Origin of the sequence: Enterococcus asini ATCC 700915 (assembly GCF_000407365.1) — a bacterium.
Taxonomy (GTDB): domain Bacteria; phylum Bacillota; class Bacilli; order Lactobacillales; family Enterococcaceae; genus Enterococcus_C; species Enterococcus_C asini.
On record NZ_ASVU01000002.1, the window covers coordinates 57,672 to 519,044 of the forward strand.

A 461,373-nucleotide genomic window follows, 5' to 3' on the forward strand; every position below is an offset into this window, starting at 1 on the left:
ATTTTTTCCGTAAAAAAATCAGATAATTGGTTGATTTTCCGGGGAAAGTAAGGATATTCTTTTGGTTTCTTAAAGAATAGTGATAAAATTAAAGAAGGAGGGATGACCATGGAATTGGTGTATCGGCAGGACCACAAGCAGTCCTTGGTGACTTTTGGGGAACCATTAAACAAAGCCGTACCTAAAGATTTTGGAGCAGGTCGCCACGTGATCATCTTAACCAATCAGAAATATTACGACCGTTCCTTTGAGAAGATTACCCAACTTTTCCAGCACAGTTTGGATATCGACTGGTACATCTGTCGTAATCAGCTTTACAGCAATAATATGCAGGAATTCCAAGATATTTTGGCCTTTCTTGAGCGTTTTCCCCGTAATCAAAAGTATCTTTTTTGCAGTTATGGCAATGAGGGTGTCACCGCTTTGACGGGATTTTTGGATCAAGTCTCCCTTTTTGACAGCAGCTACTGCTGTTTGAGCGTCTCCTTGCGTTCTTTGATGAAGGCTTTGGTTGCTCGTCAGGAAATTGTTGCAAGAGACGGGCGGGGCGTCTTACAAGTAGCCAATTTGCCCGCTGCGATCTTCTTTGACCAAACATTGACCGCAGCCCAAGGAGATGGCAAATTAGTGGACTTTTTACTGCTGATTCGCTGTGGGTTAGTTTGCGACCAAAGTTTCTTACAAGGACTTTTTCAAAACTTTCCGGAAGCCCAGCAAGTATTCAGTCGCTCCTTTGTGAGTCTGGTGCCTCAGTTAGCAAGCTTTTACCAAGAATACCAAGAATCAATCGAAAGCTACGGCAAGTTGTTTGAGTTGGCTTTTTATGAGACGGCCCAAGGACACCTTCTGTCGGCGAATATGAAACGGTTTTGGGGTATTTTGTTTCACCTTTTGTGGAATCACCAGAGTGTGCCCTTGGATTTGGACATGGTGAAGTTTTGTCGTTGGTTGCAAAGGGTGGGACTGCCACTGACATTGCCCAAAGACTTCTCTTTTACCGAATACGGGATTGCCGTACTCAAGGTGGCGAAAGACTTGCCACCAGCGGAAATTTATCATAAGATTGGCCAGTTGAGGGAAACACGCTACCCGACAAATGAGGAGCTCGTGAATCTGACTGACACATATCACGAAATAATGGAGCGGATTTGATCATGAATAATTCTTATAGTATCCAAATGTTAACAGCCTTAGAAAAGGAAGATTTACCGGGAGCACAAGTGGCTTTGCAAGAAGCGCTAGCCCACGATGATGACGATGTCTTGTTTCAATTAGGCGATCAATTAGTACAAATCGGCTTTTTAGAAGAAGCCAAAGAAGTCTTTGCAAAACTTTTGACTCGCTATCCCGGCAATGAAGAGGTCTTACTGGCTTTGGCAGAAATTGCCGTGGAAGACGACCAAATCGACGAAGCCTTTAACTATCTTGAAGGGGTTCAAAAAGACAGTGATTACTATCCCCAAGCCTTGTTGCTGTCGGCGGATTTGTATCAAATGTTGGGCATCCCGGAAGTCAGTGAAGCGAAGTTGGAAGAAGCAGCAAAAATCTTGCCAGATGAACCACTGATTCAGTTCGCTTTAGCAGAATTGTATTCTTCTACCGATCGTTTTGCCGATGCGGCGACGATTTATCAGATTTTATTGAACTCGGAGATTACGGAAGTCGGGGGCATTTCATTAGAAGAGCGCTTGGGCATGGCTTTGAGCATGGAAGGCAAGTTTGAAGATTCTTTGCCCCATTTGGAAACGGCCTTAAAAGACAACGAGAGCGATGAGCTTTTGTTTCACACGGCATTCGTCTACTTGCAATTAAAAGAAAACCAACAAGCAATTTTTTACTTGCAAAAACTTCGGGCGTTAAATCCTCACTACCAATCCACGTATCTGTACTTGGCCCAAGCCTTGCAAGAAGACGAACAGTTGGAGGAAGCCCAGGAAGTGATTGAAGAGGGCATCCATGAAAATCCCTATCAAGTTGATTTTTATCAATTTGCTTCGGAAAATGTCTACCGCTTAAAAGATGCAAAAAAAGCGGAAGAATACTTGCAACAAGCCTTGGAAACCGGGGAAAAACTAGATGAAACCCTCTTTATGCTCAGCAATCTTTACTTGAAAGAAGGCCAGTATGAAGACGTGGTTACCACGGTGGAACAGATGGAAAACCCAGACGATGCCTTTGCCCAATGGAATTTGGCCAATGCCTATAACCAGTTGGAAGAATTTGACGAAGCGGCAGTACACTATGAAAAAGCGGCTATCGAGTTGGATCATGAGCCAGAGTTCATGAAGGAATACGGGATTTTCTTGCGAGATGAAGGACGCTTGCAAGAAGCCTTGACCTTGTTGCAACATTATTTAGCCCATGAACCGGGGGATCTGGAGGTACAATCCATCATCGATGCCCTACTATAAGCAAAGAAAGGACAGGTGAGTAGGATGGAAGTGGACGTACGGGAAAAGAAACGCTTTTTGGATTGGCTGATTCAAAATGTGACGTTTCAAAGACGAGAAGTCTCTTGGATCTTGAATTACTTGGCAAATCACGAAGCCATTTTGGCCAATGTGCGGTTTGTGGAGCACGCGGAATCAACGGAACGAGGCATCGTGATTCGGGATCTTTCCGTGGCAGGAGAAGCTTTGACCTTGTTTTTAGAAGGCAAGAGTTTCACTGATAGCGATCAGATTTTCCACGAGATTCGGCTAAATTGGAAAGACCCTTTGTACTTGGAATGTTTCTTTGCCAACTCGTGGGATCATCCCACCTACCTGTCGATTTTGGAAGACAATCCCTATCTGTCTTGGAATGAGTCGATTGACCCGACAATCTTAACGGCAGTAAATGACTACTTGGCAGAAGAACAACGCCGGGCACGCATTACAGAGCTGTACCAAGAAATCGACGAGGCGTTAGAAAAAGGGGACAAAGAGACCTTTTTACGCTTGTCCCAAGAGGTCAATGATGTGTTGCAAAAGCCAGAGAAAAAGCCAGTGGAATAAATAAAAGAACCGCTCCTAACGAGATTTCGTTTCGGAGCGGTTCTTTTATTGGGCTTAATTTGCTTTACTGCGGAATAATTTTTTCTTCGGACGCAAGTAGGTGAAACCTTCTCCTTCCACCTCATGAACATTGATCACGGAGACAAAGGCCTGTTCGTCGTATTCGTGGATGATGCGCTTGACCTCAGAAAGCTCTCGGGTGCTGACCACCATGTAGATGATCTTTTTTTCAACACCGGAGTAAGCTCCTTCCCCGTGGAGGAAGCTGACCCCACGCTCTAACTCACTCATAAGCCGGGGGGCAATCTCTGTGGATTTATTGGAAACCACTAGCACGCCTCGGGCCGAGTAGCCCCCATCCAGGATGGCATCTACAATATGGGAAAAGACGTAGGAAAAGATCAAGGTGTACATCATGCGTTTCAAATCGATGTAGGTCAAAGAAGCGGTGAGAATCAAGATATCCAAGATAAACAAAGTCCGGCCTACCGACACGCCGATTTTTTGTTCCAAAATCCGGGCGATTACGTCGCTACCACCCGTGGTGCCTCCCACACGATAGATGATCCCACTCCCAAAACCACCTAATAAACCGGCGATTAATGCAGAAATCAACAAATCATGATCCAAGTCGATGTTAAAGGTCACTTTCTGCCAGATAAAGAGCCAAGCAGACAACGCCACGGTACCGATGATGGTGTAAAAAAAGGAGCGTCGCCCGAGAATTCGTCCGCCTAAGACGATGATGGGAATGTTTAAGACGAGGGTACTGATCGCGGGGTTGATGCCAAATAATGCCCGGAAAATCAAGGTAATCCCCGTCACGCCACCTTCTGCTAAGTGATTGGGAATATTGACAAAGACCAAGCCAAAGGCATAGATACAGGTACCTAATAAAATTACAAAAATATCACGACCGATTCGATCTAGTTTCACTCATATCTCCTCCATTCTCCATGTCTGAAAATACAGACATCGTTGTAAATGTATCACGAAAATTCAATTCCGACAATCGTTCACTGCTAGGAAAAGCTTGCGTCTTTTGATAAGATAAAGCTGAGGGCTTCCTTTGAGAAAAAAAGGAGCATCTAAAGGAGGAACTTAACGTGGAAGAACGTTCATTAGCATCTATGCAAAAAGAAGTGGATGCCTATATTCAACAATTCAAAGCCGGTTACTTCAGTCCCTTGTCTCAAATGGCCCGCTTAACAGAAGAAGTGGGGGAATTGGCTCGAGAGGTCAATCACTACTATGGAGAAAAGCCTAAGAAAACTACCGAAGCCGAAAAGACCGTGGCAGAAGAGCTGGGGGATGTTTTGTTTGTGACTTTGATCATGGCGAACTCATTGGATATCGACTTGACGCAAGTTTTTGAGGAAAATATGGTAAAATTTAATCAGCGGGATCGTTTTCGCTTTGAACGAAAAGACGGCCGCAAAGAGGAACAAGAGGAGCAACAACCATGAAATTGACGATTTTACCAGAGGAATTTCGCCAAGCTCTACCGGTGATGGAACAAATCGAGACGGCAGGGTATGAGGCGTATTTTGTCGGCGGCAGTGTACGGGATGTGCTCTTGGGCCATCCGATTCACGATGTGGACATCGCCACTAGCGCTTTTCCGGCTGAAATCAAAGAAATCTTTCCCCGGACTGTGGACGTGGGCATCGAACACGGTACGGTCTTGGTCTTAACTGAAGACAGCCAATACGAGATTACCACCTTTCGGACGGAGTCGACCTACCAAGATTTTCGCCGGCCGGATCAGGTGTCTTTCGTGCGCTCTTTAGAAGAAGACTTGAAACGGCGGGACTTTACGATCAATGCCTTTGCGGTCCAAGACGACGGCAATGTGATTGATCTCTTTGAAGGATTGGCAGACTTAGCCAATAAAACCTTACGAGCGGTGGGCAACCCCCACGAGCGCTTCCACGAAGATGCTTTGCGCATGATGCGTGGCTTACGGTTTGTGAGTCAACTAGGCTTTTCTTTTGAGGAAGAAACCTTTGAGGCGATTTTGGAAAACCACGCTTTACTAGGCAAAATTTCAGTGGAACGGATTTTTATCGAGTTTACCAAATTGCTTTTAGGGGACTATCGTAAAGCGGCCATTGAGCAATTTGTGGCCACCGAATGCTACCAGTATTGTCCCGGATTTCGTGACAAAGGAGCCAATTTGCTAACCTTTGCCGCGTTGCCAACGCCGGCTTTTACCAGTGAGGCGGCGGCTTGGGCGGTGTTATTGGATCATCTAGGCTTGGCAGTAGAAGAAGTCAGTCCCTTCCTGCGCCAATGGAAAGTCTCCAATGAATTTCGCCGGGAGTGCCGGGAGCTCGTGTGGGGCATTAAACGTCGCAAGGAAAATCTCTTTACTGCCATGGACTTGTATCGCCTGCAAGAGCATGCACTGACGGTAGAGGAAGTCTTGCCCTATTATGATCAAGCAGGACAAGTAGGGGTCACCAAAGAAGCACTCGATGCTTTACCGATTCACCAATTAAGCGAGCTTGCGGTCAATGGCAATGATTTGCTGCAGGCAACTGGTCGCAAACCGGGCCCTTGGTTAAAAGAGGTGTTGTCCTATTTGGAACAAGCGGTAGTCGAAAAGCGTAGTGAAAATGATAAAACAACGCTGTTGCGCTTAGCGATGGCGTATACAAAGGAGTAAGCAAAATGGATCAAACATTTGCCAAAGAGTACACAGTCACAGCTGATTTAACGGCAGAGGCCATGGGTTCTGGTGGGATTCCTGTATTGGCAACTCCCGCCATGGTCGCCATGGTGGAAAACGCCTGCTACGGAGAATTGCAAAAGGAACTAAAAGCCGAAGAAACCTCAGTAGGGGGCTTTTTGTCCATCGAACACTTAGCCCCAAGTCCCGTGGGCGCCACGGTCACTGTCCGGGCGGCCCTTTATGAGCACGCCGGCACCAAGGTCGTCTTTTCCTTCACCGTCTATGAAGGGGAAAAACTAGTGGGCAAAGGCAATCACGAACGCTTTATCGTGAAGAAAGAGCGTTTCTTAAGTAAGCTGTCCTAACTTGTGCCTAGGCCGTCGGTGATGGGAAAGAGCGTTGTTATAGAGGCATTTTCGTGTTAAGTATCTGGAGATTGTGCTACACTAAATAAGTAAAGTCATTTTAAGGAGCGATGAGTATGTCAAGAGAAATGAAAGCGTTAAAGTTCTATTTTCGAAATGGGGAAACTTGGACCATTGAGCGTCGATATATCGGGGACTTGTGGATCAAGCAAATCACCACAAGTTTTGGTCGGATTAACGGCAGTAGCTTTGTAGAAATCCACCCTTGTGCCGGTTTCAAAATCGAAATCTACCAAGAAGGCGACCACGTGGCAACCCAAGACATTAACTTGGGCGGCTTAGAGCTAGGCATGTTTAACCGGGCGTTGAAATACCAAGACATCGAAAAAATGGAAATCTTATTCCAATCCGGTAAACCAGATATGGTCTACTTCCCATACAAAGACTTAGATACGGAAGGTTTGGACAATGAATACCAATCTACCCGTGTATCTGAAAAAACGAAGAGTCTCTACATCGTGATCAACCCTGATCAAACGGTGGATGATGTCTACGCAGACAAATTGGACTAAAGAAAAGCCAACGATGATTTTCATCGTTGGCTTTTTTCTGGCCGTTTTGGTAGGTGAATTTCGTCAAGTAAAACTACTTAACAAAATTAATAAAAAGACTAGCCAGGAAATGAAATTCATGGTATTATAACTTGGTCTGAGAGAAATCTTAGTAGGATTTTAGTAGCAGGGGAGGGAATAAAATGCGCGTAAACATCACATTAGAGTGTACTTCTTGTAAAGAACGTAACTACTTGACAAGCAAAAACAAACGTAACAACCCTGATCGCTTGGAAAAGAAAAAATATTGCCCACGCGAAAGAAAAGTTACTTTACACCGTGAAACAAAATAATTTGTTTAAACAAGCCCTCAAATCTTTGGCTTACCAAGGATTTGAGGGCTTGTTATTTTTTTATATTGGTTTTTGACTAGCTTTTTGACCATACTTTTATGCGGATATTATCTATTTCAAAAGCTGAGACTCGTTTAGCTTGCCTGCTTTAGTAAGCAGAAAAAATCACGTCATTGATTCCCATAAAGTTTAAAACATACAAGAATAAAAGAAAGCCGTTGAGTATAAAAGAAAGTACAATGATGCTATAACGAATAGAAAAATACTTCATAAAAAGATACGGCTGCATCGCGGCGTAACGTTTTCCTTTATACGTGAAAGTGATTAGCGCCAAAAGGATAAAGATGACAATTTGCAAGACGAGTCCTAAAAGGACCCGGGTATCGGTAAGTGAATCTAGTTGAAAATAATAAACTAGGGCAGCAAGAAGATCCAGTAAGAGTGCTAAGAAAGGCATGGAAAAACCCCATTTCATTTTTTATGAGGCTACTATAACACAGAAGCAAGGGGTCGAATACGAACAAGTTTGTCAGGTACTAAGAATCTTAAAAAGAGCCAAACCCGGATAGTCAAGGTTTTGGCTCTTTGTCAGTATCTATTTTGTGTCATTGATACCGTGGCGCACGGCCAGACGGATAATCCAATACAGGGCAAAAGCAAGGGCGGCATAAACTAAAATTGTATACAGTAAGAGCATAAACAGAGATTCCTCCTTCGTATAATCAAGATGTTAGCGTGTAATAGTGATTGATATAGCTATTATCTCAAAGATGAGGCTTGAATGATATCGTTTTTTTCGCATTGATTTAGTGAGTCCACACAAAAACGAGCCGGTATGGGGATACCGACTCGCAAAGGGAAATGAAAAGTGTGATTGGAATACTGAAAGTATAAGCCGTGTGCCTTAACTGAAGCTTAAGCTGATTTTTATTGGCTTACGTCCAGAGAAATCGCATGGAAGTTTGCCATTTCGCGTTTTTTTCGTTACTATTTCCATATAGGTTTTTTATCACTGGAGGTGTAGTGGTTGGAAAAAGAAGAGTTGCGTAAAGCGGGGCTTGTGGCCTTAAAAAAATTGAGTCAGCAGCCTAAGCGCAAAGCAGCCAAAGAGGCGGTGATTCGCCAGCTACTTTTTGCCAGTGAAGCATGGCAGAATGCCCAAACAATCGGACTTGTGCGTTCTACTAAAGAAGAGTTCGATACGCAGCCGTTGTTTCTTCGCGGGTTCGCTGAAGGCAAACGGCTAGTCGTGCCGGAAGTCTTACCGGGACGCCAGTTGGCTTTTCATGAGGTTTTTGAGAGTAGCGACTATGGGCTATCTGCTTTTGGAATCGAGGAACCCTTAGTCAAACAACCGGTGGCTAAGGAAGCCATTGATCTGCTTTTGGTACCAGGGGTGGTCTTTTCTACTGATGGCTATCGAATCGGGTATGGGGGTGGCTACTATGATCGCTTTTTGGCTGATTTTACCGGTGTAACCAGAAGCCTCGTGTTTGAAGAGCAGTTTTCCAGTGACTGGCAGGCAGATGGTTTTGATGTGCCTGTTCAGCGACTGTTGACAGATCGGTATAGAAGAGAGGAAGAAAAATGAACCCTACCATCAAGCGAACCCTTAATCAGTGGCGCAATGGACCGTATATTACGTACAGTTTAATCGCCATTCAGACGATTGTCTTTTTACTAAATTACTTGCTTCCTTCCTTACAGTTGCAAGAAAAAGGGGTCATGTTTGGTCCTTTTGTGGCGTATTACCACCAATACTGGCGTTTTATCACGCCGATTTTCTTTCACTTTGGTTTAAGTCACTACGCCATTAATACGATTGTCTTGTATTTCATCGGTCAGCAAGTGGAGGCCCTTTATGGTCACAGCCGCTTTTTGGCCTTGTATCTATTAAGTGGCATTTTAGGCAATGCCTTTAGTTTTGGTTTTAATGCCATTGGGGTTCAGTCCGCCGGTTCCAGTACGTCGATCTTTGGGATTTTTGGGGCATTTTTGATTTTGGGCGTCTATTTTCGCCACAATCCGGCGATTCAAGGCATGGTTCGACAATTTGCGCTGTTTGTCCTTTTGAGTCTAGTCTTTGGCATGTTTGACCAGTCCATTGATATTTGGGGGCATGTCGGTGGGATCATTGGCGGGCTTTTATTAGGGAATACCATTGCTTTGCCGAATAATCCAGGTCGCTACTCCATGCACACGCGGATTTTGACCGGTATCGTCTATGGCTTTCTTTTTGTAATTTGTCTGTTCTATGGTTTAAAAAAATACGGAATACTTGTATAATAGTTAGGTGTGTTGAAAATGGAAAGTCTTTATGATGTGCAACAATTATTAAAGCAATTCGGCATTATCGTGTATGTGGGCAAACGCATCTGGGATATCGAACTGATGCAAATCGAGTTGAAAAAACTCTACGATAGTCGCTTAGTGGATCGGGACACGTACCTGAGCGCTTGGCACATTCTCAGACGGGAGCATCACATTGAAGAGGGCCGAGAACAAGGATAAAGCATCCTGAGAAGAACAAGGAGTGTGGAGAAATGGATAAAAAAATCATTGGTATCGACTTAGGTGGGACAACCGCGAAGTTTGCGATTATGACTCCCGAGGGCGAAATTCAACAAAAATGGAGTATTGATTCCAATGTTTTGGATGATGGCAGCCATATTGTACCGGATATTGTGGAGTCGATTAACCATCATTTAGGTCTTTACGGAATGAAACCGGAAGACTTTATCGGCATCGGCATGGGAACACCGGGAAGTGTCGACCAAGAAGCCGGCACAGTTATCGGGGCATACAATTTGAACTGGACCACCTTGCAACCAGTACGGGAACAAATTGAAACCGGTACGAACATCAAATTGGCAATCGACAATGATGCCAATGTTGCTGCACTTGGAGAACGTTGGAAAGGTGCTGGTGAAAACAATCCGGACGTGGTCTTTATCACGTTAGGAACTGGTGTTGGCGGCGGTATCGTAGCTGCTGGGCAATTGCTTCACGGCGCTGCCGGATGTGCCGGAGAAATCGGCCACATCACCGTTGATCCTCATGGCTACCAATGTACCTGTGGCAAACGGGGCTGTCTCGAAACAGTCTCCAGTGCGACTGGTGTCGTGCGGGTGGCTCGGACATTGGCGGAAGAATATGCCGGTGATTCTCAATTGAAACAATTACTAGACGATGGGGAAGAGATCACTTCTAAGGATGTCTTTGAACTAGCGCAAGCCGACGATGCTTTGGCATTAATGGTCGTGGACAAAGTCTGCTTCTATTTAGGTTTGGCTTGTGGGAATTTAGGGAATACTTTGAACCCTGCAAGTATCGTAATCGGTGGCGGTGTATCCGCAGCGGGTGAATTCTTGCGCAGTCGGGTGGAAAAATACTTTAACGAGTTTACCTTCCCACAAGTTCAAGAATCAACCAAGATTAAATTAGCAGAATTGGGCAATGAAGCAGGCGTGATTGGTGCCGGTTCATTGGCATTGCAATTTGCATAAGAATGGGAAGAACAACCCGCATCTACGTGATACGGTGTTGAGACAGGAAGGAAACTGGGAATGAACGTATTTTTAGCAAGTAATACTATGTGGGTCATCAATGGCATCTTGGCGCTGATTTTATTAGGGATTGGTCTTTATGAATTGTATATTTACATTCAAGGCCGTCGCTCGGCAAAGATGCTTTCAGAAGAAGAATTCAAAGAAGGCATGCGAAAAGCCCAAGTGTTAGATGTACGGGAACGAGATGAATTCAACGCCGGCCATATCTTAGGTGCACGAAATATTCCTTACACCGTTTTGGCGAATTCTTACAATAGTATCCGCAAAGACCAACCAATTTATTTGTACGAACGGAAAAAAGGGTTGGCAGTTCGGACAGCGATTAAATTGAAAAAGCAAGGCTACCAAGATATCTATATCTTGAAGAGTGGTTTTGCTGAATGGACCGGTAAAACAAAAGCCAAATAATAAAAACAAGAGCCCAGACTACAGCGTGCTGTAAGCAGGGCTCTTATTTTTAGGTAAGAAAAGAGGCTAGGTGCTGGTTTTATAAAACCAGCACCTAGCCTTTTTGTGCTTAGCGGGCGATCCGTTTGCGCATGGCTTTTTTACGATTGTCTTCAATCATCGCTTCTTTTTCATCGATGGGATCGATGACTTGTTTTTTCACAGCTACGGCAAAACCGGCAACCGCTGCGGCAGTGGCTAATGTGCCGACTACTAATCCGGAAACGAATTTTTTCATCTTCAATCACCTCATCTTGATTATTTGTTTCTCTCATTATTATGGAACAAGCAGGGAAAAATGAAAAGGAATAACCCTTAAAAGTGGGGGATTTCCGGGAAAGAAAGCTCTTTCTGATTTCTTTTAGTTTCTTCTTGAAAATATTTAGTAAATATTATACAATGAATTTACTAAATTAGAAGAAGAGGTGTCACAACATGGAAAAAGATTTGCAAGGGATTTTCCAAGAAAAATTCGCCACAGCGGCAACGGGAGAGTATTTCGCACCAGGGCGAATCAATTTAATCGGGGAACACACAGACTACAATGGCGGGCATGTTTTTCCCGCGTCGATTACGATTGGGACTTACGGACTTGCTTCTAAGCGTGAAGACGATCGGGTGCGTTTGTACTCAGAGAATTTCCCTGACAAAGGCGTGATCGAGTTTTCCATTAATGATTTGGAATTTCGCAAAGAAGACGACTGGACGAACTATCCAAAAGGTATGATGAAATTCTTGAAATCTGATGGTTACACCATTGATACTGGGATGGATATCTTGTACTATGGCACGATTCCAAATGGTGCGGGCTTGTCTTCCTCTGCTTCCATCGAATTGTTGACCGGGGTTATTTTGAATGACTTATTCGCTTTGTCTGTGAAGATGATCGACTTGGTAGAAGTGGGCAAACGAGTGGAAAACAAATTTATCGGGGTTAACTCCGGTATCATGGACCAATTTGCCATTGGTATGGGGAAAAAAGATCATGCGATTTTGTTGGATACCAACACGTTGGAATACGAATTGGTACCGGCTGAATTCGGGGATTACTCCGTAGCCATCATGAACACCAACAAACGCCGGGAATTAGCTGATTCTAAATACAACGAACGCCGGGCAGAATGTGAAGAAGCTCTCAGCCGTCTGCAAACTAAATTAACCATTAAATCTTTAGGGGAATTGGATGAAGCAACCTTCACTGCAAACGAAAGTTTGATTGGGGATGAAATCCTAATCAAACGGGCGAAACATGCGGTAACAGAAAACGAACGGACTCTTAAAGCCAAAGAAGCTTTGGTGGCCGGAGACTTAGCTGCTTTCGGGAAACTACTAGACGCTTCTCATGCTTCCTTGCGAGATGACTATGAAGTAACCGGAGTTGAATTGGACACCTTGGTGGCAACAGCTCAGGCACAACCAGGAGTCTTAGGCGCGCGTATGACCGGTGCTGGGTTTGGTGGCTGTGCCATCGCCTTGGTACACAACAGCGAATGGGACAACTTCGTCAACAATGTGAAATCTGCATACGAAGAAGTTATCGGCTATGAAACAGATATTTACCGAGCAGCAATCGACGACGGTGCCCGGAAACTAAAATAAACACGTAATGCAATGTAGCAACAAGACGAGAAGGAGGAAGACAATGGCAATTTTAGTATTAGGCGGAGCGGGTTATATCGGCTCCCATGCAGTGGATCAATTAGTCAATAAAGGATATGAAGTGGTGGTAGTGGACAGCTTGTTCACCGGCCACAAAGCTGCGGTTCACGAAAAAGCAAAATTTTATGAAGGGGATATTCGCGACAAGGAATTCTTGAATAATGTCTTCGAACAAGAATCAATCGACGGAGTAATGCATTTTGCTGCTTTCTCTTTAGTCGGCGAATCCGTAGAAAAACCATTGATGTATTTCAACAACAACGTCTATGGCATGCAAGTATTGCTAGAAGTCATGAAAGCTCATGACGTGAAACACATCGTCTTTTCTTCCACAGCGGCAACTTACGGGGAACCAGAAGTAGTACCTATTTCCGAAGATATGCCAACGAATCCAAAAAATCCATATGGTGAAAGCAAACTCATGATGGAAAAAATGATGAAGTGGTGTGACAACGCCTATGGCATGAAATATGTAGCTTTGCGCTACTTCAACGTGGCCGGCGCCAAAGCCGATGCTTCCATCGGGGAAGACCACGATCCGGAAACCCACTTAGTACCGATTATTTTGCAAGTGGCACTAGGCCAACGGGATTCTTTGAAAATCTTTGGGGATGACTATGCCACACCAGATGGCACATGTATCCGAGATTACGTGCAAGTAGAAGACTTGATTGCCGCTCATATCTTGGCTTTGGAATACTTGAAAGCGGGCAATCCATCCGATGCCTTTAACTTAGGCTCAAACGATGGCTACTCCGTTAAGGAAATGTTGGAAGCCGCTCGTGCTGTGACCGGTAAAGAAATTCCAGCTGAAGTTGTACCGCGTCGGGCTGGGGATCCTGCCCAATTGGTAGCGGCTAGCGAAAAGGCCCGTAACATTCTAGGTTGGGAACCAGCTTACACCGACATTAAAGACATCATCCGGACCGCTTGGAACTGGCATGTGAGCCATCCGCACGGTTACGAAGACTAGGAGGCAATTTTCATGACACTCAGTCAAACCATTTTTGACTTTACCACATTGGCTATTCACTTTGGTGGCTGGATGGATATGGACCGGCTGTACTTGCAAAATCGCGTCTTAGGCATGATTGGCGAGGATGCTTTAGGGGACGTGGAGGTCAAACCGGCCGAACGGACTTCGGTGGAATTATTAGACGAGCTCGTAGCTTGCGCAAAGAAAAATGGTGTAATCGGGGACACATTGGCGGAAAGAGAAATCTTAGAAGCCCAATTAATGGACTTGATGACGCCACCGCCTTCCGTAGTCAACGCTTTGTTTGCCCAACATTACTCTAAAGACCCTCAAGAAGCGACGGATTACTTCTTTGAGTTGTGTAAGACCAATGATTACATCAAAACCCGGGCCATTGCCAAAAACATCGTCTTTCCAGCAGAAACCGAATACGGTACTTTAGAAATCACGATTAACTTATCCAAACCAGAAAAAGATCCCAAAGAAATCGCTGCGCAACGGAACAGTGCTTCTGTGGATTATCCTAAATGCATGCTCTGCATGGAAAATGAAGGCTACAAAGGCCGCATGAATTACCCTGCTCGGACCAATCATCGGATCATTCGCATGAATTTGGACGGGGAGGCGTGGGGCTTCCAGTACTCTCCTTATGCCTATTACAACGAGCACTGCATCGTTTTGGCCAATGAACACCGGCCGATGAAAATCAATCGCCAAACCTTTGAGCGCTTGGTGAAAGTAATCGAAGTCTTGCCTCATTACTTCGTAGGCTCTAATGCGGACTTGCCAATCGTCGGGGGTTCGATTTTAAGTCACGACCACTATCAAGGAGGCCGGCATACTTTTGCCATGGCTAAAGCCCCGGTGGAACGTAGCTTTGAACTCCCTAGTTTTGGTGGTGTTCAAGCCGGCATCGTGAAATGGCCGATGTCTGTAATTCGCTTGCAATCGGCTGATACAACTGAACTAGTAGCGGCTAGTGAGTATATCTTGAATGAATGGCGGGAGTACTCTGATCCTAGCGTTGAAGTCAATGCCTACTCACCAGATGGCACGCCTCATCACACCATTACGCCCATTGCTCGGAAAAATGGCGATGTCTATGAAATGGATTTGGTCTTGCGGGATAACAATGTTTCCGAAGAATACCCAGAAGGCATTTTCCATCCTCATCCAGAAGTGCAACACATTAAGAAAGAAAATATCGGCTTAATCGAAGTCATGGGCTTGGCAGTACTGCCACCACGCTTGGCGACGGAATTAACCGAAGTGGAACGTTACTTGCTAGGTGAAGACAATCAAATCGCTGCCTACCATTTGGATTGGGCCGATGAATTGAAAGAGCGCTATGACTTCATAAGAGAAAATGTAGAAGCAATCGTGCAAAAAGAAGTCGGCTTAGTCTTTGCCAAAGTCTTGGAACACGCGGGCGTCTTTAAACGGGATGAAGTCGGCCAAGCCGCTTTCGACCGTTTCATCCAAACACTCTAGAAAGGAGGCTGGCGGATGGCCACCATTAAAGATATCGCCAAACAAGCGGGAGTCTCGCCGGCCACCGTTTCCCGGGTTTTGAATTACGACTCTGGTTTATCTGTAGGGCAAGACACGAAAAAGCGGATTTTTGAAGTCGCTGAGGCGTTGAACTACACGAAGCATCAAAAGAAACAAAAACCGGAAAATCAAGTGATTCGCTTGATTATGTGGTACGACTCGGAAGAAGAGTTAGATGATTTGTACTATTTAGCGATTCGCCTGGGAATTGAAGAAAAAGCAGCGGAGTTAAATATTCGCTTGCTAAAAGAAAGTCTGGACGAGTTGTCCAGTGAAAAGACGGACGGCATTATCGCTTTAGGAAAATTCGATGCTGGGGAAGTTAAGACGCTACAAAAGCGCAAGGAACCGGTGCTTTTCGTGGACTTTGATGCCATGAACTACGGCCAAGACTCACTAGTAGTGGATTTCCAAATGTCTGTGGATTTGGTGATTGATCACTTTATTAAAACCGGTCACGAAAAAATCGGCATCTTAGCCGGAGTCGAGTACACGAAGGTCAATCACAATGAAGTTCTCGATTCTCGCCGACTTTATTTCCAACAGCGAATGGAACAACTCCGTTTGTTTCGACCGGAGTTTGTTCTGTCTGGAGACTTTACTGTGGCCGGGGGCTATCAGGCGATGAAAGACTTTTTGGCACAGACAAAGGAAGTGCCTAGCGCGTTCTTTGCTTCCAGTGATGCCCTTGGAGTCGGTGCTTTACGAGCGATTCAAGAAGCCGGCTTGCGAGTACCAGAAGATATTGCCGTAATCGGCTTTAACGATGTTTCCGTAGCCAAATACGTGATGCCGGCCTTGTCTACGGTACATGTCCCCACGGAATGGATGGGGGAGTTGGCTTTGACCACGATTTTAGATTTAACCAAAGAAAAAGCACCAGTGCCACGGAAAATCACCATTGGCACGGAGCTAGTTTTGCGAGATTCCACGAATTAAGCACTAAGTGGAAGCATCTCGTACATGCACATAAGCATCATCGGAAGGCTGGGTCATGCTTTTGACCGAGCCTTCTTTTAAAATAAGTGGGTCTGTGCTATAATATTCTATTTGTAAGTATCTGAAAGAAGGACCGTATCCCATGAAAATCTTGGCATTTGACACTTCCAACCAAACCTTAACCTTAGGCCTTTTAGACGATGGCCAGCTGGTGGGAGAGTTAACCACCACTAACAATAAGAACCATAGCACCACTTTGATGCCGGCGATTAGTCAATTAATGGAGGCAGTGAGGTGGACACCTCAAGATTTAGACCGCATTGTGGTCGCCCAAGGACCAGGCTCTTATACAGGACTGCGAATCGGCGTTACCACAGCGAAAACTTTGGCGGCTACCTTGCAGATTGATTTGGTAGGGATTTCCAGCTTGAAGACTTTGGCAGCCAATGCGGTAGGCGTGTCAGGCGTTATCGTGCCTTTGTTCGATGCTCGGCGACAAAATGTCTATGCAGCTGGATATGCTTGGTCAAATGAAGAGCTGACCACAGTTTTGCCGGATCAGCACATTTCTTTGGTGGAGTTGTTGGACAAGCTTCAAGGACAAGAGGTCTTGTTTTTAGGGGCAGATGTGGCGAAATTCAAAGAAACTATTCTGGAAAAATTGCCCCAAGCCCGGTTTGCACCGGTGCCTAATTGGGACGTTCCGAATGGAATCACCTTGGCTACCTTAGGGGAGGCGGCCACACCGGCAGGAGAGATTGATTCTTTCGTGCCCCAGTATTTAAAACGGGTAGAAGCTGAAGAAAAATGGCTACAGACCCATACACCGGGGAATGAGGAGTATGTTGAAAAGATTTAGGGCAATCTGGGACACATTGGCCCAAAAGAACGCGCCACAGTTGGAGCGGCAAGTCGCAACAATCGGCGAGAAGCATTATGTAATCCGGGAATTGCGCACGGAAGATATCAAAGCTTTAATCGAAGTCCAGCGGGAAGTCTACCGGGGAAATCTCCCTTGGTCCCGTTCGGCTTTCGTATCAGAGCTTGTATCGCCATTGCCCCATTTGTATCTGTGTGCGGAGTACGAACAAAAAATCGTGGCTTTTTGTGGCTGTCGTATTAATGGCAATGATGGACACGTGACCAATGTGGCGGTTTTGCCGAATTACCAAGGGATGGGAATTGGCACTTGGCTACTGCAGCAATCGGAAACTTTTGCGAAAAGCAGAGGTTGTTTGACGATGTCCTTGGAAGTTCGTTTAAGCAATCGGGATGCCCAGCGTTTGTACCGCAAATTGGGGTATGTTTCCCGGGCGATTAAAGAAGGTTACTATGACGAAACCAATGAAGACGCACTGGATATGGTGAAGTACATTGAAGAATAAATTAACTTTACGGCGTTATTACAAACACGAGGAACCGACTTGCCTCTATGAGTTAGCGGCAGCATCCTATGGTCAGAGCCCTTGGCGCTTGGACCAATTTGCAGATGATTTACGAGGAGAGCGCAGTCTGTATTTTGTAGCGGAGTTGGCGGAAACAAGTAGGCCAGTCGGGTTTATCAGCTGCCATCGAATCTTAGATGAGGTGGAAATCACCAATCTAGCGGTCCATCCCTCCTGGAGTCGTCAGGGCATCGCCAAAGCACTTTTGGCAACTCTGTTTGCTACTGTGGCTTCAGGAGAACAGTTGACCAAAGTCTTTTTAGAAGTCCGTATGAGCAATGAAAAAGCGCAACAACTATACTTAGGCCGAGGCTTTGAAGAAATCAATCGCCGGAAGCATTATTATGAAAATCCTGCAGAAGATGCATTGATTATGTGTAAAATCCTACCTAAGCTACCTTGAAAGGAAGTATTCGTAACGTGAACAAGTCACCCGAATTAATTTTAGCCATCGAATCTAGCTGTGACGAAACCAGTGTTGCAGTGGTGAAGGATGGCCATGAAATCTTAAGCAATATCGTCGCATCCCAAATCAAAAGTCATCAACGTTTTGGTGGGGTAGTTCCAGAAGTTGCTAGTCGACATCATGTGGAGCAGATTACCTTGTGCTTGCGAGAAGCGCTAGCAGAGGCTCAGGTGACACCGGCAGAGCTCAGCGCCGTGGCAGTTACCTATGGTCCAGGGCTAGTAGGCTCTCTTTTGATTGGCTTATCTGCGGCGAAGGCTTTTGCTTGGGCTCATGAGTTGCCTTTGATTCCTGTGAACCACATGGCGGGACATATCTATGCAGCACGTTTTGTGGCGCCTTTAGAGTTTCCTTTAATGGCTTTATTGGTCAGTGGGGGGCACACGGAGTTAGTATATATGAAAGCCGACGGAGAGTACGAAATCATTGGTCAAACCCGAGATGATGCGGCCGGTGAAGCCTACGACAAGGTCGGCCGGGTGTTAGGGTTGACTTATCCAAGTGGCAAAGAAATCGACCAGTTAGCTCATGAAGGCGAAGACGTCTTTCACTTTCCACGGGCTATGATCAATGAAGGCCATTTTGATTTTAGCTTCAGTGGTTTAAAGAGTGCGTTTATTAATTTGGTACATAACGGGGAGCAGCGTGGGGAAACCTACTCTAAAGTTGATTTGGCGGCAAGTTTTCAAGCCAGTGTCTGCGATGTTTTGATTACCAAAACCTTACGAGCACTAAAGGAATATCCGGTGAAACAATTGATTGTAGCCGGTGGGGTGGCGGCCAATCAAGGGTTGCGCGTTGGCTTGACTCAAGCGTTGGCTGAGAGTGACTTGACTACCGAGCTATTGATTCCACCGCTTCGGCTTTGTGGGGACAATGGTGCGATGATCGGTGCGGCAGCCCACGTGCAGTTGCAAAAAGGCGACTTTGCCGACCTCAGCTTAAATGCCGATCCTAGCCTGTCCTTTCAAGAAATGGCGTAATTAAATCTAAAACAAAAAGCAACCTGCCCAGACTGAATAAGGTCTGGGCAGGCTGCTTTTTGTTTAGGTTTTAGGTAAAGTGAGAATCATTTGGAAGGTGCCGTTTTGGCTTTCTGCATGCAAAGTGCCCCCGTGGTGTTCGATGATTTCTTTGGCGATAGGAAGGCCTAAGCCGGTACCCCCGGTTTGGCTGTTCCGGGCGCTGTCGCTTCGATAAAAGGGTTCAAATATTCGTTCCAAGCGATTTTGGGGAATGGTCGCACCGTGATTGGTGAGGGTTAGCTGGACTTGCTGATGCTCTTCTTTTAATTCTAAGCTTAGTGCTGTTTTCGGGTCCGCGTAGTTAATGGCATTTTTTATCAGGTTGTCTAACACGCGCTCGAATTTTTCCACGTCGACTTCAAGTTGGATATTGGAAGCAAGTTCTAACTGCCAAGTCAGCTCTTTTGGCGCCATTACCGGGAGAAACTCGTAGCTGAGCTGTTCGATCATCAGAGACAAATCCACCAGGCGCTTTTCTAAAGTAATCGTGGTGAGGTTGAAACGGGTAATTTCAAAAAATTCATTGATCAAGCTTTCTAAGCGTTGGGCTTTTTCTAGGGTAATCTGGGTATATTTGCTACGGGTAGCCATGTCTAATTCCGGCTGTTCGATTAACAAAGTTAAATACCCGATAATACTGGTCAAAGGGGTCCGCAGATCATGGGCCAAATAGACGATTAATTCATTTTTACGCTGTTCGGCTTCACTAGCGGCTCGCTGATGAAAGAGGCTGTCTTCCCGGATTTGATTGATTTCAACTTCGAATTCGGCCAAATCTTTTGAAAGGTAGATGGTCTTTTCCGGAGTGGTAATCAGCTGTTTCGTAGCAGAAAAAGCCTGATCCAAATAACGAGTGGCTTTGGCGATAAAGTAAAAAGTCAAAGCCAGCCAACAGATTAAGGCCGTCACCACCACCAAAATGGTCAAATGCTGATTCGCCCAGGCGAGAAATGGGTAACCAAAATCATCGTAATACCACGCTCGACTGCCTAAGAGAAATTTCAAAGCAAAGGGGACGAGTAAAGTAATTCCCACCGCTAAAAGTGCGGCCAGAATATATTGCTTAATAAGCTTGCGGCTTAAAATCAGACTATGCTTCAATGGTGTAACCCACCCCCCAGACGGTTTTGATAAATTTTGGTTTACGAGGTGGCTCATTTAATTTATCCCGTAAGCGGGCGATATGGGCCATGACCGTATTGTTATTGTCCAGATACTTTTCCTCCCAAACGGCTTCAAAGAGCGCTTCGGAAGAGACGACTTGCCCCTGATGTTCGCAAAGATACCAGAGGATTTTGAATTCCAAAGGGGTCAGGTGGATTTCCGTGCCATAAAGAAAGACCTTATGACTCCCTAAGGAAACCGAAAGTCCTTGGTAATCAAAGACCCTTTGATTGTCACCGGCAAGGGCTCCGGTATTGTAAGTCTGATAACGTCGCAACTGGGTTTTTACCCGAGCGACGACCTCCAGTGGATTAAAAGGTTTTGTGATGTAGTCATCGGCCCCTAACGTCAGTCCGGTGATTTTGTCCAGTTGTTCATCTTTTGCCGTCAGCATCAGCACCGGAAAGAGGTAGTCTTGGCGGATTTTTTTGAGAATATCAAAGCCATCCGCATCTGGGAGCATCACATCTAAAAGAGCCAAATCCAGCTCAGGGGAGAGATTTGCCAGGGCTTCTTGCCCGTTATAGGCCGTGATGATTTCAAAGCCTTCATTTTTTAAAAAGGTTGCCAATAAGTCGGCAATGTCTTTTTCATCGTCTAAGATTAATACTTTGGTCATTTTGTTGCTCCTTTAACCGTTTTTACCAGTATAGAGGAAAGGTCTGGCCTTGTCATGCCCGCCAAAGTGCCCAATAATTAACCGCTTCGTTTAAGAATGTTTCCATGGACCAGCTCTTTTCGTAATGTTTCTTTTGAGGATCATCATTAGGGTCATAAGTCCGCAGATGCCCTTGATTGTCTGTGGCAAGCACGAGTAAGTGACCACTTGTGGTAAAAGTTCCTGCTCCTACCGAAACGATAATAGGAATGCCTTGGTTCATGAGTTCTTTGGCATGGTTGTAATGATTACCGAGATTTTCATACTGATAACCTTGATCCTTAGCAAAGTCTTCGAAAATTTGCCAAGAGGTTCCTTGTCCTTTGACATAGTAGCGATTTTGCGACCAGTCCAAAACTTTTGTGAGATCCGGAGTTTGTTGTTTCCAGTAACCGTCGATCATAGCGAGGGAAGCCAAGGCACAGCCGTTATGAGCGATATCGTTATCGTTTTTTTCTAATCCATAAGCTAACTTGGCCCAGCGTTCGTCTTTTTGTAAGAGGAGTGTTAGTTTTGGGTCTTTTTGGTCTTGTTGTAAGACTTGATTGGCTTTTTCGCTGAAACTAGCCGGTAACAGCTCTAATTCACTATTTTGGGCTTGCAAGAAGTACCAACCGCCGATTAGGAAGAGTCCGCCTAATAGGAGTAGCAAGAGTTGATTGATCCTTTTGGTTTCTTGAATTTTTCTTCTTGGGTAGGTTTTAGTTGTAATCATTTTCTTCCTCCGTTTTTTCATTTTGCCTCTCTTCTTGTAGTGTAACGGAGGCATGAAAAGGAGGCATCACGATATTCTTGAGAAGTTCTTACGATTTCCTGACAATTTGAGAAAAGCGTCAAAGCGCATTAGAAAACGGTAACGGAATAATAGGTGCCTGTTTTTCTTTAAGGTATAATGAAGAAAAGCCTAGTCGAAGGAGTGTGAGCCAAATGTCAGTCATTCAAGTGTATTCAGAAATCGGTCCCTTAAAGCAAGTCTTGCTAAAACGTCCAGGAGCCGAAGTGGAAAATATGACGCCAGAAAGTATGAACCAACTGCTTTTTGACGATATTCCTTACTTAAAATCGATCCAAAAAGAACATGACGCGTTTGCCCAATTATTGCAAGCTGAAGGAGTGGAGGTCCTTTATTTAGAAGAACTCGTGGCCCAAGCAATCACGACCTCAGAGCAGCAACAGGACTTCTTAGATTTATTTTTACAAGAGTCTGGGATTGCAAAAGGCTATCTCTACGAAGGCCTAAAGGAGTATTTAGTCAGTTTTAATACGACAGAAATGCTTCAAAAACTCATGGCTGGAGTGCGCCAAGAGGAAGTGGGCTTGACACTTGCGGGAGCGTCTTTAAGCGAGATGCTCAAGATTCAAGAATCACCGTTTTACTTGGCGCCATTGCCTAGTTTGTATTTTCCCCGGGATATTTTAGCTTGCATCGGGACAGGGATTAGCATTCATCCCATGTCCTTTGAAGCCCGGAAAAGAGAGTCTTTGTTTGTGAGCTATCTCTATGAACACCATCCGCTATTTGCGGACAAAAAAACGCCTTTGTGGTTTGACCGTGATCTTCCCGGGTCTCTTGAAGGTGGGGATATCTTGGTCTTAAGTGCGGAAGTAGTGGCAGTGGGCATTAGTCAGAGAACCAAGCCCCAAGCCATCGAGTTATTGGCACAGCGGTTGTTTGCTCAAGGGGACTTCACCAAAGTTCTTGCCATTAAAATTCCGCCCCAACGAGCTATGATGCATTTGGATACGGTTTTTACCATGGTGGATGTAGATAAATTCACCATTCATCCGGAAATCTTATCAACGTCGGGTCATTTGGATATTTATGTGTTGGAACCTCAAGGAGAAAATCTGAAAATCACGAGGGAAGAAGACTTGCGCAAGGTTTTAAAAGAAGCCTTGAAGCTTGCGGAATTGACCTTGATTCCGACTGGGGGTGGCGATCGAATCGCTGCGGCCAGAGAGCAATGGAACGATGGCTCAAACACCTTAGCTCTTGCTCCAGGGAAAGTGGTCACTTACGATCGGAACCACGTTTCCAATAAGCAACTGCGAGAAGCAGGCGTCCAGGTCCTAGAGATTGCTTCTGGGGAATTATCCCGAGGTAGAGGGGGGCCTCGCTGTATGAGTCAGCCTTTTTGGCGAGAAAGGCTTTAAAAAGTCCATTCATCATGTTACACTGTTGTATAAATATACATAAAAGGAGAAAATGTGATGAGATATTCAGTTTTTCAAGGGAGAAGTTTCTTAGCAGAAAAAGACTTTACTAAGAATGAACTCCTCTTTTTAATCGATTTTGCAGCCCATTTAAAAAATCTCAAAAAACAAGGAATTGCGCATCCATACTTAGCGGGAAAAAATATCGCATTGCTCTTTGAAAAGACCTCAACGCGGACCCGGGCGGCTTTTACCGTGGCAGCCCATGACTTGGGGGCTCATCCGGAGTTTTTAGGCGCCGGGGATATTCAATTGGGAAAAAAAGAATCGGTGAAAGACACGGCCAAAGTCTTAGGCAGTATGTTTGATGGGGTTGAGTATCGAGGCTTTAGTCAAGAGGCGGTCACAGAGTTAGCCGAGTACTCTGGGGTACCGGTCTGGAATGGCTTGACGGATCAATGGCATCCTACGCAAATGCTTGCAGACTTTCTGACAATGAAAGAACATTTTGGCACCTTGGAAAACCGAACTTTGGCCTATGTAGGAGATGGGCGGAACAATGTGGCAAATTCCTTATTGGTAACCGGGGCTATTTTAGGTGTAAATATTCATGTGGTGGCGCCAAAAAGTTTGTTTCCTAGTGAAGCGGTTATTGCCTTAGCCCAAGATTATGCCAAAGAAAGCGGCAGTGAGCTTTTAATCACAGACTCTGTGGTAGCTGGAGTCAAGGGCGCGGACGTTTTGTACACGGATGTGTGGGTTTCCATGGGGGAAGAAGCCAAGGCCAAGGAACGGATCGAACTGTTGCTACCTTATCAAGTGAATGAAAGGATGGTAGCCACAACAGAAAATGAAGACGTGATCTTTCTCCACTGTTTGCCGGCTTTTCACGATCAAGAGACGCTGTTTGCTCAACAGATGGCGACAGAGTTTGGGGTAAAAGAGTTGGAAGTCACAGATGAAGTCTTTCAAGCGCCTTATGCCAAGCAATTCCAACAAGCGGAAAACCGCATGCACACCATTAAAGCTGTGATGGCGGCGACTTTAGGAAATCTATTTATCCCGAAAGTTTAGGAGCCGGTAAATTTGCGCCTTGGCAAATTACGGATTCTTTGCTATAATTTGTCCAACTTGATACTAAACGTTGAACAAGAGAGTACCTTGGTACCAGACATTTGTAGCGAGTCCGAGTTGGTGTGAGTCGGACAGTGTCACCACGGGGAAGCGCACTTGGGAGTTTCTAGCATAGACGGCGGTCGACCGTTATCGACAAGGTGGTCTGGTGTTTGCCAGATAACAAGAGTGGTACCGCGGGAATTTCTCGTCTCTAGTGTCTTTGGACAGTAGAGGCGTTTTTGTTTGCCCAAAAATCAAGCCCCTTGTATGGTGGAAGCAAGTCAACCGGTAATTTTAAAGGAGGAAATCAGATGAACAACAAAGAAATCGTAGCAAAAGAACTATTTGAAGTAGTCAAAGATGATTTGACCTTGGAACAAGTGCAAAACTTATTGGAAAATCCGAAATCGGCGGATCATGGAGACGTGGCTTTCCCAGCATTCTCCTTAGCGAAAGTCTACCGCAAAGCGCCTCAACAAATTGCAGCAGAGCTTGCTACTAAGATCAACCCTGAGGCTTTTGAAAAAATCGAAGTGGTAGGACCCTACTTGAACTTCTTTATGAGTAAAGGCGCTATTAGCCAAAAAGTCTTGCACCAAATCGTCAAAGAACAAGCAGCTTACGGGAATGCGACAATTGGGGCGGGTCAGACGGTGCCAATCGATATGTCTTCTCCCAATATCGCGAAGCCAATTTCCATGGGACATTTGCGTTCCACGGTTATTGGGAATTCCATCGGCTTTATCATGGAAAAAATCGGCTATCAACCTGTACGGATTAATCACCTAGGGGACTGGGGTACTCAGTTTGGGAAATTGATCGTAGCCTACAAAAAATGGGGCTCAGAAGCAGCGGTTAAAGCGGAACCGATTAAAGAATTACTGCGTCTTTATGTAGACTTCCACGAAAAAGCGGAAAAAGAGCCAGCTTTGGAAGATGAAGCTCGGGCGTGGTTCAAAAAATTAGAAGACGGGGATGCGGAAGCTACACAATTGTGGCAATGGTTCCGGGATGAATCCTTAAAAGAGTTTAACAAGATTTACGGTCTATTGGGTGTTTCCTTTGATTCCATGAATGGGGAAGCTTTCTACAATGATAAGATGGCAGAAGTTGTGACCTTGTTGGAAGAAAAACATTTGCTAAAAGAAGACCAGGGAGCCGAAATCGTGGACTTGTCGGCCTACGATTTGAACCCGGCCTTGATTCGCAAATCTGACGGGGCTACTTTGTACATCACGCGGGATTTGGCGGCAGCCTTGTACCGTAAACGGACCTATGACTTTGCTCAGGCTCTTTACGTGGTGGGCAATGAACAAACCAATCACTTCAAACAATTGAAAGCCGTCTTGAAAGAAATGGGCTTTGATTGGGCAGAAGACATTCACCATATTCCATTTGGTTTGATTACGAAAGATGGCAAGAAATTATCTACTCGGAAAGGCAAAATCATTCTGCTAGAAGAAGTTTTGTTGGAAGCTACAGCTTTGGCGAAAGCGCAAATTGCTGAAAAGAACCCAACTTTGGAAAACCAAGACCAAGTGGCTCAAGAAGTCGGGGTCGGCGCCGTGATTTTCCACGACTTGAAGAATGATCGTTTGAATAACTTCGACTTTGATTTAGAAGAAGTGGTTCGTTTTGAAGGGGAAACAGGGCCTTACGTGCAATACACCCATGCTCGGGCAATGAGTATTTTGGCAAAAGCTGACTTTACGCCAGATGAAACAGCGGATTACACTTTGGCGGATGAAGAAAGCTGGGAAGTCATCAAACTCTTGCAAAAATATCCAGAAACGGTCTTGCAAGCAGCAGAGAAGTTTGAACCTTCCGTAATTGCTAAACACGGGATTAAATTGGCACAAGCCTTTAACAAATATTATGCTAATGTGAAAATCCTAACCGACGACGCGGAAAAAGCGGCTCGGCTAGCATTGGTTCACGGAGTTACCGTTGTCTTAAAAGAAGACCTACGTCTTTTGGGATTGCAAGCACCAGATAAAATGTAAGCATAAAAAATGGCGAGCTACTAGTTTTAGTAGCTCGCCATTTTTTATGCAAATTTACAAGAAGAGGAAGCTCAAGATTAAGAAGCCTAGAAAGAAGGGAGGCAGGTAGCAAAGGACAAAGTGACTATAGGTCAGTCCTACTCGGCGCTCATTGTCGTAGCGGGGATTATTTTGATCTTCTAAAAAGCGTTTAGGCGTTCGAGAGAAAAATAACCCATGGGTCAGGCGGATCATCAGGGCCAATAAAAGCAAAAAGCCCGTGATAAAAAGTCCTGCATATAAGAAAAGCGACAAGGGATTAGAAAAGGCGAAATCCATAGGAGCCTCCTGTCTAGCCGATGATGTGTCCTTTGAAGTACTCTTCTAGTTTTTCGGCATCTTCATTGGTACGGCAAATGGTAATCACGGTGTCAAAGCCAGCTAGAGTAGTGACTTTTTCTGGCAAGTTGACTTCATCCATCACCGCAGACAACAACTGAGCATTGTCAGGTAAGGTAGTAATGATGGTTAAAAACTGGACTCGGTCGACTTTTGTTACGACTTCTTCAATCATACGGACCAAGCGCAGTTCTTCTTCTTTGCTGTCTTGTTCCAAATCATGGTCATGGAATAACTCAAAGCGAATCTGACCATCTTGGTCTTGGACTTTGACGATTTTTAAATCACGAATATCCCGGGAAATCGTGGCTTGTGTCGCACTGCCACCTCGTCCTTCAATTTTTTTTAGTAATTCCTCTTGGGTTCGGACGGTTTCATTGCTTACGATTTGTTTGATAATTGCATGTCGTTCAGCTTTGCGCATAGGAGTGCTCCTTCGTATATATATTCACATTCATCATAGCAAAAAATCGTAAAAACGCAATGGAAAACTTGAAGTGAGCCGTTTTCCCACCATTTAACAGAAAAAATGCTAGAATGAATATACGAAAAGGAGGAATTCCCATGTTAAAAGAACAAGAACAATTCTATCAATTTTTGCTTGCACAAACGAAACCAGCTCATCAAGAAGAGGTCAAGGCTTTATTAGTAGATGCTTTCGCCAATCTGGATACAGGTAATTTCACGAAAGCGGATCTGCAAGCTTTTGAAGAAAAAATGACGCCTTTATTGGATCCTTCTTCGGTGGAATTAGTGAAAGAAGTCTTTCAAAAGTTTGGCGGAAACTTGAAATAACAGTACCTGAGACAAGTAGGAAGAAAGAAAAACTAGTTGCAATTTCAGAAAGTCTAGCGTATACTATCTGAGGTGTGAGACAAAAATCACACAAATCCACATCTTGCCTGATTTAAGAAGCGGTGCTGATTCGTCAGTTCTTCTTAGAGTGAAAGGACAAGAGAGGGAAAAAACCAAATTGGAGGAAACACAAAATGGCAGTAATCTCTATGAGGACGCCAGTAGCTTTCTGTTCCTTCAGTGGCGGTACAGCAACCTTTGAAAGTATAATTCAGTGAAGAACTGTTGAAATGCAGTAGTTCACACTTACTCATGCAACGTTTTAACCACTTGTTCTGTTATGGCTATATATAACAGGATAGGTGGTTTTTTTATGCGCAGTTATAGTGATATACCAGAAGAATTTGAAGTTTCAATGTCATGGCCTTCTGCAATTAAGGAGCTTCTGCTGTTTAAAAAGGCAGAAGGCTACACTGAGGGAACTCTGAAAGGATATAAGAGTTCTATGAAGCTATTCAGTGAGTATTGCGTGGCAAAAGGCTACATGAGTCCCGCAAATGTGCCTAAAAGGGCCGTCAGAGAGTTTCAAGCAGATATGAATGAAAGTCATGCAGTAGGGTACTGTAATGCCCACCTGAGCAGAATAAGGGCCTTTTACGGCTTCTTGTGTGATGAAGGGGACTTGCCAGAGTATGCTGACCCTACACGCAGGCTAAAAATGGCAGAAGTACTGAAGAAAAAGCTGATTATCTTCAATGATGAAGAAGTCTTGCAGTTTATTGAAGCTGCAGGTAATCAGAAAAACAAGTTCTTTGCTGCAAGGGATAAACTGTTGATCATGATGATGGCAGACGCTGGCTTGCGTGTGCGTGAGATGGTTTCATTGCAGGATAAAGAAGTTACAGATGAATACATTTTTGTGAAAAAGGGCAAGGGTAACAAGCAACGCATGGTTTACTGTTCTCCTGCAGTTGCCAAGGAAGTTATACGCTATAAAAGAGTGCGTAACGCCTACTTTGATTCTAAGAACATTCCTAAAAATGGTATGCTGTTCCGCAACAGAGACGGGGGCTTTCTGAAAAATGATGGTGTGCAGAAAATGCTAAAGAAACTGGCAACAGTGGTAGACGTTAGGGCAGATGTCAGAGTTAGTCCTCACACTTTCAGGCATTACTTTGCGCAGAGTCAACTGAAAAATGGATGTGATATTTTGACTCTGAGCAGGTTGCTTGGACACAGTAACATTAATACTACTCAAATTTATTTAGAGGGCCTTGCTGATGAAGAACTTGTGCAGTCTGCAATCAGCACCAGCCCCCTGATGAACTTACGTAATAGGCAGTAACAACTGCATACACAACAGCAGCACTTGCAGGGCATTCCCCTGTAGGTGCTGCTTTTTTTATTGCCTTGAAACTCCTGTACTTTTGATACTGCTGTTTCTACTTCATTTTCTGCCTATCTGACTGTACGCCAGAGAGTTCTCCTGTTTTCTGGTGTATTTACCCGCAGTAAGTGGTCAGGCTGTTTTCACTGCTAACTGACTGTAGCTGACAGGGAATAAATGGAAGATATACAGGAAAAGACTCTGGCTACAGATGCACAGGGGGAACAGCTAGTAAGTGGACGGGAACTGCATGAGTTTCTGGAAGTAGGGACAGCATATAAGGACTGGTTCCCACGCATGGTCGCATACGGTTTTGATGAAGGAAAAGACTTTAGCTCATTTTTGAGCAGAAGTACTGGAGGCAGACCTTCAGTTGACCACGCAATGAAGTTAGACATGGCAAAAGAAATCTCCATGATCCAGCGCACGGCTAAAGGCAAGCAGGCACGTCACTGAAACTTCTCTGCTGAAACTGTCCACTTTTGCAAAAATTTCCTGAATAAGACATTGTGGGCAAGTTTTTTTAATTAAAGAGAGCTTAAATTTCTAAAAAATTCTGCCATTATGTCCACTTTGCTTTTTCTTTTGTTGGATATATGAGTGTGCGTAGCGTTGGCGGGGCGCAACATTTTCTAATATCTTTTTTCTTTAAATCAACAGCCATTACAGCATTAACTGCAGTATGTACAGTATCTCTGTTTATCTAACAGTAATACTTGATGATTTTATATTTTGTTGGGCATTGCGTCAGCAATGCAGGGAGATGAACGCAGTGAATTTCCCTAGTAGGTTTTTCCAACTTAACACTACACTAACTATACATACTTTAATACTTTAATAAACAGTAATAACAGTATATACAGTAATACTGCATTAACAGAAAGGACAGGATGAAAATGAGTGAGCTGATGATCTGCAATAATACTCTTGCAAAAGGAACTATATCCAAGGTGGGAGGGCCACGCAATTTTGCAGTCCTTCTTGTAATACTGGAAAGCATTGGAGTGGGTGAGAGCTTTTGTAAGCTGACCATTGATGAGATAGCTTCCCGCTGTGGAATCAGTAGAGATTCTGTAATGGCAGCGGTGAAGGAGCTGACTTCTAAACCTATTGCTGTTGGTGAGCAGCCCCTGCTGCATAAGAGAGTGTTACCAGCAGAGGGCGGCCGCAGGAAGAACCTGTATTACCCCAACTATGCAATGTTTAAAGGTGAGGAGTTTGACTTGTACTGATGGAAGCAGTTCACAATGCAATATAAGCTCTAAAATGCCCTATGACATAGGAGAAAACAGAAGTCTAACTTTAATCTAAGGTATTTACACCTGATTATAGGAGCAGTCATTTTTCCTACTAACTGACTGAGAAAAATAGGCAATAGTGAACAGAAAGCACTAGCAAGGAACCTGGACACTTCATGCTGTTCTACAGTAGTTTCCTGATCTTCCTTATTGGTGGCAGTTCATCATAGGCTTTCCTGATAGACTTCTTGCCGTCAATTACTTCTGCGTATTTCTCTGGGGCTTCACGTTTAACCCGCCTCAACCTGTCCACCTGCACCCTGCTTGTCCTTGCAATATCAGCAATCTTTTCAGATGTCCTTACTGGCTTTGTAGACTTTTTCTCCATGGAAGCAGAGTCTACTTTTCCAGTGAAGCGGTTGCCGTGAAACGCTGCTTGTCGTGCCTTTGCTTCCTTGGTCAGAGTCCCAAGCAGTTCCTCACTCTTCAGAACCACGTCAATGCGTTGGGCTGCTGTTTATCTACAGTCACACAGGGCACTTACCAGCTTGTAACTGTAAGCAGGGTAAATAACTGCATGAAACTGTTGCCTCTGTTTTTCCCTTATGACATAGGCAGAAAATGAAGCAGAACAAGCAGTAACAGAATTACAGGAGGTTCAGAGCTGACTGTGGATGATGCTGGGGACTCTGCAAGGGCTGGGATTATTAAGAAAGATTAAAGAAAAATAAAAAAATGCTATTGAGTGTAACATTATATGCCAGTTAAACCCCTACTTAATAGGGAAAAATAAACTAAAAGAAATAGGTATAAATGGGACATAGTAAAGGAGGCTTGCAGATGGCAAAGAAAAAAGTACAGATACCAGCAGAAGTAATTGCAATGCGGAAACTTATGGAAAACAGCATTAAAACTTGCAATACAACCAGCAAGAGCATGGATCAGCTTTGTTACCAGTTTAATGTGTTGAAAGCTGGCTTTGGCTCTAATGTAGTTACTCTCACTGATTACACAGAAGCGGTAGGCATTAAATACGCCACTTTTGCTTACAATATTGCTGCATATAATAAGCGCCAGCAGGCAGCTCTTGGAGCATTGGCAGGTGAAACTAAATGACGTTATCAGCGCAGGTAAAGAAATATCTGTTTGACGGCAAAGGCACGCCAGAACAACAGAAGGCTACAGCAATGCGCCTTGCAAAGTTAGCACCTGTTGAGTATACCAATGCGGTTATCACAGGAGAAAAAGGCGTGACCATTGGAGCAGAGTTACTGACTGCAGAAGACCTTGTGAAAGCATTTGAAGAAGAAATTCAGCTATCCAAAGCAGTTCTATTTGAGCTACAACAGCAGAACTACTTCAACAAGATTGTGGCAAAAGAATTTATTGGAGAGCAACAGAAGCTGTATAGAGACTGTATTAAACAGTTGCAGGCAGAGGAGGCAGACAATGCAGCGACCACATGAATATACAAGGAGAACTGAAGGCATTAAAACTGCAACAGATTGGCATGAAGTGTCAGAGTTTGACTTCACGGCTTATGCTGTTGAAGATTGGCGCAAGTGTAATGAAGATTTCTCGCAATTTTTAGTAGATGGCTTGCTACGTTTACCGCCTGACGTTATGCCAGATAATGCGGAAAGAGTGGCATTAGCAGAATACTTCACAGAATGTGCCTTTGCCCACTTTGGCCGACATCTTGATAAAAGAAACCTCTATTTTTTGAGTAATCTTTGTCTACTTGATTTTATCAATATGCCTAAAAGGAATAAGACAATGAATGAAAAAGACGGTTTTCTTACTCCACGGCAGCTGTATGAACGTAGCATGAGAGAGCGCAGTTTATCAGATGATACACTGGACTTCTATTTTACAAAGCGCCTGTTTCCTGACTTGCTACCACAACAGCGGAACACGCAGCCTATCAATATAAACAGTAGAAATTAAAGGAGAATGAAAGAATATGAGCAGTACTACAGATAAAATGACAGCATATTTTGAAGAACGGCAAGCAGCACAGAAAGCAGAGCGGGAAAAGCATGAAGCTTTATTGCAAGATGTGAAGGAATATCCGCTTCAGTCTGTTTTTGATTTTGTAAAGGTCAAAAATGGAGGAACTGAAGGAGTAGCCCCAGACGCCCAGAAGTTTTACGCAAAAGCAACGCAAGCAGATATGGAAGGTTATCTTGATGCAGCTGAAGCAGAAAACTTGCGTATTATCAAGCTGACAGAGGATGAACGCTTCATTCATAATAGGGCAGCCATTAGTTATCAGGATGCAACCAGACAACAGGAGTTAGTTGAAGCTGCACGCAACCAGCTGGCAAACTTCCGCCAAAAAGTGCAAGTTACACTGTTTGACGGTACGCCTGTATCAGAAGTAGAGAAGCCTGCTACTGGTGGCGTTGGCGTGAAAGTTCCTGTTACCTTTGAGGGGGCTGAATAATATGGGCTTATTTGATTTCTTCAGTCAGAAGCAGGCAGAAGCAGAAAAGCTGACTGATCCAGAGCGCTTAAAGTTAGACACTGAGACTTCAACCAGAGTGAAAAAACGCCTCACGTCTCTTGAGGGAACTGTGAAGGAAATGAAGGCGCATGAAGCCAAGTTAAAGCAAGAACTGCAACAAGCTGAAGCCATCAAGTATGGCAAGGAAGAAAAACCAGATTACACTGGCAAAGGCTTTGAGGCCTTTCTTTCTACTGTTACAGCCTACTCCAAAGGTAAGGCAGAAGCTAAGCCTCTTGAGCAAGTGCGCACAGAGATGGCAGAGTTTGAGCGCTACAAGGGGCAGTTCCTAACTGAAAAATTACGGGAGATTGAAGCAGACTTACACAAGCTGAAAAGCCAGCAGACTGCTAAATTGCGTGAGATTGAGTCTGCTTTGGAAACTGCCGACAATACAGCAGAGATTGATGAAATTTATAAAGTTATTGTGGCAGACTACCAGAGTTTAAATGTACGCACTGGCGCTATTGCAGCGTACTGCCCCCGCAAGTGGTATAGCACAGCTTATGAACGCATTGAGCGTGAGGGACTGGCTGGCAGAGATGCACGGCAACGCAAGCAAGGTAAGATTGATGCACAGTACGCTGCTAACTATATGGCAGCCCACAGTGGTGGAAAGCAATGACCCTGCAAAAGTTGACCAACAGCAATAAGCTAACGCCACAGCAAGAGCAGTTCATTGAGCTGTATTGCGACAGTGAGAACAAGATGACACAGCAAGAGATTGCAAATGAGTTAGGCGTTTCAAGAAAGACTGTCTCACGTTGGAAGAATGAGCCTGGCCCTGTGCGTATGGAGATTGAAAAGAAAGAAAAACTGCGTGCGCTTGGGCTTCTAAGTCTTGCCAATAATGCAATGGAGGACATCTTGCAGAATGGTAGCGACACTGCACGGGTAAAAGCAGCAGAGTACGCCTTACGCATGAATGGACTCTTGCAGAATGGAGCTTCAGAAGAGCTTACCAAAGAAGTGAAGCAAAAAATGACTGTAGAGGAAGCGTTGCAAAAGTATGGCATGGGAGGCCCTGCTGTTAAAGAAGCGGAAAAAGTTGACTTCCCGCAGCTTGACCAGCCACAGGGGCCACTTGATGCAGAGCATCTCTGGTTTAAATGACCGCTAAAGCAGGGCGCTGCATTGGCTGGCTGCTTGGCACACTGATTATTCTAGTTCCTGTGCTGTTGCTCTTGCTGGTTGCTGTCCTAGCTTTCAAGCTAATTGCAGCAACGTTAGGCATTACAGCATTATCTTTGGTGATTGTATTCATCTTTATCATGTGGTTACTGGTTAAAGCAGGCGCAATAATTCAGAAGTCTTAGCAGAAAAATAATCTGGTGGATGCTGTCAGCTGAAGCCAGAAAAAAATCTAAAGAAGGAGGCCCTCTGGCGGATAAGGCCTGTCCACGCTGACGGAAAACATTAGTGGACGCTGTGACCCTTTTTTAGTTATGCACTTACAGACGCCAAGCCAACTGGCGGGGCATCATGGTTTGCGTTAGGAAACTGTTCTAATTGTTCTTTCAGTAGATGCTGTGTGTGCTGCTTCCCTTTCTGGTTGGTGGGAGGTAGCGCAGAGTCTTTCATTGCAGATTCATTACCGCACACATGAAAGGTTGTGCGCTGCCTATAGCAGCAAAAAGAGTAGCACGTCATCAATGTACGGCTGTTTTCTCACTTACTTAGTGCAAAGTGAGAGGCAGCACAGAGCGTAGCAGTAATTAACTGTTGCTTTCTGTGGTGCCTGACTTAATGCAGGTATCAATGCCATATAATTTCCTTTCCTTAATTGACAGTGTAAACAAAAAATGACAGCAGAAATTGCCTCACGTCCCAGCTTAATGCTGTAAGGCGTGGGGCTTTTTTTGTTGCAGAAAATGGGAGGTGAACAGAATTGCTTTTTTACAAGGATAAACCAGTGGAACTGCAGTTTCCGTTAAAGAGTCTGGTAGCAAGTCAGGAAGAACAGCTGAAACTGCCAAGCTTGCTTGAGCCTGAAAAGCTACGCAAGCGCCATGCCTTCCCGTGGTTATATGTAGGGCTGAAAGCAGAGTTTCCGCAGATCACGTTGCAAGAAGTGAAGCGTGATTTCAGAAAGTATAGCAAGGATGAACTGCTAGAGGCTGTGTACAGCAGCATGGCAGTGGATAGAAACAGCAAGGACAGTCTGGAAAGGCTGTCTTTTTATATGGAAGAGGTGAAGTAGATGGCACTTGGAAAAATAAGTTTTCAGATTGATGTAGACACAAAGCAATTAAGCTCTAATCTAAAGCAAGCTACCAGTTCCTTCAAGGCTGTTGCAGATACTGCTGAAGCTGCAGGAGGCAAGGTTGGTAAGTCTGTAAGTCCATTAAAAGGCATGAGTAGTGCTGTAGGCGGCTTTATTTCAAAAGTAGGGCAGTTTGCTGTAGCTGGCGTGGCTGTAAAAGCTGCAAGCGCAGCATTTCAAATGCTGTCAGATAATGTGCAGGAGGCCCTGTCTGCTTCTGATAGTCTGGACAAGTTTCAGCAAACAATGCAGTTTGCAGGCATTGACAAAGGAGCTATTTCTGAAGCTAGTAAGGCAGTGAAGAAATATGCAGATGATACTGTTTATGACTTATCAACTGTAGCTAACACTACAGCACAGCTGGCTAGTAATGGCGTTAAAGACTTCACAGGACTTACACAGGCAGCAGGGAACTTGAATGCTGTAGCTGGCGGTAATGCTGATACCTTCAAATCTGTTGCCATGGTATTAACGCAAACAGCAGGCGCAGGCAAGTTGACCACAGAAAACTGGAATCAACTGTCAGATGCAATTCCGGGGGCAGCAGGGCCATTGCAGAAAGCCTTGCAGGATGCAGGCGCCTACACTGGCAACTTCAGGGACGCAATGGCGGAGGGGCAGATTACTGCTGATGAATTTAACAGCGCATTGATGGACTTGGGCATGAGTGACGTTGCAAAAGAAGCTGCAACTTCTACCAGTACATTTGAAGGTGCTTTTGGATCACTGGAAGCAACAGTGGTGAATGGCCTGCAGTCCATGATTGACAGCATAGGCAAAGGCAATCTTGTGGGGTTGATCAATGGCTTTACCTCTGCAGTGCAGACTGGTTTCCAGTGGGTAGGTCAGGCAATTCAAACTGTTATGCCATACGTGCAAAGTTTTTTCACAGGTCTCACTGGGTTTCTTGGGCAAGCAGCAGAGGGACTGAGCGGCTTTCTGCCTGCAATTTCATCTGTATTTCAAGGAGTTATTGATGTAGCATTGCCAATTCTTTCTAGTATTGTGGAAGGCGTGAAGCAGTATATTGGCTTCCTTGTGGAGTATTGGACAGGTATTTTCAGCGGTGACAACTCTGTATGGAAAACAGCTTTACCCGCATCTTTCAGTCTATTCTTGAAGTGGCTGTGCCTATCCTGCAAGATGCCATTAGCTTCATTCAGGGTATTGTAGGGCAGCTTACAACTTTCTGGCAGGAGAATGGGCAGCAGATTATTGCAGCTGTCCAGAACGCTTTCAGCATGGTTGCTTCTATCATCAACTTCATTATGCCTGCAGTTGCTTTAGTGATCCAGTCTGTTTGGGAAAACATTAAAGGAATCATTCAGGGAGCGCTGGACATCATTTTGGGGCTGGTAAAAGTATTCACTGGCATCTTCACAGGGGACTTCAGCACCTTCTGGGCTGGCATTAAGCAAATGTTTTCTGGTGCGCTGAACTTCCTGTATAACCTGTGGTCAGTAATTGCCATGGGCAAGATCCTTGGCGGTATCAAGTCCTTTGTTACTGCAGGCTTCAGCAGTATAAAAGGTTTTGCCAGCAATGTGATGAACGCCTTCAAGGGAATGCTAACGGGAGCTAGTGGCAGCTGGAATGCGCTAAAATCTGCTATTTCTGGCGCTATCAATGGCGCTAAAAGCATTGCGTCTGGTGCAGTGAACGCCATTAAGTCTACTGTTACGTCTGTGTTTAATGGCCTGAAGTCAGCTGTAACGGGGACATGGAACGGCATCAAGTCTGCCATTACTAACCCGATTGAAGCTGCAAAGAATGTTGTTTCTGGCATTGTGAACAAGATCAAAGGGCTGTTTAACTTCAAGTTGAAGTTTCCGCCTATTGAAATACCTAAGATTCCTCTGCCGTACTTCAAAATTAGTGGCAGCTTTAACCCGCTAAAAGGGCAGATACCTAAGCTAGATATAGGCTGGCACGCAACAGGTGGTATTTTCACAGGGCCATCTGTGATTGGCGTTGGTGAAGCAGGAGATGAAGCAGTAGTTCCTCTGTCTAATAAGTCACGCATGGCGCCTTTTGCAAAGGCCGTTGCAGACTTCATGCAAGATGGACAGAAGCAAGAGTCTACTAGCAGAAGAACTGCACAGCCTGTTAGCGTTGAAAGTCATATCTACTTGAATGAACGTGAGATAGTGCGGGCAATCACTCCTGGCGTCACAAAGCGTCAGACAGTGGATAAAGTAAATGATAATAGACGCAATGGACTGCGCAAGTAGCCCCAACTGAATAACCGCACACGGCACAGGTCTTACAGCTAATCACTGTGAGGCCTGTGTTATTCTTTTATGTGCAGCTAGAACTTTTGCCAGAGTCTACACACAGTAGTTCACAGTGTCTCATTATAGAACTGTGGGACATTGAACTAATGCAGCCCAACAGACTTTATCTGAGAAAGTCATTCAGGAAGTCAGAAGTGGGGTAACAGTTGGTACAGTAGACTTTCTGTAGGGTGCTGATAGACAGTAGGGAGTACTGCTGAATACTGCAAATATTAAGCAACTACTCTCCTTGCGTGACCCCCTTCAGAATTAGCAGGCACCTGTTAGCTACTGTTATCCATGCAGAGGGTAGTCAGAGTGTGGTGTTGTTCTTTCTGTTATTTATCTGTAGTTAACGGCTAATGAACTCTATGCAGAAGTGTGCTGATAATATTCAGTATATAACAGACTACAACTGTAATCATGCTGATATAAAAGAATATACACAGAAGCACCTGTAATCAACAGTAGCTGAACAGCTTGTAATTACTGTTGCATCAGCGTTTATAAGTGTTTGCTGAAACTTATTTAAAGTTAGTTAACATAATTATCTTTTATCTGTAGCAAATCTTTATGCAATTAAATGCAAAAGTAATCATCTGTCGCCAAAAGCAACTCTGTTATTCACTGCAAAGGCTTTTGCTGACTCTTACTGTTCATTCTGTTGTTGAAAGAGTGATACCGTGGCATGGGGAGGCGGGGGCTTTCTGGCTGGCCCCCAAAGTGTTAGTTGCTGTACACACCAATTTTGAAGTTCAGCCTTTAGCCTAACAGTCTCTTACAGTCAGCCAGAGTCCCTCCTAGAAGTCTATCTCTGTTTATCCATGCTGTTCATTCTTAGCTGTCAGTTACAGTCACACAGGGGAGAAAGTAGAGCAGTACTGCATACAGGTATAACAGTACCTAACAGAAGTCTAGCCAGTTTTTCCTCTATGCTATAGGGCATTTTTGCTGCTAGAATTGATGCTGAGGCCTGACAGTAGTTAAAGCCTTGCTGGAAATAAACAGGATGCCAGAAATAAATACATAGTAAATTTCAGAGTCAGGCATTGCATTTGCCAGAGTGGTTAGCAGTAGTGCTGTACCTCCTGTAATGGTGCACACAGGCGCATTTTAAGCGCATTTCAGACAGCAAGGAAGGTAAGTGACTGTTTGGAAGCTGTAGAGAGCCACAGATACACAAAGAAAGCCAGAGTCTCCAACTGTTAGATGACAGAAGGGAACTCTGGCTTATTGTTATGCTGTAGGAATGAGGGTAGCGCTGTTGTTACTGGTTGTCTTGCAACTGTTGACTGATGAACTCCTGCAATGCTTGTAGCTCTGCTGGGGATAGATCAGCAACATAACTCTGCAGGGCTTCAGTGGTAACAGGTTTGCCCAGCAAGTAATCCACTGAAACACTGAAAAGGTCTGCTAGTTGTAGCAATTTGTCAGTAGAGGGCTGCATTTCACCAGCTTCATATTTTCTTACTGTTCTCTCTGAAACATTCAAAGTCAAAGCAAGCTCCTTCTGAGTAATACCACGCTTGCTTCTGAGTTTTTTCAGTGTATCTGCAAAAAACATCTTTCCACCTCTTGACAGGACTAAATAGTTCCTCTATACTTTGTGTTGTTTGACAGGACTAAATAATTCCTGTTTGTTATCAAACAAAAGCCAGAGTTGCAGCTCTGGCAATCAAGCAGAAGTCAATAGTTGAACTGTCTACTTGTAGTCAATACAAGAATTATTATAGCAGTTCCCCTTTTGACTGACAATCACTAGGAGGGAAACACATGACAAAAACCGCAGTAGAAACACCAGAAAAATTAGTAGTAGAGTACCAACAGACAGGCAGCACACTTACATTTAGGGCAATATATGACTATCTGCAAGGCTACAATGAGCTTACCTATCTAACATTTCGCCAGATTCTGCCAGAGTCTATGCTAGACAGAGGGGAACTACGTGCCTTTGTAGATGACAGCATCATTCAGTCATTGAAAAGCTACAATGATACAGAAAGTCAGGTGGGCTTTCTTGCACACTTCCTGTTAACAGTTAGCCAGACAGCTGAAGCAGCTAAGCGTTGTCTGGCCATGAAGGTCTGTGCATTATCAGATATTCATATCTATAAGACAGCTAACCACTTGAAAGAGTCTGCTGTTAAACTGTGGCAAAAGCAGTGGCGCATGACTGCAGATGAACTTTTTCAATTTAAAGCAGAGATTAAAAGCGTGATGGCTGTGTATGATTGCTATAGCAAGAGTAGTCCATTGCATCAACGCCTTGCAAAACTGTTAGCGTGGGAAAGTACAGAGTTCTTAGGTAGTCCCGCAGGCATTTCAGTGGATCAGCAAGAATTACAGGAGGCCAGAGAGTCATTCAGGGAATTTTACTCCAATAAACTGCTAGAAGAAGCAATCACAGCTTTTCAATCAGGCCAACTGTCTGCCTTCAGCTCTATCCTGCACCACAGAGAGCTTGCAGAGGAGCGCAAGTCCATGCAGGAGCATCTGTCTGACCCACTTTTCCAATGTTATGAGCATGAGCCACTGGCAGCAGGTGAAATAGATGCTGTATTGGATGCTTCCTTGATGGACGCATTGGAAACATGGCAAAATGGCCAGAGAGTTGCAGACAGCTTCAGCACTTTTGTTCTCTGCAAGTGGCAAGTCATTGGCTACCAGAAAGAAACAGGGGGCAAGCTGAAGGACACGCTGGCTAATTGTATGTGCAGAATGGGACTGCCTGCAGATACGTTGGAAATCTTCAGCAAGAGTAGTAAGAAGGCCTCAGCTTATTACACTGTGTTAGCCATTGACCTGCTAACGGCATTGGAAACTGCTGACTTCATGGAATCATTGCAAGATTACAGTCAATACCTGCCAAACAGAGTAGAACCTGCTGCATGGCGTGCCTTCAGAAGCTACTGCAAAGCTAATGCGTTAAACGTTGCCCACTTCCCACAAGTATAATAGAAGAATAAACCAGTGAAGATACAAAGAAAGCCAGAGTTTATTGCTGTTAAGTCAGTAGTGACGCTGGCTTTTATTACATAAATGAATTACTGCCATCCTGACTTTTTGCCAGAGTGAAAATAATGAAATGCTGTAATACCAGTACAAATAACACTTAAAAATGCAACATCTTACAGAGATTACTGCCAGAATACAGTATTTTGCATCAAAAACAGGCGGTAATTGAAGAATTTTCTTGCTAAATACTGCCAAAATTTCTATAATTGCTGTAGCCCACAGAACAAGCGGTAAAAATTATTGCAAAGTAAGCGGGGCTGCTGTATAATACTTTGAGTGTGCTGATTGATGCAGTCAGAAATGGCGGTATAACAGCATTACACTACAAAAACCACATTTTACTGGTACTTGCTGGGCGGTGCTGCAACCTGCAGTTCCCAACAGGGATAATCAGTAGAAGAGGGAAAAAACCAAATTGGAGGAAACACAAAATGGCAGTAATCTCTATGAAACAATTGCTTGAAGCCGGCGTACACTTTGGTCACCAAACTCGTCGCTGGAACCCAAAAATGAAGAAATACATCTTCACAGAACGTAACGGAATCTACATCATCGACTTGCAAAAAACCGTTAAATTGGTTGATGCAGCCTATGACTACATGAAAGCTGTCGCTGAAGACGGTGGCGTTGCTTTGTTCGTTGGGACTAAAAAACAAGCACAAGACGCAATTAAAGAAGAAGCAACTCGCGCTGGTCAATACTATGTAAACCATCGTTGGTTGGGTGGTACTTTGACTAACTGGGAAACCATCCAAAAACGTGTTGCTCGTTTGAAACAAATCAACAAAATGGAAGAAGACGGTACTTTCGAAGTATTGCCTAAAAAAGAAGTTGTCGGCTTGAACAAGCAACGGGAACGTCTTGAAAAATTCTTGGGCGGTATCGCAGACATGCCTCGTATTCCAGATGTAATGTACATCGTTGACCCTCGTAAAGAACGCATTGCAGTTCAAGAAGCTCAAAAATTGAACATCCCAATCGTAGCGATGGTTGATACAAACTGTGACCCAGATGAAATCGACGTAGTAATCCCATCAAATGACGATGCAATCCGCGCCGTTAAATTGATTACTTCTAAAATGGCTGACGCATTTATCGAAGGCAACCAAGGGGAAGACCAAGTGGTTGAAGAAGATTTTGCAACAGAAGCTAACACTGAAAACACAACTTCAATTGAAGAAATCGTTGACGTAGTTGAAGGCGACAACGCTTCTGAAGAATCAGCTGAATAATATTCGTAATGGATGAGGAGCTGTTTCAAAGGCTGGGCGCCAAAAGCCGCACTCCCTTTGAAGCAGTTTTTTTGTGAAAAAATGCCCACGGGCTTATTGAACAAGGAGGAACTTGGAATGGCTGAAGTAACAGCAAAATTAGTAAAAGAATTACGTGACGCAACTGGCGTCGGCATGATGGATGCAAAACGCGCTTTGGTAGAAGTAGAAGGCGACATGGACAAAGCCGTTGACTTGCTACGGGAAAAAGGTATGGCAAAAGCTGCTAAGAAAAATGACCGGATTGCAGCGGAAGGTTTGGCTGCCGTTTCCGTTAAAGGCAATGTCGCAGCAATCGTTGAAGTGAACTCTGAAACTGACTTCGTTTCTAAAAACGAAATGTTCCAAGACCTAGTAAAAGAAATCGCTGACGTTGTAGCAGAAAACAAACCTGCTGATATGGAAGCTGCTATGAAATTGCCAATGGCAAAAGGTAGCATGGAAGAAACGTTAATCGAAGCAACTCAAGTAATCGGCGAACGGATTAACTTCCGTCGTTTTGAAGTTGTTGAAAAAGACGACAACGCTGCTTTCGGTGGCTACTTGCACATGGGCGGCCGGATTGCCGTATTGACAGTTATCGATGGCATCACGGACGAATCTGTTGCTCGTGACGTTGCCATGCACGTTGCAGCAATCAACCCTCGTTACGTGAACGAAAGCCAAATCCCTGAAGCGGAATTGGAACACGAAAAAGCAGTCTTGACTGAACAAGCATTGAACGAAGGCAAACCAGCGAATATCGTTGAAAAAATGGTTGCTGGTCGTTTGAACAAATTTAAAGCAGAAATTGCTTTGGTTGACCAACCATTCGTTAAAGATCCAGACATGACCGTTGAAAAATACGTGTCTTCTAAAGGCGGCACTGTGAGATCATTTGTCCGTTTCGAAGTCGGCGAAGGCATCGAAAAACGGGAAGATAATTTCGTTGAAGAAGTTATGAGCCAAGTGAAAAAATAAGACTATTCAACTAAATAAGGGGGGACGCATGAAAGTGCGCTCCCTTTTTTTGCAAAAATGAGCCGCTGCCGTTTAGGAGCTGGTCTGACCAGTCTTTACAAGTAGGCGGAGAAATACGGAGGAATCATCATGGAAAAACCAAAATATCAACGTGTCGTACTAAAACTTAGCGGGGAAGCTCTTGCCGGGGATGAAGGTTTTGGCATTAAGCCACCAACGATTAAAGACATCGTCAAAGAAATCAAAGAAGTGCATGATCTAGGCGTGGAAATCGCAATCGTTGTCGGTGGTGGCAATATTTGGCGGGGACAAATCGGTGCACAAATGGGCATGGAACGCGCGCAAGCAGACTACATGGGCATGTTGGCAACTGTGATGAATGCCTTGGCCCTACAAGATACTTTGGAAAATGAAGGCGTGCCAACACGGGTGCAAACCTCCATCGAAATGCGTCAAATCGCGGAACCTTACATTCGTCGTCGGGCAGAACGCCACTTGGAAAAAGGCCGGATCGTGATTTTTGCCGGTGGTACTGGGAATCCTTATTTCTCCACGGATACGACTGCTGCTTTACGGGCCGCTGAAATCAATGCGGATGTCATTTTAATGGCGAAAAACAACGTAGATGGCGTTTACTCTGCCGATCCAAAAATCGATCATGAAGCGGTGAAATTCGAAACCTTGACTCACTTAGACGTGATTGCCAAAGGCTTGCAAGTTATGGACTCCACAGCAAGTTCACTTTCCATGGACAATGATATTCCATTGGTAGTCTTCAATTTAAATGAAGCTGGAAATATCCGCCGGGCGGTCATGGGTGAAAATATCGGGACAACAGTAAAAGGCAAGTAATTTTTTGGCAAGACAAGGGAGTAGCCAGCCATCTGCGCTACTCTCTTTTGCTATTAGTTCCAAGGGAGATTAGACTTTCTATCGGAACTCATTTCGCTTATAATAAAATAGTGGTGTAATCTTGTGAGGCTTTCTTTACAAGAGCTACTTTGAAAGTATGAAATCTATTTTATAAAAATGGTTAGGGGGAAACACAATGGCTGATGTAGTCATGCAAGAAACCAAAGAAAAAATGAATAAAGCTGCGGAAGCGTTGCAGCGGGAGTTAGGCCAAATCCGGGCTGGACGGGCCAACGCGAGCATTTTAGATCGGGTCATGGTTAATTATTACGGAGCACCAACTCCTGTGAATCAAATGGCGTCCATCGGGATTCCCGAAGCGCGACTTTTGGTGATTACACCATTTGACAAATCTACGATTAAAGAAATCGAAAAAGCGATCCAAACTAGTGATATTGGGATTACCCCTCAAACAGACGGTACTGTGATTCGCTTGGTGATTCCTCAATTAACGGAAGAACGCCGGAAAGAATTGGCGAAAGAAGTGAAGAAAGAAGCGGAAAACTCTAAAATCGCCATTCGGAATATCCGTCGGGATGCTATCGACAGCTACAAACGTCAAGAAAAAGCTGGGGACATCACAGAAGACGATCTACGCAGTGCAGAAAAAGACATCCAACAATTGACCGATGATGCCATCAAACAATTGGATGCTATCGCAGCAGACAAAGAAAAAGAATTGCTAGAAGTTTAAAAAAAGTTCAAAGTCGCCAATTTTTTTATTGGCGACTTTGTTTTTTTATCTCTGTTACTGTGACAGTGTGGAAATGACTTAACTGTTATAATACGTTATTTTTTATAATCGTATTTAAGCTTGATTAAATTGTATCCGTTTCCAAACAACTTTTTCGAAGGGAAGTCTGTTATAATTAGGATACCTTTTCTACAACGGAATGAAATAAAATAGTTATGGATCAAAAAGCACTTCCGCTAGTTCGGTATCGCAAATGATGGAGGTAAGGAAATGATTGAGGCACATCGTTTTAGTGACATTGGCAAAGGCTTAGAAGGACAAGTTTTGGACTATTTACAAGCACGAGGGCAGGAGGCAACCTTTCCTCATTTGATAGCAGTGGCCGAAGAAAGTGCGAAGTGGGCGCGTTTCTTTGACTTAGATGAAGCAGCGGCTTATCAGGCGGGCTTACTCCATGATATTTCCGTGGTGATTCCCGATGAAGAACGCTTGGCCTTTCATGAAGCGCATCATTTGGAGATTTTGAAAGCGGAACGGCATTTGCCCATGTTGTTGCATCAGCAACAGTCGGCAATTTTGGCTAAAGAGGTCTTTCAAGTAACCGATCCAGGAATCCTATCGGCGATCAGCTGTCATACGACTTTAAAAGCCGGGGCTACTAGTTTGGATCACTGTCTTTTCTTAGCAGATAAAATCAGGTGGGACCGGGGGACAATCCCTCCTTACTATGATGATTTGACCAATTTATTAAAACGAAAAGAGCTTTTACAGGCTTCCTTGCTGTATTTGGAATGGTTGTTTAACAACGATATTCAAGTCATTCATCCTTGGGCTTTGGAGGCTTTAAAAGAACTTCGCAGCCAAGTAACGGTGAACTTATAAAAAAATGTGAAGTGGATGCTTTGCTTTTCTGAAAAAAACCTTGGACACCACGTTCAAGGTTTTTTTGCTACTTTCAAAGAATCTCTAAAACTCGTGGAAAATCACTGGGTACGTGGGAATTTTGCTGAGTTTTGCCGGATTTTAATGGTATAATGGTTTTTGTCGAATTACTGGAAGGAAATGAGGGAGTTTCTATGTGGCGTCTTTTCCCACAAAAAAATAAATACGTGCAAGAAGAAGCAGACTTTGACTTTGATGCGACCAAAGCGATTCCTAAACACATTGCGATTATCATGGATGGCAATGGTCGTTGGGCGCAAAACCGGCGCTTGCCACGGATTGCTGGACACAAAGAAGGAATGGAAACCGTCAAAAAAGTGACCAAACACGCTTCAAAGTTAGGCGTTAAAGTTTTGACTTTGTATGCTTTTTCTACGGAAAACTGGAAGCGACCTACAGAAGAAGTCAACTTTTTGATGCAGTTGCCTGTGGATTTCTTTGATACCTTTGTACCAGAGTTAATCGCTGAAAATGTTCAAGTTCACGTGATGGGCTATACGGAATATCTACCCGCCCACACGCAAGAAGCGGTGAAAAATGCGGTGGCTCAAACGAAGGACAATACCGGGATGATTTTGAACTTTGCTTTGAATTACGGTAGCCGAGCAGAAATCATTACAGCAACTCAAGCAATGGCACAAGAAATGCTGGACACGGGGGCCTCAGTGGACTCTTTAAATGAAGAGCAGATGTCCAAACACTTGATGACCGGCTTTTTACCTGATGAGTTGCGGGACCCAGAATTAGTGATTCGCACCAGTGGCGAAGAGCGCATTAGCAATTTTCTTTTGTGGCAGATTGCTTACAGTGAATTGTTCTTTACGGATGCTTTGTGGCCTGATTTTAATGGGGAATTACTCGAAATGGCCATTGCATCGTATCAAAATCGCAATCGCCGGTTTGGCGGGTTAAGCAAGAAGGAGGAGCAAAAATGAGACAACGAGTTATTACTGCCGTGGTGGCATTGGCATTATTTATTCCCATTTTGATTGTGGGAGGAATTGCCGTAGAATTAACCGCTGCCTTTTTGGCAATTGTTGGGGTTTATGAGATGTTCCGCATGAAAGGCCTAAACATCGTCAGTTTTGAAGGGATTTTGTCTGCATTAGGGGCGGTCTTTCTCGTATTGCCCAAAGAACGTTGGTTTTTCTTTTTGCCAGCGGACACTGACAGCATCATGCTCTTTTATTTGACGGTGATGCTACTGTTAGGTGCTTCGGTTGTATCAAAAAACATGTATACGGTGGACGAAGCCGGCTTTCCGGTCTTAGTCAGTCTTTATGTGGGGATTGGGTTCCGCGAATTCGTCGATGCCCGAAGTGAAAGTTTGATTATCTTGTTGTTCGGTTTGTTTATCGTCTGGGCAACGGACATCGGGGCCTATATGATTGGGCGCAAATTGGGCAAACGCAAGCTATGGCCTGAAATTTCTCCTAATAAAACCATTGAGGGGGCTTTAGGGGGCATCTTGTGTAGCGTCCTAGTAGCCTTGGCTTACGTGTTAGTCTTTCAAGGAAAACAAGACTTTGTTTACCCACTACCTGTGTTGTTGCTATTTACCGTGATTTTCTCGGTGGTAGGACAATTTGGCGATTTGGTGGAGTCAGCGATTAAACGTCACTTTGATGTGAAGGACTCCGGCACGATCTTACCAGGCCACGGGGGCATCCTGGACCGCTTCGACAGCATGCTCTTTGTTTTTCCAATCATGCATCTGTTGGGAATTTTTTAAACAAGTAATTCAAGTCAAACAGCTCGCCGTAAAAAATCGGCGAGCTGTTTTTTTAGAATTTCTTCATTTCCAATCGTTTCTTTTGCTTTTCTGTGACAATCCTTTTACTTTTTTTACAAGGAGAACTCAGAAGGTAGGGGGTGTGTTAAAATAGATGGGAATCAATCACTGTCGTGGCAAGAGGGCAGGATTTTATTACGAAGATGACATTTTGTAAAAAATGTTGAAAGTGAGGAAGCTCCATGAAAGGTGTACTAACATTTATCATCGTTTTTAGTGTGGTGGTGATTTTCCATGAATTTGGCCACTTCTTTTTTGCTCGCCGGGCGGGAATCTTAGTGCGAGAATTTTCAATCGGTATGGGACCGAAAATCTTTGGTCATCAAGGCAAAGATGGTACCGCCTATACCTTGCGCTTATTGCCAATCGGCGGCTACGTGCGTATGGCCGGGGTAGGAGAAGACGAAACCGAACTGACCCGGGGGATGCCGGTGACTTTGGTTTTAGACGATACCGGCAAAGTCAGCAAGATTAATACGAGTAAAAAGGTACAACTAGCTAATGGGATTCCCTTAATGGTGGAGTCTTTTGATTTGGAAAAAGAGTTATTTATCGCAGGCTATACTTCTGCCGATGAAAGTGAGTTGCTCCGCTACGAAGTCTTACATGATGCCTCGATTATCGAACAAGATGGCACAGAAGTCCGCATTGCGCCGGTGGATGTGCAATTTCAATCGGCGAAACTCTCCCAACGGATGCTGACCAACTTTGCTGGACCCATGAATAATTTTATCTTAGCCGTGTTAGTTTTTATCTTGGTGGCGTTTATGCAAGGTGGCGTGGCGGTTACGGATACGAATGGTATCGGTCAGGTGATGAATGATAGTCCGGCTCAAGCAGCAGGGCTAAAAGAAGGGGACAAGATTCTTTCCATTGATGGGGAAAAAATTTCCAGTTGGGAAGATTTGACCGGGGCGATTTTGGCACAACCAGATGAGACGCTCGACTTAGAAGTGCAGCGGGGGCAGCAAACTTTTAAGACAGAAGTCACACCAGAAACTACTACCGTAGATGGGCAGAAGACCGTACGTATCGGGATTCAAGTGCCCATGAAGACGGGCATCGTGGATAAAGTTGTCGGTGGTGCACAGCAAGCCTTGGCCAATTCACTGACGATTTTTAAAGCGTTTGGTGACTTGATTATGAAACCAAACTTGGACAAGCTCGGTGGGCCGGTGGCGATTTTCCAAATGTCTTCCCAAGCGGCTCAACAAGGACCGACGACGGTTTTGGTCTTTATTGCGATTTTGTCCATGAATCTAGGGATTATCAATCTGTTTCCATTTCCGGCTTTAGACGGAGGTAAATTAGTGCTAAACATCGTCGAAGCCATTCGGAAAAAACCATTGAGTGTAGAAAAAGAGGGGCTTTTGAATTTAATCGGGTTTGGGTTACTAATGTTGCTAATGATTTTAGTGACTTGGAATGATATTCAACGCTTTTTCTTTCAGTAAGTGTCGGGTTTATTTTTGGATGAAGAGAGGGTACCCATGAGACAATCAACGATTTTGATTCCCACACTGCGGGAGTTGCCTCAGGATGTCGAGGTGATCAGTCATCAAATGCTTTTGCGAGGAGGCTTTATTCGCCAGATTTCTTCTGGGGTCTACGCCTACCTGCCTTTAGCTTTTCGGGTGATGGAAAAAATCAAGCGCATTATTCGCCGGGAACTACAGGCTTTAGGCGCCCAAGAGATGGCCATGCCTCATTTGCTCCCGGGGGATTTATGGGAGCAAACCGGGCGCTTGGCTTCTTGGGGGGAGCAGTTGTATCACGTACAAGATCGCAACGAGCGCTTGCAACTTTTAGGAGCAACCAATGAAGAGGTCTTTACTCAACTAATCGCAGATGAAATCAATTCCTATAAGCGCTTGCCAATTAATCTGTTTCAGATTCGTAGTAAATTTCGAGACGAAAAACGTTCCCGCCATGGCCTTTTACAAGCAAGAGAATTTTTAATGCAGGATGCGTATTCGTTTCATTTGACCCAAGATAGCCTCAATGAAACTTATCGGGGGTATGAAGCGGCTTATGAGCGGATATTAAATACTTGTGGCTTGAACTTTCGCAGCATTATCGGGGACAACGAGCTAATGGGGGGCAAAGAGTCCAAGGAGTTTGTGGCGTTTTCGGAAATTGGTGAAGACATGGTGTGTTACTCCACGGAGAGCGACTATGCGGCGAATTTGGAAATCGCCACGAGCTTGTATACGAAAAAAATGGCTCAAGCGTCCTTTTTAGAGCTGACAAAAGTAGCTACCCCAAAGACCACGAGGATTCCTGAGGTGGCGGCATTCTTTGAAGTGGCTGAGACGAAAATCATCAAAAGTCGTCTCTACATGGCGGATGAGGCACCGGTGTTGATCCTGTTACGAGGAGACCACGAGGTGAATGAATTAAAGGTCAAACGCTTCTTAAACGCTACCCAGTTACGCAGTGGAACCCCAGAGGAAGCTCTTGAATTATTCGGAGCGGAATTTGGTTTCTTAGGACCGGTTGGAGTTCCGGAAGAAGTCAAACTCTATGCGGATTTAGCCTTACAAGATCTGGATAATGCCATCGCCGGAGCTAACGAAACCGGCTATCACCTAGTGAATGTCAACTCTGGTCGTGACTTTACTCCAGAAGCTTATGGGGATTTGCGCTACGTCTTAGAAGGGGATCCTTCTCCGGATGGTCACGGGGTCTTGGCCTTTGTTAAAGGTATCGAATTAGGGCATATTTTCAAATTAGGAACTCAATACAGCGAAATCTTTGATGCTACGGTTTTGGATGAAACCGGCCAATACGTGCCAGTTTCCATGGGGAGCTATGGTCTTGGGGTCAGTCGCATGTTGGCTACAATTGTGGAGCAACACGCAGACGCGGAGGGCATCAGTTGGCCTAGAAGCATCGCACCTTTTGATCTGCATATTGTTCAAATGAACATGGAGGATGATTTCCAAACCAAGCTTACGGATGAATTAGAAGAGAGTCTGACCAGTCACGGTTATGAGGTCTTGGTGGATGATCGCCGGGAGCGGGCCGGGGTCAAGTTTGCGGACGCGGACTTAATCGGTTGTCCTTTACGAATCACCGTGGGCAAAAAAGCCATGGAAAATATCGTAGAGGTTAAACTAAAACGTACTGGCGCCATGTTAGAGATTCGCAAGGAAGAATTATTGGATACCATCCCGATTTTATTAACCTCGGCAGAAGAGGCATAAAAAAATAGCGGGCGGTCAAAAAGCCGAGAGCAGTCGTCGGTTTTTTGACCGCCCGTTTTAAGAATGAGAAAATGAACAGGACGTTCTTAATGTAAGTCCCAGGAAAAAAGGGTATACTAATGAATGCTGAATCAAACTCAGGAGGCAGAAAAATGTCAGAAAAAACCCAAAAATTTGCAATCCTGTTAGAACAGGCGGGGCTAGATGACGCCCAACGACAAGAACTAGAAGCCGCCCAGGGCCGAATCGAAGAAGTCATCGTACATAAAAAATCCCGTATCTGGGAGTTCACCCTCGGCTTTCAAAAAATCTTACCTATCGAACTGTATCAAAGTTTGTTGCAGAAGGTGAGCTTGGCCTTTCAAGAAATCGCCCAAGTTCAGATCAATATACAGACAGAAGCCACGGTTTTGGACGAAGCATTGCTCCAAGACTACTGGCCTTTTGTCTTGTCTGATCAAGACTGTAATACGAAAGTCGTGGCTCAGACCATCAAGAACCAACTACCTGTGGTGGATGGAAAAAAGGTCGTTCTTTCCTTTACCAATGAAGCCATCATTCCCCATATTGTGGACAATTATTTTCCTTTAATGGAAGCCCGCTATCAGAAGATGGGCTTTCCTAAGTTTCGCTTAGAAGCTCGCTACGATGCGGAGCAAGGCAAAGCCGCAGAAGAACAACTGGCGGCGCGCAAAGCAGAACAAGCGGAAGTCATGATGCAACAAGCCATGGAAAATATCGCTGCCCATGAAAAGCAGAAGAAGGAAAAACCAGCACCGGTTTTGGCTGGTCCTGTGCAATTAGGGCGCAATATCCCGGCAGAAGAAGCCATCTTGCCAATGATCAATATCATTGAAGAAGAACGACGAGTCACCATTGAAGGCTATGTCTTTGATGTGGAAGTTCGGGAACTGCGCACTAAGCGAAAGATTTTAACGGTGAAAATCACCGACTATACATCTTCTTTTATCGTGAAGAAATTCTCCAATGGGGAAAAAGACGAGCAAATCTTTGACAATATCACCAAAGGCATGTGGTTAAAAGTCCGAGGGAGCATCCAAGAAGATACCTTCCAACGAGATTTGGTCATGTTTGCCCAAGACTTGGTGGAAGTCAAGCATCCCCCAAGGAAAGACTACGCTCCCGATGATGAAAAACGGGTGGAACTGCATTTGCATTCCAATATGAGTACCATGGATGCTACTAACTCCATCGGGGATTTGGTAGCTCAAGCGGCTAAATGGGGACATAAAGCCATTGCTATCACCGATCACGGTGGGGCCCAAGGCTTTCCTGACGCCCATAGTGCCGGGAAAAAGCACGGAGTCAAGATACTCTATGGGGTCGAAGCCAATGTGGTGGATGATGGTGTACCAGTCGCTTACAACCCGGCTCATATCTCCTTAACGGATGCGACCTACGTGGTCTTTGACGTGGAAACCACCGGGCTGTCTGCAGTCTACAATACGATCATTGAACTGGCTGCTGTGAAGATGCACAAGGGAAATGTCATTGAAACCTTCGATGAATTCATCGATCCTGGGCATCCTCTTTCTAAAACCACGGTGGAACTAACCGGTATCACCGATGAAATGGTGCGAGGCTCTTTACCGGAACGAGAAGTCATGGAGCGCTTCACGGAGTTTGCCAAAGATTCGATCTTAGTGGCCCACAATGCTTCCTTTGATATGGGCTTTATCAATACCACTTACAAGCGCTTGAACTTACCAGAAGCGGTCAACCCTGTTATTGATACTTTGGAATTGGCCCGATATTTGTACCCGCAGTTTAAACGGTTCGGTCTAGGAGTCTTGTCGAAGAAATTCGGCGTAGGTCTGGAACAACATCACCGGGCGATTTATGACTCAGAAGCCACGGGACATTTGGCCTGGATCTTTGTTAAAGAAGCCATGGAAAATCACGAAATGTTTTACCATGACGATTTAAACCGTCACGTGGGCGGGGAAAACTCCTATAAAGCGGCTCGACCATTTCATGCGACGATTATGGCCCAGACGCAAGCCGGGCTGAAGAATCTCTTTAAGTTGATTTCACTTGGAAATGTGAAGTACTACCACGGGGGCGTACCCCGGATTCCGCGCTCGGAATTAGTCAAATTGCGAGAAGGTTTATTAGTGGGAACGGCTTGTGACAAAGGGGAGGTCTTCGTGGCCATGATGCAAAAAGGTGCAGAGGCTGCCCGGGAGTTGGCGAAGTTTTACGACTATATTGAAATCATGCCGAAAGCCGTCTATGCGCCTTTGATTGAACAAGAACTGGTGAAAGACGAAAGCGACCTAGAAGAAATTATTAAAAACTTGATTACCATTGGCAAAGAACTAGGAAAGCCAGTGGTGGCTACCGGGAACGTTCACTATCTCAACGAAGAAGATGGGGTTTACCGGAAAATCTTAGTCAATTCCATGGGTGGGGCGAATCCTTTGAATCGTCACAGCTTGCCAGATGTGCATTTTCGGACCACGGATGAAATGTTGACGGCTTTCCAATTTTTAGGGCCTGAATTGGCCAAAGAAGTCGTAGTGGAAAATCCCAATAAAATCGTAGATATGTGTGACACGATTATTCCGGTGAAAGACAAACTTTACACGCCGAAAATCCCTGGTTCCGAACAAGAAATCACGGATTTGTCTTACAATCGTGCTCGAGAACTTTACGGGGATCCTTTGCCGGAAATCGTGGAAAAACGCTTGAAGAAAGAGTTGGACTCTATCATCGGCAATGGCTTTTCCGTGATTTACTTGATTTCCCAAAAACTGGTGCACAAGAGTAACGAAGATGGCTATTTGGTTGGTTCTCGGGGGTCTGTAGGGTCGAGTTTCGTTGCCACCATGACTGGGATTACCGAGGTCAATCCCTTGGCGCCTCATTACTATTGTCCAGAATGTCAGTATTCCGAGTTTTATGAGGATGGCTCCTATGGTTCTGGTTTTGATATGCCGGAAAAAGCCTGTCCGAAATGTGGGGCCCGGCTGAAAAAAGACGGTCACGATATTCCCTTTGAAACCTTCTTAGGATTCCACGGGGATAAGGTTCCCGATATTGATTTGAACTTTTCTGGGGAATACCAACCACAAGCCCATAACTACACCAAGGTCCTCTTTGGGGAAGACTACGTGTATCGGGCGGGGACAATCGGTACCGTGGCAGACAAGACCGCCTATGGTTATGTGAAGGGCTACGAGCGGGACCACAACTTGCGCCTAAGAGGAGCGGAAATCGATCGTTTGGCCCAAGGTGCCACCGGGGTTAAACGAACTACCGGGCAGCACCCAGGGGGGATTATCGTTATCCCCGACTATATGGATGTTTACGATTTTACGCCGATTCAGTATCCCGCAGACGATTTGAATGCGGAATGGCGCACGACCCACTTTGATTTCCACTCCATTCATGACAATATTTTGAAACTCGATATTCTCGGACACGATGATCCCACCGTAATTCGGATGTTACAAGATTTATCCGGGATTGATCCGAAGACGATTCCTACAGACGATCCTGAGGTCATGCGGATTTTTGAGTCCCCAGAAGTACTAGGGGTGACTCCCGAACAGATTGGCTCGGATACTGGGACTTTGGGGATTCCCGAGTTTGGGACGCGCTTTGTTCGAGGAATGTTAAATGAAACCCATCCTACCACCTTTGCTGAACTGCTTCAGATTTCTGGATTGTCCCACGGGACCGACGTGTGGTTAGGCAATGCGGAAGAAATCATTCGTCAAGGACAAGCCACACTGGCAGAAGTAATCGGTTGTCGGGATGATATCATGGTCTATCTGATGCATGCGGGGCTTGACTCCGGGATGGCCTTTACCATTATGGAAACCGTGCGGAAAGGGCAATGGAGTAAAATCGACGATGAGAAGCGGAATACTTTCTTGGCCGCTATGAAAGAAAATAGCGTGCCAGACTGGTATATCGATTCTTGTTCCAAGATCAAGTACATGTTCCCGAAAGCCCATGCGGCGGCCTACGTGCTTATGGCTTTGCGGGTAGCGTATTTCAAAGTGTATCATCCGATTTTGTATTACTGTGCGTACTTCTCTGTGCGAGCGACAGACTTTGATCTGATTGCCATGTCTCGGGGGAAGGATGCCGTTAAAGAACGGATGAAAGAAATCAACGACAAAGGAATGGACGCTTCCACCAAAGAAAAGAACCTTTTGACAGTATTGGAGTTGGCCAATGAAATGTTGGAACGGGGCTTTGAATTTGGCATGATTGACCTGTACAAATCCGATGCGGTAAATTTTGTAATCGACGGCAACCGTTTGATTGCACCCTTTAGAGCCGTACCGAGTCTTGGGGACAACGTGGCCAAACAGATTGTGGAAGCCCGCAAAGATGGTCCTTTCTTGTCCAAAGAGGACTTGGCAAAACGGGGGAAAGTCTCCCAGACCTTGATTGATTACATGACTGAAAATGGGGTTTTGAAAGGCTTGCCTGATGAAAACCAACTTTCCCTTTTTGATATGTTTTAAACAATTTGAAAAACGAAAAGCCGAAGCACAGCAGACGCGCTGTGCTTCGGCTTTTTTTATGGGAATCGCTAATTAGTGGGCTTTTTCAAGGGTTCAAAGTTGTCAAAAAATCTGGAAATGGTTACTCTAAAGATAAGCGATGTTGTTATTAGTTTAGCGAAGGAGGCTATTTTCATGGATCGTGAAAAGAAAACGTATTTGCAAGCTTTATGCAACAAAGAAGGTGTGATTAACGCATTGGCCATTGACCAGCGGGGATCACTGAAGAAAATGATTGAAAAGGACAAAGGTGCACCGGCGACCGACGAAGAAGTAATAGACTTTAAGAAAATTGCTTCTGAAGAGCTGACAAAATACGCCTCGGCTATTTTATTGGATCCGGATTACGGGATTCCTGCCGGGAAGGCCCGGAATGCAGAAGCAGGGTTGCTGACATCCTATGAAAAAACAGGTTACGACGGTTCCGGCGATCAACGCTTCCCAGACCTTTTGGATCACTGGTCTGCCAAACGAATTAAAGAGCTAGGGTCTGATGCGGTGAAATTCTTGCTGTATTACGATGTGGATGAAGATAAAGCAATTAACGACCAGAAACAAGCTTTTGTGGAACGTATTGGGGCGGAATGTAAAGCGGAAGGGATTCCGTTATTTGTAGAATTAATCGCCTACGATGGCAATCAACCGACAAATGATTTGGCCTTTGCCAAGAAAAAACCACGGAAAGTTTTGACCATGATGAAAGAATTTGCCAAAGAGCGTTATGGCATCGATGTCTTAAAGATGGAAGTGCCGGTGAACATGGCCTTTGTGGAAGGTTTTGCCAAAGGGGAGGTCGCTTATACCAAGGCCGAAGCACAAGCCTATTTCAAAGAACAAGGGGAGATTACGGACAAGCCTTATATCTTCTTAAGCGCCGGAGTGTCCACGGAGTTGTTCCGGGAGACCTTGATCTTTGCCGGTAAAGCCGGGGCACGCTTTAGTGGAGTGCTTTGTGGCCGGGCTACTTGGGCAGAAGGATTGCCTCCTTACGTGAAAGAAGGGGAAGAAGCCTGTCGCCAGTGGATGCGCAGCCAAGGCCGGGCAGACATTGAAGCCTTGAATGATATCTTGAAAGTGTATGCGACCCCAATTCAATTTTAAACAGTAAAAAGCAGTCGTTCCCAAAATCGGGGACGACTGCTTTTTTTGACTTGTACCGGCATTATTAGTTCCGTTTCTGTAATTTTACCACCACTTCGCAGCGGGCAGTTTGAGGGAACATATCCACGGACTGAAGGTAGTCCACTTGGTACGTATGCGCGAGGTCTGCCAAATCCCGAGCTAAAGTGGAGACGTTACAAGAAATGTAGACAAGTTTTTCTACGGGATATTGTAGCAGCGCCTTCTTTAACTGATTGTCCAAGCCGGTCCGGGGAGGGTCCACTAGAATGGCGTCTGGACGGAAGCCTTCCTTAAGCCAGCGAGGTAAGACTTCTTCCGCTGTACCCACGGTGTAATGGGCATTGTCATACTTCATGTTGCGAGCATTTTGTTGGGCGTCGGCAATGGCTTCAGGAATCACATCCATGCCTCGGACTTCTTTGACCAAAGGCGCTAGACTCAGGCCAATCGTACCCACGCCACAGTAAGCATCCACTAAGCGCTCGTCACCTTGTAAGTCCAAAGCTTTGGCGGCTTCTTGATACAAAACTGCGGTTTGGCGAGGGTTCAGCTGGTAAAAGGCCCGGGCGGACAGGTCGAATTGTAGTTCGTTGACCTGTTCGTGAATCGTTTCTTTGCCCCAGAGATGCACGGTTTCGTCTCCCATGACCAAAGAGGTTTGTTTTTTCTGGATGTTTTGCATAATGGAGACGACCTTAGGCAAGAGCTCCGTGATTTCTCGAATCAGTGCATTTTTTTGTGGCAGTTTCGGGGTACTGGTCACAAAAGTTACTTGTAATTCCCCGGTTGCTTGGCCAACTCGAACGACCAGCGTCTTCACAATACCGGAGTTTTTCTTTTCGTCGTAAATCGGGGTTTGGTATTTCGTCAAGAGTTGCACCAAGACATTTAAGGCTGATTGGGTGGCGGGCATTTGCACGAGGCAGTCGTCAATGGCAACCAGCTGATGACTATTGCGCTCGTACAGGCCGGCTTCGGCTTTTTGCAAGCGCTCGTTGTAGCGCAGTTGAAATTGGGCCTTGTTGCGATAGTGCCACGGATCTTCCATGCCAATCGTCGGCCGTAAAGAATACGTTTCCCAGCCTTGAGGTTTGAACTTGGCCAAGGATTGACGCAAAAGATCTTTTTTAAAGCGCAGTTGCGCCTGATAGTCTAAGTGTTGCAACTGGCAGCCACCGCAACGATCATAAAAAGGACAAGGAGGCGTAACTCGCTCCGGACTGGCTTGTAAGATTTTGACCAGTTCCCCTTCTAAGTAGCGGCTTTCGGTTTTTGTCACTTTGACTTGGACTTCTTCTTTAGGTAAGGCTCCAGGTACGAAGATGATCGTCCGGCGGTAATAGCCGATGCCTTCTCCGTTGATACCTAGACGTTTGATTTGGATTTTTAAGGTCTGACCGACTTTAGCGGCGACTTGTGACATAGGCTTCCCTCATTTCTAAATTTCCCCACTATTCTAACACAAACCGCCAGAAGAAAAAGCCTTTTTGTGTTACACTAGAATGTGTGTTCTCATAGAAGTTCAACGTTTGGAAAGGATGACAAAAATGCTGACGATCACCGGCTTAGCCAAAGAAAAGAATCTCTTCAAAGTAACCTTTTCCAACCACGAGACTTTGCTAGTTTCAGAAGATCAATTGGTGCGCCATCGGTTACTAAAAGGCCAAGAAATTTCAGAAGCAGAATTGCGAGAATTAAAAGACAGCAGTCGCTTTGATTTAGGCTTACAGGAAAGCTATCGCTATATCAGCTACCAGCTCCGTTCGGAAAAAGAAGTGGACCAGTTTTTAAAGGAGCATGAGCTGCTTTTAAAAGACCGAAAAAAAGTCATTGAACGCTTGAAAGAGCTGAATTTGGTCAATGACAAAATCTATGCCGAGAGCTACGTTCGAACCCAAATGCGCCTTTCCGGAAAAGGCCCGGGGGCGATTCGCCAGCAGTTACTGAAAAAGGGCATTAAAGGCGCGACGGCGGAAGATGCTTTGGCGCTTTATGAGGAAAAAGAACAACTGGCGGTGGCTTTGCATACCGGTGAAAAAGCCCTGCGCCGGATTCATGGAAAAAGCTTTAAGGAAACCGGCCAAAAACTGCGCCAAAGTTTGATGCAAAAAGGCTTTGGTCCTGAAGAAATCAATCAAGTTTTAGCCGAATTATTAGTGGAAAAAGATCAGGAAGCAGAAAATGCCGCCTTGGAAAAAGAAGCAGACAAACTCTGGCGACGTCACCAAAGTAAGCCCCGGGAAAAACGCAATCAAAAAATCAAACAAAGCCTGTATCAAAAGGGCTTTGACTTAACGGCGATTCAACAATATCTTGACAGTAAGGAAGAAATGGATGACTAATTGGGAACGATTGACACCACAAGAAATCAAAGAGTTGCAAGAGGACTTTTTGGATTGGTATGATGCCCATCAACGAAACTTGCCTTGGCGGGAAAACCACGATCCTTATCGGATTTGGATTTCGGAAATCATGTTGCAACAAACCCGTGTGGTCACGGTAATCGACTATTTCTATCGCTTTATGGAGGCTTTTCCCGATATTGCTACCTTGGCTAGTGCCCCGGAAGAGCAGCTCCTAAAACTTTGGGAAGGTTTGGGCTATTATTCCCGGGCTCGGAATATCCAAGCCGCAGCCCAGGAGATAGTGGCTCATTACAATGGGCAAATGCCTCAAACAATCGAGGAAATCAGCAGTCTTAAAGGCATCGGGCCTTACACGGCGGGGGCGATTGCCAGTATTGCCTTTGGTTTGCCAGAGCCAGCCATTGACGGTAACGTTATGCGCGTGATCAGCCGGCTTTTTACCATTCAAGCAGATATCGCCAAGCCTGCCAGCCGCAAAGTATTTGATCAAGCCATGCGTAAAATATTACCTCCTGAGGCTCCCGGAGATTTTAATCAGGCCTTGATGGACTTAGGCTCCAGTATTTGTACGCCTACCAGTCCTCAGTGTATGGAGTGTCCTTTGCAAAACTATTGCCAAGCCTATGAGACAGACACTGTGGCGCAGTATCCAGTGAAGTCAAAGAAGCAACCTCCAAAGCCGGTTTATTACTTGGCTTATTGCTTGCAAAATCAAAAAGGGGAGTACTTGCTGGTCCAGCGGCCAGAGACGGGACTATTGGCAAAGATGTGGACCTTTCCCTTAGTAGAAGTCACCCAAGAAGAGTATCGGCGCTATCAGTTGGCTTATGAAGAAGGACAGCTTGTCTTAGACTTAGTCGCAGAAGACGCTGTGCCCGCATTGCCAGTCTGGTCAGAAGCTGTACCTAGCGTCGTCTGGCAAACCCGGCATCTAGGAGAAATCAGTCATATTTTCAGCCATTTGAAGTGGCATGTTTTATTATTTTATGGCCGCGTAACGAAGGAACAAAAATTGCCGGAAGGAGCTCGTTGGGTGGCTGGGGCCAACTTTGACCAGTATGTTTTTCCAAAGCCGCAACAGAAATTAGTAGCACTCTGGCAGAAAAATAGGAGCAATAACAAAGATTTCTAGTCAAGTTAGGCTTTTATTGATATAATATTTTCGATGTCGGTGTAATTTCATCCGAACGACTGCAAGCATGCTTGCGAGAGAAGGGTATCTATGCGAATTCCGAAAGAAGGAGAATTTGTAACGATTCAAAGTTACAAACATGATGGCAATTTGCACCGAACGTGGCGGGATACGATGGTTTTAAAGACCAGCGAATACTCGATGATTGGCGTGAACGACCACACTTTGGTCACTGAATCAGATGGCCGCCGTTGGGTGACCCGAGAACCAGCGATTGTCTATTTCCATAAAAAGTGCTGGTTCAATGTAATCGCAATGATCAGAGAAAAGGGCGTTTCGTATTATTGTAACTTGGCCTCCCCCTTTTTACTTGACGAAGAGGCCTTGAAGTATATCGATTACGATCTCGATATCAAGGTTTTTCCTGATGGGGAAAAGCGGCTATTGGATGTGGATGAGTATGAGCTTCATAGTAAGATCATGGATTATCCCCAAGACATTGACTTTATTCTAAAGGAAAATGTCAAGATCCTGGTGGACTGGATCAATAATGGAAAAGGTCCCTTTTCCGAAGGCTATATCGATGTTTGGTATAACCGCTACAAGCAATTGTCTCAACGATAGAAAAAAGTTACCGCTGGCCTAGGCTACGGTAACTTTTTTCTATTTTTGTTTTTTTACGAAGGGGTATTTAAGACAAAGTTAAGCTAAATAAGGTATCATTTATTCATAAACGTAAAGGATTGTGATCGATGATGAAAAGAAAAAAGGCACTGTTGATCCCTTTTGCCGGCGTAATTGCGGCGGTAGTTTTTGTGGGGATGCATTACCAAGAAGAACAGGCGAGCATCGTCACGAGCAGTGAGCAGGTGACTCAGACCAGCACCTCCAGTAGTGAGGAATCCTTGAGTCCCCGGACTACCACCACGGTGAAAATGGTCAAAGTTTACGTAGATCCGGCTCTTTACGATACCGATGTGGAATCGGCGGCGGATTATGTATCTGTACATGAGACCACGGCTAGTGACAGCACCGTCTTAACCAAACTCCATCGGGGGGAATGGGCGACTTGGCTGGCCACAGAGGGTGACTACGTGAAAGTGCGGGCAGACTCTGGCAAAGAAGGTTATATTCCCAAAGACAATGCCCAGATTCAAGAGGTGAGCCAGACTTCTGCTCCTCGGACTTTAAGTGAACTACACATTGTGTTAGATGCCGGTCACGGCGGCATTGACAGTGGGGCCACCAGTCCCGATGAAAGTGTCTATGAAAAAGATCTGACTTTGAAAACCGTCAAAGCCGTGGGAAAATTACTAACAGAAAATGGCGTGCAAGTGACCTATACACGAGATTCCGACGAAATGTTAGATTTGAGCGAAATCGTGGAACTATCGGAAGCGGCGCAACCAGATGTCTTTTTAAGCTTCCACTACGACAATTTTGATACAGATAATGGCTGGCAAGGCTTTACCACCTATCACTACTACCAAGAAGGGGAAGCCCTAGCCGATTTAGTCAGTCAAGATTTGGGTGCAGAAATTGGACTATCCAATAACGGCGTGCGCACGGGTAATTACTATGTGATTCGTGAGAACAATCAGCCGGTTAGCTTGCTTTTGGAGCTAGGCTATTTAAACAGCGATACGGATTTGCCACAGATTACCCAAGAGGACTTTCCAGACAAAGTCGCCCAAGGCATTTTAACTGCCTTGACGAATTATGTAGCACAAAATAATGCATAAAAATGAGCCTCGGGACCTTGTAAGTCTCGAGGCTCATTTTTAAATCAAGCTTTTATGATATTGATATTTGCAAGGTTGGTAGCCTTGCTTCGTGTAAAATTCCCGTAAGTCATTGACGGCCCAGAAATCTAAGGTCAATTGAGGATAGTCATGTTCTTTGGCGAAGGTTTCCCCTTGAGCTAGGAGTGCTTCGGCAATTCCTTGTCCACGTAGATGATTTTTCGTCACAAGACCACTAATGTGTAGGGAACGTTCCAGGCGCACCAAATCATTTTCCCGTACCGGTAGTTCCTCTAGCCAGATAAAACCTACTGGCACCTCGTCTTGAAAAGCCAAGTAAAAATGATGCTCCCCACTAGCCAAAGCTTTGGCCACAATCTCAGAGTAGACGTGATCAGGGACCTTTTTAAACAGGTCGGAGTCCAGCTTGAGATGGTGTTCGTGGAGTTCCTTTAGCAAAGGGACAATCAATGAAGCGTCTTCACAGGCCTTGATTTTCATAGGTAGTCTCCTTTAGAGGGAATAGGGGTGCTGTTTTATAATTCAAAGCCACTGGTATTCGGTGTAGCCGGGGTGAGGGCTTTGGTCATTTCCACGTGTTCGATGCCGGCATCTAAAAAGACGGGACCACGGGCTACGTAGCCACTTTTTTCATAAAATGGGCGAGCGGACAGCTGAGCCCCTAGGGTAATTTGGGTAAACCCTTGCTTTTGGGCAAAGTCTTCGGCGGCTTCTAGTAGGAATTGACCATAGCCTTGGCCGCGAGCGTCTTTTTCCACGGCCATACGCTGGACTTTCACATGAGTAGCATCTATGGGTAACAGTCGGACGGTGGCCTTGGCGACACCCTTTACATAGAGAACAAAATGTACAGAGTAAGCCTCGTTTTCGTCGATTTCTAGAGTTAGAGGGACTTGCTGTTCTTCCACGAAGACGTGGTTACGAATCCGCAGGGCATCTAGATAAATTTCACTCATGGTATCTTTGGTTTGGACGATTTTCATCTTACAATCACTCCTTCTGCTTTAGTATACCCGATAGTGGCTTTTCCCTGCATCAATTGCGAATTCTTTTTGGAAATTTGTGCTTTTTCTGTTATTCATAAGGGAACTTTGGTAAGATTGACCTTATCAAATGAGCGAGGGAGTTTTGCCAATGTTTGAAAAAATAAAAGAATCAAAATTGATGTTTTGGTCTTTTGAATTATTGATTTTGGCCACATTAGTTTTTGTCTCAACCAAAATTGACTTTATCTTTCAACCGGTGGGGACCTTTTTCTCCACTTTGTTCGCCCCGGTTTTGATTGCGGGGTTCTTGTATTACCTCTTAAACCCGATTGTCAATTTGTTGACTCGTCTGACGAAGATGAAGCGCATCTACGGTATTGCCATTGTGCTATTGCTCTTGTTAGGCGTTTTAGTGTGGTTAGTTTTAGCGGTGATTCCAAGTCTGGTTACTCAGCTGGCGTCCTTGGCAGAAAAAACGCCTCAATTTATTCAGGGGATGCAAGAGTGGCTGACAGAGCTTGCGAAAAATCCAGCTTTACAAAATATCGACATTGAAGCACAAATCGACAAGCTGGATATTTCTTATGGGTCCTTGATTCAGAAGTTCTTGTCTGGTTTATCCAGTAGCTTAGGTTCCATCGTAGGCGGAGTCGCTACTACGGCCATGACGGTTATCACGGTACCCTTTGTTTTGTTCTATATGTTAAAGGATGGGCAACGTTTGGTGCCAAATATCCAACGCTTCTTCCCGGAAAAACGTCGGGAACAAATCGTGGAGCTCTTAGGAGATATGAACCATACCTTGTCTAGCTACATCAGCGGTCAAGCCATTGAATGCGTCTTTGTGGCAACTTTTACGTTTATCGGGTATCAGATTATCGGCGTGGAATATGCATTCTTGTTCGGCATGGTCGCAGGGGTTACCAATTTAATCCCTTACCTGGGTCCTTATTTAGGACTTTTGCCGGCGGTTTTGGTGACGGTCTTCAATTCACCGATTAAAGCCTTGCTGTGTTGTGTGGTCGTATTGATCGTGCAACAACTAGACGGCAATATCATCTATCCAAACGTTATCGGCAAGTCCTTGAAGATTCATCCATTGACGATCATCTTAGTCTTAATGGTGGCAGGAAACATCGCTGGGCTACTGGGGATTTTCTTAGGGGTACCATTTTATGCCATTTGCCGGACAATCGTTGTCTTCTTGATTCGCGTGATTCGCAATGATCAAACGAAAAAACTCGAGACGATTAAATAGACGAATATTTCCTAAAACCTCATCCGTTTGGGTGGGGTTTTGATTGCATTGAAAAATGCTTTGTGATACGATTTTTACAGTGGAAATCTTCCACGTTTTTTTCTACCTAATTTTGAACATGAAAGAGAGTGTGTGGCATTATGAATGCTGACCCCGAGAGTCAGTCGCTAATCGCGCAAATATTACTATTAATTGTTTTGACCTTGATCAACGCCTTCTTGGCGGCTTCCGAAATCGCGGTTGTTTCGGTAAACAAAAACCGTGTCGAGCAAAAAGCAGAAGAAGGGGATCCCAAGTCGATTAGACTGTTAAAGGTCTTACACGAGCCCACAAACTTTTTATCCACGATTCAAGTGGGGATTACCTTGGTCAATATCTTGTCCGGGGCATCCTTAGCCGATACCTTGTCTGCCCGGTTGGCACCATTGCTTGGTGGCTCCGCAGCAGCGAAAAGTCTTGCTAGCATTATTGTTTTAGCTATTTTGACCTATGTCTCCATCGTTTTCGGGGAACTCTATCCGAAACGAATTGCCATGAACAAGTCGGAACAAGTAGCCCAGTTTGCTTCTGGTGTCATCAGCGTGATAGGCACCATCGCGAAACCTTTCGTTTGGTTATTATCCGCCTCCACTAGTTTGTTGGCCCGGATTACTCCGATGGAATTCGACGATGAAGATACGAAGATGACCCGAGACGAAATGCGTTACATGTTAGAAACCGAGGGCGTCTTTGAAGACGACGAGTTGGAAATGTTACAAGGGATTTTCTCTTTGGACACCAAGGTGGCCCGAGAAGTCATGGTCCCACGAACCGATGCATTTATGGTGGACGTCAACGATACCGTGGAAGAGATTTTGGCGGAAGTCTTAGCGGAAAACTACTCCCGGATTCCGGTTTACAACGAAGACAAAGACAAAGTCATCGGGGTTTTGCACACGAAGAACTTATTGAAATCGGCTTATAAAGTCGGCTTTGACCAATTGCAAATCATCGATATTTTACAAGAGCCACTCTTCGTACCGGAAACAGTCTTTATTGATGACTTGTTATATGAGTTAAAGAAAACCCAAAACCAAATGGCCATCCTTTTAGACGAGTATGGTGGGGTGGTAGGTCTAGTTACCTTGGAAGACTTATTGGAAGAAATCGTTGGGGAAATCGACGACGAATCCGATGAAGTCGAAACCCTTTATGAAAAAATCAGCGACGAAGAATACATCATTCAAGGCCGGATGTTGATTGAAGAGTTTAATGAGCTCTTTACCACAGGCCTTCATATGAATGATGTGGACACCATGGCAGGGTACTTAATCACTGCTTTAGGGACGATTCCAGATGAAGGGCAACACCTTTCCTACGATATCGACAATCTGACCTTAACCTCTGAAAAAATGGAAGGCTCACGAGTGCTAAAAATTCGCGTGGTTTTCCATACACCGGTGGAACCAGAGACGGTGGTAGAGGAAGAAAAACATCATTTTCGCCGGGAAACTGAAGGGGATGACGCCCCTAAATGAACAGCAGGGTTCTTAACCCGCTTGAGTTTTTGGCGCAAGAAGAAGGAGGCCTAGGCTTCCTTCTTTTTTTTCGGAAAGTTGTCTTAGAGCGCTTTTCCCAAGTTCACAGAGTTCAGGATTCATGCTATACTAGGCTAGTTGAAAATCCTTGGAGGAATCCCAATGTAAAAATTGAGCCTGATTTTTGTATTTAATGATGACAATAGAAATGGAGTTACGCAAATGAACAATCCAAATTTACGTGAAGAAGTCGACATGCGTCGGACTTTTGCGATTATCAGTCACCCGGATGCCGGGAAAACGACGATTACTGAACAACTCTTGCTTTTCGGCGGCGCCATTCGCCAAGCCGGAACCGTTAAAGGGAAAAAGACCGGGAACTTTGCCAAATCCGACTGGATGGAAATCGAGAAACAACGGGGGATTTCCGTAACCAGTTCTGTGATGCAGTTTGATTATGATGGCAAACGGGTAAACATTCTAGATACTCCTGGGCACGAGGACTTCTCAGAAGACACGTACCGGACATTGATGGCGGTGGATAGTGCGGTCATGGTTATCGACAGCGCCAAGGGGATCGAAGCCCAAACGAAGAAACTCTTCCAAGTCGTGAAAAAACGGGGTATTCCGATTTTTACCTTCATTAACAAGTTGGACCGAGATGGTCGGGAACCTTTGGAATTGCTGGAAGAATTAGAAGAACTTTTGGATATCGAGTCTTATCCTATGAATTGGCCCATTGGGATGGGAAAAGGCTTAGAAGGCTTGTATGATATTTACAATAATCGGGTGGAGTTGTATCGTCCGGATAATTACGGCGGCGAGCGCTTTGTGCCTTTAGACGATGCGGGGGATATTCCAGAAAATCATCCGTTAAAAGGCAATAGCCTCTTTAGTGATGTGCAAGAAGAAGTTGAACTGCTAAAAGAAGCCGGAGACAGCTTTAACCGGAAAAAAATCGCTCGTGGGGACCAAACACCGGTCTTCTTCGGTTCGGCTTTGACGAATTTCGGGGTGCAAACCTTCTTAGAAACCTTCTTAGAATTCGCTCCGTCACCTTATGGACACAAAACCATCGACGGCCAAGAAGTCAGCCCCTATGAACAAGATTTCTCCGGATTTGTCTTTAAAATTCAAGCGAATATGAACCCAGCTCACCGGGACCGGATCGCTTTTGTGCGAATCTGTTCGGGAACCTTTGAACGGGGGATGGATGTCTTCTTGGAGCGTACGGGTAAAAAGATGAAATTGGCCAATGTTACTCAGTTTATGGCGGACACGCGAGAAAATATCCAAGAAGCCGTTGCCGGAGACATCATCGGGGTGTACGACACCGGGAACTATCAGATTGGGGATACGATTTACGAAGGCAAGCTAAAAGTCGCTTACGAAGAATTGCCATCCTTTACCCCGGAACTCTTTATGAAAGTCCAAGCGAAAAATGTCATGAAGCAAAAGTCCTTCCACAAAGGCATCTATCAATTGGTGCAAGAAGGAGCGATTCAGTTGTATAAGACCTATCTCACGGAAGAATACATCATCGGCGCCGTGGGTCAGTTGCAGTTTGAAGTCTTCCAATACCGTATGCAAAACGAATACAATGCGGAAGTCATCATGACACCAATGGGCCACAAAATTGCTCGTTGGATCGATCCAAAAGACTTGGACGAGAAGATGAGTTCTAGCCGGAATATCCTAGCCCGGGATCGCTTCGATCAACCACTGTTCTTGTTTGAAAACCAATTTGCCATGCGCTGGTTTAGTGACAAGTATCCCAATGTGGAATTGAAGAGTTTGATGTAAAAATTTAGGACCACTTCTCTTGTTGGAGTGGTCCTTTTTGTTCTGGTTTGACACAAAAATACAGTAGGTGTATTCTCTAGTCGTGTATTAGCATAGGGGGCAATCGATTTCTGATGAAAGTCCGAAAAAATGTGATTGATTTCCTGTGAGAAGAAAGAAGGATGCTAGAATGTCAATGTGTGAAGAAGCGAAAATGGAGATCCATGAACTGTACAATTTGTTATCCCAAAGAGACAAGCAACCTCCAGAACTGCTCGACATTACAGATGTCCTACTGCAAGTGTATAAACGAATGGAAGACGAAAAAAATCCAGCGGCGTTACTCAATCGCTTGGTAAATTATATTCGCAATGCCGCTTTAAAAGGAAAGCTTCATTTTTCGAAAAAAGAGGAAGCGCTGATTATTCAGTTAGGGGTTCATGGGCAAAAGGCAGGCTTAAACGGTATCTATCAAGGGGACTATTCGGATAAAACCCAATTTTATCGTTTTACAGAACCGATGCCTCGTAGGTAATAAGTAAACATAAGACAAAAAAGACACATTACCAGCCTTTAGCAAAGAAAATGATATCAGGTCACAATAAAAAACTTTCTCTAGCCATTTAGTATTAACCGGCTAGAGAAAGTTTTTTTGAAGTTTAGGAGCAATGATTAATTCTGCGATTGATTCCTTTTACGCAAGGTTTCTTTAGTAGACGCAGTGATCAATTCTTTTAAAACTACCAAGTCTACATCTGGTAACTTGTTAATGTAAACACAGCCTAATGATTCCTTATGCTTCCCAAGTTGTGTCAGCAGCTCTTTTCTTTCAGGAAATTTTGGCTCAAGATAAATACTATGACGAGCTTTACGCGGGGCAAAGGCTGCTAAAGGTGCATCCCCTTGTCTAATAGAGTTACTTCTATAGCTGAAACATTGGTTTTGATATCGGAGTTTAGGGGAGGGGAAAGCGTGAATTTTTATGGAATTGAGTATTTAGAATCACGGTAGCGTCAAGAATTATGTGTAAATGGAAAATCCATTCCGTTAATTACAGTTAAATCATTGACTCTAATGTATCCTGAATTTCTTTAAATCCTTTGTGAATCCTGCCTAAAAATTTTTGGTTATATTGATTAAATTGCGACACTAAAAATCTTTCTAAAGAGTCTTCATTTGGAAATTGTTCTTTTCTTCGAGTATACCGTTTTAATTGTTTATTAAATCCTTCGATTAAGTTCGTTGAATAGATGGTTCGTCTGATAGTGGGAGGAAAATTATAAAATGTGACTATGGCAGGATTCAAGAGCAGATTGACAACTCTTGGATACTGCTTTCCCCATTTTTTGACCATAAAGTCCACTTGAGCCAATGCCTCTTCTTTAGACGTTGCTTGGTAAACCGCTTTGAACTCCTCACAAATTTCTTTTCGATCTCGAATACGCACTTTATGTGCGATATTTCTAGATACATGTACACAGCATTGTTGAAATTGTGCATTCGGATACACACTATGGATACTTTCTTCGATACCACTTAAACCATCGGTTACCACTAATAAAACCTCTTCTAACCCACGGTTTTTAAGATCTTGAAGAACCTCTTTCCAAATATACGCGGATTCTGTTGGGGCGATAGTGAACCCAAGAACTTCTTTGGTTCCATCCAATCGGATACCAATCGTAATGTACACGGCTTCTTTTGAAACGGTTTGTCTCTTCAAAGGAATATGTGTCGCATCCATAAAGATAACGGAATAACTGGCTTCTAACGTTCTTTCTTTAAATGCTAAAACGTCTTCAGACACGAGTTTACTCATGTTGGAGATCGTTTGTGGCGTATAGTGATGCCCATACATTTTTTCAATTAATTCGGAAATTTCAGCCATCGTAATGCCTTTTTGAAATAATTGGATAACGGTCGTTTCTAACGAATCATTGGTTCTCTTATATGCTGGGAGTGTTTGTTGAGAAAATTCGCCATTCCGATCTCTAGGAATAGTTAAATTTAGCTCTCCATATTCTGTTTTAAATGTACGTGAATAATTCCCGTTACGGGAATTTCCTGAATTGAATCCATTTCGATCATATTTTTCGTAGTCTAAAAAAGCAGTTAGCTCTGCTTGTAGAAGTGAATTAATCGCTCGTTCTAAATGATCCCGAAATAATTCATCTAAATCGCCTTTATTGAGTAGTGTTTGCATAATTTCTGTAGTAAAATTAGTCATGAGAAAGTCCTCCTATAAAATTTCGGTGTCGTAACTTTAATTTTACAGAATGGACTTTCTCTTTTTCTACCCTAAATTTCTATTTACACAAAATATTTTACGCTATCAGAATCACAGGCGAACTTCAATGACTATATTAAGTATGCCGTAATCTTTGGTTCGCTATTTATTTTAGTGATCGTCTTTGTACGTTATTTGAAACATCGTATTCAAACAAAATATCGAGATTTGAGTATTATTTTTTTATTGATTTTAGTCTTCGCCTTAGGGGTGCAATACTCGGACTATCAGTCCAATCAAGCCAAACAGTCCCAGTCTTCTCAAATGGTAGCCTTCGTTAAGAGTGTTGCCAAAGAACGGTCAGTGGCTCAAGAAGAGATTTTCGTAAACGGCACACAACTGGCTGATGGAGTTATTCTTAAGATTGGAGACGAATACTATCGTGTCAATCTAGCCTTCGACCAAGGATCCTACACTTTAGAGCGGGCTCATTTGCTAAATAAAGAAATTACTGTCACCAAATAGGGGGAAAATGAAATGCAGTTTTACAGTCCGATTATCGTAAAATTTGCTTTGGGAATTATTTGCTTTATCTTTCAAATCAATATACTAGGGAAAGGGAATTTAGCACCGTCTTCCGCTATGGATCAAGTACAAAATTATGTATTAGGCGGCATTATCGGTGGGGTTATTTACAATAATACGATTTCGGTTTTACAATTTGTCCTGGTCTTGATTATTTGGACTTTTTTGGTTTTGATTCTTAAATTTGCCAAAGAGCATAACCGTTATGTTAAAACAATTATTGACGGTCGACCGATTAACTTGATTAAAGATGGGGAGGTGGATATGAAAGAGTGCTTGGCCCATGGAGTTTCTGCCAATGAGCTGATGTTCAAGCTACGAGCAAATGGAATTTACGAGATTGAAAATGTTAAAAGAGCCGTCTTAGAACAAAATGGTCAGCTGACGGTGATTGAAAATGGCGACGAAAATATCCGCTATCCGATTATTGTAGACGGTCAAACAAACTTTGATGTCTTAGAATTGATCAACAAAGATGAGTTGTGGTTAGAACAAAAAATAGTGGAACAAGGATTTGAGAGAATCAATGAGATCTACTTGGGAGAATACATATCTGGTAGACTAAATTTATTCGGCTATAATAATGATTAATATGCTACAAGCAAAACCTCGGAATCTTCTAAAAGATTCCGAGGTTTTGGTTTAGTCTTGATAGGTTTTATGGTAGTGCTCATAGCGCGGCTCTTCCGTGGAGAAATCCCTTGTTGCTAACCACGCTGCCATGTCCTTGCCAAGTTCTTCGGTCATTTCAAAAGAAGCAGTGATTTGCTCCTTAGTAATCCCGTTAACATGAACTCCCGCGGTGATCACACAGGTGCCGGGGAGGACGGGGTTAATCTGCTTTAGGAGAACCTCGCTGAGCACGTCGTCTTTATGGAAGCGTCCGTGATGGCTAGGAAAACGGGTGGTATCACTGCTGGCGTCTTTGCCCAGCCAGGTGATAGTGCCAATATGAGGGGTGTCACCACCGGTTAAAGCAATAAGCAAATCTTTGCCGATAATCGTGACTTCAGCTTTGATGGAGTAGCCCGCTTTGGTTACTTCAAAAACTTTAGTGCTCATGCTTCTGCTCCTTTCCAACGGCCTCCGGTATCATTGGCAATTCCCAGAGCATCCATGATTTTCATGGATTGGTGATTCACTAAATCTTGGATGGTTTCCGGATGATTGTAAAAAGCGGGAATCGGCGGGATCACTTGGACCCCCATGCGGGAGAGCTTGGTCAAGTTTTCTAGATGAATCGTACTTAAGGGAGACTCCCGCGGAACAAGAATCATCTTTCGTTGTTCTTTTAAGGCCACATCCGCAGCTCGGGCAATCAAATTGTCGCTGTAGCCCATGGCGATCGCCGCCACGGTTTTCATACTGGCCGGGGTGATAACCATGGCATCTACCAAGAAAGAACCGCTAGCAATGGCTGCGCCGAGATCGTTAATCGGGTAGTGGTAATCACAAAAAGCATAGAGGTCTTCCAGACTTAGGTTTGCTTCTAGTTTCAAGTTTTGCTTGGCCCAGTTGCTGACCACTACATGAGTTTCCACTTCAGGGTGAGCGTGCAGTTTTTTCAGCAGATCAATGGCATAAATCGTACCGGATGCACCGGTAATGCCAATCACAATTTTCTTTTTCCGAGACATAGAATGTTTCCTCACTTTACTCCTCGATTAGTCGAGGTATTTTTGCCAGTCCGAGACTTCTTTGAATTGTGCTCGGACAAAATGTTCTTTCATATCAAATGGAACGGTGCCGTCTAAAATCGTTTTGGCGCTCATGCCCCGATAGCGAATGACGCCGGGATTGTACGCCGGTAATTCCGAGGGGTCTAGGGGATGATTGCGCATCCCGGGAAGGACGATTACGTCTTTGTCTCCTTGGAAGCGGGTGTTCAAAGTCCACATAACGTCGTTCATATCGAAAATATCCACGTCTTCGTCTACCAAAATCACGGTTTTTAATTCTTTAAAGGCGGAGAGGGCGAGAATCGCCGCTTGTCGCTGAATTCCTTCGTCGGCTTCCGTTTCTTTATGAATTTGCATAATGGTCATAAGCTTGCCGCCTCCAGCTGGCGGATTGTAGACATTGAGCACTTTTCCAGGGATGGCTTTGTCCACCAAGCCGAGAATGCTTGCTTCGGTAGGAATACCGGCCATGGAGACGTGTTCTTCACTAGGCCCAATGGTGGTTTGCATAATCGGACGATCGAAGCGGTGAGTCACGGCTTTGACTTTAACCACGTTGACCGCGGGATTGGCATCTCCCGTATAACCGGGAAATTCCGGCATGGCTTTACCAGTATGGGTGTTGATATCTTCTTGCATGGTTTCATGAGGGAGAATTTCGGCTTCAATGACAAATTCTGCCCGGGCAATGGCCAATTCATCCACTGCGACACCGGGAACCAGTTGCACCGGTTCTTGGCGCAAGGCGCCGGCAACCCACAGTTCATTGTACCCTAATGGGGTGGTTGGGGGCTCAAAGGTTGTCCCAATGGCAATCGCCGGATCCAAACCGATATTTATCGTAATCGGCATGGGTTTATTTAAGGCTTCAAATTGTTTGTGAAAATGCCCGATATGCCGGCCCCCGGGCATGATGTACATGCCAATGGTATCTTTGTCTTCCAAAACCATCCGGTGAATGGTCACGTCACTCATGTTTTTCTCCGGATCAGAGCCTAAGACCACCCCCATGGTGATGTAAGGGCCGGCGTCTTCTTCCGTATTCGTAGGTGCTGGAAGCAGTTTGCGAATATCAAAATCAGCCTCGCTCGCCAAGTGAATGACTTCTTGTACAGGCGCTTCTGCTTGGGTGACTTCCACAGGTTTTACTGGATGTTCCACGGATTGTTGCAAGAGTTTGCCTAATGTGCGGTAGTCGTGATGCAAAATTTTCCCTACTCGTTTGCGACTGGCCATGGTGCCGATAGAAACCCGGGTTCCTGGGAAGCCTTTAATAGTGTTAAAGGTCATAGCGGGACCTTCTTGGGTCGGGCGTTTGACAGTACCTCCAGCACCGATGTAGCGATAGACTCCTGAGAGTTCGGCTTGGGGATCGATTTCAATATCTGTTTCATGGTATTGCCCCGGAAGTTCTTTTAATTCTTCTAGTACTTTGCGTAAATCATACGGTTGTGACATGAATACTTCCTCCTTTAGTTTCGTTGCTTTTATCATAGGAGGAAGAGGAGGCCAGAACAATTCATAATCAATTACTATTTATTCCGTTGTGGAATACTTCGTCACTTTTTAGCGACTTCATGTAAATACTGCCAAAAAAGGCGACTGGCGGTAGAGTGTTGGTTTTTTTGCCGCATAAAGCCTAGCAGACTGACTTCGGTAGGGGTGATGGGCAAAACGGCCACGGAGTCTAACCAGTTTTTTTCGATTGTTTTTTCCATTAAAATACTCACGCCTAATTCATTTGCTACCATATTAAGTAATAAATCAATACGAGCGCTCTGAAAGAGGACCTGAGGCGTGAAGCCCGCTTTTTGGCACAAAGCCAGGGTCGGTTGGTGTAAAAGGGTCTCTTTTTCCAATAAGACGAATTTTTCGTTTTGTAAGTCGGCTAACTGGATTTTTGGCTTGTTTGCCAAAGGATGGGTTTTCGCCACTACGGCTACAAAGCGATCTTCTTCGGTTACAAACAGGTCGTAGTCACGATTTTCAGTATCAAAGGTGCGGGCGAAGATTACATGACTAGGGGAATTCTCCAAAAAAGGCAGTAGCTCGTTGCCTTCTCCTTCCCTTAGTTGCAAGTTGACCTCTGGATGTTCCTTTAAAAAATGAGTGATTAAAGAAAAACCGCGATAGTTGGCCATGGTGGGAATCGTCAAAATGCTTAAGGTCAGCTCTTCTTGGTTGCGTTTTTCGGCCAGCTCATTTTGCAAATGATGGTATTGGGCGATGATGCTCCGGGCATGGGGGAGCAAGATTTCCCCGGCTTGTGTCAAAGTAATTTTCCGATGAGTTCGGTCAAATAAGGGGACTTCCAACTCCTTTTCCAAAGCAAGAATTTGTTTTGAAATGTTACTTTGCGTAGTGAATTGGCGGACCGCAGTTTGGGTGTAGCTCAATGTTTGAGTCAAATCAAGAAAAATTTCTAATTTATGAATATCCATAGGCCCTCCTTCTAATCTATTCCATTCTAGAATATTGTATCACCAAATTTGAATTGCTGAAAAAAAACGCTACTTATACAATGGTTTTGGTGAGTTTTCTCACAGAAATAGAAAAGGAGAGCGAATTTTGTGCCAGTTGGAATTTTAATTAATGTGTTTTCCGTCTTTTTTGGCGGGATAATCGGAGGCTTTGTGGGAGAACGAATTTCCGAAAAGTTTAAACAGGAGATTAATATGGTTTTCGGAGCTTGCTCCATGACCATGGGAATTTATGCTATTGCTCCGATGAAGTATATGCCTGCTGTGATTTTCTCAGTGGTTCTAGGAACTGGCCTGGGCTTGGTTTTCCATTTAGGGGAAAAGATTAATCGAGGTGCTATGTTGATGCAACGTCCCATTGCCAAATTAATTCCCAATGAAAAATTGACTTTAAGTCAAGAAGACTTCGTCAACACCTTGGTGACGGTAATTGTCTTATTTTGTGCTAGCGGCTCCGGCATCTACGGTAGCTTGGATTCGGGGATGACCGGAGATAGCTCGGTCTTGATTGCCAAATCAATTTTGGATTTCTTTACGGCGGCGATTTTTGCCTGTAACTTAGGCTTTGTGGTCTCCGTGATTGCTTTGCCCCAGTTCGTGATTTTCTTTGCGCTTTTTTTAATGGCAAAATTCATTTTTCCTTTAACTACACCAGACATGATTTTGGACTTTAAATCCTGTGGGGGCGTCTTGATGCTAGCCACCGGTTTTCGGATGATTAAAGTGAAGATGTTTCCTACAGCGGACATGATTCCTTCCATGCTCCTAGTCATGCCCATTAGTTGGGCCTGGGTGAACTGGATATTGCCCTTGTTGTAAACGAGTATGAGAGAAAGCCGATTATTTTCATTTCTTTTCATTGAGTGGTATGATGAAATTTGTAAGAACATTATTAATCACGAAGAGGAGTTTGATTATGATTTCAAAAAAAATTCTCAGTCTATCCGCAGTTGCCTTGTTGGCAGTGACTTTAGGCGCATGTAGCAGTGACAATAGTTCAGATAGTTCCGCATCTAGCAGCAGTGCTCCAGCAACTTCCGAAACAGCCGCTAGCTCATCAGCAGACGTGCTTTCTACCGCATCTGTTAGCAGCGACCCAGCTGTCTTAGAAAAAGCATTAAGTGCAGATGGTAACTGGATTGTGGCCGCAACTAGCGATATCACTTTTGACAAAGATGTGACGGTTGCCGGTGAATTCCACAACAAAGGGGACGACACACAGGATATCTACCGTAAATTTGCTTTGTACTCTCAAGATGAAGATCGCAATGTAACGGCAGAATATACCATCAAGGTTCCTCAATTAATCGTTGAATCAGAAGGCTTTAACATTGTTCATGGTACTGTTGACGGTAACATCTTAGTCAAAGCAAACAACTTTGTCCTAGATGGCGCTAAAGTGACCGGTAATGTTACTTTTGAAAAACAAGAGTACAAAGATTCCGCTAAATTAGAAGAAAATGATGCCAAAGTTGAAGGCGAAGTTACCGTTAGCGAGTAATTTTGACGAAAAACGATGGTGACCATTTAAAAAGCGCTAGGAAGATTTTTTTCCTAGCGCTTTTTTGTGGCCCATAAGAGAGCCTTTTAAATAAAGTGCTTTTCTTAAAAAATCTCAGAAAAAAATGGAAAAAACGATTTTTATCAGAGATGAGCAGTCTTTTTTTAGCAGACAATGGGACCTGAATTTCGTAAAAATGACAAGAAAGGTAGTGATTTTTTATGAATTTTGAGCTAAGATTACGTATACAACTAGCTAAAAAAATTCTGATCATGATATTTTCTCTGTTATGAAATTCGATTGGTGTCCTTTGCTAAAGCCAGTCTGATGAAGCCCAATAGGTCCCTTTGCCCCTGCGAAAAGCAAGCGTAAAGCCTGTTGCTTTTTAAAAGTATTTCCCCAGGGAGTATCAGACTAGACCAATAGATGCAAGATGAATTTTTAGCATTTTTTTTATTTTATTTTTTCAATAATGTGCTATCATAATAAAAAAATATGAGAAAGGGAGCTATGCATGCTAGAAGAAATCCTCTTAGATGAACCTGCTAAAGCGAAATCCAAAATTTACAAACATATCTTGGAAATCGATCCCGGTGAATACCCAATCCATTATTTTGAGAAGGTTACGGGGTATTCTCATATCAAGACGGCGAATTTGTTACAAGGCATCAATAAAGAACTAAAAGAGATCGAACCGACCACAGCTCTGCTAAATGCCAAAGACAAGGTGGTCGTGGCCAAACAAATGCCTAGCCATCAACAGTACCAACAATTCCTCTTTGCAAACGGGGTGCCCTATCGCGTACTTTTGGCCTCTTTACTTTATCCTGAGCAAGACTTACGGGATTTTGGGGAGCAGACGGGATTGAGCCAATCTTCCTTAATGCGCCGCTTGAAACCTTTAGTGGAATATTTGAAGACTAAAGACATTCGTCTCAATTGCCTTCAAATGGAAATAACCGGTCGAGAGTCCTTTATTCGCTTGATGTACTTTAATTTCTTTTGGAGTGTAGATTTTGGTACGCGTTTGTATGAGTATTTCGATGAGGTCTGGGGGCGGTCGTTGGATTCCTTTATGGCGCCGGAGGACTTGGTGTATTTAAAATACGTGGAAAAACGGGAATTCAGTATGTACCACGGCCTGAGCTTCTTGCGTACTCGACAAGAATACTATGTGGATGAACCCCAGATTAATCGTTTGAATTACCCGGGGACAAATTATCAGTTTAAAGAAGCGCTAGAAGCAGAAGGCGTGCCGGAAACGTATCGGGAACGAGAAGCAAACTTTATCAATTATATGATTTTCTATTGGCCCCAGTATTTTGCCTACGATGATCCACGTTTGACCATCGTGAAACGGCAATACCGAACGCTGACAAAATCAAAAGAACAAGCGCAATTGGTTGCCAGTCGCATCCAAGAAAAGCTTGCAATCACCAATAAAGCCCAACAAGAATTATTCTTATTGAATTTACAAACGATTTTCGCCCGGTGGCACTTACTAGGCAGCAAAGTACCGCGCAATTTAGACTTTATCATGGAGCGCTTGAAGGGGCACGATCCAGAGTTCAATCAGTTCTTTGAGCAGGTGAATCAAGCCCTGGCTGGGATTGCCACAGATGAGGTAGAGTTGGTAAATGTCTTGACCATCACTTGTCTTAATGCTTATCACAGTGGCACCACAGCAGAAAAACTAAAAGTCGGCATCGTCGGTTTTCCCAACCATTTTCTGCTTTACGCCATGATCAATCGGATTGATTCACTGCCTTTTGTGGAGTTTTCTCTGATGAATACCGCCAGTGAAGAAACTTTTGATGCGGTGATCACTTGCAGCACGGAACTCTTACCGGCAAATGTCAAAGCTTATTGGGTAGTGGAAGGGGTCGCTTCATTTGATGCCATGGAAAACTACTTATTCCAACTCTATAAAGAAAAAAGCAACCGCATTAGCACAGCACTAGTCGAAGTAATGTAAAAAAACTCATTAGGAAACCTGAATTGTCAGGCTGCCTAATGAGTTTTTTTGATTATTTTGTTAGCTTGCAGAAACGTTGGACATGGGTTTTTGAATGGAAATTTCGACCAAGCCATTTTCCCGAATAATAGTGACGAATTCAGGTGCTGGTTTCGTAGTCATTTTTTTGAAGAAGAACGCTTGAATTTCTTGAATCTCTTTGTCTAATAGATTGCGTTTTTTATTGACGATGACAATCTCGTCATGGGTAGGCGCAGCTGTGAAAATCACCGTGGTATTGCCAGCGGTATACACCTTGACCATTTCCGCATCGGTATTTTCAAGCTGGTTTCGCACGAGTCTTGAATGGCTGTTGGTTACATTAATTAATTTCATATCGATTCACCCCAAATGTTTCGTTCTTATTATTTATTATAGAGATTTATTGTAATTTTGGGAAGTGATTTCACCTGGGAATGTCAGATTCCTGTTCTGGCGGCTGGTATTTTTGACGAAAGAAAAGACCACTTATGTTTTTTCATAAGTGGTCTGGTCGAGTTATTCTTTGTCGCTAGTTTCTTCTGGTTCTGTGGTATTTGCATCAGCTGTCGGTTCAGCAGTGGTTTCCTTTTGACGGATAACAATCTTGTCTTCTCGCAAGACAGCTTCCAACTCTTTAACTGCTGGGTGATCCAGATAAAATTCGGCAATGCCGTCTTCGATTTGATCTTGGATGGTCCGACGCAATGGCCGAGCACCCATAGAAGGATCATATCCCAAGTCCACCAGTTTTTCTTCCACGGCTTTGGTGACGTGGATGTGTAAGTGCTGCGGTGCTAACATCTTGTTTACATCCGCAAGCATCAATTCCACAATGGTCAAGAGATTTTCTTTGGACAAAGTCTTGAATTCGATGATCCCGTCAAAACGGTTTAAGAACTCAGGCGTGAAGAAGTTATTCAATTGACCTAAGACGGAGCGGGTGATGCCTTCACGAGTTGCGGCAAAACCTACATTGGCTTCCACATTGCCGGTGCCGGCATTGGAGGTCATGATGATCAAGGTGTCTTTGAAGCTGACTGTACGACCTTGAGCGTCCGTCAAGCGACCATCATCTAGAATTTGTAAGAACATGTGCAGAACATCTGGATGTGCCTTTTCGACTTCGTCTAGCAAAATCAAGCTGTAAGGATTCCGGCGAACTTTTTCTGTTAATTGACCGGCTTCTTCATAACCTACATAACCAGGAGGGGAACCGATGAGTTTGGACACACTGTGTTTTTCCATGTATTCGGACATATCAAAACGAATCATGGAGTCTTCTGAGCCAAAGAGTTCATAAGCCAGTTGTTTTGCCAGCTCGGTTTTTCCGACCCCAGTAGGACCTACAAAGAGGAAGGAGCCGATTGGGCGATTTTGTTTGCCGAGGCCTACGCGGTTTCGCCGGATGGCTTTGGCGACTTTGTCCACGGCTTCGTCTTGCCCGATAACGTGTTGCTTCAAATCAGTGGCAAGATTTTTCAGTTGTGTTTGTTCTTTTTGCTTCAATTCGCCAACTGGAATGCCAGTTTTTTGTTCCACGATTTGTTCCATGTCTTTTTCTGTGATGACAGGGGTTTGTTCTTCACTGATTTGTTGTGATTTCATGGCAGTGAGTTTGTTGATTTGATCTCGATAGTAAGCTGCTTTTTCGAAATCTTCTTCAGTAGAAGCTTTTTGTTTTTGTTCTTCGGCTTCTTTTAATTTCTTATCAATAGTTTTCGGATCGACAAATTGAATGGTTAAGTTTTTCTTCGAACCAGTTTCATCCAATAAGTCAATGGCTTTATCTGGTAAGAAACGATCTTGGATGTAGCGGTTGGATAAGTTTGCCGCCGCTTCAATGGCTTCATCCGTGTATTTTACATGATGATAGTCTTCGTAGCGAGGTTGCAAACCTTTTAAGATGGTAATAGTTTCTGCCACGGTAGGTTCGTCCACGCGCACGGGTTGCATCCGGCGTTCCAATGCCGCATCTTTTTCGATGATCCGGTATTCGTTTAAGGTAGTAGCACCCACCATTTGCAATTCACCCCGGGCTAATGCGGGTTTTAAGATATTACCGGCGTCCATATTGCCATCTCCAGCCGCACCAGCACCGACGATTTCGTGTACTTCATCGATAAAGAGGATGACATTTTCCGCTTGTTTGATTTCTTCAATCAATTTTTGAATTCGTTCTTCAAACTGTCCTCGGATACCTGTGCCGGAAACTAGGGAAGCCACATCTAACCGAATGACTTCTTTGTCGATTAGTTTTTGGGGAACGTCTCCGTCCACGATCTTTTGGGCAAGGCCTTCTACTACGGCCGTTTTCCCAACACCGGGTTCGCCGATTAAGACGGGATTATTTTTCGTGCGGCGGTTGAGAATTTCGATGACTCGTTGAATTTCTTGATCACGGCCAACTACCGGATCAATACCACCGTCCCGGGCGATTTGCGTTAGGTTAATCCCGTATTCGCCCAATAAACCTTCTCCTTGACCGCCTTGGTGAGGAGGTTGACCTCCGTTAAAGTTATTGCCGCCAAATTGAGTTGGGGGTGTTTGGTTGTTTGGATTTTGTCCTTGTTGCGACTGACGGGAGATTTGTCGAAACAGATCATCCAGGGAGCCGAAACCAAAAGGATCTTGTGCCATCATAGAAGATTGACCTCCTCGTTTCAATTGTTGATAACAACTTTGACAATAGTCCAGTTGTTTACGCTGGCCATTTACATTTGCATATAAATGAATCGTAGCCTCATTCTTTCCGCAATTTTGACAAAGCATTGTTTCACAACCTTTCTTATGAACCAATCTGGACATCAGACTGGCAGTGCTTGTTTCTTTAATTGTAACCCGGTTCTTCTTTTTGGTAAAAAGAAAAACCTTGTTTTACGTGGTTAGTTATCTTTTGACCATTACTGACCAACGACTTTATTATACTCCATATTTTATTTCATGCAACTTTTGTGTTTTCTCAATTGCCTCATTTTGAACTAGGGGGCAATCGGGAAAGAAAAACCCGTCCTTTCCATGCTCTAGCTTGCTAGAGTAGGCTTAAAAAAAGAGAAAACGGTTGTAGATTTCAAGAAAAAATGGTAACCTTAGAACTTGAGAGGGTGGTTTCTCGCTTTGTGCCGAGATGAGCGCCCCTACCAAAAAACTTTGTTCTATAAAGGAGACCGATCAATATGGAAAAGAAAGACTTTCACGTAGTAGCAGAAACAGGGATTCACGCACGTCCAGCTACCTTGTTAGTACAAACTGCTAGCAAATTCAGCTCTGACATTAACTTAGAGTACAAAGGAAAATCTGTTAACTTGAAATCAATCATGGGCGTTATGTCTCTTGGTGTAGGTCAAGGTTCAGACGTTACCATCACTACTGAAGGTGCTGACGAAAAAGAAGCGATTGAAGCAATCGTAGAAACAATGAAAAAGGAAGGATTGTCTGAATAATATGGTTGAAAAGCTAAAAGGGATTGCCGCAAGTGACGGCATTGCTGTTGCAAAAGCTTACCTGCTAGTTCAACCGGACTTATCTTTCAAAAAAGAATCAGTGGAAGACACTGCTGCCGAAGAAAAACGTCTTGACGATGCTTTGGCGCAGTCTTCCAATGAGCTGACTCTAATTCGTGAAAAAGCAGCGAAAAGCCTCGGCGAAGCAGAAGCGCAAGTTTTTGACGCTCATTTAATGGTTTTAAGCGACCCAGAAATGATTGGTCAAATCAAGCAAAATATTACGGATAACAAGGTCAATGCTGAATCGGCCTTGAAAGAAGTTACCGATATGTACATCGGTATGTTTGAAGCAATGGATGACAACGCCTATATGCAAGAACGGGCTGCGGATATCCGGGACGTTGCAAAACGAATCTTGGCGCATTTGATTGGCGTAACGCTACCAAATCCTTCTATGATTAATGAAGAAGTGGTAGTTGTGGCTCATGACTTAACACCAAGTGATACAGCTCAATTAGATCGTACGTACGTCAAAGCCTTTGTTACCGATATCGGTGGGCGGACTTCTCACTCTGCTATCATGGCCCGGTCTCTTGAAATTCCAGCAATCGTTGGGACAAAAGAAATCACGGCTAAAGTAAATGCAGGGGACATTTTGGCAGTTAACGGTATCGAAGGGGATGTCATCATCAACCCGACCGATGACCAAGCGGCCGAATTCCAAGAAGCAGCAGCGGCTTACGCAGCGCAAAAAGCGGAATGGGAAAAACTAAAAGAAGCAAAAACGGAAACAGCAGACGGTGTTCACTTTGAACTAGCTGCCAACATTGGGACTCCAAAAGATTTAGAAGGGGTTCACAATAACGGCGCCGAAGCAGTCGGCTTGTACCGTACCGAGTTCTTATACATGGATTCTCCTGATTTTCCAACCGAAGAAGACCAGTTTGAAGCATACAAAGCCGTTTTAGAAGGCATGGATGGCAAACCGGTTGTCGTACGGACAATGGATATCGGTGGGGATAAAGAACTTCCTTATTTGCAATTGCCTCATGAAATGAATCCTTTCTTGGGTTACCGGGCATTGCGCATTAGCTTGTCACAACTAGGAGACGACATGTTCCGCACACAATTGCGTGCTTTGTTACGGGCTTCTGTTTACGGCAATTTGCGCATCATGTTCCCAATGGTAGCTACTTTGAAAGAATTCCGGGCTGCGAAGAAACTCTATGAAGAAGAACGGGCAAAATTAATTGCAGAAGGCGTTAGCGTTTCCGATTCGATCCAAGTAGGGATTATGATCGAAATTCCAGCTGCAGCTGTTCTTGCAGATAAATTTGCAAAAGAAGTTGACTTCTTCAGTATTGGAACCAACGACTTGATTCAATACACTATGGCAGCTGACCGTATGAATGAACAAGTTTCTTACTTGTATCAACCATACAATCCTTCCATCTTGCGTGTAATCAAGAATGTTATTGATTCTGCGCATAAAGAAGGCAAATGGGCTGGTATGTGTGGCGAAATGGCCGGGGATCAAACTGCTGTACCATTACTAGTTGGGATGGGCTTAGATGAGTTCTCTATGAGTGCCACATCTGTCCTGAAAACTCGTAGCTTAATGAAGAAATTGAATACGGCTGCCATGAAAGAATTGGCAGACCGTGCGTTGCAAGATTGCGACACTATGGAAGAAGTACAAGCTTTAGTCCAAGAATACTTGGAAAAATAAGCAAATACGAAATCCAGGCGACAGAGAATTTTCTCTGTCGTCTTTTTTTGTTATCTGGCTGAAAGGAAAATCGGTCTTTAGCAGGAGGACGGGAGAATTTGATATGTTATAATCAGGTAGTAGTTAATGCTTACGAGTGTTAAGTGACGGAAATGGTGAAAAGGTTTGGAGGTTTACACGTTGAAAATCGGTTTTTTTACGGACACGTATTTCCCTCAGGTCAGTGGGGTTTCCACGTCGATCCGGACATTAAAAGAACAGTTAGAAAAAAGAGGTCATAAAGTTTACATCTTTACGACCAGCGATCCCAATGCCACCGGCTTGGAAGAAGACATCATTCGGATGCCTAGTGTACCTTTGATTTCTTTTACCGATCGCCGCATTGTGGTGCGAGGCATGTGGTATGCCTATTTGATTGCTAAGGAATTGGAATTAGATTTGATTCATACCCATACTGAGTTTGGCTCAGGATTGTTGGGCAAGATGGTAGGGAAGAAATTAGGGATTCCCGTGATCCATACGTACCACACCATGTATGAAGATTATCTTCACTATATCGCCAAGGGCAAGGTGTTACGCCCCTCTCATGTGAAGTATTATTCCCGTTTGTTTACCAATCACACTACTGGGGTAGTTTGTCCAAGTGAGCGGGTAATCGACACGTTACGATCTTACGGAGTGGAGAGTCCCATGCGGATTATTCCCACGGGGATTGAGATTGAGAAATTTAAACGTCCCGATATTACGCAGGAAATGTGTGATGAGCTGCGGCTATCTCTGGGGATTCGTCCGGATCAGATGTTGTTATTGTCATTGAGTCGAATTTCTTATGAAAAAAATATTCAAGCAATTATTCAAGGGTTCAAAGACATTTTAGTAACTTTTCCTGATGCGCGGCTTTTAGTCGTAGGGAAAGGTCCTTATAAGGAAGATTTGGAAGAATTAGTGGCGGATTTAGGTTTAGAGGAACAAGTAACCTTTACCGGTGAAGTGCCGAATGATGAAGTAGCGATTTATTACCAAGCGGCGGATTATTTCGTCAGTGCCTCTACTTCGGAAACCCAAGGCCTGACCTATACGGAAGCCATGACAGCGGGGACGCAGCTAGTGGTGGAAGGCAATGATTATTTGAACAATCTATTAGACGATGAGTCTTTAGGGGTGACTTTTGCCACAGATGATGACTTTGCCCAAAGTTTCGTGGACTATGTCAACAGTGGCATTAAAGGAAATCCGCAAGTCTTAGAAGAGAAGATGTACACGATTTCCGCAGATCACTTTGGCGAGTCCATGTTGGCTTTTTACAATGATATGCTTGCTTATCATCACGAGAAAAGTCTTGTGAAAGAGCCTAAAAAATCCATGAAAAAAGTCAAAGTAAAATTAGCGCCAGCCTTGAAAAAGGTCGTGCGCAAAAGCTGACTTATTTTAGTAGTTAAAGACAGACAAAAATCACACTTTTTGCGTATACTAAAGGTGTGATTTTTTTGATTGTGGAAATTGAGGAGGATGGACATGAAAATTGGTTTTATCGGAACAGGCGTCATGGGACATGCCATTGTGGGGCACTTGCAAAAGGCAGGTCATGAACTTCACGTGTACAATCGGACGAAAGCGAAAACGGCAGACTTGGTAGCTGAAGGTGCGACTTGGCACGATACCCCGGCACAAGTGGCAGCAGCCAGTGAAATCATCTTTACCATGGTGGGGTATCCCAGCGATGTGGAAGAAGTATATTACGGACCGGTGGGGATTTTCCAAAGTGAGATCAGCGGCAAGGTCTTAGTGGATTTGACCACCAGTACCCCTAGTTTGGCTGAAAAAATTGCAAAAACGGCCAGTGAAAAAGGCGCCAGCAGTTTGGATGCTCCGGTTTCCGGTGGGGATTTAGGAGCGAAAAATGCCACTTTGACCATTATGGTAGGTGGGGATGATGCCACATTCAACCGGGTTTTGCCGCTTTTTGAAATCATGGGGAAAAGCTATGCCTTACACGGCGGACCGGGTAAGGGGCAACATACGAAAATGGCCAATCAAATCATGATTGCCGGCACGATGACCGGTATGACGGAGATGTTGGTTTACAGTCGTGCGGCAGGGCTTAATCAGCCTAAGGTTATCGAGACCCTTGCTGGGGGCAGTGCCAGCAACTGGTCCATGGAAAACTATGGCCCCCGGATTTTAAAAGAAGATTACAGCCCAGGCTTCTTTGTCAAACACTTTATCAAAGATTTAAAAATTGCCTTGGATGAAGCGGCGAAAGTGGGGCTTGACTTGCCGGCGACCACGCTGGCGAAAGACCTTTACGAGAAATTGGCGGACAAAGGCTTCCAAGATGATGGCACCCAAGCCTTAATCAAGCTTTGGTGGTCATAAAAGGGCAAAAAAAGTTTGATTTTTTTGCGAAAATCGATGCATGTCTAACGGGCTTCTGATACAATGATACAGGATAAAGAAAGGGAGGCTTTCGTTTATGAAAAGTTCACAGCTAGTCGCCATCATCAAACGTTTGGAAGCAATGACTGAAGCGACTGACAACGAGATCCAAGTTCGCCGGTTTGAAAAAGAAGGCGTAGAAAAATGCTTGGTTACCTATGACAAGGCTACCGAAACATTCGAATTGACAGAATCCGATTCACAACAAAGTTACCAATTCGACAATATTGATATCGTTGCAATGGAGATTTATGATCTGATTCAATAGCAACGGCCCGTCATGAAGGTTTGACACAAAAAGCGCAACAGCTGAACGTAAGGTTCGGCTGTTGCGCTTTTTCGATTGCTTATGAGGATTGATTAAGCAAGTGTGATAGTAGAAAGCCCGGTCCATTCGGCAAAGAGCTCAGGAACCGTCGTCTTTTCTTTGATTCGGTGGACCTGGGCGCCGGCAAAAATCAGACCTTCTTGGGGTTTTTCTGTAACGGAATTCAAGAGCATTTGAGAAATACAATAAGGAATCGTCTTACGGTCACAGTGTTTTTTCGACAGGCAGTTGCGGCACCGTTCAATCGGGATCCGTTCTTGGGCGGATCGCTGGGTGAACTGATTGTGAATCGCACGGCCAGGCATGCCTACGGGACTCTTGATGATTTCGATATCGGTTTTTTTAGCATTTAAGTACATCTGTTTATACGAGTCGGGGGCGTCGCATTCTTCGGTTACCACAAAACGGCTGGCGATTTGTACACCACTGGCGCCTAAGTCTAAATAATGCTGGATATCCTGGCGATCATAAACCCCACCGGCAAAGACCACGGGAATCTTTTGTTGGAACTGCTCCTCGTAAACGGCTACTTCTTTTAAAATCTTGCCGAATTCGACGTCCATTTGTTCTGGTGCCATGTGGGCATCTTCATAGGAAAAACCTAAATGGCCGCCAGCTTCGGGACCTTCTACGACTACTAAGTCGGCGGTACGCTGGTAGCGCTTGGCCCAAGTGCGCAAAATCACTTTCGCCGCTTTGGCAGAAGAGACGATTGGGGCGATTTTGGTTTTGCTGTTAGCGACAAGTTCCGGTAAGTGAATCGGGAGGCCCGCACCGGAAATAATCAAGTCCGCACCGACTTCTACGCAGCGCTTTACATAGCGTTCGTATTGATAAGTGGCGCACATGATATTAAAGCCGATGATACTATCACTGCCGGCAATTGCTTTGGCTTTTTGATATTCTGTTTCGATGGCTTTAAGGTTGGCTTTTAAGGGACCTTTATCAAAAGTTGGATCTTGATAGCCAATCTGGGCACAAGAGAGGATGCCCACGCCACCGGCCTTTGCCACGGCACCGGCTAAGCGGGAAAGGCTGACGCCAATGCCCATACCTCCTTGAATAATTGGAAATCTGGCTGTTAAGTCGCCAATCGTTAATGTAGGTAATGTCATAAGAAACTCCTTAGGGAATGTTTTCGTAAATTACTTTGATTGTCAAACTAATGTTCAGTCTAGTGGGGTCCGACCTAAAAGTCAATAAGATTTTAGAAAACCTTTGATAAACCGCTATTTTATAATGGTCCAATTATTTTTTATAAAAAAGTATTGCATTACGAAACATTATCCTTTATAGTTTGATAGTCAAATGATTTGATAATCAAACTAAATTGATAGGTGGTGAAACCAGTGGAACCCAATTTGGCAACGGTTAACGATTATCTGGTTAGTGTGTTTAATGATATTTTGGTGATTGAAGAATCGGAATTAAAGAAATCCCAATTCAACGATTTATCCATTACCGAGATGCATACGATTGAAGCAATCGGCATGTATAAGAAGAAAACCACGACCGAGGTAGCAAAAGAGCTACAGATTACGGTGGGGACACTGACGACTGCAATCAATCGTTTGGTAAAAAAAGGGTATGTGGAGCGACTGCGGAGCGATGATGATCGCCGAGTTGTAAAACTCTCCTTAACAAAGCAAGGGAAGCTGCTCTTCCGGGTGCATCAGTACTTTCACCGACAAATGATCAAAAATGTCTTAAAGGATATGAGCCCTGAAGAAGAAGCAATACTATTGAAAGCCTTAAAGAATCTTCATGATTTTTTACAGGAATATAAGTGAGTGAAGAGATGGAAACCTACGCAAAAATAGAGGCAACAGCCAGCTGCTTGCCAGAAAAAATCATCACCAATGATGACTTGGCTAAAATCATGGATACTTCAGATGAGTGGATTTCTTCTAGGACCGGTATTAAAGAACGGCGGATTTCCACCGGGGAGAATACTTCTGATTTGTGTACCACTGTGGCGCAAAAACTCTTGGCTGCAAGTGGTGTTGCGGCAGAAGAATTGGACTTTATCTTAGTGGCTACTATGTCACCGGATTATCAATGTCCTTCCACGGCTTGTTTGGTCCAAGGAAGAATCGGTGCGATCAAGGCATTTGCTTTTGATCTTGCGGCGGCTTGTTCCGGCTTTGTTTACGCTTTAGCCATGGGGGAGAAATTGATCCGCACGGGAGCGAAGCGGGGCATCGTTATCGGTGGGGAAGTGCTTTCTAAAGTGGTGGACTGGCAAGACCGCAGTACCGCTGTGCTTTTCGGCGATGGCGCTGCTGGTGTGTTACTCAGTGACACCGGTACGTATCCTTTGATTGAAAAGGAAGTCTTGGCGGCAGATGGAACTAGGGGAGACTCACTAACGTCGGGGTATCGTGCCTTAGAAAATCCCTACTATCAAGAAGACAGTGGACAAACTAGCGCTTTAACCATGGATGGTCGGGAGATATTCGACTTTGTGATCCGGGATGTGGTGAAATCTTTACAGGCAATGCTAGGGGATGAAGCACAAGATATTGATTATTTTCTCTTGCATCAAGCCAATGCCCGAATTTTGGAGAAGGTGGCTCGTAAACTCAAGCTTCCCCAAGAACGCTTTTTACAAAATATGAATCATTATGGCAATACTTCCGCAGCAACGGTTCCTTTACTGCTTGATGAAGCAGTACAAGCCGGACAGTTACGCTTAGGAAGTCGACAAAAACTGGTGCTTTCAGGATTTGGCGGAGGATTGACCTGGGGACACTTGGTCATCCGTCTTTAAACCTGTACACATAAATCAAACAAAAAACTACAAACAACCAATTGGAGGAGATCTCATGATTTTTGAAAAAATTCAAGCAATCGTCGCAGAAGAACTAGGTAAGGAAGCAGAAGAAATTACATTGACTACAAATATCCAAGAAGATTTGGATGCTGACAGCTTGGACTTATTCCAAATTATCAATGAAATCGAAGACGAATTCGATGTAAAGATTGAAACAGAAGAAGGCATCAACACCGTTGCTGATCTTGTAAAATACGTAGAAGCACAACAAGCGTAACACTGTGGCTAGGCGAGTAGCCTAGCTTTTCTTTTAAAGGAGGAAAACTTTTCCTCTTTTAAAAGAAAAAAATAAGGAGCAGTCTATGAAAACAGCTTTTTTATTTAGTGGCCAAGGAGCCCAATATACTGGCATGGGCCAGGAATTATACCATACAGAACCAATCATGAAAGCGACCTTTGACGAAGCCTCTGAGGTTTTAGGATACAGCGTGGCAGACTTATGCTTTGAAGCAAGTGAAACGGAGCGGCTAAACCAAACTGCTTTTACGCAACCGGCGATTCTAACCGTGAGTATCGGACTTTACCGAGTTTTAGCAGCCAAAGGGTTTCGGCCAGATGCCGTAGCGGGCTTGAGTCTAGGGGAATACAGTGCGTTAGTAGCTAGTGGCGCTTTAGATTTTGCCGATGCTGTGGCCTTGGTAGCGAAGCGCGGGGCTTATATGGCCCAAGCGGCACCGGCAGGCAGTGGCAAGATGGTAGCGGTGATGAATGCCGACGCAGCTTTAATCGAGGATTGCTGTAAAGAGGCCAGTCGATTAGGCATCGTCACTCCTGCCAATTACAATACCCCGCAACAAATCGTCATCGGCGGGGAAGCGGCGGCGGTAGATGAAGCCGTGGCTCTTTTGCAAGCAGCCGGAGTGAAACGAATGATTCCATTAAATGTCAGTGGACCCTTCCACACGGCGCTTTTGGCACCGGCGGCGGAGCAATTAGGTAAAACTTTACAAAGTGTGCCGTTTCATAAAATGCAAGTACCAGTGGTGAGCAACACTACGGCTCAGGTAATGGAAGCAGAAGAGGTGAAAGGACTTTTGGAACGCCAAGTCATGTCACCTGTGCGCTTTTACGACAGCATCCATACCTTGAAAAACTTAGACATTACCCGAGGAGTCGAAATCGGACCTGGGAAGACCTTAAGCGGCTTTATGAAAAAAATCGACAAGACCATTGCCATGACACGGGTGGAAGATGCGGCGACATTGGCTGAAACCATCCAAGCATTGCAAGGTTGATTGGAGGAACAGATGGAGTTACAAGGAAAAAATGTGCTGATTACCGGTAGCACTCGGGGAATCGGTTGGGGCTTAGCTCAGGCTTTCGCAAAAGAAGGCTGTAATATTGTATTAAACGGTCGGGGCATTGTTGACCAAGCTTTGATTGAAGAAATCGAAGGCAATGGAGTGCGCTGTGTTGCCGTCTCTGGGGATATTGCAGAGTTCGAACGGGCTGGGGAAATGGTTAAAGAAGTGGAAACGACACTGGGACCCATCGACATTTTGATTAACAATGCCGGCATTACCAATGATAAATTGGTCTTGCGCATGACCGGTGAAGACTTCCAAAAAGTAGTCGATATCAATCTTGGCGGGACTTTCAACATGACCCAACACGTCTTAAAGAAAATGATGAAACAACGCCGAGGAGCCATTATTAACATGGCGTCGGTTTCTGGCTTAATGGGAAATCTAGGCCAAGCCAATTACGCCGCGAGTAAAGCTGGTGTGGTAGGCTTCACGAAATCAGTGGCCAGAGAAGCTGCGAGTCGTGGCATCACGGTGAATGCCATCGCCCCAGGTTTTATCGAAACTGATATGACCGCTTGTTTGACGGATAAAGTCAAGGAAGCCGCTACCCAGAACATTCCTTTGCAACGCTTTGGTCAAGTGGCAGAAGTTGCCCAGGCCGCGATTTTCTTAGCCAAGAGTCCTTATATTACCGGCCAAGTCCTCAATGTCGACGGGGGCATGGTTATGCAAGGCTAAAGAGCCTTAGACAGTCTTACCTGCTGAAAGGAGCATGGACAAATGACAAGAGTAGTCATCACAGGATACGGTGTCGCTTCGCCCATTGGCAATGACAGCGAAACCTTTTTAGAAAGTTTACAAGAAGGAAAAAACGGGATTGGTTCGATTACCCGCTTTGATGCTAGTGAGACTGGCATTGGGGTTGCCGGGGAAATCACCGACTTTCCGTTAGAAAAATACTTCATTAAAAAAGATACGAAGCGTATGGATTTGTTTTCCCTTTATGGAATTTATGCCGCGCTAGAAGCCATGGAAATGGCAGGACTTACCAAGGAAACTGTGGATGATCCAGATCGCTTTGGCGTCATGGTATCTTCTGGTATCGGCGGCTTACCGACGATTCAAGACCAAGTCACTAAGATGAACGCCAAAGGGCCAAAGCGGGTTTCTCCGATGTTTGTGCCCATGTCCATCGTGAACATGGTTGCAGGAAATATCGCTTTACGAGTAGGGGCAAAGGGAATTTGTACCTCTACTGTAACTGCTTGTGCCTCTGGGACTCACTCCATTGGAGAAGCGTTCCGGAACATCAAGCATGGCTATGCGGATATGATGTTAGCCGGGGGCGCGGAAGCCAGCATTTGTGAAATCGGCATCGCCGGTTTCGCTTCTTTAACTGCCTTAACGGATGAAACAGATCCTGATAAAGCTTCGATTCCTTTTGACAGCAAGCGTTCTGGTTTTGTTATGGGAGAAGGGGCCGGCGTCTTAATGCTGGAATCTTTAGAGCATGCAAAGGCCCGGGGAGCAAAAATTCTCGGGGAAGTCGTAGGTTATGGAGCAAACTGTGATGCATACCACATGACTGCACCGGCCCCAGATGGTTCGGGTGCTGGTAAAGCAATGAAATTAGCGCTGAATGAAGCTGGTGTGGCGCCAGAAGAAGTGGGTTATATCAATGCCCATGGGACTTCGACTCCGGCCAATGACCAAGCAGAAGCTAAAGCGATTCATTATGCTTTAGGGGATGCAGCTAGTGATGTTTATGTCAGCTCAACGAAATCCATGACCGGTCACCTTTTAGGTGCGGCTGGGGGAGTTGAAGCTGTGGCGAGTCTTTTAGCCTTGCAACACCAATTCATCCCACCAACCATCAATGTTACAGAACAAGATCCTGAAATCGACTTAAACGTAGTGAAAAATGAAGCAGTTGCTGCCAAATTAGACTACGCTATGAGTGATTCACTAGGCTTTGGCGGCCATAATGCCGTTATCTTGTTGAAACGTTGGGAGGCTTAAACATGGAATTTCAAGAGATTCAAGCATTGCTAGAGCAATTTGATCAATCCAGTTTAACGGAATTTGATTTAAAAGACGGGGCTTTTGGCCTGTATTTCAATAAAAATCAAGAATGCCGACCAGTCGTAACCGGAACGAATGAGGTTACGACTGCGGCTCCAGTCGAACCGCAACCAGTTGCTGTGACACCTGCAAAACACGAAGTCAAATCCTTGTCTAATGAATCTTTGCCACAGGCAGCTCCGGTGGTAGAAGCAGAGGGTACTGAGATTGTTTCGCCGGTGGTGGGGGTTGTTTACTTGAAGCCTGCACCGGATAAACCTGACTTTAAAAAAGTTGGCGACCGGGTGGAAAAAGGCGAAGTCGTGTGTATCGTGGAAGCCATGAAAGTCATGAACGAAATCACTGCCGAGGTTGCTGGCGAGATCACCGCTGTGTTAGTGGAAAATGAGCAAGTGGTGGAGTACAACCAAGGACTATTCAAAGTGAAAGAAGGGTAATTTATGAGCGTTTTAACGATTGAAGAAATCAAAGCAATCATTCCCCATCGCTATCCCATGTTGTTAATCGACCGGGTGGAAGAACTAGAAGCAGGCAAGCGCATCGTGGCGAAGAAAAACGTTACGGCAAATGAACCTTTTTTCCAAGGACATTTTCCTATGGAACCGGTTATGCCTGGGGTACTAATTGTGGAAGCCATGGCTCAAGCTGGAGCTGTCGCACTGTTGTCATTAGAGGATTTTCAAGGGAAGACCGCTTATTTCGGAGCGTTGGACAAAGTGAAATTCCGGAAAAAAGTCGTGCCTGGTGACAGTTTGCGCTTAGAAGTAGAAATTCAAAAAATCAAAGGATCCGCCGGCGTGGGCAAAGGGATTGCTTACGTAGATGGCAAAAAGGCCTGTGAAGCGGAATTAACCTTTATGATTGGCTAGGTGAGAAGATGTTTCGAAAAGTATTAATCGCCAATCGGGGGGAAATCGCCGTGCGGGTGATTCGCGCGTGTCGTGAGTTAGGAATTCATACGGTGGCGGTGTATTCGGAAGCCGATAAAGATGCCTTGCATGCGGAATTAGCAGACGAGGCGATTTGCATCGGACCGGCGAAAGCCAGCGAGTCTTATTTGAATGTCCAGCAGATTTTAAGTGCGGCCATTGTGACGAACGCCGAAGCGATTCACCCTGGATTTGGCTTTTTATCAGAGAACAGCCGTTTTGCTTCCATGTGTGAGGAACTCAACATCACATTTATTGGGCCCGATAGCGAAACCATCGATGCCATGGGCAACAAGATCAATGCCCGAAAACTGATGATGGCCGCCGATGTACCGGTAATTCCTGGTAGTGGCGGAGTCGTAAGGGATGTGGAAGAAGCTTTGGCCTTAGCCGAAGAAATCGGCTATCCGGTCATGCTAAAAGCAGCGGCTGGGGGTGGTGGCAAAGGGATTCGTAAAGTCATGAGTCAAACCGAGCTACCCCAACACTTTGCTTCCGCCCAACAAGAAGCCAAAGCAGCCTTTGGCAACGATGATATGTATTTGGAAAAGATCATCTATCCGGCTCGCCATATTGAAGTGCAGATTCTCGGGGATGCCTTTGGAAATGTGATTCACTTAGGGGAACGGGATTGTTCCTTACAACGAAATAATCAAAAAGTTATGGAAGAAGCACCTTCATTGGTGATTAGCCAAGACAAACGGGCGGCCATTGGTGCTGCGGCAGTGCGGGCAGCGAAAGCTGTGAACTATAAGAATGCGGGGACCATTGAGTTTTTAATGGATCAAAGTGGGGATTTCTATTTTATGGAAATGAACACCCGGATTCAGGTGGAACACCCTATTACGGAAATGGTCACGGGTATCGACTTAGTGAAAAAGCAGTTGGAAATCGCCGCAGGAGAGCCAATCGGTATCGCCCAAGACGAAGTACAACTGACGGGACACGCCATTGAATGTCGAATTAATGCGGAAAATCCTGCCTTTAACTTTGCTCCATCTCCAGGGAAGATCGAGAATCTTTTCTTGCCAAGTGGTGGTCTGGGCTTACGAGTGGACAGTGGCATGTATTCCGGTTACCGGATTCCGCCTTATTATGATTCTATGATTGCCAAAATCATCGTGCACGGGGAAACTCGTTTTGAAGCCTTGATGAAGATGCAACGGGCTTTAGGCGAGTTGGTCACAGAAGGCGTGATTACCAATGCAGACTTCCAAATGGATCTGATCAGTCACCCTCAAGTAATCGCCGGTGATTATGATACGGCCTTTTTACAAGAGGTCTTTTTACCAGATTGGCAACCAGAAGTACAATAATCAAAAGCGAACCCCACCTTGGCTGTGGCTGTGGTCGGTGGCTAGCTTCCCAGTCCCCTAGAATCAGTAGCGGACTGGGTATTTAGCCCTTAAGTAGGAGGCAGAAGGATGGCTTTATTTAAAAAGAAGAACTATATCCGGATCAATCCTAATCGTGATCAAGTACCTGCCGCAAAGCCAGAGGTACCGGATAATTTATGGGCAAAATGTCCCAACTGTAAACACATGCTCTACACAAAAGATATCGGCTTGGAAAAGATTTGCCCTTATTGTAGTTATAATTTTCGGATCAGTGCTTGGGAACGGATCGCCATTACCATAGACGAAAAAAGTTTTGAGGAATGGGACAACAATCTTTTCACCAAAGACCCGTTATCCTTTCCTGGTTACGTGGAGAAGGTCACGAAAACTCAGGAGAGCACCGGCTTAGATGAAGCGGTACTCACAGGGAAAGCGACGATTATGGGGAATTCATTGGCCTTAGGAATCATGGATTCTCATTTCATCATGGGGAGCATGGGAACTGTCGTGGGGGAAAAAATTACTCGACTGTTCGAAAAAGCCACCCTTGAAAAACTTCCTGTGGTAATCTTTACTGCTTCCGGTGGAGCCCGGATGCAAGAAGGCATTATGTCTTTAATGCAAATGGCAAAAATCTCTGCCGCGGTGAAGCGCCATAGTGATGCTGGTTTGTTTTATTTAACCGTTTTGACCGATCCGACCACCGGGGGCGTCACGGCCAGTTTTGCCATGGAGGGGGACATTATTTTAGCCGAACCCCAAAGTATGATTGGTTTTGCCGGACGGCGGGTCATCGAACAGACGATTAAACAAGAATTACCGGAAGATTTTCAGAAGGCGGAGTTTTTGTTGGAGCACGGCTTTGTGGATCAAATCGTGCCCCGAACAGACATAAAAGAGCGAATCTCTCAGTTACTACGACTACATGATGGAAGGAGTTGGGGCGTCCAGTGACGAGTGCAAATGAAATCGTGCAATTAGCGCGAGCAAAAGAACGCCCCACTTCTTTGGAGTTTTTTGAAGAAGTCTTTACCGGCTTTCAAGAGTTTCACGGCGATCGGTTGTTTGCAGATGATGAGGCGATTACTGGGGGTATAGCTTATTTGAATGATTTACCAGTTACGGTAATCGGAATTCAAAAAGGCCGGGATTTAAAGGAAAACTTGCAACGAAACTTCGGTGCTCCCCATCCAGAAGGCTATCGTAAAGCTTTGCGCCTTATGAAACAAGCCGAGAAATTTCAACGTCCCGTAATCACCTTTATCAATACTGCCGGTGCTTTTTGTGGGATTGGTGCGGAAGAACGAGGAGAGGGCGAGTCCATCGCGAAAAATCTGATGGAAATGGCTACCTTAAACGTGCCAATTATTGCCATAATCATCGGGGAAGGCGGCAGTGGTGGTGCTTTGGCCTTGGCTATGGCAGATGAAGTCTGGATGCTAGAACACTCAATTTATGCGATTTTGTCTCCAGAAGGCTTTGCTTCGATTTTATGGAAAGATGGCAGTCGCGCAGCAGAAGCGGCGGAACTAATGAAGATTACCGCTAGTGAATTGCTAGAACTGGGTGTAGTGGACAAGGTGATTCCGGAAATGATTCGAGGACATCGGATTGAACGGCGTCGCTTAATGGAAAATGTACGACAACAGCTGACCAAGAAATTAATGGAATTATCCCAGTTACCACGAACGGAATTAATCGAGCAACGCTATCAGCGTTTTCGGAAATATTAAAACGGGCAGTCTTCTAGTGGGAAGACTGCTTTTTTTGTATAAAAATACATAAATTGGCGAAAAAGTAAATAAAATCCGTGCAATCTCTCAATTCTTGTGATAGGATGTATATTATATTAAATATATCGATAATATTGTATAAATATTTAAAGGAGGAGTGGGTTTTTATGAAGAAGTTTATTAAGTGGTCAGTGATTTTAGGGGGCGTCTTTTTATTAGGCGCATGTGGTAGTGGCGCTACTACCGGTACTAGTAGCAGCCAAAAAAGTGAAGGGAAACTAGCGGCCATTAAAAAAGCTGGGGTCTTAAAAGTCGGCACATCCGCTGACTTCCCACCTTTTGAATTTCATACGATGGTAGACGGGAAAGATACCATCGTAGGAGCCGATGTGGACATGGTGAATGCCATTGCCGAGGAGTTAGGCGTCAAAGTTCAATGGAGTGATACGGAGTTTGATCCGATGCTAGCTTCTTTGCAACAAGGAAACCTAGATATGGGAGTTTCTGGGATCTCGGCTACGGAGGAACGGAAACAAAACATGCTCTTTACGGATAATTACTATGCGCCTAAGCAAAACGTCGTCGTGAAGAAAGATAATTTGGATAAATATACGAATATTGCCAGCCTGGCCGGCAAAAAAGTCGGCGCACAAAAAGGCTCCATTCAGGAAGGAATTGTCAAAGATCAATTCACGGACTCTCAGTTAGTCTCGGTAGGGAAGATTCCTAGTTTGGTGGTGGAAGTAAAACAAGGCTCCATCGATGCCTTGGTCTTAGAGGATAAAATCGCCGAGTCTTATGTGGCTCAAAATGCTGATTTAGCTTTGGCGGACATCGAAGTGACTTCCTCTGATGATGAATCCTATGCGATTGCTTTGCCAAAGGGCAGTGAAGATTTGCAGGCGGAGTTGAATAAAATTTTGGCAAAACTTACAGAAGAAGACAAGATTGACGAGTTTGTGGAAAAAAATACCGCATTGGCAAATGAGCAAGCCAAATAAGCCATTGGAGCGATGACGATGAATCTTGACTTTTTAGCCACGTATTATCCCTATTTTCTCTATGGGACTTTGGTGACCCTAATTATTTCCATTGTGACCATCTTTTTTGGCACCGTTATTGGGATTTTGATGGCCTTACTGAAACTGTCAAACCCTAAGCCTTTGCGCTGGTTCGCCAATTTGTATATCGAGATTTTCCGAGGGACACCTATGCTTTTGCAGATCATGATTGGTTTTACCTTGTTGCAAAATATCTTTCGCTTGCCCTTGATTTCCATTGGGATTTTAGATATCGATCTGAGTCGGTTATTGCCCGGGATCATCGTGATTTCTTTGAATTCTGGGGCTTACGTGGCGGAAATCGTCCGGGGCGGGATTAATGCCGTGGATTATGGTCAGACGGAAGCGGCGGGGTCCTTAGGTTTGCGACCACTTCAGACCATGCGCTACGTGGTTTTACCTCAAGCTTTGCGGAATATCTTGCCTCCATTAGGAAATGAATTTATCGTTTTGATCAAGGATTCTTCCTTGTTGTCGATTATCGGGATTTATGATTTGATGAACAGCGCCCAAATCGTGATTTCGAGCTCTTTTAATCCATTAGGTCCTTATTTAATCGCCGGCTTGATCTACTTGCTTTTAACGTTTACCACCTCCAGATTGCTCAGTCGCTGGGAAAAACACTTAGGCAAAGGCTATCATCGTTAGGAGGGAAAAACATGGAGGCACTGATTCAGGTCAAAGGTTTGGAAAAGTCTTTTGGAAAGCAGCAAGTCTTAAAAGGTATCGACACAGAAATTCAAAAGGGAGAAGTGGTGGTCATCATTGGGCCTTCAGGTTCAGGAAAGAGTACCTTTTTGCGCTGCTTAAACCTGTTAGAGACGCCAACGAAAGGGCAAGTGATTTTTGAAGGAGTGGACATCACCGCTGCTAAAAACGATCTTTATACCATGCGGGAAAAGATGGGCATGGTCTTTCAAAATTTCAATCTATTTCCCAATTTAACGGTGATGGAAAACTTAACCTTGGCACCGGTAAAAGTGAAGCGACAAAGTAAAAGCGAAGCCGAGGCTTATGGAGAGCATTTGCTTAAAAAAGTCGGCTTACAGGATAAAGCTGGGGCTTATCCCCAGTCCCTTTCCGGCGGGCAAAAGCAACGTATCGCTATCGCTCGGGCTTTGGCTATGCAGCCAGATGTCATGCTCTTTGATGAACCTACTTCCGCTTTGGATCCGGAAATGGTGGGGGAAGTCCTGCAAGTCATGAAAGATTTGGCTAAAGAAGGCATGACCATGGTCATCGTGACTCATGAAATGGGCTTTGCCAAAGAAGTGGGCGATCGTATTTTGTTTATGGATGAAGGAATCATCATGGAAGAAGGCCTGCCCCAAGAACTTTTCGAACAACCGCAAAACCCGCGAACGTGCGATTTTCTATCCAAAGTTTTATAAGAAGTGATGAGAAAAGCCTGCCAAGAAAATCTTGGCGGGCTTTTTGCTGGACTTACAGGATTTTAGACAAAAAGAAAAAGCCTTGAGGATTCAAGACTTTTAGGCTAAGCGGGTGACGAGAATCGAATCTCACTCTTAGCTTGTTTAGATACATTTTTATGCCTGTTTCTACCTATTAAAATGTGTAAAACCGTTTTTAGGTGGAATTTTAATTTGGGTACTTTGTGGGTAATTCAGCTTTTTACATTCTCAAATGTCAAATTAAGCTAGACAAATCGTCCTGACGCACATGACTCAAAAATACTTCCAATGGTGTCTTGTAATGCAGTGATTTTCTGGGAATATGGTTTCTTTTAGAAGCGACACTCTGAATGAATGATTCGGGGACTTCTCTGAAGTCCATTGACTTAGGAAGCCCATCTTTACGAAGCAACCCGTTTGAATGTTCGTTCAGCCCGCGTTGGGAAGGAGTTCCGGGATCAGCAAAAAAGATCTCGATATCATTAGTATTGCTGATCGATTTCCAGTTGGAAAACTCTTTGCCACAATCAAAAGTGATGGTCTTGAAAAGGTGTGGTGGAAAAGTTTGAAACCAATGATTCAATGTAAGTTCAATGTCTTTTGCCTGTCTACCAGCGGGTTTTAAGGTAATGATTGCTTTGGATAGGCGCTCCACTAGCGTAATCACAGCACTTTTGTGCTTCACTCCAACAATTGTGTCACCTTCAAGGTGACCGAATTCTTCATCGAAATTCTGATAGCGGGCGTTTCTTTCGTGAATCGTTCTTTTGTAAGCTTGCTTACCACGTTTCTCTTGGTGTCCATTGGGTTTACGCTTCCCTTTCATTGGCAAATCCAAAATATTGAACTCATTGTTTTTGAACTTCCGATACAAAGTGCGCGCCGAGCAATCAATTATTTTCTCGCCACGACCGATGAGCACATCTGGTGGCCACCCTTGATTGACCATCTTTTGAATGTATCTTGTTTGATCATCAGGCAAGACAATGGGGCGTCTGCCGCAGCGGGATTTGTTTTGCTTGTATTGTTTGTAGTAATCCAGCGCATTCTTTCCCTGTTCCAATGCGTGATAGACATTGTAGATCGTTTGTCGAGAGCGTTTTAGAAGTCCCGCGACTTTGGAAGCGGGTTGGTGTATATGGAAATAAGACTCTATCAATACGAGTTCGTCTGGTGTAAGATGGGTGTAGGCCATTTGTGCTCACTCCTTATAATTCTTTCGACGGAACTATTTTGAGTGTAGCACAAATGGCTTTTTTCAACTGTCTAGCTTAATTTTACAATCGGCGCATATAAATAACACCTTTTTATTTCGCTTCAATTTCCTTCATAAAATCGAGGACTTTTTCTTTGTTCTTTTCTCGGTTTTCTTGGGTAGCTGATGCATAGTCGTAGGACTGCGAAATATTCTTGTGTCCGACTTGTGATTTGATATAGATTGGGTCAGCCTCGGCCAATATCATCGCATCAATTTTCGCATGTCGGAAAGCATGAGAAGTAATTCTTGGGACTTCTGCTAGCCGACAAGTCTCGTCGATATACTCATTTATATAATCATTGGTGACAGGCCATGTATTCCGATCATTGACAAAGACCAGACCTCTTGGGTTTTTGAGCTTTCCAAGCAACATCCGCTCATTTTGGATAGCCTTGTATTTTCTTAATTCACGGAATAGAGAGACAGGAACATCAACGTCCCGAATACTGTACGGTGTCTTTGTTTTTCCGAGCCCGCGTTCTTCTTCTTGATACTGATAGGCACGACGTATGGCGATCGTTCCGTTTTCTTCATCGAGATCGTCCCAAAGCAGGGCGGCTATCTCTTGGTAGCGACAACCAGTGTATAGTTGCGTTAAAACAAAATACTTCCCAGTAGTATCTGGCCTTGCCAGCAAGACAGACCGGAACTTTTTTGTATTATCCCGGCTCATGGTCTTTTCTTTGTCATGGACCGCCTCATCACCAGCAATCGTCGCCCTCCGACATGGATTATTAGAGATTAGCCCCATATCCAAAGCTTCGAGAAAGACGGATTTCACGATATCGTGTCGGTTTTGGACGGTGACCTTTGATAGAGGACCGCCACGATGTCCACCTTCTGCGGCTAGCCAGTTGATAAATTTTTGATAGGATAGCTTATCAATTCCTCTCAAAGTCTGCTTGGTACCGAAGAATCGTTCGAGCGAAGAACGGGTAGTTGCATACTTGTTTAAAGTTACCTTTGATACCTTTCCTTTTTTGAAAGTCTCGACGTATTCATCGAAGAAATCCAGTAAGCTAATTTTGGCCTGAAGCTGTCCCTTGTTGGCTTTTGCCATAAAGTCAGTATATCGAGCGTTGACTGCTTTTCTGGTGTCGTCGGTAATCATTTTGTTTTTCCATACATTGGTAATAGGGTCCTTGTACCGGAATCGGATTTGCCATTTTCCGTTTTCTAGTTTCTTTGGTTCAGCCATGTTGAATCATCCTTTCTGATTAATAAAGCCGAAATCAGATTTTTGTTAAATATTAGGTTATAAAATAGGGGATAGGGGATTATTTTGTTGATTTGCCCCCTAAAAATGCGCGCGTATGTTCGATTTGCAGTTAAAAAGAAAAGGCCGAAGCCTAGTCTTTTTTTCTTTTTCGAGATGCTCTGTCGAGTATTTCGAGGTTGTTCCTAATATGGTTTCCAATAACCATTCGGTCGTGTTCAGAAGGAAACTCGCCCTTGTAGTTACTTGCACTATCTAAAGCTTCCTCAATTAATTTATCAGCCTTAAATCTCTCGAACTCACTTAAATTTTCGTATACTTTTCCAGTCCAATACAAAGAGAGGACCTCCTTATAATTTATGAAAGGGCAAAGAGTTACTTAACCGGGAAATCTGCTCTTCCAAATTCTTTGCTAAAACTTTCTGCTATTAATGTAACTGGTGTTTCTGTGTCCGTAAGTTCATAAGCTACTGAACTTGCCACTGTACCACCGGGTTTAATTTCCGCAGATTGGGAATCTAAATGGTTGTTATCTGGTAAAGAAGCAACGTTTAATTCGTTAACCATGTTTGGATCGTTGTCTTGAACAGCTTTAAAATTAGAAATCCATGCTGTATTTGGACTAATCTTTGTAGAACCATCGAAATCAGGAGAGACCAGTGTGTCGAACCAAAATGCAATTACAGGAGCTTCGCCATACTCATTTCCGGTTTCCCCAGGTTGAATCACTTTGTGGTCGGTAATTCTAACTGAATAGGCGTTTCCTTTCAACATGGTTCCATCAAAAGTAGCATCTGCTGCGGTTGGTACGAAATCTCCTGAAACCTCTGCTTTAGATTCCTGTGTTGATGATTCTGCTGCTGATGAACTTATGCTGCTAGATTCCTCGGTTTTAGTTGAGCTGTTTGAACTAGATTTGTCTGGAGTACCGCTATCCCCACAACCAGATAAGCCAAAAGATACCGCCAAAATTAACCCTAATCCCACAATCTTTTTCATCTGTTTCCCTCCAAATAACTAGTTTTGCTCCCACTTAATGGCAGGTAGTCTGTCGCCAAGTTACCATTTTTAAATTAGTGATTTATAAACAGACATCGTTCCATCTTTACGGAACCATATTGTATGTTTATCCTCGGTGATTACACCATCGTACTTTCTGGCATACCACTTAACGGCAGTGCGAAACGTCTTTTCTGTGACTGATAAATGCTCGGCGCATTCCCAAATTGTTTGGCAGCCGTTGTCAAAACAATCAATGATGTCATAGGGCGTGACGAGCATTAACGCACCCACATCTCTTGCTCGGCGCTCCTGCTTGCATTTTTCAAGGCTATCCTGATCTACAATGTCTCCAACGGACGTGAGATAGTGCCCGATTTCTTCGGCTACTGTGCAAGTTAGCTCTTCCGGCGTTTGGTCAGGATTGAGATAGACGACATCTTTTACTATCAATCCTTTTTGCACCTTAGGCATTATAGGTTCAAATTTGTATTCCAGTTCCGGATAAAGAGCCATGAGTTTTTCTGCATCGTCCATTTGATATCACCAGCTTTAATAATGTTTTCAGCTTATAAATCATGTAAAATAATTTTTTCACACGATTGAAGCTGAGTAATAGGGCTTGCAAACAAAAATTCTGTCGCTCGTGTTTTACGATTTGCTGAGTAAACTAACTCATACTCATATGAGTGTTGAACAGAATGATAGAGGTCCGAAATTTGTGGTGCTTTGTCATAAGTTAGGATCCAGAAATAATCATCCATACCAAGTATTTCATTTCTCATGTTTTCATGTTGCTCGTGATTGAAAAATGAGAGATAGAGGGATTGACCTTGTTGGTAATATGGTGGGTCAAAGAATGTAAATAGTTGTTCTCGTGGATAGTTTTCTTTTAGGATAGGAACTAAATCTGCTGCATCAAGATTATATAGTTGAACCCGATTTCTATACTCGGCAATCTTTTTAATTTTCTTGATAGAGGTTTCTTTCGTAAACCTACAATCGATGAGGTAGCTTCCTTGTTGAGTTTGACCACCGATTGGCCCACCGGAAATAATGCCACTCACATTTGTGCGATTTAGAAAGAATGTCGCAAAAGCACCTTGAATAGACTCTGGATCTTGTCCAACAGTAGCATATATTTCTTTTTGTTTGTGCCATTCATCAAGCGTGATTGGTGTGTTGATAATCATTTGAATGAACTCATCTGTATGGTTCAGACAAGCATTCCAAAATGAATAGATAGCCGGATCATAATCATTTACAATTGCAGACTCAATATGGCCACCAAGCAATAATTCCCATGTTACTCCTGATCCACCTGCGAACGGTTCGCAATAAATAGGATCCTCAATACCATTGTGTTCGATAGTAGATTTTACAAATTTCCATAGTTGGCTTTTCCCACCTGGATATCTAAGCGGGGATTTTGTTTGTGGCATATTTATCACCTCGAGTCCAAGTTAGTGTTAGTATCAAATCTTAGACATCTTTTCGTAGAGACAGAAATAAATTAAACTTATCTACGAGAGGATGGATTTTATGACCCGATATGAAGAAAATTTTAAACAGATGATTGTTGAACTAAATCAAACTGGACGTTCTGTTCGAGGGTTGGCGAAAGAATATGGCTTAGCTGAAGCGACGATTTATAAGTGGAAGAATTTATACTTACCTGATCCGTCCACAGGACTAACCGGAAAAGAAGCGGCTGATTTGAGAAAAGAAAATGCTCGTTTGAAAGAGGAACTTGAAATATTAAAAAAAGCCGCAGCCATATTCTCTCGAAAGACCTGAAGTCACTTGTCCGATTCATTGAAAAATGGTGTAAGGATTACACTGTTTCTTTGTTGTGTCGGTTATTAGAAATTCCTAGGAGCGTCTACTATTTTTATAAAAATAAATCGTTAACAGCTACAGAAGTCAGAAATAACCAATTGAAAAAGAAGATTTCAACGATCTTTTTTGATCATAAACAGAGATATGGTGCAACAAAAATCCATCAAGTGTTGCTAAAAGAAGGAATTTCAGTATCTCTTAAGCATGTTCAAAAATTGATGAAACAATTAAATCTAAGGTCAATTGTGGTTAAGAAATACAGACCTCAACGGTCTGTTCAGCCGGTTGTTTTAAAAGAGAACATCTTAAATCAGGACTTTTCTACTAAAACTATCTGTGAAAAATGGGTAGCTGATATCACCTACATTCCAACTAAGAAAAATGGTTGGTGTTACTTATCTTCAATTATGGATTTACACACGAAAAAGATTATTAGCTATACATTTTCTAAGCGAATGACTGTCGATTGTGTGTTACAAACACTCAATCAAGCGAAACAACGGTACCACATTCCAGAAGGAATGATTCTACACACCGATTTAGGTAGTCAATATACAGCAATCGAAGTGGAAAGTTGGCTTGAAAACAATAAAATAAGACATTCCTATAGTCGCAAAGGAACACCCTATGATAATGCAGGAATTGAGTCCTTCCATGCATCATTGAAAAAAGAAGAAGTATACACGACGACTTACTCAGACTTCGAAGAAGCGAATCGAGCACTATTTAGTTACATTGAAGGATTTTATAACCGGAATCGAATTCACAGCTCGATTCACTATCTAACCCCTCAGGAGTTTGAAGAGTTAGCAAAAGAAAAAATGGCGTAACCGTCTCTACTAAAATGTGTCCAAGATATTGACTCAAATCCAATGCAAAAATTGGTAAAAAATCTCGACAAAGCAATTGCTGCTATGTTGACTTGTTTTGGGTATAGCAATCAGCCGTCACCCGCCAGCGAGTACTGGACGCAGCCAGGCCTTTACGAGCTCTTAGTTGATGATACATGGTACGGAGATATCCATCTAAAAAACAAGTCGACATGGAAAATGGGGAAAGGGTCTAACATCTGGATTGACGAGGTAGTGATGGATGGTAAAATTCCACGAGGTCGCACAATGATGGGTAAGTCAAAACGTTATGTCACGTTAAATAAAAAGTATGTAAAAAAAATCGGTTAAAACAAAGTTTAGCAGATCAAAAAGCCCGGAATCCCCTAGCTGAGGTCCCGAGCTTTTTTAATGGGCAACTATCTGAAATAGCATATCACTTGCAAAAATTGTTTTTTTTTGTTTATATATTATGCGGAACAACGTATTTCACAAAAAAGTAGCCGGTCTCAGAAAACTTGGGGAAGATTCTTTGGGAGAAAACCGGCTACTTTTCGTGTACATAGAGCCAATAAATTAATGAAGGCTCACAAGTAGAGTACCACTGAAAAAACGAGAGCGCAATTCATTTCGAGAAAAGTTTCAGAACAACAATGATGACAATAATCATTCCCAAAAAAAATAACGAGTACAATAGTATGGTCAAAATGGTATCTAGTATTTTTCTCATTGGTATCACCTCGGCATCATTATAACACATGAATATTTAGCTAAAATAACTGAAACGATAAAGAATATACATAATATAGGCTGCCCGCATTATTTCCCTCGAAAATATTGTAACATCGATATTTGCAAATAATTTTTGCGTTTTTATTGCTTGTAGTTTATTTCTATGCTATGATTTATTTGAAGTTAGATTGTAATTCTTTGAATAGCGCGAAATTATATTATGCGAATAATATATAATCAGTAAGCTGCCTGTGTGGTAGTCGCCTCAAAGTTGTCTACTTCATTGATATAGAATTTAAAGATCCTAGCGAAAGCTAAGGTCTTTTTTGGGTCACGTGCTCACACTTGCATAGTATTTTTTATGGTATCGGTTACTGATTTTTTAAACACAACTTTTTTATAATATGTAAGTATACATTAAAATTTAATTATAAATAAACAACGATATTGAAAAATAATAGATAAAACTCTATTATATAAGAGTTGCTATGTCGCTTTGGATTTGAGTCAATATCTTGGACACATTTTAGTAGAGACGGTTACGCCATTTTTTCTTTTGCTAACTCTTCAAACTCCTGAGGGGTTAGATAGTGAATCGAGCTGTGAATTCGATTCCGGTTATAAAATCCTTCAATGTAACTAAATAGTGCTCGATTCGCTTCTTCGAAGTCTGAGTAAGTCGTCGTGTATACTTCTTCTTTTTTCAATGATGCATGGAAGGACTCAATTCCTGCATTATCATAGGGTGTTCCTTTGCGACTATAGGAATGTCTTATTTTATTGTTTTCAAGCCAACTTTCCACTTCGATTGCTGTATATTGACTACCTAAATCGGTGTGTAGAATCATTCCTTCTGGAATGTGGTACCGTTGTTTCGCTTGATTGAGTGTTTGTAACACACAATCGACAGTCATTCGCTTAGAAAATGTATAGCTAATAATCTTTTTCGTGTGTAAATCCATAATTGAAGATAAGTAACACCAACCATTTTTCTTAGTTGGAATGTAGGTGATATCAGCTACCCATTTTTCACAGATAGTTTTAGTAGAAAAGTCCTGATTTAAGATGTTCTCTTTTAAAACAACCGGCTGAACAGACCGTTGAGGTCTGTATTTCTTAACCACAATTGACCTTAGATTTAATTGTTTCATCAATTTTTGAACATGCTTAAGAGATACTGAAATTCCTTCTTTTAGCAACACTTGATGGATTTTTGTTGCACCATATCTCTGTTTATGATCAAAAAAGATCGTTGAAATCTTCTTTTTCAATTGGTTATTTCTGACTTCTGTAGCTGTTAACGATTTATTTTTATAAAAATAGTAGACGCTCCTAGGAATTTCTAATAACCGACACAACAAAGAAACAGTGTAATCCTTACACCATTTTTCAATGAATCGGACAAGTGACTTCAGGTCTTTCGAGAGAATATGGCTGCGGCTTTTTTTAATATTTCAAGTTCCTCTTTCAAACGAGCATTTTCTTTTCTCAAATCAGCCGCTTCTTTTCCGGTTAGTCCTGTGGACGGATCAGGTAAGTATAAATTCTTCCACTTATAAATCGTCGCTTCAGCTAAGCCATATTCTTTCGCCAACCCTCGAACAGAACGTCCAGTTTGATTTAGTTCAACAATCATCTGTTTAAAATTTTCTTCATATCGGGTCATAAAATCCATCCTCTCGTAGATAAGTTTAATTTATTTCTGTCTCTACGAAAAGATGTCTAAGATTTGATACTAACACTACTTTTATATTATATATGTAAGGAGAAAATTGAATAATGAAAAAGAAAAAATATGTAATCGGAACACTCATCGTTGTACTAACATTTATTGGTTTATCTGGTAAAAATTATGCAGATAGCATTTTAAAATGGGGTGGGGAAGATCATATTTCTACCATCAATAGTAACTTAGACAAGTTGAGTAACTCACTATCAGTCAAGGAACAGAAAATCGCACAATTAACCAATGAATCAACTAGTACACAGAACCAATTAAATCAGGTTCAAAAAGATATTGACGGTTATCGGCAACAGTTAGAGAATTTAAAAAATGAAAATAATCAACTAGCTGGAGAAAAAACTAGTTTAGAATCTCAATTAAATAGTAAAAATGGAGAGTTACAATCTAAACAGCAAGAAATTGCGGACAAATTGAAAGAAATTGATCAAAAAAATCAAGAGATCAATCAGAAAAATCAAGAATGGAATTCTAAACTGCAAGAAGCATTAAATCAAGCGAATGATCTGCGAAATACCATTAATTCACTAAATAACCAAATCAACACATTAAACAGTGAAAAGAATTCTTTACAAGCAGAGCTCGATTCTACTAAACAGCAGTTAGCAAATGCAACTAAAGAAAATTCTGATTTAAAAGCGTATATTGATAAATTAAACAAAGCTCACCAAGATGTAAAAGACATAGCGAACAAGTCCCAACAATTAGTCGACCAACATAAATAAATTAAAAAAGATCTTAGCCTACCTACGCTAAGATCTTTTCTATTGCACATGTAAGCGTTACATTGTATAATAAAACCAATCCAAGAAAATCTTTATTTTCTGCAAGGAGCATTCGAGTAATCGGGAGCTCTTTTTGTGTTAAAATAGTATAATTCTTGTTGCTGAAACCGTTTTATGCTAAACTGACATTCAGAAACTATCCATTTCTACTCCCTTTTAGGGAGGGCAGGCACCCTGGCGATAGGTGCCTGTTTTTTTATTGCGTTGAAACCTAAAAATGATAAACTACTAATTAGAGAGTAGTCCACTCTCGCTTTCTTTTGCCCACTCTTTATCCTACTAGAGAGTGGGTATTTATATTCTCATCATTTCAAACTCCATCATAATCTTCGTCATGCCTACCACTGCATATTTCTTCACTACAAACTGTTTCCTACTATTGTAATCTCCAGCTACTACTATCTTACTACCTTCGGCTACGTCAGCCAGAAAGGAGAGAGAGTGGGTAGCAATCAGGCAGCTAACCTCATCTACCTTAAAATAGACGAGAGGGCGCTCTGACATCTTAATTATTTTAACCTTACTAACAATACCTCTGATAGTCTCCATGTTAATCCTCCAATTCTGACCATTTGGCCACGGACTCAAACTCGACATTGCGAATCTCTGACAGCTTAATTTTCTCGCCTCCGACATAGATCGTACTCTCGTCATAACCTTGTATCATTCCGCAAACATCCGGGAGGTAGCTATTTGCTACAACTATATCCAACTGCACAGCAATCCGCTTGTTTTTAATCGCGGCCTCAGACAGCACGGCGCCGATTTCCTCCTCGGTCAGCTTTTCTTTTGGCTTGATTACGATAGCAGCTTGCTTACGTTGCTTGGCAATCGTCGCGGTATGTTCGCTCAAGAAAAAGCCGTTCCACTTTAATTTCTTCCGGTCATGATAGGGATGTAGTTCGCTCATATCATTCACCTCGTTAAAATTATACAAACATACGTTCGTAAAAATCAAGCGAACAGAATGTAAAGTTAGGAGGCGAGGACATCTAAGTAGGACGCCGAACGGAAAAGCAACATAATAATAGAAGAAATCAAAATCATGATTGATAAAATGTAAAGGTATTTTAGATATTTCATGGTGTACCTCCTTTTAAGAGAAGGTACGCAAGAGGTGCACAAAAAAACACGATTAAGAAATGAGTAACATAAAATAATCGAGGTTTAGTGTGGGAATATGAATTTTTGGGTAGTTTTTGGGTAGTTAGACAAAAAGAAAAGCCCTAAACCCTTATATACCAAGGATTTAGAGCTTGTTATTGAAGCGGGTGACGAGAATCGAACTCGCGACGGAAGCTTGGGAAGCTTCTGTGTTAACAGCATGGCTCTCAAATCCTTGCTCTATCAGTATTTTTACTATACCAATACTGGCTAGTTTAGATAATAGTTTAGGTTCATAAAGACAAAAAAGGTGTGGGGTATATAGGAAAAGAATGAAGCTAAATTAATAAGTCCCTTTTCACAGTTATAAAAATAATCAAGTTTTATATTGTTACTAGCTGAATATTTAACATCTGATGATATAGTCCCTCTACTGAAGCACTATTGATATAACAAGTGCTTCATTATTATTCTCAAATGTTTAAAATTTGAAATATCAATCCTTACTGTAAATAGCTTCATGTGTGAAAGAAAACGATAAAATTTTGATAATCAAAAATAATCCGCTTAAATAACGTGACTTCGTTGTTGATTGTTGGTGTCCCCATTTGGCTACATCACAATAAAGATTTCTTTTGAAATTCTACTTGGTGGCGAATTACTTCGGAAATCAAAAAAATTCATTCAATTATTTTATAAACTCATTTTAATGAGCTAATACTATCTATCTGTGTATTATGTAAAAGAACAATAGCGCATAAGCAAATGATTTTACTTATTTATCTCTAATATAATACAATTAATTCAGTACCTACCGATTGGTACAGAAAAATGGAGGGTTTGTATGAATAAGTATGAAAATATTATCGTTGGCTTTGGTAAGGGAGGAAAAACACTCGCAAAAACATTAACAGCTAAAGGTCAATCCGTATTAGTAATCGAAAAATCTAAGAGAATGTATGGTGGAACTTGTATTAATATTGGCTGTATCCCATCCAAGTCATTAATTTTAAATGGTGAAAAAAAAATGAGCTTCAGCACTGCTATAGAACATAAAGAGAAATTGATTGGTATGCTGAGAAATAAGAATTATCATATGATCTCAGATGAAGCAACGGGAGAAGTGTTAGATGGAACTGCTAAGTTTGTTGCTGATCACATTCTGGAAGTGACTTTGCCCGATGGTTCAATAAAACAAGTTGAAGGTGAAAGAATCTTTATTAACACTGGAGCTGTTCCAGTCATTCCTCCAATAGTAGGATTGAGGGAAAGTACTTATTTGCTAGACTCTACTAGTGCAATGGATCAGGAGAAGTTGCCAGACAATCTTGTTATCATAGGTGCTGGATATATTGGGTTAGAATTTGCCTCTATGTTTAACAGCTATGGTAGTAAGGTGACTGTGTTGGATGCTAGTACTGATTTTATTTCTAGAGAAGACGATGATGTTTCAGAATTGATCTATAATGATTTAGTTGAGGCTGGTATTGAATTCCATTTAGGTGTTTCTATTGATAAAGTGAAAGATCATGCGGATTTTGCCGAAGTAACTTATACCGAAAACGGCGAGAAGAAAATCGTCAAAGCAAACAAAGTTCTAGCAGCTACAGGGAGGAAGCCAAATACATCGGAGCTAGGTTTAGAAAATACAAGTATTCAGGTAACTGATCGCGGTGCTATAGTAGTTGATGATTTTTTAAGAACCACTGCTGACGATGTTTGGGCTATTGGAGATGTTAAAGGTGGATTACAATTTACTTATATTTCTTTGGACGATTATCGCATTATTTTAAGTCAATTGTTTGGGGAAGAAGAACGAAAAGTTTCAGACAGAGTAGTTGTTCCTTATAGTGTATTTATTACACCGCCATTGTCTAACGTTGGGTTAACAGAAAAAGAAGCCCAAAAAAGGAATATCGACTATAAAATATTTAAGTTAATGGCTGCTGGAGTACCTAAAGCACAAGTACTTGAAGATGCGAGAGGTGTTTTTAAAATTTTAGTAGATCCTAAAACTGAACAGATATTAGGGGCAACTATTTATGCAGAGGAATCTCATGAAGTAATTAATTTGATTGCCTTAGCTATTAAGGCTAACCTCCCATATACAATGCTACGTGATACTATTTACACACACCCAACTATGAGCGAATCTTTAAATGACGTATTAAAATAGGAATAAAGAAAGAGAGGTTCTCAATTCAAAATTTGAAGTGATTTATAGCAATCTTGACAATAATATCCTCAGTTGCTAGACTTGCCATACTTTAAACAAAAGAGGAGAACACTATTTTGGGAACGAAGGAAAAGATAATTTCGGCGGCACGCAATTTAATTTATAAAAAAGGTTATAACAATACTTCTATTCGGGATATTTTAGCAGCAGCGGATGCAGGTAAGGGACAATTGTATTACTATTTTGATTCTAAAAAAAGTATTGGTATAGAAGTAATCCGTGAAAACGTTAAGTCTTGGCAAAATGAGCTGTTCGATGATATATTGGCTCCCAGTTTAAATCCTCAACATGATTTTGAAGCAATGTTGGATTGGGTTTATTCATTTCATAAAGATCAGAATCGTTATTATGGATGTCCAATGGGAAATTTAATTGTCGAATTATCACTGGAGGATGAGGACTTTCGTGATTTACTAAATGATTTTATGAATGAGTGGATTATTTCTTTAGCTAAAAATTTACTTTCTTTTAGTTCGTTGAGTTTTGAGGAATCTCAAATTGAAGCGAGATCAATTATTGCTCAGATTCAAGGAGGTATTGTATTATTAAAGGTCACACAAGATCTGTCAGTGTTAGATGAAACAATTAAATCATTAAAGAAAAGGTATTTGGTTGTGACAAATTGAGATAGGAAGTGCGGTCCTGAACCAAAATGAGGAATTAATCTGAATCTTGTGTAGAATAGAGTTATCATGTCAAAAGTCGTGTAGGAAGTATCTGGCCTACTCTAATTACAACTAAATCTTCCAGAAAGTTATTTTGAGGAGTCTACCGAGAATGATTTTGGGATTGTACTTTTTAGACGCTTGCGCCAAAGGTGTTCGTCACAGTCTCTTTTTCCGTTCAACCGAAGAATAAGGAGAGCAGATTAGTGTGCTCTCCTCACTTTTTTATTTCTGATTCCCTAACAAAACAATCTTATCTGCCTTATAATACATCGGGTGCCCAGGTCTACTTGGTTGTAAGTTCTCAAATCGACATTTGACACTCTCGCGCTTCATAATCTCATCATTGTCAATCGGATGGTCTAAGGTATTGACGGTGACTTGCGTTGCTTTTTTACGGAATTGTCCCTCTAGGATAGTCACCGAATATTTGTACCCGATAATCTCATCGGTATAGAAGTTTCTTGGTTGGTTTTCGCGATCTAGAATGACCTGTCCGTTTTCATCGGTTCGAGTTTCAGTCGCAAATTTCGGAGTGACCTCATCTAGTTCAAAGGTTGGGCCAATGGCTCCGAAATCAAAATCATTAATACTTAACATTTTTGGCATCGTATATTCTTCCTTTCTTTGCTATACTTGCTTTAGAAAATTTTTTAACAGAGCGTTCGTTCACTTATTGGGAAGTGACGGACGCTTTTTTGGTGCGTTCTTGAATAAGTGGAATCAAATCGGGACGTTGTTGCTCACTGACGTATTGAATCATGCGATCAGAAAGTTCGGGTGTCCATTCATAATTGGGACGAATCTCTAACAAACTTGGGTCAATCCCGACACCCTCATGATGCAAGAAAAAGAGTGCCTGAGTTAATGCCATGGGTCCACCGTATTCATACCAGTTCAAGGAACGGTCAAAGCTACTCACTTGATATTGCCGGGTGATAGTGGGAACTAGACTTGGTTTTAGGTAGTCCTGCCACCAACGACAGACCTGCTTTAAGGAGCCGTCGGTGTAAAAGGTAAGTTCCGTTTGTAGAAATCCTCGAATTAAGTTTGCGATATATTGATCTTGCGGTAAAAAAGCAATGGTTCGAAAGAGACTATCTGCCACGTCATTTCGTGTTTCGACTTCCAACCGAATTTGGGGAGCCCGAGCCAGAATTTCCTCTTGTTTCACTCCATCAAAATCTTTGGCCATTTCTTTGGCTTTGTCGTAGGCACGAAACATACAAGCCGATCCTCGAACGCCGATACTAACCGTTTTTGCCCGTTGTTTGGCATCAAACTCGCTGTCATGGAGTTGATAGCTTCGTCCTTTTGAAAGGAATCGCTTCCGTTTCAACTTATTGTGGAGTTGTTCTACCGTGAAGTAGGGCACTTCATTGTAATCATCTAAGGCTAAATCTAGCCGCTTGATTTCAAAGGTGAAGGCGGTTTGACTAGCATACTCGTAAAAACGGGTGGCGAGTTCTTGAAAGACATTCGCCTTGGGGTTATACGAAAGCAAAATCCATTCATAGGTGGTACAGGCTTGCCCGCTTAAGACAAGGGTTCCGCGTTCTTTGGCCTTTTCTGGCTGATGATAGGTGTAGTATTTGAGAAAACCACAGGTGTACACAGTATCGTATTCTTCATGTTTTAAACTGCCTGCTTGAATCGAGACGGATTCTAAACTGATTTTTAATAAGTCTTGAAAGACCGTCTGATAACTGACTTGATGCAAGACGGCTTGAAACCAGTCTACTTTTCCTAGCACATTCTGGGTACTTTTGGTCATTTGGTCACCTCCTTTAAAATTTGCGCTTGTTCGCAAATTATTTTTGTTGTGAAAAAGCTTGGTAGTATCGGCTTTTTTTGCATTTTTCCGGTAGTTATTAGCCATTATTTTTCTCTTTATAAGGTGCTATTAGAAAGGCACCTTATCCTAAGCCGGTATCTGGTGTTCGCAAAAGACCTGTGCGTTCCACGCGTCCGTAAGCCTCGCCTGCCGATTGGCTTTCAGCCATCGCAGACGAGGCAACGGCTGCGGCAACCACCCCAACCCGACACCGGTTCCTTTCCTTGGCCCCACACCTTTGTTTAGTTTTGATAGGTTAATAACCATCTTCTCACCGCCTGAATGCTGTATAAAACCATACCTGAGTCCAATCGAATTTCTGGACAGCCCTGAAGAACCCATTCTTTCAATGTATTAACACTCACATCAAAATGCGCCGCACAATATTTTTGTTTGACGATATCCTGCTGGGTCTGTGTTTCTTCCAAGCGGGTTTCTAACAGGGCAAAGAATTGATTGGTCTGATCTTTTTGCCAATCCAGGAGCGCTTGTTCCAATACCGACATTCTTTTCACCTCCTTACATTTTCTTTTTAAAACTAAAAGAACTATAAATAAATAAAATAGTATCTTTTCGTACACTCTACCGCGATCTAAAATAGATGTCAAGTATATTTTAAAAGTTTACTTGAAATACTATTTAGTTTATTTTTTACTTGAATTTTTTAGAGAAAGCGCTTATGATAGACCCGAGGTGAGGAAAATGATAGAAAACTTTGGCGGCAATGTCGCTCGTTTACGAAAAGAAATGGGACTTTCCCAAACGGAATTAGCAGAAAAGATTGGTGTACAAAAACAAACCATCTCCAATATCGAACGGGGAATTCGCTACCCGACCTTTGAGAGCTTAGAAAAATTTGCGACGGTCTTTCATGCGACACCGATTCAACTCTTTGGTTCACCAAAAGAGATTGCGGTCTCTGAAACAACGGTTATTCTTGATCGCATCGACGAGTACGATCAAAAAGTTCAAAACTTGTTTACTTTGGCGAAAATTTTGAATAGCCATACAGTGAAAGAAATAGACGAGGTAGCAGAGAAACTCGCCTTTATCCAACGTTTCTTTACCCCACAAATGCGTTTGGATGAAGACGGCAATCCAATTTTGGATCGTCATGGGAAACCAGAGATGAAACCAGTCTTCTTTGACAACCTCCCGTTTGAAGAAATCGAGAAAACTGCAAAAGACTTAGCCTTCATTCAAGAAGCACAACAGAACAAGTAACGAAAGTTCATTCCTTTCCTATGTGCCCCACACATGAGAAGGAGAAAAAAATGCCAACATACACACAATATCAAAAAAGCAATGGAGCAAATTTATGGCGAGTGACGGGATATCTTGGAGTAAATCCCGAGACAAAGAAGCAAGTTAACATTAATAAAGGAGGCTTTCTCACTCAGAAAGCTGCTAAAGCTTATTATCGTCAAGTTTCGTATGACATTTTAAAAAATGGGTTTCAAAATCACAAAGATGCAACATTTAAGGAAATCTATGAACTATGGTTAGAGACGTACGAGCTTACCGTGAAAGAGTCAAGTTTTGTAAAACTTAAGCAAAAATTTGACACTCATATTTTGCCAACTTTTGGAGAGAAAGAAATCAAAAAAATACGAGTATCCGATATTCAAAAATTTGCCAATACCATGAGAGAAAAGAATACTCAATTTAAAGAGTATGTTTCAAACGTCTCTCGGATTTTTGATTTTGCTATTAAGCAAGGTTATGTATCCGAAAATCCAGCAAAAAAAATTGTCATGCCAAGAAAGAAAAAGAACCTTCAAGAAAAGGAAATAAACTTTTATACTAAAGACGAGCTTAAAAAGTTATTGGAATATGCAAAAAATAACGAACCTTTTCAAATCTATACATTCTTTTTCTTGCTTGCGAATACAGGTTGTAGACAAGGTGAGATTTTGGGTTTGCAATGGGATTGCATCAATTTTGATGAAAAAGTACTTACCATAAAACAGACTTTGACTCGTGGGAAAAACAGAAGGCAATATCTTGAGGAACCAAAAACTAAGAAGTCTAGAAGAAAAATCCCGTTAACCGATGAGACAATTTCTATCTTGAAAAAGTGGCGTCTGATTCAGAAAGAGGAGTGTCTAAAATTAGGTGTCAATATCTTTGATGGGAAACAGTTTGTCTTTTGTGATGAAAAAGGCGAACCCATCCAACTGTCACATCCAAGACTTTGGTTACACAGAATCTCAAAGCATGCTGGAATTCCTAAACTAAGTCCTCACGCACTCCGACACACTTTTGCAACAATTCTAATTGGACAAGGTATTAATTTTAAAACCGTTTCAGAGCTGCTAGGGCACTCCAGTGTTTCAATGACGTTAGATACCTACGCAGGAGTTTATCAAGAAGAGAAAATAGACTCGATTAATCTCTTAGCGAACGCTCTAAGCTAAATAGTTTAGAGTCTAGAAATAAAAAAAGGATTCAATCGTCTCAATCCCTGCTATACAAGCATTCGCTGAGATGACTGAATCCAAAAAGTAGTTTAGATAATAGTTTAGACGGGCTTGATAATTGCTGATACCCAATGATATCAACAAATCAAGACAAAAAGAAAAAACCTTGATACATCAAGGTTTTTAGACTAAGCGGGTGACGAGAATCGAACTCGCGACGGAAGCTTGGGAAGCTTCTGTTTTACCACTAAACTACACCCGCATGTTTGTTATTATAAATCTGTTTTTTTGAGAATGCAAGAGGAAATTCCAGTTTTTTTCATCGACCAATCAGGCTTTTCCTTAAGACTGACTTAGCATATACTAAAGGGGAGGAACTTGTCAATTAAAATGAAGGTGGGCGACCTATATGAAACGTTATTTGGTACTTGCTGGAGCGATACTAGGGATTTTGCTACCCCTTGTTTTGCACACAAATGGCACAATCACTGCTTCATTGATGTTTTTGATTTTAGGTGGGGTCATTACGCTTGTGGGGCTGCTTATCTTTTGGGGCAAGCAATATTATTTAGTTGCGGGCATACCCCCACATTCTAGTAGCTATTCGGAGATTGAAAAGCAAAAAGGGCGTGTGCTAGGTGGGGTGACGATTGGCTTGGGCTTACTAGCGCTATTAGTAGGGCTGGTAACGCATTGAAATGTTTTTTTCAGTGAAATTCTTTGTAGGTAGAAATCGTCAAAAAGGATAGAAAATATTTTTGAAAAAAGGCTAGCTTTTTTGGAAATAATTTGGCATAATACAGCTTGTCGGATAACTGACATGAAATGTTAGTTTGTCTGATTGCCCTTTTTTATGAGTAAATATGGTACTCCCACCGTATTTATTAATAAGTCAATTCTGCTTCTAGCCTTTGTTGGCGACAAATGATTTTCCCCAAAAATCTTGAAGTATGAATGACAACTCCCCCAAGCCACCTTTCGGATTCTCCCATCTGAAGGTGGCATTTTTTATAAAAAAAAAGCGTGGCTTGTGAGGGAACTGACCCCGTAACCTGAGACAAAATAAAAAAGCACCTCTTGTTGAATTCTAGTTAAAATGAATTTAACAAGGAGGTGTTTTTTCAATGGGAACCAGAGTTGCTTATCCGATTCAGATTAAAGAAATGGCGATACAGATGAAACAAGAGGATATTTCTGTAAAAAAGATCATGGAAGAGTTAGGAATCAAAAATAAGACACAAATCGAAACATGGTGGCGTTGGTATCGGAATGGGGAGAATCACCGGCTTGCTCAGCCAGTTGGAAAACAATATTCTTATGGAAAAGGTCCAGAAGAGCTGTCCACTGAAGTACAACTTAAAAATGAAAACAAATTTTTAAAAATGCAAATTGAGGTTCTAAAAAAGTACAACGAGTTGGAAAGGAGGTGGAACCAGAAGTATTTGTAACATTAGTCAAAGAAATGCGTGGAAAACTAACCATTACTGAATTGTGCCGACTTTTTGGCATTTCGCGTGCTTCTTACTACCGCTGGATTCAGCGAAAAGACTTAGGAAAATTGACTGCCCTTGAAGAATCTGTCCGCCATCTCTGCTTCTTGCATAAGTTTCGATATGGGTATCGGAAGATCACTGCATTGATTAATCAGAAATACAAAGTTAATAAAAATACAGTTCAAAAGATTATGCAAAAATATCATTGGAATTGTCGAGTGAAAATGAAGAAATGCAGTAAAGTTGGACAACCCTATAGGGTTGTTGAGAACAAACTAAATAGACAATTTTCTTCAGAAGCACCCTTAAAAAAATTGGTTACAGATATTACTTATCTTCCTTTTGGTCAAAAACAATTGTATTTATCTTCTATCATGGACTTATATAATGGGGAAATTGTCGCCTATACTATCGGTGAAAAACAAGATACAGCCTTTGTGCTAGATACACTGAATCAGCTGCCTGAAACAGCCGATTGTCTCTTGCACAGTGATCAAGGATCTGTTTATACTTCTTTTGACTATCAGAATAAAATAAAAACAAAGGGCATTACCATGAGTATGTCCCGTAAAGGAACCCCCTCAGATAATGCCTGCATCGAATCGTTTCATGCCTCACTAAAGTCTGAAACGTTCTACTTAGATGGACTCACAAATGAGCCTACTTCTATTGTAATCGAAACGGTAAAGGAATACATTACTTATTACAACGAAGATCGAATTCAACAAAAACTAGGCTACCAATCACCGATAGATTATCGGAAATCAGCAGCCTAGGAAAATGCTTTTTTATGTTTGTCTCAGTATTTTAGGTTAGTTCCTGAGTGCAAGCCACGCTTTTTCGTTTTACTGATTTGTTAAGGGGGCCAGGTCCACCTGTGGATAGGAAGAGAAGAACTGGGCGAGTTTTTGCCGGATTTTTGGTAGATGCCCAGCTTCGTCGTTTTCAATCTGTAAGACTAAAAGTGGTTCGTGTAAGCTCATGCGTAGTAAAAACCAGCCAAAACCATCAGGAGCCCCTAATGAAATCCGGATGCCTTCTTCATTTTCCGGGTTGATCTGCCAACCGGGGATGGTCGTTACATAGTCTGAGAAGTCATTGATTATTTGTGTTCCCAGAGCGTGGGGTTGATTGCTTTGTAATTTTAGACGCAGTTCCAAAACATCGGCGGGTTGTCCCAAATCGGCAATCAAATCATCTAAGGATTGCCCGTTTTTTTGGAGGCTAGGCAATAGACTTAAAATCTTAGCCACAACATACGCCCCGTCGTCTAAAAAGTAATTTTCCCGGAAAGCCGCATGGCCACTCGTTTCAATGGCTAAGGGACAGTCGATTCCCGCTTTGTTTAAGTCAAGGGCTTTGTTAATCACGTTGCGATAGCCGGAAATGTAGCGCACTTGGCGACCACCCAGTGATTCGATAAAGGTCTTTAAGTGATCGGAGGTAGGGGAGTTTGTGACGATGGAAGCACCGGGAGACTCCTCCAATAAGATCCGACTTAAAACCGCAATTAAATTATTGCGATTTAAAATTTTGCCTGACTTGGTGATGATTCCAGAGCGATCCACATCCGTATCGAAAATAATCCCCAGATCTGCTTGATGAGTCAGCACGGCTTGCTGGATGCTTTCGCTCGCTTTTTGATTGTCAGGATTCGGAATATGATTGGGGAAATAGCCATCCGGTTCTAAAAACTGTGAGCCGGTAGTATCCGCTCCTAAAGGTTGTAAAACTTGTGAGGCAAAGAAGCCCCCGGCACCATTGCCGGCATCCACAAGAATTTTCAGACCTTTAAGAGGTTGCTGTTGGTTCGAGATTTCCGGAGCTAAGCCGTCACGAATTTTTTGAACCAAGAAGTCACTGTAAGAGGGTAATAAATCGGCTTGCTGGCTCTTGCCGCCTATCTCTGGTGTTAGAGGAGTGGGATGAGTCAAAATATACTCGATATCACTTTTTTCAGCGCCGCCACTTTTGGCGAAAATTTTTACACCGTTGTAATAATAAGGCAAGTGGCTAGCCGTAAGCATCAAGGCAAAATCACAAGCAAATTCAGGGAATTGGGTAGCCATAAACATGGCAGGGGTCGTGGCCAGACCAAAGTCGATCACGGTGATTTCTTGGGTGACAAATACCTTTGTCAAAGTAGCAGCTAAGGTGGGGCCGGTTATGCGGCTATCCCGACCGATACCTACCACTAAAGGTCCGGTTTTTTGCTCACGAAACCAATGGACCAATCCCCAGGCGATGTTTTCCATAGCCTCTGGGGTGAGGTTGGCTTTGTGTTCGTCTGTAGTTAAGGCAATGCCCCGGATATCGGAGCCATTTTTCAAATCTAAGAGGTCGCTCATGCGGCTAGTCATCCTTTCTTTTGGAACCCTTTACAGCTAGTATACCAAAAACGAACGAACTTTAAAGTATAATTTACCAAAAAGGTTTTTGAGTTCGTTCATCTCTACTAAGGTCGATTACTCCAGACACACTCCGCTGAAACCTAGGACAACTGCTAGTATTTTGCGGTATTTTGTTGTATAATCAGGGTTTGAGGAGTGCAGGAATTGTACTCCTCCTTTTTGAGAAAAGGATACGACAACGAGCGTAAGAAGAGGAGTATCGATGTTTTTAAGTTATAAACCAACTTGGATGGTGGAGGCCATCTATCAAATTACCCCAGAACAGTTAAAAACTCAGGGCATCAAAGCCCTTTTGACCGATCTAGACAACACTTTGATTGCCTGGAACAATCCAAATGGTACGGAAGAGCTCCGGGATTGGCTAGCTCAGATGGAAGCAGCAGGGATTCCCGTAATTGTGGTATCCAATAACAATGCCCAACGTGTGGCTAAAGCAATCGCTCCTTTTGGCTTAGCGTATATCTCCCGGGCACTGAAGCCTTTTGCTAGAGGTATCAAGCAGGCGTGTCGCCAGTTATCCTTACCTCCAGAGGCTGTGGTAATGGTAGGAGATCAGCTGATGACCGATATCAAGGCCGCCAACGCTGCGGGGGTCAAGAGTATTTTAGTGAAGCCCGTGGTAAATACGGACGGCTGGAATACCCGCATCAATCGCTTTTTTGAAAGTAAAATTATGCGGCATTTAGTGAAAAAGAATCCAGATATGATCTGGCGAGGTGAATTACATGAGTGAAACAATTGAAAACGAAGCGCTTCATTGTATTGGCTGTGGGGCGGTTATCCAAACGACGACGCCGGACGAACTAGGTTACACGCCTCAGTCCGCTTTGGAAAAGGGGCTAGCCACAGGGGAAGTCTACTGCCAACGCTGCTTCCGTTTGCGTCACTACAATGAAATCCAAGACGTGAGCTTAACCGACGACGACTTCTTGCGCCTGTTAAATGAATTAGGCCAAAAAGACGCCTTAATCGTCAATGTGGTGGATATCTTTGACTTTAACGGCTCACTGATTCCGGGCTTGCATCGCTTTGTAGGGGATAATCCGGTCCTACTCGTAGGCAATAAAGTCGATATCTTACCAAAATCACTGAAGAAGCCGAAGATGACCCAGTGGATGCGGGAGCGGGCTCACGAAGCTGGCTTGCGGCCAGTGGATGTGCTTTTGACCAGCGCGAAAAAGCCAAATGAAATGACCACTCTTTTAGAAACCATTGAAAAATATCGCGAAGGCCGGGATGTTTACGTGGTCGGGGTGACCAATGTAGGTAAATCCACCTTGATTAATGCCATTATCAAGCAAACTGCCGGCATCAAGGAATTGATTACGACTTCGCGATTCCCAGGAACCACCTTGGATAAGATTGAGATTCCATTGGACGATGGCCATTTTCTAATCGATACCCCGGGGATCATTCATCGGCATCAAATGGCGCATTACCTAGGGAAGAAAGACTTAAAAATCATCGCACCTAACAAGGAAATCAAACCGAAAGTCTACCAGTTGAACCCAGGCCAGACATTGTTCTTTGGCGGCTTGGCTCGTTTTGACTTTATCAGCGGGGATCGAGCTTCCTTTACTGCTTTTATGGCCAATGATTTGGAGATTCACCGGACGAAATTGGAAAAAGCAGACGCCTTTTACGAAAAACACGTCGGAGGACTCTTGCAACCCCCTCGCCCGGATGAAGTGGCAAACTTTCCTGAGTTGGTACGCTTTGAGTTTTCGGTTAAAGAAAAGACGGATATCGTCTTTGCCGGCTTAGGCTGGGTAACTGTGCAAAAACCGGCCGTTGTCAGTGGCTGGGCACCAAAAGGCGTGGATGTATTACGGAGAAAAGCATTAGTATAGAGGTATATGGAAGGAACGTGAAAAGATGGAATTACGTGGCAAGCAAAAGCGTTTTTTACGCAGCAAAGCCCATCACCTACAACCGATTTTTCAAGTCGGCAAAGGTGGTTTAAACGAAGCGATGATTCACCAAATCGCAGAAGCACTGGAAAAAAGAGAATTGATTAAAATCACTTTGTTGCAAAATACCGATGAAATTGCCGAAGAGGTGGCGGAGGTTTTACACCAGGAGATCAACTGTGAAATCGTCCAAATCATCGGGCGAGTAGTCGTCTTGTTTAAGCCTTCCAGTAAGGAGAAATACCAAAAAATTTCCCCAGAAGTCAAAGCAATTTAAGTAGCATCGACTTACAAGACAGGAAAGTGAGGGAGTAAGTTGCAAACCAAGATTTCAAAAGGCGTACAAACTTTGGTAGCCAACGCCCAACCTGAGTTTGTAAAACGAAGACAAGTGGGCATCCTTGGGGGGAATTTCAATCCGGTGCATCAAACCCATCTGATTTTAGCCGACCAAGTAGGCCGCTTACTAGGATTGGATCAGGTGTATCTGATGCCGGAATTCCTACCTCCTCATGTGGATGAAAAGCCAACGATTGCCTCAGAGCACCGCTTGGCAATGTTGCAGCTGGCTGTGGCGGACAATCCGCTACTGGCCATTGAGCCCATTGAATTGCAGCGCAAAGGCAAGAGCTATACGTACGAAACCATGAAAGAATTGCGACAGTTGCATCCCGATACTGATTTTTACTTCATTATCGGTGGGGACATGGTGGCGTATTTACCGAAGTGGTACAAGGTGGATGAACTGATGCAGCTAGTCCAATTTGTCGGTGTTCGACGCCCGGGTTATCCGGAAGTTTCGGATTATCCATTAATGTGGGTGGACGTGCCGCTGATGGATTTAAGCTCCACCATGATTCGGCAAAAAGTGGCCCAAGGCTGTTCCATTCGGTATTTTGTGCCGGAAGCCGTGCGGGCCTATATCGAGGAAAAGGGGCTGTATGTGGATGAGTGAAGCATATACGGAAATGGAGCGAGAACTCCTTTTGCAAAAAGTGCAAATGCACATGAGTGAAAAACGCTTTAAACACGTTTTAGGTGTGGAAGAAACCGCAGTCGCTTTGGCCGAAAAATACGGAGCGGATCCTGAGAAAGCTTCAATTGCGGCTTTGTGTCATGATTACGCCAAAGAACGTCCTGATGATGAATTTCAAATGGTGATTCGTCGAGACGGCTTTGATCTTGATTTATTGAATTGGAACAATGCGATTTGGCATGGAGTTGTAGGCGCCGACTTTGTCCAGCGGGAGTTGGGCATTGACGACGAAGAGATTTTAAATGCCATTCGTTTGCATACTACCGGAGCGGCCCAGATGACACTTTTGGATAAAATCATCTATGTGGCGGATTATATCGAGCCAGGTCGGGACTTTCCCGGTGTCCAAGAAGCCCGAGAAATCGCTTTGGTGGATTTAGATGAAGCAGTAGCCTATGAAACCAAACATACGTTAGAACATTTGCTGGCAACAGAAAAAGCTGTGTACCCAAAAACAATTGAAACCTATAATTACTGGGTTGCCAAACACAATCGAAAAGGAGCTGACCTAAAATAGATAGTCAGAAAATATTAGAAATCGCCGTGAAAGCGGCAGATAGTAAACATGCAGAGGACATTTTAGCATTGGACGTGCGGGAAATTTCCCTATTGGCGGATTATTTCGTGATCTGCTCGGCTAATAGTGAGCGCCAAATCAATGCCATTATCGACGAAGTCCTAGAACAAGAAGAAAAAAATGGCGTGGAAGTCAAGCGCATTGAAGGCAAAGACGGGGCCGCTTGGGTGTTAATCGATTTAGGAGATGTGATTGTTCACGTCTTCTCCAATAACGAACGGGCCTTCTACAATTTGGAAAAATTGTGGGCGGATGCACCCCTTGTGGACATCAGTCAGTGGGTCGTGGCGTAATGGCGTACGAAACCTTTGCCTTTGTCTACGATGAGGTAATGGACAAAAATCTTTATGATAAGTGGTTGGCTTTTGCCAAGCGTCATTTAGGTAGCCGCCGGCAAGTGCTGGAGCTTGCTTGTGGTACCGGGGCTTTGGCCGTGGCTTTTGCCAAAGAAGGCTATGAAGTGACTGCTTTGGACCTGTCAGAAGAGATGCTCATGATGGCCAGTGAGCGAGCCTATGAAGAGCAGGTAGACATTCAATTATTAGCGGGAGATATGCAGGACTTGCAAGGTGTGGGCACCTTTGAAGCGGTCACGTGTTTCTCCGACTCTTTGTGCTATATGCCGGATGCGCATAGTGTTCAGCAGGTTTTTGATGAGGTCTATCAGGTTTTAGACGACGAGGGAGTTTTTGTCTTCGATGTCCATTCCCAATACCAAATCAATGAGGTCTTTCCGGAGTACAGCTATCACTACCAAACAGACGAGTTCGCCTTTTTATGGGATAGCTATCAGGATGCACCGGACACGATTCAGCACTTCTTAACCTTTTTTGTTCCTGAGAATCCTGGGACAGATGAGGTGCCTAGCTTGTTTATTAGACAAGATGAAGTCCATGAAGAACGGACCTATCCTTTGAATCAATACGTGAGCATGCTGGAAAACAGCGGCTTTCGTCAAGTAAATTGCTATGCAGATTTTATCGATAGTGCGCCTAATGAAAAGAGCCGTCGTTGGTTTTTTGTCTGCCAGAAGTAAAAAATAGTAGGTATGAAACTGAAACCGAATGATTTGTAATCGGTGCTGCTAGATTCAGTGGCGCGATTATGAATCATTCGGTTTTTTTGTGCAGCGGTCAGGGAGTGGTTTTAGAGACATTCTTTTTAGTAAGATTAGCGTTTTCACAAGACTATTTATGCAAGAGTTGTTATAATTAAGAAGAGTATGACTAATGTCTAGTCATATAATGAATGACCATGATTATGAGGAGGGTTACATTTGACAGAGCAATCGAAATTTCCAAAAGATTTCCTTTGGGGCTCGGCCTCGGCTGCCTATCAAGTAGAAGGTGCCTGGGACGAAGACGGCAAAGGACCTTCAGTTTGGGATGAATTTGTCCGCATTCCAGGGAAAACATTTAAAGGGACCAATGGGGACTTGGCCGTGGATCATTTCCACCGTTACCAAGAAGACATCGCATTAATGAAAGAACAAGGCTTAAAGGCCTATCGTTTCTCCGTTGCCTGGACACGGATTTTCCCAGAAGGCCGGGGAGAGGTTAACCAAGCGGGCTTAGATTTTTACATTCACCTAGTCGATGAGTTGATTGAAAACGGTATCGAACCGGTTTTAACTTTGTACCATTGGGACTTACCTCAAGCTTTGCAAGAGGAATACCAAGGCTGGGAATCCCGCAAAGTGATTGAAGACTTTGTTAATTATGCTGCGGTTTTATTTGAAGCTTTTCGGGGTAAAGTGCACTACTGGGTTAGCTTGAATGAACAAAACATCTTTATTCAAATGGGGTATATGCTCGCCTTGCATCCACCTGGTGTGGTGGACCAAAAACGGATGTATCAAGCCAACCACATTGCCAATTTGGCGAATGCCAGCGTAATCAACAAGTTCCATGAAATGCAAATGCCAGGGAAAATCGGACCAAGTTTTGCCTATACGCCAAATTACGCCATCGATAGCAATCCGGAAAATGTCTTAGCGGCAGAAAATGCCGAAGACTTAATGGCTCATTATTGGATGGATGTCTATGCTTGGGGCGAATACCCAATCGCGATTATGAAATTCTTGGAAAAACAAGGCATCGCACCGACGATTGAAGACGGAGACATGGAGCTTTTGCGCTCAGCGAAACCAGACTTTATGGGGGTTAACTACTATCAGACTGCCACCAATGCCTTCAACCCAATTGATGGGGTTGGTCAAGGGAAGATGAATACCACCGGTAAAAAAGGTAGCTCAGAAGAATCTGGCGTTCCGGGGATGTACAAAAAAGTGGCCAATCCTTTTGTGGACCGGACGAACTGGGATTGGGAAATCGATCCAACAGGGATTCATATCGCCTTGCGCCGGATCACCAGCCGTTACCGCTTGCCGATTTTGATTACAGAAAACGGCTTAGGGGAATACGATAAAATCACGGCAGACAACGAAATCCATGACGACTACCGGATCAAGTATCTAAAAGATCACGTGGCTGCTATAGGGGATGCCATTGAAGAAGGCTGTGATGTATTAGGCTATTGCACTTGGTCATATACGGACCTTTTAAGCTGGTTGAACGGTTATCAGAAACGGTACGGCTTTGTTTACGTGGATCAAGATGAAACCCAAGAAGGTAGCTTGAAGCGTTACAAAAAGGATAGTTACTACTGGTATCAACGGGTAATCACCACGAATGGCGCAAACTTAGACTAAGACAAAAAAGAGGCCGCTTGCGGTCTCTTTTTTGCTTGCAAGGTAGTTGCTTTTCTTCTGGTATAATAAGGCGAGGTGAAAAAATGAAGTCAGTGGGAATCATCGTAGAATACAATCCATTTCACAATGGGCACGCGTATCACGCTAAAATGGCCCGAGAATTAACCGGTGCCCAAGTAGTAATCGCGGTTATGAGTGGGAATTTTTTGCAACGGGGAGAGCCGGCGATTGTCGACAAATGGTTGCGGGCCGAGGCAGCTTTACATAATGGGGTGGACTTAGTCGTGGAACTGCCTGTGCCTTGGTCCTTGCAAGCGGCGGATTATTTTGCCAAAGGGGGCGTCATGCTCTTACAGGCGTTAAACTGTGAGAACCTCTGTTTTGGTACCGAGGGCAGTGCCGACTTTGATTATCAAGCCTTTGGGCGCTTTGCGTGGGAAGAACAAGATCGGGTGGATACCGCCTTCCAAAAGATTACGGATCAAAAAATGACCTATCCCCAAAAGATGAACCAAGTTTATGGAGAACTTTTTCCGAGTTTGCAGTTATCTGGGGAGACCCCTAATCATATCTTAGGACTAACCTATGCCAAGGAAAATGCCAGTTATGCCCATCCCATGAAGCTTTGGTCGATACAGCGGCAAGGAGCAGCCTACCATGATAATGAGCTGACTCAGGAGTTTGCCAGTGCCACAGGAATTCGCCAAGCGTTGCAAGAAGGTAAAGCAGTGAGTGACTGGGTGCCCCAAGAGACAGCTGTTGCCCTTGGAAAACAACAGGTCACTTGGGAAGCCCTCTGGCCACTATTGCGCTATCGGATATTGGCCAGTCGTAAAAGTGATTTACAAAATATCTACCAAATGGTGGAAGGCCTAGAAAGTCGCTTATTGACGGCTGCCCAAAAAGAAGCCGATTTTCAGGGATTTCTCAGCCAAGTGAAGTCCAAACGCTATACTTGGACTAGGATTCAACGCTTGCTTTGCTATACTCTTTTGAACATCACCAAAGAGGAGATGCAGAAGGCGTGGTCAGAACCAGGTTTACGCGTCTTAGGGTACACACCACAAGGTAAAGCCTATCTTCATCAGCAGAAGAAGGCGCTGGGGCTACCGTTACTGTCAAAAATCGGCCAAGGAACGACCATGGAACAGGTCTTAACGAAGCGTAGTGACCAACTTTATCGCCTAGGAGATGAGCGGGTACCGGAGCAAAACACCGGGCGCTTTCCGCAATTCGTGGAATTTCCATAGAAAATGCTTCACAGAATGCTTTTTGACAAGTATAATGGAACAGGATATTTTTCAAAATAACAATTACTGAAAGCGAAGTGTAATTATGGGTCGTAAATGGGCAAATATCGTCGCCAAGAAAACCGCAAAGGATGGAGCGAACAGCCGAATCTATGCTAAGTTTGGGATTGAAATCTATGCAGCCGCAAAATCAGGTGAACCAGATCCCCATGCTAACCAAAAATTGCGGTTCGTAATCGAACGGGCGAAAACATACAATGTACCAAAACACATCATTGACCGGGCGATTGAAAAAGCCAAAGGTAGTGGCGATGAAACATATCAAGAACTTCGTTACGAAGGCTTTGGCCCGAATGGTTCCATGGTTATCGTGGATACGTTAACCAACAATGTCAATCGGACCGCAGCAGACGTTCGCGCGGCCTTTGGGAAAAATGGCGGGAATATGGGTGTTTCCGGTGCTGTTGCGTATATGTTTGATAACACGGCACTCTTTGGGTTTGCCGGTGAGGATGCCGACGAAATCTTGGAATACTTGATGGATCAAGACATTGATGTGCGTGACGTGGAAGAAGACGAAGGCCAAATCGTAGTCTACGGAGAAGCAGAAGACTTCAGCGCCATTAACAACGCTTTGAAAGAAAAAGGCATCACTGATTTTTCCGTAGCCGAATTGCAAATGGTCCCTCAAAATGAAGTGACCTTGTCCGGGGATGACTTGGAACAGTTCGAAAAAATGATTGATGCATTGGAAGATTTAGAAGACGTACAATCTGTTTATCACAACGTTGAATTAGAAGACTAAAAAAAACGAGGCCGGTGAAAACCGGCTTCGTTTTTTTAATCAACATTTTCATAGTGGTCAAAAAGAACGACTTGATTTTGAGACTCGCGCTTTAAAAATTCCTTTGGGGTAATGTGGAACTCTTCTTTAAAAGCCCGCAGAAAGTGGGTATAAGATTGAAAGCCACACAGACTATAGACTTCCGTGGAAGAACGGTATTTTCGCAAAAGCTGCTTACTGTAAAGCAGGCGCTTTTTCAAAATGAAGGAATGCAAATTAATGCCAGAAGCCTTTTTAAAGGAACGAGACAAGGAATATTTATTGGTATAAAATTTTTCCGCTAAACTGTCCAAGGTCAAGGAAGCGTCCAGGTTTTCATTGATGTAATCAATCACTTGGGGAATCAAGGCATCCTTATTGTTGGGACTGTTTGTGGAAGGGGACACTAAGCTGTGTTCTTGCTTTTGACTCAGGCGATTTAGAAAAATAAGAAAACGCAAAAGATGGACTTCATATTCCAAATCTTCCCCATAAGCTGTCCCTGGTTCCTGGTTCAAAGGCGCTAGCAAGCTCTCCAATTCATTAGGATCTAGTTGCAAGAAACGATTGTGCCCTGAGCCTAAAAAGCGAAAGGCCTCGGCTAAATCACTTCTTGAAGTAGAGTGGCTCTGTAAATACTGAGGCGTCACAAAAATATAACAACGCCGAAAGGATTCTGTCTTTTGGCTCAAGACTCGATGCAAGTCATTGGGGGAGATCAACGTAACTGTGCCTGGGCGCAAGTGGTACTCGTGATTGTCCACATAAAAAACACCTTCTCCTTCCAAAGTACAGTGAATCTCGTAAAAGTCATGGTAGTGATAAAGAGTGTTTTCCTCCGAGACGAAATCATCCACGAGGAAGACCTCAAAACGATCAGAAATCATAGTATTAGCAACGGATGGAACGATTTGTTTAGTCATGTCAGCCTGCCTTTCCATCTCCAATAGTACAAGAAAAGATAGTTTTAAGTCAATAGATGCTATTTTATTGTAAGCGATTTTTGTTATTATCAAGGAGTAGAGAAAACTAGTAAAGGAGCACACATCATGGACATCATTTTAGAAGAATTGTTCGTTCCAAAGCAAACTATCTTGGACAAAATTGATTTGATGATGGATAATTTAACAACCATCAAAGATAACGGGGACTTCTTATTGGACTTCGACGGCTTGAAAGTCGACGATAAGAGTTGGACTGTTTGGAACTGGCCACAAGGGGTCGGTCTATATGGGATTTATAAAAACTACCAATTAACCAAAAATCCAAAGGCTTTGCAAATCGTAACGGATTGGTTTGAAGCGAGGATGATCGAAGGCGCGCCTCCAAAAAATGTCAATACCATGGCACCATTGTTGACTATGGCGTATCTTTATGAAGATACCAAAGATTCTCGCTACTTGGCTTACTTGGAACAATGGGCAGAATGGGTCATGCGCGACATGCCCCGGACCAATGAAAACGGCTTGCAACACGCAACCTATGGCCCGGCGAACACCAACCAATTGTGGGATGACACGTTGATGATGACCGTTTTGCCATTGGCGAAAATCGGTTTGTTACTAGACCGTCCTGAATATGTGGAAGAAGCAAAATACCAATTCTTAATCCATACAAAATACTTGATGGATAAAAAGACTGGCTTGTGGTACCACGGCTGGACTTTCGAAGGCAACCACAACTATGCGGAAGCTTTCTGGGCCCGGGGAAATTGCTGGTTGACCATCGCAATTCCGGAAATTATCGAAATCCTTGACTTACGGGAAGGAGACTACTTGCGCACCTTCTTATTGAATACTTTGGAAGCACAAGTGAAAGCTTTGGCAAATTACCAAGACGAATCCGGTTTGTGGCATACTTTGCTTGACGACGATACTTCTTACTTGGAATCTTCTGCAACAGCCGGCTTTGCTTACGGGATTTTAAAAGCCGTTCACAAACGCTACCTAGGCAAAGAATACGAAGAAGTTGCGTATAAAGCCATCGAAGGTTTGTTGGGCGAAATCGACGAAACCGGGGAAGTCCAACACGTTTCCATCGGGACTGGTATGGGCGACAGCTTGCAATTCTACAAAGAAATCGGCATCACCGCCATGCCTTATGGCCAATCTTTAACCGTTTTGGCATTCACTGAGTTCTTAGTCTCTTACTGCTAAGACTTGACAGTTGTTCAACAATAGCGCATGCTAATAAAAAAGACTAGGCCTGAACAGTTCGCTGTTCGGGCCTAGTTCTTATCAAGAAAGGGGTCGTTTTATAATGTTTAACTTAGCAATTCGCGGTCATGATTTAAGCGGCGTTCAAACACCAGAGGATTTGGCAGAAAAAGCCGCAGTTCAAGAAATTCACAACTTGCAATTGGCTTTAGGAGCGAGCTTTCCTAACATGGACAGCAGCGCACAAGCAATCAATCCAGGTATGGGCACTTACTTCAAAAATACTTTGGCTAAAAAGGACCTACAAGTAGCGATTTTAAGTTGCTATTCCAACTTGATTCATCCCGATCCAGTTGCCCGGGAAGAAATCTTGCAAAAATTCGAAGCTTATTTAGCCCACGCACGCTTTTTCGGGGCTTCCATGGTAGCGTCTGAAACCGGTTCAGTGATTCCTGGCCTAGGTTACACGGAAGATAATTTCCAAGATGAAGTCTTTGAAGATTTAATCGGCGTAGTCAAACGGCTAGTAGCCAAAGGGGAAAAAATGGGCACCTTGGTGGGAATCGAAGGGGGCTTGAACCATCCTTTGTATTCCTTAGATCGTATCGATCAATTACTAGCAGCGATTGACTCGGAATACTTGGGAATCATTTTGGACCCCTCTAATCTGATCACTCCCGAAAATTATGAAAGTCAAGTGGCTATCGTGAAAGATGCGTTTGAACGCTTTGGCGACAAAATCTGTGCCTTTCACTTGAAGGATTTCGTGATTGAAGAAGGGAAAGTTCAACCTGTGGACTTTGGGACGGGCCTGATGAATACCCAAGCGATCTTAGATATCATTGCCTCTTACAAGCCCTATTGCTATGTGGTCTTGGAAGGAACGCAAAATGACGCCATTAAACGCGCGGTCAAAGCCATTAATGGCTAAACCGAAGAAACTTTAAAAAAACTGTAAACCGTCTTTTACTGTGAGAAAAAGACGGTTTACAGTTTTTTGCTAGACTAGTACTTGTTGTTTGACGAACTGTTTAGGCGTAATACCGGTGATCTTTTTGAAGGTCTGAACGAAGTATTCTGGGGAATTACCGAAGCCGGTCATGGCGGCGACTTCATATACTTTATAGTTTTGTTGGAGGAGTTCTTGGGCTTTCGCGATGCGGTATTCCGCCAGTTTTTTATTGAATCTCACTTTCGTTTCTTTGTAATAAGTTTTCCCAAGGTATTCCGGATTTAGATAAAGTAGGCGATTGGCAATCCATTTTAGGGAAAGTGATTCCCGGTCGTAATACTCTTCGATAATCAGATTCACCTTATGGGAAAGCTTCATATTTTCCTGATTACTCAACGTACTACGCATGAGGTCAATGCAATGCATCAACATGAAGGAAAGTTCATGCCAATCATTAAGAAGCATAATTTTAGGTGAATAGTCGTCGAAGGTGCTATCTCGTTTTACTGGATATAGGTCAAATATTGTAGTAAGTAGTTCATTGATTTGGAGACGTAAGAGCTGGACAGGATAGAGCTCGCTACGACAAGTGTCAAAAAAAGTTTCGGTTAAGACTTGGGCTCGAGTGAGCTCGCCTTGGTTTAAATATTGTAGTAGCTTTTCACGAAACTCGACGTAAATCTGATTTTCATAAACTTTCTCCCGAAGAATGCGCTCTTGATTGATAATCTGGAACTCATCGAAGTAAAATTCCTTATCTAAATTGCGCTTGCCCAAATAAAAGCGAAACAGAAAGTCTTCGGCGTCTTGTACTTGACAGTGAATGGCGATACCTTTACCCAATTGAACTTCTTCCAAAGCAGTGATCAAGAAGCCACCTAAACTACCTGTGGAACCGGAGTTCAAAAGATAACCAACCTTACTGTGGTGGCCCACGAAAGCTGGGTTATTTTCCCGATAGTTTTTACTGATTTTCGCCAACTGTGGGTAAAAGCGTGAATCAAAGAGGTAGAGGTCGAAAGGAAAAGATAGCGATTCAGGCAAAGCTTCCACCCCTGAGCTACTTAAAAAGCGTTCAATCTGTCGACGCTGGTAAAGTTTAGACTCTTCTTGTTGACGCTCAGCCACTGCTAAGCAATCTCGGACTGCTTCGTACATCATCCCAGGAATCAACGGCTTCTCCAAAAAATGCTTGACCCCTAAAGCCATGGCTTCCTTGGCGTATGAAAAACTGCCGAACCCTGTTAAGATGATAATTTGCAGTGTAGGGTCCAAATTTTTAAGCGCTTTAATTAATTCGATGCCGTTTAAATTTGGCATATTAATATCAGTGACGATGACATCGATTTTTTTCTGTTGACAAATGATTAAGGCTTCTTCACTGTCCAGGCAGACATCCGTCACTTCTAAAGGGAGATTGTATCCGGAAATTAGAGTAGCTACGCCTTTAGCAATCAATGGTTCGTCGTCTACTACGAGTATCTTTTTCATAATGACTCCTTTGCAGTATAGGATTGAGATTTGTTTAAGGGAATATTGAATTTCACGACTGTTTTTTTAAACGGGATTGACTTGGCAATTTGTAAACGAGAAGTTGGACCGTAATGCAAAGCCAAACGTTTTTGGATGTTTTTTAAGCCAATGCCGCCGTCCCGTTCAATTGAAAAGTGTGGTTTAAATCCTGGACCGTTGTCACTAACCGTAACCCAGAGATTGTCTTGAGCCATTTCCACACTGAGTACGAGCTGACAGGTCGTCTTCATATTGCTGACGGCGTATTTGAAGACATTCTCGATTAAAGGCTGAATCAAAAGTTTTGGCACAGGTAAAGAGAGATCGTCTACTAGGATTAAGGAAATAAATTCGATGCGTTTTTCAAAGCGTACCTTTTGGATGCGAATATAGGCATCCACGATATCCAGTTCGTCTTGTAAAGTAACGAATTCTGAATTAGTATCGATTTTTTTCCGGAACAAGTAGGCTAGGGAAGTCACCATTTCGGCGATTTGTGATTGATTATTAGCAATTGCTAGCCAATTAATGGAATCCAAGGTGTTGTATAGAAAATGGGGATCTAGCTGTGATTGAAGACTCTTAAATTCCACCTCTTGCGAAAGAATGCGCATTTCGTAATTGTCTTTGATCAAGGTATTGATGTCTTCAATCATGATATTGTAGCTGTCATATAAAATGGCGATTTCTTCTTGGGGATCTGCTGGCAAAGCCAGGGTTTTTAAGGATTGCAATTCCTTGGTCTCATTAATGGCGAGCATTTGATTGGCCAAGTTAGTAATCGGCCGGGTCAGTTGATTGCTAATTTTGTGAATGCCCCAAATAATCGCCAATAAGAATGGCAAGAAAATCAAAACGAACAGCCATTGCAATTGATAAAGATCGGCTAGAATCTGATTTTCGGGAATCAAGTAAATAAAACGCCCTTGGTCCATGGGGGAGTCTGCCGTAACATAATAATAACTATCCTGAGAGAGCTTGGTGATGCCAAAAGATTCAGACAAGGTAGGTTCGATCTGATCATATTGGGTAATGAAGTTTTGGGCATCTACTTGATTTGCCGGACTATATAAGGCGTTTTCATAATCTAGTAAGAAAAAACTGTCTTCTGCCAAGGCGGCAAAATTCTGACGTTCTAATTGAAAAAAAGTGGTATCCACGAAAAAAATTACTGTACCAATATGATTCAAAGAGAGATTGTCACTGGCAAAAATCTTGCGCACATAGACTCCCTGGGAAAGGGTATCGCTGAAAAACCATTTCCCTTTAGCGGGATGATCCGGTAAATCCCTAATCAAATCATCCACGGACAATTGGTTAATAATATTTTTCTTAGAGTCAATGAAACTGATCAGGCTTTCTTTTTTTGGACTTAGCAAATAGACATTGCGAATGTTTGAGTTATTCCTAGTAATTTGGTTGACCTCACGAACCAGCTGATTTTTTAAAGTGATTGAGGTATCATTGTCGGTTTGCTGTGTAAAATCTGTCAAGAGACTTTGGAGTGTGGGACTGTCGATGACATTTAAGGACAAATCTTCTACAGCCGTAAGTTTCTCGCCGGTGTCTTTGGCTAAAAGGCTAATATCCTTATAAGCAGAGACCTTGGTTTTTTCTAAATAGGCATTGCGCCAGACTAGAGTCATCAAAAGTGTTACTAGTAAAACAAGTAATATAGTAACGAGAAAAGCGATTTGCAATTGCGTTTTAAAAGAAGTGTTTTTAAAGCGTTTGATCCATTTCCGCTGGTTCATCCTGCTGACCCTTTCCCCCTTGTAAGGCTTTGGTTTTTTGAATCATCTGACTGTGGAAGAACTCGGCAAAAAACAAAATGGTCGAACCACCGAAAATCAAAGCCAGAGAAGATTTACTGCCAAAGAGTAGTGAAAAAAGATAGACGGTGGTAAGTAGCGCCAAGGCCTGTAAGGGATAACGGAAAACCATAAAAAGAGTTGTTTTCAGACATTCTCGAAAGGCTACATCATCAGCCTTTGCATAGGTCAAAAAGCTCATCAGCAAAAGATAGACTAAAACCATTCCTAATAAAGTATATGCCGGAGCAATCCAAGGAGCGGCTACTAGAACTGCTACAATTCGTAAATTCACTATAAGAACTGCTAGGAAAGCCGTATAGAGACAACCAACCAAAGAAAACTTCTTAAAGTTCTGCTTATAGGCCTGCCAAAAATCGGTAAAGGAATATTCGCGTCTGCTTTCTCGATAGTCATGTAAAAAGCGTACCGTGATCGCCGTAGCTGGACCAATTCCCAATAGAATGCCTCCTAGAAGAGTAAATAGTAGCCATTGCAAATTTAGCTGTGCCATATAGGAGACGATTCCAAAGAAGCTATAGATGCCATTTTGTAGTTTTTTCATGTTTGTTTCTCCTGTAGTTAATTTTTAGAAACCCTTTTCAAAAACAGTATAGCACATCAAAATGTGAAAAAATCCGGCACCTCTATTTTTTTACGTTTTTTAGCTTTTTTTTGCTATTTTCCTTTAAAAATAGGCTAATTCACTTTTGGTATTTCAGACGGCTTCATCATGGATACGCTTTTTCTACTATTAAAATGAAGAAAAATAACGATTTAGATATTCAAGTAAATATAGGGAGGTCAAGAATACTTTAAATCATTGTTCAACAATTGGTAATTAGGTGTGTTGCGAAATCATCAAAGTGGGAAAAATTCTTTCTTTACTGTTTTCAAGTAGACCAATTTATGATGATTTTTCGGAAGAACGCTATTTTTTAACATTTTTGTTCGGTTTATTTCATTCTTTAAATGGCAGATAAGCTATAGAATCAAATATGTAAGCGAAATCATTTTTGGAGGGGAAATTTATGAAAACGAAGTCACTGTTATTGTTGGGTGCGAGTCTTAGTGTGTTGGCCTTAGGAATTGCTGGCTGCGGAAATGGATCCAAGGATAAAGAAGCGGATAGTGCAGATGGCAAAACAAAGATTAGCTTTACTTGGTGGGGTGCCGAGGTACGCCACGAAAAGTACATTAAAGCAATCGAAGCTTTTGAAAAAGAAAATCCCGATATTGATGTGGACTATGAATATGCTGCCTGGGATGATTACTGGAAAAAATTAGCTACAAAATCAGCGGCTGGTGAATTGCCAGATGTGATGCAAATGGACGGCAGTTACTTAGCACAATATGGTCAAAAGAATCAATTGGCCGACTTAACTGAATTTACCGGAGAAGGCAAGACCATTGATACTACCAACATCGATCCTTCTATTATCGATTCAGGAAAATTAGATGATAAATTTTTCGCGATTGCGCCAGCGGTTAATGCCATGTCCATGATTACGAACCAAGCTTTGGTAGACAAAGCTGGGGCCAGTGTGGATTATGAAAATTATAATTTCGAGGATTGGGTAGCTTCCATCGAAAAAGTGAAACAAGAAACTGGTGAATATGGCATGATTGATGTAGTAGATAACTATGTCTTGTTGCAATATTACTTGCGGACGCAAGGGGAAGAATTGTTGAAATACAACGATGAAGGAAAACCTGAATTAGCCTTCAGCAAAGAAAACTTCATTACATTTATGAATGCAATTGGTAAATTGGCAAAAGAAGAAGCCATTCCTACTGCTGAAGTAGCTAGCAACATCAAGAGCTTTGACGAAAATCCACTTTCTCTTGGAAAAGTTGCTTACTATCAAAACTGGAACAACCAGTTTGTAACGTATACGCAATCCGCGGCAGACGGGGTAGATCTTTCCTTGAACTTACCTTATAGCGCAAAAGATGGTGCTTTGTTCTACCGTCCAAGTTTCTTCTACTCTGTAGCTCAAACTTCAAAAAATAAAGAAGCTGCAGCCAAGTTTGCGAACTTCTTGGTAAATGATGAAGAAGCCAACAAGATTATTGGTACGGAACGGGGTATTCCTGCTAGTACTGTTGCGAAAGATACGATTTATGAAGATATGACTGATGAAGAAAAAGTTGCTTCTGACTATTTGGATAAAATTGCGGACTATGTGGGCGAAGCATCTCCAGTCTTACCAGTTGGTTTCTCTGAATTAAACACTCACTTCAAAGATGTCTTTGCTGAAATTACTTATGGCACTATGACAGCTGAAGAAGCTTATGACAGTTATGTAGCGAAAGCGGAGGAGATTTTTGATGAAAACTATGACTAAAGAGCAAGAAAGCGGACTAATGGGAAAATTTAGACGCTTGAGCACTGAAAAGCAAGATTTCTTTTCAGGGTATCTCTTTATCTCGCCTTTCATCTTAGGTTTTCTATTGTTCATCGTCGTGCCTATGGGAATTTCCCTATTCATGTCCTTTCATAACTACGATATGTTGACCGAAGCCGAGTATATCGGCTTCGACAACTTCAGCAAAATCTTTTTCGACGATCCAAAGTTCAAACAAGCGCTAATGGTCACATTTAAGTATGTTATCTCCGCCGTGCCTTTACGGCTAGTCATCGCACTAGCGGTGGCAATGTTAATCAACCGACCTTCAAAACTATCCGGTTTGTATCGCGTGCTGTTTTACATTCCTTCTATTATCGGGGGGAGTGTGGCGGTATCTATTATGTGGCGGAATATCTTCGGTGATTCTGGTTTGATTAATGGACTTTTGGAAAATATCGGGATGGATCCGATTTACTTCTTTAAAAATCCTGGGACTGCTTTGTTTACCTTGATTCTTTTAGCAGGTTGGCAGTTTGGGTCTTCCATGTTGATTTTCTTGTCTGGCTTAAAAAATATTCCCAATGATTATTACGAAGCAGCCCAAATCGATGGTGCTAGCAAATTGCGCCAGTTTTTCTCCATTACTTTGCCTTGCTTGACACCAATTATTTTCTTTAACTTGGTTATGCAGACGATTCAATCATTCTTGACCTTTACGCCGGCCTTCGTTATTACCAATGGGACTGGCTCGCCGCGAAACGGAACTTTAGTATACTCACTGTATGTCTACCAAAAGGCTTTTGCAGACTTCAAGATGGGGTATGCTTCAGCGTTAGCTTGGATTTTAATCGTGATCATCGCAGTGATTACTATGATTTTCTTTGCAACATCTAAATACTGGGTATTCTCAGAATCGAAGGAGGGCTGAACATGATTGCAGCACGTAGAAAAAATCTATTATTTGATGCGATTGTCTTGATTGTGGCAGTCCTGATGCTTTATCCGATTTTCTGGTTGATTTTCAGTTCATTAAAACCAAATTCGGATATTTTCCAAACGGCGACGCAATTATTCCCAAGAACTTGGACTTTGGATAATTACATTAAGGGGTTTGAAGGAATCGCCGGAGTGCCATTTGTTACGTATATTTTTAACTCATTGCGGATCGCTCTAATCGCAACGGTGGGGGCAGTTTGTTCCTCTGCTTTGATTGCTTATGGCTTTGCCCGGATCCCTTTCAAAGGGAAGAAATTCTGGTTTGCTTGTGTTTTAGTCACCATGATGATGCCTCAAGAAATCATTATGGTGCCCCAATATCTGTGGTTCGGCAAATTAGACTGGATTAATACAATCCTGCCAGTGACCGTGCCGTCTTACTTTGGCCAAGCCTTCTTTATCTTCTTGATGAACCAGTTCATCCAAGGGATTCCTACAGAGCTGGATGAAGCGGCAAAAATCGATGGCTGTGGTCGCGTAGGAATCTTCTTCAAAGTCATCTTGCCATTGTTGAAATCTTCCTTGGCAACTTCTGCCATTTTCTCCTTTTACTGGAAATGGGAAGAGTTGATTGGTCCAATGCTGTACTTGACCAAGCCGGAAAGCTACACCGTGTCCATCGCCTTGAAACAATTCTTGGATTCTTCAAGTAGTTCCAACTGGGGTGCGATGTTTGCTATGTCCGTGGTGTCCTTGGTTCCAGTACTGATTATTTTCTTCATGTTCCAAAAATACATTGTCCAAGGAATTAGTACCACCGGTTTGAAATAAACGGAATGAAACGCAACTGTTGGTTCTTTTTAGCAAACTTGGCCCACTTTGCCAAGTTTGCTAGAAGGGGCCTTTTTGTTGCAATAAGGAGGAGCGAAACGTGGAAAATTTTACTTGTCAAGAAACCATCGAGACTATTATCCACCGGACCATGAAAATGGATTTAACTTGGGACTGGAGCTGCGGTGTTGCCTATTACGGGATTTGCCGAGTTTACGAGGTGACCGGCGAACAAAAGATCCTTACTGAGTTGAAAGAACGAGTGGATGAGTTGATTAACTTGGGTTTTGAAGGAGATTGGACTGTAAACAAATGTGCCATGGGCCATTGCTTGATTACTCTCTATGAAGTATTTGAAGATGAGCGGTATTTGGAACTTTTGCTGAGCAAAGTTGATTACTTAGAAAAACGGGCCTTACGTTTTGGTGAGGGTGTTTTGCAACATACGGTTTCTAATCATGACGATTTTCCCGAGCAAGCTTGGGCAGATACGTTGTTTATGGCGGGGATGTTCTTGTTACGCATGGGGATTTTGCTTAAGCGCCAAGATTTAGTTGAAGACGCTTTGAATCAGTATTATTGGCATATTCAGTATCTTCAAAATCAGACCACGGGCTTGTTTTATCACGGCTATGATCACCTACAAAAGAGCAATCTTTCTGCTTGTTATTGGGGAAGGGCTAATGCCTGGTGTGCTTACACCATGTCCCAAGTAAAACGTCGCTTGCCGGAAGCTTATTTGTATCCTAAATTTATGGATGTGCAGGCTAGTTTGGATGAACAGCTGGCTGGTTTAAAAATCTATCAAAGCGAAAAGGGACTTTGGCGTACTATTTTAGACGATGCCACATCTTATGAAGAAGTTTCTGCCACAGCAGGTATTGCTGCCGCCATGGTAGCCAATGATAATCCCTTGCACCGTAAATATATCCACCGAGCAATACCTGGACTTCTCACAAATGTGGCACCAGACGGTCGGGTAGAAAATGTTTCTGCTGGTACCGCAGTAATGAAAACAATTCCTGACTATCAAGCAATTTCCCGACAATGGATTCAGGGCTGGGGCCAAGGGCTAATGCTGACTTTTTTAGCGGAGTGTTTAGACAATCCCCATATCACGAGCTTACTTGTAGAAAACGAGACACAGGAGGAAGACAATGAATATATTACTAGCCGGTGATTCCACCGTAGCAGATTATCCTGAAAGCCAACGGCCGATGACAGGATGGGGCCAGGCTTTGAGAGAACTTTGTGCACCGGAAAATGTTGCCGTAAAAAATTTTGCTAAACCAGGAGCTACCACGAAGACGTTTATGGAAGAAGGATTGTGGGACGACTTACGAAACGCCATTACTCCAGGGGATTTGGTCTTGATTCAATTTGGACATAACGATCAAAAGCCAGAGAACGGGGTGCTACCAGGAGAATACGAAAGTCGTCTACGCAAAATGATTACCGATGTGAAGGCAGCTAAAGGCCAAGCAATTTTATGTAGTCCAACAGAACGCCGCTTGCATCCTTTCAGCCATAAGCCGGAGCCTAGTTTTACGCAACAGTTACCTTTTTTAAGACGGATTGCCGAAACGAAAGAGATTCCCTTGTATGATTTGAATCGCTATACGTATTTTCTTTATCAAACTACGGGGACTGAAGAAGCAAAGCGCTATTTCCTCTGGTCTGGCGTGGGTGAGCTAGCGAACTATCCTGCGGGCAGCCAGGACAATACGCACTTTAGTGAGGCAGGTGCTTTGGCGATTGCTCGTTATGTAAAACTACGCTTGCGGGAATTTATCCAAAGTGAGCTCTTTGACAAGCGTTATTACGGAGCCTGTATGTATCCAGAAGTTTGGCCTGAGGAAATTTTTGCTCAAGATGTGGCTCAGATGAAGGAGTTGGGTATGAATTTTGCCCGTATCGGAGAGTTCATTTGGCAACATATCGAAAAAACACCGGGCCAATTTGATTTAAGTATTTTGGAGCGAGCTTTAACTTTGTATCAGCGAGTAGGGATTGATGTCTGTCTTTGCATTCCTACGCCGACACCACCACGCTGGTTCACAGTTATGCATCCGGAAGCTCGGATTAAAAACTTAGATGGTACAGTTATGGAACACGGATCCCGCCAGCAATGTTGTACAAATAACGAAGACTATCGTTTTTATGCTTACCGTATGACACGAGAAGTAGCTAAGTTAGCTCGACGGTTTGACAATGTCATAGCGATTCAGTTAGACAATGAATTTAAATGCCACGTAGATTTGTGTTTCTGTGATACCTGTCAAAATCGTTGGCACCAGTATTTGGCAGAAGAATACGGCACGGTGCAATGGCTGAACAAATCTTGGGGGACGCAAGTCTGGAGTGAGGCTTATGACCGTTTTGATCAGGTCGTTATGCCGCTGATGACACCATTTTTGCACAATTCTTCTTTAATGAATGCCTTTCGTAAGTTTACCGCAGATACGATAAATGAATTTGCCCATGATTTATGCCATTTTGTTCGTATGGAAACTGAGGTACCAATTACCCATAATACGGCTTTTGGCTTTAACTTAATGAATGATCGCTTGTTCCGGGATTTAGACGTGGCAGGTTTCGATACGTATCCAAAATACACGGACTATCCTTGGTATACTATGAATTTGGATCGTTTCCGTAATGTGCGAAATACCAATCAGGAGATGCTACTTCTAGAAACTTGTACGTCCCATAATGGGCATATTGAAAACTATGCAACGCCCGCCCCTACAGGCTGGGTTACTGCTGAAGCTTTTATCGGTTATGCAGGAAATTTGAAGTCCTTTAGTTTCTGGCACTATCGCGGTCATCGTTTTGGTGTGGAACAACCTCACAGTGCTGTAGTCACAGCTTGGGGCGAGCCAGATCAAGGATTTGAAGATGTCCAGCGCACAGGAAAATTATTGCAAAAAATGGAACCATATTTGCAAAGAACTCACTATCAAAAAGCAAATGTAGCTATAGTGTATTCGGATCACGCTAAACGATTTTATACCATTGATAATGGGGGTATCTATGATTACCGTCGCCTCTTTTTAGATTACTATGGGTCGGTGATTCGAGGGGGCATCAATGTGGAAATCATCCAAGAAAATAGCGACTTCACAGACTATGGGGTACTGCTGATTCCATACTTGCGCAACGTGTCACCAGAGTTACTAGCAAAATTACAAGTTTTTACCAAAAATGGTGGCAAACTAATTTTAGGCCCTATGACTGGGGATCGTACCGGAGAACTAAGCTGGCCCGCAAATAATGGCTTGGATCTTATCGGAGAATGGTTACACTGCAAAGAAATCACGCAATATCGGGTGGAAGAGGGAACTTACACTGCATCTTATCAAGGGAAAACCACAACTCTCAGTGGGTTAGTGACCACCTTTGTGGGGGACAATTGGCAAGCTGTCGTCGAAGGGGCCAAGCAGCAACTAGTTATTGGAAAACAACAAGTTGACGCTGGAGAAGTCTTTTATGTCGGTGGTCAGCCACAGAAGATCACTGGAGATGAGCTGTGGCGCAAGTTCTTGACCCAAGAAGTCTTACCCTATGAAACAGATCGGGGTTTAGTGAAAGTCAAAGAAGGAATTATGAAATATCGACGGGAAAGTCAAACTGAGATTCAGTTGTATTTATGCAATCTCGGGGTAACCGAAAGCTCCTTTGAATTGAAAACGATGGCTAGCTCTTGCTTGAATCATGAGGACTTATTCCCGGGAGAAGTCACTCTGGCTCCCTATGAGTACCTGATTTTGTCTTTTGCCAAGTAAAACTTGTCCATTGGATTTGCTTTGACGATTGTTTTGCGAGTGATACAGTTTCATCATAAGAAGAAGTGAATAGTAGTTTGCCAAACAGGATTGGAACTGTTCCCAAAAGACAACTCTTAAATCAAAGAGTAAATTGTTGAAGAGAGGATTTTCTATTCCAGGTTGGCTTTTATTCTTGGTAGTAACGGAAAATATGTTATACTATTCTTACAGTAAAATGAGATTACGGTGAAGAAGGCTGTTATTAAAAGGAGGATACTTATGCACATAACGATGGAACCTGTCATCAAATCTGTGACCCAGACTTGCTCAGGTCAAGAGGTCGCGGTGTCGCTTTCTCAGTGTTCTGCTTTAGTATCCGCCTGTCAGTCTTTCGGCGTAGAAGGATATCGTGTAGTGGATTATACGACCAATGGCTTTTTAAGTCGCTATTTGCCGATACAGATTCCCCACACACCGATGTTAGTCTATAGGGGCCAGTACTTGATTCCATTAGTTTTCCGACGAGGAACGGGTTGCGAAGAACTGTGGAATCAGGCTCCACGTCGAGAAGCATTTTTTCTTCTGTTGGATTGGTATTTGCGTTATGAACCAGAAACCATCGTCACAAAATACCGGCTAATGGATGACGAAGAGGGGCGTTTCAGGTTGAAAATTTTGGACAGTGCTTGGATTGCCTTTCGTCTTCAAGAGCTTATTCATTGTGGTTGTTATCAATTGAAGGATTGTCCTAGCAAAGAACACTTTATTCAGTGGAATCAAGAGTCCCGTTTAATCCAGTCGCCGTTGATTGGTCGTCACAGTCCAGTGCTTGATTTAGAAAACCGAAAAACAGTAGCAGAGTGTCTCTTGTTTTTTCAAATTTTACAGTTGTTTTTTCCAGAGGCACCACTTTGCCATGAACTTCAGCTAGAAAAAGTGGGCTAAGTAAAACCACCGCAAATCACCAAGAAAATCTTGGGATTTGCGGTGGTTTTTTGAGGCCCGAAAGTAACAACTAGCGACTTCCAAAACGGCCGGTTTGGCGAATTCCTTGGGCGACAATTTTGGCATAGAAGCGTGCGCCTTTTTCATTTAAGTGAACATTGTCTGGTAAATAATAACCTGCTGGCGCTTCGTTTGACATTTCAGCAAAGCGCCATTTGGCTTGTTGCCAAACATCGATTACGAGTACTTGCTCTTGGTGTGCCAAATAAAGAATCGCTTCTCGATATTTTTCTAATTCTTCTGCAATGAGTGTTAAGTGATCATCGGTAGCCAAAGCGGCCGGATTCAACAGGATCGGAGTTAATAAAACCGGCGTTGCTTGCTTGGTTAAAGCAACTGTTAACTGAGCCTTCAAGTTTTCGATAAAGTCTGCAGGGGAACTCCAACGTTCAGATTTTTCTTGGTTGCAATCATTGTGCCCGAATTGCAAGAACAACCAATCTCCGGATCGAAGTTCATTTAGGATTTCGGCAAAACGTTTCTCCTCTTGATAAGTTTTCGTAGAGCGTCCGGCGGCCCCACGATTGTCGACGATTATTTTTTGATTTTCATAACGCCAGGGGCTAGGTGTACTTTCCAAAATGTTAGTCAAATTGATTTTTTCTTGCTGATAATCTGGATAAAGACTTGCGGCTAAGAACTCCCCCCAGCCAAATTGTGGTCGCTTTTCCTGGGTGTAAGTCTGTACCGTACTATCTCCAGCCAAATAGAAAACTGGCTTGCGTTTTTGTTCTGGAAATACATCTGCTAATTGCATATCTGAAGCGTAGTAATAACTTGGATAGCAAGGTTGATTGTAACAATTATTTTGCCAAGCAATCCCACAACGATACTGGGGATCTTGCATCAAAGTAGGCAATTTTTTCTGGCTAACTTGGGTGTTTGAGTAGATTCTTAAGGCGGTGTTGTCTTTTGTTCGGAGCACTAATTCTTCCCGATAATCGCCAAAAAGATCGGCAACGAGGCACGGATTTCCTTTGGTACTGTTATTTGTTGCGGTATCCTTTGGGGTTAGAATTACGCCGTGGCGCCAATCATTTACGACCCCGGTACTTTCGCTATTTAGATAATCAACTCCGTCCAAAATTTGAGTCGAAAAATCTGGTAAAAAGCGAATCGGGAAATTAGTTCCTAAAGTCTCTGCATTTAGACGTTTCCCTTGACAATCAAAGGTACCCACAGTGTTCACCCAACACTGGAGACCTGGGTCTGACGTAATATCACCTACCATACAGCGACCTAAATCACGCTCGTCTTCATACTCGCCAAAAATTACGGTGCCATCTTCCGCTCTTCGGAGTGCATAGCCATATGGTGCGGCGCTAGCTTCCTCAAAAACATTGAAGATTTCTAATCCAGGACGATTGGGGTCGATATCCGCCACATGCATGGCATCTCCATGATTGAGTTTCACAAGATGCCCGTTCGGTAGGAGATCTTTAGAGCTGTACAGGATTGTTCCATCGTGATCAAGTGTAGCACCACCGTAAATTACTTCCATCTTGCCGTCACCATCTACATCAGCACAAGAAAGCGAGTGATCACCTTGACAGGCTAACGCCCCATAAAAAGGATTAGTACCATCTTGATTGTGTGCTGTATCGTGGAAAGGGTTATTCATAGGAACAAAACCACTATCTGTTCGCCAAATTTCTTGGAAACAACCGCCAAGGAAATCTAACGCGACTACGACCGCTCGAGTATAATAGCCACGACAGATTAACAGGCTTGGGGTTTCGCCATTCAAATAAGCGACTCCAGATAAAAAGCGATCTACGCGGTTGCAAGGTTCGATTCGGTTCCAAGCATAATCACCCCAAAGTAAGCCGTCGTCTTCTCGTGGAATCGGAAAGGGGATGGTTGCAAGTTCCTGACCGTCTCCAGCAAACATCGTCAAGTACTCTGGTCCCTCATAAATAAAGCCTTCAAACTCTCGCAAACGATTTTTTTCACTACGACTAGAGGCATAACTATCTAAGAAATAGTTAGTAAGGGACATGGCAGATTCTTCTGTGAGTGGATACGTATACTGATTTGGAATATCAAAGCATGCTTCCAGTGTTTGGGGCCAGTGTCCTGCTAGAACTTCGGGATGGTTGTGCCATTGTAAAAACAGTTCTTTTATATGAGTGGCATAATCAGTCCCCGAACAAACATAATCATCCTTATGGGAGACGCCTTTTTTACGATCTGCTTCAGGAAGAGTGATAAAGCGTTCGTGGGTAAGTATTCCTTGTGCGTCAAAGAACTGCATCTTACTTCCGGGAGCAGTTTTAAGTGCCATTTCACCTTTCCCATCGCCGTCAAAATCATAACAGATGAATTGTGTGTAATGAGCTCCGGCACGGATGTTTTGACCGCAATCTAGCCGCCAGATTAGTTGTCCATTCATTTTATAACAGTCAAGATAACAATTTCCGGTATATCCTCTTTGCGAGACATCGCGAGAATTAGTCGGATCCCATTTTAAAATAAATTCGTATTGGCCATCCCCATCGATATCTATTACGGACAAATCGTTGGCCTGATAGTCGTAAGATTCACCAGCTTTGGTCACACCTCCACTCGGCTTTTGCAAGGGAATTTCAAAGTAAGGAGTTTGTTCGGGACAAACAGCTTCGCAGAGTGTTCCTTCCAGACTTTTAACTTGGTAAGAATCAGTGATTAATCCTGTTTGATCTAGATAATTGGTGCTGTCATGGATTTCCGCTAACAAACTACCATTCTTGTAAAGTTGAAAAACAGAAGTAATCAGACTGTTGTGAGAATTATCAAAACCAGAAACTTCTGGAACAAGTAGCCGCCAACTTAGAAAGATGCCTTCATCAGTTGATAAAGCGATAAGACCTCGATCTAGAGTTTCGATTTGGGGATGGGGCAGATAGTAAACCGGCGTTTCTAGAAGAGGCGTTTCTTCTTGTCCATTGGTAACTTTTACATAGTAGGGGCGATGGGAACTTTTTTTCAATGTGAATTCATTGGAAGTCGTTTCTCCCAATGAGATGAAGGTGCTCGACTCGCGCTTGCGATCCGACCATAGAATGCGATAAGGACCGCCTGAAGGTAGTTCGTCCCAAGAAATCGTAATCTGGTTAGTATCGATGTTCTTTATGGTAATCATGGTAAATAAACTCCTTGTGTAAATGAGATTTTTTGTTATTCTGTATAACCATTTTTATCATAATAAAAAACGGTTATGTCATTTAGAATAATAAAAGAAAACGCTTTTTAAGTTGTTTTCTATTATAACGGACGGAGAATAAAAAAATAACCTCATTCAAACAAGAATGAGGAGTTTTTTAGTTTTTACTATGATTAATTGCGAAAACTAGCAGAATTTGCTTGGTCCAAAAGCGACGGTTCTCCAGCTTGAGTAAAGAGGGTCAATTCATGCATGGCCCGAGTGCAAATCGTATACAAAATCAAACGATCTTGGGCAGTGGTGAAGTTTTCGCTGATATTCCAAGCGAAGACTCGGTCGAATTCCAATCCCTTGGCTAAAAAGGCTGGGATGAGGATCAACGGCCGCTTCATAAAGTCGTCTTCAGAGACGATAAGTTGGACCTTTTCTTGTAATTCAGCTGGTAGATTGTCATAGAGTTTGCGACATTCTTCTTTGGTCTTGCAGATGATGGCCGTGCGCCAAAAACGATCTTCTTGGGCTTTTGTTAGACTAGAAGTTAGCTTGGTCAAGTTTTCTTGAATGCTTGGACTCGTTACCACTAAAGGCAAGTCGCCAGTACGAGCGGTGAGTTCTACTTGATCTTCTTGGCTTAAAAATTGATTGGCAAAATCCGTTATTTCCTTGGTGGAGCGATAACTGGTGGTCAGTTGGTAGCGAGTCACTTCTTCTTCGGAAAAAAGGTCTTCTAGATTGCTGACGATGGTTTCGTTACCGAAGACTTTTTGATTGAGATCCCCACACAAGGTTAGTCCAGCTTTAGGATACAAAGAGCGTAGGAGTGCTACCTGAGCGGGTGGGAAATCTTGCATTTCATCCACAAAGATAAAGCGAGCTTTCAAAGGCACATCGGCAGGGTACAGTCCCCGGCACAATAAGAAGAATAAAACGGCATCTTCTTGATCTAAATGGCGGATTTTTAAGTCTGATCGGACTTTGGCATTGGCGGTACTCCAAGCCTCGCTACTAATCCCGGCTTTGCTTAAAAGCGTACTTGGTACACTTTTCAAGAAGTGTAAGTATTGCTTTGAAAAATTAATGAAGCGAAATTCTTCGATGGCTCGGACAACTGGGCGGAAGTAGCGATTTAAAACGGCTTTACGAATTTGATTGCGCAAGCGGCGTTCACTTTTTTCGGAGTCATCTGCGTTAGGATGGTCGGCATAGTATTCTTGCAGGCGTTCTTCCGTGAGCTCTTTGACCCATTGTTTTTTCCCTTCGTCCTTGTGCAGACCCCCGGCTTTTTTCAAAAGCTTTGTTTGCAACAGCTGCGTCCGTTGATACAAAGGCAGTTGGGAATTGGTTTCTTTGTACCAGTGGCGCATTTGACTAGCCGTGATATACGTCTTGCCCTTGATTTTTAAATCCCGGAATAAAGGACCAAGTTCAGTAATGGCTTGTAAATAGCGGTGACTGAAGTGAATCAAGGATAGGCCACTTTTCAGTCGCTGGGTGCGACTTTCGGCCCCTGTTAAAAAGACTTCTTCTTGGGCCGCTTCTTGGTTAATCGTAAAGGTCGGCAAAAGTTGTTGCATAAAAGAGCGGAACGTACGAGTAGGGACCTCGCTTTCCCCTAAGGAAGGCAAGACCATGGAAATATAGTCGGAAAACAGATGATTCGGCGAGAAGAGCAAAACTTGATCATCTTTGAGCCATTTCCGGTGACGATAAAGCAAAAAAGCAATCCGTTGCAACAAGGCCGAAGTTTTACCGCTACCGGCGATGCCCTCAATGAGCATAATCTTACTGTGAGTATCTCGAATAATCTGGTTTTGGGCTTGTTGAATGGTGGACACGATGTTTTTCATTTGGGAAGAAGAGGCTTCGTCTAAGATTTCCAATAAAAACTCATCGTTAATCACATCGGTGGTATCCACCATGGACGTGATTTGGCCACCTTGAATTTTGAACTGGCGCTTCAATAATAGGTCGACTTCATAACGTTCCGTATCGGTTTCGTAATAGGTGGGGCCTAATTCTCCTTCGTAGTACAAGTTGGCAATTGGCGCCCGCCAGTCGATGACAATGGCGTTTTCCGCATGGTCTCGTAAGGAAGAAATTCCTAGGTACAGGGTTTCTTTGGCTGCTGTGTCTTCTGTGAAATCAATCCGCGCAAAATAGGGGTTGCCATTCATGGTCTGTAAAGTCTTCAGGCGTTTTTCTACGGAGTCTGCGGTGTGATATTTTAAAAGTAATTCTTCTTCATATTGACGATATTCCAAGACAGATTCGTAAAAGGCTTCTTCGTCTCCACCGCGAATGCGCTGTTCCCCGACACCTTGTAGTTGGTCTTGCAATTGCCCTGTGAGCAATTGTTGTTGTTGTTTTAAAAGAGTAGCTTCTTTATCAATCAATGCAATGGTTTGATCTACATGTTGTTGTTCCTTTTGGCGTTCCTGATTCATCCACGTAAGCTCCTTTTCAAAAAATACGTCTTAAAATTATAGCACACATTGACACCTAACAGGAAGAGGCGAGAAAATCTGTGGTAAAATTTCAGTAATGAAGGATTAGTCGAAAGAATATAGGAGGAGTGACATGCGCAGTGAAGCGGAAATGTTTGAGCTGATTTTACGAGTGGGGCAAGCTTTGCCCCAAGTGGAAGCCATCGCTTTAGGTGGCTCCCGGGGCAATCCAGCAGTTTTACCGGATGCTTTCCAAGATTACGATGTGGTGTACTTGGTCAATGACAAAGAAGCGCTGCTACAAGATCGCAGTTGGCTGGAAGCATTCGGGGAGGTCTTGATTCAACAGACCCCGGAAGAGTCCAGTTTATTTCCCCCCAGTCTCGGGGAGCGGTTTACGTTTTTAATGCTTTTTAAAGACGGTAATCGCATCGATTTGATGCTGACGCCTTTAACCGCCATAAAAGAGTGGCAAGCAGACGAGCCTTTTGCCAAAGCGCTCTGGGATCCAAAGGGGTCACTAAAAGATTTGCCAAGACCTAGTGACCGCACTTTTTGGTTGTCAGAGCCAAATAATGCGCAGTTTCAAGATTGTTGCAACGAATTTTGGTGGGTGACGACCTATGTGGTGAAAGGCTTGTGTCGTAAAGAATACTTCTACGCTTCCGACCATCTCTATGAAATCTGTCAGAAAGAATTGCGACGCTTGTTGGCTTGGCAAGTGGGCAGTGAAGACGGCTGGCAGCAAAGTCTGGGGAAAAACGACAAATATCTCTTACAAAAACTAACGCCGGAATTGGGCGCCAAGTTGTTACACTGTCAAGATTTTTCCAGCCCAAAAGCCCTGTGGCAAAGCTTACTGGCAACGCAAGAATTGTTTCACAAAGTAGCGATGGATTTCGCCCATAGCCAGCAATTTTACTATGACAAAAAAACGGCTGCCAAGGTTCAGTCTTACACTCAACAGTGGTACAATGATTTTTATCAAACACACTAAAGGAGGATGCAAACAATGCCTTTTGTACACATTGAATTAGTCGAAGGTCGTAGTGGAGAAGCATTAACCAAAATGATGGAGGAAGTGACCGAAGCGGTGCATCGCAATACGGGGGCTCCCAAAGAACACATTCACATCATCATTAACGAAATGAAAAAAGGAAACTATGCCGTAGATGGCAAGTGGAAGTAATTTTCCCTTGCAAAATAAAAGGCTTAGTGTTTAAATGAAACCATACTCGATTAGTGAAAAAACCAACTGAACCTGAGAGTCTTGACAGAGAGAAGTGCCGTGGCTGAAAGCATTTCAAAGAAAACCGGGGGATGACCACTTTTTCTTAGACTTCTGGCCGAACCAGAAGCGGCTTTGGGCCGTTATCCCAGTTGAGGAGTACAATTTGTACTCGAAGTTAGGTGGAACCACGTGTCTTACGTCCTATTCGCTTTGCATTTGCAAGGCGGGTAGGACTTTTTTTATGGCTTTGCAAGCGAGTTATTCGTTTGTTTCGCTTTTCTCGTGACCTGGTCACAAGCAAAATTTTCAAGGAGGAAATGATATGTCTATTCAAATTACTTTTCCAGATGGTGCCCAAAAGGAGTTTGCGGCCGGCATTACCACGAAAGAAATCGCCAGCTCAATTTCCAATAGCTTGGCGAAAAAAGCTCTAGCCGGCAAATTCAACGGGGAATTAATCGATTTGACCCGTCCAATCGAAAGCGATGGGGCAATCGAAATCATCACACCAGCAGACGAAGACGCTTTGCAATTGTTGCGTCACTCAGCTGCTCACTTAATGGCGCAAGCGGCTAAACGCCTCTTCCCAAACATTCACTTTGGTGTTGGACCAGCCATTGATACTGGCTTTTACTACGATACCGACAACGGGGAACACCCGATTAGTGCGGAAGATTTACCAGCCATTGAAGCGCAAATGCGCCAAATCGTCAAAGAAAACTTGCCGATTGAACGTTTGGTTTTAACGAGAGAAGAAGCGTTGGAACTTTTTGCCGACGATCCTTACAAAGTGGAATTAATCTCAGAAATGCCGGAAGATGAAGTGATTACCGCTTATCGCCAAGGGGAATTCACCGATTTGTGCCGGGGACCCCACGTGCCATCTACTGGCCGTATCCAAGTCTTCCAATTACTATCCGTGGCAGGAGCTTATTGGCGGGGCAATTCCGACAATCATATGATGCAACGAGTGTACGGTACAGCCTTCTTTGATAAGAAAGACTTGAAAGAATTCATCCGTCTGCGGGAAGAAGCCAAAGAACGGGATCACCGGAAACTGGGCAAAGAATTGGATCTCTTTATGATTTCTCCTGAAGTGGGTTCTGGCTTGCCATTCTGGTTGCCAAAAGGCGCTACAATCCGTCGCATTATCGAACGCTACATCGTAGACAAAGAAATCAGTCTTGGGTACCAACACGTTTATACACCAATCATGGCGGATGTGAACTTGTACAAGACTTCTGGTCACTGGGACCACTATCATGATGACATGTTCCCACCAATGGATATGGGAGATGGGGAAATGCTCGTCTTGCGTCCAATGAACTGCCCACACCACATGATGGTTTACAAAAACGACTTGCACTCTTACCGGGAATTGCCAATTCGGATTGCGGAATTGGGAATGATGCACCGTTACGAAAAATCTGGCGCACTTTCTGGTTTGCAACGAGTGCGGGAAATGACGCTAAACGATGGTCATACCTTCGTTCGTCCAGACCAAATCAAAGACGAATTTAAACGGACTTTGGACTTAATGGTGGCAGTCTACAAAGACTTCAACATCTCCGACTATCGTTTCCGTTTGAGCTATCGGGATCCAAAAAACACTGACAAATACTTCGACGACGATGCCATGTGGGAAAACGCTCAAACGATGTTGAAAGCGGCCATGGACGAATTGGAATTGGATTATTTTGAAGCAGAAGGAGAAGCTGCCTTCTACGGACCAAAACTAGACGTTCAAGTAAAAACAGCCTTGGGTATGGAAGAAACATTGTCAACCATTCAATTGGACTTCTTGTTGCCTGAACGTTTTGATTTGACTTATGTTGGGGAAGATGGAGAAAACAACCATCGCCCAGTGGTCATCCACCGAGGCATCGTTTCCACAATGGAACGCTTTGTAACTTACTTAACGGAAGTCTACAAAGGCGCCTTCCCAACTTGGTTAGCACCAATTCAAGGTACGATTATCCCGGTTTCCAATGAAGCCCATGGGGATTATGCTTATGAATTGAAAGAACGGATGCAAGAACTTGGTTTGCGAATCGAAGTAGATGACCGCAACGAAAAAATGGGCTACAAGATCCGTGCTTCGCAAACACAAAAAATTCCTTACCAAATCGTGGTAGGAGACCAAGAAATGAAAGACGCAACGGTAAATATCCGGAAATACGGCAGCAAAGAAACAGAAAGCATGCCAGCTAATCTCTTTATCGATGCCATTGCAGCAGAAGTGAAAAATTATAGCCGACAATAAGATAGGAGGTTTTTGAAAATAAGATTTTCCTAAGAAAACGTCCGAAAAAGGCTAGAAAAGCCCGGAAAGGCGAGAAATCCCTTCTGGAATGGTTGAGTTTTCAGAAAAAATATGATAAAGTAACAAATGGTAATGATACTTTGTGGAGTGAGGGATTTTTTCCCTCACTCTTTTTCATGAAAAGCGTTGTTTGCAAATAAGCTAAAGGAGGCGAAGAATAGTTGAGTAGCGTAATCGAAACGGTAACCGAAATGGTACAGCCAATCTTAGATGAGAAAAATTTTGAACTAGTGGACATGGAGTTCGTAAAGGAAGGCAAAAGCTGGTATCTCCGCGTGTTCATTGACAAAGAAGGTGGCATCGATATCGAAGAATGCGCCTATGTCAGTGAGCTATTGAGTGAAAAGCTCGATTCTTGTGATCCAGACCCGATTCCCCAGGCATACTTCTTGGAGGTTTCGTCTCCTGGAGCGGAACGACCTTTAAAGAAGGAAAGCGATTATGAACGGGCGCTAGGCGAGTACATTCATCTGTCTTTGTATCAGGCCATCGATGGTGAGAAACAGTATGAAGGTGTGTTGGAAGCTTTAACGCCAGAAACATTGACGTTAAAATACCGCGTGAAGACCCGGGTCAAAGAATTGACCATTGAACGTAAGAATATCGCGAAGGCTCGTTTAGCCATTCAATTTTAAGCTGGAGGAATCAACCATGAGTAAAGAAATGTTGAACGCATTGGATGCTTTAGAAGCAGAAAAAGGCGTTTCAAAGGAGATTGTGATTGAAGCGCTGGAAGCGGCTTTGGTTTCTGCTTACAAACGTCACTACGGCCAAGCTCAAAACGTGGAAGTAGAATTCAATCAGAAAAAAGGCGACATCCATGTGTACTCCGTCAAAGAAGTCACTGAAGAAGTCATGGATTCACAATTGGAAGTATCTTTAAAAGATGCTTTGTTGTTAAACCCTGCTTACGAAATCGGGGATAAAATTCGCTTTGAAGTCACACCAAAAGACTTCGGCCGGATTGCCGCTCAAACGGCCAAACAAGTGATCTTGCAACGGGTGCGTGAAGCAGAACGGAATATCATTTACAATGAATTCTCCCAATATGAAAAAGACATCATGCAAGGGATCGTTGAACGTCAAGACAGTCGTTATATCTACGTGAACTTAGGCAAGATCGAAGCGGTTTTATCCAAGCAAGATCAAATGCCAAATGAATTTTATCAACCCCATGACCGGATTAAGGTCTATGTTTCCCGGGTCGAAAACACGTCAAAAGGCCCGCAAGTCTTCGTTAGTCGGAGCCATCCTGACTTGTTGCGTCGCTTGTTTGAACAAGAAGTACCAGAAGTTTACGACGGTACGGTAGAAATCGTCAGCATCGCTAGAGAAGCCGGTGATCGCTCGAAAGTTGCCGTCCGCTCCAATGATCCAAACGTCGATCCTGTGGGAACTTGCGTTGGGCCAAAGGGTTCTCGTGTCCAAGCAATCGTCAATGAATTAAAAGGCGAAAACATGGATATCGTGGAATGGGATGAAGATCCAGCCATCTTTATCGCGAACTCCTTGAATCCAGCTGAAGCGGTGGATGTCATTTTCGACTTAGACAATCCAAAAGCTTGCACCGTGGTCGTTCCTGACTATCAATTGTCACTAGCCATTGGCAAACGGGGGCAAAATGCTCGTCTAGCGGCGAAATTAACGGGCTTTAAGATTGATATCAAATCTGAAACCGATATGGAAGAATTCTATGCCAAATTGGAAGAAGGCGCCTATATCGATGCGGCAGATGAAGTGGAAACTTTGGATGAAGCCGTGTCAGAATCTGATTTAACCGCAGATGAATACGAAAATGTAGCAATAGAAGCGGCTGAAGATGAAGCAACAGCAGCCGAAGAAGTGGCAGAGGCCAATGAGGCTACTGCCGACCAAACGGAGGAATAAACGAGGTGGCAGGAATGAAACAGCGCAAAATTCCTTTACGAAAATCCGTCGTTTCCGGTGAGATGCACCCAAAAAAAGAGCTTGTGCGCATTACCCGCTCGAAAGAAGGCGTTGTGGCCATTGATCCTACGGGAAAAATGCCCGGGCGCGGTGCCTATGTAGCCTTGGATCCTGAGGAAGTACAAACTGCCTGGGATAAGCGTGTACTAGATCGAGTGCTGGAAGTCTCCTTGGACGATGCATTTTATGAAGAACTACTGGAATATGTTCGCCATCAAAAAGCCCGCCGTGAGTTGTTTGGCAATGGGAAATAAGGCGAAAAGCTTGAATCTTTTGGGCTTGGCCATGCGAGCTGGTCAACTGGTCACAGGAGAAGAAGGCGTCTTAAAAGAAATTCGCGGCAACAAGGCGCAGTTAGTCTTGATTGCTACAGATGCCGGGGCTTCTACCCACAAAAGAATTCAAGACAAGACAACGTATTATGAAATTCCTTTTTATGATGGCTTTACTCAAGCGGAAATCAGTCATGCCATTGGTCGTTCACGGACGACGATTGCAGTGATGGATGCAGGGTTTGCCAAAAAGCTAAAGGAATTGCTCCAAAGTGAAGGCTAATGCGGCCGGAAACGTAAGCAGTCATGCGATTTTTCCCCACCGAAACTAGGTGGAACTTCGTCTGCTTTCGGATATTCCGAAGCCGCGATGCTCCATTTACGAGGAAGGTGATTTACATGGGAAAACGAATTTATGAATTAGCCAAAGAAATCAATCAGTCCAGTAAAGAACTGGTGGACAAAGCACAAAAACTCGGCTTCGATGTGAAAAATCACATGGGATCCATTTCAGAAACAGAAGAAAAAAAACTGCGACAAGCAGTGTCAGGGGGAACTACTACGAAACCAGAAAATACTCCTTCGAATGAGTCGAAACAAACAACCAACACCGGAGAACAAAAAGAACAAACTACCCAACCGGAGCAAAAGAAATTTGTGACCCAACGGAACAATCCTAAATTCCAAAACCGGAACAAGGATACCCGCAGTCAAGGTAGCCAAAATCGCGGTGGCCAAGGCAATCGCCAAGGCGGCCAAAACCGGAGTGCCCAAGGAAACCAAGGCAACCGGAATCAACAAGGTGGCCAAGGAAATCAAAATCGTAATCCACGGCAACGGGACAATCGTCGGGACCAACAAAGCCGGACACAAACTGCCCAACAAGCTCAACGGCCACAAGGGGCAGGTATGACTAGTGCTTTGGAACGGGCGAAGAATCGGGCTCATGAAATCGAAACAGAAGCAGCCAATAAACGCCAACGTTCCGAACGGAAACCGGCGGCAAAACCAGTAGCAAAATCCGAAAGCAAACCACGGCAAGAAAACCGGCCAGCACCTAAAGCCGCACCGGTGACACCAAGCATTCCTAAAGAAGCTTTGCAAGTGGAAAAACCAAAACAAGAGAAGAAGAAAACCGAATTCCGTAACAAGGATAAGGCACCTTCTCGCGGTGGACGGAACAACTACCAAAACAACGAATTTAATCGTCGTAAGAAAAAAGGGAAGAAGGGCAAACAACAAGTTGCTCAGAAACCTGCAGTGCCACCACGTAAATTCCGGGAATTACCAGAAGTTTTGGAATACACAGAAGGCATGAACGTGGCGGAAATCTCGAAGAAAATCTATCGGGAACCAGCAGAAATCATCAAGAAACTCTTTATGATGGGGGTTATGGTTAACCAAAACCAACCATTGGATAAAGATACCATTGAGCTATTGGCTACGGACTATGGCATTGAAGCCCAAGAAAAAGTTCAAGTGGATATTGCCGACATCGACAAGTTCTTTGAACCAGACGAAGTCAATGAAGAAAACTTGGTACCACGGCCACCAGTTGTTACTATCATGGGTCACGTCGACCACGGGAAAACCACTTTATTGGATACCTTGCGTCACAGTCGGGTAACAAGTGGGGAAGCCGGCGGGATTACTCAGCATATTGGTGCCTACCAAATTGATATCGATGGCAAACCGATTACGTTCTTGGATACACCAGGACACGCGGCCTTCACTAGCATGCGGGCTCGGGGAGCTAGTATCACGGATATCACCATCTTGGTCGTAGCTGCCGATGACGGGGTAATGCCACAAACAGTCGAAGCGATTAACCATGCGAAAGCGGCGAAAGTGCCAATTATCGTAGCGGTGAACAAAATCGATAAACCAGGGGCTAACCCTCAACACGTTATGCAAGAGCTTAGTGAATACGAATTGATTCCAGAATCTTGGGGTGGCGACACGATTTTCGTGGAAATCTCTGCGAAATTCGGCCAAAACATCGAAGAATTACTGGAAATGATCCTCTTGGTGGCAGAAGTAGAAGACTTGAAAGCCGACCCAACACAACGGGCAATCGGTACGGTTATCGAAGCACGTCTAGACAAGGGTAAAGGGCCAGTGGCTACTTTGTTAGTACAACAAGGAACCTTGCATCAAGGTGATCCAATCGTTGTCGGGGATACTTACGGTCGCGTGCGGGTAATGACCAACGACTTAGGTCGTCGGGATAAGACTGCTGGACCAGCAACTCCAGTGGAAATTACCGGGTTAAACGATGTGCCACAAGCCGGCGATCACTTTGTTGTCTTTGAAGATGAAAAGACTGCTCGGGCAGCCGGTGAAGAACGGGCAAAACGCGCATTGATCGAACATCGGGCAACACACAGCCGAGTAACCTTAGACAACTTGTTCGAATCTCTTAAAGAAGGCGAACTAAAAGAAGTTAACGTAATCATCAAAGCCGACGTACAGGGTTCTGCCGAAGCATTAGGCGCATCCTTGAAGAAAATCGACGTGGAAGGCGTACGGGTTAATATCGTCCATTCCGCTGTTGGGGCCATTAATGAAAGTGACGTTACCTTGGCTGCTGCAAGTAATGCGATTATCATCGGCTTTAACGTACGGCCGACACCGCAAGCTCGCCAACAAGCCGAAGCGGAACAAGTGGACATTCGTCTACACCGGATCATTTACAAAGCCATTGAAGAAATCGAAACAGCCATGAAAGGGATGCTGGATCCTGAGTTTGAAGAAAAAATCATCGGTCAAATGGTGGTTCGGGAAACTTACAAAGTATCCAAAGTCGGAACAATCGCCGGTTGTTATGTTACTGATGGCTTCATCCGTCGGGACAGTGGCGTCCGGGTTATCCGTGATGGCATCGTAATCTTTGAAGGCGTCTTGGCTAGCTTGAAACGCTTCAAAGACGACGTGAAAGAAGTCCGTCAAGGCTTTGAATGTGGTGCCATGGTTGAGAAATACAACGACTTGAAGGTCGATGATGTAATCGAAGCCTTCATCATGGAAGAAATCAAACAAGACTAATATAGTCAGGAGGACACGAACTATGGCGAATTATCGTGATCGACGTGTTGCTCAAGAAATTCTCCGAGAAGTCAATGACATCTTACGCAAACGCGTCCGGGATCCTCGGGTACAAGACGTGACCATTACCGATGTACGGGTCACAGGGGATCTCCAACAAGCGACGATTTATTACAGTATTTTGTCTGACAAAGCTTCGGATCGAGAAAAAGCCCAACGAGGATTGGAAAAAGCGACTGGACTGATTCGTAAAGAATTAGGGCAAGGTTTGACTTTGTACAAGACTCCAGAGTTGGTTTTCGAGGTGGACTCTTCGGTGCAATACGGCAATAAAATCGACGAATTACTGCGAAATCTTAATAAAGAGTAAGCGTGAGCTCCCAGGAAAAGGCAGAACTTTTCCTGGGGCTTTTTTTGGAGTAATGATTTCCGAAAAAGCCGAGAAAGGGAAGGCTTTTAAGAGAGTTCTTGCTTCATTTCCCGCTGATTTCTGTTATAATAGCAAGGTTGAAAGGGTGAATAATTGGATGGACGGTATTTTGGCATTATGGAAAGAGCCGGGCATGACAAGTCATGACTGTGTCTTTAAACTTCGCAAAATCTTACATATGAAAAAAATTGGTCATGGGGGCACGTTAGATCCCGGGGTTCCCGGAGTTTTACCGATTTGTCTTGGTAAAGGGACCAAGGTCATCGAGTTTTTAAGTGACAGTGGCAAAGTCTATGAAGGGGAGATTACCTTGGGCTTTGCAACGGATACGGAAGATGCTTCGGGTACTGTGGTGGAACGGACTCCCTTAAGCGAACCATTTTCAAATTCCGCGATTGATGCCGCCATGAAAAGCATGGTAGGCGAGATTACCCAGATTCCCCCCATGTATTCTGCTGTGAAGGTCAATGGCCGCCGGCTTTATGAGTACGCCCGGGCTGGTGAGTCCGTGGAACGCCCAAAAAGAAAAGCGCTAATTGCTTCTTTTGAGCGAACTACAGAACCGGTGTGGAATCCCGAAGAACAGACCCAATCTTGGCGCTTTAAGGTTAGCTGCGGCAAAGGCACGTATGTCCGGACTTTGGCCTATGATACCGGCAAACACTTAAGTAGTGCCGCATGTATGACAGATTTGACTCGTTTGGCCAGTGGTGGTTTGACGAAGGAACAATCCCTGACCTTGGCAGAAGTAACCGATGCTATGGCAGAAGGTCGTTTGGAAGAGTTTATCTTGCCCATCGAATACGGCTTAAAAGATTTTAAGCGCTTGGATATTTCGAAGGAACTGTGGGCTCGGGTGAAAAATGGAGCCCGCTTGACCTTAGCTGATGTGGGCTTAGAAGAGATGCCACAAGCCCCGGTGGCTCTTTACTATCAGGAGAAGGCGGTTAGCTTATACCAAGCAAACCCTAAAGAAGAAAATGGTCTTAAACCGTTAAAAGTACTACGAACGGAGATGGAATAGCCGATGAAAATCATAAAAATCAGACATCCCTACAACCCAGCAGATATTCCTACAGAAGAGGTTGTCTTGGTCTTGGGCTTCTTTGATGGGGTCCACCGGGGACATCAAAAAGTCATCAAAACTGGTAAAGCAGTAGCCGAAGAAAAAGGACTCAAACTGGCGGTAATGACCTTTACCAATCACCCTTCCATTGTTTTTCACAAAGTGGGAGCTAGCGAGATGCAGTATTTGACTACATTGCCGCAAAAAGAAGCGCTAATGGAGTGGCTGGGGGTAGACTATTTGTACGAAGTGGAGTTTACTTCCACTTTTGCTCATTTGTCTCCACAGACTTTTGTGGATCAATACATTGTGGGCTTACATGCTCAAGTAGCGGTTTCCGGCTTTGATTACACGTATGGCCCTCGAGAGATTGCCGATGTGGCTCATTTACCAGAGTATGCCAAAGGTCGCTTTGAAATCGTCACAGTGGAAAAGGAAAGTGATGAAGGCGCCAAAATCTCGTCTTCTCGGATTCGGGAACTACTCGGAGAAGGCAATATGGAAGAGGCCAATCATCTATTAGGCTATCCTTATACCATTTCCGGTCTGGTGATTCACGGGGAAGCCCGGGGCCGTTTATTGGGTTATCCTACGGCGAATGTGAATTTCAGCCGCTATGCTCGCTTGCCTATGGAAGGGGTCTATGTCTGTCAATTACAAGTAGGGGATACTTGGTATGAAGCCATGGGTTCCATTGGCCACAACGATACCTTTGGAGAAGGCCGGCAATTAACCATGGAAATCAATATTTTGGACTTCCATGAAGAAATCTACGGAGAAACGGTGAACGTTCGTTGGTTGCATTTGATTCGCAACCAAGTGAAGTTCAACAGTGCCGAGGAGTTAATCGATCGTTTAAAACAAGACGAAGAGGAAACCAGAGCGTATTTTGCTTAACAGCTTGCATAAATCGACAAAAGCAGTCACTGAATGAATGGTCAGTGGCTGCTTTTTTTTGGTAGGGAATTTCTTTTTAAAATAAATGGTGAAAAAGATTTAAAAAACAAGATAAAAGGTGTAAACTTGTGCCATAAGATGAAAGGCAGGCTAAGAAGATGGATTTAGCGCAATTAAAAGGCAATTTGATTGTTTCGTGCCAAGCATTGGAAACAGAACCGTTACACAGTTCCTTTATCATGAGCAAAATGGCATTGGCAGCTAAAGAGGGTGGCGCCAAAGGAATTCGCGCCAATTCAGTGGCGGATATCAATGCTATTAAAGAAGAAGTAGACTTGCCCGTGATCGGTATCATCAAACGAGATTATCCGGATTCATCGGTTTATATTACAGCTACCAAACAAGAAGTAGCAGAGCTTTTGACGACTAAGGCTGAAATCATCGCCTTGGATGGGACAAAGCAAGTGCGGCCCCACAATGAACAGTTAGCCGATTTGGTAGCGCAGATTCACGAAGGTGGGCGTTTGGCCATGGCGGATGTGTCTACTTTAGAGGAAGCCATTGCCGCAGAAAAGTTGGGCTTTGACATTGTTTCTACGACTTTGGCGGGGTACACACCTTATTCCAAAAAAACAGAAGAACCAGACTTTGACTTGTTGGCAGCAGTGGTGAAAAATGTGAAGATTCCCGTGATCATGGAAGGACACACGTATTTACCAGAGCACGTGACGGAAGCACTGAAAATCGGCGCTTATTCCGTGGTGGTAGGCTCAATCATCACACGGCCACAATTAATTACCGAGCGTTATGTAAAAGCGACGAAGATGGGACAGGAAGAACATGAATAAATACCTATTAGTATGTGATTTGGATGGCACACTGTTAGATGCCAAAGGCCAAGTGGATGAAGCAAGTTTGGCAAAAATCAAAGCATTTTGCATTGCCGGGGGCCATTTTGTGATTTGTACCGGGCGTATGGATACGGACATTCGCTATGTGGAAGAAAAACTCGGCTTTAAAGGGGAGTATCGCATTAGTCAAAATGGTGCGGTAATCATGGACAAACAAGATCATTTGGTCTCTTTGGAAGTAATTCCTGAAGAATACGTCAATGGGTTAACGGAAGTCATCTTTGGGGCAGGTTTACGGACGGAAGTAGCCAATCAAAATCATCGGCATTTTCCTTCTCCTAGAAAGCCAGAAGAAGTGGCGGAATTCGTCGATTCTTCCATTGTGATTAAGGATTTAGCCGGGTATGTAGCGGCCGGCCGGATGAAGCCGACGATTTATTTAACCTTTGGGAACAGCGAGCAATTTGCGACCATTAAAGCACAAGTTAACGAACGCTTAGGAGCAAATCGTGTTTCTATGGTAGAAACGAGCCCTAGCTCACTGGAAATCTTTTCCAATAAAGTCTCCAAGGGCAAAGCCGTCGCTTGGATTCAAGAACAACTCCATATTGAAAAAGAACATCTCTACGTGGCCGGAGATGCCGAAAGCGACACGACCATGTTTGAATTGACCGAGCATTCCTATGCGGTACAAGATGCACCGGCAGTAATTCGGGAACAAGCGGGCTTGTATCAAAAAACAGTGGGGGATGTCGTGGAGGATATCTATCGTCAGGAGGAAGCGCAATGAAGATTTTGTATATTCCACTGGATGAACGGCCTTGTAACGCCCTTTATCCGATTAAGGCGGCGCAAGTTAACCAAGATGTGGAAATCATTAGCCCTAAACCAGAGCTTTTAGGTCAAAAGAAAACTCCCGGAGACCCGGCAGCTTTACAAGACTTTGTCCGGGAATACTTTGCTCAGTGTGACTGTGGGGTTTTCTCCGCAGAAATGTTGCTATATGGTGGCTTGTTGCCTTCTCGTTTGCATCATTTTACGGAAGCGGATTTAAAGGGCTACAGGGAATTTTTAGAGGATTTACATGCCGACTATCCTGAGAAAAAAATCTATTTTTCCAATTTAATCATGCGCACGCCTCGGTATAATAGTGCCGACGAAGAACCGGATTATTATGAAGTATACGGGGAGCGCATCTTCCGTTACGGTTGGCTAAAAGATAAGGCCAATCGGGAGGGCTTGACGCCGGCGGAAACGACAGAATGGGAAGACTTAAAAGATGCCATCCCGGAAGCCGTGCTAAAAGATTATGAAGCTCGCCGGGCGTTCAATGTGGCGGTAAACTTATTGCATATTGAGCTAGTAGCTGCTGGGGTTTTGACATTTCTGAGCATTCCCCAAGATGATTCGGCACCGTATGGCTATACGGCCTTGGACCAAAAGTGGGTCTATGGCGCCATCGCCGAGAAACGCTTAAAAGAAAAAATCATGGTTTACCCTGGGGCAGATGAAGTCGGCTTTACGTTATTAGCCAGAGCTTTTCACGAATATCGGGGGGAAAAGCCCAATCTTTTCGTGCGCTACAGTTCGACTTTAGGCCCCGAATTGGTACCGCTTTATGAAGACCGTCCGATGAATGAAAGCTTAAAGGCTCATGTCATGGCTGCGGGCTTTCAACTGGTGGATAGTATCGATCAGGCGGAGTTTGTCCTAGCTTACAACACGCCGGGGAAAGTCATGGAGGAGTCTTGGGACCAATTAACGGGCAAAGACATCACCTATGATAGCTACCGTCACTTGCTGACTTTTCTTAGTGAAATTGAAAATGACTTAGCAACTGGTAAAAAAATTGCCCTTTGTGACAGTGCATTTGCCAATGGCGGCGAGCTGGAACTGGTACAACTTCTAGATGAGAAGCGCCTGTTGGATCACTTAATGAGCTACAAAGCCTGGAATACCAATTGCAATTCCTTAGGTAGCAGTCTGGCGGCATTGGCTTTTTGTACAGGGAATTACGACCCAAGAAAAGTCCAAGAAAACATGCTGCACAATCTGTTTGAAGACTTGTTTTATCAAGCAATCATCCGGATGACCATCACCCGAGAAGTTTTGCCGGACTTAGGGCTAACGTATTTTGATTTAAAAGAGCAAGCACCAAAAATCGTAAAATTAGTACAAGAACAAATGCTGGCACTTGCCCAACGAGAACTACGCCATTCCTTTTCTAAGGAGTACACCATTACCGATTTGGCTTTTCCTTGGAATCGAATGTTTGAAATACAGTGTGAAATTGAGATAGGGAGTGAACAATGTGAATGAATCAAATCCAATCGTGGATAAAATGCTACTCTTTGCCAACAAATTTTCCAGTCAACGCCACATTACCGCCATTCGAGACGGCTTTGTGACCTTGATTCCCATGACGATCATTGCGTCATTTTGGGTGTTAATCAACAATCTGATTTTAAGCCCCACCAATGGCTTGCTAAAAAATGTTCCAGCCGCGGCTCGTTGGATGGATCTAGGAAACCAAGTGTACAATGCAACACTTGGCATCATGGCGTTATTAATCGCCATGACCATCGGCTACAAATTGGCCCAAAGCTACGGAGAAGAAGGGTTAATCGGTGGGGTAATGGGGCTGGTTTCCTATTTGATCGTCTTGCCGGCCCAAGTTGTTTTGACAGATGTCGAAGGCAAAAGTGTTACGGCGGCTGCGGTGATGACTCAAACCCAAACCAGTGCTACCGGGATGTTTTTAGCGATTATCGCGACGTTGTTTTCCGTTACTTGGTTGTGCAAATTCACCAAGATGGAAAAACTAAAAATTCGCATGCCAGAAAGCGTGCCACCATCCATTGCCAAGTCCTTTAACGTTTTGATTCCTGCCTTTTTAGTAACAACGATTCTAGGGCTAATCGAAGTCTTAATCGTCTGGGTTTTCGCTACGGATATTCCGACGATTATTGCGAAGTTTTTCCAAGCTCCATTGGTGGCGTCCTTCCAATCCATCGGCGGTTTGGTACTTTACGTCTTCTTGAGTAATTTATTGTGGGCCTTTGGTTTACATGGTACTTTTATCCTCGGTTCAATCGGGGAACCCATCATGTTGACGGCAATTCAAGAAAACATGGATGCTCTGAAAAACGGTGAGGCATTGCCAAATATCGTGACGAAGCCTTTCTTAGACGCTTTTGGCTGGATGGGTGGCGGCGGTATGATCATTTGCTTGGTCATCGCCATTATGATTGCTTCGAAACGGGAAGATTACCGCTCCATTACCAAAGTAGGAATTGTGCCTTCCTTGTTTAACGTCAGTGAACCATTGATGTTTGGAATTCCTGTGGTCTTCAATCCGCTTTTGGGCATTCCATTGATCATTGTGCCAATCGTTACGGTGACCTTGGCGTACTATGCTACAGCCTTTGGTTTGATCGCCAAAACCTCGGTCTTGATTCCTTGGACAACACCACCGATTATCTCTGGGTATTTAGCAACCAACGGCGACTGGAAAGCTTCCTTACTGCAAGTGATCTTGATTGCTATCGGTGTTTTGATTTACATTCCCTTTGTTAAAATGGCGAATAAAGCAGCTCAAAAAGAAACGATCTAAATCAGTAAGGCCGGTCAGAAATCTGACCGGCTTTTTGCTTTTTCCTAAGCGGAATTTTTCGATTAACGGTATAATAGAAACAGTCAGAAAAAATAGGGGGAAAGTGAGATGGATTTATTAGCGACCATCAGCAGTTATTTTCCATCGTTGAGTAAATCGGAAAAAAAAGTTGCCCAATTAATCTTAAGTAGTCCAGATGAAGTGGAAAATTTGTCCATTAACGAATTGGCCTTAATGGCCGGCGTGGGGGAAAGTACAATTGTTCGCTTTGCTCGAAAAATCGGTCTGGGGGGCTTCCAAGACTTAAAAATTGCTTTGGTAAAATACCAAACGGCTCAGAAAAAGGTTGATTACGATGAAGGCGATGAGGTCAAAGACGAGATTTATCGCCAATTTCTGGAGAGTTTACAAGACACACGAAACTCTATCAATCAAAATCAAATCGACCAAGCCGCAGAAATGATTCATCAAGCGGAGCATATTTATATCTTTGCTGTGGGGACTTCCGGTATGGTGGCCATGCAGTTGAGCAATCGGCTAAAACGCCTAGGGAAATTTGTGGAGTACGGCCCCGACGGCCAGCTGCAAAGCATTTATTCCACCTTGACCAAACCAAGTGATTTGGTGATTGCCATTAGTACCTCAGGGAATACCAAAGAAGTGATTCAAAACATTGAATTGGCCCAAGAAAATGGCGTGAAGGTTATTACCATTACGAATTTTATCAATGCGCCGTTAACTCACGTAGGAGATTTGTCCTTGGTGGCTTCTTCAAAAATGTTTTATTCCGACGCAGGGTCTTTTGCTGCGCCGATTAATCAGTTATACTTACTGGACACTTTGTTGAAGACTTTGGTGGAACTAGCACCAGAAACCTACCATGGCATTCGCAATTTGACCAATCAAGCCTTGATGAAACGACTGGATTAAGTTCTACTATTCTATTGGGTGTCTTACTAGTGGCCCCGGCTCGTTTCAAATGAAGAAAGGAAGCAACATGAAGGAATCAACCAAACGCATTTCCGCGTACATTCATATCCCGTTTTGTGAACACATCTGTTACTACTGTGACTTCAATAAAGTATTTAAGGAAGGCCAGCCCGTCGATGAGTACATCGAAATGTTGCTGCGAGAGATGGAGTTGACTTTAGCGCAACAGCCTATCGACGCGAGTCCTACTTTGTACGTGGGAGGGGGCACGCCTACTTCGTTGTCAGACAAGCAATTGGACCGCCTGTTAGGAGGAATTAACCAACTCTTCCCCATGGAAACCGTGGAGGAGTTCACCTTGGAGGCCAATCCAGGGGACCTTACTATGGATAAACTCCAAGTTTTGAAAGATCACGGTATTGACCGCTTGTCCATGGGGGTCCAGACTTTCGACGACAAATTATTGAAGAAAATCGGACGGAAACATACGGCAAGGGATGTCTATGATTCAATTGCACTATTGGAAAAGGCCGGCTTTGACAATGTCTCGATTGACTTGATCTATGCTTTACCGGGGCAAACCTTGGAGAGTTTTCGGGATACTTTGCAACGAGCCTTGGCGTTAGACTTGCCCCATTATTCCTTGTATTCCTTGATATTGGAAAACAAGACTATGTTTATGAACTGGGTGCGCCAAGGTCGTTTGACTTTACCGGATCAAGAAGAAGAGGGCTTGATGTTTGAAGAGACCATCCGAGCGATGGAAGCTGGAGGACGATACCAATACGAAATCAGCAATTTTGCAAAATCAGGGAAAGAATCCAAGCACAACCAAGTCTATTGGCAAAATGAACATTACTTTGGCTTTGGTGCCGGAGCGAGTGGCTACCTTGGTCGTGAACGTTACAAAAATTTTGGTCCTATTCAACATTACTTGGCTCCTTTAAGAGAAGGTCATCTACCCGTTTACGAAAAAGAGACGTTGACTCGGAACAATCAAATCGAAGAAGAACTGTTTTTAGGTTTGCGGTTACTCTCTGGTGTGGAAAAGACACATTTTGCTGAGAAATTCGGTGTGACTTTAGAAACAGTCTACGGTCCAGTTTTAAAAGAATTGGTGGATAAAGGTTGGTTAGTAGATGAGCCTGATCGAATTCGTTTGACCCAAACTGGTTTGTACATCGGCAATGACGTATTTGAACGCTTTTTATTGGATTAGAAGACGCCTGTGGGAGTCTTCTTTTTTTGTCTTTATGCTTTCTTAAATAATTTAGCACTCTCCTTAAACAAGTGCTAGATTTCTAGCTAAAATCCTTGACATATAGAGGGAGTGTGATATATTTATAATCGTGTTAGCACTTAACGATATGGAGTGCTAACAAGGGGTGAATGACATGTTGACAAGTAGGCAACAAAGTATTTTACGTCTCATCATCCAGAACTTTACTCAAACCGGTTCTCCGGTGGGGTCAAAGAAACTGATGGAAGAAGGCATCGACGTTAGTTCCGCCACAATTCGTAATGAGATGAAAGCACTGGAAGATTTGGGACTCTTGCAAAAGACCCATTCCTCATCAGGCCGGATTCCTTCTTTATTGGGCTATCGCTATTACGTCGATCATCTTTTACAACCTAGTCGAGTCAATCAAAGGGAGATTCAAAAAATTCGCCGCTCCTTCCAAGGAGAGTTTCATGAGCTCAATGAAATCATGAAACAGTCGGTGGATATCCTGTCTGATTTGACTAGTTACACAGCCTTGTCTTTAGGACCGGATGTGAAGAATCGTCGTTTGACTGGTTTTCGCATCGTGCCGTTGAATCGGCGCCAGGTGGTTGCGATTTTAGTAACCGACAAGGAAAACGTGGAAAGTCAGGTCTTTGAAATCCCGGCATCGGTTTCGGGAGCAGATTTGGAAAAAGTCGTTCGAATTCTCAATGACAAATTGGTAGGCGAACCGCTAACTACGGTGTATCAAAAACTGCACACGGAAATGCCGATCTTCTTACGGAAGTATTTCCAAACTCCGGATGGCATCTTGACTTTAGTAGATACCATGTTGGGACGGGCTTTCGAGGAGAAGGTCTTTGTGGGTGGCCGTATGAACTTTGTGGACTTTGAACCTGCCCAAGACGTGAGTCAGTTTAAACTGATGTACACGCTACTGAAAGACCCAGAGGGACTCACACAGCTTTTGATTCCAGTGGATCAAGGGATTCAAATCCGCATTGGTGATGAGTTGGGCAATGAGCTCTTTTCCAATATGAGCTTGATTCAAGCATCTTATCAGATTGATGGACACGGTACGGGAACCATCGCCCTGTTGGGACCGACAAATATGCAGTATTCCCGTCTGTTCAGTCTAGTCGATGCGTTTCGTCATGAGCTGGCTGCTAAAGTGGCCGATTATTACAAGTCTTTAGACGAAACCGGTGGCTGGAACCAATAAGATTGATAAAGAAGGGAAGTTAAGACGTGTCTGAAAAAGAAGAATTCACAGAAGAAGTGGAAGAACTAAAAGATTTGGAAACTGAAGCTGAAGAGAAAGCTGAAGCCGTTTCTGAAATCGAAAAGCTCACCACGGAGCGGGATCAGTTTGAGGACCAGTTTTTACGGGCTCGAGCGGAAATCGCCAATATCACCAATCGCAATCGCAATGAACGGGAACAATTGCAAAAATACCGTTCGCAAGATTTAGCGAAAAAATTGCTATCATCCATTGACAACCTGGAACGAGCATTGCAAACCGAAGTTCAAGACGAACAAGGGGCTAGCTTGAAAAAAGGCGTGGAAATGGTTTTAGAAGGTTTGTTAGCGGCTTTGAAAGAAGAAGGCGTGGAAGAAATTCCGGCAGCCAAAGGCGATGCCTATGATCCTAACGTGCACCACGGGGTTCAAATCGTGCCTGCCACTGAGGATTTGCCGGCGGACACTATCGTGGAAGTCTTCCAAAAAGGCTACCGCTTGCATGACCGAGTATTACGACCAAGCATGGTCATCGTAGCACAATAACAGCAGATTCAAGTAATTACGATTACTTTACATTTAAATTTAAAGGAGCGTTTTATTATGGGTAAAATTATCGGGATCGACCTGGGAACAACAAACTCTGCAGTCGCAGTCTTAGAAGGCGGCGAAGCAAAAATCATCGCTAACCCAGAAGGCAACCGCACGACACCATCCGTTGTGTCATTTAAAAATGGCGAAATTCAAGTCGGCGAAGTCGCAAAACGTCAAGCAGTGACAAATCCGAATACAGTGGCTTCTATCAAACGTCATATGGGCGAAGCAGGCTACAAAGTGGACGTGGAAGGCAAAAACTACACACCTCAAGAAATCTCTGCTATGATCTTGCAATATTTGAAAGGTTTCGCTGAAGATTATCTAGGGGAACCAGTGGACAAAGCAGTCATCACTGTACCAGCTTACTTTAACGACGCACAACGTCAAGCAACCAAAGACGCTGGGAAAATCGCTGGTTTGGAAGTTGAACGGATTGTCAATGAACCAACTGCCGCTGCTTTGGCATACGGTATGGACAAAACCGACAAAGACGAAAAAATCTTAGTCTTTGACCTTGGTGGTGGTACATTCGACGTGTCTATCCTTGAATTAGGGGACGGGGTCTTCGATGTATTGTCAACTGCTGGGGACAACCACCTAGGTGGGGATGACTTCGATAACAAGATCATCGATTACATGGTAGCCGAATTCAAAAAAGATAATGGCATTGACTTGTCCAATGACAAAATGGCTTTGCAACGTTTGAAAGACGCTGCTGAAAAAGCGAAAAAAGATTTGTCTGGTGTAACTAGCACACAAATCAGCTTGCCATTTATCACTGCTGGCGAAGCAGGTCCGTTGCACTTGGAAATGACTTTGACTCGTGCGAAATTTGATGAATTAACTGCTGACTTAGTAGAACGTACGAAGATTCCAGTTCGTCAAGCGTTGAAAGATGCTGGCTTGAACCAATCTGAAATCGACGAAGTAATCTTAGTCGGTGGTTCTACACGGATTCCTTCCGTTGTGGAAGCAGTTCGCAAAGAAACGAACAAAGAACCAAACAAATCCGTTAACCCAGACGAAGTAGTAGCTATGGGTGCGGCTATCCAAGGTGGGGTTATCACCGGTGATGTGAAAGACGTGGTCTTGCTTGATGTTACACCATTGTCTCTAGGGATTGAAACTATGGGTGCTGTCTTCACGAAATTGATTGACCGCAACACGACCATCCCAACTTCTAAATCACAAGTCTTCTCTACTGCAGCAGACAATCAACCAGCCGTTGATATCCATGTCTTGCAAGGGGAACGTCCAATGGCTGCGGACAACAAAACACTTGGTCGCTTCCAATTGACGGATATTCCACCAGCACCTCGTGGTATCCCTCAAATCGAAGTTACATTCGATATCGACAAAAACGGGATCGTTAACGTATCTGCGAAAGATCTAGGCACACAAAAAGAACAAAAAATCACGATCAAATCTTCTTCTGGTCTTTCCGACGAAGAAATCGAACGCATGGTGAAAGATGCTGAAGCCAATGCGGATGCCGACAAACAACGGAAAGAAGAAGCTGATCTTCGTAACGATGTGGATGCTTTGTTGTTCACTGTTGACAAGACTTTGAAGGAACTAGAAGGCAAAGTTGACGCCGACGAAGTGAAGAAAGCAGAAGACGCTCGGGACGAATTGAAAGCTGCTGTTGAAGCAAACAACTTGGAAGAAATGAAGACCAAACGGGATGCTTTGAACGAAATCGTACAAAACTTAACTGTGAAATTGTATGAACAAGCAGCGCAACAACAAGCCCAAGAAAATCCAGAAGCTGCACAAGGCGGCGCGGATGATGTTGTAGATGCTGATTTTGAAGAAGTCGACGACGATAAATAAGCCGACTCTTCCAAATGAATGACAACCTGGCTTAGGCCACGAAAAGGACAGCCAAAGTGACATACTTTGGCTGTTTTTTCCCAGTTAGGGTCAGTTTCTACCTCTTTTTCCACGGGAAAAGGGTGCAGTGCCCCTAGGAGATATGGTAAAATAGCCAGTGCATAAATGCCTAACTGTTTTCAGTTAGCTTTTTGAAGTAGGAGGAAAGCCAATGGCAGAGAAACGAGATTACTATGAAGTCCTCGGTGTAGCAAAAGGGGCAACAGATGATGAAATAAAAAAAGCATACCGCAAGCTTTCCAAAAAATACCATCCGGATATTAACAAAGAACCAGATGCAGAAGAAAAATTCAAAGAGATTTCCGAAGCCTATGAAGTCTTAAGCGATGCCCAAAAACGGGCGGCTTACGATCAATACGGCCATGCTGGAACCAACCCGAACTTCGGTGGTGGCGGTGGTTTTGGCGGCGGCTACGGGGACTTCGGTGGTTTTTCTGGCGGCGGTTTTGGTGGCTTTGAAGATATTTTTGACACATTCTTTGGCGGTGGTGGTTCCCGAGGAGCCAATCCGAATGCACCACGGCAAGGGGCAGACTTACAGTACACGATTAAGCTGAAGTTTGAAGAAGCGATTTTTGGCTTGGAAAAAACGATTCGCTACAATCGTGAAGAAGAATGTCATACTTGTCACGGGAATGGGGCAAAACCAGGCACACAACCGGAAACGTGTCACAAATGTGGCGGTTCTGGGTCCATTAATGTGGAACGACAAACACCACTTGGCCGGGTCATGAGCCGTCAAACCTGTGATGTCTGTCATGGTACCGGGAAAGAAATCAAAGAACCATGCCCAACTTGTGGCGGTTCTGGACATGAAAAGAAAGCCCACGAATTGAAGGTCAATGTGCCTGCCGGGGTCGAAGATGGTCAACAAATGCGTTTGCAAGGCCAAGGGGAAGCCGGTACGAATAACGGCCCTTACGGTGATTTGTATGTAGTCTTCCGGGTTGAAGAAAGTGATATCTTCAACCGAGAAGGGGCAGAGATTTACTATGAACAACCATTGAACTTTGTCCAAGCGGCTTTAGGGGACGAAATCAACGTTCCTACCGTTCACGGAGATGTGAAGTTGAAAATTCCTGCGGGAACCCAAACAGGGACGAACTTCCGCTTACGTGGCAAAGGCGCACCGAAATTGCGAGGCAATGGCAATGGGGACCAAACCGTTCGTGTGAAAGTCATGACGCCACGGAATTTAAGTGAAGACCAAAAAGCAGCGTTACGGCAATTTGCAGAAGTTAGCGGAGATAAGATCAATGAATCCGAATCTTCGGAAGGATTTTTCGACAAGATGAAGGACGCTTTTAAGAAGAAATAGAAAAAAGGAAGGAAACCAAATTTAATTGGTGCCCTTCCTTTTTTTTGGTATGCTGTAACAAAGGAGTGAAACCGATGATAAGAAGTTTTCGTAGTCCCCAAAAGTATCTGCAAGGTCCCGGGGTGTTTCAGAGCGCTTTAGCAGAAGTACGGCGTCTAGGAACCAAAGGACTTTTGGTGACGGATGGGTTTGTCTATCAACTGGTAGGCAAAGAGCTAGAGCAAGCATTACAAGGTTTAGAGATGGAGATTCAAGTTCTGTTGGTGGACGAGATAGTATCCTTGGAAGATTTACTTTCAAAGGGAACGTGTGAGGTGGTCATTGCACTAGGCGGGGGTCGTGCAATTGATATAGGGAAGACCTTGGCAGCTCGCGGTGGTTGGCGTTGTGCCGTATTGCCCACTTCGGCAGCTACGGATGCGCCCACATCCAGTATTTCCGTGACCTATGATTCAAATGGAGCTTTTTTAGGCTACGAGCATTATCCTTTTAATCCGGACTTGGTTCTGGTAGATAGTCAGGTGATTTTTCATGCTCCGGGGAAATTTTTAGCTCAGGGGATTGCCGATGGACTTTGTACCTATGTAGAAGCGACTACGGTTTGGGAGCAAAAAGAGCAGGGGTTAAACAATGAGCGACCAACCATTGCTGCCGTGGCATTGGCGAAAGCTTGTCGGGATACCTTATTGGCAGACGGACGGCAAGCTTTACAAGACCAAGCAAAAGGAGTCCACAGTCAGGCTTTTGAGAATGTGGTGGAAGCCAATATCTTACTCAGCGGCTTAGGATTTGAAAATGGTGGCTTGAGTTTGGCCCATGCTTTTCACAACACCCTTTTAGGTGACCGGTCGCTATCGGTTTCTAGAAGTCATGGAGAAATCGTCGGCGTCGGCCTTTTGTTGCAATTAGTAGTAGAAGAATCAGAGGAGTTTTCGACGTATCGAGAATTTTTAGCGGAAATTAGGCTACCGCTCACCTTAAAAGCACTAGGGGTGACCTTAACGCCTACTCAAGCAGAATTCTTGGCTCAAGGAATACTCGCTGCTGCGACTAAGGGCAATCCATTAAAGGCTGGGATTACCAAAGCAGATCTACTCGCGGGGTTAGCAACATTAGCATAAGTTAAAGGACGAGGGAAGAAGTGGTGGCGTTGGAAAAAGAGCTGGAAAAAATCAAACAAAATAAAGCGATTGCCATTGGTATTGGGGTGGCGCTCTTAGTCTTGCTTTTGCTACTTTTGTATTTTGCCTACCATCGGGACTTGCAGCTGTGGTTTAATCCGGAAGTTTCTGAGGAACTGGTACTAAAACAAATCCGTTCCCATGGGGTAGCAGTGGCGCTCTTGTTCTTTTGTTTAATCGGAATCATGTGTGCCATACCTGGGGTGCCCACCTCGGTAGTCTGCGTCTTTGTGGGTGTTTGTTACGGCCCTGTGGTGGGGAGCTTGATCAACATCGGGGGCAATCTTATGGGAAATTTGGTGGCTATTGCCTTGTTTCGACGAATTAAATTAATCGACAAACGCCATGGAAAAAATGAATGGGTCAAAGCAATTTCCAGGATGAAGCACCCGAAAGTAGGCTTGACACTAGGATATATGATTCCCGTTGTGCCCACCTTTTTGGTGAACTACACGGCAACTTTAAAAGGCTACACCGAAAGGGAGGTCTTGCTCCCGGTGTTACTGGGAGTCTTGCCCACCTCGGTTTTCTACGCACTAGGCGGTGACGCTCTGTTGTCGGGGAATTTTCGCCGGTTGCTTTTGGTGGCAGCAGGATTAGTGGTAATCTTGCTTTCAGTGGGGCTCTTAAAGCGTCATGAAAAACGAGAGAAAGCCAAATAAACAAGCGTCAGAGAAGACCACAGTCTTTTCTGACGCTTGTTTGTTTAATTGAAATTAAGCGGCTTTTCTTCGCAACCAAGCTTTTCGTAGTTCTTCTAGTAGGATGATTGGCAGCGGAATGGCAATCAAGAAAAGCCAGTCTTGCAATTCGATACCGGTAGTGTGGAAGAGTCCTTGAAGTATCGGTAAGTAAACCAAGGCTAAGATGATTACAATCTCGGCTACAATACCGAAGAGGACTCGCCGATTACTGAAGAAGCCAACTTTAAACAAGGACTCGGTATTAGTACGACAGTTGAAGACGGCCCCGATTTGACTAAAGACAATCGCCGCTAATGTCATAGTAGTGGCCAAAACATAAGTGTGTCCCGTTGCGGCCAAAGGTTGGCTAGGCCAGCCGGCACGCCAATTGACGAAGAAATACGCCAGAGTGGCAAAAAGGGAAGCCATTAACCCATACCAACCAAATGCTTTCCACAAAAGTTTTTTCGTAAGTAGGTGAGTATGTTTTTCTCGTGGGGGGTTCTCCATCAAGCCTTCTTCTGTGGGCTCGGAGGCCAGACCCAATGCGGGGAAAATATCCGTACCCAAATCGATGGTCAAGATTTGCATGACCGTCAAAGGCAGAGGAATCATGCCCCGGGATAAAAGAAACAGTAGGGAAGGCACGGCTTCAGGGACATTGCTGTTTAAAATATACAACAAGAAACGGCGAATATTGGCATACACGGTGCGCCCTTCTTCAATGGCGTTGACAATCGAAGTGAAATTGTCATCGGTTAAGATCATATCCGCGGCTTCTTTGGCCACGTCGGTTCCGGTGATTCCCATGGCCACACCGATGTCGGCCTTCTTCAATGCTGGGGCATCGTTGACCCCATCACCAGTGGAAGCCACGACTTCGCCTAATTGTTGCAGGTTGTCCACCACGCGGTATTTTTGTTCCGGGGCCACGCGGGCAAAGATGATCTCATGGGTCAGATTTTCTTTTAATTCAGCGTCAGACATTTGTGCCAACTGATCTCCCGTGACAATCCGCAGATCCTCTCCTTGAACGATACCGATTTTTCGGGCGATGCTCTCGGCGGTTAAACCATAGTCCCCAGTAACCATGATAATGCGAATGCTAGCTTTGTGACATTTTTCGATGGCTTCCATCACATTGTCTCGGGGAGGATCTTGACTGGCACTCAGGCCCACGAAGATTAAGTTTTGCTCCGTGGCCTCCACGGTATAGTCGGTTTCTTCCGGTGCTAAGGGTCGATAGGCACAAGCCAAGGTACGTAAGCCTTCTTTGGCGTACTGATCATTTTGGGTGAGAATTTCACGCTTGATGTCTGCTGTTAAAGGCGCTACCTTGCCATTTTTCCTATACTGGCTACAAACAGCGAGGACTTCGTTGATGCCTCCTTTTGTGAAAATCAGTCGTTTTTGTTCTCCTTGATGAATGGTAGACATACGCTTTCTTTGCGAGTCAAAGGGGAGTTCTTTGATTCTGGGATAGCTCTGGCTTTCTTGTTTGACTGAAAAGAGGGCTTTTTGGGCTAAGACTAACAAGCTGCCTTCGTCCGGGCCACCGACTAAGTGAGCGTGGCCGCCTTTTTCTTCAATGGCGGAGTTGTTGCACAAAGCCCCAATGCGAATAAAGGTTTCTAAGTCTTGTTCCAAACTCAACTCGATTGGCCGTCCTTCTTGAGTGACATTTCCATGAGCCTCATAGCCACTGCCAGAAACGGCGTATTCCCCAACTGGCAACCAAACTTTTTCAATGGTCATCTGATTTTTCGTCAAGGTGCCGGTTTTATCCGAACAAATCACAGTGGTTTCGCCTAAGGTTTCGACGCTGTTTAAATGTTTCACCAAAGCGTTGCGTTTAGCCATTTTTTGAACGGCATTGGCCAAAGCCAGGGTCACCGTGGGCAACAAGCCTTCCGGAATAAAGGCTACCACCATTCCTAAAGCAAAGAGAAAGGCTTGGACAATCGGATATTTCACTACGAAGACGGCGGCGATAAAGAATAAAATTCCGATGATAATGGCAATCACGGAGATTTGCCGGGTCAAAACGTTTAATTCCTTTTCTAAGGGAGTTACAGTTTCTGTGACGGTCCCTGTCAAAGAAGCAATTTGCCCGAATTCCGTATCCATTCCCGTGGCTAGTACAATCATCTGACCGCTACCGGCTACAACGGACGTCCCTTCGTAGACGAGATTGGCCTCGGAAAAGCGCCCGGCGGCCTGAATCGCTGCTTGGCTTTGGGAGGCGTCTTCTTTACTGACGGGAACGGCTTCCCCGGTTAGTGAGGACTGGTTGACTTGCAGGCTGTCACAGACAAACAGTCGTCCATCCGCTGGAATATTGTCGCCGCTATTTAACAAGACGATGTCTCCAGGGACCAATTCTTCAGTAGTTACTTTTAAAGGAGCCCCATCCCGCAAAACCTTTGCATAAGAAGGAAGCATCTTTTGGAGGGCATCTGTGGCTGCTTGGGCCCGCTGCTGCTGCCAAAAACTGAAGAGACCGTTGATGATGTTGACTAACCAGATGGCCACACCTAGCTCGTGCATTTGAGCGACAAAAGCGATGCCCCCAGCAATCCACAGTAAAAGCGACATTAAACTGGAAAAGTTCTTAAAAAAAGCCTTGAGTCTAGAAGGACCGTTTTGGGTGGTGATTACATTTCTTCCGTATTGAGCCAAGCGTGTTGTTGCCTCGTCACTGCTTAACCCTGTGGTGCTACTGCCACTTTTTTTGAAGACTTCTTCTTTGTCAATGGTAGCCCATTGTTTAGGTTCCATCTTAGCCATTTCCATCACCTCGTCCTTATTTTCGTATGATTCCCAGAAAATTGCAAAAGATAGAGTGCTTAAGGAGTAGGTAGGGAATTTCTGAAGAAGAAGTAAAGGATTTTCCCGGTGTTCTTTTGAGAGAGAGAAAAAATAGCGAAAATATGTTCCCTATGGTAAAATAAGCGAGTTAGGAACCCTTTTGCGTGTCAGCTAGTCTGAAAGAGGGTACACTAGGTTTGAAGAGAGGATGATTCCTGTGATTGAACGTGAAACAAATCACCAGTTTGATTTGGTCTCGAAGTATCAGCCGGCCGGGGACCAACCGGAGGCCATTGCCCAATTAGTGGCGGGGATTAAGGGGGGCGAAAAAGCCCAAGTTTTATTAGGAGCGACCGGTACAGGGAAGACCTATACCATCTCCAATGTAATTCAACAGGTGAATAAGCCGACCTTGATTATTGCCCATAACAAAACCTTAGCAGGACAGCTCTACGGGGAGTTTAAGGAATTTTTCCCCAACAATGCCGTGGAATACTTTGTCAGCTATTATGACTATTACCAACCGGAAGCCTATGTGCCGTCATCGGATACGTATATCGAAAAAGATTCTAGTATCAATGATGAAATCGACAAATTGCGTCACTCTGCCACGAGCTCTCTATTGGAGCGTAACGATGTGGTGGTAGTGGCTTCTGTGTCTTGTATTTTTGGTTTAGGTTCGCCAATGGAATACCAAAAACAAGTGGTTTCTTTACGGGTAGGGATGGAAATCAGTCGGGATCAATTGTTACGACGTTTGATTGAAATCCAATTTGAACGCAATGATATCGACTTCCAACGGGGCCGTTTCCGGGTCCGAGGAGATGTCGTGGAAATTTTTCCAGCTTCTCGGGATGAACGGGCGCTACGGGTGGAATTTTTCGGAGACGAAATCGATCGGATCCGGGAAGTAGACGCTTTAACCGGTGAGATCATCAGTGAGACCGAACACGTCTCCATCTTTCCGGCTACTCACTTCGTTACCGACGAGAATCACTTGGATCATGCCATTGCCAGTATCCAAGCGGAACTAGATATGCGCTTGCAGATTTTACGAGCAGACAATAAGCTTTTAGAAGCGCAACGTTTGGAACAACGGACGAATTATGATATTGAGATGCTCCGGGAAATGGGCTATACGTCCGGTATCGAAAACTATTCTCGCCACATGGACGGTCGTAATCCCGGAGAACCGCCGTATACTTTGCTGGACTTTTTCCCAGAGGATTTCTTAATCGTAATCGACGAATCCCACGTTACCATGCCTCAAGTACGGGGGATGTACAATGGGGACCGAGCCAGAAAGCAAATGCTGGTGGACTATGGGTTCCGCTTGCCTTCTGCACTGGACAACCGACCTTTGCGCTTGGAAGAATTTGAAGAGCACGTACATCAGATTATTTATGTTTCCGCGACACCGGGACCTTACGAAGAAACACAAACAAATACTGTGGTGCAACAGATTATTCGACCAACGGGATTACTGGATCCGTTGATTGAAGTGCGACCGATTATGGGCCAAATCGATGATCTAGTGGGAGAAATCAATGAGCGCGCGGCAAAAGATGAGCGGGTCTTTGTCACCACTTTGACCAAGAAAATGTCCGAAGACTTAACGGATTATTTGAAAGAACTGGGCATTAAGGTTAAATATTTGCATTCGGATATTAAGACCTTGGAACGGACAGAAATCATCCGCAACTTGCGTTTAGGAGAATTCGACGTCTTGGTAGGGATTAACTTGTTGCGGGAAGGTTTGGACGTGCCGGAAGTTTCCTTGGTGGCGATTTTGGATGCAGATAAAGAAGGCTTTTTGCGAAGTGAACGTTCCTTGGTACAAACCATCGGCCGGGCTGCCCGTAATTCGGAAGGCAAAGTTATCATGTATGCAGACAAGATTACGGACTCCATGCAAAAAGCCATGGACGAAACCGCTCGTCGTCGGAGTATCCAAGAGAAATACAATGAAGAACACGGCATCGTGCCGAAGACGATTATTAAAGAAATTCGCGACTTGATTGCCATTACCAAAGTGGCGGAAGAAGACACTACGTATACTTTGGCGGACTATGAAGATATGTCCAAAGAAGATCGGGATACACTGATTATGAAGTTGGAAAAAGAAATGAAAGACGCGGCCAAAGCCTTAGACTTTGAAACCGCCGCGACATTACGGGATACAATCTTGGAATTAAAAGCCGGTCAGTAAATAGACCGGCAAACTGTAAGGAGGCCGATCATGGCAAACGATAAAATTGTGATTCATGGCGCTCGTGCCCATAATTTGAAAAATGTAGATGTAACGATTCCGCGGGATCAATTGGTGGTAGTCACTGGACTATCCGGCTCGGGGAAGAGTTCCTTGGCCTTTGATACGTTGTATGCAGAAGGACAACGGCGGTATGTGGAAAGTCTTTCTGCCTATGCGCGCCAGTTTTTAGGACAAATGGATAAACCGGATGTGGATAGCATCGACGGCTTGAGCCCGGCGATTTCTATCGACCAAAAGACTACTAGTAAGAATCCTCGCTCTACCGTGGGAACGGTGACCGAGGTTAATGACTATTTGCGCTTATTGTACGCCCGGGTGGGACATCCGATTTGTCCTAATGATCACATTGAAATCACCAGTCAGTCTGTGGAACAAATGGTGGATGCGGTCTTGGCTTTACCGGAACGCACGAAGATTCAAATCTTGGCTCCGATTGTCTATCAGAAAAAAGGCCAGCACAAAAAAGTCTTTGAAATGATTCAACGAGAAGGCTATGTGCGGGTGCGAGTAGATGGAGAGATTTACGAAATCACCGAAGTACCGGAATTAGAAAAAAATCGCAAACACGAAATCAGCATCGTCATCGACCGGATTGTGGTGAAAGAAGGTGTGCGTTCTCGCTTATTTGGTTCCTTTGAAACAGCCCTTCACTTGGCAAAAGGCTATGCGGTAGTGGATGTCATCGGTCAAGAGGAAATGCTCTTTAGTGAACATTATTCTTGTCCTTATTGTGGATTTACCGTGGGCGAGTTGGAACCGCGACTCTTTTCTTTCAATGCGCCTTTTGGAGCGTGTCCCGAATGTGACGGGCTGGGTATCAAATTGGAAGTGGACGAAGATTTGGTGATTCCAGATCCAAGTAAAACCTTGGCAGAAGGGGCAATTGTGCCTTGGAATCCCATCAGTTCTCAATACTATCCTGAACTACTCCGGCAGGCGTGCGAAAGCTTCGGCATCGACATGAACACGCCGTTTGAGGATCTCCCTGAAGAACACCGGGAAATCGTCTTGCGGGGTTCGGCGGGAGAAGCCTTCCATTTCCATTATGAAAATGACTTTGGGGGCGTCCGAGATGTGGAAGTGCCCTTTGAAGGTGTTTTGACCAATATTAAACGCCGTTACCACGAAACCAATAGCGATTTCACTAGAGATCAAATGCGCCTGTACATGACGGAATTGACGTGTCAAGCGTGTCACGGTTTTCGTTTGAACCCACAAGCGCTCTCGGTACAAATCAACGAAGTCAACATCGGGGAATTAAGCCAGTTGGCCATCGACAAAGCCTTGACCTTTGTGGAAGGGTTGCAACTTTCGGAACAAGAACAAACCATTGCGAAACCAATCTTAAAAGAAGTTCACGATCGCCTGCACTTTTTACGCAATGTAGGGCTGGAATATCTGACCTTGAGTCGTTCCAGTGGGACTTTGTCTGGGGGAGAAGCTCAGCGGATTCGCTTGGCCACCCAAATCGGGTCCAATCTCTCGGGGGTCTTATATATCTTAGACGAGCCTTCCATCGGTTTGCACCAACGAGACAACGATCGTTTACTAGATTCACTACGGAAGATGCGTGACTTGGGCAATACTTTGATCGTGGTGGAACACGACGAAGATACCATGAAAGCTGCCGACTACTTAATTGATGTAGGCCCAGGCGCCGGGGATCAAGGGGGCAAAATCGTCGCAGCAGGCACACCGGCAGAAGTTGCAGCAAATCCAAATTCCATTACCGGACAGTACTTGTCCGGTAAAAAAGTGATTCCTGTACCAACCAAACGCCGCAAAGGCAACGGAGAAAAAATCAGCTTAACGAAAGCCTCGGAAAACAACTTAAAAGACATCAATGTGGACTTTCCACTTGGGAAGTTTATTGCCGTGACTGGTGTTTCTGGTTCCGGGAAATCCACTTTGGTCAATGAAATCTTGAAAAAAGCCTTGGCTCAAAAAATTAACCACAACACTCATAAACCAGGGAAATTCAAAAAAATTACCGGATATGAATCAATCGAAAAAATCATCGATATCGATCAAAGTCCGATTGGCCGGACTCCTCGGAGTAATCCAGCGACGTATACGAGTGTATTCGACGATATTCGGGATCTCTTCACGAAGACCAATGAAGCCAAGATTCGTGGCTATAAGAAAGGCCGCTTTAGTTTCAACGTTAAAGGTGGGCGTTGTGAAGCATGTAAAGGGGACGGCATCATCAAAATCGAGATGCACTTTTTGCCGGATGTTTACGTGCCTTGCGAAGTTTGCCATGGGAAACGCTACAATTCAGAAACTTTAGAAGTCCATTATAAAGGGAAAAATATCGCAGAAATCTTGGAAATGACCGTAGAAGACGCCGTAGAGTTCTTCAAACACATTCCGAAGATTCACCGGAAATTGGAGACAATTGTGGATGTGGGTCTAGGCTATGTGACTTTGGGTCAGCCTGCCACTACGTTATCAGGTGGGGAAGCCCAACGAATGAAGTTGGCTAGTGAATTGCACAAGAAGTCCAATGGCAAGAGCTTTTACATTTTGGATGAGCCAACCACAGGGCTTCACACAGATGATATCGCGCGACTTTTGCAAGTGTTGGAACGTCTTGTGGATGCAGGGAATACCGTTTTAGTGATTGAACACAACTTGGATGTGATTAAGACGGCGGACTGGGTTATTGACCTGGGACCAGAAGGAGGCGACGGGGGCGGTACGATTGTAGCGACCGGTACACCGGAAAAAATCGCCAAAGTTGCAGAAAGCTATACGGGACAATACTTGAAACGAGTCTTGAAATAAAAGTTTCTCTATGATTTTCCTACTGGGAGCGTGAAGCCTTGCTTTGCGCTCCTTTTCTAGTGTATGATAAGATACTGAAAACAAGGAACAGGTTCAATACCTGTTAGCCAGAGACGGTGGAAAGAAGGAGTACAGGTGGAAAATTTTTTTAGCATTATGGGGGGCATGGGAACCATGGCCACGGAAAGTTTCGTACGAGTATTAAACCAACGAACGGTTACCCATAAGGATCAGGATTATTTGAACTATGTCTTGTTCAATCACGCCACTGTACCGGATCGCACCGCAGCGATTTTACATCCAGGAGAAGCGGCGGATCCACTGCCATTTTTGTTGGATGATATTGCCAAGCAAAATTTATTGGAGCCGAATTTTATTGTGTTGACCTGTAATACGGCTCATTACTACTATGATCAATTGCAAGACGCAACGAAGATTCCGTTATTGCACATGCCTCGAGAAGCAGCTCGCGCTTTACAAGGCCAGCAACAAGGGGGCAAAGTGGCCTTTCTTGGTACCGAGGGCAGCGTTAGGGCCGGCGTGTACACGAAGGAATTGACCGCAGCCGGATTTGAAGTAGTTTTACCAGATGAGGTACTGCAAGGAAAAGTCAATCAGCTAATCTATGGGGATATTAAAGAGCGGGACTTTTTAAATGTTCCTTTGTACCACGAGATACTCTCCGATGCGATTGAAGGACAAGGTTGTGAAAGTGTGGTTTTAGGCTGTACAGAATTGTCCTTAATGGAAGAACATGCTCCAGGACATGGCTTTTGCGTGGTGGACGCTCAGTCGATTTTGGTGGATCGAACCATTGAACGGGCTTTGGCAGATCGCCAAAAAGCGAATTAAATAAAAAAGTAAAACGTCTCCTAGTGACGGAGGCGTTTTTTGCTGGGTAAATCCAGGATAATGTAAGTTTTCAGTAAAAATATAGCAAGGACACGCCCGGAATGCTATAATAGAATTTAGTGAACCACAGCTCGGAAAGGAGTTTGATTTCTTATGCAAGATAATTTAAAACTGGTGATTATTACCGGTATGAGCGGCGCGGGGAAAACCGTTGCCATCCAAAGTTTTGAAGATATGGGCTTCTTTTGTATCGACAACATGCCGCCTTCTTTGATTCCCAAGTTTTGGGAGTTGATTAAAGAGTCAGGGAAGATTACAAAGATTGCCTTGGTGGTCGACTTGCGCTCTCGCTCTTTCTTTGAAGAGATCCAATCCATGTTAGTCAGCATTGAAAATACCAATTTCATCGACACCCAAGTCTTGTTCTTGGATGCTTCCGATGAAGAATTGGTCTCTCGTTACAAAGAAACTCGCCGGACCCATCCATTGGCCATGGACGGCTTGATTACAGAAGGAATTCGCAAAGAACGGGCGATTTTAGAGGATCTGAAACCAAAAGCAACCATCGTCATCGACACTACTAAATTAACTCCTCGGCAATTGCGGGAAAAAATCAATCAAGAGTTCAAGAGTTCCGCAGACCATGGCTTCCGGGTGGAAATGGTATCTTTCGGCTTTAAGTATGGTCTGCCTATTGATGCTGATATCGTAATGGATGTGCGCTTTTTGCCAAATCCTCACTACATTGACGATTTGCGCCCGTTAACGGGGATGGATCAGCCGGTTTATGAGTATGTTATGTCTTTTCCCGAAACGGAAGAATTCTATGAGAAATTTCTTGATCTGCTGCTGACGATTATGCCGGGTTATGTGAAAGAAGGCAAAAGCAGTTTGACCGTGGCGATTGGTTGTACTGGCGGGCAGCACCGTTCTGTGGCATTGACCGAACGGGTGGGTCATGCACTAGCAAAAGAATACAAGGTGAATATCACCCATCGTGACAAAGACAAACGCAAGGAGACGGTGAACCGCTCATGAGAATGAAAACCTATCGTATCCGCCGACCAAAAGTCGTAGTAATAGGCGGAGGGACCGGTTTACCGGTTATTTTAAACAGTTTACGCAATGAAAGTGTGGACATCACCGCTGTCGTCACCGTAGCAGACGATGGCGGTTCTAGCGGTGAAATCCGCAACTCCATCTCCATGGCACCTCCAGGGGACTTGCGCAATGTGCTCGTGGCCATGTCGGATATGCCAAAGCTGTATTCGGATATCTTTCAGTATCGCTTTAAAAAAGAAGACAACTTTTTGGCCAATCACGCCTTGGGAAATCTGATTATCGCGGCTATTGCGGAGATGCGAGGCAGTACGTATGATGCGGTGCAATTATTAAGTAAAATGATGCACGTGGACGGGCATGTCTATCCTAGTAGTGACACGCCTTTAGTTTTGCATGCGGTGTTTAAAGATGGTACAGAAGCCGTGGGGGAATCAAAAATTGCATTGGATCGCAAGACGATTGACCATGTCTTCGTGCGCAGTCAAAATCCTGAGGAAGAACCAAAAGCGGCTCGAAAAGTCGTTTCTGCGATTTTGGAAGCGGATATGATCGTCTTAGGCCCAGGCAGTCTGTTTACCAGTATCTTGCCGAATTTAATGATTTCGGAAATTGGGGAAGCCGTGCGGAAAACCCAAGCGGAAACGGTCTATATTTGCAATATTATGACCCAAAAAGGGGAAACCGAGCACTTCACGGATGCCAATCATGTGCAAGTATTGCATGAACACCTAAAAGAGCCTTTTATCGACACAGTTTTGGTGAATACGGAACGAGTGCCGGAAGGGTATATGGATTTTGAAATCTATGATGAATACTTGGTGCAAGTGAAGCACGACTTCAAAGCGTTGCGCAATGAAGGCTGTCGGGTGGTTTCCACAGACTTTTTAAAACTCCGAGACAAAGGGGTATTCCACGATGGAGACAAAGTCGTGGAAGAATTACTAACGATTTTATACGGGGCCAAGTCCTAAATTTACGGACTCAGGTCAGAAGAAAGGGGGCGAGACGATGTCTTTTGCCGCTGATGTTAAGAAAGAACTAACCGGCTTAGAGGTTCATCGAGAACACGCCAAAGCCGAACTGGCAGCGCTGTTGCGGATGAATGGCTCTTTAAGTTTGACCAATCACCAGTTTGTCTTAAACGTGCAAACAGAAAATGCCGCCATTGCTCGGCGGATTTACACGTTGTTAAAGGATCACTTCGACGTGCGTAGCGAGCTGTTAGTGCGCCGGAAGATGAAGCTGAAAAAGAACAATGTCTATATCGTGCGGCTAAAGCAAGATACCAAGCGGGTCTTAACCGAGCTAGACATCATGGAAGGCATGATGGTTCACAGTCATGTGTCTGATGAAATCATGGGCAATGCACAAAAGATGCGTTCTTATTTGAGGGGGGCTTTTATGGCTTCCGGCTCGATTAACAATCCGGAAACTAGTCGCTACCACTTGGAAATCTATTCTTTATATGAAGAGCACAATCAGGATATTTGTGACATGTTGAATTACTATGACCTACACGCCCGCACCTTGGAGCGAAGAAATGGCTACATCGCTTATTTAAAAGGGGCAGAAAAAATTGCGGACTTTTTGACCTTAATTGGGGCGACCAATTCCATGCTGAAGTTTGAGGACGTGCGGATTGTGCGAGATATGCGCAACTCCGTCAATCGCCTCGTGAATTGTGAAACGGCCAATATGAATAAGACCATTGATGCAGCTTCGAAACAAATCGAAAACATTCACTTTATCGAAAATCGGGTGGGGTTACAAGCCTTACCGGAAAAACTCCAAGAAATCGCCGTTTTGCGTATGGAACATCCAGAAATCAGTTTGAAAGAACTGGGGGAGATGATTCCTTCTGGAGCGATTTCGAAGTCGGGTATTAACCACCGCATTCGCAAAATCAACGAATACGCCGAGCGCCTACGTTCGGAAACGTAAAAAAGCATTCAGTTTCCTAGAGAAAGGAGACTGAATGCTTTTTGCGTGGCATAAGTCCATAGAAATAACTGTTTATGCCAAATACTCCGCCAATGTAGCCAAGTCGATGGTTTCATCAAAAATCTGGTCATCAAGTAACACCGTGGGCACGAATTGAATTTGCGCCTGCTGGGCTTCGGTTACGATTTTTGAGAGCTCCGGATTTTCTTTGGGAGTGAGGCCCAACTCTTCTCGGGCATAGGTGACTATTTCAGGTTCCGTTAGCTGTTGCCACGTTTTTTGTGTGGCGAAAAGCTTGGCAATCGTAGCCAAGGCTGCTGTAGGGTCTGCCGGAATGAACGTGTGAAGAAGATTGCCCTTTTGCAGGCTTTCTTTTTCCTTGTTTAAGAGCTTGATCACCCGAAACAAGTCTCCCTCCTTGGTTTTTTGATCTAGGAGGGGGCCGGCTTTTTCAAACCATTTTTTACAGTAAGGACAAGCAAGATTGAGAAATTCAATTTGCTGATGTTTAGCCTGGGGATTTCCCAGGTGAATGCCGGTCACTTGATTTGTCAGCTCCGACTTGATGATGGTAATATCCATGTAAGCACCTTCTTTTCGTTTCTTCTAGTGTAATGAAAAATGGTAAGGTTGACCAGTTTTTTCTCCTGGCAAAAGAAGGTCTTCAAGGACGGGAGTTTTCCGGTTTTTTCATGAGAAATCCCTAAAAAATAAGACAATATGGTATACTGTGTAAGGAAGTCAGCAGCAAAGGAGGTCTGCCTGTGTCTTTTAATCTAGACGATTTTTTCAATATCAAAAACTGGCAACAAATATTCACGACGGATATATTTTCTGTCGGCTTTCTCGTGAATGTGCTAGACATTTTGGTAGTGTGGTACCTCATCTACAAGCTGATTCAGCTAGTGAGAGGAACCAAGGCGATTCAACTTTTTAAAGGGGTCGCCGTATTTATTGCCATCCGCTTAGGGGCGGAGTTAATTGGTTTGCATACCTTGTCGTGGCTGATGGATCAAGTCATCACCTATGGGGTAATCGCAGCCATTGTGATCTTCCAGCCGGAAATTCGCCGGGGCTTGGAGCATCTGGGAAGGACTTCGCTGTTCTTAGCTAGTAAATCAGAGCAACGAGAGGAAGAAAAGCTGATCAAGGCCTTGGACAAGGCGGTGCAGTATATGTCCAAACGGCGGATTGGTGCTTTGATTACCATTGAGCGCAACACGGGCTTAGAAGAGTACATCGAAACCGGGATTCCTTTGGATGCCGACATCACCGGAGAATTATTGATTAACATCTTTATCCCGAATACGCCTTTACACGACGGAGCGGTGATTGTGCGCCAAGACAAGATTGCGGTGGCTTGTGCTTATTTACCTCTATCCGAGAGTATGTTGATCCCTAAAGAATTTGGGACGCGACATCGGGCAGCGGTAGGGGTCAGTGAAGTCAGCGATGCGCTAACCGTGGTAGTCTCCGAAGAAACTGGAGACATCAGCATCTCTTTGAACAATGAATTGCGTCCAGGTCTATCCCAAGAAGAGTTTTTAGACTTGCTACAAGCAGAGTTGGTCAGTGAGACGACGGATAGTAAAAAAGGTATTTTGCAATCCTTTATTGATGGTGTCTCAGGTGTCGGTAAAGGAGGCAAGAAATGAACAAACCAAGAATTCGAACCAATCTCCTATATGGTTTTACCGCGTTAATTTTTGCGTTGATTCTCTTTTTCTACGCCAATGATCGCAGCTTGATTTCGCAAATTTCCTCCAGTACGCCAGAAGCCTTCGAGGAAACCTTGAACAATGTGAAAATCCAGCCTTATTATGACGATGAGAAGTATTACATTCACGGCTATAGCCCTACGGTATCGGTGAAATTAAGCAGTAACAACCGGGTTCAGTTGAACACAGAGGCCAATGTGGACACTCGCAGCTTTGAAGTCATTGCTGATTTGACCGGGCTTGGAGAAGGAACCCATGAAGTGAAATTGCGGCTACAAAATATGAGTTCAGCAGTTACGGGAACGATTACCCCGTCGAGCATTACCGTGACCATTGAGAGTCGAACCTCGGCTAAGATGAAGGTAGAGCCGGTGGTTTCCACCGCTAATTTAACGGATGGTTATACCTTAGACAGTGTCTCTGTGGACCCAGAAGAAGTCACGGTTACCACGGGTTCTCAAACTTTGACGGAAATCGATCGACTAGTAGCCACGGTGGATGCGGCCAAGGTCACGGATAAAAACTTATCCGAAACCGTGCGCATTCAGGCTTTGGACAAAGATGGAAACACTTTGAGTGTGGAATCAGATCCGGCGGAAGTTACCGTGAAAGTCCTGGTCAGTGCGCCTCAAAAACAAGTCCAGCTCTATCCCGAACAAGAGGGTTCACTAGCCTCTGGGGTGACGGATGTCTCCTTGTCTTTAGGGGAGACTACGGCGATTTTAACGGGAGAAGAGGCGGCCTTGGATGAAATCACTGAGTTAGCCGTGCCGGTGGATGTATCGGGTATTCGGGAGCGGACGACGCAAAAGGTCACGATTCCTGTGGCGGATGGGATCACGGTGGAACCTCATGAGGTTTCCGTGACGATTACCCCTCAATTAGCTACCAGCTCGACTCCTAGTAGCACGCAATCTCCTGGGAGCAATCAATCCACTAATTCTGGAGGAACGACCCCTTCAAGCAGTAGCAGTTCGACTACGACGTCCAGTTCATCGAGCACGAAGGAGTCCAGTAGTTCTTCCACGGAAGCGTCCAGTGAAACGAGTTCGAGTGCGAAAAAGTAATACAATATTTCACGAGTAATCGTAAAGTGTCGGCAAACAGTCGACGAATATCTTACTAGGAGACATTCCTAGGTGAATATGATGAAGGAGCATGAACATGGGAAAATATTTTGGAACAGACGGTGTCAGAGGCGAAGCAAATGTGGAATTAACCCCTGAATTGGCTTTTAAATTAGGCCGCTGTGGTGGTTACGTCTTAAGCCAACACGAAAGTGCCGACAAACGGCCTCGGGTCTTGGTAGGTCGTGACACCCGGATTTCTGGTCAAATGTTAGAAAGTGCATTGATCGCCGGCTTGTTGTCTGTAGGAATTGAAGTCTTTCAACTAGGCGTGATTTCAACGCCAGGGGTTGCTTATTTGACCCGGGTACAAAAAGCGAGCGCCGGGGTGATGATCTCAGCTTCTCACAATCCTGCTTTGGACAATGGCATCAAATTTTTCGGTGGGGACGGCTTCAAGCTCGTGGACGACCAAGAATTGGAAATCGAGGCTTTGCTAGATGCACCAGAAGATACTTTGCCACGTCCTTCTGCTGAAGGTTTAGGTACCGTTGAAGAATTTCCAGAAGGCTTGCTTAAGTACTCACAATTCTTAGAACAAACGATTAACGGCGACCTTTCTGGTTTAACCGTCTGCATCGATGCAGCCAACGGTGCGACTGCTACCACAGTCAACCGCTTGTTTGCCGATTTGGAAACCGAATTTTATACCATTGGTACCAAACCCAACGGCTTAAATATCAACGATGGCGTGGGCTCTACTCATCCAGAATCACTGGCAGCTTTCGTAGTCGAAAAAGGCGCAGACGCTGGTTTAGCCTTTGATGGGGATGGAGACCGGGTTATTGCCGTAGACGAATTAGGGAATATCGTAGACGGTGACAAGATCATGTACATCTGTGCGAAATACTTAGCTAGCAAAAAACGGTTAAAACAAGACACCATTGTCACTACTGTTATGAGTAACCTTGGTTTCCATAAAGCGGTGGAAGAAATCGGCTTGCGGGATGTCATCACTCAAGTAGGGGATCGCTATGTTGTGGAAGAAATGCGGAAAAACGACTACAACTTTGGTGGGGAACAATCCGGCCACATGATTTTCCTTGATTTCAATACGACTGGGGATGGGATGCTTTCTGGGATTCAACTGTTAAGCATTATGAAAGCTACTGGCAAGAAATTGTCTGAGTTGGCGGCAGAAGTGACCATTTATCCGCAAAAATTAGTAAACATCCGCGTCTCCGATAAAAACGGCGCCATGGAAGTTCCAGCGATTAAAGCGGTAATCGATGAAGCGGAAGCCGAAATGGCTGGGAACGGTCGCATTCTCGTGCGCCCTTCCGGAACCGAACCGTTACTACGGGTAATGGCGGAAGCCGAAACCGATGAAAAAGTTGAATATTATGTAGAAAAAATCGCTGCCGTCGTTCGTGCAGAAATCGGCATTGATTAAGAGAAAGAACGCTTGTGCCAGGGAATTGGCACAGGCGTTTTTTCTTTGAATAGGAATCAGAGCCCATAGCAAAAGGAGAAAGATTTTGGAAGTATCAAAAGAGTGGTTGTATCAAAAAATCGCCGAAGCAGTGCAGTCTCTGCCTCGGCCTACCATTATCGGCATCAATGGAGCCATTACTTCAGGGAAAACAACTCTCGCAAGAAGACTGGCTGAGTATTTGCAAAAGCAAAATACGCCTGTGACTGTAGTCCACATTGATGATTTTCATCAACCCCGTAGCCTGCGCCAAAAAGAGGCAAGTCCTGCTTATTACTTAGCTCACGCCTTGGATCTGCCTCGGATTACTGATTTGGTGCAAAAGATTAAGGCTGGGGGATTCGAGGAAACTTGGCAAGTCTTAGATATGGGCACAGATGAATACAGTAAAAGCGTGGAGTTTGCCATTACCCCAGATAGCATTGTCATCATAGAAGGGGTCTTGCTCTATCAAAAAGCGCTAGTGGAGCTCTTTGATTACAAAGTGTATCTGGATATTTCTCCAAAAGAAATTCTCGAACGGGGGAAACTTCGGGATGTGCCCTTGTATGGGGCTAGGATCCTTGAGCAATATCGGCAATTTTTTATCCCGGTGCAACAACTTTATGAAGAAACGGCTCAACCTAAAGCATACAGTGATTTAGTGGTGGACGTGACAAATTTTGAAAGAATGATTGTGAAAGACAAAAAAAGTTGCCCTCGCTAATTAGCAAGAGCAGCTTTTTTTCTATTCTACGGTAACTGATTTGGCCAAGTTTCGTGGCTTGTCCACGTCGTAGCCCCGTTGCAAGGTAGCGTAGTAGGCTAGTAATTGAGTCGGCAAGACTGCTAGTAGGCTAGTCAAATACGGATGGACTTGAGGGAGCAAGATTTGATCCCCGACTTTGGCTAAAGCTTCACTGGCAATCACCAAGGTCTTGGCGCCTCGGCTTTCCACTTCTTTTAGATTGCCCCGGGTATGGGAGCCGGTGACTTCATCGGTGATAATCCCAATCACCGGTGTGCCTTCTTCAATCAAAGCGATGGTTCCGTGTTTTAATTCCCCAGCGGCAAAGCCTTCTGCTTGGATATAGGAGATTTCTTTTAGTTTCAAAGCGGCTTCCATGGAGACGTAGTAGTCATTGCCCCGGCCGATGTAAAAGGCATTGCGAGTGGCGGTCAAATACTCTGCCGTTAAATCGCTAAAATGACTCTTTTCGGAAATGATGCTTTCCATGGCAGAAGCGACGATGCCTAGTTCTTGGAAGACGGGGAAGTTCGTAGCTTTAGCTAGCCCTTTGGTGCGTCCCACAGCCGTTGCAAGCAGTGCCATCACTGCGATTTGCGCAGTGTAGGCTTTGGTGGAAGCTACTGCGATTTCCGGTCCCGCGTAAAGCAAAAGGGTATGGTCGGCTTCTCTGGAAAGGGTAGAACCGGCTACGTTGGTAATGGTCAACGCCGGATAGTCCAATTCATTGGTTTTCACCAAGACTTGGCGACTATCTGCCGTTTCACCACTTTGACTTAAATAGATAAAGAAAGGTTTTTTAGAAATTAGAGGTAAATTGTAACCAAATTCACTGGACAGGTGGATTTCCACTGGAATTTGCGTCAGCTCTTCAAAAAAGCGTTTGGCCGCCCATCCCGCATGACTACTGGTGCCACATGCCACGATGTATACTCGGTCACTGGCGGCTAGTTCACTTACCAGTGCTGAGTCAATGTGAATCTCGCCGTCTGCTTGCCGGTATTCTTGGACTAGGCGACGCATTACAGCTGGTTGCTCGTCGATTTCTTTTAACATGTAATAAGGGTAGGTACCTTTTTCGATGTCGCTTAAATCCAGCTGAGCTTGATAGGATTCTCGCTGTATACCGCGACCTGCCGCGTCATAAATTGTAACGGAGTCATTGGTGACAATCACCATTTCCCCATCGGCAATTTCCAAAAATTCATGGGTTTGGTCAATCATGGCCATGGCATCACTACAAACGACATTGAAGCCGTCACCGATACCGATTAATAGGGGACTTTTGTTTTTTGCCACATAAATCACGGTGGGGTCTTTTACGTCCACTAAGGCAAAAGCATAGGAGCCTTGAATCAGACTAAGAGCTTTTTTGAAAGCCTCTTTTGTGGACAGCTGTTCTTGAATCATCAGTGTTTCAATCAAGTGAACCACGATTTCTGTATCGGTTTGTCCTTTTAAGACATCATTGGCTAAATAGGTTTGGTGTAAGTCGTCAAAGTTTTCGATGACACCGTTGTGGACTAAGACAAGGCGTCCACTGGCTGAAGTGTGGGGATGGGCATTGACTTCGCTTGGTTTGCCATGGGTAGCCCAACGCGTATGACCAATACCAATCGTTCCTGTTACTTCCGGTGTTAATTTGTCTGCCAAGTTTTGAATCCGACCTTGGGCTTTGACAAGGTGACTAGAAGTGCGATCGGCTACAAAGATCCCCGCGGAGTCATATCCCCGGTATTCCAAGCGTTCCAATCCTTGCAATAAGACGTTTTCTGCCTGTTGTTTTCCTACGATTCCTACAATTCCACACATGTAAATAATCCTACTTTCTTGATTTCGATTTTTACTGTGTTTTTCCTGCGGCCCAAGTCTTTGTCTCACGCCTTCACAAGCGTGTTTTGCCTTGAGCTAAGGAGTGCAGTCCCCAGAGCCACCCGCCGAATCTTTCGATAAGCTCTCTCCTCGTCACCTGTCTTACAGGCCTGGCGCTATCCGTAATGGTCTATCTATCCTCCCGAAATTTATTTTTGAAAAACACATGGATATTGTATCTTTTGTGAGTATTCGTGTCAATGGATAATCTATTTAAATGAAATTGGTATAGTAGTATTTAAGCAAGTGAAGCGTGTTGTGTTTCCTTTTTATGATTGGGAAAGCCTCGTGATTTCGTAATGAAAATGCTTACAATATTTTTTAGCGAGATCGCGATGAAAAGAAAACTTTTTTTCGTGTAGACCAATTTTTTAGAGGGAAAAGAAACACTCTAGCGGGAACCCTCTTAGGAAAAATGCTGAAAAGTATTTTGTTTCTGGATTTAAATAGGGTATCATTTCTAAGAGAGCTGTTTTTTAATGTCATTTATTTTGGAGGAAACAGATGAATAACCAAGTACAAGCAATGAGTTTTAAAGAATTACAGTCCATCGTGGCGGCTTTAGCGAGTGATACCCGGATTACTCCGGAGACGAAAGTGTTTTTGGATACCGGTTGGGATAGTTTGCAAGAAATTTTGCCCGGCTCAGTCAAAGTAGCTACTGCTAAAACCTTTTCGGTACCGGATCCTTTAACCAATGAACGTTATCCTGGTTATGCCTTAGCAGAAAAAGCGGAGAAGTTTGAAGCAGACGAGGCAGAAGAAACCGTGATCGTGATTGAAAATCTATACTAATAGAAAAGTCGTGGCTGAAAAGTGACAGAGGGAGGACAAGATGAATCAAAGAAGATGGGTGGCTTTAGCAATCGCAGTGGGGTTGTTGCTATTTTCTGGTATTACACAGCGAGTCAACAATCAAGCCCAAGAAGAGCAACTAACGGGGATCAATGAATTATTATATGGAAGCAATGACTTGGAAAAGACGGTGGTAGAAGAGGGGAATAGCAATCAGCAAATCTTAAAACTCTCCGTGGAAGGAACGATTGCCGATAGTGGTTCCAGTAGTCTGTTTTCCAGTGACACATATGATCACCAACTTTTTCTAGAAGAATTAGAGGCGGCGGTTAGTGATCCAGAGATTAAGGGGATTCTTTTAGAAGTGAATTCTCCTGGGGGCGGGGTCTATGAAAGTGCAGAGATTGCCAAAAAGATGGCGGCAATCAAAGAAGCCGGGATTCCTGTTTATGTAAGTATGAAGCAAATGGCCGCAAGTGGTGGCTACTATATCTCGGCCGCTGCGGATAAGATTTTCGCCAGTGAAGAAACGGTAACTGGCTCAATCGGTGTGATCATGTCGGGGACGAATTATGCAGGGCTGTTTGAAAAGCTCGGGATTGAAGACACAACGGTGAAAAGCGGTGCCTTAAAAGACATTGGCTCTAGCACCCGCGAACCCACAGAAGCCGACAAAGAAGTCTTGCAAGCCTATGTGGACAGTGCCTTTGGTCGCTTCGTCAAAGTGGTAGCCAAAGGACGGCAAATGCCAGAAGAAACTGTGCGGAAATTGGCGGATGGCCGGATTTATGACGGTGCCCAAGCCAAAGAAAACGGCTTGGTAGATGAAATTGGCTTCCCGGAAGACGCTCTGGCGGCTTTAAAGACAGAACAAGATTTATCCCAAGCACAAGTGGTGAGTTACCAAGTGAGTTCTACGGGCTTTGCTTCGTCTTGGCTCGGGGTAAAACTGGCGGAAGCGCAAGGCTTAAAACTCTCTGAAAGCAGCCGCTTAGTCAATTTAGTGGAATCTTTAGGGACTCCAGAGTCACCAAAACCACTCTACTATTATGGAGGGGAATAAGATGACAGAGCAGTGGAACCCAGATGAAGAACAACAATCTCAAACGATAGAACCTACAACAAAACCCAAAACTTTTTTAAATGAAAGAAAGGTCTTAGGGCGAAAAAAAGCCACGGATGAAGAACAACGGAAACTACGGAAAAAGTGGCGCCCTTATGAAGAACCGAAAGAAACTGAACCAGGCTTTCCTCGTTACTTTTATGCGGGATTCTGGATGCGGAGTTTTGCTTTTTTGTTTGATTTGATCTGTATTGCTGCCATTCGCACCAGTACGCTGGGGTTGGTCTATCGTTTGGCCGGGCTAGTGGACACGGGGGATTACTTTGGGTTGTACAATTTGTTTAGCATCGCCATTTACTTAGCGTATTTTACTGGTTTGACCCGCTTTAATCATGGGCAAACCCTAGGGAAAATGGTCTTTGGGTTGCGAGTTGTTTCCTTAAGTGAAAAAGAGCTGACTTGGACGACGATTCTTATGCGGGAAACGGTTTGCCGCTTTATTCTAATGGGCTTTCCGTGGATTGTGGGCTATTTACCTGCCGCATTTAGTAAAAACAAGCAACACTTGGGGGATTATTTTTGCGAGACTAGTGTGGTAACGATTAATCTGATCAAAGCCTTCAATCAAGAGTTGGTATAAGTTTTCAAATCTGTAAAAGGGGTGAGCGCCATGGGCCAAACCATTTTATTTCCCAGTGATCGGGAACGAGAAGAAAAACTTGGAAAAACAGCATGGGAAAAAGGGGATTATGGCAAAGCACAAAGTCATTTTGAGCGGGCCTATCAGGCTGTGCCGGATTACCAATTAAACCGCCAAATCGTTTCCTGTCTTGAAAAGCAAGGGGCATTTTATCGAGCATTGCAATTTGCAGAAGGATTTCAAGAGGAGTACGACCAAGATCCAGCAGGTTTTGACCAACTCTTTCATTTGTATTTGTTACATCAAGACTTCTTAATGGCGCGAAAGTACTTGTGCTTGGCGACTAGACGACCGGCACTGGCGGATTTTGATTTTGCTCAGGCCAAACAGGAGTTGAAACAACTGGAACAGGTTTTTGCTTTTTATGACCTGGAGTCCGTTCAGGAAAAACGCGAATACTTGTTGCAGGTCAATCGCAGCTTGTTTCCTGTGCCCCAAGGAAAGTGGGAGGAAGTCTTGGCTCGCTTGCCCTATGCTTCTTTTGTCAGCATCGCCAAAGAGGTTTTGGCGAAAGCGCGTAATCCCTATTTGCGCCCGCGCTTAGTGGAAGAACTTGTGAAGCTAGGCTATCAAGAAGAGTTGGTTATCCAGGATGTAAAAGGAGTGGCGCAGACTTGTTGCTTTAAAGACTTGCGCCTACCTTTGGAATTGCCGACGTTGCGTCAGATGTTGCAATACTTGGAAAAAGAGCATGGGCAAGAAGATCCGATCCTTTTAGACAGTATTAAAGGAGAAGTGGAGGCTCATTTTGCTTTAGCGTATCCTTTTGCTCCACAGATAAAAGCCCCTTTGGAATGGGCGGAAAGTTATTGGAAAGAGTATCAAGTAGCCTTAGGAAGCATCCCGGCGGAATCTTTAACCTCTTTTGCCGAGATTCAGCTGGCGAAACAAGACTTGCGTAACTTACTGCAAATCCAGCTCTAAGAATGAAAAAAGCGCAAAAAAAGCCAGGTATCTCATCTAAAATGTTTACAATTTCCAGGCCTTAGTGTACTATTTAAAAGTATGTATTAAGCACATTCATATGAAAATTTTTTATTCACTCGGAGGGAAAAACATGACTGCAAAATGGGAAAAAACAGGCACCAACGATGGTGTGTTGACTTTTTCAATTCCACAAGTAGAAGTCCAAAAAGGTTTGACACAAGCCTTCAATAAAGTAAAAGGAAACTTGAACGTACCTGGCTTCCGTAAAGGAAAAGTAAGTCGTCAAGTCTTCAATAAAATGTACGGCGAAGCAGCTCTTTACGAAGATGCTTTGAACGCTGTTTTACCAGAAGCTTATGAAGCGGCTGTCAAAGAAGCAGGGATTGAACCTGTTTCCCAACCTCAAATCGATGTTGAAAGCATGGAAGCTGGCGAAGATTGGGTTATCAAAGCGGAAGTAACCGTAAAACCTGAAGTTAAATTAGGTCAATACAAAGACCTAGAAGTTTCAAAACAAGACCGTGAAGTAACCGACGCTGACGTGGATGCACGTTTGGAACGGGAACAACAATCACAAGCTGAATTGGTTATCAAAGAAGACGCAGCCGCTGAAAATGGCGACACTGTCGTTATCGACTTTGAAGGATTCGTGGATGGCGTTGCATTTGAAGGCGGCAAAGGCGAAAACTATTCATTAGAATTAGGTTCCGGTTCATTCATTCCTGGCTTCGAAGATCAATTAGTTGGTCAAAAAGCAGACAGCAATGTTGACGTAACCGTAACGTTCCCTGAAGACTATCAAGCAGAAGACTTGGCTGGTAAAGAAGCAGTCTTCAAAGTAGTCGTACACGAAGTTAAAGCAAAAGAATTGCCTGAATTGGACGATGAATTTGCGAAAGACGTTGACGATACCGTTGAAACATTAGACGAATTAAAAGCAAAATACCGCAAAGAATTAGAAGAAACCAAAGAAAAAGCTGCGGAAGACGCTAAAGACGAAGAAGCAATCAAGAAAGCCGTAGCCAATGCGGAAATCGTTGAATTGCCACACGTAATGGTTCACGATGAAGTTCACCGTTCAATGGACGAATTCTTGAACAATATGCAACGTCAAGGAATCTCTCCTGAAATGTACTACCAATTGACTGGTTCTACAGAAGAAGACTTGCACACTCAATTTGAAGGCGAAGCTGGCGAACGAGTGAAAACCAACTTGGTTATCGAAGCCATCGCTGCTGCTGAAAAAATCGATGCTTCTGAAGAAGAAATCGCTAATGAAATCAAAGAATTGTCTGAAGCTTACAATATGCCAGTAGAACAAATCAAACGCGTCTTGACTGAAGACATGTTGAAACACGATATCGCAATGAAAAAAGCGGTAGAATTGATCACTGGCACTGCAGTCGAAAAATAAGACTTGTACAAAAGGCCTCTCCTTGTGAGGGGTCTTTTTTTGTTTGTAGAAATTAAGGAACCCTTGTCACGTAAGGAAAGTCCTTTTGCTTTTTTTCGAACTGTGATATGATAGCTTAGACTATTCAGGTCAGATTCTGTCCACTCGTCACAGAGCATGGAAGAATTACTAGCGAACTAGCACGACTGTGTAGTTCATTTCAAGGAGTGAAGACCATGTATGATAATGCAAACGGAAACGACGCTGTCCGTTGTTCCTTCTGTGGCAAAACCCAAGAAGAAGTCCGTAAGATCGTAGCAGGTCCTGGCGTATATATCTGTAACGAGTGTATCGATTTGTGCAAAGAAATCATCGACGAACAGATTTACGAAGACGCTGCCCGTGAGTTCTTGGATGTCCCAAGACCACAAGAAATCTTAGAAATCTTAAACGAGTATGTAATTGGTCAAGGTCGGGCGAAAAAAGCATTGGCCGTAGCCGTGTACAACCATTACAAACGTGTCAATGCTGAAACCACGGAAGACGACGTGGAATTGCAAAAGAGTAATATTTGCCTAATCGGGCCAACTGGTTCCGGTAAAACCTTCTTAGCCCAAACGTTGGCTCGGTCATTGAACGTGCCATTCGCCATTGCGGATGCTACAAGCTTGACGGAAGCCGGCTATGTAGGGGAAGACGTGGAAAATATCCTCTTGAAACTCTTGCAAGCTGCGGACTACAATGTGGAACGGGCGGAAAAAGGGATTATTTACATCGATGAAATCGATAAAATTGCCCGTAAGAGTGAAAATGTCTCCATTACCCGGGATGTTTCCGGGGAAGGGGTCCAACAAGCTCTGTTGAAGATTTTGGAAGGAACGGAAGCGAGTGTGCCACCTCAAGGGGGACGGAAGCATCCGCACCAAGAAATGATCCAAATCGATACTACCAACATCCTCTTTATCGTCGGCGGCGCCTTTGATGGCATCGAAACCATCGTGAAGAACCGCATGGGAGAAAAGACGATTGGTTTTGGTACCGACAACAAGAAATTTGCAGAAGGGGAAAGTGTGATGCAACATATTATCCCAGAAGACTTGTTGAAATTCGGTTTGATTCCGGAATTTATCGGCCGCTTGCCAATTATGGCAGCTTTGGATAAATTGACCAATGAAGACTTAGTTCGGATTTTGACAGAACCAAAGAATGCTTTGGTGAAACAATATACCAAACTCTTGTCCTTAGATGATACGGAATTGGAATTCGAACCAGCAGCTTTGAAGGCGATTGCCGACTTGGCTATTGCTCGCAATACCGGAGCACGGGGCTTGCGTTCCATCATTGAAGACATCATGTTGGATATCATGTTTGATGTACCTTCTGATGAAACCATCGAAAAAGTCATCGTGACCAAAGAAGCGGTGACCGATGGGGCGAAACCTAAAATCGTTTACGGCAATTCTGAAAAGAAAGCCGGCTAATTGAGCAAGCGACAGGATACAAGTCCGCTGATTTGTATCCTGTTTTTTATGACAACAATCATTGAAAGGAGTGAGCCGATGAAAGTTCACAATGCAGAAATCGTCATTAGTGCGGTCTCTCCTGCGCAATACCCAGAAAGCCAATTACCAGAAATCGCTTTGGCGGGACGCTCCAATGTGGGGAAGTCCTCTTTTATCAATACGTTGATTGATCGCCGGAAATTGGCACGGATTTCTTCCAAACCGGGAAAAACCCAAACGCTGAACTTTTACTTGATTGAAAATAGTCTTTACTTTGTGGATGTGCCGGGCTACGGCTATGCAAAAGTTTCCAAGACGGAACGGGCAAAGTGGGGGAAGATGATCGAAACCTACTTGACCCAAAGAGAGCAGTTGAAAGCCGTGGTCTCTTTGGTAGACTTGCGTCATCCCCCGACAAAAGACGATATTCAGATGTATCAGTTTTTGAAGTATTACGGATTGCCGGTGATTTTGGTGGCGACTAAGGCGGATAAAATCCCCCGAGGTAAGTGGAACAAGCATGAAGCGGTGATCAAACGGGAGCTGGACTTCGATCCTAGCGATACCTTTATCATCTTTTCTTCCGTGACCAAAGAAGGTAAGGAAAAAGCTTGGGCCAGTATCGAAGCCGCCGTGGCGGAATAATTTTATACTTTACAAGAGACAGCCAGTTTGGTTGTCTCTTTTTTTTGTGATGATTAGCTGGCATTGTTTGCTCAGAGAGTTTGCGTCTTTTCCTTCCTGTGTTACACTGAGGAAGAATGTTTGAGGTGAGGAAAATGCAAGAGTATCAATATCCCTTAGATTTGGATTGGAGCACCAGCGAGATGGTGGTGGTCATGAAGATGTGGGAAGTACTGGAAGCGGCCAATGAAGAAGGAGTCCAAGTAGCGGATTTCTTACAGGCCTACCAAAAATTTAAAGAAGTCGTCCCGGCGATTGGCGAAGAACGCCGGCTCGGTCGAGAATTTGAAAAAAGTTCCGGTTATTCCTTGTATCACACCGTAAAAGCGGTAAAAGAACAAGGAACAGGACGTTTTAAAATGGGTGGAGAAACCAAGAAAGGACGGAAAAAATGAATCAGTTGGCAATTATCGAGGAAGTCAAGGGCTGGGTTTACGAAGCAGGAGAGAAAATCAAGGCGAGTTTTGACGATCAATTGGAAATCGACACGAAATCCGGACGCACGGATCTCGTAACAGACATGGACAAAGCTACCCAAGATTTTTTGATTGAAAAAATCATGGCTTTTGATCCTAGCGCGAAAATTCTAGGAGAAGAAAATGGCCAAGACCACTTGCAAGACGTATCTGGTCGCGTGTTTATCATCGATCCAATCGACGGCACGATGAATTTCGTCTTGGAGCAAGAAAACTTCTGCATCATGTTGGCCTTGTATGAAGACGGTGTGAGCCAATTGGGCTTCGTTTACAATGTTATGAAAGATGAGTTTCTCTATGGAGGCAAGGAAACCGGTGTCTTTTGCAATGGCAAACCGGTCACACCTCCCGTGAACAAGAGCTTGAGTGAAGGCTTAGTAGGGATGAACCAAGTCATGTTCCAAAGAAATGACTGGCATACTCAAGAAATCGGCAAAATCGCCATGGGTGTGCGGATGACCGGTTGTGCTGGTTATGAATTAATCGATTTATCCTTGGGCCGGCGAGTAGCCTATATTTCTCGTTTGGCTCCTTGGGACTACGCACCAGGTGGGGTGCTGATTGAAGCGCTAGGCTTGACCATGTCTACCATTGACGGTCGGGCCCTTGGCTTGGAAGAACGGGAAATATTTTTGGCGGGCACTCAAAAAGCTTATGATGAATGTTTAGAAATCGCCAACTCTTAATCGGCATTCTCTAGAATAAAACCTAGGTATTTTCAAAAAGTTCTTAAGAATCGGCTGTTTTTGTGAAAATGAAACATTTTCACTATATTTCAGAAAGACTTTCTGATATAATAAGCCGTCGAGTGAAACAATCGTGTAACGAAGAACCGGCCTTATAGGCTGGTTTTTTAAGGAAAAGGAGCAGACTGCTGTGAAATTACGTGAAGATATCCGCAACGTGGCCATTATCGCCCACGTCGACCATGGGAAAACAACCTTGGTAGATGAATTATTGAAACAATCCGATACCCTAGATAGCCATACTCAATTGGCTGAACGGGCAATGGACTCCAATGCATTGGAAAAAGAACGCGGCATTACGATTTTAGCAAAGAATACTGCGGTAGAATACAAAGATAAAAAAATCAACATCATGGACACCCCAGGACACGCGGACTTCGGTGGCGAAGTCGAACGGATCATGAAAATGGTAGACGGCGTGCTGTTGGTCGTGGATGCTTACGAAGGCACCATGCCGCAAACCCGTTTCGTTTTGAAAAAAGCTTTGGAACAACATTTGACCCCAATCGTGGTAGTAAACAAAATCGACAAACCATCTGCACGGCCTGAACACGTGGTAGATGAAGTCTTGGAACTCTTTATTGAATTAGGGGCCGACGACGATCAATTGGACTTCCCTGTAATCTATGCTTCTGCATTGAACGGGACTTCCAGTCTATCTGATGATCCGGCAGAACAAGAACACACTATGGCACCGATTTTCGATACTATTATCGAACACATTCCAGCGCCAGTGGACAATAGTGACGAACCTTTGCAATTCCAAGTCTCTTTGTTGGACTATAACGAATACGTTGGCCGAATCGGGATTGGCCGGGTTTTCCGGGGCAAGATTGCCGTTGGTGACCAAGTTGCTTTGATGAAATTAGACGGTTCTGTGAAGAAATTCCGGGTAACGAAATTGTTCGGTTTCTTCGGTTTGAAACGTTTGGAAATCCAAGAAGCAAAAGCTGGGGACTTGATTGCTGTATCCGGGATGGAAGACATCTTCGTCGGCGAAACCGTAACCCCAATCGATCATCAAGATGCGTTGCCAATTTTGCATATTGACGAACCAACTTTGCAAATGACATTCTTAGTGAACAACTCACCATTTGCTGGTCGGGAAGGGAAATTCGTAACGGCTCGAAAAATCGAAGAACGTTTGCTTTCTCAATTGCAAACCGATGTATCCTTGCGCGTTGATTCCATCGCCCCAGATGCTTGGATCGTTTCCGGTCGTGGGGAATTGCACTTGTCCATCCTGATTGAAAACATGCGTCGGGAAGGCTTTGAATTGCAAGTGTCTCGTCCAGAAGTAATCGAACGGGAAATCGACGGCGTCCGTTGCGAACCATTCGAACGGGTGCAAATCGATACACCAGAAGAATACATGGGTTCAGTAATCGAAGCTTTGGGAACACGTAAAGGTGAAATGCAAGATATGATCCATACCGGCAACGGTCAAGTGCGGATTATTTTCTTGGTACCAGCTCGGGGCTTGATTGGTTTTAGTACTGATTTCTTGTCCATGACTCGTGGCTACGGGATTATGGCTCATACCTTTGATGCTTACTTGCCAATGATTCCTGGTCAAATCGGTGGCCGTCACCAAGGTGCGTTGGTTTCCATCGACCAAGGAAAAGCCACTACTTACTCCATCATGTCTGTAGAAGAACGGGGCACGGTCTTTGTCGAACCAGGTACCGAAGTTTACGAAGGCATGATCGTAGGGGAAAACTCTCGGGAAAAAGACTTGACTGTAAACATCACCAAAGCAAAACAAATGACCAACGTGCGGTCTGCCAATAAAGACCAAACTTCTGTCATTAAACGTCCACGGATTTTGACTTTAGAAGAATCTTTGGAATTCTTGAACGATGATGAATACTGTGAAGTAACCCCTGAAAGCATTCGTTTACGGAAACAAATCCTGAACAAAAATGAACGGGAAAAAGCTTCTAAAAAGAAAAAAATTGCCGCTGCTGAATAAGCAATAAGCGTTTGAAAAAAACTACCGTCAGATTTGGCGGTAGGTTTTTTGTTTGTATGCTGCTTGATTCACAGTCTGAATATTTTTCAAGTGTGGAAAACTTTTCTGCTGAAACGTAAAAAGGCCTAATAGAATGGGATTTAGAAAATACGCAAAAGATATGAAAGAGTTTAATTCTCGATGATATGTTTCATATTTGGTAGATGTTTCACGGAAGAGCGACCCTGAAGAAAATTGGAAAGAAGTGTGGGAAATTTCATGGTCTTTTTGAAAATATTGGGAAAGGTTCTTGACTTCCTATCCAAATTGAAATTGAATTATGCTATAATGGGGAAACTAAGAATGCTAACTCTCAATACTTGTGACAAACGAGTTTGAAATAGTCCGAAAGGAAGGCTATCGAATGGAATTTTCACCGGAATTCGCTTTAGAAGTGTTGGTTCAAGATGGTGATCGCATCAAAAAACTGATCGAAAATCAAAAGAATAGTCAGTGTATTTCTCAATGCAAGGCCTTTGAGGAAGTGGTTGATACACAAATGTATGGTTTCTCCCGGCAGGTGGCGTATGCAGTACGTTTGGGACTCGTCCCAGGAGATACCGGGCATCAGTTGCTCGCGGATTTAGAGCGGGAATTGAATCGTTTATACAGTGAAGTCTACGAGAATCAGAAAACTGACAGCAACAAGGAGGTTTAATCCTTGTGCCAAAATTAAAAAAACGCCATTTACTGGACTATAGCATTTTGATTCCTTATTTGGTCTTATGTATTTTTGGTTTAGTGATGGTCTACAGTTCCACTTCTTATTTACAGTTGGTAGATGGGAAGAGTCCCATGGGCTTGGTGCGTAACCAAACGATTTTCTTTGTCATTAGTTTGGTGATCATCGGGGTGATTTACAAGCTCAAAACCCAGTTCCTAAAAAACGATAAATTGATAAACGTGATTTACTTTATCATGTTGGCCATTTTAATCTATACCCGTTTCTTCAATAATTACACGGCGAATGGGGCCTATGGTTGGATTCGCATTCCCGGAGTAGGGACGATTCAGCCGGCAGAGTTCTTCAAAATCGTCACCATTTGGTATCTTTCCGTGAAGTTTTACGGTCGCCAAGCGTTGATTAATGTCCGAGGCAAGTACTGGTCCCAAGTGGGCCGGCCGGCAATTGCAATTTTTGCCGCAGCTTTGGTTATTGTAGCCATGCCGGACTTGGGAAATGCCGCAATCATTATTTTGATTTTGATCATCATGCTCTTAGCCAGTGGGGTGAATTATCTCTATACGATTTTCACCGGTGTTATCGGCACGCTCTTTTCCGTAGGGGTCATTAAAGCATTGGGACTTCTCGGAGAAAAACTAGGGGATAAGCTTGATAGCTTGCCTTTTAGTCACGTATTAGAACGTTTCATCGTCTATCAAGATCCTTTTGAATATGTCTACGATAAAGGGCATCAGTTGGTAAATGGGTATTACGCCTTTTTCAATGGTGGACTTTTCGGTCGCGGGTTAGGAAATAGTATCCAAAAGAAAGGCTTTTTGGAATTTCCCCATACGGACTACATTTTCGCCATTGTGGTGGAAGAATTAGGCTATCTCGTGGCCATTTTGGTCTTGATTATCATCTTTTACATGGTAGCACGGATCTTTTTAGTGGGCATTCGCTCCACGGATCCTTTTAATTCATTGATGTGTATCGGCATCGGTGCGTTGTTCTTGGTGCAGATCTTCGTCAACTTGGGCGGGGTCTTAGGCATCATCCCATTGACCGGGGTAACATTCCCGTTCTTGAGTCAAGGTGGTTCCAGTTTGTTAATGCTGTCGATTTGTATCGGCTTTGTATTAAATATCAGCGCAGAGGAAAAACGCAAGAAATACGCAGTGATAAGCGAGTAATCGCCTATCGTAAATAGCTTTAGAACAGGCAAAACCCAATATTCCCCAACAGGATGACGGGTTTTTTCTGTAAGCAAAACTGTCAAAATTTTCCAAAACCTGTGAGAAACAAGCGTTGTGAAATTCATCAAGCCGAGGTCGAGGTTGGGCTTAGGCGGTAAACTTAAAGGAGTGGTTAAATGAAAAAAGTTCTTGTGGCCAATCGGGGCGAAATTGCAATTCGGGTCTTTCGGGCCTGTAGCGAGTTGAAAATTAAAACAGTGGGGATTTATGCGGCTGAGGATGAGTATTCGGTGCACCGCTTTAAGGCCGATGAAGCCTACTTAGTGGGCAAAGGGAAAAAACCGATTGATGCTTACTTGGACATTGACGACATCATCCGTATTGCGAAAGACTCCGGGGCGGAAGCCATCCATCCGGGCTATGGTTTCTTATCGGAAAACTTGGATTTTGCGAAGCGTTGTCAGGAAGAAGGCATCATCTTTATCGGGCCTTCCATTCACCACTTGGATATTTTTGGGGACAAAATCAAGGCAAAACAAGCAGCCATCGACGCAGGTATCCAGTCGATTCCAGGTACAGACGGTCCTGTGGCTTCTATTGAAGAAGTTCTGGAATTCGCCAATGATCATGATTACCCGATTATGATTAAAGCCGCTTTAGGTGGTGGCGGTCGCGGAATGCGAGTTGCCCGAGATGAAAAAGAAGCTAGAGACGGATATGAACGAGCCAAAAGTGAAGCCAAGGCTGCCTTTGGTTCTGATGAAGTCTATGTGGAAAAATACATTGGCAATCCGAAGCATATCGAAGTCCAAATCTTAGGGGACAGTCACGGAAATGTGGTCCACTTATTTGAACGGGACTGCTCGGTACAACGGCGCCATCAAAAAGTCGTGGAAGTAGCACCTTGTGTTTCACTGACCAGTGAACAACGGCAGACCATTTGTGATGCCGCCGTGCAATTAATGAAACATGTAGGTTATGTGAATGCCGGTACGGTGGAATTTTTGGTAGAAGGAGACAAATTCTACTTTATCGAGGTCAATCCCCGAGTTCAAGTGGAACATACCATTACGGAAATGATTACCGACGTGGATATTGTGACTTCTCAGATTTTAATCGCCCAAGGCAAAGACTTGCACCAAGATATTGGGATTCCCGCGCAAAAGGATATCCAATTTAAAGGGGCGGCTGTCCAGTGCCGGATTACCACTGAAGATCCTTTGAACAATTTCATGCCGGATACCGGGAAAATCGATACTTATCGTTCTCCAGGGGGCTTTGGTGTCCGCCTAGACGTAGGGAACGCGTATGCAGGAGCCGTGGTAACTCCTTACTACGATTCACTATTGGTGAAGGTTTGTACCTTTGGGGCGACTTTTGGTCAAGCGATTCAAAAGATGCAACGCTGCTTGCGGGAGTTTCGGATTCGAGGCGTTAAAACCAATATTCCTTTTATGCAAAATGTGATCAATCACCCGAATTTCCAAACCGGGGATGCGAAGACGACCTTTATCGACAATACTCCGGGATTATTTGAATTCCCTCGTTTGCGCGACCGGGGCAATAAAACCATGAAGTACATCGGCGAAATCACCGTTAATGGCTTCCCGGGGATTGAAAAGAACAAGAAGCGTTACTTTGAAGAACCTCGAGTGCCTAAAAAGCTGATTACCTTAGATCATCGTTCTGCTAAAAATGTCTTGGATGAAGAAGGCGCTGATGCAGTGGTTTCTTGGATCAAAGACCAAAAAGAACTACTTTTAACGGATACGACTTTCCGGGATGCCCATCAAAGTCTCTTGGCTACCCGAGTGCGAACCAAGGACTTTAGCAAGATTGCTGACTTAACGGAAAAAGCTTTGCCCCAATTGTTCTCCAGTGAAATGTGGGGGGGAGCGACTTTTGATGTCGCTTATCGTTTCTTAAATGAAGATCCATGGCAACGGCTACGCATGATTCGTAAATTAATGCCAAACACCTTGTTGCAAATGCTCTTTAGAGGATCCAATGCAGTGGGTTACTCCAATTATCCCGACAATGTTTTGGTGGAATTTATCAAAGAGTCTGCGGCGCAAGGGATCGATGTCTTCCGAATTTTTGATAGTTTGAACTGGGTACCGCAAATGGAACGCTCGATTCAAGCAGTGCGGGACACTGGGAAGATTGCGGAAGCGGCGATTTGCTACACCGGGGATATCAATGATCCAACTCGAGACAAATACACCGTTCAATACTACAAAGACATGGCCAAGGAATTAGAAAACCTGGGGGCCCATATTATCGCCATTAAAGATATGGCCGGCTTGTTAAAACCTCGCGCAGCGTATCGCTTAATCAGCGAGTTAAAAGCGACTGTAGACTTACCGATTCACTTGCATACCCATGATACTTCTGGGAATGGCATTATCACTTATTCTGCGGCGACTCAAGCAGGGGTGGATATCGTAGACGTGGCTACGGGAGCTATGAGCGCTTCGACTAGTCAGCCGGGAATGGCAAGTCTCTACTATGCTTTGGCGGACGACAAGCGTCAGCCAAAGATCAATATTAACAATGCCCAGCAGATTAACCACTACTGGGAAGATGTGCGCATGTACTACAAGCCTTTTGAAAATGGTTTAAACAGTCCCCATGCGGAGGTCTACACCCATGAGATGCCAGGAGGACAATACTCCAATCTTCAAGTTCAAGCGAAAGCTGTGGGCCTAGGGGATCAATGGGAAGAAGTCAAAACCATGTATCATACGGTAAATATGATGTTTGGGGATATCGTGAAAGTTACCCCATCTTCCAAAGTCGTGGGAGACATGGCCTTGTTCATGGTTCAGAACAACTTGACCGAAGAAGATGTTTACGAAAATGGCTTGGAGTACAATTTCCCTGAGTCTGTAGTGACCTTCTTCCAAGGGGAATTAGGCCAACCAGTGGGGGGCTTCCCTAAGAAGTTGCAACAAATCATCTTAAAAGGCCGTCCTGCCTTTACCGAACGCCCGGGAGCATTGGCGGCGCCGGTGGACTTCGCTGAGGTGAAAGCTGAATTAGCCGAAAAAATCGGGTATGAACCAAAACAAAAGGAAGTCTTAAGCTACTTGATGTATCCCCAAGTCTTCTTAGATTACCAAACGGCTTACAATATGTTTGCAGATGTGACTATGCTTGATACACCGACCTTCTTCAGTGGTATGCGCTTAGGTGAAACCATTAACGTGGAAATCGAAAAAGGGAAAATTTTGATTATTCGCTTGGATGAAATCGGTGAACCGGATATCGAGGGTAATCGGACTCTGTTCTTTAACTTGAATGGTCAACGGCGAGAAATTCTGATTAAGGATACTGCCATTAAGAGTGCAATCCAAACAAAACGGAAAGCCGAACCAACCAATAAAGAACAAATCGGTGCCACCATGCCAGGTTCTGTTTTAGAAATCTTCGTGAAAAAAGGCGACCGGGTAAAACAAGGGGATACCTTGATGGTCACGGAAGCGATGAAGATGGAAACGGCTATTGAAGCTCGCTACGACGGGGAGGTCAAACACATTTATGTGGAAGCCGGGGAAACCATCGCCCAAGACGATTTGCTAATTGAAGTGGTGGAAAAATAAAAATGGTAAGAAAAGAGGTTGGCGCGTGACGCCAACCTCTTTTTATAGTTTTTTAAAAGACTCTTTCTTAGCGAGAGGCGGCTGTTCTCTTTTGGGAACCCTTGGTGTATCATAGATAGATAGAGAGTTTAGAGGAGGGCCCGGTTTGAAGAGGCGATTGATGTTTTTTGTTTTTTTAATTTTAGCACTGTTAGTGGTGTACTTGCAGCCGGTGTTTTTTCCGAGGCAGGCTCAGACGATTCGGCCCCATGAGTCTCAGGCAACCGGGGAAGGGACCATTACCAATATGCAAGCCGATCCAGTGGCAGCAGAAGGCTTCGCTACGGAGATTGGGAGTTCTCTAAAAGACTTTGAAAAGACTCATGGCGCACCGATCATCAGTTATGATTCAGGCTACGGTTTCACCATTAGCCGCTATGAAACGGAGGAAACCGGTTTTTTAGAAGTGAATAGTGAAGATGGAAAAGTCGTCGCTATTAAGAGTACGGGTATCGATGGGCAAGAGATAGCGCCTTTTTCCTTAAATATGAGCATGGGAGACTTAGCAGCGATTACCATGTTGTTCCCCAATTTCACCATTGACGATGAAGGTGCAGAAATCCAAATCGAACTCATGGAAGAAGATTTGAATTATCGTCCACTGTTGGTTTTTGATAATGGGGTATACGGCATCTTGTTCTTTAATCGCAATTCGGAGCTGTACGGTGTCATGTATTTGACCAAGGATATGCTGTTGAAATTGGCTCCTTATAATTTGATTTCTGGTGAAGTACCGGCGATGAAAGCTCAAGCGACGGAGTGGGGGGAGATCAATCAGGCCAAAATCGATCAAGGGTTTCAATTGTTGAACGCCTTGCGCCTTCAAGAAGAGCTGCCTTTGTATGAAACCACCTATACGTTGCAAGGCCAAGGTCGGGACTTTTTGACACGCTTTTTGAAGAATCCGCAAAAGCATTTGTCCGAGAGTCGCTATGAGAGTTTTCGAAAAGTGACCGAAGATGCCAGCAATGAGGTCTTTATAGTGACAGGAAGTGAGTTTACCGATTTGGCCAAAGCCGTGGGAGTGGCAGATATTCAAGGCTTTTTTGAGACGCCGTGTTATGATCTGACGTTTCAGATTTTGTCCTGGTACAGTGATCCTTATATGCACGCTCGTTTTATGGAAGAGCAGAAACAAGCAATCGCTATTGGCATCTCCCAACAGAATATGGTAATCTTATTTGAAGATGTAGCAGAAACCGAGGATAGTGACTAGTGATTTACGATGAAAAAATGCTCGCAATCGATGATCAAATCGATCAGGTTTTAGGAGCCATTCAAGAGGCGGCAATTTTTCGCCAGTATTTGGCGAAAAAACAGCTTTTAACTGAAGATGAAGCGGCAGTGGCGGCCAAGCGCACTTTTGGCGAGAAAAAGCGCCGTTATGAAGAGCTGCAAGCCTACGGGAAATATGCTCCTGGCTATCAAGACAGCCTTAAAAGTGTCATGCAGGCCAAGCGAGAATTAGACTTGACGCCAAGTGTCAGTGAGTTTCGGGTAGCCGAGACGAATTTACAAGGATTATTGGATGAAATCGGTGGGGCCATCGCCGGTGCCATCGATGAAGAGATAAAAGTAGCAGCGGGGAATCCGTTTTTTGAAACCGGCTCGTCTGCTAGTAGTTGTGGAGGGAATTGCCATGGAAGTTGATCAGACAGCGGGATTTGAAATCAACCCGAGACGAGGATTAGTCGTTTGGGTGTATAGCTTGAAACAGTTGAAAAACTTGAAGCGATACGGCTTTGTTTACTATGTCTCCCGGAAGATGAAATATGTCTATTTGTATTTAGACGAAGAGCGCTACGAAGAAAATCTGGCGAAAATTCAAAAGCTGCATTTTGTTCGCAGCGTGGAACCATCCTATCGTCCGGATGTGGAAATGAATTTTGCCGATAAAATCGGAACGAAAGCGGCGTATCAAGAAGTGGATGAAGGCTTTGAAGTAGAAGAGCTGTCCACCCGGATTCGTTTAGCAGAAAATGTGTAAGAAAAGGCGGGGTTCTCACAAGAACCGAAACCGCCTTTTTTGTTGAGACTAATTGAGTAAAAAGAAAGCAGGATAAAGACATGAGAGTGATTTCTGGTGAATTTCGTGGTCGCCGGCTAAAGAGTTTGGCTGGGGACAATACCCGGCCTACGACGGATAAAGTGAAAGAGTCAATCTTTAATATGATTGGTCCTTATTTTGATGGGGGTATCTGCTTGGACCTTTTTAGTGGCAGTGGCGGTCTGGGGATTGAAGCGGTCTCCCGGGGAATGGAGCAGGCGTACTTAGTGGACCGCAGTTATCCGGCCATGAAAGTAATCAAAGAAAATGTTGCTTTGACGAAGGCCGAAGAACGCTTCGTCTTATGGAAATTGACCGCCCAAGTAGCTTTGCAAAAATTGGCGGAAGCCGGCATAAAAGTGGACTTGGTACTACTGGATCCTCCTTATGCTCAGCAGGAATTGGCAAAGCAATTACAAGAACTACAAGATTTAGACCTTTTAGCTCCGGATGCCGTGGTGGTCTGTGAAATGGATAAAAAAGTGGTTCTCCCAGAAAGCATTGGGCACTTGAACCAGCGCAGACACCAGATTTATGGCATTACGTCGGTGACGATTTATGATTTTGAGGAGGACGCAGAATGAAAAAAATCGCTTTGTTTCCGGGGAGCTTTGACCCCTTTACCATGGGCCATTTGGATACGGTGGAAAGAGGAGCCCGGATTTTTGATGAAGTCATCTTAGGCGTCTTTGTGAACACCGGAAAAAAGAACTGGTTTACGCCTAGTGAGCGCCAAGAACTGATTAAAGCCAGTGTGGCTCATTTGTCCAATGTCCGGGTGGAAGCTCAAACTAGTGAACTGACGGTGGACTATGCCAAAAAGATGGGGGCGAATTTCTTGCTTCGTGGAATTCGTAGTATGAAAGATTATGAATACGAAAAAGACATTATGGCGATGAATCGTCATTTGGATCAGGAGTTAGAGACCGTCTTTTTATTGGCCAATCCTCAGTACGCCCATATTAGCTCTAGTTTGCTAAAAGAAGTAGTGCTTTTTGGCGGCGACGTGGCGGAGTATTTGCCAGAACCAATCTACCAAGCGATGCTTAGAAAGCGTGATTCTCTTGAAAAATAAATTTTCGGTAAAAAGACTGCTCTTACTTTTGGCGGCGCTAGTGGCGATTGCCTGTGTGATCGTGCCCATTCCCTATTATGTGGAAGGGCCGGGAGCGACGATTGATTTGTCGGAGTTGATTACGGTGAATGACAAGGAAGATGACTTTTCTGGTTCCTTTTCGCTGACTTCCGTGGGGATTCGCCAGGCCACGGTCTTGACCGCTGCGAAAGCCAAGTTTTCGGACTTTGAAGAAGTGGTTTCAAAAGAAGCCTTGATGGGTGGAGCCACTACGGAAGAGTATGACCAAATGCAGGCTTATTACATGGAATCTTCTCAAAATGCAGCCATTGAGCAGGCCATGAAATTAGCGGGAAAGCCTTATGAAATGAGTTACTTAGGAGTCTACGTCATGTCGGTGGAACCAAACTCGACGTTTTACGGCAAAATCGCCGTGGGGGACACGGTGACGAAAGTCAATGGGAAAAGCTTTGCCAGTGCCGATGAATTAGTGGCTTACGTTCACGGGCAAACTGTGGGAGACACCGTCACCGTGACCTATCTTCACGATGGAAAAGAAAAAGAAGCCAGCGGTAAGCTGATCGCTTTGCCAAAACCCAACGAAGGCAAGGCCGGAATTGGCATTAGCTTAACGAGTCACACGGAAATCAAAACCGCTGAATCCATTAAATTTGATGTGGACAATATTGGCGGGCCTTCTGCGGGCTTGATGTTTACTTTGGAAATCTACCAACAATTAGTCGGCAAAGATTTGCGTAAAGGGCTAGACATTGCCGGTACCGGGACCATGGAGGCAGACGGCACTGTGGGGCAAATCGGTGGCATTGACAAGAAAGTCGCTTCCGCTTCTGAAAGTGGCGCCAAAGTCTTCTTTGCCCCGAAAGGTAGCTCAAAAGAAGATACGAACTACGAAGAAGCCAAAGCTGCGGCGAAAAAACTCGGTACGGATATGAAAATCGTCCCCGTGGGTACTTTGGCGGATGCCGTGGCTTATTTGGAACAAATGAACTAAAGGGACTCGCTTAAAAAATCAGTGAAAAAAGTCAAACAATCGGCGGCAGTAAGCTTTCGTAAAAGAACCTGGGAAAGCTTACGGAAGAAGACCGGGATTGTTTGACTTTTTTTCTTTTCTCAGGAACCTTCACGGACTTTTTCCAAAATTCTTTTTAGGAGTATGGTATAATTTTTGGTAGCAGAATTTGTAGCGCAAATAAGGAGGAAGTACAAGGTGGAAATCAAACGTCAAAAACCCATGGTAGAAGCTTATCATTACGATCAACGGATACCAGATCAAGAATACGAAACAAAATTAAACGTGGGCTTTGCCCCATTGGAGTCCAATGATCCGAACTATCCGAAAGAAAACAGCATTTTAGGGGCCCGCTTGGAATTTGTCTTAGCGTTTAAAGAATATGTGCTTTCCGGACAAATCAGTCAGATCAATCACATTCTCAACCGGAAAATCACCCAACAAGAGGATTTGACAAAAGAAGAAATCGACATCATCGTGGCGCCTTTGTTTGATTTGGTGGAACGAATCAGCTATGAAGTGACGGAAATCGCCACTGACGAACCTGGTTTGAAGCTGAACTTTCAAGCGGATGCTACCTTAGCAGAAGCGGAGGAATAAGCATGTTTACCGATGAAACCCAAGTAATGTTGTATGTGACGGACGTGGCAGCAGCCGGAGCTTTTTGGGAAAGTTTGGGCTTTGTAATTTTGGAAGAATCCGAAGCAGACGGCACATTGGTCTTGGAAATCGCGCCAAGCACTGAGAGCAACTTGCACTTGGTCTTGTATGATTTGAATTATGTTCAAAGCCACTCTCCTGAAGTGAATATCGCGGCGCCGTCGATTCTCTTTACGGCCACGGATGTGTTGGATTTGTATCAGCGGATGCAAGTTTTAAACGTGACCTTAGGGGAAATGGTGCAGTTAGGAGAACAGTTGATTTTCAACTTTGCCGATCCCGAGGGCAATTATTTCGCCGTCAGCGGACCGAATCAGTAAGAATTAGCAGAATCTCGCATTACAATAGCTAAAGCTAAACACGCCACTGACCAAACTTTTTTGGCCGGTGGCTTTTTTTTAATCAGATAATCGGAAGCTTGTGTTCAGTCATTGCCGGAAAGTAACTATCAGGGGGAATTCTTCGCTTTTCTTTTGGAAAGGGCGTACACTAAATGAAAGAACAAACAAGGAGGTGGCGAAGTTTTGAAGCCTTATGTTTTTGCCATTGGGGATGTCCATGGCATGTATGATTTGTTCACAAAAGTAGTGGATTACTGTGACCCCAGCTTGCACCAGTTGATCCTGATGGGGGATTTAAACGATCGCGGCCCCCAGGTGAAGGAGAGCTTTTTATTGGGGAAAAAGCTGGTGGAAGAGCAAGGGGCAGTGTATCTCATGGGCAATCATGAAGAGCTGTTTTTGTATTTTCTCGACCGACCGGAAGATGTAGGGGCGTTGTATGAGCAAAATGGTGGCCGCCAGACCATTGAAAGTTTGCTGCATAAAGGGGCTTGGGAAGAGTATTCTCCCACGGAAATCGCCATGATGATCAAAAGTCGTTACAAGGATTTGGTGGCTTTTTTGCGGGAGCGACCGTTATATGCCCAGTGGGGTCCTTACGTTTTTGTCCACGCGGGGGTGGATCTTCACAAAAAGGATTGGCGGAAAACTAGTCCCCATGATTTTGTGTGGATCAGAGAAGACTTTCATCAAAGTCCCAACCATACGGGAAAAACCATCGTCTTCGGGCACACCATTACCCCGGCGCTTCATGGGGATATGATGACCACGGATTTGTGGCAGCAAGATCATAAAATCGGTATCGACGGCGGGGCAGTCTTTGGGGGCAGTCTCCACGGAGTGATTTTTGATCAAAAAGGAATCTTGCAAGATATTGAGTATCAAAATTTAACCGGACCTTGGCAGCCATCGATTTAGCAAACTAGGACGAAACGAGATTGAGCCATCTGCTCAGTCTCGTTTTTTTATGGTAAAATAACCGAGATAGGAAAGGTTGTGACCATGTGGAACAAGAGATTTTTGACTTATTAGCAAAAGAATTGAAAACCTATCGCCCGCAACAGATCAAACGGGTGTTGGAATTATTACTTGGGGGCAATACGGTGCCTTTTATTGCCCGGTATCGAAAAGAAGTCACCGGGAATTTAGATGAAGTGCAGATTCGCGAAATCGAAGAGCGGTATCACTACTTAGAAAATTTGGAAAAGCGCAAAGAAGAAATCTTGCGCTTGATTGAAGAACAAGACAAGTTGACACCGGAACTGGCAGCGGCCATTAAAAAAGCCAGCAAAATGCAACAACTGGAAGACTTGTATCGTCCGTATAAACAAAAGCAGCGGACCAAAGCAACGATTGCCAAAGAACGAGGCTTGGCACCTTTGGCGAGCTGGCTGTTGTCCTTGCCTAAACAAGGAGACATAGAAAAAGAAGCGGCGAACTATGTTAACGAGGAAAAAGAAGTGCCTGATGTAGCTGCGGCTTTGGCAGGAGCCCATGAGATTTTGGCGGAGCAATTTGGCGATAATGCAACATTTCGCACGTGGATCCGTAGCTATACGGAAAATCATGGGTTGTTTGTCAGTAAGGTCAAAGACGCGGAAAAAGACGAAAAGGGCGTCTACGAGATGTACTACGACTTTAGCGAGCCGGTGAAAAAAATGGTCTCTCACCGGGTCTTGGCTAGCAACCGTGGGGAAAAAGAAGACATTTTAAAAGTTGCCATTCAAGTTCCGGAAGAAAAAATCATGGACTACTTCCATAAACAGCTGATTACTAACCCAAGTGTTACGGAATCAGCGGTGGTCGCGGCTTACGAAGATGCGTACAAACGTTTTATCGCCCCGGCCATCGAACGGGAAATTCGTGGACAGTTGACGGAAATGGCAGATGAACAAGCGATTGCGATTTTCGGGGAAAACCTGCGCAACTTGCTTTTGCAGCCCCCATTGAAAGGCAAAGTGGTCATGGGCTTTGATCCGGCTTATCGGACAGGCTGTAAGTTGGCTATATTGGATGCCACAGGGAAAGTCTTAGGCATTTCCGTGATTTATCCCCATGCTCCGGCAAATGCAAGTAAGCGGGCGGCGGCGAAAGAGCAGTTTGTGAAGTTAGTGGAACAGTACGGTGTGGACATGGTGGCCATTGGCAATGGGACCGCCAGCCGGGAATCAGAACAGTTTGTGGCAGAAGAGTTACGACGAGTATCCCGGGAAGTCTTTTACGTAATCGTCAATGAAGCCGGCGCCTCCGTGTATTCCGCCAGTGATATTGCCCGCAGTGAGTTTCCTGATTTGGCCGTGGAAGAACGCAGTGCCATTAGTATCGGGCGGCGTTTGCAAGATCCATTGGCAGAATTGGTAAAAATCGATCCCAAAGCCGTGGGTGTGGGGCAATACCAGCACGACGTTTCTCAAAAGCGCTTAGGGGAACAGTTGGATTTCGTAGTGGAAACCGTGGTCAACCAAGTCGGGGTAGATGTGAATACCGCCAGTCCGCAGTTGTTGCAACACATTTCCGGACTGAATAAAACCACCGCTCAAAATATTTTGACCTACCGAGAAGAAAACGGTGCTTTTACCACACGGACACAATTGAAAAAAGTCCCTCGTCTAGGGCCAAAAGCTTATGAACAAGCGATTGGTTTCTTACGGATTCCGGGTGGTAAGCAAGTCTTGGACAACACGGGGATTCACCCGGAAAGTTACAGTGTAGCCAAAAGTATCTTGGCTACGGCAGGCTTAAAGGAAAACGAACTGGGTACACCAATTGCAACAGAGCGCTTAAAAGCCTTGGATAGTAATTCTTTAGTGCAAGAGCTAGGCGTGGGGAAAGCTACTTTGCAAGACATTCTCAAAGCGCTCTTGCAACCGGGCCGCGACATGCGTGACGAGATGCCGGCGCCATTGTTGAGAAAAGATGTGCTTAAAATGGAAGATCTCATACCCGGGATGGAATTAAAAGGCACTGTGCGCAATGTGATTGATTTCGGCGCTTTTGTGGACATCGGCGTCAAACAAGATGGCCTCGTACACATTTCCAAACTCAGCGATCGTTTCGTAAAACATCCGAAAGACGTGGTAGCCGTGGGGGATGTGGTTACGGTTTGGGTGGAAACCGTTGACTTGAAAAAGGGCCGCATCGGTTTGACCATGGTGGAACCAAGAAAGGGCTAAAGATGACGAATCAAGAACTACAAGTCCTGGTAGAAGAGATTTCATTAGCCAGTTTTGGCCGCCCTTTTCGTCACCAAGCGGTTTTCAATGGTCGCCTGAAAACCACCGGGGGCCGTTATCACTTACAGGACCATCATCTGGATTTTAATCCGAGTCTTTTTGCCCAAGTATCGGCGGAAGTCCAGCGAGGGATCATCGTCCATGAGCTATGTCACTACCATCTTCATTTGACTAGTCGGGGTTACCGTCATCAGGACCGGGATTTTAAAGAATTGCTCGCGGCCACAAAAGGGTTACGCTACGCTCCACGATTAGCACAAGCTTCGCCCTTGTGGCACTACCGCTGTAGGAAATGTGGTCAAGAATATCAGCGGAAACGGCGACTCAATACCCAGAAGTATCGCTGTGGTCGCTGTCGTGGCGAGCTGATTTTCATCAAAAAAGGCTGACTTTTTTAAGAAAAAAGCAAGAAGCGGACCAAAAACAAGGGAAAAGGAAACTTGGTTGCACTTTTTGTTGATTTGTTAGATAATGTTGTTCGTGAATTGCAGAGTAAGCGCAGTGAATCCAAGAAAAGAGGACGACCATCAAATGACAGCTAAAGATAAACTTTACCATTTCGTCGGCATTAAAGGCTCTGGTATGAGCTCGTTGGCATTGGTTTTACATGAAAAAGGCTACAAAGTACAAGGTTCCGATGTGGAACAGTACTTCTTTACGCAACGGGATTTGGAAAAGGCGGGCATCAAGCTTTTGCCTTTTGATGCGGACAATATCCAACCAAACATGATTGTAATCGCCGGTAATGCTTTCCCTGACAGCCATCCAGAAATTGTCCGGGCAAAAGAAATCGGGGATGAAGTCATTCGCTATCACGATTTTATCGGCAAATTTATCCAAGACTATACCAGTATTGCAGTAACTGGGTCCCACGGGAAAACCAGCACCACTGGATTGTTGGCCCATGTCTTTAGTGGGGTTAGCCCAACGAGTTACTTAATTGGCGATGGCACTGGCCACGGGGTACCAGATGCGGACTTCTTCGCTTTTGAAGCCTGTGAATACCGCCGTCACTTCTTGGCGTATTCCCCAGACTATGTCATCATGACCAATATCGACTTCGACCATCCTGATTACTACCATAGTATTGAAGACGTCTTTGATGCGTTCCAATCCATGGCTAACCAAGTGAAAAAAGGCATTTTTGCTTATGGGGATGACCCTTACTTGCGGAAAATCAAAGCCGATGTGCCGATTTATTACTACGGTATCAGTGAAAACGACGACATTCGCGCCTATAATATCAAACGGACGACAAAAGGTTCTGAATTTGATGTTTCCATTAAAGGGGAATTCCTTAGTCACTTCGAATTACCAGCGTTCGGTAAACATAATATCTTAAACGCACTAGGAATCATCGGGGCGGCTCATTTAGAAGGCATCCCAATGGACGAAGTGGGAGAAGAAATGAAGAGCTTTGGCGGCGTAAAACGGCGCTTCACGGAAAAAACAGTGGCGGACATGACCATCGTGGACGACTACGCTCACCATCCAGCGGAAATCAAAGCTACCATTGATGCGGCCCGTCAAAAGTATCCGAAAAAAGAAATCATTGCCGTATTCCAACCCCATACCTTTACTCGGACCATTGCTTTAATGGACGATTTTGCGGAAGCGTTGGACTTGGCAGACCAAGTGTACTTGTGTGATATCTTTGGTTCTGCTCGGGAAACCCAAGGGGACGTGAAAATTGAAGATTTAGGGGCGAAGATCCACAAAGGCGGCCAAGTCATTAAAGAAGACAATATGTCTCCTTTATTGGACTATGAAAATGCCGTAGTCATCTTTATGGGTGCCGGGGATGTTCAAAAATTTGAACAAGCCTATGAAAAGCTATTGAGTAACACTACTCGTAACGTTTTATAAAAAGAACTCCACAGGTCAAGGCGTTTGGCGTCCTTGGCCTGTTTTGCTATCTAAACTTTGGCAAAGACTGCTAAAGACAAATAGAGAATGCTTGCACTTTTACTCGGTTTTGATAAAATTGTATGTATCAATGAAATCAGGAAATTCAGGAGGTAGCAACGTGCAGATAAATCGCAGCAAGCGGCTAGGAAAGACTTTAGAAGAAATCGAGGAAGGAGACTCGTTATCCTTAACTGAGTCGATTGAAGATAGTCAACTTCTGTTATACCTGGGATTGACCAATGATGCCAATCCACTGTACATCCAACACGATTACGCCCAAGATACAGAATACCAACGGCCAATCGTGCCTAGTGTGATGCTAATGGGCATCATCACATCCGCCATTAGTAAGCATTTACCGGGACCAGGTTCCCATGTGGTGAATTTTTCCGTGAACTTTATCGAACCGGTATATCACTATGAGACTTTGACCTTTGAGTTTGAAGTCATCAAAGTGGACAAGATGAAAGATGTGGTGACGATTTCCGTCGAGGCGGTTAATGTGGAAGACAGTCGTGTGTTAGATGCGGTAGTCATGGTGCAACCTCCTGCCAAGAAAGTGAGTGATGAACTTGAATAATTCAAATATTCGGGCGCCAAAGCCCGGTCTGAACATTACTAATATTACTGGACTGAATCGTTTTTACGCAAAAGTCTACGGGATTTTTGCCGCTGGCCTGGGGATGAGCGCCGTGAGTGCGTACCTTGGCTCCCAAGTGTTCCAAGCCCAAGTGATTTCCTTTATCCAACGGTTCCCCTTAGGAATCTGGGGTTTGTGGATTTTACAGTTGGTTTTAGTCGCCGTCATGGGGCGTAAAGCGACGAAAAATCCGGCGTTAACCATGGCTGGTTTCGTGGTTTACTCCTTATTAACCGGCTTAACCTTGTCCGTGACCTTGATGCTATACAGTGGGGCTACGGTAGTCCAAGCTTTTCTGACCGCTACCGTGACGTTTGCGGGCGCTGCCTTGGTTGGGATGTTTATCAAGCGGGACTTGAGTATGGTGGGCCGCATCGGGATGATTTTAGTCTGGGGTTTGATCATTACCATGCTGTTGAATGTCTTTTTCTTCAAGAGTAGTGGCTTGGATTTAGTCGTTTCCTTCATCGGGGTCTTGGTCTTTACCGGATTAACCGCTTATGACAATCAGATGATTAAAAACTACTACGGCCAATTCCAAAACGTGGAAAACACCGGGATTGCAACCTTTGTAGCTTTGCAGTTGTACTTGGACTTCATCAATATCTTCTTGTTCTTACTGCGAATCTTCGGCTACGACGACAATTAAAATCAAACCAAGAAAAGCCGTTTTGGAAGATGCCTTTCAAAATGGCTTTTTATTCGAACAAGAGGACGGGGGCACACTGTGAAAGCATTATTTATCTTTGACGATGGAAAAAACAGCACATTTTATCTTTATGATTTAATGAATGGGGTCAATCGCTTGATTCATTTCGCACCGGAAATTCCTTTGCAGACGATTACCTTAGGAGAACTCTATACAAGGGAACCCATTGAAAAATTCGTTGCCCACTTTGCCGGGGCCTTTAGTATTGAGGTTAAAAAATACTTAGTCATGGAAAAAGCAGAAGGTCTGGCTTTGGTGAGAAATAGCGGCTTAGCCAGTGATGGGAAATTTCATGTGACCAATCCCACGAGCTTTACCGCTTGTAAGAATCAAAAGCGCTATGAAGAGGGGGATTTGGCCCTCACACCGGAGGAAATCGACGCCTATATCAGCTGGCAAATTGACGATGATGGTAGTTTTGGGGTTTTCACCAGACAAGAAGACGTGATTCGCCTTATGCGTAGAAAACTCGTTACGCCTCGTTTGTCCATGGTGACAAAGCATGCGGGGAAGGTCAGCAACTACACGAAGACGAATTTGAACCTAAAGGATTTACTGAAGATGGGCAGTGGTTATTTGGCGAAAGGGGATGCTCCCATGAAAAAGCAGACGGTTCCCACACTGGGCACCTTTGAACTGAGTCAAGAACAGCCCTATCGCTTAGTCCGGATCGAATGGGCAGAAAACCCTGTGCAGCTTCGGGCACCATTACGTTAAGAAGAACCTAAGGAGTGTGTTTGGCTCCTTTTTTTGTTAGAATGAAGCAGAAGACTCAGGTTTTTGCGAGTCAGTCCCAGGAGATAGGAGTAAACAAATGAAGAAAAAATTATTATTAATCGACGGCAATAGCGTGGCGTTTCGAGCCTTTTTTGCTTTGCACAATTCCCTAGAACGCTTTAAAAATGCCAATGGTCTGCACACCAATGCCATCTACGCTTTTCACAACATGTTTGACAACGTGATGAAATTGGAAGAGCCCACGCATGTTTTAGTCGCTTTTGATGCGGGAAAGACCACTTTTCGCACGGAACTTTACGAAGAGTACAAAGGAGGACGGGCGAAAACTCCTTCCGAATTTCGGGAGCAGTTGCCCTTTATTCGGGAATTAATCCACAATCTTGGGGTTAAAACCTATGAACTACCAAACTATGAAGCCGACGATATCATCGGTACGTTGGCTACGGAAGCCAAAGACCAATATGAAGTGGTCATTCTCTCAGGGGACCGGGACTTGTTGCAATTGGTTTCTGATGATGTCACCGTGGATATCACGGTCAAAGGGGTTAGCGAGATTGAAGTCTATACGCCGGAGAAAGTGGCAGAGCGTTATGACGGCTTGACTCCTGCCCAAGTGGTGGACTTGAAAGGATTGGCCGGAGATACTTCTGACAATATCCCCGGGGTGACCAAAGTCGGGGAAAAGACCGCTATTAAGCTTTTAAAAGAGTACGATACGGTGGAAGGCGTCTACGAACACGTGGACGAGATGAAGAAGAGCAAGTTGAAGGAAAACTTGCAAAATGACCGTGATATCGCCTTTTTATCCAAAGAATTGGCGACGATTAACCGCAAAGCACCGGTGACGATTAAACTAGAGGATTTGGCGTATCAAGGCAAAGACTTGGAGCGGTTAATTCCTTTTTACCAAGAGATGAACTTCAAGAGCTTCTTGGACAAGTTGAATGTAACCGAAGAAGTTCCTGAGATGGAGGATATCTTATTTGAAGTGGTGCGGGAGTTTACTCCGGAGATGTTCACCGATGATATGGCCCTTTACGTGGAGATGCTCGGGGAAAACTATCACACGGAAGCGATTCAAGGAGTCGCTTGGGGCACATCTGAGAAAATCTATGTTACCGACGAGTTGGCCTTATTTGAAAATGAACATTTTGTAAATTGGCTGGCCCAAGGAAAAAACAAAAAAGTTTTCGATGCCAAACGTACCTACGTAGCCTTGAATCGCTATTGTGAGAAAAAACTGGCCGGGGTACATTTTGATGTTTTACTAGCGGCGTATTTGCTGGATACAAACGACAATAGTAACGACATCGCCGGAGTTGCACGTCAATACGACTATCAAGAAATTCAGTCTGACGAAGCGATCTATGGCAAAGGTGCCAAGAAAGGACTTCCGGAAGACGAAGAGACTTTCTTTGCTCACCTTGCCCGGAAAATTAAAGGAATTCACTGGCTTAGCCAACGCCTAGACGAAGATTTGGCGGCTAAAGACCAGAGCAAGCTTTTCTATGATATGGAATTGCCCTTGTCCTTTATTTTAGGGGATATGGAAATCGCCGGAATCACCGTGGATCCTACTCGCTTGCATCAAATGAAAGGCGACTTCTCCAAGCGCCTGCAAGAAATCGAGAAGAAGATTTACGCAGAGGCCGGGGAAGAGTTTAATATCAATTCACCGAAGCAATTAGGGGTGATTCTCTTTGAAAAGATGGGCTTACCGGTGATTAAAAAGACGAAAACCGGCTATTCTACCGCGGTGGATGTGCTGGAACAATTACGGGAACAAGCACCAATCGTGGATGATATCTTAAACTATCGCCAAATCGCCAAAATCCAATCCACGTATGTAGAGGGGCTTTTGCGGGTAATTGCCAATGATGGCAAGGTTCACACCCGTTACGTGCAAACTTTGACACAAACCGGACGCTTAAGCTCTGTGGATCCCAACTTGCAAAATATCCCGATTCGACTGGAAGAAGGTCGGCAGATTCGGGCCGCGTTTGTTCCGCGACACAAGGATTGGTTGATTTATTCATCCGACTATTCGCAAATCGAGTTACGGGTCTTGGCTCACATTTCGCAGGATGAACACTTACGGGCCGCCTTTATTGAAGGACAAGATATCCATGCTTCCACGGCCATGCGGGTCTTTGGTATTGAAAAGGCGGAAGATGTAACGCCAAATATGCGCCGGCAAGCCAAAGCCGTGAACTTTGGGATTGTTTACGGGATTTCCGATTACGGCCTGTCCCAAAATCTCGGCATCACGCGTAAAGCTGCCCAACAATATATCGATACCTATTTTGAAAAGTATCCTGGTGTGAAAAATTACATGGAAGAAATCGTACGAGAAGCCAAGGAACAAGGCTTTGTGGAGACTTTGTATCATCGCCGGCGTTATTTGCCAGAGATTAATTCCCGAAACTTTAACTTGCGCAGTTTTGCAGAGCGCACGGCGATTAATACCCCGATTCAAGGGAGCGCCGCGGATATTCTCAAAATCGCCATGATTGAACTGAATCAACGAATGAAAGAAGAAGGCCTTGAAGCGGTAATGCTTTTGCAAGTCCACGATGAACTGGTCTTTGAAGTGCCGGAAAGTGAACTGGAAACACTGGACAAACTCGTGAAGGAAGTCATGGAGCACGCGGTTTCCTTAGAAGTGCCACTGATTACAGACTCTTCTTGGGGCGCGACTTGGTACGAAGCTAAATAACAACTTTTACTAGTCCAATCAATGGTAACACCAACGTTTTAAAGGCCGGGCTTGTCCTGGCCTTTCTTTCATCGTCTCACCCAGATTTGTAAGGGATACAAAGGGAGACGAATCGGATTTTATGTTAGGAGGAAACCAAATGCCAGAATTACCAGAAGTCGAAACCGTCCGCCGTGGCTTGTCTCAATTGGTGGTGGGCAAAACCATTAAGCGGGTAGTGGTTCGCTGGCCGAGAATCATCGAAACCCCAGAAGTCTCGGTGTTTTGCCAAGAGTTAGTGGGACAAATAATCGAGGCGGTTAACCGGCGAGGGAAGTATTTAATTTTTCAACTGACGGACTATGATATGGTGAGCCATTTGAGAATGGAGGGCAAGTACGAGTACTTTGCGCAAGACTCACTGGGGGCAAGCAGCCAGGCGCAAGTGAGTGAGGCATACTCCGGAAGTATCTCCCCGGAAGAGTTAGGGGAGTACTTTGCGCAAGACGAGCTAGGGGCATTTCCGGTGACCAAGCATACCCATGTGCTGTTCTTTTTCACGGATGGGAGCCAGTTGCAATATCGGGATGTGCGTAAGTTCGGCCGGATGGCGCTGATTCCCAAAGGCACGGCTAAGGAGTACAAAGGCATTACGCGTTTAGGACCAGAACCATTGCCAGAGGAATTCACCTTAGCAGATTTTAAAGCCGGATTGTTGAAATCACACAAGGCGATTAAACCCTTGCTACTAGATCAACGTCTGGTCACGGGGCTAGGAAATATCTATGTGGACGAGGCCTTGTGGCAGGCAAAAATCCACCCGGAACAACCGAGTAATACCTTAACCGACGGAGAAATCGCTACTTTGCGATTGGCGATTTTGGATGTGTTGCAGCGGGCGGTCTCCGCTGGTGGGACGACGATTCGGACGTATCTCAATGCCTTAGGGGAGGCAGGAAAATTCCAACTTTCACTGAACGTCTATGGTCAGACGGGCAAGCCTTGTCCTCGTTGTGGCACCCCGATCGAAAAAATCAAAGTAGCACAACGGGGCACTCATTTTTGCCCGACTTGTCAAAAATTGCGTCAGCGTAAAGCTCGCATTTTGCGAAAGGTGGGGAAATAATGGCTTTTATCTTAGGTGTCACGGGAGGCATTGCCACCGGAAAAAGCACTGTGGTGGATGTTTTTCGCAAGGCCGGTGTGCCTATTGTGGACGGAGATTTGATAGCTCGAGAAATCGTAGAACCAGGACAGCCGGCACTAAAGGCTTTGGTGGCAGCTTTTGGGGAGGAAATCTTAACCGAAGACCGCTTGAATCGTAAAAAACTCGGTGAAATCGTCTTTAATGACCCAGCCAAACGCCAACTGTTGGATCGTTTGCTAGATGGCTATTTGCGTGGGGCGATCACCGATCAGATCAAGGATGCGGTAAAAAGGGCTCCTTTAGTGGTAGCGGATATTCCTTTGCTGTATGAAGCAGATTATCAGCAGTATATGGATCAAGTGGCAGTGGTTTACATCCCGAAAGAACTCCAATTGACCCGGCTAATGCAGCGGGATCACTTAACGAAAGAAGCCGCCTTACAGCGGATGAAAAGTCAGCTATCCATTGAAGAAAAACGCCAAAAGGCCGACTTTCTCTTTGACAATCAAGGCACTCGGGAAGAAACACGGCAACAAGTTTTGCGCTGGTTAGCAGAAAAGGGTTTTTCCCAAGACTAAAAAACAAATCATAAAAATGAAACCGGGGCCCTCCAAAGCGGAGCGGTCGCGGTTTTTCAGGCGATAGTCCACACTTCTGATAACATTTCTGTTATAATTAGCCTAGATTCACCTGTCTGGACCACCTGGGTTCATACAGGGAAGAAATCCTTGATAGAAAAGAGGTTAGAGCTATGCGCTGTCCAAAATGTCACCACAATTCCAGTCGCGTAATCGATAGTCGTCAAACCGATGATGGTCGGACCATTCGCCGTCGTCGTGAATGTGAAAACTGTGGCTTTCGTTTTACCACCTTTGAACGAATCGAAGAAACGCCTTTACTTGTCATCAAAAAAGACGGCAAGCGGGAAGAATTTAGTCGAGATAAAATCTTACGAGGGCTGATTCGCTCGGCGGAAAAACGTCCCGTAGCCATGGAACAGATGGAACAAATCGTGGACCATGTGGAAGCTCGGGTGCGGGCTTTAGGGGAAAATGAAGTCTCTACCAATCTGATTGGGGAATATGTCATGGAAGACTTAAAAGATGTGGATGAAATCTCCTACATCCGGTTTGCTAGCGTCTATCGTCAGTTTAAAGACATGTCGGTCTTTTTAAAGGAACTTCAAGAAATCGTCGAAAAAGCCAACGAACCGGAAGATGAAGCGAAGAAATAGCGACATTGACGATTTAATCAGCGAATTACAGGAAACAAAGAGGAAGTAGAGGAACACGAGTGGAGAACAAGGAACTCAAGCCAAAAGACGTCTATCGTCCCATTAAAGCTCGTCCTTTGACCAGTGGTGGCGAGCAGGCTTTGTATTATCTATACCAGCCCATTACCGGCTCAGATGCGATTGCGGTGTATTTTACCCTTTTAGGAGACGGGGAAGACCCAAAGCAAGCAGACTATTTGCATATTGATGCTTTGAATGCCTTGGACATGGGTTTACCTCGGTTTATTGCAGCTCGCAAGCGTCTGGAAGGAATCGGCTTGTTAAAAGTCTATGTAAAAGACGATCCTGACTTAGGGCAGTCGTACTTGTATGAGCTTTTGGAACCGGCTGCTCCCAGTGAATTTTTCCAAGAAGAGACCTTGGCTTTGTTACTATTGCACAAGGTTTCGGAGTTTAAATTTAAGCAGTTGGCTCAGCGTTTTGCCCCGAAAGCGGTGGAGCGTCAAGGCTATCAAGAAGTCACCAGTCGGTTCGCCCAAGTTTACGGGCAATTGGATGTGACCAGTGAAGTGGCTTTAGTAGAGGCGGAAACTGGCGCTTATCAAGAAGTCACCGATGAGGCCACTCTCAAAGTGGACTTGTCTGGTTTGGACTGGCAGTTTATGCAAGACTTCGGGGAGAAAAAATACATCGATCCGGCTCTTTATACGAAAGAGCTGCGAGAGAAGTTGACTTTTTATCACGAATTTTTTGGGTATACGGAATTGGAATTGGTGGAGCTAGTGGCACAAGCTGTTTCCTTAGAGACCGGGGAGCTTTCTTACAAAGAGTTGGAGAAACTTGCCCAAGCAAAGAGCCAGCTACCAAAAGAACAAAAAGCAGAAACCACAAAAGAAGCACCGGAACAAGCTTTGCGTCGGAAAAATGCTTTCTTATCCCAAGGGTATACCGAGGAAGATTGGCAAGCCGTGGAAGCGGCGGAAGCTTATCCACCTATGAAATACTTGCAAGCTTTGAAAAAAGCCAAGCGGAGTTTTGTGACGAAAAACGAAGAATGGTTGCTAAAAGATTTGGTGGAAAAATCACCATTGCCTAATCCGGTAATCAATCAGCTGTTAAACTACGTCTTAGTGGATCAAAACAAAAGTGATTTAAATGCCCGCTTGGTCAACACCATTGCCACGGACTGGTCGGAGAAACAGCTGAAAACAGCCATCGACGCCATCCAATATGTCCGGCAACGAAAAATCGAACAAAAAGAGCAACAAACCCAGAAACAAACAAAGCAAAAACAAGGAACTAATCGTTACAATCGACCGCAGAAACAAGAAACCTTGGAAGATTGGACGAAATATACAGTGAAACCGGCGGACCCAGCCTTAGAAGCCGAATTGGATCGCCAATTGAAGGAATTTTATCAGGAAGAAGGTGACAAGTAATGGAAGACGTGGGCAAAAACTTAAAGAAGATTATGAATCGGGGCAATTACCAAGCCCGCTATGAAGAGATGATGACTCAAGTGTTGGCGGACCCTGATGTACAGGCTTTTTTAGCAGAAAATGCCGACAAACTTACGGAAGAAGACATCGTCAGAAGCTATTCCAAGCTGTACGAGTTCGTTAAAGAAAAGCAAAAATTTCGGGTTCAAGACGCTACCATGCTAGCTCCGGGGTATGAACCTCAGTTGACCTTGAACTATCACTATGTGGATGTGGCTTACGTCCCAACGGATGAATTATTGAAGCGCCGAGAACAAGAAGAAATTCGCCAGCGCATTCAAACTTATGACATCCCGAAAGACGTGCGTCATGCCATGATGAAGACTGTTCACCGAACACCGGAACGAACTCAGATCATCCTGGAAATCTTGCAATTCGTGAAAGAGTACGCGGCAAGTCCCCAAGAATTTCATAAAGGCTTGTATTTAGCCGGCGACGTGGGCCGGGGCAAGACCTATCTGCTTGGTGCCATGGCAAATGAACTGGCCCAACGAGGATTTCAAACCATGTTGGTGCATTACCCGACATTTTCCTACAATGTGAAACGAAGCATTGCGGATAATAGCGTCAATGAAAAAATCGATCCCGTGAAAAAAGCACCCATTCTAGTATTAGATGATGTGGGGGCGGATGCCATTACTTCTTGGACCCGGGACGAGGTCTTTGGCGTGATCTTGCAGTACCGCATGCAAGAAGAGTTGCCGACCTTTTTTACATCCAATATGACCATGGAAAGTTTGGAGAAGTTCTTAACATTGACGCGAGATGGAGACGAGCCTTTAAAAGCCAAGCGAATCATGGAACGGATCCGTTATCTTTCCAAAGAAGCGGTCTTGCAAGGGCCTAATCTGCGCAATCCTTAAGTGAGAAAGGAAGAAATGAAATGACCTTTACCGCTGTACTAGAACGTCTGGTAACAGAAGAAACAGGTTATCGTTTGTTTTTAAAAGAAATCGAACCGAAAGATGAGGAAATGCCCGCATTTATGCAAGGGGTCATTTTAAATGCTCGACTGGATCAAGTGGCAGAAGCTGACATTGCAGCTCTGGATCCTGGAGTTCGCCTAGAGGTCGACTTGGTGGCACAGCCCATCATGACCATGTCTTTGCCCCCGCAAATTCCCGGGAACAGCATCCTGGCGATTCACCTTGCCGAAGCGTAAAATCAAGAGGTGAGGACTTGTCCTGCCTCTTTTCTTTTGGCAATAAGTAGACAGAAATTCACGAAACACAAGGAGTAGTTGTATGAATGAACATGTTTTATCAAAGCGTCTAAGCGTAGTGGGCCAAGAAGTGCCTCAAGGAGCTCGTTTGGCGGATATCGGGTCAGACCACGCTTATTTACCTGTGGCTTTAATGCTAGCGGGAAAAATCGATTTTGCTGTGGCTGGAGAAGTCGTGAAGGGGCCTTTTGAATCGGCCAAAGCTCAAGTGGAGAAAAGTGGCCTAAGTGAAAAAATCATGGTGCGTTTAGCAGATGGCATGGCCGCGGTACAGGAAGCAGATGCCATTGATACGGTCACGATTGCCGGTATGGGGGGCACATTGATTGCTCAGATTTTGGCTGGAGGTAAAGTCGGTGGGCAATTAAAAGGCACTGAACGCCTCGTCTTGCAACCAAATGTGGGAGAGCCTCAAGTTCGTCTTTGGTTATTAGACAATGGCTATGAAATTATCACCGAGCATATTTTAGAAGAAAATGATAAGCGCTATGAAATCATCGTGGCGGAACCTTGTAAAGGGGACAAACAGCTTTCCTACACACAAGACGAGCTGTTTTTCGGGCCATTTTTAATGAAAGAAAAGAGTCCGGTCTTTTTAGCGAAATGGCAACAAGAAGCAGAACAGCTACGTCGTGTATTGCAACAGTTGCAACAAGCAACCACGCCCCAAGAGGCTAAAGTCGCCGAATTGACCCTTGAATTGCAACGAATTGAAGCACTTTTAGCCCAGTAGTAATGGGTTTTTAGGAAAGAGAGGAGCAAGGAGTATGGCAGTGAATGGTAAGACCTTCATTCGCCGGTTCGAGGAGTATTGTCCTTTGTGGCTGGCCGAAGAAGGAGATCCCGTGGGACTTCACATTGGGACTTTGGACAAACCGTTGAAAAAAATCATGATGACCTTGGATGTGCGACCGGAAGTGGTAGAAGAAGCGAAAGCCAAACAGGTGGACCTTTTGATTGCCAAACATCCCCCGATTTTTCGTCCGATTAAACGCTTGACCGCCGATGATCCCCAAAATCGCATGTACATGGAACTGGTGAAGCATGACATCGCCGTCTATGCCGCTCATACGAACATGGACATCATCTGGGATGGACTAAATGACTGGTTCTGTGAGATGTTAGACGTGTCGGTTTCAGGCTTTTTGACCCGGACTCATGTGGACAAGCTAAAAAAATTAGTAGTCTATGTGCCGGAAGCAAATGCAGAGACTTTGCGTCAGGCTTTAGGGGATGCCGGTGCGGGAAAACAAGGGAATTACCATCATACTTCTTTTACCAGTCAAGGAGAAGGGCGTTTTACCCCGACTGCGGCGGCCCAGCCTTATTTGGGAAGTGCGGATAAAGCAGAAGTCGTCTCCGAAGCTCGAGTGGAAGTCTTGTATCGAGAACATCAGGAGCAAGCCGTTTTGGCCGCTTTATTTGCCAATCATCCTTACGAAGAGCCGGCCTTTGATCTTTTGTCCTTAGACAATGAACCGGTACGATATGGTCTAGGTCGGGTGGGAGAGTTAGCTGCTCCACTGCCCCTGTCCCAGTTTGTTCAGCGAGTGAAGACAGTCTTTGAGTTAGATGGTTTGCGCCTGATTCAACCTGAGTCTGGAGCGGACCCCTTGGTTCAAAAAATCGCCATTTGTGGTGGCAGCGGCGCCGGTTTTTATCCAGATGCCGTGGCCCAAGGCGCCGATGTGTACTTGACTGGGGACGTGAGTTATCATACTGCCCACGATATGCAAGCGCATGGCTTGACGGTAATCGATCCAGGGCATAACATTGAACGTGTGTGTATCCCACGCTTCGTCGAAAAGATGCAGGCGTGGCAACGGGAGCTCGATTGGGACGTGGAAATCATTCCTTCCACGACAAATACCAATCCCTTCCAATATAAATAGGAGGAATCAAGATGTACGAAAACTTATTACCCCGCTTTTTGAAGTACGTGAAAACAGAAACTCGCTCGGATGCCACTAGCACTAGCACGCCATCTACAGCGACTCAAGTGGCTTTTGCCCATGAGTTGGAACAAGAGATGAAAGACCTTGGTTTACAAGATGTCATCTACAATGCTGAAAATGGTTTTGTAATGGGAACTTTGCCAAGCAATACGGATAAAGATGTGCGCACCATTGGCTTTATTTCCCACATGGATACAGCCGACTTCAATGCGGAAAACGTCAACCCACAAATCATCGAAAATTACGATGGCGCTTCTACGATTAATTTGGATAAAGAAGGCAAGTACACCTTGAACACCAAGGACTTTCCTAATTTGAAAAATTATACTGGCCAAACTTTGATCACAACAGATGGTTCGACTCTTTTAGGTGCAGACGACAAATCTGGGATTGCAGAAATCATGACGGCTATGGAAATCTTGGTTAAAAATCCTGAAATCAAACACGGGGAAATCAAAGTCGCTTTCGGTCCTGATGAAGAAATCGGCACTGGCGCAGACAAATTCGACGTGACTCAATTCGGCGCTGATTTTGCTTACACAATGGACGGTGGTCCTGTGGGCGAATTGCAATTTGAAACCTTCAACGCTGCCCAAGCAGAAATCACAATTGAAGGAAAGAACGTTCACCCAGGTACTGCCAAAAATACTATGATCAATGCCATTCAATTGGCCATTGATTTCCAAAACGCTTTGCCACAAGATGAAGTTCCTGAAAAAACAGACGGTCGGGAAGGGTTCTATCACTTATTGGCCATTGAAGGCACACCGGATGCAGCCAAAATGACTTACATCATTCGGGACCACGATCGCCAAACCTTTGAAGATCGCAAAGGGAAGATCCAAGCCGTAGCAGATCAAATCAACGCTCAGTTCGATCATCCTCGGGTGAATGTGGACATGTTTGATCAATACTACAACATGAAAGAAGTCATCGAAAAAGACATGAGTATCGTTGAATTGGCGAAAAACGCCATGGTTTCCTTGGAAATCGCCCCTGCCATTGAACCAGTTCGTGGCGGTACAGACGGCTCAAAACTTTCTTACATGGGCTTGCCAACGCCAAACATCTTTGCCGGTGGCGAAAACATGCACGGTCGCTTTGAATTTGTTTCCTTGCAAGCCATGGAAAAAGCGACAGATGTTATCGTTAAAATCGCGGAACTAAACGCACTGTAAGAATCAATCGCTATTTAAAACCGTCGTCCATGTGGGCGACGGTTTTTTTGCTGTTATGAAGTCTTAGCATCACTAAATCCAGAACTTTTTGACTTTTTTGTGGACTTTTGATGAATCTCTTTTCTTTAGACTTTACGGACCGGACTTCCTTGGGGTATCCTTAAAAGATGAATGGAGGAAGCGCCATGTTTGATTTTTTAAAGAATCATTTGATTACGGTGTACCTTATAGTGGTCAATCTCAGCCTCTTTGCTTTAATGGGATTGGACAAGTTGAAAGCAAAGATGAATAGCTGGCGAATCTCGGAAAAAACGCTACTGCTTTTAGGCTTAGCCGGTGGAGGAATTGGAGGCTTATTGGGCCAACGAATCTTTCATCATAAAACACAGAAATATTATTTTACGATTTGCTTTTTAATCGGCATCGTGATTAGTTTGTTCTTATTATTTTATTTGCGTTAATCTAGGGCTATGGTACGGCCCTGTTAGGAGATGAGTATGAAGAAGCGTTCGGGGCTAAAAATCTTCTTGAATATCGCTGTTATCTTGGGTATTTTTGGAATTTTGGTATATTTATTGAAAAACAATTTAAAAGACATCTTTTGGCAATTAGCCAAGACACCGTTGTTGACATTGCTAGGAGTTCTTGGTTTAGGGACGGCATACATCGTGGTGGAAGGGGAAAATCTCCGACTAATGGCCGGCTCATTTGTAAAGTCCATCAGTGTGTTTGACGGGGCCATGGCCATGTGCTACGCGGCTTTTTATCGCTTGGTAACCTTTGGAGCGGGGACGATGATCTCTGAGGTGAACTTCTACCATAAAAAGGGCTTGCGGATTTCTCAAGGAGTCGGGGTGACGGCCTTGCACTTGGTGATGTACAAAGCGGCTTTGTTGACCTGGGCTTTTCTGTGTCTAATCGTGCAGTTTTTCTTTTTTTCCAGTCAGGCGCCCCATTTGATTGGCCTGATTTTGTATGGGATTGTGGTGACGTTTGTCATTATTATCGGCCTTTTGGGGCTAACTTTGAGTCTGCGGTTGCAAGTCTGGTTTGTGAAGCTGTCTCATAAGTTTTTGAAATCGACAAAACTGCGCAATGGAGTGGATCGAATCAATCTCCAAGTCTATTCCTTACGAGAAGCGGTGGATAGCATCTTACAAGAGCGACCTCTGATTTTTCGGATTTATCTGGTGAATCTGTTGAAGCTGGTTTTTTGGTTTACGATTCCTTATTTTGTGATGATTCAAAGCCATCCGGAGTTGAATTTCTTCCAGTGCTTTGGCTTAGTGTGCTTTGCGGTGATTTTAGCCGGCTCGATTCCTACACCTGCAGGGATTGGTTCCTTTGAGTTTGTCTATTTGCTCCTCTTTAAGCCTTTAGTCGGAACGGTGGATGCGGTGAGCTCCATGCTCTTGTATCGCTTTGCCAGCTATATTTGGCCGTTCTTGATTGGCCTGGTGTACTTTTTAGTGGATAAGCAAAAGACGATCCACTCGGAAATCAAGGAAATCAAAGAAGCCGATGAAACAAAATAACAAAAAATGGCTAATTAAAAGAACAAAGACGACTGGAAAAATCCGGTCGTCTTTTTTTTCAAAAAAAGGTCAAAATCCAAGTGTTAATGTTTGACCAATTTTGACTAAAGAGATAAAATAAGAATCGGGATAAAAAGGTGAGTGTCAGATTGCTCACTTCTTTACTTTCTCGTTAATTTGCAAATAAAGGAGACGATGCGTCGATGAATATTGAGAAAATGACAACAACCTTACAAGAGGCCATTGCCGAAGCTCAGCAAATCGCAATTACCCGTCACCATCAGGAAATCGACATCCTCCATCTTTGGAAAATCTTTATGCAACCCAATCACTTTGGGCGCAATTTTTACCAAGATGCGGGCTTGGATGTGGAAGCCTTCGAACACCAAATCGATCAAGGATTAGACGAATATCCGGTGATTGAAGGGGGCAATGTGAACTACGGCCAATCCATGAGCCAAAATCTGTACCACCTGTTACAAGAAGCGGACACCTTAAGACAATCCTTTCAAGATGAGTTTTTGTCTACAGAAATCGTGATTCTCGCTTTAATGAAATTAAAAAATTATTCCTTAACCAAATACTTGGTCCAAAACGGCCTAACGGAAAAGGAACTACGGAAAAATATTGAAGACATGCGGGGAGGGGATCGAGTGACCTCACAAAATCAAGAAGAACAATACAAAGCATTGGAAAAATACGGGGTGGATTTAGTCCAACAAGTGAAAAATGGCAAAATGGATCCAATCATCGGTCGTGACGAAGAAATTCGCGACGTGATTCGTATTTTATCCCGGAAAACCAAGAACAATCCCGTACTAATCGGGGAACCTGGTGTTGGGAAGACCGCCATTGTAGAAGGCTTGGCTCAACGAATCGTTAGAAAAGATGTGCCAGAAAACCTGAAGGACAAGACGATCTTCTCCTTGGATATGGGGGCATTGATTGCCGGAGCAAAATTCCGTGGGGAGTTTGAAGAACGGTTGAAAGCCGTCTTACAAGAAGTCAAGAAAGCAGACGGACGAATCATCCTCTTTATCGATGAAATTCACAACATCGTAGGCGCTGGCAAAACGGAAGGCTCCATGGATGCCGGAAACTTATTGAAACCGATGCTAGCTCGTGGGGAGTTGCACACAATCGGGGCAACCACTTTAGATGAGTATCGCCAATACATGGAAAAAGACAAAGCTTTGGAACGCCGTTTCCAAAAAGTTTTGGTGAAAGAGCCTACCGTGGAAGACACGATTTCCATTTTGCGGGGCTTGAAAGAACGCTTTGAAATCCATCACGGGGTCAATATCCATGATAATGCCTTAGTAGCTGCGGCGACCTTATCCGATCGCTACATCACCGATCGTTTCTTGCCAGACAAAGCCATTGACTTAATCGATGAAGCTTCCGCTACCATTCGCGTGGAAATGAACTCTATGCCTACAGAGCTGGACCAAGTTACTCGCCGTTTGATGCAGTTGGAAATCGAAGAAGCGGCTTTGAAGAAAGAAAGCGACGATGCTTCGAAAAAACGTTTGGAAAACTTGCAAGCAGAACTGGCAGAACTACGAGAAGAAGCCAATTCTTTGAAGATGCAGTGGGAAACGGAAAAAGAAGAAGTCAACAGTCTTTCCACTAAACGGGCGGAAATTGACAAAGCTCGCCATGAGTTGGAAGACGCAGAAAACAACTATGATTTGGAACGGGCAGCGGTCTTGCGCCACGGCACGATTCCTCAATTGGAAAAAGAACTAAAAGACTTAGAGAAAAAAGCCAAAAACGATGATTTGAAAATGGTTCAAGAATCCGTTACGGAAAACGAAATCGCCCAAGTGGTAGGCCGTTTGACGGGGATTCCGGTGGCGAAGTTGGTGGAAGGCGAACGGGAAAAACTGATGCAGTTGAATACTACCTTACACAAACGGGTCATCGGCCAAGACGAAGCGGTAGATGCGGTCAGTGATGCGGTAATTCGCGCGCGGGCCGGCTTACAAGATCCAAACCGCCCACTAGGCTCCTTCCTCTTCTTGGGACCTACTGGTGTTGGGAAGACCGAGTTAGCTAAGGCTTTGGCGGAAAACCTCTTTGACTCTGAAGATCACATGGTGCGCATCGATATGAGTGAGTACATGGAAAAACACGCCGTCAGTCGCTTAGTGGGGGCACCTCCAGGCTATGTGGGCTATGAAGAAGGGGGCCAACTCACCGAAGCAGTGCGGCGGAATCCTTATACGATTATCCTTTTGGACGAAATTGAAAAAGCCCATCCGGATGTCTTCAATATCTTGCTACAAGTTTTAGATGACGGACGGTTGACGGACTCCAAAGGTCGCGTGGTAGACTTTAAGAATACCGTCTTGATCATGACCTCTAACATCGGATCACAGCTATTACTAGAAGGCGTAACCGAAGATGGCAAGATTCCTGAAGAAGTGGCCAACCAAGTGATGAATCTCTTGCGGGGACATTTCAAACCGGAATTCTTAAACCGGATTGACGACACGATTCTGTTTACCCCATTGTCACTGGAAAATGTGAAAGGCATCGTGGCCAAGATCATTGCGCAACTGTCGAAACGTTTAGAAGACCAAGAAATCTACTTAACCATCGACGAAGAAGCCCAAACTTGGATTGCGGAACAGGCTTACGAGCCGGCATACGGGGCACGGCCATTGCGCCGCTTTATTACCCGGGAAGTGGAAACCCCACTGGCCAAAGAAATTATTGCTGGCCGAGTGATGCCGAAAACCAAAGTGACGATTACCTTGTTAGACAATCGTCTAGTCTTCCAAAACGAAGCATTACCGGAAGAATAAAAATGAAAAAGAGGCTGTGATAATAGTTAAGTCACCGTCCTACGAACGAACAATACCAAACGTGAGACGCAAGCAAAAGACGGTTATCTTCCATTAAAATCATTGGAAGATAACCGTCTTTTCATTGCTAAAAATCTCAAACGCTGACTAACCTTGATTTCATCAAGCTAAGTCAGCGTAGTTCGCTTTTTCTCTTTACACGTATGGTTATGTTCTCTCTTCGGACTGAGACTTACATATTGTCACAGATTTTCCTCATCAGATTTTTTATCAATAACAGGTAAACGTACGCTGTTTTTCATTTGAAATGACTTAATGTACAGCTTTTTATGCAATTAACCCAATTATCCTTAAAAGTAATCACTAAAGTACGCTTCTGTATCCGGGATGATCTGCTCCAAGACTTTCAAGGTTTTTGGATCGGTAGCCAAGCGCTCGATACGGGATAAGTACGAAGCTCGGCGGTAGTTCATCAAAAGACAGCTCAAAGTTTGGATGTCTAAAACGACGGCGGCACCTTTTGCTTCCCGACTTACTAGAGCACGTTCTTCTTCAACAGACCAAGTCAATGAGAAGCTGTCGTTGTTCCACGGGGCCACAGGATCGGTCACTTGGAAATGAAAGCTCTGACTAAAGGCGGTAAAAGGGAATTTGGCTAGGAATTGTTCCACGTCCACAATGCGGGCCATGTAATAAGGCTCGATGGTTTCTTTGATCTGGCTGTCGTCTAGTAGAAAGGCCAAGGGTTCATTTTTGTAAATATCCCCTTTGACCCAGTAGACCATGGAAAAGTGGGCGGAGACGAAATTCCAAAGGCCATTTCTGGCTTCTTGATTCAGATAGAACATCTCTTTAATATGGAAGACTTCTTCTGCTACCCAGTAAAAGAGGACACCTTGGGGCTTGCCGTCACCATCGTAGTAAATGGCGGCGGTCCGTTCTTCCTCATTTTCGTAGCGCCAGTATTCCTCCCAATGAAAGCTACTGCGGGTTAAAGCCCCGTGATTGACGGCGGCAAATTGATTGTAAACCGTATAGACATCGGGATCCGTGACCGCTTTTCGTTCCACCATCCCAGGCACGCTCACTTGTTTTGGCAACTGGGTATCTCGAATTTTGAAGCTGAGTTTGTCACTCATGATTTCCCAGCCTTTGCGGCGATAGTAGGGGATGTTGTAGGGATACAGGTAGCTGATCCACTGCTCGTCTTCTCGCATATTGGATAAGGCCAATCGAATTAATTCTTGCATCAGGCCATGGCCGGCATATTCCGGATAAGTACCGACACCGGTGACGCCCCCCATTTTGTAATTCGTTCCATGAATGTTGACTTCGCAAGGATAAATGGCGATTTGGCTGATTAATTGATCTTGGTGAAACCAGCCAAAGACCTTAGACAAATCCAAAATCGGTTGTTTAGATTTGATCATTTCCTTTTTGCTGTCATAGCCGCTTTCTTCGATATCCGCATCGGTGATTTGAAAGACATAGGCCAAAAGCTCGTTGAATTGTTGTACGTGCTCAGGACCTAGCGGGCGAATTTCCAGATCTTGTCTGAAATCTGATTCCATAATTTCAACTCCAATAGACTTTTTTTCATTATAGCAGAAGTTTCTCGCAGCTTCATGGTGGGTTGATTTTAGTGGGCGATTTTTCTTTTTTGAGCTTATTTGATAAGATGAATAAAACTGTGGCATTTGGAAATGAGGGAAAAGTATGAGTCAGACGATCTACCTGGCCGAAGATGATCCGACCATTGTGAACGTGGTGAAAAAACAATTGGTTCAGTGGGGCTATCAGGCGACATCCCCGGGAGACTTTCAAAAAATCGCCCAAGAAGTACAGGAAAGTGTGCCGGACTTAGTCATAATGGATATCGCCTTGCCTTATTACAATGGCTTTTATTGGACCCAGGAGATTCGCAAGTTTTCCGAAGTTCCGATTATTTTCTTGTCTTCCGCAGACGATCAGATGAATCAAGTGCTGGCCATGAACATGGGAGCCGATGATTTTATGGCGAAACCCTTTGATTTGACGATTTTATTGGCGAAAATTCAGGCCTTGTTGCGCCGAAGCTATCAGTATGGCGCAGGTGCCGTAAGCTATCCGCTTGGGGAATTTCAATTTTTCCCCGCGGAAAATCAGCTTAAAAGCCAGACAAGTCAATTGCCTTTGTCCCCAAATGAATCCCGGATTTTACTGACTTTATTGCAAAGCCGGGGTCAAATCGTTGCCAAAGAAGCAATCATCGAAACCTTATGGCAAAACGAAGCCTTTATCGACAACAATACTTTGGCGGTGAATATGACCCGCTTGCGAAAAAAACTTGCCTCCGTGGGCTTAGCTGACGTAATTCAAACGGTGAAAAATAAAGGCTATTTGATTGAAAATGAGGTGCAGTCGTGAAGATTGTAGGCAAATACTTGCGTAGTCAGGCATCTTTGTTGGGGATGTATGCCTTACTCTTGGCAATTACCGGAGGGACCTTGTGGCTCCACGATTATTTTGTGGCTTTTTGGGACGTGCTTTTGTTTACGGCGACCTGTCTAGCGGGGTATTTGGTGGCTCGCTATTTTCCTTGGAGAAGGCAGTATCAGTTGCTTGTAGCCAGTCGCAACCAAGCATTGACCGTAGCTCCTGTAGGCCAGACTTTGTTTGAAGAGGCGTACAGTCAGTTATTGAGCCAGGAAATCACTCGCCGGCAAGAACTAATGGAGCACAATCAAGCTCAGCAACAGGCAGTATTAGAAGACTTCGGTCTGTGGTTGCATCAAGTGAAGACTCCCGTGGCGGCTTTAGACTTGATGTTGCAAACCACCGAGGCGAGTAAAGGGGATATGAAAGCAGAACTCTTTAAAATCAATGAGTATTTGCAGATGATGCTCCATTACGTGAAGTCCCAGTTTGACAGTCAAGACTTGCTGATAAAATCCGTGAAGCTAGCTCCTTTGGTCCGAGAGACGGTGAAAAAGTATGCGGTCTTTTTTGCCAGAAAAGACTTGCAGCTGGTTTTAAAGGACTTAGAGGAGGTGGTCATCACCGATGAAAAATGGCTGCGATTTATCTTAGAGCAAGTTTTGTTCAACGCCATTAAATACACCCAATCCGGTCAGATTACCATTCAGGCAAGTCAAAATAAGCTTACTATCCGTGACACTGGGATTGGCATCTTGCCGGAAGACTTACCTCGAGTTTTTGATAAGGGCTATACCGGGGTGAATGGTCGTATCCAACAGCGGGCCAGTGGGCTAGGGCTTTATTTAAGCCAGCAGACGGCCCAAAAAATCGGTGCTGTTTTGACCATTGATTCTGTGGTGGGACAAGGAACTAAGGTCACGCTAACCTTTCCCGAACAATTTCCCAATCAAGAATAACCTAAGAGCCAAACTTTCAAGACTGTAAGTTTGGCTCTTTTTTTGTAAGTAGTTTTCTACAGGCAGGTTGTTTATGATAAAAGAGAAGGGAGTGCTTGTTATGGAAGAATTATTAACAGTAGCAAACGTCAAGAAAGTTTATCAAGGGCGCTTTCATGCCACCCCGGTGGAAGCCTTAAAGAATATCACCTTTACCGTGGCCCAAGGGGAATACGTGGCCATTATGGGAGAGTCCGGCTCGGGGAAGAGTACCTTACTGAATCTACTGGCTACTTTGGATAAGCCCACCGCTGGCAGTATCCACTTAGGTGATGCCGATTTTAAAGCGATTAAGGAACAGGAAGCTGCGGCTTTTCGGCGAGATCACTTAGGCTTTGTCTTTCAAGACTTTAATTTATTGGATACTTTGTCGGTGAAGGACAATATTTTATTGCCTTTAGTCTTGACCCGCTTGCCGGTAGCGCAAATGGAAGAACGCTTGTTGCCCCTAGTGAATAATCTTGGCATCGAGAATTTATTAGAAAAATACCCTTACGAACTTTCCGGAGGGCAAAAACAGCGGGTGGCAGTAGCCCGGGCGATTATTACGGAACCGGAACTACTCTTAGCTGACGAGCCCACGGGTGCTTTGGACTCGAAAACCTCGGAACAACTCTTGGATCTTTTCCAACGGTTAAATGAATCTGGTCAAACCATTCTTATGGTCACCCACAGCTCCATTGCCGCTAGTCACGCCAAGCGAGTCTTGTTTATCAAAGACGGGCTGGTTTTCCACCAACTTTATCGGGGAGACAAGAGCAACCAAGCCTTTTTAGAGACGATTTCGGAAACCATGACCGCTTTGTTGACAAAGGGGGTCTAGGGGATGTTTTACGGAAAACTTGCACTGAGTAATCTGAAGAAAAACAAACGGGCCTATTTGCCATTTCTGCTTTCCATGCTCTTTTTGGTGGCGATTAATACCATGGTCCAATTGGTGGTGACCAACCAAGGGATGAAAGAACTTCCCGGGGCAGGAGAAGCCCTCCAGATGTTTTCTTTGGGCCAATGGGTCATATTATTCTTCTCTTTGCTATTCGCTCTGTACACCAATAGTTTTTTATTGAAGCAACGAAAGAAAGAATTCGGATTGTACAATATTTTAGGCCTCGGCAAACGAGAGTTGTTTCACCTGTTGTTTTGGGAATCCTGTGCTTCTTTTGCCTTGGTAATCCTGTTGGGGATTTTGCTAGGTTTGGTTTTGACCCGCTTGAGCTTTTTACTCTTAATCCGCTTTATGGCGTTACAATCAGGTTTTGCCTTTCAAGTGAATCCTAGCGATCTTGGCTGGATCATTCTTCTTTTTGCGGTCTTATTTTTATTGCTATTTGCGCTAAACTGCTTGCAAATGTGGCGCATGAATCCCATTGAGTTGTTGCAAGGATCAAAAACCGGGGAAAAGATGCCAAAAGCAAATTGGTTCATGGCCGTTTTGGGGATAGTTACTTTAGGGGCGGGGTATTACATTTCTGTGACCATTCAAGATCCTATTGATGCGCTATTGCTATTTTTTGTGGCAGTTATCTTGGTAATCATTGGTACCTATTGCTTGTTTATGGCTGGCAGTATTGCGCTGTTGCAAATGCTAAAAAAACGCAAGGGCTACTATTACCAAACCAAACATTTTATCAATGTCTCGAGTATGATTTACCGTATGAAGCAAAATGCGGCGGGGTTAGCCAGTATTTGTATCCTGTCCACCATGGTATTGGTGACAGTGGCGACCACGGCGAGCCTTTACTTTGGTCAGCGGGATATTTTGGATTATCGCTATCCCACCGACGTCGCAATCGAAATGAAGGAAGAACCGACTGAACTTTTGGAAAAAGTCCACCAAAAAAGTGAGGCAGCGGGGGTTACGTTGCGTAATGAAAAGCAATTGATCACAAGCGATCCCATTTTGTTTCTTCAAAAATCAAATCGCTCGTTTCAAGTGGCGAAACAAGAGATGGGTAGCATGAAGGATGCGGCCATGGTGACCTTCACGGACTTGGACAATTACCAAACCTTATCTGGCGAAAAACCGACTTTAGACAAAGGCGAGGTCTTAGTCTTCACCGTTTCTGGCCCGACCCCTCAAAAGACCATAAATTTATCCGGTCAAGAGTTTACCATTAAGGAAAATCTTACCGAACTTCCCGGCTATGAAGACGAATGGGAAGGCATGGTAAACGTCTATTTGGTCGTGATGCCAGACTGGGCTACGATTCAGAACATGCTGGATGATTGGTTTGCCACGGCTGGTCCGGACTTTGCCAAGAATCGCTTGCCCAACTATCGAGTGAGCTTCGATTTTACGGCACCCAAAGGCCAACGCTTGGCCTTTGCCAATGGGCTAGAAACAGAATTGACGAACACGTACGGTGGTTTTGAAGAAGGTTTTTCCGTGAATTCCCGAGATGCTTTTGAAGAGAATTCCAAGCAAATCACCGGGGGCTTTTTCTTCCTGGGAATTCTCTTTGGAGTGACCTTTACGATTGCCACGGGAATGATTATTTACTACAAACAAATCTCAGAAGGGCTAGATGATCAGGATCGTTTCGCCATTTTGCAAAAGGTGGGGATGAGTCGCCAAGAAGTCAAAAGTGTGATCCATACCCAAGTCTTGATGGTCTTTGCTTTTCCACTTTTGGTGGCCATTGTCCACTTGGCTTTTGCCTTTCCAATCATCCGCAATCTCTTGATTTTGTTTGGCTTGGTCAATTGGCAGCTTTTCCTACTGACGACTGTGGTGGTAGTGGCTTTATTCGGGCTGTTGTACTTCTTCATCTACCGCATCACCGCCAAAAGTTACTACCAAATCGTAGAACGCTAAACAGGCAAAATACTTTTCTCTCTGGGCATGTTATGTTATTTTTGGTAGCATAAGCTGAGTCTACTCAGTGATAAGGGAGGAAACCTGATGAGTGAACTAAACGTAATGGATGTAATGGAATTAATACCAAATCGCTTTCCGATTTACTATATTGACGCCGTGGAATCCCTGGAACCCGGTAAAAAAATACGCGCCAGAAAAAATCTTACGGCCAATGAAGACTTCTTTCAAGGCTACTTTCCAGATGAACCGCAAATGCCCGGTACTTTGATTTTAGAAACTTTGGCCCAAGCCGGCTCCGTTTTGATTTTGAAGTCCCCGGAATTTCTAGGGAAACGAGCGTATATTGGCGGCATTAACCGAGCAAAGTTTTTAGAAAAAGTGTATCCCGGAGATATCCTTTACTGTGAGTTTGAAATCACCAAGATGAAAGGCCCGGTGGGAACGGCGGATGCGGCGGCCTATGTAGGGGAAACCCGAGTCTGTGAAGCGGAGTTTACTTTTATCGTCAATCAAGATGCATAAGAAAAAAGACGGGGGTTCCCGTCTTTTTTTGCGTTATCATGCTAGATGAAAAACCAGCGATTCAACCTAAATCGCCGGCTTAAAAAGGGGAAGGTTCCTTAACCCAAGTTTAAAACTCGGGTAAGGCAATGAGGTGGTGCTTCCTGTTGACTCAACAGTAGCACGACAAAAAGGCGCAAAACAAGGCGGAGGCACTGGGTTTGATAGAGAAAATAGCAATTATTCGGAATCTCCGAAAAAAATGTGTCAGGCTACCTTTTCTATGACAGAAAAGCTAACACAAAGAGGAACGCCACGAAGGTACTTGCCACAAAAAGTCTCTGGTTTTTCTTGTCCCATGGAAATGTCTTTAATTTCCGCGGAATCGTTGGTATAATAAGAAGGCTGAACATTAGGAAATGAGGAATCAATTTGAACTTAGAAGAAATGAAACAACGCCAAGAGCGTATTCGTAACTTTTCCATTATCGCCCATATCGACCATGGAAAATCCACATTAGCGGACCGCATCTTGGAATTGACCCATACCGTGTCTTCCCGGGAAATGCAAGCCCAACTTCTTGATTCCATGGATTTGGAACGGGAGCGAGGCATCACCATTAAACTCAATGCGGTGGAATTGAATTATACGGCCGAAAACGGCGAAGAATACGTCTTTCACTTAATCGACACTCCAGGACACGTGGACTTCACCTATGAAGTCTCCCGCAGTCTAGCGGCCTGTGAAGGGGCAGTTTTGGTGGTGGATGCAGCCCAAGGGATTGAAGCCCAAACTTTGGCCAACGTTTATTTAGCCTTGGACAATGACTTGGAAATTCTCCCTGTGATCAATAAAATCGACTTACCCGCAGCAGATCCAGAACGGGTGCGCAAGGAAATCGAGGATGTCATCGGTATCGATGCTTCCGAAGCGGTCTTAGCCAGTGCCAAAGCCGGTATCGGTATCCAAGAAATCTTGGAACAAATCGTAGAATACGTGCCCGCACCAGCAGGAGATTTGGAAGCGCCGCTGAAAGCGTTGATCTTTGACTCCATTTACGATAGCTATCGTGGGGTGGTCTTGAATATCCGGATCATGGAAGGTGTCGTGCGCCCAGGAGACAAGATTCAGTTAATGAGTAACGGCAAGACTTTTGAAGTAACAGAAGTCGGTGTCTTCTCTCCCAAAGCCATTCAACGGGATTATTTAATGGTAGGAGATGTCGGTTATTTAACCGCGGCGATTAAGACCGTGGCAGACACTCGCGTAGGGGATACCGTAACGTTGGCGGACAATCCGGCGGCAGAAGCCCTCCCTGGCTACCGGAAAATGAATCCAATGGTTTTCTGCGGCTTGTATCCTATCGACAATTCCCGCTACAACGATTTACGAGAAGCCCTAGAAAAACTGGAACTAAACGACGCAGCGTTACAATTTGAACCAGAAACTTCCCAAGCACTAGGCTTTGGTTTCCGCTGTGGGTTCTTAGGCCTCTTGCACATGGATGTGGTCCAAGAACGCTTAGAGCGAGAGTTCAATTTAGAATTGATTACCACCGCACCATCCGTTATTTATCATGTGAATAAAACCGATGGCTCCATGGTCGTAGTGGACAATCCTGCCGACTTCCCAGACCCAGTCACCATTCAAAGTGTGGAAGAGCCGTTTGTCAAAGCCCAAATCATGGTGCCAAACGACTACGTAGGGGCCGTTATGGAACTTTCTCAACGAAAACGCGGGGAGTTTGTGACCATGGACTACCTAGATGATTACCGGGTAAACGTGGTCTATGAAATTCCATTATCAGAAATCGTCTTTGACTTCTTTGATAAGTTGAAATCTTCCACTAAAGGCTACGCATCTTTTGACTATGATATGTCCGGCTATCGGGTCAGCAAGCTAGTGAAGATGGATATCTTGCTAAATAGCGAAAAAGTCGATGCCTTAAGCTTTATTGTGCACCGAGATTTCGCTTACGAACGGGGTAAAGCCATCGTAGAAAAATTACGTCAGCTAATCCCTCGCCAACAATTTGAAGTACCAATCCAAGCGGCTATCGGTCAGAAAATCGTGGCTCGCTCCGATATCAAAGCTTTGCGGAAAAACGTCTTAGCCAAGTGTTATGGCGGGGACATCTCTCGAAAACGCAAACTCCTGGAAAAGCAAAAAGAAGGGAAAAAGCGTATGAAGCAAATTGGCTCAGTGGAAGTACCACAGGAAGCCTTCATGGCTGTTCTGAAAATGGATGAGGACGAACCTAAGAAGAAATAAGGGTTTGTTTGAAAATAAGTGAAATAAAAAGGCTGTTTTCAAGAAGACTTCCGCCCAATCTCCGCCCAGAAAAAAATTTGGGCGGAGATTTTTTATCTACAATTTTGATACTTCATTTTAGTCACTTTATTAAGGAAAAATCCTAGACGAAAATGATAAGCATTTTTATCAAAAAAATAGTCGGTGTTCCTACCCATAAAAGAGCACCAACACCAACTATTAAAAACTACAATAAACACTCCTCACTCACCGGTTTCTAGTAAGCGCTTTTTCACCTTCTACGACTAAAAAGAGTAAGATTCCTGCTAGGAGAGACAAGCCAATTTGGCTAAGGCTGATGGTGGCTGTACCTAAGATGGTATGCATAAAGGGTGCGTAAATCAGGAGAGTTTGCAAAATCAGCAAGACCAATAGGGAGATCCAAAGCACTTTGTTGTGCAGAATTTGTGAGTTGATTGAGAAGTCCTTGATTTCCCGACAGTTAATCATATAGAAAACTTGGCCAAAGACGATGGTCATAATGAGCGTGGTTTGCATAACGGCTTCTGTGGCACCACGATTTGCTAGAAAATCATTGACCACAAAGCCTAGCACCGCAAGTAGTATGGAAACATAAACAATCCGAAATACCGCGTACCCATTCAAAATGTTTTGGTTCGGATCTCGAGGTGGGTCACTCATGCGGTCATTTCCTAGAGGCTCAAAGCCTAAAGCAAAAGAAAGGGTAATGGTCGTGACCATGTTTAGCCATAGAATTTGAACGGATGAAAGAGGCAATGGTCGATCCAATAGAATGGAAACCACCACTAACAATCCTTGGGCAAAGGCTGTGGGCAGGGAAAAGTAAATGGTTTTCTTTAGGTTGTCGTAAACCCGTCGTCCTTCTTTAACAGCGGCGGTAATGGTCGCAAAATTATCATCGGCTAAGACCATATCCGCGGCATCTTTGGTTACTTGGGTTCCTTTGATCCCCATGGCAATACCGATATCCGCTTGTTTCAAGGCGGGAGCATCGTTTACGCCATCCCCGGTCATGCCCACGATGTACCCATTCTTTTGAATTGCGTGGACAAGGCGGAGTTTGTGCTCTGGGGTGGTCCGGGCGTAGACGTCGTTTTGCAAAACAATCTGGGCAAGTTCTTCGTCGGACATCTGCTCAATATCTTTTCCTTCCACCGCTTGATGAGCCCGTTTCAGCCCGATTTCTTGGGCAATCGCCATGGCGGTGTCTTTGTGATCTCCGGTGATCATTTTGACCTGAATGCCAGCTTGTTGACTAGTGGCTACCGCTTGAATGGCCTCTGGTTTAGGCGGGTCGATGATACCGTACAAGCCAACTAAGGTCATATCTCGTTGCAAGTCCTCGTGGCTCAGGACCTCCTGATTGGAAGAGACTTTTTTAAACGCTGCCGCTAGGACTCGTTGGCCTTTTTGGGCTTGTTGTTGAATTTTTTCTTGCCAATAGTCTTTCACAAAGGGCTTAAGGCCGTCTTCATGGAGTTGGTTGCTCACCATTTGCAATAAGACATCCGGGGCACCTTTTAGATAAATAAAGCGCCGGTGGTCTACTTCTACTAGGGTTGCCATGTACTTGTAAGCTGAATCAAAGGGGATTTTGCTGATGTCGTGTTCATCTTCAATCAAAGCGAGGTGGTTGGCCCAGTCTAAAAGTGCGCCTTCTGTGGGGTTGCCGATGATTTCTCGTTGGCCGTTTTTGTAGGTGATTTTGGTGTCATTACAATAAAGAGCGACTTCAATCAGTTTGCGTAAAAGGGGATTTGTTTCTGCTTCCAAGAGTTCTTGTTGGTAGGTTTCGTCATTCTTTTGACTAACCGTTTCCACACCTTCTGCGGTGACTGTTGCCACAACATGCATTTCGTTTTTGGTTAAAGTACCGGTTTTATCGGAACAAATGATTCCCATGCTGCCTAAGGTTTCCACTGCGGGCATTTTCTTGATAATGGTCTTTTTTTGAGCCATTCTGCCGACGCCCACAGAGAGGATGATGGATAAAACGGCGGGTAATCCTTCCGGCACTGCCGCCACGGCTAAGGCAATCATCGAAGACAGCAATTCGTCGCCGGTAAAATCCCGAAATAGCAGGCTAAAAATCGTCAGGACAACGATTAAGCCGATTAGTAAGTAGAAGATTTGTTTATTGAGAATTTTCATCTTCTTAATCAAAGGTGTTTCTGTGTCTTCGATGTTTTTTAGATGCTGACTGATTTTACCGATTTCCGTAGCATCGCCGGTTTCCACTACGAACCCTTTACCGGAGCCACTGGTAACTAAGGTTCCCGAGAAAACCAGATTGGTTTGATCCCCCAGGTCGACCATGGCGGCAATCGGACTGCTGTGTTTTTCCACGGGCGTTGATTCCCCAGTCAAAATGGCTTCTTCCACTACGAGATTATAGGCGGTAAACAGGCGGAGGTCGGCAGGAACAATATCCCCGGGATTCAAATAAACCACATCTCCGGCAACGAGGGTTTCGGCTGGCACGACTTGCTTTTCTCCTTCACTGAGGATTACGGCAGAGGCACTCATCATGTCCCCGAGACTTTTTAAAGAATCGGTGGCTTTTGCTTCTTGAAGATAGCCGATAAGTGAATTGATCACGACGACAAATAGGATAATCGACATATCGATAAAATCGCCAGAAATTCCTTTTAATACTGCAGAAGCAAGTAAGACGTAAATCAGTAAATCGTGAAAATGACTGAAAAACTTTTGAAGTTTGCTGGTTTCTTTTTCTCCGGTGAGGACATTTTTTCCTTGTTCCAGACGCTTTTGCCGGACCGCTGGAGGCAATCCTGATTCAGAGGTAGCCAGTTGCTCAATCAATTGGGACTGATCCAGTTGATACCACTTCATAAAAAATCCTCCTTTCGCATAAATGACAACGCTTTCTCGATAAGCATACTATAGAGTGGAAAAAAAGAATAAAAATTTGATTGCCACGGGGAAATGAAACGGATATAGAATCAACTGTCGCTGGTCTTTTGACTAGTTACTAGACATAAAAAAAGCCTAGGAGTTTTTGAAAACTCCTAGGCTTTTATCCTACCGTGTACACAATTACTTGTGTGTTTTCTCTCGGACCAGACCAGTTAGACTGCGGAACCCTAGAAAACTTTTTTATGAAATTCATTCGAGTGTAGCACAGCTAGTTTTTCCGGTTAACTTTTAGCAATGCACTGTCCCAAGTCCGGGTAGTGAAACTCGTGCCTTTTCTCAAAATCCGTGGGGGGAGTAGGGGACAATAGATCGAATCTCCCGTCTTTAGCGCTTAAATATATTTCATATAAGAATGGGCGATACTTGGGAAGATGTAGATCAATTCTTCCTGATCCGGGGCCTTGATGTGCTGATTCATCACATCTAAGAGGCCATTCACTGTTTCTACCGCATCGGGCCCGACGTTTGTTACGCCGACTAAATAGCCCTCTTGATCATGGACAAAGGTAATCAGATTTAAGGGATCATTGCCCACTTGATGAAACCAGTCTTTGGCGCCATAGTCCACAGAAGTCAGGGTGTAGCGATCGGGATTGGCCAATGCGTCCATAGGCGTAACACCGGCTGTGGCGATTCGCGGAGAAGTGAAAACCGTTTGCGCGATAATCGGATACTGGATGGCTTCTTTGGTTTTCCCGGTAAATAGCCGAGCGAGGTATTGGGATTCATAAGCCGCTACCGGTGTGATTTTCGGAACAGACTTCACCAAGACATCCCCGGTGGCATAAATATGAGGTAAATTCGTTTGCAAGTAGTCGTTGACGGGAATTCCTTCAGGAGTGGTGGCCAAGCCAATGCCTTCAAAGTTCATCCCTTCGAGCCGGGGAAGGCGCCCTGTGGCATCTAGTACATAATCGGTCAGATGTCGATAGCCGTTTGCTCCTACTAATTCAATTCCTTGGCTTGTTTGCCGGGCTTCCTGGATGGTTTCGTTGTAGTGGAATTTCACCCCGCGGTTTGTCAAATCTTTGACGACTTCTTTGACATAAGGGGGATAAAAGTCCCGAAGTACTTCTTGGCCCCGTAAAATAACCGTCACATCGGCGCCAAAAGCATTCGCCATCGTAGCGGATTCCATGGCAATATAGCCACCGCCAATTAAGGTGATTCGTTTAGGCATTTGAGGCATGGCCAGAAAATCCGTGCTGTCGTGAAAGAACTCACTGCCTGGAATAGCCATTCGATGAGGCAGCCGTCCGGTGACTAACACGATTTTTTCAGCGGTATAGCTTTTCTTTTCCACCACAAGGGTGTGTTCATCTTGAAAGACACCATGGCCAATGATTGTTTTGACACCGGCATCTTCTAGCTTTTGCTTGTTGGCGGCAGCTAATTGATCGATTACCCCGTGTTTATGAGCCATGGAATCGGCCCAGTCTAATTGGGGAAATCCTGTTATGCCTTGTCCTTGTAGCGCTTCGATTTGTCTGAGTAAATCAACAGGGCGGTCCAAGGTGATTTTGGCATTGCAGCCCCGATTGGTACACACACCACCAAATAATCCTTCCTCAATAACCCCTACCCGCAGCCCGGCTTTAGCCATGGGAATGGCACCATTCCAAGCACCTTGGCCACTGCCTAAAAATAATACATCAAAATCCATCTGATTCGCCTCCTTTCTTTTTACCATACCATTTGTTTCGCAAAAAGAAAAAGAAAGCGGGTGTAAAAGTGTGAATTTTGACGCTAGTTGAACTAGCTAGATTTGTGGGGCATTAAAATTTGCTTCCCGATATTGCACAGGAGACTGGCCAGTTTTTTTACGAAAGAGGCGGCTGAAATAATGCGGGTCCTCATAGCCGACTTTATTGGCGATTTCACTAATAGGATAGTGTAAATCGGTTTGCAGGAGTTCTTTGGCCTTGTCCAAACGGTATTGAATCAAAAGATCGGAAAAGGTGCTCCCGTATGCCTTTTTCAAAAGTTTGTTCAACTGAGAGGTGCTGATAAAGAGTGCTGTGGCCGCTTGTTGCAAAGAAACAGAACGATCTGGATAATTTTGCTGGATGTATTGGTACGCCAAGTGAGCAAGATCCGGCTGTCCCACAGGAACCACTGGAGGCGTCGGTTTTACTCGCTGTTCCAAGTCTTGCAAAAGTTTGATTAAGTCAGACTGGGGGATGGGCTTCAATAAGTAGTCTTGCACCTTTAACGTCAGGGCTTTGCGCACATATTCAAAATCATCATAGCCGCTAATCACGACGATTAAAACAGAGGGAAACCGTTTTTTGATTAGGGCAATCAGGTCTAGTCCGTTGAAATCTCCCAGATTAATGTCAATCAGGGCAACATCCACCCTTGTTTTTTCAAAGGTTTCTAAAGCGGTCTTACCGTTTTTGGCGGTTAAGACTTCTGAAAAGAAAGGGGCGGACTGACGAATATAAGCTGCGAGGCCTTCACGAACGGGTTTTTCATCATCAACGAGTAATAGGGTTGCCATTTGCATCCTCCGATTTTGTAAGATAAGGAACAAAGATGTTCACTTGGGTTTTCGCCGAGTTGCTAGTCAATTGAAGTCGAGCTTCCTTGCCGTAAATCAATTGTAGACGTTGGCGAATGTTTTGTAAGCCGTATCCTTTTCCAGTAGTAGCAGGGGGTGGGTCATTCAGGGCAGCCAGTTGGGCAGCTGGGATGGGGTTGCCGTTATTCGCTACGGTAATCTCCATGCCGGTTTTTTTCTTTTGAATCTCAATCCAAAGTTTGGACGAACGCTCGGTTTGGGTGCGTATTCCGTGATCAATGGCATTTTCCACCAAGGGTTGCAATAGAAAATGCAGCAGAGGTTCCTTTTGTAAATCTGGATCCACAGTGATGGCGACAGTCGCCAGTTCTTCATGTCGAATCTGTTGAATGGCCAAATAGCAGCGGACATGAGCGACTTCATCAGCGACCGTGGTTAATTCTTCTCCTTGATTTAATCCTTTACGAAAGAAGGTGCTTAAATTTTCGAGCATTGCCAAGGCGCCTTGTTGATCACCACCTAAGACCTGCCATTGAATCGCGTTCAACGTATTGTATAAAAAATGTGGCTGAATCTGTTCTTGCAGAACACGTAAAGAAGCTCGTCGGTATTTTTCTTCATTTTCATATACTTTATCCAAAGTATGGTTGAATACTGTGCCCAGTTCCGCAATTTCTTTAGGATTATCGATGGTCACCCGAATCTGTTTATCTCCGGTTTGGACTTGGAGCATGGTATCCCGCAACAGGATAATCGGCTGCAAAATGGCTTTAAAGAGTAGCAGCGAAAAGAGTCCTAACAATAGCAACACAATCAGCATGACGATTTGTAAAATTCGCAGAAGCTCTTCAGTGGAGCCACCTAAGGCTTTTTTACGGACGATGTAGGTCACCTGCCAATCAGGCAAATACGTCAGTGCGCTGGTCAAAAGAATTTCCTTGTCTTGATCGATCGCGGGAGCCGGTGTATCTGCACCTAAGAGCATCCCAGTCCCGTCATAAAGGTCCAGATCTTTGGCTAAAGAGCGAACTTTTTTCAAAGGAACGGCGGCTGATAGAAAAGCCGTTTGATCTTCCAGGGGTTGCGACAAGCGGTAAAAAATTACTACCGCCGCTTGGTGATCTTCCTTTGAAATCAGCTGGTTGCTAACGGTATAGTCTAAATCCTGGGCCAACATTTTCTGATAATAGGAGCGATTTCTGACCGAAAATCCTGGAATAATTGGATTGGCAGAATAGGAAGTTCCCTTTTCTGAAACCAATCGTATGGATAAATAATTTTCCGGAGCCGCCTGCACCAGATTCTCCGTTTCGGTAAAAAAACTATCCCGATCGTATTCACCGGTAGTCGGTAAGGAAGCCAACAACCGGAGCTCTGCCAAACGTTCCCCGAACCAGCTATTGATTTGGCTTGTGCGATTATCAACAAATTTTTGTGTGATAGAGCGGTTTAAGGGAATCGTATTTTGGGTTAATTCATAATGAATCGTGGCAGTAAAGGCGGCAATTAAGCCGAATGAAACGCCTAGAAAGATTAAAATTGTGGTTTTCTTGATGGAATGCATAATAGCCTCTTTGTGTTTATTTTCACGAATGGAGCAAAAAGTCCACCTGAATCTCAGAATGTCCAACTATTTTTTGATCCGCTCCTATTATACTGGATTCGTTGGAAAAATATAGGGATAGAGGAGAAAGCAATGAAAAAGATTTTTGGAGCAATCACCATGATGCTGACCGCCACATTATTGCTGACGGGCTGTGGTGGCAGTCAAAGTGCCAAAGCACAAACAATTGAAGGCGTCGGCAGTGGGAAACACGGGGATATCAAGGTTTCGGTGACCTTTGAAGGAGACCAGATTAAAGATATCAAAGTCAACGATCAAAAAGAAAATGAAGTCTTAGCAGAACCGGTCTACAACGAGTTGAAAGAAACCATCGTCAATGGCAACTCCGCAGAAGTCGATGTAGTCAGCGGCTCGACTGCGACTAGTGAAGGATATTTAGCGGCCGTGAAAGATGCCATTAAAAAATCAGGCATTAGTTTAGCCGCAGTTAAAGGGAAGAAAAAAGTTGCGAAACTGGACGATAAGCAAGACTATGATGTCGTAGTTGTTGGTTCCGGTGGGGCTGGATTTAGTGCTGCTATCGAAGCTGCTGAAGCCGGCAAAAAAGTAGTGATCATTGAAAAAATGCCAACAGTAGGCGGAAACACCTTGATTTCTGGTGGGGAAATGAACGCACCAGGTAACTGGGTGCAAAAGAAATTGGGCATTACCGGAGACTCTGTGGAAAGCTACTATGAAGACACCATGAAAGGTGGAGACAACCTCGGAGATCCGAAATTGGTTCACCTAATGGCTGAAAATGCTTTGGCTTCTGCGGAATGGTTGCGCGATGAGGTTAAGGTGGAATTTCTTGAAGACCAACTGTTCCAATTTGGCGGTCACAGTTATAAACGAGCACTGATTCCTGTGGGACATACTGGACAAGAAGTCATTACCAAGTTGAAGAAAAAAGCCGAAGCGGCCGGGGTAAAGATTTTGGTAGATACGAAAGCAGATGAATTACTCCAAGATAACTCCGGCAAAGTGACCGGAGTTGCTGCTACGTATAAGGAAAATCAAGAGGTCAAATTCACCGCCAAAGACGCAGTCATCTTAACCACCGGGGGCTTTGGTTCAAACGTGAAGATGCGCAAAGAGTACAATCCGGAATACGATGAACGTTACATGTCCACCGATACAGAAGGAACCACTGGGGACGGGATTGTTATGGCTGAAAATGTCGGAGCAGCTTTGACTAATATGGAAAGCATCCAAACGTATCCGATTGCCAATCCAAAAACAGGCGTGATTTCCCTCTTGGCCGATACTCGCTTTGATGGGGCGATTTTAGTCAATCAAGAAGGCCAACGTTTTGTGGAAGAATTGGAACGTCGGGATGTAATTTCAGAAGCAATTTTGGCGCAAACTGGAGGGTACACCTATCAGTTGTGGAATGATGATATCGACGGAATTTCCAAAACAAAAGCAGCTCATGAAGACGAATACGATGAATTGATTAAAGACAAATTGTTAGTGAAAGCTGATACTTTGGAAGAGGCAGCGGAGTTCTTCGACATTGATCCAGAAGCCTTGAAAGCCACCGTGGAAAAAGTCAATGAATACGCAAAAACCGGCGATGACAAAGATTTCCATCACCGAGGCGGACTGGTTTCTTTGGAAAAAGGTCCTTATTATATCGAAAAGGCCATTCCTTCCGTTCACCATACGATGGGGGGATTGGTAATCAACCAAGAGACTGAAGTACTGGATGAAGCGGGGAAAGCCATTCCTGGACTCTATGCTGCGGGAGAGCTAACCGGTGTCATCCAAGGAAGCAACCGTCTCGGGGGCAATGCGATCACCGATATTATCACTTTCGGCCGAATTGCCGGAAAAACGGCGGGCAAGCTGTAAAAATACGAAAAGTTACACGGAATAGGTCTGGATTATAAGACCTTAATCAGACACCCATGAAATGACGAGAATTCGGTCGTTTTATGGGTGTTTTTGGTCTTACTGACTGATTGAGGAACCCACCGCGTTAAGCCAGCAAAAAAACGACTGCTTATTTTATGAGGCAGTCGTTTTTTCTGTTGAACAACTTCAACCTATTCCTTTAGCGAAATATATGCTACACTTGCTGTAACGAATTCGTGACGAAAAGTGAGGTGTGTATACATGTTTGTCTTTATCGGTTGCTCTGGTGGTGGCACTTCCAGTATGTTTTGCCAAAAAATTGCACTGGCTGCGAAAACTAGTGCCGTGGCCATCAAGTTTTACGATGTGGAGACGGTCTTAAGCAATCCCGGGACTTATGGCAATGAGGCCGATGTGGTTTTAGCTTATGGGGGCATTGATTTCATTCGACCGGACAATGTAGATGAGTTTGCCCGAGTCTTTGATGCGGTTTTGGTAGCTCCCCAAGTTCGCTATCGCACCAAAGCGAAGAAAGCTCTTTTACATGACTATCCAGTGGTTGTACAAGAGCTTGATAGTCTGCTTTTTGGGCGGATGCAAGGGGATGTGGCGTTAGGAGGATTGCTGGATCTTCTGCTCGTTTTGGATGAGGAAAGAGGATATGTGACGGCGAAGGGTCGCTTAAATAAGGCCGGGGATAAAAACATGGAGATTTTTATTATGGGTGGAAACCGGCAACAGCCCTTCTTCCGGAGCTTTATCCAAGGGTTAAACAAGCGGGGCATCCGTGTTTTAGAAGAAAGTTTTCACTTGGAAAGTCTTTACGCAGAAGTAGACCAAGACTATGATCTTAGGCTTTTGTATGGCAATAGTAGTGCCTTTAATGAGCGTGATTTGCCAAAACTAGCCAAACGAATCGATCTGGTTTTGGCGGTTCCCTTGCTCTCCGTCTCCTTTGATCAAAAAAGAGCGTATTTAGCCGAATATCGAATCCCAATCATTGACTTTGATGGGCAAAACTACAGCCGAGGTGAAGGGGATGTGGAGTTAGAGCGCATCACTTCTGAGTTGATCGCCGCCAGTTTGAAGACGGAATACACCAGTGAAATCACCATTGAAAACCTAGAAGCTCCGCAGATTACTCAGAAGAAGTTTGGTCTTTTTAGTTGGACGAAAAAGGTTGGCCTCGGCTGATGAGCGCCAGCCAATTCTCGTATTCTGGGTAGCTGGAAAAAATATAGAGGACGACTTCTTTGCCCATGATGCTTTCGGTAATGGCTAGCTTTTGTGAATTTTCAAGAGCTTGGGCAATCCTTTTATTGAAACTTTCTCGATCGGCAGCTTGGGTTTTCTTAAGTGAGGCGATGATTTCCACTAAGGGAATCTGGAAAATATCAGAATGCGGTTCACCAAAAACCCGGTGCATAGCGTCGTAGGTTGTCAGCCAGACAGTCCCGCTTTTCTTGATTTCATGAGGTTCAAATTTGCCACGGAGGACTGCTTGTCGCAAGGTATTGCCCCCGGCTAGGCTCCATTTTTCCGCCGCTTCGGTAAAAGTCAGCACTCTGTTTAGATCAATCATCGCAACCTCCTGAGGTTTTTCTTTATTTTAGCATTTGCCAGCGCCTCAGCCAAGATTTTGTGAAATAGGTCGATGTCTAAAAAGTGTTTCAAAAAGGAAAACGCGGCGTTTGTTAAAATAAGTAGGGAAAGCGAATCATTACCACCCGTCTAACGGGTGGTTTGCTCTGCGGGTGTAACCCCTTGTTGCTATGGCTACGCCTAAAGACGTTATCCTTCACTTTGTTCAGGCTCAATGCCCTTGGCACTTTCACTTACCGGTCAAACCGGTTTATTTTTTTCTGAAGCCACCATCTGAAAATGGGTCTTCATATTCTCGTACACTCAATTTATCGAGTGCGATATCGTGTGATTCCTGTTCCCGAATATACTTTGCGATTGTTTTTTCGTTTAATCCCACGGTACTAACATAATATCCTTCTGCCCAAAATTTTCGATTGCCATACTTATATTTCAAGTTGGCATGACGATCAAAAATTTGTAAGGCACTTTTGCTCTTTAAATAGCCAACAAATGAAGAGATACTAATTTTGGGTGGAATACTTACCAATATATGAACATGATCTGGCATCATATGTCCTTCGATAATTTCGACTCCTTTGTACTTGCACAAGAGTTGGAAGATCTCAATTAAATCTCGCCGTACTTGATTGTAAATTAGTTTCCGTCTATACTTTGGTGTAAATACAATATGATACTTACACATCCATTTTGTATGCGCTAAGCTGTTTGTTTTATTTGCCAAAAATCCCATTCCTTTCAATTGAGCCTGAACAACCCAATTGTACGACAGGAATGGGATTTTTGGTGGCATAGCCACTGATTCTCTACCCGCATAGCGGGTAGTTTTTTGTTTCGGACGCTGTGCGACCTCAACAGGGCTCCACGCCCAACTAATCAAACAGCCCCAGAAGCAATTGCGCTTCTGGGGCTGTTTTTTATAAATACTACAGATTACCAGTTTTGATGAACTTGGGCACGAATGTATTGGTCGTAGATTTTTTGAACGCCAGCCATTTGTGCAGGGGTCAAATCCGGGATGGCAGCGGCGGTCACATTTGAAACCACTTGTTGACTTTTACTGGCACCAGGGATCACCGTAGTAATGGCGTCATGCATCAAAATCCACTTAAGGGCATAGGGAATCAAATTGTCGGTTTGGAACAAGGCTTTTAATTCCGCCACGGCTTGCAGGCCTAGATCGTAATCCACCCCAGAGAAAGTTTCGCCTTTATCGAAGGCCTCGCCGTTGCGATTGTAGGAGCGGTGGTCGTCTTTGCCAAAGGTCGTTTGTTTCGTGTATTTACCGGTCAAAAGGCCACTGGCTAAAGGTACCCGGGCGATCACACCAATCTTTTTGGCTTGTAATTTTGGCAACAGTTCTTCTCCTGGTTTTAAGCGGAACATATTAAAAATGATTTCCACGGCAGAAATCGGATATTCCCCGGCGGCTAATGCTTCACTAACTTTTTCCACACTGACCCCGTAAGACCGTAGTTTCCCTGCTTGTTGCATTTTATCGAGCTTCGTGAAAATCGCGTCTTTTTGGTAGACGGAGCTAGGGGGACAGTGGAGGAGGAGCATATCCAAGCGTTCGGTTTGCAGACGCTTAAGGCTTGCATCAGCAAAGCTTTCGATGGCTTCTGGCGTGTACATCTCTGCCGTGTGGGGATCGAGTCCGCGGCCACATTTTGTGCTAACGAAAAAGTCCGTATTGGTTTGCTTCATGAATTTCCCAATGGCTTTTTCACTTTCGCCGTCGTTGTAAATATCGGCGGTGTCAATCATGGTAATGCCAGATTCATAGGCGGTTTGTAAGATTTTCTCTGCTTCGGCGCCATTGAATGGTTCACCCCATTTGGTTCCTAACTGCCAAGTTCCTAGGCCAATCTCGGAAACTGGTGCGTCGATTTTATCGAAAGTTCGTTTATTTAACATTTCGTTTCACCTCATTGATTTTGTCTTCAATATATCATATATTACTATTACAGTAAAAAGTATAGCAATGGAGAAAACCGGCGTCAATACGGCACTTTTTTTTGCACATAGGGTAATGGAGGTAACTATTGGATGGATAAAATAAAAGTAACCTGTGAAATGGAAGTCACTTTGCGAATGATTGGTGGGAAAAGTAAGCCCCTGATTTTACATACACTGATTGAAAATGGGCCCAAACGTTTTACGGAATTGTTAGCAGAGGTTACGCAAATCTCCCAAAAAACACTGACCAATCAGCTCCGAGAATTGCAAAAGGATGGTTTAATCCATCGAGAAGTCTTTGCAGAAGTACCACCTCGGGTGGAGTACTCCATCACGGAAAAAGGCGCGACTTTGTGGCCAATCTTAGAGTTAATGTGCGAATGGGGCGAAAAAAACATGGATGAGCGCTTCGAATTAACCGCACCTCAATGTTCGTGAAGTGAAGAAATAATCGGTAGAAAAAAGCCCAAGAACCCCTCGACGTGGTGTCGTAAGGTTCTTGGGCTTTTTAGTTTAAAGACTGTTGAGAAAACTATCCCTTATATGCTGCTTCAAATAAGGCAACGATATCTTTGTGAGTACCTTTACGAGGATTAGAAAAAGCATTGCCATCTTTTAGCGCGTTGGTAGCCATCAAATCAAAGTCTTTTGGATCAGCTCCGATGGATTTGATATTTGCTGGGATACCTACATCTTCAGAGATACGTTCTAAGGCCGCAATGCCTTTTTCAGCGGCTGCCATTTTGGAAAGTCCGTCGATCGTTTCACCTAACATCACGGCGATATTGGCAAAGCGTTCTGGGCTGGCAATCATATTCCAGCGTTCCACTGTTGGCATTAAGACAGCACAGCAGACGCCGTGGGGAGCATCATATTGGCCGCCAAGTTGGTGTGCCATGGCATGAACATAGCCTAGATCGGCATTGTTAAAAGCCATACCTGCCAGTAGTGACGCATAGGCCATATTGGTGCGCGCTTCTAAATCATGACCATTGGCTACTGCTCGGCGCAAGTATTGACCGATTAATTTGATCCCTTGTTCTGCTTGGGCATCGGTGATGGGGTTGCGATTTTCGGAGACGTAAGATTCCACACAGTGACACAAGGCATCCATCCCGGTTGCGGCGGTTAGTTTTTGAGGAACATCTAACATGAGCAAAGGATCATTGAAGGAAACCAATGGGACATTTCGCCAAGAAACTACCACGAACTTCAGATGGGTTTCTTCATTTGTCAAAACGGCGTGGCGCGTGATTTCAGAAGCGGTTCCCGCAGTGGTGTTAACGGCCATTAATGGAGGCAAGGGTTCTGTTAAGGTTTCGATGCCGGCTAGTTTGGTGACATCCGCACCATTGGTCAAGACAATCCCAATTCCTTTGCCGCAGTCATGGGCAGAACCACCACCAACCGTGATTAACCCGTCGCAATGTTCTGCTTGGTATTGTGCGACACCGGCTTTTACGTTGCGAATTTTAGGATTGGGTTCAACCCCATCAAAAATTACATAGTCCACACCGGCAGCTTTCAGACTAGCTTCTGTTTGTTTTACCGGACCATTTTCTAAATTGCGTAAAAAGCTGTCCGTTACCAGCATAACTTTATGCATGTTCAACATTGTTGCTCGTTCCCCGATTTTTTCGATAACACCAGGACCAAAAAAGTTCACACTGGGCATCATAAAGTCAAAATTTGTTTTCATCAGAATCGCTCCTTTTTTTGTAAGGCAATTGGTTTTGCAAGTCATCGCAAGTTTAAGAAAGACTTTTGATGAATTGAAAACCTTTAAGTCATGAAGAACTTCATAGGTAAAACGAGGACCACCCGTCTTATGCTTTGTGGGTAAGCGCTTGAATGTGAAGAGTATCACGACTGATAAGCTAATCCTAAGCGTTGGGTCAGCAAAACTCAATGCACTTTTAGAGGGACTTTTCGCAAAAAACGATAGGACTATTTTGTGAAATAGGAATTTGTTGCTATTTTTTTCAGTAGGTTTATAATCAAATCAGAAATGTTTGTTCAAGAGCACACGAATGATTGGAAAACCGCTAAGAGGAGGCACGAGATGGCGAAACCACTGGAGATTCAGCGAGTATTGGACTTAGACAAATGGACTACTTTGCAAGAAAAAATTGCACTGGCCACGGATTTAGCATTGGTTTTGGTGGACTATCGGGGAAAGCCCTTGACGCCTCACAGCCAAGTGAAGCCTTTTTGTCGTTTGGCCCGCGCTCATCCTGAGTTGGCCGTGTATTGCGAAAAATGTGATGCCCGAGGAGCGTTAGAAGCCGTGCGCACGGAGAAACCATTTATCTATCGCTGTCATTTTGACATTATCGACATGGCGATTCCAATCATGGTGGAAGAGCACTACGTCGGGGCAATCATGGCTGGGGAGTTGCTAGTTTACGAGCATCAATCAGATTATGAGCAAGTCCTAAAACTAGATGATTTACCAGAGATTGGTTCTTTTAAAACAGCCCATGAGGAGCTTTTAGCTGATTATCCGCACTTTGAACCGGAGCAATTGGAACGAATTGCTGCCATGCTAGCGCAGTTAAGCGAGTACATTGTCACCGAAGCGGTAAAAAAAGAAGAGCTGCTGCAGCATTGCCAAGAAAATGTAGCTGGCAATCAGACTTGGACGACTCAGAATGTACCAGCGGAAACAGTGCTAGCGCCACCTCAAAGTGAAGTCACACAAGTTGAAAGTTTGGTGCAGCGTTTTGGGGAAAACGGTATCTACCAGGCACAAAATCATCAGCTACAGCCGGCCATCGATGCGGTTTTTGCCAATCAAGGCGAGCATCTAGATTTAGGTTATTTGGCACGACAGGTGAATCTCAGTCCCCCATATCTCAGTCGCTTGTTACGGATTGAATTCGGAGAGCCCTTTAGTCGGGTTTATGCTAATCTCAAAATTTATTGGGGTAAAGAGCTTTTGACCCAGTCGGATTTATCCGTTGCCGAAATTAGTGACACCCTGGGCTTTGTGGAGCCGAGTTATTTCATTCGCTCCTTTAAGAAAATCACTGGCACGACCCCTTTAAAATGGCGCCAAGGACAAAGGCCGTAAGTGTTTTTTTGGTAAAAGAAGGCTGAGTTGGGCTTTTTTACTAAGTTCAAACGTTATGGACACTTTGCGAAAAAAACGATTAAGCTTATGGAAAGGTGAAGGAGGCGATGCGGAAGATGGATCAAGTGGTAGAGTTGATTATATTTGCTGGTCAATCAAATATGGCCGGTCGGGGAACAGCTACCTTGGCGCCAAAGATTACAAAGGCGCAGGCCTGGGAATTTCGAGCCGTCTCTGATCCTACGAAGCTCTATCCTTTAACAGAGCGGTTTGGTTATCTGGAGAACAATGCTGTGGGCATCTGGGAACCTGGGATGAAAACAGGCAGCATGGTGACGAGTTTTGTGGAGACGTATCTGAATGATTCCGAAAAAACTGTCATTGCCCTTTCCGCCAGTAAAGGGGGCTCGAGCATTTCTGAATGGCAGCCGGGAACGCCTTACTATCAGGATTTGCTTGAGCGGATTCACAAAACCAAAAACTGGCTGACTCAGGCGAGATATCAGATCGAGCGTGTGACCTTTTTATGGCTACAAGGAGAGACAGACGGAGATTTGAAACGCACCACTGAGGAGTATCAAGGGTTGGCGACAGCTTTTTTCAAGCGCTTATTGGAAAAAGATGTAGATGAGATTTTTGTGCTGGAAATCGGGAATCAGCGGGATGTGCCAGACCTGTATCTCCCGATTCGTCAAGCGCAACGAAACTTGGGTACGTTGGAGCAGGTGACCTTTGTACCCACGAGTTTAGCGAGCATGCGAGAGAATGGGCACATGATTGATCTTTTCCACTATGATCAATATGCTTACAACCTACTTGGGGCAGAAGTCGCCCAAGCTCTGTTGGCATTTAATTAAGAAAATCCAAAAGAAGCAAAGGCTTGACCAGTTGAGCAGCTTAGTTTTTACTAGGCTGTTTTTTTGTGGTATTTGTGGCTGACAGGAGAAAAAAGTCCTTCAAATCAGCAAAAAAAGATTGTTTAGTTTGACAGAAAATTGCGTTTGTCATTTTTAAGAAAACAAAAAAAGAGCTAGCAATCGGTTAGCTGGCAATTACGATATCGGTAAAAAGACAATTTTCACAAGCACTTTTCTGACAAGGGGAAAACCAGAGCGGTTTGAAGGCGGGGAACTCTCTAAGTACAATAGATAGATAGATGAGTAGTAAGGTTAGCCAGTCTTTTGTTTGTTCCCGTGGCGTGTTGTTATAAAGGAGCGCGGATTATGGAAAAGCGGCGAATACTACGGCTTCTTCTGTGCCTTATTTGGCTTTTACTTTATTGCCAGCTAGCTTCATTGAGTAAGTTGGAAGCCGAGACAATTTTGGAAACGGCAGAATCAACAGAATCAACAGAATCAACTGAAGCACTCCAATCAACGGCGAGCGCTTTTTCGCCGCGGGTAACTAGTTCAGAGGCGCCTTGTGTTTCCAGCGAAGCGGATAGTACGACTGAGTCGGCGGTTACTAGTACGGAAGCGTCAGATGAGAGCCAGATAATTCAAGGTCCAGTGAGAAACTCGGGGGAATTTAGGAACTTTTCAGCTAAAGGCATCGATTTGGTAGAGGAGCCGTTTTCCTATGGTGAACACAGTGAGCCAGCTGGCTGGTACCCCTTGCATCACACCCAGCAATTTTTAGCAGGAGGTGATCTTTTGCAAGACTGGGTGCAAAATTATCAATATGCTGTACCTGAATCAAGTGGGACGGTACCCCGTTTTGAACTAGCCGACGGGACCTTACCAGACTTTGATCGAGGGTATCATGAGTTTGGCACCAATATTACCGAAGCAGGGGGTAGGCTTAATACTAAGAAATCCTTGCGTCTGTTGCCCGGTGACGAATCAGAGAAAAAGTTCGAAGTCATTCTGGATACGTTGGGAGATGTGGTAGTTTCTAAGTCTCAAGTGGATCTGGTGTTGGTCATCGAGCGCTCCACGCGCATGATAGGGACGACTGGAACAGACAATTGGACTGTTTTAAAGGCCTCCTTGGAATCGTTTCTTACGGATCTTTTTGCTCAAGGGTTGGATTTACGGGTAGGACTGGTGGGCTTTTCGCAAACAGAAGCGGAACTTGCTATGATGAAATATCGTTTTATGGGGCCAGAAGAGAAAAAACATCCGGAAAATTATCGCTACGAGGACTTCTTTTCCAATAATCCGGAGACCATATTAAACCGAGATGTCTTCAGTAAAATCAAAGATACTGCTGTGGGCGCGCCGACGTTTTTAGGAATCGATGGGGGATTGTTCCTTTTAGGTTTGCCACAAGCCGGTCGTGAAGAGGCCACAAAAATCCTCTGTACGATTACTGCTGGGGCTCCAACTTATTTTCCAACCTCGAGCTATTACCAAAATCCTCAGAATGAAAATACGCTACTCAGTGTCCAGGAATCCTTAGCTTTGTGTGATTTCGATGGGACGCCGAGTACTCTAAAGTTTTTCCGAGCTAAAGAAGAGCATTTTTCAGGGGATGGTCTGCAAGCAAGTGGTGAGGATCAGGAAAATGCCCGGGCCTTTTACACTGCGCGCCAAAGTCAGTCTGCCCATGTGAGCTGGCAAGCAATCCAATTTTCTGTGGGGCTAGAGGAGAATACATTGCCAGCTCTCGGTTCCCAGGGCTTTTTTCAAGGGGCTAATCAAGAGGCACTAACACAGGCCTTACAACAGGTGCTTCCTATTTATCAAGAGACCATCCATCAGGCAACGCTAGTGGAGCAGTTTAGCCCTTATGTGACTTTTGAACAAGATTCGGTGGAAACTGCGGCGCTGGAAGTCACTGAAGACGGAAAGTTACGGGTAACGCCGACCAACTCAAAAGTGATGCCCTTGGAAATTTCAGGAAAGGGGACGCTTTCTTGGTCGCAACTGACTTTAGGCCGTGACACAGGGGTCCGGCAAGGGGTACGTTTGCGATACGTGGTAAGTGTCAAAGGAGCCTATCGTGATAATCATTTCTATCCCGTGAGCCAGGAGACTTATCTAGAAAACGGCACTGAAAGTCGAGCTTACTATGCCCAGCCTTCGATTCGGGATGGTCCAAAAGAGCCCGAACCTGTGATCCCGGTGAACGTAAGAATTATCAGTCAGGTTAAAGACAGTCAGGAGAAAATCAAGGGTATGCAATACGGCTTGTACCGGACGGAAGCAGGCGGGGAAGCTGTCTACACTTCAACTTTGGCTACTGAGGAAGGTTGGTCTGATTTTTCCGAGGTTTTACCTGGGGACTATTGGCTTCGTGAAGTCCAGGTGCCCAAGGCTTTTTTGACGAGCGGGGCGCTACGGGTAACCATTTCCGAAACTGGAGAGATTATTGGTCTTCCGAATACAAATCTTATCATTGAAAAAGAGCGAAAGCCGATTCATCTCCAATTTCAACAACACGTAGCCGGCTTGCCATTGAGTGAGGGGAGTTTTGCTTTACAGCAAGCATCACAGCAAATTCCACTGGTAAGAGATGACTCTGGTAATTTCCAAGCATCTTTGGTGCTCCCTGGGACCTACCAGCTTGTGGAACTAGCGCCACCCTTAGGATATCGGCCGATAGCAGCAGAGGACTTAGGGGAGTTAACAATAGCCCCATTAGGAGAAATCACTTTTTCTTCCGGGGAGGTTACCGTGACGGAGGAAGCAACCAAGCGCCTAGTGACTTTGCCGACCCTTCAACGACAATTAAAACCTTATACTTTGACGATAAAGCAACGTAACACCGAGAATGATGCGCTACTTACTGAAGCGGGTTTTGAATTGTATGACTCTTCCCCACTGGATGATCCTACTGTGGAACCTATTGCAGTCGAAGTAGAACAAGCTGATGGGAGTATTTTGTTTAAAGAAAAGGAACAGTCAGTCTTGCTGCAGCCGGGCATTACTTATTATCTAAAGGAAACCACACACCCTGAGGATTACCTACCGATGCAGGCAGTTCTAAGTTTTCAGATCAATGAGACCGGCCAAGCGGTATTCGATACACTAGGAGAGCAATCGCCAGCCGAAACTACGTCGCATTTCACTTTGGAAACAGACGATTTAGCGAATCATTTGAAAATCGAACTGGTGCGCTCGCCGGTGGGGAAACTTCCTAAGACAGGTGGGGCAGGGAAATCAACCCCCTGGGGTGCTTGGAGCGTATTACTAATCGGTTTAATCGGAGGACTGCTACTTGAGCGGTGGTATCAAAGAGTGAATCAAGAGGTGTAAGAAAGGCGGTGCTACATTCTTTTCGCGACAAATACAAGAAAAAAAGCCCTTATCCAAATTTTCGGATAAGGGCTTTTTACTAGAGAATAATTTGATTTCCTTGTTCTTTAAATCCGTAAATAGGCTGCGTACCATTTTTTGTTTCTAAATAAAGGGAAAGCCGTCGATGGGTCATCAAAATCGTCAATAAATCTTTCATAGTCAAAGGCGTCTGACCGGCGATTGAGCAGAAAACAAGTCCCTGATTTTCTTGTCGAATCTGGGTAATGGGCAGGATTTTTTGTTCCTCGAAGCGGGCGATTCCTTGATAGGTTTGCTTTTTTTGAGGTAAGGTGAGGGCGGTTAACAATTCACTGGCTTTCATGGCTGACCGGCCTTTTTGCGAGGGTAGCGGCTTAAGGAAAAGTCCAGCCACAATTGATTTTTTTCCAATACCCGATACTGGTCAGCGATAAATTGTCCCCGATTATTCTTATGACCAAAGACCACCACATTGCTTCCTGGGGCTGCTTCGGCAAAGAAAGTTAAAGCATGACGGGCAATTAAACAGTGTTCTTCTCCCAGTTGGAAATACACCAAAGGAGGATCGCTTGCGATAAGTTTGATTTTTTGAATTTCTCCTTGTTTGCTCAGCATTGAAAAAACCTCCTTAAAAACACACCTGACGGGACACCGCTTGCTTACTTCTATTATACAAACAAACGTTCGCATTGTAAAGCGATGGAATTCATGAAAAACTGGTGAAAATAAGTTGCGCCTTTTCAGGGAGGGTGTTATACTTTCCAACATAAATACCTGCCAAGTTTGCGGGAACCGAATGGATACTGCTTATATATCGTCGTAATTGGTCGACAGTCTCTACCCGATACCGTAAATATCGGACTATAAGCAAAAAAACGTGCACAGACACTTTTTTTGCGAACCGTAAAAAAGTGATTCTGTGTTTTTTTATAATGAAAAGAGGAGTGTCAAGATGAAGGAATTAAGAGAACGCATCGAAGCGGATGGCCACGTCTTAGGCGAAGGGGTCTTGAAAGTCGATAGCTTCGTAACACACCAAGTAGATCCGGTTTTAATGGAACAAATCGGACGGGTTTTTGCTAAGGTTTTTGCGGAAGCGAAGATCACCAAAGTCGTTACCATTGAAGCATCAGGGATTGCACCGGCGCTATACGCCGCTCAATATTTACAAGTGCCCATGGTTTTTGCTCGGAAATCCAAGAGTTTGACCATGAATGAAGAACTACTAACAGCAGAAGTTTATTCTTTCACCAAACAAGTTACTAGCACGATTTCGATTTCTCGGAAATTCTTATCGGCTGAAGACAATGTATTGATCGTAGATGACTTTTTAGCAAACGGTCAAGCGGCCAAAGGGTTGATTGAACTGTGTCGTCAAGCCGGCGCTCACGTGGAAGGGATCGGCATCGTAATCGAGAAATCTTTCCAAGATGGTCGGGAATTATTAGAAGCAATGGGACTAAAAGTGGTCTCTTTGGCCCGGATTAAGTCTTTATCAGAAGGCAAAGTCGAGTTTTTGGAGGAGGACGCGTAAGGTGAAGGAGCAGCAGACAGGAAAAGCGGCCGTTTTAGGTTTGCAACATTTATTGGCCATGTATGCCGGAGCAGTGGCAGTGCCAATCTTAATTGGGACAGGCTTAGGTTTTAATGAGTCCCAGATGACTTACTTGATTTCCATTGATATTTTCATGTGTGGGATTGCCACACTGTTGCAACTAACGGTAAATAAGTTTTTCGGTATCGGTTTGCCTGTTGTTTTGGGCTGTGCCATTCAAGCGGTGGCGCCCCTGATTTTAATCGGTAGCGACAAAGGCGTCGGAGCCATGTATGGTTCTATCATCGCCGCTGGGGTTTTCGTTGTTTTAATCGCTGGGGTCTTCTCCAAGATTAAAAAGCTCTTTCCGCCATTGGTCACTGGAACGGTCATCACCGTTATCGGGTTAACCTTGATTCCTGTGGCGATTACCAAAATGGGTGGCGGAGACGCCGCAGCAGAAAGCTTTGGAGATCCCAATAATCTGTTGCTAGCATTTATTACCATCGCCTTAATCATCGGCGTGCAAGTCTTTGCCAAAGGCTTCCTGCGTTCGATTTCTGTGTTAATCGGTTTGGTTGGCGGCAGTATCTTGGCTTACTTTATGGGCATGATGGACTTTGCCGCAATTGGCCATGCGCCGGTCTTCCACGTACCACAACCTTTCTACTTTGGCAAACCAACCTTTGATGTGTGGTCGATTTTATTGATGATCATCATTTCCATCGTCAGCATGGTGGAATCCACCGGAGTTTACTTTGCTCTAGGAGATATCGTGGGCAAGCCGATTACAGAAGACGATTTGAAACGGGGCTACCGGGCAGAAGGTTTGGCGATAGTGCTAGGGGGCATTTTCAATACGTTCCCATACACTGGGTTTTCCCAAAACGTCGGCCTTGTGCAATTGTCTGGGATTAAAACGAAAAAACCAATTTATTTCTCCGCAATTTTCTTAATCATCCTAGGTCTATTCCCGAAAATTGGGGCTTTGGCTCAAATCATTCCGGAACCAGTTCTTGGGGGCGGGATGTTGATTATGTTTGGTAGTGTGGCGGTGCAAGGCATGCGCATGCTATCGAAAACTGATTTTACCAACGATAAAAACCTATTGATCATCGCCGTAGCATTAGGTTTTGGTTTAGGCTTTAACGTGATGCCACAGCTCTTTGGAAAAATGCCAGAAACCTTGCAAATGTTTACCGGTAACGGCATTGTTATGAGTTCCTTGGCAGCAATTCTTTTGAACTTGATCTTTAATGGTTTGAAAGAAGAACCGGAAGCCCAGTTAGAAATCGAATAAAAACTTACAAAACCTGTCAGTTCATTGGCAGTTTTTTTTATGGGGTGCGGGTGAGGATTCCGGTGTCGCGAATAAAATAAAAGACGAACGATTTGATATATTTAAAATTAAACATTCGACATTCTTTTGACAGAGAAAAAGACCCTTGCTAAAATAAAACTAAATTGGTGCCCGTCAGAAACACGTAGCGAGGCACAAAGGAGACGAAGTAATGGAAGCACAAGTGGCAGTCATCATGGGTAGCACTTCTGATTGGGAGACCATGCAGTACGCCTGTGAAAGTTTGGATGAATTAGGCATTCCTTATCTTAAAAAGGTGGTTTCGGCTCACCGCACGCCGGATTTGATGTTTGAATTTGCCGAGCAAGCTCGCAAGCAAGGGCTGAAAGTTATCATCGCCGGAGCCGGTGGGGCGGCCCATTTACCGGGGATGGTAGCGGCGAAAACAACTTTGCCTGTCATCGGTGTTCCGGTTCAATCCCGAACATTAAATGGGTTGGATTCGTTATTGTCCATTGTCCAAATGCCCGGGGGTGTGCCGGTAGCCACCACGGCCATTGGAAAAGCGGGGGCAACCAACGCCGGTCTACTTGCAGCGCAGATGCTTTCCATGTATGATTTAGATATTGCGCAACGTCTTGCTGACAAGCGGGAGCAGATGCGCCAAACCGTAATGGAAAGTAGTGATCAACTTGGTTAAGTCGTTAAAACCTGGCTCCGTCATTGGTATCGTAGGGGGAGGACAGTTAGGCCGCATGATGGCCATTAGTGCCAAAGAAATGGGCTTTCGGGTGGGCGTGTTAGACCCCACGGAAGACTGTCCCGCAGCTCAAGTGGCGGACTGGCATATCGTGGCCGCTTACGATGACATTTTGGCCTTGCAAGAGCTAGCCAAACGTTGTGAAGTAATTACGTATGAATTTGAAAATGTCAGCGTGGAAGCTTTGAACAACATTCTGCCTTTCGCCAATGTCCCTCAGGGTACCGACCTTTTGGCGATTACCCAAGATCGTTTGTTGGAGAAAAGCTTTTTAGAAGACAATAATGTGGTGATTGCCCCTTATGAAGTCATCATCAACCCAACGGATATCCAAGATGCCATCGATCGCATTGGGTTTCCTTGTGTCTTGAAGACGACTCGGGGAGGCTATGACGGCAAAGGCCAATACGTCCTGTACAGCACGGCGGACTTGGCGCCTTCCATGAATCTCTTGCGGGAAGGCACCTGTGAATTGGAAGCCTGGATTCCTTTTGAAAAGGAAATCTCGGTTATGGTAGCCGGCAATGGGGAAACTTACACCACCTTCCCAGTAGTGGAAAACATCCACCGGAACAATATCTTACATGAAACCATCGCACCGGCCCGGGTGGCTGATGAAGTGGCGGAAGAAGCCGCACGAATTGCTCGGCAAATTGCAGAAGCGTTGAATCTTAGAGGGTGTTTAGCCATCGAGATGTTCTTGACGAAAGCCGGGGGCATCTATGTGAATGAATTGGCACCGCGGCCTCATAATTCTGGGCATTATTCCATTGAAGCCTGCAACTTAAGTCAGTTTGACGCCCATATTCGCGGAATTTGTGGCTGGCCACTGCCTAAGGTCAACCTTTTACAAGAAACGATCATGGTCAATATCTTAGGGGAACACTTGGCAGAGACTTATGATTTAATCGACTTGAAGGCGGACTGGCAATTTCATTACTATGGTAAGAAAGAAGCCAAACCCGGTCGGAAAATGGGGCACATTACCATTTTGACCGAAGACCTGTATGAGACTTTAGAAGAAATCTACCAGACGGGAATCTGGGATTAATAAAGGAGCACATGTATGTTAGAACGTTATTCACGACCTGAAATGAGCAGTATTTGGACGGACCAAAATCGTTACCAAGCTTGGCTAGAAGTGGAAATTTTAGCCGATGAAGCGTGGGCGGAATTAGGGGAAATCCCCCAAGAAGACGTAGCGAAAATTCGCAAACGGGCGACTTTTTCCATTGACCGCATTCTCGAAATTGAAGAGTCTACCCGGCACGATGTGGTAGCTTTCACCCGGGCGGTCTCCGAGTCTTTAGGGGAAGAACGGAAGTGGGTGCACTACGGGTTAACCAGTACCGACGTGGTGGACACTGCTTATGGGTACTTATTGAAGCAAGCCAACGATGTTTTGCGCAAAGACTTGCAAAACTTTTTGGAAATCATCGGCAACAAAGCCAAAGAACACAAATACACCGTCTGCATGGGTCGAACTCACGGGGTGCATGCTGAACCGACGACATTTGGCTTGAAATTAGCCACTTGGTATTCGGAAATGAAGCGGAATATCGAACGTTTTGAACATGCGGCTAAAGGGGTGGAAGCCGGGAAAATTTCCGGTGCTGTGGGAACTTTTGCCAATATCCCTCCTTTTATCGAAGAATACGTCTGCGAAAAATTGGGGATTCGGGCCCAAGAAATCTCTACTCAAGTCTTGCCTCGAGATCTTCACGCGGAATACTTTGCGGCTTTGGCATTGATTGCCACGTCTATCGAACGCTTTGCTACGGAAATCCGGGGCTTGCAAAAATCTGAAACTCGGGAAGTGGAAGAATACTTCGCTAAAGGACAAAAAGGTTCTTCAGCTATGCCTCACAAACGCAATCCAATCGGCTCGGAAAACATGTGCGGTCTGGCTCGGGTCGTTCGTGGTCATATGCTAACGGCTTACGAAGACGTGCCATTGTGGCATGAGCGGGATATTTCTCACTCTTCAGCGGAACGGATCATCGTACCAGACACGACGATTTTACTGAACTACATGCTGAATCGTTTCGGCAATATCGTGAAGAACTTAACCGTCTTCCCAGAAAATATGAAACGCAATATGGATGCGACCTTTGGCTTGATTTACAGTCAACGGGTGATGTTGAAACTAATCGACAAAGGCATGACCAGAGAAGCGGCCTATGACTTGGTACAACCAAAAACCGCTTTTGCTTGGGATCATCAAACGGCTTTCCGTCCGCTTTTAGAAGAAGATGATAAGATCACTTCAATCTTGAGCAAGGAAGACATCGATGACGCCTTTGACTACCAATACCATTTGCGCAATGTGGATACGATCTTTGAACGAATTGGTTTAGGCGAATAAGGATTGCCGGGTCAGCTTTGGCCCGGTTTTTTTACTAGAAAAAGAGGTGGAAAAATGACAGCAAATGAAATTGCAGATTTTTGGGGACGGTATTTGAAAAGCGCAGAAAAGCCTGCTGAGACCACCTGTAAGGAGTCTTTTTACTTTGGCTACTATGAGGAATTGGCCGATGAATTGTTGCGATTGGTATTAACTGGGCAAAAAACGGCGACTACCTCTAGTTATTTGGCCTACGCAAATGTGGGTGAAGCGTTGCCGAAAGTCGGGGATTTATCCATTGTCACGGACTGGTCCGGGCGGCCGGCTTGTGTAATCGAAAACACCCAAGTGGTTACATTACCCTTTAATCAAATGACTTTTGACTTGTGTCGCTTGGAAGGAGAAGACGAAAACTTGGCTTCTTGGCAAGAGAATCATCGGCAAGCTTTTACTCACAGTGGTCCGGAAGAAGGCTATGTATTTTCAGAAGAGATGCCTGTGGTGTTTGAAGTGTTTCGCGTGGTTTATCGAGAAGTTTAAAAAAAGGCTGGTCCAAGTCTGGTGACTTGAATCAGCCTTTTGTCCTATTTTGATTACGCGTAAAGCGGATGGTGATAGTGTTGGGTATGCTCTTGGCGCAAAGTGTCCAAGAGTTCCTCCACAAAATGAAAGTCCCGTTCTTCAAAGTTAAAGTAAACTTTGAAGTGGTAACGGTTTTTAAAGAGATGCTGCTCATGGGTTTGGGTAATCACCAGCTCGTCGTTGTGTTGATTGCGGTATTGCAAAGTCCGCTTGCGACACTCCACGGGGTGGCGCTGAATCCGAGCCTTACGCAGAGCGTAAAAGGAGCGGTTTTTATTTTGCTGGTAGACTTCCGCTACCGCTAATAAATCATTGAATAACTGGCGCTTGTCTTCCTCCGAAAGGGCACTTAAAAAACTCTCCACGGACACTGATTTTTCTAGCATACGAAAATCCTCCTAAGCTTTCACCTTTACACAGGTAATATAGCAGAAAAAAAAGAATTTGTAAACGCTTCATAAATAACTTTGACTATTTTTTGTAGAAATCCTTTTGTGCTATACTAAGGACGCACCGAATCAAATTAAGGGGATGTTTTTTGAAATGAAAGTTTTAACATTTGGTGAAATGATGTTACGTCTAAAACCAGAAGCAAATGAACGAATTTTACAAGCAGATTCTTTTGAAGCAGCATACGGTGGCGCGGAAGCAAACGTGGCCGTTTCTTTGGCGCTTTTAGGCAATGACAGCCAATACTTAAGCAAGTTTCCTGACAATTTATTAGGAGACGCGGCGGTTGGAACCTTGCGCCGCTATGGAGTAGATACTAGTAAAGTTTTACGGGGAGCCGGCCGTTTGGGCATTTACTTCTTTGAAAAAGGCGCCAGTGTTCGTTCTACCAATGTAGTTTATGATCGTAAAGACAGCGCTTTGGCTTTGGTGAATGCGACAGAATTCGATTGGGAAACTTTACTAAAAGGCGTGGGCATGTTCTACTTCTCCGGTATTACGCCAGCGATTTCTCCAGAAACAGAAAAAGCGGTAATGGCAGCTTGTGAATACTGTGTGGAACATGACATTCCTGTAGTCTGTGATTTGAACTATCGGGGCAAAATGTGGTCCGCCGAAAAAGCTCAAGAAGTCATGAATCGCTTAATGCCTTACGTTTCAATTTGTATTGCGAACGATGAAGACTTTGAAGCGGCCCTCGGCATCAAAGCCTTCGATGGCAATATGGCGACAGGGATCAGCCAAAAAGAAAGCTTTAAAGAAGGCATGATGGAAGTAACTAGACGTTACCCTCGCTGTCAAGTTGTGGCTAGCGTCTTGCGGGACATTCATTCCGTAGAAGACAGCCGCTGGATGGGCCTATTGTTGAACAATGGGGAATTCACGGAAAGTGCCGTGTACCCAATGCACGTAATGGAAGGGGTAGCCGCAGGGGATGCCTTTGGGGCAGGACTCGTTCATGGCTTGTTACACGACTTTTCCGGTCAAGAATTAATCGACTTTGCCATTGCTGCCAGCGTTTTGAAATTGACTATTCAAGGCGACTTGAATTTAGTTTCTGAAAGCGACATTCGCAACGTCATGAAAGCCGGCGGTGGCGCCAGCCTCAACCGATAATGCTAGTTCAACTTAGCGGGCTCCGCTTAGTTGAACTGTACTAGGCGACTGCAAGGAGCGTAGTCCCATCTTTTCTTCAACTTAGCGGGCTTCGCTTAGTTGAACTGTACTAGGCGACTGTAAGGAGCGTAGTCCCATCTTTCCTTCAACTTAGCGGGCTCTGCTTAGTTGAACTGTACTAGGCGACCGCAGGGAGCGTAGTCTCATCTTTCCTTCAACTTAGCGGGCTTCACTTAGTTGAACTGTACTAGGCGACTGCTAGGGAGCGTAGTCCCATCTTTTCTCAAATCGGTATTCTTTTGTCTTTTGCTAATCGATTTTGAGAAAGGAAACTTTGATTGATTACTTTATTCAACTTTTCACAGCCGGGAGGTTACTCCCGGCTTTTTTTGTGCTTGTTTTAAACACGAACGTTAATGGCTGTTTGTGATAAGAATATCAATAATTATGTTGACCCTCAAAAAATGCCTTGTTACAATGAATGTGATAAAAAGACGAACGATTTTATGGATTTATCCCTAGTTCGTTAACGTAGAAGGGGTGCAACATGGAAAAAGAGGAATTGCTTTATGAAGGCAAAGCCAAAAAGCTGTTTAAGACGGATCAAGTCGGTGTCTTGTGGGTGGAATATCTCGATCAGGCCACAGCACTGAATGGCGCTAAAAAAGACGTAGTACAAGGCAAAGGAGAGCTGAACAATCAAATCACTTCCTTGATTTTCGAAGCGTTAAAAGCCGAAGAAATTCCTTCCCATTTCATCGAAAAAATCTCAAAAACCGAACAATTAGTCAAATCAGTAGAAATCATTCCCTTAGAGGTAGTGGTTCGGAACCGAGCAGCCGGGAGCTTCTCCAAACGCTTGGATATCCCGGAAGGTAAGGCATTGCCCTTTCCGATAGTCGAGTTTTACTACAAAGAAGACCGCTTGGACGATCCGTTTATCAATGACGATCACGTCTTAGCCTTAGAAATCGCTACTGAAGAGGAAATCACCGTAATTAAAGAGTTGGCCCGAAAAGTCAACCAAGCATTGATCAAGCTTTTCCAAAAAGCAGCGATTACGTTGATCGACTTTAAAATCGAAGTGGGACGCACCCCGGCTGGTGAGATCTTACTAGCCGATGAAATCTCCCCGGATACTTGTCGCCTGTGGGATACGGCCACGGATAGTCACTTGGATAAGGATATTTACCGCCGAGATTTAGGGGATTTGGTTCCTGTGTATCAAGAAGTCTTGGCTCGTTTGTCAAAATAAACCCATTAGAGAAAGGAATTTCATCATGTATTTCGTAAAAGTCTACGTAACCTACAAAGAATCAGTATTGGATCCTCAAGGAGAAGCCGTAAAAGGAGCCGTGCACCGCATGGGCTATGAAGAAATCGAGGAAATCCGCATCGGCAAATACTTTGAAATCAAAGTTGCCAAATCCGATCGTCCCGTGGAAGAAATGATCGAGGCCGTTTGCGACAAATTGTTAGCCAACGTAAACATGGAAACCTATCGTTTTGAAATCCTGGAGATGGAGGAAGCCTAAGATGAAATTTGCAGTAATTGTATTTCCTGGTTCCAACTGTGACATGGATATGCTGTGGGCGATTCAAGACATTATGGAGGCAGAAGCGGAATATGTGCGCCACGATGCTGTAAGCTTGGCAGGGTTCGACGGGGTCTTGTTACCTGGTGGATTTTCCTATGGGGACTATCTCCGTTGCGGCGCCATCGCTCGTTTTTCACCGATTATGGCAGAAGTGATCCGCTTTGCTGAAGAAGGCAAACCGGTCTTTGGTACGTGTAATGGGTTCCAAGTTTTGACAGAAGCCGGCCTTTTGCCGGGAGCTTTGATTCGTAATAAGTCTTTGCACTTTATTTGCAAAACCACCCCGTTAAAAGTTGTGAACAATCAGACAAACTTTACCAGCGAGTATGAAGCAGAGGAAATTATTCGAATTCCCGTGGCTCACGGAGAGGGCAACTACATCTGTGACGAAGCGACTTTGGCGGAGTTAAAAGCCAACAATCAAATCGTCTTTACCTATGAAGAAGACATTAACGGCAGTATGGAAAATATCGCCGGCATCGTGAACAAACAAGGAAACGTCTTGGGCATGATGCCCCATCCGGAACGGGCTATGGAAGAGTTACTTGGCTCAGCGGATGGCAAACGTTTCTTTGCTTCGATTTTGAAAAACTTTGGAAAGGTGTCTGTGAGCAAATGATGAACTTAGAACCAACACCTCAAGCAATCAAAGACCAACGAATTTACGCCCAATGGGGTTTAACCGATGAAGAATATCGCATGATTTCAGAAGACATCTTGGGACGCTTGCCGAACTATACGGAAGCCGGCCTATTTTCCGTCATGTGGAGTGAGCACTGTTCTTACAAAAATTCCAAGCCGGTTTTGCGGAAGTTTCCTACAGAAGGCCCTCAAGTCTTGCAAGGACCGGGAGAAGGGGCAGGCATCGTGGATATCGGGGACGGGCAAGCGGTGGTTTTTAAAGCGGAAAGCCACAACCATCCTTCTGCGGTGGAACCTTATGAAGGTGCGGCGACTGGGGTTGGCGGCATCATCCGGGACATCTTTTCCATGGGAGCTCGGCCGATTGCGGTGCTTGACTCCTTGCGTTTTGGGGAATTGGACAACGATCGCACCAAGTACTTAGTGGAAGAAGTCGTAGCGGGCATTTCCGGTTATGGCAACTGTATCGGCATTCCCACAGTGGGGGGAGAAGTCGCTTTTGATCCTTGCTATGCTGGGAATCCTTTGGTTAACGCCATGTGTGTCGGCTTAATCGATCACAAGGACATCCAAAAAGGCCAAGCCAAAGGGGTCGGCAATGCCATTATGTACGTAGGGGCGAAAACCGGTCGTGACGGGATTCACGGGGCGACCTTTGCCTCAGAAGAATTCTCAGAAGGGGAAGAACAACAGCGTTCTGCCGTGCAAGTGGGCGATCCGTTCATGGAAAAATTGTTACTGGAAGCTTGTCTGGAATTAATCTTAGACCACAGCGACATCCTCGTGGGCATTCAAGATATGGGGGCGGCCGGATTGGTCTCTTCTAGTTCGGAAATGGCGTCAAAAGCCGGCTCCGGTTTGAAATTGTACTTAGATGATGTACCACAACGGGAAACAGGCATGACGCCATATGAAATGATGCTTTCCGAGTCCCAAGAACGGATGTTGATCTGTGTCAAAAAAGGTGCCGAAGACCAAGTGGTAGAACTCTTCCACAAATACGATTTGGATGCCGTTACGATTGGGGAAGTAACCGACGACGGGCAATACCGTCTCTACCATAAGGGTGTGGAAGTGGCGAACTTGCCAGTGGACGCCTTGGCAGAAGACGCACCGACTTATTACAAAGAATACCAAGAACCTGCTCGGATCAAAGAATTTGCAGCAATGCCAGACTTTGAGCCAGTGGTAAATGATGCTACGGCAACGTTCATCGCCTTGTTGCAACAACCGACGATTGCGTCGAAAAAGTCAATTTACGAAACGTACGATGCCCAAGTTCGTACCAATACCGTGGTTTTACCAGGCTCTGATGCGGCGGTCTTACGGGTACGGGGAACCAATAAAGCTTTGGCAATGACTACGGACTGTAACGCCCGCTACTTATACTTGAACCCAGAAATCGGGGGGCAGATTGCGGTAGCCGAAGCAGCCCGAAATATCGTGGCCAGTGGCGGCCAACCATTAGCCATCACCGACTGTTTGAACTATGGTTCACCAGATAAACCAGAAGGCTTCTGGGAATTGTGGACTTCGGCAGACGGTTTAGCGGAAGCTTGTCGCACATTGAACACACCGGTGATTTCCGGGAATGTGTCCATGTACAATGAAACAGACGGCAAAGCGATTTACCCGACACCGATGATTGGCATGGTGGGCTTGGTGCAAGATTTGGCCCACATCACCACGCAAGACTTTAAACAAGCCGGGGACTTGGTTTATGTCTTAGGGGAAACTAAGGCCGATTTCAACGGTTCGGAATTACAAAAAATGCAGTTAGGGCGCATTGAAGGTCGTTTAATGGACTTTGATTTGGCTATTGAAAAAGCCAATCAGGACTTGGTGTTACAAGCCATTCAAGCTGGCCTGGTGCAAAGTGCCCACGACTGTTCGGAAGGCGGACTGGCTGTAGCAGTAGCGGAAAGCTGCTTCAAAAATGACCTAGGGGTGGACGCAAGCTTTGATATGCCAAAAGCGAACCTCTTTAGTGAAACCCAGTCCCGTTTTGTCTTATCCGTGAAAGCCTCAGATAAAGCAGCTTTTGAAGCCTTGGTACCAAGTGCCAAAGCAGTGGGGACGGTTTGTGAGACGGGCATGATTACGATGCAAGCAACAGACGGCGCCATCACCTTAGGCACCAGCACGGCCAAGGAATTATGGGAGGAAGCCATTCCATGTCTTATGAAGTAAAAAGTTTAAACGAAGAATGCGGGATTTTCGGTGTGTGGGGACATCCGGAAGCTTCTAGTGTGACGTATTTCGGTCTCCATTCTTTGCAACACCGGGGGCAAGAAGGCGCCGGTATCGTGTCCAACGATGCCGGGGTGCTTCACGGCTACCGGGATTTGGGGTTGTTGTCGGAAGTTTTTAAAGACGATCGGGACTTGCAACGCTTAAAAGGCAATGCGGCGATTGGTCATGTGCGCTACGCTACGGCGGGGAACGGTAGCGTGGACAATATCCAACCTTTTTTATTCAAATTTTATGATTGTTCGTGCGGCTTGGCCCACAATGGCAACCTGACCAATGCTAAGAGTTTGCGCCGAGAATTAGAAGCGGACGGAGCGATTTTTCATTCCAATTCCGATACGGAAATCTTGATGCACTTGATTCGTCGCAGTCGTAAAGAAACATGGCTGGATAAGCTAAAAGAAGCCTTGCAGACCGTCCAAGGGGGCTTTGCCTATATCCTGATGCGAGAAGACTGCATGGTGGCGGCTTTAGATGCCAATGGCTTTCGGCCTTTAGCCATCGGTCAGATGAAAAACGGTGCTTACGTGATTGCTTCGGAGACTTGTGCCTTAGAAGTCATCGGGGCGGATTTCGTACGGGACGTGCAGCCGGGGGAAATCATCATTATCAATGACGACGGGTTCACCGTGGATCACTTTACCAACGAGACCCAACACGCGATTTGCTCCATGGAATACATCTACTTCGCACGGCCGGATTCCAATATCGCCGGGGTCAACGTCCATACCGCTCGGAAAAATATGGGACGGATTTTGGCGGCGGAAGCTCCAGTGGAAGCAGACATGGTCATCGGGGTGCCGAATTCTTCCTTGTCTGCCGCCAGTGGCTATGCGGAAGCATCTGGGATTCCCTATGAGCAAGGCTTGGTGAAAAATCAATACATTGCCCGAACCTTTATCCAGCCGACTCAAGAACTGCGGGAACAAGGAGTGCGCATGAAGCTCTCCGCCGTCCGTGGAGTCGTGGCCGGCAAAAAAGTCATTATGGTGGACGACTCGATTGTACGAGGGACGACTAGTCGTCGGATTGTTCAGCTGTTGAAAGAAGCCGGAGCACTAGAAGTCCATGTACGGATCGCTTCTCCGCCGTTGAAGTATCCATGTTTTTACGGTATTGACATTCAGACCCGGAAGGAATTAATCGCGGCGAATCATTCCGTAGCGGAAATTTGTGAGTGTATCGGGGCGGATTCTTTGAGCTTCTTAAGTGAAGACGGGTTGATTGAAGCGATTGGGTTGGATTTCGACGCCCCGTATTCCGGGTTGTGTATGGCGTATTTCAACGGGGATTATCCGACACCTTTGTACGACTACGAAGAACAATATCAGGCTTCCTTAAAAGAGAAGGTCTCATTTTTTAATTAAGAAAAGAGGGTATTCATGGCAAACGCATATCAAAATGCCGGCGTGGATGTAGAAGCCGGCTATGAAGTAGTCTCCCGCATTAAAAAGCACGTGGCAAAAACCGAACGCCTAGGAGTCATGGGGGCTATCGGTGGCTTTGGCGGCTGTTTCGACTTGAGTCAATTACAGGTCAAAGAACCGGTGTTGATTTCTGGTACCGACGGCGTGGGCACGAAACTGATGCTAGCCATTCAAGCGGACAAACACGACACGATTGGGATCGACTGTGTGGCCATGTGTGTCAATGACATCGTGGCGCAAGGGGCAGAACCTTTGTATTTCTTGGACTACATCGCTACTGGGAAAAACATCCCCGCCCGCTTGGAACAAGTAGTAGCCGGGGTGGCGACAGGCTGTGTGCAAGCAGGAGCGGCTTTAATTGGCGGCGAAACTGCAGAAATGCCGGGAATGTACAGCGAGGAAGATTACGACTTGGCAGGCTTTGCAGTAGGGATTGCGGAGAAAAGCCAGTTGGTTACCGGAAGCGAGATTGCGGAAGGGGACGTGCTCTTAGGGATTGCCAGCTCTGGAATTCACTCCAATGGCTATTCCTTGGTGCGCAAAGTCTTCTTTAAAGACAATGACTTCACTTTAACGAGCCAATTGCCAGAGTTACCGGGGCAAACGCTAGGGGATGCTTTGTTGACGCCGACGCGGATTTATGTAGAGACCTTGTTGCCTTTAGTGAAAAAGGAATTGGTCAAAGGGATTTCCCATATTACCGGAGGCGGCTTTGTGGAAAATATTCCCCGGATGTTGCCAGCAGGTGTCACGGCAGAAATCACCCTAGGCACTTGGCCGGTCTTGCCGATTTTTGACGCTTTAGCGAAATACGGCAAGATTCCGAATCACGAAATGTATGAAATCTTTAATATGGGCATCGGCATGGTCTTAGCCGTAGCGCCAGAAAAAGTAGCTATGGTCAAAGCTGTCTTGGCAGAACAAGGGGAGCCTTGTTACGAAATCGGTCGGGTGACGATTGACGAAAATCCGATTACTTTTAAGGAGAGCGTATGAGATTCGCGGTCTTAGCTTCCGGTAATGGGAGTAACTTCGAAGCCATCGCCATCGCTTGGGAGCAAAAGCAAATCCCGGGAGAATTAGCACTGGTTTTTGCCAACCATCCCGAGGCCTATGTCTTAGAGCGAGCAGCACAACACCAGATTCCTCACTTTAGTTTTACGGTGAAGGAATCCGGGGGCAAAGAAGCCTACGAAAAAGCTTTGTTGCACCTGTTGCAAGAGCAAAAAATTGATTTTGTGATTTTGGCGGGTTACTTGCGCATCTTAGGCAAAGAAATCATCGAAGCCTTTCCCGAGCGGATTTTGAATATCCATCCTTCCTTGTTGCCTAGCTTTCCGGGACTTCATGGCATTCAAGATGCCTTTAATTACGGGGTGAAGGTCACCGGGGTCACAGTTCATTTTGTGGACTGTGGCTTGGATACGGGGCCCATCATTGCCCAAGAAGTGGTGGCCATCAGCCCTGAGGACACTTTGGAAACGTTGGAAGCCAAGATTCACCAAGTGGAACACCAACTCTATCCTCGCATTATCGGGGAATGTCTAGAAAAGGAGAACCATTCATGAAAAAACGCGCACTGATCAGTGTTTCAGATAAAACCGGCTTGGTAGCATTTGCCAAAGGAATCGTTGCTGCCGGTCTTGAAATCATCTCCACGGGGGGGACGAAAAAAGCTTTAGATGAAGCGGGAGTACCCTCTTTAGCCATTGAAGAAGTTACCGGTTTTCCGGAAATGATGGACGGCCGGGTGAAAACTCTGCATCCGAAAATTCACGGGGGTCTTTTAGGTCGCCGGGATTTGGATAGCCACATGGCGGCCATGCGTTCTCACGGAATTACCGAAATTGACCTAGTAGTGGTTAATCTTTATCCCTTTAAAGAAACCATTGAAAAACCAGATGTTACAGAAGCCGAAGCAATCGAAAATATCGATATCGGCGGACCTTCCATGTTGCGCTCGGGAGCAAAAAACTTTGCTTCTGTGGCGGTGGTGGTGGATCCGGCGGACTATGAACTAGTCTTAACGGAATTACAAGCTGGGGGCACGACCTTAGGAACTCGGAAATATCTAGCTGCGAAAGTCTTCCGTCATACGGCGGCCTATGACGCCTTGATTGCCGGGTATTTAACGAATGTTGTAGGAGATAGCCAACCGGAAAAAATGACCTTGACCTATGAACTGAAACAATCCTTGCGCTACGGGGAAAACAGTCACCAACAAGCAGCCTTTTATCAAGACGCATTGCCGGTTTCTTATTCTATCGCTCAAGCGAAACAACTCCACGGCAAGGAATTGTCTTACAACAATATTAAAGATGCGGATGCGGCTTTACGGATTGCTCGAGAATTTGAAGCACCGACCGTGGTGGCTTTGAAACATATGAATCCTTGTGGTATCGGCACCGGGGACACCATTGAAGCGGCATATGACTTCGCCTATGCGGCAGATCCCGTTTCGATTTTTGGGGGTATCTTAGTGGCCAATCGGACCATCGATTTGGCGACGGCAGAAAAAATGCATCAATTATTCCTAGAAATCATCATCGCACCAGACTTCACGGAAGAAGCATTTGCGGTCTTGAGCAAGAAGAAAAATTTGCGCTTAATGACTTTGGACTTTAGTCAAAAAGACCAAAGTACCAATAATGAAACGGTCTCTGTCCTAGGTGGGCTACTAGTACAAGAACAAGACGTGGTCAAAGAAGACCCGGCAAACTGGCAAGTGGTGACCAAGCGGCAACCAACCAAAGCCGAGCTTGCGGCTATGGCTTTTGCTTGGAAAGCGGTGAAACACGTGAAATCCAATGCCATCGTGTTGGCCAATGAACACCAAACAGTCGGTATCGGTGCCGGGCAAATGAATCGCGTGGGCTCCGTGAAAATCGCCATTGATCAAGCGGAAGCAGCAGAGATGATGGATGGGGCAGTTTTGGCTTCCGATGCCTTCTTCCCTATGGCTGACAGCGTGGAATACGCAGCGGCCCATGGCATTAAAGCCATCGTCCAACCTGGAGGCAGTATCAAAGACCAGCTATCCATTGAAGCAGCGGATGCGGCAGGGATCGCCATGGTCTTCACCGACTTGCGTCATTTCAGACATTAAGCAAGGAGCAGTCGTTTTTGAAAGGAGCAAAATCGTTGAAATTACTCGTAATCGGTAGTGGTGGCCGAGAGCATACTATCGCTAAAAAACTAAAGAGTGATCCTGGGATTGCGGTGGTTTTTTGCGCCCCGGGCAATCCAGGGATGAAAAAAGACGGGATTGAAGTGGTGGCCGTGGCAGAAAGTGATCATCAAGGCTTGATCGCTTTTGCCAAAGAACAAGGGATTGACTGGACTTTCGTAGGGCCGGAAGCTCCTTTGGCGGCGGGGTTAGTGGACGACTTTGAAGCGGCCGGACTTAAAGCTTTTGGCCCAAGTAAAAAAGCAGCGCAAATTGAAGGTTCCAAGGATTTCGCCAAACAGCTGATGCTTAAAAATCAAATTCCTACCGCCAAACACCAAACCTTTACGGATTTTGCGAAAGCGAAAGCCTATGTGGAAGCTCAAGGGGCACCGATTGTCATTAAAGCCGATGGCCTGGCGGCAGGTAAAGGCGTCGTAGTAGCGGAAACCGTATCAGAAGCCGTGGCCGCTTTGTCGGACATGCTAGAAGGCAATAAATTTGGTGCCAGTGGTGCTCGAGTGGTAGTGGAAGAATTCCTAGCCGGAGAAGAGTTTTCCTTGTTGGCCTTTGTGCGCAATGAAAAAGTCTACCCCATGGTGATTTCCCAAGACCACAAGCGGGCTTACGATGGGGACAAAGGGCCGAACACCGGGGGCATGGGCGCCTACTCACCGGTACCGCAGATTCCAACTGAAATGGTAGCACGGGCGGTAACGGAAATACTGGAACCGGCCGCTTTGGGCATGATTAAAAATGGCACGCCATTTACCGGGATTTTATACGCCGGCTTAATCGCCACGGATGAAGGGGCCAAGGTAATCGAATTCAACGCCCGCTTTGGGGATCCGGAAACCCAAGTGGTCGTACCCCGCTTGACCAGTAGTCTGGCAGCAATCATCACCGCTCTCTTAGCAGATGAAGAACCAGTTTTAACTTGGAGCGAGCAAGCGACTTTTGGCGTGGTTGTGGCTGCAGAAGGCTATCCGGGGACGTATGCAAAAGGTATGGTTTTACCGGAAATCACTAGCCCTGACGTGTCGGTTTACTACGCCGGCGTGGCAGAAAAGGACGGCCAATTAGTGGCCAGTGGCGGCCGGATTTTCCTAGTGGAAGCGAAAGGCGATACTTTGGCAGATGCTCGTGAGAAAGTCTACGGCGCACTAGACGGCGTGGACTTGTCACAGATGTTTTATCGCAAAGACATCGGTGCTAAAGCACTGAAATAATCAAGAAAGTCTCCCGGAGTTTTCGGGAGATTTTTTGTTAGTAGTTTTTGATAGCCTTTTCAATCAGTTGTGCTACACTAAGAAAGAAGTCAGCTAAAGGAGGAAATCAAATGAAACAAGTCAATTTAGGTCCCAATGAAATCGGCGTGCCGGCGGTTGTGCTGGGCTGTATGCGCATCACCGAAGCAGAAAATCCGGTGGCGGTAATCGAAACGGCGATGGAAAATGGCATTAATTTCTTTGACCATGCGGACATTTACGGTGGTGGTAAATGTGAAGAAATCTTCGCCAAAGCTTTCAAAGAAACTCAATACAAGCGGGAAGACATTTTCTTGCAGTCCAAATGCGGCATCGTGCCTGGGGTGATGTATGATTTTTCCAAAGAACATATTATCAAATCCGTTGAAGACAGCTTGAAACGGTTGAACGTAGAGTATCTGGATAGCTTGTTATTGCATCGCCCGGATACCTTAATGGAGCCAGAAGAAGTTGCGGCGGCCTTCGATCAATTAGCTGCAGACGGCAAGGTTAAATACTTCGGCGTCAGCAATCAATATTCTCGCCAAATCGAACTTTTACAAAAATACTTGCGCCAACCTTTGATTATTAACCAGTTGCAATTCGGTGTGATGCACACGGGGATGGTGGACTTTGGCCTGCATGTGAACATGACCGATCTTCGCAGTGTGGACCACGACGACGGGGTTTTGGAATTCTCCCGGATGAATGACATGACGATTCAAGCTTGGTCGCCGTATCAGTACGGTTTCTTCGAGGGCGTCTTTGTGGACAATGACAAATTCCCAGAGTTGAACAAAGTTTTGCAAGAGATGGCGGACAAATACCATACGACCAAAACCGGGATTGCTTCGGCGTGGATTTTGCGTCATCCGGCTAATATGCAAGTAATCGCTGGCACCATGAACTTAGGGCGGATTGAAGAAATCGCCAAAGCTAGTGAAGTCGTGCTTTCCAGAGAGGATTGGTACGGGATTTACTTGGCAGCGGGGAACGATTTGCCATAAGCGCTCGTTAACAGGCAGAATCGAACTACCAGAAAGTCGCCTTTTAGTAGGCGGCTTTTTTGTATGGAGAAAATTTTACCGCAAAAAGAATTACTAGTATGCTTTACAAACTAGTCGGTGAAAGGTATACTGATTTTCGAGTAGTAGGTAAAACAAACTAGTAAAAGGAGCTTGTAAAAATGAAAGAGACCCAAATGTTAAAGGGGTTGTTGGAAGGATGCGTTTTAGCTCTGATTCAACAAGGGGCCGGGGAAATCTATGGCTACGAACTCGTGCAACGGCTGAAAGCTTCTGGTTTTACCACCATTGTCGGCGGAACGATCTATCCCTTGTTGCAAAAATTGGAAAAAAATCAACTGATAAAAGGCGAGATGCGAAAATCGCCGGAAGGTCCGGATCGGAAGTATTTTACGTTGACTACCCTGGGAGAACAAAGTCTAGCCGATTTTCAGAGGCAGTGGCGGGAAATGGAAGGAAAAGTCAATCGTTTATTGGGAGGAAATGAAGCATGAAAAAGAATCAAGGCAAAGTTTATCGCGACAAACTGAACCAACTGGAAAGCCAATTAACAGCTGAGAATCGCCACTATTTTGATGATTTGCGCATGTATATGTCCATGGCCGGCTTACTGTTGGACGAAGGGGAGTTGAATATGCAGTTGTACCAGCTGGAAGATGATCTGTTAGCCGCCCAAGCAGATGGCATCAGTGCCGTTGATTATTTTGGCAATCAGCCACAAGAAATGGCAGATGAATTGCTGGCAAATACGAAAAAAGCGAGCGGTAAATCTTTATTCGGGATGATTCTACTAGTGGTTGGCATCTTGTGGGGAGTTAATTTGATCGGGGATTTTAGCCTGGCCTCTGAAATGTTCCTGTCCATTCCCCAGTATTTTGCCAGTGCCCTTTTAGGAGTGCTAGGGGTCGGGTTGTTGTTTTTTGTTATGAAAAAAATGGTCTTTTCCTCAGGGGTAGCAGCATTTCGCGAAATCAAAACAGGCATTGCCATTGGGGTAGTATTTTTGGGAGTGATTGCCGGACAACTGGCGGTTGCTTTGCTATTGGTAGATGTGGGAATCGTTCGGATCCCGTTTCCTGTGGATGTGCTTATTTTAGGCGGCCTGGTTGTGGGGCTGACGATTTTCCTCGTTAAAGCAGGGGATAAGCTGTTTTATCCCGTGGTCTTTTTCTTGTATGTTTTGCTAGCTTTGGGGGTTGTACAACGTCTTTTGGCGGTCGATTTTTTGACGGGAAGTTACTGGCATACCCTGCAAAGCGTGGTTTTAATAGGGGCGTTGGTTGTCTGGTTTGTTTGGCAAATGAAGGTGAGTCGTGGGAATCAGTAAAAAGAAGTTCTTCGTCTTTTTTGTAACTTTTCCGCTAAACCACTGAGCTAAAATAGCAAAACGCGAACATTCATCTTTAATAATCAGCAGATATAAGCAAATTCTATTGCTTTCCCCAAAAATCTGCGCTACAGTACTATGGGCGCTGAAATCGGTGACGAATTTTGGCCTCGACAAAATGTGAGAAACATGGAGGATGGTTTGCATGTTTGATATGAAAGTTTTTGATTATGAAGATATTCAGTTGATCCCCAACAAATGTATCGTGAATAGCCGCTCGGAATGCGACACGAGCGTGACTTTAGGGAAGCACACATTCCGGATGCCGGTAGTGCCAGCGAATATGCAGACGATTGTGGACGAAAAAATTGCCACTTTTTTGGCGGAAAACAATTATTTCTATATCATGCACCGCTTTGATGAAGCGGGCCGGATTCCTTTTATTCGTAAAATGCAAGCACAGAACCTGATTGCTTCCATTAGTGTGGGTGTTAAAGAAGGGGAATATGCCTTTGTAGAAGAGTTAGCGGCGGAAAATTTGGTGCCGGACTACATTACCATTGATATCGCTCATGGCCACTCCAATAGCGTAATTAATATGATTCAACACATTAAAAAACACTTGCCGGAATCTTTCGTGATTGCTGGTAATGTAGGAACACCGGAAGCCGTGCGGGAGTTGGAAAACGCCGGGGCCGATGCGACAAAGGTCGGTATTGGACCAGGGAAAGTTTGTATCACTAAGATTAAAACCGGATTTGGTACCGGGGGCTGGCAGTTGGCGGCCTTGCGCTGGTGTGCCAAAGCCGCTCGCAAACCGATTATCGCAGATGGGGGCATTCGGACCCATGGCGATATCGCCAAATCCGTGCGCTTTGGGGCAACGATGGTCATGATTGGTTCTCTTTTTGCCGGCCATGAAGAATCTCCTGGGGACACGAAGGTGGAAGACGGTGTGGTTTATAAAGAGTACTTTGGTTCGGCTTCTGAGTTCCAAAAAGGCGAAAAGAAAAACGTGGAAGGCAAGAAAATCTGGATTCCTTACAAAGGTTCTTTGAAAGATACTTTGGTGGAAATGCAGCAAGACTTACAGTCCTCCATCTCTTACGCCGGGGGCAAAGATTTAGAAGCCATCCGCAAAGTGGACTATGTCATCGTGAAAAACTCCATTTTCAATGGTGACACGATTTAACATTCGAGTAATGAAAAAGCCCGCTACTAGACGATTTCGGTCTGGTAGTGGGCTTTTTTTTGCAAAGTGATTCATAGCTGCTTCAAAAATTTGTTGCGATTACAGTAGTAGCTGTTGCGGAGTTAGACCGGGTCATTCAAGCTTTGGGCTTCTTTTTGGTGAACTGATGGGCCCATTCCCAATGACTTTTCACGCCCCAAACCTCAAAGGCCAAAAGAGCGATAGCGAAAAGAATCAAAAAGAAATCTTTCATGGTACTCATCCTTTCTGCTAGAAGTACTTGCTACTAAAAGTATAGCATAAATGTAAGCGCTTGTTAAAAGTGGGGACTGTTTTTTACCGAGGGAAAGATTGAATCGGTGGTCTTTTCTAGACAAGGGAAAATTGACAAAAACCCCGCTTTTGAAATCACAAAAGCGGGGTGAGCTAGCAGAAAGAGTTAATAGAAGCGTTGTAACCTTATTGTTCTGCATCTTTTTCATTGCGGATTTCCTGAATCTTACGGTGAATACGGTCCAACTGGCGAAAGTCTATAAAGGTGGGAATCACCATAACCGGGAAGCGCTGCATGTTTTCGGAAGGCAAGACGGTGGTCAGCAATAGATCAAACTGCTGAAAGTGAGCCAATAAGTCTTCATCGCTGTAAAAGACCTGATCCACGATTTGAAAATCCAGATTGGCGCCTAAGTGTTTTTCTAAAATTGCTACTAAATGGGCGTTGTGACTGGCGGAAAGATCACTCATGACCAAGATTTTCAAAGGTTTGCGATCCAAAACGGTTTCCGGGATTTCTTGGAGTACTAAATACAAAAGGTGATCCAAAAATTCGGTGGTCAAGTGTTCTTTGCGCCGATGACAGAAGTCTTGGATGCTATGTTTTAAGTCCGCCACTTCTTGGAGATAGAACTGTTGCGTTTTCTTCAAGAAAAAGTGTCGGGGATGGCGCAAGACTTGTAGCATATCTTTTGGCGGGCCGAAGACTTCATTTTCACTGATAAATTGAAACAAAATCTCTTGTTGTCGGGTGCTTGTCAGTTTCAATTGATAGTGAGCCATTAAAAAGGCCAAGAAAGCTTTGTTGAATTCCTGTGCTTTTTGGATACGAGGATTGGTGGCCAAAGCGATTTGAAAGTGATCCGGCCGATAGAGGGCATAGTCTTCAAACATCAGCCACAAAAGGTCTTGTTGGTCCAGGTCATTCACTGGCGTAGGTTTCAGGCCTATTTCGATGGTGGTGGTCAAGTAAGGCGCGGGCTCTGCCAAAAAAGGATGAGGACTACTATGCCGCAACTGATGGCCTAAGCTTTGGCGGATGCTTGCCACAAAGTAGCTAACAAAGAGTTTGTCCATCACATAGTTTGACTGGGGCAGATTTTGGGCAGCTAGGTAATCCGTCAAGTAGCGACGAAGGGCCTGATCTTGGTCACCGGTGGCAAAAAAAGACTGGGACCACAGTTGCACCTGACGATACAAAGACGTGTACAGACGGCGAATATGAACTTCGGAGCCTTCCAAGCGCAAAGGCCGCATTTCGATAGTAATCCCCCAGGCGGCTAAGGTTTGAGCGAGCTTTTCCAAGTAGCGATGAGTGGTGGAACTGCTTAAATACAGCTTTGCCGCGGCTTGGGTCTGGCTTTGGCACTCCTCAAATAACAAAAGACGCAAAAGGGAAATCGAAGGGGATTGATTCAAAATCCGGGCCTTGATCAAGTTGAAACTCAAAGGAGTCACTTGTCGCAAATGGTAGCCTTGGTCGTCTTTTTCTAGGCTGAGTTCTGGGTGTTGTTGCGGGATTTGGGCCAAGTCTTTTTGTAAAATGCTAGAGGAGACGCCGGTTAAAGCGGCTAGCTCTTCTTCAGTGGCCAAATAATCTCGTTCATAAAAAAAGCTTAACAGGGCCAATTGCCGCTGCTGATCGCGACTGAGTAGGTGACGTAACTCCATGATTTCCTCCTTTTTCTGAAAATAAACGGTAAATCATTGACCTATATAAAAAAACAGGCTATGATGAATGAGTAGTACCAAGTAAATAATTGTTAGGTGAGGCTCCTATATGGACACAGGCTGCTGCCGCGAAAGAATCGAGAGACTCTTAGTTTGGTAGAACAGGATTGATCGTGAAGGTCAATCACAACGCAGCTGACTAGTTTTCGCTAGTCTACGCCCTATAGTGCTAAAGCTCTACGATGACCAACGTAGCCTTTTTGCGCGCGCTCATTGTGGAGCGGGCGCTTTTTCATTGTATAAAAGCTTTCCTCATACGTTTTTGACTGCGCAATTGATTGTAGCACAAAAGCGCTAAGGGAAAAAAGCGTTTTTATAATTTTTCTAAAGAGAGGATGAGGGAAATGGATGCCCCTAGTTTTAGGCCACTGTTAAAAATCGCTCTAGGGGGAACTTCCTCCTAGGGATACAAGGAGGAAGTATGATGAATAAAAAAACATTAACCAAAGATGTAGAGTTGAAAAAATTAGCCCTATTGTCCGAGCGGGAACTCTTGATGCACTTGCGGACTTCAAAGGCAGGCTTATCGGAAAAAGATGCAGCCAAACGACTGGAGGAATTCGGCCCGAATCAGGTCAATGCTCAAAAACCCCGGGGCATTTTGCGGATTCTTTTTGACGCGGTGAAAGATCCTTTTGTGCTTGTTTTGGTCCTTTTGATGATTGTTTCTGGCTTAACCGGCGACCTTGAGGCAGTCTTTGTTATGGGAGGCATGGTTTTGGCCTCGGTGGCAATCACTTTTATTCAGGAATATCGCTCGGAGAAAGCCAGCTTTGCCTTGAAAGAAATGATTGAAAATACCGCCACGGTGACTCGTAACGGCAAAATCCGGGAGATTCCCATGGATGAAGTGGTGCCGGGAGACGTGATTACCTTAGCGACCGGGGATATGATTCCCGCGGATGCTCTGCTGTTGTGGACGAAGGACTTGTTTGTCAATCAGTCTTCTTTGACTGGGGAGTCCTTACCCGTGGAAAAAGGGGTGCGGAAAGAAGCTGACCAAGAGGAGCTGTCCGCTGTGGATTTTCCCGATTTGGTCTTTATGGGGACGGATGTATTAAGTGGGCAAGGGCAAGCGATTATTTTGAAAACCGGGCAAAATACCTTTTTCGGTGACATCGCCCACAATGCAACCCAAAAACGGGAAGCGACCGCCTTTGATATTGGCCTGAAAAAAGTCAGCAAGCTCCTTTTGGGCATGGTCTTCGTCTTGTTTCCCGTAGTTTTCTTGTTAAATGGTTTCACCAAAGGGGACTGGAGCTCGGCGTTCTTCTTCGCCATTGCCGTGGCAGTGGGCTTGACGCCCGAGATGCTGCCTATGATTGTCACGAGCAATTTGGCAAAAGGGGCTTTAAATCTAGCCAAGCACCAAGTGATCGTCAAAGAATTGCCGGCGATTCAAAACTTAGGCGCCATGGATATCCTCTGTACGGACAAAACCGGCACCATCACCGAAGATCGAGTAGTCTTGGTGGAACACTTAAATCCTTTAGGGGAAGTGGACCAAAAAGTGTTGGATATGGCCTTTTTGAACTCCAACTATCAAACCGGTTGGAAAAATTTGATGGACGTGGCCGTTATGGAGTATTACGAAGCCAAAAAATGCCAACTTCCTTATGAAGAAGTCGTTAAAATCGACGAGTTGCCGTTTGACTTTTCCCGGCGACGTCTCTCTGTGGTAGTCAAAGCCGGGGAACATCAGTTGATGATCACCAAAGGCGCGGTGGAAGAGATGGCAGATGTTTGCCAATACGTGGAAATCAATGGTCAAATACAAGCACTAACCCAAGAGTTGCGGGACAAGATGAGTCAATTAAACAAAAAACTCAATGACCAAGGAATGCGGGTTTTGGCAGTGGCGACAAAATACGACGCCCACACGGATGCTACCTATACGGTGGCCGACGAAAACAACCTGATTCTAATCGGCTACATGGGCTTTTTGGACCCTGCGAAAGCTTCTGCGGCAAGCGCTTTGGCAGCGTTAAAAGAGCACGGAGTCAGCGTGAAAGTCCTCACTGGAGACAATGCTTTAGTAGCAAAAAAAGTCTGTGGGGATGTAGGCATCGAGGTCAATGGCGTTTTACTAGGCAGTGATCTTGAAGAACTTAGCGATGAAGCGTTGAGCCAAAGAGTAGAAGAAGTCAATCTCTATGCCAAGCTCAACCCGATGCAAAAAGCTCGTCTCATCGGTGTTATGCAAGAAAAAGGCCATACCGTGGGCTTTATGGGGGATGGAATTAATGATGCCCCGGCCTTGCGCAAAGCCGATGTGGGGATCTCCGTGGATACCGCTGCAGATATTACAAAAGATGCTAGCTCGATTATCCTCTTGGAAAAATCCTTGCAAGTTTTGGAAACCGGAGTCTTGGAAGGCCGGAAAGTCTTCTTGAACATGATGAAATACATCAAGATTACTTTGTCTTCTAATTTTGGCAATGTCTTTTCGATTCTCGTGGCCAGTGCTTTTCTGCCTTTTCTACCTATGATTTCCTTGCAACTCTTGGTGCAAAACTTGATTTATGATTTCGCCCAATTGACGATTCCTTGGGATAACGTGGATCATGAAGAACTGCAACAGCCTGTGAGTTGGGAAATCCGGGATATCTTCCGCTTTACCGTGGCCATTGGTCCTGTGAGTTCGGTCTTTGATATTTTGACGTATTTGGTAATGTGGTTTGTCATCGGGGCCAATACAATCGCCCAAGCGAGTCTTTTCCAGACTGGTTGGTTCTTAGTAGGCCTGACCACCCAAACTTTAGTAGTGCACTTGATTCGCACCCGGAAGCTTTCTTTTGTTCAAAGCCACGCTTCATGGCCAGTGCTTTTGGCCAGCTTAGGGGCGTTAGGTGTTGGTTTTATCTTGGTCTTGACGCCGATTCGCCAAGTGTTTGACTTTGCTGTTTTGCCCCAAGCGTACTTTGGCTGGTTCTTCATCATCGTTTTAGGCTACTTAGTGACCATGGAAGGGGTCAAACATCTCTACATTCGTCGGACTGGCAGTTGGTTGTGATTTGTCAGGGATAATCCACCTCCTAATCGTGCTACCCGGAAGAGATCTGGGTGAGCTTTGTAATGTAATGAAAAAAAGGTCACTTTCTCGATTAGAAGGTGGCCTTTTTGCTATGTTGCTTTGCTTTCTAGGATGCGTAACGCAAATAAGGCAGGGGCAGCACTTTATTTTGACAAGCATTTCATTTGACAAAAAACGGTCTATCTGGTGAGATATACAACAGTGAAATCTTTCTGTTACATTTTTTACTGCTTTCACAAGTTGAAGCCCTTTCACTAGTCTTTGGGAAAGCTCGAGAGGATAGGGAAGAGGAACGGCTCTGTGAAGGAAAGCGCAAACTTCCTTTCGTACGGGACTTTTTAAAAGGAACCTTTACCAAGAGGAATGAGCGTAATACTTGTCAAATCTGTGAACAGATGCTAAATTTAAAGAGTAATCATTTTCTGGTAATGATACAGCGTAGCGAGCTGTTATACCAGCAGAAAATCAGAGAGGAACGTGTAAGACATGGCGAAAGAGGTAATCGATTTTAACAAGCTGTTAGCAGAAGTCAATGCTGACTTTCCCACTTATCAAGCTATCGATGAGAACGGGAAAGTAACAAACAAGGAGTTGATTCCGGATTTATCTGACGATGAATTAGTAGAATTAATGCGTCGGATGGTTTGGTCTCGGGTTCTGGATCAACGCTCCACTGCGTTGAACCGTCAAGGACGTTTAGGCTTTTACGCGCCAACCGCTGGGCAAGAAGCCAGTCAATTGGCTAGCCATTTTGCATTTGAAAAAGAAGACTATTTGTTCCCAGGCTACCGGGATGTACCACAATTGGTGCAACACGGCTTGCCTTTGAAAGAAGCATTTTTATGGTCCCGGGGGCATGTAGCCGGTAACTTGTATCCAGAAGATTTGAAAGCAATGCCACCACAAATCATCATCGGCGCACAATACGTGCAAGCAGCCGGCGTGGCATTAGGTTTGAAGAAACACGGCAAGAAGAATGTTGCTTTTGCGTATACCGGTGACGGTGGATCCTCCCAGGGGGATTTCTATGAAGCAATTAACTTTACTGGGGCATATCATGCAAACGGTGTCTTCTTCATCCAGAACAACGGTTTTGCGATTTCCACACCACGGGAAGAACAATCCGCAGCCGCAACACTGGCACAAAAAGCAGCAGCAGCAGGGATCCCAGGGATTCAAGTCGACGGGATGGATCCATTGGCTGTTTACACTGTTTCAAAAGCAGCGCGGGAATGGGCAGCAAACGGCAACGGACCTGTTTTGATTGAAACGTTGACGTACCGTTACGGTCCACATACCTTATCCGGGGATGACCCAACTCGTTACCGTTCGAAAGAGCTCGATGGCGAATGGCAAAAGAAAGATCCATTGATCCGCATGCGCAACTACTTGACGGAAAAGGGACTTTGGTCTGAAGCCAAGGAAGAAGAAGCCATCGAAGCAACCAAAGAAGAAATCAAACAAGCGATTGCGGATGCTGATCGGGTGCCAAAACAAAAAGTTTCCGACTTCTTGAAGAATATGTACGAAGTCGCACCCCAATCTATTCGTGAACAAATTGCAACTTACGAAGCGAAGGAGTCGAAATAATCATGGCGCAAAAAACAATGATTCAAGCCATTACAGATGCATTGGCTTTGGAAATGGAAAAAGATCAAGACATTCTAGTTTTTGGGGAAGACGTCGGTAAAAACGGCGGGGTTTTCCGGGCAACGGAAGGCTTGCAAGACAAATTCGGTGAAGACCGAGTATTCGATACACCCCTAGCAGAATCAGGAATCGGTGGTTTAGCCTTTGGTTTGGCCCTTGAAGGCTTCCGTCCTGTGCCAGAAATTCAATTCTTCGGCTTCGTATTTGAAACCATGGACGAAATCGTAGGTCAAATGGCTCGGACTCGTTACCGCATGGGTGGTACACGGAATTTGCCAATCACCATTCGTTCCCCATTTGGTGGTGGGGTTCACACACCAGAACTTCACTCTGATAACTTAGAAGGCTTAATGGCACAATCCCCTGGTTTGCGGGTAGTCATTCCTTCCAATCCTTACGATGCAAAAGGGTTATTGATTGCTTCAATTCGCAGCAATGATCCTGTAGTCTTCTTGGAACACATGAAACTTTACCGTTCTTTCCGGGAAGAAGTGCCGGATGAAGCATACGAAGTGCCTTTGGATAAAGCAGCCGTAACTCGTGAAGGGAAAGACATTTCCATCATTACGTACGGTGCCATGGTTCGTGAAGCGAAAAAAGCTGCGGACAACTTGGAAAAAGAAGGCATCGATGTAGAAATCATCGACTTGCGTACCGTTGCACCATTGGATATCAAGACCATCATCGAATCCGTTGAAAAAACTGGTCGCGTCGTAGTGGTCCAAGAAGCACAAAAACAAGCCGGTGTTGGCGGTCAAGTCGTTTCTGAAATCTCAGAACGGGCAATCTTGTCCTTGCAAGCACCAATCGGTCGGGTTTCTGCACCGGATACCGTGTTCCCATTTGGTCAAGCAGAAAACATCTGGTTGCCAAATGCGGCGGACATCGAAGCCAAAGTCAAAGAAACCATGAACTTTTAAGGGATAATGGAAGGGAAGTAGAACAATGGCCTATCAATTTAAATTACCGGATATCGGTGAAGGGATCGCGGAAGGCGAAATCGTAAAATGGTTTGTCAAACCCGGCGATACCATCAATGAAGACGATACTTTATTAGAAGTCCAAAATGATAAATCTGTGGAAGAAATTCCATCTCCTGTGACTGGAACTGTGAAAAACATCTTGGTTTCAGAAGGCACTGTAGCAAACGTAGGGGACGTATTGGTAGAAATCGACGCACCCGGCGCGGAAGGCAATGATGCTCCAAGTGCGGCTCCAGCTGCAGAAGCGCCAGCCGCACCAGCACCAGAAGCACCTGCTTCCAGCGGTGTCTTCCAATTCAAATTGCCAGATATTGGTGAAGGAATTGCAGAAGGGGAAATCGTGAAATGGTTCGTCAAAGCTGGCGACACCATTAAAGAAGACGATACGTTACTAGAAGTTCAAAACGACAAATCCGTGGAAGAAATTCCATCTCCTGTGACCGGGACCGTGAAAAACGTCATCGTTCCAGAAGGTACTGTGGCAAACGTTGGGGATGTCTTAGTAGAGATCGACGCTCCAGGACACAACGATGCACCGGCTAGCGCACCGGCACAACCGGAAGCAAATACGGCTCAAGCAGCTACTCCTGCTGCAACAGCGGCAGCGAATGTTACTGAACCTGCTGCAGCAACTGGTCAAGCAGCAAAAGACAGTGGTAAAAAAGTCTTGGCCATGCCTTCTGTTCGCCAATTTGCTCGGGAAAACGACGTGGACATCACTGCCGTTACCCCAAGTGGCAAAGGCGGTCGGGTAACCAAAGCCGACGTGGAAGCCTTTATCTCCGGTGGTGGTCAAGCCCAAGCAGCACCGGCTACATCAGCTCCTGCAGCGCAAGCGGCTCCGGCTCAAAGTGCAGCCCAAGCAGCACCAGCAGCAGAAAAACCAAAAGCCTTTACTTCAAATCTTGGGGACATGGAAGAACGCGTAGCCATGACACCTACCCGCAAAGCCATTGCCAAAGCGATGGTCAACAGCAAGCATACTGCACCACATGTTACATTGCATGACGAAGTGGAAGTTTCCAAACTTTGGGACAACCGCAAACGGTTCAAAGAAGTGGCAGCAGAACAAGGTACGAAATTGACCTTCTTGCCATACGTAGTGAAAGCTTTGACTGCAACTGTGAAGAAATTCCCAGTCTTGAACGCTTCATTAGACGATGCCAACCAAGAAATCGTCTACAAACACTACTATAATATCGGGATTGCAACCGACACGGATCACGGTTTGTATGTACCAAACGTGAAAAATGCCGACACGAAAGGCCTCTTTGCCATTGCCAATGAAATCAATGAAAAAGCTGCCTTGGCTCACGATGGAAAATTAACCGCTGAAGATATGCGTAACGGTACAATCACCATTAGTAACATCGGTTCTGTGGGTGGTGGCTTCTTTACCCCAGTTATCAACTACCCTGAAGTAGCGATTTTAGGTGTGGGCACAATTGCGCAACAACCAATCGTCAACGCTGAAGGCGAAATCGTAGTTGGTCGAGTAATGAAACTTTCCCTAAGCTTCGATCACCGCATCGTGGATGGGGCCACTGCACAAAAAGCAATGAACAACATCAAACGACTCTTGGCTGAGCCTGAGTTGATGTTGATGGAAGGATGAGTAGAGTATGGTAGTTGGAGATTTTGCCATTGAATTAGATACAGTAGTAATCGGTGCTGGACCTGGCGGCTATGTGGCCGCCATCCGGGCCGCAGAAATGGGCCAAAAAGTTGCCATCATTGAACGGGAATTCATCGGCGGCGTTTGTCTAAACGTGGGCTGTATCCCTAGTAAAGCTTTGATCGCAGCGGGGCATCATTACCAAGAAGCCAAAGATTCTTCTGTTTTCGGGGTTACTACCGAAAACGTCAAACTCGACTTCACGAAGACCCAAAACTGGAAAGATACCCAAGTGGTACCAAAATTAACTGGTGGCGTGGAAATGCTTCTGAAAAAACACAAAGTCGAAATCATCTGGGGCGAAGCATTCTTTGTGGATGACCATACCTTGCGAGTAATCCACCCAGACTCTGCGCAAACTTATTCTTTCAATAATGCGATTATCGCTACTGGCTCTCGACCAATTGAAATCAAAGGCTTTAAATTTGGCGGTCGTGTCTTGGATTCTACCGGTGGTTTGAACTTGAAAGAAGTACCGAAGAAATTCGTCATCATCGGTGGCGGGGTTATCGGTGCCGAACTAGGTAGTGCTTATGCTAACCTAGGTGCCGAAGTAACCATTTTGGAAGGTACTCCACAAATCTTGCCAACCTATGAAAAAGACATGGTAAAAGTGGTGGAAGCAGACTTCAAGAAAAAAGGCGTAAACGTGATCACCAGTGCCATGGCCAAAGAAGCCATTGACAATGGAGACAGCGTCACTGTGAAATACGAAGCTGACGGCAAAGAACAATCCGTTGTAGCAGACTATGTCATGGTAACGGTTGGTCGTCGTCCAAACACCGACGATTTAGGTCTTGAACAAGCCGGCGTAGAAGTAGGCGAACGAGGCTTGATTCCAGTGGATGCACAAGGTCGCACCAATGTGAAGAATATCTTTGCAATCGGCGACATCGTTCCTGGGGCAGCTTTGGCTCACAAAGCTAGCTACGAAGCAAAAATCGCAGCTGAAGCAATTTCTGGTAAGAAAGTTGCCGTGGACTACACTGCAATGCCAGCCGTGGCCTTTACCGATCCAGAATTGGCTTCCGTTGGTTTGACCATTAAAGAAGCCAAAGAGCAAGGCTACGATGCCAAAGCATTCAAATTCCCATTTGCCGGTAACGGTCGGGCAATTTCCTTGGACAAAACAGAAGGCTTCATGCGTTTGGTGACTACCGTGGATGACAATGTGATCATCGGTGCCCAAATCGCCGGTGTCGGTGCTTCCGACATGGTTTCTGAATTGGCCTTGGCGATTGAATCTGGCATGAACGCCGAAGACATCGCTTTGACAATTCACCCACATCCATCTCTAGGTGAAATCACCATGGATACCGCAGAATTGGCCTTAGGTTTGCCAATCCATATTTAAGCAGTTGATTTAAATCGGTTCCTCTCGACTCCCGTCACTTGTGGCGGGGGTTTTTCTTAAGTTGGGCGTGGAGCCCTGTTGAGGTCGCACAGCGTCCGAAACAAAAAACTACCCGCTATGCGGGTAGAGAATCAGAGGCTATGCCACCAAAAATCCCATTCCTGTCGTACAATTGGGTTGTTCAGGCTCAATTGAAAGGAATGGGATTTTTGGCAAATAAAACAAACAGCTTAGCGCATACAAAATGGATGTGTAAGTATCATATTGTATTTACACCAAAGTATAGACGGAAACTAATTTACAATCAAGTACGGCGAGATTTAATTGAGATCTTCCAACTCTTGTGCAAGTACAAAGGAGTCGAAATTATCGAAGGACATATGATGCCAGATCATGTTCATATATTGGTAAGTATTCCACCCAAAATTAGTATCTCTTCATTTGTTGGCTATTTAAAGAGCAAAAGTGCCTTACAAATTTTTGATCGTCATGCCAACTTGAAATATAAGTATGGCAATCGAAAATTTTGGGCAGAAGGATATTATGTTAGTACCGTGGGATTAAACGAAAAAACAATCGCAAAGTATATTCGGGAACAGGAATCACACGATATCGCACTCGATAAATTGAGTGTACGAGAATATGAAGACCCATTTTCAGATGGTGGCTTCAGAAAAAAATAAACCGGTTTGACCGGTAAGTGAAAGTGCCAAGGGCATTGAGCCTGAACAAAGTGAAGGATAACGTCTTTAGGCGTAGCCATAGCAACAAGGGGTTACACCCGCAGAGCAAACCACCCGTTAGACGGGTGGTAATGATTTTGCGAAAAATCGGGTGCAGATTCCTAACTTTTCTTAAAACTCTAAGCTTTCCTTAGGGAGAATAAAGGGGCTTTGGTATCCTAATAGGGAAAGAATCGGGAAAGTAGGTCACAAGATGAATCCAAAAACATACGAATTTACCGCAGAGATCAAAAAAGTTACAGATTTAGATGGGGCATATATCGAGTTTCCTTACGACGTGAAAGAAGAATTTGGCAAAGGGCGAGTGCCGGTGACGGCGACGTTTGATGGTCTGGCCTACGATGGCAGCCTAGTGCGCATGAAGACTCCTTGCCACATTATCGGGTTGCGTAAGGACATCCGTGCTGGGATTGGGAAACAACCGGGGGATACCATTCAGGTGACGATTCAAGAACGAGATCCAAAACAACCGAAGGCAAACGCCGTCTATTCGGGAAAAGTTGGGAAAAAGTCGGATTCAAAAACAAAGCAAAAAACAATCGCGAAACCCAAAACCACTTCAAAAGCCGCAGCATCAAAGAAGGCCCCAGCAAATTCTGAAGATGCCGCCGTAGAAGCTTATTTGAATGCTCAACCGCTTGAACGCCAAGGAATCTTGCGTAAGGTCCAACAAGTGATTCGCCAAGCAGCCCCAGATGCACTGGAAAAAATCAGCTACGGCATGCCGACTTTTTGGCAAGGAAAAAACTTGGTGCATTTCGCCAATTTTAAGAACCATCTGGGCTTTTATCCCACACCCCCAGCGATTGAACACTTTGCACAGGAGTTGGCGGACTTTAAGACTAGTAAAGGTGCCGTACAATTTCCTTATGCCAAAGAGATTCCTTATGATTTGATTGAAGAAATCACGCGCTGGCAAGTAGCCAGACAAATCAAAGGAGAATAATGGGATAGGAGAGTTTTAAAATGAAAAAAATCATGGGAATTTTATTGATGCTGGCAGGGCCTATCCTCGGTGCCGGGCTCTTTGCCATCGGGGCCAGTCAAGACGCTCCCGGGATGTGTGTCATTGGTTTTGGTTTGGCCTTGATTTTCGTGGTAAAAGGCTTGGTTTTATCCGATCGCATCTCCACTTACTGGAGCAACCGCTTGTTATTCACCGCTTTTGGTGCCGGGGGCGTACTTTTGACCACGGTATTATTAGCCGACGGGGAGTTTGAAAGCCGCCCGCAACTATCTTTAATCGGTTTTGTCATAGGAATCGGTTTATTGTATCTAGGTAACCGCCGTCAGGTCAGAGAAAAGTAGTAGTGCAGACAAACGTCGAAGCAGTCACGGACTCGCTTCGACGTTTTTTGTCAAATTCGGCTATTTCTTGTGATAAAAGTTTCTTTTTATTACAATTAATAATAAGAAAGGTTTTAAAAGAAATGAGGCAAAGGCAATGGATACACCAATGATTGAGATTCAAAATTTGAGCAAGTCATTTGGTTCCTTGGCAGCCGTGAAGAATTTGAGTTTTACTGTGGCAGAAGGCAGTCTTTTCGCTTTTTTAGGGGTTAATGGGGCAGGCAAGAGCACGACGATTTCCATTTTATGTGGCAAATATGCAAAGGATGCTGGGGAGATTCGGATTAATGGCCATGATTTAGAAAAGGAGTTAGACCAAGCCAAAGGAGATTTAGGCGTGGTTTTCCAGTATTCGGTCTTGGATCAAGAGCTTTCCGTGAAGGATAATCTGGAAGTGCGGGCGGCCTTGTATCAAATTGTGGGAGCACAGTTTCGTAAGCGTTTAGCAGAACTGGCAGAGTTACTGGAGTTTTCTAGCTTTTTAAAACAGCCGGTGGGAAAGTTATCCGGGGGCCAGCGGCGGCGTATCGACATCGCCAGAGCGCTACTCCATCAGCCAAAACTGTTGATTCTAGATGAGCCTACCACGGGCTTAGATCCTCAAACCCGACGACTTTTGTGGCAAGTAATCGAGACTTTGCAAAAAGAGCAAGGTCTGACGGTACTGCTGACCACTCATTATATGGAAGAAGCCGCCGGAGCTGACGAAGTGGTGATCATCGACCAAGGAGAAATCGTCGCCGCGGGAACTCCTTTGAGCTTGAAAAATCGCTTTACTTCGGATTATTTGACCCTATATGGCGTCACAGAACTGGCGGTCTGTCAGTTGCAGCGCGAGTATCAACCGGTAGCGGAAGGATTTCGGGTCTTTGTGGATACTCCCCAGGAAGCCACCCGTTTGATTCAGCAGCATCCAGCGCTTTTTACAGACTATGAGCTGACGAAAGGACGCATGGATGACGTCTTCTTAGCCGTCACTGGCAAAACATTGCCCCAGGAAACAAAGGAAGGGGCGCGGGTGTAATGGTGGCGAAAATACTGATAACACGGAATCTAAAACTGTTCTTTTTTGATAAGGGAAGGTTATTTACAGCGTTGATTACGCCGGGAATCTTGCTGATTTTGTACACGACTTTTTTAGGCAGAGTCTATCGTGAATCTTTTGGCGGTGCCTGGCCTGAGCTAATCCCTGTCAGTGACAAGCTGATTAATGGCTTTGTGGCGGGGCAATTGGTTTCTTCTTTATTGGCAGTCAGTTGTGTAACGGTGGCCTTTTTTGCCAATGTTTTAATGGTGGAAGACAAGCTGTCCGGGGTGATTGAAGACTTCTTGATTACTCCAGTTAAACCGGGAATGCTGAATTTTTGTTATTTTGTAGCGACCTTATTGGCCACGCTAATGATTAATTTTATGGTGATTGCAGTAGGGTTCACGTACATTGGCCTCCAAGGCTGGTTTTTGAGTGCTGGGGATATGGCGGCGACTATTGGGAATGTGATTTTATTGTCTTTGTTTGGGACTGCCTTATCCAGTGTGATTTTCTCGTTTCTCAATACCCATGGTCAGATTTCCGCAGTGGGTACGATTGTAAGTGCGGGCTATGGCTTCATCTGTGGGGCCTATATGCCGATTAGTAATTTTTCTGTGGGCCTGCAACGGACCTTGTCGTTTTTACCGGGAACATACGGGACCAGTCTTTTGCGCCGTTCCTTGGAAGACGGGGTATTTCGGGAAATGAAAGCGGTGGGACTTCCTGAAGCCGGTGTGGAAGGATTCAAAACCGCCGTGGACTATTATGTGGAGTTTTTCGGCAAACGAGTCGATTTGCAAGGGATGTATCTGGTGATGTTTGCCAGTATTTCGTTATTATTAGTGGTTTTCTTGTTATTAAGTAAGCGTAAAAACTATGGAAAGTAGGGAATCAATGGAAAAAGTAGTCATCTATGCCACGAAAACAGGCACGTCCGCCGCTGTGGCAGAAAAAATCGCCCAAGAACAAAAAGCGGAACGGTACTCCTACAAGGAAATGCCTTCTTTGACCAAGGAACAGGCCGTGATTTATGTGGGGAGCATCTACGCCGGGCAAATCCTAGGCTTGGAAAAAGTCGCAAAAAGGTTAGCCGCTGCCTCTGAAGTAACCTTGGTAACGGTGGGATTAATGGCCCCCGAACTAGCAGAAACACAAAAACTGCGAGCAGCCGCCATCAAGAAAGCCCAAAGTAAGGGGGATTTTCTCTTAGGAGCACATTTTTCGCTTCAAGGATCACTGGATTTGGACAAGTTGAGCTTCCCTCAGCGGACCTTAATCAAGGCCATGTACAAGCAAGGCAAGAAAAATCCCACAGGTGAACTAGGCTCGATTGTGACCGCTCTGGAGAATTTCCAGCCCTTTGAGTGGATACAGGTGACAGAAGTATTGGAAAAATTATCAGTCTAAATAAAGCAGGTGAAGCCTTTAAGGATTCACCTGCTTTTGTGTTGCTATTCGTCTGCCAAAACGACCGCCGTGCCCATAACGACTGGGAGTGTGCGGTCTGCCATGGCGAAGCTGATACCGAGAACGGCATTGGCGCCTAATTTTTCAGCACTCTTGCTGATATCCTCTATGGCTTGATTCAGATAAGTATCAGCGGCGGCCAAAGTGCGAATTGCGCGAAGTTTGTTGTCAAAACCATACACGATGCCTAAATCTTGTACAACTTTTTTTCCGGGATAAGTGGAACGGGTGGACGTAATCATCAGGCTATCACTCCTAACAGGGCTTTTGGGTTAAGTATAGCAAAGTACGGAAGGCTTCGATAGCGTTCAGGGAAGAATCAATCGATTAATACACCGCATCTTCCAGCGCAATCAAATCTAGCGTGACCATTTGATAGATTTACAGTCTGCGGCGGTTATCCTGAATTCGCCACAACTTGATGGCAGTATCTAAGCGGAACATCACATACCCTGTTGCGGTCCAAACCTCCCCGATGGAGTTTTTGTAGTGACAATTCATCTGGTTCACTCCTTTAGTAGGAGATACGCGAACGAGTGATATTTAATGGAAATGTATTTATTCGAAAAAAGAGGAGCCTCCTAGACTCCTGAAAAAGTGACGCGTATTTTTTCTAACTATTGAAAAAGTGGACGGCAGGACTCGAACCTGCACCTTAGGGAAAGTATCTGGCCCTTGCCGGACACCGTTGAAGGGATACACCATGTTCATCCACAACCATAGTCTAAAAGAAAATCGTTATTGCCCCGTGGTTATTCTAAGGAGTTTTCTTGAAGAGTTGTGAAAGGATTGTGAAGTGCCCTTAAGTTCTGTCTAACACCATTTTTGAAGCAGAAACTGGTTGTACGGGGTTATTGACGTCCATAACTGACAAAGAAAAGAAAAGTAAAGAAAAGCAAAGGATAGAAAAGAAAAGCCGCCGCCTGCTTTAAACAGTATCAGGCATAATAATAGGAAAGAGGAGCAAGAAAAATTCCTTACGGCAGGCCAGGCTGGTTAAAATAAAAAAATTCTCATAATGTTTCGAAATCTTTTACATTACGCTTGTTTTATTCGTGTTAATGGTGTGAGGCAAAATGCGAATGGAGGGATCATCATGGTGCGACCGATGAAACAAGGCTTGGATTATTTTCCTATGGATGTGAGTTTTACGAGGGATGTGAAAGTGCGGCGGGTGCACATGGCTTGTGGCATGGAATCGATTGGAATTTTGGTGTATCTGCTGAGTCTGATTTATCGAGATCAAGGCTATTATGAGAAATGGGATGAGGAGCTGTGCTTTTTAACGGCTATGGACTTACACTTGGAGGAGTCCTTGGCGGAGCAAGTGGTGCAAAAGGCGGCACAAGTAGGCTTTTTTGACGGGGAGTTGTTGGCAGACTGGGGAATTTTGACTTCTGCGGGGATTCAAGAGCGGTTTTTAGCCGCCACCAGAAAAAGGAAAGTCCGCCGGTTGATTCAAGAATACTTGTTGGTGGATGTGGCCGAGGAAGGGAAAATCGAATTGCACTCGATAAGAAAAGACACACAACAGACTGAGAAAAAAGCAGAAAACTCCTTGGAGCCTTTTGCTAGAGCAGAGGACTTGGCACAAGGGGACAGTTACCAAGCGACTCTCTAAAAAAATGGAGCAGAACAACTGCTACCAGAAGATCGCAACAGTTTGGCAGAAAACGCACAGTCACAGAAGCAACAACAGAAGCAACAACAGACCCAACAACAGACCCAACAACAGACCCAACAACAGACCCAACAACAGACCCAACAACAGACCCAACAACCCCAGGCGCAACCCCAGGATTTTGACTGGGTTTCTTTAACGGCTGCTGAGCCAACGGATGTTCAGCTCGCAGAAAGTGTTGAAACTCCCGCTGACAGAGAAGGTATAAGGCCAGTAACTGCCAAAAACGATTCCGAATCTGAAAGGACAGTGACCCCTGGCTATCAAGGGCAAGACCAAGAAAATCAGCCAGTTCCCAAGGTCACTAGTCCTCAGAAGGCTCACCCAAGTAAGGCCCAGATTCAGAGGACTTCTCACGCTGAAATCGGGTCGAGAAAGACTGTCCTTGCCACCAAAGCCAAGGTGCATTCCCAGACGGCTTTGGAACGCGAAAATTGGCTAGCCAATCAGCGAAATTGCTACTTATTGGCCCCGGAGCGTTTCGCTTTGGACAATCGCTATGCCCTTACTCCAGATGAATTGGCGTGGATTTACAATGGTGCCCAGTAATTTTTTAGAAAGCTAGGGGAGATGCCAACCCAATCTTGTTTGCCAAGCCCTGTGCACCCTTGGATTAGCCCCTTGTGTCAAGGCTAAAAAAGAGGCGCTTTAGGCGAGATTTGCTACAATGGACAAAAGGAGTGGTGTGGCAGATGAAGATATTGTATTTAATGCGTCATGGGGAAACCTTGTTTAACCGCCTGCATAAAAAACAGGGGTGGTGTGATTCGCCTTTGACCGAATTGGGCATGCAGCAGGCTCTAATCGCCAAAAAATACTTCCAAGAGCAAGGAATTCAGTTTGATAGTGCCTTTTGTTCCACAGCGGAGCGGGCCAGTGATACCTTGGAATTGCTTACGGATCAACCCTACACCCGGTTAAAAGGCTTGAAAGAGTGGCACTTTGGCCGCTTTGAAGGACAAGATGAGTTTTTGAATCCAGAACAGCCGTACGGGGATTTTTTTAAGCAGTATGGCGGTGAAGGGGAAAGTCAGGTGCAAGAGCGTCTCAATCAGACTTTGCTTGAAATCATGAGGTCGGTTTCGGGAGAGCGGATTTTGGTGGTGTCTCATGCAACGGCTATGCGGGCATTCATGCGTTTATGGCAGCATACCAGTGAGTTTGCCCCCTTGGAGCGCTTGAGTAATTGTGGGATTTTGCGTTTTGCCTATGAAGCAGAGCCGGAGCGGTTTATTTTACAAGAAATCGTGGAGCATGATTTTTCCATGCTAGAGTAAGCTTGTACTTTTTTCTCAGATAGTGTACACTAATTACGAAATCGTTTCAGAAGAAAGTAGGATGTTTTGTGAGTGTAGTCGGTATCTAACCTGAGCAATTGAAGCCAAATAGACAGTTTTATTTGGCATGCCTGTAGATACCTGATATGTTTTCGACTAGTTCAGTGATTCAAGGAGACAGGCGCAGTTTGTCTCCTTTTTTGCGCGCTTTTTTTGACTGCTTCTTCTGATTTGTCATTGGTGATTTGACAAAGGCAAAACGGCTCTAGCAGGGAAAAACCGCCACTCCTGAATTCGTCCATCTCTCTGAAACGAGCCCTGGGTTTTGCAGGCTGCCTAAGAAAGGAACCCAATGAATAACAAAACTATTTATCAAGAAACTGGTTTTGACCAGATAATAAAAGAGATTCACGGCAATTTGATCAGTGATTTTGCTAAGGCGGACTTTGAAACCCGCCAACCTACTACTCATGTGCAGACGGCACAAAAACGTTTAGCCGAAACCGAAGAAGCCATGATATTGTTAAGCTCTGGGCAGCACGTACCTTTTATGGGGATGCGGGCGATTGAGCATTTGACCGGAAAAATCCAGCGAGGCCTGGTGTTGGAAGCAAGTGAGCTTACGGAATACAGTGATTTTCTCCGGAGCTTTGGCTTGATTAAAAAACTTTTTGAGAAAAACCAATACCAGACGCCGACTTTGCATCGCTATGCAGCAGGTTTGGGGGATTTTAGCGAGGTTACCCAGGCGATTACTGGTGCCGTTAATGGCGCTTTGGTGAAGGATGAGAGCTCCCGGGCGTTGCGGAAAGTTCGCAGTCGCATCCATAAATTGGAAGCTAATATCAATCAGACGTTAGAAAAACTTTTAAAAAACCCCACCACCGCAAAGTATCTACAAGACCGTTTGGTGATTGAAAAAGATGGCCGCCAAACGTTACCTGTGAAGACGGAATTCCAGTCGAAGTTTAACGGCACCATCGTGGAACGCTCCAGCCGGGGTACCACGGTCTTTATCGAACCCACCTCGGTGGCGAAAAATAACGATGAATTGATCTTAGCCCGGGCGGAAGAAACCGGGGAGATTTACCAGATTTTGGCTGGGCTTACGGGATTAATCGCAGAAAAGCTTCCGGAAATCGGGTACAGTCGGGAAATTCTCGGAGAACTGGACATTATTTTGGCCCGGGCTAAGTATTCCCGGAGCATTGATGGCAAGCCTTTTACCGTGAATGACCAGGAAGAACTTTACTTAGATCATGTGCGGCATCCACTGTTAGGCAGTCAAGCGGTGCCTTTGACCTTGAGTTTAGGGGAGAATGGTCGCGGCCTGATCATTACCGGTCCCAATGCGGGGGGCAAAACCGTGGTGTTAAAGACCGTCGCTTTGACTTGTCTTTGTGCCGCTTCCGGGATTTTATTGCATCACGGAGGACGGACCCAGGTACCGATTTTGCAAGAGATCTTTATCGATATCGGTGATCAGCAAGATCTAGGCAATGCCCTTTCCACTTTTTCTGCCCATATGGACGATGTCTCCCGGATTTTGCATCAAACTAAACCCGGAAGTCTCGTATTACTTGACGAAATCGGCAGTGGTACGGAGCCAAAAGAGGGGGCGGCTTTGGGTATCGCCATTATGGAAGAATTGTACAGTCGGGGGGCGCTGGTAATCGCCACGACCCATTACGGTGAAATCAAGGACTTTGCCTTGGCCCACCCGGATTTTCGCACGGCGGCTATGGCATTCGACGAGGTTTTATTGAAGCCGAAATACCAGCTACTAATGGACCAAGTGGGGGAAAGTAATGCCTTTTGGATTGCGGAAGAAAAAGCCGTGCCGGAAACCGTCTTAAACCGGGCTCGGGGCTACTTAGCTGGGACGGCCTATGAGTTTGTTCCCTACAAAGCTCCTAAAAAAGCCCAGTCGAAAAAAGCAAAGCTAGCTCAGACTGAGGCAGAGGTGATGACTACATCGGATTTCGCCAAAGGAGATCGCGTATTGTTGACAGAAACCAAGGAGAACGCCTTGTTTTATGAGGAGCTAGAAGGGGACATGGGAAAAGTCTTTTTGGACAAGGCGTTTCGGGAAGTGCCTTTGCGACGGTTGAAATTGATTACTGCCGCTACGGTACTGTACCCCCAAGACTATGATTTAGAAAGCTTATTTACGGACTTTCACGAGCGAAAATTCCAAAAAGACATCGATCGCGGTTCGAAAAAATCCCAGAAAAAACTCCGAAAACAAGCAGAAGCTCGCCGAAAAGCAGAACAATAATTGCTTTAATATACTTGTCCGAATAACCCACTCTTTCGTTATTTTGAAAGAGTGGGTTTTGTTTTGATAGTTCGTCTAGCTCCCTTTTCCTACGCCTAGCAGGTATAATGGAGTAAGAAGCAACGGTCAATGAAGGAGGTGCCACAATGTTGAATCCTTTTATCAATACCGGACTGGAGGTGGCTTTAAAGGAGCTGTTTCGTGATCAGTTCAACACGGAGCAGATTTACCAAGTCCGTGACTTGCAAAAGACGCGGCTAATCGTTTACGTGTCCCCAAATGCTTTGCGCTTTGTCTTTGTGGAAGAGGATGCCCCGAAAGCATCGAGAAAATTGCCTCAGTACCATCTATTCTGGGAGTCAAGCATACGAGAATGGGAACCGCTAAATGCGTAAAAGACTTGGTCTAAGGCGACGGGGAGAAGATGCAGACTATCTAGCATCTGGCTACAAACTCATTTCCAGCATGAAACAAGAAAAACGCCCCTTACCAGGGAACCATCCACTGGTAAGGGGCGTTTTGGGGGAGCTGCTTAGTTTTTGCCGAAGAGGTCTTTGATTTTGTCTACGATGCCGTCTGGTTCGTTAGCTGCGGCTTTCGCATCGTCGGCGATATCTTTGGCTTGTTTCGCAAAATCATCGGGGTTGAAGTTAGTGATCAAGTCTTTTGCTTTTTCAGCGTAATCCCCAAGATCATCTTTGTGGTCTTCCACAAATTGTTGCGCTTTTTCTACATTGCCTTCACCGATTAAATCTTTTACTTTTTGAATCAATTCTTCCTTATTCATCATTTATCCTCCTAGCGTGGGTGTTTTCAAAAAACGATCCTTTAGTTACGTTCTTAGTCTAGCACGATTTGTGAAAATAGAGAAACAGAACGCCTTAAGACTAGGGAGAGCACGTCCTTTTCTTTTTGCTAGCTTGTGAAAAAAAGAAGTAGATTTAGTTTAGATTGGTGGAATCATCGTCGCTTTTTTGGCCTAGTTGTGCTTTTAAGTCGGTCATTTTGCTTTGAGCTTCTTCAAAAAGCTTGGGAATCTGGTCGAGCAATTGAGCGCTGAGCTGCAAGGAATCCGTGGCGTTGTTTTCCAATTGCCGAGGGATTTGGCTGATTTCTTGCACTAGGTTTTTCACCAGAGACGTAGTTTGCTCCAAGACCTCTGCCGGTAAATCCGCTTGGGAATAGGAAGCATAGAGGCTGCTGGTGGCGGTAATGGCGGCACTGTATTGCAATAACCAAGTGAACAAGTACTGCAAATCCAAGTCGCTTAAGCGCTGGTGAGCGATCTCCGTGAGTACGTCCAACAGGGGCGTCGTGGTCAAAGGTGGCGCAATTCGCTCTTCTGGCAGATGGTTTTCCTCCAGCTGGGGATGTAAGGCCAAATCCAAGCGATAGGTACAGTACAAAAGCTCGCCAAAAGTCTCCAAGACGAACTCCCCAGAAGGATGGTTTTGATAGACTTTGGTTTTGGGTAAGACTGTCGCGGCCAGCGCTTTCCCCGCGCCAAAAGTGGTAGGAGCCACATACAGGGTAAAATAGCGCTCCTTAGACGTGAGCCAAGGGCTTAAACAGGACTTTTGCTGGGGAATGTCCGTTTTAAATTCTGTCTGCCAGTCTTCTGTAGTCAGTTTGGCCAGTTGGCTGACATCTTTTGCCACTAGTAGCTCTCCGGCAGGGATTTTATTGTCCTTTGAAAAGCCCAATGTGCCAAAATAGGCATGGGTGTAGAGGCCTTGCTCTCTTGCCAGTTCATTGAGACGGCATAAGGGCAGAGGTTGGCCTGCTTGCTGGGTCAGTAGACTGCTTAGAGCCGTGACGAAGGATTGATAAGGTTCGGCTAAGGTTGCTTTCCGGAAAAATGCCATGGAACTCCTCCTTTTTTCTTTTATTCTAGGCGTTTTCCTAGAAGAGGACAAGTCAGGGAACACGGATTTTCATTTTGAAAGAGAAAATGCTGTTTCTTCTGGGAATTTTTCATATAATGAAAGTATCAAGGAGAAGGAGGAAGCCTATGCTTACAATGGCTTATATCGGCAATGGCAAAAGTACCAACCGCTACCATGCGCCTTTTGCATTAAAGACCGGCAAAATAAACATCAAAAAAATCTACGCTCGGAGAAAAACCACGGACTGGGCACCGATTCCCGGGACGACCTACACCCAAGACTTAGAAGACGTGCTACAAGACCCTGAGATTCAATTGGTGGCTATTTGTACACCGGTTAAGAGCCACTATGAATTGGCCAAACAGTGCTTGTTGGCTGGGAAGAATACCTTGGTGGAGAAACCTTTCACGGAAACCGCAGCAGAAGCCCAAGAACTCTTTGATTTGGCGAAGGGAAAAGGCCTATTCTTACAAGCTTATCAAAATCGCCGCTTCGATTCGGACTTTTTGACGGTTCAAAAGGTTATCGAATCTGGAAAACTGGGGGATTTATTGGAGCTGGAAATGCACTTTGACTACTATCGCCCAGAAATTCCGGAAAACTCGGAATTTTCGGTGGAGTCTAGTTATTTATACGGCCATGGTTGCCACACCATTGACCAAGTCTTGTCTTATTTCGGTAATCCCGACGACATTCACTACGATGTGCGCCAACTATTAGGCCCAGGAAAAATGAACGACTACTTCGACTTGGACCTTTATTACGACAGATTGAAAGTCTCCGTGAAATCCAGCTACTTCCGTTTGAAAGAACGGCCAAGTTTTGTGGTGTACGGCAAAAAAGGAGCTTTCGTCAAAGTCGACAAAGATCGCCAAGAGTACGATTTGAAGCATTTCTACATGCCGGATCACGCTGATTTTGGCGTGGATACGCCGGAACAATACGGTACTTTGACTTATATGGATGAGCACGGCGTTTACCACGAGGAAAAAGTGATTTCCGAAGTGGGGGATTATAGCCGGATTTATGAAGGCATCTATGAGAGCATCATTAATGGTGCGCCGAAAATCGTAAAAGACGAAGAGACACTGAAACAAATGGAAATTTTAGAAGAAGGCATTCGGCAAATGCGCTAATTGCTAGCTACTCTAAAAAACATGAAAAAAGGACACCTCCTTACGTGGCGGTGTCCTTTTTTGTAGTCTGCCAAGGGCGTATCTTTATGGAGTATGGCTAATAGTGCTTTTTACCGATAAAAAGCTTCGAAGCGTTCGGCCAGTTGCTGAGTAGCCTTTGTCATAATCGCCTCTTCTGGTAAAGTGGCAGTGCCTTCTGCGCGCACAATAGCTACTTGGTCAAAGCCCATTACCCCTTGAAACATGGCTTTTAAGTACTTTGGCGCAAAGTCTAAGTCCTGGTAAAAATCATTTTCCGTGTAGATCGAGCCGCTAGCATAAAGCACCAGCATGCGATAATCTTCCGTCATCAGGCCGGTGGAGGCTTTGCCGTCTGCTTGAGGCGTGTCCAAGTAGCGGAAGGTTTCCCGGGCAATCAAAATATTATCCAAATAATCTTTTAAAGCAGAGGGGATATTGAAATTGTGCAAAGGGGAGGCGATAACGATCCGTTGATGCTCTTTAAATTGTTGCAAGAGGTCTTGGCTAGTTTTGGCCACTAGCGCTTCTTCAGTCGTCAAAGCAGTCCCGGTGGCTTGTTTAGCCCAGATGCTTTGCAACTGGCCTTCTTTGATCCGGGGGATGTCTTGGGCGTAGAGGGTTAAGCTGGTCAATTCCTCCTGAGGAAACGCCTTGTGGTAGCGTTCTTCAAAGGCTGTTTTTAATTTCAGGGAGTAGTGGGCTGGATTTTGGTAGTCTGGATGGGCATTGATCAATAGTGTTTTCACGTGTGCTTCCTCATTTCCTTTTGATATACTGACTATACTGCTTAAAGGTGTCAAAAAGCGTCACCATTAACAAAGGAGTTTTTTTATGAAAAAATCGGAGCGTTTAAATCAAGAGCTGATCTTTTTAAGTGGCAAAGGGGCTTTCCAACTTAGCGACTTAATGGCGGAATTCGGCATTTCCAAGCGCACGGCTTTGCGAGATGTGGCCGAATTGGAGAGTCTTGGGTTGCCCTTGTATGCAGAAAGTGGCCGTTACGGTGGCTACCGGCTGATTTCACAGAAGCCTTTTGTCCCTGTGTATTTCACCATTGAGGAAGTGGAGGCCATCTTTTTTGCCATGAAGGCCTTGAAACTTTTATCCAGTACGCCCTTTTCCCATTCCTTTGAGGCAACGTCGCCAGAAGCTTTTGGCGACGTTGCCTCAAACTCAGCAAACTACGATTTCCAAGCTGTTGTCCGTAATCGACTACCACAGTGTGCCACCGGTAAAAGCCGTGGCCCATTTGGATTTGATTGTTCAAGCAATTTTGGACCAACAAGTGCTTGTAGGGCGCAATTTGCAAAAAGGCGATCAGCCTGTGGCGCTGCAAATCGGGGAGCTTTTCTACCGCAGTGGCGTCTGGTTTTGTAGCGCCTGGGACCGTTTGACAAAAAAATGGGGCACCTATCGCTGTGATTATTTGGTGGATTTGACGATTCAAAAAGCAGCGGAGGAGACGTTTACTTTGGCAGAACTGCGGGAGATTCAGCAACGCTATGAGACCCATTACCACAATCGGCCTTTTCGGTGTCGCTTAACCGACTTCGGTAAGGAACTGGTGCAGAAAAATCATTATCCCAATATGTCCTTAGAGGAAAAAGATGGGGTGGCTTATCTCGTGGGGGGCTATCACGAGGAGGAATTAGGCTATATGACCCATTATCTGGTTTCCTTAGGGCGACATGTGGTGGTGGAAGCCCCGAAAGAGTTACGAGATAGTGTCCAGGCCGAATACCGGCAGATATTAGCCCAGTACGAAAGTTAGCACGTAACCAGCTTTCCGCTGTATGGCTAGGTGCCTTGCTAAAAGTTGCCAATAACGTCCTGCAAGAGTAAAATGAATGTGTTTGCGACCTGTCGGTATCAGGAAAAAAGCGCAGAATCGGGGAAGAAAAGCAGGGGCTCTTTTTTAGTTGACCACTTTTCTTTTGACCGAATTAAAGGAGCGAATTTATGAGTAATGTAGTAGTCAAACGCTTTTCCCACACGGATTTGGACGGAGTGGGCTCCGCGTTGTTAGTAGCAGAAGTTTTACAACACTTGCCAGAAAGTGAATTTCAAGAAGCCACCTTTTTACCAGTGACCTATTGTGAACCAGGCAACGATGGCACCATCGATCCCAATGTGTTGCAGTTTTTGGCTGCCAATGAAGAGCCAGTCACTCACATTTTCATCACGGACATTTGTCCTTCAGAAGAAGTGATCGCAAAACTTGCGGCTTATTGCGACGAACGGAAGATCCAGTGGACGATTTTTGATCACCATATTTCTTCTGTGGGGATGAATGCCCTTTTCCCTGGCCACAGCAAAATCACCGTGGCAGATGAACGCACAGGCTTGAAGCATTCGGCGACTAGCGTGGTGATGAAAGAATTGGTCGGCAGTATGCCTACCGAGCTTTTTGACGATGCATACTGGGGCAAATTAGCCCATGTGGCGGACATCATCCGGTGCTACGACTGCTGGGACTGGCAAAGCAATCCTGATGCGGCCTACAAAGAAGCTGCCAAGGATTTCAACAACCTCTTTTATTTCTTTAACTTTGAAAAACGTTGCGAACTGATGCAACAAGTGATGGAGCAAGGCTTGAGCTACTTGGATCAATATGCCGATATCATCACCGCTATGGGAGAAAAAGAAGCAGAATACATCACGAAGAAGCTCAAACACGCGCGTTTTGGCTCCTTGGATGACTATCGCTTCGCCTATGTTCACGGGGAACAATACCAGTCTTCTTTAGGCAATGCCATGGCCCAACTAATCGATCCGGAAACGGAAAAAGTGGTGGACTTTAGTCTCGTCATCGTCGGCCGAGGAGTTTCCTTACGGGCGGTGAAAGACGACGTGGACTTATCCGTGATTGCCAAGCGTTTCTTTAACGGCGGCGGCCATCAAAAAGCTTCCGGGGGCATCTTTTTCAAACAAGAACTCTATATCCACGACCAAGAAACCGGTTTGGAATCTCGTTTGTTAGTGATTGAGTAATGAAAAATACACTGTCGAAAACTACTTTTGAGTAGGAGACAGTGTATTTTTTATTTTTGCACTTATTGATAGCGGTTTCATAAGGCGCTAAACTAATTATATAAAATAACGATGGTTGATTAGGATTTCCGCAGAAGCGTACGTGGTAAACAAGCGTGATTTTAATTTAAAAACAACATTTATCTGAAATTCAACAGTCGGAGTTATTTTAAAAAGGGGAGGCTGACAGATCAAAAAAGCAGCCGAAAGGGAGAATGTTATGAAACTGATCGTCACAAAAGACTTACAAGAAATGAATGAAGTTGCCGCACAGCACTTATTAGGGGCCATGCACACCCAGTACCGCACAAATATCGCGATTACCGCAGGCTCCACGCCAAAAGGGGTATACGAGCTGATGATTCCTTTGGTGAAGGATAAGGAATACTTCGACAATGTCCACTACTACAATTTCGATGAGATTCCTTTCAAAGGGGAGACCGGCTATGGGGTCACCATGCAAAATTTGAACAAGCTGTACTTTGATCCGGCAAATATCAAACGGGAAAAAATCCACGTTTTGGACTGGACGAACTATGAAACCCAAGACCAGCGAATTGCCGCAGACGGAGGCTTAGATTTCGTATTGCTAGGTGTTGGGGCAGACGGACATTTTTGTGGTAATTTGCCAGGCACTACGAAATTTGGGGATTTGACCAGTCGTGTGGCGGAAGATGCGACACCGGATATGGTCCAAGTATTGCTAAATGAAGTCGGCGGCGTGGAAGAAAAACGCCCAGATTTCTATGTCACCATGGGGCCAAAGAGTATCATGCAGATTAAAAAGTTGGTGATGATCGCCAATGGCACCGCCAAAGCGGAAATTGTCAAAAAACTAGTGGAGGGAATCGTAACCGAAGAAGTGCCGTCCACCTTATTGACCACTCACCCTGACTTTACTTTGATTGTGGATGAAGAAGCAGCGAGCCTGCTTTAGAACGCTAGGTGTACGCTAAAAGCCTGGGATAATGGAACACACAAAAACGCCACCAGCCCTTAAAGGATTGATGGCGTTTTTTATTGTTTAGCCAAAATAGCGAATGCCCATGGCTTCTTTGACTTCTGCTAAGGTAGCGGCGGCGATTTTTTCCGCTTTTTCGCTGCCTTGTTTTAAGAGATTCATGACTTCTGCTGGATCTTTGGCAAATTCTTCCCGGCGAGCGCGAATTGGACCGAATTCGGCTTCTAAGGCTTCGATCAAATAGCGTTTGATCTTCACGTCTCCAAGACCGCCAGCGCGATAATGGTTTTTCAACTCTTCAATGTACGCTTTGTCTTTACCGAAGACATCCAGATACGTGAAGACCATATTGCCTTCTACTTGCCCTGGATCTTCCACGTGGATGTGGTTGGGATCCGTGTACATGCTCATGACTTTTTTCGCCATGACATCGGCGGAGTCGGCGAGATAGATACCGTTGCCCAAGGACTTACTCATTTTGCCATTGCCATCGATTCCCGGTAAGCGGCCTTCGCCTTTTGGTGGCAAGACTGCTTTTGGCGAAACCAAGACTTCCCCGTACGTGTTGTTAAAGGAGTGCACCACTTCTTGAGCTTGTTCCAACATGGGTTTTTGGTCATCCCCCACAGGGACTAAGTTGGCTTTGAAGGCGGTAATGTCTGCTACTTGGGAAATCGGGTAGATGAAGAATCCCGCTGGTACGCCTTCCCCAAAGGCTTTTTGTTGGATTTCCGCTTTGACCGTGGGATTGCGTTGGACCCGAGCCACGGAAACAAGGTTCAAATAATACATGGTTAATTCCGCTAATTGAGGAATCATAGATTGGATAAAGAGGGTGGTCTTGGATGGGTCCAAGCCTACCGCCAAGTAATCTAATGCCACTTGCAGGACATTTTCAGAAACTTTGGCTGGATTTTTGGCATTGTCCGTCAAAGCTTGCATATCTGCTACCATGACGAAAAGTTTGTTTTCCGGATCGTTTTGCATGGCTACCCGGGTGCGCAATGACCCCACGTAATGACCTAAATGCAACTGACCCGTGGGACGATCCCCGGTTAAAATAATGTTACTCACGTTTTTCACCTATTTCACTAAAGTTTTTGTCTGTTTCAGTGTACCTGTTTTTCCCAGATTAGACAACTCTTGCAAGCCTAGGAAAGTTCGCTTGTCAAAAGCAGTCATTTTGTTTTCAATGTCACTTGTTAATGAGTGTTTATTGCTAAACGGTGGTTCCAAAGCAGCCTCTGCAAAAATAAGTTGAAATTGCCTAAAATTTGAAAAGCCATTTTTGGCAATTCCACCTTATTTCTTGAGGCAAAACGCTTTGGTACCAACCTCATTTTTGAAAACCTCACACAGGATGTCACTTTTATAATAGTAGGAAGTTTCAAGAAAATTCACCATTTTGGGAAGAATTTCTTTACAGACCTTAAAAAAACTCTGTATAATAACTCTAATACCCAACAAAAATTTACAAAAGGGAGCTGAATCCATGTCAATGATCGAATTCCAAAACGTGGAAAAATTTTATGGTCGATTCCATGCTTTGAAGGGAATCAACTTGCAGTTTGAAAAGGGAGAAGTAGTGGTCGTAATCGGTCCTTCTGGCTCCGGGAAAAGTACGATGCTGCGCTGTATCAACGCCCTGGAGGAGATTAGCAGTGGGAAACTGTTGATTAACGGCAAAGATCTCCGGGACAAGAGCACGAAGCTGACGGAAATCCGCAAAAATATCGGAATGGTCTTCCAACATTTTAACCTTTATCCGAACAAAACGGTCTTGGATAATATTACATTGGCACCGAAAAAAGTGCTGAAAGAAAGTGACGAAGAAGCCACTAAAACCGCTGAAAAACTCTTGGACCGTGTGGGGATGTTAGACAAAAAAGATGTCTATCCAACCACCTTGTCTGGGGGGCAACAACAGCGTGTGGCAATTGCCCGAGGCTTGGCCATGAAGCCAGAAGTCTTGTTATTTGACGAGCCTACTTCTGCGTTGGACCCGGAAATGATTGGGGACGTACTGGAAGTCATGAAAAAAATCGCCAAAGACGGGATGACCATGATCGTGGTAACCCACGAAATGGGCTTTGCTCGGGAAGTGGCGGACCGTGTGATCTTCATGGCAGACGGGGAAGTAGTGGAAGAAAGCCGCAATCCGGAAGAATTCTTTGAAAATCCACAATCCGATCGGGCCAAACAATTCATCAGCAAGGTGATCAACCATTAAGCCCTTGAAACAAACGGATTGCAGAACAAAGGAGGTCAACCAATGAAAAAAATGCTTGCTTTTTTGGCATTGAGTCTTAGTTTGTTTACCCTGTCTGCCTGTGGCAAAAGCGTGGCGGATCAGGATATTGCAGAGACGAGTAAAGAAACCCAACAGATTACCTGGGGAGTGAAGTACGATACTCGCCTTTTTGGCATGATGGACGTGGCCAATGGAGAGGTCAAAGGCTTTGACATCGACATCGCCCGAGCCATTACGGAGAAAATCCTCGGCCCTGAAGGTAGCGCGGTTTTCGTAGAAGTTACTTCGAAAACCCGGATTCCATTATTGAAAAATGGGAATATCGACGCGATTATCGCTACTATGACCATTACGGAAGAACGCCTGCAACAGGTGAATTTCTCCGATGTCTACTTCGACGCGGGACAATCCTTATTGGTGCATAAAGATTCCGGTATTAAAGGCATCGAGGATCTAGGCCCTGATTCCACGGTTTTAGCCGTGAAAGGCTCGACTTCCGTGGACAATATCAAGAAATTAGCTCCAGAAGCGAAAATCTTGGAATGGGAAAACTATGCGGAATGTTTTACTGCCTTGCAGTCTGGTCAAGGAGACGCCATGACCACGGACAATGCGATCCTTTTAGGGATGGCTTCTCAAAATCCGGATTACGTCTTAGCTGGCAAGTCCTTTACGAAGGAACCTTATGGCATCGCGATTAACAAAGGTCAAGACAACTTCCTAAAAGAAGTCAACGACGCCTTAGCTGAGATGCACAAAGACGGCACCTATGACAAGATTTACGACAAATGGTTCCCCGAATCCGATGACGGACGGGTAGCGAACTAATCGTGGCTATTCGCAAGTAAAGCAGGGGCTAAACCCAACTTTTCAGAAAGGAGCAAGTAGATGATCCAATTATTTCAAGAGTATCACAGCCTGTTTTTTGAAGGCTTTAAAATTACCATCTATTCCAGTGTCATCGCCTTGGTTTTCAGTTTGATTATCGGGACGTTAATGGCCATCTTTCAACTATCCCAAAATCGTATCGTGCGGGGCTTATCAAAAGCGTATGTGGAATTTTTCCGAAATATTCCCTTGCTGATTATCGCTATGTTTTTCGTGGTAGTCGTGCCTATGTACTGGATTTCCTTAGACGGTTTCCAAGCCGGGACCATTGCGTTGATTATTTATACTTCGGCGTTTATTGCAGAAACCGTGCGTTCCGGGATTCAAACCGTACCAAAAGGGCAAATGGAGGCAGGGCTATCTTCCGGCTTCACTTATTGGCAAACCATGCGCTACTTGATTTTGCCCCAAGCCTTTAAGATTGTCATCCCCCCATTAGGCAACCAATTTATCAACTTGGTGAAAAACTCCTCGGTCCTAGCCATGGTAGCCGGGTTGGATTTGATGTATCAAGCCGATTCCGTTGCCAACACGACCTTTGAAACTTTTAACACGTATATCATTGCGGCATTGTTCTACTTAGTTTTGACCTTGCCATTGTCTTATTTGATGAATCATCTAGAAAAACGCTGGTCCGTGACCGGATAGAAAGGAGAACCCTAGATGCAAAATTTTATTGATGCGTATTCCTATGTGAATTTGAGCTTTCTAATGGATGGCCTCATGGTGACGATCCAAGTCTCTGTGGTATCGATTGTCTTGAGTTTTGTGATTGGTGGCTTGTTAGGCGTTCTACGCTTTGCCGATATCAAGGTTGTCTCCCGGGTTATCGGTCTCATTGTGGACATCATCCGCAACTTGCCGCTCCTGTTGATCATCTTCTTCACGTATTTTGCCTTACCTCAGATTGGGATTAAGTTTTCCATTTTCTGGGCGGCGGTGGCAGCATTGACGATCTTTGAATCGGCCATGCTTTCGGAAATCTTCCGGGCCGGGTTAAATGCCGTGCCGAAAGGGCAAATGGAAGCCGGGCTGTCCACAGGCTTGACCTACAGAGAAACCATGCTTTCCATCGTGATTCCGCAAGCTTTTAAATCCATGATTCCCGCCTTGGTGAGTCAGTTGATTTCCTTGATTAAGGATACTTCTTTAGCGGTGATCATCAGCTTGCCGGAATTGACCCACAATGCCAAAATCATCTATGGTCAAAACGAAGGGGCGATTATCCCCATGTTCGTGGCCATGACCGTGATGTACTTCGTAGTATGTTACGCACTGTCCTTGTTCTCCAAGTATCTGGAAACCAAGCAGTATAATTATTGAGAATGAAGTAAAAAAGTGGTGCCCACTCAATCTTTCCCAGTCGAAAGAAGAGTAGGGCACCTTTTTTATGCTTTGCGATATTCCGGATACAAATTTCTTTCAATCTCTCCTCGTTGATCCGCTAAAAACGGTGGCAGGGCGAAACTTTCCCCTAAGGTTTCCAAGGGTTCGTCAATGGTGAACCCGGGAGTTAGTGTGGCGAATTCCAGACGATTGCCCCCGGGTTCTCTGATGTAGAGGCTCTTGAAGCACCCTCGGGAAATCATTTTTTCAATGTGCCAGCCTTGGGTTTGAGCTTTTTGGTAAAGGCGGTCCAGTTCGGCCTCGTCTGTCACCGCAAAGGCGATATGATCCGCGCTGCCTCGTCCCATGCGACTGGCTTCACTAGTTTCAGTAGGGAGAATCTCCAGAAAATCCGTGGTATTTAACCAAATGCGCTGGTCTAGAGTCTGCCAACCTAAAAAACGCTCAAAGAAATCCCTGGTCTTCTCGGGCTCGGCCACATGGAGCTGGGTGGATTGAAGTCCTAATATCTGTTTGTCTCCTGGAATCGTATTTTTGACTTGATGACTGGGTTCTAACGGAGCAAAATCGGTTTCTGTCAGGCAAATTGCCACTTGGTCTTGGTCCTTAAAGTACAATGTGCGTTCGTTTTTTTCGTATGCAACGTGATAGTCTTCCAAGCGGCCTTGCCAATAGGGGAGGCTGTTTTTAGGTATTTTCAAGCCAATGGTGGCGATAAAATTTTCATGGTCATAGCGGTGGCCCAAATGAGGCAAGATAAAAAAGGTCACCACGCTCCCGGGAGCACCTTGATAATCACCGTAATAATAGTGAAGCATGCGATGATTTTCCTGGTTGACGGTATTCTTAACAAAGCGCAGTCCTAAAAGCTCGGTATAAAAGTGCAAATTTTCCTGACGGTCCTTGGTTAATAAGGAAATATGATGAAATGCTGGCATAGGGCATCTTCCTTTCTTACTAAAAATAAGTATAGTCGGCAATGTCCGATTAAGCAAGACAAGCGTCTTTTACGGAGATTGCTAAAAGCACGATTCTTTGGTAAACTAAACAAAAGAGAACGTTCGTTCGTGAAATTTGGAAAGAAGGGGAAAATGGATGCATTACAAGCGCTATAAGACGATCCTTTCGCCCAAAAATGGCTTGAACCTGTATCGTGGCTGCACTCACGGCTGTATTTATTGTGACAGTCGCAGTGCCTGTTATCAAATGGACCATGCGTTTGAGGATATCCAGGTGAAAGAAGACGCCATCGCCATTTTGCGCGAGCAGCTTGTAAAAAAGCGCCAGCCTTGCATGATTTCAACTGGAGCGATGACGGACCCTTATTTGCATTTGGAGGAGAAACTGCGGCTCACTCGCCAGTCTTTGGAACTAGTGGAAGAGTTGGGCTTCGGCGTAGCACTGCTGACGAAATCAGATCGAGTGCTTCAAGACCTAGACCTCTTACAGCGAATCAATGAAAAGACCAAAGCCGTCGTCCAAATCACTTTGACCACTATGGATGATGCCTTATGTAGAAAAATCGAACCGCGAGTATCCGTGACCTCTCAACGCTTGCAAGTTTTGGCGGAATGTCAAAAACGCAAAATTCCCACGGTAGTCTGGCTAGGTCCACTATTGCCTTTTTTAACGGATAGTGAAGAAAATGTAGAGGCGCTCTTAGCTGCGTGTCATAAAGTGGGGGTCAAAGGAATTGTCAATTTTGGTTTTGGGGTGACCATGCGAGAAGGCAATCGGGAGTATTTCTATCGCCAATTGGACCGTTTATTCCCCGGTATGAAGGAGCGTTATATTCGTGTTTTTGGCAATCGTTATGAATGTACAAGTCCCGCCAATCAAAAGCTGATGGACTTGTATCATAGGCGCTGTGAAGCCTATGGTATTTTGCATCATAATCACGAAGTTTTTGCCTACTTACAGGAGTTTGAAGTCAAGGGGGAGGCTGAGGCAGAGCAGTTGTCCTTGTTTTAATCCTCGAGAACCACTTAAGCAGTGGTTCTTTTTTGTTTTTAGCCGCCGGTTGTCTAGTAATTTTATATAATGAATGAAATGTGAACTATGTATAGGATTGCACTTAAACAAGTGGTAAAATTTTGATAAGATAACAAAAATTAAAATTCGTTGATAGGATTTAAAGGAGGAATTATGCAAAAGCAACGGTTTGATGCACAACAAGTAGCCAGCCGCTATCAGGCTTTTCTGGTTGGTTTTCTGACGGTGGCAGGGCTATTGATTATTACGCCTATCTTTAGTATTTTCTACGGCAAGTCACCCTTCGAAAGTCAAGCGAGTCTTTGCTTTTTTACTGCCCTGGTAGGTGCCGGGGTCGTTGCTTGCAGTTTAATCGGCAAAGATGCTTTTGTCGGGGAAAATGAAGGACGCCATTTGATTCGGTTTAGTTTGCTTTATCTGCTTTTGGGTACTTTTTTGTTGGTTCAAACCCGTTCGCAGATAAAGGGCATAGTAGTGAATGGCCAGCTTACCGATCAGCTACTGCCATTGGCCGCATTGGAGCTTATAATCATGGGGCTTTGCTTGAGCTACAAGTCATTTTTACGGAAGGTAGGTAAGGGGAAATGAAAGTGTTTTGGAGAAATTTTGATGGGTACCAGCAACGGGAGATTGGCAAGAGCTTTATCCTAGGATTTGTCATTATGGGCTTGTTATTATGGATACTTCCGATTGTCGATCTCTTTTATGGCAAGCCGGTTTTTGCCGAGAAAATGGATGAAAATCTGTTTATTTTGAGCTTTAGCTTGACGGTAGTCTTGTGTTACCAAGTTGTCAAAGAGGCTTATTTTCCCGCAAAAATCAAACAGAACAAGCTGCAAACCGGTCTTATCTTAGTAAGCGCCGGGCTTGTGGAGCTTTTTCTACTCGGAAATGGACCACTCTTTAAAAATGGCCAGATTAATTATGGTTACTATCTCTTCTCGGCGTTCTTTTTCCTAGGGCCCGGCTTACTGATCCTGGGAAAATCTTTGGTTGGGAAATTTTTAGCAAGATCAGAATAGGTTTGAACCACCAAGCTGCATTCGTTGCCTGTTGCTTGGTGGTTTTTTTGCGAATGATTCAAATCCCCAACACTTGAATTCTCCGGCAAAAAAGGCGAAAATAGACAAGTATGTTACAATAGCTTTTAGTAAAAAAGCAGATAGGAAGAGATTCATGGGAAACAAAGGTGCAATCGGCTTAATCGACTCCGGTGTGGGGGGATTGACCGTTTTAAAAGAAGCATTGCGGCAACTGCCCAATGAAGAACTAGTTTACCTAGGAGATACCGCTCGCTGTCCGTATGGGCCAAGACCCGCTGAGCAAGTCATTGAGTACACGTGGCAGATGGCGGAGTTTTTAATGAAACAAAACATCAAGCTCTTAGTGATTGCCTGTAATACGGCGACCGCGGTAGCTTTAGATATCATTAGAGAAAAATTGCCGATTCCTGTGGTGGGGGTAATTTTACCCGGTAGTCGGGCGGCGGTGAAAACTACTAAGACCCGGCGTATTGGGGTGATTGGCACCCAAGGAACGATTAAGAGTGGTTCTTATCGGGAAGCGATTTTAAGTAAGACCGCTGAGGTGACGATTTTTGATTTGGCTTGTCCGAAGTTTGTGGCTCTGGTGGAAAGTAACGAGACTCGATCGCCAATCGCTAAAAAAGTCGTGGCCGAAACCTTACAACCTATGCGCCGGAACAAAGTGGACACTTTGATTTTAGGCTGTACCCATTATCCTTTATTGCGGCAATTGATCCAAAGTTACATGGGGGACGAGGTAACGCTAATCGACTCTGGGGCGGAAACCGTGGGGGAAGTCAGCGTGCTATTAGATTACTTTGATATTGCTAATCCTGATCCAGCCAAGCAGGGGGCGTGTCATTTTTATACCACCGGTTCCACCAAGCTCTTTGACGATATTGCCCAAGACTGGTTGGAATTTCCGGTGCATTCGAAACACATTGAATTAGGCGAAAAGCCATAAAGGAGAAGTTATGATTCGACATACTGGACGGACTCCTCGAGAGTTGCGCAACATTCAAATCAAAACCAATGTCTTTAAATACCCAGAAGGCTCCGTGGTGATTGCTTTTGGCGACACCGAAGTTATCTGTAATGCCACGGTACAGCCGCAAGCTTCAAAACAAGCCGCTAGCGCTCAAGGCTGGATCAGCGTCGAGTACAATCAACTGCCCCGGGCTACCGGTCAGCGACAAAGCCGCAAAAGTCTGACGGCTGCCGATGAAAATCTATCAGAGACCATTGGCAAAGCGTTGCGTGGGGTCTGTGATTTGAGTCGTTTAGAAGAGCGGGAAATTGTCATCGACTGCGACGTGGTGCAAGCGGACGGCGCGACGCAGAGTGCTAGTTTAACCGGGGCATTTGTGGCTTTGCGTTTGGCGGTGAACCGCCTATTGGCTCAAAATGAACTGGCCAGTGATCCGATTCGGGAAAATGTCGCTGGTGTGGGCGTGGCTCTCTTGCCTGATGGTACCTGTGTGCTAGATCCTGATGAGTACGAGGAAGAACAAGCTTTAGTAGGCATGAGTCTCGTGATGAATGAAGGTGGGGACTTCCTTTCGATTCAAGCGTTTGGAGCGGATACTAGTTTTTCCGGCAATGATTTAAATGAACTGCTTCATTACGGAGTGGTGGGAATTGAGTCCTTGATTGCCGCTCAAAAGGAAGCGTTGGTGGACAAGACGCATGAAGTTCCGGAAAAGACCATTGTAATTGCTACGGGAAATGTAGGGAAAGCCAAAGAATTCGCGGCGCTTTTTGGGGCGGCCGGTTATGAGATCAAGACCTTAAAAGACTTTCCTGATTTACCTGATGTGGCAGAAACCGGTACGACCTTTGAAGCCAATGCTCGCTTGAAGGCAGAAACCATTTCCCAGTTGATCCAGCAACCGGTTTTGGCGGACGATAGCGGTCTTTGTGTGGATGCCTTAAGCGGGATGCCGGGGGTCTACTCCGCGCGCTTTGCCGGGGAACAAAAGAGCGATGCGGCGAATAATGCCAAACTGCTCCACGAACTCTACGATGTACCAGATGAAAAACGAGGGGCGCATTTCCACTGTACGTTGGTTTTTGCGGCGCCTCAAAAGGACAGCCTGGTAGTTAGCGCCGATTGGTATGGTCGGATTGGTCGAATTCCGCGAGGGGATTACGGTTTTGGCTATGATCCTTTATTTATCCCAGATGGCATGGAAAAGACTTCCGCGGAACTCTTGCCAGCAGAAAAAAATCATTTGAGTCATCGAGGCCAGGCCATGGCCAAACTGCAAGACCAGTGGCAAGCTTGGCTTGAAGGCCCGGTGAAAGGAGCGTAAAACATGAAATATCTTGTGGTATCAGATAATCACGGAGACCGCCAAATCTTGGTGGACTTAGTGAATCATTTTCAAGAACAAGTGGATTTGTTTATTCACTGTGGGGACTCGGAACTACCGGCAGACGATGAACTTTTCGCGATTTACCAAGGGGTTGGAGGCAACTGTGACTTTGACAGCCGCTACGAAGATCGTCGGCTGATCACCACAGACTTGGACCGGATTTACGTGACCCATGGGCATTTGTCCAATGTGAAATTCGGACTGAGCAAAATCGCCATGGAAGCTGCCGAACAAGACGCCAGCGTGGTGTTGTTCGGTCATACCCATCAAATTGGTTGCGAAGTGGTACAACATCGCTTGTATTTGAATCCTGGGAGCATCTCCCAACCCCGAGGCCAGATTCAAATTAAAGCCTTTGCCATTATTGATGCGACCGAAACAGGCTGGGACGTGCAGTATTACGATCGCAGTTTTGCGCCGGTCAAAGACTTGCATTTTCATTTTTCTCGTTAAGTGTTCCCGTTAGGCCTCTAATTGTGGAGGCCTTTTTCTGTTGTTCTTTTTAAGCGGGGCGTTTCCCAAGATTTCTTAACCCTAGCTGATAACTGCGTAAATTTTTCATAAAAGAAGGGGAAAACCAGGAGGCAATAGGGCCCTTTTTTGCTAGAATGAAGAGGTAGAAAGAAATGGAGGCAATTTCATTGATTGGTCCCAATACAGAAGCACTACTACTCGAAAACCAAGACAATTTTCTCGTGCCGGCAGACAATGTCGCCACTGTTATGTATCAACACTCCTTGGACCATGCGCTTTTGGTCCTGACAAATGTCGGCTACTCCAAGATCCCCGTACTGGATAAAGACGACCGCTTTATGGGCTTGATTGGTTTGAACGATATCGTGCAAAAAATGGTCTCTTTGACTACCATTGACACGGATCATTTGGCCGGACTAACCGTGGCGGATGTTATGGAAATCGGTGTGGACACCGTGAGAGAAGACGCCGCTTTGGAAGATATTTTGCACTTGCTTGTAAACAATGCTTTCTTACCCATGGTGGATGATCAGCGGATTTTCCTTGGCATCATCACCCGGAAGGAAATCTTGAAATGCACCAATCATCTCGTTCATGAATTGGAGCGGCAGTATTTGCTCGTGCCCAAACAACCAGGGGGCAGTGACACGGAAACTGCCACGGACGGATTGAAAGTCAGCTGATTAAAGAGATAAGACAATAAAATTATTATGTAAACTGCCGATGGGTTTTTGCCATCGGCTTTTTGTGTGGGGAAAATTGGCTTAGGGCATCATTCTTTTGGGTTAGCTGAAGAGGTAGACTAGAATTTGGTGCCATTGCTCAAACAAACCATTGTTCTCGTATTTAGGGGCTATGGTATCATGGAGGCAATCGAGAAAGACGAGGAGCGAGATGATGAGACGTTTGTTTAAAGGAATTTTGATACTAGTCATTGTATTAGTAGTCGTGGTGGCAGCTTATGTGGCCTATGTCTTTTTGAGCTACAAGCGCCTACCGGAAAAGTTGGAGCTAGCGGTGGAGAGCACGACTAAGGAGAGCTTTGCCACCAATCAAGAATATAAAATCATGAGCTACAATATCGGCTATGGGGCGTATCCCGCCGATTACAGCTTCTTTATGGATGGAGGCAAGTATTCTCGGGCCTATGATGAAGCCACGGTGGAGCAAAATATGCTAGGCATTTTGGAGACCACAGCAGATGTCAATCCCGATATCGCTTTGTTTCAAGAGGTGGATGAAGACGGGGACCGCTCCTTTCATGTGAATGAAGTGAAGCAGCTGACAGATGAGGACACTCTTCCCGGGTATAGCTCGGTCTATGCCCAAAATTATGATTCCGCCTATTTGTTTTATCCTGTGACCAATCCCATTGGCAAAGCGAAGTCGGGGATTGTGACCTTGGCTAAAGGAGAAATCAGTCAAAGTACCCGTTACAGCCTGCCCATCGATACGGATTTCAATAAGTTTTTTGACTTGGACCGGGCGATTAGCGTTAGCGAAATTCCCGTTAAAGGAGATAAGACATTGACCTTGATTAATTTGCACCTGTCTGCTTTTACGAAGAATCGCAAAGTCCGGGAAGCCCAGTTAAATCTGTTATTCGATCAAATGACGAAGGCCTATGAAGCGGGACATTACGTGATCGTCGGTGGTGATTACAACCACGATATGTTAGGAAATAGTCCAGAAGTCTTCGGCACCCAAACCGAGCCTTTCAACTGGACCCATCCATTTCCAGAAAGTGATCTACCGGAGCATTTCCAAGTGGCAAAAGGAAATTTAGCTCAGGCGAAGATTCCTTCTGTGCGCCGGAACAACGAACCTTACGTAAAAGGAGAGTCCTTTGTCTCCATCGTGGACGGATTTCTAGTCTCTGATAATGTCAAGGTCAATCAAGTGGCGGTTATCGACAATGGGTTTGCCAACTCGGACCACAATCCCATTACCATGAATTTTACTTTAGTGGAGTAAGATGCGACTGTCACTAACTAACGTTTAAAAGGAGGATGCTACCATGAATCGAATCAATTTAATCTGTCTCGGGGTTCAAGATATGGAAAAATCACTGGCTTTTTACAAAGGACTAGGGTTTCAAACCTTTGAGCAAAAACCCAATCCCCCCATCGTCTTTTTCAATACCCAAGGCAGCAAGTTTGAACTGTTTCCCTTGGAAAAATTAGCCCAAGACATAAATGAGGAAAATCCGCCAACGATTACTAACAAAGGCTTTTCCGGGATTACCTTGGCGATTAATCTGGAAAGCGAGGCGGCCGTGGATGATTTAATGGCTTTAGCAGCATCTTTAGGAGCGACTATTGCCAAAGCACCTGAGAAGGTCTTCTGGGGCGGTTACAGTGGGTATTTCCAAGATTTAGACGGCTATTATTGGGAAGTCGCCTATGGGCCCAATTGGCAGTTTGATGAGCATGGTATGTTGGTGATTGAGCCGGAAGCTTGATTGGCTTCATAAGAGGATAGGAAGGAGCTTTTTTGAGGTATTTAGGGAAAAAGTTGAAGTAGACCGAATAATGAACCGTTGCCTGGAAAAAGGAAAACGGAGGGATCCTAGATGAATGGGTTTATCTTGATGTTGCCACTTTTTTTCATTCGCTTTGTCTTACTTGGTTGGTTAAATCCCACGGCATTAAAAAGAGGTGCGCACTTTGCACCAATGGCTGGCGCTCAGAAAATTATGTATGTTCTTTACCAAATGACAAATGTCGTGCTTATTTTATTCCCGCTTTTTCTTCGGGTACATGGCAGTGCACCGCTGCTTGTGCTTGGAGGTGTTACTTATGTGTTAGGGGTGGGGATCTTATTAGCCGCTACCATAAGTTTTGCTAAACCGAATAAGCAAGGACTAAATACTACTGGCAGCTATCGTTTTTCCCGTAATCCCATGTATGTGGGCTACTTTGTTTATTTCCTATGCTGTGCCATTTTGCTTGGATCGTTTTTTTATTATGGAGCACTGGTTCTTTTCCAAATTGCTACTCACTGGGTTATTCTCGCCGAAGGACGCTGGTGCAGTGCAACATTTGGTGAGACCTATGATGAATATCAACAGCAAGTTAGACGTTATCTTTAGTGAAATAGATACGTGCTGGATAACGCAAAAACAAGCGACTAAGACGAAACAGTCTCAGTCGCTTGTTTTTATTTATGCCTGGGGTGGTAAAACCGTCGTAGGAATCGTAAAGCCAGCTTTCGTCAAAGCCTCCAAAGAAGCAGCGAGAAATTCTTCTTTTAGCCCGGCTTGAGTGCCATTTACCGCATAGAAGGTGGAGCGCATCACGAAATTCCCGTGGCCCAAATCCACCACGCCAAAGACGGTCGGGGGTGTGGTAATCTTGTCCGTATTTTCCGCGGTTAAGCGTGCGTTGACTTCTTCAATCAGTGTCCGCATGGTTTCCAAGTCCTCTGTGGGTAAGATGCGAATGTCCACCACCACTTGCATATCCGCCCGGGACTTGTTGCTAATGGTAGTGATATTACGGTTGGGGATGAAGTGCAACGTGCCGTCCAAGGAACGCAATTCCAAGGTACGAATCCCTACGGAAATCACGGTACCTTCAATGGCGATATTTTGCAAAATCACGTAATCCCCCACGTCTACTTGTTGTTCCATAATGATGAAAAAACCGGTGATAATATCATTCATAAAGCCTTGAGCCCCAAGACCAATGGCCAAACCGACGATTCCGGCACCGGCTAGAAGGGAGCCCACGGGCACGCCTACCGTGGATAACAACCCGTAAATGAAGAAAAAGCCCAAGGTGTAATGGGCGATATTTCCCATGAGAGTGTAAATTGTATGGGCCCGGGTTTCATTGATATTTTTCCGCTTTAAAAAAGACCGATAGCTTTTTTCCACCAAAAAATCCGTCAGCTTCCAAAGAAATAAAAAGAGCACAGAAAGCAAAATCAAAGTTAGCCCTTTTTGGATGACCACCCCGAAAACCTGATCCCAGTCGATATTGTTCCACCAGCGCTGCAACGCATTCAGCTGCTTGGTTGCAGGTTGGATAATCACCGGGGTACTGGAGTCCACGGTGCTCTCCAGGCTAGCTGAAGTAGAACTGGCGGTAGTCGCCGCCGTAGTTGTAAGTAAAGGCAAAAACATAAAACTCCTCCAAGAAACATTTTTTTCATTGTAACAAAGGCCGGGGACTTTGTCATATCCGAAAAAAACCCAAGAACTCATGGGAGAGTCCTTGGGTTTTTCTCAGTCTTCTTGTAAGGTTAAGCCTGTTTCGGTTTGGGGATGATAGGCGGCCGGGGTTTTAAAGCCGTAGTCATTGCCCAAAATGTATTTTGCAATATGCAAGGTCCGATCGCTGGAGCGTTCCAAATTAGAGGAGATGTCGATAAAGAGGATGCCGTCTGCAGCCCGGCCTTCGCCGTGGTTCATCAAACGAATATACTTACTACGGAGCAAGTCCACTAAGCTGTTGATTTCCCCTTCCCGCGTCAGCATTTTTTGCGCTTTTTGGGTGTCGCCACTTTCTAAAATTTCCAAGGCGTCGTGAATGTTCTTTGCCACTTTTTCGAATAAAAGCAACAAATCTTCGTCTTGGAGGAGGAGCTGTGGCCGATTAGTAGCGGGCAAGCCTTTACGCTTTTCCCGATTGCGTTGTTTCTTTTCCACATCACAGGCTTCTTCCACAAAGTTTACGATGTTTTTGCAGTGGTCGCCGATGCGCTCAAAGTCCTTGGTAAACTCTAAAAGCATGGCTTGTTCTTGGCTTTCTGTCTGAGACAATTCAAAAGTAGCGGACTTGGCCAAAAACTCCGTTAGCTCGATGTCGTATTGATTAATGGCTTCTTCGTATTGTTCGACCTCGTCTTTGAGCTCATCATCAGGCTTCACGTAATAGTCTTTGGCCGCGGTCATGGAGCGATAGACGTAGTTTCCCATTTGGATGACTTCAGAAGAAGCCTGACGTAATGCGATGGAAGGGGAGGTATGGAGAAAGTCCTCATTGAGTTCTACTGAACGAATGGCAAGGTTTTTGTCGTCTCCCGGGATAATCTTCTTCACCAATATTTCGATTTGCGGAATAAACCAGAACTGAATGGCCAAATTGGTCACATTAAAGAGGCCGTGAGCAAAGGCGATTTGCATGCTGGGATTTAGATTCAGCGCCCCGGTAATGGCAATTACCACTTGGGTAAAGGGTCCGAGTAAAATCGTGAAAATAATTGCTCCGACTAAATTGAAGACCACGTGAGCCGCTGCCGTGCGTTTAGCTGCCACACTGGCGCCTAATGCGGCAATTATGGCGGTAATCGTGGTGCCGATATTGTCCCCAAATAAAATCGGCAATGCCGCTTCTAAGGCTAGGCTACCTTGACTGTAAAGCTGTTGCAAAATCCCAATCGTGGCGCTGGAACTTTGTAAGACCATGGTCAAAAGTGTACCGATACCCACCCCTAAAATCGGAATGTGGGAAACATCTAACATCAACTGGTTAAATTGTGGCAAGTCCTTCAAAGGTTCCATGGCAGTACCCATCAGTTTCAAACCGAAAAACAAACAGCCGAAACCAAAGAGAATCTGGCCGATATTTTGCAAAGATTTGCGTTTAAAGAAAAAGAGCAGCAGAGAGCCGACGCCAATAATTGGCAAGGCATACGCAGATAAGTTAAAGCCAATGATAAAGGCGGTGACCGTGGTTCCCACATTGGCCCCCATAATAACCCCAATGGCCTGGCGTAAGGTCATAAAGCCTGCGGAAACGAGACCGACTGCTAAAACCGTCGTACCAGAGCTCGACTGAATCAAACCGGTGACGATAATTCCGGCTAAAACCGCTCGCAGTGGAGTCGAGGTGAAGCGATTCAAAACCTCCCGCAAGCGATCCCCGGCGGCTTTTTGCAACCCGTCCCCCATGTACTTGATCCCAAATAAAAAGATTCCTAAGCCGCCCAAAAAGGAAAACAGCATTTCTTGATAGGACATCGTATCCCTCCTGTTGTTGAGTCTGTGCGAAAACATACAAATTCAGAATACGGGAAAAAGTAGGGATTGTAAACGTATTTTTGATGAAAGACAGTCAAAGAATGGGCTTTAAAAGCACCTTTTTCGAAAACTTCCAGCAGCAAAAGGAGGCAAATCATCAAGGCTTTAGCTTTGCTGTCGTCCCATCGGATACCAGCAAAAAAGGATGAATCCTAAAAAGAATTCACCCTTTTATGAGTAGGAAATTTTATGATTGCTTACAAGCTTTCCGGCCTAGGAAAGATGTACGCCTTTGTCCACGTAAATGACTTCCCCGATAATCCCGCTAGAGTAGGGGCTGATCAAAAAGGCTGCGGCATTGCCGACTTCTTCAATGGTCACACCCACGTGATCCGGCGTCCGGTCTTCGGACAGTTGAATCAGTTTTTGGTAATCTTGCACACCGGTCACGGCCAATGTCTTAATGGCCCCGGCGGAAACACCGTTGACCCGGATTTTTTGTGGGGATAATTCTGCTGCCAAGTAGCGGACTTCTGCTTCCAGCGCTGCTTTGGCGATACCCATCATGTTGTAGTTTGGCACGGCCCGCTGTGAACCGAGATAGCTCATAGTTACCAAGCCACTGTTTTCTGCCAAGTAAGGTTTTGCATATTTCGCCGTGGCGATAAAGGAATACGCGCTGATATCTTGGGCCAAAGAGAAGCCTTCTCTGGTAATAGCTAAAATATCCCCGGATAAATCTTCTTTATTGGCATAGGCGATGGCGTGAATAACCCCGTGGATTTCCCCGGCATATTCCCCAATTTTGGCAAAAGCTTGTTCCAAACTTTCGTCACAGGCTGCATCTGCTTCGACTAAAAAAGTACCTTCTGGGACTAGTTTGTCCAATTGTTTTTTCATGCGTTCGTTTTGATAGGTGTAGATGACTTCTGCCCCTTGTTCCATTAAGGCTTTCGCACACCCCCAAGCGATACTCCGTTTGTTGGCAACGCCCATTACGACGACTTTTTTTCCTGATAATAAGCTCATCTGAACTCTCCTTGAATATAAAATAAATGCAATGAACTGCTGAATGATTGCAAGACTATTATTAGATAAAAAGGTTTGATTGTCAAACTATTTTTTTCAAGGAAATCAATTCTAGTAACAGAATCCTTTTAAATTAAGGGATAACGAATATTTTGATAGTCAAAATAATTATTCGGAGGATTTTTGAAAGAGGGAAATTACGAGCGGTCCAGGATTTCCTTGAAACGATTTCATTTTTAAAAGCACGGTCTTATAGTAGAATAAAGAAGAACAATTCAAGGAGGATGAGTCATGGAAAATTTTGTATTTAACGTACCCACAAAGGTCTATTTTGGCCAAGGACAGATTCGCCACTTACCGGAAGCCTTGGCCCCTTATGGCAGCAAGGTTTTACTGGTTTATGGTGGGGGCAGTATCAAGAAAAATGGCCTGTACGATCAGATCTATCAAGTGTTAGCAGACTTTGAAATCGTGGAACTTCCCGGAGTGGAGCCTAATCCTCGGATCGACACGGTGAGAAAAGGGGTGGACTTGTGTCGCAAAGAAGCAATTGAGGTGGTTTTAGCCGTGGGCGGTGGCTCCACCATCGACTGTGCCAAGGCGATTTGTGCCGGTGTCTTCTATGATGGGGACCCTTGGGATTTCACCGGGGATTCCTCATTAATCACCGCAGCGCTGCCTTTGGCGACGATTTTGACCTTGGCGGCGACTGGTAGCGAGATGAATGCCGGGGGAGTGCTGTCTAATCCGGCTACTCAGGAAAAACTGGGCTTTGGCAATAAAATTCTGATTCCTAAAGTGTCGATTTTAGACCCTGCCTATACGTACACCGTATCCAAATACCAAACCGCCGCCGGGAGCGCAGACATTCTAAGTCATTTAATGGAGCAATACTTCGACAAGACGCCCGGAACTGAGATTCAGGATCATTTGGCGGAAGGGCTGATGAAGACGGTGATCGAGCTTTTGCCCGTGGCGCTGGCAGAAGCGGACAATTACGATGCCAGAAGCAATCTCATGTGGGCTTCTTCTTGGGCGCTAAACGGGTTAATCGGTCGCGGAAAATCTGGTGCCTGGTCCAATCACGCCATGGAACATGAGCTGTCCGCGTATTACGACATTACCCACGGAGTCGGCCTGGCGATTTTGACTCCTCGTTGGATGATGCACGTGTTAAACGAAGAGACATTGCCATACTTTGTGCGTTTCGGGAAAAATGTCTGGGGCCTAACCGGTGAGGATGAAGTGGTGGCAATCGGCGGGATTCAGAAATTGTATGAGTTTTTTGTAGACTGTGACATTCCCATGACTTTGCCACAGGTGGGTATTGATGCCAGTAAGCTAGCAGAAATGGCCACACAAGCCGTGAAGCATTCGACAATTGCCACCAGAGCTTTCGTACCGTTAAAAGAAACCGACGTCTTGGCAATCTTTGAAGCCTCCATGGAAGAAATGGTCTTTTAAAAAAAAGCGAGCAATCCTCGGGAAAGATTCCGTGAGGGTTGCTCGCTTTTATTTTGATTGCTTTATTTCGTTTTTGCTTCTTGTAAAATCTTGATTTCTTTAATGGTGACGTCTTCTTTCAACGTGGAATCTTCGCCCATACTGTTGGCTTCACCAGAGGTTTCAGAAGTAGCGATTTTGTCCACGACTTCCATGCCGTTATCCACCACTTGACCAAAGACTGTGTAGCCACCGTCTAATTGAGGCACGCCTCCTTTTTTGTAGGCTTCGATAATGGCTCCTGGGTAGTATTGGATCGCTAGGCCATCGGATTTGTCATCGTTGTTTTGCACGATAAAGAATTGAGAGCCGTTTGACGCATCCCCACCAGCATTAGCCATGGCTAGTGCCCCGCGGATATTGTACAGTTGATTGGAGATTTCATTTTCAAAAGGATCGCCCCAGATGCTTTCCCCGCCGGTACCGTCACCTTTCGGATCGCCCCCTTGAATCATAAAGTCTTCGATTACCCGGTGGAATTTCGTCCCGTTGTAGTAGCCCTCTTTGGCGTGGGTCACAAAGTTTTCCACGGCTTTTGGCGCTAAGCTAGGGAAGAGCTTGATTTTAATCGAACCCGCCGAAGTCACCATTTCCACTAAAGTTTCGTTTTCGGTCACTTCATCGGTGAGCTGAGGGAGTTCCAGACTGTTTAGGTCCACCGAGGAGCTAGTGGTAGTCGTAGCCGTTGAACTGTCGCTGCTTTTCGTAGTAGACGTGCTGTTGCAGGCTCCAAGGACGGCCAAGGTCGCCAAAGTCGCCACGCTTAACATGATTTTTTTCTTCATAGTTGCATTCCTTTCCTTCTTGCATACTCTAATAGAATAACAAAAATTCCGCCTCGTCGCCACCGGAGTTTGTGAAGATTTTGTAAACCTTTTCGAAAAATCTGAGTAAAGGTGTAGACCAATAATTTTGTGAATGCTATACTATTTTTGTAAGCAAATTCATACATTCAGGGAGGATTTATTTCATGGGAAAATTAGGTATTTCAATCTATCCAGAACGTTCGACATTTGAAAAGGACCAAGCGTATCTGGATTTGGCCCACAAATACGGCTTCAAACGGGTTTTCACTAGTCTGTTGCAAATCAACGGAGACAAAGAACAAGTCTTGGCAGACTTCAAAAAAGTGGTAGACTACGCCAATTCTTTGGATATGGAAGTCATGGTGGATATCAACCCGGCCCTTTTTGAACAATTGGAAATCTCCTACGACGACTTGTCATTCTTCCATGACATGGGCGCTTATGGCATTCGTTTGGATATCGGCTTCACCGGCGCAGAAGAAGCCCGCATGACGCGTAATCCGTACGGCATTAAAATTGAAATCAACATGTCTTCCGGCACGGATTACGTGGACAATATTATGAGCTACTCACCAAATACCAACAACTTACTAGGCTCCCATAACTTCTACCCACACCGTTATTCTGGCTTAGGGTATGATCACTTTGTGTATTGTTCCGAAAAATTCCGGAAATACAACTTGAACACCATGGCCTTCGTGAATTCCCACGATGCGACATTTGGTCCTTGGCCAACTCAAGATGGTCTGTGCTCCTTAGAAGACCACCGGGACTTGGAATTGGCAACACAGGTGAAACACTTAGTCTTAACTGGTTTGATTGACGACATCTCAATTGGGAATGCCTATGCTTCCGAAGCAGAATTGGCGGCCATGGCTGAAGCCTTCAACGCCGACTATCCAACATTGAAAGTCGATGTGGCAGAAGGCATCACAGAAGACGAACGGATTTGTCTGTTTGACAACTTGCATAGCTATCGAGGCGACCGCTCGGATTACATCTTGCGTTCGACTATGACCCGGGTATACTACAAAGACAAACCATTCCCAGCTCACGATACCCACGATATGACCCGTGGAGATGTTTTGATCGACAATGTGGACTACGGTCAATACAAAGGGGAAACACAAATCGCCTTAAAAGATATGAAAAATGATGGTCGTGTTAACGTAGTAGGGAAAATCGCCGCAGACGAAATGTTCTTACTAGAATTCTTGCGTCCTTGGTCTAGCTTTAAATTAAAAGAAAACAAATAGTCTTTTAAAAGACGCAAACCGCCCTGGAAAATTAGGGCGGTTTTTTTGCGGTGGATCATCAAGAAAGGTTAGATCAGCAAGCGCTTCATAGCAAATCAGTGTTCCGTTGACAGAAAAATCAACTGTCTTTATACTGACTGTGTAAGCGCTGTTTTTTTGGTTGGTTTGCGAAAGTTGCTGAAAAAGTAACGGAGGGATCTGAATGAAAAAGGGAATCGTTTGGTTGGGAAATTTGATATTTTTTGGTTTATTGCTGGCGTTACTAGTGCTAGTTTTTTACGATTTTTCCAATCGTGGCTACACACCCCTTGGCGGAATTGGGTATTTACTGCTAGGTTTGGGGATTGTATTCAACTGGTTGCTCTTTGACTTGTACTTGGTTCCGAAATGGAAGGGGTAGAAAAAGCAAGCTGTTGGCTAAAGCCGCTATGTTTTATCTAGTTTCCATACGTAGCGTACAAGTGATTCTCATTGTCAATTAAGCTCATTTGGTAAGGGTTTAAAAATCATCCTGTTATACTAATGATAGAGTGATAGATGAGCTTTCACTCTATATGAAAGGGAGGTTTTTGAGATGCTTGATTATTCAGATCGTGGGAAACAACCTGTTGTGGAAGACATTGAGGCATTGACCCTCGAAAACGAAAACTATCGGACGACCATTTGGACAGGGGACAAGTTGCAAGTTACGGTAATGGCCATTCAACCGGGAGATGATATTGGACTAGAGATTCACCATGGCATTGACCAATTTCTACGGATAGAATCAGGGACCGGCGTTTGCAAGATGGGCCCAAGTAAAGAAAATCTTTCCTTTGAAAAGCCGGTAAAAGCGGATGATGCGATTTTTGTGCCAGCTGATACTTGGCACAATGTAGAAAATACTGGGGATCAAATCTTGAAACTGTACACTATTTATGCGGGCCCGGATCACGTTAAAGGCACTGTTCACCCGACTCACGAAGACGCTAGAAACGACCCTAATGAAGACTAAGCGAAAATAAAAAGACTATGAATAGAGCACCCCGAGATCGTTCAATTATTTTTTGACGGTCTTGGGGTGCTATTTGCTTCCGTTCTTTCGACAGTTGACATTGCCCAAGGTAATTTGCAAGTAAGGAAGAATCACTCCGCTAAATGGGCCACTTTGTGCTAAAATAAACCTCGAAGAATCTCTGAGAAAGCAGACAACTTGCCAAAAAAGGAGCTTGTCATGAGTCAAGTCTATCGTGTAAAAAAAATGAATCGCCAAGAAGCGCAAACCTATCTTCACTGGCGCTATCCCGCACCTTATGAGTTTTACAACACACCGGTGCCCTATTACGAAGAGAGTCTAGCGGAAATTATGGACAATCAAGCAGGCGAGTTGTTCTTTGCGGTGTATCTGGCAGAGGAGTTTTACGGGATTTTCAGTTACCAGCTCTTAGAAGATGACCGGATGGAAATCGGCTTGGGCATTCGACCAGAAGACTGTGGTAAAGGCCAAGGACTGGAAATGACGGAAAAGGCGATTGCTTTTGCCCGGAAGCACTTGGATTTTCAAGGGACTTTGTGTTTACGCGTGGCAGATTTTAATGTGCGGGCCATGAAGGTTTACGAACGGGCTGGCTTTGTCAAGACCGGGGAAGTGCTGGCTTTGTGTTTTAATGAAGTGGTGAATTTTATCCAGATGGAATTAGTGGAGGAAACAAGATGAAAATTGTGATTTTAGATGGTCATGGGTTGAATCCCGGAGACATTAGCTGGGCGGGTTTTGAAGCCTTGGGGGAAGTTACCTTGTATGAACGGACACCGGCAGACCCCGCTGAGATTATTCGGCGGATCGGGGATGCTCAAGTAGCGTTGAGTAACAAAGTACCGATTACCGAAGAAATTTTAGCCAGTTGCCCTCATTTAGAGTATGTAGGAGTCATGGCCACGGGGTTCAATCAAATTGACCTTGCAGCTTGTGCCAGACACCAGGTGACAGTGACCAATATTCCCGCTTATGGTTCTGCGGCGGTGGCCCAATTCACCTTTGCGCTGTTATTAGAAATCACTTCTCAAGTAGCCGTTCACAATGCCTCCGTGCATCAAGGGGATTGGCAAAATTCTCCGGATTTCACTTATTTCGTTAAACCTTTAATGGAATTGCAAGGCAAAACCATGGGGCTAGTAGGCTACGGGGCTATTGCCCAAGAAGTAGCGACCATCGCCCACGCTTTTAAGATGAAGGTGGTTTACTGGAATCATCAACCGAAAGAATCGCAAGCGCCTTGGGCTAGTCAAGTCAGCCTCGCAGAATTGTATGCCCAAGCGGATGTGGTGAGTCTGCATGTGCCACTTTTCCCCGAAACCACCGGGATGATTAATGAGGTGGCCTTGGCTCAAATGAAAGACGGGGCGATTTTGCTAAATACCGCTCGGGGACCCTTATTAGATGAGGCAGCCGTGGCGCAAGCTTTGCATAGAGGAAAACTCGCCGCCTGTGGGCTGGATGTGGTGGCCCACGAGCCGATTTTGCCGGAAAATCCTCTTTTAGAAGCGCCCAATTGCTGGTTAACCCCTCACATCGCTTGGGCGGCGGTGGAGACTCGGGAGCGTTTAATGAAGATTGGTGTGGAAAATTTACGCTTGTATTTACAAGGGACGCCTCAAAACATGGTGAAATAGCCGCCGAAATCTCGTGAAAGAAACCAAGCTTTTTTTAAAGCCACCTTTCTTATCATGGACAAAGGCTGATTTCATAGGTACAATGAGTTGACGTCCCTTGTGGACTGGAAAGTATGAGAAATGGAGGACGAATCATGTCCATGTTTTTAGATCAAGTAACAATCGATGTCAAAGCCGGTAAAGGCGGAGACGGAATGGTGGCCTTCCGCCGGGAGAAATACGTACCCGATGGTGGACCAGCCGGGGGCGATGGCGGGAAAGGCGGCAGCGTGGTCTTAGTCGTGGACGAAGGTCTGCGTACGTTAATGGACTTCCGCTTCAATCGGCATTTCCGGGCACAACCGGGAGAAAACGGTATGAGTAAAGGCATGCACGGCCGGGGTTCAGAGGATACCTTTGTCAAAGTGCCACCGGGTACGACCGTGCGAGACGCGGAAACCGGCGCATTATTAGGGGATTTGATTAATAATGGCGATACTTTAGTCGTAGCCAAGGGCGGTCGCGGTGGCCGGGGAAATACCCGTTTTGCTTCCCCACGCAATCCCGCACCAGAATTAGCCGAAAATGGCGAACCAGGCCAGGAACGTAAAATCGAACTAGAATTGAAAGTCTTAGCCGATGTAGGCTTAGTCGGCTTTCCTTCCGTGGGTAAATCCACACTCTTGTCGATTATTTCTTCGGCACGGCCTAAAATTGGTGCTTATCACTTTACTACTTTGGTACCGAACCTAGGCATGGTAACGACTAGCGACCAACGGAGCTTTGTAGTGGCGGACTTACCAGGATTGATCGAAGGAGCTTCTCAAGGTGTGGGCTTAGGTACTCAGTTCTTGCGTCATATCGAGCGCACCCGAGTGATTTTACACGTGATTGACATGAGTGGCATGGAAGGTCGCGATCCTTACGAAGACTACTTGGCGATTAACAAGGAGCTAGGAGAGCACAACTTGCGCTTGTTGGAACGACCACAAATCATCGTGGCCAATAAGATGGATATGCCAGACTCCGAGGAAAACTTGGCGAAGTTCAAAGCCGAGTTAGCCAAGGAAAAGACCGACGAATTCGCCGACGATCTGCCGATTTTCCCAATTTCTGCGGTGACGCGAAAAGGAATCGAACCTTTGTTAAACGCTACGGCAGACTTACTGGAAACCACGCCAGCCTTCCCACTGTACGAAGACGAAGAAGTGGAAGAAGCGGTGCATTATGGCTTTACTTCCGACGAACCAGAATTCGTGGTGGATCGGGAACCAGACGCTACTTGGGTCTTGTCCGGGGCTAAATTGGAAAAACTCTTCCAAATGACCAACTTCGATCATGAAGAAACTGTCATGCGTTTTGCCCGACAATTGCGGGCTATGGGCGTAGACGAAGCATTACGAGCTCGTGGGGCTAAAGACGGCGATATCGTCCGTATTGGCAATTTCGAGTTTGAGTTTGTGGAATAGAAAAATGAAAGGCTGGGCACTTGCCCGGTCTTTTTTTATTTTTTCTCCAGAAGTCCCATTATTTTCCAATCCGCCAGATGATTGGTAAAATAAAGAAGAACGCAAGACTCGACTAAGTTGGTAGTAGGCGAGTCAAAAAGGAGGAGTAACTATGACCAAACGAGTAATTGTGATGAATTTTGAAGTGGAGTCTCAAGCTTATCAAGCCTTTTCTGAAATCAAGAAAATGGCGATGACCGGCCAGATTAAGGGGGAACAAATGGCGGTGGTGACCCATTCTTCAGACGGTCAACACAAGTTTCAAATCGATGACTTCTTAGACTTTACCGGTAACAACAAAGCTTCTACTGGGGGCTTAATCGGGATGTTGGTGGGAATTTTTGTAGGACCCTTGGCCATGCTTTTAGGCTGGATGGGTGGGAGCGTGATCGGTGCCACTCGGGATGCTAAAGAAGTCCAAAACGCCCGGGATATTTTCGAATTTCTCTTGTCCAATATTGGCGAAGGGGAAACGGGCTTGATTTTGATTGCCGATGAAGAAGACAATCGCCCGCTTAACTCGTTGATTATCAATCAATTACGCGGAGGCGTGACCCGCTTTGATTACGAAGATGTGGAAGCAGAAATTAAGAAAGCGAAAGAGCTGGAAGCAGAAGCCAAAGACAAGGTGAAAGAAGCTTGGGCGGCCAAACATCAAGAAGATGCCGACACAAAAGCCGCCGACACAAATGCGGCGAAGGATCCAGCCGAAAAAAGCGAATAACTAAATAGAAACCTTTTGGCCACTGAAAACGCCGAACTTTCTATTTATAGTCCAAACCATAAGAAATAGCCTTTTGCCGCACTGCATTTTAGTGAGGGAAAGGCTGTTTGTTTTTTCTTAAAAATCTTTCTTCCCTTGCTTGTCACCGGGTTTTGCCTAGCGTATAGTAACTAAGAAATTAGTTGAAACTTCCCGAAAATCGCCTTATTTCGGCGACTTGGGATAGTAGGAGGGGATTTTTTGTTTGCGAATTTACCCGATTTCATATTACAGATGAGTATGATTTTTCTTTCCGTGGTGATTGAAGCCTTGCCATTCGTCCTGTTAGGTTGTTTGATTTCCGGGGCTTTGCAAGTCTTTTTGACTCCAGAGCGGGTGAGACGCCTGTTGCCTAAAAATAAATTAGCATCGATTCTTGTGGGCTGTGTGTTAGGCTTCTTTTTCCCTTCTTGTGAATGTGGCATCGTGCCGATTATCAATCGCTTTATCACAAAAGGGGTGCCCATTCCCACGGCTTTTGCCTTTATGTTAACAGCACCGATTGTGAATCCTATCGTATTGTTTTCCACCTACATCGCCTTTGGAAACTCCACGAAATTTGCCTTGTTGCGAGTGGGTGGGGCCTTCTTTGTGGCAATCATTGTCGGAAGCTGGTTGGCCTATTTCCATCAAGGAAGTGTGCTGAAAAAAGGACGTCTTTCTTTAGCGGCAAGTAACTCACAAGTGCCCGCGGATTTGACTTTAACAGAAGAAGTCACGACAAAAAGCGAGCCGATCCCGGCAATGACTTTGATGGGGTCAACAAGTACAGAAGTCACAGGGAGTAGTACCGTAGTGAAATCAACGGCTGCAATGCCTCAACCCCCAAGGAAAAAATTTCTTGACCAAGTGAATCACGTACTGCACCACAGTCTGGATGAGTTTTTTGACACCGGTCGATATTTGATTATTGGTGCTTTGATTGCGTCTGCCATGCAGACTTATTTGCCAACCGCGGCCTTATTGACATTGGGTTCCTCAAAGCTTTTGGCGATTTTGGTGATGTTGGTCTTGGCTTTTGTCATGTCTTTGTGTTCTGAGGCGGATGCCTTTATCGGTGCTTCTTTAATGAGTCTTTTTGGAACGGCGCCAGTAGTGGCCTTTTTGGTATTAGGGCCCATGGTAGATATTAAAAATCTTTTGATGATGAATCGCTATTTTAGCGGCAAATTTATTTTAGCCTTGGTGGCTTTGATTGTACTTTGTGTTACCGGCTATGCATGGGTGGTGTAAAGATGATTCGATTTTTGATTTTAGCAGGGTACTCAGGCTTGATGATGTTTCTCCAAGTAACCGGGAAACTAGATCAATTCATCAATGTCCACTACCAATACTTGGCGGTGCTTTCCACTGTGATCTCCTTGCTTTTGGCTTTGTTCCAACTGTTTACTTGGGTGAAAGAAGATCCCGGCAAAGCAGAGGAACACAAGGAGCATCAGCATGAGCAAGAAGAGCATGATCACGCTGACCACGATCATGGGTTAAAGCGTCCTTATCAGCGAATGATTGCTTACGTGTTATTGGCCCTGCCGATTGTTGTGGGGACCCTGTTTCCCACGGTCAGTCTCAGTACCACCATTGTGGAGGCCAAAGGGTTTCAATTCCCTTTAAGTAAAGAGTCGGTGGGGGATCCGCAAATGGAGACCCAATACCTGCAGCCCAATACTAGCTTGTACTATAATAAAGAAGACTACCAGAAACAGATGACCGAACTCATGAATAAATACGGGAATCAAGAGAGCCTAACCATTACGGATGAGAATTATTTGGAAGTTATGGAGCTGATCTATAACTATCCCAGTGAGTTCATCGGGCGCAAGATTCACTATGAAGGCTTTGTCTTCCAGACCCAGACGCAAGATACGTTTGTCTTTCGCTTTGGTATTATTCACTGTGTGGCGGACTCCGGTGTGTTTGGCTTACGGGTTAACTTGCCACCAGACGCACAAGTGGCCAATGATCAGTGGTTGGCCGTGGATGGGGTGATTGCCTCGGAGTTTTATGCGCCTTTCAAACGCAACTTGCCCATGGTAAATGCTACTAGCATTACCCCGATTGCGCCGCCAGAAAACCAGTACGTTTACCGGACTTTTTAGAAGAAAGGTTTCTTCAGCAAGTCCAACAAAAAAATGCTATACTGAAGGGTAGCTTATAAAGAAAAGGATCGTCGTCAATATGGAAATTGAATTTTTAGGAACAGGTGCCGGGGTGCCGGCGAAACATCGGAATGTGACGGGGATTGCCCTGCGCTTACTAGATGAGCGCAATGCCATCTGGTTGTTCGACTGTGGGGAAGGAACGCAAATGCAGATTTTGCGTACGAATATCCGCCCACGGAAAATCGAAAAAATCTTTATCACCCATCTCCACGGGGACCATCTCTTTGGCTTGCCGGGGCTTTTGTCTAGCCGTAGCTTTCAAGGGGGCACAGAACCTATGGAAATTTACGGGCCAAAAGGGGTCAAAGACTTTGTCATGACCGCACTAAGGGTCAGTCAAACTCGCCTGGCGTACCCTTTGAAGTTTATTGATGTAGCTCCTGGGGTGATTTTTCAAGACAAGCAGTTCACGGTGATTTGTGACAAGCTAGACCACGGAATCGCCAGCTTCGGTTATCGAGTGGTGGAAGCCGACCATGAAGGGGAACTGCAAGTGGATCAATTGCTAGCCCTAGGCATTAAGCCAGGACCGGTTTTCGGTCGCTTAAAACGGGGAGAAACCGTAACCTTAGAAGACGGCCGTGAACTTTCCGGTAAGGATTTTGTGGGAGAAAGCCGCCCCGGACGGATTGTGACCATTTTAGGGGATACCCGCTACACGGAAGCTTCCATTCGGCTCGGACAGGACGCGGATGTCTTGGTTCACGAAAGTACCTTTAAGGAAAATGAAGGGCAAATGGCCAAGTCCTATTATCATTCCACTACGGCTCAAGCGGCCCAAGTGGCGAAAAAAGCCGGGGTGACCCAATTGCTTTTGACCCATATTAGCGCCCGTTATTTGGCAAAAGATGTGCTGGATTTGGAAAAAGAGGCCCAAGCGGTCTTTGGCAATACCCGAATCGTGCGGGATTTTGACGTGATCGACGTGCCTTTTAGGAGAAAGGATGAAGAAGATGGAGCTCAAGGATAAAGTCGTTTTGGTAACGGGAGGCTCTGCCGGGTTAGGAGCAGAGATTTGTTACGCAGCTGCCGCTAAAGGAGCCATCGTGGTAACTTGTGCCCGGCGGATTAATTTGATTGGCAAAGTCAAAGAACGCTGTGAAGAACTCAGTGGTAAGCCAGCTTATGCTTTTCAATTAGACGTGGCGGATCCGGAAAGTGTGGCAGCTTGTTTGGAAAAAGTCGCCACAGAAGTCGGTCCCGTGGACATTTTGGTAAACAATGCCGGTTTTGGCATCTTTGAAAACTTTGCAGACTTCAATCCAAAAGACATCACCCGGATGTTTGAAGTGAATGTTTTAGGAATGATGGTCTTGACCCAGCAAGTGGTAATCCAAATGTTAGAAGACAAACGTTGCGGCCACGTGATTAATATTGCATCCATGGCGGGGAAGATGGCTACACCGAAAAGTACGGTGTATTCTGCTACGAAATTTGCCGTTTTAGGCTTTTCCAATGCCTTGCGCTTGGAATTAAAGCCGGCCAATATCCATGTGACCACGGTAAACCCAGGACCGATTCAAACGGAATTCTTCGACAAAGCCGATCCTTCTGGTCAATACTTGGCGAGCCTTGGCAACCACGTCTTAGATCCACAAAAACTGGCCGCCCGGATCGTGCGCAGTATGGAACACCCAGTCCGGGAAATCAATCGTCCCGGGTATATGGAAGTAGCTGCTCGTTTTTACACCTTGTTCCCAGCCATTGGTGACTTTTTAGCCGGCGGCATCTTTAATAAGAAGTGAGGGACGTAAGATGAAACGACAATGGCGACTGATTTTGCTTTTGGTTTTAATCTTTGTCGTAGGCCTGTTTGCAGCGTTTAATAGCCAGTCCGTGGCGGTGAACTTCCTCTTTGGACAAGTAGCTGCGCCTTTGGTTTTGGTGATCTTGATCTCGGTTTTAGCCGGAGCGGTTATCGCCACTTTACTGGTGACCAATGTTTTGTGGCAGCAAAAACGCCGGGTGAAAACCTTGGAACGGCAAGTGGCAAGCCTAGAGCAGAATACACGGCAACCCCAGTTGGACGACCCAAAATTGCCAGCTGAAAAGCCGACAGATGACTCCAATCAAGGGCAACAATGACCGCTGAATCCGGCGGTCTTTTTTCTTTGGAGGCCGGTTCTTCAAAGAGAGCAACAAGAGCACGTAAATTTTTTCGCAAAAAAGATCTTTCAAAGCACTCCTTCTTTTCACCGAGGACGGCCTTTGCTATAATCATACAGTTGGGAGTGATCATGTGCACAACGGGAAATATCAATGGCAATATCCGGAGACGTCAAGTATGACCCCGGAATTCCAAGCAGAAATAAATGAACGCAAGTTACCGGAAACCATCGCAAAATTGCTTTGGCAACGGAATATTCGCACGCAAGACCAATTGCGACGCTTTTTAGATCCGCAATTAACGGATTTTCATGATCCGTTTTTAATGGCAGACATGGACAAAGTGGTGACCCGGATTCAGCAAGCCGTGGAAAATGGCGAAAAAATCTTGGTTTATGGGGATTATGATGCAGACGGAATCACTAGCGCCACAGTGATGAAAGAAGCCCTGGAATTAATCGGGGCTGAAGTGACGGTTTACTTACCAAATCGCTTTACCGATGGCTATGGGCCCAATCAAGGAGTTTACCAGTACTTTATCGACAGTGGCATTCAGTTAATCGTTACCGTGGACAATGGTGTTTCTGGCCACGAAGCCATCGACTACGCCAATAGTCGTGGAGTGGATGTTTTGGTAACAGACCACCATGAACTGCCGGATGTTTTACCCAATGCTTTGGGGATCATTCATCCCCGGCATCCAGAAGGACAGTATCCCTTTCCCGATTTAGCCGGGGTCGGTGTGGCCTTTAAAGTGGCTTGTGCGCTCCTTGACGAGATTCCATTGGAGTTTTTAGATTTGGTGGCGATTGGGACGATTGCCGACTTGGTCTCACTCACTGGAGAAAATCGGGCGTTGGTTACTATTGGCTTGCAATTAATGAAGCAAACCGAGCGCATCGGTTTGTTGGAATTGTTTAAAGTCGCGGATGCGAAGTTGGCCCAAGTGGACGAGACGATGATTGGCTTTGCCATTAGTCCTCGGCTAAATGCCATCGGCCGTTTAAAAGACCCGAACCCGGCGGTCACCCTTTTGACCACTTTTGATGAGGAAGAAGCGCGCCTGCTAGCCCAAGAACTCAATCAAATCAATGAAGAACGCAAAGCTTTGGTCACAGACATCACCAAAGAAGCAGAAGCCCTGTTGGATCCCGCAAGTCTGATTAATGTGGTGGCGCAAACTGGGTGGCACGAGGGCGTTCTAGGTATCGTCGCCGGTCGCTTGGTCCAGCTTACAGGAAAACCGAGCTTGGTCTTGACCATTAAAGAGGACGGTATCGCCAAAGGTTCCGGGCGGAGTGTGACTCAAGTCAATCTTTTTTCCTTATTACAAGAAGAAAACGAGCGCTTCACCAGTTTTGGTGGACACCATATGGCGGTGGGCTTGAGCTTACCAAAAGAAGAACTAACCGGTTTGCAAAGCAGTTTAACAGAAAAACTGGCGGCTTCTGCTGTGGATTTGACCGAAGGGGAGCCGTTACTCATCGATGAGACGCTCACCGTGGCGGAAGCTGATTTAGCTTTTGTGGAACAACTGAAATACTTGGCTCCTTTTGGCACGGACAACAAAGCTCCAATTTTTGCCATTAAGGGCACTCAGACCCCGGTCTTACGGCGAATCGGCTCTGAGCAACAGCACTTGAAGCTGACGGTAGCTGACGAGAGTAGCTCTGATGCGCTAGACGTGATTGGCTTTTCGTTTGGGAATGAACTGGCAGAGTTTACCGGGGATCCTTTTACGGTGGTAGGGCAGCTCTCCATTAATGAATGGAATGGCTTGAAGAAACCTCAAATGCAACTGTTGGACTTTGCTATTAATTGGTTGCAAGTTTTTGATTTTCGCGGGCAAAACAAGCGCCGAGAATTCCGGCCCACCGACCAGACCTTGTTGGTGGCCTTTGAACCGCTGAAGAGTTCATTACCCGTGGTGCGCTACGAAAATCAAGCACAACTGGCTGAGGTAATGGCTGCAGGAGACTACCGGGAGATTGCCTTTTTAGACTGTCCGGAAAATCCGGAACTCCTAAAAGAAATCGCCCAAGCTAGCAATTTCCAACGGATCTTCTTGATTTTAGAAGCCAAGGACGATGCCTACTTAGACGGCATGGGTACCCGAGAGCAATACGCTCGCTTGTTCCAATTGATCAACGGGCAAGAAAAACTCGATATCCGCTACAAACTACCCCAAATCGCACAATTCTTGCAAATCCCTCAAAATTTATTAATTTTTATGATTCAAGTGTTTTTTGATTTGGAATTTGTTACAATAGTGGATGGTGTTTTGCAGAAGGTAGCCGTAAGTGAGAAACGACCGCTGGATCAAAGCCAAGTTTACCAAAAACGATTGAAAAAAATAAAAAGCGAAGAATTTTTACTGTTAAGCGATTTGGCAGGGATAAAGGCCTGGTTGAGCGCTTAAACAGTGTTGGTTCCAAGGAGGAAAACCATGAACTTAAAAGATTATGTAGCGAGCATCCATGATTATCCAAAACCCGGGATTATTTTCCGGGATATCTCGCCTTTAATGGCAGACGGTGCCGCTTATCGGGAAGCTACGAAACAAATCGTAGACTATGCAAAAGAAAAAGCCATCGATATGGTAGTAGGACCTGAAGCGCGAGGCTTTATCGTGGGCTGTCCCGTAGCGTTTGAACTAGGTGTGGGCTTTGCCCCAGTGCGTAAACCTGGGAAATTGCCTCGGGAAACCATTTCCGTTAGTTATGAATTGGAATATGGTACAGATACGTTGACCTTACATGCTGATGCCATTAAACCAGGCCAACGAGTATTGGTTTGTGACGATTTATTAGCCACTGGGGGTACGGTGAAAGCCACCATCGAATTGATTGAAAAACTTGGTGGGATCGTTGTGGGCTGTGCCTTCTTAATCGAACTAGAAGAGTTACACGGTCGGGAAAAAATCAAAGACTACGACATCTTGACTTTGATGGACTATTAATAAGCAGTATTTTAAGACAAAAAAGGGCTCGTTTCCGTAAGTGGAAGCGAGCCTTTTTGATTCTTGTTAATTGGTTTGTTGGCGGTAGTTCTCAGATTGGTGGTAGCGCCGGGCAGCTTGCCGGGCTTTTTTGTCGTCCCACAAGGTGAACCACAAGAAAAACAATGGGAGAAAAATCAACGCCGCCAACTCGATGCCAAAATGCGAAACGACCATACTAATCACTAAACCCAATCCAATCAATGCAACATTACGAATTCCATTCATTTTCTTCACCTCGTGTAAGTTATACGAACAAATGTTTGTATTCTTATTATACGAATGAATGTTCCCTTTGTAAAGTAAAAAAAGCGCAATCCTCAATTTTTTTGAGGATTGCGCTTTTTACTTACAATTTTAATCTTAATTAACATGTGGGCGGTAGAGTCCCACGACTTGGCCTAAAATCGTCACGTTGGGTAAGATGATTGGTTCCATATAGTCGTTTTCTGGTTGCAAGCGGATATGATCATCTTCTCGGAAGAATCGCTTGCACGTTGCTTCGTTTTCATCGGTCATGGCAATGACCACATCACCGTTTTGTGCGTCCCGTTGTTGCCGCACGATGACATTGTCCCCATCTAAAATCCCCATATTGATCATACTTTCTCCTCGAATGGTCAACATGAAGAGACTGCCAATATCATTGGAGAGGTTTGGGGGGACAGGGAAGAAGTCAGAAGCGTCTTCCACTGCTAAAATCGGTTCTCCTGCGGTAACCACCCCAAGCATGGGAATCGTTTCGGATTGGACGCCGATTTTTTTTAAGCCAGCCTCTGTCAATTCAATGGCCCGGGGCTTTGTGGGATCTCGTTGCAACAGGCCTTTCTTTTCTAAGCGCGATAGATGTCCATGGACCGTGGAGGTGGAGGAGAGATTTACCGCCTCGCCGATTTCCCGGACGGTGGGAGGATAACCCTTTGCCGTCACTTGTTCATGGATAAAGCGCAAGATATCTTCTTGGCGGGTATCGGTTCGTTTCGCCATAACTGCACCTACTTTCCTTATCTAACATCAGTGTACCATACCCTTTTTTTGAAATCAAACAAATGTTCGTCTAAAGGGGAGGAACTTCGATTGAATAACGTTTTTCCTCATTTTTCACTGTAATTTTGCCTGGCTTTGGTTTATGATAGAGAAGAATTGCCAACAAGGAGGGATAAACGTGCTATCAAAGGAAAAAATTGCTCGCATTAATGAGCTCAGCAAGAAGAAAAAGGCCGGTACCTTGACGGCAGCCGAAGAAAAAGAACAAATTACTTTGCGCCAAGAATATTTGGAGGCTTTTCGTTCGGGGATGCGTCATCACATCGAAGGCATGAAAGTCGTCGACCCAGAAGGTAACGATGTGACTCCGGACAAACTGAAGCAGATTCAAAAGGAAAAAGGCCTGCACGGTCGAGAATAAAGCATTTTCAATCGCGTCTTGTATTTTAGTTAGCATAAAGGTATAATATACCTAAAAGATTTAGGAGGGAATATTTTGTTTGATAAAGTAGACCAACTAGGGGTTAATACCCTGCGTACTTTGAGTATCGAAGCAGTTCAAAAGGCCAATTCCGGCCATCCAGGCTTACCAATGGGAGCGGCTCCCATGGCGTACACCTTGTGGACTCGCTATTTGAAAATCAACCCGTTAACTTCTCGTAACTGGGCTGACCGGGACCGTTTTGTTTTATCCGCAGGTCATGGTTCTGCATTGTTGTATAGCTTGTTGCACTGTGCTGGCTATCAAGTAAGCATGGATGACTTGAAAAACTTCCGTCAATGGAACAGCTTGACCCCTGGGCACCCTGAAGTGAATCATACGGACGGCGTAGAAGCAACCACTGGCCCACTAGGTCAAGGGATTGCTATGGCTGTGGGGATGGCTATGTCTGAAGCCCACTTAGCAGCGACATACAACCGTCCTGATTTTCCTGTAATGGATCACTATACCTATGCTTTGTGTGGGGACGGGGACTTAATGGAAGGTGTTTCTCAAGAAGCTTGTTCCATGGCCGGCCACATGAAATTAGGTAAACTAGTGGTCTTGTACGATTCAAACGACATCTCCCTTGATGGCCCGACTTCCATGGCCTTCACTGAAAATGTCGGCCAACGCTTTGAAGCGTACGGCTGGCAACATATCTTGGTGAAAGACGGCAATGATTTAGAAGCCATCGCCAAAGCCATTGAAGAAGCCAAAGCAGAAACGGCTAAACCAACCATTATCGAAGTGAAGACAATCATCGGTTTTGGGGCACCAAATGAAGGAACAAACCAAGTACACGGAGCACCCCTTGGAGCAGAAGGCGTGGCCGCTGCGAAGAAAGCATATGGCTGGGATTACCCTGAGTTCACCGTGCCAGAAGAAGCGGCTGACCGCTTTAAAGAAACCATCATCGACCGAGGAGCAGAAGCCCAAGCAGCTTGGGAAGGGATGTTCGAGCGTTACAGCTTGGAATACCCTGAGTTAGCGGAACAATTTAAAGCAGCTTTTGCTGATAAATTGCCTCATGGCTGGTCTGATGAATTACCGGTTTACGAAGAAGGCTCAAGCCAAGCAAGCCGTGTATCCAGCAAAGAAATGATCCAAGAGCTTTCTAAGAAGATCCCTAGCTTCTGGGGCGGTTCTGCCGATTTGTCTTCTTCCAACAACACGATGGTAGGCGACGAAACAGCCTTCGAACCAGGAAACTACGCTGGTCGCAATATCTGGTTTGGTGTACGGGAATTCGCTATGGCAGCGGCTATGAACGGAATTCAACTCCACGGTGGTACACGAGTTTACGGCGGGACATTCTTCGTCTTTACCGATTACTTGCGTCCAGCAGTTCGCTTGTCTGCCATTCAAAATGTACCGGTGGTTTACGTCTTGACCCACGATTCCGTGGCAGTAGGTGAAGATGGCCCAACGCACGAACCAGTGGAACAATTGGCTAGCTTGCGTTGCATGCCAAACGTCCAAGTGATTCGTCCTGCTGACGGCAACGAAACTCGGGCTGCTTGGAAAGTGGCTATGACCACGAAAGACAAACCAACTGTTTTGGTTTTAAGTCGTCAAAACTTGCCAGTCTTGCCAAACACAGCAACAACGGCAGATGAAATGGTGGCCAAAGGTGGTTACGTCTTGTCTGCACAACAAGGAGACGTACCAGCGGGTATCTTGATTGCCACCGGTTCTGAAGTTGCCTTGGCTGTGGAAGCTCAAAAAGCATTGTTAGCAGAAGGCAAAGACGTTTCCGTAGTTTCGATTCCAAGTTTCGATCTTTTCGAACAACAATCCGCAAGTTACAAAGAATCCGTCTTGCCAAAAGCCGTGACCAAGCGGGTAGGGGTTGAAGCAGCTGCATCATTCGGCTGGGAACGCTACATTGGGGATGCCGGCAAGATGATTGCTATCGATCACTTTGGTGCTTCCGCTCCAGGAGGAACCATTATGAAAGAATTTGGCTTCACTGCTGAAAACGTGGTTAACACCTTTAATAGTCTTTAAAAAGTCTTTAGCCCTTGTCGAATACCGACAAGGGCTTTTTAAGGTCTTTTAATCGTGCGAATGCTCCGCCGAGAATGAGAATTTGGCGAAATTTGTTTTAGAAAGGGACGTATTGCTTGTTCTTCCGGGAAGTCCTCCGTATAATATAAACGTTGATGTATAATCTATGTTTTTCAATGGTCATAAAACACTTTACAGGAGGCACCTTAATGGAAGAATTTAAGACTCGGGGACAGCGACGCCGTTTTCAAACGTTGGAAAAACGTCGTAAACTCGTAAGTGGCGCAGCGGTCGTAGGTACTGGTTTGGCCATCGCTCCAGTGGCACTGACTTTACCTGGCACGCAAGTCGAAGCCGCAGAATACAATTACCAACAAGCGGATGCAGCGCAAAGCTTGATTAACCAAATCGGTTCAACTGCTAGCCAAATCGCGGCAGCCAACGACCTTTACGCTTCAGTGATGATCGCCCAAGCGCTATTGGAAAGTGGCAATGGCGGTTCTACGCTGTCCCAGGCTCCTTATTACAACTTGTTTGGCGTGAAAGGCTATAGCGATAGCAACCCAGTCTACTTGGCGACCCAAGAATACTTGGATGGTCAATGGGTGACTATGAATGAACCTTTCCAAACTTACAACTCTTACTGGGAATCCATTCAAGAACATGCCAATGTCTTGAAGAGCACGAGCTTTGCCAGTGGTACCGCTCATTACAGTGGCGCATGGAAGAGCAATACTTCTAGCTACCAAGACGCGACCGCTTATTTAACCGGTCGTTATGCAACGGACCCAAGTTATGGCTCCAAGCTAAATTACTTGATTTCGGCCTATGGTTTGACCCAATACGATACACCAAGTACTGGTGCTACCACTACGACCACCGAGGTCAGCACAAGTGTCAGTGCTACGACAACTACCACAGACAGTAGCAACTCCAGCAGCACTGGTGGAAGCTATACAGTCGTTGCCGGGGATTCTCTTTGGGGGATTGCTAGCAAATATGGCATTTCTGTCGATCAATTAATGGCAAATAATGGTTTGACTAGTGATGTCATCATGATTGGCCAACAATTGAGTGTTTAATCAAATAGTAAAAAGACAAGGAAGCAGTTTTCCTTGTCTTTTTTTGTCTTTACCAAAAGCAAATTCTTTGTTAAAAGCCATCCGCTGTGGATACTGGTCCAGTAGCAAAACCAGCAAAAAAAGCCTCTGACTAGCAGAATTTCAGAAAATTGGTTATGATGAACTGAAGTACAACCATTACGCAAACGGAGGGACAGTTATGACAGTCTATGCATCATCTTTGGAGTTAATCGGTAAAACGCCAATCGTCAAATTAAACCAAATCGTGCCTGAAGGGGCCGCAGATGTTTACGTGAAATTGGAATTTTTCAATCCAGGTAGTTCCGTGAAAGACCGGATTGCTTTATCCATGGTAGAAGCCGCAGAAAAAGACGGTCGCTTAAAAGCCGGGGATACCATCGTCGAACCCACATCAGGAAATACTGGTATCGGACTGGCTATGGTAGGAGCGGCAAAGGGCTATTCAGTAGTCATTGTCATGCCCGATACCATGAGTATTGAACGGCGCAAACTCATGCAAGCTTATGGGGCGAAATTGATTCTAACCCCTGGAGCTGAAGGTATGAAAGGAGCCATTGCCAAAGCAGAAGCACTAGCGAAGGAAAACGGGTGGTTCTTGCCATTGCAGTTTGAAAATATGGCAAATCCGCAAATTCATGAAGAAACCACTGGTCCAGAAATCATCGTCGACTTTAAAGAGACTGGTTTGGACGCTTTTGTAGCAGGGATTGGAACTGGGGGTACTTTGACCGGAGCTGGTCGTGCGTTGAAAAAAGCTTTCCCAGAAATTAAAATCTATGCCGTCGAACCTGCTGAATCGGCTGTTTTGGAAGGCAAGCAACCTGGGCCTCACAAGATTCAAGGGATTGGTGCCGGCTTTATTCCCGATACATTGGATACAAAGGTTTACGACGAAACGTTGCCGATTACTAGCGATGACGCCATGGCCACGGCTCGTTTAGTAGGGGAAAAAGAAGGCTTCTTAGTGGGTATTTCCTCAGGAGCGGCGATTGCGGCAGCGATTCAAGTGGCACAAAAATTAGGCACTGGCCATAAAGTAGTAGCCGTGGTTCCGGATAACGGGGAACGCTACTTATCCACGGCTTTGTACCAATTTGACGAGTAAGTCTTTTTAAAAACTTAACTAAACAACTGAGAGACGAGCTGTTTTTAGGCTCGTCTTTTTGATTTCTTAGACTCTCGCTAGAAATTCTGGGAAACTTCTAGTATGATAGAGAAAACGAAAGGGGCAATCCGCAATGGAAGATGCGACTGTGGAAAAAACGATCCAAAAGCTACGAGACGAAGGCGTGCGGATCACCAGTCAACGTTACGAAATCATTCAATACCTCGCCTCCACCCATGACCATCCGACTGCCGATGAGATTTACCATGCTTTGGCAGATACCGTCACGGATGTTAGTGTGGCGACGGTTTACAATAATCTCCGTTTGTTTACGGAAAAAGGCATCGTCACCGAATTGAAATTTGGCGATGACGCCAGTCGCTTTGACTTTACCCAAAAACCCCATTACCACGCTTGTTGCGTGCGTTGCGGGAGAATTGCCGATTTCTACTATCCTGGTTTAGAAGATGTGGAAATGGCGGCTGGCCGCTTAACCGGCTATCAAATCAACCAACACCGTTTGGAAGTCTATGGCCTTTGCCCCGACTGTCAGAAATTGGAGGAAAGCTGATGAACGTCATTCAAACAAATCAAGCACCGGCAGCTATTGGGCCTTATGCCCAAGGACGGATTGTCAATGGTTTGCTGTTTGCTTCCGGCCAAGTGCCTCTGGACCCTAGTACCGCGGAAGTGGTCGGGACTACCATTGAAGAGCAGACCAAACAAGTCTTAAAGAATATAGAGGGCATCTTACATGCTACCGGAGTCGACTTTTCTGCTGTGGTGAAGACGACTTGTTTCTTACAAAACATGGCAGACTTTACGACGTTCAATGAGGTTTATGCTACCGCGTTTACCGAGCCGTATCCTGCCCGGTCAGCAGTCGAAGTTGCACGATTGCCAAAAGAGGTTTTGGTGGAAATCGAAGTCATTGCCAAGGTCGAATAAACACCGGAAGACAGAGGTGAGAGCTTCTGTCTTCTTTGTGTAATGGTGGAATGGAAAGAAGGAGCAAGATGGATTTTTTTCAAGCATATTTAGCAGCGGGGCAGGTCAGTGTCCCCCGCATGATTTTAAAACACTATCATGAACTAGGCATGGATGCCGAGGAGTTGGTCTTTTGGCTCGAATTGTACGCGTATCAGGAAAAAGGTGCCTATCCTGATCTCAATCAGGTGGCTCAAAGCATGGGCATTACCCAAACGAGAGTATTTCAGCTCTTGGCCCAGGCCGATCAGAAGCAACATTTGCGTTTGGTCACACAAAAAGATGCCCAAGGAAAGCAAACCGATACCTATGATTTTCGGCCATTATTTGAAAAATTGACCAAGCTCTATCAGCAACAGGCCCAAACCAAAAGCGCTCAAGCTACAGCAGATAAGGTCAGTAATCTATACAAAACCTTTGAACAAGAATTTGGCAGACCTTTGTCTCCTTTAGAATTTGAACGAATCGCTGGTTGGTTAAACGAAGACCACTACGATCCGGAATTGATTCGCCTGGCTTTAAAAGAAGCGGTAACTCATCAGGCTCGTAACCTCAGCTACATCGATCGCATTTTATTAAACTGGGAAAGTAAAAACATCCGCAACAAGGAAGAAGTGGCCCAAGAGCAGTCCCGTCGGAAGTTGCAAATCATGCAAAAAGCTGCCGATAAGACTGGGAATCAAGCACAAGACGACTCTTTGCCGCCTGTAACGTTGCACAATCCCTTTAAGGAGGACTGAGTATGCTGTTAAACCAAGCGAAAACCCGGGAAGCCTTACAAATCATGGGAGAGATGTTCCCTGAGGCCCATGGGGAATTAGTCGCAGGGACCCCGTTTCAATTATTGATCGCGGTGATTTTATCCGCCCAAGCTACCGATGTTTCGGTAAACAAGGCAACACCGGCTTTGTTTGCGGCTTATCCTACTCCTGAAGCCCTCGCGCAAGCTCCGGTGGAAGAAATCATTGCCAAAATCAAAACCATCGGCCTGTATCGCAATAAGGCTAAAAACATCAAAGCCTGTGCCGCCAAACTCTTAACGGATTTCAATGGGGAAGTGCCCCACACGAAAGAAGAATTAATGACGTTACCGGGAGTCGGACGAAAAACCGCCAATGTAGTGTTAGGGGACGCCTTTGGGATTCCCGGCATTGCCGTGGATACCCATGTGGAACGCGTCTCCAAACGCCTGCATATTTGCAAGCAAGATGCCACGGTTTTACAAGTGGAAGAAACCTTAATGAAGAAATTACCGAAAAAAACTTGGGTTCATGCCCATCACACCATGATCTTTTTTGGGCGTTACCACTGTACCGCTCGCAGTCCTAAGTGTGAAGGCTGTCCGTTGCTTTTCCTCTGCCAAGACGGGCAAAAGCGTTTAGGCATTAAAAAGAACTAAAGAAAAAACGCAGTTTCAGCGGATTGCCGAAACTGCGTTTTTTTGTATTCGATGGGGTTTAGCCGTTGTTGTTACCATCACCATTGGCGTTTCCGTTGCCATTACCATTTCCTTGGCCTTGGTTATTGTTGTTTCCAGGGTTTTCTTCTGAGGAAGATTCTGGCGTTTCGCTACTTGGTGTCGTGCTACTTTCCGGTGTTGAACTGCTTGGTGTCGTCGTGGAGCTTTCGGAACTCGAGCTGGAGCTTGACGACGAGCTAGAAGACTCGGTGGTAGAGCTTTCGGAACTGGATGATGTAGTAGACTCTGTTGTGGAGGTGCTTTCTACCACACTACTACTAGAAGAGCTGCTGGAGCTTGGGGTCACAGAGGACTCCGGCTCAGGAGCTTTGTACGTATCCCGCCAGTAAAGTTCACTACCCACGCGCACTAAGTCTTCTGGCATTTCCCAGTCGCTAACGGTGCTGTTGCGAGTAATGTATTGCATTAAGTTGCGATAGACATCGGAAGCCACCATATTGGAATCATTGGTAATCGGCGTCATGCGATTGTTGTAACCTGTCCAAACTGACAAGGAGAAGTCTGGAGTGTAGCCGGCAAACATGACATCGGGATAGACATTGCTGGAAATGCCCAATTTTGCCAGTTCCTCATCGGTGTAGTTGGAAGTCCCGGTTTTCCCTGCTTGAATCAAGCCGGGGATTTCCGCATTGTAGCCGGTACCCTCTGTAATAACATCCTTTAAGACGTCCGTCACCATATAGGCGGTGCCGGCTTCCATGGCTTTGGTGCCATCGGGATTAAATTCATCGTAGGAACCGTCTTGGTAGACGATTTTGCTGATGTACATCGGTTTGTAATAGGTACCACCATTGGCAAAGGCACTGTAGGCAGCCGCTAGTTTTTCCGAGGAAACCCCATATTTCGTGCCGTCTTGAGCCGTATTACTGGAAATCGCATTACTGATTACCATGTTTTTGTACTCAATGCCTAGACCTTTTAGGAAGTCATGGGCTTTATCGATGCCCACTTCGTCCAAAAGCTTAACAGAAGGGACGTTTCGTGACTGACTTAAAGCGGTACGCAAGGAGATATTGCCCATGTATTTCAAGTCCCAGTTGTTGACTTTTATATCGGTACCGGGATAAGTGTAAGGCTCATCATCAATGCGGGTGCCCGTGGAGTCTTTCAAATATTCAAAGGCGGGGCCGTAGTCGGTGACAGGTTTCATGGTGGAACCAAAGTCCCGAGAAGTATTGACCGCTAAGTTGTTGCCTAAGACCACGGAAGAGTCGATATTGCGTCCGCCGATTTGGGCGCTGACTTTCCCGGTATGGGTGTCTACTAAAGTCGCAGCAACTTGCATGTCGCTATCAGGATATTGTACGTATTGGTCCGTATTAACGATGTCATAGAGTCGATTTTGAGCATCTAAGTCCAAGTTCGTGTAGACTTCCAAACCATCGGTATAGACATTTTTCCCCGTTAAATCTTTGACTTGTTGAATGACTTCTTTCACGTAGCCATCGTATTTCACCCAATTTTGACTAGAGTTCGTAAATTCGATTAAGCCGTCTGTCACAGGGGTGTCTACGGCTTCTTTGTATTCCTTTTCCGAGATTTTGTTGTTTTCTTTCATGGTGTACAAGACGATGTCCCGACGTTTCTTGGCTAATTCAGGATTCTTGTAAGGGTCGTAGCTTTCTGGTGCTTGGGGCATTCCGGCAATCAAAGCGGTCTGTGCTAGGTTCAATTCATCTAGCCCTTTACCAAAGTAGGCTTTGGCGGCGGTTTGCATCCCAGAAATCCCGTTAGACATATAGACTTTATTAATATAGTAGGTTAGGATTTCTTGTTTGGATTTTTCCTTTTCCAATTGAATCGCCATCCAAGCTTCTTGGGCTTTTCGCTTCAACGTTTGATCGGAAGCCTTGGTGGAGAAGAAGGAGAGCTTAATCAATTGTTGGGTTAAAGTGGAGCCACCTTGAGTGGTATTGCTAGTCAAATTGGAAATTGCCGAGCCGATAATTCGAATGGGGTCTACCCCAATGTGTTTGTAGAAGCGCTTGTCTTCCACGGAAACGATGGCGTCTTCTAGTAGCTGAGGCACTTCTTGGGAGGTGATCGTTTCCCGGCGTTCGGCTCCTAATTCGGCGTAGCTATCGCCATTACTAGCGTATAAAGTGGAGGACACGGCGGATTCCAGGTTGGTGTCGTCGATTTTCGGGGCATCCTTGGCGTAATACCAAAACAAACCCACACCTCCGAGAAAAGCTAGCATGCCTAAAATAAAGAGGCTCGCCACCACGCGGAAGATAATCGTTCCTACTGAGCGTTTTTTCTTTGGTTTATTGTTTTTGCCATTTTTTTTCGGGGGTTGTTTTCCCGATTTTTTGTTTTGATTCCGAGCAGCTCTTGAAGGGGTATCAGTTGTCATGTTCTTGCTCCTTTAGTGCGATATAGTGGTCCAAAGCATCAAGATAAGGAATCCGCGGGGCAATGCCTAGGAAAATCTCGGTGCTTTCGGCTTCGATTACCTGTAAAGGAATCGATTTTTTTGCAGTAGCTTGTGCTTGCCAGTGGCGGTCCAATGTTTTGCTATCCATGAAAAAACAGCGTTGCAGTTGAGAAAACCACAATAAAACAAAGGTGATGCCTCCTTGGTTGCGGCAAGCGTTCATATGGGTAATCTGATGCTGGTGAAAGTTTTTCAAAGGAAATGAAGTCTTGTTTTTGGTTTCCTTGGCTTCAAAGTCCACGTAATAGCCCTTGTAAACCCCGTTGTAGTCCGTGGTGGAAGCTTCTTTAAAGTACGCTTCCTTAATCACCGCGGCGCTCCGGCGAGGGTAATCCACTTTCACGATTTGAATCGGGGTAGGCTTTTTATGAATCACCGCCAAATTGCGACTTAAATAATAAGCATTGCTTTCATTGATGGCTTCTTCAAAGCGCATGCCTCGATTGGCAAAGTTGTTTTTTTTCTGGGTTTGAGCCGTTCTTTTAGACGGCGGGGTGGTGCGGACTTGTTTTGCGGGCTTTTTCGGTATATCATCGGAATAAAGCCGTCCGTCGGGATAGTTGAGAACCATGCTATCACTCTCCTACCGGGCTATTATACCAAAATCTAGTAGGGAAAGGAAAAAAACCGTGGCTGAACCAATCAAAACCCTCGTGGTAACCGGCTATCGCAGCTATGAAATGGGCGTTTTTAAAGAAGACGACCCGAAAATCACAGTTATTAAGAATGTCCTAAAACAGCGGCTCAAAGACTATCTGGAAGAAGGTTTGGAGTGGTTGTTAATCGGAGGCAATCTAGGGGTGGAAATCTGGGCTGCCCAAGCGGCCTTCGAACTGCGAGAAGAATACCCGGAATTACGCGTGGGCGTGATTTTTCCTTTTTTAGAATATGGGAATCAATGGAAAGAAAACAATCAAGCATTGTTGCAGAAGTTGAAAACCCAAGCAGACTTCGTAGAGGCCACCAGTCATAAACCTTATGAAAATCCTGCCCAACTGCGAAATCACACTCGCTTCTTATTGGAACACTCTGGTGGGGTACTGATGGTTTACGATGAAGAATTTCCCGGAAAAACCCAGTATTTTTTGAAAGATGCCCAGCATTTCGGGGAGAGCTTTCCTTATCAAATTGATAAAATTACGATGGATGACCTACAAAATGCAAGTTTAGAAGGATAGTATTTGATTTCCCTGAGTTTTTTGATAGAATAGATAGGAAAGATTACTCTTTTGAAAAAGTTAATGAGGTGTATATATGGCAAATTTAAATTACAGTCCAAAAGATATTCTCCAACAAGAATTCAAGACGAAGATGCGGGGCTATGACCCAGTCGAAGTCGACGAATTTTTGGACAATGTCATTAAAGATTACGAAAGCTACAATAAAGAAATCTTGGCGTTGCAAGAAGAGGCCGACCGTCTCAACGCAAAAGTAGCGGAATTGTCGAAAAATCAAAGTGCAACACCGACTCGCACTACGCAAGAAGCACCTAAGAGTCAAGTGGTGACCAACTTTGATATTTTGAAACGCTTGTCCAATTTGGAAAAAGAAGTCTTTGACAAGAAACTCGATCAGGATACTACGACGACGCCAAACGTTGCGCCTGAAACTCGTTCTGCCATTAACAGCGCCAATTACTTTGCCAAAGAGAAAGAAGTCGTAGTGGAAGAACCAAAAGAAGAAACACCAGAAGACTTGGAAAAAACCCGTCAATTTTAATTCTTGACGAGACACTGTGATTTTCGGGCAATCGCGGGCCGGCTTGACCGGTCTGAGGAAAGTCCATGCTCGCACCGGCTGAGATGCTGGTAGTGTTCGTGCCTGGCGAAACCATAAGCCAGGGTACCGAGAAATCGGTAACGGCAGGAAAAACACCCTAAGGCTATGCTATGGGTCAGTATCCTTGAAAGTGCCACAGTGACGAAGCGCCATTGGAAACAATGGCGGTGGAACGGGGTAAACCCCTCGAGCGAGCAACCCAAACAATGGTAGGGGCGCTTCTTTGACGGAATCAAACGAATACAAGAAGGCAATGAAATTGCAGATAGATGATTGCCCAAGGTTGTCTCGGACCTGACAGACAACCTGGACAGAACATGGCTTATAGAAAATCACAGTCTTTCAGGGCGATTGACAGGCTCATAGTTGTTTTGTGCAAACGAAACGATTATGGGCCTGTTTTCACGAAAACCAAGCGTTGGGCAGACGGTCTCGGGTTGTTGTCCCTACGCATGCGATAAATCAACTATCAATTTAAAAAATGAGGGAACAAAATGGAGAAAAATCAAGAATTTTCACTGATTGCCACGGCGGCCGCAGGGTTAGAAGCCTTAGTCGGCAAAGAACTGCGGGATATGGGCATCGAGTGCCAAGTCGAAAATGGCCGAGCTCGCTTCAAAGGAACCATGGAAGACATCGCCAAAGCAAATCTTTGGTTGCGCACCGCCGACCGGGTAAAAATCGTAGTGGGAGAATTCGATGCCTTGACCTTCGATGAGCTTTTCGAAAAAGTCAAAGCACTCCCTTGGGAAGATTTTTTGCCTTTAGACGCGAATTTCCCTGTGGCGGGTCGCTCTATTAAATCGAAATTGTACAGTGTGCCGGATTGCCAAGCGATTACCAAAAAAGCCATCGTGGACCGATTGCGGAATTATTACCACCGTCCGGCAAGCGTGCCATTGGCTGAAACCGGGGCTTTGTTCCAATTGGAAGTGGCTTTACTAAAAGACCATGTACTAGTGACCTTGGATACTACGGGGCCAAGCTTATTTAAACGGGGCTATCGTCTAGAAAAAGGTGGCGCACCTTTGAAGGAAAATATGGCGGCGGCTTTGGTGATGTTAACCAACTGGCGCAAGGATCGCCCTTTTGTGGATCCTGTGTGCGGCTCCGGGACTTTGTGTATCGAAGCGGCTTTGATTGGCCACAATATTGCACCAGGTTTTAACCGGAGTTTTGCTTGTGAAGAGTGGGACTGGTTTTCACAAGACGTCATGGACAAAGTCCGGCAAACAGCAGAAGAAGCAGCGGATTATGATGTGGAATTGGACATTAGCGGCTATGATATCAGCGGCCCAATGATTGACTTGGCCCAAAAGAATGCGGATGAAATCGGGCTAGGGGACTCCATTACCTTTAAGCAGCAAGCGGTGAAAGACTTTAAGACGGACAAGGAATACGGGGTCATCGTAGCCAACCCGCCTTATGGGGAACGTTTGGGGGAAGAAGAAACGGTCCGAGTTCTTTATCGGCAAATGGGCCAAGTCTTTAAGCCGTTGACTACTTGGAGCAAGTATATCTTAACCAGTGATTTGCAATTTGAAGAATTTTACGGAGCGAAAGCCACGAAAAAACGCAAGCTTTATAACGGAGCTTTGCGCACGGACTTCTTCCAATACTGGGGCACGCGACCACCACGGAAAAACCGGGAGGAAGCCAGCCATGAATGAAGCCCAATTACAAGAAGTAATGGCTCAAATAGCCGGCATTATGGACTACGCAAAACAACATTTGGCCCACGACGGTAGCGGGCATGGTTATGACCATGCCCAGCGTGTGGCTCATTTGGCAGAAAAAATCTTGGCCCATACGGAAGAATCCGTGGATGCCACGGTAGTCTTGGCGGCTTGCTACTTACACGATACGATTGATGACAAAGTGGTAGCCGATGTGGAGGCAGCCACAGAAGATCTGCGGGAATTTTTAGGTACACAGGGGTTGAGCGGAGAACAAGTCTTAGAGATTCTTTTGATTATTGACAATTTGTCTTTTTCAAAACAATACTTTGGCAACAGTCTGCCACTACCTTTAACCGGACAAATCGTCCAAGACGCAGACCGCTTAGAGGCTTTAGGAGCGATGGGGTTACTGCGGACGGCTTATTTTGGTGGTTACAGTGGGCATCCTTTACACGATCCAAATATGGAACCAAAGAAATTTACCTCCAAAGGCGAGTATCGCCAAGGAACGACAGTTATCAATCACGTCTATGAAAAATTGTTTTTATTAGTCGATCTGATGAACACGCCTTATGGGAAACAAGAAGGCCTACGCCGGAAGCAATTCATGGAGGACTTTCTCACAGAGTTCTATCAAGAATGGGATATTTGAAAATTTTTTAATGCTAAGGTGTATTGTTTCTTTTTTTCGACGCCATCCCCTATAATCGGGGTAGGGAGTTGAAGAGCATGTTTTACCAGAAAGCATATAAGGTAGATGAAATGGCCAGGGTGTTGGCCAATGTGTCCGAATGTTTTTTTATCATTCAGGGCCATTTTATTAATAAGGAGTATCGCGTGGCGGTTTACAAATACGACCACGAGTATTTTTTGCTCCGAGATCATCGTATTTTTTTGAATACCGCCAAGACGAAAGGGCAAATCGCCGGGGATGAAAACCTAGTGTTGCCTTATATTGAGGAAGCCCTGGAAGAAAATAAATACCTTTTAATCGATAAGGCGTATTTGCGTTTGGAATTAGCCATTTTGGATAAAATGTCGAAACACAATGGCATTGATATCCAGTATTTCGAATTTGTCGATTAGGGAGGATTAGGAAGTAGGCAGCTTCCGGGTTCGGATTTTATTTAACCAAACAAAAAGGCCGGGGCACGTGTGTCCCGACCTTTTCTTGCGTATTGTAAAAAATTATTGGTGGCGTATTTTGTAAATCCGACGCCAAGCCCGAATCAAGTTTAAAGCGACTAAGATGATGCCAATTACCAGTCCAATATAAAGCGTCCAAACAGGCGCGCCTAACGCATGGGTAACCGCCGTCCAGTCTTTTACCGCTGCTTCGTGAAAGGCATACTGAATCACTTGAAAACAAAAAGCGCTTAAAAAGCCGGCGATAATAAAGAGCACAAAGCCGATATAAGAAACCTCGCTCCGCTTGCGAAAAATCGCAAAGCCCGCATAAAGGATAAGTAGCGCCACTGGTACCCCGTAGGCAAAATATGGATTTAACATCTTGGACACCCCCTGTAATCATCATACTTCATTTTAGGGGATTAGGAAAATATCTCGCCGGTGAAAATGAAAAGAAAATTCGCCAGAGATGCACAAATATGCTATAATGCCAAGGATTGCCAAAAGAAAGAAGGTGGAGCAAATGACCTTTGAAACATTTGAATTCAAACCATTTATCACAAACGCCCTGAAAGAACTAGGCTTTTCCCAACCTACGGAAGTCCAACAACGATTGATTCCTTTGATCCAGAAGAAAAAAAGTGTGGTGGGCCAATCCCAAACCGGTACCGGGAAGACCCATACGTTTTTGTTACCCTTAATGGATCGGATCGATCCTACGAAAAATGAAGTCCAAGTCGTAGTGACCGCCCCAAGCCGGGAGTTGGCCACCCAGATTTACCAAGCAGCTAAACAAATTGCCGGCTTCTCTGATCCTTTGATTCGCGTGACGAATTTTGTGGGGGGAACGGATAAAAAACGCCAAATCGAGCGCCTGCAACATCAACAACCCCATATCGTAATCGGTACGCCGGGACGGATTTTGGACTTGTTGAATGAACAAGCTTTGGACATTCACACGGCTAATGCTTTTGTAGTGGATGAAGCGGACATGACCTTAGATATGGGCTTTTTAGCAGAAGTCGACCAAATCGCTGGTCGCTTACCGGAAAGACTCCAAATTTTGGTCTTTTCTGCCACGATTCCAGAAAAACTGCGTCCTTTCTTGAAGAAATACATGCAAAATCCGATTATCGAGGAAATCAAGCCGAAAGCAGTCCTTTCTGAAACCATCGAAAACTGGTTGGTTTCCACTAAAGGACGCAATACCAATCAACAGATTTACCAACTGTTGACCATGGGACAGCCGTACTTGGCCATTGTTTTTGCGAATACGAAGCAAAAAGTGGATGAAATCACCGACTACTTGAAGAATCAAGGCCTAAAAGTCGCGAAGATTCACGGGGATATCACTCCGCGGGAACGTAAACGCATCATGCGTCAAGTGCAAAATATGGACTACCAATACGTGGTGGCCACCGATTTAGCAGCTCGGGGCATTGATATCGAAGGCGTTTCCCATGTGATCAACGCCGAATTGCCTAGTGATTTGGAATTCTTCATTCACCGAGTGGGCCGGACTGGACGTAATGGCTTGCCTGGAACGGCGATTACTTTGTACGATCCTGCCGATGAAGCTAGCATCATTGCTTTGGAAAAAATCGGCGTAACTTTTGAACCAAAAGAGCTGAAAAACGGCGAATTGGTTGATAGCTACGACCGCAACCGTCGGAAAAAACGGGAAAAGAGCAAAGACGAGTTGGATCCCACGTTAATCGGCTTGGTGAAAAAGAAGAAAAAGAAAATCAAGCCTGGTTATAAGAAGAAAATCCAACGAGCAGTGGATGATAGCAATCGACAAAAACGTAAAATCGAACGGCGTCAACAAACAAGAACCGCTCGCAAACACAAAAAACGTTCCACTGATGGACAATAAAATTAGAAACACAAAAAGCCGAGAAATTTCTCGGCTTTTTTGTATGCTATGATAGTTTCCTTTGAGTGAGGCAACACGGGCTAAAACTAGTAGTCTTTAAAACGTTTTTCCATAGTGATACAGAGAAGGCCATCTTCATAGAAGGGGTCACCAAAAGGCTGGTAGCCGAGTTTTTCGTAAAAGCCTTGAGCGCTGGCTTCGGCACTTAGGACGCTGCCCAAGTAGCCTTCTTTTTGCGCTTTGGCTTCATAGTCTACTAATAATTGCTGGCCGATTCCTTGTTTGCGATAGGCTTTGGCTACACAAAAACGATCCGGGCGAATCCAGTTAGCACGCTTGCTATCCCTTTGATAACGAATGGTGGCAATCGGGATTTGTCCATCAAACATCACAAAAAAGTCCGGTTGCTGTTTATCCAATTCATCGAATTCTAATTCCGCTGGGATGCCTTGCTCTAGCACAAAGACTTGATAGCGTAGATAAAAGGCGGCTGCTTGCAGCCAAGAGTCGTTGCCAAAGACTTGTCTTTTCATTTTTGCTCCTGTCCTGATTGAGTCGTGGTATACTTAATGATAACAGATTGGAATAAGGGAGTCAGTAGGATGAATTTATTTGAGATGATGGAATGGAGCAATTGGAAGAAGTTAACCGATGAGGCCATGTTACAAGTGATTGGCAAGGTGTTGATGTACTTTGTCAGCCCCTTAAAACTGGTGACAGACATTCGTTTGGTGGATTTTGAATTAGCCGGCGTGAAATGTCGCACGGCGGAATTAGCCATTGACGGGGATTTGTTTGTCTTCGTGCCGGGAAATCAAGAAGCGATTCTTGGTTGGGACTTAGGCGTGGAAGGCATCAATGCTACGGCTTGGGCACCGCCATTTCCTGAAGAAAAATCCTTGTTGACCCAACAGTTGCTTACAGAATTTGGCTTGGAAACCGAAGAACAATGGGATCAATTCGTCAACCTTTACACCACGCCTTTGCGTAAAGTCGCCATCGCTCCGATGTTGGTGGAAAAATACGCGCTCCCTGTAGGAACAAAGTATCTAGGCGACTTGGATACGGTCACTGGGGAATTCAACGGGGATGTGGGGGGATTTGCCGAAGCGGAAACAGCGGTCCGAGAACTTTTTACCCCTCCTACAAGCTTTGAAGAGAGTTTGAATTTCAGTCTGCCGGAAAAAGCCGAAATCGGTGAAAAGTATTATTTGGAGCTGTCGGCTGATTTGGAAAGCTACCATGTTTTTGAGCGGCGCTTTAAAACTCAAGAGGAAATCATCAAAGGCATCCGCAAAGAAGGGTTCCGTCTTTTAACGGAAGATCAATGGGAATACGCTGTCGGTGGTGGCACCCGGCGTTTGTTCCGCTGGGGCAATGACCTAGACAGTGACGACTCTTACTGGGGGCGCCAAGTCAGAGCCTTCTTGCAAGGTGCCAATATGTTTGGTCTTATAATCGATGATTCCTTGAAGCGGTATGAAATTACGCGAGAGTCCCAGTTAAAACTAGATCACTGGGAAACTACAGGGATTCCTTTGCTAGACTTTTTACCTTTGGCCACTTATTTCCGTGCGCCGCGACAGTTAGAAAAAACGGAGTCCTTGCCATTAGATGAATTCTTGTTTCGCCGGGCCGTGGTAATCGACCGGAAGTAAGGGAGTTGTGGTTCCTTTTTACAAGGGAGCAGAAGGCTTACGACGGGATTTTCCGTTGACATTTTCTGAAACATCTTCTATACTTTACAAAGACAAAAGGCCATAATCAAAAGGTCCCTTCTTCACAGAAAGCTCTCAAAAGCTGAGATGAGAGCAAGAAGGCTTTGTGATTGCTCCCTTTTTGACTTGCGGTAAAACGCAACGGTCCTCACCGTTATCGAGCTTAAGAGGTAATGCACGACAGCATTGCAACCAAGGTGGTACCGCGTTGACACGTCCTTGGTCTGCAAGGCTGTCTTTTTTTATCCAATAATTTTAGAAAGTAGGCTATTTTCATGAAACAACTCACCAGTGCCGAAGTTCGGCAACTCTTTTTAGACTTCTTTAAATCCAAAGGGCACAGCGTAGAACCCAGCGCTTCTTTGGTACCGGTTAACGATCCTACGTTATTGTGGATCAACTCCGGTGTCGCAACGTTGAAAAAATACTTTGATGGATCTGTCGTGCCGGAAAATCCCCGGATTACCAATGCACAAAAATCCATTCGAACCAATGATATCGAAAATGTTGGGAAAACCGCACGGCACCATACCATGTTTGAAATGCTCGGGAACTTCTCCATTGGGGATTACTTTAAAGAAGAAGCGATTCACTGGGCGTGGGAATTTCTAACAGGCGCTGAATGGATGGCTTTTGATCCGGAATTACTCTATGTGACCGTTTATCCAAAAGATACGGAAGCAAAACGGATTTGGCACGAAGAAGTGGGCTTGCCTTTAGATCACATCGTGGAAATCGAAGACAACTTCTGGGATATCGGTGCTGGCCCAAGTGGTCCCGACACCGAAATCTTCTACGACCGAGGAGAAGAATTTAACGACTTAGCTCCAGACGATCCGGAAAACTATCCTGGTGGTGAAAACGAACGCTATTTGGAAATCTGGAACTTGGTCTTCTCCGAGTTTAACCACAAACCAGACGGCACTTACGAACCACTACCCCATAAAAACATTGATACGGGCATGGGCTTGGAACGGATGGTTTCCATCGTACAAAATGCCCCAACCAACTTTGAAACGGACTTATTCTTGCCAATCATCAAGCAAGTAGAAGACTTAAGTGGGCACTTTCAATACGGGGATAATGCACAAACGGACATCTCCTTTAAAGTGATTGCCGATCACATTCGGGCGTTGTCCTTTGCGATCGGTGACGGGGCATTGCCATCTAATGAAGGCCGGGGCTATGTCTTGCGTCGTCTGTTGCGTCGGGCAGTTATGCACGGCAAGAAACTAGGCATTGACGAAGCCTTCTTGTACAAATTGGTGCCAACAGTGGGCCACATTATGGAAAGCTACTACCCAGAAATCTTGGAACAACAAGACTTTATCGAAAAAGTCGTGAAAAACGAAGAGGAACGCTTCCACGAAACCATCAATGAAGGGTTGGAAATCTTAACCGAATTGTTGGAAAAAGTCAAAAAAGAACATGGAGATACCCTTGCCGGTAGCGACATTTTCAAATTGTACGACACCTATGGCTTCCCAGTGGAATTAACGGAAGAAGTCGCGGAAGATGAAGGTTTGAAAGTCGATCATGCTGGTTTCGAGCAAGAAATGGAAGCACAACGGACTCGGGCTCGTAACGCTCGGAGTACGGAAACTTCCATGGGTGTGCAATCCGCTTTGTTAACGGACATTAAAGTGGACAGCAAATTCGTGGGCTATGAAAAAGAAGTTGCCGATAGCGAATGCTTGGTAATTATTTCCCATGACAAATTAGTTAGCCAAATCAGCGAAGGCGCAGCTCAATTAATCTTTTCCGAAACACCATTTTATGCAGAAATGGGGGGGCAAGTAGCCGATACCGGTGAAATTCGGGACGAAGCTGGCAATCTGGTCGCTCAAGTCAACGATGTACAAAAAGCACCAAATGGCCAATTCTTACACCAAGTAGATGTGGTGGGGGAAATCAAAGAAGGTACCAACTATCACTTAGCGATCGATAGTGCTCGTCGCAACAAGATTATCAAAAATCATACGGCGACGCACTTGTTGCACAAAGCTTTGAAAGAAGTTTTAGGCAGCCATGCTAATCAAGCCGGTTCTTTGGTCGCACCTGGACACTTGCGTTTTGACTTCAGTCATTTTGGGCAAGTGACAGCGGAAGAATTGGTGCAAATGGAAGCCATCGTCAACGAAAAAATCTGGGAAGCAATCCCTGTAGTAACGATTGAAACCGACATTGACACAGCGAAACAAATGGGTGCCATGGCACTCTTTGGGGAAAAATACGGTCACGATGTCCGAGTGGTCAACGTAGGCGATTGGTCCATCGAATTGTGTGGTGGGGTGCACGTGAAGAATACCGAAGACATCGGCATCTTCAAGATTGTTTCCGAGTCTGGAATCGGAGCCGGTGTGCGCCGAATCGAAGCCGTAACTAGCAAGGAAGCATACGAATTGCTTTTTGGGGAAGAAACCCAATTAAAAGAAATCGCACAAATCGTGAAATCACCACAAATCAAAGAAGTAGTATCGAAAACGGAACAATTGCAACAACAACTACGACAATTGCAAAAAGACAACGAAGCTTTGGCAAGCAAACTGGCAAACCAACAAGCCGGGGATGTCTTCAATAACGTGGAAAACGCTGGCGACTTACGCTTCATCGCCGCTCAAATTCAAGTAAAAGACATGAATCAATTGCGCCAATTAGCCGATCAATGGAAACAAAAAGACCTTTCTGATGTATTGGTCTTGGCGACAACCAATGAAGGCAAAGTCAACTTGTTGGCTGCGATGAATGACAAAGCTTTGGCAGCTGGATTTGCTGCTGGGGACTTGATCAAAACCATTGCCCCAATGGTTGGCGGTGGCGGTGGTGGCCGTAAAGACATGGCCCAAGCCGGTGGGAAAAACCCAGCAGGTATTCCTGAAGCACTCGCTGCCGTGGGTCCTTGGTTGACGAAATAGTTTCAAAATAACGCTAGTCACCAAAAATCAATGAAGGGGTCGAGGGTACGTCTCGGCCTCTTCTTATTTTCTTAGGAAATAGGGCTTCTATTGGCTTAGTTACTAGGTTTAATGCTAAAATGAGAGAGATAGCAAAGGAGGGGAAACCATTGACAGAAGAAACCATTGACCAACAATCCGAAGTGACAGAAGAAGCCTCTAGCTTCGATGAGATCAAAAAAGTCGCTTCCGCTAATATCGGTCAAATGTTACAAGATCTCCAGGCGTTTGAAGGCGCCATTAAGTCGGAGTCGATTCCGGATATTTACCGGATCTACAATGGTCGTCTGCATGAAGAATTAAAACGGACCTCGAATCAAAACCATGAAATCGATCGTCTCTTGACCCAAAAGATTCACGATAATTTTACCGCCCGGTTTCCATTTATGGTGCATAAGGAAAAGATTTCGGAGACGATGAATTATTACACGATTAGCGAGTATTACCGGGAGCGACCGATGATCGGTATCGACGCCAGTATCCCAGAGATTTTCATCATTCCCAAAATCGACAGTGAATGGCAACGTTTCATGCCTCGGGCGGATGGCAAGATGCGCAATGAAGAAATCAACGCTCTAGAAGCCGAATTAAATGAATTAGAAGCAAAAGGGATCTCGGCGAAGTCGCAACTGGAAAAAGTCAATGCCGAGCTAAAAGAACTGAAAAATCAAGAAGCGGCCATTGAAAATACCAAGGGCTTCTTTAATCGGGGCAAAGTCGAGGAAGAATTAGAACCCTTATTGAAACGCCGAGGAGAGCTAGAAGCCAAGCAAGCGGAATGGCAACAATACGTGGACAATCGTCAGTTTGTGGCCCAAAAGCGGGCGACTTACGAAGCGCAGATGAAGCAAATTCGCTTAGCTAGAGCTTTGGTAGAAAAAGAACGCCGGCTGATTACCAAATATTTCGGTGGTTTGACGGAAATGACCGAGCAAATCGACGAATTTTTGGCCAACTATACGGGACAAACAAGGGAGGTGAGGGACGATGAATAACGAAAATGAACGCAAGGAAACAAAAATCAACACAAAAGAAGTCATCGTGCCCGAAAACACGACGCAAGCTCCCACGCCACAGGAAGTAACCGAGGAAATCCTTCCAGCAGATCACCTATCTGAAGAAACTACTGCAGCAGCAACAGAAGAAGCTACGGAAGTGGTAGAACCCTCTGAGGAAGTCTCAAATGTGGAAAATGCCGATGGGACGGAAGCAACAGCCGAGGATGAATTGGACACCCTTGATTTGGAGGCAGATGTCACAGAAGTAGCGTCTACTCAAGAAAAAATCCCTACCGAAATTCCCCGAAGCAGTGAAATGGAACGCTATTATCAAAGCAAAGAAGCCGACCATCAAGAAATCGAACAATTAATCGCCACGGCAGAACGGGAATTAGCCGATTTAAAACTGCGTAAAGCCTTAATGGAAGCCGATTTCGGTCAATTATTGCAGTATTATCAAGAATTGATTTTGCCGAATGAGCCGATTTCACCGATTGCGAAGAAGACCTTGTTGGAGTACTTCTCTTATGAATTGTTAAAACCACTCCACACGGTGGGATTGACTCAAGGAAGTCGCTACGATGTCTGGCAGAGCAAGCATTTCTTGATCCAATACCAGCTCACGGAGACGCAAAACTTGGCGTTAAATTTCCAAATGACCCCAATCGACAGCCGGTTTACTACCGCATTTATGAACTTAATGACGGTAAAACCAGGGGAAATGGTAGTGGAAGTAGAGGACAATCAAGTCTTGGAACTGGTTCGGCAATGGCATGTGGAACACGTCTTTTCCACAAATCAGTTGTCTTTAATCAACTATGATCTAAATCAGCTTTTGACTCATTTCCGGGAATTAGGCTTCACCATTACCCCAAGCCTATTGGACAATGCTCACCCGCTACAAGTGCGCCTAGATTCCGAATTTCCATTGGAAGCAAGTGTTTTGGATGATATTTTCATTAAAGCCATGGAAAATCCCGAATTTGACTTTGAGACCTTGCCTGAGGATCGTTACCAAGTCTTATTAGACCAAGAGCAAAAGCTTACTATCAGCGAGATGGCAGAAGGAGTGACCAGTCTTTTTGTAGACTCCGACAATCGTCGCCGCTCACTATTAGACTTCTTTACTAGTTATCCATTCCTAGTGCCTTTAATGGTACGCTAAATACAAAAGAAAACCCGTCCCACTCGTAGTTAGAGTGGAACGGGTTTGTTTTATTCTTGATACAAGGTACCTCGTTTTGGCAAGAAAGCAGCATCGAGACCGGCCAAACGTTTGTCAATACGCTGGGCTACGGGATCTTCCCGTAATTTGCGATAGGCGATTAAAAGCAGGCCTCGTTCTTTGTCCGGACGATTTTGCCCCCGGTACAAATTGGCTAAGCGCTCGATGTAGCTGTAATCACCATAGTCATTGATCTCGCAAAGATATAAGAACAAGTCCTCGGCTTTGTCAAAATCCTGATCCCCATAGTAAGTCAAAGCTTGGCGATAGAGCTTGATTTCGAAGCTCTCGTCTTGTTGGATGGCTTTGCGTTTGCGCCATTCCCGCATGGAGATTTTTTCGATTGTATTGCCCTGGGCATCGCGAATCAGGATGACCGGCACGTCTTGGGGATTGAGTTCTGGCATTTGGCTCCCAGCTTTCTTCTAGTATATTACCCAGATTATAGCCAATCTGTGACCAAAGCACAATCAAAACCCTGTTTGATTTTTCCTTAAGATTCATCGAGACGAAAAAGACGTTTACAAGTCTTTGCTGTTGATCAACTGGGAAATCCCGTAAACGATCAAAATCCCCCCAAAGAATTGGAACAACAAAAGCACGCTGCGGAAGGGATTAAACATCAGCACGACCCCGGCAATACACAGAAGCAAGCCGAAGATTAGCCAAGAAAGCCGCCCTTGATTGACTTTGTTTAAGGCTAGTTCTTGGCGCAATTGCCGAATCCCTGCTAAAAGCACCATCAAACCTAAGAAGAAGGGGATGATGGAGACAATGGTCTTGGCTAAGACGATCACACCCAAGGCCACGAGTAGAAGCAGTACCCCACTAGCATAAGCACTGGCATCCCGGGGCTTTTCCCGTAAAACCGTGTAGAGGTTCAACAGTCCCATAAAAGCAAAGTAGGCGGCAACCAAATAAACGATGCCGTTAAAAACCATGCCAGGTTTCCAGACCACTAGGACTCCGATTGCGATTAAAAGCAAGCCACTTAAAATAAACTTGCTGCGAATTTTTTCTAACCATTCCATGATGATTCCTCCCATCTCTCTTGCTTCTATTGTAGCCGATTACCCCCTTTCAGGAAAAGCGACATCCTCTAGAAAACGCCCCGCAGTTGTCAAATAGTAGATTTTACAGTATCTTTGAAGAGAAGTGTATTTTCCAAAGAAAGGAGAAACAAGATGAATGTCTTTAACGGATTGTTGCTCCTTCTAGTGATTGTCTTATACGGTTATTTGATTCTGGTTCGACGCGAGTTGGTGTTCGTCTCAAAACGCCGCTCCACGATCAATGTGGCAGTGCCTTTGTTTGCCATTGGTGCCTTGTTTTTGGCCACCCACGAAGCAACTAGTCTCAATGATCAGATTCGCGGCTGGCTCGGAGCCTTGCTGATCTTTAGCTTTTTCTTAGACTCCAAAGGTCTGGCCAAAGAGCGCATTGTCACTAATGCCATGGATTTAAAAGGGGTTCCTTACGAAGAGGTCAACCGGGTAGTTCTTTTGGCTAATGGAAAAAAGACCAAATTGAACTTCTTTCGCAAAGGAATGCGGGGGCCTTTATTAGTCTTTGATGCTCCGGTACAAGAAATCGTGGTGTTTTTGGCGGAACGACTGCAAGAGGGTACTCCAATAGAAGTTATCGTCGGAGAAGAATAGGCTTGTTCTCTAAGACTGTTAAAAGTCTTTTGTCAAAATTCTGCAAATAACTCGTTTTATTTTACCCAATCTTTCCTAAATGGTACACTTATTGTAAGTAATTGCACAAAGGCTAACCAAGAAGGGAAGGGCTTGGTATGAAAAAAGAATGGCTTAAAACACTCCTAGCTTTACTAGGAATTTTTGTCGTCTTATGGCTATTGCGGCAATTCGTTTTCACCCCGGTAATCGTCAAAGGAGATTCCATGGATCCCACTTTACACGATGATGAGCGGGTGATTGCGCTGTTAAACTTCCAAGTAGAGCGCTTTGATATCGTGACTTTTCCTGCGCCAGATGAGCCAGGGAAAAACTATATCAAGCGGGTCATCGGTTTACCCGGTGAGGTTGTGGAGTATCAAGAAGACGTCCTTTACGTGGATGGTCAAGCGATTGAGGAACCGTATCTTAAAGAGTACAAAGAAGCACTTACGGACGGCTTGCCACTGACCTTAGGACCAGGACACAAAACCAGCTTTAGCTTTGGGAAAATTCCCCAAGGTAAAATTCTCGTTATGGGGGACAATCGGCGGATTTCCAAGGATTCCCGGTCCATTGGCTTTATCGAGGAAGCCACGGTTGCCGGAGATGTAAAGCTGATTTTCTGGCCCCCAGAAGACATTGGACTCATTAATCATTGATAAAAACTCTAAAAAGACTTTGGTGTCTTTTTAGAGTTTTTGTTGTCTTCGGACTTTGCTTGGAAATTTTGTTATACTAAAGAAACCATTAGGAAATTAGGAGGGCGTCTTATGAGTTTACGATTTCTATTGGGTCACGGAAACTGTGATTTACAGGCTTCCGCTGTGGATGAAGCAGTGGCATTCAAACAGGCTCATCCCCAGGGAAAGGTCTTTTTTTTGGTGCCCAATTACAATAAATTCGTGCAAGAACAAGAACTATTGCAAGGCTTGAAACAACGGCAGCAAACGCCGGGCTTTAGCACCATTGATATCCAAGTTTTCAGTTTTTATCGCTTGGCTTGGTACTTTTTACAACAAACCGGCCAATTAACTGAAAACACCATTAGCGAGACCGGGAGCCTCATGATTTTGCGCCAAGTGTTAGGGGAATTAGCAGAGGACTTGGTGGTTTTTAAAAGCGAGATTCAAAAAGCTGGCTTCGTACGCCAGTTGTTGGACTTTTACCAAGAACTCACTGGGGGGAATCTGGCCCCGGCAGACTTACTTGCCAATCAGGACTTCACTACTCTCACAGGGCCCGAAACGGCCAAATGGCAAGATGAACAAGCCAAACTTGCTGAAGTCGCCAAAATTTTAACCGCTTATCAAAAAGCTTTAAATGACCGAGATTTGCAAGTGGAAGATCCTTTGGCTGTTTTAGTGAACTTTTTACAAGGGAATTTGGCTCAAGACTTGGTGGCGCCACCGGATTTATCGGAAACTTTGTTTATCGCCTATGGTTTTGAAGAGCTCTATGCCCAAGAAGTTCAGTTGTTACAGGTGCTTTTAAGTAAAGCCGACTTGACCATGACTTTGTTACTGGATCGGCAGTATACCACGGCGCCACCCTCATCTTTGGACTTGTTCCATGCCACGGGGAAAATCTTTTACCAATTAACCCAAGCAGCCCAACAGGCTAATACTACCATCGCCGTTTTACCTGCTGCCAAAGACTGCACGGAGTATCCTCATTTAGTGGAACTAGAGCGCTTTTGGCGTCTGACCCAAAACCAAGGACAATACCGGCCGCAACTCTCCTTGCAAGATTGGGTTCATCTGTGGAAGGCGGTCACTCCAGAAGAAGAAATTCGCCAAATTACCGCAGAAATCAAGCGACTGCTTAGCCATGATCCCAAATTGCGCTTAAAAGACATCCAAGTGGTGACGAATGATTTGGAAACTTATGGGGAGTTGATTCCTCATTTATTCCAGCAAGCGGAATTACCTTTTTATATCGACCAAAAAGCCACTATGGATCAGCATCCACTGGTGGAATTTCTGCGGACGCTTTTGGATCTGCCGCGCTATCACTATCGCTTAGAAGACATCTTACAATTATTGAAAAGCGAGCTGTTCTTGCCTAAAAGTTACTTGGAGGCGGCCGCCGGACAACGTCAGCAAGCTTTAAACCAATTCCGCCGGGATGTAGATTTGACGGAAAATCTCGCTTTGAAGCAAAATTTTCAAGGGTATTATTGGTTGGCCGAACAAGACTGGCCGGTGATGCGCTTTGATTTTGAAAATGCCCTACAACTGGAAACAGGGCAATTACCCGAACGGTCCAATCGCTTGCGCCGGGCATTCCGAGATCAAGTGGGCACTTTTATCACGGAGTTAACTAAGGCGAAAACCGGTCGGGCTGCTTGTGTGTTGCTTTATCAGTTTTTATTAGATGCTGGGGTAGCGGATAACTTGCTTTACTGGCGAGACGAGGCAGTAAAAATGGGGCAATTGGAAAATGCCCGGAATCACGAGCAGACTTGGAGTTCCCTAATGGCCTTAATGGATGAGTACGTGGACATCTATGGCGAAGAAGCATTCGACTTTGAATTGTTCCAGGAAGTCTTTAGTGCTGGGTTGGAAAATACTGCTTACGGAAAAATTCCCGCCACGATTGACCAGATTCAGATTAATCAGCTGACTCTAAGTCGTCCTCGCCAGTGTAAAGTGACCTTTGCCATTGGCTTAAACGAGACCAATTTCCCGCAAGCACCGGGAAATCCTAGTCTGTTAACCGATGAAGAACGAAGCCGGTTAAATCAAGTTTTACCAGAAGAAAAATTTATCAAAGAAGGTACTGGGGAGCAAAATGCCCGCTCCCCATTGATTGCGTACAAATTGTTTTTATCCGCCACGGAGCAGTTGTACTTAAGCTACGCCGCGAATTACGATACCCAGCAAAACATCCAGATTTCTCCTTATTTGCGCCGCTTCCAAACTTGGCTCAAGCTTCCTTTAGAAGACCGGGGGCTTTTGACACCGGAGGGACATGCGGGGCAGTACTTGGCGAGTTACCGTAGTGCGATTGGTCAATTAAATAATTTGTACCGCCAGTGCGAGCAAGAAAAGCTTTTGATTCCCCATGTGTGGCAACGGGTGGAACAGGCGTTACAGGAAAGTCCCGTGGCAGAAATCGCCAAAAGGGCTTTTGCCGGTCGCAGCCACCAAAACTTACCCCTGGCAATGGATCCAAGCCTAGCCCAAGAGGTTTACGGCCAAGACATTTATGCCTCGGTATCCCGCTTGGAGAGCTTCTACGAGTGTGAGTATCGGTATTTCGCCGCCTATGGTTTACGCTTAAAAGAGCGAGAATTATACGGCATGGATACGTTAATGACCGGGAGTTTGTTTCATGACTCCTTGAATCGTTTCTTAAAAGCTGTTTCAGCTTTAGGCCAAGATTTTACCGCTCTTTCAGAGGAGAGACGCCAAAGTGTCATTGAAGAACTCTTGCAAGCACTCTTTACGGAGCCTCAATACCAAGTGTTGCAAAGTTCCGCCCGTATGGAGTACTTGCGCTACCGTTTAGAAAAGACCATTAAGAAGATGACTTGGACTTTGCAAGAACAAGGCAAGCGGACCAAGATGCGTCCTGTGCAAACGGAAGTACTTTTCGGGCAAATCGCCGGTAAAGAGGGGATTCCCGGTTTAGAGTTACCGATGAAAAATGGCGGCAAGCTCCACGTGCGGGGGAAAATCGACCGGGTGGATGCCTTAGAGCTCGCCGACGAAGCCTGGCTTGCAGTAGTGGACTATAAGTCCGGGGACAAGCAGTTTAATCTGATGGAAGCTTACTATGGTTTGGCGATGCAATTACTGACTTATTTGGATGTGGCTTTGCGAGATGCGGATAAATTAATCGGCACTAAAGAGGCTCATCCCGCGGGGGCTTATTACTTGCGGATTCACGACCCGATTCAAAATCCAGAAGACTGGCTCAAACAGCGGCCTTTGGATAAGTACAAACTCAAAGGATTCTACGCAAAGAATGGCCAATTGTATCCGGCCCTAGACACCACTTTGCAGGAAAAAGAAGCTTCCCAGCTTTACCCCATCACCAAAGATGCCAAGGGAATCGTTAAGCCCGTGGCCCAAAATAAAAACTTTTACAGTGAAGATGAAATTCACCTGATGCAAGACTACAATCGCTTGAAGATGCAACAAGTCGCAGACACTATCGTTACCGGGGAAATCGCTTTGAACCCCTATTTAAGTCCTAGTGGCAAGCGAGCTTGCAGTTTCTGTCCTTTCCGCAGTCTGTGTACCTTTGATGTAATGCTTCAGGAAAATGACTACCATCGCTTACGGGCCCAAGACAAGGAAAATCTCTTAAAAGAAATGGAGGAGGCGTTAAAAGATGAGTAAGGAAAATCACACTCAGCCAATTCCCTTAAAACCAGACACGGAACAATTCACCGACAAACAGTGGCAGTCGGTCTTTGACGGGGGCGACAATTTATTGATTTCCGCTTCGGCCGGTTCCGGGAAGACCACGGTCTTAGTGCGCCGGGTGATTGAAAAACTCAAAGCCGGCACGGATATCGATAGCCTGTTAATCGTGACCTTTACGGAAGCGGCGGCACGAGAGATGAAAGAACGCATTCAAAGCGCCATTCAAGATGCATTGGCCAAAGAAAGTGACCCACAAAAACAGGCCCATTACGCACGGCAGTTGACTCTTTTACCTAGTGCCAATATTTCCACTTTACATGCCTTTTGCTTAACGGTGATTCGCCGGTATTACTATTTAATCGGCATCGACCCGGTGTTTCGCATGCTCACAGATGAAACAGAAACCCTGCTCTTAAAAGAAGAGGTCTGGGAAGCACTGCGGGAAGAGTGGTACGCTTCTGGGGATCCTTTGTTTTATCAGTTAGTGGAGAATTTCTCCAATGATCGGTCCGATGAAGGCTTAACGGATTTAGTCATGCGATTGTATTTATTTGCCGTGGCCAGTCCCAATCCTAGTCAGTGGTTGCAAGACCTAGTGGTGAATTATCAAAGTACCACCGACTTAGCTTCAAATCCTTTGTATCAAAACCAGCTGAAACCTCAGCTGGCGGCGACTTTGGCATTAGGCTTAAGCGACTATCGGCAAGCGTGGGAGCAAGCAGAACAAACTGCCGATTTCCACAACTATCTAGAAAAACTGGAACCAGAAATCAACCAAGCCAAGCGCCTGAAACAAGCGCTTGAAGCAGATGACGTAGCAGCCTTTTACTTACAGTTAAGCAGTCTGGATTTGTCTGCTCGTCTAATGCCAAAGCGCAATGAAAACAAAGAAGCTTCCCAAGAGCTTTTAGCACTACGCAAGTCCGGGCGGGAATTGATTTTAAGCCTGAGAGAAGTCATGCCTTATGCTCCGGAAAAAGCGTTGGAGCTCATGGAGCAAGCAGCGCCATTAGTCGAGTGCCTGTCGGAATTAACGGGTCAGTTTTTAGCGGCCTATCGCCAACGAAAATTGGAAAAAGGCTTACTGGACTTTAACGATTTGGAACACTTTACTTTGGCAATTTTGCAAGGGGACGATACTCAGCAAGTAGCAGCGACCTATTACCGCCAGCGCTTTGTGGAGGTCATGGTGGATGAGTACCAAGACGTGAACCGCCTGCAAGAAGCCATTTTGTACTACGTGCGCCAAGTCTCTCCAGAAGAAGACCAGCCGGGGAATCTCTTTATGGTAGGGGATGTGAAGCAGTCGATTTACGCCTTTCGTTTGGCGGACCCGACATTGTTTATCGACAAGTATCTGGCTTTTGCAGAAGAAAATGGCGGCCGGCGAATCGTCTTAGCGGAAAATTTCCGTTCCCGCCACGAGGTCTTGGACTTTACAAACTTGGTCTTTAAACAACTTATGGACCAAGCAGTGGGGCAGATTCCTTACGACGAAGCGGCAGCCTTGATTCCCGCCTTTCCGGCCTTTCCTGAGGTTGAAGGATTCGATACGGAACTTTTGCTTTATGAAACAGATTGTGCAGAAGAAGTCGGCTTGGTAGAAAACAAAACCCAAGGGGAACTCCTAATGGTAGCCACCAAAATTGCCCAATTGGTGCAAGCAGGATTCTTGATTTACGATAAAAAGGAAAAACGTCAACGACCGGTGACTTATCGCGACATCGTATTGTTAACTCCTACGAAAAAGAACAACGATGCCATTATCGAAAGCTTTCAAACCTTGCAGATTCCTTTAGAAATCAGCGACGGGGAGAACTACTTCCAAACCACGGAAATCCAAACCATGATTGCCCTATTGACGATTATCGACAATCCGGACAACGACATCCCTCTAGCCAGCGTTTTGCGTTCGCCTATGGTGGGCTTAACCGAGCCGGAGTTGGCCATGATTCGCAGCCAAAACAAAGAAGGTAGCTTTTTTGAAGCCTTGTTGGCTTACAGTCAAACCGGGGAAGCGGAACTGCAAGAAAAAGTCATCACGTTCTTGGAACAGTTGGATCTTTGGCGGGACTTCTCCAAAAATCGTAGTCTGACGGAATTAATTTGGCGTCTGTATGACGACACCGGTTATTTGGATTACTGTTTGGGACAAGCCATGGGGCGCCAACGTTATGCCAATCTCTTAGCCTTGGTGGACCGGGCTCAAACCTATGAGAATTCCAGCTTTCGAGGGCTTTACAAATTCATCCGCATGGTGGAAAAAATGCAGGAAAAACAAGTGGACTTGGCTATGCCTTTGTCTGCTCCTGTGGAAAATGCCGTGCGGGTCATGACCATTCACGGCAGTAAGGGATTAGAATTCCCTCTAGTTTTTGTCTTGGATATGTCCCGGGATATGAGCCAGCAAGACTTCCGCCCCCGTTATCTCTTTGAGGAAAATCTTGGAGCCGGCATTAAATACGTGGATCAAGAACAACAAGTGGAATACGAAACCTTGCCTTATCAAGCGATTTTGCAGATTCGCCGCCAAAAAGCCTTTTCCGAGGAAATGCGCAAGCTCTACGTGGCCTTGACCCGGGCAGAGCAAAAGCTTTATTTAGTGGGTTCCTATAAAAATCAAGAAGATGCCCAAAAGAAATGGCAAGCGGCAAGTAACCAAACAGAACTCGTCTTGAATCCCACTTTGCGCATGCAAGCCAGCGGGGTCTTGATGAACTGGGTTGGGCGGACCTTGTGGCGTCATCCGAAAATGGCCCAATATTTTCCGGATGCGACAGATCGTAGTTATACGGTCAATGACGGCGCGAATTTTGAAATTCACTTCTACCAAGAAAAAGACTTGGCCAATCAAGTGACCCTTTTAAAAGAACAGCTAGCACCTGAACCGACAGAAACAGTCCAACAGCGGCAAGTGGTCTTAGAGCAAGAAGCGGAATTTCAAGAAGTCAAAAAGCAGTTGGATTATGTTTATCCTCATCCCAAAGCTACCTTAACTACCGGTTACCAGTCCGTCTCGGAAATCAAGCGGCTATTTGATGATCCAGATAACAGTGAGGACAATCAGTTAGAGTGGCGTAGTGCCCAAGAACAAGCCCAAACCCGCTACCGTTTCACGGAGAGTGAATTAGCCCGGCCACGGTTTTGGGAAGAAGCGGCCATTAGCGGTCGCGAAATCGGCTCGGCGACCCACCAGCTTTTGCAATTGTGGCCCATGAAACAAACCGCCACCTTAGAAGCGTTAACCGCTTTTGGGAAGACTTTAGTGGCAAAAGGCGTCTTAAGTGAGGAACTAGCGCAAAAAGTGGACTATGAAGGAATTCATTGGTTCTTAACCAGTGAATTAGGCCGTTTGTTCCAAGAGCACGCCGGACATTTGCGTCGGGAACAACCTTTCGCCATGCTCAAAGAAGCTCAAAGTATTTTTAAGGACTACGATGAAACCGGGGATGAGCTGTTGATTCACGGGATTATCGACGGTTATTTGGAATTGTCCGACCACATTATTCTTTACGATTTCAAGACGGACTATGTGCCTCATGGTGAGGATAATAAGATGCTAGAACGCTATCAAGGCCAGCTGACATTATACAAACAAGCTTTAGAAGAAGCCTTAAACAAACCCGTCACGGAAGTGTACTTGGTCTGGTTGACGGAGCGACGAGTGCTTTCTTTGTAAAAAGTCAAAACATGAGCCGATAGACTTACAATAAATAAGCATTGTGCTATAATGCCCTTGAGGTGATAGGTATGGAAAGTGTAAAAGTGCAAGATTTTGCGCTCTGTCCTAAGTTCGAGAAGACTTTCTCCTTTTTAGGGAAAAAGTGGAACGGCTTGATTATCGACGTCTTCGTGGAGGATGGACCCCAACGCTTTGTGGATTTAGCCAAGAAAATACCGGAAGTTAGCGACCGGGTCTTGGTAGAGCGGATCAAAGAATTGACGGCAGAAGGTATTTTGGCGAAGGATGAAAACCTCTATTGCTTGACGGAAAAGGGTGTTGATTTGGAAAAAACCTTGTCCGAAATCAAAAAATGGAGCGAAAAATGGATTACGGCAGAGGAATGCAGTTGATTTTCTGCTAAAATTTCTGTAAACTAGGTTCAATCGTATAAACAATGAGCATTGACGGAAAAGAGTAGTTTGGCTGACCCAGGAAAGGGAGACCTGTCCGAGACTGAAAGCAGGTTCTGGTGTCGAAAAATGAAGTTCACTTCCCGAGCTTGCTTGGTATTGTGCCAAGCCGGTGGTATCTGCCATCGTTATGGAAAACAAGTGCGTGGTGTAAACTCACGAATTAGGATGGTAACGCGTTGAATCGTTCCTTTAAGGGCGATTCGGCGCGTTTTTTTGTATTCTTACCCCGCCATAATCAAAAAGGAGTGAAACAGATGTCTTTACAAGACAAACTAGAAACACTGAAGCTGGCAACTTTGGCAAAGATTGAAGATGCCAGTGATCTCAAAGCGGTGAATCAAATCCGCGTGGAAACTTTAGGGAAAAAAGGCCCGATTACAGAAGTGCTCCGAGGCATGAAGGACTTGTCCCCAGAAGAACGACCATTAGTTGGAGCTTTTGCCAATGAAATCAGAGACGAGCTAACCCAAGCCATTGAAGCAAAAAATCAAGCTTTGGAAGCAGCGGCCTTAGAAGCGGCCCTGGCAGCAGAAGCCATTGACGTGACGTTACCAGGAAAACAACTTCCACAAGGGACTCGGCACGTTTTGACCCAAATCATGGAAGAGATTGAAGACATCTTCTTAGGCATGGGCTACCAAGTGATTGAAGGCAACGAAGTAGAATCTGATCACTACAATTTCGAACGGATGAACTTGCCGAAAGACCATCCGGCTCGGGATATGCAAGATACGTTCTACATCTCAGAAGAAACTCTGATCCGGACCCATACATCCCCGGTGCAAGCCCGAGTGATGGAAAAACATGACTTTTCCAAAGGCGCTTTGCGGATGATTTCTCCTGGGAAAGTTTTCCGGCGGGATACAGATGATGCGACCCACAGCCATCAATTCCATCAAATCGAAGGCTTGGTCATCGACAAAAACATCACCATGGCCGATTTAAAAGGGACTTTAGAAGTAGTCATGCAAAAAATGTTTGGGGCCGATCGGAAGATTCGCTTACGTCCAAGTTACTTCCCATTCACCGAACCTTCCGTGGAAGTCGATGTAAGCTGCTTCAAATGTGGTGGTGCCGGCTGTAATGTCTGCAAACACACAGGGTGGATCGAAATTTTAGGCGCCGGCATGGTGCATCCAGCAGTTCTGGAAATGAGTGGCATCGACCCTGAAGTGTACTCCGGCTTTGCTTTTGGCTTAGGACCTGACCGGGTAGCAATGTTGCGCTATGGGGTCAATGACATCCGGAATTTCTATCAAAATGACTTACGTTTCTTAAGTCAGTTCAAGGGGGAACAAACATGCTAGTTTCATATAAATGGTTGCAAGAATACTTGGACTTATCCCAAATCAGTGCCAAAGAGTTGGGAGATAAAATGTCCGTTACGGGAATTGAAGTGGAAGGCATCACGTATCCTGCAGAAGGTTTGAAGAAAATCGTCGTAGGGGAAGTCGTGGAATGCGTCCCTCATCCAGACAGCGACCACTTGTCTATTTGCCAAGTGAACATCGGGGAAGCAGAATTGTCCCAAATCGTCTGCGGGGCACCAAACGTTAAAGCGGGCATCAAAGTCATCGTGGCTTTGCCAGGCAGTCGAATCGCCGGCAATGTGAAGATCAAAAAAGGCAAAATGCGAGGCCAAGTCTCCAATGGTATGATCTGCTCCTTGCAAGAAATCGGCTATAGCGATAGCGTGATTCCGAAAGAATACTCAGAAGGCATCCAATACTTGCCTGAAGATGCTGTTCCGGGAGAAGAAGTCTTCAAGTATTTGGATATGGATGATGCCATTATCGAATTGTCCATTACGCCAAACCGGGCGGATGCTTTGTCCATGCGGGGAGTGGCTTACGAAGTCGGAGCGATTTACAACCAAAAACCTCACTTCCCTGAAACGACTTTAGTGGAAGTTCCACGACCAGCTGCTGATAAACTTAAAGTAACCGTGGCGGACAAACAAGATGCACCGTCGTATCAAATTCGCATTATCGAAAATGTCAAAATCGCCCCAAGTCCGCAATGGTTGCAAAACCGCTTGATGAATGAAGGCATTCGTCCGATTAACAACGTGGTGGATGTAACCAACTACATCTTGCTCTTGTTCGGACAACCTTTACACGCGTTTGACTATGATAAATTAGGCAGTCAAGAAATCCTTGTACGCCGGGCAAATGCTGGGGAAGAGTTAGTCACTTTAGATGGGGAAACACGCAAGTTAACCCCAGAAAATATCGTGATTACAAACGGCACACAGCCAGTGGCACTAGCCGGTACTATGGGGGGCTTGGATTCGGAAATCACCGAAACCACGACCACCGTGGCTTTGGAAGCCGCTTTGTTCGACGGCTTATCCATTCGCAAAACCTCTCGTCAGTTCAATTTGCGCAGCGAATCTTCTGCCCGCTTTGAAAAAGGCATTAACCAAGCCACTGTGGGAGAAGCCGGTGACGTGGCCGCGGCTATGATTCAAGCGTTAGCCGGTGGGGAAGTCTTAGCCGATGCGGTAAAAGGCAGTGAGGTTCATCCGGAAAATGCCGTGGTCTCCATCACCTTGGATCACATTAACCGCTCTTTAGGCACTTCTTTAACAACAGCTGACGTGGATCAAGTCTTCGAAGCATTGGGATTTCCTTATTTGGAAGAAGCAGGGACCTATACGGTGAGTGTGCCACCTAGACGTTGGGATATCCACATTCCAGCCGATTTATTAGAAGAAGTAGCTCGGATTTACGGCTACGATAAATTGCCAACCACTTTGCCAAGCGGGGAAACCGTAGCAGCCAGCTTAACTGCTGACCAAGCAAAAACCAGAGCACTCCGTTCCACTTTGGAAGGCTCAGGCTTAACAGAAGCGATTAGCTATGCTTTGTCTACGGAAGAAAAATCCGCTAGCTTCACTTGGGAAGAAAGTGAATTGACCCGGCTCGACTGGCCAATGACGGAAGAACGCTCCGTATTGCGCTTAAACTTAGTAGCTGGTTTGTTAGACGACGTGGCTTACAACCTTTCTCGTAAGAACCAAGACTTGGCGTTCTATGAAATCGGTCGGGTCTTCTTGCAAGACAAAGAACCAAAACACAACTTGCCTCAAGAAGAAAAACACTTGGCACTGGCTGTGACTGGTTCCCTAACACAAAAAGACTGGCAAACTACCGGTGAAAAAGCCGACTTCTTCACCATTAAAGGGATGCTGGAAAATGTCTTCACAACACTAGGTGTCTTAGACCAGATCACTTACCAAAAGAGTGGCATGAAAGAATTGCACCCTGGCCGCAGCGCAGCCATCTTCTTAGGGGAACGTCAAATCGGTTTTGTGGGCCAAGTTCACCCAAGTGTGGCAAAAGCGTACGACATCGGCGAAACCTATGTGGCTGAAGTCAACTTGGCGGCCTTATTACACGCAGAAGTAGCGCCTTTGGTTTACCAACCGGTTTCTAAATTCCCGGCGGTTAAACGAGATATCGCTTTACTCGTTGCGGATACTTTGTCCAACCAAGAAATCGTGGACACCATTCGTGCTTCTGCCGGAAAATACTTGACGGCAGTGACTTTGTTTGATGTGTACCAAGGACAAAACATCGAAGCCGGGCACAAATCCATGGCCTATCGCTTGACCTTCGTGGATCCGGAAGCGACTTTAACAGATGAAACCATCAATAAAGCCATGGATAAAGTCACCAAAGCTTTGACAGACAAGCTTGGTGCGGTGATTCGCTAAAATTCGAACAGTTGAAAAAAGGGCCGGAACGTTTTTTCGGCCCTTTTCTTTTACGGAAATGGAGGGAAAACGATGGAAATTCGTGAAGTTACGAGTAAAGAGCTGGCACCTACTTTAGAGGCGATTTTGGATCGACAACAACTAGCAGCCGGCTTTCCCCAAGAGGAAGCTACCAGTCTGGCATTTGGTCTGTATCAAGAAGATCAGCTCGTCGGTGGACTTTTGGCGAAAATCTCCATGGAGACGGCTCATATCAATCTTTTGGCGATTGACGAAACCTTACGAGGGCAAGACTGGGGCACAAAACTCATGGCTCACGGGGAAGAAGCCTTTAAAGAATTAGGTTTGAAAAACATCACGTTGACCACCCGCAATTATCAGGCAAAAGACTTTTATGAAAAACAAGGCTTTGACTTGTTTGCGGAGTTAGCGGACGTACCGAAAGTGGGAATTACCCGTTATTACTTTATTAAGCGACTGGCTTAATAAAGCAGCCCAGACAAAGAAAAAAATCCGTCCCAAGGCTGATGCAAATCCCTTTAAAGGGCGGATAATGGGGAATATGAAGGGAAGAAAGAGGGATTAGGATGATTGTTGATTTTATTTTGGTAACGGCCTTATTTGGCATCGGCATCCTACTGGTAAATATTCTAGTAGGGCTGCTAAACAAAGGCCAACACACAAAGAGTTTGATTTTTTTAACCATTGGGGAACTGGTATTACTGGGGGGCTTTTTATACGCCGCTTTGCCAAGTAAGAATTTGTCTTCCATCTTGTGGTACAACTTGTGGGGTGCATTTGTCGCCTGTCTTTTGGCGGCCTTTGTTTTAGGCTTAGGCCAAGGGGTGGAAAAAGCTCGGGCGCGCTTTGCTCCGAATACTACGAGAAAGCAAGCAGTACCCGTTACCGGTGGCAAATTAGGCAATGTAGGCAAAATTTTCGGGGGCATTTGTACATTAATGGTGCTCTTGTTCTTGGTGTCTAAGATTAGTAGTATCACGGCCATTGATGAAGTGTATGATTCATTGCCATTGAAAACAGAGGAAAAAGCGGAAGTTTTGACCTCTACAAAGGAAACACCGATCGCCATTGCACCAGATATGGCCAAACGCAAAATGCTACAAAAATTCTCCGTGATTCCAAATTCCAATATGTTTACCTTGGATGGCATCACCGCCCAAACCATTGACGGGGAATACGTCTACGTGGCTACGGTGGAATACACAGGCTTTTTCAAATGGCTGAAACTAGGAGAAGTGCCGGGGTACTTTAAGATTTCCGCCACAGACATTAATGCCCAGCCGGAATTCGTCAAAGAACCCTTGATTTACACGCCTTCTGCTTATTTTGGGAAAGATGCGGCGCGCCGGATTTACGCTGCTTTTCCCGGCTATGCTTCTTATGGCAAAATCAACTTGGAAATCGACGAAGAGGGTATTCCTCACTACGTCCAAACTTTGTACAAAGAATACGGCGTCAGCGGCTTGATGCACTACGACGAATTCAAAACTGCGGTTTTAAATGCCCAAACCGGGGACGTGAAACTTTATGACAATGCCAAAGCCCCAGCCTTTGTGGATGCGCCATTAACCTCAGCTGCGGCCAATAGCATGAATGAATTCTTCGGTCGTTACAGTCAAGGTTGGTGGAATCAATTTATCTTCGGGGCGAAAAAAGATGTGAAGATTCCAACTGACAATGGGATTTATGCTAGCGGCCAGATTACCCCGATGTTAAGTAAAGACGGTCAGTTGAACTACTTCACCGACTTTACCAGCGGAGACGATGATCAAGACTCTGCCTTGGGCTATTCTTTAATCGATGCGCGGACGGGACAAATCACCTATTACCGGGACCCAGAAGTGGGGATCATGGATAGTGACGGAGCGATTTCCATCGCTTCTAAGATTTATCCAGAGAAAAAATGGCAGGCAGAAATGCCAGTCTTGTACAATATCGACGGAGTACCTACGTGGATCGTTTCGTTAATGGATACAAAAGGGATCTTTAAAGAGTACGTCTATATCAATGCCGTGGACAATGACATCGTGGTAGATGCGGAAAATGCCCAAAGCGCACTTGACGCCTACCGGATTGAGCTAGCCACAAAAGGCAGCAATAATCAAAGCTCTGGCGCCAGTGAATTGACGGAAAAAACCGGCACCGTGGAGCGAGTGGTGATCTTGCCAGGGAGTAACGCTACCGTGATCTCCTTCTTGTTGGCTAAGGACAGCACGGTTTACAGCGTGAACTCCAACAACAGTCCTTTTGCCATCTTCATGAAAGAAGGGGACCAAGTAACCTTTAAGGCTGCTTTGACGGAGGATACTACCGTCGCCACGATTCAAGATTTGACCATTCAAGGTTTAGCTACAAAAGACTAAACATTACCCCATTCGCTAGATTTGCGAGTGGGGTATTTTTTGACGAAAAATACCAGCTGTCCTATAATGGGTCGAATGTGTATGAAAAGGATGGTTTTTGTGAAGAAGAAAATTAGTGGGATAGTAGGAACGATTCTGTTATTGGTCGTCGCGGCCTTTCAGCTGTTCAATCAAACGGGAGACTCAAAAAACAATGAGACTGCCACCAATAGTCAAGCCCCCAGTGGTCAAATCAGCAACTCAAACAAAGAAAGTGGCTCGATTCCTTCACTAGGGGAATTAAGCAAAAGTTCGGTAGCCGCTCAGGTAGCCGATGTGAATCTAGACAATCCACCACGTTTTGAAAAAATCGCCGTGGACAATATTCGCAGTGTGGACGGGGACACTTTCGTCTTTTACTCGGAAAACAAAGAATACCGCCTGCGCCTGTTAATGGTGGACACTCCAGAAAGCGTCAAAAAAGATATGCCTGTGCAACCTTATGGCAAAGAAGCCAGTAACTTCACCAAAGCTGCTCTGGCAAAAGGCGATGTCAGCTTAGCCTTTGATGAAGGAGATGTGAAGGACAAGTACGACCGCTACTTAGCTTATGTCTTTGTGGGGGATGATTTACTGCAAAATGAATTGATTGCAGAAGGATTAGGGGTTGTACGCTACTTAAATCCCGGTAACGATACCTATCAAAGTGATTTAGAAACTGTGCAAGAGCAAGCAGAACAAAGCAAAAAAGGCGCTTGGAGCAAGTCTGGCTATATCAAAGAAACCAAGCGTTACGCCTATTTTGATTACGAATAATCTTTAAGCGAATTTCTTTTTTAAGAAATTCGCTTTTTTACTTTACCTGTCGTAGTAGTTGCTTTATAATTAGTACGACAGATGAAGTAATTCACTAAAGGAGGCAACGCATGATTTCCAGCGACGGGCTTAGAGGCTACAATGATGCGCTGATTTTGTCCGTGTTGGCGGAAGGGGACTCCTATGGCTATGAGATTTCCAAAGAGATCCGCCGCCGCACAAAAGACGTGTATCTCATTAAAGAAACCACGCTGTATTCTGCCTTCACTCGCCTGGAGAAAAAGGGCTATCTGCACTCTTATCCCGGGGAAGTTACCCATGGGAAAAAGCGGACCTACTACCAATTAACTACCGCCGGGCGTGGACATTTAGCCGAAAAATGGCAGGAATGGCAACAGACCAAAAACATCGTGGACAGCTTTTTGCTGCCCAAGGGATCGAACAGATAAAGGGGACGAGGACATGAAAGTTATCAGAGATTATTTAGAGACATTGTTTATGAATTTGCCACAAACCGCCGCAGTCCAAAAAGCCAAAGAAGACTTGACCGCCATTATGGAGGATCACTACCAAGAGTTACTGGCGGAAGGAAAAAATGAACACGAGGCGATTGGGACGGTTATTAGTGAGTTTGGCTCCATTGCTGAACTGTTGCAAGAACTAGATGTGGATCCTGAGGTCACTGCCACAGAACAAGCGACCTACTTTAATCAAGGAGAACCCGTGGACTTAGCGGAAATGCAAGATTACTGGCAAGAAGTTCGCCGTTTTGCCTTTAAGATGGCTACCGGGGTCGGCAGCTTGTTTTGTGCGTTAGCTTTTGCGGTTTTCACCAGTAATTACGGGAGTGGGCTAGGAGCATTCCTGCTGATGCTGAGTGGGATTGTCGGAATTTGTCTATTTGTCTTCGGTGGTCTGAACTACGCCAAAGCCGCTAAAGAGATTCGTCACCGAAGACTAACCCCAGAGGCTCGAGCAGCACAACAAGAATTAGTTCGCCGCTACCAAACCAGTTTTACTTGGTCGTTGGTTTTAGGAATTGGTGCAGGGCTCTTTTCCGTAATCATGCCCACGTTGTTTTATAGTACCTTTGGGGGCATGCTGTTCTTTGCCTTTCTTGGCCTGGGTGGGTTTTTAGTCATCTACGGCAGTATTGTCTACGGTTTGTATCGTAAAGGCGGCAACTCCCATTTTTTTAGCAGCGACAAGGAGCAGTCTTGGAGTTCCTTGCGCGAATTCAGATAATGCTTAGCTAAATAAAAAAGCTTCCCGGTTTGTGCAGGTAGTCTGCATTACCGGGAAGCTTTTTTGGTTTTATTCTTCGCTCAGGATAATCTTAACAACTCGTTCAAGAAATTCTTCTTCGGACAAAGGTTTGTCGGGATTTTCTTTGCTGTTTAATTTCACATTTTTTTGACCATCTGTGAATTGGTACGTTTCGTCCGCTTTAATTAAGACATAATAGTCCAGTTCCCCTTCGATGTAGAGGACTTCTTTTGCATCGGGGTACTCGATACTGACATCCATTACCGTGATGCCACTTACCTTACTTGTTAGATAATCTTCTGTTTGTTTAATTGTCAATGCCATGATTGATCTCCTCTTTTCGTATTTATTGTAGCACTTTCTCAGAAAAGTGGGGTGGCAGACGTCTTGGTATTTGCTCCTATTTCCTTAGTCCAGACATTCTTGGGGCGGATTTAAGGACAATGCCAAGTACAGCAAGGCTGCTTCTCGGAATTTACGAGGATCGTGGCCGGTTTTTTTCTCGATATTTTTCAGTTGATACTGCAAAGTGTTTTTGTGAATGTAAAGCCGCTCTGCGGTTTTCTGCAAGGACATATCACATTGAAAATACACTTGGAGGACATGGAGTTCCTCTGGTTTTAGCTCGTGGCCTAAAACCTTGTTGCGATAGAGGGCTTTTTGCTTATCACTGAGTTTGGCAAAAAGAATCTCTAACAACAAATCGGAAAAGTCACAGTAGTTTTCTTGGTAATTCGTAGTGGCCAAAGCGATACGAGCGGTGCGATAGGATTCATTGCACTGGAGCAAAAGACAACGATTCCCCACAGCCAACCGGATTTTTCCTTGGTACATGTCCGCAAACTGTTTAAAAGCTGCCCCTAGCTCCTGAAACAGCTGAGGATTTATGAGGGCCACATAGTCGTTAGGGTAATTATAAGTTAAAAGGGGCAGCGTCTCTTTTCCAAAGTAGTTTTTGATTTCTTGTTCGAAAAATGCCACGTTCATATCAGGATCCTGGGAGTTCAAGTGAAAGAGCACCACGCGAAAAGAAGAGTGGAGGGCGAGGTTGTGCTCTTTTAGCATGTGTTTGATAGTTTTTGACTCTAAATTATTTCCTTGGGTCAAAGAGGTCAGCAAAAAGTGCATTTGTTCCCGTTCATCCAGACTGGTTTTTTGCAGATTTTTTTCTTGAATCAATAAGTTGGTAATCCGCTCCGCCAAATACCCGTATTTTCGAACCCGCTCCGGATCCCCACTGATCCCAATGATGGAAACTACCTCTTCGTCATAGAAGATGGGGATATTGATTCCTTTCTTGGTACCGATGTAGCTATCGTCCACATAGACTTCGATTTTTTGCTTTTTCAAAGCAACTTCACGGCCGATTTCGTGAAAACTTCCCACCCGGGCTTGGTCGGTACTGGCGTAGACGATGCCGGTATTGTCGATAAAATTAATGTTATAGCCGCAAATTTCTTTCACCGCATAGACGATTTGCTCCGCTAAATTATGATCAATTAGATTTTCCACACGCTTTTCGCCGTCCTTTTGTTATAGGTAACAAATCAATAAAATGATTTTTATTTTTCTCGTCTTATATAACATATCATTTTGAAAGCCCTTTTGCTATAGTAAATAGCGCAGTAAGCGTTTGCTGAAATGTAGAAGGAGTGAGTAGATGAAAATCGTCATTAGTATTGATTCGTTTAAGGGCAGTCTGTCCTCCATGGAGGCCGGGAATGCGGTAGCCGCAGGAATCCACCGGGTGGCTCCACAGACAGAAGTTGTCATTAAACCTTTAGCGGATGGGGGAGAAGGGACCGTGAGTGCGCTCATTGAAGGCATGAACGGCCAAGAAGTCACGATCCCTGTGACAGGTCCTTTGGAAGAAAAGGTCCAAGCAACCTATGGAGTGATTGCCGATCAAAAATTAGCGGTCATTGAAATGTCCGAAGCGGCGGGTTTGACCTTAGTACCACCAGCCCAACGAAATCCCTTGTTTACCACAACGTACGGGGTAGGGGAATTAATCTTAGACGCGGTGGAAAAAGGTTGCCGTCATTTTATTATCGGTATCGGTGGGAGCGCCACCAACGACGGGGGAGCCGGAATGTTGCAAGCATTGGGCTTTGATTTGTTGGACGCTAACGAAAAGCCGATTGCGCTTGGAGGACAAGGCTTAGCCGAATTAAAAGAGATTCGTTGCGACCGCGTCCCCGAAGTTTTACAAGAATGCGAATTTCAAATTGCCTGTGATGTGACCAATCCTTTGTGCGGTCCCAATGGTAGCAGTGCGGTTTTTGGTCCTCAAAAAGGTGCCACGAAAGACATGGTGGCAGATTTAGATGGCTGGTTAATGAACTTTGCAAAAGTAGCTCAAGCGCAATTTCCAAAAGCCGATCCTTTGGCCCCGGGAACTGGTGCTGCGGGGGGATTAGGTTTTGCTTTCCAAGCCTTTTTACAAGGAAAACTAGAACCAGGCATCGACATCGTTTTAGAAACCATTGCCTTAGAAAAAGCCTTATTAGATGCAGATTTGGTGATTACCGGAGAAGGACGCCTAGATGAACAAACCGCCATGGGGAAAGCTCCCGTGGGAGTTGCGAAACTTGCGAAAAAACACGGAAAAACGGTCATTGCTTTTGCCGGTAGTGTTACTTCTGGCGCCCGGGAGTGTAACAAGCAAGGAATTGATGCGTATTTCCCAATTCTGCGCCAAATCACGACCTTAGAAGAAGCCATGGACCACGAACAAGCGGCCCAAAATTTAGCGGACACGACGGAACAAGTCATGCGCCTAGTACGCAAGGAGGAAAATTAAGTGGACATTACATTTACGACAGCTGGAGCGTTAATCGGGTTGGCGCTTTCGATTTTTCTGATTATCAAAAAGATTCAACCCGCCTATAGTTTGATTATCGGGGCATTAATTGGGGGACTTATCGGTAGTGGGGATTTAGTCGGTACGGTAGAAGTCATGATTACCGGCGCCCAAGGCATGATGTCTTCCGTTATTCGGATTTTGACTTCCGGGATTTTGGCCGGGGCTTTGATTAAGACCGGGGCGGCAGAAAAAATTGCCGAAGTCATCGTCGCCAAACTAGGGGAAAAACGCACCATCGTCTCCATTGCCATTGCTACCATGGTCATTTGTATGGTCGGCGTCTTTATCGACATTGCCGTGATTACCGTAGCACCCATTGCTTTAGCGATTGGCAATAAGGTTCATTACAACAAAGGAGCCATTCTATTAGCCATGATTGGTGGTGGGAAAGCCGGGAATATCATCTCCCCAAACCCAAATACGATTGCCGTTTCAGAAGGCTTCCATGTGAATCTGACCTCTCTTATGGCGGTCAATATCGTGCCAGCCATCGGCGCGTTGATCATGACTGTGATTTTGGCAACGATCTTATCTAAAAGAAGTAGTGGCTTAGAAATTCACTATCCAGCAGGAGAAGAAAATAAATCCTTGCCAAGTCTTTGGGCAGCGATTGCCGGGCCAGTCGTCGTGATTTTGCTCTTAGCTTTGCGTCCATTGTTCAATATCGTGATTGATCCATTAATCGCTTTGCCTTTAGGTGGACTTGTTAGTACCATTGCTTGTGGGGAAATCAAGAAATTCCCTCATTATATGGAGTTTGGTTTAACGAAAGTCATCGGCGTTTCCGTATTATTGATCGGTACCGGGACAATTGCCGGCATTATTAAAGCCTCCGCGTTGCAAGGGGATGTGGTCAGTCTTTTGGAAATGATGCATTTGCCTTCCTTTATCTTGGCACCAATCGCCGGGATCGTCATGGGGGCAGCCACAGCTTCCACCACAGCCGGAGCAACCATTGCTTCTCAAACCTTCTCTGGTGTCTTGTTAAAAGAAGGAATTCCGGCAATTTTTGCTGGTGCCATGGTGCATACGGGGGCAACGGTGCTTGATTCACTCCCTCACGGCTCATTCTTCCATGCAACGGGGGGGTCTGTAGATATGAACATCAAAAACCGCATGCGGCTGATTCCTTATGAAGCGCTAATCGGTTTGACCAGTACCATTCTTTCGATTATTTGGTACTTGATTTTCCGTTAAGCATTTTGCGAAAAGGCGTGAATAGCCCCTTGACTAGACAAGATAAAAAAACGTACATTGTGAAGAAAAATGCGAGCAGTTTCCATGACTTTTCACAAAAAACTGCGTTAAATCCCTAGCAATATTACTTTAAATTTGCTATCATTATTTTGTTAACAATTTTAATAAAACAAAACGGTTGAGTGTAATACTTCAAGGATCGCGTTCTTCAAGGGGTGAGAAGAGCAATTTTGAGGTACCGTGAAATTCAAAGCGTACTTCTGTAGCAGAAGTGCGCTTTTTTGTAAGGAGGGATTGAATTGAAGGAAGCATTGGAACGCATCCGGGTGGCGGAAGAAAAAAATGAGTCAGCCAAAAAAAGCCAAGAAGCGGATTTGGCCCAACTGCGTACTGAAAAAGAACACGCTTTGGCAAGCCTTGTGGAAGACTTGCGCACCAAGCGCGGACAGTTGCACGCAGATGAGGAACAAAAGCTGCAACAAGCCTTGGCTGATGAAAAAAACAGCTTAGTACAAGAGGCTCAAGCAGAACGCCAGTCTTTCCAGGCACTCTACGAAGAGCGTCACGAAACACTGGTAAACGAGATTATTGAGAGGGTGACAAGCACTTATGGCAGTTAAAGAGATGAAAAAGCTGTCCATCATTTGTGAAAAAGAAGCCCAAGAACGCATACTGCGGGTCCTCCAAGGCACGCAACAAGTGGAAATCGATGATATTTACGCAGATAGCGCCAATGAGGACTGGCTTAAGGAATACTTCGCTGACAGCCAGCAATATGAGGACAGTGGAAATACAGAAGCGTTAATTCGTCAAATTCAAGAATTGGTACGTTTTATCCGGGATCATGGTTCCGCCAAAGAAAAAGTCACGGAGTTAAAACGAGGAGTGACCTCATTTGGGGACTTTGAAAAAACCTTTGATGAAACAAAGCTTAAAAAAGAGCTGGCCACGATTACCCAGCTAAAAGAACGCTGGGATCAAAATTTGGCGGCCACAAAGCAAGCCCAAGCCCAGGAAGACTGGGGGACTACTTGGCAAAACTTGGATATCGACATCGAAGAGAGCCGTGACAAAAACGTAACGGCTTTAATCGGGATTTTGCCTAATGACCAGTGGGAAGCTTTTCAGGACCAATTGAAACAGACGACTCAGATTTACAGTGAGTATATCAGTAACGATCAAAAAGAAACCGCCTTTGCTTTGTTGTATTTGCGCAAAGAGACCCCAGACGTTTTGGAGTTAATGCAAGACTTTGGTGCTCGTAGTGAAACCAAGCCGTATCCGGGACAACCAAAGGAAATCCTCCAACAAGCCAAAGCCGAATTAACCAAGCTGGCCCAAGAGCGTAAGGAGTTAGCTCAGTTGATTGGGGAGAAAAAAGCCCAAGTCTATCACTTGCAACAAGCAGAAGAAGTCTTATTGGCGCAAAATCAACGGGAACTAGCTCAAGCCGGCATTGTGGAATCCCAGTATTTAGCAGTGATCCGTGGCTGGATTGGCGCTGATGAAGTTCCTATCTTAAAACGGGTCTTGGCCCAAGCATTTCCTAATGAGCAAGTTTATCTGTCCTTGGATGATCCCACGGCTGAGGAAATTGCTGCCAATAAAACACCTACAAAATTGAAAAACAATCCAGTGGTGCAACCTTTTGAAATGCTGACAGAAATGTACAGCATTCCCAAATACGACGAAATCGACCCAACTCCTTGGATGATGCCGTTTTACTTAGTCTTCTTCGGGATGATGGTGGCGGATTTCGGTTATGGACTGTTGATGTTAGTAGCTACTACGGTTGGACTCAAAGCACTAACCTTGCCGAAAGGAACCCAGCGTTTCTTGAAGCTCTTCCAATATCTATCCGTCTCCACCATTGTTTGGGGCTTGATTTACGGTAGTTCCTTCGGGGTGGAAATGCCCGTGTACTTGCTTTCCCCGTCTAAGGACTTTATGGCGATTTTCGGTTTGTCCATGGTCTTTGGGGGCATTCAAATCTTTACCGGTTTATTCTTAGCCGGTAAGGAAAATATGCGCAAAAAAGACTACGTGGCAGCTGTCAACCAAGGCTTTTCTTGGCAAGGGATTCTCGCGGGAATTCTGATTGCTGCATTAGGTGCCATGGTGGTGAAATCCCAAGCATTGACCATGATTGGTGCGATTTTAGCCATTATTAGTGCCTTGGCCGTTTTACTGACTTCCGTGCTAGGTGCTAAATCAAAGGTCGGGGGCTTCTTTATGGGGCTGTACGATCTGTACGGCATTACCAGCTACATCGGCGACTTTGTTAGTTACAGTCGTTTGATGGCTTTAGGGATTTCCGGAGGCAGTATCGCCGCAGCCTTCAATATGCTAGTGGGGTATATGCCACCAGCAGCCCGCTTTACCGCCGGAATTGTCTTGATTGTCGTCTTACAAGGACTAAATATCTTCTTGTCTTTACTGAGTGCTTACGTCCATGCGGCACGGCTGCAATACGTGGAATTCTTTGGCAAGTTTTATACTGGTGGCGGTCGGGCCTTCCGTCCGTTGAAACCAGCAGAAAAATATATGAATTTTATTGATGAAAATGGAGGAAATGATAATGACTAAGTTTTTGATTGAAAATGGTGGGATGTTCTTTGCAATCTTCGGGATGGCCGTGGCTACGATCTTCTCTGGTATCGGGTCTTCAAAAGGGGTCGGGATGACCGGGGAAGCAGCCGCTGCTTTAACCACTAGCCAACCTGAAAAATTCGGGCAAGCGTTGATCTTGCAGCTATTGCCAGGTACTCAAGGATTGTACGGTTTCGTAATCGCCTTTATGATTTACGGCAGCCTGACTTCTGATATGAGTGCTATCACTGGTTTGGAATACTTGATTGCTGCAACACCAGTAGCCTTTACCGGTTTGTTCTCCGGGATGGCCCAAGGGAAAGTGGCTTCTGCCGGGATTCAAATTTTGGCGAAAAAACCAGAACACTTCTTTAAAGGGGTTATGTACGCGGTAATGGTGGAAATGTACGCCATCTTAGGTTTCGTTATCTCCTTCTTGCTTCTAGGCCAAATCTAATTTAACGCGCCTGTGCAGATAAAGGAGGGAACTAGATGGATGCAATCGACAAAATAATCGCCGAAATCGACAACAAGGCCCAAAGTGAACGGGCCAGTCGCAAAGCACAAGAAGAAGCACAAATTGCCACTTGGTACGAACAAGAAGTGGCCAAGGCCAAAGCTGTTCATGAGGCGCAATTAGCCAAGCAGACGAAAGCTTTGAAACAAAAGTACAAACAACTGGCTTCCCGGCAACAAATGGAAGTCCGTCAAGAAACCTTGATTCAAAAGCAAGACTACTTGGATCAATTGTTTGAAGAAGCCCATGAGATTATGAGCAAATGGGACACTACTAAAATTCAACGTTTCGCCAAGGATAATCTGACTGCTTTGGCTTTAGACCAAAAGGCAGTCTTACTTCCTTCAGGAGCTTCAGTGATTGCCGCTTTAACACCGGATTACCTGGCTTCTCTAAACTTGCCTTATCCATTGGAACTAGGGACAGGAAAAGAAGCTGGCACTCCTGGCTTTGTGGTGGACGTGTCCGGGGTGCAATACAACTTCTTGTATCGGGATTTACTACAAGAAGTCCGCAACCAAGACGGCAATGAACTAACTAAGAAACTATTCTCATAATCGGCATTACCGATTGAAAAAAGGAGGAATGTACGTGTCACAACCCATGTATCACCAACTCAATCCTCTGATTCGTTTGAAAGAAAATGAACTGCTAACTCCGGAAGTGTTTCAACAGTTAATCGAGGCTTCGGACTTTAAACAGCTGGAAGCAATTCTCGCCGGAACGGTTTATGGAACTTACGTAGATGATGATTTCGCCAACGACTTTGAAAAGTCTTTGAACCAAGAATTGTTGTCCACCTTCTCTGAATTAGCAGCTGCCGCACCGAATCCGGATTTAGTCTGGATTTACACGATGCGCTACACCTTTCACAATCTCAAAGTATTGACGAAAGCGTACTATACAAAAAACAATTACGATAACCTCTACTTGCCCGATGGCATCTATACGGCAGAAGAATTAAAACGCGCTGTGGAAACCGGCAAATCCTCGGTTTTACCTAAAAGTCTTTTAAAAAGCATTTTAGAAGTTAGAGAGTATATGGAAGAATCCAGCATTATGCAAGGGATCGATGTCATCTATGATCGCCAGTTTTTAACGGAACAGCGACGTCTAGCGGATGAACTGGATTACCCAGCCTTGTCAGAGGAAATCATCAGCTTTATCGACTTAACGAACTTGACTACGGCTTTGCGCTGCTTGGAACAAAATCGCACCCAAGCCTTTATGTCCACAGTCTTGTCTAGTTCAGGAAGCATCCCCAAAGACACGCTTATGAGCTTTGCGGAAAAAGATCTTCGCGCTTTGATTGACTTTATTCTTGCGTCAACTTATGGGGATCTTTTGGCACCGGTCTTTGAAGGGGACGAAATCGACTACGCTCGTTTAGATCTTTTAAAAGACGATTACTTAAGTGGTCTTTTTGACGGCGCACAAACCATCGCTTTTGGTCCGCTGCCGTTATTAGCCTTTTTGAACAACAAAGACATTGAAGTGAAAAACTTACGCTTGATTCTAGTGGGCAAGCGCAGTGGTTTTACCAAAGAACAAATCAAAGAAAGGATGCGGATGACTTATGGCCTATAAGATTGGTGTCATTGGGGACAAAGAGTCCGTCTTGCCTTTTAAATTATTTGGATTCAGTGTGCACTTTGCCACTGATAAGAAAGAAACACAACAAGCACTTAAACATCTGGTACGAGAAGAATACGGGGTAATCTATATTACCGAAGCTTGTGCCAGCACGATCAAAGAAGAGATTGACCGCTTGCAAACGCAATTGCAACCGGCTGTTGTCTTGATTCCAAATCATGACGGCAGTCTGGGGATTGGCCTTGAGGCGATCCAGCAAAACGTGGAAAAAGCCGTTGGTCAAAACATCTTGTAAAGGAGCTGAAATCGTGGAAATTGGAAATATTGTCAAAGTTTCAGGTCCATTGGTAATGGCAGAAAACATGGGCCATGCGAGCATCCAAGATATTTGTTATGTAGGGGATCTGGGCGTTATCGGTGAAATCATCGAAATGCGGGGAGATGTGGCCTCAATTCAGGTTTATGAAGAAACTGCCGGCATTGGCCCGGGAGAACCGGTGCATTCTACCGGAGAAGCTCTTTCCGTGGAATTGGCTCCAGGGATTTTGTCCCAAATGTTTGATGGGATTCAACGTCCCTTAGACGAATTTATCGCACAAACCCACAGCAATTTCTTGGCTCGTGGGGTACAGATCAAAGCCTTGGACCATGAGAAGAAATGGTTGTTTGAAGCTATTTTAGAACCAGGGGCTGAAGTTGCTACAGGGGATATCGTAGGGACCGTTCAAGAAACCAAGATCATCCAGCATAAAATCATGGTGCCTGTAGGAGTGAAAGGGACATTAAAAGCTGTCTATCCCGGGGAACACACCATTGATGAGACGGTCTTTGTGATTACCACCGCCGAGGGAGACAAAGAATTCTCCATGTTGCAAAAATGGCCGGTACGCCGTCCTCGTCCCGTTAAAGAAAAACTCAATCCCGATGTACCAATGATTACCGGACAACGGGTTATCGACACGTTCTTCCCGGTGACAAAAGGGGGAGCGGCTGCGGTTCCTGGACCTTTTGGGGCCGGTAAAACAGTCGTGCAACACCAAATCGCCAAATGGGCGGATGTGGACTTAGTCGTATACGTAGGTTGTGGGGAACGGGGCAACGAAATGACCGACGTCATGAACGAATTCCCTGAACTGATTGACCCGAATACCGGTGAATCCTTGATGGAACGGACGATTTTAATCGCCAATACTTCCAACATGCCGGTAGCGGCGCGGGAAGCTTCAATCTATACCGGGATTACCATTGCGGAATACTTCCGAGATATGGGCTATTCCGTGGCCATCATGGCAGATTCCACTTCACGTTGGGCGGAAGCTTTGCGGGAAATGAGTGGTCGTCTAGAAGAAATGCCCGGTGACGAAGGCTATCCGGCATACTTAGGTTCTCGTTTAGCGGAATACTACGAACGAGCCGGCAAAGTTATCACCCTAGGTCAAGAAGGCCGGGGCGGGAGCATTACCGCTATTTCTGCCGTATCACCTTCCGGGGGAGACATCTCGGAACCAGTGACCCAAAATACATTGCGGGTAGTAAAAGTGTTCTGGGGTCTAGATTCCACCTTAGCACAGCAACGGCACTTCCCATCCATCGACTGGTTGCAAAGTTACTCTTTGTATTCCAATGAAGTCGGGCAATACTTGGATCAACAAATGCAAGTGAACTGGTCTACTTTGGTGCGAGATGCCATGCGTATGTTGCAAAAAGAATCCGAACTACAAGAGATCGTCCGCTTAGTAGGGATTGACTCCTTGTCAGCCAAAGACCAGTTGCTCCTAGAAGTCACCAAGTCCATTCGGGAAGACTACTTGCAACAAAACGCCTTTGATGACGTGGATACCTTTACTTCTCGGGAAAAACAATTCCAAATGCTCCACAATATCTTAACCTTTGGGCAAGAAGCGACCCGGGCGTTGGAATTAGGTTCTTACTTAAACGAAGTCATGGATGGTACCGTGATTTTACGGGACAAGCTCGCCCGGATGAAATACATTCCGGAAACTGACTTGCAAAAAATCATCGACTTAGAACAAGAAATCAAGAACACCTTAAAAGACATCATTCAACAAGGGGGCATGACCAATGATTAAAGAATACAAAACAATCGGCGAAGTTGTCGGCCCTCTAATGGCAGTGGACCGGGTTTCCGGTGTAAAATACGAGGAACTAATCGAAGTCCGCATGCAAAACGGCGAACTTCGAAAAGGCCAAGTCTTAGAATTACAAGACGACAAAGCCTTAGTCCAAATCTTTGAAGGAACTTCCGGGATCAACTTGCGGGACTCCGCCGTGCGTTTCTTAGGCCATCCTTTGGAATTAGGGGTTTCCGAAGACATGATTGGTCGGGTTTTTGACGGCTTAGGCCGACCAAAAGACAATGGCCCGGAAATTCTAGCGGAAAAAATGCTCGACATTAACGGGGAAGTTATCAACCCTATGGCCCGGGACTATCCCGATGAATTTATTCAAACGGGGATTTCTTCCATTGACCATTTGAACACGCTAGTCCGGGGGCAAAAGCTGCCGGTCTTCTCCGGTTCTGGTTTGCCTCATAAGGAATTAGCGGCCCAAATCGCCCGTCAAGCGACGGTGTTAAATGCAGACGATGATTTCGCCGTAGTCTTTGCCGGCATTGGGATTACCTTTGAAGAAGCAGAATACTTTATGGAAGACTTCCGGAAAACCGGTGCCATCGATCGTTCCGTAGTCTTTATGAACTTAGCCAACGATCCGGCCATTGAACGGATCGCCACACCACGCATGGCGCTCACTGCCGCAGAATACTTGGCTTATGAAAAAGGCATGCACGTCTTAGTCATCATGACGGACATGACCAACTACTGTGAAGCATTGCGGGAAATCTCCGCAGCCCGTCGTGAAGTCCCAGGCCGGCGCGGCTATCCAGGGTATTTGTATACCAACTTGGCTACTTTGTACGAACGAGCAGGTAGGATCAAAGGCTTGAAGGGTTCCGTGACCCAGATTCCGATTTTGACCATGCCAGAAGACGACAAAACCCATCCGATTCCCGATTTGACCGGGTATATTACGGAAGGACAAATCATCTTGTCCCGGGAATTGTATAAGAGTGGCATTCAGCCGCCAATCGATGTGTTGCCATCCCTGTCTCGCTTAAAAGACAAGGGAACCGGGGAAGGAAAGACCCGGGGGGATCACGCGGCGACCATGAACCAGCTCTTCTCCGCCTATGCCCAAGGGAAACAAGCCAAAGAATTGGCCGTAGTCCTAGGGGATTCCGCATTGTCTGAAGTGGATAAAATCTACGCGAAATTTGCGGAACGCTTTGAAGAAGAATACGTCAACCAAGGGTACAACACCAATCGGGATATCTTTGAAACCTTGGATCTAGGCTGGAAGCTCTTAAGCATCTTGCCACGGACGGAATTAAAACGGATTAAAGACGACATGATTGATGAATATCTGCCGGATAAAGGGGTGTAGCCCATGGCAAAGCTGAATGTGAATCCAACGCGGATGGAGCTGGCTCGCTTGCAAAAGCAGCTGAAAACCGCTAAACGAGGGCATAAGCTTTTAAAGGACAAACAAGATGAGCTCATGCGGCAATTCATCCTATTGGTGAAAAAGAACAACAAAATGCGTCAAGCGGTGGAAGAGACCATGACCAGTGCCATGCGCTCTTTCCGCTTAGCCAGCGCCACGTTAAACAGCGCCTTTATCGAGGAGCTCTTTATCCTGCCGGCAGCGCAAGTAGAGTTGGAATTGGATCAAAAGAACATCATGAGTGTGGAAGTGCCCGTAATGAACTTTTCCTATGATGAAGACTTAGTGGCCGCGCCTATTGAATACGGCTACTTGAACTCCAATGTACCTTTGGATAATTCCATCACTCGCTTTACCAACGTTTTGCCGGACCTTTTGGCATTGACGGAAATCGAGAAGACCTGTCAGCTCATGGCCGGGGAAATCGAAAAGACCCGGCGACGAGTGAACGCTTTGGAATATATGACCATCCCCGAACTGGAGGAAACCATTTATTTCATTAAGATGAAACTAGAAGAAAACGAGCGGGCGGAAGTCACCCGGATGATCAAGATTAAAAATATGAATCGTTAGGAAAAACCCGGTCCCATCTGGCGTAAAGCAGATACGTGGCCGGGGTTTCTTTCGTCATTTTTCTTGCTTCTTACAGAAAAGTTCTCTATGATTGGTGATATACTACCTACTAAGAAGGGAACTTTATGAAAAAAAGAATGTACCGGCGTTATGACTTGACGACGCCGCAATTAATTTCTATGGGTTTTGCCAGTTTGATTTTATTAGGGGCGCTGTTGTTGATGCTGCCCATATCCAGTCGGACGGGGGAAGTCACGCCCTTTATCGACGCTTTGTTTACCACTACTTCGGCCACTTGTGTCACCGGGCTTACCACGGTGAACACCGCCGAACACTGGAGTCTTTTTGGACAAGCCGTGATTATTACCTTAATTGAGATCGGTGGCTTAGGCTTCATGTCCATTCCCGTAGTGTTTTATTTTATCTCCCGGAAAAAGATCAACTTAAGTACCCGGATGATTCTCCGAGATTCTTTAAACATGCCCACCATGAGTGGGGAAGTGGGGTTAATGCGCTACATCTTAAAAACCGCTTTTGTGATTCAAGCATTGGGAATGACGGCATTAGCCATTGACTTTGTTCCCCGCTACGGTTGGGCCAAGGGTCTGTGGTTTAGTTTCTTCCATGCGATTTCCAGCTTTTGTAATGCAGGCTTTGACCTTTTCGGGGACAGTTTGGTACCTTTCCAAGAAGATCCTTGGGTCTTGTTTATCGTAATGTTCTTGATCATCGCCGGGGGCCTAGGCTTTTTGGTCTGGTATGATCTTGTGGGCTTACGGAAGAAACGCCGCATGACGTTGCATTCAAAAATCGCTTTGACGATTACCGGAGGCTTGTTGCTCTTTGGCACATTGGGCTTTTTTATCACAGAAGGAACAGACACTGCCTTGATTAATAGCGATCACTTCTTAAGTCGCTTCGCCAATACCCTGTTTATGGCGGTAACTCCAAGAACGGCGGGCTATTACTCCGTGGATTACTTCCAAATGAGCCATGCGGGCTTGATTCTGACGATGATTCTGATGTTTATCGGGGGCACGTCGGGCTCCACTGCCGGGGGCTTGAAAACCACAACTTTTGGGGTACTTTTATTGAAAGTCAAAAGCATCTTTAAAGGGCGCAGTCACGTGGAATTTTCCGGGAGAACCATTCGAGAGGCGGCAGTAAACCGGGCCATGACTCTGTTCTTCATTACCTTGACCTTGTGTATCTTTGCTACCATGGTCTTATCGGTAACTGAAACGATTCCTAACGTGGATCAGCTAGGATTGGAGTACATCGCATTTGAAGTCATCTCCGCCTTTGGTACAGTCGGCTTGACCATGGGAATTACCCCGGATTTAACCATTGTAGGCAAATTAATTATTATTTCCTTAATGTTTATCGGTCGGGTAGGGATTATGACTGTCGTCTTCTCCTTAGTCCGTCGTCCGGAAAAAGAAGGCAACTTCAAGTACCCAGACGAATCCGTGATGATTGGCTGATCGAGTTCGTCAATTGTCAAAAAGCCACGGCTCTCTATTTAATGAGAGTCGTGGCTTTTTTAGTATTTGGCAAAATGTCCATAATTGGATTATGTAAATCAATTTTTATCTTTTGGGATTTTTTGCAATACTAGTTTTGATTCGTCGGTTTTATGCAAGAGTAAGGCTGCTTTTTCGGTATTTTCCAACCAGTCCCGGGCATCTTTTTTATCGATAATCAGTGGCATGCGATTGTGAATCGGTTCTACTAGCTCGTTTGGTTCAGTGGTTAAAATGACGGACTCTGTTTGCCCATCTTTTACACGGTACAAGCCCGCCACATACATCTCTCGTTCGTCGGGATACGTGAACAAAATGCGTTCTTTGTCCTTGTTCCACTCATAAAAACCACTCATAGGAAACAAACACCGGTGCCGGCGAAATTCCTCACGAAAAGTCGGCTTTTCTTCTACGGTTTCACTACGGGCGTTGATCAAGCGTTGTTTGTTTTGGTGATTGGAGAAGCCCCAAGTGGTCAAGGCCACCCGTAGTTTTTGATCCGGGCCACTGCCTAAGGTGATGACTTCCTCTGAGGGAAAGATTTCTCCGGTTTTCAAGTCGTCTTGCTTCATTTGAAAGGCTAATTTGTAGTATTCTTTTAACTCCCCAGTCATGGGATCAAATAAGTATCGTCCACACACGAAAATCCCTCCGTTTCTGGTTTTATTGTATCAGCTTTTTCTAAGAGAGGATACTCCCGCGCTTTTCGTAAAAGATTCTCCCTAGAAGTTTTGGGACTTGTTTTCTATTGTGGCTTATTGGTAGACTAGCTATGAAATGAACGTTCTAGATAGGAGCACAGATGCAAGACATTACATTAAAAGAGCTGTATCAACGAATGCAAGAGGTAGCCGGGCCTTCTGGCTGGTGGCCTGCCGACAGCAAAGAAGAGATCCTTTTAGGAGCCATCTTAGTCCAAAATACCAACTGGCAAAATGCCGCCCGTTCCTTGGAAAATCTAAAAACTGCCACCGGGTTTCACCCTGAGAAGCTCGCCGCTTTATCTCGGACTCAAATCAAAGAACTGATTCGTCCCAGTAGATTCTATGAAAATAAAAGCCGGGCGATTTATGAGCTGGTGCAAAAACTCAGTGACGCGGGCTTTGATTACCAGGGGATTCAGCAAGAAAAAGGGGAAACGCTCCGGGTACATTTATTGGCCTTTCACGGTATCGGACCAGAAACCGCCGATGTTTTACGCTTGTACGTCTTTGACCAAGTCGCTTTCGTAGCGGATAGCTATGCCCGGCGTCTCTTTAGTCAACTAGGGCTCGGTCCACTGGGGACTTATGCCGCGCTCGCAAAACAAGTGAACCTGACTGATTTTTCTTTAGAGGAAGCCCAAGACTTTCACGGGCAAATTGATGAGTTTGGCAAGTGTTACTTACAAGGAAAGAATCGCTTTGAGGAAAGTTTTCTTAAAGACTATCGCTTATTGCTCTAAAAGAAAAAACCGAGGCACCGCTAGTTCTCAGCGGAGTCTCGGTTTTTGGTTTGTTCTTCGTGTTCTTCGTGGGTTAAAGCCGCTTTGACTCGGACTTTTTTCTGCCGCCGGAGCCCGGTTTGATCCGGGAAGAAAAAGGCAATAATCGGTAAGCTTAAGTATAAGACCATGGCTACCGATGGCCACTTCAAAGCGATTAAAATCAAAAGGATGTTCAAGAGTAACTGCCCCCAAATGCGGGCAATGGTAATCCGATTGGAAAAGTGAAAGGCCGTTTCCGACTTTCCAAAGAGATTTAAAAAAGCGAAGCGATACATGATTAATTCCATCAGGTTGGCTACGAAATACACGACCCCAAAATTCACAATGGCTAGGCTGTCTTGTTCCTGCATGATCCACTTGGTCATTAAAGGCAGAACCGATAACGCCGCCAAAAAAAGAAAGTTCGTCAATAAGATACTGCGGGTAGCTTGTTTTACCATGCCAAAGGTACGATGGTGTTGGTACCAGAAGTTGGCTACGATAAAAAAGCTGATTAAAAAGACGATCAAAGAACGGATCAATTCCAAATAGCTCGTTTGACCATCAGAAGGCAAGGGTACCTCTAAGACCATAATGGTAATAATAATGGCGATCACCCCGTCATTAAAGGTTTCCAAGTGCTCTTTTAAGCGACTTTGTTCCTCTGTTTGAATCTTCGCAAACTCTGCTTGAATTTTTTCGTTTTTTTGCCGGTCGCTGGCAGATAGGTGTTCGTCATTCCAACGGCCACGGGGATGCTTTTTCATCCAAATCACGTCCTTCCTCTGGCATTTTAGTACGGAATCGGGATTTTTGCGAGCTACAGCCTTTTTAAAAGGAACGGTCCGCTAGTAGCGACCAACGAAGTCTTAGAAAATCCTAAAAAAGACCTACTTCACTAGCCAAAGGGGAATGTTTGTTCTATGATGAGACTACTAGCAAGACACCAGGAGGAACTCATGAAAACCCCATTAACATTAGCATTAGAAGAAACCTTATACGCCTATTGCCGGGAAAAAGGCGAAGTGGTAGTCGAAGAAGTGGTCATGCCCGATGATTTAGGCATCGTGGACACCTTAAGCCTCCGATTGCTGCCAGACGACAGCTATGAGTGGCGCTGTTTTGAGTTAAAGGTCTCCAAGGGGGATTTTCGGTCGCCGGCGAAGCTGTCTTTTGTCGGCCATTACAATTACTTCGTCTTACCAGAAGCTCTCTACCTACAAGTGGCAGAGGAGATTCCTGAGCACATCGGGGTTTTGGTGTACCATGGTTATGCCAACCCGGAAGAGCACAGCACTCCGGGGTATCTGGTTTCGGGTAAAAAGGCCCGTTACCAGGAGTTACAAGTCAATGAAAGAGCGCTGTTGTATCACTTAATCACCTCCCAGGCCCGGGAAGTCGGTAAGGCCAAACAAACAGAGCGGGGGCTACGGGTCTTTGCCACGGATCAGCTTTACAAAGAGCTAAAACGCCGGCAGCCGGAATATGATTTATACGGTGGCGGTGTGAACTACTATGACCGCTTTTTAGCCGACACTCAAGATCAGGCTACGGAGGCCTTGAAAGAAGAACTCACCGCCTATCAAGAAGCCTACCAGGACTTGCTATTGCGCTTAGAAGAAGGGGAGTAACCATGTACTATCCATATTTACGAGGAAAGCAGTTTGACCTTTTAGCTTTGAAAGAACTGGTAAAAGCAGGGCGCCTGAAAAAGACCATCGTTCCAGTCATTGAGCCAGTCAAACAGTCTAAGACTTTGCTGCAAACATTAGAGATCTTCCGGCAAAAGGGCCAGCCTTTTTATTTAATCGACAATCCCCAAGCTGGAGACTTCTTAACGGAGAACGGACTAGAGACTTTGCAAGGATTAGCCCAAGGACACCGTGCCCATATCATCACGGCCAATCAAGGAGAGCTGCATTTTCACCCAGAAGACTTGTACATTGCTAACTCTGCTCAAGGGCTGCAAGATTTACCGGAAGCGTACCGAAATGGCCAATTCGCTGCCCCTTTTGAAATGCGGATTTTACGCCAGTTAATCAAAGCCCAAGGGCTGATTTTGTTGCAAGATCCCTTCACTCGACTGCCTCGAAATAGTTACTATCGAGAGTATCCAGACGAGCTGTTTACCCGGAGTCATTTGACCTATGAAAAACAAGGCTTTACTGGATTCGGGGATTTTTCATTGGATAGCCGGATTTATTATGACCAAGGCTATCCGGACCGTGATCTCTGCTTGCATCTGGTCTATCCCGGGGATGAGCAGGAGCTACGGGTGCATCACTTTGTTTCCCCCGAAGACCCAGAGGACGCTCGTTTGTCGCAAAAAGAAAAGTTCTTACAGCTGATAGGAGAGGTTGATTCTTGGGCCAAAGCAGGGCGCTTACCGGAAACCTTAGGACTCAGACTTTTGCTAAAAGCGTACCAAGAAGACCGTTTCCCTGGAATGGGCGTCATTCGCAAGGGCGTAATCATGCATCATCTGGAGACCATGGGGATGTTACTTTCAGACTAACAAATAGGGACTCCCTGATAACAGGAGCCCCTATTTGTTAGTCTTTATTCACTGTAGTCATCGTGTAGGTTGTCTTTTGCCGAGGATTTGCGGGAACATAGATCACTTGATTGCCATCCTCACTGAGGATCAACGTACCCAGGGCGTTGCCTTGTTCATCGGTAAAACTCCCCGCCTTACCAGTAACATCCAGGTAATCCGGATTAAGAGCAACGGTTTCCTTAGATAAGCGCAAGTCATAAGGAAGACCTTGAGCTGCTAAAGTAGCATCACTGCCCGTCCAGTTGTTGATAATCTGGGGAATCCAGTCTTCACTGGTTTGCTGGCCATTGTCATCATAGTCGCGCACGTATTGCGCCAAACCACCATCTGGAGTCTCATAACTAAAAATGGCATAATCGTCCACCCAATCGATTTTGTAATCGTCTCCTAAAGGATAGTTCAGCCCGCCGCCATTAGCAGACAGACTGTAAGGGGCAGTGGTCAGACTCGGTACCGGGAGAAATCGCTGTAACTGAGGAATTTGATAGTACAAATCTCTACGATACGTTAACTGGCCATTGGGTTGGGCTTGAACCATAAAGAGATGTGTGTCATCAGGACTTTCGCTAGCGATGCTACGGGTGCCAGCTCCCACATACATAGCAAAGCCTTGTAAAACGAGCAAAATACCACTGAGTACAAAAAGAATCCGGCGATTGATATAAGGGGCGATGGCCAAAGTGGCTAGGCAGACAATCCCAACGTTAATTCCGTAAAAAAGCAGAGGATTATTAAATTCCAACTGAAACCAGTAGCGAAAAACCGCCAGTATCCCTTGTATGAAAAGCAATAAAAAGGCCAAGACAAAAGCTATCGTCGTCAAAACAGAACGTTGTTTCTTCATTGGGCCACCTCCTGTTCCGTGAGCTCTCTGACAAAGGTAAAGGTTTTTCCTTGATCCGTGGATGCAAATAAGCCTTTTACCAGACCGCCAGCGTAGTCACCAGAGTCTCCTTGATTAACCCTCAGATACAATTTGTCTCCCTCAAGATAGGGGGCTTCTGGCCACACAAAGATTTTCTCATATTTTTCTGGAACCGTAACGGTGGCTAATGCAAAGCTGTTTCCGCCATCTTGGGTAACGTAAAGTTGATTTTTACGACTGACAAAGCCGACTTCAGGGGAAATAAATCCCGCTGCAGTGACCAGCATACCATTGCCTAAGCCAGTTGCAGCGGCTTCTGTCCAAGTCTTTGCAGCATCATGACTAAGGAGAACTTCAGCACCTTCTTGTCCCATAGCCCGGCCACCGGATAGCACGCAGACTGCAAAATCATCATCCAAAAATTGAATCTGGCGAAACCGCAATCCATAAGAAACATCTGCTATAGGGTATTCCTGCCAGGAGGCTCCTTGGTCTTTTGTCTCTAGCCAGACTAATTGATCCTCTTTTATTATCAGAAAACCACTTCTCGCCTGGGTCAGAAGATAAGAGTCTGGCAGCAGTTCGTTGCTATTAGCCGTAGCGTATTCGCCACAAAAAAACTCCGCCATCGTTGCCGGTACTTGCTGCCAGTTCGCACCAGAATCAAAGGTCAGATAGAGTTTTTTATTTTGCAGCGTGTACGCAATAGGCTCCGCCGTAACCGTATTGGGCAACTCACTTTGAGGGCCTTGGGGAGCCTTTGTAGTAGAGGAGAGGAGGGGCTGATTTTCATAGGATTGCCACGCTTGCCATAAACTAGCACCGGTAGCGGCAACGACTAAAAAACTGTATAGCGTCCGCCGGAAGGGATGAGCCAAGGATATCGACACCTTTCATTGAAAAATTACTATGCTAAATGTAGCCTTTTCGCAAACAGAAGGCAACCACTGGGAACGTAATTTCAGGAAAAGACAATAAATCTAAAAAAATATAGTTGCATTTGCAACTATATCAGAGTAAACTGAATCCAAGAAAAGAGGGGAGCTTATGAGTGAAGTCTTACGAGAGATTGGCTCCATTGCCCGAGCGCTAGACGGGATTTCCAATCTAGAATTCAAAGAACTGGACTTAACAAAAGGGCAATACCTATATCTGGTACGGATTCAGGAAAATCCTGGAATCATCCCGGAACACTTAGCCCAATTGTTGCGGGTGGATGCTAGTACGTGCTCTAGAGCCTTACAGAAGCTGACAAAGCAAGGCTTTATCGAAAAGCACCAGCTAGCTCATAATAAGAAAAGCCAAATCTTATACGTGACAGCAAAAGGACAGGAAGCCGCCGATTTTATTCAGCGAGAAAACCGCTATTCGGAAAAACAAGCGTTAGCCGGTCTGACAAAGGATGAAGTTGCCACGTTGACAGGATTTTTGCAACACATTCGAGAAAACATCGACAAAGATTGGCAATTGGTCAAAAAAGGCCAGCACCGTGAATATTGAGTTTCAGATAAAAGGAGACACTATGACAAATCTACAAATTACCAAATGTACCTTGGCAGACTTAGAACCATTGATTGCCATTAGCCGCGAGACATTTTGGGATACATTTTCCCCCTATAGCAGCCAGGCTGATATGGATCGCTTTTTAGAACAAGCATACGCGCCAGAAAAGCTCGGAAAAGAATTGCAAAATCCTGAGAGTTCTTTTTATTTTTTGAAATCAGGTGACGAAATTTTCGGTTATCTAAAGCTAAATATCAATCGCGCGCAAAGCGAAGACTTAGCCGAAAATGCCCTAGAAGTCGAACGAATCTATATTCGATCAAAGCATCTACGTCACGGTTACGGTCAGAAATTGCTCCAATTTGCCGAAAAAGAAGCAATCCGACAAGCGAAACAAGCTATCTGGTTAGGCGTCTGGGAACACAACGAAAGAGCCAAAGCATTTTATAAAAAAAATGGGTTTAAAAAGGTCGGTGCCCACGACTTTTACGTGGGGAGTGACCAACAGCACGACTGGTTGCTATTAAAGAGACTAAACTAGTTTAATAGGAGGGGAGTTCATGTATCTAAAAGCGGTTAAAATCAATAGCAACCAAGCAGCACTTGAGGACTATCCTTTTTCCTTGCCCATAATCAAAAACTTACTCCACTCAAACCAGCCTTTGCCGTTTTCTCAGCCGATTACTTTTCTAGCTGGAGAAAATGGCTCTGGCAAATCGACTTTGCTTGAAGGAATAGCACTTGCTCTAGGCATGAATCCTGAAGGGGGAACCAAGAATTTCAATTTTTCTACTTACGATTCCCACTCAGAACTCCATGAGCACATGACCTTAGTACGACAAGGTATATTGCCTAAGACGATGTTTTTCCTAAGAGCTGAGAGTTATTACAATCTATCTGGCTTCCGCGGTTCAAGACTTGGCTTTAGATGCATTTTATGGGAACCGAATGCTCCACGAACTTTCTCACGGAGAAGGCGTTTTGTCGATTGTCACGAATCGTTTTACGAAAAACGGCCAATATTTATTAGATGAACCAGAGTCCGGCTTGTCGGTTTCCAGATAAATGACTTTGCTAAAGGAAATCATCACGTTAAGTCAGCAAAACTGTCAATTTATCATCGCCACACATTCGCCGGTATTATTAGCCGCAACTCAAGCAAGCATTTACCAAATCAAGCAAGGAACGCTTCAAACAGTTACTTATCAAGAAACAGATGCGTACCAAGACATGAAACTCTCTTTATAGACGATCCTGAACGCATGCTGTATTATTTACTAGACGACCAATAATTGTCTAAAGCTTTCTTGGTTAATTTGAGTTCAATTTGCCGAAAAACTGCGCAAAAATACTGATAAAAAATACTGATAGTGGTAATTATTAACGGTATTATGCGATAAAAATCGCGAATCTATGGCTTATTTTGACGGACTTTTACTTATCAAGTAAGAATGAGCGCTATACAACAGGGGAGTGCCGGAATCATGCAATCGAACAGCAATAGCAAAAATTCTATATTCTAGTTTACATAATATATATTAAAGGAAGTTAACTCTGAGAAATAAGCACTCCTAAGTTCTAATAAGCTTAAAATCCTCTGTTCATTGCTTACCTCATACCCAAATATCCCCATTAAAACTCACTTTATAGTTAATTTACCAGAATTTTATCACGTTGCAATCGTACAGATACATTCCTAAGTAAATGCTAAAAACAATCAAGGCTATAATAGCAATAATTACCGGTGCAGATTTTGCGCCTTTTTGTTTTTCCCAGGAATATATTCCTTTACGTTTTCCTAATAATGCATACACCAACAGCCCGATAATCACCAGCAAAGCCAATTCCATACCAACTAATTCCCACATGCCATCTGTATTGGTAATTTTCATAGAAAAATCCTCCTAAACGTTTCTTTGTCACTTTGACTGCAAAAATCCCGTTAATCGATCTTCACGAGATTTAATGCGTATACCTATAAATACGCACTTCTTATTAATAGTAACGAAGATTGACTTAGCATCAAAATAATTAAACAGCAAAAAGCACCCAACCAGTATCAGTTGAGTGCTTGCTACTTATCGTTAACTTTATCAGTCGTTGCAAACCTCGATTTGTCTTGTTTTTATGAAAGCGCCATCTTTATTAACAAGTGCTTTTACACCGATTCCTGAGTATCCTATCTCCTACCACTTGTTTGAATTGGTTATGTCCCATTTAGCGCTTAATAATCCCGCAAGTAACGCATAAGACACTCTTTTAGTTCCGGAGTAAGCTTCACTTGTTCTACTACATGAAAGTAAAGAGCCGCTAAGAAGTTTTCAAAACACGCTAAGCGCATGCGATCCTTTAATGTATCAATCGGGAAATGCACCTGATCAAGCCAGCGGACTACCGTTTCTTGAGACAAACAGCCCTGTAATAGCGGTTGATAAACAGCAGCGGCCAAACGACGTTCTTCCCCAGTCACAAAATAAGCAGGCAATCTTAAAAAGACACCAGAAATGGCTTTTAGTGCATTTAGTTGATTCGCTTCAGGAAAATCCGGATGAAGCAGACAATTTCTTAAAAAATCGCCTCCGTGGGCAAAAGCGTGAACCCATTCGTATGGTTCCACATACCCGGTAAAATCATTTTCTTTTTCCAAATAAGCGCTTGCCGCATCAAAAAAAGACTGTCGCTGAGATTCGGTCATCAATCCTTGATAGAAAGGCGACTTGCCGTCTGCTTGAATCAATAGTCCACAGAGCAATGCGGTAAACGTCCTAGTCAACGAAGCCGGTAAACCTTGGTCTAATCGATAAAACAATAAGTCTTTTTCCAAGGTTTGCGCTACTAAAAAGCGAAACTGATCCGGAGTGAAGCTGCCTTTTTTCAATCCTGTGGCAAATGTGGCATAAACAATATCATCTCGTACCACAGCATCCGGATTACCAATATGTGCTAATAGCCAAGCGACCTCCTGATCTTGATAGCTCGGTTGGTCTTCTGTTAATTTTCGTTCTAACTCTGTAATCATCCCTTACTCCTTTTTATCCTGTTTTCTATTTATTAATTTTCTTTGGCGGCAAAAGGTAATGGCAAGTTTGTATGGCGGATATAGCGCCAGGCTAGGAGCAATTGTCCGAATGCTAGTAATAAAAACAGAACTTGAATCGGAAAAATTGCCCACATGAATACCCATTGAGCCAAAATCCAGAGAATCGTGATACCCCCCATAACAGCGAGTAGATAAGCTCCAGCAGCGTTTTGCCTAAGTAAGAGCAATCCGCTTAACAAATTCCCTCCAAATAGAATGAATAACAGAAAAAGCCCCGGAATCAAAAATGTCTGAAAAGGTGCATGAATCAATAATTCCGGTGAAACCCCCATACTCTCCGCAGCTCCTGGAATCAGTGCGCCCCCAGCACCGACTAAACTGAAAAAAGCCATTACAAAAGCAAAGATTTGTAGTTTTTTCACTTAACTCCCTCCCCCATTTGCTCTATCCTTTTATGATAGCAAAGGTCGCCACTTACAGGCAATTAGAATCAAAAAAAGTTTCTTACCCAAATGGATAAGAAACTTTTTTTAGAAGCCTTAGTGGCCTTTTTTCTTTTGTAATTTTTTGGCCTGTTGCTGCAAAAAGCGGCGTTGCTTCTCTGCTTGCTTTTGGCGTTTTGTCTTTTGCTTCTTGGCAGACTTCAAGATTTCTCGTGATTCCTGCAAGGCTACTTGAGATTTCGTGGAAGTGACTGGTTTCGCTTTTTCCCGGTTCACTAAGCGCTGCAATCGTTTTGGATTAATCCGATGAGTTGTCTCTCTAGTGCTAAAAGGCACCGCTGGAACCTGATCGAGTCTTTCCAGTAAGTGATTGGCAACAAAGTCCCAAACTTCTTCATCCTTTGGTTCTGAGCCAAAAACGTGTTTGAAAACGCGAATCGTACCAGCGTCTTCCGCTTCCATTAAACCACACCAAAAGCTGCCATCAAAATAAACAGTTAGTTTCATGATGACCCCTCCTTTGTAAAGATTGCAACGGACGACCTGGAGGGAAGGTTACTGACGCAATGTTCGCGCTCCCGGACTACCAACCGGGATGTGTTTTTTTGCACTTATAGCATATCCTTTAGGCAAGCATTCGTCAAAGGATAGCTGAATGATTAGGTTTCTTTCGCTGCCAAAACTTGATTTAAAACTTGTAGCACCCCGTATTCGTCATTTGAAGGGGCGGTGAATTTGGCATACTGAGCGACTTCCGGTGTCCCGTTGGCCATAATATAGCTGTGGCCTACTTGTTTTAACATGCCAATATCATTGTAAGTATCCCCAAAGGCCATCATTTGGTCAAAGGAAATCGCCAACTTTTCACTCATAATCGACATGGCAGTCCCTTTATCGACACCTTTGTTCATAATATCGATCCATTCTGGACCACTGACTACCACGGAATAGTCGCTACCAAAAGCTGGATCAAAGATTTCAGCAAAGTTTTCTCGACTGTTTTGTTCCGGGAAGTACAAGGTAAACTTGTCTGCGGTAACCGCCACCTCGCTTAAGTCCTCCACAAACTGAATTTGGGAGTAAAAGGTGCGATATACCTGTTCGTAGTTTTGGTGGCGTTTTTCAATATACGCCGCATCCATCCCACAAACGATAGGAATCCCGGAAGATTCTTTGGCGAAGTTCACCATTTTTTGATAGTCCGTTTGAGGTAGCTCACTGTTAAAGATGATTTCGCCTTGATGCAAAATCAAGCCCCCATTATCCGCGATAAAACTCATGTCATGGCGCAACTCGGAAAAAGTCTCTAGTAAAGTATACAAAGGGCGACCACTGGCTGCCGCAAAAGTGATACCTTGTTGTTTGAGTTCTTTCACAGTAGCAATCAGCCCCGGAGGCAATTGCCCATCACTGGTCAATAACGTATGGTCCATATCGGTGGCGATAAATTGAATCTCTTTCATTTTACACACTCCTTATGCGCTTAGTTCGATTACCCGGTCGACAAAGTCTTCGTAAAAGCTATTTTCGTGGGACACCAGTAAGACGGTTCCCGGGAAAGCGGCTAAAGTTTCTTGTAAGTTTTCCTTGGATTCTTGGTCAATGTGGTTCGTTGGTTCATCAAGAATCAAGAAGTTGCATTTTTTCATGGTCATTTCGGCCAATTTGACTTTGGTTTGCTCCCCACCACTGAGGTACTTCAATGATTCTTGTACCAACTCACTGGTCAAGCCTGCCCGAGACAGGTGTTGACGTAATTCTTTGATAGAAGCTTTCGGGAAGTGATCACTTAAGTACTGCAAGGGTGTCTGTAAGGGATTTTCCCAAGCCAATTCTTGAGAGAAATAGTTAAAGGCTGTCTTTTCCGGGAAATGATACTCTCCATCTAAAGCGGGAATCATCCCTAAAAGGGTCTTGATCAACGTGGATTTCCCGATACCGTTAAATCCACGAATGGCGATTTTTTCCCCATAGCGAATGGTCAAATTAATTGGCGCCAACAAAGGTCGGTCGTAGCCAATCACCAACTGATCCGTCTCCAAAGCCAAGGTCGTAACAATCGGCGCGTAATCAAAGCTAATATGCGGTTTTGGTGCATCACTAGGCGGCGTCAAACGCTCGATTTTCGCTAATTGTTTCTCCCGGCTCTTCGCCATAGTGGAGCGGGAACCGGCTTTGTATTTGCGAATATATGCCTCAGTTTTTTTTATGTGTTCTTTCTGAGCTTCATATTGCCGTAAGTAGGTTTCTTGTTGCAACTCTTTTTGTTTCAAAGCCCGGGTCAGATTTCCCGTGTACTTAGACAGTTTCCCAAACTCGATGTCTAAAATATGGGTGGTAATTTCATTGAGAAATTCCCGGTCATGGGATACCACGAGAAAGGTCCCAGAAAAATCCTTCAAAAACTGAGTCAGCCAAGCCACGTGGTTGTCATCTAAGTGGTTTGTTGGTTCATCTAGAATTAATAAGTCCGGTTTTTCCAGTAACATTTTCGCTAGGATGATCTTGGAACGTTGCCCCCCACTGAGGTTGCTCATCTTCGTATCCATCCCCAAGACGGAAATCCCTAGCCCGGTAGCCAATTCGTCAATAATCGTCTGCATCTGGTAAAACTCCCCTTGATCCAGCTCGTTTTGCAGCTGACCGGCTTGTTCTAAGAGACGATCGTCCAAACTTTCACCGTACTCTCCATACAGCTCACCAATCCGTGCTTCTTTGGCAAAATCAGCAGCAAAGGCCGTTTCTAGAAAACCTTGAATGGTGATGCCATCTGCTACATTCACGTATTGATCCAAATAGCCTAAGTGCAGGTTCTTGGGAAAGAGCACTCGACCATCATCTGGCAAGATTTCGCCGGTGATGATTTTGATCAAAGTACTTTTTCCCGCACCATTGCGTCCGATTAAGCCTACGTGTTCCCCGCGATTAATTTGCGCGCTGATATTTTCATAAAGTATTTTATCCCCAAACTGTTGGGTGATATTTTCCAAAGTTAACATGTTTTCCTCATTTCTAGTAACCGTAAAAAAATGCCGTAGACGCTACTGCCCCGCCTACAGCTTTTGATGCGTATCTTTTCTATCGTCCTGTCAATTCTCATGAAAAGAATAGCACGGCTTTCATTCATTGTCAAAAGTCCCCTTTTTTCTAAAGCAGCAGATAGTACTGGTAGAAGAAGCGCAATACTAAAAAAGCAGGTGCCTTCCTTATCCGTTGATAAAAAAGGTACCTGCTTTTTAAATGATTTATGATTTGACTAGATTTTGCCTATTTTAAACCCGCCCCGCTGATCTTCATATTTCTGTAAAAGAGCGGCTTTTTTAGCTTCTCGGGTTTTTGGTTGATTGGCGGAGTACTTTAGAACTGCCATGATTTTAGCAGACTTCACTTGCTGTTCTTTTTTAGTCAGACGTTTTAGATTATCTTCCGCTAACTTCATGAAATTCCCTCCTTTAAACCCGTTTCTTATTCCTCTCGATTATCGGTTAAGATGCTGTTTTCTTGCTTTCGTAGCAAGTAAATCTTACGGCCGTTGATGATTAAGGTTTTGATAACAGCATACACAGGGATGCACACCAACATTCCAAAGATTCCAAAGACGCTGCCGGCGCCTAATAAGACCAAAATAATGGTAATCGGATGGATATTCAAAGTTTTACCGAATAACAATGGTTTAATCACGTTACCGTCCAATTGCTGAATCACCAAGATAGACAAGGCCATATACAAGGCTTGCCATGGTGAGACGAACAGACCTACAATCACCGCGGGCACCGCCCCAATAAATGGCCCCACATAAGGAATGATATTGGTTAACCCACAGATAAAGGCCAACAGTAGACTATAAGGTTGTTTGAAAATCGTCATGGCGATAAAACTCATAACCCCGATAATCACCGCATCCAACATGGTGCTACTGATATAAGCAGACAATGTATTATTCAAATCCTTCACGGTAGCCCGCAATTCACTGCGCAAAGATTGGGGAAAGAAGACATCCAGGCTATTCATAAAGCGATGGCCGTCTTTAAACATGAAAATCAAGATAAAAGGTACCGTGAACAACAAGACGAAAAACTTCGTTAAAGCGGACAAGATATGACTAAGGCTCGTAGTCACACTGGTGATTAACCAGTTAATGATATTGTTCAAGGTTAGATTCATATTTTCCAACTGTTGTTCGATATTGAAATTACGGAAGTCTTCTTGTTGGCTGAGATCAATCAACCAGTCATTGGCTTTTTCTGCATAGCTAGGCAAGGACTGGGTCAGTTGCACCGATTGCTCCACCAGTTGCGGCACCACATTCATAATCAACAGCACCAGGAAAATCACCACGGCAGCAAAAACGATTAAAAAACTCACCATGCGGGAAAGTCCCCGTTTTTCCAGCCACCGAACTAAAGGGTCAAACATATAGTAGAGAAAGCCAGCCACAAACAAAGGCAAAATAATGGTAGACGCCATGGTTAAGACTGGTCTGAGAAAGCTCCGCATTTGCAGTAAGAAGAAGCTCCCGATAATGATTAAGACCCATTCTGCGGTCCAGAAAAATAGTTTCGAATTTTTAAAGCGAGATTGCATCCTGTATCCTCCAATAGTTTCGTTACATTTATTGTACCAGTTTCCCTAACTTCTCAGAAGCGTCTTAGTAAAAAACTTAAAAGGATTCTTTTTGAATTTGTCCTTCTTGAATCACTAAGCACATCTGGCAGACTTTCCGTAAGAAATGGCGATCGTGGGAGACGACTAGTAAGGTTTCTTGATAGCCTTGCAACAGTTCTTCTAGCTCTTCTTTGCCGTAAATGTCCAAATGATTCGTAGGTTCGTCTAAGATCAAGAAATTCACCCGCTCTTGCAACAGCCGAAGCAAATAAAGGCGCATTTGTTCCCCACCGGACAAGTCTTGAATCCGCTTGGTGACATCTTCGGCATAAAAACCGTGACGAGCTAGTGTGCTTCGGGACTTATCAATGGGAAGAAACTCCTCTACATATTCCAAAAGACGTTGAGTAGGGTTAGCAAAGACCAGCTTTTGCGGCAAATAGCCTACCTTCACATTGGCGCCAAGAGTTAAGGTTCCTTCGTCTAAGGCAAGCTCTCCTGTAAGACACCGGAGCAAAGTCGTTTTCCCACTGCCATTGTCCCCTACAAGCGCTACTCGCTCCTTGCAATATAACGTAAAACTCGTATTGCAAAAGAGCAGATTGTCCCCGACAAACTTGCCAATAGCTGTGGCCGTAACCACTTCACTGCCGGAACGCTCCGCCACTTGGAGTTTGCCTAAGCGTTTTTTCGGTGGTTGTGGAGGATTTTTAAGCTGTTCTTGTAATTTCGCAAGTCGCCGTTCCAGTTCTTTGGCTTTCTTAAAGAAAGCATCATTATCCCCTTCTTGGGCCCATTGGCGATAGCGGCGAATCTGAAGCTTCAGACGCTGGCATTCCTTTTGCTGCAAATCAAAACTCTTTTGCAAAGCCGCTAGTCGTTCTGCTTTTAACCCCCGGTAGCGACTGTAATTTCCCGGATAGGCGATTAATTCCTCTCCTTCGATTTCCAAGATACGGTTGGTGACATTGTCCAAAAACTGGCGGTCATGAGAGATCACCAGATAGGCTTGCTTCGTATGAGCTAAATAACTCTCCAACCAAGCAATCCCCGATAAATCTAAATGATTGGTAGGTTCGTCTAAGAGCAGAACCTGAGCGTTAGTCGTCAATACCCGAGCTAATTCTACCCGAACTCGTTGGCCACCACTTAAATCACTGACTAAAGTCCCTAGCTTATCTCCCAGACCTAAACCTTTCATCGTCCCGGTTATCCGGTCTTCTAAGGTGTATCCTCCGGCGGCTTCATAGTCACTTTGCAAGCGACCATAGTGGCTCAACAAGCGTTCCAAATCATTGTCTGGATCTGCCATCAATGCTTCCACTCGCCGCATTTCTTGGGCGAGCGCTTCAATTTCTGGAAAACTATTCAAAAGATACGCCTGTACTGAGTGATTCGTCTGAGCAAGCTTCTGCGGCACGTAGCCGATGGTCAATCCTTTTTGCCAAGCAATCGTGCCACTGGGTAAGCCTTCTTCTCCGGTTAACAAACGGAGTAGAGTGCTTTTCCCACAGCCGTTATGGCCGACCAAGCCGATTTTATCTCCAGGATTGATCGTCAAGTCGATTTTGTCAAAGACCGGTGTAGTGCCAAAATTTTTCGTGAGTTCTTTTCCTTGAATGTACATAATTTCCTCCTGACTGACCGAGGAATGATCCGCAAAAAGCGCGAAAAAAGGTCATGGTAAGTCCCATGACCTCGTTATTTATGTGCGAACTTTTACGACGAGATTACTTCATGGTCAGGTTACTATTTTCAAATAATGTTGCGATTTTGGGCAGACTTCCCCATTTGACACTTATTTGAAAATAATGGCATGACAAAAACTAATGAAATACCCGATTTGATTTTGAGACCTCGTTATTTTTGTCTGCCGGACCATCAAGTCATCCCTCCTTTGTTAGTTGCTACAATTAGCATAGCATATCTTTTTACTAGGAGCAATTATTTTTTGTTGGCGCTACCAGTTTGAGACGGCAGCAGAGTGCTCCTGAGCCTTATTTGATCTTCAATTCCGCCAATTGCTTCTCGATTTCTTCCTCGGCTGCGTCGGCCGCTAGTAAAGCACAGGCGGTATAGGCACTTTCCACCATGGCCGTATCGAAAAGCGTCACTTTTTTCGTAGTCATTTCGATAGCCATTTCGAGATTCATTTTGGCGCTACCTAAATCATAAAATGCCAATAGTTCCTCGGCGGGATTTTCCTCAATGGCTTGGCTAATGCGTTCCATGGAAGTGCCAATCCCGCCATCCTCCAAGCCCCCAGCCGTCGTAATCGGTACATTTTTTGCCACTTCTCCGATTAGGCGTTGCAAGCCTTCTGGAATTTCTTTTGTATGGGAAACTAAAATTACTCCTCTACTCATTTAAATACACCTGCTTCCATCATTGATTTGAATAGATACCCGGATGACATAGCTCCGGGATCGATGTGACCGATGGAGCGCTCGCCCACATAAGAAGCCCGACCTTTCGTGGCTTTGATCTCTTTGGTCTTTTCCACGATTTCGTCGATTTTTTCCGGAGTCAGTGAGTCGGTTTTTAATGCTTCTACTGCTGGCACCCACAAGTCCAACATGGTTTTTTGTCCCGGTTGGGAATTCCCCCGTTTTTCGATTCCTGCGATCGCCGCACTCAACAGCGTCACTGGATCCGCTGAGTCTTTACTGGCTTTCATCATTTCCATCATCGCCGTGCCGTAAAGAGGACCGGATGCACCGCCGACTTTACTGATTAAGGCCATGGCAGCTGCTTTGAAGATTTCGGGTAAGTCACCAGAGAGATCCGCAGCCATGACGGCCGTCATCCCCCGGGCCATGTTATTTCCATGATCCCCATCCCCGATTGGTGTATCCAACTCACTTAAGTAATCCTTTTTCTCTTGGATTTTTTCATTAAATAGTTCTAGTGTTTTGCGTAAATTATCCGGTGTAAACATAGTGATTCCTCCTACCAAGCAATTGTGTGGACCGGCGCTTGTAACAAACGAGTCCGTTCGTCATCTAGTTTGATCATGGTAATGGATGCTCCCGCCATATCCAAGGAAGTCATATAGTTGCCCACCTTGGTAAAAGCGAGCTCGATGCCTTCTTCAGCTAGGATGTTTTTCGCATCGTTAAAATAGATGAAAAGCTCCATTAAAGGGGTGGCGCCCATGCCGTTTACAAACAAGCCATAGGTATCCCCTTTTTGCCAGTTAAATTCGGCTTTTAATTTGCCGATGATTTCGGCGGCAATTTCTTTGGAAGGTTTGATTTTTTCCCGACGATAACCAGGCTCCCCGTGGATTCCCACGCCGTATTCCATTTCATCTTCTGCCAAGACAAAACCAGGCTTGCCTACTTCGGGAACCGTTGCCCCAGACAACGCTACCCCCACGGTTTTAATATCTTGTACTAAAGCGGTGCCGTATTCGGCTAATTCTGCCAAGGGCTTGCCTTCTTTTGCCAAACTACCGAGAATCTTATGCACAAGAACGGTTCCCGCAACTCCCCGGCGCCCTTGGGTATAGGTACTGTCTTCTACGGCGATATCATCGTCCACTAAAACCGATGCGACTTCGATATCATCCATGGCCGCCAAGTCTTTGGCCATATCAAAGTTCATCACATCTCCGGAGTAGTTTTTTACAATCAGCAAGGTTCCTTTGCCTTTGTCTGTGGCTTTAATGGCTTCATAAATCTGGTCTGGTGTCGGGGATGTAAAAACCTGCCCGCAAACTGCTGCGCTTAGCATGCCATCTCCTACAAAGCCCGCATGAGCCGGTTCGTGACCACTACCTCCCCCGCTGACTAAAGCCACTTGATCGTAGTCGTCACTTCTAGCCACCACCATGGTATCTGGCAGCTGTTTGACATAATCCGGATAAGCCCCCACCAGGCCGGCCACCATTTCTTCCACAACATCTTTTGGCGCATTGATAATTTTCTTCATGGTAATTCCTCCTGTAATAAACACTTGAAAGGGCAACTCCTAAGAATCACCCTTAAGCCGTTAAATTGGTAAAGCCATAAACAATAACGCTGCTAAACTCCCACCGATGATTGGGCCTAAGACAGGAACCCAAGCATAGCCCCAATCAGAATCGCCTTTATTGGGAATCGGCAAGAAAGCGTGGGCCAGGCGCGGTCCTAAGTCTCGAGCCGGATTAATTGCATAGCCGGTAGTCCCACCAAGAGACAACCCAATAACCAAAATCAAAATCCCGACTGCGATTGGATTTAAGCCTTCCCCAAACTTGTTCATACCAAAAGCCAAAAGGGCAAAGACCAACATAAAGGTACCGATGATTTCACTGATTAAGTTGGCGCCTAAGCTACGAATCGCGGGCCCTGTTGCAAAAGTTCCCAAAATTGCTGCGGGATCTTCTGTTTCTTTCCAGTGAGGGTAATAATGAATGTAAAGCAAGATAGCCCCGAGAATTGCGCCAATCATTTGGCCTAAGATATAAGGCACCACCATGTTCCAGCCAATATTACCTGCAATGGCCATCCCAATGGTTACGGCCGGATTCAAATGGGCAAAGGACATGTATCCAGCTGCATACGCCCCAATGGTCACCCCAGCGCCCCAGCCTAAAGTAATCGCAACCCAGCCGGCGCCTTCTGCTTTTGATTTGCGCAAACTAACCCCAGCCACAACCCCATCACCTAACAAAACTAAGATCAGCGTCCCGATGATTTCACCGATTACTTGTGTCGTCGTACTGGTATCCATTGATTTTCCTCCTATTCTTTATGGTGTTGTCTACTTTTCTTACTGTCTACTCTTCCGCATCACTCGTGCCTTTAGGAATGTGTTTAAATTGCATGGTGGCTTGCACCGCTTCTTGCCAACCTGCGTAAAGGTCTTCTGTCACAGCTGGATCCATCTTAGGATCAAAATGCTCTCCGTCAGAAGCAAATTTTTTGATTTCATCAATATCTTTCCAGTATCCCACGGCTAACCCGGCTAAGTAAGCCACGCCTAATGCGGTGGTTTCCAGATAAGGTGCCCGTTCTACCGGGGTTTGCAAAATATCTGCTTGGAATTGCATCAAGAGATCGTTTTTCGAAGCGCCACCATCTACCCGCAATAATTTGATATCCGTGCCCGCGTCTTTTGACATGGTCTTCACCACATCTGTTGTTTGATAAGCTAAGGACTCCAATGTCGCCCGGATGAAATGTTCTTTGGTCGTTCCCCGGGTTAAACCGAAAATTGCCCCCCGTGCTTGTTGATCCCAATAAGGTGCGCCTAGACCGGTAAAGGCCGGTACCACGTAGACATTTTCACTGCTGTCGACTTTCTTGGCGTATTCTTCTGATTCCGGAGCGCTTTGGAACATGCGCAAGCCGTCCCGCAGCCATTGGATTGCTGACCCTGCTACGAAGATACTCCCTTCTAAGGCGTAGGTCACTTTGCCATCGATGCCATAGCCAATCGTAGTTAATAAGCCGTTTTCGGAAAGAATCGGTTCTTCCCCGGTATTCATGACAATAAAGGCCCCGGTGCCATAGGTATTCTTCACCATGCCTTTTTCAAAAGCTAATTGCCCGACCAACGCGGCTTGTTGGTCCCCGGCCATCCCGGCAATCGGAACTTGATTCCCATAGAAATGGTAGTCTTCCGTATGGCCATAGACTTCCGAGTTGGATTTGACTTCCGGCAAGAGTTCTTTTGGAATATCCAACAGGTCAAGAATTTCTTGATCCCATTTCAAATCGTAAATATTGAACATCATGGTCCGACTGGCGTTGGTATAGTCCGTTACGTGAACTTTGCCACCGGTCAATTTCCAAACGAGCCACGTGTCAATGGTCCCAAACAGCAACTCACCATTTCGGGCCCGTTCACGAGAACCTTCCACTTGATCCAAAATCCATTTCACTTTAGTAGCAGAAAAGTACGAATCGATCAACAGCCCGGTTTTCTTTTGAATCATTTCCCCGTAGCCTTTTTCTTTTAAATCGTCGGCAATGTCACTGGTTTGTTTGGATTGCCAGACAATGGCATTGTAAATCGGTCGCCCGGTCTCTTTTTCCCAAATAATCGAGGTTTCTCGTTGGTTTGTAATACCGATGCCTTCGATTTGATTCGGTCGGATGCCCCCTTCAATTAACGCCCCGGCGATAACCGACTGCACCGAATTCCAGATTTCATTGGGATTGTGTTCCACCCAGCCCGGTTTAGGGAAGTATTGGGTAAACTCTTTTTGGGACGAGCTAAACTCCTTACCGGTTTTATCAAAAATAATGGCCCGTGACGAAGTTGTTCCTTGATCGATTGACATGATATAGGATTCCATGTTCCCACTCCTTTTAATTTATGATTGTTGCGCTTTTAAATCCGCTAATTGGGTTTCTCGAATGGTTGCGTCTAATTCTTCTTGGTAACGTTCTTTGGTCCTTTCATCCCACTGGTAGAAGTCTGCCATCCCAGCGACGACGGCATCTTTGATTTCCATTAAGCGCTCACTGATAAAGAGCATGTAATTGGTGCGTCTTAACAAGTAGTCCACCGGCGTTAAGGTCATCTCTTCTGTCATGGCGTAGCGTAACGAGCTGGACTCCGCTAGTGACAATCCAGGAAAAGCCCCTTGATCCAGCAAAGCGTAAACTTTTTCCGTGTTTGAACCGTATAGGCCCGCTAAAAACGTGGCTTCTGCTTTACTTAACCCTTTGGTAACTCCAGTTTCTGCGATTTTGGCTAGTTCCGCTTCCACGTTTTGTGGGTCGAGTTGCCCACCAGAGACTGGGTAGTGTGCCGAATCGACCAAGGTAATCTTTTTTTCCGGCAATAGCTGGACAATTTTCTTCAACGCTTCTGCGGCCATTAAGCGATAGTCGGTTAATTTCCCGCCAGATAAGGTCAACAAACCGTCATCAGCTACTGTCAAATCACTGCCTCGGGAAACCGCCGACGGATTGTCCTTAGGCTCTTCTTTAACCCCTTGATGAATCGCCTTTTCCACCTGTATCCGAGACTGTTTGTCTTCGCGGTACTCTTGAATGGCGGCAACGATTTTCTCAAAATTTTCGTCACTAATGTGCTCTTTTTTTCCACCGTTGTAGTCCTCACCAGATGCGCTAATCAATGGCCGCAACCCCGCCCAAGCAGCTTCGATATCATCTAAGGTCAGTCGCGCTTCCGGGTATCGGTGATTGACGATTTTCAATAAGTAATCCACATCGGCTTGCTCCACTTTTGGATGAGTGTAGTCTCCTTCGTAATCGGTATCCGTGGTTCCGAAATAGGTCTTATTTTCCCGAGGGATAACAAAGATCATGCGGCCATCCTTGTTCCCTGTGTCAAAATAAGTCGGCTGAGGGACTTTGAGCTTTTCCCCGTCAACGACTAAATGCACGCCTTTTGTCGGTCGCATAGTCGGCTGATGATCGATTTTCTCATCCAAACTTTTTACATGATCCGACCAAGGCCCTGAGGTATTAATGACTAGTTTGGACTTCACGGTAATGGTCTCTTCACTTAATAAATCCTGTGCCTTCACACCAGAGACATTCCCTTTGTCATCATGGAAAATCTCCGTGACTTTCATACGACTAAGTGCCACTGCCCCATCGGCTACCGCTTGCTTGATATTTTCGATTACCAGGCGGGCGTCATTGTTCCGATAGTCCAGGTATACACCGCCACCTAATAATCCTTCAGCAGCTAGTTGAGGCTCCCGAGCTAAGACCTCTTCTTTACTCAACATGTAGTTGGCGTACTTGCCGCCGGTGATTCCTGCCAAGTGATCATACAAATCCATGGCAATCTTTACCGAAAAAAGAGTAAACGTCGATCCCGGTTCGTCAAAAATCGGTAAAATCATGGGGTCCGCTTTAGGAATATGGGGGGCGATTCCTTGAATAATGGCTCGTTCTCTAACTGTATCTGCTACCACTTCCACGTCAAAGGTCTTGAGATAGCGCAAACCGCCGTGCACCAGCTTCGTCGACCTAGAAGACGTCCCTTCAGCGAAATCCTGCATTTCTAGCAGTGCAACCGAAATACCCGAAGCTGCCGCTTGTAAAGCCACGCCTGCTCCGGTAATCCCACCGCCGATGATCACCAAATCAAATGTCTGTTCAGTCAGTTCTTGAATCATTTTTGATCGGTCTCTAAAAGAAAACATTCCTTTATGCCACGCTCCTTTGTTTACTATTTTTTGCAAACAGAGCGGTCGAAGCCACTCCGTTAGCCACCCCCACGAATTTTTCTACCCTCCTTTACCGAAAAGAAAAAACCTAACCTTTATAAAAATAGTGTATCACAGCATAAAACGCTTTCAAAAAATTTAGATTATGCATCTTTGTGCTTGCTTCTGAGAAAACTAGTTTTTCCTTGGCGTTAGTAGGTTTGCACAAATTTTCAGTTTCAACCAAAAAAAGAACTACCGTCATCTATAAATGCACTCGCTTTTCGTGAAATAGCAAAAAAACCTCCCGACCAAAGTCAGGAGGTAGCGCACGATTTTTTTAATCCAGTTCGATTTTACCGGTATACAATTGGTAATACAGTCCCTTTTCCGCCAGCAAGGAATCGTGATCCCCTCGCTCGATGATCCGGCCGTGATCCAAGACCATAATGACATCGGAGTTTTGAATCGTAGACAGACGATGGGCGATGACAAAGACGGTGCGGCCTTGCATCAACTTGTCCATCCCTTCTTGCACGATTTTTTCCGTCCGAGTATCAATACTGGAAGTGGCTTCATCTAAAATCATCACCGGAGGATCCGCGATAGCCGCCCGAGCGATGGCTAAAAGCTGCCGTTGCCCTTGGGAGAGCTCGTCCCCATCCCCGGTAATCACGGTATCATAGCCTTCTGGTAAATGGTGAATGAAGCTGTCCGCATTGGCCAATTTCGCCGCTGCAATCACTTCATCGTCTGTGGCGCTGAGTTTCCCAAAGCGAATATTATCCGTAATTGTCCCGGTGAACAAGTGCGTATCTTGCAAAACGATTCCTAGAGAACGCCGCAGAGAGTCTTTCTTAATCTTTTGGATGTTGATCCCGTCGTAGCGAATCTTTCCTTCTTGAATATCATAGAAGCGATTGATCAAGTTGGTAATCGTCGTCTTACCAGCGCCCGTCGCCCCTACGAAAGCGACTTTCTGCCCAGGGTTAGCGTAAATATTGATATCGTGTAAGACGATGTTTTCTGGCACATAGCCAAAGTCCACATCTTCAAAAACCACATCACCGGTTAGTTTCGTGTAAGTGATACTCCCGTCGGTATGGGGATGCTTCCACGCCCATAGTCCCGTGCGATCAGAAGACTCGGTGATAATGCCATTTTCTTCCTTGGCGTTGATTAACGTCACATAGCCATCATCCACTTCGGAAGGTTCGTCCAGTAATTCAAAAATCCGGTTCGCCCCGGCCAAGGCCATGATAACAAAGTTGATCTGTTGAGAAATCTGGCTGATTGGCCCGTTTAAGGAACGACTCAACTGTAAGAAAGAAGCAATCATCCCCACGGTTAAACCGCTGATTCCGTTAATGGCAAAAAGTCCACCGATAATGGCGATTAAAATGTACTGAACGTTTAACAGGTTCATCATAATCGGCATCAACTGGTTGGCATTTACGTTGGCCTTCGTTGCACTGTCTTGTAAAGCATCATTGACCCGGTCAAAGTCTTCCATGGCTTTTTCCTCATGGTTAAAGACCTTCACGACTTTTTGACCGTGCATCATTTCTTCAATATACCCATTGACAGTTCCTAAATCTCGCTGTTGGGCGCCAAAGAAACGGCCACTACGCTTGGAGATAAAGCGCACCACATTCAACATTAAAAAGACCGAAACCATAACGAACAAAGTCAAAGGCAAGCTTAATGTAAACATGGCGATAAACACGGAAACAAAGGTAATCATAGCCGACATCAAATTCGGGATACTTTGAGAAATCATCTGACGCAAGGTATCTGTATCATTGGTGAAATGACTCATAATATCCCCGTGAGGATGGCTGTCAAAATAGCGAATTGGCAAGGTTTCCATGTGGGTAAACATCTGATCCCGAATTTTCTTTTGGGTACCTTCACTGATTTTTACCATGGTGAAGTTGTAGATCAGCCCCGCGGCAACCCCCACTAGATAAATCAGCGCCATTTGCATAATCGCTTGTAACAGTCCTACAAAGTCAGGATTGCTTTGCCCGAGCATTGGCGTGATGTGCTGGTCAATCACCGTTTGGATAAATAAGGAGCCTTGCACGTTGGCATAGGCGGAAAGCACAATCATCACAAAAACCATGATTAGCTGCAGTTTGTAATCACTGAACATCAGCTTTAAGAGCCGTTTTAAGGTTCTTACTGGTGAAGTCGTGCGGATACCTGGATTATTCGACATGTTCACCAAATCCTTTCTCTTGTGATTCATAAACTTCTTGGTAAATCTGATTGTTTTCAAGCAATTCTTCGTGAGTTCCTAGGCCGTCGATTTTGCCATCATCTAAGACAATGATCAAATCCGAGTCTTGAATAGAAGTCACTCGTTGGGAAATAATCAAAGTCGTGGTGCCAGGAATCGCTTCTTTCAAGCCTGCCCGAATTTCTTGATCCGTCCGTGTATCCACGGCATTGGTGGAATCATCGAGGATTAAAATCTTCGGTTTCTTCAAAAGCGCCCGGGCAATGGTCAATCGTTGCTTTTGCCCCCCGGAGACGTTGGTTCCCCCTTGAGCAATCATCGTATCGTATTTATCGGGAAATTCTTGTACGAAAGGATCTGCTTGGGCGATTTTCGCTGCTGCGATGATTTCTTCATCCGTGGCATTTTCATTCCCCCAGCGCAAGTTTTCCTTAATGGTACCGGAGAATAAGACGTTGTTTTGCAACACCATGGAAACTTGATCTCGCAAAGTTTCCAAATCGTACTCCCGTACATCCCGACCGCCTACGAGAATCGAGCCGTGGGTTACATCGTACAATCGAGGAATCAGTTGCACCAACGTAGACTTGGAACTCCCGGTCCCTCCGATGATGCCAACTACTTGGCCGGACTTAATATCCAAGTTGATATTTTCTAGCACCAGTTTGTTCATATCGTCCGCATAGCTAAAGCACACATCTTTAAATTGAATGCTACCATCGGGAACGGTCATCACCGGATTTTTCTGATTGGTAATCTTGCTTTCTTCATTAAAGACTTCTACGATCCGATCAGCGGAAGTACGTGCAATTAAAATTTGCACGAAAGCCATGGAAATCATCATCAAACTCATTAAAATTTGCATGGTGTAGTTAAACATGGAGACCAACTCCCCAGTGGTCAAACTACCATCCACCACGATAAGCTTGGCCCCTACCCAAGATAAGAGCAGCATACAAATGTAAATCGCCGACTGCAACAATGGCATATTAAAAGCCACAATTCGTTGAGCCAATGTGAAATCCCGATACACCGTTTCGGAGACTTCGCCAAACTGTTTCTCTTGGTGTTTTTCTCGTACAAAGGATTTTACTACGCGAATCCCTTGCAAGTTTTCTTGTACCACATTGTTTAAGCGGTCATAGGTATGAAAGACGCGGATAAACAAAGGATGGGCAAAGTGAATCACCACTGCTAGTCCAATGGCCAAGAAAGGAATCACCGCCAGGTAAATCAAAATCAAGCGAGCGTTAATAAAGCCCACCATGGTCAATGAGAAAATCAAAATCAAAGGACTGCGCACCAACATCCGAATAATCATTTGGAAGGCATTTTGCACGTTGGTCACGTCTGTCGTCATCCGGGTAATCAACCCAGACGTGGAAAAGCGATCGATATTCGCAAAAGAAAAACCTTGAATCCGTTGAAAAATATTATGGCGTAAATTCCGAGCAAAACCAGCAGAGGCCACGGCGGCTTTCCGGGCACCCATGGTTCCACAAAACAAGGCAAAAAGGCCACAGACGAAAAGCAGGGCGCCGTATTTCATAATGGCACCGGCATCCCCTTTGGAAATCCCTTGGTCAATCATGGCCGCCATGATTAAAGGCATGATGACATCCATGACCACTTCCCCAGAGACAAACAAAGGGGTTAACAGGGTGTCTTTTTTATAACTACCCACATTCGCTAAAAGGGTTTTTAGCATAAATCTCTTCCTTTCTTTTTTAGATTGAGTTGAAAAACGAATCAAAGAGACGATGGGACTATACCACTCCCTCGTCTCTTTTCCACTTTATTCCGTTAAGTTTACTCTAGCGGAATAAAAAAACAATTACAAGACTTGACATTCTTTGATTTGCTCTTATAGTTTACATAATATTTTTATGGACAGTTCGCTGCCTAGTCCAAATACCGAGCTAATAAATTCACCAGCTCTTCTGGGAAATGCTGTAGGTCCGAAATATCCAAGAAACGATGCTCCCCGTAAATCTCTCGGATAATCTCTTGGTCTTCACCAATCGCCGCCGCCAAGAAAATTACTCCTTGACGCTCGTAATCGGCAATCACTTGTTGGATATCTTCCCGGGCCTTTTTTCCCGTATAATCCGGTAAAGCTTTCGGCTGACCATCGGAAATCGATAGCAAAACCTTGGTAGTGGCTGTTTCTTTTGCTAAAGCCTCTGCCAACAGCCGCAGTGGTACACCATCCCGGTTGTTTTGCCGAGGTTTCATGGTCATGAGTTTGCCCGGGACATTTTGATAATCATCGGAAAACTCTTTGTAAGAATAAATCGAGGTCTTCTCCCGAGAAGAAAGATCGGCGGTGTCCCCGTAAATCATCAAAGGCAAGTCCAGTTCTTTAGAAAAGCTCAACACCCCCATAGCCGCTTTCTGGGCAGCACTCAAACGACCTTCTCGCACCATGGACCCTGACTCATCCACTCGTAACCCAATCGCCAAAGAAGGCGCCTCTTGTGGGGGATTCTTCTTGGAAAAGGTCCGAAAGTCTTCATAAGCCACCCGGCTAGCATCAAAGCGGGTCCCGGTATACTGCCCCCGGCTAAAATCGACACTGACTTCATTTTCCAAAATTTCTTTCAGCTTTTTGATAATCGGCGCTACTTGAGGCTGGATTTCTCTCAAGAGGGCTTGGGCTTCTCGCTGATTTTCCGCCGTGGCTTTTGGCCGGTGGATGATCAAGCCTTCTTTTTCATGAGTTGTGCCTTTAAACAGCTTACGAGCTTTCTGATTTAACTGCTTTTTCAGTGTTTTCTCTTGCTCTGCTAAATCCTTTGCAGTGGCTCCTGTGTGAACAGCTTCATCCGCTTCTGCTTCTGTTCCAGTGGCACTTTGGCTGACGGCATCACTGTGTTCCTCACTATCTGGTAGCTTCATTGCTTCCTTAGACGTATCTGATTCAGTTGGAGCCGTTTCTGCCAAAGAGTCCGTTTCTTCAGTGGTTTCTTTGCTGTCGCTATTTACCTCGTCACTGGCGCCAACCAAGGTCGTGGCTTCTTCCGTTATATTGCGGGCATCTGCTTCTGTTTGGCTTAACCGGCGTCCTTCTTTAAAAGCTTGTAAGTTGCGCCCATGGTACCAAGCACTTAAATCTTTTAAAAGACCACTTTTTTCCAACGCGTCTTCTAAAAGACTCAACTCACTTGGTTCCGTGGTTAGCTTGTAGAGGACTTTGGGATACAAGGTGATCAATGGGTCTTGCCCTTGCTTTACCGTATTGACCCAATAAAAATACGAACGCATGCCGGCAACGCCTTTAATCGCATTGGCCTTAGCCGTTTCTTCTAAAAGACGGATGACTTTTCCCATAATCGTCAATGGTTCTTTATGATCAAAGCCGGTTTTCGCCATACCACGACTGACCATCACCTCTAATGGGGGCAAGTCCATCTTTTCTGCGTGCTGCATCCGATCCCGTAAAGATTCATTCAAAGGTCTGGTGCCTTGATAATTCCGGTTGGTAGTAATCACCACGACACAATCGGGATGACGCCGGATTAAGCCTGTAGGGGTGTTTAACATCCCATTGGCTTCCAAGGCCGAGTTTAGCGCGACCATTACCGAGGCGTCACGAATAACAGTGGGTTCTTGAATTTACAAGAGATAGCCCTTTTCCAATGCTCGTAAAATCTCGGAAGGATAAAAACGATACTGTACCGGATTTTCTGCGGTATTTTCGATTCGCTCCACCAACTGCGCTAGTTTTTCTTTAGCCGCCATTTGCGTTAAGGAAAAATGCCGAGCTACCAAATCCAGGACTGCTTGAAGACTGTCAGTTTGGTAAATGGCTTCTAAAAGTTCCCCGTCTTCTTCCCTGTTTTCTGTCACCGGTAGTAAGGCACCGAAGACATCGGATTTGTCCATATCCGCAAAACAGGTGACTTTGGTATAAGGTAGTTGCAACTGATAGGAAAGGGCCTTGGCTAGTTCCGTCTTCCCGGAACCGGCGTCTCCTTCCAATAAGACATTAAAAATTTTCAATTCCGGATCGTCCCAGTTTTCTTTGATTTCACTGGCAACCCGGAGTTCTACTTCACCGGTTTGATGACTGGCGGGTTTCTCCCAAATCATCATTCGTTCCAATTTAGAAAACTCGCGGCCACTTGTGACTGCATAAGGTGTCTTCATAACTCCTCCTTAATAGCCCGCTTCGTCTAAAAGACGTTTTAACGTCCGGAAGCGTTGGCCTAGCAATTCTCCGTCTTTTTGCAACAAGTCGTGAAATGCCAAAATATCTTGATCCAATTGGGGATTTTCCGTATCTGCCGCCACGGTCATACGCCCGCCCTGCAACCCGATAATCGCCACTTGGGGATCTTCGGGATTGTAGAATTTCTCATAGCGATAAGCTTCTTGAAAATACAAATTTCCCTGGGCTAAAAAAATCGCCATATCCAAAATACGGCTAAAGGACTGACTGTCTAATGTCTGCCAATTTTCCCCGTCTTTGCACCACAGAGTCCCCAATAACTCCGTTTCATCGGCAGATAGGCCCAGCGTTAGCGCTTTTTCTGGTTCTTGACCGGCTAGACGACCGTCGATTCCTTCATAATTTTTGGCGATTAATACTGGTTTTTGTGTTTCATCTGAACGATTCATTGTACCTCATCCTTTTTGCTTGTTAACTAAATTATATCGAGTCTTTTCCGAAGTGCCAAACAATCGGTCTTTTGCCACTTTCCTAACCTGGGAGCAAATGAAAAAGAAGATGCAACAAACATCTTCTTTTCGTAGCTCATCAATTTTTCTTAATAAGGAGAGATGGCAATGCCGATTGCTTTTTCTCCTAAATGAGTGCCGATAACCGGACCAAAGTGCCCAATTGTCACTTGTGCCTCAGGATATTTGGCTTGTAATTTGGCTTGTTCTTCCAGCGCCACCGGTAAATTATTGGCATGAATCACAAAGAACTGCACCGGTTGATCGATGGCCGCCGCTTTCTCCCCTACGATATTCTCCGCTCGGGTAAAAGCTTTCTTACTAGAACGAATCTTTTCGAAGAGAACAATTTTACCTTCCACAAAGGTCAAAATCGGTTTGATCTTCAACAAGCCGCCTAATAAAGCCGCGCCATTGGTCAAGCGTCCCCCGCGAACCAAATTATTCAAGTCGTCTACGATTAAATACGCGTAAACATTGTCCCGAATATAAGCTAAACGGTTTTTGATTTCTTCAAGGCTGGCACCCTTGTCTTTCATATCCAAAGCTGCTTTGACCATATTGCCCATGGGCATGGAAGTGATTTTTGAGTCAAACGGGACAATGGTTAACCCAGGAAACTCATCCTTAATGGCCTCCAAGGTACTCACAAAGCCAGAAATCCCTGCGGAAAGATGAATGCTAATAATGGTATCATAGCCTGCTTTTTGCAAATTTTCATATAGGGCCAAGACTTCGCCTAAAACGGGTTGGGATGTCTTGGGAAATTCTTTACTGGTATTTAACATGGCATAAAATTCGTCGGCCTCAAGATCTTGGCCTTCGCTATAACTTTGACCATCGATAATGACGGGAATCGGAATCACAGACAAATCCGGATGATTCTGGATTTCTTCCGGTAAAACCGCCGAACTATCGGTAACTACTGCTAATTTCATGGGAATTCGGACCTCGTTTCAAGATTTCCTGAAAGTTTCAAAAGGTACACAAGGAAACTTCACAGGCTTTTCACTAAGAACATATTATTAAATATAGCACAAAGCACTCTGAATGAAAATATGCCGTGAAGAGAAAAGCCAGATTCCCAAAAGGTCAAGAAACAAGTCATGGACACTAAACCGCTCCCATCTTCTTTTCAACACAAAAAAGGGATAGGCACCTTAGCACCTATCCTTTGTAAGTTACTTCTATTAAATACATCATTCATTGAAAAAAGCTTCAACGGCTTGTTGGTTTTGCTCTTTGTTCACTACCAAAACACTGCCACCGTAATCATCCGTACCGTAACTCCAGGAATTATCGATTGGCACCGACAGGCGATCAATGCCACCAGCACCCTTGGCAATGGAGAAAGTATTTTTCAGCAAGAAAGTCATTGGCAAGTCCGTTGCCGCTTCCCCCATAACTTTCCCCGCAGCATAGGGCAGTTTCGCTAAAACCAGAGGATTTTTCATACTGGAAAAGACAGCATTCATCACTTGTTGCTGGCGCCGTACCCGACCAAAGTCCCCTTCTTCATCCATTCGGAAGCGAGCGTACTGCAAAAGGGTATGTCCATCCATCATTTGAACTCCTGCGGTAATCGGCACGTCGATGTGGGAGCTCATATCCTTTTCGGCATCGATTTCTACGCCTTTAGGAAACAGAGTATCAATGACACTTTCAAAAGAGAGAAAATCGACAATCGTATAATACTTACAGTCGATACCAAAGTTTTGGCTGAGTGTTTGCCGGACTAGTTCGGCGCCACCATAAGCATAGGCAGCGTTTAGTTTTGTTTGCCCATAGCCGGGAATGGACACCAGCGTATCCCGCATAAAGGAAACCAGTTTCGGCTTGTGACTTGGTCCGTCCAGTTGTAAAACCATAATGGTATCCGCTCGGGCGGTTTCTCCTTCGCGACTGTCGCTACCTAAAAGCAAAATATTATTCGAGCCATCGCTAGCAGACATGCCATTGAAGGTTTTTAATTCTTGGTCGGACAAAACACTTTGTTGGTCAGCGGTCAGCTTCCCAAAGGTAAACGCCCCGACACAATAGACAAGTAAGACTACCAGGACTTTCAGTAAGAAGCTAAGTACTGGATGATGCCTTTGCTTTTTCTTTACTTTAGGGACTCGGGGCTGCTTGGCTTTGCCACCAAACTTGCTTCGAGGTGGTTTCTTGCCCCTACCATTACCGCCACTGTAATGACTCCCGGATGTTCCCGTAATGCTACCATTAGCAGACCTGTGACCTGGATTCGCATTTGCTGGTCCGGTTGAATGGTTTGGTGGTACTTGGTAATTCTCGTCAGGAGACACTTGAGTACCATCCCAGTCCTCTGCTCCTAGCTTATCTTGATCGTCTTTGGTTAATTGTCTTCTAGCAAAAAGGGTCCCCTTGGATTCTTTGGCTAAATCTTCATGAAGTTTTTTGTAGCGTTCCTTCCGCGTAGTCATGGGCCTACTCCTCCGTCAGTTTCATTGGTTCAAGGATACCCTAAGCATCACCGAAATTGCCGGGCTTTGGCAAAACTTTACTCTTTTTTAGAGTCCAGTCTCTTCCCTAGGCTTTTCTGCAACTAAAGTTATGGGATAAGCCCCGAGATTTTGGACTGTCGCGCCTAAGAGCTGGATCTCCGTAATGGCATTGGCAATCAATAACGGGTCCTTGTCACAAACCAAATCTACCACGAAGAAATACTCCCCTAAACTGGTCTTTAGCGGGCGGGATTCAATTTTACTCAAATCGATTTTTCGCCAGCCAAACGCTTGGAGCACTTGATACAATGCTCCCGGCTGATTTGAAGGCAAGGTCAACAGCAAGGTTTGCTTGACCGCCGGCTCAAAACTTTGCTTCATCCGGTCTGGTCGTGCCACCACCCAAAAACGTGTTTGGTTGCCCGCATTGTCTTGGATGTCCTGTTGGGCAATCGTCAACCCATAATGCCCGGCAGCGTCTTTAGAAGCAATCGCCGCCACCGCTTCTTCTGGATGTGTTTGAACATATTGAGCCGCATGAGTCGTGGAAGCCACCGCCTCTAGCTGAGCCTGTGGCAAATACTCCTCTAAAAAAGCCTGACTTTGCGCCAAAGCTTGGGGATGGGAAAGTACCCGGCGAATTTCCGATAAAGGACGCTCTTTAGCCGTCAATAGCTGTTGTTTAATAGGTAAGATGATTTCTCTTACCACTTGTAAGCCGGGGCGATGAAACAAGGAATCGATGGTTGCGTGAACGGAACCTTCTAAAGAATTCTCCAAAGGCACTACCCCAAAATCCAAAAAGCCTGCTTCCAAGTCCTTCAAGCAAGTGGGAATCGAAGGATAGGCTACTAAATCTTCCGTAGCAAAAGAAGTCCCTGCCGCTTGATACGTAAATGATCGTTGTGGGCCCAAATAACCAACTTTCATCACAACTCCAACCTTTCCACTATCTCTTGCACAATTTCTTGCGGAGCTTTGCCAGTAGTCTCCACTTCAATCGAAGCAGCCGACTGATACAAAGGTAAACGAGGAGATAAAATTTCCTGCATCTCCGCTACTGTTTTTTCTGTAGCCAAAGGCCGGACATTGGCCTCATCTTTTTGAATGCGTCGAAATAGAGCATCCGGCTGGCCTTTTAGATACACCACTTGGGGATGAGCTTGCAGCAACGCCTGATTTGCTTCCTTTAGGATGATGCCCCCACCACAAGCGATGACTTGGTCTTTACCTAAAGCGGCCATCAATGCTTTTGTTTCTGCTTCGCGAAAGACCGCTTCTCCTTCTTCAAACAACTGGGGAATCGTTTTTTGGGTCATCTCTTCCACCAACTGGTCTAAATCACGAAAGGGTTTCGCCAACTGCTCGGCTAATAAGCGCCCCACGGTACTTTTCCCCGCTCCCATAAAGCCAATTAGCAAAATACTCATGCTTCTTCACCTGCCATTAAGGAGGCTAAATCAGCAAAAAAGTTTGGATAAGAAACATTGATGGCTTCTGGACGCAACAACTCTGTCTCTCCTTGGGCAATCAAGCTGGCCACGGCCAACATCATGCCGATTCGGTGATCTCCCCGAGAGTGTACTTCTGCTCCGTGAAGTGGAGTCGGCCCTTTAATCAACAGGCCGTCTTCTGTCGGGGTAATATCGGCCCCCATTTTTCGCAATTCTTCTGCGGTGGCGTCGATTCGATTGGTTTCTTTGACTTTCAATTCTTCCGCATCTTTGATTACCGTAGTGCCTTGGGCTTGAGTAGCAAGTAAGGCGATAATCGGCAATTCATCAATGAGTTTCGGAATGATCGCTCCTTCAATCGTCACCCCTTGCAAAGAACTAGTGGTAATCGTCAAAGTGGCCGACTGATTTTGCTCGTCGACTTCACTGGTGACAAGGTCCGCTCCCATAGCTTCCATAACGGTGAGAATCCCGGTGCGAGATGGATTGACACCGACATTTGTCATGCGAATACGACTATTGGGAACAATCGCTCCGGCTACCAGGAAGAAAGCCGCAGAGGAAATATCCCCGGGAACGATGACTTCTTGTCCTTGGAAAGTTTGCGGACCGCTAACGGTAATCGTCTTCTCATCTGTAGCAGTTTCGATATGGCCCCCAAACTGCTTAATCATCTCTTCCGTATGGTTGCGGGTCGGTTCTTTCTCGATAATCCGACTGATTCCATGGGCTTGTAAGGCCGCAAATAAAATTGCCGACTTCACTTGGGCACTGGCCATGGGGAGTTGATATTTGATCGGTTTTAGCGCCGTTGTTCCTTCAATCGTGATTGGAGGGAATTCACTGCCTTGATCCCCGGTTAATGTTGCCCCCATTTCTCGTAAAGGTAGCATCACTCGATTCATAGGACGCTTAGCCAAAGAATCATCCCCAAAGAGCGTGGTAGGAAATTCTTGTCCCGCTAAGATACCCATCATCAGGCGAATGGTAGTCCCGGAATTTCCCACATCAATCGCTTCCTCGGCTGGTTTTAGTCCAGCAAAACCAACGCCTTCTATGGTAATGGTCTCCCCATCGTCCTGAATCGGTACTCCGAGTTTTTGAAAAGCATGTAACGTGCTGAAACAATCCTCCCCCCGTAAGAAATTCTTCACGGTGGTGGTGCCCTTAGCCAATGCACCAAACATAATGCTACGATGGGAAATGGATTTATCGGCTGGAATCTGAATGTTGCCAGTCAGTGCTTGTTTTTGCTGTAATTTCATAAGGACTCCTCTCTTTGACCTGATATAAGATTATTTTATGCGACAGTGGTAGGGCGTCTTAGCTTCCAAGCAGTCTTTCCCTGCATCTAGATCTCGTTGGCTTTTAAAGGTAATTTGTAAGACCCCGAGAATATCTTCCCGAGTTTCCTGAATTTTCAGATTTGTAATGGAAATTTTTGCCTCTCCCAGTAAGCCAGTGACCTCTGCAATCACCCCGGGCACATCTGGAATATCCACAAAGAGATCATGAAAGGCTGGAATCGCGCCATTTTTATGCACGGGCAAACGATCTCTAGTGTCTTTCGCATGATCGAAAAACTGGCAAATCCCCTCTCGATCCCGATGAATCAAGAGCCGTTGCACTTTGGACATCTCTTCTTGCCACAAGGTCAACTGGGACATGAGGACTTCGCGATTGCTCAGAAGGATATCTGTCCACATGACAGGATCCGAAGAAGCAATCCGGGTAATGTCCCGAAAGCCGCCCGCTGCTAGCTGCTTTGCCCGGGGATGAATTTGATTAAAAGCATCAGCTTGAGTGACTAAGGAAGCCGCAATAATATGAGGCAAGTGGCTGAGCATCCCAGTGATTTCATCGTGTTCCTGAGGTGTCAGCTCCACGTATTTCGCTCGGGTTCCTTTAAGTAGCTCTTGTAATTGATTGAGCGCTACTTTTTGGGAGTCTTCCGGGGTAAAGATGTAGTAAGCTTCTTCAAATAGATTTTCATCGCAAGCATTAATCCCTGACTTGTGAGAACCGGCCATGGGATGACCGCCCAAAAAAGGCAAACCCAACGCCTGGGCCCTTTTTGTCAGTTGCAATTTCGTACTGCCTGCATCGGTAACGATCAACTGCTTCCGGTATGGCAATTGGGCTAGTTCCTCAAAGTAAGACAGCGTCACTGCCACGGGAGTCGCAAAGAGCAGAACATCACAGTTGACTGCTCCCGTGGCAAAATCGGCTGCAATCCCATCGACGATTCCTCTCTCTTCAGCAATTTGACAAGTAGTCGTAGAAAAATCCCAGCCACTGACCTCACAGTCTGGATGAGCCCGTTTGATACAAGCTGCCAAGGAAGAGCCGATTAATCCTAATCCCACGATCAAGACTTGTTTTGTCATGGCTTTCCTCCTTAAAAAGTTTTCAAGTATGCGCGGTATTCGGCCACGGCCGCTTTTAGTTCGTCAAAGGAATCATGGCCAAATTTTTCCATGAGGGCCTCCGCTAAAATCGTGGCGGTAACGTTTTCCGCCACCACGGAAGCCGCTGGTACCGCCGTGCTATCGGAGCGCTCTACACTAGCCTTAATCGTTTCTTTCGTATTGATATCCACGCTTTTCAATGGTTTGTACAAAGTAGGAATGGGTTTCATCACTCCCCGAACGCGAATGATTTCCCCATTGGTCATGCCGCCTTCAAAGCCGCCTAGACGATTGGTCGTGCGAGTGTATCCTGTTGCTTCACTCCACTGAATTTCATCCATTACTTCGGAGCCTGGGCGATTTCCTGCTTCAAAGCCTAGCCCGATTTCGACCCCTTTAAAGGCATTGATGCTCATGATTCCTTGGGCTAATTTTCCGTCTAGTTTGCTGTCCCATTGCACGTAACTTCCTAGTCCTGCTGGCACCCCAGCGGCTAAAACTTCCACTACGCCACCGATCGTATCTCCTTTGGCTTTCGTGGCATCAATTAGCTCTTTCATGGCTTCTTCTACGTTAGGGTCTACCACTCGGATTTCGGAAGCTTCCGCCCGTTCTTTGACTTCCGCCACAGTGAGTTTCTCAGGTATTTGCGCTTGAATGCCCCCTAAAGTAGTCACATGTCCCGCAATTTCCACGCCTAATTCTGCAAGAAACTTCTTAGCCACGGCACCAATGGCTACACGCATGGTAGTTTCCCGTGCAGAAGAACGTTCCAACACATTCCGCAAGTCCCGATGGTGGTATTTCATCCCACCGACTAAATCAGCGTGCCCCGGGCGAGGATGGAGCACTTGGCGCCGTTTTTTGTATTTCTCATCCACATCTTCGGCGGCCATAACATTCGTCCAGTTTTTCCAGTCTCTGTTTTCTACTACTAAAGTCAGAGGACTTCCTAAGGTCTTGCCATGGCGTACCCCGGATAGAATCTTCACTTGGTCTTTTTCGATCAACATCCGGCCCCCGCGACCATAGCCCGTTTGGCGCCGAGCCAATTCATGATTGATTTCTTCAACGGTTATGGGCAACCCCGCAGGTAGTCCTTCGATAATCGTTGTCAGTTGCGGCCCATGGGACTCGCCAGCAGTCAAATAACGCATATTATAACCCCTCCTTGTGTAAGTAGTCTTTTAGTTTCGTTAAGGGCACCGTCACGATTTTTGCAGTGCCAATCGTATCTAGGAGAATCAGCTTCAACTGATTGCCCCGAGCTTTTTTGTCATGGGTAATCGCTTCGTAAAGCATTTGTTCATCCCAAATGTCACTAGTCGTAGGCAAATGAAACTTCTCAATCATCTCTTTCAGGACCTGTGTGCTCCCAACAGGAGATAGGCCAATTGCTTCTGCATGGCGGTTAATAGCTAACATACCAATGGCTACTCCTTCGCCGTGACTGATAACTCCGTAGCCTGCCGTCTTCTCAATGGCGTGACCAATCGTATGCCCAAAGTTCAAAATCAAACGATTGCCATTGTCGAATTCGTCTTCTTCCACCACTTGGCGTTTCACTTTTAAAGTTTCTTCAATCACGTACTCGGTGTGATCTAAAAGATCTGCTTCATCTTGTAAGTCTTTTAAGTATTCCCACAAATCCAAATCGGCAATGGCAGCAGACTTGATGATTTCCGCAATGCCTTCTCGAACCCGGCGCATGGTCAATGTCTGTAATACATCTGGATCAATCAAAACCCCATCCGGCTGACTAAAGGTACCTACCAAGTTTTTAGCTTTCGTCGTATTTACCGCCGTCTTGCCCCCGATACTGGAATCCACTTGGGCCAATAAAGTAGTAGGAATTTGAATAAAGTGAATCCCTCGCATGTAAGTAGAAGCTGCAAAGGCCGCTAGATCCCCAATGACGCCGCCACCTAGAGCAATCACTCCATCAGAGCGGGTGAAGCCGGCTTCCGCGAGAAAGCTGTAGATATTCTCCGCTTCAGCTAGCGATTTGCTGGCTTCTCCTTCTGGTACCACATGAGTCACCACTTCGAAACCGGCAGCAATCACGGACTGACGGACTGTTTCTTCATATAATGGTGCCACTCGGTCATCGGTGATAATGGCGATTTTTTGTGGTTGCCACAGTTGTGCTAAAAATGAACCAGTTTTTTCTAAGCAACCTCGTTCTACTACGATATCGTAGCAATGGTCTTTCAATGTCACATTAAGCATGGGTTTCCTCCTCGTCTTCCTTGCTGCAAGTTTTCCATTAAAGCATCTTACGCTTCCAAGCTACGAATCTCTTTCATAGCTTTTTCCATAATATGGACTTCTTGCATCATTTTCATGTAGGTTTTTTCGTTTAAGGATTGAGGGCCGTCTGACCAAGCATTGGCAGGATCCGGATGAATTTCCACGATCATGCCATCGGCGCCAGCTGCTACTCCCGCTCGAGCCATTGGAGGAACCAAATCCCAAATTCCGGTACCATGTGAAGGATCCACGATGATTGGGAAGTGGCTGAGTTTTTTAATCAAAGGAACGGCACTTAAATCAAAGGTATTGCGGGTGGCGGTTTCGTAAGTTCGAATGCCTCGTTCGATAAAGATCACTGGTGATTTGTCTTCCACGGCGATGTATTCCGCTGCATTGAGCCACTCATCAATGGTTCCGGCGATTCCCCGTTTTAAGCCGATTGGTTTGCCTGTTTTCCCCACTGCGGACAAAAGCTTGTAGTTTTGCATGTTCCGAGCACCGATTTGCAAGATGTCACTGTATTCTGCCACCATGTCAATATGGCCTTCATCCATGACTTCCGTAATAACTTTCATACCCAATTCATCCGCAGCTTGACGAATGTATTTCAAACCCTCTTCCTCTAGCCCTTGGAAAGCGTAAGGGGATGTTCGCGGTTTAAAAGCGCCTCCCCGTAGGATTTCTGCGCCACCGGCTTTGGCAATCCGAGCACATTCCCGGATTTGATCTAAGCCTTCAATGGAACAAGGCCCGGCCATGGTAACAAAATGACCGTCACCGATTTTCACGCCATCCACGTCGACTACCGTATCCCCTGGGTGAAATTCCCGGGAGCTGAGTTTGTAAGTATTGGAAATACGCACTGCTTTTTCCACCCCATCGTAACTGTAAAATGCCACATCTTGAATCGTGCGGGTGTCACCTTTCACGCCGATTACCACGTGTTCACTGCCCGTATCGATATTGACATCCAAGCCTTCTTTTTTAATTCGTTTCACAACTTTCTCCACTTCTGCTCTTGTGGCACCTGGTTTCATAATTACGATCATTTTTATCTACTCCTTTTTCATTTCTGATTGTTTTTTCCTTTAAACCACTAAGGGACGCACCACGTCCAGTGGCATTTCTTTTCCTGTCCATAAGGTAAAGGCTGCGGCACCTTGATACAACAACATCCCCAGACCATTTCCCCATTTGAGGCCTTTTGCTTCTGCAAGTGCCAGTAATTTCGTCTGTCTAGGCTTGTAGATTAAATCCATCACCGCAAGATTCTCAGTTAAAAGCTCAGCTGGCAGGGGCAAGGGGTCTTCTGGTTTCATTCCCAAACTCGTAGCATTGACCACTAAGCAACTATTACCCAAACAGTAAGCTAGCTTTGCTTCATCGGCTAAGTCGAAAAGTTCGATTTGGCAGTGCGTTTGCTGGCCGATCTCACGAAGTTTCGTTCCAACTGCTGCAAAACTCGGCTTTTGCCGGTTAAAGACATGGATTTTTTTGACACCATCTAAAGCCGCCTGCACGATAATCGCCGTGGCCGCTCCTCCAGTCCCTAAGACCGTCATTTCTTTGCCGATAGGATCGATTCCTTCATCGGCCAAGCTACGCATAAAGCCAACGCCGTCCGTATTGTGACCAATCAAGCGCTGGTCACAATTGACGATGGTATTCACCGCACCACTTAAGCGCGCCGCCGGAGACAGTTCGTCCAAATAGGGAATCACTTCGCGCTTATAAGGCATGGTCACATTGACCCCTACCATCTGAAAGCTTCGGATGGCCTGGATACTAGCTGCCAGTTCTTCCGGCGCAATATCAAAGGACAGATAAACCGCATCGAAATCCCTAGCCGCAAAAGCTGCCGTATGCATAGCCGGGGAGATACTGTGCCCCGTCGGCAAGCCATAAAGCCCAGCCAGTCGGGTCTTCCCGGAAATCTTCATCATCTTCATTCCTCCTTGCCGCTTGCCTTCCTCCAATGAAAAAAAGGGCGTCCACCGTGATTACTCTACAGTGAACACCCTCGATATGCCCTGAACGAACAAAGCGTAAAAGAAAAGCCACTATAGAAGAAATCTACGGTGGCGAGTAAGTCAAGTCAAATTCCCTTAGCCATCATAGATACAAACTTGCGCTGTTTGCATCCATGTGTCATGAATACAAACTCATCTAAAATAGCTAAAGTAATACTTATTCAGTTGTGATGATAGTGTTCTTGTCATAAAGAATCGCTCCAAACTGATGTAAGATTGAGTTTAGTATAGTCGTTTTCCTAAAGGCTGTCAACGATAACTGTAAAAATATTCATATTTTCAGAAACAAATAACGGAAGTTCCTTGAAAAGCGCCTTACAAATCCGACTCGAAGAATAACAATAAATCACTTAAAGTCAGCTGTTCTTTTTCCTTTTGAGATAAGTCCTTGGCGATTTTCCCCTTTTTCATGAGAATCAAGCGATTGCCATACTGTAAGGCGTCTTCCATATGATGGGTAATCATCAAACAAGTCAATTGTTGCTCCGTTACTAATTGATTCGTCAAAGTCATCAAATTCTTGGAAGTCTTCGGATCTAAGGCTGCCGTATGCTCGTCTAATAATAACAACTCTGGTGTGGTCAAAGTCGCCATCAATAGACTCAATGCCTGCCGTTGTCCCCCGGATAAATTGCCACAAGGCGTGTCCAAATGCTGCTCCAAGCCATTGCCGATTTGGGCACATAATTCTTTGTAATCAGGCAAACGTTCTTGTAATTTCCGCGGTCTGAGCCCGCGGTGCTGGCCCCTTTTTTCCGCCAGTAACAGATTTTCTGCAATGGTCATCCGGGGAGCGGTCCCCATTTTCGGATCTTGAAAGACCCGGGCGATATACTTTGCCCGTTGCTCTTCGCTTTTCCGGGTGACATCGGTTTGATTAATGGTGATTTTCCCTCGGGTTAGTGGCAACGAACCAGAAATCGTGTTAAACAAGGTGCTCTTGCCGGCCCCATTGCCCCCGACTACAGTAATAAATTCTCCCGGCTGAATGGTTAAGTCCACATTGTCCAAAAGCACCCGTTCTTCATCGAGGCCATTTTTTACGACTTTTGTAGCTTGTTTCATGACTAAACGACTCATTAGTGGCCCTCCTTTTCAAAACCGGTTTTCAAATGTAAGGCTTGTTTCAACTGAGGAATCATTAAGCACAAAGCCAAAATCCCTGAAGAAATAATCTTCAAATACGTGGTATCAAAGCCTAAATAAATAATCAAGAAGATGATCAACTGATAAATAATGCTGCCTACGACTACGGCTATCAACCGTTCCCAAAAATCCAATTCCCCGAACAAGACCTCCCCAATAATAATAGCCGCTAAACCAATGACGATCACCCCGATGCCTTTTGAAACATCCGCATAACCATCATTTTGGGAAATCAAAGCTCCCGATAGGCCAATCACCCCATTGGATAAAGTCAAACCGAGAATTTTCATCCGATCCGTCTTGATACCTAAAGAACGAGCCATGGTTTCGTTATCTCCGGTAGCGATATACGCTTGCCCTAACTCCGTATTGAAAAAGAACAATAGCAAGCCGATAACCAGTAGCACTACCAAAGCGCCTAATAAGAGAATATCGAAATAGTCCGGTAAATGCAGTGCTGAAAAAAGATCTTGAATCTTCGAATACTGATGACCTAATCCTTTATTGGGACTTTTCATCACAAATAAAATCACCGAATTCAAGCCAGACATCACTAAAATACCGGCTAGAATCACAGGAATCTTGCCTTTGGTGTACAAGATTCCCGTAACAAATCCTGCGCCCATACCCGCTAAAACCGCTAATAAAGTAGCCAATAGAGGATGGATACCCTGAGTGATAGCCACCACGCAAACGGCTCCCCCTAAAGGAAACGTTCCTTCTGTGGTCATATCGGGAAAATTCAAAATACGGTAGGTCATAAAAATACCAATGGCCAGTAAAGACCATAACAGGCCTTGACCAATCGTCGAAACGATCATGTCCTTCACTCCTTTTTCATTTCTACTGCTTATTCCCCCACAAAGCGGGTATCATCAGAATCAAGCTGATCCACATTGATGCCAAAAAGTTCTGCTTGGGCCCGATTGACGATGGTTTCCCCTTTGGAGAACGTGTAAATCGGTGTTGTAGCCGGATCACTTTCACCCTTTGCGATTTTGGCTGCCATTTTACCAGTTTGTACGCCTAACTCTTTTTGACTAATCCCCACGGTGGCTACCCCGCCTTGTTCTACCATGGTTTCTACGGATGGAAAGACCGGTAGTTTTTGCTTCGTCGCTTCTTGACTGACAGTTTCCATGGCGTTGGCGATGGTATTGTCCAAAGGAATAAAGACAAAGTCCACTTCTTGGGCTAAAACTTGCACGGTTTGGGCTACTTCATTAGTGGTGGCAACAGGTTTATTGACCACTTCTAGGCCTAAGCTCTCCGCCTTTTTCGTGGCTTCGGCTACTTGGAATTGTGAGTTCATTTCCGAAGAAGAGTACAACATGCCGACTTTTCTCGCATTAGGCAAGAGCTTTTTGGCCAGTTGGATGATTTCCCCCACGGGCGGTTGATCAGAAACCCCAGTGATATTGGCGCCTGGTTTGTCATTAGAAGCCACCAGTCCCGCACCTTTTGGATCCGTAATGGCACCAAGCACGATAGGAATGTCTTTCTTCTTCACATTGTTGTCTAATGCTTGGGCCGCTGGAGTCGCGACCCCCACCAAGACGTCTGCTTTGTCTTGCAGCAATTGTTGGCTCATCGTATTCAGCTTGCTTTGATCTCCTTGACCATTTTGGAAAAGCAATTTCAAGTTTTTGCCTTCTTCCAAGCCTTCGTCGGCCAGTCCTTCTTTGATGCCTTCATAAATCTGGTCCAAAGCTGGATGGCTCACTAGCTGTAAGACACCCACTCGATACGTTTCTTTCTTCGCGCCCGAATCATTCGTCGCCGCGTTCTCCGAGCGGGTTCCTTGGAAAATCCCGTATCCTACCAAACCAATTACCAAAACCGCTACTGTGATCATTAAGCCTTTGTTTTTCATTTTCATCTACCTCACTTTTTTGTATTTTTTTGGTCAACCTCGCATCCTTTCTTGTCCTTGTCCTATTTTTGGGTATAAAAAAGACCCCATAGAGATGCTCTATGCGGTCGTGAAAAGTTATGTCCAGCATAGATACAAGTTTTAGAAGGATACTCTAAAAAGTTGTATCTATGGAAGAATGTCCCATCAATACAACTACCTACGCCAATTACGCCATGCTTGTAAGTTGTTTGTTGTGTACATGATGGTCACTCCTTTGTTGATTGATAGTCTCAGGATACGCCAACTTTTCGTAAGCGTCAATCTTTTTTTGAATAAACTTGCAGATTATTCTTCGATGGTCTTGATATTCCACATGGTCAAACGGTTTAATTCAGGAATCAAACTACTGTTTACATCATCGATATCCGCCAGTTCTACCCGGTTTTTCTCTTCCCCAGCTTCGAAAAAGACAAAGGTCACTTTCGTGGGATCAAGATCGTAGCGTTCACCGATATTCACCGTATCGTAAACCAATGGATAATAATAAAAATCGCGGTTTAACTCGGTACCTTTTTTGGTCAAGATTTCGTCGGTTTTTGCTCTTTGGCTACCATGAGGCGGCGCAAACATAACAGAGACCGCTTTTTGTTTTTTGATAAATTGATCTTCCGTACCATAAGGAATGGACTTCAAACGATCCGTGGCCAAATCACTAAAGACGATTTCTTCATACTCGGATTCTCGGATATTTCCTTGAGCCGTCATCATCGAAACGGAAAAGACTGCCACAAACAACAAAATTCCCACAAAGGTTAAAATCCCCCGGCGTTGATTCTGGTTAAACCAGTTTTCCAAGTCTTGTAAAAACTCTCTCGCTCCTTGGCGAATGTCGCCAAACACACTGTTAATCCGATCCATGACAAATCTCCTAGTCTATTTTTCAGTTGCTCGTCCTTGTTTCTCTGATCCCTTCAAGGGGGTACACTTAGTCAGCCATTTTTAAGCAGCTTTGGGAAGCAACAGTCAATTCTTTCATTGCTTCTCCCATACTAGCATTTTGCCAAATGACAGGCAAGCACCTGCGAAAAACTCTCAAGAAGATTTAGCAATTCCCATCCACTCGTTCTAACTCACTGATTAAACGACTGGCAATGCCTCGCTTAGCCAAATAAGCCTGAGTCGTAGCACCAATGGCAAAGTAAAGGAGCTGGCTAGTTGTTCCAGTTTCCTCCGCCACAGCTAAAAAACGCTTCGCCGCCGAGGGACTGGTCAAGTATACCCCATCGATGGCTTTCTCTTGAAGTAACTTACTGCAACGCTTTAGACCGTCTTTTGCTGGCAGATTTAAATAGGTGACTTGACTGGTAACTTCTGCAGTTGTTTGAAGCTGGGTTTCTATGTAATCATCCGCCAGCTGACTTTTCGGATAAAAGACTCGCCCCGCTTGCGGATAGGCTTCTTTAAAGGTTGCCAAAAAAGCCCTTTTGGTTTCCTGAGGGCTGATAAAGTCTACTGCTCTGTTTAGCTTACAAACAGCCTTGGCAGTTTTTTCACCAATTACGGCGATTTTCGTTTGCTCGCTGAGGAAGGGGACGATTTGTGGCACTGGGGTTTGACTAGTAAAGAGCACCCAGTCCGCCTGGATCAGACTTTTTTGGACGTCTTTAGGAATAGGGAGAAAACGCAATGTGAGTAACGGACAGATTGAGACTTCATAGCCCGCCTGAGTAAAGCGCAGAGCGTCGGCTTCATTCAGCCCTTTTTGACGAGTCAATAAAATCGTTGGTTTTTTCATCATGACTGCTTGCCTTCTAACCAGGCCTGAAGTTCTTCTTTGGCCGCTTTTGTTTTTCGAGGATCTTGCACATGACTAGAAATAGTATAGGTGAACTCTGAAGTAGTAACGACCCCAGGAGAGCAAAAAGTGCTACGCTCTTTACAAGTCGTGTCATTGACCCACTGGTTTGAACCGACTTCATTGCGCACTTGTAAATTGACACTGGGATCATCTGTACAGATAAAAACGAAATCAAAGCCAGCCAAGTCCCCTTTTTGATACCCCCGCGAAAGGTAAGTCAGCTGTCCGGCTTGGGCGAATTCCTTGATTTCCGGTGTTGCTTTCGGGGCAATCACTTGAATATAGCGACCACCACCGGCGAGTAAACTGGTGACTTTGCGGGTGGCAATCTTGCCGGCACCGATTAGAATGATTTTTCGCTGGCTGATGTCGAGTAAGACGGGATACATCCTAATTCCTCCATTTCCTCTTTTAAGGCCAAATACAGCGTGTCACTCTCTTGGAATGTAGGCAAAAAAGTGACTTCATCCCGGTGTGTGGCCGTAATTTTTTGCGTAATCGCCTTGATAATGTGACCTTCTGTTAAGAAGAATGGTAGAACCACTAAAGGCCCTGTGATTTTTTTCGCCACTTCTAAATAATTCTCCGGGCCTACGTAATTGCCCCACAGAATCGATCTTTGGCAATCTACTGCCAACTGGTGACAAATGACTTTTAACATTGTCAAAGGCTTCCCGTAGTGAGGGGTCCCGTGGGCTACAACTAGCACCTGTCCGGGTGGGGCTTGCTTGATTTTTTCGGCTAACCCATGATAGATGGCCTTAGTCGTCGCCAAAGTGGTCGCCACTTCATAAGTACACGTACTAGGCAGACAGTCGGTTAAGCGAGTGGGTAAATCCTCCAAGGCGTGGGTCGCCGGAAAAAGCAACAAAGGCAACGCTAGGATATGCGTCACTCCTTGAGTCACTAGCCTTTCTGCCCCAGATTCTAAAGTGACGTGACTGCCTTCTAAAAAACCATAGGTGCTAGGCAAATCCGTGAGTTTTTGCAGTCTTGCGATTGTGGTGAGATTATCCGGGGCAATTCTTTCCTTGCGCCCGTGTAAGACGAATAATAAACCGGTTGTCATAAGGGTTCCTACTTTCTAGTCCAGTAAATCGGGGAGCATTTCGAAAAGATCGAAGTTGCGGATGATCTGTTCCACTGCGGGGTTTTCCCGGCGATAAATGAAGAACATCTCGTGGACCGGTAACGCTTCTTTGAAATACACCTGGCGAAGATCGCCATTTGCTAATTCCTCTTCCACGGAACTAGCGTACAAGAAAGCGACACCTAAATCATTGACCACAAAATCTTTCATCACTTGATAATTGCCAATGTGCATGCAGTTTAAATGATGATCAAACAGGCCGTTGCTCTGGAGCACTTGATTTACCAAATTTCCCAGACCAGAGCCTGGCTCGCGCAAAATAATTCGCTGATTTTGCAACTGTTGGAAATTCGCGATGCCTTCACCTAAGGGATTTTCTGGACTACAAACGCAGATCAAAGGCTCTTTGCGAAACAAGCGATGCTGAAAAGCCCGGCGATCAAAGTCCCCTTCCACAAAGCCACAATCCAAACGATCCAAATTTAAATCGTGGAGCAGATTGCGGGTATTTTCCACTTGAAGATTCAAACGGGTATTAGGAAAGCGTAGCAAGAGCTGGGCAAAGGGTCTAGAAATCAAATAATTGCCAATGGTGAATGTACAGCCCACATTGATCTCTAAAGGATACTCGTCACTAAACAGGGAGCTCAAGCCGACCTCCCCTTCTTTTTTCATTTTGGAGACGAGCTTATAGAGATACTGTCCCGCAGAAGTGATCGACAAGCGTTTTTGCTTGTACTCAAACAAGGTCAGGCCCAACTCTTCTTGCAACTGCGCAATGTGCTTACTGACAGCCGGTTGCGTCAGATTCAAGACTTTTGCCGCTTCCGTATAGCTCAAGGTATCACACACAGTCAAAAAGGTTAGATAGTGATAATCTAGCATGGGCCATTCTCCTTTTGTTGAGCCAAGATGGCTTGGGCGGCCTTTTCTCCTAGGCGTTCTGGGTCTTGCCCCCACACATCAATCTGATAACAAGCTTCCGGTGTTCCTAGCATTCCACGAAAGCGTAGTTGCCCATCAATTAATTCTGCCAGACCGGCCAAAGGTACATTGCAGCCTGCCCCAAAGACCCGTAAAAAGCTCCGTTCACAAGTAACACAAGTGGTCACTGTGGGATCACTAATGCCGGCTAACAGTTCCTGGTATTCTCCAGTACGGCTTTCAATAGCGATTGCTCCTTGCCCCACTGCCGGCAAAAAGGCGGGTAATGCCAAGCGTTCCATGCCCAAGCCTTTTTCTTTTAAGGGCAAGGGGTAACGCAAAAGCCCGGCTTCTGCCATCACGATTCCGTCGTACTGTCCGGTGGCTAATTTCTCCAAACGGGTGTCGATATTGCCCCGTAACGGTACAATCGTAACGTCTGGGCGCATTTGTTGCAATTGAAAACTCCGGCGGCGACTGCTAGTACCAATCCGGCTACCTGGTGCTAATGTAGCCAAACTCATCGTCCGATCCCGGAAAAGTAACACATCTGCCACGCTACTTCGCTCAGAAAACGTTAGAGACAAGCCCGCTTCTTCTGTAGACATCAAGTCTTTCGCAGAATGCACGGCCAAGTCAATTTCTCCATGCAAAAGGGCTTGCTGGATCTTTTTGACAAAGACTCCTTGCCCACCTAATAAAGCCAAATCCGTCTTTTGATCCTTGTCTCCAGAGGTTTCAATAAAGACTTTGACAAATTCTTGGTCCGGTTGCAATGCCTGTAATTGACGAATCACTTGGTCCGTTTGGATTTGCGCCAAGCGACTCTTTCTGGTCCCCACACGAATCTTACTCATCGTCTTCCTCCTTGTTCCTTTAAAAAGGCGGTTTTGGCTGCTGGCGTTGCATATTCTACGGTATAATCTTGTAAGTCCGATGCCCAACGTTGATGTAGGGAGTCAAACCGCTCATCGTAAGCATCCCCGACAAAGTAAGGATAAAAATCAATTCCTTGGGCGGTGTATTCCGTCATTTCACTAAAGGTCATGGGCTGATCCGTCACATAAAGCAGTCGCTTCCCAAAAGACGGCAGTTGCTCGAACCAAGAGCGTTCAGCGCCTTTTCCTGCTGCCGGCCCCACCACGACTAAAGCCGGATTGTGTAAGTCTTGTTCATGGACTTTTGCCACCACCGAATCCAGAGTAGCTACGACCTTTTGCTGCCGCCCCCAACTGCACCATTGAATGACCGCTACTGGCAAAGTAGCTGCCGCTCCTTGGGCCAAAAAGGTTTGACAAACTTCTTCCAAGCGTTCCATGCCCATATAGATCACCACGGAGCCGCCTTGACTGATTTGGGCTAAAGGCTCTGCTGCAAACTCGACCAATTTTGCCGTAGGAGTACAGATCAAGCACTTTTCACTAATCAGCCGTTCTGTGACCGAAAAGCCGGCGTACATCGTAGCAGAAGCACTGGTAATTCCGGGGATGATTTCATAAGCTAAATTGGCAGCCGCAAGTGTGGCAGCTTCTTCTCCCACCCGGCCAAAAATACTGGGATCACCGCCTTTTAAGCGCACTACGTTTAGACCTTGTTGACCTAAGTCCACCAAGGTCTGGTTAATCCCTTCTTGCCCCATAGTATGCTTTTGGGGTGACTTGCCCACATAGAGCAGTTCAGCGGTTTCAGGCGCCAAATAAAGGAGTACAGGATTGACCAGGCGATCGTAGACAACTACGTCCGCCTGAGCCAATGCTTGGACTCCTTTAAAGGTGATGAGCCCTGGATCTCCGGGGCCGGCACCGACTAGATAGATTTTTCCCATGATACTCCCTCACTTCTTTAAAGCTACTGTTGTTATTATCCGCTATTAGCGACGAAAAAGAAAGGCCATAATCCCGTGTCAATTAGACGGGAGAATTTGATTGCGCCTTTTCAGATAGCGGAACAAAAGCACTCCCAAAATGGCAAAAAGTACCGGACCTAAAACTAATAATCCCGCGTTTAATAACTCATGGGCGGCGATTTTCTCATATACCGTAAAACTAATGCTCAACAAGACACTAGCCATCACCGAAAAGCTAAAGCCATAATGAACCCTTTTTTTCGCCAAAAAAGGCAGGCTAGTGTTTTGGGGATACAGGCGTTTAAAGCTTGGATAAGACAAAGCCACTAAGAAATAAGGAATCGAACGGGAGATATTGGTCATCAAGGTCAGTTGATTGTAAAAGCTCCCTACCGAATCTTGAAAAAGACAAATTCCCGCCACGAAGATTGCCAAAGCGACTCCTTGGAAAATCACTGGCGCCACTGGCATCCCCGCCTGATTCTTGCGAAATTGCAAACCCAGCTTGGCCTCTTGCAAACTTTGCGTCAAGGACTGTAACGGGCCAAAAGAAATAATCGACAAAAGACTCATATAAGCGCTAAACAAGGTCAAGGCTGTCAATCGTAAGAATGCTTGCAAGACCACTTGGGTTAATTGAGCCGATAAGCCAAACCCAGCACTAACATTTAGAGCCAACTGTCCCATTAAACCGTACATAATATTGCCTAAATGAAAATTGTCCGTCCCTACAATGGAAGCCAGATCAATTCCTGCTCCCCACAAGAAAATTCCCGTCATGTAAAAAGCGATGATAATGCCCCCACTGATTAAAATTAACCGGGAAAAACTCTTTTGAGCAGAGCCGGTTTTATTAACCAGACAAGCCACGGTATCCAAACCACCAAAGGCCGTAATCCCAAAAATAAAGAAGGAGAGATTTTCCGCTGTGGTTTGAAATTCTCCATGGGAGGTCAACAACTGTTGCAATTGAAAGCTCTCTTGAAAGTGCCCTTGATTTTGCCCCAGACACGCTAGACTTGCTACCGCCATCACGGCGACTAAAATCAACATACAGCGTCCACTAAAATAAGAGAGATTCAAGATATTGTGAAAGCCTCCCAAAATCACGAGGGAAATTGTAGCAATTAACAAGATTCCTAAAAAGCCAATCACGTACAATGTGGGCAATCCGAACAAAGTCGCTTCTTGGGTCAAGTCTTTACCAAAGAGCAAGATCGACAAAGGAATCCACGTCTTCATAAACAAGGCAATCATCCAAATAAAGTAACTGCAATACCAAAGCAAGGTGGTCACAAAAGCCAATTTCTGGGAAGTGGAATCCTTCAACCACGTGTAGATGCCACCGGCTTGATCATTGTACGTTCCCGTCAAATCGGACAGGATAAAACAATAAGGAACAAAGTACACCAAAGCGCTAAAAATAAACCAGGGAATTGCCGAATATCCCTTTAAAAAGAAGGCATTCGACATACTGGTAAAGGAAAAGACGCTGGTGACAATCATGATCATGATTTTAAAGGATTGGAATTTTCCAGAGGATTTGTGCATTCTTACTCACCTTATTTGACGTTCATGTGTTTATCCAGGGGTTTTAAGTGGATGTTACTACGGTATTCTTGTTCTGCCCAATAGACATTGTCCGCAATCAATGCTTCTTCGTTCAACTCTACCCCATCTAACATAAATTCTTTGAAGCGTTGGTAACCCGCCCGGTCGATTAAGTGACCACCGTGCAAGTATTCTGCTTTGCCTTCCAAAGCCCATTCAGAAAAGGCTGGCCAGTTCGCAATAATTTGCAAGACGGCTTCTTCTGACAACCAGTTGGCAAACATCTTACCCATACGAGGGAATTGTTTCCCGGAACGACCACCGATGTAGATTTTGTAGAAGACTTGTTCTTGACGAGACCAAGCACCAGTTGGGCAAATGCCAACGCACTCCCCACAACCGACACAGCAACAAGTATCCTTGTCGATGGTCCCTTGGTCGTTCATTTCCAAAACTCCGGTAGCGACTTTTTGACATTTCTTCACACAAGCACCACAAGCGATACAGCGAGAGGCATCATACACCGGACGCGTCACGCCGACAATTCCGATATCTTGGAATTGAGCCTTCACACAGTCATTGGGACAACCACCAATCCCGATTTTTACGTGATAAGGATTTGGGTAAATTAATTTTTCGATTTTGTGGGCCATTTCTTGGGTGTTGATATTGGCTTTAATACAGTGAATGCCACCGATACATGCGACTACGTTTCGAGGGCCGATATAAGGATACCCTTTTGACGTATCCATTTCAACGCCACACATATTGCATTCCATTTCATACAAGAAAGGTTCAATATAAGCATTGACTTCCGGTACATATTTCGCTTTGATGCCTGGTATATCGAAGGTCAAGCGTGTGCCAATGTGGAAATTCCCATCGCCCCAAGTTTGGCAGACGTGTTGCACCATTTCCAACCATTTGGAGTCCATGTAGTTGCCGGCACAGCGCAATTGTAGCATGAATTCCCCAGGCACTTTGGATTGGCGGTAGCACAGTTGACGTAGTTCTTTAATATTGCAATCTTCCATTTTTTTCCTCTCCTTAGTCCTGCAAGTTTTTCGCTTCGCTGTAATTGAAGACCGGTCCATCGACACAGACATAGGTGCTGTCAATGCGGCAGTGACCACATTTGCCGATACCACAGGACATATTCCGTTCGTAGGAAACCCAAATTTTTTCATCTGGCACGCCGTTTTCCCCTAAGCTCATGGTGGCAAAGCGCATCATGACCGGTGGGCCTACCACTACGCATTCGTATTTGTCATTAAAATCAGCAAAGGGTACGTTCGGAATAAATTTCGTCACTAGCCCGGTTTCCCAGTCTAAGTATTCTTCATTGTCTAAGGTGTAGACCACGTGAAAATGAGGCGTTTGTTGCCATTTCGTCAAAGTTTCTCTAAACAATATGCTTTCGGAATCTTTGAAGCCTAAAATCAAATAAATCTCCCCATAGTTTTCGGGATTTTGACAAAGTTTGCTCACCAACGTTTTGATTGGCGCAACCCCGGTACCACCGGCTACGATTAGCATATTTTTTCCGGCAAAATTTTCAAGTGGCCAACCATGACCGTAAGCGCCCCGCATAAAGATCGTGTCGCCTTTTTTCATGCTGAACAATTCTTTGGTCACTTTCCCCACATTTCGAATGGTGAAGTCACAATAACCCGGACCGTAGCCAGAAACGGAAATCGGCGCTTCCCCCACTCGTGGGATGGAAAGCTGCATAAATTGTCCGTCTTGAATCGGTAAACTATTTTCCAAACGGAAGGTCCATTCCGTCTTGGTTTCTTTGATGATTTCTAAAATTTTATGTCCGGTTGGTCGCACGGGATTAACGACTTTTTCAGGTGCCACTGCGGTATTAGACATGGTGAAGTGCCTCCTTTTGTTTCATTTCAGCCTCAGACGCCATCTCTTGGCGAATCTCTACCAAAGCTAGGTTGATCTTGTGCAAGGTTTCAGAGTAGCTGATTTGTTCTGGGCAGTCCGCATCACAACGGCCACAGCCCACACACATAGCGCCGGTATTAAAACGAGCATCATGGGCATAGACTTTGTGGAGAATCTTGAAGCGGTAACGATCTCCAATGGTCTTGCGGAAACAATGTCCTCCCGCCATGGTATCAAAGTCCGCTAACATGCAAGAAGTACAGGTGCGTTTGCGTTCTCCCACATTGCGGTTTTCCGTGTAGCAGACATCTTTAGTAGTGAAACAGGTACACGTGCTACAAGCAATGGTACATTTGCCACAACCGATGCAGCGTTTTTCATATTCCGCCCACATAGGGTGCATTACGAGGCGTTTGTATTCTTCCTTATTGTTCAAATGGGGAAAATCGACTTGCAGTTCATTTTCTTCGGGCGCTTTGATTTCGTAGTCACTTGGCGTAGCTTCTGCAAAATAAGTCGCAAACTCATTGTCTTTCACATTCACAAAAGCTTCTTCGTCTCTAAAGGAAACGGAGAATTCTTGTAAATCGGTAACGTTAGTTCCCAATGAACAGCAGAAACAGCCGTCAAATTGTTCTGTACATTCCATTAGGACGAAATGTGCTTTATCCCGCATGCGTTTGTAGAAAAAGTCTGCTTCATTGCCGTTTTCCAAAAAGATTTGGTCTTGAATCTTCACGGCATTCAAATCACAAGCCCGGCCAAAAATCAGCAGTTCTCGTTCATCTTTCACTTTGGCTTCCTTGAACTCTTCTTCCGTAAAATAGAACAAGGTTTGCGAAATTGGCGTCAAGACCTCTTTCATGGAAAAGATTGAGCGCTCATGAAACTCAATGTCACGATACTTTGTGACTTCTTTGTACATAATGGTGTCGTCTAAGGCATAACGACCACCGTTGTGGATCCGCACCGGGGCGTAAATCAAATAGTTTTCCGCCAGTTTGGCAAAAAGCGTATCCATCTCACCAGCTGATAAACGATAACTAGTTTCCATTGTCATAACTCCTTTGTCCCAAAGTGAGATAATCAATTGGTGATTATCTTCACATGGACGTTCATTACCGTTATCATAGCCTCCCTCCATCCTAAAAAAAACTAATGATTCGTTATCCAACTATAACGCAGCGTTATGCTTCACATAGTTAAAACTAGGAAAAACCCATGAGTTCCGGGAAATCCCAAGTCTATCAACTTTTCTCAGCATCAAAATTAGGACTACCGGAGATAATGTATCTTTTTTCACATGCAAGTGAGAAAGATTATCAAATTCCGCCTCTTCTATTCCAGTAGGAAGTAGTTTTGAACTGAAGGAAAATTTGCTATGATAGAAAGAAAGGAACGAAAGGAGCACAACAAATGGGCCACCAAATCATGGATTTTTTAATTCCCGCCTTCGACATTGTCGTCGTGGCACTAAACTTTTTATCGATTATCGTGCTGATTTGGGGCGTGGTGATTTCCGGCTACGACTTTATCCGCTCGGAGTTGCTCCACGAAGACCATGTACGAGCAGCGCGGCACAATAATTTTATCCGCAACTTTTTAGGGAGCTACATCCTACTCAGTCTGGAAATTCTGATTGCCGCGGACATCATCGAATCCATCATTAATCCCACCATGGAGGACATCTTACGCCTAGCCGCCGTGGTCGTGATCCGCACCGTTATTTCCTACTTTCTTCACCGGGAAATTCAAGACGCTTTGGATGATGAAGAACACAATTTGGAACAAGCTCGCAGAAAATCGAGAAAGACTAGTAAAAGCTGACCCCCCTTTAGGTCAGCTTTTTTTGTGTGCTGAAAAGCTATGTTATAATAGACTGATGAAATTACAGAAATGAGGGATCCTTATGTCTTTTGACGGGATTTTTACCCACTTAATGGTGGCCGAACTCGAACAACTCGTCTCCGGGCGCGTGTCAAAAATCCACCAACCTTATCCAAATGAAGTCGTCTTGGTGATTCGTTCCCGAGGGAAAAACCAAAAACTTTTACTTTCCGCCCATCCGACTTATGCCCGGGTGCAATTGACGCAAATGAGCTACCAAAATCCGGACACACCGCCGAATTTTGTGATGATGCTTCGGAAGTATTTAGAAGGCGCCATTCTGGGAAAAATCACCCAAGTGGAAAACGACCGGGTGATTCACTTCCATTTCAGTCGCCGAGATGAATTAGGGGACTTGCAAAATATCGTTTTAGTGGTGGAACTCATGGGCCGCCATTCCACGATTTTGTTGTTAAACCAAGCAACTGGCAAAATACTAGATGCTATTAAGCATATCGGGACCAATCAAAACAGCTACCGTTCCCTTTTGCCCGGATTGGAATACGTCAATCCCCCTGCGCAACATTTGCTAAATCCTTTTACCACGGAAAAACCAGAAGTCTTTGAAACACTTTCTGAGTTACCAGAATTAACCGGTAAAGCTCTGCAACAAAAATTCCAAGGTCTCGGTGGGGATACGGCCCAAGAATTGGCCACCCGCCTAAGTGCTCGGCCTAATGAAAAACTCCGGGTTTGGGAAGAATTTTTCGCTAGCCTCACCACCGAGTTGACTCCGACTCACTACGCCGGCAACAAGGAGTATTTCACCCCGGTTTTATTTGAGAGCTTACAAAACTTGCCTCATGAAAGCTACGCCAACCTGAGTGAGTTATTAGATGCCTTCTACCATGACAAAGCAGAACGGGACCGGGTCAAGCAACAAGGTGGGGAATTAATCCGCAAGCTGGAAAATGAGCGGAAACGCAACAAAAATAAGCTCAAGAAACGGGAACAAACCTTAAAAGACTCGGAAAACGCCGAAGAGTTTCGGCAAAAAGGCGAGCTTTTAACCACCTTCTTGCATCAAGTCCCCCGAGGTGCGACCAATGTTACTTTGCCGAACTATTACAAAGAAGATAAACCTTTAGACATTGCCTTAGACCCTGCTTTGACACCCAATCAAAATGCCCAAAAATACTTCACTCGCTATCAAAAATTGAAAAACGCCGTGAAGCTTGTAGGCGACCAAATCGCAGAAACCAAAGAAGAACTCCGCTATTTGGATTCTGTTTTGGCTCAATTAGAAATCGCCGGCCCTATGGATTTAGCCGTGATTAAAGAAGAATTGGTGAACCAAGGGTATATCCGGCAAAAAGGCAAAAAACGCAAAGAAAAACCATCCCAACCGGAAAAATTCCAAGCAAGCGATGGTACCGAGATTTTAGTCGGGAAAAATAATTTACAAAACGATCAACTGACCTTGCGCACGGCCCGGAAAACCGACACTTGGCTCCATGCCAAAAACATTCCCGGTTCTCACGTGATCATTCGCTCAGCAGAACCTAGTGAAGAAACGCTCTTGGAAGCCGCAGAACTGGCGGCCTACTTCTCCAAATATCGTTATTCGGCCCAAGTGCCCGTGGATTACGTCCAAGTCAAACACATTCGAAAACCCAACGGTGCCAAACCCGGCTATGTCATCTACGAAAACCAAAAGACACTCTACGTTACACCGGAAGAAAGTATTCTGGAAAGATTAAAAAAATAAGTCAGTAAGAAGTCGATACTGTTCGACTTCTTACTGACTTTTTCTGTCTCTTAAAAAACTCTATTCCGTCTCTTCCACAAAATATACCGGTCGATCTTTGCGTTCTTGTAACGGACGGTTATTCCCTTGTAAAATTTCTTCTTTAAACTGAGATAAAAAGGCTCTGGATAGTTTTCCCGGCTGGTCAAAGACAAACCAATGAATGGGCCCTTTTGTCGGTGGCGTGGTCAATGAGCCTACATAGTGAAAATGACTCCTCGCTTTCGGTAAAAAAAGACTAGGATCAAAAATCTGCAAATGTCGCTCCATATCCCACAAGGTAGCTTGGCGCAATGGCCCTTCTGGTAAGACTTCCTCGGAAATATCACACAGTACCCCCACAACCAAGTTATTGCCGGCGTGATCCATGTGTACCAAGTGAATTTCCACCGGTTTTTGAGTACCGTCAATCACGTGCTCACTGGGCAAATGGTAGTGAATATCCGTCAAAGCGTATTTCGTACCTTTAAAAGACACATAGCTTTCACACTCAAACGGCACGAAATGAATCGTATTTTTAAATTCCTTTTCCGTAAAGCGCTCCTGTTGATAGCAAAAGGTCAGCCCTTTTTCCGCGGCTTCCACCACCAGTGGTTCACTGGACCCATGTTCTAAAGCGATGGGGGATTGATAAGGATAGCGGGCCCCTTCTGCGTACCAATCACACAGGGTATGCCAATAGTTTGGACCATTTTCCCCGGAGTAACTCCAAGGGACATCCATATTGCGTTTGACCATGAGGATTCCTCCTGTCTTAGTCTTTCAACCAGTTTTCTGGATCTTCTTTGAATTTCTTTAAAAGGGTCAAGTCGGCTTCCTCGATATAGTTGCTGGCCAAAGCCGCCTCAATCAAGGTGGAGTAGTTGGTCAAAGTCACCAAAGGCACACCAGCCTCTTCAAAGTTTTTTTGACCTTTTGGCAATTCATAGGTGAAAATCGCCGCCACACCGAGAACATCTGCTCCTTCTTTTTTGGCTGCTTCGGCCGTGCCTAAAACGGAACCACCAGTGGAAATCAAGTCTTCAATGATTACCATTTTTTGGCCTTTGTGAATCCGGCCTTCGATTTGATTGCCCTTGCCGTGGTCTTTGGCCTTGGAACGAATGTACACCATAGGCAAGTCTAAAATATCCGCTACCCAAGCAGCATGGGGAACCCCACCAGTGGCTGCCCCAGCGATAACTTCCACATCAGGAAATTCCGCTTTGATTTTACTTGCTAAGCCTTCTGCGATTTGTTTGCGAACTTTCGGGTAACTAATCGTAATGCGGTTGTCACAATAAATCGGGCTTTGAATCCCGGAAGCCCAAGTAAAAGGTTCATTGGGACTTAAAAAGACTGCTTCGATTTCTAGTAAGTCTTTGGCTACTGCGGTTTCTAAATTATTCATCTTCGGTTGCCCCATTCCATTCTTCTTTGATTGCTTGATATGCTTGATACGGATTTTCTGCTTGGGTGATTGGCCGGCCCACCACGATGTAGTCGGAGCCGATTTTCCGGGCATTCCCCGGCGTCATAACCCGCTTTTGATCCCCTACGGCTGCTTGTTTTCGTCTAATTCCCGGGGTTAAGCAGATAAAGCTAGGATTTGTAGCTTCTTTGATTAAGGCGACTTCTTGAGCAGAGCAGACAACGCCATCTAAGTCAGCTTTTTCGGCACATTTGGCGTAATGGGCGACACTTTCTGCCAGACTAACAGAAATCAGTTGATCTGTCTGCATCTGTGCTTCTGAGGTGGAAGTTAATTGGGTCACAGCGATAAGTTGTGCTACTTTTTGACCTTCAGGGGTGCCTGCCACAAGTCCCTCTTTAGCAGCCTTCATCATTTCTACGCCCCCAGCTGCATGCACATTCGTAATCGCCACGCCTAAAGCAGCAATTCGTTTCATGGCACTAGCGACAGTATTTGGGATATCGTGGAGTTTTAAATCCAGAAAGACATCATGGCCTTGGGCTTTTAGAAAACGCACCACTTCAGGCCCTTCACTGTAAAAGAGTTCCATGCCAACTTTGACAAATAAGGACTCTTCTTCAGGAAAACTTTTTAAAAACTTTTTGACCTCTCCTAAATCAGGAAAGTCTAATGCGATAATTGGTCGCTTCATCCTTGGCGCGCCTCCCTTACTTCTTTGATTAATTGTTCCAGTGACTGGATTCCTAGTTCTTCCATCCGGCTAGGCAATGCGTCAATGATTTTCGGACAAGCATAAGGATCGATGAAATTGGCCGTTCCTACTGCCACAGCACTCGCCCCGGCCATGTACATTTCCAAAACGTCATCAGCGTTCATAATGCCGCCCATGCCGATAATCGGTAAATTTGTCACCCCGGCTACTTGATGAATCAAGCGAATCGCCACGGGTTTAATCGCTGGGCCAGACAAGCCCCCGGTTTGATTGGCTAAAATCGGTCGCCGAGTTTTCAAATCAATCCGCATGCCCAATAACGTATTAATCATGGTAAAGCCATCCGCCCCGGATTGTTCAATTGCTTGGGCAATGGGCACGATATCCGTCACATTAGGAGAAAGCTTCACGTAAATCGGCACCCGACTGACTT

Annotated in this window: 439 protein-coding genes, 1 tRNA gene, 1 other RNA gene, 5 pseudogenes, 3 riboswitches and 1 other annotated feature (1 of these 450 cut by a window edge); of the genes and pseudogenes, 318 read left to right on the forward strand and 128 right to left on the reverse strand. The window is 45.0% G+C overall.

What is annotated here, in order from left to right; genetic code table 11:
• The first annotated feature begins 108 nt into the window (after window positions 1–108).
• The 3 genes from I579_RS10130 to I579_RS10140 are packed head-to-tail and all read left to right on the forward strand — an operon-like array spanning window position 109 to window position 2,996.
• A complete protein-coding gene (locus I579_RS10130) occupies window positions 109–1,152 on the forward strand; it encodes a hypothetical protein (RefSeq protein ID WP_010753310.1) in 1,044 nt (347 codons plus the stop codon).
• 2 nt (window positions 1,153–1,154) lie between these two features.
• On the forward strand, window positions 1,155–2,411 hold the full coding sequence (locus tag I579_RS10135; RefSeq protein WP_010753311.1) for a tetratricopeptide repeat protein: 1,257 nt from the start codon (window positions 1,155–1,157) through the stop codon (window positions 2,409–2,411).
• Window positions 2,412–2,435: 24 nt separating this feature from the next.
• Complete coding sequence (locus I579_RS10140) at window positions 2,436–2,996, forward strand: YpiB family protein (RefSeq protein WP_034810331.1); 561 nt, start codon at window positions 2,436–2,438, stop codon at window positions 2,994–2,996.
• Between the two features lie 54 nt (window positions 2,997–3,050).
• Here the strand turns inward: I579_RS10140 and I579_RS10145 are convergent, their stop codons facing one another.
• Window positions 3,051–3,932 carry a YitT family protein gene (locus I579_RS10145; protein ID WP_010753313.1) on the reverse strand — a complete coding sequence of 294 codons (882 nt, stop codon included), beginning with the start codon at window positions 3,930–3,932 and terminating at the stop codon, window positions 3,051–3,053.
• Between the two features lie 194 nt (window positions 3,933–4,126).
• On the opposite strand from I579_RS10145, the gene I579_RS10150 reads away from it, so the two are divergent.
• From I579_RS10150 to rpmG, 5 genes are all read left to right on the forward strand, one after another.
• Window positions 4,127–4,462, forward strand: a complete 336-nt coding sequence (locus tag I579_RS10150; protein WP_034810393.1) for a nucleotide pyrophosphohydrolase — start codon at window positions 4,127–4,129, stop codon at window positions 4,460–4,462.
• On the forward strand, window positions 4,459–5,664 hold the full coding sequence (locus I579_RS10155) for a CCA tRNA nucleotidyltransferase (RefSeq protein WP_010753315.1): 1,206 nt from the start codon (window positions 4,459–4,461) through the stop codon (window positions 5,662–5,664). The genes I579_RS10150 and I579_RS10155 overlap by 4 nt, the downstream gene beginning before the upstream one ends.
• A 5-nt stretch (window positions 5,665–5,669) precedes the next feature.
• Window positions 5,670–6,035: a thioesterase family protein gene (locus tag I579_RS10160; RefSeq protein WP_010753316.1), complete on the forward strand. Its 366-nt coding sequence runs from the start codon at window positions 5,670–5,672 to the stop codon at window positions 6,033–6,035.
• Between the two features lie 116 nt (window positions 6,036–6,151).
• Window positions 6,152–6,607 carry a hypothetical protein gene (locus I579_RS10165; RefSeq protein ID WP_010753317.1) on the forward strand — a complete coding sequence of 152 codons (456 nt, stop codon included), beginning with the start codon at window positions 6,152–6,154 and terminating at the stop codon, window positions 6,605–6,607.
• 182 nt (window positions 6,608–6,789) lie between these two features.
• Complete coding sequence (gene rpmG, locus I579_RS10170) at window positions 6,790–6,939, forward strand: 50S ribosomal protein L33 (protein WP_010753318.1); 150 nt, start codon at window positions 6,790–6,792, stop codon at window positions 6,937–6,939.
• Window positions 6,940–7,087: 148 nt separating this feature from the next.
• Here the strand turns inward: rpmG and I579_RS10175 are convergent, their stop codons facing one another.
• The gene (locus I579_RS10175) at window positions 7,088–7,396 is read right to left on the reverse strand and encodes a hypothetical protein (RefSeq protein ID WP_010753319.1); all 309 of its coding nucleotides are present in this window, start codon (window positions 7,394–7,396) and stop codon (window positions 7,088–7,090) included.
• A 570-nt stretch (window positions 7,397–7,966) separates the two neighbouring features.
• Here I579_RS10175 and I579_RS10180 point away from each other — a divergent pair.
• From I579_RS10180 to I579_RS10200, 5 genes are read left to right on the forward strand one after another with little or no spacing between them, the layout of a single operon-like run.
• Window positions 7,967–8,530: a 5-formyltetrahydrofolate cyclo-ligase gene (locus tag I579_RS10180; protein WP_010753321.1), complete on the forward strand. Its 564-nt coding sequence runs from the start codon at window positions 7,967–7,969 to the stop codon at window positions 8,528–8,530.
• Complete coding sequence (locus tag I579_RS10185; protein WP_010753322.1) at window positions 8,527–9,225, forward strand: rhomboid family intramembrane serine protease; 699 nt, start codon at window positions 8,527–8,529, stop codon at window positions 9,223–9,225. Before I579_RS10180 ends, I579_RS10185 begins: the two co-directional genes overlap by 4 nt.
• Window positions 9,226–9,243: 18 nt before the next feature.
• The gene (locus I579_RS10190) at window positions 9,244–9,450 is read left to right on the forward strand and encodes a YqgQ family protein (protein WP_010753323.1); all 207 of its coding nucleotides are present in this window, start codon (window positions 9,244–9,246) and stop codon (window positions 9,448–9,450) included.
• Window positions 9,451–9,482: 32 nt separating this feature from the next.
• Window positions 9,483–10,445: an ROK family glucokinase gene (locus I579_RS10195; protein WP_010753324.1), complete on the forward strand. Its 963-nt coding sequence runs from the start codon at window positions 9,483–9,485 to the stop codon at window positions 10,443–10,445.
• Window positions 10,446–10,505: 60 nt separating this feature from the next.
• On the forward strand, window positions 10,506–10,916 hold the full coding sequence (locus I579_RS10200) for a rhodanese-like domain-containing protein (protein ID WP_010753325.1): 411 nt from the start codon (window positions 10,506–10,508) through the stop codon (window positions 10,914–10,916).
• A 109-nt stretch (window positions 10,917–11,025) separates the two neighbouring features.
• On the opposite strand, the gene I579_RS12710 is transcribed toward I579_RS10200, so the two are convergent.
• Window positions 11,026–11,193, reverse strand: coding sequence for a DUF3042 family protein (locus I579_RS12710; protein WP_010753326.1), 168 nt, complete (start codon window positions 11,191–11,193; stop codon window positions 11,026–11,028).
• 197 nt (window positions 11,194–11,390) lie between these two features.
• Between I579_RS12710 and I579_RS10205 the strand changes: the two genes are divergently transcribed.
• The 8 genes from I579_RS10205 to tsaD all read left to right on the forward strand — a co-directional run bounded on the left by I579_RS10205 (window position 11,391) and on the right by tsaD (window position 18,974).
• Window positions 11,391–12,554 (forward strand): galactokinase, encoded by a 1,164-nt coding sequence (locus I579_RS10205; RefSeq protein WP_010753327.1) that lies wholly within the window; start codon window positions 11,391–11,393, stop codon window positions 12,552–12,554.
• A gap of 43 nt (window positions 12,555–12,597) precedes the next feature.
• Window positions 12,598–13,587 (forward strand): UDP-glucose 4-epimerase GalE, encoded by a 990-nt coding sequence (galE, locus tag I579_RS10210; RefSeq protein ID WP_010753328.1) that lies wholly within the window; start codon window positions 12,598–12,600, stop codon window positions 13,585–13,587.
• Window positions 13,588–13,599: 12 nt separating this feature from the next.
• Window positions 13,600–15,081, forward strand: a complete 1,482-nt coding sequence (galT, locus tag I579_RS10215) for a UDP-glucose--hexose-1-phosphate uridylyltransferase (RefSeq protein WP_010753329.1) — start codon at window positions 13,600–13,602, stop codon at window positions 15,079–15,081.
• Between the two features lie 15 nt (window positions 15,082–15,096).
• A complete protein-coding gene (locus I579_RS10220) occupies window positions 15,097–16,080 on the forward strand; it encodes a LacI family DNA-binding transcriptional regulator (RefSeq protein WP_010753330.1) in 984 nt (327 codons plus the stop codon).
• A gap of 142 nt (window positions 16,081–16,222) precedes the next feature.
• Window positions 16,223–16,939, forward strand: a complete 717-nt coding sequence (gene tsaB, locus I579_RS10225; RefSeq protein ID WP_010753331.1) for a tRNA (adenosine(37)-N6)-threonylcarbamoyltransferase complex dimerization subunit type 1 TsaB — start codon at window positions 16,223–16,225, stop codon at window positions 16,937–16,939.
• Window positions 16,923–17,465 (forward strand): ribosomal protein S18-alanine N-acetyltransferase, encoded by a 543-nt coding sequence (gene rimI / locus I579_RS10230; RefSeq protein ID WP_010753332.1) that lies wholly within the window; start codon window positions 16,923–16,925, stop codon window positions 17,463–17,465. The genes tsaB and rimI (I579_RS10230) overlap by 17 nt, the downstream gene beginning before the upstream one ends.
• A complete protein-coding gene (rimI, locus tag I579_RS10235) occupies window positions 17,455–17,928 on the forward strand; it encodes a ribosomal protein S18-alanine N-acetyltransferase (RefSeq protein WP_010753333.1) in 474 nt (157 codons plus the stop codon). The genes rimI (I579_RS10230) and rimI (I579_RS10235) overlap by 11 nt, the downstream gene beginning before the upstream one ends.
• 17 nt (window positions 17,929–17,945) lie before the next feature.
• Window positions 17,946–18,974, forward strand: coding sequence for a tRNA (adenosine(37)-N6)-threonylcarbamoyltransferase complex transferase subunit TsaD (gene tsaD, locus I579_RS10240; RefSeq protein ID WP_010753334.1), 1,029 nt, complete (start codon window positions 17,946–17,948; stop codon window positions 18,972–18,974).
• A 63-nt stretch (window positions 18,975–19,037) separates the two neighbouring features.
• Here tsaD and I579_RS10245 read toward each other — a convergent pair whose 3' ends face one another.
• The 3 genes from I579_RS10245 to I579_RS10255 are packed head-to-tail and all read right to left on the reverse strand — an operon-like array spanning window position 19,038 to window position 21,553.
• On the reverse strand, window positions 19,038–20,117 hold the full coding sequence (locus tag I579_RS10245) for a sensor histidine kinase (RefSeq protein WP_010753335.1): 1,080 nt from the start codon (window positions 20,115–20,117) through the stop codon (window positions 19,038–19,040).
• A complete protein-coding gene (gene vanR / locus I579_RS10250; RefSeq protein ID WP_010753336.1) occupies window positions 20,107–20,799 on the reverse strand; it encodes a VanR-ABDEGLN family response regulator transcription factor in 693 nt (230 codons plus the stop codon). Before vanR ends, I579_RS10245 begins: the two co-directional genes overlap by 11 nt.
• A gap of 52 nt (window positions 20,800–20,851) precedes the next feature.
• Window positions 20,852–21,553 carry a C39 family peptidase gene (locus I579_RS10255; RefSeq protein ID WP_010753337.1) on the reverse strand — a complete coding sequence of 234 codons (702 nt, stop codon included), beginning with the start codon at window positions 21,551–21,553 and terminating at the stop codon, window positions 20,852–20,854.
• A gap of 212 nt (window positions 21,554–21,765) precedes the next feature.
• Between I579_RS10255 and arcA the strand changes: the two genes are divergently transcribed.
• From arcA to argS, 3 genes are all read left to right on the forward strand, one after another.
• Entirely contained in the window at window positions 21,766–22,992 is a 1,227-nt protein-coding gene (arcA, locus tag I579_RS10260) for an arginine deiminase (protein ID WP_010753338.1), read from the forward strand.
• Between the two features lie 57 nt (window positions 22,993–23,049).
• Complete coding sequence (gene argF, locus I579_RS10265) at window positions 23,050–24,066, forward strand: ornithine carbamoyltransferase (RefSeq protein WP_010753339.1); 1,017 nt, start codon at window positions 23,050–23,052, stop codon at window positions 24,064–24,066.
• A 61-nt stretch (window positions 24,067–24,127) separates the two neighbouring features.
• Window positions 24,128–24,324 (forward strand) — a binding site (T-box leader).
• Between the two features lie 95 nt (window positions 24,325–24,419).
• Window positions 24,420–26,111 carry an arginine--tRNA ligase gene (argS, locus tag I579_RS10270; RefSeq protein WP_010753340.1) on the forward strand — a complete coding sequence of 564 codons (1,692 nt, stop codon included), beginning with the start codon at window positions 24,420–24,422 and terminating at the stop codon, window positions 26,109–26,111.
• 54 nt (window positions 26,112–26,165) lie between these two features.
• On the opposite strand, the gene I579_RS10275 is transcribed toward argS, so the two are convergent.
• Together I579_RS10275 and I579_RS10280 are read right to left on the reverse strand one after the other, a co-directional pair.
• Window positions 26,166–26,429: a hypothetical protein gene (locus I579_RS10275; RefSeq protein ID WP_010753341.1), complete on the reverse strand. Its 264-nt coding sequence runs from the start codon at window positions 26,427–26,429 to the stop codon at window positions 26,166–26,168.
• Between the two features lie 13 nt (window positions 26,430–26,442).
• The gene (locus I579_RS10280; protein WP_010753342.1) at window positions 26,443–26,913 is read right to left on the reverse strand and encodes an arginine repressor; all 471 of its coding nucleotides are present in this window, start codon (window positions 26,911–26,913) and stop codon (window positions 26,443–26,445) included.
• 140 nt (window positions 26,914–27,053) lie between these two features.
• Here I579_RS10280 and I579_RS10285 point away from each other — a divergent pair, with 140 nt between their 5' ends.
• The 4 genes and pseudogenes from I579_RS10285 to I579_RS10300 all read left to right on the forward strand — a co-directional run bounded on the left by I579_RS10285 (window position 27,054) and on the right by I579_RS10300 (window position 29,903).
• Complete coding sequence (locus I579_RS10285) at window positions 27,054–27,284, forward strand: hypothetical protein (protein ID WP_010753343.1); 231 nt, start codon at window positions 27,054–27,056, stop codon at window positions 27,282–27,284.
• Between the two features lie 373 nt (window positions 27,285–27,657).
• Window positions 27,658–28,629 (forward strand): tyrosine-type recombinase/integrase, encoded by a 972-nt coding sequence (locus I579_RS10290; protein ID WP_010753344.1) that lies wholly within the window; start codon window positions 27,658–27,660, stop codon window positions 28,627–28,629.
• Between the two features lie 219 nt (window positions 28,630–28,848).
• Window positions 28,849–29,121, forward strand: a pseudogene (locus I579_RS10295) (antA/AntB antirepressor family protein); the annotation flags it as partial.
• A 440-nt stretch (window positions 29,122–29,561) separates the two neighbouring features.
• The gene (locus I579_RS10300) at window positions 29,562–29,903 is read left to right on the forward strand and encodes a MarR family transcriptional regulator (protein WP_034810332.1); all 342 of its coding nucleotides are present in this window, start codon (window positions 29,562–29,564) and stop codon (window positions 29,901–29,903) included.
• A 190-nt stretch (window positions 29,904–30,093) separates the two neighbouring features.
• On the opposite strand, the gene I579_RS10305 is transcribed toward I579_RS10300, so the two are convergent.
• Window positions 30,094–30,405: a hypothetical protein gene (locus tag I579_RS10305; RefSeq protein ID WP_034810333.1), complete on the reverse strand. Its 312-nt coding sequence runs from the start codon at window positions 30,403–30,405 to the stop codon at window positions 30,094–30,096.
• A 344-nt stretch (window positions 30,406–30,749) separates the two neighbouring features.
• Here I579_RS10305 and I579_RS10310 point away from each other — a divergent pair, with 344 nt between their 5' ends.
• The 10 genes from I579_RS10310 (at window position 30,750) to I579_RS10355 (ending at window position 36,909) form a co-directional block, all read left to right on the forward strand.
• The gene (locus I579_RS10310; RefSeq protein WP_010753347.1) at window positions 30,750–31,025 is read left to right on the forward strand and encodes a hypothetical protein; all 276 of its coding nucleotides are present in this window, start codon (window positions 30,750–30,752) and stop codon (window positions 31,023–31,025) included.
• A complete protein-coding gene (locus I579_RS10315) occupies window positions 31,022–31,375 on the forward strand; it encodes a hypothetical protein (RefSeq protein ID WP_010753348.1) in 354 nt (117 codons plus the stop codon). Before I579_RS10310 ends, I579_RS10315 begins: the two co-directional genes overlap by 4 nt.
• The gene (locus tag I579_RS10320) at window positions 31,359–31,856 is read left to right on the forward strand and encodes a hypothetical protein (RefSeq protein ID WP_010753349.1); all 498 of its coding nucleotides are present in this window, start codon (window positions 31,359–31,361) and stop codon (window positions 31,854–31,856) included. The genes I579_RS10315 and I579_RS10320 overlap by 17 nt, the downstream gene beginning before the upstream one ends.
• A gap of 37 nt (window positions 31,857–31,893) precedes the next feature.
• Complete coding sequence (locus tag I579_RS10325; protein WP_155854783.1) at window positions 31,894–32,355, forward strand: hypothetical protein; 462 nt, start codon at window positions 31,894–31,896, stop codon at window positions 32,353–32,355.
• A 1-nt stretch (window position 32,356) separates the two neighbouring features.
• Window positions 32,357–33,040, forward strand: coding sequence for a hypothetical protein (locus I579_RS10330; protein ID WP_010753351.1), 684 nt, complete (start codon window positions 32,357–32,359; stop codon window positions 33,038–33,040).
• Complete coding sequence (locus tag I579_RS10335; protein ID WP_010753352.1) at window positions 33,037–33,528, forward strand: phBC6A51 family helix-turn-helix protein; 492 nt, start codon at window positions 33,037–33,039, stop codon at window positions 33,526–33,528. Before I579_RS10330 ends, I579_RS10335 begins: the two co-directional genes overlap by 4 nt.
• Window positions 33,525–33,731, forward strand: a complete 207-nt coding sequence (locus tag I579_RS10340; RefSeq protein WP_010753353.1) for a hypothetical protein — start codon at window positions 33,525–33,527, stop codon at window positions 33,729–33,731. The genes I579_RS10335 and I579_RS10340 overlap by 4 nt, the downstream gene beginning before the upstream one ends.
• A 572-nt stretch (window positions 33,732–34,303) precedes the next feature.
• Window positions 34,304–34,615, forward strand: coding sequence for a hypothetical protein (locus I579_RS10345; RefSeq protein ID WP_010753354.1), 312 nt, complete (start codon window positions 34,304–34,306; stop codon window positions 34,613–34,615).
• Entirely contained in the window at window positions 34,616–35,851 is a 1,236-nt protein-coding gene (locus I579_RS10350; RefSeq protein WP_010753355.1) for a tape measure protein, read from the forward strand.
• The gene (locus I579_RS10355) at window positions 35,758–36,909 is read left to right on the forward strand and encodes a phage tail protein (protein WP_143139852.1); all 1,152 of its coding nucleotides are present in this window, start codon (window positions 35,758–35,760) and stop codon (window positions 36,907–36,909) included. The genes I579_RS10350 and I579_RS10355 overlap by 94 nt, the downstream gene beginning before the upstream one ends.
• 1,309 nt (window positions 36,910–38,218) lie before the next feature.
• On the opposite strand, the gene I579_RS10360 is transcribed toward I579_RS10355, so the two are convergent.
• Entirely contained in the window at window positions 38,219–38,515 is a 297-nt protein-coding gene (locus tag I579_RS10360; RefSeq protein WP_010753357.1) for a helix-turn-helix domain-containing protein, read from the reverse strand.
• Between the two features lie 209 nt (window positions 38,516–38,724).
• On the opposite strand from I579_RS10360, the gene I579_RS10365 reads away from it, so the two are divergent.
• The 12 genes from I579_RS10365 (at window position 38,725) to I579_RS10420 (ending at window position 55,385) form a co-directional block, all read left to right on the forward strand.
• Window positions 38,725–39,906 (forward strand): hypothetical protein, encoded by a 1,182-nt coding sequence (locus tag I579_RS10365; protein WP_010753358.1) that lies wholly within the window; start codon window positions 38,725–38,727, stop codon window positions 39,904–39,906.
• A 491-nt stretch (window positions 39,907–40,397) separates the two neighbouring features.
• A complete protein-coding gene (gene rpsB / locus I579_RS10370; protein WP_010753359.1) occupies window positions 40,398–41,198 on the forward strand; it encodes a 30S ribosomal protein S2 in 801 nt (266 codons plus the stop codon).
• Between the two features lie 117 nt (window positions 41,199–41,315).
• Window positions 41,316–42,197 carry a translation elongation factor Ts gene (gene tsf / locus I579_RS10375; RefSeq protein ID WP_010753360.1) on the forward strand — a complete coding sequence of 294 codons (882 nt, stop codon included), beginning with the start codon at window positions 41,316–41,318 and terminating at the stop codon, window positions 42,195–42,197.
• Window positions 42,198–42,326: 129 nt separating this feature from the next.
• A complete protein-coding gene (gene pyrH, locus I579_RS10380; protein ID WP_010753361.1) occupies window positions 42,327–43,049 on the forward strand; it encodes a UMP kinase in 723 nt (240 codons plus the stop codon).
• 196 nt (window positions 43,050–43,245) lie between these two features.
• The gene (gene frr, locus I579_RS10385) at window positions 43,246–43,803 is read left to right on the forward strand and encodes a ribosome recycling factor (protein ID WP_010753362.1); all 558 of its coding nucleotides are present in this window, start codon (window positions 43,246–43,248) and stop codon (window positions 43,801–43,803) included.
• 270 nt (window positions 43,804–44,073) lie between these two features.
• Window positions 44,074–44,685: a bis(5'-nucleosyl)-tetraphosphatase (symmetrical) YqeK gene (gene yqeK, locus I579_RS10390; protein ID WP_010753363.1), complete on the forward strand. Its 612-nt coding sequence runs from the start codon at window positions 44,074–44,076 to the stop codon at window positions 44,683–44,685.
• 194 nt (window positions 44,686–44,879) lie between these two features.
• Entirely contained in the window at window positions 44,880–45,680 is an 801-nt protein-coding gene (locus tag I579_RS10395; RefSeq protein WP_010753364.1) for an isoprenyl transferase, read from the forward strand.
• Window positions 45,677–46,477, forward strand: a complete 801-nt coding sequence (locus I579_RS10400; protein WP_010753365.1) for a phosphatidate cytidylyltransferase — start codon at window positions 45,677–45,679, stop codon at window positions 46,475–46,477. The genes I579_RS10395 and I579_RS10400 overlap by 4 nt, the downstream gene beginning before the upstream one ends.
• 242 nt (window positions 46,478–46,719) lie before the next feature.
• Window positions 46,720–47,991, forward strand: coding sequence for an RIP metalloprotease RseP (gene rseP, locus I579_RS10405; protein WP_010753366.1), 1,272 nt, complete (start codon window positions 46,720–46,722; stop codon window positions 47,989–47,991).
• A 36-nt stretch (window positions 47,992–48,027) separates the two neighbouring features.
• Window positions 48,028–49,743 (forward strand): proline--tRNA ligase, encoded by a 1,716-nt coding sequence (locus I579_RS10410; RefSeq protein ID WP_010753367.1) that lies wholly within the window; start codon window positions 48,028–48,030, stop codon window positions 49,741–49,743.
• Between the two features lie 152 nt (window positions 49,744–49,895).
• Window positions 49,896–54,245, forward strand: a complete 4,350-nt coding sequence (locus I579_RS10415) for a PolC-type DNA polymerase III (RefSeq protein WP_010753368.1) — start codon at window positions 49,896–49,898, stop codon at window positions 54,243–54,245.
• Window positions 54,246–54,419: 174 nt separating this feature from the next.
• Window positions 54,420–55,385, forward strand: a complete 966-nt coding sequence (locus tag I579_RS10420; RefSeq protein ID WP_010753369.1) for a tagatose 1,6-diphosphate aldolase — start codon at window positions 54,420–54,422, stop codon at window positions 55,383–55,385.
• A 64-nt stretch (window positions 55,386–55,449) separates the two neighbouring features.
• Here I579_RS10420 and rlmD read toward each other — a convergent pair whose 3' ends face one another.
• The gene (gene rlmD, locus I579_RS10425) at window positions 55,450–56,829 is read right to left on the reverse strand and encodes a 23S rRNA (uracil(1939)-C(5))-methyltransferase RlmD (protein WP_010753370.1); all 1,380 of its coding nucleotides are present in this window, start codon (window positions 56,827–56,829) and stop codon (window positions 55,450–55,452) included.
• 124 nt (window positions 56,830–56,953) lie between these two features.
• Between rlmD and recX the strand changes: the two genes are divergently transcribed.
• From recX to I579_RS10445, 4 genes are all read left to right on the forward strand, one after another.
• Complete coding sequence (recX, locus tag I579_RS10430) at window positions 56,954–57,748, forward strand: recombination regulator RecX (protein ID WP_010753371.1); 795 nt, start codon at window positions 56,954–56,956, stop codon at window positions 57,746–57,748.
• Window positions 57,741–58,904 (forward strand): A/G-specific adenine glycosylase, encoded by a 1,164-nt coding sequence (gene mutY, locus I579_RS10435; protein WP_010753372.1) that lies wholly within the window; start codon window positions 57,741–57,743, stop codon window positions 58,902–58,904. Before recX ends, mutY begins: the two co-directional genes overlap by 8 nt.
• A 90-nt stretch (window positions 58,905–58,994) precedes the next feature.
• Complete coding sequence (gene ntdP / locus I579_RS10440; RefSeq protein ID WP_010753373.1) at window positions 58,995–59,528, forward strand: nucleoside tri-diphosphate phosphatase; 534 nt, start codon at window positions 58,995–58,997, stop codon at window positions 59,526–59,528.
• A 128-nt stretch (window positions 59,529–59,656) separates the two neighbouring features.
• Complete coding sequence (locus tag I579_RS10445; protein ID WP_010753374.1) at window positions 59,657–60,646, forward strand: N-acetylmuramoyl-L-alanine amidase family protein; 990 nt, start codon at window positions 59,657–59,659, stop codon at window positions 60,644–60,646.
• Between the two features lie 39 nt (window positions 60,647–60,685).
• Here I579_RS10445 and I579_RS10450 read toward each other — a convergent pair whose 3' ends face one another.
• Window positions 60,686–61,147: a GNAT family N-acetyltransferase gene (locus I579_RS10450; protein ID WP_010753375.1), complete on the reverse strand. Its 462-nt coding sequence runs from the start codon at window positions 61,145–61,147 to the stop codon at window positions 60,686–60,688.
• A 35-nt stretch (window positions 61,148–61,182) separates the two neighbouring features.
• Window positions 61,183–61,650: a GNAT family N-acetyltransferase gene (locus I579_RS10455; protein WP_010753376.1), complete on the reverse strand. Its 468-nt coding sequence runs from the start codon at window positions 61,648–61,650 to the stop codon at window positions 61,183–61,185.
• A 151-nt stretch (window positions 61,651–61,801) separates the two neighbouring features.
• Between I579_RS10455 and I579_RS10460 the strand changes: the two genes are divergently transcribed.
• The 4 genes from I579_RS10460 (at window position 61,802) to I579_RS10480 (ending at window position 66,745) form a co-directional block, all read left to right on the forward strand.
• The gene (locus I579_RS10460) at window positions 61,802–62,911 is read left to right on the forward strand and encodes an AI-2E family transporter (protein ID WP_010753377.1); all 1,110 of its coding nucleotides are present in this window, start codon (window positions 61,802–61,804) and stop codon (window positions 62,909–62,911) included.
• A gap of 140 nt (window positions 62,912–63,051) precedes the next feature.
• On the forward strand, window positions 63,052–64,428 hold the full coding sequence (locus I579_RS10465) for a hemolysin family protein (protein WP_010753378.1): 1,377 nt from the start codon (window positions 63,052–63,054) through the stop codon (window positions 64,426–64,428).
• 222 nt (window positions 64,429–64,650) lie between these two features.
• Window positions 64,651–66,231 carry a peptide chain release factor 3 gene (locus tag I579_RS10475; RefSeq protein WP_010753379.1) on the forward strand — a complete coding sequence of 527 codons (1,581 nt, stop codon included), beginning with the start codon at window positions 64,651–64,653 and terminating at the stop codon, window positions 66,229–66,231.
• A 169-nt stretch (window positions 66,232–66,400) separates the two neighbouring features.
• The gene (locus I579_RS10480) at window positions 66,401–66,745 is read left to right on the forward strand and encodes a bacteriocin immunity protein (RefSeq protein ID WP_010753380.1); all 345 of its coding nucleotides are present in this window, start codon (window positions 66,401–66,403) and stop codon (window positions 66,743–66,745) included.
• A gap of 522 nt (window positions 66,746–67,267) precedes the next feature.
• On the opposite strand, the gene I579_RS10485 is transcribed toward I579_RS10480, so the two are convergent.
• Complete coding sequence (locus I579_RS10485; protein WP_010752995.1) at window positions 67,268–68,437, reverse strand: IS256 family transposase; 1,170 nt, start codon at window positions 68,435–68,437, stop codon at window positions 67,268–67,270.
• Between the two features lie 81 nt (window positions 68,438–68,518).
• Between I579_RS10485 and I579_RS10490 the strand changes: the two genes are divergently transcribed.
• Together I579_RS10490 and I579_RS10495 are read left to right on the forward strand one after the other, a co-directional pair.
• Window positions 68,519–68,962, forward strand: coding sequence for a DUF3290 domain-containing protein (locus tag I579_RS10490; protein WP_034810336.1), 444 nt, complete (start codon window positions 68,519–68,521; stop codon window positions 68,960–68,962).
• A 12-nt stretch (window positions 68,963–68,974) separates the two neighbouring features.
• Window positions 68,975–69,613 (forward strand): DUF421 domain-containing protein, encoded by a 639-nt coding sequence (locus tag I579_RS10495; RefSeq protein ID WP_010753382.1) that lies wholly within the window; start codon window positions 68,975–68,977, stop codon window positions 69,611–69,613.
• Window positions 69,614–69,664: 51 nt separating this feature from the next.
• On the opposite strand, the gene lpdD is transcribed toward I579_RS10495, so the two are convergent.
• The 4 genes from lpdD to I579_RS10515 form a co-directional block, all read right to left on the reverse strand.
• Entirely contained in the window at window positions 69,665–70,084 is a 420-nt protein-coding gene (gene lpdD, locus I579_RS10500) for a prenylated flavin chaperone LpdD (protein WP_010753383.1), read from the reverse strand.
• On the reverse strand, window positions 70,081–70,659 hold the full coding sequence (locus I579_RS10505; RefSeq protein ID WP_010753384.1) for a UbiX family flavin prenyltransferase: 579 nt from the start codon (window positions 70,657–70,659) through the stop codon (window positions 70,081–70,083). The genes lpdD and I579_RS10505 overlap by 4 nt, the downstream gene beginning before the upstream one ends.
• A gap of 27 nt (window positions 70,660–70,686) precedes the next feature.
• A complete protein-coding gene (locus tag I579_RS10510) occupies window positions 70,687–72,159 on the reverse strand; it encodes a UbiD family decarboxylase (RefSeq protein ID WP_010753385.1) in 1,473 nt (490 codons plus the stop codon).
• A gap of 101 nt (window positions 72,160–72,260) precedes the next feature.
• The gene (locus I579_RS10515) at window positions 72,261–73,142 is read right to left on the reverse strand and encodes a LysR family transcriptional regulator (RefSeq protein ID WP_010753386.1); all 882 of its coding nucleotides are present in this window, start codon (window positions 73,140–73,142) and stop codon (window positions 72,261–72,263) included.
• Between the two features lie 129 nt (window positions 73,143–73,271).
• Here I579_RS10515 and I579_RS10520 point away from each other — a divergent pair, with 129 nt between their 5' ends.
• The 3 genes from I579_RS10520 (at window position 73,272) to I579_RS10530 (ending at window position 76,657) form a co-directional block, all read left to right on the forward strand.
• Window positions 73,272–74,000, forward strand: a complete 729-nt coding sequence (locus I579_RS10520) for a DUF554 domain-containing protein (RefSeq protein ID WP_010753387.1) — start codon at window positions 73,272–73,274, stop codon at window positions 73,998–74,000.
• A 97-nt stretch (window positions 74,001–74,097) separates the two neighbouring features.
• Window positions 74,098–74,682 carry a polymer-forming cytoskeletal protein gene (locus tag I579_RS10525; protein ID WP_010753388.1) on the forward strand — a complete coding sequence of 195 codons (585 nt, stop codon included), beginning with the start codon at window positions 74,098–74,100 and terminating at the stop codon, window positions 74,680–74,682.
• A 514-nt stretch (window positions 74,683–75,196) separates the two neighbouring features.
• Window positions 75,197–76,657, forward strand: coding sequence for a helix-turn-helix domain-containing protein (locus I579_RS10530; RefSeq protein WP_010753389.1), 1,461 nt, complete (start codon window positions 75,197–75,199; stop codon window positions 76,655–76,657).
• 60 nt (window positions 76,658–76,717) lie between these two features.
• On the opposite strand, the gene I579_RS10535 is transcribed toward I579_RS10530, so the two are convergent.
• Together I579_RS10535 and I579_RS10540 are read right to left on the reverse strand one after the other, a co-directional pair.
• Window positions 76,718–77,032, reverse strand: coding sequence for a DUF1827 family protein (locus I579_RS10535; RefSeq protein WP_010753390.1), 315 nt, complete (start codon window positions 77,030–77,032; stop codon window positions 76,718–76,720).
• A gap of 162 nt (window positions 77,033–77,194) precedes the next feature.
• Window positions 77,195–79,447 (reverse strand): ATP-dependent Clp protease ATP-binding subunit, encoded by a 2,253-nt coding sequence (locus I579_RS10540; RefSeq protein ID WP_034810337.1) that lies wholly within the window; start codon window positions 79,445–79,447, stop codon window positions 77,195–77,197.
• A gap of 404 nt (window positions 79,448–79,851) precedes the next feature.
• Between I579_RS10540 and I579_RS10545 the strand changes: the two genes are divergently transcribed.
• The 5 genes from I579_RS10545 to I579_RS10565 all read left to right on the forward strand — a co-directional run bounded on the left by I579_RS10545 (window position 79,852) and on the right by I579_RS10565 (window position 84,554).
• Window positions 79,852–80,118, forward strand: coding sequence for a phosphocarrier protein HPr (locus I579_RS10545; protein ID WP_010753392.1), 267 nt, complete (start codon window positions 79,852–79,854; stop codon window positions 80,116–80,118).
• A gap of 1 nt (window position 80,119) precedes the next feature.
• Window positions 80,120–81,850, forward strand: coding sequence for a phosphoenolpyruvate--protein phosphotransferase (gene ptsP / locus I579_RS10550; RefSeq protein WP_010753393.1), 1,731 nt, complete (start codon window positions 80,120–80,122; stop codon window positions 81,848–81,850).
• Between the two features lie 180 nt (window positions 81,851–82,030).
• A complete protein-coding gene (locus I579_RS10555) occupies window positions 82,031–83,272 on the forward strand; it encodes a glycosyltransferase family 4 protein (protein ID WP_010753394.1) in 1,242 nt (413 codons plus the stop codon).
• Between the two features lie 93 nt (window positions 83,273–83,365).
• Window positions 83,366–84,226 (forward strand): NAD(P)-dependent oxidoreductase, encoded by an 861-nt coding sequence (locus I579_RS10560; protein ID WP_010753395.1) that lies wholly within the window; start codon window positions 83,366–83,368, stop codon window positions 84,224–84,226.
• A 97-nt stretch (window positions 84,227–84,323) separates the two neighbouring features.
• Window positions 84,324–84,554 carry a YkuJ family protein gene (locus I579_RS10565; RefSeq protein ID WP_010753396.1) on the forward strand — a complete coding sequence of 77 codons (231 nt, stop codon included), beginning with the start codon at window positions 84,324–84,326 and terminating at the stop codon, window positions 84,552–84,554.
• Between the two features lie 92 nt (window positions 84,555–84,646).
• Here I579_RS10565 and I579_RS10570 read toward each other — a convergent pair whose 3' ends face one another.
• A complete protein-coding gene (locus I579_RS10570; RefSeq protein ID WP_010753397.1) occupies window positions 84,647–85,729 on the reverse strand; it encodes an NAD(P)H-dependent flavin oxidoreductase in 1,083 nt (360 codons plus the stop codon).
• A gap of 234 nt (window positions 85,730–85,963) precedes the next feature.
• Between I579_RS10570 and fabT the strand changes: the two genes are divergently transcribed.
• The 14 genes from fabT to I579_RS10640 all read left to right on the forward strand — a co-directional run bounded on the left by fabT (window position 85,964) and on the right by I579_RS10640 (window position 97,227).
• Complete coding sequence (fabT, locus tag I579_RS10575) at window positions 85,964–86,404, forward strand: fatty acid biosynthesis transcriptional regulator FabT (RefSeq protein WP_010753398.1); 441 nt, start codon at window positions 85,964–85,966, stop codon at window positions 86,402–86,404.
• An 8-nt stretch (window positions 86,405–86,412) separates the two neighbouring features.
• Window positions 86,413–87,384 carry a beta-ketoacyl-ACP synthase III gene (locus I579_RS10580; RefSeq protein WP_034810399.1) on the forward strand — a complete coding sequence of 324 codons (972 nt, stop codon included), beginning with the start codon at window positions 86,413–86,415 and terminating at the stop codon, window positions 87,382–87,384.
• Window positions 87,385–87,439: 55 nt separating this feature from the next.
• Window positions 87,440–87,664 carry an acyl carrier protein gene (locus tag I579_RS10585; RefSeq protein WP_010753400.1) on the forward strand — a complete coding sequence of 75 codons (225 nt, stop codon included), beginning with the start codon at window positions 87,440–87,442 and terminating at the stop codon, window positions 87,662–87,664.
• 85 nt (window positions 87,665–87,749) lie between these two features.
• Complete coding sequence (gene fabD, locus I579_RS10590) at window positions 87,750–88,682, forward strand: ACP S-malonyltransferase (RefSeq protein ID WP_010753401.1); 933 nt, start codon at window positions 87,750–87,752, stop codon at window positions 88,680–88,682.
• A 12-nt stretch (window positions 88,683–88,694) separates the two neighbouring features.
• Window positions 88,695–89,432: a 3-oxoacyl-[acyl-carrier-protein] reductase gene (fabG, locus tag I579_RS10595; RefSeq protein WP_010753402.1), complete on the forward strand. Its 738-nt coding sequence runs from the start codon at window positions 88,695–88,697 to the stop codon at window positions 89,430–89,432.
• 42 nt (window positions 89,433–89,474) lie between these two features.
• Window positions 89,475–90,713, forward strand: coding sequence for a beta-ketoacyl-ACP synthase II (fabF, locus tag I579_RS10600; protein WP_010753403.1), 1,239 nt, complete (start codon window positions 89,475–89,477; stop codon window positions 90,711–90,713).
• 2 nt (window positions 90,714–90,715) lie between these two features.
• Window positions 90,716–91,213, forward strand: a complete 498-nt coding sequence (gene accB, locus I579_RS10605) for an acetyl-CoA carboxylase biotin carboxyl carrier protein (RefSeq protein WP_010753404.1) — start codon at window positions 90,716–90,718, stop codon at window positions 91,211–91,213.
• Between the two features lie 3 nt (window positions 91,214–91,216).
• The gene (gene fabZ / locus I579_RS10610; protein WP_010753405.1) at window positions 91,217–91,645 is read left to right on the forward strand and encodes a 3-hydroxyacyl-ACP dehydratase FabZ; all 429 of its coding nucleotides are present in this window, start codon (window positions 91,217–91,219) and stop codon (window positions 91,643–91,645) included.
• Between the two features lie 8 nt (window positions 91,646–91,653).
• A complete protein-coding gene (locus tag I579_RS10615; RefSeq protein WP_010753406.1) occupies window positions 91,654–93,021 on the forward strand; it encodes an acetyl-CoA carboxylase biotin carboxylase subunit in 1,368 nt (455 codons plus the stop codon).
• A gap of 108 nt (window positions 93,022–93,129) precedes the next feature.
• Complete coding sequence (accD, locus tag I579_RS10620) at window positions 93,130–93,996, forward strand: acetyl-CoA carboxylase, carboxyltransferase subunit beta (protein ID WP_010753407.1); 867 nt, start codon at window positions 93,130–93,132, stop codon at window positions 93,994–93,996.
• Window positions 93,993–94,775, forward strand: coding sequence for an acetyl-CoA carboxylase carboxyl transferase subunit alpha (locus I579_RS10625; RefSeq protein ID WP_010753408.1), 783 nt, complete (start codon window positions 93,993–93,995; stop codon window positions 94,773–94,775). The genes accD and I579_RS10625 overlap by 4 nt, the downstream gene beginning before the upstream one ends.
• Before the next feature lie 167 nt (window positions 94,776–94,942).
• Window positions 94,943–95,776, forward strand: a complete 834-nt coding sequence (locus tag I579_RS10630) for a transporter substrate-binding domain-containing protein (protein WP_010753409.1) — start codon at window positions 94,943–94,945, stop codon at window positions 95,774–95,776.
• A gap of 18 nt (window positions 95,777–95,794) precedes the next feature.
• Window positions 95,795–96,484 carry an amino acid ABC transporter permease gene (locus I579_RS10635; RefSeq protein ID WP_010753410.1) on the forward strand — a complete coding sequence of 230 codons (690 nt, stop codon included), beginning with the start codon at window positions 95,795–95,797 and terminating at the stop codon, window positions 96,482–96,484.
• A gap of 11 nt (window positions 96,485–96,495) precedes the next feature.
• On the forward strand, window positions 96,496–97,227 hold the full coding sequence (locus I579_RS10640; RefSeq protein ID WP_010753411.1) for an amino acid ABC transporter ATP-binding protein: 732 nt from the start codon (window positions 96,496–96,498) through the stop codon (window positions 97,225–97,227).
• Window positions 97,228–97,483: 256 nt separating this feature from the next.
• Here the strand turns inward: I579_RS10640 and I579_RS10645 are convergent, their stop codons facing one another.
• The 6 genes from I579_RS10645 to I579_RS10670 form a co-directional block, all read right to left on the reverse strand.
• Entirely contained in the window at window positions 97,484–98,443 is a 960-nt protein-coding gene (locus tag I579_RS10645; protein ID WP_010752838.1) for an IS30 family transposase, read from the reverse strand.
• 112 nt (window positions 98,444–98,555) lie between these two features.
• The gene (locus I579_RS10650) at window positions 98,556–99,704 is read right to left on the reverse strand and encodes a tyrosine-type recombinase/integrase (protein WP_010753413.1); all 1,149 of its coding nucleotides are present in this window, start codon (window positions 99,702–99,704) and stop codon (window positions 98,556–98,558) included.
• A 151-nt stretch (window positions 99,705–99,855) separates the two neighbouring features.
• Complete coding sequence (locus I579_RS12935) at window positions 99,856–100,059, reverse strand: hypothetical protein (RefSeq protein ID WP_016249786.1); 204 nt, start codon at window positions 100,057–100,059, stop codon at window positions 99,856–99,858.
• A gap of 38 nt (window positions 100,060–100,097) precedes the next feature.
• On the reverse strand, window positions 100,098–100,721 hold the full coding sequence (locus tag I579_RS10660) for a DUF5067 domain-containing protein (RefSeq protein ID WP_010753414.1): 624 nt from the start codon (window positions 100,719–100,721) through the stop codon (window positions 100,098–100,100).
• Between the two features lie 69 nt (window positions 100,722–100,790).
• Window positions 100,791–101,258 carry an ImmA/IrrE family metallo-endopeptidase gene (locus I579_RS10665; protein WP_010753415.1) on the reverse strand — a complete coding sequence of 156 codons (468 nt, stop codon included), beginning with the start codon at window positions 101,256–101,258 and terminating at the stop codon, window positions 100,791–100,793.
• Window positions 101,259–101,290: 32 nt separating this feature from the next.
• Complete coding sequence (locus tag I579_RS10670; protein WP_010753416.1) at window positions 101,291–102,163, reverse strand: DNA adenine methylase; 873 nt, start codon at window positions 102,161–102,163, stop codon at window positions 101,291–101,293.
• A 100-nt stretch (window positions 102,164–102,263) separates the two neighbouring features.
• On the opposite strand from I579_RS10670, the gene I579_RS10680 reads away from it, so the two are divergent.
• Together I579_RS10680 and I579_RS10685 are read left to right on the forward strand one after the other, a co-directional pair.
• Window positions 102,264–103,390 (forward strand): IS3 family transposase gene (locus tag I579_RS10680; RefSeq protein WP_155854775.1). Its coding sequence is split into 2 segments (ribosomal slippage): window positions 102,264–102,492 and window positions 102,492–103,390, totalling 1,128 coding nucleotides; the frame shifts between segments, so codons are not numbered across the junction.
• Window positions 103,391–103,432: 42 nt separating this feature from the next.
• Window positions 103,433–103,741, forward strand: a complete 309-nt coding sequence (locus tag I579_RS10685) for a hypothetical protein (protein ID WP_010753417.1) — start codon at window positions 103,433–103,435, stop codon at window positions 103,739–103,741.
• A 920-nt stretch (window positions 103,742–104,661) separates the two neighbouring features.
• On the opposite strand, the gene I579_RS10690 is transcribed toward I579_RS10685, so the two are convergent.
• A protein-coding gene (locus tag I579_RS10690; protein WP_155854775.1) for an IS3 family transposase occupies window positions 104,662–105,788 on the reverse strand; the annotation gives its coding sequence in 2 pieces (ribosomal slippage) (window positions 104,662–105,560 and window positions 105,560–105,788; 1,128 coding nt in all).
• Between the two features lie 113 nt (window positions 105,789–105,901).
• On the opposite strand from I579_RS10690, the gene I579_RS10700 reads away from it, so the two are divergent.
• Window positions 105,902–106,588, forward strand: a complete 687-nt coding sequence (locus tag I579_RS10700) for a hypothetical protein (protein ID WP_010753418.1) — start codon at window positions 105,902–105,904, stop codon at window positions 106,586–106,588.
• Window positions 106,589–106,942: 354 nt separating this feature from the next.
• Here I579_RS10700 and I579_RS10705 read toward each other — a convergent pair whose 3' ends face one another.
• On the reverse strand, window positions 106,943–107,197 hold the full coding sequence (locus I579_RS10705) for a hypothetical protein (protein WP_010753419.1): 255 nt from the start codon (window positions 107,195–107,197) through the stop codon (window positions 106,943–106,945).
• A 1-nt stretch (window position 107,198) separates the two neighbouring features.
• On the reverse strand, window positions 107,199–107,558 hold the full coding sequence (locus I579_RS10710; RefSeq protein ID WP_010753420.1) for a hypothetical protein: 360 nt from the start codon (window positions 107,556–107,558) through the stop codon (window positions 107,199–107,201).
• Window positions 107,559–108,596: 1,038 nt separating this feature from the next.
• On the opposite strand from I579_RS10710, the gene I579_RS10715 reads away from it, so the two are divergent.
• Together I579_RS10715 and I579_RS10720 are read left to right on the forward strand one after the other, a co-directional pair.
• Complete coding sequence (locus tag I579_RS10715) at window positions 108,597–109,928, forward strand: FAD-dependent oxidoreductase (protein ID WP_010753421.1); 1,332 nt, start codon at window positions 108,597–108,599, stop codon at window positions 109,926–109,928.
• A 116-nt stretch (window positions 109,929–110,044) separates the two neighbouring features.
• On the forward strand, window positions 110,045–110,614 hold the full coding sequence (locus I579_RS10720) for a TetR/AcrR family transcriptional regulator (protein WP_010753422.1): 570 nt from the start codon (window positions 110,045–110,047) through the stop codon (window positions 110,612–110,614).
• A 264-nt stretch (window positions 110,615–110,878) separates the two neighbouring features.
• Here I579_RS10720 and I579_RS10725 read toward each other — a convergent pair whose 3' ends face one another.
• The 3 genes from I579_RS10725 to I579_RS10740 form a co-directional block, all read right to left on the reverse strand.
• A complete protein-coding gene (locus I579_RS10725) occupies window positions 110,879–111,262 on the reverse strand; it encodes a hypothetical protein (RefSeq protein WP_010753423.1) in 384 nt (127 codons plus the stop codon).
• Window positions 111,263–111,326: 64 nt separating this feature from the next.
• Entirely contained in the window at window positions 111,327–112,427 is a 1,101-nt protein-coding gene (locus I579_RS10730; protein ID WP_010753424.1) for a replication initiation factor domain-containing protein, read from the reverse strand.
• Between the two features lie 302 nt (window positions 112,428–112,729).
• Entirely contained in the window at window positions 112,730–112,993 is a 264-nt protein-coding gene (locus I579_RS10740) for a hypothetical protein (RefSeq protein ID WP_010753425.1), read from the reverse strand.
• Between the two features lie 196 nt (window positions 112,994–113,189).
• On the opposite strand from I579_RS10740, the gene I579_RS10745 reads away from it, so the two are divergent.
• Window positions 113,190–113,711, forward strand: a complete 522-nt coding sequence (locus I579_RS10745) for a helix-turn-helix domain-containing protein (protein WP_010753426.1) — start codon at window positions 113,190–113,192, stop codon at window positions 113,709–113,711.
• A gap of 50 nt (window positions 113,712–113,761) precedes the next feature.
• A complete protein-coding gene (locus I579_RS10750) occupies window positions 113,762–114,904 on the forward strand; it encodes a tyrosine-type recombinase/integrase (protein ID WP_010753427.1) in 1,143 nt (380 codons plus the stop codon).
• Between the two features lie 194 nt (window positions 114,905–115,098).
• On the opposite strand, the gene I579_RS10755 is transcribed toward I579_RS10750, so the two are convergent.
• Window positions 115,099–115,169: transfer RNA gene (locus I579_RS10755), tRNA-Gly, on the reverse strand.
• A gap of 147 nt (window positions 115,170–115,316) precedes the next feature.
• Between I579_RS10755 and I579_RS10760 the strand changes: the two genes are divergently transcribed.
• Window positions 115,317–115,604, forward strand: coding sequence for a hypothetical protein (locus I579_RS10760; RefSeq protein WP_010753428.1), 288 nt, complete (start codon window positions 115,317–115,319; stop codon window positions 115,602–115,604).
• A 427-nt stretch (window positions 115,605–116,031) separates the two neighbouring features.
• Window positions 116,032–117,176 (forward strand): IS3 family transposase gene (locus I579_RS10770; RefSeq protein WP_143139854.1). Its coding sequence is split into 2 segments (ribosomal slippage): window positions 116,032–116,305 and window positions 116,305–117,176, totalling 1,146 coding nucleotides; the frame shifts between segments, so codons are not numbered across the junction.
• Between the two features lie 69 nt (window positions 117,177–117,245).
• Here the strand turns inward: I579_RS10770 and I579_RS10775 are convergent.
• The gene (locus tag I579_RS10775; protein WP_010753431.1) at window positions 117,246–118,748 is read right to left on the reverse strand and encodes a phosphohexomutase domain-containing protein; all 1,503 of its coding nucleotides are present in this window, start codon (window positions 118,746–118,748) and stop codon (window positions 117,246–117,248) included.
• A 265-nt stretch (window positions 118,749–119,013) separates the two neighbouring features.
• Between I579_RS10775 and I579_RS10780 the strand changes: the two genes are divergently transcribed.
• The 10 genes from I579_RS10780 to I579_RS10825 all read left to right on the forward strand — a co-directional run bounded on the left by I579_RS10780 (window position 119,014) and on the right by I579_RS10825 (window position 127,099).
• Window positions 119,014–119,544 carry a YqeG family HAD IIIA-type phosphatase gene (locus I579_RS10780; RefSeq protein ID WP_010753432.1) on the forward strand — a complete coding sequence of 177 codons (531 nt, stop codon included), beginning with the start codon at window positions 119,014–119,016 and terminating at the stop codon, window positions 119,542–119,544.
• A complete protein-coding gene (yqeH, locus tag I579_RS10785; protein ID WP_010753433.1) occupies window positions 119,537–120,661 on the forward strand; it encodes a ribosome biogenesis GTPase YqeH in 1,125 nt (374 codons plus the stop codon). The genes I579_RS10780 and yqeH overlap by 8 nt, the downstream gene beginning before the upstream one ends.
• 25 nt (window positions 120,662–120,686) lie before the next feature.
• On the forward strand, window positions 120,687–120,998 hold the full coding sequence (yhbY, locus tag I579_RS10790; RefSeq protein WP_010753434.1) for a ribosome assembly RNA-binding protein YhbY: 312 nt from the start codon (window positions 120,687–120,689) through the stop codon (window positions 120,996–120,998).
• Window positions 120,999–121,049: 51 nt separating this feature from the next.
• Window positions 121,050–121,676, forward strand: a complete 627-nt coding sequence (locus I579_RS10795; RefSeq protein ID WP_051091741.1) for a nicotinate-nucleotide adenylyltransferase — start codon at window positions 121,050–121,052, stop codon at window positions 121,674–121,676.
• Window positions 121,663–122,274: a bis(5'-nucleosyl)-tetraphosphatase (symmetrical) YqeK gene (gene yqeK, locus I579_RS10800; protein WP_034810341.1), complete on the forward strand. Its 612-nt coding sequence runs from the start codon at window positions 121,663–121,665 to the stop codon at window positions 122,272–122,274. Before I579_RS10795 ends, yqeK (I579_RS10800) begins: the two co-directional genes overlap by 14 nt.
• Window positions 122,275–122,285: 11 nt before the next feature.
• Window positions 122,286–122,627 carry a ribosome silencing factor gene (gene rsfS, locus I579_RS10805; RefSeq protein WP_174270004.1) on the forward strand — a complete coding sequence of 114 codons (342 nt, stop codon included), beginning with the start codon at window positions 122,286–122,288 and terminating at the stop codon, window positions 122,625–122,627.
• On the forward strand, window positions 122,627–123,370 hold the full coding sequence (locus I579_RS10810; RefSeq protein ID WP_010753438.1) for a class I SAM-dependent DNA methyltransferase: 744 nt from the start codon (window positions 122,627–122,629) through the stop codon (window positions 123,368–123,370). The genes rsfS and I579_RS10810 overlap by 1 nt, the downstream gene beginning before the upstream one ends.
• A gap of 240 nt (window positions 123,371–123,610) precedes the next feature.
• Entirely contained in the window at window positions 123,611–125,044 is a 1,434-nt protein-coding gene (locus I579_RS10815) for a glycoside hydrolase family 1 protein (RefSeq protein ID WP_010753439.1), read from the forward strand.
• A gap of 83 nt (window positions 125,045–125,127) precedes the next feature.
• On the forward strand, window positions 125,128–126,294 hold the full coding sequence (locus tag I579_RS10820) for a nucleotidyltransferase (RefSeq protein ID WP_010753440.1): 1,167 nt from the start codon (window positions 125,128–125,130) through the stop codon (window positions 126,292–126,294).
• An 85-nt stretch (window positions 126,295–126,379) separates the two neighbouring features.
• Window positions 126,380–127,099, forward strand: coding sequence for a YebC/PmpR family DNA-binding transcriptional regulator (locus I579_RS10825; RefSeq protein WP_010753441.1), 720 nt, complete (start codon window positions 126,380–126,382; stop codon window positions 127,097–127,099).
• 35 nt (window positions 127,100–127,134) lie between these two features.
• On the opposite strand, the gene I579_RS10830 is transcribed toward I579_RS10825, so the two are convergent.
• On the reverse strand, window positions 127,135–128,040 hold the full coding sequence (locus tag I579_RS10830) for an AraC family transcriptional regulator (RefSeq protein WP_010753442.1): 906 nt from the start codon (window positions 128,038–128,040) through the stop codon (window positions 127,135–127,137).
• 126 nt (window positions 128,041–128,166) lie between these two features.
• Here I579_RS10830 and bglB point away from each other — a divergent pair, with 126 nt between their 5' ends.
• Window positions 128,167–129,273 (forward strand): beta-galactosidase BglB, encoded by a 1,107-nt coding sequence (gene bglB / locus I579_RS10835; protein ID WP_010753443.1) that lies wholly within the window; start codon window positions 128,167–128,169, stop codon window positions 129,271–129,273.
• A gap of 103 nt (window positions 129,274–129,376) precedes the next feature.
• Window positions 129,377–130,204 (forward strand): sugar phosphate isomerase/epimerase family protein, encoded by an 828-nt coding sequence (locus tag I579_RS10840; RefSeq protein WP_010753444.1) that lies wholly within the window; start codon window positions 129,377–129,379, stop codon window positions 130,202–130,204.
• Between the two features lie 69 nt (window positions 130,205–130,273).
• On the opposite strand, the gene I579_RS10845 is transcribed toward I579_RS10840, so the two are convergent.
• From I579_RS10845 to I579_RS10855, 3 genes are read right to left on the reverse strand one after another with little or no spacing between them, the layout of a single operon-like run.
• Complete coding sequence (locus I579_RS10845) at window positions 130,274–131,716, reverse strand: response regulator (RefSeq protein WP_010753445.1); 1,443 nt, start codon at window positions 131,714–131,716, stop codon at window positions 130,274–130,276.
• Window positions 131,713–133,491 carry a sensor histidine kinase gene (locus I579_RS10850; protein WP_010753446.1) on the reverse strand — a complete coding sequence of 593 codons (1,779 nt, stop codon included), beginning with the start codon at window positions 133,489–133,491 and terminating at the stop codon, window positions 131,713–131,715. The genes I579_RS10845 and I579_RS10850 overlap by 4 nt, the downstream gene beginning before the upstream one ends.
• The gene (locus tag I579_RS10855) at window positions 133,460–134,113 is read right to left on the reverse strand and encodes a YesL family protein (RefSeq protein WP_010753447.1); all 654 of its coding nucleotides are present in this window, start codon (window positions 134,111–134,113) and stop codon (window positions 133,460–133,462) included. Before I579_RS10855 ends, I579_RS10850 begins: the two co-directional genes overlap by 32 nt.
• Before the next feature lie 466 nt (window positions 134,114–134,579).
• Here I579_RS10855 and I579_RS10860 point away from each other — a divergent pair, with 466 nt between their 5' ends.
• The 6 genes from I579_RS10860 (at window position 134,580) to I579_RS10885 (ending at window position 142,378) form a co-directional block, all read left to right on the forward strand.
• On the forward strand, window positions 134,580–135,896 hold the full coding sequence (locus I579_RS10860) for an ABC transporter substrate-binding protein (protein WP_010753448.1): 1,317 nt from the start codon (window positions 134,580–134,582) through the stop codon (window positions 135,894–135,896).
• Window positions 135,880–136,827 (forward strand): carbohydrate ABC transporter permease, encoded by a 948-nt coding sequence (locus I579_RS10865; protein WP_010753449.1) that lies wholly within the window; start codon window positions 135,880–135,882, stop codon window positions 136,825–136,827. Before I579_RS10860 ends, I579_RS10865 begins: the two co-directional genes overlap by 17 nt.
• A 2-nt stretch (window positions 136,828–136,829) precedes the next feature.
• Window positions 136,830–137,666 carry a carbohydrate ABC transporter permease gene (locus tag I579_RS10870; protein WP_010753450.1) on the forward strand — a complete coding sequence of 279 codons (837 nt, stop codon included), beginning with the start codon at window positions 136,830–136,832 and terminating at the stop codon, window positions 137,664–137,666.
• A 100-nt stretch (window positions 137,667–137,766) separates the two neighbouring features.
• Window positions 137,767–138,846 (forward strand): glycoside hydrolase family 88/105 protein, encoded by a 1,080-nt coding sequence (locus tag I579_RS10875; protein WP_010753451.1) that lies wholly within the window; start codon window positions 137,767–137,769, stop codon window positions 138,844–138,846.
• Window positions 138,824–141,451 (forward strand): beta-galactosidase, encoded by a 2,628-nt coding sequence (locus I579_RS10880; protein ID WP_010753452.1) that lies wholly within the window; start codon window positions 138,824–138,826, stop codon window positions 141,449–141,451. The genes I579_RS10875 and I579_RS10880 overlap by 23 nt, the downstream gene beginning before the upstream one ends.
• A gap of 261 nt (window positions 141,452–141,712) precedes the next feature.
• On the forward strand, window positions 141,713–142,378 hold the full coding sequence (locus tag I579_RS10885; protein WP_010753453.1) for a hypothetical protein: 666 nt from the start codon (window positions 141,713–141,715) through the stop codon (window positions 142,376–142,378).
• Window positions 142,379–142,448: 70 nt separating this feature from the next.
• Here the strand turns inward: I579_RS10885 and I579_RS10890 are convergent, their stop codons facing one another.
• Window positions 142,449–145,559, reverse strand: a complete 3,111-nt coding sequence (locus tag I579_RS10890) for a rhamnogalacturonan lyase family protein (RefSeq protein WP_010753454.1) — start codon at window positions 145,557–145,559, stop codon at window positions 142,449–142,451.
• A 194-nt stretch (window positions 145,560–145,753) separates the two neighbouring features.
• Window positions 145,754–148,024, reverse strand: a complete 2,271-nt coding sequence (gene helD / locus I579_RS10895) for an RNA polymerase recycling motor HelD (RefSeq protein WP_010753455.1) — start codon at window positions 148,022–148,024, stop codon at window positions 145,754–145,756.
• 133 nt (window positions 148,025–148,157) lie between these two features.
• Between helD and I579_RS10900 the strand changes: the two genes are divergently transcribed.
• From I579_RS10900 to I579_RS11010, 23 genes are all read left to right on the forward strand, one after another.
• Window positions 148,158–149,021, forward strand: coding sequence for an aminoglycoside 6-adenylyltransferase (locus I579_RS10900; protein ID WP_010753456.1), 864 nt, complete (start codon window positions 148,158–148,160; stop codon window positions 149,019–149,021).
• Between the two features lie 15 nt (window positions 149,022–149,036).
• Window positions 149,037–149,213, forward strand: a complete 177-nt coding sequence (locus I579_RS10905) for a 2-hydroxymuconate tautomerase (protein ID WP_010753457.1) — start codon at window positions 149,037–149,039, stop codon at window positions 149,211–149,213.
• 364 nt (window positions 149,214–149,577) lie between these two features.
• On the forward strand, window positions 149,578–151,518 hold the full coding sequence (gene thrS / locus I579_RS10910; RefSeq protein ID WP_010753458.1) for a threonine--tRNA ligase: 1,941 nt from the start codon (window positions 149,578–149,580) through the stop codon (window positions 151,516–151,518).
• A 221-nt stretch (window positions 151,519–151,739) separates the two neighbouring features.
• Entirely contained in the window at window positions 151,740–152,213 is a 474-nt protein-coding gene (rimP, locus tag I579_RS10915) for a ribosome maturation factor RimP (protein ID WP_010753459.1), read from the forward strand.
• Between the two features lie 16 nt (window positions 152,214–152,229).
• The gene (nusA, locus tag I579_RS10920; RefSeq protein ID WP_010753460.1) at window positions 152,230–153,465 is read left to right on the forward strand and encodes a transcription termination factor NusA; all 1,236 of its coding nucleotides are present in this window, start codon (window positions 152,230–152,232) and stop codon (window positions 153,463–153,465) included.
• A gap of 14 nt (window positions 153,466–153,479) precedes the next feature.
• The gene (gene rnpM, locus I579_RS10925; RefSeq protein WP_010753461.1) at window positions 153,480–153,779 is read left to right on the forward strand and encodes an RNase P modulator RnpM; all 300 of its coding nucleotides are present in this window, start codon (window positions 153,480–153,482) and stop codon (window positions 153,777–153,779) included.
• The gene (locus tag I579_RS10930; protein ID WP_010753462.1) at window positions 153,769–154,080 is read left to right on the forward strand and encodes a YlxQ-related RNA-binding protein; all 312 of its coding nucleotides are present in this window, start codon (window positions 153,769–153,771) and stop codon (window positions 154,078–154,080) included. Before rnpM ends, I579_RS10930 begins: the two co-directional genes overlap by 11 nt.
• Before the next feature lie 116 nt (window positions 154,081–154,196).
• The gene (infB, locus tag I579_RS10935) at window positions 154,197–156,842 is read left to right on the forward strand and encodes a translation initiation factor IF-2 (protein ID WP_010753463.1); all 2,646 of its coding nucleotides are present in this window, start codon (window positions 154,197–154,199) and stop codon (window positions 156,840–156,842) included.
• 22 nt (window positions 156,843–156,864) lie between these two features.
• Window positions 156,865–157,212, forward strand: coding sequence for a 30S ribosome-binding factor RbfA (gene rbfA, locus I579_RS10940; RefSeq protein WP_010753464.1), 348 nt, complete (start codon window positions 156,865–156,867; stop codon window positions 157,210–157,212).
• A gap of 157 nt (window positions 157,213–157,369) precedes the next feature.
• On the forward strand, window positions 157,370–158,296 hold the full coding sequence (gene truB / locus I579_RS10945) for a tRNA pseudouridine(55) synthase TruB (protein ID WP_010753465.1): 927 nt from the start codon (window positions 157,370–157,372) through the stop codon (window positions 158,294–158,296).
• 3 nt (window positions 158,297–158,299) lie between these two features.
• Window positions 158,300–159,235, forward strand: coding sequence for a riboflavin biosynthesis protein RibF (gene ribF / locus I579_RS10950; protein WP_010753466.1), 936 nt, complete (start codon window positions 158,300–158,302; stop codon window positions 159,233–159,235).
• Between the two features lie 158 nt (window positions 159,236–159,393).
• Window positions 159,394–160,083 (forward strand): N-acetylmannosamine-6-phosphate 2-epimerase, encoded by a 690-nt coding sequence (locus I579_RS10955; protein ID WP_010753467.1) that lies wholly within the window; start codon window positions 159,394–159,396, stop codon window positions 160,081–160,083.
• Window positions 160,076–160,876, forward strand: coding sequence for an HAD-IIB family hydrolase (locus tag I579_RS10960; protein ID WP_010753468.1), 801 nt, complete (start codon window positions 160,076–160,078; stop codon window positions 160,874–160,876). The genes I579_RS10955 and I579_RS10960 overlap by 8 nt, the downstream gene beginning before the upstream one ends.
• Window positions 160,873–162,405, forward strand: coding sequence for a DUF4127 family protein (locus I579_RS10965; RefSeq protein WP_010753469.1), 1,533 nt, complete (start codon window positions 160,873–160,875; stop codon window positions 162,403–162,405). Before I579_RS10960 ends, I579_RS10965 begins: the two co-directional genes overlap by 4 nt.
• Window positions 162,398–163,699 carry a PTS sugar transporter subunit IIC gene (locus I579_RS10970; RefSeq protein WP_010753470.1) on the forward strand — a complete coding sequence of 434 codons (1,302 nt, stop codon included), beginning with the start codon at window positions 162,398–162,400 and terminating at the stop codon, window positions 163,697–163,699. The genes I579_RS10965 and I579_RS10970 overlap by 8 nt, the downstream gene beginning before the upstream one ends.
• Before the next feature lie 108 nt (window positions 163,700–163,807).
• Window positions 163,808–164,629 (forward strand): MurR/RpiR family transcriptional regulator, encoded by an 822-nt coding sequence (locus I579_RS10975; protein WP_010753471.1) that lies wholly within the window; start codon window positions 163,808–163,810, stop codon window positions 164,627–164,629.
• A 67-nt stretch (window positions 164,630–164,696) separates the two neighbouring features.
• Window positions 164,697–165,848, forward strand: a complete 1,152-nt coding sequence (hemW, locus tag I579_RS10980) for a radical SAM family heme chaperone HemW (protein WP_010753472.1) — start codon at window positions 164,697–164,699, stop codon at window positions 165,846–165,848.
• Window positions 165,849–166,023: 175 nt separating this feature from the next.
• Window positions 166,024–167,076, forward strand: coding sequence for a heat-inducible transcriptional repressor HrcA (hrcA, locus tag I579_RS10985; protein ID WP_010753473.1), 1,053 nt, complete (start codon window positions 166,024–166,026; stop codon window positions 167,074–167,076).
• 26 nt (window positions 167,077–167,102) lie between these two features.
• Window positions 167,103–167,639: a nucleotide exchange factor GrpE gene (gene grpE, locus I579_RS10990; RefSeq protein ID WP_010753474.1), complete on the forward strand. Its 537-nt coding sequence runs from the start codon at window positions 167,103–167,105 to the stop codon at window positions 167,637–167,639.
• Between the two features lie 57 nt (window positions 167,640–167,696).
• Entirely contained in the window at window positions 167,697–169,523 is a 1,827-nt protein-coding gene (gene dnaK, locus I579_RS10995; protein ID WP_010753475.1) for a molecular chaperone DnaK, read from the forward strand.
• A 211-nt stretch (window positions 169,524–169,734) separates the two neighbouring features.
• Window positions 169,735–170,901 carry a molecular chaperone DnaJ gene (gene dnaJ, locus I579_RS11000; RefSeq protein WP_010753476.1) on the forward strand — a complete coding sequence of 389 codons (1,167 nt, stop codon included), beginning with the start codon at window positions 169,735–169,737 and terminating at the stop codon, window positions 170,899–170,901.
• A 74-nt stretch (window positions 170,902–170,975) separates the two neighbouring features.
• Entirely contained in the window at window positions 170,976–172,022 is a 1,047-nt protein-coding gene (locus I579_RS11005) for an iron-containing alcohol dehydrogenase (protein ID WP_010753477.1), read from the forward strand.
• A 20-nt stretch (window positions 172,023–172,042) separates the two neighbouring features.
• Window positions 172,043–172,744, forward strand: a complete 702-nt coding sequence (locus I579_RS11010) for a TVP38/TMEM64 family protein (protein WP_010753478.1) — start codon at window positions 172,043–172,045, stop codon at window positions 172,742–172,744.
• Window positions 172,745–172,798: 54 nt separating this feature from the next.
• Here I579_RS11010 and I579_RS11015 read toward each other — a convergent pair whose 3' ends face one another.
• A complete protein-coding gene (locus I579_RS11015) occupies window positions 172,799–175,558 on the reverse strand; it encodes a cation-translocating P-type ATPase (protein ID WP_034810343.1) in 2,760 nt (919 codons plus the stop codon).
• 232 nt (window positions 175,559–175,790) lie between these two features.
• Here I579_RS11015 and uvrB point away from each other — a divergent pair, with 232 nt between their 5' ends.
• The 6 genes from uvrB (at window position 175,791) to whiA (ending at window position 184,487) form a co-directional block, all read left to right on the forward strand.
• Window positions 175,791–177,782: an excinuclease ABC subunit UvrB gene (gene uvrB / locus I579_RS11020; RefSeq protein WP_010753480.1), complete on the forward strand. Its 1,992-nt coding sequence runs from the start codon at window positions 175,791–175,793 to the stop codon at window positions 177,780–177,782.
• A 30-nt stretch (window positions 177,783–177,812) separates the two neighbouring features.
• A complete protein-coding gene (gene uvrA, locus I579_RS11025; protein ID WP_010753481.1) occupies window positions 177,813–180,632 on the forward strand; it encodes an excinuclease ABC subunit UvrA in 2,820 nt (939 codons plus the stop codon).
• 135 nt (window positions 180,633–180,767) lie between these two features.
• Window positions 180,768–181,484 (forward strand): amino acid racemase, encoded by a 717-nt coding sequence (locus I579_RS11030; protein WP_010753482.1) that lies wholly within the window; start codon window positions 180,768–180,770, stop codon window positions 181,482–181,484.
• A gap of 153 nt (window positions 181,485–181,637) precedes the next feature.
• Entirely contained in the window at window positions 181,638–182,522 is an 885-nt protein-coding gene (gene rapZ / locus I579_RS11035) for an RNase adapter RapZ (RefSeq protein ID WP_010753483.1), read from the forward strand.
• On the forward strand, window positions 182,519–183,517 hold the full coding sequence (locus I579_RS11040; RefSeq protein WP_010753484.1) for a gluconeogenesis factor YvcK family protein: 999 nt from the start codon (window positions 182,519–182,521) through the stop codon (window positions 183,515–183,517). Before rapZ ends, I579_RS11040 begins: the two co-directional genes overlap by 4 nt.
• Window positions 183,518–183,554: 37 nt before the next feature.
• Entirely contained in the window at window positions 183,555–184,487 is a 933-nt protein-coding gene (gene whiA / locus I579_RS11045; RefSeq protein WP_010753485.1) for a DNA-binding protein WhiA, read from the forward strand.
• A 72-nt stretch (window positions 184,488–184,559) separates the two neighbouring features.
• On the opposite strand, the gene I579_RS11050 is transcribed toward whiA, so the two are convergent.
• Complete coding sequence (locus I579_RS11050; protein WP_010753486.1) at window positions 184,560–185,069, reverse strand: thioredoxin domain-containing protein; 510 nt, start codon at window positions 185,067–185,069, stop codon at window positions 184,560–184,562.
• Between the two features lie 182 nt (window positions 185,070–185,251).
• On the opposite strand from I579_RS11050, the gene cdaA reads away from it, so the two are divergent.
• From cdaA to I579_RS11070, 4 genes are all read left to right on the forward strand, one after another.
• Entirely contained in the window at window positions 185,252–186,142 is an 891-nt protein-coding gene (gene cdaA, locus I579_RS11055) for a diadenylate cyclase CdaA (RefSeq protein ID WP_010753487.1), read from the forward strand.
• Entirely contained in the window at window positions 186,139–187,272 is a 1,134-nt protein-coding gene (locus I579_RS11060; RefSeq protein ID WP_010753488.1) for a CdaR family protein, read from the forward strand. The genes cdaA and I579_RS11060 overlap by 4 nt, the downstream gene beginning before the upstream one ends.
• 97 nt (window positions 187,273–187,369) lie before the next feature.
• Window positions 187,370–188,725, forward strand: coding sequence for a phosphoglucosamine mutase (gene glmM, locus I579_RS11065; protein WP_010753489.1), 1,356 nt, complete (start codon window positions 187,370–187,372; stop codon window positions 188,723–188,725).
• Window positions 188,726–188,810: 85 nt separating this feature from the next.
• Window positions 188,811–189,470, forward strand: a complete 660-nt coding sequence (locus I579_RS11070) for an AAA family ATPase (protein WP_010753490.1) — start codon at window positions 188,811–188,813, stop codon at window positions 189,468–189,470.
• A 21-nt stretch (window positions 189,471–189,491) separates the two neighbouring features.
• Here the strand turns inward: I579_RS11070 and glmS are convergent, their stop codons facing one another.
• A complete protein-coding gene (gene glmS / locus I579_RS11075; protein WP_010753491.1) occupies window positions 189,492–191,303 on the reverse strand; it encodes a glutamine--fructose-6-phosphate transaminase (isomerizing) in 1,812 nt (603 codons plus the stop codon).
• 564 nt (window positions 191,304–191,867) lie between these two features.
• Between glmS and I579_RS11080 the strand changes: the two genes are divergently transcribed.
• From I579_RS11080 to clpB, 41 genes and pseudogenes are all read left to right on the forward strand, one after another.
• A complete protein-coding gene (locus I579_RS11080; protein ID WP_010753492.1) occupies window positions 191,868–192,158 on the forward strand; it encodes a hypothetical protein in 291 nt (96 codons plus the stop codon).
• 40 nt (window positions 192,159–192,198) lie between these two features.
• On the forward strand, window positions 192,199–193,221 hold the full coding sequence (gene sppA / locus I579_RS11085; protein WP_010753493.1) for a signal peptide peptidase SppA: 1,023 nt from the start codon (window positions 192,199–192,201) through the stop codon (window positions 193,219–193,221).
• Window position 193,222: 1 nt separating this feature from the next.
• Window positions 193,223–193,861, forward strand: a complete 639-nt coding sequence (locus I579_RS11090) for an RDD family protein (protein WP_010753494.1) — start codon at window positions 193,223–193,225, stop codon at window positions 193,859–193,861.
• Between the two features lie 30 nt (window positions 193,862–193,891).
• Window positions 193,892–194,845 (forward strand): hypothetical protein, encoded by a 954-nt coding sequence (locus I579_RS11095; protein WP_010753495.1) that lies wholly within the window; start codon window positions 193,892–193,894, stop codon window positions 194,843–194,845.
• Window positions 194,846–194,978: 133 nt separating this feature from the next.
• On the forward strand, window positions 194,979–196,262 hold the full coding sequence (tig, locus tag I579_RS11100; protein WP_010753496.1) for a trigger factor: 1,284 nt from the start codon (window positions 194,979–194,981) through the stop codon (window positions 196,260–196,262).
• Window positions 196,263–196,477: 215 nt separating this feature from the next.
• Window positions 196,478–197,722: an ATP-dependent Clp protease ATP-binding subunit ClpX gene (gene clpX / locus I579_RS11105; RefSeq protein ID WP_010753497.1), complete on the forward strand. Its 1,245-nt coding sequence runs from the start codon at window positions 196,478–196,480 to the stop codon at window positions 197,720–197,722.
• 78 nt (window positions 197,723–197,800) lie between these two features.
• Entirely contained in the window at window positions 197,801–198,388 is a 588-nt protein-coding gene (gene yihA, locus I579_RS11110) for a ribosome biogenesis GTP-binding protein YihA/YsxC (RefSeq protein ID WP_010753498.1), read from the forward strand.
• A 134-nt stretch (window positions 198,389–198,522) separates the two neighbouring features.
• Window positions 198,523–198,822, forward strand: a complete 300-nt coding sequence (locus tag I579_RS11115) for a UPF0223 family protein (protein WP_010753499.1) — start codon at window positions 198,523–198,525, stop codon at window positions 198,820–198,822.
• Window positions 198,819–199,589, forward strand: a complete 771-nt coding sequence (locus tag I579_RS11120; RefSeq protein ID WP_010753500.1) for an inositol monophosphatase family protein — start codon at window positions 198,819–198,821, stop codon at window positions 199,587–199,589. The genes I579_RS11115 and I579_RS11120 overlap by 4 nt, the downstream gene beginning before the upstream one ends.
• 190 nt (window positions 199,590–199,779) lie before the next feature.
• Complete coding sequence (typA, locus tag I579_RS11125) at window positions 199,780–201,621, forward strand: translational GTPase TypA (protein ID WP_010753501.1); 1,842 nt, start codon at window positions 199,780–199,782, stop codon at window positions 201,619–201,621.
• Window positions 201,622–202,024: 403 nt separating this feature from the next.
• Window positions 202,025–202,318 (forward strand): Fpa/YlaN family protein, encoded by a 294-nt coding sequence (locus tag I579_RS11130; protein ID WP_010753502.1) that lies wholly within the window; start codon window positions 202,025–202,027, stop codon window positions 202,316–202,318.
• A gap of 5 nt (window positions 202,319–202,323) precedes the next feature.
• Window positions 202,324–203,517: an FtsW/RodA/SpoVE family cell cycle protein gene (locus I579_RS11135; RefSeq protein WP_010753503.1), complete on the forward strand. Its 1,194-nt coding sequence runs from the start codon at window positions 202,324–202,326 to the stop codon at window positions 203,515–203,517.
• 179 nt (window positions 203,518–203,696) lie between these two features.
• Window positions 203,697–207,122, forward strand: coding sequence for a pyruvate carboxylase (locus tag I579_RS11140; protein ID WP_010753504.1), 3,426 nt, complete (start codon window positions 203,697–203,699; stop codon window positions 207,120–207,122).
• 160 nt (window positions 207,123–207,282) lie between these two features.
• Window positions 207,283–208,377: a CAP-associated domain-containing protein gene (locus I579_RS11145; RefSeq protein ID WP_010753505.1), complete on the forward strand. Its 1,095-nt coding sequence runs from the start codon at window positions 207,283–207,285 to the stop codon at window positions 208,375–208,377.
• A complete protein-coding gene (locus I579_RS11150) occupies window positions 208,377–208,811 on the forward strand; it encodes a YlbF/YmcA family competence regulator (RefSeq protein WP_010753506.1) in 435 nt (144 codons plus the stop codon). Before I579_RS11145 ends, I579_RS11150 begins: the two co-directional genes overlap by 1 nt.
• The gene (locus tag I579_RS11155) at window positions 208,801–209,148 is read left to right on the forward strand and encodes a YlbG family protein (RefSeq protein ID WP_010753507.1); all 348 of its coding nucleotides are present in this window, start codon (window positions 208,801–208,803) and stop codon (window positions 209,146–209,148) included. The genes I579_RS11150 and I579_RS11155 overlap by 11 nt, the downstream gene beginning before the upstream one ends.
• 77 nt (window positions 209,149–209,225) lie before the next feature.
• Window positions 209,226–209,792, forward strand: a pseudogene (gene rsmD, locus I579_RS11160) (16S rRNA (guanine(966)-N(2))-methyltransferase RsmD); the annotation flags it as partial.
• Window positions 209,789–210,283: a pantetheine-phosphate adenylyltransferase gene (gene coaD / locus I579_RS11165; protein WP_010753509.1), complete on the forward strand. Its 495-nt coding sequence runs from the start codon at window positions 209,789–209,791 to the stop codon at window positions 210,281–210,283. The pseudogene rsmD and the gene coaD, both read left to right, overlap by 4 nt.
• Entirely contained in the window at window positions 210,273–211,295 is a 1,023-nt protein-coding gene (locus I579_RS11170; protein WP_034810345.1) for a SepM family pheromone-processing serine protease, read from the forward strand. Before coaD ends, I579_RS11170 begins: the two co-directional genes overlap by 11 nt.
• Before the next feature lie 216 nt (window positions 211,296–211,511).
• Window positions 211,512–211,913, forward strand: a complete 402-nt coding sequence (locus I579_RS11175; RefSeq protein WP_010753511.1) for a DUF1149 family protein — start codon at window positions 211,512–211,514, stop codon at window positions 211,911–211,913.
• Between the two features lie 2 nt (window positions 211,914–211,915).
• A complete protein-coding gene (locus I579_RS11180; RefSeq protein ID WP_010753512.1) occupies window positions 211,916–212,293 on the forward strand; it encodes a VOC family protein in 378 nt (125 codons plus the stop codon).
• Window positions 212,294–212,497: 204 nt separating this feature from the next.
• Window positions 212,498–213,232 carry a metallophosphoesterase gene (locus I579_RS11185; RefSeq protein WP_010753513.1) on the forward strand — a complete coding sequence of 245 codons (735 nt, stop codon included), beginning with the start codon at window positions 212,498–212,500 and terminating at the stop codon, window positions 213,230–213,232.
• A gap of 86 nt (window positions 213,233–213,318) precedes the next feature.
• Window positions 213,319–215,487, forward strand: a complete 2,169-nt coding sequence (locus tag I579_RS11190) for a Tex family protein (protein ID WP_010753514.1) — start codon at window positions 213,319–213,321, stop codon at window positions 215,485–215,487.
• A gap of 2 nt (window positions 215,488–215,489) precedes the next feature.
• Window positions 215,490–215,936, forward strand: coding sequence for a SprT family protein (locus I579_RS11195; protein ID WP_010753515.1), 447 nt, complete (start codon window positions 215,490–215,492; stop codon window positions 215,934–215,936).
• A gap of 142 nt (window positions 215,937–216,078) precedes the next feature.
• Window positions 216,079–217,413: a UDP-N-acetylmuramate--L-alanine ligase gene (gene murC, locus I579_RS11200; protein WP_010753516.1), complete on the forward strand. Its 1,335-nt coding sequence runs from the start codon at window positions 216,079–216,081 to the stop codon at window positions 217,411–217,413.
• A 130-nt stretch (window positions 217,414–217,543) separates the two neighbouring features.
• Window positions 217,544–218,035, forward strand: coding sequence for a MaoC family dehydratase (locus I579_RS11205; RefSeq protein WP_202912652.1), 492 nt, complete (start codon window positions 217,544–217,546; stop codon window positions 218,033–218,035).
• Window positions 218,022–218,744 (forward strand): Bax inhibitor-1/YccA family protein, encoded by a 723-nt coding sequence (locus I579_RS11210; protein ID WP_010753518.1) that lies wholly within the window; start codon window positions 218,022–218,024, stop codon window positions 218,742–218,744. The genes I579_RS11205 and I579_RS11210 overlap by 14 nt, the downstream gene beginning before the upstream one ends.
• A 78-nt stretch (window positions 218,745–218,822) precedes the next feature.
• Complete coding sequence (locus tag I579_RS11215; protein ID WP_010753519.1) at window positions 218,823–219,521, forward strand: LCP family protein; 699 nt, start codon at window positions 218,823–218,825, stop codon at window positions 219,519–219,521.
• Window positions 219,522–219,618: 97 nt separating this feature from the next.
• A complete protein-coding gene (gene polA / locus I579_RS11220) occupies window positions 219,619–222,258 on the forward strand; it encodes a DNA polymerase I (RefSeq protein ID WP_010753520.1) in 2,640 nt (879 codons plus the stop codon).
• Window positions 222,259–222,397: 139 nt separating this feature from the next.
• On the forward strand, window positions 222,398–223,363 hold the full coding sequence (mutM, locus tag I579_RS11225; RefSeq protein ID WP_010753521.1) for a DNA-formamidopyrimidine glycosylase: 966 nt from the start codon (window positions 222,398–222,400) through the stop codon (window positions 223,361–223,363).
• A complete protein-coding gene (coaE, locus tag I579_RS11230; RefSeq protein WP_010753522.1) occupies window positions 223,363–223,962 on the forward strand; it encodes a dephospho-CoA kinase in 600 nt (199 codons plus the stop codon). The genes mutM and coaE overlap by 1 nt, the downstream gene beginning before the upstream one ends.
• Window positions 223,963–224,135: 173 nt before the next feature.
• The gene (gene nrdR / locus I579_RS11235; protein ID WP_010753523.1) at window positions 224,136–224,618 is read left to right on the forward strand and encodes a transcriptional regulator NrdR; all 483 of its coding nucleotides are present in this window, start codon (window positions 224,136–224,138) and stop codon (window positions 224,616–224,618) included.
• A gap of 59 nt (window positions 224,619–224,677) precedes the next feature.
• Entirely contained in the window at window positions 224,678–226,057 is a 1,380-nt protein-coding gene (locus I579_RS11240; protein WP_010753524.1) for a replication initiation and membrane attachment family protein, read from the forward strand.
• On the forward strand, window positions 226,057–226,980 hold the full coding sequence (dnaI, locus tag I579_RS11245; RefSeq protein ID WP_010753525.1) for a primosomal protein DnaI: 924 nt from the start codon (window positions 226,057–226,059) through the stop codon (window positions 226,978–226,980). Before I579_RS11240 ends, dnaI begins: the two co-directional genes overlap by 1 nt.
• 20 nt (window positions 226,981–227,000) lie before the next feature.
• Window positions 227,001–227,279: a hypothetical protein gene (locus tag I579_RS11250; RefSeq protein WP_010753526.1), complete on the forward strand. Its 279-nt coding sequence runs from the start codon at window positions 227,001–227,003 to the stop codon at window positions 227,277–227,279.
• A gap of 82 nt (window positions 227,280–227,361) precedes the next feature.
• A complete protein-coding gene (locus I579_RS11255; protein ID WP_010753527.1) occupies window positions 227,362–228,072 on the forward strand; it encodes a tRNA (adenine(22)-N(1))-methyltransferase in 711 nt (236 codons plus the stop codon).
• A 34-nt stretch (window positions 228,073–228,106) separates the two neighbouring features.
• On the forward strand, window positions 228,107–229,231 hold the full coding sequence (locus I579_RS11260; protein ID WP_010753528.1) for a Nif3-like dinuclear metal center hexameric protein: 1,125 nt from the start codon (window positions 228,107–228,109) through the stop codon (window positions 229,229–229,231).
• A gap of 11 nt (window positions 229,232–229,242) precedes the next feature.
• On the forward strand, window positions 229,243–230,472 hold the full coding sequence (pepT, locus tag I579_RS11265) for a peptidase T (RefSeq protein ID WP_010753529.1): 1,230 nt from the start codon (window positions 229,243–229,245) through the stop codon (window positions 230,470–230,472).
• A 185-nt stretch (window positions 230,473–230,657) separates the two neighbouring features.
• A complete protein-coding gene (locus I579_RS11270) occupies window positions 230,658–230,933 on the forward strand; it encodes a DUF1294 domain-containing protein (protein ID WP_010753530.1) in 276 nt (91 codons plus the stop codon).
• 36 nt (window positions 230,934–230,969) lie between these two features.
• Complete coding sequence (locus I579_RS11275) at window positions 230,970–232,007, forward strand: lysylphosphatidylglycerol synthase transmembrane domain-containing protein (protein WP_010753531.1); 1,038 nt, start codon at window positions 230,970–230,972, stop codon at window positions 232,005–232,007.
• A 203-nt stretch (window positions 232,008–232,210) separates the two neighbouring features.
• A complete protein-coding gene (gene clpB, locus I579_RS11280; RefSeq protein ID WP_010753532.1) occupies window positions 232,211–234,817 on the forward strand; it encodes an ATP-dependent chaperone ClpB in 2,607 nt (868 codons plus the stop codon).
• A gap of 350 nt (window positions 234,818–235,167) precedes the next feature.
• On the opposite strand, the gene I579_RS11285 is transcribed toward clpB, so the two are convergent.
• Window positions 235,168–236,388, reverse strand: a complete 1,221-nt coding sequence (locus I579_RS11285) for a GNAT family N-acetyltransferase (protein WP_010753533.1) — start codon at window positions 236,386–236,388, stop codon at window positions 235,168–235,170.
• A gap of 145 nt (window positions 236,389–236,533) precedes the next feature.
• Here I579_RS11285 and I579_RS11290 point away from each other — a divergent pair, with 145 nt between their 5' ends.
• The 6 genes from I579_RS11290 to lepA all read left to right on the forward strand — a co-directional run bounded on the left by I579_RS11290 (window position 236,534) and on the right by lepA (window position 243,820).
• Complete coding sequence (locus I579_RS11290) at window positions 236,534–237,223, forward strand: response regulator transcription factor (RefSeq protein ID WP_010753534.1); 690 nt, start codon at window positions 236,534–236,536, stop codon at window positions 237,221–237,223.
• Complete coding sequence (locus tag I579_RS11295; protein WP_010753535.1) at window positions 237,220–238,191, forward strand: sensor histidine kinase; 972 nt, start codon at window positions 237,220–237,222, stop codon at window positions 238,189–238,191. The genes I579_RS11290 and I579_RS11295 overlap by 4 nt, the downstream gene beginning before the upstream one ends.
• 100 nt (window positions 238,192–238,291) lie before the next feature.
• The gene (locus I579_RS11300; RefSeq protein ID WP_010753536.1) at window positions 238,292–239,053 is read left to right on the forward strand and encodes an ABC transporter ATP-binding protein; all 762 of its coding nucleotides are present in this window, start codon (window positions 238,292–238,294) and stop codon (window positions 239,051–239,053) included.
• 3 nt (window positions 239,054–239,056) lie between these two features.
• Complete coding sequence (locus tag I579_RS11305) at window positions 239,057–241,045, forward strand: ABC transporter permease (protein WP_010753537.1); 1,989 nt, start codon at window positions 239,057–239,059, stop codon at window positions 241,043–241,045.
• An 87-nt stretch (window positions 241,046–241,132) separates the two neighbouring features.
• Window positions 241,133–241,570 (forward strand): 3-hydroxyacyl-ACP dehydratase FabZ, encoded by a 438-nt coding sequence (fabZ, locus tag I579_RS11310; RefSeq protein WP_010753538.1) that lies wholly within the window; start codon window positions 241,133–241,135, stop codon window positions 241,568–241,570.
• Between the two features lie 426 nt (window positions 241,571–241,996).
• Complete coding sequence (gene lepA / locus I579_RS11315) at window positions 241,997–243,820, forward strand: translation elongation factor 4 (protein WP_371168167.1); 1,824 nt, start codon at window positions 241,997–241,999, stop codon at window positions 243,818–243,820.
• Between the two features lie 246 nt (window positions 243,821–244,066).
• Here the strand turns inward: lepA and I579_RS11320 are convergent, their stop codons facing one another.
• The 4 genes from I579_RS11320 to I579_RS11335 all read right to left on the reverse strand — a co-directional run bounded on the left by I579_RS11320 (window position 244,067) and on the right by I579_RS11335 (window position 250,863).
• Window positions 244,067–246,694 carry an HAD-IC family P-type ATPase gene (locus tag I579_RS11320; protein WP_010753540.1) on the reverse strand — a complete coding sequence of 876 codons (2,628 nt, stop codon included), beginning with the start codon at window positions 246,692–246,694 and terminating at the stop codon, window positions 244,067–244,069.
• A gap of 171 nt (window positions 246,695–246,865) precedes the next feature.
• Window positions 246,866–246,960: riboswitch (guanidine-I (ykkC/yxkD leader) on the reverse strand.
• Between the two features lie 149 nt (window positions 246,961–247,109).
• Complete coding sequence (locus tag I579_RS11325; protein WP_010753541.1) at window positions 247,110–248,441, reverse strand: dihydrolipoyl dehydrogenase family protein; 1,332 nt, start codon at window positions 248,439–248,441, stop codon at window positions 247,110–247,112.
• Between the two features lie 96 nt (window positions 248,442–248,537).
• A complete protein-coding gene (locus tag I579_RS11330; protein WP_010753542.1) occupies window positions 248,538–249,278 on the reverse strand; it encodes a response regulator transcription factor in 741 nt (246 codons plus the stop codon).
• A complete protein-coding gene (locus I579_RS11335; protein WP_010753543.1) occupies window positions 249,256–250,863 on the reverse strand; it encodes a cache domain-containing sensor histidine kinase in 1,608 nt (535 codons plus the stop codon). The genes I579_RS11330 and I579_RS11335 overlap by 23 nt, the downstream gene beginning before the upstream one ends.
• A gap of 132 nt (window positions 250,864–250,995) precedes the next feature.
• On the opposite strand from I579_RS11335, the gene I579_RS11340 reads away from it, so the two are divergent.
• Complete coding sequence (locus tag I579_RS11340) at window positions 250,996–252,756, forward strand: flavocytochrome c (RefSeq protein ID WP_010753544.1); 1,761 nt, start codon at window positions 250,996–250,998, stop codon at window positions 252,754–252,756.
• A 264-nt stretch (window positions 252,757–253,020) separates the two neighbouring features.
• A complete protein-coding gene (locus tag I579_RS11345; RefSeq protein ID WP_010753545.1) occupies window positions 253,021–253,953 on the forward strand; it encodes a hypothetical protein in 933 nt (310 codons plus the stop codon).
• Here I579_RS11345 and I579_RS12940 read toward each other — a convergent pair.
• The 3 genes from I579_RS12940 to I579_RS11360 form a co-directional block, all read right to left on the reverse strand.
• Window positions 253,922–254,341 (reverse strand): helix-turn-helix domain-containing protein, encoded by a 420-nt coding sequence (locus I579_RS12940; protein ID WP_010753546.1) that lies wholly within the window; start codon window positions 254,339–254,341, stop codon window positions 253,922–253,924. The genes I579_RS11345 and I579_RS12940 overlap by 32 nt on opposite strands.
• 270 nt (window positions 254,342–254,611) lie before the next feature.
• Window positions 254,612–255,094 (reverse strand): IS200/IS605 family transposase, encoded by a 483-nt coding sequence (gene tnpA, locus I579_RS11355; RefSeq protein ID WP_169337950.1) that lies wholly within the window; start codon window positions 255,092–255,094, stop codon window positions 254,612–254,614.
• A gap of 200 nt (window positions 255,095–255,294) precedes the next feature.
• Window positions 255,295–256,278, reverse strand: a complete 984-nt coding sequence (locus tag I579_RS11360) for an aldo/keto reductase (protein WP_010753547.1) — start codon at window positions 256,276–256,278, stop codon at window positions 255,295–255,297.
• Window positions 256,279–256,410: 132 nt separating this feature from the next.
• Here I579_RS11360 and I579_RS11365 point away from each other — a divergent pair, with 132 nt between their 5' ends.
• Window positions 256,411–256,758 carry a winged helix-turn-helix transcriptional regulator gene (locus I579_RS11365; RefSeq protein ID WP_010753548.1) on the forward strand — a complete coding sequence of 116 codons (348 nt, stop codon included), beginning with the start codon at window positions 256,411–256,413 and terminating at the stop codon, window positions 256,756–256,758.
• A gap of 94 nt (window positions 256,759–256,852) precedes the next feature.
• Here I579_RS11365 and I579_RS11370 read toward each other — a convergent pair whose 3' ends face one another.
• Window positions 256,853–258,019: an iron-containing alcohol dehydrogenase gene (locus I579_RS11370; RefSeq protein WP_010753549.1), complete on the reverse strand. Its 1,167-nt coding sequence runs from the start codon at window positions 258,017–258,019 to the stop codon at window positions 256,853–256,855.
• 363 nt (window positions 258,020–258,382) lie between these two features.
• On the opposite strand from I579_RS11370, the gene I579_RS11375 reads away from it, so the two are divergent.
• From I579_RS11375 to I579_RS11385, 3 genes are all read left to right on the forward strand, one after another.
• Complete coding sequence (locus tag I579_RS11375; protein WP_010753550.1) at window positions 258,383–259,393, forward strand: PocR ligand-binding domain-containing protein; 1,011 nt, start codon at window positions 258,383–258,385, stop codon at window positions 259,391–259,393.
• Window positions 259,394–259,509: 116 nt separating this feature from the next.
• A complete protein-coding gene (locus I579_RS11380) occupies window positions 259,510–260,250 on the forward strand; it encodes a sialate O-acetylesterase (RefSeq protein WP_010753551.1) in 741 nt (246 codons plus the stop codon).
• Window positions 260,251–260,688: 438 nt separating this feature from the next.
• Entirely contained in the window at window positions 260,689–263,592 is a 2,904-nt protein-coding gene (locus I579_RS11385) for an MSCRAMM family protein (RefSeq protein WP_143139890.1), read from the forward strand.
• A 79-nt stretch (window positions 263,593–263,671) separates the two neighbouring features.
• On the opposite strand, the gene I579_RS11390 is transcribed toward I579_RS11385, so the two are convergent.
• Window positions 263,672–263,956 (reverse strand): hypothetical protein, encoded by a 285-nt coding sequence (locus I579_RS11390; RefSeq protein WP_010753553.1) that lies wholly within the window; start codon window positions 263,954–263,956, stop codon window positions 263,672–263,674.
• The gene (locus I579_RS11395) at window positions 263,953–264,228 is read right to left on the reverse strand and encodes a hypothetical protein (RefSeq protein WP_010753554.1); all 276 of its coding nucleotides are present in this window, start codon (window positions 264,226–264,228) and stop codon (window positions 263,953–263,955) included. Before I579_RS11395 ends, I579_RS11390 begins: the two co-directional genes overlap by 4 nt.
• Window positions 264,229–264,400: 172 nt before the next feature.
• Window positions 264,401–264,497: riboswitch (purine riboswitch) on the forward strand.
• A gap of 68 nt (window positions 264,498–264,565) precedes the next feature.
• Here I579_RS11395 and I579_RS11400 point away from each other — a divergent pair.
• The 6 genes from I579_RS11400 to I579_RS11425 all read left to right on the forward strand — a co-directional run bounded on the left by I579_RS11400 (window position 264,566) and on the right by I579_RS11425 (window position 270,091).
• Window positions 264,566–265,147, forward strand: coding sequence for a xanthine phosphoribosyltransferase (locus tag I579_RS11400; RefSeq protein WP_010753555.1), 582 nt, complete (start codon window positions 264,566–264,568; stop codon window positions 265,145–265,147).
• Between the two features lies 1 nt (window position 265,148).
• Window positions 265,149–266,447, forward strand: a complete 1,299-nt coding sequence (locus tag I579_RS11405; protein ID WP_010753556.1) for a nucleobase:cation symporter-2 family protein — start codon at window positions 265,149–265,151, stop codon at window positions 266,445–266,447.
• A gap of 211 nt (window positions 266,448–266,658) precedes the next feature.
• Window positions 266,659–267,147: a 5-(carboxyamino)imidazole ribonucleotide mutase gene (gene purE / locus I579_RS11410; RefSeq protein ID WP_010753557.1), complete on the forward strand. Its 489-nt coding sequence runs from the start codon at window positions 266,659–266,661 to the stop codon at window positions 267,145–267,147.
• Window positions 267,131–268,258 carry a 5-(carboxyamino)imidazole ribonucleotide synthase gene (gene purK / locus I579_RS11415; protein ID WP_010753558.1) on the forward strand — a complete coding sequence of 376 codons (1,128 nt, stop codon included), beginning with the start codon at window positions 267,131–267,133 and terminating at the stop codon, window positions 268,256–268,258. Before purE ends, purK begins: the two co-directional genes overlap by 17 nt.
• 15 nt (window positions 268,259–268,273) lie before the next feature.
• Complete coding sequence (purB, locus tag I579_RS11420; RefSeq protein ID WP_010753559.1) at window positions 268,274–269,572, forward strand: adenylosuccinate lyase; 1,299 nt, start codon at window positions 268,274–268,276, stop codon at window positions 269,570–269,572.
• A 54-nt stretch (window positions 269,573–269,626) separates the two neighbouring features.
• Entirely contained in the window at window positions 269,627–270,091 is a 465-nt protein-coding gene (locus I579_RS11425; protein WP_010753560.1) for an ASCH domain-containing protein, read from the forward strand.
• Between the two features lie 53 nt (window positions 270,092–270,144).
• On the opposite strand, the gene I579_RS11430 is transcribed toward I579_RS11425, so the two are convergent.
• Window positions 270,145–270,519 (reverse strand): hypothetical protein, encoded by a 375-nt coding sequence (locus I579_RS11430; protein WP_010753561.1) that lies wholly within the window; start codon window positions 270,517–270,519, stop codon window positions 270,145–270,147.
• 157 nt (window positions 270,520–270,676) lie between these two features.
• On the opposite strand from I579_RS11430, the gene I579_RS11435 reads away from it, so the two are divergent.
• From I579_RS11435 to guaC, 14 genes are all read left to right on the forward strand, one after another.
• A complete protein-coding gene (locus tag I579_RS11435) occupies window positions 270,677–271,699 on the forward strand; it encodes a sugar kinase (RefSeq protein WP_010753562.1) in 1,023 nt (340 codons plus the stop codon).
• Between the two features lie 547 nt (window positions 271,700–272,246).
• On the forward strand, window positions 272,247–272,954 hold the full coding sequence (gene purC, locus I579_RS11440; protein WP_010753563.1) for a phosphoribosylaminoimidazolesuccinocarboxamide synthase: 708 nt from the start codon (window positions 272,247–272,249) through the stop codon (window positions 272,952–272,954).
• Between the two features lie 25 nt (window positions 272,955–272,979).
• On the forward strand, window positions 272,980–273,234 hold the full coding sequence (purS, locus tag I579_RS11445) for a phosphoribosylformylglycinamidine synthase subunit PurS (RefSeq protein WP_010753564.1): 255 nt from the start codon (window positions 272,980–272,982) through the stop codon (window positions 273,232–273,234).
• Window position 273,235: 1 nt separating this feature from the next.
• Window positions 273,236–273,916: a phosphoribosylformylglycinamidine synthase subunit PurQ gene (purQ, locus tag I579_RS11450; protein WP_010753565.1), complete on the forward strand. Its 681-nt coding sequence runs from the start codon at window positions 273,236–273,238 to the stop codon at window positions 273,914–273,916.
• Window positions 273,913–276,129 (forward strand): phosphoribosylformylglycinamidine synthase subunit PurL, encoded by a 2,217-nt coding sequence (gene purL / locus I579_RS11455; protein ID WP_010753566.1) that lies wholly within the window; start codon window positions 273,913–273,915, stop codon window positions 276,127–276,129. Before purQ ends, purL begins: the two co-directional genes overlap by 4 nt.
• Window positions 276,114–277,556, forward strand: a complete 1,443-nt coding sequence (gene purF / locus I579_RS11460) for an amidophosphoribosyltransferase (RefSeq protein WP_010753567.1) — start codon at window positions 276,114–276,116, stop codon at window positions 277,554–277,556. Before purL ends, purF begins: the two co-directional genes overlap by 16 nt.
• A gap of 15 nt (window positions 277,557–277,571) precedes the next feature.
• Window positions 277,572–278,612 (forward strand): phosphoribosylformylglycinamidine cyclo-ligase, encoded by a 1,041-nt coding sequence (gene purM, locus I579_RS11465; protein ID WP_010753568.1) that lies wholly within the window; start codon window positions 277,572–277,574, stop codon window positions 278,610–278,612.
• A complete protein-coding gene (gene purN / locus I579_RS11470) occupies window positions 278,609–279,184 on the forward strand; it encodes a phosphoribosylglycinamide formyltransferase (protein ID WP_010753569.1) in 576 nt (191 codons plus the stop codon). Before purM ends, purN begins: the two co-directional genes overlap by 4 nt.
• Complete coding sequence (gene purH, locus I579_RS11475) at window positions 279,181–280,722, forward strand: bifunctional phosphoribosylaminoimidazolecarboxamide formyltransferase/IMP cyclohydrolase (RefSeq protein ID WP_010753570.1); 1,542 nt, start codon at window positions 279,181–279,183, stop codon at window positions 280,720–280,722. The genes purN and purH overlap by 4 nt, the downstream gene beginning before the upstream one ends.
• Window positions 280,723–280,757: 35 nt before the next feature.
• Entirely contained in the window at window positions 280,758–282,011 is a 1,254-nt protein-coding gene (purD, locus tag I579_RS11480; RefSeq protein WP_010753571.1) for a phosphoribosylamine--glycine ligase, read from the forward strand.
• Window positions 282,012–282,121: 110 nt separating this feature from the next.
• The gene (locus tag I579_RS11485; protein ID WP_010753572.1) at window positions 282,122–283,036 is read left to right on the forward strand and encodes an aldo/keto reductase; all 915 of its coding nucleotides are present in this window, start codon (window positions 282,122–282,124) and stop codon (window positions 283,034–283,036) included.
• A gap of 179 nt (window positions 283,037–283,215) precedes the next feature.
• Entirely contained in the window at window positions 283,216–283,548 is a 333-nt protein-coding gene (locus I579_RS11490; RefSeq protein WP_010753573.1) for a PadR family transcriptional regulator, read from the forward strand.
• Window positions 283,545–284,381: a DUF1129 domain-containing protein gene (locus tag I579_RS11495; RefSeq protein WP_010753574.1), complete on the forward strand. Its 837-nt coding sequence runs from the start codon at window positions 283,545–283,547 to the stop codon at window positions 284,379–284,381. Before I579_RS11490 ends, I579_RS11495 begins: the two co-directional genes overlap by 4 nt.
• 214 nt (window positions 284,382–284,595) lie before the next feature.
• Window positions 284,596–285,573, forward strand: coding sequence for a GMP reductase (gene guaC, locus I579_RS11500; RefSeq protein ID WP_081633698.1), 978 nt, complete (start codon window positions 284,596–284,598; stop codon window positions 285,571–285,573).
• 459 nt (window positions 285,574–286,032) lie between these two features.
• Here guaC and I579_RS11505 read toward each other — a convergent pair whose 3' ends face one another.
• On the reverse strand, window positions 286,033–287,517 hold the full coding sequence (locus I579_RS11505) for an AcpB/EbpR/MafR family transcriptional regulator (protein ID WP_010753576.1): 1,485 nt from the start codon (window positions 287,515–287,517) through the stop codon (window positions 286,033–286,035).
• An 81-nt stretch (window positions 287,518–287,598) separates the two neighbouring features.
• Window positions 287,599–287,771: riboswitch (M-box (ykoK) riboswitch) on the forward strand.
• A gap of 227 nt (window positions 287,772–287,998) precedes the next feature.
• Here I579_RS11505 and mgtA point away from each other — a divergent pair.
• The 12 genes and pseudogenes from mgtA to I579_RS11565 all read left to right on the forward strand — a co-directional run bounded on the left by mgtA (window position 287,999) and on the right by I579_RS11565 (window position 300,803).
• Window positions 287,999–290,590, forward strand: coding sequence for a magnesium-translocating P-type ATPase (gene mgtA, locus I579_RS11510; RefSeq protein ID WP_034810346.1), 2,592 nt, complete (start codon window positions 287,999–288,001; stop codon window positions 290,588–290,590).
• A 507-nt stretch (window positions 290,591–291,097) separates the two neighbouring features.
• Window positions 291,098–292,201, forward strand: coding sequence for a pyruvate dehydrogenase (acetyl-transferring) E1 component subunit alpha (gene pdhA, locus I579_RS11520; RefSeq protein WP_010753578.1), 1,104 nt, complete (start codon window positions 291,098–291,100; stop codon window positions 292,199–292,201).
• Between the two features lie 2 nt (window positions 292,202–292,203).
• A complete protein-coding gene (locus I579_RS11525; RefSeq protein WP_010753579.1) occupies window positions 292,204–293,181 on the forward strand; it encodes an alpha-ketoacid dehydrogenase subunit beta in 978 nt (325 codons plus the stop codon).
• A 25-nt stretch (window positions 293,182–293,206) separates the two neighbouring features.
• Window positions 293,207–294,859: a dihydrolipoyllysine-residue acetyltransferase gene (locus I579_RS11530; RefSeq protein ID WP_010753580.1), complete on the forward strand. Its 1,653-nt coding sequence runs from the start codon at window positions 293,207–293,209 to the stop codon at window positions 294,857–294,859.
• 7 nt (window positions 294,860–294,866) lie between these two features.
• Window positions 294,867–296,273 (forward strand): dihydrolipoyl dehydrogenase, encoded by a 1,407-nt coding sequence (lpdA, locus tag I579_RS11535; RefSeq protein ID WP_010753581.1) that lies wholly within the window; start codon window positions 294,867–294,869, stop codon window positions 296,271–296,273.
• A 200-nt stretch (window positions 296,274–296,473) separates the two neighbouring features.
• Window positions 296,474–296,956: an IS200/IS605 family transposase gene (gene tnpA / locus I579_RS11540; RefSeq protein WP_169337950.1), complete on the forward strand. Its 483-nt coding sequence runs from the start codon at window positions 296,474–296,476 to the stop codon at window positions 296,954–296,956.
• Between the two features lie 253 nt (window positions 296,957–297,209).
• Window positions 297,210–297,473, forward strand: a pseudogene (locus tag I579_RS13010) (DUF1905 domain-containing protein); the annotation flags it as partial.
• A complete protein-coding gene (locus I579_RS13095; RefSeq protein WP_306452665.1) occupies window positions 297,456–297,962 on the forward strand; it encodes an iron chaperone in 507 nt (168 codons plus the stop codon). The pseudogene I579_RS13010 and the gene I579_RS13095, both read left to right, overlap by 18 nt.
• Window positions 297,963–297,982: 20 nt before the next feature.
• Entirely contained in the window at window positions 297,983–298,324 is a 342-nt protein-coding gene (locus tag I579_RS11550; RefSeq protein WP_010753583.1) for a hypothetical protein, read from the forward strand.
• A 136-nt stretch (window positions 298,325–298,460) separates the two neighbouring features.
• Complete coding sequence (locus I579_RS11555) at window positions 298,461–299,390, forward strand: ABC transporter ATP-binding protein (protein WP_010753584.1); 930 nt, start codon at window positions 298,461–298,463, stop codon at window positions 299,388–299,390.
• Window positions 299,390–300,283: an ABC transporter permease gene (locus I579_RS11560; protein WP_010753585.1), complete on the forward strand. Its 894-nt coding sequence runs from the start codon at window positions 299,390–299,392 to the stop codon at window positions 300,281–300,283. Before I579_RS11555 ends, I579_RS11560 begins: the two co-directional genes overlap by 1 nt.
• A 7-nt stretch (window positions 300,284–300,290) precedes the next feature.
• Window positions 300,291–300,803, forward strand: coding sequence for a flavodoxin domain-containing protein (locus I579_RS11565; protein ID WP_010753586.1), 513 nt, complete (start codon window positions 300,291–300,293; stop codon window positions 300,801–300,803).
• Between the two features lie 44 nt (window positions 300,804–300,847).
• Here I579_RS11565 and I579_RS11570 read toward each other — a convergent pair whose 3' ends face one another.
• Window positions 300,848–301,105 carry a heavy metal-binding domain-containing protein gene (locus tag I579_RS11570; RefSeq protein ID WP_010753587.1) on the reverse strand — a complete coding sequence of 86 codons (258 nt, stop codon included), beginning with the start codon at window positions 301,103–301,105 and terminating at the stop codon, window positions 300,848–300,850.
• Window positions 301,106–301,959: 854 nt separating this feature from the next.
• On the opposite strand from I579_RS11570, the gene I579_RS11575 reads away from it, so the two are divergent.
• The 5 genes from I579_RS11575 to I579_RS11595 all read left to right on the forward strand — a co-directional run bounded on the left by I579_RS11575 (window position 301,960) and on the right by I579_RS11595 (window position 306,494).
• Window positions 301,960–302,484: a DUF4373 domain-containing protein gene (locus I579_RS11575; RefSeq protein WP_010753588.1), complete on the forward strand. Its 525-nt coding sequence runs from the start codon at window positions 301,960–301,962 to the stop codon at window positions 302,482–302,484.
• 42 nt (window positions 302,485–302,526) lie between these two features.
• The gene (locus I579_RS11580; protein WP_010753589.1) at window positions 302,527–303,093 is read left to right on the forward strand and encodes a hypothetical protein; all 567 of its coding nucleotides are present in this window, start codon (window positions 302,527–302,529) and stop codon (window positions 303,091–303,093) included.
• Window positions 303,094–303,236: 143 nt separating this feature from the next.
• A complete protein-coding gene (locus I579_RS11585; RefSeq protein ID WP_010753590.1) occupies window positions 303,237–303,821 on the forward strand; it encodes a histidine phosphatase family protein in 585 nt (194 codons plus the stop codon).
• A gap of 352 nt (window positions 303,822–304,173) precedes the next feature.
• The gene (locus I579_RS11590) at window positions 304,174–306,099 is read left to right on the forward strand and encodes an endonuclease MutS2 (RefSeq protein ID WP_010753591.1); all 1,926 of its coding nucleotides are present in this window, start codon (window positions 304,174–304,176) and stop codon (window positions 306,097–306,099) included.
• Between the two features lie 146 nt (window positions 306,100–306,245).
• Window positions 306,246–306,494, forward strand: coding sequence for a hypothetical protein (locus I579_RS11595; protein ID WP_010753592.1), 249 nt, complete (start codon window positions 306,246–306,248; stop codon window positions 306,492–306,494).
• A gap of 137 nt (window positions 306,495–306,631) precedes the next feature.
• Here the strand turns inward: I579_RS11595 and I579_RS11600 are convergent, their stop codons facing one another.
• On the reverse strand, window positions 306,632–306,886 hold the full coding sequence (locus I579_RS11600) for a hypothetical protein (RefSeq protein WP_010753593.1): 255 nt from the start codon (window positions 306,884–306,886) through the stop codon (window positions 306,632–306,634).
• Between the two features lie 154 nt (window positions 306,887–307,040).
• Window positions 307,041–307,964, reverse strand: coding sequence for a hypothetical protein (locus I579_RS11605; protein ID WP_010753594.1), 924 nt, complete (start codon window positions 307,962–307,964; stop codon window positions 307,041–307,043).
• A gap of 146 nt (window positions 307,965–308,110) precedes the next feature.
• On the opposite strand from I579_RS11605, the gene I579_RS11610 reads away from it, so the two are divergent.
• A complete protein-coding gene (locus I579_RS11610) occupies window positions 308,111–309,121 on the forward strand; it encodes a Gfo/Idh/MocA family oxidoreductase (RefSeq protein WP_010753595.1) in 1,011 nt (336 codons plus the stop codon).
• A 110-nt stretch (window positions 309,122–309,231) separates the two neighbouring features.
• Here the strand turns inward: I579_RS11610 and I579_RS11615 are convergent, their stop codons facing one another.
• The gene (locus tag I579_RS11615; protein ID WP_010753596.1) at window positions 309,232–309,888 is read right to left on the reverse strand and encodes an FMN-dependent NADH-azoreductase; all 657 of its coding nucleotides are present in this window, start codon (window positions 309,886–309,888) and stop codon (window positions 309,232–309,234) included.
• A gap of 160 nt (window positions 309,889–310,048) precedes the next feature.
• Between I579_RS11615 and I579_RS13100 the strand changes: the two are divergent.
• The 4 genes and pseudogenes from I579_RS13100 to I579_RS11630 all read left to right on the forward strand — a co-directional run.
• Window positions 310,049–310,108: pseudogene (locus tag I579_RS13100) on the forward strand (hypothetical protein); the annotation flags it as partial.
• 163 nt (window positions 310,109–310,271) lie between these two features.
• Window positions 310,272–310,913 carry a WYL domain-containing protein gene (locus I579_RS11620; protein WP_306452662.1) on the forward strand — a complete coding sequence of 214 codons (642 nt, stop codon included), beginning with the start codon at window positions 310,272–310,274 and terminating at the stop codon, window positions 310,911–310,913.
• A gap of 188 nt (window positions 310,914–311,101) precedes the next feature.
• On the forward strand, window positions 311,102–312,133 hold the full coding sequence (locus I579_RS11625; protein WP_010753598.1) for a hypothetical protein: 1,032 nt from the start codon (window positions 311,102–311,104) through the stop codon (window positions 312,131–312,133).
• Between the two features lie 259 nt (window positions 312,134–312,392).
• Window positions 312,393–313,109: a glucosamine-6-phosphate deaminase gene (locus I579_RS11630; protein ID WP_010753599.1), complete on the forward strand. Its 717-nt coding sequence runs from the start codon at window positions 312,393–312,395 to the stop codon at window positions 313,107–313,109.
• Between the two features lie 87 nt (window positions 313,110–313,196).
• Here the strand turns inward: I579_RS11630 and trpS are convergent, their stop codons facing one another.
• A complete protein-coding gene (gene trpS, locus I579_RS11635; RefSeq protein WP_010753600.1) occupies window positions 313,197–314,207 on the reverse strand; it encodes a tryptophan--tRNA ligase in 1,011 nt (336 codons plus the stop codon).
• 418 nt (window positions 314,208–314,625) lie between these two features.
• On the opposite strand from trpS, the gene I579_RS11645 reads away from it, so the two are divergent.
• Genes I579_RS11645 through I579_RS11660 form a run of 4 tightly spaced genes read left to right on the forward strand, consistent with a single transcriptional unit; the run spans window position 314,626 to window position 317,595 of the window.
• Window positions 314,626–315,363: an amino acid ABC transporter ATP-binding protein gene (locus I579_RS11645; RefSeq protein ID WP_010753601.1), complete on the forward strand. Its 738-nt coding sequence runs from the start codon at window positions 314,626–314,628 to the stop codon at window positions 315,361–315,363.
• 42 nt (window positions 315,364–315,405) lie between these two features.
• Window positions 315,406–316,212, forward strand: a complete 807-nt coding sequence (locus I579_RS11650; protein WP_010753602.1) for a glutamate ABC transporter substrate-binding protein — start codon at window positions 315,406–315,408, stop codon at window positions 316,210–316,212.
• 60 nt (window positions 316,213–316,272) lie between these two features.
• Window positions 316,273–316,920 carry an amino acid ABC transporter permease gene (locus I579_RS11655; protein ID WP_010753603.1) on the forward strand — a complete coding sequence of 216 codons (648 nt, stop codon included), beginning with the start codon at window positions 316,273–316,275 and terminating at the stop codon, window positions 316,918–316,920.
• A gap of 15 nt (window positions 316,921–316,935) precedes the next feature.
• Window positions 316,936–317,595: an amino acid ABC transporter permease gene (locus I579_RS11660; protein ID WP_010753604.1), complete on the forward strand. Its 660-nt coding sequence runs from the start codon at window positions 316,936–316,938 to the stop codon at window positions 317,593–317,595.
• Window positions 317,596–317,660: 65 nt separating this feature from the next.
• On the opposite strand, the gene I579_RS11665 is transcribed toward I579_RS11660, so the two are convergent.
• Window positions 317,661–318,557: a VOC family protein gene (locus I579_RS11665; protein WP_010753605.1), complete on the reverse strand. Its 897-nt coding sequence runs from the start codon at window positions 318,555–318,557 to the stop codon at window positions 317,661–317,663.
• A 157-nt stretch (window positions 318,558–318,714) separates the two neighbouring features.
• Between I579_RS11665 and I579_RS11675 the strand changes: the two genes are divergently transcribed.
• From I579_RS11675 to I579_RS11720, 10 genes are all read left to right on the forward strand, one after another.
• Entirely contained in the window at window positions 318,715–319,590 is an 876-nt protein-coding gene (locus I579_RS11675; protein WP_010753606.1) for an SPL family radical SAM protein, read from the forward strand.
• A 174-nt stretch (window positions 319,591–319,764) separates the two neighbouring features.
• The gene (locus tag I579_RS11680) at window positions 319,765–320,199 is read left to right on the forward strand and encodes a hypothetical protein (protein WP_010753607.1); all 435 of its coding nucleotides are present in this window, start codon (window positions 319,765–319,767) and stop codon (window positions 320,197–320,199) included.
• Window positions 320,200–320,201: 2 nt separating this feature from the next.
• On the forward strand, window positions 320,202–320,633 hold the full coding sequence (locus I579_RS11685) for a hypothetical protein (RefSeq protein ID WP_143139843.1): 432 nt from the start codon (window positions 320,202–320,204) through the stop codon (window positions 320,631–320,633).
• A gap of 154 nt (window positions 320,634–320,787) precedes the next feature.
• Window positions 320,788–321,600: a glutamate racemase gene (gene racE, locus I579_RS11690; RefSeq protein ID WP_010753609.1), complete on the forward strand. Its 813-nt coding sequence runs from the start codon at window positions 320,788–320,790 to the stop codon at window positions 321,598–321,600.
• A gap of 13 nt (window positions 321,601–321,613) precedes the next feature.
• Window positions 321,614–322,948 (forward strand): XTP/dITP diphosphatase, encoded by a 1,335-nt coding sequence (locus tag I579_RS11695; RefSeq protein WP_034810411.1) that lies wholly within the window; start codon window positions 321,614–321,616, stop codon window positions 322,946–322,948.
• Window positions 322,949–322,951: 3 nt separating this feature from the next.
• Complete coding sequence (locus I579_RS11700) at window positions 322,952–323,464, forward strand: metallophosphoesterase (protein WP_010753611.1); 513 nt, start codon at window positions 322,952–322,954, stop codon at window positions 323,462–323,464.
• A 188-nt stretch (window positions 323,465–323,652) separates the two neighbouring features.
• A complete protein-coding gene (gene cbpB, locus I579_RS11705) occupies window positions 323,653–324,168 on the forward strand; it encodes a cyclic-di-AMP-binding protein CbpB (RefSeq protein ID WP_034810412.1) in 516 nt (171 codons plus the stop codon).
• 214 nt (window positions 324,169–324,382) lie between these two features.
• A complete protein-coding gene (locus I579_RS11710; protein WP_010753613.1) occupies window positions 324,383–325,459 on the forward strand; it encodes an endonuclease/exonuclease/phosphatase family protein in 1,077 nt (358 codons plus the stop codon).
• A gap of 43 nt (window positions 325,460–325,502) precedes the next feature.
• Window positions 325,503–325,946: a VOC family protein gene (locus I579_RS11715; RefSeq protein ID WP_010753614.1), complete on the forward strand. Its 444-nt coding sequence runs from the start codon at window positions 325,503–325,505 to the stop codon at window positions 325,944–325,946.
• Window positions 325,947–326,057: 111 nt separating this feature from the next.
• On the forward strand, window positions 326,058–326,576 hold the full coding sequence (locus I579_RS11720; RefSeq protein WP_010753615.1) for a methyltransferase family protein: 519 nt from the start codon (window positions 326,058–326,060) through the stop codon (window positions 326,574–326,576).
• A gap of 72 nt (window positions 326,577–326,648) precedes the next feature.
• Here the strand turns inward: I579_RS11720 and I579_RS11725 are convergent, their stop codons facing one another.
• The 3 genes from I579_RS11725 to fabI form a co-directional block, all read right to left on the reverse strand.
• A complete protein-coding gene (locus I579_RS11725; protein WP_010753616.1) occupies window positions 326,649–327,611 on the reverse strand; it encodes a mechanosensitive ion channel family protein in 963 nt (320 codons plus the stop codon).
• A gap of 102 nt (window positions 327,612–327,713) precedes the next feature.
• Window positions 327,714–329,450, reverse strand: a complete 1,737-nt coding sequence (locus tag I579_RS11730) for a Na/Pi cotransporter family protein (RefSeq protein ID WP_010753617.1) — start codon at window positions 329,448–329,450, stop codon at window positions 327,714–327,716.
• Window positions 329,451–329,723: 273 nt separating this feature from the next.
• Entirely contained in the window at window positions 329,724–330,479 is a 756-nt protein-coding gene (fabI, locus tag I579_RS11735; protein ID WP_010753618.1) for an enoyl-ACP reductase FabI, read from the reverse strand.
• Between the two features lie 291 nt (window positions 330,480–330,770).
• Here fabI and I579_RS11740 point away from each other — a divergent pair, with 291 nt between their 5' ends.
• Window positions 330,771–331,943 (forward strand): iron-containing alcohol dehydrogenase, encoded by a 1,173-nt coding sequence (locus I579_RS11740; RefSeq protein ID WP_010753619.1) that lies wholly within the window; start codon window positions 330,771–330,773, stop codon window positions 331,941–331,943.
• Window positions 331,944–332,005: 62 nt separating this feature from the next.
• On the opposite strand, the gene I579_RS11745 is transcribed toward I579_RS11740, so the two are convergent.
• Window positions 332,006–332,767 (reverse strand): peptidylprolyl isomerase, encoded by a 762-nt coding sequence (locus I579_RS11745; protein WP_010753620.1) that lies wholly within the window; start codon window positions 332,765–332,767, stop codon window positions 332,006–332,008.
• 185 nt (window positions 332,768–332,952) lie between these two features.
• On the opposite strand from I579_RS11745, the gene I579_RS11750 reads away from it, so the two are divergent.
• From I579_RS11750 to I579_RS11815, 14 genes are all read left to right on the forward strand, one after another.
• Entirely contained in the window at window positions 332,953–334,044 is a 1,092-nt protein-coding gene (locus tag I579_RS11750; protein ID WP_010753621.1) for a DUF871 domain-containing protein, read from the forward strand.
• A gap of 202 nt (window positions 334,045–334,246) precedes the next feature.
• Window positions 334,247–334,444 (forward strand): hypothetical protein, encoded by a 198-nt coding sequence (locus I579_RS11755; RefSeq protein WP_010753622.1) that lies wholly within the window; start codon window positions 334,247–334,249, stop codon window positions 334,442–334,444.
• A 174-nt stretch (window positions 334,445–334,618) separates the two neighbouring features.
• Window positions 334,619–335,038, forward strand: a complete 420-nt coding sequence (locus I579_RS11760) for a cupin domain-containing protein (RefSeq protein WP_010753623.1) — start codon at window positions 334,619–334,621, stop codon at window positions 335,036–335,038.
• A gap of 219 nt (window positions 335,039–335,257) precedes the next feature.
• The gene (locus I579_RS12585; RefSeq protein ID WP_010753624.1) at window positions 335,258–335,740 is read left to right on the forward strand and encodes a GNAT family N-acetyltransferase; all 483 of its coding nucleotides are present in this window, start codon (window positions 335,258–335,260) and stop codon (window positions 335,738–335,740) included.
• Complete coding sequence (locus tag I579_RS11770) at window positions 335,737–336,696, forward strand: D-2-hydroxyacid dehydrogenase (RefSeq protein ID WP_010753625.1); 960 nt, start codon at window positions 335,737–335,739, stop codon at window positions 336,694–336,696. The genes I579_RS12585 and I579_RS11770 overlap by 4 nt, the downstream gene beginning before the upstream one ends.
• A gap of 134 nt (window positions 336,697–336,830) precedes the next feature.
• Window positions 336,831–338,144 (forward strand): GTPase ObgE, encoded by a 1,314-nt coding sequence (gene obgE / locus I579_RS11775; protein ID WP_010753626.1) that lies wholly within the window; start codon window positions 336,831–336,833, stop codon window positions 338,142–338,144.
• 151 nt (window positions 338,145–338,295) lie between these two features.
• Entirely contained in the window at window positions 338,296–338,907 is a 612-nt protein-coding gene (locus tag I579_RS11780; protein ID WP_010753627.1) for a DUF456 domain-containing protein, read from the forward strand.
• A 273-nt stretch (window positions 338,908–339,180) separates the two neighbouring features.
• Window positions 339,181–340,179: a permease gene (locus tag I579_RS11785; RefSeq protein ID WP_081633700.1), complete on the forward strand. Its 999-nt coding sequence runs from the start codon at window positions 339,181–339,183 to the stop codon at window positions 340,177–340,179.
• A gap of 2 nt (window positions 340,180–340,181) precedes the next feature.
• Window positions 340,182–341,042, forward strand: a complete 861-nt coding sequence (locus I579_RS11790) for a TIGR03943 family putative permease subunit (RefSeq protein WP_010753629.1) — start codon at window positions 340,182–340,184, stop codon at window positions 341,040–341,042.
• Between the two features lie 79 nt (window positions 341,043–341,121).
• The gene (gene rnz / locus I579_RS11795; RefSeq protein ID WP_010753630.1) at window positions 341,122–342,075 is read left to right on the forward strand and encodes a ribonuclease Z; all 954 of its coding nucleotides are present in this window, start codon (window positions 341,122–341,124) and stop codon (window positions 342,073–342,075) included.
• Window positions 342,059–342,850: an SDR family NAD(P)-dependent oxidoreductase gene (locus tag I579_RS11800; RefSeq protein ID WP_034810349.1), complete on the forward strand. Its 792-nt coding sequence runs from the start codon at window positions 342,059–342,061 to the stop codon at window positions 342,848–342,850. Before rnz ends, I579_RS11800 begins: the two co-directional genes overlap by 17 nt.
• A gap of 10 nt (window positions 342,851–342,860) precedes the next feature.
• The gene (locus tag I579_RS11805; protein WP_010753632.1) at window positions 342,861–343,190 is read left to right on the forward strand and encodes a LapA family protein; all 330 of its coding nucleotides are present in this window, start codon (window positions 342,861–342,863) and stop codon (window positions 343,188–343,190) included.
• Between the two features lie 154 nt (window positions 343,191–343,344).
• Complete coding sequence (gene recJ / locus I579_RS11810; RefSeq protein ID WP_034810350.1) at window positions 343,345–345,630, forward strand: single-stranded-DNA-specific exonuclease RecJ; 2,286 nt, start codon at window positions 343,345–343,347, stop codon at window positions 345,628–345,630.
• 27 nt (window positions 345,631–345,657) lie between these two features.
• The gene (locus I579_RS11815; protein WP_010753634.1) at window positions 345,658–346,170 is read left to right on the forward strand and encodes an adenine phosphoribosyltransferase; all 513 of its coding nucleotides are present in this window, start codon (window positions 345,658–345,660) and stop codon (window positions 346,168–346,170) included.
• Between the two features lie 66 nt (window positions 346,171–346,236).
• On the opposite strand, the gene I579_RS11820 is transcribed toward I579_RS11815, so the two are convergent.
• Window positions 346,237–346,437: a hypothetical protein gene (locus I579_RS11820; RefSeq protein ID WP_010753635.1), complete on the reverse strand. Its 201-nt coding sequence runs from the start codon at window positions 346,435–346,437 to the stop codon at window positions 346,237–346,239.
• 135 nt (window positions 346,438–346,572) lie between these two features.
• On the reverse strand, window positions 346,573–347,196 hold the full coding sequence (lexA, locus tag I579_RS11825; protein ID WP_010753636.1) for a transcriptional repressor LexA: 624 nt from the start codon (window positions 347,194–347,196) through the stop codon (window positions 346,573–346,575).
• Between the two features lie 178 nt (window positions 347,197–347,374).
• Here lexA and I579_RS11830 point away from each other — a divergent pair, with 178 nt between their 5' ends.
• The 8 genes from I579_RS11830 (at window position 347,375) to nth (ending at window position 354,281) form a co-directional block, all read left to right on the forward strand.
• Window positions 347,375–347,617 carry a DUF896 family protein gene (locus I579_RS11830; protein ID WP_010753637.1) on the forward strand — a complete coding sequence of 81 codons (243 nt, stop codon included), beginning with the start codon at window positions 347,375–347,377 and terminating at the stop codon, window positions 347,615–347,617.
• Between the two features lie 75 nt (window positions 347,618–347,692).
• The gene (gene tkt, locus I579_RS11835; protein WP_010753638.1) at window positions 347,693–349,687 is read left to right on the forward strand and encodes a transketolase; all 1,995 of its coding nucleotides are present in this window, start codon (window positions 347,693–347,695) and stop codon (window positions 349,685–349,687) included.
• A 209-nt stretch (window positions 349,688–349,896) separates the two neighbouring features.
• On the forward strand, window positions 349,897–350,769 hold the full coding sequence (locus I579_RS11840) for a glucosaminidase domain-containing protein (protein ID WP_010753639.1): 873 nt from the start codon (window positions 349,897–349,899) through the stop codon (window positions 350,767–350,769).
• Window positions 350,770–350,968: 199 nt separating this feature from the next.
• Window positions 350,969–351,895, forward strand: a complete 927-nt coding sequence (gene cysK / locus I579_RS11845) for a cysteine synthase A (protein ID WP_010753640.1) — start codon at window positions 350,969–350,971, stop codon at window positions 351,893–351,895.
• A gap of 133 nt (window positions 351,896–352,028) precedes the next feature.
• Window positions 352,029–352,466, forward strand: coding sequence for a Fur family transcriptional regulator (locus I579_RS11850; RefSeq protein WP_010753641.1), 438 nt, complete (start codon window positions 352,029–352,031; stop codon window positions 352,464–352,466).
• The gene (locus I579_RS11855; protein ID WP_010753642.1) at window positions 352,466–352,843 is read left to right on the forward strand and encodes a RidA family protein; all 378 of its coding nucleotides are present in this window, start codon (window positions 352,466–352,468) and stop codon (window positions 352,841–352,843) included. The genes I579_RS11850 and I579_RS11855 overlap by 1 nt, the downstream gene beginning before the upstream one ends.
• Window positions 352,844–352,911: 68 nt before the next feature.
• Window positions 352,912–353,622 carry a DnaD domain-containing protein gene (locus I579_RS11860; protein WP_010753643.1) on the forward strand — a complete coding sequence of 237 codons (711 nt, stop codon included), beginning with the start codon at window positions 352,912–352,914 and terminating at the stop codon, window positions 353,620–353,622.
• A gap of 5 nt (window positions 353,623–353,627) precedes the next feature.
• Window positions 353,628–354,281: an endonuclease III gene (gene nth / locus I579_RS11865; RefSeq protein WP_034810417.1), complete on the forward strand. Its 654-nt coding sequence runs from the start codon at window positions 353,628–353,630 to the stop codon at window positions 354,279–354,281.
• Between the two features lie 58 nt (window positions 354,282–354,339).
• Here the strand turns inward: nth and I579_RS11870 are convergent, their stop codons facing one another.
• Together I579_RS11870 and recU are read right to left on the reverse strand one after the other, a co-directional pair.
• On the reverse strand, window positions 354,340–356,718 hold the full coding sequence (locus I579_RS11870; protein WP_010753645.1) for a transglycosylase domain-containing protein: 2,379 nt from the start codon (window positions 356,716–356,718) through the stop codon (window positions 354,340–354,342).
• Window positions 356,708–357,370 carry a Holliday junction resolvase RecU gene (recU, locus tag I579_RS11875; RefSeq protein WP_010753646.1) on the reverse strand — a complete coding sequence of 221 codons (663 nt, stop codon included), beginning with the start codon at window positions 357,368–357,370 and terminating at the stop codon, window positions 356,708–356,710. Before recU ends, I579_RS11870 begins: the two co-directional genes overlap by 11 nt.
• A 70-nt stretch (window positions 357,371–357,440) precedes the next feature.
• On the opposite strand from recU, the gene I579_RS11880 reads away from it, so the two are divergent.
• The 6 genes from I579_RS11880 (at window position 357,441) to I579_RS11900 (ending at window position 361,343) form a co-directional block, all read left to right on the forward strand.
• Complete coding sequence (locus I579_RS11880) at window positions 357,441–357,977, forward strand: SLOG family protein (RefSeq protein ID WP_034810419.1); 537 nt, start codon at window positions 357,441–357,443, stop codon at window positions 357,975–357,977.
• A gap of 76 nt (window positions 357,978–358,053) precedes the next feature.
• On the forward strand, window positions 358,054–358,518 hold the full coding sequence (gpsB, locus tag I579_RS11885; RefSeq protein ID WP_010753648.1) for a cell division regulator GpsB: 465 nt from the start codon (window positions 358,054–358,056) through the stop codon (window positions 358,516–358,518).
• 19 nt (window positions 358,519–358,537) lie between these two features.
• An RNA gene (gene rnpB, locus I579_RS12725) (RNase P RNA component class B) lies at window positions 358,538–358,908 on the forward strand.
• Window positions 358,909–359,072: 164 nt separating this feature from the next.
• Window positions 359,073–360,248, forward strand: coding sequence for a THUMP domain-containing class I SAM-dependent RNA methyltransferase (locus I579_RS11890; protein WP_010753649.1), 1,176 nt, complete (start codon window positions 359,073–359,075; stop codon window positions 360,246–360,248).
• Window positions 360,249–360,267: 19 nt separating this feature from the next.
• Complete coding sequence (locus I579_RS11895; protein ID WP_034810420.1) at window positions 360,268–360,909, forward strand: HD domain-containing protein; 642 nt, start codon at window positions 360,268–360,270, stop codon at window positions 360,907–360,909.
• Between the two features lie 77 nt (window positions 360,910–360,986).
• Window positions 360,987–361,343 carry a hypothetical protein gene (locus tag I579_RS11900; protein WP_010753651.1) on the forward strand — a complete coding sequence of 119 codons (357 nt, stop codon included), beginning with the start codon at window positions 360,987–360,989 and terminating at the stop codon, window positions 361,341–361,343.
• A gap of 102 nt (window positions 361,344–361,445) precedes the next feature.
• Here the strand turns inward: I579_RS11900 and I579_RS11905 are convergent, their stop codons facing one another.
• Window positions 361,446–361,766 (reverse strand): hypothetical protein, encoded by a 321-nt coding sequence (locus I579_RS11905; protein WP_010753652.1) that lies wholly within the window; start codon window positions 361,764–361,766, stop codon window positions 361,446–361,448.
• A 142-nt stretch (window positions 361,767–361,908) separates the two neighbouring features.
• On the opposite strand from I579_RS11905, the gene I579_RS11910 reads away from it, so the two are divergent.
• Window positions 361,909–363,261 (forward strand): DEAD/DEAH box helicase, encoded by a 1,353-nt coding sequence (locus I579_RS11910; protein WP_010753653.1) that lies wholly within the window; start codon window positions 361,909–361,911, stop codon window positions 363,259–363,261.
• An 86-nt stretch (window positions 363,262–363,347) separates the two neighbouring features.
• On the opposite strand, the gene I579_RS11915 is transcribed toward I579_RS11910, so the two are convergent.
• On the reverse strand, window positions 363,348–363,794 hold the full coding sequence (locus I579_RS11915) for a GNAT family N-acetyltransferase (RefSeq protein ID WP_010753654.1): 447 nt from the start codon (window positions 363,792–363,794) through the stop codon (window positions 363,348–363,350).
• Between the two features lie 69 nt (window positions 363,795–363,863).
• Between I579_RS11915 and I579_RS11920 the strand changes: the two genes are divergently transcribed.
• The 4 genes from I579_RS11920 to I579_RS11935 all read left to right on the forward strand — a co-directional run bounded on the left by I579_RS11920 (window position 363,864) and on the right by I579_RS11935 (window position 370,096).
• Window positions 363,864–364,919, forward strand: coding sequence for a DUF7278 family profilin-like fold-containing protein (locus I579_RS11920; RefSeq protein ID WP_010753655.1), 1,056 nt, complete (start codon window positions 363,864–363,866; stop codon window positions 364,917–364,919).
• A 335-nt stretch (window positions 364,920–365,254) separates the two neighbouring features.
• Entirely contained in the window at window positions 365,255–367,894 is a 2,640-nt protein-coding gene (alaS, locus tag I579_RS11925) for an alanine--tRNA ligase (RefSeq protein ID WP_010753656.1), read from the forward strand.
• A 149-nt stretch (window positions 367,895–368,043) separates the two neighbouring features.
• Window positions 368,044–368,928 carry a coiled-coil domain-containing protein gene (locus I579_RS11930; RefSeq protein ID WP_010753657.1) on the forward strand — a complete coding sequence of 295 codons (885 nt, stop codon included), beginning with the start codon at window positions 368,044–368,046 and terminating at the stop codon, window positions 368,926–368,928.
• Window positions 368,921–370,096 carry a hypothetical protein gene (locus tag I579_RS11935; protein ID WP_010753658.1) on the forward strand — a complete coding sequence of 392 codons (1,176 nt, stop codon included), beginning with the start codon at window positions 368,921–368,923 and terminating at the stop codon, window positions 370,094–370,096. The genes I579_RS11930 and I579_RS11935 overlap by 8 nt, the downstream gene beginning before the upstream one ends.
• A gap of 50 nt (window positions 370,097–370,146) precedes the next feature.
• Here I579_RS11935 and I579_RS11940 read toward each other — a convergent pair whose 3' ends face one another.
• Both I579_RS11940 and I579_RS11945 read right to left on the reverse strand, forming a co-directional pair.
• Window positions 370,147–370,563 (reverse strand): hypothetical protein, encoded by a 417-nt coding sequence (locus I579_RS11940; RefSeq protein WP_010753659.1) that lies wholly within the window; start codon window positions 370,561–370,563, stop codon window positions 370,147–370,149.
• Window positions 370,564–370,677: 114 nt separating this feature from the next.
• On the reverse strand, window positions 370,678–371,187 hold the full coding sequence (locus I579_RS11945) for an HdeD family acid-resistance protein (protein ID WP_010753660.1): 510 nt from the start codon (window positions 371,185–371,187) through the stop codon (window positions 370,678–370,680).
• A gap of 153 nt (window positions 371,188–371,340) precedes the next feature.
• Here I579_RS11945 and I579_RS11950 point away from each other — a divergent pair, with 153 nt between their 5' ends.
• From I579_RS11950 to I579_RS12005, 12 genes are all read left to right on the forward strand, one after another.
• Window positions 371,341–371,814, forward strand: coding sequence for a hypothetical protein (locus I579_RS11950; protein WP_010753661.1), 474 nt, complete (start codon window positions 371,341–371,343; stop codon window positions 371,812–371,814).
• 137 nt (window positions 371,815–371,951) lie between these two features.
• Window positions 371,952–372,494: a signal peptidase I gene (gene lepB, locus I579_RS11955; protein ID WP_010753662.1), complete on the forward strand. Its 543-nt coding sequence runs from the start codon at window positions 371,952–371,954 to the stop codon at window positions 372,492–372,494.
• Between the two features lie 111 nt (window positions 372,495–372,605).
• On the forward strand, window positions 372,606–376,181 hold the full coding sequence (locus I579_RS11960) for a PD-(D/E)XK nuclease family protein (protein ID WP_010753663.1): 3,576 nt from the start codon (window positions 372,606–372,608) through the stop codon (window positions 376,179–376,181).
• Window positions 376,174–379,887 (forward strand): helicase-exonuclease AddAB subunit AddA, encoded by a 3,714-nt coding sequence (gene addA / locus I579_RS11965; RefSeq protein WP_010753664.1) that lies wholly within the window; start codon window positions 376,174–376,176, stop codon window positions 379,885–379,887. The genes I579_RS11960 and addA overlap by 8 nt, the downstream gene beginning before the upstream one ends.
• A gap of 71 nt (window positions 379,888–379,958) precedes the next feature.
• Entirely contained in the window at window positions 379,959–380,282 is a 324-nt protein-coding gene (locus I579_RS11970; protein ID WP_010753665.1) for a winged helix-turn-helix transcriptional regulator, read from the forward strand.
• 317 nt (window positions 380,283–380,599) lie between these two features.
• Window positions 380,600–381,652, forward strand: coding sequence for a phenylalanine--tRNA ligase subunit alpha (gene pheS / locus I579_RS11975; RefSeq protein ID WP_010753666.1), 1,053 nt, complete (start codon window positions 380,600–380,602; stop codon window positions 381,650–381,652).
• Window positions 381,646–384,063 (forward strand): phenylalanine--tRNA ligase subunit beta, encoded by a 2,418-nt coding sequence (gene pheT / locus I579_RS11980; RefSeq protein WP_010753667.1) that lies wholly within the window; start codon window positions 381,646–381,648, stop codon window positions 384,061–384,063. Before pheS ends, pheT begins: the two co-directional genes overlap by 7 nt.
• Window positions 384,064–384,135: 72 nt before the next feature.
• On the forward strand, window positions 384,136–384,549 hold the full coding sequence (locus tag I579_RS11985) for a GNAT family N-acetyltransferase (RefSeq protein ID WP_010753668.1): 414 nt from the start codon (window positions 384,136–384,138) through the stop codon (window positions 384,547–384,549).
• 101 nt (window positions 384,550–384,650) lie between these two features.
• A complete protein-coding gene (locus tag I579_RS11990; protein WP_010753669.1) occupies window positions 384,651–386,447 on the forward strand; it encodes a hypothetical protein in 1,797 nt (598 codons plus the stop codon).
• 99 nt (window positions 386,448–386,546) lie between these two features.
• Window positions 386,547–387,242 (forward strand): thermonuclease family protein, encoded by a 696-nt coding sequence (locus tag I579_RS11995; RefSeq protein ID WP_010753670.1) that lies wholly within the window; start codon window positions 386,547–386,549, stop codon window positions 387,240–387,242.
• Window positions 387,243–387,352: 110 nt separating this feature from the next.
• Entirely contained in the window at window positions 387,353–387,691 is a 339-nt protein-coding gene (locus tag I579_RS12000; RefSeq protein WP_010753671.1) for a PadR family transcriptional regulator, read from the forward strand.
• A 13-nt stretch (window positions 387,692–387,704) separates the two neighbouring features.
• Entirely contained in the window at window positions 387,705–388,487 is a 783-nt protein-coding gene (locus tag I579_RS12005) for a permease prefix domain 1-containing protein (RefSeq protein ID WP_010753672.1), read from the forward strand.
• 69 nt (window positions 388,488–388,556) lie between these two features.
• Here I579_RS12005 and I579_RS12010 read toward each other — a convergent pair whose 3' ends face one another.
• Together I579_RS12010 and I579_RS12015 are read right to left on the reverse strand one after the other, a co-directional pair.
• Complete coding sequence (locus I579_RS12010) at window positions 388,557–388,832, reverse strand: hypothetical protein (protein WP_010753673.1); 276 nt, start codon at window positions 388,830–388,832, stop codon at window positions 388,557–388,559.
• 84 nt (window positions 388,833–388,916) lie between these two features.
• Window positions 388,917–390,020, reverse strand: a complete 1,104-nt coding sequence (locus tag I579_RS12015) for a CdaR family transcriptional regulator (protein WP_010753674.1) — start codon at window positions 390,018–390,020, stop codon at window positions 388,917–388,919.
• Window positions 390,021–390,168: 148 nt separating this feature from the next.
• Here I579_RS12015 and I579_RS12020 point away from each other — a divergent pair, with 148 nt between their 5' ends.
• From I579_RS12020 to I579_RS12075, 12 genes are all read left to right on the forward strand, one after another.
• Window positions 390,169–391,311 carry a glycerate kinase gene (locus I579_RS12020; RefSeq protein ID WP_010753675.1) on the forward strand — a complete coding sequence of 381 codons (1,143 nt, stop codon included), beginning with the start codon at window positions 390,169–390,171 and terminating at the stop codon, window positions 391,309–391,311.
• Window positions 391,312–392,571: a GntP family permease gene (locus I579_RS12025; protein WP_010753676.1), complete on the forward strand. Its 1,260-nt coding sequence runs from the start codon at window positions 391,312–391,314 to the stop codon at window positions 392,569–392,571.
• A 299-nt stretch (window positions 392,572–392,870) separates the two neighbouring features.
• Window positions 392,871–393,191: a hypothetical protein gene (locus I579_RS12030; protein WP_010753677.1), complete on the forward strand. Its 321-nt coding sequence runs from the start codon at window positions 392,871–392,873 to the stop codon at window positions 393,189–393,191.
• Window positions 393,181–395,157 carry a V-type ATP synthase subunit I gene (locus I579_RS12035; RefSeq protein WP_010753678.1) on the forward strand — a complete coding sequence of 659 codons (1,977 nt, stop codon included), beginning with the start codon at window positions 393,181–393,183 and terminating at the stop codon, window positions 395,155–395,157. The genes I579_RS12030 and I579_RS12035 overlap by 11 nt, the downstream gene beginning before the upstream one ends.
• Window positions 395,147–395,617 (forward strand): V-type ATP synthase subunit K, encoded by a 471-nt coding sequence (locus I579_RS12040; RefSeq protein WP_371168174.1) that lies wholly within the window; start codon window positions 395,147–395,149, stop codon window positions 395,615–395,617. The genes I579_RS12035 and I579_RS12040 overlap by 11 nt, the downstream gene beginning before the upstream one ends.
• Before the next feature lie 35 nt (window positions 395,618–395,652).
• On the forward strand, window positions 395,653–396,234 hold the full coding sequence (locus tag I579_RS12045) for a V-type ATP synthase subunit E (protein WP_010753680.1): 582 nt from the start codon (window positions 395,653–395,655) through the stop codon (window positions 396,232–396,234).
• A 28-nt stretch (window positions 396,235–396,262) separates the two neighbouring features.
• Window positions 396,263–397,264, forward strand: a complete 1,002-nt coding sequence (locus I579_RS12050; RefSeq protein ID WP_034810351.1) for a V-type ATPase subunit — start codon at window positions 396,263–396,265, stop codon at window positions 397,262–397,264.
• Window positions 397,254–397,565 (forward strand): V-type ATP synthase subunit F, encoded by a 312-nt coding sequence (locus tag I579_RS12055; protein WP_010753682.1) that lies wholly within the window; start codon window positions 397,254–397,256, stop codon window positions 397,563–397,565. The genes I579_RS12050 and I579_RS12055 overlap by 11 nt, the downstream gene beginning before the upstream one ends.
• A 13-nt stretch (window positions 397,566–397,578) precedes the next feature.
• Window positions 397,579–399,360 carry a V-type ATP synthase subunit A gene (locus tag I579_RS12060; protein WP_010753683.1) on the forward strand — a complete coding sequence of 594 codons (1,782 nt, stop codon included), beginning with the start codon at window positions 397,579–397,581 and terminating at the stop codon, window positions 399,358–399,360.
• On the forward strand, window positions 399,353–400,732 hold the full coding sequence (locus I579_RS12065; protein ID WP_010753684.1) for a V-type ATP synthase subunit B: 1,380 nt from the start codon (window positions 399,353–399,355) through the stop codon (window positions 400,730–400,732). Before I579_RS12060 ends, I579_RS12065 begins: the two co-directional genes overlap by 8 nt.
• 3 nt (window positions 400,733–400,735) lie before the next feature.
• On the forward strand, window positions 400,736–401,365 hold the full coding sequence (locus tag I579_RS12070) for a V-type ATP synthase subunit D (RefSeq protein ID WP_010753685.1): 630 nt from the start codon (window positions 400,736–400,738) through the stop codon (window positions 401,363–401,365).
• A 125-nt stretch (window positions 401,366–401,490) separates the two neighbouring features.
• Window positions 401,491–402,849 (forward strand): TrkH family potassium uptake protein, encoded by a 1,359-nt coding sequence (locus I579_RS12075; RefSeq protein ID WP_010753686.1) that lies wholly within the window; start codon window positions 401,491–401,493, stop codon window positions 402,847–402,849.
• Window positions 402,850–402,947: 98 nt separating this feature from the next.
• On the opposite strand, the gene I579_RS12080 is transcribed toward I579_RS12075, so the two are convergent.
• Complete coding sequence (locus I579_RS12080) at window positions 402,948–403,529, reverse strand: SOS response-associated peptidase (RefSeq protein WP_010753687.1); 582 nt, start codon at window positions 403,527–403,529, stop codon at window positions 402,948–402,950.
• Window positions 403,530–403,690: 161 nt separating this feature from the next.
• Here I579_RS12080 and I579_RS12085 point away from each other — a divergent pair, with 161 nt between their 5' ends.
• Entirely contained in the window at window positions 403,691–404,332 is a 642-nt protein-coding gene (locus I579_RS12085) for an endonuclease III domain-containing protein (protein WP_010753688.1), read from the forward strand.
• A 20-nt stretch (window positions 404,333–404,352) separates the two neighbouring features.
• On the opposite strand, the gene I579_RS12090 is transcribed toward I579_RS12085, so the two are convergent.
• Complete coding sequence (locus I579_RS12090; RefSeq protein ID WP_010753689.1) at window positions 404,353–405,120, reverse strand: TMEM175 family protein; 768 nt, start codon at window positions 405,118–405,120, stop codon at window positions 404,353–404,355.
• Window positions 405,121–405,312: 192 nt separating this feature from the next.
• On the opposite strand from I579_RS12090, the gene I579_RS12095 reads away from it, so the two are divergent.
• Both I579_RS12095 and I579_RS12100 read left to right on the forward strand, forming a co-directional pair.
• Complete coding sequence (locus I579_RS12095) at window positions 405,313–405,984, forward strand: hypothetical protein (RefSeq protein WP_010753690.1); 672 nt, start codon at window positions 405,313–405,315, stop codon at window positions 405,982–405,984.
• Window positions 405,985–405,986: 2 nt separating this feature from the next.
• Window positions 405,987–406,868 (forward strand): sce7725 family protein, encoded by an 882-nt coding sequence (locus I579_RS12100; protein ID WP_010753691.1) that lies wholly within the window; start codon window positions 405,987–405,989, stop codon window positions 406,866–406,868.
• 37 nt (window positions 406,869–406,905) lie between these two features.
• On the opposite strand, the gene I579_RS12105 is transcribed toward I579_RS12100, so the two are convergent.
• The gene (locus I579_RS12105; protein WP_010753692.1) at window positions 406,906–407,754 is read right to left on the reverse strand and encodes a hypothetical protein; all 849 of its coding nucleotides are present in this window, start codon (window positions 407,752–407,754) and stop codon (window positions 406,906–406,908) included.
• Window positions 407,751–408,653: a WD40/YVTN/BNR-like repeat-containing protein gene (locus I579_RS12110; RefSeq protein WP_010753693.1), complete on the reverse strand. Its 903-nt coding sequence runs from the start codon at window positions 408,651–408,653 to the stop codon at window positions 407,751–407,753. The genes I579_RS12105 and I579_RS12110 overlap by 4 nt, the downstream gene beginning before the upstream one ends.
• 169 nt (window positions 408,654–408,822) lie before the next feature.
• On the opposite strand from I579_RS12110, the gene I579_RS12115 reads away from it, so the two are divergent.
• Genes I579_RS12115 through I579_RS13025 form a run of 4 tightly spaced genes read left to right on the forward strand, consistent with a single transcriptional unit; the run spans window position 408,823 to window position 410,526 of the window.
• Window positions 408,823–409,275 (forward strand): MarR family winged helix-turn-helix transcriptional regulator, encoded by a 453-nt coding sequence (locus I579_RS12115; RefSeq protein WP_010753694.1) that lies wholly within the window; start codon window positions 408,823–408,825, stop codon window positions 409,273–409,275.
• Between the two features lie 22 nt (window positions 409,276–409,297).
• On the forward strand, window positions 409,298–409,819 hold the full coding sequence (locus I579_RS12120; protein WP_010753695.1) for a GNAT family N-acetyltransferase: 522 nt from the start codon (window positions 409,298–409,300) through the stop codon (window positions 409,817–409,819).
• Between the two features lie 19 nt (window positions 409,820–409,838).
• On the forward strand, window positions 409,839–410,312 hold the full coding sequence (locus tag I579_RS13020; protein WP_010753696.1) for an AAA family ATPase: 474 nt from the start codon (window positions 409,839–409,841) through the stop codon (window positions 410,310–410,312).
• Between the two features lie 37 nt (window positions 410,313–410,349).
• Entirely contained in the window at window positions 410,350–410,526 is a 177-nt protein-coding gene (locus tag I579_RS13025) for a hypothetical protein (protein WP_233419279.1), read from the forward strand.
• A 407-nt stretch (window positions 410,527–410,933) separates the two neighbouring features.
• On the opposite strand, the gene I579_RS12130 is transcribed toward I579_RS13025, so the two are convergent.
• From I579_RS12130 to asrA, 43 genes and pseudogenes are all read right to left on the reverse strand, one after another.
• Window positions 410,934–411,170 carry a hypothetical protein gene (locus tag I579_RS12130; RefSeq protein WP_010753697.1) on the reverse strand — a complete coding sequence of 79 codons (237 nt, stop codon included), beginning with the start codon at window positions 411,168–411,170 and terminating at the stop codon, window positions 410,934–410,936.
• A gap of 332 nt (window positions 411,171–411,502) precedes the next feature.
• A complete protein-coding gene (locus tag I579_RS12135) occupies window positions 411,503–412,297 on the reverse strand; it encodes a DUF2785 domain-containing protein (RefSeq protein WP_010753698.1) in 795 nt (264 codons plus the stop codon).
• Window positions 412,298–412,329: 32 nt separating this feature from the next.
• A complete protein-coding gene (locus tag I579_RS12140) occupies window positions 412,330–412,740 on the reverse strand; it encodes a hypothetical protein (protein WP_010753699.1) in 411 nt (136 codons plus the stop codon).
• A gap of 117 nt (window positions 412,741–412,857) precedes the next feature.
• Entirely contained in the window at window positions 412,858–413,268 is a 411-nt protein-coding gene (locus I579_RS12145; RefSeq protein ID WP_010753700.1) for a YjdF family protein, read from the reverse strand.
• 152 nt (window positions 413,269–413,420) lie between these two features.
• Window positions 413,421–414,224 carry an HAD family hydrolase gene (locus tag I579_RS12150; RefSeq protein ID WP_010753701.1) on the reverse strand — a complete coding sequence of 268 codons (804 nt, stop codon included), beginning with the start codon at window positions 414,222–414,224 and terminating at the stop codon, window positions 413,421–413,423.
• Window positions 414,225–414,236: 12 nt separating this feature from the next.
• Complete coding sequence (locus I579_RS12155; protein WP_010753702.1) at window positions 414,237–415,760, reverse strand: ABC-F family ATP-binding cassette domain-containing protein; 1,524 nt, start codon at window positions 415,758–415,760, stop codon at window positions 414,237–414,239.
• Window positions 415,761–416,017: 257 nt separating this feature from the next.
• The gene (locus I579_RS12160; protein WP_010753703.1) at window positions 416,018–416,200 is read right to left on the reverse strand and encodes a hypothetical protein; all 183 of its coding nucleotides are present in this window, start codon (window positions 416,198–416,200) and stop codon (window positions 416,018–416,020) included.
• A 26-nt stretch (window positions 416,201–416,226) separates the two neighbouring features.
• A complete protein-coding gene (locus I579_RS12165; RefSeq protein ID WP_010753704.1) occupies window positions 416,227–417,345 on the reverse strand; it encodes an AI-2E family transporter in 1,119 nt (372 codons plus the stop codon).
• Between the two features lie 76 nt (window positions 417,346–417,421).
• Complete coding sequence (abc-f, locus tag I579_RS12170) at window positions 417,422–418,993, reverse strand: ribosomal protection-like ABC-F family protein (protein ID WP_010753705.1); 1,572 nt, start codon at window positions 418,991–418,993, stop codon at window positions 417,422–417,424.
• A gap of 370 nt (window positions 418,994–419,363) precedes the next feature.
• Window positions 419,364–419,732 carry a dihydroxyacetone kinase phosphoryl donor subunit DhaM gene (gene dhaM / locus I579_RS12175; RefSeq protein ID WP_010753706.1) on the reverse strand — a complete coding sequence of 123 codons (369 nt, stop codon included), beginning with the start codon at window positions 419,730–419,732 and terminating at the stop codon, window positions 419,364–419,366.
• Window positions 419,729–420,304, reverse strand: coding sequence for a dihydroxyacetone kinase subunit DhaL (gene dhaL / locus I579_RS12180; RefSeq protein ID WP_010753707.1), 576 nt, complete (start codon window positions 420,302–420,304; stop codon window positions 419,729–419,731). Before dhaL ends, dhaM begins: the two co-directional genes overlap by 4 nt.
• A gap of 11 nt (window positions 420,305–420,315) precedes the next feature.
• The gene (gene dhaK, locus I579_RS12185; protein ID WP_010753708.1) at window positions 420,316–421,299 is read right to left on the reverse strand and encodes a dihydroxyacetone kinase subunit DhaK; all 984 of its coding nucleotides are present in this window, start codon (window positions 421,297–421,299) and stop codon (window positions 420,316–420,318) included.
• Between the two features lie 60 nt (window positions 421,300–421,359).
• A complete protein-coding gene (locus I579_RS12190) occupies window positions 421,360–422,082 on the reverse strand; it encodes an MIP/aquaporin family protein (protein ID WP_010753709.1) in 723 nt (240 codons plus the stop codon).
• A gap of 46 nt (window positions 422,083–422,128) precedes the next feature.
• Window positions 422,129–423,652, reverse strand: coding sequence for a glycerol kinase GlpK (glpK, locus tag I579_RS12195; protein WP_010753710.1), 1,524 nt, complete (start codon window positions 423,650–423,652; stop codon window positions 422,129–422,131).
• Between the two features lie 18 nt (window positions 423,653–423,670).
• Entirely contained in the window at window positions 423,671–425,482 is a 1,812-nt protein-coding gene (glpO, locus tag I579_RS12200) for a type 1 glycerol-3-phosphate oxidase (RefSeq protein WP_010753711.1), read from the reverse strand.
• 343 nt (window positions 425,483–425,825) lie between these two features.
• Window positions 425,826–427,706, reverse strand: a complete 1,881-nt coding sequence (locus I579_RS12205) for an ABC transporter ATP-binding protein (protein ID WP_010753712.1) — start codon at window positions 427,704–427,706, stop codon at window positions 425,826–425,828.
• Window positions 427,696–429,435 carry an ABC transporter ATP-binding protein gene (locus tag I579_RS12210; RefSeq protein ID WP_010753713.1) on the reverse strand — a complete coding sequence of 580 codons (1,740 nt, stop codon included), beginning with the start codon at window positions 429,433–429,435 and terminating at the stop codon, window positions 427,696–427,698. The genes I579_RS12205 and I579_RS12210 overlap by 11 nt, the downstream gene beginning before the upstream one ends.
• A gap of 194 nt (window positions 429,436–429,629) precedes the next feature.
• Window positions 429,630–431,876 (reverse strand): annotated as a pseudogene (locus I579_RS12215) (AAA family ATPase).
• A 9-nt stretch (window positions 431,877–431,885) separates the two neighbouring features.
• Entirely contained in the window at window positions 431,886–432,347 is a 462-nt protein-coding gene (locus I579_RS12220; RefSeq protein WP_010753716.1) for a DUF6530 family protein, read from the reverse strand.
• A 149-nt stretch (window positions 432,348–432,496) separates the two neighbouring features.
• Complete coding sequence (locus tag I579_RS12225; protein ID WP_010753717.1) at window positions 432,497–433,345, reverse strand: DegV family protein; 849 nt, start codon at window positions 433,343–433,345, stop codon at window positions 432,497–432,499.
• 261 nt (window positions 433,346–433,606) lie between these two features.
• Window positions 433,607–434,848: an LCP family protein gene (locus I579_RS12230; RefSeq protein WP_010753718.1), complete on the reverse strand. Its 1,242-nt coding sequence runs from the start codon at window positions 434,846–434,848 to the stop codon at window positions 433,607–433,609.
• Window positions 434,849–434,935: 87 nt separating this feature from the next.
• A complete protein-coding gene (gene pheA, locus I579_RS12235; protein WP_010753719.1) occupies window positions 434,936–435,799 on the reverse strand; it encodes a prephenate dehydratase in 864 nt (287 codons plus the stop codon).
• Window positions 435,799–436,299, reverse strand: a complete 501-nt coding sequence (locus I579_RS12240) for a shikimate kinase (protein WP_010753720.1) — start codon at window positions 436,297–436,299, stop codon at window positions 435,799–435,801. The genes pheA and I579_RS12240 overlap by 1 nt, the downstream gene beginning before the upstream one ends.
• Window positions 436,296–437,588, reverse strand: a complete 1,293-nt coding sequence (gene aroA / locus I579_RS12245; RefSeq protein WP_010753721.1) for a 3-phosphoshikimate 1-carboxyvinyltransferase — start codon at window positions 437,586–437,588, stop codon at window positions 436,296–436,298. Before aroA ends, I579_RS12240 begins: the two co-directional genes overlap by 4 nt.
• Before the next feature lie 30 nt (window positions 437,589–437,618).
• On the reverse strand, window positions 437,619–438,710 hold the full coding sequence (locus I579_RS12250; protein WP_010753722.1) for a prephenate dehydrogenase: 1,092 nt from the start codon (window positions 438,708–438,710) through the stop codon (window positions 437,619–437,621).
• Window positions 438,711–438,721: 11 nt separating this feature from the next.
• Window positions 438,722–439,888 carry a chorismate synthase gene (aroC, locus tag I579_RS12255; protein WP_010753723.1) on the reverse strand — a complete coding sequence of 389 codons (1,167 nt, stop codon included), beginning with the start codon at window positions 439,886–439,888 and terminating at the stop codon, window positions 438,722–438,724.
• Between the two features lies 1 nt (window position 439,889).
• Window positions 439,890–440,960: a 3-dehydroquinate synthase gene (aroB, locus tag I579_RS12260; protein ID WP_010753724.1), complete on the reverse strand. Its 1,071-nt coding sequence runs from the start codon at window positions 440,958–440,960 to the stop codon at window positions 439,890–439,892.
• Window positions 440,961–441,007: 47 nt separating this feature from the next.
• Window positions 441,008–442,033, reverse strand: a complete 1,026-nt coding sequence (gene aroF, locus I579_RS12265) for a 3-deoxy-7-phosphoheptulonate synthase (RefSeq protein ID WP_010753725.1) — start codon at window positions 442,031–442,033, stop codon at window positions 441,008–441,010.
• A 39-nt stretch (window positions 442,034–442,072) separates the two neighbouring features.
• Complete coding sequence (gene aroE / locus I579_RS12270) at window positions 442,073–442,924, reverse strand: shikimate dehydrogenase (RefSeq protein ID WP_010753726.1); 852 nt, start codon at window positions 442,922–442,924, stop codon at window positions 442,073–442,075.
• A gap of 405 nt (window positions 442,925–443,329) precedes the next feature.
• Window positions 443,330–444,094 carry an ABC transporter ATP-binding protein gene (locus I579_RS12275; protein ID WP_010753727.1) on the reverse strand — a complete coding sequence of 255 codons (765 nt, stop codon included), beginning with the start codon at window positions 444,092–444,094 and terminating at the stop codon, window positions 443,330–443,332.
• On the reverse strand, window positions 444,094–444,981 hold the full coding sequence (locus tag I579_RS12280; protein WP_010753728.1) for an ABC transporter permease: 888 nt from the start codon (window positions 444,979–444,981) through the stop codon (window positions 444,094–444,096). The genes I579_RS12275 and I579_RS12280 overlap by 1 nt, the downstream gene beginning before the upstream one ends.
• A 29-nt stretch (window positions 444,982–445,010) precedes the next feature.
• Window positions 445,011–446,033, reverse strand: coding sequence for a tryptophan ABC transporter substrate-binding protein (trpX, locus tag I579_RS12285; protein ID WP_010753729.1), 1,023 nt, complete (start codon window positions 446,031–446,033; stop codon window positions 445,011–445,013).
• 327 nt (window positions 446,034–446,360) lie between these two features.
• Window positions 446,361–446,933: a hypothetical protein gene (locus I579_RS12290; protein WP_010753730.1), complete on the reverse strand. Its 573-nt coding sequence runs from the start codon at window positions 446,931–446,933 to the stop codon at window positions 446,361–446,363.
• Window positions 446,934–447,117: 184 nt separating this feature from the next.
• Complete coding sequence (locus I579_RS12295; RefSeq protein WP_010753731.1) at window positions 447,118–447,813, reverse strand: uroporphyrinogen-III synthase; 696 nt, start codon at window positions 447,811–447,813, stop codon at window positions 447,118–447,120.
• Window positions 447,810–448,262 (reverse strand): precorrin-2 dehydrogenase/sirohydrochlorin ferrochelatase family protein, encoded by a 453-nt coding sequence (locus I579_RS12300; protein WP_010753732.1) that lies wholly within the window; start codon window positions 448,260–448,262, stop codon window positions 447,810–447,812. The genes I579_RS12295 and I579_RS12300 overlap by 4 nt, the downstream gene beginning before the upstream one ends.
• The gene (locus tag I579_RS12305; protein ID WP_010753733.1) at window positions 448,217–448,942 is read right to left on the reverse strand and encodes a sirohydrochlorin chelatase; all 726 of its coding nucleotides are present in this window, start codon (window positions 448,940–448,942) and stop codon (window positions 448,217–448,219) included. The genes I579_RS12300 and I579_RS12305 overlap by 46 nt, the downstream gene beginning before the upstream one ends.
• 15 nt (window positions 448,943–448,957) lie before the next feature.
• Window positions 448,958–449,848 (reverse strand): LysR family transcriptional regulator, encoded by an 891-nt coding sequence (locus I579_RS12310; RefSeq protein WP_010753734.1) that lies wholly within the window; start codon window positions 449,846–449,848, stop codon window positions 448,958–448,960.
• Window positions 449,842–450,744, reverse strand: coding sequence for a hydroxymethylbilane synthase (gene hemC, locus I579_RS12315; RefSeq protein WP_010753735.1), 903 nt, complete (start codon window positions 450,742–450,744; stop codon window positions 449,842–449,844). Before hemC ends, I579_RS12310 begins: the two co-directional genes overlap by 7 nt.
• Window positions 450,741–451,712, reverse strand: a complete 972-nt coding sequence (gene cobA, locus I579_RS12320) for a uroporphyrinogen-III C-methyltransferase (protein WP_010753736.1) — start codon at window positions 451,710–451,712, stop codon at window positions 450,741–450,743. The genes hemC and cobA overlap by 4 nt, the downstream gene beginning before the upstream one ends.
• A 78-nt stretch (window positions 451,713–451,790) precedes the next feature.
• Window positions 451,791–453,284, reverse strand: coding sequence for an amino acid permease (locus I579_RS12325; protein WP_010753737.1), 1,494 nt, complete (start codon window positions 453,282–453,284; stop codon window positions 451,791–451,793).
• An 11-nt stretch (window positions 453,285–453,295) separates the two neighbouring features.
• The gene (asrC, locus tag I579_RS12330) at window positions 453,296–454,318 is read right to left on the reverse strand and encodes a sulfite reductase subunit C (RefSeq protein WP_010753738.1); all 1,023 of its coding nucleotides are present in this window, start codon (window positions 454,316–454,318) and stop codon (window positions 453,296–453,298) included.
• A gap of 13 nt (window positions 454,319–454,331) precedes the next feature.
• Window positions 454,332–455,159 carry an anaerobic sulfite reductase subunit AsrB gene (gene asrB / locus I579_RS12335; protein ID WP_010753739.1) on the reverse strand — a complete coding sequence of 276 codons (828 nt, stop codon included), beginning with the start codon at window positions 455,157–455,159 and terminating at the stop codon, window positions 454,332–454,334.
• On the reverse strand, window positions 455,152–456,234 hold the full coding sequence (asrA, locus tag I579_RS12340) for an anaerobic sulfite reductase subunit AsrA (RefSeq protein WP_010753740.1): 1,083 nt from the start codon (window positions 456,232–456,234) through the stop codon (window positions 455,152–455,154). The genes asrB and asrA overlap by 8 nt, the downstream gene beginning before the upstream one ends.
• Window positions 456,235–456,596: 362 nt before the next feature.
• Here asrA and I579_RS12345 point away from each other — a divergent pair, with 362 nt between their 5' ends.
• Both I579_RS12345 and efbA read left to right on the forward strand, forming a co-directional pair.
• Entirely contained in the window at window positions 456,597–457,007 is a 411-nt protein-coding gene (locus tag I579_RS12345) for a DUF1622 domain-containing protein (RefSeq protein WP_010753741.1), read from the forward strand.
• Between the two features lie 82 nt (window positions 457,008–457,089).
• Window positions 457,090–458,775: a fibronectin-binding protein EfbA gene (gene efbA, locus I579_RS12350; protein ID WP_010753742.1), complete on the forward strand. Its 1,686-nt coding sequence runs from the start codon at window positions 457,090–457,092 to the stop codon at window positions 458,773–458,775.
• A gap of 60 nt (window positions 458,776–458,835) precedes the next feature.
• Here efbA and I579_RS12355 read toward each other — a convergent pair whose 3' ends face one another.
• The 4 genes in view from I579_RS12355 to I579_RS12370 are tightly spaced (at most 16 nt apart) and all read right to left on the reverse strand, a layout consistent with a single transcriptional unit that may run on beyond the window.
• On the reverse strand, window positions 458,836–459,552 hold the full coding sequence (locus I579_RS12355) for a carbonic anhydrase family protein (RefSeq protein ID WP_010753743.1): 717 nt from the start codon (window positions 459,550–459,552) through the stop codon (window positions 458,836–458,838).
• A gap of 16 nt (window positions 459,553–459,568) precedes the next feature.
• Window positions 459,569–460,204 carry an orotate phosphoribosyltransferase gene (gene pyrE / locus I579_RS12360; RefSeq protein ID WP_034810429.1) on the reverse strand — a complete coding sequence of 212 codons (636 nt, stop codon included), beginning with the start codon at window positions 460,202–460,204 and terminating at the stop codon, window positions 459,569–459,571.
• The gene (gene pyrF / locus I579_RS12365) at window positions 460,197–460,919 is read right to left on the reverse strand and encodes an orotidine-5'-phosphate decarboxylase (protein WP_010753745.1); all 723 of its coding nucleotides are present in this window, start codon (window positions 460,917–460,919) and stop codon (window positions 460,197–460,199) included. Before pyrF ends, pyrE begins: the two co-directional genes overlap by 8 nt.
• Window positions 460,916–461,373: the 3' portion of a dihydroorotate dehydrogenase gene (locus I579_RS12370; protein WP_010753746.1), read on the reverse strand. The gene runs 475 nt beyond the window's last position; the window shows 458 of its 933 coding nt (coding positions 476–933); its start codon lies off the right edge, out of view; the stop codon is at window positions 460,916–460,918. Before I579_RS12370 ends, pyrF begins: the two co-directional genes overlap by 4 nt.

Bases quoted from the DNA above. Each gene is read 5' to 3' on its own strand.
- I579_RS12280 (WP_010753728.1), bottom strand. From the start codon at position 444,981: ATGATCGTTTCGACGATTGGTCAAGGCCTGTTATGGTCTTTACTGGCC.
- I579_RS10325 (WP_155854783.1), top strand. From the start codon at position 31,894: ATGACAGCATATTTTGAAGAACGGCAAGCAGCACAGAAAGCAGAGCGG.
- tsf (WP_010753360.1), top strand. From the start codon at position 41,316: ATGGCTGAAGTAACAGCAAAATTAGTAAAAGAATTACGTGACGCAACT.
- I579_RS12120 (WP_010753695.1), top strand. From the start codon at position 409,298: ATGACAAATCTACAAATTACCAAATGTACCTTGGCAGACTTAGAACCA.
- I579_RS10825 (WP_010753441.1), top strand. From the start codon at position 126,380: ATGGGTCGTAAATGGGCAAATATCGTCGCCAAGAAAACCGCAAAGGAT.
- glpK (WP_010753710.1), bottom strand. From the start codon at position 423,652: ATGGAATCCTATATCATGTCAATCGATCAAGGAACAACTTCGTCACGG.
- I579_RS11915 (WP_010753654.1), bottom strand. From the start codon at position 363,794: ATGAAAAGACAAGTCTTTGGCAACGACTCTTGGCTGCAAGCAGCCGCC.
- I579_RS11860 (WP_010753643.1), top strand. From the start codon at position 352,912: ATGGATTTTTTTCAAGCATATTTAGCAGCGGGGCAGGTCAGTGTCCCC.
- I579_RS12055 (WP_010753682.1), top strand. From the start codon at position 397,254: ATGGCCTATAAGATTGGTGTCATTGGGGACAAAGAGTCCGTCTTGCCT.
- whiA (WP_010753485.1), top strand. From the start codon at position 183,555: ATGTCTTTTGCCGCTGATGTTAAGAAAGAACTAACCGGCTTAGAGGTT.
- I579_RS10890 (WP_010753454.1), bottom strand. From the start codon at position 145,559: ATGATTACCATAAAGAACATCGATACTAACCAGATTACGATTTCTTGG.
- purN (WP_010753569.1), top strand. From the start codon at position 278,609: ATGAGATTCGCGGTCTTAGCTTCCGGTAATGGGAGTAACTTCGAAGCC.
- I579_RS11960 (WP_010753663.1), top strand. From the start codon at position 372,606: ATGAGTTTACGATTTCTATTGGGTCACGGAAACTGTGATTTACAGGCT.
- I579_RS11905 (WP_010753652.1), bottom strand. From the start codon at position 361,766: ATGTTAAATCCATATTTTGCCTACGGGGTACCAGTGGCGCTACTTATC.
- glpO (WP_010753711.1), bottom strand. From the start codon at position 425,482: ATGTTTTCTTTTAGAGACCGATCAAAAATGATTCAAGAACTGACTGAA.
- I579_RS10360 (WP_010753357.1), bottom strand. From the start codon at position 38,515: ATGTTTTTTGCAGATACACTGAAAAAACTCAGAAGCAAGCGTGGTATT.
- I579_RS11650 (WP_010753602.1), top strand. From the start codon at position 315,406: ATGAAAAAAATGCTTGCTTTTTTGGCATTGAGTCTTAGTTTGTTTACC.
- accB (WP_010753404.1), top strand. From the start codon at position 90,716: ATGGAATTTCAAGAGATTCAAGCATTGCTAGAGCAATTTGATCAATCC.
- bglB (WP_010753443.1), top strand. From the start codon at position 128,167: ATGGACATCATTTTAGAAGAATTGTTCGTTCCAAAGCAAACTATCTTG.
- I579_RS10515 (WP_010753386.1), bottom strand. From the start codon at position 73,142: ATGGATATTCATAAATTAGAAATTTTTCTTGATTTGACTCAAACATTG.
- clpX (WP_010753497.1), top strand. From the start codon at position 196,478: ATGTATGATAATGCAAACGGAAACGACGCTGTCCGTTGTTCCTTCTGT.
- I579_RS12160 (WP_010753703.1), bottom strand. From the start codon at position 416,200: ATGAAGTTAGCGGAAGATAATCTAAAACGTCTGACTAAAAAAGAACAG.
- glmM (WP_010753489.1), top strand. From the start codon at position 187,370: ATGGGAAAATATTTTGGAACAGACGGTGTCAGAGGCGAAGCAAATGTG.
- I579_RS10410 (WP_010753367.1), top strand. From the start codon at position 48,028: ATGAGACAATCAACGATTTTGATTCCCACACTGCGGGAGTTGCCTCAG.
- I579_RS11195 (WP_010753515.1), top strand. From the start codon at position 215,490: ATGACGAATCAAGAACTACAAGTCCTGGTAGAAGAGATTTCATTAGCC.
- hemW (WP_010753472.1), top strand. From the start codon at position 164,697: ATGAAGGAATCAACCAAACGCATTTCCGCGTACATTCATATCCCGTTT.
- I579_RS11255 (WP_010753527.1), top strand. From the start codon at position 227,362: ATGAATGAACATGTTTTATCAAAGCGTCTAAGCGTAGTGGGCCAAGAA.
- I579_RS12070 (WP_010753685.1), top strand. From the start codon at position 400,736: ATGGCAAAGCTGAATGTGAATCCAACGCGGATGGAGCTGGCTCGCTTG.
- I579_RS13020 (WP_010753696.1), top strand. From the start codon at position 409,839: ATGTATCTAAAAGCGGTTAAAATCAATAGCAACCAAGCAGCACTTGAG.
- I579_RS12150 (WP_010753701.1), bottom strand. From the start codon at position 414,224: ATGAAAGAGATTCAATTTATCGCCACCGATATGGACCATACGTTATTG.
- I579_RS11095 (WP_010753495.1), top strand. From the start codon at position 193,892: ATGGGCCAAACCATTTTATTTCCCAGTGATCGGGAACGAGAAGAAAAA.
- I579_RS12940 (WP_010753546.1), bottom strand. From the start codon at position 254,341: ATGATTGATCTAAACAGAGTGCTGACTTTTACCGAAGCGGCGGAAAAA.
- I579_RS12135 (WP_010753698.1), bottom strand. From the start codon at position 412,297: ATGATTACAGAGTTAGAACGAAAATTAACAGAAGACCAACCGAGCTAT.
- I579_RS10840 (WP_010753444.1), top strand. From the start codon at position 129,377: ATGTTTAACTTAGCAATTCGCGGTCATGATTTAAGCGGCGTTCAAACA.
- galE (WP_010753328.1), top strand. From the start codon at position 12,598: ATGGCAATTTTAGTATTAGGCGGAGCGGGTTATATCGGCTCCCATGCA.
- I579_RS11745 (WP_010753620.1), bottom strand. From the start codon at position 332,767: ATGAAGAAAAAAATCATGTTAAGCGTGGCGACTTTGGCGACCTTGGCC.
- I579_RS10665 (WP_010753415.1), bottom strand. From the start codon at position 101,258: ATGGACGATGCAGAAAAACTCATGGCTCTTTATCCGGAACTGGAATAC.
- I579_RS12145 (WP_010753700.1), bottom strand. From the start codon at position 413,268: ATGAAACTAACTGTTTATTTTGATGGCAGCTTTTGGTGTGGTTTAATG.
- I579_RS10415 (WP_010753368.1), top strand. From the start codon at position 49,896: ATGTCAGAAAAAACCCAAAAATTTGCAATCCTGTTAGAACAGGCGGGG.
- coaD (WP_010753509.1), top strand. From the start codon at position 209,789: ATGAAAAAAATCGCTTTGTTTCCGGGGAGCTTTGACCCCTTTACCATG.
- I579_RS11575 (WP_010753588.1), top strand. From the start codon at position 301,960: ATGGTGCGACCGATGAAACAAGGCTTGGATTATTTTCCTATGGATGTG.
- guaC (WP_081633698.1), top strand. From the start codon at position 284,596: ATGAAAGTTTTTGATTATGAAGATATTCAGTTGATCCCCAACAAATGT.
- I579_RS12155 (WP_010753702.1), bottom strand. From the start codon at position 415,760: ATGTTAACTTTGGAAAATATCACCCAACAGTTTGGGGATAAAATACTT.
- I579_RS12295 (WP_010753731.1), bottom strand. From the start codon at position 447,813: ATGATGAAAAAACCAACGATTTTATTGACTCGTCAAAAAGGGCTGAAT.
- helD (WP_010753455.1), bottom strand. From the start codon at position 148,024: ATGAATCAGGAACGCCAAAAGGAACAACAACATGTAGATCAAACCATT.
- I579_RS10455 (WP_010753376.1), bottom strand. From the start codon at position 61,650: ATGAAAATCGTCCAAACCAAAGATACCATGAGTGAAATTTATCTAGAT.
- yqeK (WP_010753363.1), top strand. From the start codon at position 44,074: ATGATTGAGGCACATCGTTTTAGTGACATTGGCAAAGGCTTAGAAGGA.
- cobA (WP_010753736.1), bottom strand. From the start codon at position 451,712: ATGGGAAAAATCTATCTAGTCGGTGCCGGCCCCGGAGATCCAGGGCTC.
- I579_RS12045 (WP_010753680.1), top strand. From the start codon at position 395,653: ATGGATGCAATCGACAAAATAATCGCCGAAATCGACAACAAGGCCCAA.
- hrcA (WP_010753473.1), top strand. From the start codon at position 166,024: ATGTTGACAAGTAGGCAACAAAGTATTTTACGTCTCATCATCCAGAAC.
- purH (WP_010753570.1), top strand. From the start codon at position 279,181: ATGAAAAAACGCGCACTGATCAGTGTTTCAGATAAAACCGGCTTGGTA.
- I579_RS11920 (WP_010753655.1), top strand. From the start codon at position 363,864: ATGAATTTATTTGAGATGATGGAATGGAGCAATTGGAAGAAGTTAACC.
- clpB (WP_010753532.1), top strand. From the start codon at position 232,211: ATGAATATTGAGAAAATGACAACAACCTTACAAGAGGCCATTGCCGAA.
- lepB (WP_010753662.1), top strand. From the start codon at position 371,952: ATGAAAAAAGAATGGCTTAAAACACTCCTAGCTTTACTAGGAATTTTT.
- I579_RS11205 (WP_202912652.1), top strand. From the start codon at position 217,544: ATGAAATCAGGAAATTCAGGAGGTAGCAACGTGCAGATAAATCGCAGC.
- I579_RS11525 (WP_010753579.1), top strand. From the start codon at position 292,204: ATGGCGCAAAAAACAATGATTCAAGCCATTACAGATGCATTGGCTTTG.
- I579_RS10965 (WP_010753469.1), top strand. From the start codon at position 160,873: ATGAAGATTTTGTATATTCCACTGGATGAACGGCCTTGTAACGCCCTT.
- I579_RS10750 (WP_010753427.1), top strand. From the start codon at position 113,762: ATGCCAACATACACACAATATCAAAAAAGCAATGGAGCAAATTTATGG.
- I579_RS10850 (WP_010753446.1), bottom strand. From the start codon at position 133,491: ATGAACCAGCGGAAATGGATCAAACGCTTTAAAAACACTTCTTTTAAA.
- ntdP (WP_010753373.1), top strand. From the start codon at position 58,995: ATGCGAATTCCGAAAGAAGGAGAATTTGTAACGATTCAAAGTTACAAA.
- I579_RS11080 (WP_010753492.1), top strand. From the start codon at position 191,868: ATGAATAACCAAGTACAAGCAATGAGTTTTAAAGAATTACAGTCCATC.
- I579_RS12275 (WP_010753727.1), bottom strand. From the start codon at position 444,094: ATGAGTCGTTTAGTCATGAAACAAGCTACAAAAGTCGTAAAAAATGGC.
- fabZ (WP_010753405.1), top strand. From the start codon at position 91,217: ATGAGCGTTTTAACGATTGAAGAAATCAAAGCAATCATTCCCCATCGC.
- I579_RS11365 (WP_010753548.1), top strand. From the start codon at position 256,411: ATGGATAAAATAAAAGTAACCTGTGAAATGGAAGTCACTTTGCGAATG.
- truB (WP_010753465.1), top strand. From the start codon at position 157,370: ATGGACGGTATTTTGGCATTATGGAAAGAGCCGGGCATGACAAGTCAT.
- I579_RS10830 (WP_010753442.1), bottom strand. From the start codon at position 128,040: ATGACTAAACAAATCGTTCCATCCGTTGCTAATACTATGATTTCTGAT.
- I579_RS11850 (WP_010753641.1), top strand. From the start codon at position 352,029: ATGGAAGATGCGACTGTGGAAAAAACGATCCAAAAGCTACGAGACGAA.
- I579_RS10880 (WP_010753452.1), top strand. From the start codon at position 138,824: ATGAATATATTACTAGCCGGTGATTCCACCGTAGCAGATTATCCTGAA.
- I579_RS10485 (WP_010752995.1), bottom strand. From the start codon at position 68,437: ATGACTAATTTTACTACAGAAATTATGCAAACACTACTCAATAAAGGC.
- asrA (WP_010753740.1), bottom strand. From the start codon at position 456,234: ATGGAAACTAGTTATCGTTTATCAGCTGGTGAGATGGATACGCTTTTT.
- I579_RS12210 (WP_010753713.1), bottom strand. From the start codon at position 429,435: ATGCTAAAAACCCTTTTAGCGAATGTGGGTAGTTATAAAAAAGACACC.
- I579_RS10525 (WP_010753388.1), top strand. From the start codon at position 74,098: ATGATTTCAAAAAAAATTCTCAGTCTATCCGCAGTTGCCTTGTTGGCA.
- I579_RS12095 (WP_010753690.1), top strand. From the start codon at position 405,313: ATGAAAACCCCATTAACATTAGCATTAGAAGAAACCTTATACGCCTAT.
- I579_RS11940 (WP_010753659.1), bottom strand. From the start codon at position 370,563: ATGCCAGAACTCAATCCCCAAGACGTGCCGGTCATCCTGATTCGCGAT.
- I579_RS10220 (WP_010753330.1), top strand. From the start codon at position 15,097: ATGGCCACCATTAAAGATATCGCCAAACAAGCGGGAGTCTCGCCGGCC.
- rnz (WP_010753630.1), top strand. From the start codon at position 341,122: ATGGAAATTGAATTTTTAGGAACAGGTGCCGGGGTGCCGGCGAAACAT.
- I579_RS12065 (WP_010753684.1), top strand. From the start codon at position 399,353: ATGATTAAAGAATACAAAACAATCGGCGAAGTTGTCGGCCCTCTAATG.
- I579_RS11935 (WP_010753658.1), top strand. From the start codon at position 368,921: ATGAATAACGAAAATGAACGCAAGGAAACAAAAATCAACACAAAAGAA.
- I579_RS12310 (WP_010753734.1), bottom strand. From the start codon at position 449,848: ATGCTAGATTATCACTATCTAACCTTTTTGACTGTGTGTGATACCTTG.
- I579_RS10635 (WP_010753410.1), top strand. From the start codon at position 95,795: ATGAATCTTGACTTTTTAGCCACGTATTATCCCTATTTTCTCTATGGG.
- arcA (WP_010753338.1), top strand. From the start codon at position 21,766: ATGTCAGTCATTCAAGTGTATTCAGAAATCGGTCCCTTAAAGCAAGTC.
- I579_RS11645 (WP_010753601.1), top strand. From the start codon at position 314,626: ATGTCAATGATCGAATTCCAAAACGTGGAAAAATTTTATGGTCGATTC.
- fabI (WP_010753618.1), bottom strand. From the start codon at position 330,479: ATGAGCTTATTATCAGGAAAAAAAGTCGTCGTAATGGGCGTTGCCAAC.
- I579_RS12130 (WP_010753697.1), bottom strand. From the start codon at position 411,170: ATGAAAATTACCAATACAGATGGCATGTGGGAATTAGTTGGTATGGAA.
- I579_RS11820 (WP_010753635.1), bottom strand. From the start codon at position 346,437: ATGAATGGAATTCGTAATGTTGCATTGATTGGATTGGGTTTAGTGATT.
- I579_RS10335 (WP_010753352.1), top strand. From the start codon at position 33,037: ATGACCCTGCAAAAGTTGACCAACAGCAATAAGCTAACGCCACAGCAA.
- I579_RS10365 (WP_010753358.1), top strand. From the start codon at position 38,725: ATGACAAAAACCGCAGTAGAAACACCAGAAAAATTAGTAGTAGAGTAC.
- I579_RS10310 (WP_010753347.1), top strand. From the start codon at position 30,750: ATGGCAAAGAAAAAAGTACAGATACCAGCAGAAGTAATTGCAATGCGG.
- I579_RS10195 (WP_010753324.1), top strand. From the start codon at position 9,483: ATGGATAAAAAAATCATTGGTATCGACTTAGGTGGGACAACCGCGAAG.
- I579_RS11210 (WP_010753518.1), top strand. From the start codon at position 218,022: ATGAACTTGAATAATTCAAATATTCGGGCGCCAAAGCCCGGTCTGAAC.
- recX (WP_010753371.1), top strand. From the start codon at position 56,954: ATGCTGACGATCACCGGCTTAGCCAAAGAAAAGAATCTCTTCAAAGTA.
- nusA (WP_010753460.1), top strand. From the start codon at position 152,230: ATGAGTAAAGAAATGTTGAACGCATTGGATGCTTTAGAAGCAGAAAAA.
- I579_RS10275 (WP_010753341.1), bottom strand. From the start codon at position 26,429: ATGGATTTCGCCTTTTCTAATCCCTTGTCGCTTTTCTTATATGCAGGA.
- I579_RS11145 (WP_010753505.1), top strand. From the start codon at position 207,283: ATGTTTTTTGTTTTTTTAATTTTAGCACTGTTAGTGGTGTACTTGCAG.
- pheA (WP_010753719.1), bottom strand. From the start codon at position 435,799: ATGAAAGTTGGTTATTTGGGCCCACAACGATCATTTACGTATCAAGCG.
- I579_RS11785 (WP_081633700.1), top strand. From the start codon at position 339,181: ATGAGTATGATTTTTCTTTCCGTGGTGATTGAAGCCTTGCCATTCGTC.
- I579_RS11305 (WP_010753537.1), top strand. From the start codon at position 239,057: ATGTTTTACGGAAAACTTGCACTGAGTAATCTGAAGAAAAACAAACGG.
- I579_RS12205 (WP_010753712.1), bottom strand. From the start codon at position 427,706: ATGTCGAATAATCCAGGTATCCGCACGACTTCACCAGTAAGAACCTTA.
- gpsB (WP_010753648.1), top strand. From the start codon at position 358,054: ATGGCAAATTTAAATTACAGTCCAAAAGATATTCTCCAACAAGAATTC.
- I579_RS11435 (WP_010753562.1), top strand. From the start codon at position 270,677: ATGAAAGTTTTAACATTTGGTGAAATGATGTTACGTCTAAAACCAGAA.
- I579_RS11550 (WP_010753583.1), top strand. From the start codon at position 297,983: ATGAAAAAAATCATGGGAATTTTATTGATGCTGGCAGGGCCTATCCTC.
- hemC (WP_010753735.1), bottom strand. From the start codon at position 450,744: ATGAGTAAGATTCGTGTGGGGACCAGAAAGAGTCGCTTGGCGCAAATC.
- I579_RS10745 (WP_010753426.1), top strand. From the start codon at position 113,190: ATGATAGAAAACTTTGGCGGCAATGTCGCTCGTTTACGAAAAGAAATG.
- I579_RS12100 (WP_010753691.1), top strand. From the start codon at position 405,987: ATGTACTATCCATATTTACGAGGAAAGCAGTTTGACCTTTTAGCTTTG.
- rapZ (WP_010753483.1), top strand. From the start codon at position 181,638: ATGCAAGATAATTTAAAACTGGTGATTATTACCGGTATGAGCGGCGCG.
- I579_RS11325 (WP_010753541.1), bottom strand. From the start codon at position 248,441: ATGGATTTTGATGTATTATTTTTAGGCAGTGGCCAAGGTGCTTGGAAT.
- I579_RS11590 (WP_010753591.1), top strand. From the start codon at position 304,174: ATGAATAACAAAACTATTTATCAAGAAACTGGTTTTGACCAGATAATA.
- I579_RS10450 (WP_010753375.1), bottom strand. From the start codon at position 61,147: ATGAAAATCAAGGCCTGTGAAGACGCTTCATTGATTGTCCCTTTGCTA.
- I579_RS10900 (WP_010753456.1), top strand. From the start codon at position 148,158: ATGCGCAGTGAAGCGGAAATGTTTGAGCTGATTTTACGAGTGGGGCAA.
- I579_RS11680 (WP_010753607.1), top strand. From the start codon at position 319,765: ATGCAAAAGCAACGGTTTGATGCACAACAAGTAGCCAGCCGCTATCAG.
- I579_RS11490 (WP_010753573.1), top strand. From the start codon at position 283,216: ATGAAAGAGACCCAAATGTTAAAGGGGTTGTTGGAAGGATGCGTTTTA.
- I579_RS12190 (WP_010753709.1), bottom strand. From the start codon at position 422,082: ATGGATACCAGTACGACGACACAAGTAATCGGTGAAATCATCGGGACG.
- I579_RS11290 (WP_010753534.1), top strand. From the start codon at position 236,534: ATGAGTCAGACGATCTACCTGGCCGAAGATGATCCGACCATTGTGAAC.
- I579_RS10545 (WP_010753392.1), top strand. From the start codon at position 79,852: ATGGAAAAGAAAGACTTTCACGTAGTAGCAGAAACAGGGATTCACGCA.
- I579_RS10185 (WP_010753322.1), top strand. From the start codon at position 8,527: ATGAACCCTACCATCAAGCGAACCCTTAATCAGTGGCGCAATGGACCG.
- I579_RS11970 (WP_010753665.1), top strand. From the start codon at position 379,959: ATGGAAAGTGTAAAAGTGCAAGATTTTGCGCTCTGTCCTAAGTTCGAG.
- I579_RS12000 (WP_010753671.1), top strand. From the start codon at position 387,353: ATGATTTCCAGCGACGGGCTTAGAGGCTACAATGATGCGCTGATTTTG.
- I579_RS10570 (WP_010753397.1), bottom strand. From the start codon at position 85,729: ATGACATTACCTACATTAACGATTGGCGACTTAACAGCCAGATTTCCA.
- purE (WP_010753557.1), top strand. From the start codon at position 266,659: ATGGAAGCACAAGTGGCAGTCATCATGGGTAGCACTTCTGATTGGGAG.
- accD (WP_010753407.1), top strand. From the start codon at position 93,130: ATGGCTTTATTTAAAAAGAAGAACTATATCCGGATCAATCCTAATCGT.
- I579_RS11090 (WP_010753494.1), top strand. From the start codon at position 193,223: ATGACAGAGCAGTGGAACCCAGATGAAGAACAACAATCTCAAACGATA.
- I579_RS12300 (WP_010753732.1), bottom strand. From the start codon at position 448,262: ATGTATCCCGTCTTACTCGACATCAGCCAGCGAAAAATCATTCTAATC.
- rlmD (WP_010753370.1), bottom strand. From the start codon at position 56,829: ATGTCACAAGTCGCCGCTAAAGTCGGTCAGACCTTAAAAATCCAAATC.
- frr (WP_010753362.1), top strand. From the start codon at position 43,246: ATGGCTGATGTAGTCATGCAAGAAACCAAAGAAAAAATGAATAAAGCT.
- asrB (WP_010753739.1), bottom strand. From the start codon at position 455,159: ATGTCTAATACCGCAGTGGCACCTGAAAAAGTCGTTAATCCCGTGCGA.
- I579_RS11720 (WP_010753615.1), top strand. From the start codon at position 326,058: ATGAATGGGTTTATCTTGATGTTGCCACTTTTTTTCATTCGCTTTGTC.
- I579_RS10160 (WP_010753316.1), top strand. From the start codon at position 5,670: ATGGATCAAACATTTGCCAAAGAGTACACAGTCACAGCTGATTTAACG.
- rnpM (WP_010753461.1), top strand. From the start codon at position 153,480: ATGAAACAGCGCAAAATTCCTTTACGAAAATCCGTCGTTTCCGGTGAG.
- pyrF (WP_010753745.1), bottom strand. From the start codon at position 460,919: ATGAAGCGACCAATTATCGCATTAGACTTTCCTGATTTAGGAGAGGTC.
- I579_RS11870 (WP_010753645.1), bottom strand. From the start codon at position 356,718: ATGACAACTGATACCCCTTCAAGAGCTGCTCGGAATCAAAACAAAAAA.
- lepA (WP_371168167.1), top strand. From the start codon at position 241,997: ATGAAACAACGCCAAGAGCGTATTCGTAACTTTTCCATTATCGCCCAT.
- I579_RS10565 (WP_010753396.1), top strand. From the start codon at position 84,324: ATGAAAAGTTCACAGCTAGTCGCCATCATCAAACGTTTGGAAGCAATG.
- I579_RS11115 (WP_010753499.1), top strand. From the start codon at position 198,523: ATGCAAGAGTATCAATATCCCTTAGATTTGGATTGGAGCACCAGCGAG.
- I579_RS10285 (WP_010753343.1), top strand. From the start codon at position 27,054: ATGTTAAAAGAACAAGAACAATTCTATCAATTTTTGCTTGCACAAACG.
- I579_RS11140 (WP_010753504.1), top strand. From the start codon at position 203,697: ATGAAAAAAGTTCTTGTGGCCAATCGGGGCGAAATTGCAATTCGGGTC.
- I579_RS11740 (WP_010753619.1), top strand. From the start codon at position 330,771: ATGGAAAATTTTGTATTTAACGTACCCACAAAGGTCTATTTTGGCCAA.
- I579_RS10650 (WP_010753413.1), bottom strand. From the start codon at position 99,704: ATGGCTGAACCAAAGAAACTAGAAAACGGAAAATGGCAAATCCGATTC.
- mgtA (WP_034810346.1), top strand. From the start codon at position 287,999: ATGATGAATAAAAAAACATTAACCAAAGATGTAGAGTTGAAAAAATTA.
- I579_RS10710 (WP_010753420.1), bottom strand. From the start codon at position 107,558: ATGAGCGAACTACATCCCTATCATGACCGGAAGAAATTAAAGTGGAAC.
- I579_RS11015 (WP_034810343.1), bottom strand. From the start codon at position 175,558: ATGGAAATGGCTAAGATGGAACCTAAACAATGGGCTACCATTGACAAA.
- I579_RS10885 (WP_010753453.1), top strand. From the start codon at position 141,713: ATGCACATAACGATGGAACCTGTCATCAAATCTGTGACCCAGACTTGC.
- dhaM (WP_010753706.1), bottom strand. From the start codon at position 419,732: ATGAGTAGAGGAGTAATTTTAGTTTCCCATACAAAAGAAATTCCAGAA.
- I579_RS11425 (WP_010753560.1), top strand. From the start codon at position 269,627: ATGACAGCAAATGAAATTGCAGATTTTTGGGGACGGTATTTGAAAAGC.
- recU (WP_010753646.1), bottom strand. From the start codon at position 357,370: ATGGTTCTCAACTATCCCGACGGACGGCTTTATTCCGATGATATACCG.
- I579_RS10510 (WP_010753385.1), bottom strand. From the start codon at position 72,159: ATGTCACAACCGTATGATTTACGCAAAGTACTAGAAGAATTAAAAGAA.
- I579_RS11790 (WP_010753629.1), top strand. From the start codon at position 340,182: ATGATTCGATTTTTGATTTTAGCAGGGTACTCAGGCTTGATGATGTTT.
- I579_RS10775 (WP_010753431.1), bottom strand. From the start codon at position 118,748: ATGAGCGACCTCTTAGATTTGAAAAATGGCTCCGATATCCGGGGCATT.
- abc-f (WP_010753705.1), bottom strand. From the start codon at position 418,993: ATGTACATTCAAGGAAAAGAACTCACGAAAAATTTTGGCACTACACCG.
- obgE (WP_010753626.1), top strand. From the start codon at position 336,831: ATGTCCATGTTTTTAGATCAAGTAACAATCGATGTCAAAGCCGGTAAA.
- I579_RS11530 (WP_010753580.1), top strand. From the start codon at position 293,207: ATGGCCTATCAATTTAAATTACCGGATATCGGTGAAGGGATCGCGGAA.
- rpmG (WP_010753318.1), top strand. From the start codon at position 6,790: ATGCGCGTAAACATCACATTAGAGTGTACTTCTTGTAAAGAACGTAAC.
- purQ (WP_010753565.1), top strand. From the start codon at position 273,236: ATGAAATTTGCAGTAATTGTATTTCCTGGTTCCAACTGTGACATGGAT.
- I579_RS10190 (WP_010753323.1), top strand. From the start codon at position 9,244: ATGGAAAGTCTTTATGATGTGCAACAATTATTAAAGCAATTCGGCATT.
- I579_RS11270 (WP_010753530.1), top strand. From the start codon at position 230,658: ATGTTTGATTTTTTAAAGAATCATTTGATTACGGTGTACCTTATAGTG.
- I579_RS10955 (WP_010753467.1), top strand. From the start codon at position 159,394: ATGGATTTAGCGCAATTAAAAGGCAATTTGATTGTTTCGTGCCAAGCA.
- galT (WP_010753329.1), top strand. From the start codon at position 13,600: ATGACACTCAGTCAAACCATTTTTGACTTTACCACATTGGCTATTCAC.
- argF (WP_010753339.1), top strand. From the start codon at position 23,050: ATGAGATATTCAGTTTTTCAAGGGAGAAGTTTCTTAGCAGAAAAAGAC.
- I579_RS10630 (WP_010753409.1), top strand. From the start codon at position 94,943: ATGAAGAAGTTTATTAAGTGGTCAGTGATTTTAGGGGGCGTCTTTTTA.
- I579_RS10355 (WP_143139852.1), top strand. From the start codon at position 35,758: ATGGAAAACAGCTTTACCCGCATCTTTCAGTCTATTCTTGAAGTGGCT.
- lpdA (WP_010753581.1), top strand. From the start codon at position 294,867: ATGGTAGTTGGAGATTTTGCCATTGAATTAGATACAGTAGTAATCGGT.
- I579_RS11485 (WP_010753572.1), top strand. From the start codon at position 282,122: ATGAAACAAGTCAATTTAGGTCCCAATGAAATCGGCGTGCCGGCGGTT.
- I579_RS10135 (WP_010753311.1), top strand. From the start codon at position 1,155: ATGAATAATTCTTATAGTATCCAAATGTTAACAGCCTTAGAAAAGGAA.
- yihA (WP_010753498.1), top strand. From the start codon at position 197,801: ATGAAAGTTCACAATGCAGAAATCGTCATTAGTGCGGTCTCTCCTGCG.
- I579_RS12305 (WP_010753733.1), bottom strand. From the start codon at position 448,942: ATGACAACCGGTTTATTATTCGTCTTACACGGGCGCAAGGAAAGAATT.
- infB (WP_010753463.1), top strand. From the start codon at position 154,197: ATGGGAAAACGAATTTATGAATTAGCCAAAGAAATCAATCAGTCCAGT.
- purS (WP_010753564.1), top strand. From the start codon at position 272,980: ATGTATTTCGTAAAAGTCTACGTAACCTACAAAGAATCAGTATTGGAT.
- I579_RS11395 (WP_010753554.1), bottom strand. From the start codon at position 264,228: ATGCTGAGCAAACAAGGAGAAATTCAAAAAATCAAACTTATCGCAAGC.
- I579_RS10465 (WP_010753378.1), top strand. From the start codon at position 63,052: ATGAATGCTGACCCCGAGAGTCAGTCGCTAATCGCGCAAATATTACTA.
- pyrE (WP_034810429.1), bottom strand. From the start codon at position 460,204: ATGAATAATTTAGAAACCGCAGTAGCCAAAGACTTACTAGAAATCGAA.
- murC (WP_010753516.1), top strand. From the start codon at position 216,079: ATGACAGCTAAAGATAAACTTTACCATTTCGTCGGCATTAAAGGCTCT.
- I579_RS11340 (WP_010753544.1), top strand. From the start codon at position 250,996: ATGAAAAAGATTTTTGGAGCAATCACCATGATGCTGACCGCCACATTA.
- yhbY (WP_010753434.1), top strand. From the start codon at position 120,687: ATGGAATTACGTGGCAAGCAAAAGCGTTTTTTACGCAGCAAAGCCCAT.
- I579_RS10740 (WP_010753425.1), bottom strand. From the start codon at position 112,993: ATGTCGGTATTGGAACAAGCGCTCCTGGATTGGCAAAAAGATCAGACC.
- dhaL (WP_010753707.1), bottom strand. From the start codon at position 420,304: ATGTTTACACCGGATAATTTACGCAAAACACTAGAACTATTTAATGAA.
- I579_RS10130 (WP_010753310.1), top strand. From the start codon at position 109: ATGGAATTGGTGTATCGGCAGGACCACAAGCAGTCCTTGGTGACTTTT.
- lexA (WP_010753636.1), bottom strand. From the start codon at position 347,196: ATGGCGAAACGAACCGATACCCGCCAAGAAGATATCTTGCGCTTTATC.
- I579_RS11430 (WP_010753561.1), bottom strand. From the start codon at position 270,519: ATGCTAGAAAAATCAGTGTCCGTGGAGAGTTTTTTAAGTGCCCTTTCG.
- I579_RS10905 (WP_010753457.1), top strand. From the start codon at position 149,037: ATGCCTTTTGTACACATTGAATTAGTCGAAGGTCGTAGTGGAGAAGCA.
- I579_RS12090 (WP_010753689.1), bottom strand. From the start codon at position 405,120: ATGAAAAAGCATCCCCGTGGCCGTTGGAATGACGAACACCTATCTGCC.
- I579_RS10140 (WP_034810331.1), top strand. From the start codon at position 2,436: ATGGAAGTGGACGTACGGGAAAAGAAACGCTTTTTGGATTGGCTGATT.
- I579_RS10530 (WP_010753389.1), top strand. From the start codon at position 75,197: ATGCTAGAAGAAATCCTCTTAGATGAACCTGCTAAAGCGAAATCCAAA.
- glmS (WP_010753491.1), bottom strand. From the start codon at position 191,303: ATGTGTGGAATTGTAGGAATCGTAGGAAAACAACAGGCAGAAAACGTC.
- I579_RS11120 (WP_010753500.1), top strand. From the start codon at position 198,819: ATGAATCAGTTGGCAATTATCGAGGAAGTCAAGGGCTGGGTTTACGAA.
- fabG (WP_010753402.1), top strand. From the start codon at position 88,695: ATGGAGTTACAAGGAAAAAATGTGCTGATTACCGGTAGCACTCGGGGA.
- I579_RS10535 (WP_010753390.1), bottom strand. From the start codon at position 77,032: ATGAAATTAATTAATGTAACCAACAGCCATTCAAGACTCGTGCGAAAC.
- I579_RS11700 (WP_010753611.1), top strand. From the start codon at position 322,952: ATGAAATATCTTGTGGTATCAGATAATCACGGAGACCGCCAAATCTTG.
- I579_RS11595 (WP_010753592.1), top strand. From the start codon at position 306,246: ATGTTGAATCCTTTTATCAATACCGGACTGGAGGTGGCTTTAAAGGAG.
- yqeH (WP_010753433.1), top strand. From the start codon at position 119,537: ATGAGTGAAACAATTGAAAACGAAGCGCTTCATTGTATTGGCTGTGGG.
- I579_RS11840 (WP_010753639.1), top strand. From the start codon at position 349,897: ATGGAAGAATTTAAGACTCGGGGACAGCGACGCCGTTTTCAAACGTTG.
- I579_RS10760 (WP_010753428.1), top strand. From the start codon at position 115,317: ATGAAACGTTATTTGGTACTTGCTGGAGCGATACTAGGGATTTTGCTA.
- nrdR (WP_010753523.1), top strand. From the start codon at position 224,136: ATGCGCTGTCCAAAATGTCACCACAATTCCAGTCGCGTAATCGATAGT.
- I579_RS10615 (WP_010753406.1), top strand. From the start codon at position 91,654: ATGTTTCGAAAAGTATTAATCGCCAATCGGGGGGAAATCGCCGTGCGG.
- I579_RS11250 (WP_010753526.1), top strand. From the start codon at position 227,001: ATGACCTTTACCGCTGTACTAGAACGTCTGGTAACAGAAGAAACAGGT.
- I579_RS11800 (WP_034810349.1), top strand. From the start codon at position 342,059: ATGGAGCTCAAGGATAAAGTCGTTTTGGTAACGGGAGGCTCTGCCGGG.
- I579_RS10300 (WP_034810332.1), top strand. From the start codon at position 29,562: ATGAAAATGAGTGAGCTGATGATCTGCAATAATACTCTTGCAAAAGGA.
- I579_RS11910 (WP_010753653.1), top strand. From the start codon at position 361,909: ATGACCTTTGAAACATTTGAATTCAAACCATTTATCACAAACGCCCTG.
- I579_RS11380 (WP_010753551.1), top strand. From the start codon at position 259,510: ATGGATCAAGTGGTAGAGTTGATTATATTTGCTGGTCAATCAAATATG.
- I579_RS11060 (WP_010753488.1), top strand. From the start codon at position 186,139: ATGAACAAACCAAGAATTCGAACCAATCTCCTATATGGTTTTACCGCG.
- pyrH (WP_010753361.1), top strand. From the start codon at position 42,327: ATGGAAAAACCAAAATATCAACGTGTCGTACTAAAACTTAGCGGGGAA.
- ptsP (WP_010753393.1), top strand. From the start codon at position 80,120: ATGGTTGAAAAGCTAAAAGGGATTGCCGCAAGTGACGGCATTGCTGTT.
- aroA (WP_010753721.1), bottom strand. From the start codon at position 437,588: ATGAAATTACAGCAAAAACAAGCACTGACTGGCAACATTCAGATTCCA.
- I579_RS11895 (WP_034810420.1), top strand. From the start codon at position 360,268: ATGGCTCAAATAGCCGGCATTATGGACTACGCAAAACAACATTTGGCC.
- rbfA (WP_010753464.1), top strand. From the start codon at position 156,865: ATGGCGAATTATCGTGATCGACGTGTTGCTCAAGAAATTCTCCGAGAA.
- I579_RS12325 (WP_010753737.1), bottom strand. From the start codon at position 453,284: ATGCACAAATCCTCTGGAAAATTCCAATCCTTTAAAATCATGATCATG.
- I579_RS11400 (WP_010753555.1), top strand. From the start codon at position 264,566: ATGAAGGAATTAAGAGAACGCATCGAAGCGGATGGCCACGTCTTAGGC.
- I579_RS11275 (WP_010753531.1), top strand. From the start codon at position 230,970: ATGAAGAAGCGTTCGGGGCTAAAAATCTTCTTGAATATCGCTGTTATC.
- I579_RS11600 (WP_010753593.1), bottom strand. From the start codon at position 306,886: ATGAATAAGGAAGAATTGATTCAAAAAGTAAAAGATTTAATCGGTGAA.
- I579_RS10820 (WP_010753440.1), top strand. From the start codon at position 125,128: ATGAAGTCAGTGGGAATCATCGTAGAATACAATCCATTTCACAATGGG.
- I579_RS12250 (WP_010753722.1), bottom strand. From the start codon at position 438,710: ATGACAAAACAAGTCTTGATCGTGGGATTAGGATTAATCGGCTCTTCC.
- cysK (WP_010753640.1), top strand. From the start codon at position 350,969: ATGACAGTCTATGCATCATCTTTGGAGTTAATCGGTAAAACGCCAATC.
- I579_RS11360 (WP_010753547.1), bottom strand. From the start codon at position 256,278: ATGTTAAATAAACGAACTTTCGATAAAATCGACGCACCAGTTTCCGAG.
- I579_RS12050 (WP_034810351.1), top strand. From the start codon at position 396,263: ATGTACGTGTCACAACCCATGTATCACCAACTCAATCCTCTGATTCGT.
- I579_RS10320 (WP_010753349.1), top strand. From the start codon at position 31,359: ATGCAGCGACCACATGAATATACAAGGAGAACTGAAGGCATTAAAACT.
- rpsB (WP_010753359.1), top strand. From the start codon at position 40,398: ATGGCAGTAATCTCTATGAAACAATTGCTTGAAGCCGGCGTACACTTT.
- I579_RS12105 (WP_010753692.1), bottom strand. From the start codon at position 407,754: ATGAAGAAACAACGTTCTGTTTTGACGACGATAGCTTTTGTCTTGGCC.
- I579_RS11505 (WP_010753576.1), bottom strand. From the start codon at position 287,517: ATGGAGTTACGTCACCTACTCAGTCGCGATCAGCAGCGGCAATTGGCC.
- I579_RS10205 (WP_010753327.1), top strand. From the start codon at position 11,391: ATGGAAAAAGATTTGCAAGGGATTTTCCAAGAAAAATTCGCCACAGCG.
- I579_RS10640 (WP_010753411.1), top strand. From the start codon at position 96,496: ATGGAGGCACTGATTCAGGTCAAAGGTTTGGAAAAGTCTTTTGGAAAG.
- I579_RS10975 (WP_010753471.1), top strand. From the start codon at position 163,808: ATGGATTTATTAGCGACCATCAGCAGTTATTTTCCATCGTTGAGTAAA.
- I579_RS10505 (WP_010753384.1), bottom strand. From the start codon at position 70,659: ATGTCTCGGAAAAAGAAAATTGTGATTGGCATTACCGGTGCATCCGGT.
- I579_RS11950 (WP_010753661.1), top strand. From the start codon at position 371,341: ATGAATGTCTTTAACGGATTGTTGCTCCTTCTAGTGATTGTCTTATAC.
- I579_RS10395 (WP_010753364.1), top strand. From the start codon at position 44,880: ATGTGGCGTCTTTTCCCACAAAAAAATAAATACGTGCAAGAAGAAGCA.
- I579_RS10340 (WP_010753353.1), top strand. From the start codon at position 33,525: ATGACCGCTAAAGCAGGGCGCTGCATTGGCTGGCTGCTTGGCACACTG.
- I579_RS10475 (WP_010753379.1), top strand. From the start codon at position 64,651: ATGAACAATCCAAATTTACGTGAAGAAGTCGACATGCGTCGGACTTTT.
- I579_RS12355 (WP_010753743.1), bottom strand. From the start codon at position 459,552: ATGGTCAAACGCAATATGGATGTCCCTTGGAGTTACTCCGGGGAAAAT.
- I579_RS12345 (WP_010753741.1), top strand. From the start codon at position 456,597: ATGGGCCACCAAATCATGGATTTTTTAATTCCCGCCTTCGACATTGTC.
- I579_RS11330 (WP_010753542.1), bottom strand. From the start codon at position 249,278: ATGGCAACCCTATTACTCGTTGATGATGAAAAACCCGTTCGTGAAGGC.
- I579_RS10255 (WP_010753337.1), bottom strand. From the start codon at position 21,553: ATGATTACAACTAAAACCTACCCAAGAAGAAAAATTCAAGAAACCAAA.
- dhaK (WP_010753708.1), bottom strand. From the start codon at position 421,299: ATGAAGAAAATTATCAATGCGCCAAAAGATGTTGTGGAAGAAATGGTG.
- ribF (WP_010753466.1), top strand. From the start codon at position 158,300: ATGAAAATCATAAAAATCAGACATCCCTACAACCCAGCAGATATTCCT.
- pdhA (WP_010753578.1), top strand. From the start codon at position 291,098: ATGGCGAAAGAGGTAATCGATTTTAACAAGCTGTTAGCAGAAGTCAAT.
- I579_RS10715 (WP_010753421.1), top strand. From the start codon at position 108,597: ATGAATAAGTATGAAAATATTATCGTTGGCTTTGGTAAGGGAGGAAAA.
- alaS (WP_010753656.1), top strand. From the start codon at position 365,255: ATGAAACAACTCACCAGTGCCGAAGTTCGGCAACTCTTTTTAGACTTC.
- I579_RS10870 (WP_010753450.1), top strand. From the start codon at position 136,830: ATGATTGCAGCACGTAGAAAAAATCTATTATTTGATGCGATTGTCTTG.
- I579_RS11710 (WP_010753613.1), top strand. From the start codon at position 324,383: ATGAGACGTTTGTTTAAAGGAATTTTGATACTAGTCATTGTATTAGTA.
- aroF (WP_010753725.1), bottom strand. From the start codon at position 442,033: ATGATCGTAATTATGAAACCAGGTGCCACAAGAGCAGAAGTGGAGAAA.
- I579_RS11855 (WP_010753642.1), top strand. From the start codon at position 352,466: ATGAACGTCATTCAAACAAATCAAGCACCGGCAGCTATTGGGCCTTAT.
- rimI (WP_010753332.1), top strand. From the start codon at position 16,923: ATGTTGAAAAGATTTAGGGCAATCTGGGACACATTGGCCCAAAAGAAC.
- I579_RS12005 (WP_010753672.1), top strand. From the start codon at position 387,705: ATGAAAGTTATCAGAGATTATTTAGAGACATTGTTTATGAATTTGCCA.
- I579_RS12165 (WP_010753704.1), bottom strand. From the start codon at position 417,345: ATGCAATCTCGCTTTAAAAATTCGAAACTATTTTTCTGGACCGCAGAA.
- I579_RS12710 (WP_010753326.1), bottom strand. From the start codon at position 11,193: ATGAAAAAATTCGTTTCCGGATTAGTAGTCGGCACATTAGCCACTGCC.
- tig (WP_010753496.1), top strand. From the start codon at position 194,979: ATGACTGCAAAATGGGAAAAAACAGGCACCAACGATGGTGTGTTGACT.
- I579_RS11890 (WP_010753649.1), top strand. From the start codon at position 359,073: ATGGAGAAAAATCAAGAATTTTCACTGATTGCCACGGCGGCCGCAGGG.
- I579_RS10700 (WP_010753418.1), top strand. From the start codon at position 105,902: ATGAAAAAGAAAAAATATGTAATCGGAACACTCATCGTTGTACTAACA.
- vanR (WP_010753336.1), bottom strand. From the start codon at position 20,799: ATGACCAAAGTATTAATCTTAGACGATGAAAAAGACATTGCCGACTTA.
- I579_RS10705 (WP_010753419.1), bottom strand. From the start codon at position 107,197: ATGGAGACTATCAGAGGTATTGTTAGTAAGGTTAAAATAATTAAGATG.
- fabD (WP_010753401.1), top strand. From the start codon at position 87,750: ATGAAAACAGCTTTTTTATTTAGTGGCCAAGGAGCCCAATATACTGGC.
- I579_RS11815 (WP_010753634.1), top strand. From the start codon at position 345,658: ATGAACTTAAAAGATTATGTAGCGAGCATCCATGATTATCCAAAACCC.
- I579_RS10685 (WP_010753417.1), top strand. From the start codon at position 103,433: ATGCAAAAATTGGTAAAAAATCTCGACAAAGCAATTGCTGCTATGTTG.
- I579_RS12240 (WP_010753720.1), bottom strand. From the start codon at position 436,299: ATGAGTATTTTGCTAATTGGCTTTATGGGAGCGGGGAAAAGTACCGTG.
- I579_RS10460 (WP_010753377.1), top strand. From the start codon at position 61,802: ATGTTTGAAAAAATAAAAGAATCAAAATTGATGTTTTGGTCTTTTGAA.
- I579_RS11900 (WP_010753651.1), top strand. From the start codon at position 360,987: ATGTTTTACCAGAAAGCATATAAGGTAGATGAAATGGCCAGGGTGTTG.
- I579_RS10330 (WP_010753351.1), top strand. From the start codon at position 32,357: ATGGGCTTATTTGATTTCTTCAGTCAGAAGCAGGCAGAAGCAGAAAAG.
- I579_RS11990 (WP_010753669.1), top strand. From the start codon at position 384,651: ATGATTGTTGATTTTATTTTGGTAACGGCCTTATTTGGCATCGGCATC.
- I579_RS11370 (WP_010753549.1), bottom strand. From the start codon at position 258,019: ATGAAAACAAATTTTGACTTTATGATGCCCAGTGTGAACTTTTTTGGT.
- I579_RS11605 (WP_010753594.1), bottom strand. From the start codon at position 307,964: ATGGCATTTTTCCGGAAAGCAACCTTAGCCGAACCTTATCAATCCTTC.
- I579_RS10865 (WP_010753449.1), top strand. From the start codon at position 135,880: ATGAAAACTATGACTAAAGAGCAAGAAAGCGGACTAATGGGAAAATTT.
- I579_RS10855 (WP_010753447.1), bottom strand. From the start codon at position 134,113: ATGAAAAAACTACAAAATGGCATCTATAGCTTCTTTGGAATCGTCTCC.
- I579_RS11655 (WP_010753603.1), top strand. From the start codon at position 316,273: ATGATCCAATTATTTCAAGAGTATCACAGCCTGTTTTTTGAAGGCTTT.
- efbA (WP_010753742.1), top strand. From the start codon at position 457,090: ATGTCTTTTGACGGGATTTTTACCCACTTAATGGTGGCCGAACTCGAA.
- pheT (WP_010753667.1), top strand. From the start codon at position 381,646: ATGCTAGTTTCATATAAATGGTTGCAAGAATACTTGGACTTATCCCAA.
- I579_RS11040 (WP_010753484.1), top strand. From the start codon at position 182,519: ATGAGAATGAAAACCTATCGTATCCGCCGACCAAAAGTCGTAGTAATA.
- fabF (WP_010753403.1), top strand. From the start codon at position 89,475: ATGACAAGAGTAGTCATCACAGGATACGGTGTCGCTTCGCCCATTGGC.
- I579_RS11675 (WP_010753606.1), top strand. From the start codon at position 318,715: ATGCATTACAAGCGCTATAAGACGATCCTTTCGCCCAAAAATGGCTTG.
- sppA (WP_010753493.1), top strand. From the start codon at position 192,199: ATGAATCAAAGAAGATGGGTGGCTTTAGCAATCGCAGTGGGGTTGTTG.
- I579_RS11320 (WP_010753540.1), bottom strand. From the start codon at position 246,694: ATGAAGTGGTATCAACTGGATCAGTCCCAATTGATTGAGCAACTGGCT.
- pheS (WP_010753666.1), top strand. From the start codon at position 380,600: ATGTCTTTACAAGACAAACTAGAAACACTGAAGCTGGCAACTTTGGCA.
- I579_RS10165 (WP_010753317.1), top strand. From the start codon at position 6,152: ATGTCAAGAGAAATGAAAGCGTTAAAGTTCTATTTTCGAAATGGGGAA.
- I579_RS11300 (WP_010753536.1), top strand. From the start codon at position 238,292: ATGGAAGAATTATTAACAGTAGCAAACGTCAAGAAAGTTTATCAAGGG.
- I579_RS10200 (WP_010753325.1), top strand. From the start codon at position 10,506: ATGAACGTATTTTTAGCAAGTAATACTATGTGGGTCATCAATGGCATC.
- argS (WP_010753340.1), top strand. From the start codon at position 24,420: ATGAACAACAAAGAAATCGTAGCAAAAGAACTATTTGAAGTAGTCAAA.
- I579_RS10960 (WP_010753468.1), top strand. From the start codon at position 160,076: ATGAATAAATACCTATTAGTATGTGATTTGGATGGCACACTGTTAGAT.
- dnaJ (WP_010753476.1), top strand. From the start codon at position 169,735: ATGGCAGAGAAACGAGATTACTATGAAGTCCTCGGTGTAGCAAAAGGG.
- I579_RS12020 (WP_010753675.1), top strand. From the start codon at position 390,169: ATGAAAATCGTCATTAGTATTGATTCGTTTAAGGGCAGTCTGTCCTCC.
- tsaB (WP_010753331.1), top strand. From the start codon at position 16,223: ATGAAAATCTTGGCATTTGACACTTCCAACCAAACCTTAACCTTAGGC.
- aroE (WP_010753726.1), bottom strand. From the start codon at position 442,924: ATGAAGATTTCCGGGAAGACCCGACTGGCTGGGCTTTATGGCTTGCCG.
- I579_RS10155 (WP_010753315.1), top strand. From the start codon at position 4,459: ATGAAATTGACGATTTTACCAGAGGAATTTCGCCAAGCTCTACCGGTG.
- pepT (WP_010753529.1), top strand. From the start codon at position 229,243: ATGTACGAAAACTTATTACCCCGCTTTTTGAAGTACGTGAAAACAGAA.
- I579_RS11660 (WP_010753604.1), top strand. From the start codon at position 316,936: ATGCAAAATTTTATTGATGCGTATTCCTATGTGAATTTGAGCTTTCTA.
- I579_RS10350 (WP_010753355.1), top strand. From the start codon at position 34,616: ATGGCACTTGGAAAAATAAGTTTTCAGATTGATGTAGACACAAAGCAA.
- I579_RS11130 (WP_010753502.1), top strand. From the start codon at position 202,025: ATGGAATTTTCACCGGAATTCGCTTTAGAAGTGTTGGTTCAAGATGGT.
- tnpA (WP_169337950.1), bottom strand. From the start codon at position 255,094: ATGGGATTTTTGGCAAATAAAACAAACAGCTTAGCGCATACAAAATGG.
- I579_RS11155 (WP_010753507.1), top strand. From the start codon at position 208,801: ATGGAAGTTGATCAGACAGCGGGATTTGAAATCAACCCGAGACGAGGA.
- I579_RS11725 (WP_010753616.1), bottom strand. From the start codon at position 327,611: ATGTTTTTGCCTTTACTTACAACTACGGCGGCGACTACCGCCAGTTCT.
- I579_RS12230 (WP_010753718.1), bottom strand. From the start codon at position 434,848: ATGACTACGCGGAAGGAACGCTACAAAAAACTTCATGAAGATTTAGCC.
- thrS (WP_010753458.1), top strand. From the start codon at position 149,578: ATGTCTATTCAAATTACTTTTCCAGATGGTGCCCAAAAGGAGTTTGCG.
- purM (WP_010753568.1), top strand. From the start codon at position 277,572: ATGGCAAACGCATATCAAAATGCCGGCGTGGATGTAGAAGCCGGCTAT.
- I579_RS10930 (WP_010753462.1), top strand. From the start codon at position 153,769: ATGGGAAATAAGGCGAAAAGCTTGAATCTTTTGGGCTTGGCCATGCGA.
- I579_RS10420 (WP_010753369.1), top strand. From the start codon at position 54,420: ATGGATCGTGAAAAGAAAACGTATTTGCAAGCTTTATGCAACAAAGAA.
- I579_RS11985 (WP_010753668.1), top strand. From the start codon at position 384,136: ATGGAAATTCGTGAAGTTACGAGTAAAGAGCTGGCACCTACTTTAGAG.
- I579_RS11610 (WP_010753595.1), top strand. From the start codon at position 308,111: ATGCTTACAATGGCTTATATCGGCAATGGCAAAAGTACCAACCGCTAC.
- I579_RS10495 (WP_010753382.1), top strand. From the start codon at position 68,975: ATGCAGTTTTACAGTCCGATTATCGTAAAATTTGCTTTGGGAATTATT.
- I579_RS10290 (WP_010753344.1), top strand. From the start codon at position 27,658: ATGCGCAGTTATAGTGATATACCAGAAGAATTTGAAGTTTCAATGTCA.
- polA (WP_010753520.1), top strand. From the start codon at position 219,619: ATGAAGAAAAAATTATTATTAATCGACGGCAATAGCGTGGCGTTTCGA.
- I579_RS11180 (WP_010753512.1), top strand. From the start codon at position 211,916: ATGTTTACCGATGAAACCCAAGTAATGTTGTATGTGACGGACGTGGCA.
- I579_RS12220 (WP_010753716.1), bottom strand. From the start codon at position 432,347: ATGAATCGTTCAGATGAAACACAAAAACCAGTATTAATCGCCAAAAAT.
- I579_RS12010 (WP_010753673.1), bottom strand. From the start codon at position 388,832: ATGGCATTGACAATTAAACAAACAGAAGATTATCTAACAAGTAAGGTA.
- I579_RS10660 (WP_010753414.1), bottom strand. From the start codon at position 100,721: ATGAAAAAGATTGTGGGATTAGGGTTAATTTTGGCGGTATCTTTTGGC.
- I579_RS11390 (WP_010753553.1), bottom strand. From the start codon at position 263,956: ATGAAAGCCAGTGAATTGTTAACCGCCCTCACCTTACCTCAAAAAAAG.
- I579_RS12585 (WP_010753624.1), top strand. From the start codon at position 335,258: ATGAGTCAAGTCTATCGTGTAAAAAAAATGAATCGCCAAGAAGCGCAA.
- I579_RS10400 (WP_010753365.1), top strand. From the start codon at position 45,677: ATGAGACAACGAGTTATTACTGCCGTGGTGGCATTGGCATTATTTATT.
- I579_RS11560 (WP_010753585.1), top strand. From the start codon at position 299,390: ATGGTGGCGAAAATACTGATAACACGGAATCTAAAACTGTTCTTTTTT.
- dnaI (WP_010753525.1), top strand. From the start codon at position 226,057: ATGGAAGACGTGGGCAAAAACTTAAAGAAGATTATGAATCGGGGCAAT.
- I579_RS12225 (WP_010753717.1), bottom strand. From the start codon at position 433,345: ATGAAATTAGCAGTAGTTACCGATAGTTCGGCGGTTTTACCGGAAGAA.
- aroC (WP_010753723.1), bottom strand. From the start codon at position 439,888: ATGCGTTATTTGACTGCTGGCGAGTCCCATGGGCCGCAACTGACAACG.
- I579_RS11335 (WP_010753543.1), bottom strand. From the start codon at position 250,863: ATGCATTCCATCAAGAAAACCACAATTTTAATCTTTCTAGGCGTTTCA.
- I579_RS11730 (WP_010753617.1), bottom strand. From the start codon at position 329,450: ATGTCCTATCAAGAAATGCTGTTTTCCTTTTTGGGCGGCTTAGGAATC.
- I579_RS11555 (WP_010753584.1), top strand. From the start codon at position 298,461: ATGGATACACCAATGATTGAGATTCAAAATTTGAGCAAGTCATTTGGT.
- I579_RS10585 (WP_010753400.1), top strand. From the start codon at position 87,440: ATGATTTTTGAAAAAATTCAAGCAATCGTCGCAGAAGAACTAGGTAAG.
- I579_RS11770 (WP_010753625.1), top strand. From the start codon at position 335,737: ATGAAAATTGTGATTTTAGATGGTCATGGGTTGAATCCCGGAGACATT.
- tnpA (WP_169337950.1), top strand. From the start codon at position 296,474: ATGGGATTTTTGGCAAATAAAACAAACAGCTTAGCGCATACAAAATGG.
- purL (WP_010753566.1), top strand. From the start codon at position 273,913: ATGATGAACTTAGAACCAACACCTCAAGCAATCAAAGACCAACGAATT.
- I579_RS11585 (WP_010753590.1), top strand. From the start codon at position 303,237: ATGAAGATATTGTATTTAATGCGTCATGGGGAAACCTTGTTTAACCGC.
- I579_RS10780 (WP_010753432.1), top strand. From the start codon at position 119,014: ATGTTTTTAAGTTATAAACCAACTTGGATGGTGGAGGCCATCTATCAA.
- I579_RS11715 (WP_010753614.1), top strand. From the start codon at position 325,503: ATGAATCGAATCAATTTAATCTGTCTCGGGGTTCAAGATATGGAAAAA.
- aroB (WP_010753724.1), bottom strand. From the start codon at position 440,960: ATGCTTAATGTGACATTGAAAGACCATTGCTACGATATCGTAGTAGAA.
- I579_RS11345 (WP_010753545.1), top strand. From the start codon at position 253,021: ATGTTTGTCTTTATCGGTTGCTCTGGTGGTGGCACTTCCAGTATGTTT.
- dnaK (WP_010753475.1), top strand. From the start codon at position 167,697: ATGGGTAAAATTATCGGGATCGACCTGGGAACAACAAACTCTGCAGTC.
- I579_RS11805 (WP_010753632.1), top strand. From the start codon at position 342,861: ATGAAACGACAATGGCGACTGATTTTGCTTTTGGTTTTAATCTTTGTC.
- I579_RS10845 (WP_010753445.1), bottom strand. From the start codon at position 131,716: ATGAAAAAGATACTCGTAGTAGACGACGAACCATTGATTGCTAAAGGC.
- I579_RS11780 (WP_010753627.1), top strand. From the start codon at position 338,296: ATGACCAAACGAGTAATTGTGATGAATTTTGAAGTGGAGTCTCAAGCT.
- I579_RS11665 (WP_010753605.1), bottom strand. From the start codon at position 318,557: ATGCCAGCATTTCATCATATTTCCTTATTAACCAAGGACCGTCAGGAA.
- I579_RS10560 (WP_010753395.1), top strand. From the start codon at position 83,366: ATGAAAATTGGTTTTATCGGAACAGGCGTCATGGGACATGCCATTGTG.
- I579_RS11285 (WP_010753533.1), bottom strand. From the start codon at position 236,388: ATGGAATCAGATTTCAGACAAGATCTGGAAATTCGCCCGCTAGGTCCT.
- I579_RS10175 (WP_010753319.1), bottom strand. From the start codon at position 7,396: ATGCCTTTCTTAGCACTCTTACTGGATCTTCTTGCTGCCCTAGTTTAT.
- I579_RS11945 (WP_010753660.1), bottom strand. From the start codon at position 371,187: ATGGAATGGTTAGAAAAAATTCGCAGCAAGTTTATTTTAAGTGGCTTG.
- coaE (WP_010753522.1), top strand. From the start codon at position 223,363: ATGGCTTTTATCTTAGGTGTCACGGGAGGCATTGCCACCGGAAAAAGC.
- rseP (WP_010753366.1), top strand. From the start codon at position 46,720: ATGAAAGGTGTACTAACATTTATCATCGTTTTTAGTGTGGTGGTGATT.
- I579_RS11760 (WP_010753623.1), top strand. From the start codon at position 334,619: ATGCTTGATTATTCAGATCGTGGGAAACAACCTGTTGTGGAAGACATT.
- I579_RS10725 (WP_010753423.1), bottom strand. From the start codon at position 111,262: ATGCCAAAAATGTTAAGTATTAATGATTTTGATTTCGGAGCCATTGGC.
- I579_RS11750 (WP_010753621.1), top strand. From the start codon at position 332,953: ATGGGAAAATTAGGTATTTCAATCTATCCAGAACGTTCGACATTTGAA.
- I579_RS10670 (WP_010753416.1), bottom strand. From the start codon at position 102,163: ATGCCACAAACAAAATCCCCGCTTAGATATCCAGGTGGGAAAAGCCAA.
- racE (WP_010753609.1), top strand. From the start codon at position 320,788: ATGGGAAACAAAGGTGCAATCGGCTTAATCGACTCCGGTGTGGGGGGA.
- I579_RS11005 (WP_010753477.1), top strand. From the start codon at position 170,976: ATGATAAGAAGTTTTCGTAGTCCCCAAAAGTATCTGCAAGGTCCCGGG.
- I579_RS10860 (WP_010753448.1), top strand. From the start codon at position 134,580: ATGAAAACGAAGTCACTGTTATTGTTGGGTGCGAGTCTTAGTGTGTTG.
- I579_RS11630 (WP_010753599.1), top strand. From the start codon at position 312,393: ATGAAACTGATCGTCACAAAAGACTTACAAGAAATGAATGAAGTTGCC.
- I579_RS10280 (WP_010753342.1), bottom strand. From the start codon at position 26,913: ATGCGCAAAGCTGAACGACATGCAATTATCAAACAAATCGTAAGCAAT.
- I579_RS11375 (WP_010753550.1), top strand. From the start codon at position 258,383: ATGGCGAAACCACTGGAGATTCAGCGAGTATTGGACTTAGACAAATGG.
- I579_RS12035 (WP_010753678.1), top strand. From the start codon at position 393,181: ATGGCAGTTAAAGAGATGAAAAAGCTGTCCATCATTTGTGAAAAAGAA.
- I579_RS10645 (WP_010752838.1), bottom strand. From the start codon at position 98,443: ATGGCCTACACCCATCTTACACCAGACGAACTCGTATTGATAGAGTCT.
- I579_RS10445 (WP_010753374.1), top strand. From the start codon at position 59,657: ATGATGAAAAGAAAAAAGGCACTGTTGATCCCTTTTGCCGGCGTAATT.
- I579_RS10150 (WP_034810393.1), top strand. From the start codon at position 4,127: ATGCAAAAAGAAGTGGATGCCTATATTCAACAATTCAAAGCCGGTTAC.
- I579_RS10540 (WP_034810337.1), bottom strand. From the start codon at position 79,447: ATGCTTTGTCAAAATTGCGGAAAGAATGAGGCTACGATTCATTTATAT.
- I579_RS11260 (WP_010753528.1), top strand. From the start codon at position 228,107: ATGGCAGTGAATGGTAAGACCTTCATTCGCCGGTTCGAGGAGTATTGT.
- I579_RS11050 (WP_010753486.1), bottom strand. From the start codon at position 185,069: ATGGATATTACCATCATCAAGTCGGAGCTGACAAATCAAGTGACCGGC.
- I579_RS12085 (WP_010753688.1), top strand. From the start codon at position 403,691: ATGCAAGACATTACATTAAAAGAGCTGTATCAACGAATGCAAGAGGTA.
- I579_RS10580 (WP_034810399.1), top strand. From the start codon at position 86,413: ATGGAAACCTACGCAAAAATAGAGGCAACAGCCAGCTGCTTGCCAGAA.
- I579_RS12290 (WP_010753730.1), bottom strand. From the start codon at position 446,933: ATGGATCGGATTAACAGTGTGTTTGGCGACATTCGCCAAGGAGCGAGA.
- I579_RS12115 (WP_010753694.1), top strand. From the start codon at position 408,823: ATGAGTGAAGTCTTACGAGAGATTGGCTCCATTGCCCGAGCGCTAGAC.
- I579_RS10480 (WP_010753380.1), top strand. From the start codon at position 66,401: ATGTCAATGTGTGAAGAAGCGAAAATGGAGATCCATGAACTGTACAAT.
- uvrA (WP_010753481.1), top strand. From the start codon at position 177,813: ATGGCAAACGATAAAATTGTGATTCATGGCGCTCGTGCCCATAATTTG.
- asrC (WP_010753738.1), bottom strand. From the start codon at position 454,318: ATGGAAGATTGCAATATTAAAGAACTACGTCAACTGTGCTACCGCCAA.
- I579_RS11625 (WP_010753598.1), top strand. From the start codon at position 311,102: ATGAGTAATGTAGTAGTCAAACGCTTTTCCCACACGGATTTGGACGGA.
- addA (WP_010753664.1), top strand. From the start codon at position 376,174: ATGAGTAAGGAAAATCACACTCAGCCAATTCCCTTAAAACCAGACACG.
- I579_RS12075 (WP_010753686.1), top strand. From the start codon at position 401,491: ATGAAAAAAAGAATGTACCGGCGTTATGACTTGACGACGCCGCAATTA.
- mutY (WP_010753372.1), top strand. From the start codon at position 57,741: ATGACTAATTGGGAACGATTGACACCACAAGAAATCAAAGAGTTGCAA.
- I579_RS11570 (WP_010753587.1), bottom strand. From the start codon at position 301,105: ATGATTACGTCCACCCGTTCCACTTATCCCGGAAAAAAAGTTGTACAA.
- mutM (WP_010753521.1), top strand. From the start codon at position 222,398: ATGCCAGAATTACCAGAAGTCGAAACCGTCCGCCGTGGCTTGTCTCAA.
- I579_RS11565 (WP_010753586.1), top strand. From the start codon at position 300,291: ATGGAAAAAGTAGTCATCTATGCCACGAAAACAGGCACGTCCGCCGCT.
- fabZ (WP_010753538.1), top strand. From the start codon at position 241,133: ATGAGTGAACTAAACGTAATGGATGTAATGGAATTAATACCAAATCGC.
- I579_RS11755 (WP_010753622.1), top strand. From the start codon at position 334,247: ATGAAAAAGGGAATCGTTTGGTTGGGAAATTTGATATTTTTTGGTTTA.
- purF (WP_010753567.1), top strand. From the start codon at position 276,114: ATGTCTTATGAAGTAAAAAGTTTAAACGAAGAATGCGGGATTTTCGGT.
- purB (WP_010753559.1), top strand. From the start codon at position 268,274: ATGTTAGAACGTTATTCACGACCTGAAATGAGCAGTATTTGGACGGAC.
- yqeK (WP_034810341.1), top strand. From the start codon at position 121,663: ATGTGGATGAGTGAAGCATATACGGAAATGGAGCGAGAACTCCTTTTG.
- I579_RS11495 (WP_010753574.1), top strand. From the start codon at position 283,545: ATGAAAAAGAATCAAGGCAAAGTTTATCGCGACAAACTGAACCAACTG.
- I579_RS10730 (WP_010753424.1), bottom strand. From the start codon at position 112,427: ATGACCAAAAGTACCCAGAATGTGCTAGGAAAAGTAGACTGGTTTCAA.
- I579_RS10315 (WP_010753348.1), top strand. From the start codon at position 31,022: ATGACGTTATCAGCGCAGGTAAAGAAATATCTGTTTGACGGCAAAGGC.
- trpX (WP_010753729.1), bottom strand. From the start codon at position 446,033: ATGAAAAACAAAGGCTTAATGATCACAGTAGCGGTTTTGGTAATTGGT.
- lpdD (WP_010753383.1), bottom strand. From the start codon at position 70,084: ATGAGCACTAAAGTTTTTGAAGTAACCAAAGCGGGCTACTCCATCAAA.
- purC (WP_010753563.1), top strand. From the start codon at position 272,247: ATGGAAAAAGAGGAATTGCTTTATGAAGGCAAAGCCAAAAAGCTGTTT.
- I579_RS10810 (WP_010753438.1), top strand. From the start codon at position 122,627: ATGGCGTACGAAACCTTTGCCTTTGTCTACGATGAGGTAATGGACAAA.